Source organism: Micromonospora sp. L31, from assembly GCF_052068075.1.
GTDB lineage: Bacteria > Actinomycetota > Actinomycetes > Mycobacteriales > Micromonosporaceae > Micromonospora > Micromonospora purpureochromogenes.
This window is the reverse complement of sequence record NZ_JBQHDC010000001.1, coordinates 1-448,643: the sequence shown is the minus strand read 5'-3', so window position 1 is coordinate 448,643 and position 448,643 is coordinate 1. Positions and strand designations below refer to the sequence as shown.

Below are 448,643 nucleotides of genomic sequence, written 5' to 3'. Positions count from 1 at the left end.
TGGCCGTGCTCCGCGAGCTGCACGCCGCCGCCGACGATCCGGCCCCGCGCGCGCTCGTCTTTCGCGACCGGGCCGGTCGCCCACTGCGGCGGTCGAACTTCCGCCGCCGGGTCTGGCTGCCGTCGCTGGTTCGGACCGGGCTGCTCGGCCAGGTTCTCAGCGCTGGCCCACACCGGTACCGTGCGAGCTGGCCGGACCGGGAGGGCATCGAGTGGTCGGCGGAGTTCACGACTGAGCGGGAGGCCGTTGCCTGTGTGGCGTCCAAGGCGGCTGGCGGGATGCGGTTCCACGACCTGCGGCACGCCTACGCCACTTGGCTGGTCACTGACGGGGTGCCGATCAACCTGGTGCAGCGGGTCATGGGCCACGAGCAGGCGTCCACGACGCTCAACCGGTACACGCACACCCCGGACGACTACGCGGCCCGAGTCCTGGAGGCGTCCGACGGTTCTGCTGCCTTTCTGCTGCCTCCGGCCGGGGAAACGCCCTCTGAGAGCGCCTTGGATGAGGGCGAGGAGGGTCTGTGAGCTGGGGTGGAGCGCTTAGCCGGAATAGGGACGACCCCCGTCGGGGGGAGACGGGGGTCGTCGGGAGGTTCGGCTCCGGGGGGGTTGAGCCGAACCACTCAGCGGTCACGGGGGGTGCAACCGCCGAGGGCCTGCGAGTTGTCCGAGATATGAATACTCGTCGTGAGGACAAGCATGCCCGAGCAGAGTGTTCACGTCGAGTGGTGTCGACCCCACTCAGGGCGAAAATGTGACCACAGCGTGTGATAGCCGTCACGTAGAGCAGGGGTTGCAACGGCCAGCCCGCAGGTCGGAGGGGCTGGTGACCCCGGGCACCCGCCGACCTTAGACCATCGGGCTAGACTTTCGCGCCGTGGGCCGAAGTGCCGCTTTCTTCGATCTGGACAAGACCGTCATCGCCAAGTCGAGCGCCCTGGCGTTCGGTCGGCCGTTCTACCGGGACGGGCTGATCACTCGGCGTGACGTCGTCAAGTCGGCGTACGCGCAGCTGATGTTCCGGCTGGGCGGCACCGACGAGCAGACCATGGCCCGGACCAGGGACTATCTCGCCACGCTCTGTAAGGGCTGGCCGGTCGAACAGGTCCGCCAGATCGTCGCGGAGACGCTGCACGAGCTGATCAACCCCTACGTGTACGCCGAGGCCGCCGCCCTCATCGAGGAGCACCAGGCCGCCGGCCGGGACGTCGTGCTGGTCTCCGCCTCCGGCGAGGAGATGGTCCGCCCCATCGGTGAGCTGCTGGGCGTGACCGACGTGATCGCCACCCGGATGGCGGTCGAGGACGGCCGCTACAGCGGCGAGGTGGAGTTCTACGCCGCCGGCCCGAGCAAGGTCGACGCGGTCAGCGAGCTGGCCACCGCCCGGGGCTACGACCTGGCCGACTCGTACGCCTACTCCGACTCGTACAGCGACCGGCCGTTGCTGGAGTGCGTCGGCCACCCCACCGTGGTCAATCCCGACCGGGCGCTGCGCAAACTCGCAGTGGAGAACGCCTGGCCGGTGCTGGAGTTCCGGCACCCGATCCCGCTGGGCCGGCGGCTGCGGGAGCGCCCGGGCGTGCCGGTGGCCGCAGCGGCGCTCGGCGTCGGCGTGGGAGTGGCCATCGGCATCGCCTGGTACGGCCGGCACCGCCGCGCCAAGGTCACCCCCATCGCCTGAGCGCACCCGCCGGCGCGCGCGGCCAGGGAGGCGGCAGGGACCGCCGATCGGAGCGGGCAGGAAGGCGGCGAGGATGCCCCGCAGGGGCGACAGAAGCGCGGTCACCCAGTCCGGAACGGATCAGGCGGCGGCGAGGATCTCGTCGCCGATGACGGTGAGCTGGTCGGCGCCCACCTCGACGGCCGACATGTAGTGCCGCAGCCAGGAGCGCAGCCCGTCCGGGGTGCCCGTGGCGAAGGCGCCGGCCGCGCCGACGTACTCCGGCTCCCGCTCCCGGTGCCCGACGTCGACGGCGACCAGCCCGCGCGGGTCGAAGCCGCGGGACATCAGCACCAGCCGGGCGGCGGCGCGGGCCACTACGCCGGACGGGCCGGCGAACGGGCGCAGGTTCAGCAGCTCGCCGTGCACGACGGCGGCCAGCACCAGCGGGGGGACCTTGGTGCCCCCGGCGACCAGCCCGGCGAGGCCGTCCAGCCGTGCGCCGACCACCGGGTCGGCCACCGGACGGCCCAGTTCGTCCTCGGTCACCACGTTGCGGGCGGCGAGCACGTGCAGCTTGGCCAGCGCCTGCCGGGGGGCCTTGGGCCAGAGCTCGGTCAGTCCGGGCAGCGCCCCGGCCACCCGCAGCGCCCCCTGGAGCACCGGCTCGGTGACCGTGCCGGCGCGGACCGTCTCGCGCTCGTGGGCGTACCCCTCGAGGGCGGCGCTGGCCACCGCGGACCGGAGGCTGACCTCGGCCGCGACCTGGCCGCCGTGCCGGCGCAGCGCGCGGTGCCGCATCGCCTCGTCGACCCGCTCGCGGGCCCGCTCGACGGCGGGGGCGATGTCGGCGAGCGCGAGCAGGGGGGCGAGCGGGTCCATGGTCACCCCGCCACGCTAGCGACCCGGCGGCCCCCACCGGCCGCCACCCGCCGGGAACGCGACCCGCGCCACCGCCCCGCGCCGGGCGACTGCGCGACCGCACCCCCGATCGACGCGGCTTGGCGGCATGTCGGGGCCACGAGCGCTGCGGACACCGCGACACGCCGCAAACGGCGCAGCGGCGGGGCAGGCCGCGAGGGCGGGAAAGGGTGCGCTCCGGGCGGCGGAAGCCGCCGGGCGCGCGGTGCGGGCCGCTCGGCGCGTACCGGCCGGACGAGTTGTCGCGGCCTTCCGGGCCCACGACTACCCTCAGCCGGGTAGGAGACGCAGGTCACCCGACGAAGGAGTCACCGCATGAGCGAGGCATTGGCCAACCTGCTGAACGAGACGCGCCAGTTCCCGCCGCCGGCCGCACTCGCCGCGGAGGCCAACGTCACCGCCGACGCGTACGCGGAGGCCGCCGAGGACCGGCTGGCCTTCTGGGAGCGCCAGGCCGGGCGGCTGGCCTGGGCGAAGCAGTGGGACCAGGTGCTCGACTGGTCGAACCCGCCGTTCGCGAAGTGGTTCGTCGGCGGCCGGCTCAACGTGGCGTACAACTGCCTGGACCGGCACGTGGAGGCCGGTCGGGGCGACAAGGTGGCGATCCACTGGGAGGGCGAGCCGGGTGACACCCGCACCCTCACCTACGCGGACCTGCACAAGCTGACCTGCCAGGCGGCGAACGCGCTGACCGAGCTGGGCGTGACCGCCGGCGACCGGGTGGCGATCTACCTGCCGATGATCCCGGAGGCCGCGGTCGCGATGCTGGCCTGCGCCCGGATCGGCGCGACGCACAGCGTGGTCTTCGGCGGCTTCTCCGCCGACGCGCTGACCAACCGGATCCAGGACGCCAGCGCCAAGGTGGTGATCACCGCCGACGGTGGCTACCGGCGGGGCAAGCCGTCGGCGCTGAAGCCGACGGTGGACGAGGCGGTGGCGAACTGCCCGTCGATCGAGCACGTGCTGGTGGTGCGCCGCACCGGCGAGGACGTCGCCTGGTCGGCGAAGGACCACTGGTGGCACGAGACGGTGGAGACCGCGCCGGCGGAGCACACGGCGGAGGCGTTCGACGCCGAGCACCCGCTGTTCATCCTCTACACCAGCGGCACCACGGCCCGACCGAAGGGCATCCTGCACACCACCGGCGGCTACCTGACCCAGACGGCCTGGACGGCGCACGCGGTGTTCGACCTGAAGCCGGAGACGGACGTCTACTGGTGCACCGCCGACATCGGCTGGGTCACCGGGCACTCCTACATCGTGTACGGGCCGCTGGCCAACGGCGCCACCCAGGTGATGTACGAGGGCACCCCGGACACCCCGCACAAGGGCCGGTTCTGGGAGATCGTCGACAAGTACCGGGTCACCATCCTCTACACCGCGCCGACGCTGATCCGCACCATGATGAAGTGGGGCGAAGACATCCCGGCCGGCTTCGAGCTGTCCTCGCTGCGCCTGCTCGGCAGCGTCGGCGAGCCGATCAACCCCGAGGCCTGGATGTGGTACCGGCAGCACGTCGGCCGAGGCGAGCTGCCCATCGTGGACACCTGGTGGCAGACCGAGACCGGCGCGATCATGATCTCGCCGTTGCCCGGCGTCACCGCGGCCAAGCCGGGCTCCGCGATGACCCCGCTGCCGGGCATCAGCGCCGACGTGGTGGACGACCAGGGCAGGTCGGTGCCGAACGGCGGCGGCGGCTACCTGGTGCTGCGCGAGCCGTGGCCATCGATGCTGCGCACCATCTGGGGCGACGACAACCGGTTCATCGAGACGTACTGGAGCCGGTTCGAGGGCATGTACTTCGCCGGTGACGGGGCGAAGAAGGACGACGACGGGCACATCTGGCTGCTCGGCCGGGTCGACGACGTGATGCTGGTGTCCGGGCACAACATCTCCACCACAGAGGTGGAGTCGGCGCTGGTGTCGCACCCGTCGGTCGCCGAGGCGGCGGTCGTCGGCGCCACCGACCCGACCACCGGCCAGGCGATCGTCGCGTTCGCCATCCCGCGCGGCACGACGGACACCGCCGGCGAGGCGGGCGAGAAGCTCATCACCGAGCTGCGCAACCACGTGGCGAAGACGCTCGGGCCGATCGCCAAGCCCCGGCAGATCATGCTGGTGCCGGAGCTGCCGAAGACCCGCTCCGGCAAGATCATGCGCCGGCTGCTGCGGGACGTGGCGGAGCACCGTTCGCTGGGCGACGTCACCACGCTCCAGGACTCCTCGGTGATGGAGCTGATCTCCTCGGGGATGGGCGGCGGCAAGTCCGACGAGGACTGACGGCAGGCGTACCCGATCGGTGGGTGACGGTCCGCGCGGACCGTCACCCACCGTCGTTTTCTGACGGGTACGGCGCGGCCCGTGCCGTCGGCGTCACATCGGTCGGTCGGATGAGGCAAGAGAAGCTGAACGGCCACAGGAGACGTCCACCCCTGTCGTTCATTGTCTTTCTGATTTAGTTTCACGCAGGTCAGGTCGGTTCGATGGACATCACATCGATACAGTGCGCCGGCCGACTCCTCCCTCCCCATGCCCGAGAATTGGAGCGGCATGAACACATCTCCGCAATCCGGGTCGCGTCGACGCCTACTCGTCGCGCTGCCCGCCATCGCCCTCGCGGCCACGTCACTGACCGTGACGAGCAGTGCGGCGGCCCAGACGTCCAGCCCCGCCAGGGCCACCATCGGGGCGGACGAGTTCTACATCAACTACGCCGAGCCGGCCGTCCAGCCGGACAGCGACGGCCGCGAGGTCAAGGGCAAGGGTGGCATCCACGCCCCGGCGGTCGAGCAGGCGCGGACGTACGACCGCAAGTTCGCTCGCGGTAACCCCGTCACGGCGCGGCAGCTGGCGAAGACCGAGGCCGAGGCGATCAAGACGGGCAAGAACCCGCGGCAGATCAAGCAGGCCAAGGGCACCCAGACCGCCAAGCTGTTGACCCTGCTGGTGGAGTTCAACGACCAGGCGAACGACGACTTCACCGACGTGATGGTCCCCAAGACGGTCTTCGAGGACCGGAGCTGTGTCCTCGGCACCGTGCAGAACGGGCCGAAGCACAACAACATCCCGGACCCGGGCGGCCTGCCGCACGAGGACAACAACTCGATGTGGGTGCCGGACTTCTCCCCTGAGCACTTCGACAAGATGCTCTACACCAAGGAGGGCATCACCGAGCGGGTCCGCAAGGACCTGACCGGGCCGGACGGCAAGCCGGGCGTCGACATCGCCGGGCGCACCATGCACAACATGTACCTGGAGATGTCCAAGGGCGCGTACACGGTGGACGGGCAGGCCAGCCCGTGGATCACCGTGCCGCACTCCGAGGGCTGGTACGCGGCCTCGCGCTGCTTCCAGGACGAGAACGGCAACTGGGTCGCCGGGCGCCAGCAGTCGATGAACGGCCACCCGGAGAACCCGCAGGGCGCGGGCCGGCTCGCCACCGACGCGGTCGACACGCTCGCGAAGATGGACCCGAACTTCCCGTGGGCCGACTACGACATCGAGGACCAGGGCGACCGCGACGGTGACGGCAACGTCTTCGAGCCGGACGGCGTGATCGACCACCTGGTGCTGGTGCACGCCGGCCAGGGCAAGTCCCGCGGCGGCGGCGCCGAGGGCGTGTACGCCGTCTGGGCGCACTCCTCGTCGGTTCCGGGCGGCTACCGGATTCCGGGCACCGACCTGCAGGTCTCGAACTACATCGTGCAGCCCGAGGACGCCGGCGTCGGCGTCTTCGCCCACGAGTTCGGTCACGACCTGGGCCTGCCGGACCTCTACGACACCTCCGGCAACGCCGACTCGGACGTCGACTTCTGGGACCTGATGGCCTCCGGCTCGCACTCCGGTGAGATCTTCCAGGCGCTGCCGACGCACATGGGCCTCTGGGACAAGTGGGTGCTCGGCTGGGCGGACCCGCTGAACGTCAACCCGGGTGCCACACCGCGTGACGTGCAGCTGGGCCAGACCTCGCGGACCCCGGTCGGCACCAAGGACGGCATCAAGGTCAACCTGCCGAACAAGGTGATCACGCTGGCCACGCCGCACAGCGGCGCGAACATGTGGTACACCGGCGCCGACCAGGACTGGGCCGACGTCAAGCTGACCCGTTCGGTGGCGGTGCCGGCGGCGGCCGACGCGAAGTTCTGGATGTGGAACAACTACGTCATCGAGGAGGACTGGGATTTCGGCTTCGTCGAGGTCTCGACCGACGGCGGTGCCACCTGGGCTGAGCAGAAGGTCTACGACTCGACCGGCAAGCTGGTCTCCACGGACGACGGCTACGCCGACCGGAACGGCCGGATGGTCGACTTCGGCAACAAGAAGTACGGCCTGACCGGTGACACCCACGGCTGGCGGCACGACTACGTCGACCTGTCGGCGTACGCCGGGCAGACGGTGCAGCTGCGGCTGCGCCAGGCGACCGACGAGGCGTTCCTGGAGCGCGGCTGGTTCGCCGACGACTTCTCGGTGACCGGCGGTGGCGCCACCACCTGGAGCGACAACGTCGAGGGCGGAGCCAACGGCTGGACCCAGACCGGCGGCACCTTCGTCGACACCACCGGCCCGGGCTGGCGGATCGACGGCGGCACCACCAACCAGGCGCACTACTACCTGGCCGAGTGGCGCAACTTCGACGGCTTCGACAACGGCCTGAAGTACGCGTACGACACGGTGTACTCGCGCGACGCCTGGAAGGTCGACAAGCTCTCCTACAACGCGCCGGGCATGCTGGTCTGGTACCGGGACACCGCGCTGGGCAACGTCAACCACGTCACCGCGCAGATGACCGCGCTGCCCAGCTACGGCGCCAAGGGCGGCCTGCTGATCGTCGACTCGCACTTCGACCCGTACCGCCGCCAGGGTGAGGCGGCCGTCAAGGACCCGTCGACGCTGGACAACCTGCCCAGCCGGCCGCAGTCCGCCAACGCGGCCTTCTCGCTCAAGCCCACGTACGGCTTCAAGGAGTGCCTGGAGGCGGCGAACGAGCCGTACAGCGAGTACTGCACCACGTTCGGCGCCCAGCCGGCGGTGCCGGGCTTCACCGACGCCAAGGGCTGGTACCCGGGCATCGAGGTGCGGGGCGGCTCGCTCTTCAGCCGGGACAACGACGCCTCGGTGGTGATCCCGTCGAAGGGCAACGTGCCCTACACCACCCGGGTCACCAACCCGGACGGCAGCCCGGCCACGGGTCTGTACGGCACGAACCTCGGGTTCACCGTGCTGGGCTCGGGCAACCCGGGTGACCAGGGTGCCGCCTACGGCGTCACCATCACCATCACGCAGACGGCGAAGGACAACTCGTACGCCACGGTCCACGTGACCCCGGCGAACTGATCCGTCCCGATTCGTCCGACGGGACACACGGCGGGGCCCGTCCGGAGCACACTGCTCCGGACGGGCCCCGTTCGTCTTACGCCCACGATCCGCGTTCGACCGATCCCGTGACATTTTCCAGTGGTCCGACGGTTCCCCAAAGGGGATCTCGCAACTTCGCGCACCTAGAGTGATCATGGCCAGGACGTGAATCGATCTCTTCCCGCTGCGACTTGTCCGACGCCGAACGCCGTCACCACCACACCCACGACCCGATACGGCACCGACACCGCGACCGCCTAGAACCGGGTCTATCCCAGGCTGACCGCCGCACCTGCTGGCTCGAACACGAAGGCGATCTGCCGATCATCGAAGGCACCCTGTCCGGGCTGCGAGTCGAGCACCTGCCCGGCGACCGCCACCCGAGACCGGTCTGGCTGTGGACCTCCATCCCCACGGCCACCGCCGCCGACACCGACCGCGCCCGACAGTCCTACCTGCGCAGATTGAACCTCGACACACCTTGCCGGCTGCTCAAACAGACACCGGGCTGGGCCCGGCCCAAGATCTGCGAACCCGAGACCGCCGACCGCTGGATCTGGCTGATCATCGCCCTGCCACACCCCAGCTACGCCTCGCCCGCGGCCTCGCCACAGACCTGCACCGCCCCTAGGAACGACCCACCGACCCCGGCCGGCTCACCCGGCCGGGTCCGCCGCGGGTTTCGCCACCACATCCACCCGAAGACCGTCCACCCCGCACCAAAACCCGCCAAGCCCGGACCAGGACGTCCCCGAGGCTCGAAGAACCGGCAGCCCGCGCCCGACCACGACGTCAGCAAGACCGTGAAAAGGGACCTGTCCGTCACAGCGATGCGGGGAACGGACAGGTTAAATGACAAGCTCAGTCGGCGATGTCAAGCGTCACCGGTCCACCGGCGCCACCGTTGTCGTCGAGGCACGAGTACGTGATCGTGTCTGCTTCATCCGGCAAGACCGCGGGCGGAACAATAAACATTCCGTCGAAAACCTCCCGAACTATCGGATAGTTCGGGAGGTTTTCAAGTCTGACGGAGGCCGAGCCCGGGCAGGAGCTGGCAACGACGACGACACCGAACACCCGGGAGGCGGCCGTTGCCGCCAAGCCATGGCACGCGGAGCTTGTTGCGATCTCCGTACCGTCGCCAGCGGCTTCGCTGACCCGCCAACAGCGAGACGAGCTGGTCTTGGCCCCGTCCCCAGTCCCAGTGCCAGCGGTCTGAAGGGACACCGTATGACCGCCGGGAAGAACCACCTCTGCCGCTACGGGCGACCACCTCTCGTGGCCACCATCATCCCGACCTGCTCCGTTCGACGCGGGATCCTCGGAACAGCCCGACATGACAGCCAGTACTGCAGCGAAGCCCATGGCGACGCTCTCGACACTTCTCACCGCAGGTCCCTTCATCCAGCGATCAGATCACGAACGGGAACCGGCCACCGCATGCCGGCTCATCGCACACAAGCGCGAGGTGGATCTGGCTGAGCGACGTGCCATCCTGAGCGCTGTCCGAGCAGAGGTATCCGCGGCACAGACCCTGGGCCTCCCAGCGCTGCCGCGGAGTCCACCGGGTCCGCTCGATCCAGCTTCCGATCGCCGAGGCAGGGATCGAGGGCTCCCCTGACGTGCAGGCGCTTCCCTCTTCGCAGGGACCTACTCCGTAGACACTGTCTGCGATGCGATGCCGCTTCACGATGGCGATCGCCTTTGCCGTCGCCGCATCGTCGTTTAGGTATCCACCTGCGATGGCCAGCATCGCAGCGGCATCCATCGATTCCGGGCCACCGCTTTTCTGACGTTGGGCTAGAACGCCCTCGGCCACCCGCCGCTGCTCCTCGCCACCCACCGTCACGGCAACGAGCATGTCCACGAGTTCGTACCCGGCGCTCGGCTCGCTCGACGCGTTTGCCCTGTCCGGCGGGTTGACCTTGGCAGCCTCGGCAACCCGGGAGAGCCGGGCCGACGCCACATCGCGGGCGCCCGGCGGCAGCGAGGCGGCTGCGAGCATCGGTACCCACAACTGCTGGATACTGGCATCGAGCTTGGTCGCGTACGCACTCGTTCCGCCCAAGAGGTCCGCGACGTCGAGTGCGGCACGAGTCGCTCCCAGCGTCTCGTAGGGGTCGACGGCTGATCCGAGGACCCAACCCGCACGCGTGTACGGCCGGTGCACTTCGGAGCTCACCGTCCGACATCCCAGTTCACGAGCATAGAAGGTGCCCTGGGTGTCAGCGTCCGCCCGGTTGGGCAGCGTGACGGTGCCCTTGGGGGTGACCAGTTTGGCGCACATGTCGGCGGGCACTGAAGCGCGCGGCTGACCCAAGCTGGATCGCACGGATTCAAGCTGATACCGGGCGCCCAGCCAGGAAACGTCGAGGGCCGACGGCGGTATGGCGTTGAGACTGTTGAGGACGGCGGAGGACACCCTCATCGCATCCACCGGCGAATCGCTTTCGCTGCGACCCATGGTGAACACTTCCAGCAGAGGTATGGCGGTGGTGACGGCTTCCTCAGGGGTGAGCTTGCCCGACAGTTTCGCCAATTCGGAGCGCGCCTCGCGCATCGTCGCCTCGGGTACGGGCAAGCCTACGTCCCGCATCGCACGCACGGCTGCCGCCGTACTACCCCACGAGCCGCCAGCACCGGGGTCGGGAGCAAAGAGGTGCCCGTCCCGCAACTTCTCCAGCCTCGCTGCCGTCGCCTTAGGGTCCAGACCGTTGCCCACGTACTGCGAAATGCCGGTCGCAAAACTGATCTGAGCGACCTGCTGCAGTGGCGACGAGCCCAGTCCGGTCCCGGCAGCCACCTGGACCCACGGCCGGATTCTGGCCGAGTCCACACCCGGCGGGAGCCGGCCGTCGCGCCACCTCAACTGCCAATATGTTTCGTACAGGGAGAACGGAGAACGCGCTGTGCTCCACGCGTCATCGACGAAATAGTGGTTATTTCCAGGTCCTATGACGAAGGAGTCGGCAAGAAGCGCCGCCACGTCATCCTTCGTATTCACAGGCGCTATGGCGGACGGAGGGGCGTCGACAGCGGCTGCCGTTACGGCGGACGCAGCGCGGTCGACGGCGGCTGGCGTTTTGGCGGCATTGCCGGAGCAGCCGGTAGCGAACGCCAGGAGGAGTGCGGCGCCCGCGAGAGCCCACCGCTTGCCGCCATTACTGTGGCCACATCGCATCAATGATCTCGCCCTAACTTCCTTGGCAACGCAACCGCGGGTCTCGGCCCCGATACGGCCGAGACCCGCAGCTGCTACTTCACATATCCGTCTACTAGGGCAGGGCGACGCTGCTGTAGGCGTCGGTCGTGTAGAAGTTGCTACCGAACCCGTAGGAACCGTGCACCTCGTACTTGACCTTCTGGACCCGGCCGTCGTTCACCTTCAGGTACACGTGCTGGACGGAGTGGTTGACCCGCCACGTGTTGTTCACGGTGTTCGAGTACGAGATCCGGCCGCTACCGTGGTTGACGGTCCCAGAGGGAGAGCCGCCAAAGCTCCAGGTGAACGCCAAATAGTCGATGTCCCAGACGTCCCTGTGCTTGATGCTACTGGCATTGTAAGGGATCGAGCCGCCCCACTGTGAATAGGACGTAGTGTTGTAGTAGTCGGCCTTCCTGTAGCAGCACCCGGTGATGGTGTAGACATCGACGAGAGCTTTTCCGTAGGACTTCAGAAGACCGGCCTTGCCACCCGGCGGGGTGATCGTACGGCTCGCCGACTTGTAGATGTTGAACTTGCAGGGGGGTGTATAGACGCTGCAGTGGCTGGCGGAGTTGCTTCCGACATAAGTTGACTGGGTGGAATAGGTGCCGCTGACCTGACTGGGCGCCGAAGTCGCCTCCGGATCGGGCTGGTACTCCGGGTCATTCTCCACGGCCGGCTCCGGAGGGAGTTCTGCATGACCGGGGCCGGGGTCACGCTCAGGCGTGGTCCCAGGCTCCGGACCCTCCGCCCCTGCCGGACCCTTGTCCTTGATTGAGGGATCGGGAATCGTAACGGTGACGACTCCAGGCTCGTCGACGATTGTCACGTCGGTCGAATAGGACGCCGGCCCAGCCACAGCCGGCGCGGGTACCGCAACAGCCCCAGCGAGAGCCATCATTCCAAGAACGCCTACCACGCCAGACAATCTGGCCGCCTTTTTGATCAAGGCTTCTCCACTCCGTTCCACTTGGGAATCGACCGAACCGCCTTCGAAACGCCTCACAGATGAGTTGACACGGATAGCGCAACCAATTGCTTTCGCGGCAACCCGGCGGGATACGCAGAACTTAACAGTCTCTTTATTGAGACGGTGCCCCCCGTCTGACACGACAAGCGATGGCTGCATGACCTACGGTGATCATGCACTGTGCGTTAGCGAAAATGTCCGCTTCCCGCATCGGTGCACCCTCAAGATCACGATCAGTAGCGGGTAACGAATGGATAACTACGGGCATGTGGATGCCAGTCGAACCTAGGTTTCGGCCGACGACCGCGGCGAGCAGAGATTGAAACGCCCACCACGGGACCACCAGAGCCCCGGCAAGGTCGTGGAGGCTGTCCGGCTTGAGATGGGTGGTCTAGACGCGCCGGAGCGGGACGCTACAGGGCGCCCACGACCCCGTCTGAAGATCATCGAGGTTCTCTTCGCCTTGTTGATCTATCCGAAATGAACCATGCCCGCATTGCGACTCATCGCTGATCTCATCGTTGTTCGAACGCGCCGGCCGCCGTCGGCGTACCCGGTCCACCGCTGCACTCCTCGCGGCCCTGGGCGGGCCTGCCCGATGCGCGTGCCCGCCGGGAAGTACGACACGCGCCGACCAGCGTGGTCGCGGCAGCAGTCCGCGCGGTCGTGGCCAGCTACCGCTCCTACACCGCGATCGGCGACGCCATCTGATCGCACCGCTGGACGGAGTTCCCGAACCTGGCCGCCAGCGCCGGTCCGGGCGCGAACTAAGGCCGACGGTGTGCAGATCAGTGACACCGGCATGTGGATCCGTGACGTACACCACAGATCCGGAGGACGGCGGTCTGGGCGTGTTCGCCCACGAGTACGGCCACGACCTCGGTCTGCCGGACTACTACGACACCGCCGGCGGCGACAACGGCGTCGGTTTCTGGAGCCTGATGGCGTCGGGTTCGTGGCTGGGCCACGGCACCGAGGACATCGGTTCGACGCCGGGCTACATGGACCCGTACTCCAAGCTGTTCCTCGGCTGGTTGAACTACTCGACCGTGGAGTACGGCAAGGGCAGCACCCAGGTGACGCTCGGGCCGGCCGGCGACAGCGACGGGCCGAAGGCCCAGGCGGTCGTGGTCAACCTGCCCTCGCAGACCCAGACCACCTCGTACAACACCCCGTTCGGGGGCTCGTACGAGTGGTGGGGCGGCAGCGCGGACGACCTGAACAACACGCTGACCCGTCAGCTGGACCTGACCGGTGCGACGTCCGCGTCGATCACCGCGAAGGCGTCGTACGACATCGAAGAGGACTACGACTACGTCTACGCCGAGGTGTCCACCAACGGTGGCGCCAGCTGGACCTCGCTGAGCAACTCGCTCATCGACGCCGGTGAGACCGGCGTCGACGGCTCCACCAGCGGCAACTGGGTCGACCTGACCTACGACCTGTCGGCGTACGCCGGGCAGACCGTGCAGTTCCGCTACCGCTACCAGACCGACGGCGGCGTGCACCTCGCCGGCGTGTTCCTGGACAACGTCTCTCTCGTCAAGAACGGCGCCACCGCCTGGACCGACGACGCCGAGACGCTGGACGCGGCGTGGACCGCGAAGGGCTTCACCCGGATGACCGGTTCGATCACCGACGTGTACCCCCGCTTCTACATCGCGGAGAACCGGACCTACTTCGGGTACGACGACACGCTGCGGACCGGTGGGTACAACTACGGCTTCACCAACACCCGCCCGAACTGGGTGGAGCGCTTCTCCAACCACCAGGGCATGCTGGTCTGGTACGTGAACTACGCGTACGGCGACAACAACACCTCGCAGCACCCGGGCTACGGCCTGAACCTGCCGGTGGACGTTCGCCCCGACAAGATCAACGTCGGCGGTCAGGGCACCATCAGCAACCGTCGCAACGGCTTCGACGCGACGTTCAGCCTGTACGCCAAGCCGGCGCAGACCTTCCACCGCAACGGTGTGCCGGTCACGCTGCCGGAGCTCGCCCCGAACCCGATCTTCAGTGACAAGGGCATCGCCAAGTACTGGACCTCGGGCAACGCGTGGAACTCGGTCAAGGTGGCCGGCACCGGCACCACGATCCAGATCCTGAAGCAGGGCACCAACCCGACCGACGACATGGTCGTGAAGGTCAGCAACTGACCAATTTGTTAACAGTGGGGCCGGTGGCGGTGACGCCACCGGCCCCCTTGTTTTGCATCCGCCGCAATCTGATCGAAATATGTCACTATGATCCACCGCTCGCGGATCCGCCCTGCTCAACGCATTGATGAACCGCACGGGTGTGACGGTGAAAAGCATTCCCAACAAAATCTTGCAACAAATCGACGCGTCCGTCTTCCCACGCGTCGCAGGAGTGTCTATCTTCACCATCAGTCCCACTAGTGGGACGACTTCACCGGCCCGTACCCCCGTTGGGCCGGTTCCCTCACACCGGAGGTACCACGTGCGCAAAGTCGCAGTGGGTCTGCTCGGGCTTTCGCTGACGGCAACAGGACTGGTGGCGGGCACGTCCGCCAGCGCCGCGCCGACGCCGAAGTTGCCGGCGGCCGCCCCGTCGGTCGCCGAGCCTGCCCATGTCGACCACGATCTGCCCAACCCGCTGGAGGACAAGCGGCGGGCGCTGCGCCAGGAGGGCCTGAGCGAGGTCCTTTCCGGCAAGGCCAAGGCACAGAGGATCAACGGCAGCACGGTCGTCAAGGTCGGCAAGACCCAGGCCGAGGGGCAGGCCGCCCGCACGGCCACGGCCGCCAGCCTGACGCAGGACCAGTACGTCGAGCTCTCCCGCGAGCGGACCGACAAGATCTTCGTGATCCTCGCGGAGTTCGGCAACGATCGGCACCCGAACTACCCGGACCAGGACACCGACCCGGACACCGCAGGTCCGACCCGGTTCGACGGGCCGCTGCACAACGAGATCCCGGCCCCCAACCGGGCGGTGGACAACTCCACCGTCTGGCAGGCCGACTACAGCGCTGACTACTTCCGCAAGCTCTACTTCGGGACGGGTCAGGGCGACGAGTCGCTGAAGCAGTACTACGAGGCCCAGTCCTCGGGTCGCTACAGCGTCGAGGGTGAGGTCACCAACTGGGTCAAGGTGCAGTACAACGAGGCCCGGTACGGCCGCTCCGGCGGGCAGCCCTGTGCCTCGAACGTCTGCACCAACACCTGGGCGCTGGTCCGGGACGCCGCCAACCAGTGGGTCGCCGACCAGAAGGCGCAGGGGCGCTCCGACGCGCAGGTCGCCGCCGACGTCAAGGCGATGGACCAGTGGGACCGCTACGACTTCGACCAGGACGGCGACTTCAACGAGTCGGACGGCTACATCGACCACTTCCAGATCGTCCACTCCGGCGGCGACGAGGCCGACGGTGACCCGTACCAGGGTGAGGACGCGATCTGGAGCCACCGCTGGTACGCCTTCGCGTCCGACCAGGGCAACACCGGCCCGGCCAACTTCCCGGCCGGCGGTACCCAGATCGGCAACACGGGCGTGTGGATCGGTGACTACACCATCCAGCCGGAGAACGGCGGCCGGAGCGTCTTCTACCACGAGTACGGCCACGACCTCGGTCTGCCGGACGACTACAACGTCACCAGTGGTGGGGACAACAACAACGAGCACTGGACCCTGATGGCCCAGAGCCGGCTCGGCGCCAAGAACGACGGTGGCATCGGCGAGCGGGGCGGCGACCTCGGCGCCTGGAACAAGCTCCAGCTCGGCTGGCTCGACTACGAGGTGATCGTGGCCGGCCAGAAGCGCACCCTGGAGCTCGGGCCGCAGGAGTACAACACCGCCAAGGCCCAGGGCGCCGTCGTGGTGCTGCCGCAGCGGGAGTACACCTTCCAGAACGGCAAGCCGTTCGAGGGCACCAAGCAGTTCTTCTCGGGCAACGACGACGACCTGAACACGACGATGACGCGGACCATCGACCTCACCGGGAAGACCAGCGCCGCGCTGTCGATGAAGGGTCGCTACAACATCGAAGAGGACTACGACTACCTCTTCTTCGAGGCGTCCACCGACAACGGCCAGACCTGGGCGACGCTGCCGGGTACGGCCAACGGCAAGGCCCTCAAGGAGATCTCGCCCGGGCGCTTCGCCCTGGACGGCTCCAGCGGCGACAACTGGGTCGACGTCACCATCCCGATGGACGCCGCGGCCGGCAAGGTCGTGCAGTTCCGGCTGCGCTACCAGACCGACGGTGGCGTCTCCTCGGGTGGCTTCTACGGTGACGCGATCACCGTCACCGCCGACGGGCAGACGGTGCTCAGCGACGGTGCCGAGGCCGGCGCCACCGGCTGGACCCTGAACGGGTTCACCGTGGTGGAGGAGACCTACAAGCGCAAGTTCGACAACTACTACATCGCCGGCAACCGGTCGTACGTCTCGTACGACCAGTACCTCAAGACCGGCCCGTACTTCTTCGGCTACGCGAACACCCGGCCGGACTACGTGGACCACTACGCGTACCAGACGGGTCTGCTGATCTCCTACTGGAACCTCCGGTGGGCCGACAACGACACGTTCGTCCACCCGGGCGAGGGTCGTAACATGATCATCGACGCGCACCCGCGGCCGATCTACAACCTGACCGGCAACCCCTGGCGGGCCCGGGTCCAGGTCTACGACGCGCCGTTCAGCCTGAAGAAGGCCGACTCGTTCACGCTGCACATCAACAGCCAGCCCTCCTACATCCGGGGTCAGGCCGCGCAACCGCTGTTCGACGACACCCAGAAGTACTGGTACGCGGAGCTGCCGAACCACGGCGTCAAGCTCCCGGCCACCGGCACCAAGATCCGGGTCCTGGAGCAGGACGGCACCTCGCTGAAGGTCCGCTTCTCCTGAGCCACTGATCAGCGCTCCACCGATGCCCGGGCAGGTCACCTGCCCGGGCATCGCCCTTTCCGCCGCCGGCACGCTCCGGGACGGAACCGAGGAGGCCCCTGGCGAGTCCCATCCGGGTGACACCACGAACCGCCGCCCTGCCGGCCGCTGTCGCGCTGGTGCTGCTCGTACCCCTGGCAGGCTGCGCCGGGAAGGGAGACTCCGTGTCCGACGACCCGACGCCGGTCAACCCGCCCGCCTCGGCCGGCGCGGCGTCCCCGCCGCCGTCCCCGCCCGCGACCGCGCCCTCCGGCCCCCCGGTCCCGTCGGCGGGCCGGCCCACCCCGCTCTCCGCGACCGAACCGCCGACCCTGCCGCGACCCCCCGGACCGCCGAAGAAACCCACCGACAGCCGGGTGACCGACGTGCTCGCCGGCCGGATCACCCGCGGCGGCTCCGGTCCCTGCTACGGCCTGGTCACCGACGACGGCCGGGAGTACGCCCTGCACGGCAGCGGGATGGGCGTCTTCGGCACCGGGACCACGGTGCTGGTCACCATCGCGCCGGGCGACCCGGCACACGACTGCGGGCCGGGTACCCGCGCGAGCATCGTCAAAATCAGCCGGGTCGGCTGACCCAGGCCCTAGGCGGGCGTCCAGAACGGGTCGCGGCCGATGAACCCGATGAGCCGGGTTTGAGCGTCGGCGTCGTCCGGGGTGGGGACGCCGGGGCCGTACTGGCCCGACGACCGGATCACGTCTTCGAGTGGCTCCATCCCCGACAGCAGGACAGCGCAGAAGTCGGTGTCGAGCCGATCGTCCTGCCCGGTGGCGCGGGCCAGGTCCCACGTGTGCATGAACACGTCGCAGGTGTAGAACCTGTCGATCGCCTGGTCCAGTGGCACCTCGCCGATGTGCCGGTTGACGAGCATCCGTTGCGGGGTTTCCGGATCGTCCAGCAGTGCCTGCACCCCGTCGCAGTGGGCCTGCCAGGCGGCGACCGGGTCGTCGTCCACGCTCGGCCCGCTGGGCAGCTCGACGCCGGCGCCGGCGGCGAGGAACGGTGGGAACCATTCGACGAGGTGACGTACCACGTCACGGGCCGTCCAGCCGGGCACCGGCGAGGGGGCTTCCCATGGCTTGGCGTCGCGGACCCGGTCGGTGAAGGTGGTCGCGATGCGGCGGTGCCGCTCCGCGGGGCCGAGGTCAGACAGCGCCATCGGCCAGCATCCTCTCGAGCTTGGTGTAGCCGTCCTCCACGCCGATCTCCATGCCGCTCTTCAGCCAGGCGTCGCGGCTGGAGAAGCTGTCCACGAGAGACTGGGTACGGAGCCTGCTCCGGCCGTTGCCGAGATCCTCAAACCAGAGCGTCTCCAGGGCCACCCCGTCCGGGTCGCCCTCGAAGGTGAACGTCTGCACGATGCGATCCGGCCGTATCTCGTGGAAGCAGCCACGGAAGCCGAACTCCGATCCGTCCCGGATGGAGACAAACCGGAAGCTACCGCCGGTACGCGCGTCCCAATGGTCGATGCGGGTGTGCATGGTGTTCGGGCCGACCCACTGGGCGAAGAGCTCCGGGTCTGTGTGCGCCCGCAGCAGCCGTTCGGGTGTGGCCTGGAAGTCGCGGGTGATCCGGATGATCGGAACCGTGGGATCCGCTTCCACCGTTGTCATGACTGGCTCTCCTCCTCGTTGGCATCGCTCATCGCGGCCAGGACCCGGTCGAGGCGCTGGTAGCGATCTTCGGCCTGGCGGCGGTACCGCTCGATCCATTCGTCCATCAGGTCGAGCGCTCCGATCTCCAGGTGCACCGGGCGCGGCTGGGGGCCTGGTGATCGGCTCACCACACCCGCCTCCTCCAGCACCCGCAGGTGCTTGTACACCGCCTGCACGCTCATCTGGTACGGCTCGGCGAGCTGGTTCACCGTGGCGTCGGCGACCGAGAGCCTCGCCACGATGTCGCGTCGCGTCGGGTCGGCGAGGGCCGCGAGAACCTTGGACAAGGTGTCGAGCGACATCGGCGCCCCCGTTTCAACCGATCGGTTTAAAGACACGGTAGGCGGCTGGTGTGCCGAGGTCAAGGACATGCGGCACCAACTCCAGGGACCGCCATCCGCACCCGGTGGGGCGGGGACGAACACGGAACGCCCTTTGCTGGTCGGCAGCACAGAACACCTAGGCTGTGCCCCATGACCGAGCAGCGTGGCGGACCCGTCGACGAGTCCTGCGTCCTCACCGAGGGGCCGTGGACGCACCGGTTCGTCGGCGCGAACGGCAGCCGGTTCCACGTCGTCGAGGCCGGCGCCGGCCCGATGGTGCTGTTCCTGCACGGCTTTCCCGAGTACTGGTGGGCCTGGCACCAGGTGCTGCCGGCGGTCGCCGACGCCGGCTTCCGGGCGGTCGCCGTCGACCTGCGCGGCTACGGCGCCAGCGACAAGCCACCCCGGGGGTACGACGGCTACACCCTCGCCGCCGACGTCGCCGGACTGATCCGGGCGCTGGGCGAACGCTCCGCGACCGTGGTCGGCACCGGCGCGGGCGGCCTGATCGGCTGGACGGCGGCCTCGTTCCACCCCACCCTGGTCCGCCGGCTGGTGGTGCTCGGCGCGCCGCACCCGCTGCGCCTGCGGGCCGCCATCTTCGCCGACCCGCGCGGCCAGTTCGCCGCCTCCACGCCCACCCTGAAGTTCCAGCTGCCCCGGTACGAGCACCTGCTGACCCGGGACGACGGGGCCGCCGTCGAGGAGATGCTGCGCCGCTGGGGCGGCCCGCAGTGGACCCTGGGGCCGGAGTTCGACGCGTACGCGCGGAGCTGCCGGGAGGCGATCCAGATCCCGCAGGCCGCGTTCTGCGCGCTGGAGGGCTACCGCTGGGCGTTCCGGTCGGTGCTGCGGCTGCACGGCTACCGGTTCGTCCGGCTGATGCAGAAGCCGCTGGTGACCCCGACCCTGCAACTGCACGGGGCGCTGGACACCGCCTCGTTGCCGCGTACCGCCCAGGGCTCCGGCCGGTACGTCACCGCCGAATACGAGTGGCGGCTGCTCGACGGCGTGGGCCACTTCCCGCACGTCGAGGCCCCGGAGACGGTGCTCGGCGAGATCCTCCGCTGGTCGAAGTCGTGACCGGGCGGGCGGCGGATCAGACCCGCTGCTCGCGCAGGTCGGCCACCTCGCCGGCGGGTGCCCAGCCCTGGTAGACGCCGAAGTCGAAGACCTCCAGGCCCATCGCCTGCGCCACCGGCCAGCGCCCACCGGTGTACTCCACCCGCAGCCAGCCGTCGTGCTCGCCGAGGACCACGAACGGCTGCCCCTGCCAGGTGCAGGTGGTGCGTACGTACGCCAGGTCCTCGACCTCGCCGGCCGGGACCACCCGGACGTGCCGGCCGGGGCGTACCTCCGCGAAGCCGTCCCCCGGTTCGGGCTGGTAGATGCGGACGTCGTCGCCGTCCGGGCTGGCCTGGTACTCCCGCCCGCGCCACCGGGCCACGTAACCGTCGCGCATCACGGCTCACCCACCTGTCGCCAGAGCAGCGCGTCGGTGTCGAGCAGGGCGACCACCCGCTCGGTGCCGTCCGCACCGATCCGCCACAGCTGCGCGCCGTGCGGCAGCCGGGCGCTGTCCACCTTGAACTCGGCCACCACCTCGGTGCTGTCGCCCGGGGCGAAGCCGTTGCCCCGGAACGGCGGGCGCTCGATGACCCAGCCCTCCATCGCCCGCATGGCGGCCTCGTTCTGCCCGCCGTACGGGATCCGGTAGAGGCTCGGCCGGTACGCGGGCCAGCGCAGCACGTAGATCCGGTCGGCGTCACGCGCGAACGGCGAGTCCGGGTAGGCGAGACCGAGCGCGTCGTGCAACTGCGCCGGGGTGTTGAGGTGCGCCAGCTCGTTGGCCCGGTGCACGAAACCGGAGACCCGGTCGTACCCGCGCTCCAGGTAGTAGGCGAGCTGGCTCGGGGCCACCGCCTTCTGCATGGTCACCGGCCGGGTCGGGTCGGCGACCTGCGGGGCGTACCGGGGCCGCTCGGCCGGTTCCTCGACCGCGACCGCCTCCGGCTCGGTCTCGGTGTCGTCACCGAGCCCCACCTCGGCCGCCCAGTTGGCCAGCCCGACGATCTGCTCGCCGGGCAGTTTCGCCCCGATCGGGCTGCCGGGGTTGACCGCGAAGGACCACACCTCTTGCGGCCAGCGCCGGATCAGCTGCACGAACCGGACCTCGACGGTCTCCACCGGCTCCGGGCAGTGGTCGGCCAGCCGCTCCGGCGAGGTGTGCACCACCACGTACGTCTCGCCGTCGAGTTCCTCCGTACGCCAGACGAAACCGGGATCGCCGGGACGGCTGCCGGGCACCGAGTCGGGTGCCACCGGCAGGAGCACCCGGGCCAGGAGCAGCGTGGAGAGGAAGGTGTCGGTGCTGCCGGAGCCGGCCGCGTCCAGCAGGTCCTCCTCGACCGCGTTGGCGGGCTGGAACGCCTCGACCGCCTGAGCCGGAGTGACGCGGCCGGCACCGCTGGACGACGGAGCCGCCTCGCCCGGCCGGGTGTGCTCGGCGACGGAGGGGCCGGCCGGGGTCGGCCCGGCGGGCGCGGCCTCGGCCACCGGCGTCCCCGCCGGCGCGCCGCCGAAGGCCGGGGCGACGGGCGGGGTGGGCACGGTCGCCGCCTGCTGACCGCCGAAGGCCGGCGAGACGGGCGCGGCGGGAGACGGCGCTGCCGCCTCGGTCCGGCCGCCGGCGGCCGGCGAGACGGAGGCGGCGGGAGACGGCGCTGCCGCCTCGGCCCGGCCACCGACAGCCGGCGAGAGGGGGGCGGCAGAAGTCGGCGGGTCCTCGGGCCGGGCACCGAAAGCCGGCGACACGGGCGCGGTCGGGGCCGCGAAGAGCGACTCCGTGCGGTCGTCGGAAACCGGGGCGAGCCGCTCGGTGGGTTCCTCGTCGTCCGGAGCGGCCTGCGCCGCGGACCCGCCGCCCGGCACCGGAGCGATCGGCTCTGTCCGCTGCTCAGGAGCTGGGAAGACCGACCCGGTGCGCTGCCCGGCAGCCGGGAAGACCGGTTCCGTCCGCTGCCCGCGAGCCGGGAAGACCGGTTCCGTCCGCTGCTCGGGAGCCGCGAAGAGCGACGAGGTGCGCTGCTCGGCGGCCGGGAAGACCGGTTCGGTGCGCTGCCCGGGGGCGGGGGAGATCGGCTCGGTGGGGTCGTCGGCGGACGGCGAGCCGAAGGCCGGGCGGGGGAAGGTTGTTCCCGCCGGGCCGGAGGCGGCGAACTGCCCGCCGCCGGCGGAGCCGTTCATGCTGGCGCTGTTGTCCAGGCCGGCGGTGGCCGGCGGGATCCGGTCCGGCGCCGGGGTGACGGGCAGGTCCCGGGACTCGATGACGGTGCCCTCGATGACGATGGGCGAGAAGCCGCGACGCGGTGCCGGCGGCCCGGAGACCGGCTCGGCGATCGACACCGGCAGCTCCTCGACCGGCGAGGGCGTGAGCCGCGCGGACGGGTCGGGAAGGCGCTGAATCTGCTCCTCGGCGGGCGGCGCCGCGGGCGTGGGGTGCCGTCGCGGCAGCGCCTGGGTCGCCTCGGCGTCCGGCGCCGGCACCCGGAACGCCCGGGTGGACTCCTCCGCCAGCGGGTCCGGCCGTCGGTCCGCCGGCGCGGGGGGCGGCGCCTGTCCGTCGGGCCGGTCGAACTGGAACGCCCTGGTCGGTTCCTCCCCCGGCCGCGCGGTCGCCGGGCGGCGCCGGGGGAATGCCTGGCCACCGAGCCCGGGCCGCGGCGGCGGCGCGGCCCGCTCACCGGTACGCAGCGGGTCCCGCGACGCGCGGGGCGCGGCACCCCGCTCGGAGGACGGCTCGAAGAACGAGCTGCGGCCGTTGGGCGGACCGCCGTCCCCGGCGAGACGGGCGCCCAGCCCCTCCCCGAGGAGCCGACGCCGGGGCGAGGTCATCCAGGGTGCGACGGGCGGCCGGTCGGGATCGGACGATGGCGTGGCGGCCGGCCGGCCGTTGGCCGGGTCCGCCGGTGGTCGAGGCTCGCCGCCCGGCCGCGTCCCCCCGGCGGCCGGCACGACGTCCGGGTACGACGCGGCCGCCGGCACCTCCGGATACGACGCGGCGGCCGGCACCACGGGGTCCGTACCCGACGGGCGCGGCCGGTCCGGTTCCGGGCGGTACGGCGCGGCCGAGGGGCGGGCGGGGTGCGGCACCCGCGCCGGCCCGGGTGCGCCGGGGCGGGCGGCCGAGGCGTCGGGTCCCGCGCCGATGGCGGGCGTGGGGGTCGGCGGCGCCACCGGGCGCGGCTGCGACCGGGCGTCCGGGGCGGGGTCCCGCGCCTCGGTCGCCCGGGCGGGGCCGGTGCTGTCGGCCTGACCGCGGGCCACCGACTCCACGCGCTCCAGCCGGGCGCGGGCGCCCATGGTGCGACCGGGCAGGCGGACGTCGCCACGGGAGAGCTGGGAGACGAACCACGCCGGCAGGTAGCCCTCGATCGGCAGCCCAGGGTTGACGGCCAGCCACCACTCGTGGTTGGGCCAGGTGGCGGCGAGGTCGGGGTACGGGGCACGGCGGCTGGGACCGGCCGTGGCACCGAGGCAGGCGCGCAGCGCGGCGGTGGAGGTGAAGGCCAGCACGTGCGTGCGGCCACCCGTGGTCCAGGTGCCCCAGCCCAGCGGTGCCTCGCCGGCGAGGGCCTGTGCGGAGACCGGCAGGAGCAGCTCGGTGCCGGCCAGGATGCGGAAGTAAAGTTCCTGGTTGTTGGCGTGCAGCGCGTCGCGCATCGCCGTCTCGGCCTCGGTAGCCGGCTCCCAGTCGGTCACGGCCACCTCTCCTCCCGCCAACAGGCCATAGGCATCGCGTACAACCTACAAGGTACGAACAAGATCACAATGGGCTGACCGCGTGGGGTCGCGAGGCGATAACATCGCGTTCCGGAGTCGACACGATACGGAGGCGGTCGATGCACCGGCCCAGCGCGCGGCCGACCTTCGCCGGCCTGGCGGCGGTCCTGCTGACCGGCCTGCCGGCGCTCGCCGTGTCGTCGGCCACCCCCGCCCGGGCCGCCGCGCCGGCCTGCTCCGCCCCGCTCGCCCCGGCCCGCTCGGTAACCGGCGTCCCGTGGGCCCAGCGCCGGTACGCCCCGGAACGGCTGGTCCCGCTGGCCACCGGCGCGGGAGTGACCGTCGCGGTGATCGACTCGGGGGTCGACCGGCGGCACCCGCAACTGCGCGGCCGGGTGCTCGACGGCGCGGACTTCCTCGACCCGGGCGGCGACGGCACCCGCGACTGCGCCGGTCACGGCACCGGGGTGGCCAGCATCATCGCGGCCGCGTCCGTCGACGGCGTCGCCTTCCACGGGCTGGCACCCCGCGCCCGGATCCTGCCGGTACGGGTGAGCGAGCAGCAGGTGGTCGAGGGACGGGAGTCGGGGCGCACGGTCGGCGCGGCGGACTTCGCCCAGGCCATCCGGTGGGCGGTGGACCACGACGCCGACGTGCTGAACCTCTCCGTCGTGCTGTACGCGGACAACCCGGCCGTCCGGGAGGCGGTGAGCTACGCGGTGCGCCGGGACGTGGTGGTGGTGGCCGCCGCCGGCAACCTGCACAACAGCGGCGACCCGCGCCCGTACCCGGCCTCGTACGACGGGGTGCTCGGGGTCGGCGCCATCTCCCCGGACGGCACCCGCGCCGCCTTCTCCCAGACCGGCTCCTACGTCGACCTGGTGGCGCCCGGCAGCGACGTGCTGATGGCCGCGCCGGAGCAGGGGCACCACCGGGCCGAGGGCACCAGCTACGCCACGCCCTTCGTGGCCGCCACCGCGGCGCTGGTTCGGCAGTACCGGCCCGAGCTGAGCGCGACGGAGGTGGCGCGGCGGATCGTCGGCACCACCGACCCGGCGCCGGGCGACGGTCGGGGCGGGTACGGCGCGGGCGTGCTGAACCCGTACCGGGCGGTCACCGAGACCGGGGCGGCCGCGACGGCGGGGGTGCGCGGGGCGGCGGCCCTGCCGGCCGACCGGCCCGATCCGGCGCTGCTGGCCAAGCGGGCGCGACGCGCGGCGGCGCGGGACCGGGCCCTGCTGGTCGCCGGGGTCACCGGCGCGGCCGTGGCGGCGGCGGTGCTGCTGACCCTGGTGCTGCCGCGCGGCGCCGGGCGGGGCTGGCGCCCGGCCGGACCGGCCTGACCCGCCGGTGGCCGACACGGCGACGGCGGCGCCCACGGGATCGTCGGGCGCCGCCGCGCGGCCGGGCTCACTGGAACAGGCCGACGTTCTTCTTCTCCGTGTCGAGGTAGTCGGTGGCGGAGTCGTCCACCGCGAGCTTGATGTCGCGCAGCATGGCCTGCAGGTCCTGCGAGGCGGACCGCCACCGCGCCTGCCGCTGCTCGTACGCCTGCTGCGCCTCGCCGGCCCAGCTCGCCACCAGCGGGGCGGCGTCGCGCTCCAGCTGGCCGAGCTGCGAGTCGAGCGTGTTCAACGCCTTCTGGATGTCCGCGCTGGCCTGTTGCAGCGCGGCGAAGTTGACGACCAGGACACCGTGGTCCATCGGATGCTCCTCCCCCTGGTGTGGTTAAAGCGGCAGTTGGATGCCGCGGTTGGTGCCGGAGACCCGGCTGGCCGCCTCGTCGTCGGAGACGTCGTACTGCCGGCCGGCGGTGCGGATCGCCGACGCGGTCTCCCGCAGGGCGCGCTGCAACGTCGCCTGGTCCTGCGACCACTGCTGCTTGACCTGCTCGAACGAGCGGCCACCGGCGCCGCGCCAGGCCTGCTGCAACACCTCCAGCTCGGCCATCAGGCCGCTGAGCATGCTCTGCAGCGACTGGTCCACCTGCTCGAACCTCGCGGCGGTCTGCTGCATCACCGCGGCTTCTGCCTGGGTCTGGGCCACCCGGACGTCACCTCGTCTCTCCGTCGTGGCTGCCGCCGGACGATCCATGGACGCCTCGAGGCGGGGCCCACGGCGGCGACGGTCAGCCGAACTCGTCGCTGACGGTAGCGGCCCGATCGCCGTTGTGCTACCCCCTCGCCCTCCCCTGTGGACAACCGGCACCGACGGTTCCCCTTACCATGGGTCACGTTGCCGTAGCGGTACGGTGCGCACCGGTGGTCCGGCGGCGGCCTGGCGGTCCGACACGTCGAGCGGAGGAGACGCGGTGACGGCGAGCACGACGGCACGGCCGGCCCACCGCCAGCCCCTCCCGCCACAGTGGAACGCGGTCCCCGTCCGCCGGTCGACCGCCGTCCGCGCAGGTCAGGTGGCGGCCGCGCAGGTCGCGCTGGCGCTGCCGGTCGCGACCCTCGGCCGGGGCGTGGCGGCTCTCGCGCTCGCCCTGCTCGCCGCCGGGCTGCTGCTCGCCACGGCCTGGGTCCGCTGGCGCGGCCGGTGGCTGTTCGAGTGGCTCGGCACCGGCGTCGGGTACGCCACCCGCCGGCGACTGCTCGGTCCGGCCGCCGGTCCGGCCGCGCTGCTGGACCTGGTGCTCCCCGGCGCCGTGGTGCGGTCGGTGGAGCTGGCCGGCGGGCCCGCCGCCGTGATCGACGACGCCGCCGGGCTGACGGCCCTGATCGAGCTGGGCGATCCCGGAGACCTGCTCGGCGACGGCCCGCGCGCGCTGCTCGGGCCGGCCGCGCTACTGCCGCCCGCCACGACCGAGCATCCGCCGCTGCGGGTCCAGCTCCTGCTGCACGCCGCCCCAGCCCCGGCGCCCGGCGCGGCAGGCGGGACGGCGGGGACGTCGTACCGGCAGCTGACCCAGGGGCGGCTGCCCGGCCAGGAGCGGGCGCTGCTCGCCGTCCGGGCGCTGCGGGTGGACGGCTGGTCGGACGAGGAGCTGCGCCGGGCCCTGTCCGGCACCGTACGCCGGCTGGTCCGCCGGCTCGGACCGGTCGGCGCCCGACCGCTCGGCGAGCACGCGGCGCTGCGCGTACTCGGGGAACTGGCCCACCACGACGGTGGCCGGCCGATCCGGGAGACCTGGCCGGCGGTGCGCTCCGCCGACCTGCTCCAGGCCGGCTTCCGGCTGGCCCGCTGGCCCGACCCGGGCGCCGAGCTGGGTCGGCGGCTGGTGCCCCGGCTGCTGGCGTTGCCGGCCACGGCGACCAGCGTGTCGCTCCGCGCCGGTCCGCGCACCGCCGCCGACGCCGCGCCGGTGCCGGCCGAGCTGACGGTACGCCTCACCGCCCGGACGCCCGAAGAGCTGGCCCTGGCCGGCCAGGCGCTGCACCGGCTCGTCGCCGACGCCGGCGGCGAGGTACGCCGGCTCGACGGTGCGCAGCTCGCCGCCCTGGCCGCCACGCTGCCGCTGGCGGTGGCCGCCGGCCCGGTGGCGCCCGGCCCGGACCCGGAGCCGCTGGAGCTGTCCCTCGGCGACGCCGGGCTGATGGTCGGCGCCAACCGGCACGGCGGCGCGGTGACCGTCCGACTGTTCCGCGCCGAGGGCACTCGGCTGGTGCTCGTCGGCGGGCTCCGCGCGGCGCAGTTGCTGGTGCTGCGGGCGATGGCGCTCGGCGCCCGGGTGGCGGTGCGCACCGGCCGGCCGAGGGCCTGGGAACCCTTCGTGCGGGGCGTCGGCGGCATCGGGGGCGGCATCGCGGTTCTCCCGCCGGGCCGCCCGCTGGGCGGGGCGCCCGGTTCGCCGCTGTGTCCCCTGCTGCTGGTGGTCGACGCGGGCGCGGCGGCCGACGACCCCGGGCCGGGGCCGGCCTGGCAGGCGACCCTGGTGGTCCGGGACGAGCTGGCCGAGGCCGACGCGGACACCCTGGGCCGGGCCGACCTGGCGGTGCTGCAACCGCTGGACCAGCGGGAGGCGGTGCTGGCCGGCGCGGCGCTCGGGCTCGGCGGGTCGGCGGAGTGGCTGACCCGGATCCGGGACGACATGGTGGCGGTGGTCAACCGCCGGGCGCTGCGCTGGGCGCTGCTCTCGCCCACCCCGATCGAGTCGCAGCTGATCGGCCGGCCGGCCCGCCGCTGAACCCGGGGTACGCGGAGGGTTCCCCGAGTGGGCCGTGCGTGGCACGATCCCCGCCATGGGTTTTCTGAAGGGCCTTCTGATCCGGCTGGGCTCCACCGCGGCCGCCTTCTGGCTGGCGACGCTGCTCATCCCGGGCATCACCCTGGACTCCGACTCGGCCGTCGAGACGGTCACCACCCTGCTGCTGGTGGCGGTGATCTTCGGCGTGGTCAACGCGGTGCTCCAGCCGGTCATCAAGTCCGTCGGCTGCGGCTTCTACCTGCTGACCCTCGGCCTGATCGCGCTGGTGGTCAACGGCCTGCTCTTCCTGCTGACGAGCTGGATCGCCGGCGAGGCCGGGCTGCCCTTCCACGTCGACAGCTTCTGGCCCGAGGCGGTGCTCGGCGCGCTCTTCGTCAGCATCGTGACCTGGATCCTCGGCGCCATCCTCGACCGCGACTGACCCGGCGACGCCCGGGCGGGACGCGCAGGCGCGACGCCCGGGCGGGAACGGCGGCCAGTGGCCGGGAATTGGCTCGCGCGGGCCGGGGGCGTCCCGGCTAGCGTGGCCGGGGTGTTCACCCTGACCCGCGACGACGGCTACCTGCTCAGCACCGATCCCGACCGGATCGACCTCGACCGGGTGCACCGCTGGCTCTCCACCGACGCGTACTGGGCGCTCGGCCGGAGCCGGGAGACGGTGGCGGCCTCCTTCGCCGGCTCGATCCCGTACGGCGTGTACGCCGGGGGCGAGCAGGTGGCGGTGGCCCGGGTGATCACGGACCGGGCCACCTTCGCCTGGCTCTGCGACGTCTACGTCGCGCCGTCTGAGCGCGGTCGCGGGCTGGGCACCTGGCTGGCCACCGCCGTCCGGGACCACCTGGCCGGGCTGGGGGTGCGCCGGATCCTGCTGGCCACCCTCGACGCCCACGGGGTGTACGCGAAGGTCGGCTTCGCCCCGGTCGAGCCGGGCCGCTGGATGGAGTTGGACCACCGTCCGGTGAAGCCGGTCACCGGAAAGGAACACCCACCCGCCGCGCCCCTTACGGTGGAGGGGTGAATCCAGTCCGGCTCGGCTACCTGTACGGCTTCGGCGCGTACCTGCTCTGGGGCTTCTTCCCGATCTATCTGAAGCTGCTGCGCCCGGCCGGACCGGTGGAGATCCTGGCCCACCGGATCGTCTGGTCGGTGGTCTTCGTCGCGCTGCTGCTGGCCGCGATGCGCAACATCGGCTTCCTGCGCGCGCTGGCCCGCCGCCCCCGGACGCTGGCCGCCATCGTCGTCGCGGCCGCGCTGATCGCGGTGAACTGGGGCACCTACATCTACGGGGTCAACTCCGACCGGGTGGTGGAGACGGCGCTGGGATACTTCATCAACCCGCTCGTCGTGGTGCTGATCGGCGTCTTCGTGCTGCGCGAGCGGCTGCGCCCGGCGCAGTGGGCGGCGCTCGGCGTGGGCGCGGCGGCCGTGGTCGTGCTCACCGTCGACTACGGCCGGCTGCCGTACCTGGCGTTGACGCTCGCGTTCAGCTTCGCCGGGTACGGCCTGGTCAAGAAGCGGCTCGGGCTGCCCGCCGCGGAAGGGCTCTTCGTCGAGTCCGCGGTGCTGGCGCTGCCCGCCCTGGCGTACCTCGGGTGGCTGGCGCGGCGTGGCGAGTCGACCTTCGGGCACGTCTCGCTCGGGCACACCCTGCTGCTGGTGCTCGCCGGCGCGGCCACCGCCGTCCCGCTGCTGCTCTTCGCCGGCGCGGCCAACCGGCTTCCGCTGTCCGGCCTGGGCATGTTGCAGTACCTCGCGCCGATCCTCCAGCTCGGCTGCGGGGTGCTGATCTTCCACGAGCCGATGCCGCCGGCCCGGCTGGCCGGCTTCGCGCTGGTCTGGGTGGCGCTGATCGTCTTCACCGTCGACGCGGTCCGGCACACCCGCCACACCCGGGCCGCCGCCCGCACCCCGGTCCCGGCCACCGCCGCCACGCGGTGACCGGAACTCAGCGCACGTCGTAGCCCAGCACGGCGGTGCCGTCGGCGCGGACCAGCTCCAGCCGGACCAGCTCCGCGTCGGTGAAGCGGGTCGCGCCGCTGAGGCGCACCTCGTCGCCGGGCGCGGCCAGCCAGGAGCCGATCTGCTCCGTGGCGCCGTCCGGGCCGTGCGCCACCAGCCGGAACGTGTACGCCTTGCCGTAGCCGGCGGTCGCGTCGTACCCGCAGCGCATGGTGACCTCGGTGCCCCAGTCGGTGCCGGTCAACCCGATCTCGGCGTGCACCGGGGCCTTCGCCGCCACCGGCTGCATGGCGACCATCCGCACCGCTTGGACGGTCGGCCCGGGCGGCGTGGGAGGACGCAGCACGGCCGCGCCCCCGACGCCCACGACCAGGGCGAGCGCGGCGGCGGCCAGGGCGGTCAGCGCGTACCGTCGGCGCGCGCCGGACCGCTCCCGGCGCCGGCGGTCCCGGGCGGCGGCGAGCAGCGCGGGCACCCGGTTCGGCTCCTGCGGCGGGGGCAGGAACTCGTCCAGCGCGGCCGGGTCGAGCCGGCCGAGCAGCCCGGGCAGCACGGCGATCTCGGAGACCGCCTCCCGGCACGCGGCGCAGCCGGCCAGGTGCCGCTCGTAGGCGGCGCGGTCGGCGGGAGCGAGGGCGCCCAGCACGTACGCGCCGTCGTCGTGCGCGAACTCGCAGCGGGTCATCCGGTCACCCCCATCTCGGCCAGGACCAACCGTAGTGAGCGCAGCGCGTAGTGCGTGCGGGACTTGACCGTCCCCGGTGGCACCCCCAGCCGGGCGGCGGCCTCGGCCACCGAACGGCCCTGGTAGAAGCACTCGACCAGCACCTCCCGGTGGGTGGGGCTGAGCCGGTTCAGGGCCTCGGCGACGGTCCACGCCTCCACCGCGCGCTCCGCTTCGTCGACCGCCTCCGGCGGCTCGGGCAGGTCGTCGGTGAACACCTCACCGACCCGGGTGGACCGGCGCCGCCAGGCGTCGATCGCCAGGTTCCGCGCCGTGGTGAAGAGCCAGGCACGGACGGAGCCGCGCCGCGGGTCGAGCGACTCGGGGTGGCGCCAGGCCCGCAGCAGGGTCTCCTGCACCAGGTCCTCGGCCCGGGTACGGTCGCCGTTGACCAGTCGGAGCGCGTGCGCGTACAGCGCCTCCGCGTGCTCGTCGTGCAGCGCGCGCAGCAGTTGGGCGTCGTGGTCGCTGATGGTGATCCCCTCGCTCTCCGCGGCGAGTGCGGCGAATGCGTTCGCCCGTGGATACGCGCCGTCACGCCGATCGGTTCACCTGCGACCGCTGTTCACATCCGGTTAACGCCGAGTCCGGCGACCGCTCACCGCGCCCTGGCAGCCTCCGGCCGGTACGCACGTCGATCGGGTGATCCGGCGTGCCACCGATCTTGCTTCCAGGAGGCTCCTGAAATGAGCGACCGTCCCCGGCTGCTCCCCTTGCTGGGCGCCACCCGCCACGGCAGCCGCGATGCGATGACCTGTCTGTACCGGTGCGGCAACGCCTGCGACCACCCGGTGCCCAATTCTTCCGACAACGCGTACTTCGGGGACCTGGTGGAGGCCGAGGTGTCCCGGCGCGGCGTGGTCCGGGCCGGCGCGGTCGGCGCGCTGGTGCTCGGCTTCGGCGGCGCGGCCGCCGGCGCGCTTGCCGGGGCCGCCCCGGCCGCCGCCGCCCCCGGCACGCCGGTCGTCCCCGAGGCGACCGACTTCGGCCGCCCGCAGCCGTCCACCGGCGCGCTGACCTTCAAGCCGATCCCGCCGAACCAGCTCGACACCCTGGTCGTGCCCAACGGGTACGACCACGCGGTGGTCATCCGCTGGGGCGACCCGGTGGTCCCCGGCGCCCCCGAGTTCGACCTGCACGGGCAGAACGCCGCCGCGCAGTCGAAGCAGTTCGGCTACAACAACGATTTCGTCGGCGTGCTGCCGCTGGACCGGCGGGGCCGGCGGGCGCTGCTCGTGGTCAACCACGAGTACACCAACGAGGACCTGATGTTCCCCGGCTTCACCGGCCTGGACGCGCTGACCGTGGAGCAACTGCGCACCGCGATGGCCGCGCACGGCATGTCGGTGGTGGAGTTGGAGCGGGTCGACGGCACCGGGCAGTGGCGTCCGGTCGCGGGCGGCCGCCGGCCGTACAACCGGCGGGTCACCGCGCTGGGCACGAAGTTCGAGCTGACCGGCCCGGCCGCCGGCTCGGCCTGGCTGCGCACCGCCGCCGACCCGAAGGGTCGTACGGTCGTCGGCACCCTGAACAACTGTGCCGGCGGGGTCACCCCGTGGGGCACGGTGCTCTCCGGCGAGGAGAACTTCAACCAGTACTTCGTCGGGGCGGACGCCACCCCGGAGGAGCTGAAGCCGAAGCTGGCCCGCTACGGCATCACCACCACCGCCCGCTACCCCAGCGGCAGCCGGAAGTGGGAGCGGGCCGATGAGCGCTTCGACCTGGCGAAGCACCCGAACGAGGCGCACCGCTTCGGGTGGATCGTGGAGATCGACCCGTTCGATCCGGAGAGCCGCCCGCGCAAGCACACCGCGCTGGGCCGGTTCAAGCACGAGGGCGCCAACGTCATCGTGGCGAAGAGCGGGCACGTGGTCGCGTACATGGGCGACGACGAGCGCTTCGACTACCTCTACAAGTTCGTCTCCGACAAGAAGTTCCTGCCGGGCGACTCGTGGGTGGCCCGCAAGCACAACCTGACCCTGCTGGAGTCCGGCACGCTCTACGTGGCGCAGTTCGAGCAGACCAGCGCCGCCGAGATCGACGGCTCGGGCAAGCTCCCGGCCGACGGCGCGTTCAACGGCCGGGGCCGGTGGATCAAGCTGGTCAGCGGCAACCGCTCGTACGTCGACGGGATGACCGCCGCGGACGTGCTGACCTTCACCCGGCTCGCCGGGGACAAGGTCGGCGCGACCAAGATGGACCGGCCGGAGGACGTCGAGCCGAGCCTGCTCACCGGCAAGGTGTACGTGGCGCTGACCAACAACACCGACCGGGGCAAGCCGGGCAAGGCGCCGGCCGACGAGGCCAACCCGCGCAACCTCAACAAGCACGGCCAGATCCTGGAGCTGGTCGAGGACCGGGGCGACAACACGGCGGAGAGCTTCGCCTGGTCGCTGCCGATCGTCGCCGGCGACCCGACCGACCCGTCGACCTACTTCGCCGGGTACGACAAGACCAAGGTCTCGCCGATCTCCTGCCCGGACAACGTCGCCTTCGACGCCGCCGGCAACCTCTGGATCTCCACCGACGGCAACGCGCTGGGCAGCAACGACGGTCTCTTCGCCACCGCGGTCGAGGGTCCGGAGCGGGGGCACCTCAAGCAGTTCCTCACCGTGCCGGTCGGCGCGGAGACCTGCGGGCCGTTCATCACCGGCGACAACCGCTCGGTCTTCGTGGCCGTGCAGCACCCCGGTGAGATCACCGGCGCCTCCGTGGAGAAGCCGGCGTCCACCTGGCCGGACGGCGACTACGCCAAGCCGGGCGTGGTCGTCACCTGGCGGCTGGACGGCGGCCCGATCGGCAGCTGACGTTCCCCTCGGTGGCCCGGCGCCGGGCCACCGGTCGAAGGGCCCCGCTCCCCGCCAGGGACGGGGCCCTTCCGACGTCCAGGTCAGGGGTCGATCGACTCCGTTTCGGCGACATGGCGCATCGGCTGCGGTGGGATGCCGCCAGTTCGGCGAAACGGAGTCGATCAACGCCGGGCCGGCCGCGCACGCGCAGGGCGGGCCGGGGTCAGGCGTCGGCGGCGATGCCGTCGGCGACGGCGCGGGCGACGGTGAGCAGCTTGGCCCGGACCACCCGGGCCGAGGTCATCATCTCGCTGGCCGGCAGGGCGCAGGCCAGCGCGACCCGGCGTTCCATGTCCTTGTCCGGGGTGACCAGCACCGCCGCGCAGGCCACCCCCTGCCGGAACTGCCCCAGCTCCAGCTGCATGCCGCGCCGGTCCCCGGCGGCCAGGTCCGCCTCGAACGCCTCGACGGTGGTCAGGGTGGCCGTGGTGAACGGGCGCATGCCGTACTCGCGCAGGTAGCGGAAGCGCTGCTCGGCGGTGAGGGTGGCCAGCAGGCACTTGCCGAGCGCGGTGGCGTGCGCCCCCTCGTCGAAGCCGGGGACCAGGTCCTCCAGGTGCGGCGAGCGCGGCCCCTCGGCGACCGCCGTGACCGCCACCTGCCCGCCCACGAAGCGGCCCAGGTAGTGGCTCCAGCCGGTGTCGGCGGCGGCCCGACGCAGCGTCTCCCCGACCGCCGGCGGCCCCCGGAAGGCGGTCACCAGCTCCCGGTACCGGTCGGCGACCTCCAGCCCCACGATGTAGGTGCCGTCCTCCCGCCGGATCACGTAGCCCTCGTAGGCGAGGGTGCGGACCAGGTGGTACGTCGTCGCGACGGTCAGCTCGCACCGCCGGGCGATCTGTTTGACGGTCAGCCCCTTGGGGGCGCGACCGACCGACTCGAGCACGCGTAGCGCGCGGGAGACGCTCCGGATGAGATCCGAAGGCTCCGCCAGGGGGTCGCGCACAACCACCTCCGCAGCCGGGGACTTACACCATATGAAAAACCGCCCGGGGACGGAACGCCCGTTCGGGTCGAGGATTCCAGATCAGACCGCACGTGGCGTGTATCGCTGCGACACGCCGGGCGCCCGTGAGCTGGGCTCACGTAGGTTGGCCAGACGATGACCGACACCGCGCTGACTCCCTCGCCCAGCCCGCCGGCCGTAGCCCCGCTGCGGGCCGGCGCCGGGGCCATCGCCACCACCGTCGCCTCGGTCCTGCCGGTGTTCCTCGTCGGCGGCCTGGCCGTGCAGATGGGTGACGATCTCGGCTTCTCCCCCGCCGGTCTGGGTCTGGCCGTCTCGGTCTACTTCGGCATCAGCGCGCTGGCCTCGGTGCCGTCCGGCCGGCTGGTCGAGCGGTACGGCCCGGCGGTGGTGGCCCGGGCCGGCATCCTGTTGGCCGCCGGCTGCCTGTTCGCCATCGCGGTGCTGGCCCGGTCGTACCCGGTGTTGGTGGCCCTGCTCGGGCTGAGCGCCGCGGCGAACGCGCTCGGGCAGCTCGCCAGCAACGCGGCGCTGGCCCGGCACGTGCCGGCCCGGCGGCAGGGCCTGTCCTTCGGGGTGAAGCAGGCGGCAATTCCGGTCTCCACCCTGCTGGCCGGCGCGGCGGTGCCCACCATCGCCCTCACCGCCGGCTGGCGCTGGGCGTTCGTGGCTGCCGCCGGGGCCGCCCTGGCCGCCCTGCCCGCCGTACCCCCGGGGCAGCCCGGACCGGCCGGGAAGGCCGCCGGGGCGCGCGGCGGGCGGGCCACCGCGGCCCTGGTGGTGGTCGGTGTGGCGGCGACCCTCGCCGCGGCGGCCGCCAACGCGCTGGGCACCTTCGTGGTGGACTCGTCGGTGGCGCGCGGCCTCGCGCCGGGGCTGGCCGGGCTGACCCTCACGCTGGGCAGCGCGGTCTGCGTCACCGCCCGGATCGGGGCCGGCTGGCTCGCCGACCGGCGGGCCGAGGGGCACGTGGCGGTGATCGCCGGGATGCTGGTGGTGGGCGCGGCCGGGCTGGGGCTGCTCGCCCTGGCCGGCGCGGTGCCGCTGGTGGTCGGCGTGGTGCTCGGCTTCGGCCTCGGCTGGGCGTGGCCAGGGCTGATGAACTTCGCGGTAGTCAGGCTGCACCCGCAGGCCCCGGCCGCCGCCACCTCGATCACCCAGACCGGGGTGTACGCCGGCGGCTGTCTCGGCCCGCTCGCCCTGGGCGCCACCGCCAGCGCGGCCGGCTATCCGGCGATGTGGCTCACCGCGGCCGTCGCGATGCTGGCCGCCGCCGCGTTCATGCTGCTCGGCAGCCGCATGCTGACCCGCACCCCCTGACCTGCGACCGGTGCGGTCCACCTCGTGATCGACCGGTGGAGCGGCTCCCGGGCGGGAGCGGTCAGCTGGTGCGGTCGGCGATGTAGTCGCAGAGGGATTCGAGGGCGCCACGGGCGGGGCCCTGCGGGAGCGGGGCGAGCTGGGCGCGGGCGTCCTCGGCGTAGCTGCGGACGGTCTCCCGGGCCCGCTTGAGCGCCGGGGACTCACGGAGCAGGCCGAGCGCCTCGGCGTGCAGCGCGTCGTCGACCAGCGGGCCGGTGGCCAGGATCTCCCGCAGCCGCACCGAGGCGGCGTCGGAGTCGTCGGCCGCCCGGGCGTAGAGCACCGGCAGCGTCGGCACGCCCTCGCGCAGGTCGGTGCCGGGCGTCTTGCCCGACTGCACCGACTCGCTGGCGATGTCGAGCAGGTCGTCGGAGAGCTGGAAGGCGACCCCGATGGTCTCGCCGTAGCCCGCGAGGGCCTCGGTGTGCTCCGCCGACGCCCCGCCGAACATGCCGCCGAAGCGGGCCGAGGTGGCGATCAGCGAGCCGGTCTTCTCGGCGATCACGTGCAGGTAGTGCGCCACCGGGTCCTCGCCGGCCCGGGGGCCGACGGTCTCGGCGATCTGGCCGTGCACCAGGCGGGCGAAGGTGCGCGCCTGGAGGCGGACGGCCTCGGTGCCCAGGTCGGCAGCGAGATCCGCGGCGCGGGCGAAGAGGTAGTCGCCGACCAGGATCGCCACCGAGTTGGTCCAGCGGGAGTTGGCGCTCGGGGCGCCCCGCCGCACGGCGGCCTCGTCCATCACGTCGTCGTGGTACAGCGTCGCCAGGTGGGTGAGCTCCATCACCACGGCGGCCGGGACGACCTGCGCGTCCGCCGGGTCACCGAACTGCGCCCCCAGCGCCACCAGCAGCGGCCGGAACCGCTTGCCGCCGGCCTCCACCAGGTGCCGGGCGGCCTCGGTGACGAACGGGTCGGCGCTGGCCACACTGGCCCGCAGCTCGGCCTCGACGCCGTCGAGCACGCCCAGCACGGAGGCCTCGACGCGCGGATCGGTGAGATGCACCCCGAGCGCGCCGACCTGACTCGTGCCCGCCCGGCTCCGACGACCGCCGGAGCCGACGACGCCTGAACGCTCGCCAGCCGGAATCACCACGCCTTCAACCATGCCACACCCGTTCGACCTGCTCCGGAGCGGGGATACAGGCGCGGGGCCGGCGCGCCATCGCGCACCGGCCCCGCGTCCTCGGGCAGACGTCTCACCGTACGAACGCTGCGGCGTCCGTGGCCAGGTCGAGCAGCGGAGCCGGGGCCACGCCCAGGACCAGGGTGGCCACCACGCCGATCATCAGCGCGGTCGCGGTCAGCCCGCCCGGCACGGTGACGGTCGGGGTGCTCTCGCCCGGCTCGGAGAGCCACATCATCACCACGACCCGCAGGTACGGGAAGGCCAGCACCATGCTGGTCAGCACGCCGGCCACCACCAGCCAGGCGTGGCCGCTCTCCAGCGCCGGGCCGAAGACCGCGAACTTGCTGGTGAAGCCGCTGGTCAGCGGGATACCGGCGAAGGCCAGCAGGATGAAGGTGAAGATCCCGGCGTAGAACGGCGACCGGCGGCCCAGCCCGGCCCAGCGGGACAGGTGGGTGGCCTCGCCGTCCGCGTCCCGGACCAGGGTCACCACGGCGAACGCGGCGAGCACCGAGAAGCCGTACGCGGCCAGGTAGAACATCGTGCCGGAGACGCCCTCGCCGGTCGGCGCGAGCACACCGACCAGCAGGTAACCGGCATTGGCGATCGAGGAGTACGCCAGCAGCCGCTTGATGTCGGTCTGGGTAACCGCCAGCACCGCGCCGACCAGCATGGTGAGCACCGCGACCACCCCGAGGACCGGGGTGAAGTCCCAGGCCGCGTCGGCGAACGCCACGTGGAACACCCGCAACAGGGCGCCGAAGGCGGCCACCTTGGTACAGGCCGCCATGAAGCCGGTGACCGGCGTCGGGGCGCCCTGATAGACGTCCGGGGTCCAGACGTGGAACGGCGCGGCGGCGGCCTTGAAGAGCAGGCCGATGGCGAGCAGCGCCATCCCGGCGAAGAGCAGCACCTCGCTGGCGGGCGACTCCTTCACCGCGGCGTGCACGGTGGCGAAGTCGACGCCGGCCGACCGGCCCGGGATGCCGGCGGTGAAGCCGTAGATCAGCGCCACGCCGAACAGGAAGAACGCCGACGCGTACGCCCCGAGCAGGAAGTACTTCATCGCCGCCTCCTGGCTCAGCAGCCGCCGACGACGGGCCAGCGCGCAGAGCAGGTAGAGCGGGAGCGAGAAGACCTCCAGCGCGATGAACATGGTCAGCAGGTCGTTCGCCGCCACGAAGATCAGCATGCCGCCGATCGCGAAGGTGGTCAGCGGGTAGACCTCGGTGGCGCCGTTGCTCCCCTCGGCCTGCCGCCGGTCGTCGGCCGACTCGGCGGTGATGGCAGCCTGGGCGACGAACGCCCCGCCCCGCTCCACCGTGCGGTCACCGATCAGCAGCAGCGCCATCGCGGCGAGCACCAGGATGGTGCCCTGGAGGAAGAGCGTGGGGCCGTCCACCGCGATCGCCCCACCGGCGGTGAGCAGCCGGTCGTCGGCGTTGAGCACCGTCATCACCAGCGCGGCGAGCACCGCCAGCAGAGCGAGCGAGAGCTGCACGACGTGCCGCCGGCGGCGCGGCACGAAGGCCTCCACCAGCACGCCGAGCAGGGCGACGCCCAGCATGATCAGGATCGGAGCGAGGGCCGCGTAGTCGATCGACGGCAACTTCAGCTCGGTCATTTTGCGGCCTCCTGGACGCTGCCGACCGTCGGGGCGGGATCGGTCCGGCCGACGTCGTTCATGGTCGCCTGGACGGCGGGGTTGATGACGTCGGTGACCGGCTTGGGGTAGAAGCCGAGCAGCACGATCAGGGCGATCAGCGGTGCGACCACGACCTTCTCGCGCAGGCTGAGGTCACGGCGCATGGCCTCGACCTCGGTCAGCTCCGGGTTGAGCGTGCCCTGCGTGGTGCGCTGCACCATCCAGAGCACGTACGCGGCGGCCAGGATGATGCCGAGCGTGGCGATCACCGCGACCGGCTTGTTCACCGTGAAGGTGCCGATCAGCACCAGGAACTCGGAGACGAACGGCGCGGTGCCGGGCAGGGCCAGGGAGGCCAGACCGGCGAAGAAGAGCACCCCGGCCAGCAGCGGCACCAGCTTGCCCGCCCCGCCGAAGTCCTTGATCAGGGCCGAGCCGCGGCGGGCGATCAGCATGCCCACCACCAGGAAGAGCAGGCCGGTGGCGAGGCCGTGGTTGAGCATGTAGAGCACCGCGCCGGTGCCGGCCTGGGTGGTGAAGGCGAAGATGCCGACGCCGATGAAGCCGAAGTGCGCGATCGACGTGTACGACACCAGCCGCTTCAGGTCGGACTGGCCGACCGCGAGCAGCGCCGCGTAGATGATGCCGATCAGGCCCAGCGCCAGCGCCCACGGGGCGAACCACTTCGACGCCTCGGGGAACAGCGGCAGGCAGTAGCGCAGGATGCCGAAGGTGCCGACCTTGTCGAGCACGCCGACCAGCAGGGCGGCGGCCCCGGCCGGGGCGGCGCCACCGGCGTCCGGCAGCCAGGTGTGGAACGGGAAGAACGGCGCCTTGATCGCGAAGGCGAGGAAGAAGCCGAGGAAGAGCCAGCGCTCGGTGCCGGTGGAGATGTCCACCTGAGTCAGCGCCTGCCAGTCGAAGGTCTTCCCGCCGACCACCCAGAGGCCGATCACCGCGGCGAGCATGAACAGCCCGCCGACGAGCGAGTAGAGGAAGAACTTCACCGCCGCGTACTGCCGCTGGTGGCCGCCGTAGCTGCCGATCAGGAAGTACATCGGCACCAGCATGACCTCGAAGAACACGTAGAACAGGAAGACGTCGGCGGCGGCGAAGACGCCGATCATCGTGCACTCGAGGACCAGCAGCAGGGCGAAGTAGACCGGCACCGACCGCTTCGACGACTCGGCGTCGTGCCAGGAGGCCAGGATCACCAGCGGCACCAGCACCGCGATCAGCATCAGCATGACCAGCGCGATGCCGTCGGCGGCGAAGGTGAAGTTGACGCCCCAGGTCGGGATCCAGGCGTACGACTCACGGAACTGGAGCCGATCGCCGTTGGCCTGGAAGGAGACCCACATGACCACGGAGAGCACCAGCACCAGCAGCGACCAGCCGAACGCCACCTGCTTGGCCAGCTCCGGCCGGCGACGCGGCAGGAAGGCCACCACCAGGGCGCCGACCAGCGGTGCCACGGTCAGCACCGAGAGGAACGGGAAGTTGGACATTATTCGGCCTTACCTCCGTCGTCACTGCGTGGTCCGCCGGCGGGGGCGGCCGGGAAGAGGTCGATCACGACAGCCACCCCGCCTGCACGGCCAGGAACGCCGCCATCACGAGCAGCGCGCCGGTGAGGATGGACGTGGCGTACGACCGGACGAAGCCGGTCTGCAGCCGCCGGAGCCGGCCCGAGCCACCGCCGACCGCCGCGGCGAGGCCGTTGACCAGCCCGTCGACGCCCCGGTTGTCGAGGAAGACCAGCGCCCGGGTGAGGAAGATGCCCGGCTTCTCGAAGACCGCCTCGTTGAAGGCGTCGGTGTAGAGGTTGCGCCGGGCCGCGGTGACCAGCACGCCGGCCGGCTGCGGCGCGGTGGCCGTGCCGTTGCGGAACAGCATCCAGGCCAGGCCGGCGCCGAGCACGGTGACCAGCAGCGACAGCGCGGTGATCACGCCGTGCGACAGCACCGCGTGGTGGCCCTCCTCCTGGCCGCCGAGACCGGCGGTGGCCTCCAGCCAGTCCGGTACGGAGGTGGCCAGCAGGAAGCCGGCGCCGACCGAGCCGATCGCCAGCAGGATCAGCGGGATCGTCATCAGCTTCGGCGACTCGTGCGGGTGCTCGATGTCCTCGGTCCACCGCTTCGGCCCGTGGAAGGTGAGCACGAACAGCCGGGTCATGTAGAACGCGGTCAGCCCGGCGCCGAGCAGCGCGGCGCCGCCGAAGAGCCAGGCCGTCCAGCCCTCCCGCTCGAAGGCGGCCACGATGATCGGCTCCTTGGAGAAGAAGCCGGAGAACGGGAACATGCCGATGATGGCGAGCCAGCCCATCATGAAGGTGATCCAGGTGACCTTCATGTACTTGGACAGGCCGCCGAAGCGACGGATGTCCACCTGGTCGTTCATGCCGTGCATGACCGAACCGGCGCCGAGGAACATGTTGGCCTTGAAGAAGCCGTGCGCCAGCAGGTGCACGATGGCCAGCGCGTACGCCGCGCCGCCCAGTCCGACGCCGAGGAACATGTAGCCGATCTGGCTCACCGTCGACCAGGCCAGCACCCGCTTGATGTCGTCCTTGGCGGCGCCGATGACGCAGCCCATCAGCAGGGTCAGCGCGCCGACGCTCACCACCACGAGCTGGAGCGTGGCGTTCGCGGTGAAGATCGGGTTGGACCGGGCGATCAGGTAGACGCCCGCAGTGACCATGGTGGCGGCGTGGATGAGCGCCGACACCGGGGTCGGGCCCTCCATCGCGTCCGGCAGCCAGGCCTGGAGCGGGAACTGGCCGGACTTGCCGGCCGCGCCGAGCAGCAGCAGCAGGCCCAGCGCCAGCACGGTGCCGGCCTGGAGCGCGCCGACGCCGTTGAAGACCTCGTCGTACTGGGTGGTGCCGAGGGTGGCGAACATGATGAAGATGCCGATCGCCAGGCCGGCGTCGCCGACCCGGTTCATCAGGAACGCCTTCTTGCCGGCGGTGGCCGCGCTCGGCCGCCCGTACCAGAAGGAGATCAGCAGGTACGACGCCAGACCGACGCCCTCCCAGCCGAAGTAGAGCATCACGTAGTTGTTGCCGAGCACCAGCAGCAGCATCGCGGCGACGAAGAGGTTGAAGTACCCGAAGAACCGTCGCCGGCCCTCGTCGTGCGCCATGTACTCGACCGCGTAGAGGTGGATCAGGAAACCCACCCCGGTGATCAGCAGGACGAAGACCGCGGCCAGCGGGTCGAAGAGCAGACCGAAGTCCACCTTCAGGTTGCCGACCGTGATGAAGTCCCACAGGCTCAGCTCGACGGACTTGTTGTCCAGGCCGCGAAGCTGGAAGAAGTAGCTGAGGCCGAGCACGAACGCGGCGCCGATGGCGGCCACGCCGAGCCAGTGCCCCCAGCGGTCGGCCCGCCGGCCGAGCAGCAGCAGGATCGCCGCGCTGACCAGCGGGATCGCCACCAGCAGCCAGACGCTGCTCAGCAGGCCACCAGCCGGAGCGTAGGCGACGGCGCCGGTTGGCTCTGCCTGGGCGTACGTCAGAATCTCATCCACCGCAGGGCCCCTCAGTACTTCAGCAGGTTGGCGTCGTCGACGCTCGCGGAGCGCCGGGTCCGGAAGATCGACATGATGATCGCGAGCCCGACCACGACCTCGGCCGCGGCCACCACCATCACGAAGAACGCCATGATCTGGCCGTTGAGGTCACCGTTGATCCGGCTGAAGGTGACCAGCGTCAGGTTGGCCGCGTTGAGCATCAGCTCGACACACATGAACAGCACGATCGCGTTGCGCCGCACGAGCACGCCGACGGCGCCGATGGTGAAGAGCACGGCGGCGAGGATCAGGTAGTAGTCCGGCGTCATTTGTCCGTCCCCTTCAGCGCGGTCTCCTCGGCGGTCAGCTCCCGCTGCGGAAGGATCGCCGGGGTGCTGCGGTCGGTCAGCCGGCCGTCGGGCAGGCGGGCCGGGGTGGCCACCGAGGAGGAGGTGGCGAAGACGCCGGGCCCGGGCTTCGGGCCGGGGTAGTTGCCGGGGCGGAACCGGGACCGCATGGTGGCGACCTGGTCCATCTTGTCCTCCCGGCGCCGCTCGATGTGCGCCAGCACCATCGCGCCCACAGCCGCCGTGATCAGCAGCGCGGAGGTCAGCTCGAAGGCGAAGACGTACTTGGTGAAGAGCAGCCGGGCGATGCCCTGGACGTTCCCCTCGGCGTTGGCCTGCTCCAGGCCGACCGCGGTGACCCCGTCGAGCCCCCGGTAGAGGCCGGTGCCGACCAGGCCGGCGAAGCCGAGCCCGAGCAGCACCGCGGCGACCCGCTGGCCGCGCAGCGTCTCGATCAGCGAGTCGGAGGCGTCCCGGCCGACCAGCATCAGCACGAAGAGGAAGAGCATCATGATCGCGCCGGTGTAGACGATGATCTGCACCATGCCGATGAACGGACCCGCCTGCAGCACGTAGAACACGCCCAGGCAGAGCATGGTCAGCACCAGCCAGAGCGCCGAGTGCACGGCGTTGCGGGCCCAGACCATGCCGATCGCGCCGATCAGCGCGAGCGGGGCGAGGATCCAGAAGGTGACCTCCTCACCGCCGGACACCTGGCCCGCCGCGGCGAGCACCGTCTGCGTGGTCATGCTCCCGCTCCCTTGCCTGCCGCGGATCCCTTGGCGGCGGCCCGCTGGGCGTGCTGCTCGGCGCCGGGGAAGGTCACCCCGGGGTGCTCCTCCACCTGGTACCGGCCCGGGCTGTTGGCCGCGTGCTCGGCACCGGCCGAGGTGCCCGGGTTGGTCAGCGCGCCGACGTAGTAGTCCTTCTCGCTGTCACCCAGCCGCATCGGGTGCGGCGGCTGCTCCATCCCCGGCAGCAGCGGCGCGAGCAGCTGCTCCTTGGTGAAGATCAGATCCTGCCGGTTGTCCCGGGCCAGCTCGTACTCGTTGCTCATGGTCAGCGAACGGGTCGGGCAGGCCTCGATGCAGAGCCCGCAGAAGATGCACCGGGCGTAGTTGATCTGGTAGACGCTGGCGTACCGCTCACCCGGCGAGAAGCGCTGCTCGTCGGTGTTGTCGCCACCCTCGACGAAGATCGCGTCCGCCGGGCAGGCCCAGGCGCACAGCTCGCAGCCGATGCACTTCTCCAGGCCGTCCGGGTGCCGGTTGAGGATGTGCCGCCCGTGGTAGCGCGGCGCCGACACCGGCGGCTTGAACGGGTAGTCGGTGGTGACGACCTTCCTGAACATGTGCGAGAAGGTGACACCGAAGCCTTTGAACGTTCCGGTGATCGCGCCCACGTCACACCTCCCTGGAGTCCGAGCCGGCGATGTTGGCCGGCTCCCGCTCGGCGACCACGCGCTTGGTGCGCGGGCTCGGTGGTACCTGAAGGTCCATCGGCGGCAGCGGGAAGCTGCCGTGCGGCCGACTGTTGACCTGTTCCTGCACGGTCGGCTTCCGCTCCTGCCGGCGGCTCGGCCAGAAGAGCGTCACCAGCAGCAGCACGCCCGCGCCGATGGCGGTGGCGAGCAGCCGGTCCCGGGACTGCCAGTCCTCGATCGAGCGCAGCCCGGACAGGACCAGGATCCAGACCAGGTTGATCGGGAGCAGGACCTTCCAGCCGAAGCGCATGAACTGGTCGTAGCGGAGCCGGGGCAGCGTGCCCCGGAGCCAGACGAAGACGAAGACCAGGATCAGCACCTTGCCGAAGAACCAGAGCATCGGCCACCAACCGGAGTTGGCCCCGGCCCAGAAGGTGGTGATCGGCGCGGGCGCCCGCCAGCCGCCGAGGAAGAGCGTCGTGGTGACCGCGGACATGGTCACCATCGAGACGTACTCGGAGAGCATGAAGAGCGCGAACTTCAGCGAGCTGTACTCGGTCATGAAGCCCGCGACCAGCTCGGACTCCGCCTCGGGCAGGTCGAACGGCGCCCGGTTGGTCTCACCGACGGTGGAGATGAAGAAGATGATGAAGCTGGGCAGCAGCAGGATCGCGTACCAGCCGGGGGCCGGGAGGTCAAAACCGCCGATGCTGAGCTGGGTGCCCTTCGCCTGGGCGGCGACGATCCCGCTGGTCGACATCGTGCCGGCGGTCATGAACACCGCGACGATGCTCAGCCCCATCGCGACCTCGTACGAGATCATCTGGGCGCTGGAGCGCAGGCCGCCCAGCAGCGGGTACGTCGAGCCGGAGGCCCAGCCGCCGAGCACGATGCCGTAGATGCCCATCGAGGAGCAGGCCAGCAGCACCAGCACCGCCACCGGCACGTCGGTGACCTGCAACGGCGTCCAGTGGCCGAAGATGCTCACCATCGGGCCGAACGGCACCACCGACAGCGCGGTGACCGCGCAGATCACCGAGATGGTCGGCGCGAAGAAGTAGACGACCTTGTCGGCGGTCCGCGGGAGGATGTCCTCCTTGAAGGCCATCTTCAGGCCGTCGGCGAGGGTCTGCAGCAGGCCGAACGGGCCGACCTGGTTGGGTCCGGGCCGCACCTGCATGTAGCCGACGACCCGGCGCTCGAACCAGACGCCGAGCAGCGTGGCCAGCAGGCCGAAGACGAACGCGAAGACGATCTTGCCGAGGACCAGCCACCACGGGTCCTTGCCGAAGTCGGCCAGCGTCGGGTCCTGCGCGAGGTAGAGCGCGCTCACTGGTTACCCCCAGCGTTGAGGAGCGGACCCGGACGGTCGGTCTCGTCCGCCGCGACCCGGCCGGCCGGGATGGCCGTGCCGGTGGCGGCGGGAACGGAGATCCGTACGACCGCTCCGGACGTCGCGCCGAGGCTGCGCCGGACGGTCGAACCGGGTGAGTTGGTCGGCAGCCAGACGACGCCGTCCGGCATCTCGGTGATCTCCGCCGGCAGGGTCAGCGCCCCCCGGTCGGTGCCCACCGTCACCGGGTCGCCGTCGGCGACGCCGAGCGTCTCGGCGGTGCCCTTGCCCAGCCGGACCACCGGCGGGCGGGCGGTGCCGGCGAGGTGCTCGTCGCCGTCGGTCAGGCTGCCCAGGTCGATCAGCTGGTGCCAGGTGGCCAGCACGGCCTCGCCGGCGCCGGGCTGCGGTACCGCGGCGGGCGCGACGGACGGCGCGGCCGGGCGCTCGACCCGGGTCGGCGGCAGGCCGCCCAGCTCGCGGCGGACGCTGGGCACGTCACCGGTGCCCAGCCGGACGTCGAGCTGCGCGGCGAGGGCGTCCAGCACCCGGCCGTCGGTCATCGCGGCGGTGTTCAGCACCGCCTCGAAGGTGCGCAGCCGGCCCTCCCAGTCCAGGAAGCTGCCGGCCTTCTCGACCACCGGGGCGACCGGGAAGACCACGTCCGCCCGGCGGGCCACCGCCGAGTTGCGCAGCTCCAGGCTGACCAGGAACGGCACCGCGTCCAGGGCCTGCTCGGCCAGGCGCGGGTCGGCCAGGTCGGCCGGGTCCACCCCGGCCACCACCAGGGCGCCGAGCTGGCCGTTGGCGGCCGCCGCGAGGATCTGGTCGGTGTCCCGCCCGGCCTGGCTGGGGATCACCCCGGCCGGGATGTCCCAGGTCTCGCCGAGCTCGGCGCGGGCGGCCGGCTCGGTGACCGGACGCCCACCGGGCAGCAGGTTGGGCAGGCAGCCCGCGTCGACCGCGCCGCGGTCACCCGCGCGCCGCGGCACCCAGGCCAGCTTCGCCCCGGTACGCCGGGCCACGTCCGCCGCGGCGGAGAGCGCGCCCGGCACGGTGGCCAGTCGCTCGCCGACGAAGAGGATGGCGCCCTCGGCGCTGAGCGCCTCGGCCACCGTGTCGTGCTCGGCGAGCACGCTCGCCTCCTCGCCCGGCACCACCCGGGCCAGCTTGGCCCCGAGCTTCTCCAGGCCACGGGTGGCGAACGGGGCGATCGCGTAGACCGTCAGCTTCTTCTTCAGGTACGCCTTGCGCAGCCGCAGGAAGAGGATCGGGCACTCCTCCTCCGGCTCCAGGCCGACCAGCACCACCGCCGGCGCCTTCTCCACGTCGGCGTAGGTCACCTCGGTCGCCCCGGCGACCGTGCTGGCCAGGAAGTCGGCCTCCTCGCGGGAGACCGGCCGGGCCCGGAAGTCGATGTCGTTGGTGTGCAGCGCGACCCGGGCGAACTTCGCGTACGCGTAGGCGTCCTCGACGGTCAGCCGGCCGCCGGTCAGCACCGCGGTGCCCCGGCCGGAGTCCCGGGCGTCGCGCAGCCCGTCGGCGGCCCGGGTCAGGGCCTCGCTCCAGGACGCCTCGCGCAGCTCACCGGTGCGCTCGTCGCGGACCAGCGGGGTGCTGAGCCGGTCGAAGGCGCGGGTGTACTGGAAGCCCCACCGGCCCTTGTCGCAGTTCCACTCCTCGTTCACCGCCGGGTCGTCGCCGGCCAGCCGGCGCAGCACCTTGCCCCGCCGCCAGTCGGTGCGCTGGGCGCAACCGGCCGAGCAGTGCTCGCAGACGCTCGGGCTGGAGACCAGGTCGAACGGGCGGGCCCGGAACCGGTACTGCGCGCCGGTCAGCGCGCCCACCGGGCAGATCTGCACGGTGTTGCCGGAGAAGTAGGAGTTGAACGGCACGTCGCCGCTGTCGTCCCCGCTCTCCGCGCCGTACGCGTCGTCCCGGTAGATGTTGATCTCCTCGGCGGACGACCGGCCCATCAGGTCGATGAACTTGTCGCCGGCGATCTCCTCGGAGAACCGGGTGCAGCGCTGGCAGAGCACGCAGCGCTCGCGGTCGAGCAGCACCTGGGTGCTGATCGGCATCGGCTTCTCGTACTCCCGCTTGTGCTCGTGGAACCGGGAGTCGGTGCGGCCGGTGGACATGGCCTGGTTCTGCAGCGGGCACTCGCCGCCCTTGTCACACATCGGGCAGTCGAGGGGGTGGTTGAGCAGCAGCAGCTCCATGACCCCCTCCTGCGCCTTCTTGGCGACCGGCGAGGTGAGCTGGGTGCGTACCACCATGCCGTCGGCGACGGTCTGGGTGCAGGAGGCGACCGGCTTGCGCTGCCCCTCCACCTCGACCAGGCACTGCCGGCAGGCGCCGGCCGGGGCCAGCAGCGGGTGGTCGCAGAAGCGCGGGATCTCGGTGCCCAACTGCTCGGCGACCCGGATCAGCAGCGCTCCCTTGGGGGCGGTGACCTCGACGCCGTCGATGGTGAGCGTGACGGTGTCGGGGGCCTTTACGACGTCAGTCATCAGTGCGCTCCCACCAACTGCTTGTCCGACAGCTTCGGCGCGGTACGTCCCTCGATGTAGTCGAGGTAGTCCTGCTTGAAGTACTTCAGCGACGAGGTCACCGAGCTGGTCGCACCGTCACCGAGGCCGCAGAACGAGCGGCCCAGGATGTTGTCGCAGGTGTCGAGCAGGGTGTCCAGGTCCTCGTGGGTGCCCTGACCGGCGAGGATCCGCCGGTAGACCCGGACCATCCAGTAGTTGCCCTCGCGGCACGGGGTGCACTTGCCGCACGACTCGTGGTGGTAGAACTCCAGCCACCGGTAGGTCGCGTAGACCGGGCAGTCCTGGTCGGAGAAGATCTGGGTGGCCGTGGTGCCCAGGATCGAGCCGGCCGCCGCCACCCCCTCGAAGTCCAGCGGCACGTCCAGGTGCTCGGCGGTCAGCAGCGGCGTCGACGAGCCGCCCGGCGTCCAGAACCGCAGGTTGTGCCCGGGCTGCATGCCGCCGGCCAGCTCGATCAGCTCGCGCAGGGTGATCCCCATCGAGCACTCGAACTGGCCCGGGTTGGCGATCCGGCCGGAGAGCGAGTAGATCATCGGGCCGGAGGACTTCTCGGTGCCCATGGTCTTCCACCAGTCCGCGCCGCCCAGCACGATGTACGGCACGCTGGCGATGGTGCCGACGTTGTTGACCACGGTCGGGCTGGCGTACAGGCCGTGGGTCGCCGGGAACGGCGGGCGCAGCCGGGGCTGGCCCCGGAAGCCCTCCAGCGAGTCCAGCAGCGCGGTCTCCTCACCGCAGATGTACGCCCCGGCGCCGGAGTGCACCACCAGGTCGAGGTCGAAGCCGCTGCCCTGGATGTTGCGCCCGAGGTAGCCCTTGGCGTACGCCTCCTGCACGGCGTTGCGCAGCCGGCGCGCGGCGTGCACCGCCTCGCCCCGGATGTAGATGTAGGCCCGGTTGGCCCGGATCGCGTACGACGCGATGATCACGCCTTCGACCAGCGAGTGCGGGTCGTGCGTCATCAGCGGCAGGTCCTTGCAGGTGCCCGGCTCGCCCTCGTCGGCGTTGACCACGAGGTAGTGCGGCTTGCCGTCGCCCTGCGGGATGAACCCCCACTTGAGACCGGTGGGGAAGCCGGCGCCGCCACGACCGCGCAGGCCGGAGTCCTTGATCAGCTGGATCAGGTCGTCCGGGTGCGCCTTGAGCGCCTTGCGCAACGCCGCGTAGCCGTCGAGCTTCTCGTAGGTGCCGATCCGCCAGGCGTCCGGCGACAGCCAGCGCTTGGTGAGCACCGGCGTGAGCTTGGCCAGCGTCTCCGGCCGAGGCGTGGTCACTTCTGGCCCCCCGTTTCGCTCGCGACGACGGGGCCGGCGTTGGCTCCCGCCTCCGCATCCTTGAGGTTGCGCTGCTGCGCACCGGCCTCGTCGCCGGCGGGCTTGCCGTCGCCGGCCGGCGGGTTGGCCGCCACGCCGGCGGCCTGCGCCTCCTGCGCGTCGCGCGGCGCCGGTGCGCTGCTGTCCGTCGGGACCTTGGTGCCCGGGGCGTCCGGCACGGCGGTCTGCGCGTCGGGCTGCCGGGTCTCGGCGGTACGCACCTGCGGCGACTTGTCGTCCGGCGCCTTCACGTCCGGGGCGGTGCTGCCGCTGGCCGCGGCGGCGGGAGCCGGCTCGCCGGTGCCGGCGTTGCCGGGCGTACCCGGCTTGGCGCCGTTGCCGCTCGCGGGCGGGGCCTTGGCCGGCTCGGCCTTGGCGGCTTCCGCGGCCTTCGCCTGCGCGGCGGCCTTGTCGGCCTCGGCCTTGCTCCGGATCGGGGTGTTCGGATCGAAGCCGGGCACCGAGATCCCGTGCTGCTCGGCCAGGCGCAGGCCGCGCAGGGTCGGCTCACCCGGCCCGCCGTCGGCGACCGCGCCTTCGCGCTCGTCGGCGAAACCGGCGAGCTGCACCGCCATCTCCTTGAGCGTGCAGAGCCGGGCGCCCCGGGTCGGCATCGGCCGGCCACCGGCGCGCAGCTCCTCGACCACCCCGAGGGCGCCCTGCGGGTCGACGCCGTCGAAGAAGTCGTAGTTGACGGTCATCACCGGGCCGTAGTCGCAGGCCGCGAGGCACTCGGCGTGCTCCAGGGTGATCTTGCCGTCGGCGGTGGTCTCGTCGTGCCCGACGCCCAGGTGCTCGGCGAGGGTGTCGTAGACCTCCTGGCCGCCGAGCACGTTGCACATGGTGTTGGTGCAGACGCTGACCAGGAAGTCGCCGGTCGGCTTGCGCTTGTACATGGTGTAGAAGGTCGCCACGGCGCCGACCTGGGCCTTGTTCAGCCCGAGCACCTCGGCGCAGAACTCGACGCCGGCCGGGGAGACGTAGCCCTCCTCGGACTGCACCAGGTGCAGCAGCGGCAGCAGCGCCGACCGGGACCGGTCGGCCGGGTACCGGGCGATGATCTCCCGCGCCCGCTCCCGGGTCTGCTCAGTGAAAGTCGTCATCAGAGCCGCCTTCCGTTCGCGACTGCGGGGCTCGCAAGCTCACTCCTCGCGCTCACCTGTCACACCCCCCCATGACGGGGTCCAGCGAGGCGCCACCGGCGATCACGTCGGCGATCAGGCCGCCCTCGGCCATCGCCGGGAGGGCCTGCAGGTTGACGAAGCTCGGCTCCCGGTAGTGCACCCGGTAGGGCCGGGTGCCACCGTCGGAGACCGCGTGCACGCCCAGCTCGCCGCGGGGCGACTCGATGCCGACGTACACCTGGCCCGGAGGAACCCGGAAGCCCTCGGTGACCAGCTTGAAGTGGTGGATCAGCGACTCCATCGACTGACCCATGATCTTGGCGACGTGCTCCAGCGAGTTGCCCATGCCGTCCACGCCGATGGCCAGCTGCGCCGGCCAGGCGATCTTGCGGTCGGCGACCATCACCGGGCCCGGCTTCAACCGGTCCAGCGCCTGCTCGACCAGCTTCAGCGACTCGCGGATCTCGGCGAGCCGGACCTGGTAGCGGCCCCACACGTCGCCGTCGGGGTGGGTCGGGACGTCGAACTCGTACGTCTCGTACCCGCAGTACGGCATGGTCTTGCGCAGGTCCCAGGCCAGGCCGGCGGAGCGGAGCACCGGGCCGGTCACGCCGAGCGCGACGCAGCCGGTCACGTCGAGGACCGCGACGCCCTTGGTCCGCTCGGTCCAGATGGGCTGGCCGGAGAGGAGGTCCTCGTACTCCTTGAGCTTCTTCGGCATCATCTTCAGGAAGTCGCGGATCTTGGCGATCGCCTCGTCCGGCACGTCCTGCGCGACGCCGCCCGGCCGGACGTACGCGTGGTTCATCCGCAGGCCGGTGATGGTCTCGAAGATGTCGAGGATGTACTCCCGCTCGCGGAAGCCGTACAGCATGATCGAGATCGCGCCCAGCTCCATGCCGGTGGTGGCCAGCCAGACCAGGTGCGAGGAGATCCGGTTCAGCTCCATCATCAGGACCCGGATGGTGGTGGCCCGCTCGGTCACCTCGTCGGTGATGCCGAGCAGCTTCTCCACCGCCAGCGCGTACGCCGTCTCGTTGAACAGCGGGGAGAGGTAGTCCATCCGGGTCACGAAGGTCGAGCCCTGGACCCAGTTGCGGTATTCGAGGTTCTTCTCGATGCCGGTGTGCAGGTAGCCGACGACCGAGCGGGCCTCGCGGACCGTCTCGCCCTCCAGCTCCAGGATCAGCCGGAGCACGCCGTGCGTGGACGGGTGCTGCGGACCCATGTTGACGACGATCCGCTCGTCGTTGATCGGGTCGGTGCCGGCGACGACCTGGTCCCAGTCCCCGCCGGTGACGGTGAAGACCCTGCCCTCGGTGGTCTCGCGCTCGGTCGCGTAGTTGGACGTGGTCACTGGTAGGACCTCCTACGGTCCGGCGGTGGAATTTCCGCGCCCTTGTACTCGACGGGCACGCCGCCGAGCGGGTAGTCCTTGCGCTGCGGGTGCCCCTCCCAGTCGTCCGGCATCAGGATCCGGGTGAGGTTGGGGTGGCCGTCGAAGACGATGCCGAACATGTCGTACGCCTCCCGCTCCTGCCAGTCGGCGGTCGGGTAGACGGCGGTGACACTCGGCAGGTGCGGCTGCTCGGCGGAGACCGCGGCCTCCAGCCGGACCCGACGCCGGTAGGTCATCGAGGTGAGCTGGTAGACGACGTGCAGCCGCCGGTCGTCGGCGCCGAGGTAGTCCACACCGGAGACCGAGGAGCACAGCTCGAAGCGCAGCGCCAGGTCGTCCCGCATCACCTGGCAGACCTCGGCGATCCGCTCCGGGCGGACGTGCAGGGTCAGCTCGCCGCGGTCGACGACGACCTTCTCGATCGCGTCGCCGAAGGCCGGGTACGCCTCCTCCAGCGCGTCGCGGACCTCGTCGAAGTACCCGCCGTACGGCCGGGGGGTCTCCTCGATCGGTCGGCGCTGGCGGACCAGGCCGCCGTAGCCGGAGACGTCACCGCTGCCCTGGTTGCCGAACATGCCGCGGCCGGCCGGGCTGGACGGCGGGTGCTCGGCGGGGGCGCCGCTGCTGGCCCCCGCCGGGGTGACCGGTACCGGCACCCCGCCGTCGTTGGTCCTGTCGTTCGGTGCGGTCACTTCGGGCCCCCGTGCGCGTGGAGGTGGTTCTGGGCGTTCATCCAGTTCTCGATCCGCAGCTGCTCCTCGCGCCCCTCGCGGACGGCCTTCGTCCACTCGGCACGCCGGGCCTTGTCGTTGCGGTACGAGGACGGCATCGAGCCGTACGGCACGACCGGGACGTCGCCGCGCTCCTGGCGGGCCTGGAGCATCTTGCGGCCGTTCGCGCCCAGCGGCTCGTACATGATCTTCTCGCGGAGCTTGAGGATCGCGTCGATGAGCATCTCGGGCCGGGGCGGGCAGCCGGGGAGGTACATGTCCACCGGCACCACGTGGTCGACGCCCTGGACGATCGCGTAGTTGTTGAACATGCCGCCGCTGCTGGCGCAGACGCCCATGGAGAGCACCCAGCGGGGCTCCGCCATCTGGTCGTAGATCTGGCGCAGGACCGGAGCCATCTTCTGGCTCACCCGGCCGGCCACGATCATCAGGTCGGCCTGACGCGGCGAGGCCCGGAAGACCTCCATGCCCCAGCGGCCCATGTCGTAGTGCGGGCCACCGGCGGCCATCATCTCGATGGCGCAGCAGGCCAGGCCGAAGGTGGCGCCCCAGACGGACGACTTCCGCGACCAGTTGACCAGCTTCTCCACGGAGGTGAGCAGGACGCCGGCGGGGAGCTTCTCCTCGATGCCCATCTGACGTACCTCCCTCAGTCCCAGTCCAGGCCGCCGCGCCGCCACACGTAGGCGTAAGCGACGAAGACCGCGACGATGAACATGACCATCTCCACGAAACCGAAGATCGGCAGGGCGTCGAACGAGACCGCCCAGGGGTAGAGGAAGATGATCTCGATGTCGAAGACGATGAAGAGCATCGCCGTCAGGTAGAACTTGATCGGGAACCGACCGCCGCCGACCGGCTGCGGGCTCGGCTCGATGCCGCACTCGTACGCCTCGAGCTTGGCCTTGTTGAAGCGCCGGGGACCGGCGAAGCGGGCGGCGGCCACGGAGAACAGCGAGAACCCCGCGGCGAGGGCGAACAGCCCGATGATCGGTGCGTAAGGCGAGAGCGACATCTTTTCTCCTGCTCGTCCTTCCCCTGCCCCTGGTGCTTGACGAAAATCACACTATTCACGTCCCTCGCCGGGTCCTCCAGCGGGGGTCGATCTCTGTCCCGCCGGGCCGGCACCGGCCCGGACGTGGTCCTTCAGACGGCTGGCGCCGCCTTCGTCATCGCGTTGATGACCCGGTCCATCGCGTCCCCGCCGCGGGGGTCGGTCAGGTTGGCCAGCAGCTTGAGCACGAAGCGCATCAGCGTCGGGTGCGGCATGCCGTGCTTGGTGGCCATGCGCATGATCTCCGGACGGCCGATCAGCTTCACGAAGATCCCGCCGAGCCGGTAGTAGCCGCCGAACCGCGCCTTCAGCTCCGTCGGGTACGCCGCCAGCGCGCGCTCCCGCTCCGGGCCGGCGGGCCGGGCCAGCGCCTGCACCATCACCTCGGCGGCCAGCTCGCCGGACTCCATCGCGTACGCGATGCCCTCGCCGTTGAACGGGTTGACCATGCCGCCGGAGTCGCCGACCAGCAGCACGCCCCGGGTGTAGTGCGGAACCCGGTTGAAGCCCATCGGCAGCGCCGCGCCGAGGATCGGGCCCTCGGCGTTCGTCTCGTCGGTCATCCCCCAGTCCTCGGGGGTGTTGGCCAGCCAGTCGGTGAGCAGCCGGCGGTAGTTGGTCTTACCGAAGGCCGAGGAGGAGTTGAGCACGCCCAGGCCGACGTTGACCCGGCCGTCGCCGAGGCCGAAGATCCAGCCGTAGCCGGGCAGCAGGTTGTCGCCGCTGTCCTTGCTGCGCAGCTCCAGCCAGGACTCCAGGTAGTTGTCGTCGTGCTTGGCCGGCGAGCGGTAGTAGCGCCGGACGGCCACGCCGATCGGCCGGTCCTCCCGCTTGGCCAGCCCGAGGGCGAGCGGGAAGCGGCCGGAGACGCCGTCGGCGGCGACCACCAGCGGCGCGTGGAAGGTGGCCGGCTCCTTCTCCGGACCGACCTCGGCCTGCACGCCGATCACCCGGTCGTCGGCGCCGAGCACCGGACCGACCACGTTCACGCTGGTGCGCAGCTTGGCGCCGGCGGCGACCGCGCGCTGGGCGAGCAGGTCGTCGAAGTCCAGCCGGGTGCGGACCAGGCCGTAGTTGGGGAAGCTGGCCAGGTCGGGCCAGTCCAGTTCGAGGCGTACTCCGCCGCCGATCACCCGCAGGCCCTTGTTGTGCAGCCAACCCGCCTCGGGTGAGGTGTCCACACCCATCCGGACGAGCTGCCGTACGGCGCGCGGGGTGAGCCCGTCGCCGCAGACCTTCTCCCGAGGGAACTCGGTCTTCTCCAGCAGCAGCACACGCACGCCGTGCCGCGCCAGGTGGTACGCGGTCGCCGATCCTCCGGGACCGGCGCCCACGACGATCACGTCGGCGTCGTTCTCCACCGCGGTCATCTGCGCCTCCTCCCGCATGCTCGTGAAATGCTTCACAAGCCGATCGGGTTGGAGTCTATGACCGGCGTTACACCACCGCCGGATGAGGGGTACCTAACTCGCCGGAAATCCGCCGTTCGGCGTCCATGCCGAGGTCAGGGGCGGGCCGGCGCGGCGGTGTCCAGGCCGGCGTCGACCCGGATCGTCTCGGGCAGGTGCTCGCGCAGCGCCCCGCCGGCGGCGCGGTCCAGCGCGGCGAGCACCTCGGCGACGACCTGACGGACGTCCGCGGGATCCGCGCCGGCCAGCTCCTTGAGCTGGGCGATGAGTTCGGCGGCGTCGTCGTCGGTGGCCCCACCCACCTGCTCTGGTCCCGTCATGGGGGCGAGCCTACGGGGCAAAGTGGACCAAAGCCGGATATTCACGAAAGAAGGCGGTCTGGCCGGATTATCGCCGGCCCGGCGTCGTCAGTCGCGGATCGCCCGGTGCAGCGCCACCACGCCGCCGGTCAGGTTGCGCCAGGCCACCCGTCCCCAGCCGGCCGCGCCGACCCGGGCGGCGAGCGCCGCCTGATCCGGCCAGGCCCGGATCGACTCCGCCAGGTAGACGTACGCGTCGGGATTGCTGGACACCGCCCGCGCGACCGCCGGCAGCGACCGCATCAGGTACGACAGGTAGACGGTGCGAAAGGCGGGGTTGACCGGGGTGCTGAACTCGCAGACCACCAGGCGGCCACCCGGCTTCGTCACCCGGGCCAGCTCGCGCAGCGCCGCGTCGGTGTCGTTGACGTTGCGCAGCGCGAAGGAGATGGTCACCGCGTCGAAGCTGGCGTCGGCGAAGGGCAGCTTCAGCGCGTCACCGGCCAGCAGCGGCACCTCCGGCCGGGTCCGCTTGCCGGCGTGCAGCATTCCCAGCGACAGGTCGGCGCCGATCGCGTACGCCCCGGACTGGGCCAGCTCCTCGGTCGAGACCCCGGTGCCCGCGCCCACGTCCAGCACCCGCTCCCCCGGCCGCAGGTCGAGCGCGGCCCGGGTGGCCCGCCGCCAGGACCGGTCCTGCCCGAAGGAGAGCACGGTGTTGGTCAGGTCGTAGCGGGCCGCCACGCCGTCGAACATCGCGGCGACCTCGTGCGGCTGCTTGTCCAGGCTGGCGCGCTGGCCCTGCGGGGTACGGCTCACCCCTCCACTCTGCCAGCCCGGCTCCGGCCGGCGGCCGCTGGGTCGGTCGGCCGGCGGGTACGCGAAAGGGCGGGATGGTCGCCCACCCCGCCCTCGCGTCGTGGGTCGGATCAGTCCTCGGACTTCTCGTCGCCCGGGGTCACCAGCACCACCTTGCGCCGGCGGGAGAGCACCAGCAGTGCCGCGCCCGCGAGCAGCACCGCACCGCCGATGCCACCGATCAGGCCGACCTGCACGCCGGTCACCGGCAGGCCGCCGTCACCGCCACCGGTGCCGCCGCCCGAGGTCGGGGTCGCGGTCGGCTGGCCGCTCGGCGTGGCGGTGGGCTGGCCGGTCGGGCTCGGGCTCGGCGACGGCCCGGTGCTCAGGTCGACGAAGACGTCGAACTGGGCGGTGTTGTCCAGGTCGTCGGTCTCGGTGAACGCCCGGCGCTGGCCGAGGCTGGCGACCTGCGGCTCCTCCTCCGGCTGTCCCTCGGCGGCGTCGAGACCGGCGGCGAAGACGAAGCCCGGCCGGAGCACCTTCTCGGTGACGTCCGCGCCGACCTTCACCCGTACGTCGGAGGTGTAGAACTGGCCCCGCCGCAGCACCGCGCCGGCGTCCTCGCAGTACACCTGGGCGAGCCCGCCCAGCTCCTGCTCGACGCAGCCCTCGGGCACCTCGGCGAAGGTGACGCCGGCCGGCAGCGTGATGCCGTACGCGACGCCGGTCGCCTTCCGGCTGCCGTCGTTGTAGATCGCCCAGTCCAGCGGGGCGGTGTCGCCGGGCTTGACCGGCTTGAGGCCGGACTCGCCGGCCTCGTCGCCGTCGACCGCCACGTCGGCGTACACATCCTGCACCCAGGTGGTGAGGTCGTAGCCGGGTCGGGCGACGGTGATGTCGTGCTCGACGGTGTTGTTCTCCAGGTCGGGGTCGGCGGTGGCCGCGCTGATGGTGACCGTCAGCGTGCCGGCGTCGCCGCGCCCGCCCGTGGAGAAGAGCGGGATGCCGAAGTCCTCAGTGGTGCCGGCGGTCAGGTCGCCGAGCAGGCAGGTGAAGCGGGTGTCCTCGACCTCGCAGCCGTCCGGGACGACCACGCCGACCTTGCCGGCCTTGAGGCCCTTGGTCTCGACGGTGACCGCGACGTCCTTGGCGTCGACGGCGCCGCGCGTGTTGTCGACCTGGAACTTGAACGGCTTGGCCTTGGCCTCCTTGACGCCCTTGGCCAACTCCTTGCTGATTGGGATCAGCTCGAGGTCCGCCTGGTCGGCGGCGTGCGCCGGGGCGCCGCCGGTGGCGAGACCACCGGCGGCGAGCAGGGCGACGGCACCGGCGCGCGCCAGGGCCGAGCGGTGGAACAGTGTCATCGATCCCCCGGGGTTAGGGACAGCGGAATGGGTTGCGGACCGAGCGGACGGTATCGGAGATCGACGGGCGTACGCCAGCGCCGCCGCGCGATTCGCGGCCATCGGTGCCCGTCCGGACGAAACAGTGGGGGCGGGATGGTCACCCATCCCGCCCCCACTGCCGTGCGTTATATGTGAACGGCCCTCATGGGCCGATGGAGGACGTGCCCCCGGGTTGCCCGCTTCCCGCCGCCGGCGAATCCCGGGAAGAAGCAGGTGCGTCGGCCGCACGTTAGCCGTCGCCGGCGGGGCCCCACCATCCCTGCGCGCCGATCGTTTCCGAGCTGTGCCCCAGCCGCCACCAGGCGATTGTCCGGATCACCGGCCTTGCACCGATGCTCACCCGTCAACCGTCGTCCGAACGGCCGCCATGAATGCCCATCCGACCCCCCGCGGCCACGACTTCCGGTCGCGGCGGGATGGACCCCGGGACGCGGCGCGGGGTGGGACGGCCGCCCGTCCCACCCCGCGTCCACCGGCCTCGTCGCGGCCGGTCGATCCACTCCCGCCGGTCAGGCCGTCGGCTTCTCGTCGCCCGGGGTCACCAGGACCACCCGGCGACGACGCGCCAGCACGAACAGCGCGCCACCGGCGGCCAGCACCGCGGCACCGACGCCACCGATCAGGCCGGCCTGCGGACCGGTCACCGGCAGGCCACCGCCGCCACCCTCGCCGCCGGCCGGGGCGGCCACGATCACGGCGAAGTTGTCGCTGTTGTCGCTCGGGTCCACGTCCTTGGCCAGCCCGGCCGGCGCGGTCGTGGTGAGGAACGAGGCCAGCTCGCTGGGGGTGTTGGCCAGGCTCCGCTCGTTGGCCGGCAGGGCGCCCCGGGAGCTGACCTCGACGGCGCCGCCGGTCAGGCTGACCGGAGCATCGACGTCGGCCGCCACCTTCACCGGAAAGACGCCGTACAGGTCGGCGCCGGGCTTGAGCCGGGTGAGGCCACTCCTGCAGTCGGCGGTACGCCGGTCGGCGGTGTACTCGCACTCCTTCAGGTCCTGGCTGAAGGTGACGCCCTTGGGCAGGGACATCTTCAGGTCGACCCCGTCGGCGATCATGTCGCCCTGGTTGAGGATGAGCGCGAAGACGGTCGTCTCGTCACCCGGGTTCAGGGTCGGCTTCTTCACGTCCGGCTCGCCGTTGGCCCGCCAGAAGATCTGGGTACGGACGTCCGGCGCCAGCACCAGCAGGTCGACGCCGTTCTCGGCGGTGAACTCCACCTGGGTGGTCCGAGAGTTGTTCGCGGTGTCGGTGTCATTCTCCGACTGGATCTGGAAGGTGACGGGCGCCGAGTATTCGCCCGTCACCGCGTCGGTGTCCTTGAACGCGAGCGCCGGCAGCTCGAGGGTCGCACCCGGCGTCGGGATCTCCTCCTTGGTCAGCGCGCACGCCCACGTGCGCCGCCCCTCGACCGTGATTTCCTCGCACTGTTCGAGCAGAGGGATGACGTCCACCTTGGTGGAGTCCAGCTTGGACACATCGACGGCGAGCACGACCTCGGTCGGGGTGTTCTCGCCCTTGTTGGAGAGTTTGGCGAAGGCGATCTTGCCCGGGGTGCCCGCCGCGACGCGGGTGCCCACGACGTCCAGCGACAGGTCGGTGGCCGGGTTGGCGGCGTACGCCGGGGTGCCGAGGACGGTGAACGCGCCGGAGGCGAGCAGCGCGACGGCGCCCAGCCGCGCCAACGGCCGGTTGCGGAAGATCATGGAAGGGTTCCCCCCGTGGGAAAGACGACAGGTACGGCGCAGGCTAGCGGCGGATCATCCGCCGCGCTGCCCCGTGCGTCGTCCGGTCACCATCCCGACTGCCGCCGATCCCCGCTTCCCTGACCGGCGTCTTCCGTGCCCCGGTGTTGTCGGCTCCGGTCGCCGCCCGTCAGCGGGCGTCGACCAGCGGCAGCGACTTACCGGCGCCGCCGCCGGGCATGGCGATCGAGGAGAAGTGCGAGACCACCCGCTCGTCGGTCGGGTCGTCGGCCGGGGTGTGGTGCACCGCGAGGCGGCGGTAGAGGGTGTCCCGCTGGGCGGGGATCCGGCCCGCCGAGCGGATCATGGCGATCAGCTCGTGCAGGTTGGAGCGGTGCCGCGCGCCGGCCGAGGAGATGACGTTCTCCTCCAGCATGATCGAGCCCAGGTCGTCCACGCCCATGTGCAGCGAGAGCTGGCCGACGTCCTTGCCGGTGGTCAGCCAGGACGCCTGCAGGTGCGGCACGGTCTCGAAGAAGAGCCGGGCCACCGCGACCAGCCGCAGGTACTCCAGCGCGGTCGCCTGGGTGCGGCCCTTGAGGTGGTTGTTCTCCGGCTGGTACGTCCACGGGATGAACGCCCGGAAGCCCTGGGTGCGGTCCTGCACGTCACGGATCATCCGCAGGTGCTCGATCCGCTCGGCGTTGGTCTCGCCGGTGCCCATCATCATCGTCGCGGTCGACTCGATGCCCTGGCGGTGGGCCAGCTCCATGACCTCCAGCCAGCGCGCGCCGGACTCCTTGAGCGGGGCGATGGCCTTACGTGGCCGGTCGGGCAGCATCTCGGCGCCGGCGCCGGCGATCGAGTCCAGCCCGGCCGCCTTGATCCGGGCGATGGCCTCGTCCAGGCTCACGCCGGAGACCTTGGCCATGTGCAGGATCTCGCTCGGCCCGATCGAGTGGATGGCGAGCTGCGGGTACGCCTGCTTGACCGAGGAGAAGAGCTCCTCGTAGTACTCGACGCCGTAGTCCGGGTGGTGGCCGCCCTGGAGCATCACCTGGGTGGCGCCCAGCTCGACCGCCTCGCCGCACCGGCGCAGGATCTCCTCGGTCGGGTGGGTCCAGCCCTCCTTGTGCTTGGGGGCCCGGTAGAACGCGCAGAACTTGCACGCCGTCACGCAGACGTTGGTGTAGTTGATGTTGCGGTCGATCAGGTACGTGACGATGTTGTCCGGGTAGCGCCGGCGGCGTACCGCGTCCGCCGCCTCGCCCAGCGCGTGGAAGGGCGCCTCGGTGTAGAGCAGCAGGGCCTCCTCGGGCGTGATCCGCCCGCCGTCCGCGCCGCGCTGCAGGATGTCGTCGATCTCCCGGCTCACCGTCACGCCTCCGAGCCTACGTCGCCCCTCTGGAGGCCGGCACGCCGCTCCGCCCCCGGTGACGTGGGCCCCACGACGGGACTCAGGCCATGCCCGGGCTGGCGACGGGAAGGCCGGTGCTCTTCGCCGCGTCCAGCAGCCGACGGTCGTAGGTGACGAAGGCGGCGAAGTCGGCGCCCGCCTGAGCGGCCAGGATCTGCGCCGTGGCGAGGTGGATGGCATCCAAGCTGCGCAGCAAAGGATCGGGGTAGGCGCCGGCGGCCGCACGGATTGTCCCGTCGATCTCCACGCGGTACAGCCGCGCCAGCACCGTGGGGACGCCAACCAGCGCCTGCGGCGCGGCGCGACGAAGGGCTCGCGGCACCTCAACCTCCACGAGCGCCGAGGAGACCAGGGACAACCCGGATTTGTCGTTGAGCCAGGTGACCAGTTCTTCGGTCTCCTGCTCGCGGCGAAGGAGTTTGATCACCGCCGCCGAGTCCAGGTAGATCACCAGCGCTCTTCCTCCCGGGATGCGGCCAGGGTGGCCGCGACGTCGACCGTGGGGTCACCGAGGACCGGCGGCATCGGCAGCGGTCCGGTGGCGGTCGGCGCGGCGGCGCGCCCCTCGGTGACCAGCCGACCGAGGAGCGCATCGCCGGCCACAACAGGAACGAGGCGGGCGATCGGTTGCCCCCGGTCGGTCACCTCGACCGTCTCACCGGCGCGCACCCGGGCCAGAACCCTGCTCGTGTGCTGGTTCAGTTCTCGAACCGCGATCTGCTCCATCACACGAGTGTAGAACGAAACGTTCTACAGGTCACGCGTCGTAGTCGACGGTGAGCTTGTCTGTCGTCGGGCTGGACTGGCAGGTCAGCACGTACCCGGCGGCCACCTCGTCGGGCTCCAGGGCGTAGTTGCGGGCCATCGTCACCGCCCCGTCGACGACCTTCGCCTTGCAGGTGGAACAGACGCCGCCCTTGCAGGCGTACGGCAGCTCGCTGCGGACCTTGAGCGCCGCGTCCAGCACCCGCTCGTCGCGCCCCATCGTGAAGCTCGACGACCGGCCGTCGAGCAGGATCGTCACCTCCGCCCCGGCACCCGGTTCGTCACCGGGGCGGCGCACCGGCTCCGGCGGGGCATCGACGTGGAACAGCTCGGTGTGCACCGCCGACTCCGGCAGGCCGCGCCCGGTCAGCAGCTCCCGGGCCGGCACCACCATGCCGTACGGGCCGCAGAGGAACCACTCCTCGATGGCGTCGCCCGGCACGATGGTCTCCAGCAGCCGGCCCAGCCGCTCGGCGTCGATCCGCCCCGACAGCAGCGGCGACTCGCCCTGCTCCCGGGAGAGCACGTGCACCAGGTGCAGCCGGGTCGGATAGCGGTCCTTCAGGTCGGCCAGCTCCTCGGCGAACATCACCGTGTTGGCCGTGCGGTTGCCGTACACCAGGGTGAAGGTGCTGGCCGGCTCGACGGCCAGGGCGGTCGCGACCAGCGAGAGCACCGGGGTGATGCCGGAACCGGCGACGACCGCGCCGTAGTGCCGGACCCGCTCCGGCGCGAACGCCGTGGTGAAGTGCCCCAGCGGGGGCAGCACCTCGACGGTGTCACCGCCACGCAGCGCCCCGCAGGCGAACGCGGAGAACGCGCCGCCGGGGATCTCCCGCACGCCGATCCGCAGCCGGCCGTGCCGCGCCAGCTCGTCCGGAGTCGAGCAGATCGAGTACGACCTCCGCACCTCCGCGCCGTCCGCGCCCGCGCGGCGCACGGTGAGGTGCTGGCCGGCGGAGAACGCGAAGGTCTCCCGCAGCTCCTCGGGCACGGCGAAGGTGATCGCCACGGCGTCGTCGGTGAGCCGGTCGACGGCGGCGACGGCCAGCGGGTGGAAGACCGGCCGGCGGCGGACGGGTCGGGTGATGGTGACAGTCACAGCGCCTTCAGGTGGTCGAAGGGTTCGGAGCAGGCGCGGCAGCGCCAGAGGGCCTTGCACGCGGTGGAGCCGAAGCGGCTGACCTGCTCGGTCTCCGGGGAGCCGCAGCGCGGGCAGCGGACGGCCAGGGTCAGCGGCACCACGGTCGCGGTCCGGGCCGGGGCGGGCGGGGCGATGCCGGCGGCGGCCAGCTTGGCCCGCCCGCTGTCGGAGATCCAGTCGGTGCTCCAGGCCGGGCTGTAGACCGTGCGCACCTCGGCGTCCGGGTGACCGGTGGCGGCCAGCGCCCGGCGGATGTCCGCGCGGATCACGTCCATCGCCGGGCAGCCGGTGTAGGTGGGGGTGATGGTCACGACGACCCGGCCGGTGGCCGGGTCCTCGTCGACCGCCCGCAGGATGCCGAGCTCGTCGATGGTGATGACCCGGATCTCCGGGTCCACCACCGCCGCCACGGCCGCCCTGGGGTCGGTCACCGGTGCCATCGTCCGTCCGCGAAGCTCCGCCGCGCCGCGCTCACCATCTCGCCCCCGGATGCGCGCGGTGCAGCACCTGCATCTCGGCGAGCAGGTACGACAGGTGCTCGGTGTGCACGCCGGCCCGCCCGCCGGCCGGCGCCCAGCCGGTCTCCGGGCGGGTCAGCGTCGCCTCGTCGAGCACGGCGGACACGCACGTGTCGAAGTCGGCTCGCAGGGTGGCCGGGTCGACCGGCGCCGCCGGGTCCGCCGTGAACAGCTCGTGGTGGTACGGCCAGACCTGGTCCAGCGCGGCCTGGGCCCGGCGGTGCGACTCCTCGGTGCCGTCGCCGAGCCGCTTCACCCACAGCGAGCTGTGGTCCAGGTGGTAGGCGGACTCCTTGCGCGCCTTGGCGCCGATCGCGGCCAGCCGCTCGTCGGCGCACCCGGCCAGCGCCGTGTAGAGCGGCAACTGGTACGCCGAGAGCAGCAGCAGCTTCACCATGGTCACCGCGAAGTCGCCGTTGGGCAGCTCCACCAGCAGGCAGTTGCGGAACTCACGGTCGTCGCGCAGGTACGCCAGCGCGTCCTCGTCCCGGCCGGCGCCCTCCAGCTCGCCCGCGTACGACAGCAGCAGGCGGGCCGCGCCGAGCTGGTCGAGGGCGATGTTGGCCAGCGCGATGTCCTCCTCCATCTCCGGCGCGTGGGTGGCCCACTCGCCGAGCCGTTGCGCGGCGACCAGCGCGTCGTCGGCGAGCGCGAGGGTGAAGTCGAAGGGGCCGTTCACAGGTGCGCCACCCCGTCCGGCACCTCGTAGAAGGTGGGGTGGCGGTAGACCTTGTCGGCGGCCGGGTCGAAAAAGGCGTCCTTCTCGTCCGGGCTGGACGCGGTGATGGCGCTCGCCGCCACCACCCAGATCGACACCCCCTCCTGGCGGCGGGTGTAGAGGTCGCGGGCGTTGCGCAGGGCCAGCTCGGCGTCGGGGGCGTGCAGGCTGCCGACGTGGGTGTGCGACAGCCCGCGCCGGGCCCGGACGAACACCTCCCACAGCGGCGAGGACTCCTTGCTCATGCGGCCACCTTCTCCCTCTGCTGCGCCCGCTTGGCGGCGTACGCCGCGGCGGCGTCACGTACCCAGGCGCCCTCGGTGTGCGCGCGGCGGCGGTGTTCCATCCGCTGCCGGTTGCACGGGCCCTCGCCCTTGATCACCCGCATCAGCTCGTCGTAGTCCGGCTGGGTGTAGTCGTAGGCCTGGCGCTCGTCGTTCCAGCGCAGGCCGGGGTCGGGCAGGGTGAGGCCGAGGATCTCGGCCTGCTGCACGCACATGTCCACGAAGCGCTGGCGCAGCTCGTCGTTGGAGAAGCGCTTGATCTTCCAGGCCATCGACTGCGCGGAGTGGGTCGAGTCGCCGTCCGGCGGGCCGAACATCGCCAGTGACGGGTACCACCAGCGGTCGACGGCGTCCTGGGCCATCGCCTTCTGCCCGGGGGTGCCGTGCGCCAGCGTGTGCAGGATCTCGTAGCCCTGCCGCTGGTGGAACGACTCCTCCTTGCAGACCCGGATCATCGCCCGTGCGTACGGCCCGTACGAGCAGCGGCACAGCGGCACCTGGTTGACGATCGCGGCACCGTCCACCAGCCAGCCGATGGCGCCGACGTCGGCCCAGGTCAGCGTCGGGTAGTTGAAGATCGAGCTGTACTTCTGCCGCCCGTTGAGCAGCATCTCGACCAGTTCGTCCCGGCTGATGCCGAGGGTCTCGGCCGCCGCGTAGAGGTAGAGCCCGTGGCCGGCCTCGTCCTGCACCTTGGCCAGCAGGATCGCCTTGCGCTTGAGCGAGGGGGCCCGGCTGATCCAGTTCCCCTCGGGCTGCATGCCGATGATCTCGGAGTGCGCGTGCTGGGCGATCTGCCGGATCAGCGTCCGGCGGTACGCCTCGGGCATCCAGTCGCGCGGCTCGATCTTCTGGTCCGCGTCGATGACCTCGGCGAAGTAGGCCGCCAGGTCCGCACCGGGCTCCGGGGCGCCGCGCCGACCGCGCGCCGCCGCCTCGCGCAGCGCCGCCTCGGCCGCCTCGACCTGACCGAGCAGGTCACCACCGGGAGCGTCCCCCTCGGCGGCGAAGTCGTTGCCATACATGGTCCAAGTGTTACAGCTCATCCCCGATGACACCAGAGGGTGTAACAGGATTGCGAGAAGCCTCTGCGTCACCGGACAGCCGCGCTGGGTGGACACCCGCACCGGCTTCCACCTGTGACATGCGTCACTTACCGAAGATGAATCCCCCCAAGGCCGGCAAATCTGCTGTTTATCCCGGGTTCACGGCAAGTTGCCGTGCGTCGAGTTCTGGCGAGTCGCCCGCCCGGACGTAGACTTCCCCCGGTCACCACCGATCGGCTGCTGACGATCGCACCACGACGACGGCCATCCCCCGGCCTCAGCGGTCGAGCCGACCAATGCGGAAACAGCCGGCCCCCCGGCCCTGACATCTGGAGCTCACCCACTCATGCGATCTCGCGTGACCATGGTGCTCGCCGTCCTGGCGGTCCTGCTCGGCGCCGGCCTGCTGGTGCCCACCGCGTACGCGAAGCTGGCCGGCGACGGCAGCGGCCTCGGCGGCATCGGTGGCGGCGGGGCGCAGGTCCCCGCCCCGACGCCCACCCCGCCCCCGCCGCCGACGCTGGCCGCCGGCCCGGTCTCGGTCAACTTCAAGGGCGAGTTCTTCGGCTGGGCCCTGATGGACCGGAAGACCGGAAAGATCTCCGGCTCGAAGAACCTGGCCTCGACCAGCTCGACCGAGTCGATGCTCAAGGCCTGGATCGTCTCCGACTACCTGCGCCAGCTCGGCGACAAGGAGCCCTCGGCTTCGCTCAAGAGGGACGCGAGCCTCGCGATCCGGGACAGCAACGACGACGCGGCGAACCGGGTCTACAAGGCCGCCGGCGGCTCGTACAAGGTGCCGGCGGGCGGGCAGCCCGGCCCGGTGGTCAAGCGGGCGATCAGCATCTGCGGCCTCACCGACACCAAGCGCGGCAACGTGGCCACCTACGAGGGCTGGTGGAGCTTCACCCGGATGTCCCCCCGGGACGCGGTCCGGCTCGGCGACTGCATCGCCGACGGCAAGGCGGCCGGCCGGAAATGGACCAAGTGGGTGCTCAACGAGATGGCGCAGGTCCGCGGCAGCGTCAAGGTGCAGCAGGCCAGGTCCGGCGGCGGCAAGTGGGGCATCGTCGACGGCCTGCCCGCCGAGATCAAGGCGCAGGGCCCGGTCGCCATCAAGAACGGCTGGACCCCCCTCAGCTACGACGGCAACTGGCACGTCAGCTGCCTCGCGGTCACCGACAAGTGGAGCCTCGCGGTGATGCTGCGCTACCCGCAGAGCAGCAAGCTGGAGTACGGCGCGAAGGTCTGCGCCAGCGTCGCGACCCAGCTGGTCACGCCGCAGCCCGGTGCGGCGCTGAAGGTGCCGCAGCAGCCGGTCGGGAAGCTCTGATGGCCGGCAGCCGCCGTGGTGACCGGCGCAACGCCACGCCGCTGAGACTGGCCGCCGTCGCCGCCATCCTGATCGGCCTGGTGCTGGTGTCGCTGCGGCTGCTGCCCGGCTCACCGCTGCAGTCGGCCGCCGCCTCGCACTGGGGCGAGCCCACCCCGGACCGCTCCACCGGCCAGCCCACCGACCGCAGCAACCGCCCGAAGCCGACCCCGTCCCCGACGCCGCCGCTGGAGCCGCTGCCGTTCGCGGACCAGCAGATCGACCTCGACATCAAGGGCTGGTACGCCTGGAGCGTGCTGGACACCCGGACCGGGAAGATCATCGGCTCGGAGAACATGGACGAGACCAGTACCACCGCGTCGCTGATCAAGTCCTGGATCGTCGCCGACTACCTGCGCAAGGCCGCCGAGGCCGGGCAGACGCCGAGCGGCGCCAAGCTCGCCGATGCCACCCGGATCATCCGGGACAGCGACAACACCCGGGCCGAGCAGTTCTACAACTCGATCGGGCGGTCCGCGTCGATCAAGCGGATGGTCTCCATCTGCAAGACCACCGACAGCGGTCCGGCCGCCGACGGCGGCTGGAGCCGGACCAACCTCTCCCCCCGGGACACCGCCCGGCTGGGAGCGTGCATCAAGGACGGTCGCGCGGCGGGCCCGAAGTGGACCACGTGGCTGCTCAACGAGATGCGCCAGGTCCGTGGCGCCGGCGACTTCGGCATCCGCAAGGCGTTCCCGGCCGCGGAGCGGAAGACCATCGCCATCAAGAACGGCTGGGTCGACCGGACCCGCGAGCAGGAGATGCACGTCAACTGCCTGGCCATCGGCGACAACTGGACGATGGGCGTGATGGGCCGCTACCCGGTCGGCATGGGCTACGAGTACGGCATGAAGAACTGCCAGAAGATCACCGAGGCGGTGCTCCGCCCGGCCACCTGAGCCGCTTCCCGCCCTTGCGCCGATGTGGCGGTGTCGATCAGCCCGTCGGCGCGGTCAGCCGGCGAAGAACTCGGGACCGCCGTCCGGCAGCGCCGGGGCCTCGCCGATCGCCGCGGCCCGCCGGGCGAACTCGCGCAGCCCGGCCACCTGCCGCTCACCGAGGGAGAAGTCGAGGGTACGGAAGTACGTGGCGAGGGTCGCCGCGTCGAACGGCTCCCAGCGGGCGGCCGACTCAGCCACCTGGTCCAGCTCGGCCAGGCACAGGTCACGGGAGCGCAGGAACGCCTCGTGCACCTCCTTGACCATGCCCGGGTGGGCGGCGGCGAAGTCGCGGCGTACCGCCCAGACGGCGAAGACCATCGGCAGCCCGGTCCACTCCCGCCAGGCCTGCCCGAGGTCGGTGACCTCCAGCCCCCGACGCGGGGCCTCGTAGAGCGCGCGCAGCGCCACGTCGCCGATGAGCACGCCCGCGTCCGCCTCCAGCAGCATCTGGGTCAGGTCCGGCGGGCAGCGGAAGTAGTCGGGGCGGACGCCGTACCGCTCGCCGAGCAGGAGCTGGGCGAGGAGCACCCCGGTACGCGAGGTGGAGCCGAGCGCGACCCGGCCGCCGTCCAGCTCGGTGAGCGGCTTCGTGGAGACCACGTTGACCGAGAGCACCGGCCCGTCGCTGCCGACCGCGAGGTCCGGCAGGAGCAGCAGCTCGTCGGCGTGCCGCAGGTACTCCACCTGCGAGATCGGCCCGATGTCCAGGTCGCCGGCGACCAGCGCGGCGCTCAGCCGGTCCGGTGAGTCCTTGTGCAGGTCGACGTCGAGCAGCGCGCCGGAGCGCATCAGCCCCCAGTAGATGGGCAGACAGTTCAGGAACTGGATGTGCCCGACCCGGGGGCGCGCCACGCGTTCAACCATGACCCGACCGTAGCCCCGTGCTCCTCGGCCTGCTCAGCGGCCCGGCACCGGAGTGGCCAACTCCGCATCCACCGCCCGTACACCGGGCTCGGCCGGCGCTGCCGGCTCGGCCGGGCCGACGGCCGATCCCGCGCGCCGGACGGCGCGGACGACGATGGGCACGAACGCGAGCACGACCAGCAGGCCGGCGACCCCGGCCACCGCGATCAACGGGCGGGGCGGCAGCACCGCCAGCAGCGCGCCGCCGCCCAGGTACCCGGCCATCGAACCGCCCTGGACGGCCGCGCCGTAGGTGGCGTAGGCCCGGGCGCGCAGCGCCTCGGGGGCCCGCCGGGCGGTCAGCACGGTGGCGAAGACGTTCTCCCCGCCGTTCGCCGCGCCGCCCACCAGCCAGAGCGGGACCAGCAGTCCGGCCGCCGGCACGGCGGAGGCGAGCACCACCATCAGGCTGCAGCCGCCGAGGGTGGCCAGCACCCCGTACACCAGGGCGGCGTCGTCGGTGAGCCGGCGCGCCAGCCGCGCGGCGAGCCAGCTGCCCGGCAGCATGCCGGCCATCCAGGCCGCGCCGACCAGCCCGTAGACGGTGGCCGAGCTGTCCAGCGTGTCGCGGATGAAGAACACCTCGATCACGTTGATGCCGCCGATCGCGGCGATCACCGCGGCCGTGGTGACGACCATGGCCAGCAGCAGCGGGTCGCGGCGCAGCCGCCAGGCCGGCGCCGGTCCGGTGGTGGTCGCGGCCGTGGCGGTAACGGTCCGCCGGCCACCCCGCCGGGTACGCAGCAGCTGGCCGGCGACCACCAGCGCGAGGTAGCTGACGGCGTCCAGCAGCAGCGGTACGCGGGTGCCGAACTGCCCGACCAGCAGCCCGGCGAGCACCGGGCCGGCGAGCGCGCCGAGGGAGACGGCGGTCTGGTTGACCGCGCTGGCCCGGGGCAGGTCGTCGGGGCGCACCATCGCCGGCAGCAGGGCGGCCAGGCAGGGCTGGGTGACCGCGAGCCCGCAGGCGAGCAGCGCGACCAGCCCGATCACCAGGACCGGATGCTCGGCGAAGGCGAGCAGGGCGCAGAGCGCGGCCTGCACCAGCCCGACGCCGACCAGCAGCCGGCGGCTGTCCACCCGGTCGGCGAGCCGCCCGGCGAGTGGGGCGAGCACCACCAGCGGCAGGGTCGCGGCCAGCAGCAGCCCGGAGACGGCGAGCCCGCTGGCGCCGGCGGCCTGGAGAGCGAGCGCGAGCGCGGTGGCGGCGAGGAAGTCGCCGCAGATGGTGGTGCCGCGCGCGGTGGCGGCCAGCCAGACGTCGGACCACCGGGAACCGTCAGGTGTGAAGGACATACTTCGAAAATAATCCTTCACACCTGATCGATTCAACCCCCTACGCCAGCGGCACCGCCTTGTACTGGACCGCCACCGAGCGGGCCCCGGCGGGCGGGTCGGCCTGCCGGTTCCGTTGCCGGTACGGCCGCAACAGGGCCAGCACCGCCTCGTTCAGCTCGGCCAACTCGGCGGCGGTGAGCAGCAGCAGGCTGTCGTTGAACAGCGCCACGTCGTACCACTCGGGAGGCTCGCCCCCGGCGCGCCGCAACCAGTCCCGGGTGCGCTCCATGTCGCGGGCGGCGTGCGCCTCCACCAGCGCCTGCTCGGCGGCGCGGGCCTCGGGGCCCGCGTCCTGGCCCGCATCCACCATCCAGGCGTGGCTGAACGTGCGCCAGACCCGCTCCCGCGCGTCGCCGCGGCTGGGCGCCTGCTCCACCAGGCCGGCCTTCGCCAGCGCCCGCAGGTGGTAGCTGGTCGCGCTCGGCGACATGCCGACGACCTCGGCGCACTCGGTGGCGGTCGCGCCGCCCTCCCGGGTGCTCAGGTGTTCCATGATCGCGATTCGGGCCGGATGGGCCAGTGCCCGCATCACCTGCGGGTCGCTGATCGTCATCCGGCGCTGCTCGGGCCGCGCCTCCGTCATCCCCACATGATCCCGCCCCGCCGCCCGGCGGGACCAGCACCGTTCCGGTCCCGCCCGACACGGCCTGCCGCTCCACGCCCCTGCCGACTGCCCGCACCCACCGGCTGGGTCCTTGCAGCACGCTGTGGACCTGATGACGTAAACGACTCACCGGACCGGGTGCCGTCACGACTGTCGCCCGCGCTGTGCGATGCCAAGGTCGTGCCGAGCCGGGGCCGAATCGTTTGCGACATCAGCTCCAAAGCGACGTGTAGAGCACCGCAACCTCCCGACGGCCGGGCTGCCGCCCGGCTCCGGACGCCGGCCAGTAGCTCGGGCGCAGGCGCCGGACCGGCGGGCGCGGCATGTGCGACCGCGGGTCGGCGTAAATGCGTGGCCGCCGCCAACGGTGAGGCGTAACGTGGAGCGCCGCGCGCGGACCGCGCGCCTCTTCCTCACCGGGCACAGCCGGTACCGCGTCTGACGGAGCGCCGGGCGGCCCAGGTCAACCGATCACACGAACGCCACCGGAAGGTCGCCTCGGATGACCCGTGCCGCCACGCCCACCACCGACCCCGTCCGACCCTCCACCGCCGCCGACACCGAACCGGCCGACGCCCTGGACGCGCAACTCGCCGCCGAGCGGGCCCACCTGGACACCTCCCGCGCCGCGCTGCGCCGGATGCGCGAACGCGCCGAAGCCCTCTTCGCCACCGGCGACAAGGTCGCCGGGGACGCCTACACCGCCGAGCAGCTCGGCCGGCACATGGCCCGGCGGGTCAAGGAACTGGCCGACGACCCGACCACCCCGCTCTTCTTCGGCCGGCTCGACTTCGGCCACACGGATCCCGACCATGCCGGACGCGAGTACCACGTCGGCCGGCGGCACGTCACCGACGACCGGGGCGAGCCGCTGGTGCTGGACTGGCGGGCCCCGATCTCCCGGTCGTTCTACCGGGCCAGCGCGCGGGACCCGCAGGGCGTCGCCGTCCGGCGGCGGTTCGGGTTCAGCGGCGGCGCGCTGACCAGCTTCGAGGACGAGCACCTCGACCGAGGCGAGGAGCTGGGCACGGCCAGTCGGATCCTCACCGCCGAGATCGAGCGCCCGCGCGTCGGCCCGATGCGCGACATCGTCGCCACCATCCAGCCCGAGCAGGACGAACTGGTCCGGGCCGACCTGGCCGACTCGATCTGCGTGCAGGGCGCGCCGGGCACCGGCAAGACGGCCGTCGGGCTGCACCGGGCCGCGTACCTGCTCTACCTGCACCGGGAGCGGCTGCGCCGCTCGGGAGTGCTGATCGTCGGGCCGAACCGGGCGTTCCTGTCGTACATCGCGGCGGTGCTGCCGGCGCTCGGCGAGGTCGAGGTCGAGCAGGCCACGGTCGAGGACCTGGTCACCCGGGTGCCGGTGGGCGCTGTCGAGCACCCCGCCGTGGCCACGCTGAAACACGACGTCCGGATGGCCGCGGTGCTGCGCCGGGCCGTCGACGCCCACATCGGCGCGCCGACCGAGCCGATCATGGTCTCCGACGGCTCGTTCCGCTGGCGGATCGGCCTCGACCCGCTGCACCGGGTGGTCGAGGAGACCCGCCGGGAGGGCCTGCCGTACGCCACCGGCCGCGACCGCGTCCGGGCCCGGGTGGTGGGGCTGCTGCAACGCCAGGCCGAGGCGCGCCGGGCCGAGTCACCCAGCGACGCCTGGCTGCGCCGGATGGCCAAGGCCCGGCCGGTCACCGCCTTCCTGGACGCGGTCTGGCCGGCGCTCACCCCGGAGGGGCTGGTGCACACGCTGCTCGGCGACCCGCAGGCGCTCGCCGCCGCCGCCGACGGACTGCTCACGGCGGAGGAGCAGGCGCTGTTGGCCGGCACCGGCACCACCGCGCGGACCGGGACGAAGCTCGGGCGTACCCCGAGGACGACGAAGTGGACCGCCGCCGACGCGGTGCTGATCGACGAGGCCGCCGGCCTGATCGAACGGCCCGCCGGCTTCGGGCACGTGGTGGTCGACGAGGCGCAGGACCTCTCCCCCATGCAGTGCCGGGCCATCGCCCGGCGCAGCGAGCACGGCTCGATCACCCTCCTCGGCGACCTGGCCCAGGGCACCGCCCCCTGGGCGGCCACCGACTGGCGGGAGTCCCTGACCCACCTGGGCAAGCCGGACGCGGCGGTGGTGCCGCTGAGCGTCGGCTTCCGGGTGCCGGCGGCGGTGGTCGCGTTCGCCAACCGGCTGCTGCCCGCGCTCGCCGTCGACGTACCCCCGGCGCGGTCGCTGCGCCGCGACGGCGGGCTGGACGTGCGTACCGTGACGGACCTGGACGCGGCGACCGTGGCCGAGGTGCGGGCGGCGCTCGCGCACGACGGTTCGGTCGGCGTGATCGCCGCCGACGACGCGGTGGACCGGCTCCGCGCGGCGCTGGCCGCCGCCGGTGTCCCGACCGCCACCGCCGACGACGTCGAGACCGCGGCGCGAGTCACCGTCGTCCCCGCGACGCTGGTCAAGGGCCTGGAGTACGACCACGTCGTGGTCGTCGAGCCGGCCGCGATCGTCGCCGCCGAACCGCGTGGCCTGCACCGCCTCTACGTCGTGCTGACCCGGGCGGTGTCCCGGCTGGCCGTGCTGCACACCGCGCCGCTGCCCGCCCCGCTGACCGACCCGGCCGGCTGAGCGTCGCCGGTACGGCTGACCTTTCGTCCGTTTCCCCCGCACCCGAGGGCGGGACGGTGCCAGGATGCCGGCAGGGCGTGCCGTCGACGGACGCCACCGGCGGAAAGGGGCCATCGTGAGCGGCGTCGAGCCCGGCACGCCCTGCTGGGCCGACCTGGCCACCCCCGACCTGGAGGACGCGAAACGCTTCTACCCGGAGCTGTTCGGCTGGACCGGCCGGGTCTCGCCGCAGCCCGAGGCGGGCGGCTACACCATTTTCCTCAAGGACGGCCGGGCGGTGGCGGGCGCCGGACCGCCGGCCACCCCGGACCAGGTGCCGATCTGGTCAACGTACGTGGCCACCGACGACGCCGACCTGGCCGCCACCCGCGTCGAGGCGGCGGGCGGGCAGGTGCTGGTCGCCCCGTTCGACGTCTTCGACCAGGGCCGGATGGGAGTCTTCGCGGACCCGGCCGGTGCGGTGTTCAGCGTCTGGCAGCCGATGGCGATGACCGGCGCGGAGCTGTTCAACGTCCCCGGCGCGATGTGCTGGAACGAGCTGGTCACCCCGGATCCGGAGGGTGCCAAGGCCTTCTACGAGCTGGTCTTCGGCTGGCACCCGGAGGACGAGCCGATGGATCCGGTCCCCTACACCGGCTGGCGGTGCGGGGCGCGGATCGTGGCCGGCATGATGCCGCCGCTCGGCGACGACTTCCCCGCCGACATGCCGGCCTACTGGTCGATCTACTTCGCGGTGGCGGACACCGACGCGACCGCCGCCCGGGCCGCCGCGATCGGCGGCACCATCCTCGTCCCGCCCCGGGACATCCCCCAGGGCCGCCTGGCCGCCCTCCGCGACCCGCAGGGCGCCCTCTTCTCCGTCATCGCCCTGTCCACCCCGGCATGATCCGGCGGGAGGGCCGGGTCAGCGGGGGCGGATCGGCACCACCAGCGGGCCGTGGTCGCCGTCGATGACGCGCACGTGGGCGCGGTAGTACGTGGCGAGGAGTTCCTGGGTGAGCACCTCGCGGGGCGGACCGGCGGCGACCACCCGGCCGTCGGCGAGCAGCACCAGCCGGTCGGCGTACTCGCCGGCGACGGAGAGGTCGTGCATGGTGGCGAACACGGTCAGCCCGTGTGCCCGCCGCAACTGGTCGACCAGCTCCAGCACCTCCTGCTGGTGGCCGATGTCCAGCGCGCTGGTCGGCTCGTCCAGCAGCAGCAGGGTGGCGCCCTGGGCGAGCGCCCGGGCCAGGAAGACCCGCTGCCGCTCGCCGCCGGAGAGGGTGGCCAGCTCCCGGCCGTGGAACGCGGCCAGGTCCAGCCGGTCCAGCACCTCCCGCACGGCGGCCAGGTCGGCGGCGGACTCCCGCCCCAGCGGCGGGATGTACGGGGTGCGGCCGAGCAGGACGTAGTCGAGCACCGACATCCCGGCCGGTACCACCGGGGACTGGGCGACGGTGGCCACCACCCGGGCCCGCTCCCGGGGGCGCAGCGCGCGCAGCGGCGTACCGAAGAGGGAGACGGCGTGCGGCGCGCGCAGCAGGCCGCCGACGGCGCGCAGCAGGGTCGACTTGCCGGCGCCGTTCGGGCCGATCACGGTGACCCACTCGCCGGCCGCGACGGTCAGGTCGACCCCGGCGAGGATGGGCGCGCCGCCCAGCCGCACGTGCAGGTCGCGGACCTCGACGGCGGGCGTCACGACAGCACCCGCCGGGAGGTGCGCAGCACCAGGACGAAGAACGGGCCGCCGAGCAGCGCGGTGACCACGCCGATCGGGATCTCGGCCGGGGCGGCGACGGTGCGGGCCACCACGTCGGTCAGCGCCAGGAACGCGCCGCCGAAGAGCATCGACAGCGGCAGGATGACCCGGTAGCTGGACCCGGCGAGCAGCCGCACGGTGTGCGGGACGATGATCCCGACGAAGCCGATCAGCCCGGAGGCGGAGACCGCCGCCGCGGTGCCGAGCGAGGCGGCGGCGATCAGCAGGTAGCGGGAGCGCTGCGGGTGCAGCCCGAGGCTGGCCGCCTCGTCGTCGCCGAGCGACAGCACGTCCAGCTCGCGGCGGTGCAGCAGCACCACGACCGCGGTGAGCACGAAGTACGGCAGGACCAGCAGCACGTCGTGCCAGCCGGCGGTGGCGAGCCGGCCGAGCAGCCAGGAGTAGACCAGCTGGATGCTGTCCGAGTGCCGTTGCAGCAGGTACGTCTGCCCGGCCGAGAGGAACGCCGAGACCGCCACCCCGGCCAGGATCAGCGTCGCCGGGGACCGGCCGCGCGCGCCGGCCACCCCGAGCACGTACGTCATCGCCACCGCGCCGAGCGAGCCGACGAACGCGGCCAGCGGCACGGTCAGCGACAGCCCGGTCAGCGCCGCACCAGCCGCGCCGAGGGAGATCACCGCGGTGACCGCCAGCCCGGCGCCGGCCGCCACGCCCAGCAGGTACGGATCGGCGAGCGGGTTGCGGAACACCCCCTGGTAGGCGCCGCCGGCCAGCGCGAGCAGCGCGCCGACCAGCAGGCCGAGCACCACCCGGGGCAGCCGCAGCTCGGTGACGATGGCGATCTCACCGGCGGTCAGGCCGCTGTCCAGGTGCACCCCGGGCAGCAGGTTGAGCAGTTCGGCGGCGACGCTGCCGGGCGGCAGGCTGACCGGGCCGAGCGACACCCCGGCGACGACCGCGACCAGCACCGCGACCAGCCCGGCGGCCAGCCAGCGCCGGCGCAGCCCGGCCGGCCTGGCCGTACCGGCGGGCGCCGGCTCGGCGACCGGCGGCGCGACGGCCGGCCGGCCGGGACCCGACGCCGAGGCCGGGCCGTCCGACGCGGGGCCGGCGGGGTGGCGGGAGGCGGGCACGCCGGTCGGCCGGGACGCGTCGGGCGTCCCGGCCGATCGGGGTCGCGTGGGTCGCACGGTCACCGGCGGCGAACGGTCACGCCGGCACCTTGGCGACCGCGTCGACGACCGTGCGGAGCTGGTCGACCACGCGCGGACCCCAGCGCGAGGCGATGTCGTCGTCGAGGACGACCACCTGGTTGTTCTTGACGGCGGTGATGCCGGCCCAGCCGCTGCGGGCCCTGACCGTCTCCGGGGTCTGCTGGCAGCACTTGGTGTCGGCCAGGAAGACGAAGTCCGGGTCGGCCTTGACGATCACTTCCTGGGAGAGCTGCGGGTAGCCGCCGTTCTTCCCGTCGGCGTCCGAGGCGTCGGCGATGTTCTCCAGGCCGGCGAGGGCGTAGATCGAGCCGATGAAGGTCTTGCTGGTCGCGGTGTAGAGCTCCGGGCCCAGCTCGTGGTAGTAGGTCAGCTTCTCCGACCGCTGCGGCAGGTCCTTGACCAGCTTGGCGATGTCGTCCTTCATCCGCTTGGTGACGTCGGCGGCCTCGGCCGGGTGACCGGTCAGCGCGCCCAGGTCGGTGATCTGCCGGTAGGAGTCGTCCAGGGTGGCCGCCGCCGGGGTGAGCAGCACCGGGATCTTCAGCGTGGTGAGCTGGTCGACGATCTTGTTGGTGTCGTTGGAGAGCACCACCAGGTCGGGCGTCTTGGCCGCGATCGCCTCGGCGTTGGGCTGGAAGCCGGACAGGTCGCTCTTCGGCGCCTCCGGCGGGTAGTTCGAGTTGTCGTCGACGGCGGTGACCTGCTTGCCGGCGCCGATGGCGAAGAGCATCTCGGTCACGCTCGGCGACAGCGAGACGATCTTCTCGGGGCGCTTCTCCAGCGTCAGCTTGCCGACCGTGACGGGAAAGGTGGCCGACGCGCTGCTGCCGGCGGCGGGGGTGTCGTTCGAGGTCTTCTCGGCGCAGGCGCCGAGGGTCAGTGCGGCCACCGCGAGGGTCGCGGCGAGCAGCCGGGGGGTACGTCCGGACATCTGTCCTCCTGTCGGTCGAGGAGCGTGGTGCTTCGCCGACAGGAACCTGCGCACCCGTCCGCGAGGCGCCCTTCCTCGAGAGCGCGTGTCGCGACCACCGACGCAGGCGACCTGGCTCGTCCCCGCGCGGGCGGGGCATCACAGTTGCGGGACAGCGCCGGTTTCGCACCGGCTTCGCTGCGGTTGGTCGGAGCCACGGTAGCGCACGACCAGCGGAGATCGTCCGGACGGGAGGGGTGAGTGGGGTCCCGCCGGGGGCGGAACGGGACCCCACCCGGCTATCAGGAGCTGGTGATGGTGACGTTGTCCACAGCCGCCTCGACCAGGCTCGCGCCGGAGGCGTCCGCCGCCTCCACCACGATCCGCACCGACTGCCCGGCGTACGGCGTCAGGTTGAGGTTCGCCACCGCCCAGGCGGCGTCCCGGTCGGTGGCCGCACCCGCCTGGTTGAGCAGCGTGCTGGTGCCGCCGTTGTGGATCACGCTGACCCGCAGGTAGTCCGCCGACGAGGCGTTCGACCCGTGCGCCAGGTACCAGGCCAGCGAGAGGGTCAGCGTGCCGGTGGCCGGCAGGGTCACCGCCGGGGAACGGGCGCTGGTCACCCCGCCGTCGACGTCGTGGTCACCCGCCGCGGTGCCGGCGAGCCGGCCGGTGACCAGGTCGTTGGCGCCGGCGTACGGGACGAGCTGCTTGGCCCCGGAGGAGTTGGTCGCCTGGGCGGCGCCCCGCTCCCAGACCCCGGTGGTGGCGGTGTCCGTGCCGGCCGGGTTGGTGGTCCAGCCGGTGGCCGTCTCGAAGGTGTCCGACCAGACCGTGGTGCCGCCACCGCCGCCGCAGTACTGGGACTGCTTGCCGATCGCCCGGTACGGGCAGTCGGCGTACTCGGAGAGCAGCAGCACCGCTTCGCGGTTGCGGGAGGTCTGCGCGGGGATCACCTCGTCCGGCGGGTAGAAGCCGCCGCCGGTGGCCGAGCCCGGGTACATCTCGAAGGTGTACGCCCAGATGCCGTGCGCGCCCCACATCCAGTCGATGCTGGTGCCGTCGGCGATGTAGAGGTCGCTGGACTGTTCCGGGGTGTAGCCGTTGGTGTTCGCCATCTGCTGGCCGATGGTGGCGAAGGTGCTGTACTGGTCGGCGCTCATTCCGGTGGGGGTGTTCGCGGTGGTGTAGCCGAACGGCCAGAGCACCAACTGCGAGTAGGTGTGGAAGTCGATGTTGGCCTTGATCTGCTGCGTCCCGCCGACCACCCGGCTGTTGACGAAGTTGCGCAGCGCGCTGGTCTCCGGGGCGGAGAAGGCGGACGGGCCGCGGTAGGTGTCCGACGAGGTGCTGCCGGACGAGCCGCCGCAGCAGCCCCACTGGTACGACCAGTTCCGGTTCAGGTCGGTGCCGACATAGGTCGATCCGCTGTTGGGCTGCCGGTTCTTCCGCCAGGAGCGGTACGAGCCGGTGGCGATGTCGTACTCGCTGCCGTCGGGGTTGACCGTCGGGACGATCCAGATCTCCCGGGAGTTGACGATGTTGGTGATCCGGGAGTCGCTGCCGTAGCTGTCGGTGAAGAGGTTGAGCAGGTAGATCGCCATCTCGACGGTCAGGTGCTCCCGGGCGTGCTGCTGGGCGTTGAAGAGGATCTCCGGTTCGTTCTCGTCGGTGCCGACGTTGTCGGAGATCTTCACCGCCATCAGGTCGCGGCCCTCGTACGACGTACCGATGCTGATCTTGCGGGCGATGGCCGGGTGGTCCGCGACCGCCTGGTTCACGACGACGGTCAGCTCCGCGTAGTCGTGGTAGTTGGAGTCGGCCGGTGGGAAGGCGAGGGTGCCGGCCTCGTCGTGGGAATGCGTCGGCGCGGGCTCCGACTCCAGTCGGAAGCCGAGCCGGGTGATCGCCGCCGCCTCGGCCCGGGTGGCGGAGACGTGCAGGATGCCGTGTTCGGAGTAGTCGATCGCCGCGCCGGTGCGGGCGACGGCGTTCCGGTCGGCCAGGGTGCGTGGTCCGAGCACCCGGTAGCCGGCGGCGGCCGGTTCCGGTTCGGGGGCGGGGCGGGCGGAGACCGGCCCGGTGGCGACGGTGACGAGGCCGAGCCCGACGGCGACGGCCAGCGCCAGCCGGCGGCGGAGTGGGAACGTGCGGAGGGCCATGGACAACCTCCTCGGGGTACGGGAGATCCCGTTGTCCGCACACTTCACCAGGAGTCACATGGTCATATCAACATTCATCACTTCCATGGTCCATCTCAGCCAGATCCTCTCGCCGGCAATAATTTTCCATGTCCAGACATCTGGCGGAACTTCCCTCCGAGCGGGACAGTGAACGGCAACGATTCCTCACCTCGCGGAGTTGCCATGGCCAGCAAATCCCTGCGCGCCGTCGCCCTCGCCGGCGTCGCCGCGCTCACCCTCCTCGGCACCGCCGTTCCGGCGCAGGCCGATCCGGTCACCGCCCTCGTCCACGACGAGCAGATCACCTGGCAGGACTGGACCAGCGACACCGACTGGGCGACCGGCGACGCCGCCGGCACGGTGGTCACCGCCGCCGGACTCACCCTCGGCAGCCCGGTCGGCACCACCGTCTACAAGGACCCGCACAACAAGACCAAGCGGAGCTGGGCGTACGGCACCTGGACGTCAACGGTGACCCAGATCGGCTTCGACGCCACCGAGCTGGTCACCTCCTGGAACGCCGACACCCCGGCCGGCACCTGGATCCAGGTCGAGCTCCAGGGCACCTACACCACCGGCAACCAGACCCCCTGGTACGTGATGGGGCGCTGGGCCTCCGGCGACGCCGACATCAAGCGGACCACCGTCGACAGGCAGGGCGACAAGACCTCGAGCATCTGGACCGACACCTTCGCCATCGACGACGCCGCCGCCGGGGTGCTGCTGCGGGCGTACCAGCTGCGACTGACCCTCTACCGGGACCCGGCGGGCACCGCGTCGCCGGTGGTCCGCACGGTCGGCGCGATGAGCTCGCACGTGCCCGACCGGTTCACCGTCACGCCGAGCGCCGGCGGCATCGCCTGGGGCACCGAGCTGGCCGTGCCGCGCTACTCGCAGAACATCCACTCCGGCCACTACCCGGAGTACGACGGGGGCGGCGAGGCCTGGTGCTCGCCCACCTCGACCGAGATGGTCGTCGAGTACTGGGGCCGCAGGCCCTCGGCGGCCGACACGTCCTGGGTGGACCCGACGTACCCGGACCCGACGGTCAACCACGCCGCCCGGATGACCTACGACTACCAGTACGACGGCGCCGGCAACTGGCCCTTCAACACCGCGTACGCGGCCAGCTTCCCGGGCCTGGAGGGGCGGGTGACCCGGCTGCACTCGCTGGACGAGCTGGAGCGCTTCATCGCCGCCGGCATCCCCGTCGTGACCAGCCAGTCCTTCCTCGCCAGCGAGCTGGACGGGGCGGGCTACGGCACCTCCGGGCACCTGATGGTGGTGGTCGGCTTCACCGCCGACGGCGACGTCATCGCCAACGACCCCGCCTCGTCCAGCAATGAGGCGGTCCGGAACGTCTACCAGCGGGAGCAGTTCGAGCAGATCTGGCTGCGGACCAAGCGGACCACCGCCAGCGGCGGCACCGGCAGCGGCTCCGGCGGCATCGCCTACCTGATCAAGCCGACCGACGTGCCGTGGCCCGTTGTCGCGGGTTCCACCAACTGGTGACAGCCGGCACCGACGCGACGAGCCCGGCACGAGTTCCGTGCCGGGCTCGTCGCTGGGGCTTGTTCGGTAGGGGCTCGCCGGTCAGGGCGGGCCGTCCGGATTCCTGGCCCTGGCTCAGCGCGACGGGGCGAACGTGGTGGGCGGAGCGGACGTCTCGTCGGCGGCCCGCCGCCGACGGACCGTGCGGACCAGGATGACCACCCAGGCCACCGCGGCGACCACCCCGGCCAGGGTCAGCCCCGTGGCCAGCAGGTACGTGGATCCGCCCGTGGTGGAGAAGACGCCCTTGCGGGCGCCCGTGTCGCGGGCCGGGGCCGGGTCGCCCTGGGCAAGGCCGTCCGGCGCGTCGTAGAGGATGACGTCGGCGCGCCGGGCACCGCCGTCCGTGGCCACGAAGTCCCCGTGCCACTCGCAGTTGCGCCGTGAGCATTCCTCATTCACGGCCGTGAAGGTTCCCGCCGTACCGCTGCCGCCCTTGGCCTGCCAGGCCGGCACGAGGTCGGTGGCGCCCATCATCAGCCCGATGGCGGCGATGACCGGCAGCCCGATCCAGACGAAAACCTTCGTCCGCCACCCGTTGATCTTGTCCATGGCGGCAGACCCTAGCGGGGCCGCCCCGATTTCGCTGCCCCGTCGCCGGCTATCCCTCGCGGTGCGGGTCCGCCTGGTCGGGCTGGTCGTCGCCGGCCAGCGCCGACCGCAGCCGCTCCTTCTCGGCGCGCCGCCGCTCGGCCGCGAGGGCCATCTCCTCGGCCATCTCGTCCCGCCAGCCGCGCAGCAGGAAGAACGAGGCGGCGGCGGAGAACGCCAGCGCCAGCATCAGCTTGAGGAAGACGTTCATGTCGACCGGCCAGAGGGCCAGCACGACCACCACGAACAGCCCGATCCGGCCCAGCGTGTACTTGACCGCCGCGCTCACGTTTCCACTCCGTTCTCCGCCGCCGGGGTGACCCGGGTCGGGTTCAGCCCGTGCGTCGGGCCAGCCAGTGCACGCCAGGGAACCAGAGCACCGCGTACACCAGGGTGAACGCGAGGGCGGCCAGACCGCCGGTGAGCAGCGGCGCCAGGCCGCCCGCCACCCCGGCGACCAGCAGCCCGCCGACCACCGCGACCACGGCGGCGACCAGCGCCGCCACCACCCGGGCCGCGCCGAACTCCCAGGCCCGGAAGTCGTCCCAGTACAGCCACGCCGGCAGGATCACCGCCAGCCAGCCGTTGGTGCGCCCGAAATCCCCCGCGCCGATCGACGCGAAGGCCCAGTCGAACAGCACCAGCGCCAGCATCCCGATGACCCACCCGGCGAGGCTGACCCCGAGCAGGTCGCCCAGGGTGAGGACGCGCCCCTCGGCGTCCCGCCGGGGGAATCCGCTCCGCTGCTCGGTCATGGTGTTACGAGGATACGACCGGATCAGGCCCAGACCTGCTGGGGCTCGGAACGCCGCTCGGCCAGCGACGGGGCCTTGTCGTACTCCCGGACCACGTTGTAGCGGGTGTCCCGCTCGACGGGCTGGAAGCCGGCGTCCCAGATCAGGTGCAGCAGGTCGTCCCGGTGCATCGTGTTCGGGGTGCCGTACGAGTCGGCGTCGTGGGTGATCTTGTATTCCACGACCGAGCCGTCCAGGTCGTCCACTCCGAAGTTGAGCGACAGTTGGGCGACCGAGAGGCCGTGCATCACCCAGAAGCACTTCACGTGCGGCACGTTGTCGAAGAGCAGCCGGGAGACCGCGAAGGTCTTCAGCGACTCGGCCGGCGACGCCATCGTGGTGCGGGCCTGGATCCGGTTACGGATCTTGCCGTCCGCCGAGTCGACGAAGTCGTGCTGGTAGCGCAGCGGGATGAAGACCGCGAAGCCGCCGGTCTCGTCCTGCAGCTCGCGCAGCCGCAGCACGTGGTCGACCCGGTGCCGGGGCTCCTCGATGTGGCCGTAGAGCATCGTCGACGGGGTCTTCATGCCCTTCGAGTGGGCCAGCCGGTGGATCCGCGACCAGTCCTCCCAGTGGCACTCGTGGTCGACGATGTGCTGCCGGACCTCCCAGTCGAAGATCTCGGCGCCGCCGCCGGTCAGCGACTCCAGGCCGGCGTCCATCAGCTCGTCGAGGATCGCGTCGGCGCTCAGCCCGCTGATCTTCTCGAACCACTGCACCTCGGTGGCGGTGAAGCACTTGAGCTTGACGTTCGGCAGCGCCGCCTTCAGCTCGCGCAGCACCTTCGGGTAGTAGCGCCACGGCAGGGTCGGGTGCAGGCCGTTGACGATGTGCAGCTCGGTGAGCTGCTCGTCCTCCATCTCCTTGGCCTTGCGTACGGCCTCGTCGATGCGCATCGTGTACGCGTCCTTCTCGCCCGGCTTGCGCTGGAACGAGCAGTACGCGCAGGAGGCGGAGCAGACGTTGGTCAGGTTGAGGTGCCGGTTGACGTTGAACATCACCCGGTCGCCGTTGAGCTCGGTACGGCGGTGGTGGGCCAGCCGCCCCAGCCAGGCCAGGTCGTCGCTGTCGTAGAGCGCGATCCCGTCCTCCCGGGTCAGCCGCTCACCGGCGTACACCTTCGCTTCGAGCTCGCGCTTGAGTCCGGCGTCCATCGAAAGCCACGTCCCTTCCACCTGTGTCCCGGTCGAGCCTACGTCGGGCCCCCGACGAGCCGGCAGCACGGGCACCGCCAGCGACGTACTTCACCGGACTCTCAGGTTCCCGTGACCGGGCGATGCATCGACATCGCTGCCTCGGTGCGGTAAGACAGGGTGGGGCGCGACACACACTGGTAGCGTCCCGGTCGCCGCGCCCACCGTGCGCGGCACGAGCGCGCCGGACGGGGAGCGGAATGGTCGACAGCGGGCACGGGCGACGGCAGCGACGACGCAGGAGCCCGGTGATCTCGCCGGTGCTGCGTCCCGCGCTCTGGTCGGCCCTGCTCGGCGCCGTCGCCGCGATGGCCCTGGCCACCCCCGCGTACGCCGAGCCGGCGCTGCCCAACGCCGTTCCCGACACCGGCTCCCGCCCGGTGGCCACCGGCGGCCTGCGCCTGCCCGGTGCCGCCCCGGGCCTGTCCGGCGGCGTGACCGGCCTGCCCACCGGCGGGCCGACCCTGCCGGTCGGCGGGGTCGTCGCCAGCCCGCTGCTGGCCCAGATCACCGCCCTCGAGACGCAGAACGGCCAGCTCGGCGACCAGCTGCTCGGGCTCCGCCAGCAGCGCGACGACGCCCGCACGCAGCTCACCGCAGCCGAGGGTGAGCTGGCCCGGGCCCGCGACGCCCTGGCCGCCGCCCAGCAGCGCGCCGACTCCGTGGCCGCCGACGCCTTCAAGGCCGCCGCCGCCCTGCCGCCCGGCGAGATCGCCGAGGACCTCGAGGGGCTGAGCCGCCTGTCGCGGATCTCCCGCGGCGAGCAGGCCGAGGACACCACCACCGCCGCCACCGGCGAGCTGTCCCGTACCCGCACCGCCGAGCAGGTCGCCACCCAGGCGGTCGCCTCCGCGCAGGACCGGGTCCGCCGGGCGGAGGAGCAGTTCACCGCGGTGGAGAAGGCGCTGCGGGAGAACGAGCGGAAGCTGGTCAAGCTCCGCGCGGACAACCAGGCCCAGCTGATCGAGCTGGAACGGCAGCAGGAGGCCGCCGAGCAGAAGCTCGGTGCCGCGTACGTCGAGGGGCAGAGCGCCACCGGCCTGATCGCCAGCCCGCAGGCCCTCGCCGCCGTCCGGTACGCGCTGGCGCAGCTCGGCGACCCGTACCTCTGGTCGGCCGAGGGGCCGGACCGGTTCGACTGCTCCGGTCTGATGTGGGCGGCGTACCGCTCGGCCGGCTACTACGACCTGCCCCGCGTCTCCCGGGACCAGTACTACGCCACCCGGGCCCGCTCGGTGGACCGCAGTGCCCTGCTCCCCGGCGACCTGCTCTTCTTCGCCTCGGGCAGCAGCTGGACGACCATCCACCACGTCGGCATGTACATCGGCGGCGGCAAGATGGTGCAGGCACCGTCCACCGGCGACGTCGTCAAGATCTCCACGGTCCGGTGGTCCGGCCTGTACGCCGCCACCCGCGTCGTCGGGGCGGTACCCGCGCCGGCCACCCCTCCGCCGCCCGTCACGCCCACCACGCCGGCCCCCAAGCCGACGGGGTCGACGTCGCCGAAGCCGACCACCCCGGCGCCGAAGCCCACCTCCACGAAGGTGCCCACCCGGCCGCCGACCACGCCAACCACGCCCCCGCCGTCGCCGTCGCCGTCGCAGAGCCCGTCGCCGTCACCGAGCCCGTCGCTCTCCGGCGCGCCGAGCCCGACGACCAGCAGCGCGGTGCCGAGCACCGCGCCGAGCAGCCTGGCCCCGGAGACCAGCGCCCCGGCGTCGGCCTCGGCGAGCACCGGCGCCTGACCCGGCACGACCCGGCCGATACCCGCCCGGTACGCGCTCCGGCTGTGCCGGCGGGGAGGAATGTGGCACCGTGACATCCAGGCACATCCGACCCGGTGTCACGGGCGCGGGTGCGAGCGCGGCGCGGAGGGCGAGCATGGGCGAGCGACAGATTCCGGCGGAGACCGTCGACCGCGGATCCGTGCCCGAACCGGCCGCGACGAACGGTGCCGCCCCGACCGGACGCTCCGAGGTCGACGGGCCGCGGGCGGACGTGGCGTCGAGCGCGTCCGACGCCGCCCCGGCCGCACCCGAGGCCTCGCCGGCCGCCCCCGACGCCGGGCCGGCAGCGGACCGCTCGGAAGGAGGCGCGAACGCGGACGCCCCGCCGGCCGTGTCCCAGCCGTCGCCGCCCGCCACGCCCGCCCGCGCCCGGGCCAGCGTCGCCACCGTGACCGCGCCACCGCAGGACGGAGACCTGCCGGGGCCGCCCGCCGCCGGCACCACCTACCGGGCCGGCGCGCCGGAGAGCGCCCGGGCCGGCGGGGAGAGCCCCGCCGACCCGGCCGAGGGTTCCGGCTGGGCACGCGTCCCGACCGGCGCCGCGCCCGTGGTGGGCGCCGCGCCGGTACCCGGACAGCGCGGCGGTAGCTCGACGTCGGGCACCCGGGCCAGCGCCTCCGTGCCGGGGCTGAGCCGGGTCTCGGCCGAGGAGGCCGCCGCCGGCGCGGTCGCCCGGGCCGGCGGCGGAGCCGCCACCGTCTACCGGTCGACGCCGGTCAACCCGGAACCGCCCGAGCCCGCCCAGCCCCCGGAGCCGGCCCAGCCGCCCACCCCGCCGACGCCCGAGCCGGAGCCCGCACCGACCCCGGAGCCGCCCAGGCCCGCGCCCCCGCCCACGCCCGCCCCGCCCGCACCGACGCCGATCCCGGAACCGCCGGCGCCCGGACCGTTCCCCCCGCCGGTGCCCCCGCTGCCGCGCCCGACCCCGCCCGGCCCGCGCCCGACCCCGCCCGGCCCGGTTCCGCCCGTGCCCGGCCCGCCGGTACCCCCGCCCGGGCCGGCGGTGCCCCCGCCGCCGCCCCCACCGGGCCCGATGCCGGCCCCGCCGTTCCCGCCGCCGCCGGCCATGCCGGGCGGGGGCATGCCGGTCTCCGCCCCGCCCGCCGCCGCGCCGCCGTTCCGGGCCGCCGCGCAGGTCTCCGCGCCACCCGTCCGTGCCGCCGCGCCCGTCTCGGCCCCGCCGGCGGCGCCGGTCCGGCCGGCGTCGGCCCCCGTCGAGCGCCCCACCTGGGGTACGCCGGCCGCCGGCGGCCTCGGCCGGCCCGGTACGCCCTACCGGGGCGGCCCGGACCTGGCCAGCACCGTCTACGGCGGCACCGAGGGGCCCGGCTTCGCCACGGTCTCCTTCCCGGCCGGCAACCCGCTGGAGAACTCCGGCTCGCTGACCGGGCACATCCTGGCCCAGGGCTGGGCCGACACGCCCGCCGAACGGTCCCGCACCACCCGGGTGGTGGTCGTCCTGGCGGCCTCGCTGGGGCTGTTGGTGGCGATCAGCGTGCTGGTCGTCCTGCTCGCCAACGACGCCATGGACGGCCTGGTGGGCAACCTCCTGAACAAGTGAACGCGGGCGGTCCGGGCCACGCCGTCCGGGTTGCGGGCGTACGCGGGGCGAGGGTGAGCCCGCCCACTACCCCCTCGCGATCGACTGGCGGTGTCGCCGGACCGCCGTACACTTGTGGAGATCACTGACCCGGCGCGCGTCGTGCGCGCCCATGGGCGATCTTGCGGGCGATTCGGCGGCGTGCAGCCGCAGCGGGCCATCGCGAAGATGCGCCCCGCTCGAAAGGCATTTCTTGACCACCTTCGCTGACCCCGGCACCACTCCGTCCGTCCTCGACCCGACCGTCGGGGACACCCCCGCCGCCGACGTCGACTTCGCCGACCTCGGCCTGCCCCGGCCGCTGGTCGAGGCGCTCGCCCGACAGGGCATCACCACCCCGTTCGAGATCCAGCGGGCCACCATGCCCGACGCGCTCGCCGGCCGGGACGTGCTCGGCCGGGGCCAGACCGGCTCCGGCAAGACCCTCGCCTTCGGGCTGCCGCTGATCGCCCGGCTCGCCGACCGCAACCGGGCCCGTCCGCTGCACCCCCGGGCCCTGGTGCTGGTCCCCACCCGGGAACTCGCCATGCAGGTCAACGACGCCCTGATGCCGCTCGGCAAGGCCGTCGGCATCTTCCTCAAGACCGCCGTCGGCGGGGTGCCGTACGACCGGCAGATCGACGCGCTGCGCCGTGGCGTGGAGATCGTCGTGGCCACCCCGGGCCGGCTCGGCGACCTGATCAACCGGGGCGTGTGCCACCTGGACGACGTCGAGGTGACCGTCCTCGACGAGGCCGACCAGATGGCCGACATGGGCTTCCTGCCCGAGGTGACCCAACTGCTGGCGAAGACGCCGGCGGACGGCCAGCGACTGCTCTTCTCGGCCACTCTGGACGGTGACGTGGACTCGCTGGTCAAGCGGTTCATGACCGACCCGGTGACCCACTCGACCGACCCGTCGACCGCGTCGGTGTCCACGATGGACCACCACATGCTGCTGATCCCGCCGCACGACAAGTTCGCGGTGGCGGCGTCCATCGCGGCCCGCGACGGCCGGACCATGCTCTTCGCGCGTACCCAGCTCGGGGTCGACCGGCTGGTCGAGCAGCTCGCCGCGGTGGGCGTACGGGCCGGTGGCCTGCACGGTGGCAAGACCCAGCGGATGCGTACCAAGACGCTGGCCGAGTTCCGTGAGGGCCGGATGAACGTCCTGGTCGCCACCGACGTGGCCGCCCGGGGCATCCACGTCGACGGGGTCTCCCTGGTACTGCACATCGACCCGCCGAAGGACCCGAAGGACTACCTGCACCGCGCGGGCCGTACCGCCCGGGCCGGCGAGTCCGGCGCGGTGGCGACCCTGGTGCTGCCCAAGCAGCGCCGCACGACGCTGGCCATGATGGAGAAGGCCGGCGTCGCGCCGGCCGAGACCCGGGTCCGCGTCGGCGACCCGACCCTGGCCGAGCTGACCGGCGCCCGCGAGCCCAGCGGCGTCCCGGTCCGCGAGGAGCCGGAGCCGCGCCGCGCCGCCGGACAGCGCCGCTACGGCGACCGCCCGACCGGGGAGCGCCGCTACGGCGACCGCCCGGACCGGGGCGAGCGGCGTTACGGCGACCGGCCGGCCGGCGAGCGCCGGTTCGGTGACCGGGACGGGCGCGGCGAGCGCTTCGGCGAGCGCCGCTTCGACCGCCCGGCGGGCGAGCGTTCCTTCGGCGACCGGGGCGAGCGACGCTTCGACGGCCGAAGCGACCGGCCGACGGGCGAGCGCTCCTTCGGCGACCGGGGCCAGCGCGGCTTCGACGGCCGAAGCGACCGGCCGACGGGCGAGCGCTCCTTCGGCGACCGGGGCCAGCGCGGCTTCGACGGCCGGAGCGGCCGCCCGGCGGACGAGCGTTCGTTCGGCGACCGGGGCGACCGGGGCTACGCCGACCGCCCCCAGGGCGAGCGGCGCTTCGACGGCCGGAGCGACCGCCCGGCGGGCGAGCGTTCCTTCGGTGACCGGGGCGAGCGACGCTTCGACGGCCGGAGCGACCGCCCGGCCGGCGACCGCTCGTTCGGCGACCGGGGCCAGCGCGGCTTCGGCGACCGCACCGACCGTCCGGCCGGCGAGCACCGCTACGGCGACCGCGGCGAGCGCTTCGGCGACCGGCCGCAGGGCGAGCGGCGCTTCGGCGGCGAGCAGCGCGGCACCGAGCGCCGGGGCGGGTTCCGCTCCGAGGGCCGGGGCGGCGACGACCGGCCGCGCGACGACCGGCGTGGCTTCGGCGGCCGGCCGCCGGCGCGTACCCACTGATCCGTCCGACCACCCGGAACGCCGTCGCGGAGCTCGCGCTCCGCGGCGGCGTTTCCGCATGCGCTGCCGGTGTCGGTCGGCTGGCGTAACGTCCGAATCATGCCGAGGTCACTCTTCTGGAGCCGGACGGACATCGCCGGTGCCGAGCACGCCGTCCTGGACGACGGCCCCGGGTTCGTCGCGCACGGCACCCAGGTCGCCGTGGACCCCATCCCCTGGACGTGCCGCTACCAGCTGACCGCCGGCGCGGACGGGGCCACCAGGTCGCTGGAGGTGACGGCCGAGGGGGCGGGCTGGTCGCGGCGGGTGAAGCTGGAGCGCGGCGCGGACGGCTGGCGGGTGACCACCGCCGAGCAGGGCGACCTCGACGCGGCGCTGCGGGCCGCCGGGCAGCCGCCGGCCGGGCTGCCGGGCGCCGACGACCCGGACCGGCTGTACGACGCCCTCGACGTCGACCTGAGCGGGTCGCCGCTCTTCAACGCCCTGCCGGTCCGGCGGCTGGGGCTGACCGGGGCGACGCCGGACCTCCCGCACACGGTCACCGTGGCGTGGGTGCTGGCGCCGAGCCTGGAGGTGGTCCCCGCCGAGCAGGTCTACACCCCGCTCGGGCCGGGGCGGGTCCGGTTCGCCAGCGACGGCTTCCGGGCCGAGCTGACCCTCGACGCCGACGGCCTGGTGCTGCACTATCCCGGGCTGGCCGAGCGGGTCGACGCCCGCTGAGCCGGCCGGTTCAGGCCGGCCAGGCGCCGCTGTCGAGGAACCGTTCGATCGTGGCCAGGTGCGGGGCCAGGTCCAGCCCCTGCGCGGCCACCCAGGCGTCGTCGTAGTAGGTGCGGGCGTACCGGTCGCCGGCGTCGCAGATCAGGGTGACCACCGAGCCGGTCCGCCCGGCGGCGAGCAGCTCGGCGATCAGTCCGAAGGCACCCCAGAGGTTGGTGCCGGTGGAGCCGCCGACCCGGCGGCCGAGCACGGCCGAGCCGGCGCGCATGGCGGCCAGCGAGGCGGCGTCCGGGACCTGGGTCATCCGGTCCACCACCGAGGGCAGGAAGGACGCCTCGACGGTCGGGCGGCCGATCCCCTCGATTCGGGAGCCGCGCCCGGTGCGCACCGACCAGTCGGCGGCCTGCCAGGCCGGGTAGAACGCCGAGTTCTCCGGATCGACCACGCAGAGCTTGGTGGGCAGCCGCCGGTAGCGGGCGTACCGGCCGATGGTGGCGCTGGTGCCGCCGGTGCCGGCGCCCACCACGACCCAGGCCGGGATCGGGTGCCGCTCCAGCGAGAGCTGCGCGTAGATCGACTCGGCGATGTTGTTGTTGCCCCGCCAGTCGGTGGCCCGCTCGGCGTAGGTGAACTGGTCCATGAAGTGCCCGCCGCTGTCCTCGGCCAGCCAGCGCGCCTCAATCACCACCTTGGCCGGGTCCTCGACCAGGTGGCAGCGCCCGCCGTGGAACTCGATCTGGGCGATCTTCTCGGGTGAGGTGGAGGCGGGCATCACCGCCACGAACGGCAGTTCCAGCATCCGCGCGAAGTACGCCTCGGAGACCGCCGTGGAGCCGGAGGACGCCTCGATGATGGTGGTATCCGGGCCGATCCAGCCGTTGCAGAGCCCGTAGAGGAAGAGCGAGCGGGCCAGCCGGTGCTTGAGCGAGCCGGTGGGGTGGACCGACTCGTCCTTGAGGTAGAGGTCGATTCCCCAGGCCCGAGGCAGCGGGAAGGGCAGCAGGTGGGTGTCGGCGGAGCGGTTGGCGTCCGCCTCGACCGTGGCGATCGCCTCGGTCACCCAGATCCGGCTGGCCTCGTCGCACCGGTCGAGATGAGTCACGCCGGCAACGTTACAAGTGAGCTCAGCTTCCGTCCGGCCCGACCCGGTGCCGCTGCCGGCGCTGCCCGGCCCGCCCGGCGGCCCGGATCACCGGGGTCAGCGCGAGCGCCAGCCGCGGCAGCGCGTCCAGCAGCCGTACCTGCGCGCCGCGCCAGCGCGGCAGGCTGACCACCGGGCGGGGGTGGCGGGCCAGCCGGGCGGCCCGCGCCGCGACCCGCTGCGGGGTCAGCATCGTCCCGGTGAAGGAGGCCAGCGCCCCCGGGTCGTCGAGCCGGTCGTGCAGCATCGGCGTCCAGATCCCGTCCGGGCACAGGCACGACACGTGTACGTCGGTCAGGCCGGCCATCCGCAGGTCGGCCAGCGTGCCGAGGCTGAACGCCAGCAGCGCGTGCTTGCTGGCCGCGTAGACGGTCTCGCCGGGCGCGGCGATCAGCCCGGCGAGGGAGACGACGTTGAGCACGTGCCCGTGCCCCTGCGCGCGCATCACGGCCAGCGCGGCCAGGGTGCCGGTCATCGCGCCGAGCGCGTTCACCTCGACCACCCGTCGCCGGGTCGCCGCGTCGTGCTCCCAGGACGGCCCGGTGACCAGGATGCCGGCGTTGTTGACCCAGAGCCCGAGCCCGCCGGCCGTCCCGCCGGCCGCCTCGGCGGCGACCTCGGCGCAGGCCGCCTCGTCGCGCACGTCCAGCGCCCGGGACCAGCCACCGAGCGGCGCGGCGGCGGTGGCGGCCGCGCCGGCGTCCAGGTCGGTCAGGAGTACCGCCCAGCCGTCGGCGTGCAGCGCGGCGGCGATGGCCCGGCCCAGCCCGCCGGCCGCACCGGTGACCACGGCGGCGCCGCGTACGGGGGTCGTCATCGGCGCAAGGTATCGCCGCAGGGCGCGCGACGCCAGAGCCGGACGGTCAGCTCCCGGGCGACCCGAGCGGCTGCGGGCGGTTCTCCCACTTGGTCGACAGGGCGATGCCGGTGCGGGTGGACGCCACGCCCGGGGTGCGGTTGAGCCGCACGATCAGCGCCTCCAGCTCGGCGATCGTGCCGACCCGCGCCTTGAGCAGGAAGGACTCGACGCCGGCCATGAAGTAGCAGGACTCGATCTCGGGCATCTGGCGGAACGCCTCCAGCACGTCGTCGGTGTCCCCGCCGGAGTCCTCGACGATGCCGATCAGCGCGGTCACGCCGAGCCCGACCGCCTCCGGCTCCACCTCCGCCCGGTACGCCCGGATCACGCCGCCGGACTCCAGTTTGCCGACCCGCTCGTGCACGGCCGGGGCGGAGAGGCCGACCTGCCGGGCGAGTTCGGCGTACGACAGTCGGGCGTTGCCGCGCAGCAGGTCGACGAGGCTCAGGTCGATGGCGTCCACGGAAGGTGACCCTAGCCGTCCGGGCGTAACGTCGGGCGGCCGGCACCCGTTGAACATGACAACACGTAACTATTTGCAGACTCAGCGTGATGGAGGCCGGACCCGGGTAATATTTCCTAACTTCCCACTCAGTGCGTTTTTCGCGTTTGGCGGACAGGCCAGGTCGCTGGTGCTGTAATTGCCATACGTCCCTCATGACGGCTCTGGGCTCGCACCGGCCGGGGGCAGTGTGTTCAGCCGGGGGCTTCGTCGACGCGAGGAGGGGGCTGTGGACACTGGAGATCGCCTGCTGACACCGGGTGAGGTCGCCGCGTTGTTTCGGGTTGACCCGAAGACTGTGACGCGATGGGCGGCGGCCGGCCGGATCGGCAGCATCCGGACTCCAGGCGGGCATCGCCGGTTTCGGGAATCCGAGGTGCGGGCCCTGCTGGAAGGGGAGGGCATGCTGGACGAGGCGGAGGACATCGGCAAGCCGCGCAATGTCGGCCCCGCCGCCTCGACCGGACCGGGGCCGGCCAACGCCGGGATGTACTGAATGGTGCGAGACGGATCGCGGGCCGGCCGACAGGTCCGGTCCGCGCCCGTCTGAGGCGAGGTTCCGCTTCGCTACGACCGGTCGGCGGCCAACTGCCCCGACCACCGCCGGAACAACGTGTGCGGCACGCCGAGCGCGTCCAGCACCTTGCCGGCCACGAAGTCGACCAGCTGCTGTGCGGTGGCCGAGGCGCCGGAGCCGTAGAAGCCCGGACTGGCCGGCAGTACCACCGCCCCGGCGTCGTGCAACGCGATCAGGTGTTCCAGGTGGCTGCGGGTCACCGGCGTCTCCCGGGGCACCACCACCACCGGCCGGCGCTCCTTGAGGTTGACCTCGGCCGCGCGCTGCAACAGGTCCTTGGAGAGCCCGATGGCGATGCCGGCGCAGGCGGCCGTGCTCGCCGGCACCACCGCCATCCCGCGTACCCGGTAGGAGCCGCTGCTGGGGCCGGCGGCGATGTCACCGGCCGGCCAGTGCCGCACGTCGGCGTCGGCGAGGTCGCGACCCAGCCAGGCGGCCAGGTCCTCGGCCCAGTGGCCGTCCCGGAACGGGCGGCCGGTCTCGTCGAGCACGGTCAGCCGGGCGGCCCGGGAGACGATCAGGTCCACCGGCTCGCCGGCGTCGAGCAGCCCGTTGACGACCGCCGCCGCGTACGGGGTGCCGGACGCGCCGGAGACCCCGACCACCCATGGTTCGCGCATGTCGTCCAGCCTGCCTGGTCGCCGCCGCGCCCCGCCCGGCGACCCCCCGACCGCTGCGCTACGTGTCGCCGGGGCACCCCGCTGTGCGCCGGGACGGCGGGAGCGCGGCGGACCTGCCATGCTGCCGTCGGCGGCCCACGCCGCACGGGAAGGGATCGAGCCATGGTCGAGGAGGTGCTCCGGTCGCTGCGGGCCGGGTGCCCGATCCCGCCCCGGCTCTCGCCGTACGCGGACCCGGTGCAGGAGTGGCTGCTGGACCGGCTGCCCCGGCTGGGCGTACCGCTGGACTCCAGCGCCCGGGAGCGGCTGGACCGGGCCGGCTTCGCCCGGTACGCGGGCCGGCTCTACCCGGACGCCACCGAGCCGGACCTGCGTACCCTGGCCGCCCTGTTCACCTGGTTCTTCCTGGTCGACGACGCCTGCGACGGGCCGGACCGGCTCGCACCGGAGCAGATCAGGGCGCTGCGGGCCGGGGCGTTGAGCCTGCTGCGGGACGGCCCACGCCGACGGCATCCGGGGTTCGGCGGGCCGCTGCGCCGGCTGCTGGTCGACGCCTGGCGGGTGCCCCGGCGCCGAATGCCGGCCCGCTGGCGGCTGCGCTTCGCCGACGCGGTCGCCGACCACCTGGACGGCACGTGGCGGGAGTCGGTCGCCAAGGACCTCGGCCGGCGCCCCTCGGTGGCCGAGTACGTCCAGCTGCGCCGGGCGACGTCGGCGGCGTACGTCTCGTACCCGCTGATCGAGTTCGCCACCGGGCGGCCGTTGCCGGACCCGGTCTACCACCACCCGGCGCTGCGCCGGATCGGCGAGCTCGGCAACGACCTGCTCTCCTGGTACAACGACCTCGCCTCGCTGGAGCGGGACCGGGCCACCTCGGGCGGGCACAACCTGGTGCTGGCGGTGGCCGGCGAGCGGCGGGTGCCGCTGGACACCGCCGTGGACCTGATCGCCGAGCGCTGGCGGGCGGCGATGGACCGCTTCGTCGCGCTCCGCGCCGACGTGCCGTCGTTCGGCCCCGCCCTGGACCCGGCCGTCACCACCCACCTCGACGGCGTCGCCAACGCCGTCCGCGGCACCCTCGACTGGACCCTGGAGAGCGCCCGCTACCCCACCCCCTGACCCCGCCTTTCCGGCCGGGTGGGGTCGGTCAGGGGTGGAGGTGGAGGCGGATGGTGAGGTCGAGCAGGGCGAAGAGGAAGAGGGCGATGCCGACGAAGCCGTTCGCGGTGAAGAACGCCCGGTTGACCTTGCTCAGGTCGGTGGGGCTGACCACCACGTGCTGGTAGCCGAAGGCGAGGGCGGTGAACGCCAGGCCGATCCACCACAGCCAGCCGAAGCCGACCAGCGCGCCGAACCAGATGAACAGCGCGAAGGTGACCACGTGCGCGACGGTGGAGGCGTGCAGCGCGAACCGCAGCCCGTACCGGGCCGGGACGCTGTGCACGCCGATCTCCCGGTCGACGTCGGCGTCCTGGCAGGCGTAGATCAGGTCGAAGCCGCCGATCCAGAGTCCCACCGCCGTGCCGAGCAGCCAGGCCGGCCAGGAGCCGTCCAGGGTGCCGGTGACCGCGAGCCAGGCGCCGACCGGGCCGACCGCCTGGGCGATCGCCAGGATGGCGTGCGGCCAGTTGGTGAACCGCTTGCCGTAGGGGTAGACGACCAGCGGGATCACCGCGAGCGGCGCGAGCACCAGGCAGAGCGGGTTGAGCAGCGCGGCGGCGGCCAGGAACACCACCAGCGCGACGGCCGCGCCGGTCCAGGCCGTGCGCACGCTCACCGCCCCGGTGACCAGCTCCCGGTTCGCGGTACGCGGGTTCCGGGCGTCGATCCGCCGGTCGAGGATGCGGTTGGCGGCCATCGCGAACGTCCGCGCCCCGACCATCGCCACGGTGATCAGCAGCAGGTCGAGCCAGCGTACCCGCCCGCCGTCGACCCGCATCGCGGTCAGCGCCGACAGGTACGCGAAGGGCAGCGCGAAGACGGAGTGCTCGATCGCGACCAGCTTGAGGAAGGACTTCACCCGGCCCGGGCGTTCGACGGGCTCCAGCACGGCCGTCATCAGATCCCGTACTCCTTCCAGCGCTTGTCGACCAGGGAGGCGACCTCCGGCGACATGGTCATCTCCTCCGGCCAGCCCCGGGTGTAGCCCTCGGCGGGCAGCTTGCGGGTCGCGTCGACGCCGGCCTTGCCACCCCAGAACTGCTGGTACGACGAGTGGTCGAGGTGGTCCACCGGGCCCTCGGTGAGCAGCAGGTCGCGGGCGTAGTCGACGTTGCCGAAGGCGCGGAAGGCGACCTCGTTGTAGTCGTGCACGTCGCAGTCCTCGTCGACGATCACGATCAGCTTGGTCAGCGACATCAGGTGCGCGCCCCAGATCGCGTTCATCACCTTCTGCGCGTGCTTCGGGTAGCGCTTGCGGATCGACACGATCGCGCAGTTGTGGAACACCCCGGCGGCCGGCAGGTCGTAGTCGACGATGTCCGGGATCAGCAGCTTGAGCAGCGGCTGGAAGATCCGCTCGGTGGCCTTGCCCAGGCCGTGGTCCTCCTGCGGCGGCTTGGAGGTGACGATCGAGTGGTAGACCGGGTCGCGCTGCATGGTCATCGCCTCGATGTGCAGCACCGGGAACGGTTCGACCGGGGTGTAGAAGCCGGTGTGGTCGCCGAACGGCCCCTCGGGCAGCCGCTCGCCGGGCTCCAGGTAGCCCTCCAGCACGATCTGGGCGTGCGCGGGCACCTGCAACGGCACGGTGAGGCAGTCGACCATCTCGACCCGCTCGCCGCGCAGGAAGCCGGCGAACAGGTACTCGTCGATGTCGCCGGGGAGCGGCGCGCTCGCCGCGTAGCTGACCACCGGGTCGCAGCCGATGGCGACGGCCACCGGCAGCCGCTGCCCGAGCCGCTCGGCGACGGCGTGGTGCGCGGTGGAGTCCTTGTGGATCTGCCAGTGCATGCCCAGCGTGTTGCGGCTGTGCTGCTGGAGGCGGTACAGACCGAGGTTGCGCTTGCCGGTCTCCGGGTGCTTGGTGTGGGTCAGCCCGTAGTTGTGGAAGATCCCGCCGTCGCCGGGCCAGACCTGCAGGCCGGGCAGCCGGTTCAGGTCGACGTCGTCGCCGCGGTAGACCACCTGCTGGCAGGGCGCGGTCTTCACCTTGCGCGGCGGCACCGACTTGAGCTGCATGACCTTGCCCAGGCCCTCGCGGATGCCGGACCAGCCGACCGGCAGCTCCGGCTTGACCAGCGCGCCGATCCGGTCGCCGATCTCGTCCAGCGACTCGACGCCGAGCGCCATCGCCATCCGCTTCTCGGTGCCGAAGAGGTTGATCGCCACCGGCATCTCGCCCCGGGTGGGCCGCTCGAAGAGCAGCGCCGGGCCGCCCGCGCGGACGGTCCGGGTGACCACCTCGCTGATCTCCAGCGTCGGGTCGACCGGGACGCTCACCCGCCGCAGTTCGCCCGCGCGCTCCAGCGCCGCGAGGAAGTCCTTGAGATCGGTGTACGGGAAGCCACGAGCCGCCATGCCGCCAGTCTCCCGCACCCCGGGACGCGCCGCCCACGCCGGGTCGGCGCGGGCGGTGTGCGTCTCCCCACGCCTCCGGCGCACCGCGCGGCGGCGAAGTCCCGGCCGGGCCGGGCCCCAGGGCGGCCAGCCATCCGGCAGGCGACGCCACCCGCAGGTCCCACGGACCGCCCGGCCGGCCGGCGGGTGCCGGCATGGGCGGTGGCATGGGCGGTGGCATGGGCGGTGGCCGGCCGGGTAGTCGAGGCGCCGGTCGAGACGGGGAGCGGCGATGGGCGACGGACGGGTACCGGTGGGGTTCACTGAGCAGCGGGCACAGGTCGGCGACGTGACGATGAACTACGTCCGCGGCGGCCGCGGACCCACCCTGGTGCTGTTGCACGGCTATCCGCAGTGCTGGCGCATGTGGCGTCACCTGCTGCCCGAGCTGGGGCGGTCGTACGAGGTGGTGGCGCCCGACCTGCGCGGCTTCGGCGACAGCGACGCCCCGCCCGGCGGGTACGACAAGAAGACCCTCGCGGCCGACCTGCACGGGCTGCTGACCGGGCTCGGCCTGGCCGGCGACATCCGGCTGGTCGGCCACGATCTGGGCACCATGGTCGCCTACTCGTACGCCGCCGCCCATCCCGACGAGGTGTCCCGGCTGGTGCTGACCGAGGCGCCCATCCCGGACGAGAGCGTCTACGCCTTCCCCGCGCTGAGCAGCGCCGGGCCGGCGGTCTGGAACTTCGGCTTCTTCAACGTGACGAACGGTCTGCCCGAGGAGCTGATCGTCGGCCGGGAGACGCTCTGGGTGGAGCGCTTCACCGACTCGATCATGGTGAACAAGGGCAGCCTCGGGCGGGAGGACGTCGAGGAGTACGCCGGACACCTGCGCGACCCGGCCCACCTGCGTGCCAGCTTCGCGTACTTCCGGGCGTTCGGGCAGGACGTCGCGGACAACGCGGCGTACCGGGCGACGAAGCTGCCCATGCCGGTGCTCGCCGTCGGCGCCCGGGCCAGCCTCGGCGAGCAGGTGGCCGACCAGGTCCGCCGGTACGCCGGCACGGTCACCGGCGAGGTGGTCGAGGACTGCGGCCACTGGCTCTTCGAGGAGCGGCCGGCGGAGCTGGCCGGCCTGGTGCTGCCGTTCCTGCGCGGCTGAGCCCGCCGGTCAGGCGGCCGGCGCCCAGGCGTGCCCGGCCAGGGCCGGGTCGAGCGGAGCGTCGGTGAGCCGGTTGGCGAAGGTGGAGATCGTGTACGTGCCGACGCCGAGCACCACGTCGAGGGCGTGCCGGGGGCGCCAGCCGGCGGCGAGGAACGCGTCCAGCTCGCCCTGCGGCACCGCGCCCCGGTGGTCGAGGACGGCGACGGTGAACCGGCGCAGTGCATCCAGCCGCGGGTCGGCCAGCGGCGCGCCGGTGCGCAGCGCGGCGGTCAGGGCCGGATCGGCGCCGTGCCGGGTGAGGGTGGCGGTGTGCATCGCCACGCAGACGTGGCACTCGTTGCGGGTGGCGACGGTCAGCACCACGACCTCCCGCTCGACCGGGTCGAGGTCGGTGGATTCGAAGGTGGCGTTGGCGGTGAGGAAGCCCTTGAGCAGCTCGGGCGACTCGGCCATCCGGGCGACGGCCTCGGGGAGGTGACCGAGCCTGCGCTGCACGCCGGCCATGGTGGGGCGGGCGGCGGCGGGCGCGGTCTCGGCAGTGTGGGCGGTGAAGACGGACAAGGCGAAACCCCTCGGGTACGATCGTCAACGTGGTTGACCAAATAGTAAACGAGGTTGTCGAACATGACAACGCCTGAGTCCGACCGTCCCGGCTTCGTGCTGCCCCTGCTGCTGCTGGCCGGCTTCCGTACCCTCATCGACGACCTGCACGCCGAGCTGGCCCGGCAGGGGCACCCGGACCTGCGGCCGCTGCACGGCTTCGTCCTCCAGGCCGTCGGCGTCGACGGCACCACGGCCGGTGAGCTGGGCCAGCGCCTCGGCGTCTCCAAGCAGGCGGCCGGCAAGACCGTCGACCGGCTGGTCGCGCTCGGCTACCTGGAACGCGCCGACGACCCCGCCGACGCCCGGCGCAAGCTGGTCCGGATGACCGAGCGGGGAGTCGACGGGCTGCGCCGCTCGGCGGTCATCTTCGACGCGCTGCGCGAGCGCTGGGCGGCCACCCTCGGCGCGGAGCGCGTCAGCGCGATGGAGGACGACCTGCGCGCGATCGCCCAGCCCAACTTCTTCCGCCTCGACGTCCCCGGCTGGTTCGGCGGCTGACCGCCGCGCACATGATCGTCTACGCCTTGCCGACTCGACACGCCGGACAGACCGCCGGAGAACCGCAGACGATCACTGAGGGCCACTTCGCGTAGGGGCGACGGGGCCAACTGGCGGGGGCGGGAGGCCAGTCGCGCGCACATTTCGTAGAACCACAGTTCTTAGAAGTGTGGTTCTACATTCTGCGGAGCGGTGGTGTGCGCGCCGCACTCCGTGGGTCGGCATGGCGGAGTGGACGACGCGTACGTGGTGGGTGACCGGGACGGCCTCTCGCCCCTGCTGGCCGAGATCCGGGACGCGGTGGCCCGCGAGCTGCGGATCGAGCTGGCCGACGTGCCGGAGATCGCCCACCAGGTCACGCTCGGCGTGGACCGGGTGCTGACCGGCCGGCTCACTCCACCCCGGCGTAGGAGTGCAGGCCGGTGAAGAAGAAGTTGACCCCGAACAGGTTCATCAGCATGGTCAGGAAGCCGAGCACCGCGATCCAGGTGGCCACGTTGCGCTTCACGCTCGGGGTCGCCCGGGCGTGCAGGTAGCCGGCGTAGACCACCCAGGAGATGAACGCCCAGGTCTCCTTCGGGTCCCAGCCCCAGGCCCGACCCCAGGCCGCCTCGGCCCAGATCGCGCCGGCGATCACCGCGAAGGTGAAGACCGGGAACGCGAAGGCGTGCAGCGCGAAGGTCAGCCGCTCCAGGCCGGCCGCCGCGGGCAGCCGCCGGGCCAGCGTGTAGGGGAAGCTCCGCTTGCCCTGCTCGTACCCGTTGCGGATCAGGAACGCCACCGCCGGCACCACGCCCAGCAGGAAGATGCCCGAGCTGAACACGATCGTCGACACGTGGACGATGAACCAGTAGGACTGCAGCGCCGGCATCAACGGCACCACCTGGACGTAGAGCTTCAGCTCGGCGAAGGCGAGCAGCAGCACCATCACCAGCGTGAGGAAGAGCCCCAGCCGGCGCAGCGCGGGGCGCTTGACGAGCACCGCCAGCCAGGCCGCCGTGCCGATCCAGGTGACCGTCAGCACGAACTCGTACATGTTGCCCCAGGGCATCCGCTCGGCGGCGATGCCCCGGGTGACCAGCGCCCCGAGGTGCAGCGCGGCGGCCAGCACGGTGACACCGGCGGCGATCCGCCCGGCCAGCCGGGCCCGCTGCGCCGACCGGCTGCGCCGGGTCTCGGCAACCACCGGCGCGGCGGGGGCGTCGACCGGGCCGCCGGTGGCGCCCACTCCGGCGCCGACCAGCTCACGAGCGGGGGCGGTCGACACCGCGCGGACGTTGCCCAGCGCGTACTCGACGGCGTGGCTGATCATCGCGATCAGGTACGCCAGGATCGCGAACGTCACCAGCTGGTCGGAGACTGCGGACATCACTCGACTCCCTCTCGCGCCCGCCCGTCGGGCCGCTCGTCGCCGCTGACCGCGGCCACGAGCTGCGCGAACTCGTCGGCGAACCCCGGATGCTCGGTGCGCGGCAGCCCACCGGCCTCCACCAAACTACTACCGTGCGTCGGAGATCCACCGTCGGGGTCGACGGGGGTCACCCGGAACCAGACCCGCCGGCGCCGGGCGAAGAGCGAACCCATCAGGCCGCCCAGCAGTACCACGCAGGCGCCGAGCATCAGCGTCTGGCCGGGGGCGTGCCGCACCGAGAGCGTGATGTACGGCTTGGTTCCCACGAACTCCAGGCTGCTGCCATCGTCCAGGGTCCACTTCTCCCCGACGCCCAGCTTCTTCTGGCCGATCTCCTTGAGCTTGCCGCTGGTCACCTGGCGCTGGTCGAGCTGGTAGACCGAGCCGGGGATGCCGGCGTCCAGCCCCAGGTTGCCCCGGTAGGCGGTCAACACCACCGCCGGGTTCCGCTCGGTCGGGTACTTCGACTCGACGAAGGGCGCGGTGTCCGGAGCGGTCGGCAGGTAGAGCCCGTCGAACGCGACCTGCTGGTCGGCGGCGCGCTTGCCGGTCTTCGGGTCGACGTTGGCGTCCGGGAAGGCCGCCACACCCTCACTCGTGAGGTTGGCGTCCCCGGAGGTCAGGAACGGCACGGTGCTGGTCTGGCTGCGCCCGTACCGGTCGGTGTACTTGAGCACCGGGGCGTACCCGTGGCCGAGCAGGTAGACGTTGGCGGAGTCGAGCCGCAGCGGCGAGTTGACCGAGAAGCCGGCCGCCCGCTTCGTGCCGTCCGGCTCGTCCACGGTCACCGAGGCCCGGTAGCTCTCCGGCTGGCCCGAGGAAAGGAACCGGGCGTCGAAGTTGTCCAGGGTCAGGCAGAACCCGGGCAGGTCGGCGCTGTCCACCCGCGGGCCGAGGGAGGCCTCGCTGTACTGCTGACGGGTGTTGCAGAAGGCGTTCTCCTCGCCGGCGACCAGCAGCCGGTTGCCGTGCCAGCCGTACCAGGAGCCGAGCGCCACCCCGATCAGCACGGCGACCAGCGAGGTGTGGAAGAGCAGGTTGCCGGTCTCCTTGAGGTAGCCCTTCTCGGCGGAGACCTCGTTGCCGCGTACCTCGACCCGCCAGCGGCGCCGGCGCAGTACGGCGGCGATCGCCGCCGGCTCGGTGGGCGCGTGCGCCGGCAGCACCGCGTGCTGCGGCAGCCGCTCCAGCCGCTTCGGCGCGGCCGGCGGCCGGGACCGCAGCGCGCGCAGGTGGTCGCGCATCCGGGGCAGGATGCAGCCAACCAGCGAGGTGAACAGCAGCAGGTAGATCGCGGAGAACCAGACCGAGCCGAAGACCTCGAAGGCGCCGATCCGGTCGAGTTGCGGGGCGAGCTCCGGGTGTGCCCGGAAGTACTCGTTCACCTTCTCCGGGTTGACGCCGCGCTGCGGCAGCACCGAGCCGGGGATGGCGGCGACCGCGAGCAGGAACAACAGCACCAGGGCGGTACGCATGCTGGTGAGCTGCCGCCACGAGTTGCGCAGCAGGGCCAGCGCCGGGTTGGGCCGCCGCCGGGGCGCCTCGGCCGGCGGGGTGGCCGGCCGGTCGTCCACGGTCGTCATCAGATGCTCACCTCGCCCACGCCCACGGTCGTCTGCAACCAGATCACGAAGTTCTGCCACCCGCCGGTGACCAACGCCAGGCCGATCAGGATCAGCAGGACCCCACCGATGCGGGTGACCCAGCGGCTGTTGCGCCGCACGGCGCGGAAGACCCCGAGCAGGCGGTGGAAGCCCAGCCCGAAGACGACGAACGGTATCCCCAGCCCGAGGCAGTAGGCCACGGCCAGCACCACGGCCCGGTCGGTCTTGCCGGCCGCCGTGGCCATGCCCAGCACCGCGCCCAGCGTCGGGCCGGTGCAGGGCAGCCAGCTCAGCGCGAAGACCGCGCCGAGGACCGGCGCCCCGAGCAGCCCGGCGGCGGGCAGCCGCTGGATGCGGAACTCGCGCTGCATGCCGGGGACCACGCCCAGGTAGCTCAGCCCGAGCAGCACGACCAGCGTGCCGATGACGATCTCCAGCGTCCGCTCGTGGTCGAAGAAGACCCGGCCGAAGCTGGCGAAGAGGATCGCGGTGGCGGTGAAGACGACGGTGAAACCGGCGATGAAGAGCAGCGTCCCGGCGAGCACCCGCCCCTTGACCGCCGCCGCCGGCCGGGCGGCCACGGGCGTCGCGACGGCCACTCCGCCGCCGGCCGCGCCCGCGGCACCGGGCGGGGCCGCGTCGCCGGCCGGGGGCTCCTCGGCGCGCGCCCGCCCCTCCAGGTCCGCGCCGGCGAGCCCGGTCACGTACGACAGGTAGCCGGGCATCAGCGGCAGCACGCACGGGGAGAGGAAGCTGACCAGCCCGGCGAGCGCCGCCGCCCCGATCGCCAGCAGCAGCGGACCCGACTCGGCGACCTGGCGGAACGTCTCGCCCATCAGCGGGAACCGGCGGCCGGCTGCTCGGCCGCGATCCGCTCGACGATCGGTTGCAGGCCGTCCTGCTTGACGGCCGCCCGGATCACGGTGGCGACCCGGCCGTCGCGGTCGAGCACGACGGTGGCCGGGACGGTGTTCGGCGGGATCTCCAGGGCGAGCGCGAGCCGGCTCGCCGGGTCGAACAGGCTCCGGTAGGTGACCCGGCCCTCCTCGAAGGCGATCGCCTTGTCCCTGCTGTCCTGCACGTTGATGCCGAGGAAGGTCACCCCGGCGGCCTTGGTGGCCTGATAGGTGGCCTCCAGGTCGTCGGCCTCGGCCCGGCAGGGCGCGCACCACGAGCCCCAGAAGTTGAGCACGACCACCTGGCCACGGGCCTCGGAGACGTCGTACCGGCCGCCGGTGAGCAGCTCACCGGCGATCTTCGGGGCGGCCGAGCGCTGGTCCGGCGCGCACGCGACGATGCCGCCGTCGTTGGCGCAGCGGCTCTCCCCGTTCTCGGCGGAGCAGCCGACCAGCGCCGTCCCGGCGGTGACGGCGGCGAGCAGGACGGCGATCGACCTCCGGGAACGCATCAGGCCCCCTTGGCCGTCCGGGCTGTCGTCGACATCGCGATCAGGTGCGCGGCGGGCTCGCTGTAGCCGATCCCGGTGACCTTCGCGCCGTCGAAGTGGAACGAGGTGAGGCTGGCCAGGCCGCACTGCCGGCGGCGCGGGTCGTGCCAGAGCCGCTTGCGCTCGACGTGGCGGCGCAGCGTCCAGATCGGCAGCTGGTGGGAGACCAGGACGGCCTCGCGCCCCTCGGCGGCGACCCGGGCGGCGTGCAGCGCGGCGAACATCCGCTCGGCGATGGCCTGGTAGGCCTCGCCCCACGAGGGGGTGACGGGGTCGCGCAGCACCCACCAGTTGCGCGGGTCGCGGAACGAGCCGTCGCCCGGCGAGACCTTCTTGCCCTCGAACCAGTTGGCGCTCTCGATCAGCCGCTCGTCCACCCCGACGGGGAGCCCGAACTGGGCGGCGATCGGCTCGGCGGTCTGCTGGGCGCGCTCCAGCGGGCTCGTCACCACGTGCACGATCTCCCGCTCGGCGAGCGCCTGCGCCGCCGCCTTCGCCATCTGGATGCCCAGCTCCGACAGGCGGAAGCCGGGCAGCCGCCCGTACAGGATCTGGTCCGGGTTGTGCACCTCGCCGTGCCGCAGCACGTGGACAACCGTTGCGCTCACGTTCCCTACCCCCCGTGCCCCGCCGCTGCCGCCGCGTTCGCCGCCGTCGGCAGCGCGGCCGCGATCTGCTCCAGTGCGGCGTCGTCGATCGCCGCCGAGACGAACCACGACTCGAACGCGCTCGGCGGCAGGTACACGCCGGCGGCGAGCATCGCGTGGAAGAACGCCTTGAAGGCGGGCACCTGCTGGGTGCGGGCGCTGTCGTAGTCGCGCACCTCGGCGTCGGTGAAGAAGATCGAGAACATGTTGCCCGCGTACGACAGGCGGTGCGGGACCCCGGCGGCGGCCAGCGCGTCGGCGGCGAGCCGGCCCACGGTGGCGGCGGTCTGGTCGAGCCGGCGGTAGAGCGCGTCGTCGGCGAGCCGCAGGGTGGCCAGGCCGGCGGCGCAGGCCAGCGGGTTACCGGAGAGCGTGCCGGCTTGGTAGACCGGGCCGGCGGGGGCCAGTCGGTCCATGATCTCGGTGCGCCCACCGAACGCGGCGGCGGGCAGTCCGCCGCCCATGACCTTCCCGTACGTCCACAGGTCGGCGTCGGACGGGTCGAGCCCGTGCCAGCCGGCGCGGGAGACCCGGAAACCGGTCATCACCTCGTCGACGATGAGCAGCGCGCCCTCGGCGTGGGCGATCGCGGCGAGCCGCTGGTTGAAGCCGTCGCGCGGGGCGACCACGCCCATGTTGCCGGCGGCGGCCTCGGTGATCACCGCGGCGATGTGCCGGCCCTCGTCGGCGAAGACCTTCTCCACCGCCGTGATGTCGTTGTACGGCAGCACGATGGTGTCACCCGCCGCCGCGCCGGTGACACCGGGCGAGTCGGGCAGGCCGAGGGTGGCCACGCCGGAGCCGGCGGCGGCGAGCAGCCCGTCGGAGTGACCGTGGTAGCAGCCGGAGAACTTGATGATCTTGGAACGCCCGGTGAAGCCGCGGGCCAGCCGGATCGCCGACATGGTGGCCTCGGTGCCGGAGTTGACCAGGCGGACCTGCTCGACCGGGGTGCGGTCGACGATCTCCGCGGCCAGCTCGACCTCGCCGGGCGTCGGCGTACCGAAGCTGGTGCCCTTGCCGGCGGCCTCCCGGATGGCCTCGACCACCTCGGGGTGGGCGTGACCGAGGATCAGCGGGCCCCACGAGCAGACCAGGTCGACGTAGCGCCGGCCGTCGGCGTCGTAGAGCCAGGGGCCCTCTCCCCGGACCATGAAGCGCGGGGTGCCACCGACGGCCCGGAAGGCGCGCACGGGGGAGTTCACCCCGCCCGGCACGATGGCCTTGGCGCGGTCGAACAGGGCCTCGGAGGCCGGCGCGTCGGCCGGGTAGCGGCCGGATCCGGCGGAAAATATGTCGGTCACGATGTCGCCATTGTGTCAGCGCCGAACGGCCAATCGGCAGCCACCCCGGGGCGGGGTTACCAGACTCACCCCGGTGCGCGCGCCCGGCGGCCGAAGAGGTCTCACCGGGCCAGGGCGTCGAGATCGCGATAGGCTGACCGGGTGGATCGTGCCGAACTGTCCATCACGGTACACCGGACGGGCGATGAAGTGGTGCTTCGCCTGGCCGGTGAGATCGACATGCTCACGGCCGGCCAACTGTCGGCCGTCGTCAACGAGGTGCTCGCCGACCCCCCGCCGCGGATCGTGCTCGACCTGGGCGGCGTCACGTTCTGCGACTCCCAGGGACTCGGCACCCTGGTCGTGCTCAGCCGCAAGGCCAGCCACGCGCGGACCCTGCTGGTGCTCAGCAACGTCGGTGACTTTCTGCTCCGCGTCCTGGACATCACCGGGCTGCGCTCCGCCCTGATGATCCGCAACGAGACCGCCCCCTGACCGTCGCCGGACCGTGCGGTGGACGGCTCAGCCGCCGCCCACCTCACGAACCGGTCAGCTGGTGGGGACGTCGCGGCGGCGGAAGCCGGTCAGGCCTGTCACGGCCAGCAGGACGGCCAGGGCGGTGAGGGCCAGCAGCGGGGTGGCGGTCCACGAGCCGCCGAGCACCTGCGGGGTGTGGGTGAACGGGGAGACGTCCAGCAGCCACTGGCTCAGCTCCAGCACCGCGCCGAGCTGACCGAGCAGCACGCAGACCACGAGCACCCCCCAGGCCACCGGCGCGAACCGGGGCAGCAGCCCGTAGAGCAGTACCGCCAGGCCGGCCAGCACCCAGGCCGCCGGCACCTGCGCCAGCCCCGCGCCGAGCATCCGGGGCAGCTGGCCCGGCACGTCACCCACGCTCAGCCCGTAGGTGAGCCCGGTGGCGAGCCCGGAGACGGCCAGCACCACCACCGGCCCGACCAGGGCGAAGAGCAGGTGCGAGGCGAGCCAGCGGGACCGGTGCACCCCGGTGGCCAGCAGCGGCTCCGCCCGTCCGGCCGCCTCCTCGGTCCGCATCCGCAGCGCGGCCGCGATGCCGTAGCCGGCGGCGGCCAGGCCGACGAAGGCGAGCGTGCTGCCCAGGTACGCCTCGGCGAGCGCGGACGAACCACCCAAGCGGGCCATGATCTCCTCGAGCTGGACGTTGCCCTCGACCGACCGACCGGCCGCCTCGGCCGCGCCGCCGAGGATCAGCCCGAGCAGCCCGAAGCCGACCGACCAGCCGAGCAGCGCACCCCGGTGCAGTCGCCAGGCCAGCCCGAACGGCCCGGACAACCCACCTCCGGCGTGCGCCGGCCCGAGCCGGGGCGGCAGCAGCCCGGCGCCCAGGTCGCGGCGCACCGACAGCGGGTACGCGAGCGCGCCGAGCAGCGCGGTCAGCGCGACGGGCAGCGCCAGCACCCACCAGCGCTCGCCCTCGTACGCCCGGATGCGCGGGGCCCAGCCCAGCGGCGAGAGCCAGCTCGGCCAGTCCCGCTCCGCGGTGTCCCCGGCGAGCCGGAGCGCGAAGGCCAGGCCGAGCACCCCGACGGCGATCCCCCGCGCGCCGCCGGCCGTCTCGGTGAGCTGGGCGGCGAGCCCACCCACGGTGGCGAAGACGACCCCGACCAGCGCGGTCGACAGCCCGTAGGAGAGCGAGCCGGCCGCCGGCAGGCCGGTGGCGGCCAGGCCGGCCGCGGTGAGCAGGCCGAGCAGCAGGTTCGCCGCGTAGGTGACGGCCAGCGCGGCGGTCAGGCCGGCGTACCGGCCGAGCACGGTGGCGCCGAGCAGCTCGCGGCGGCCGGCCTCCTCCTCGGTGCGGGTGTGCCGGATGACGGTGAGCAGGCTGATCAGCCCGACGATCAGGGTGAGGAAGCCGCCCCGCTGGGCGGTGAGCGCGCCGACGCTGTCGCCGTACACCGGGCCGAGCAGAGCGACGATCGAGGGGTTCGTCGCGGTGCCGGTGGCGTACGCGGCCCGGTCGGCGGCGGTCGGGAAGAGCTCGAAGAAGCTCGTCGCGTACGTCATCGGCAGCACCGCCAGCACCAGCACCCAGAGCGGCAGCAGGACGCGGTCGCGGCGCAGGATCAGTCGGACGAGGTGCCGGGTGCCGGTGAGGGTGCTCATCGGTTCGCCCCGGCCGGCTCGTCGGCCGTCGTCCCGTAGTGCCGCAGGAACAGCTCCTCCAACGTCGGCGGCTGGCTGACCAGGCTCCGTACGCCCAGCTCGGCCAGCCGGCGCAGCGCGGCGTCCAGCGCCGGGTTGTCCACGTCGAAGCGCACCCGGCTGCCCTCCACCCGCAGGTCGTGCACGCCGGGGAGGTCCGCCAGGCCGTCCAGCGGGGCGGAGATCTCGGCGTCGATGGCGGTGCGGTGCAGGTGCCGCAGTTCGGTCAGCGTCCCGGTCTCCACGTTCCGCCCGTTGCGGATGATGGTGACCCGGTCGCAGAGCGCCTCCACCTCGGCGAGGATGTGGCTGGAGAGCAGCACCGTCCGGCCGTCCTGCTTGGCCCGGCGCACCCACTGCTGGAAGACCTCCTCCATCAGCGGGTCCAGCCCGGAGGTCGGCTCGTCGAGGATGAGCAGCTCGACGTCGGAGGCCAGCGCGGCGACCAGGCCGACCTTCTGCCGGTTGCCCTTGGAGTAGGCGCGGCCCTTCTTGCGCGGGTCCAGCTCGAAGGATTCCAGCAGCTCGGCGCGGCGCTTCGGGTCGAGCCCGCCGCGCATCCGGCCGAGCAGGTCGATCACCTCGCCGCCGGAGAGGTTGGGCCAGAGGGTCACGTCGCCGGGGACGTACGCCAGCCGGCGGTGCAGCGCGACCGCGTCGCGCCACGGGTCGCCGCCGAGGAGTCGGACGGCCCCCGCGTCCGCCCGCAGCAGGCCGAGCAGCATCCGGATGGTGGTGGACTTGCCGGAGCCGTTGGGCCCGAGGAAGCCGTGCACCTCTCCGGCGCGGACGCTGAGGTCGAGGCCGTCGAGCGCCCGGATCCGGCCGAAGGTCTTGACCAGGCCGGACACCTCAATGGGAGTTTCCATGCTTCGGAAGCTACACTTGTTTCAGAAACTTGTGAAGACTGTGAGATCTGAGGCACGATCAGAATCCCGATGAGCACTGAGGAGCCGCGCCGATGTCTGCCGAGAGCCCGTCCAGCCGGAACGAGGAGGAGATCCACCTCTTCGTCGAGCGGATGGCAATGGCCTTCGCCGACGTGGGATTTCCCCGGATGGCCGCCCGGGTGCTCTTCACGGTGATGAGCGCGGACGAGCCGCTGACCGCCGCCGAGATCGGCGAGCGCCTCGGGGTCAGCGCCGCGGCCGTCTCCGGCGCTGTCCGCTATCTCACCCAGTTCGGCATGCTGGTCCGCGAGCCGGTCAAGGGCTCCCGTCGCGACCGCTACCGGATGCCGGACAACCCCTGGTACGAGGCGACCATCACCAAGACGGGGCTCTACAAGACCTTCATCGACATCGCCGGCGGAGGCGTGGACGCGCTGCGCGGGCGGGACACCCCGGCCGGCGAGCGGGTGGCCGAGATGCGGGACTTCTTCGTCTTCGTCCAGGAGGAAATCGACTCGCTCGGCGAGCGCTGGCGGGCCCGGCGGGCCGCCACCGGCCACCCGGGCCACCCGGCTACGGGCGACCGTCAGTAGGTTCACTCGAGGCGTCGGGTGGTGGGTCGGCCGGGCCAGCCGTGGGTGTGCGGGCTTCCCATGACCGGAAAATCTTGTGACTGTTGCCGCCCCCACCCCGCCTAGGATCGAGGCCATGCCCTTGACCGCGAGCGACGTCGACCGGTTCGAGGCCGGCAGGCACCGCCTGGAGGCCATCGCCTACCGCCTCCTCGGCTCCGCCGGCGAGGCCGAGGACGCTGTGCAGGAGACGTTCCTGCGCTGGCAGGCCGCCGACGTCGACCGCATCGAGGTCCCCGAGGCCTGGCTTACGAAGGTGCTCACCAACCTGTGCCTCAACCAGCTCACCTCCGCGCGGGCACGGCGCGAGACCTACGTGGGCCAATGGCTTCCCGAGCCGCTGCTCGCCGGGGATCCGATGCTTGGCCCGGCCGACACCGCCGAGCAGCGCGAATCGGTCTCGTACGCGGTCCTCACCCTCATGGAGCGCCTTTCCCCCAGCGAGCGGGCGGTGTACGTGCTGCGGGAGGCCTTCGACTACCCGCACCGGGAGATCGCGGAGATCCTCGACATCACCGAGGCCGCCAGCCAGCAGATCTTCCACCGCGCCAAGAAGCATGTGGCGGACGGCAAGGCCCGCACCGAGGTCGACGAAGCCGCCGCCCGGCGGATAGTCGAGGAGTTCCTCGCGGCCGCCACCAGCGGCCGGACCGAGCCGCTCGTCCGGCTGCTCACCGAGGACGCGATCTCGATCGGCGACGGCGGTGGGAAGGTCCCGGCCCGCGCAAAGGCGTTCCAGGGCGCCCTCGCGGTCGCCAAGTTCCTGCGGGGCCTGTTCAAACCCGGCGAGGCCAAGCGCGCCATCGTCGGCGGCGCGCCGGAGGTCTACGCCTGGACCGCCAACGGCGACCCCGCCGTCGTGGCGGTCGTCGACGGCCGGGTCGTCGGCGTCGTGTGCCTGGAGGTCACCGGCGAGGGCATCGCCGCGTTCCGCAACCAGGCCAACCCCGACAAGCTGGAGCGCGCGACCGAGCGGTTCGCGGCCGCCGACCACGGGGAACCGCTGTTCAAGGCCTTCTGACCTTCGTGTGAGGTGCTTCACATCGCATTCCTGTCAGGAAACGGCGGGCCGCCCGGTTCAAGTGGCGAACCCGCATCAGACAGGAGCACCGAGATGCAGCACCGCGTCATCGTCCTCGGAGCCGGATACACCGGAGCCATCGCTGCCGGCCGCCTCGCCAAGCGGCTGCACCGCGAGGACGTCGCCATCACCCTCGTCAACGCCGAACCCGACTTCGTGGAGCGGGTCCGGATGCACCAACTGGCGGTCGGCCGGGACCTCAAGCCCCGGCCCTTCAGCGAGATGTTCGCGGGCACCGGCGTCGAACTGAAGCTCGCGAAGGTCACCGGCGTCGACGTCGACCGCAGGACCGTCGCCGTCATGGACGGCAACGGCGCCGAGGAGCTGGAGTACGACACCCTCGTGTACTCCCTCGGCAGCGGCTGGAACGCCCAGGGCGTCCCCGGCACCGCCGAGCACGCCCATGAGATCGCCAGCCGCCCGGGAGCGCTCCGGCTGCGCGAGCGCCTGGGCCGCCTGGAGGCCGGGCAGACCGTGACCGTCGTCGGCGGCGGCCTCACCGGTCTGGAGGCCGCAACCGAAATCGCTGAAGCCCGCCCGGACCTCGACGTCGCCCTCGCCGCCCGCGGCGACCTCGGCGACTGGCTCTCGCCCAAGGGCCGCGGGCACCTGCGGAAGGTCTTCGACAAGCTCGGCATCACCGTGCACGAGCACGCAGACATCACCGGCGTCGAAGCCGACCGCGTCACGACCGCCGACGGCAAGGCCATCCCGGCTGCGGTCACCGTGTGGACCACCGGCTTCGCGGTCCACCCGATCGCGAAGGCGACCGCCCTGGAGGTCACCGGAGCCGGTCAGATCGTGGTCGACGGGACCATGCGCTCGGTCTCGCACCCCGACGTGTACGCCGTCGGCGACGCGGCCTACGCGATGGGACCGGGCGACAAGCCGCTGCGGATGTCGTGCGCCTCGGGCACTCCGGCCGCGTGGCAGGCCGCCGACGCGATCGCCGCGCGCCTGACCGGCGGGAAGCTCCCGAACATGCCGATCCGCTACTTCCAACAGTGCATCTCCCTGGGCCGCAAGGAAGGCGTGATCCAGTACGTGACCGCCGACGACCGCGCCGTGCGGGCGGCACTGACCGGTCAGCTCGCCGCCGTCTACAAGGAACTGATCTGCAAAGGCGCCGCCTGGGGCGTCGCGAACCCGACGCTCGGGCTGCCAACCCGGCGCCGCCGCGTCGCGCGGGAGCGGGCCACGGCGGGCTCGGCCGTCAAGACGCTGGCCTAGTGCACGCGGCGAAGCGGGCGCCCTCGATGCGAGGCCGTCCGCTTCGCTGTCGGTCCAAGCGGCGACGATCGCCGGGCGGAGGTCCTCGGCCGGGGGCTCCCAGGCGTCGACGTCGACGGTGACCTGGTCGCCCGATCGGAACCGATCGTGCCTTCCAAGCGCGCCGCGGCCACTCGTCCCGTGAATGTGTGCGGGTCTTGGGGCGGCGCGGGACGCTTACCCAGGATCAGGCGGTGTTGCCCCAGCGGGCCTGCTCCAGGATCTCCACCGCCCGGTCGCGGGTTTCCTGGTCGTCGTTGGCGCGCAGCAGCGAGGACGCCTCGTCCACCGCGTCGGTGAGCACCCGCCACTGGGCGTCCCGCTCCCGCACCAGGTCGGACTGCGCGGCGAGCTGCCGGGTCTTCACCCACAGCTCCACGAAGACCGACACCTTGGCCCGCAGCACCCAGGGGTCGAAGGGCTTGGTGAGGTAGTCGACCGCGCCCACCGCGTAGCCGCGCAGGGCGAGCTGCGCGTCCTTGTCGGCGGCGGTGAGGAAGATGATCGGCACGTGCCGGGTCCGCTCCCGCCGCTTGATGTGACTGGCGGTCTCGAACCCGTCCATGTCCGGCATCTGAGCGTCCAGCAGGATCACCGCGAAGTCGTCCACCAGCAACTGCTTCAGCGCCGCCTCACCGCTCTCCACGGCGACCGACTGCACCGGAAGGCCCTGGAGAATGGCCTCCAGCGCCATCAGGTTCTCCCGCCGGTCGTCCACCAGCAGCGCCTTGGCTGTCTGCGTCACGAACTCTCCTCGCCTCGGCTGCCGCTGATCCACGACGCCATCCGCTCGATCAACTCGTCCAGGTCGACCGGTTTGGTGATGTAGTCACTGCCCCCGGCCGCCAGTGCCGACTCCCGGTCACCCGGCATCGCCTTCGCCGTCAGGAAGACGATCGGCAGGTCCGCGAAGCGGTGGTTGCGGCGGATCTGCCTGGTGGTCTCGTATCCGTCCTGATCCGGCATCATCGCATCCATCAACACGATGTCCACCTCCGGATGCTCCGCCAGCAGACGGACACCGTCCGCCCCGTTGTCCGAGTACAACACGGCCATGCCGTGCAACTCCAACGCGGAGGTCAGCGCGAACACGTTCCGTACGTCGTCGTCGACGATCAGCACCGTGGCGCCGTCGAGCTGCCGGGTGGCCGGGGCCTCCGCCGGCTGGGGCAGCAGCTCCATCGGCGGCATCAGCAACGACGAGGGCAGGCCCGCGCGCTGCGGCGACGGGGCCTGCGGCGCCACCACCGCGTCCGGCGCCAGCACATCGGGTACGAAGAGGGTGAACGTCGAGCCCTGACCGGGTGCCGACGTGACGGTGATCGTGCCGCCCAGCAGGCGGGCCAGGTCCCGGCTGATCGACAGCCCCAGCCCCGTCCCGCCGTAGCGGCGGCTGGTGGTGCCGTCGGCCTGCTGGAACGCCTCGAAGATCAGCGACAGCTTGTCGTCCGAGACGCCGATGCCGGTGTCGATCACGGTGAACGCGATCACCTGCCGGGCGTTGGTCAGCGCCGGCACGTCGAAGACCGCGTTCTCCGGCGCCGGCGCGATCCGCAACGTCACCGCGCCGTTGTCGGTGAACTTGATCGCGTTGGAGAGCAGGTTGCGCAGGACCTGCTGCAACCGCTGGGCGTCGGTGACCAGCGCCGGCGGCAGCTCCTTGGCCACCCGTACCTGGAAGTCCAGGCCCTTCTCCTCGGCCTGCGGGGCGAACGCCTGCTCGACGTACCCGCGGATCTCGTCGAACCGGATCTCGGTCGGCTGGACGTCCATCCGGCCCGCCTCAATCTTGGACAGGTCCAGGATGTCGTCGATCAGGGAGAGCAGGTCCGAGCCGGCGCTGTGGATGGTGCGGGCGAACTCGATCTGCTTGCGGCTGAGGTTCTGCTCCGAGTTCTCGGCCAGCAGCCGGGCCAGCAGCAGCAGCGAGTTCAGCGGCGTCCGCAGCTCGTGGCTCATGTTGGCCAGGAACTCCGACTTGTACGCCGAAGCCCGGGTGAGCTGCTGCGCCTTCTCCTCCAGGCCGAGCCGGGCCAGCTCGATCTCGCGGTTCTTGGTCTCGATGTTGCCCTTCTGCTCGGAGAGCAGCTTGGCCTTGTCCTCCAGCTCGGCGTTGGTGCGCTGCAACTCCGCCGACTGGTCCTGCAACTCCAGGGCCAGCCGCTGCGACTGCGCCAGCAGCTCCTCGGTCCGCCGGTTGGCCTGGATCGTGTTGACCGCGATGCCGGTGGTCAGCACCAGCCGCTCCAGGAACGCCAGGTGCAGCTCGGAGAAGCGGGCCACGCTGGCGAACTCGATCACGCCGAGCAGCTCGCCCTCGAAGAGGACCGGGAGCACGACCAGGTCGGCCGGGGGCGTCTCGGCCAACCCGGAGCGCAGGGTGAGCCGCCCGTCGGGCAGCGCGTTGACCCGGATCGTGCGGCGCGACAGCGCCGCCTGACCGACCAGCCCCTCCCCGGGCCCGAAGGTCACGTCGTGGCCGCGCGCCACGTAGCCGTACGAGGCGGTCAGCCGCAGCCGCATCACGCCCTCGGAGGTGTCCGCCAGGAAGAACGCGCCGAGCTGCGCGTCGACCAGCGGGGTCACCTCCATCATGATCATGCGGCAGACCTCGCCGAGGTCCCGCTGGCCCTGGAGCAGGCCACCGATCCGGGCCAGGTTGGAGTCGAGCCAGCCCTGCTCGGCGTTCTTCTTGGTCGTCTCCCGGAGGGTGACGATCATCTGGTTGATGTTGTCCTTCAGCTCGGCGACCTCGCCCTGCGCCTTGACCGCGATCCGCTGGGTCAGGTCGCCCCGGGTCACCGAGGTGGACACCTGGGCGATCGCCCGCAGCTGGGTGGTGAGCGTCGAGGCGAGCTGGTTGACGTTCTCGGTCAGGTCGCGCCAGGTGCCGGAGACGCCCTTCACCTGGGCCTGACCGCCGAGCTTGCCCTCGATGCCGACCTCGCGGGCCACCCGGGTGACCTCGTCGGCGAACGAGGAGAGCTGGTCCACCATCGTGTTCACCGTGGACTTCAGCTCCAGGATCTCGCCCTGCGCGTCCACCGTGATCTTCTGCGACAGGTCGCCCTTCGCCACCGCCGTGGTGACCGAGGCGATGTTGCGCACCTGCGACGTCAGGTTCGACGCCATCGAGTTCACGTTGTCGGTCAGGTCCCGCCACGTACCCGAGACGCCCTTGACCTGCGCCTGACCACCCAGCTTGCCCTCGGTACCCACCTCTCGGGCCACCCGGGTCACCTCGTCGGCGAACGACGACAGCTGGTCCACCATCGTGTTCACCGTCGACTTCAGCTCCAGGATCTCGCCCTGCGCGTCCACCGTGATCTTCTGCGACAGGTCGCCCTTGGCGACCGCGGTGGAAACCTGGGCGATGTTGCGCACCTGGGCGGTCAGGTTCGACGCCATCGAGTTCACGTTGTCGGTCAGGTCCCGCCAGGTGCCGGCCACGCCGCGCACCTGGGCCTGGCCGCCCAGCTTGCCCTCGGTACCCACCTCTCGGGCCACCCGGGTCACCTCGTCGGCGAACGACGACAGCTGGTCCACCATCGTGTTCACCGTCGACTTCAGCTCCAGGATCTCGCCCCGGGCATCAACCGTGATCTTCTGCGACAGGTCGCCCTTCGCCACCGCCGTGGTGACCGAGGCGATGTTGCGCACCTGCGACGTCAGGTTCGACGCCATCGAGTTCACGTTGTCGGTCAGGTCCCGCCACGTACCCAGGACGCCCTTGACCTGCGCCTGACCACCCAGCTTGCCCTCGGTACCCACCTCACGGGCCACCCGGGTCACCTCGTCGGCGAACGACGACAGCTGGTCCACCATCGTGTTGACGGTGTTCTTCAGCTCCAGGATCTCGCCCTGCGCGTCGACGGTGATCTTCTGGCTCAGGTCACCCTTCGCGACCGCCGTGGAGACCTGCGAGATGTTGCGGACCTGGCTGGTCAGGTTGCCGGCGAGCTGGTTGACGTTCTCGGTGAGGTCACGCCAGGTGCCGGAGACCCCACGCACCTGGGCCTGGCCACCCAGCTTGCCCTCGATGCCCACCTCGCGGGCCACCCGGGTCACCTCGCCGGCGAACGACGACAGCTGGTCGACCATCGTGTTGACGGTGTCCTTCAGCTCCAGGATCTCACCCTGCGCCGCAACGGTGATCTTCTGCGACAGGTCACCCCGGGCCACCGCGGTGGAGACCTGGGCGATGTTGCGCACCTGGGCGGTCAGGTTCGACGCCATCGAGTTGACGCTGTCGGTCAGGTCCTTCCAGGTGCCGGCGACGTTCGGCACCTCCGCCTGACCGCCGAGCTTGCCCTCGGTGCCCACCTCGCGGGCCACCCGGGTCACCTGCTCGGCGAAGAGCCGCAGGGTGTCGGTGAGGGAGTTCATCGTGTCGGCCAGCTCGGCCACCTCGCCGCGCGCCCCGACGGTGATCTTCTGCGACAGGTCGCCCTTGGCCACCGCCGTCGCCACCTGCGAGATCGACCGCACCTGGCCGGTCAGGTTCGACGCCATGGTGTTCACCGAGTCGGTGAGGTCCTTCCAGGTGCCGGCGACGCCCCGGACGTCGGCCTGGCCGCCGAGCTTGCCTTCGGTGCCCACCTCCCGGGCCACCCGGGTCACCTCGTTGGAGAAGGACGAGAGCTGGTCGACCATCGTGTTGACCGTGCGGCCGATGCGCAGGTACTCACCGCGCAGCGGGCGACCGTCGATCTCCAGCGCCATGTGCTGGGAGAGGTCGCCGTCGGCCACCGCCACGATCACCCGGGCGATCTCGGTGGTCGGCCGCCCCAGGTCGTCGATCAGCGAGTTGATCGCCCGCTGCCCCTCCGCCCAGGAACCGTCGAACCCCTCCTCGTCGAGGCGTTCGGTGAGCCGGCCGTCCCGGCCGACGATCCGGCTGATCCGGCGCAGGTCCAGGTGCTGCCGCTCCTGGATCGACACCACGTCGTTGAAGGCGTCCGCCACCTCACCGGCCGCACCCGCCCGCCGGGGCAGTCGGACCTTGAAGTCGCCGCCCCGCACCCGGCGCAGCGCCTCCGCCAGCTCGACGAGAAGCGCCGCGTGCTCGGAAGCGGACGGATCCGCGGTCACCGACTGTTTCGCGCTCATCATTCCTCGCTCAGCTCGGGGCCACCGGCGCTTGCCGACACGCCGCCATCCCATCATTGTGCCCGCGCGGGTGTCGATGCCACGGACGCGAAGTGCGCCGCGCGCCCGGTGTGGCGCCGTCCGTGTCGCGACGTCCGGCTTGGCACCCGGCCGGCAGCGATGGAGGATACGAGGGTGTCAGCGGAGACGGGGCCCGCGTCGGACGGGGGCCAGGACGAGCACGTCCGGCGCGTCCGGCTGCCCGCCGATCGGCGTACGCCCGCCGCCGCCCGGGCGCTGGTCCGCTCGGTGCTGGCCGAGGCCGACCTCGACGACCTGCTCAACGAGGCGCTGCTGCTGACCACCGAACTCTCCACCAACGCGGTGGAGCACGCCCGCACCGAACTGGACATCGAGGTCGTCGCCGACCCGGTCGGGCTCACCGTGACCGTCTCCGACTTCGCCACCGGCCCGGTGGACGAGCTGGTGGTCGGCATCCGCAGCGACACCGAGAACATCGACGAGGTCTCCGAGCGGGGCCGCGGGCTGCTGCTCGTCGACCACTTCGCCAGCCGCTGGGGGACGACGTACCTGCCCACCGGCAAGGGGGTCTGGTTCCGGCTGGACCGCCCCGGCGCCGCCCCGGCCGGCCCGGTGGCGCTGGAGCACGTCCCCGCGAACGGCGGGGAGGGCACCGTGGCGGCGAGTTCCGCGCCGAGCGCCGCCGCGATGAGCGAGCTGACCCAGACCAGCCCCGACCCGAACGCCGACGACCCGCTGCCCGACTTCGCCGCCGACCTGCTCACCCGGGTCGCCGAGATGGTGGGCGCGGCCGGCGGCGTGATCCGGCTGGACCGGGGCGACGGGCAGGGCACCCAGCCGCTGGCCCGGTACGGCCGCCAACCCCGCCCGGGCAACGAGCTGCTCCAGGTGCCGTTGGCGGTGCACCGCCCGTACGCCGGGGAGCTGGAGCTGGACGCGGCCCCCTCGGCGTACGCGCGACCGCTCGCCGTGCTCGCCGCCGAACGGCTGTCGCTGCACCTGGAGAACGACCGGCTGCGCCGGGCGGACGTCCGCCGGCAGGCGTGGCTGACCTTCCTCGCCGAGGCGAGCGAGCTGCTCGCCCAGTCGCTGGACGTCGAGCTGACCATGGCGCTGATCCCGCAGCTGGTGGTGCCCCGGCTCGGCCAGTGGTGCGCCGTGCACACCACCGACGAGTGGGGCCGGCTGCGGCTGGCCGCCTCCAGCCACGCCGACGAGGCGATGCTGCCGCAGCTGCACAAGGTGCTCCAGGAGGTCGGCCCGGACTCGGTCCAGGCCCGGCTGCGGGAGGCGTCCCGCAGCGCCGCGCAGGTGCCGCTCGGCCCCCCGCTGGAGGGCTTCGCCGTGCCGTTGATCGCCCGCGGCCAGCGGCTGGGCACCCTGGCCGTCGGCCGGCACCTGCGGCACCGGCACGACCCGGACGAGGTCGCCGTGCTGGAGGACGTGGCCCGCCGGGCCGCCCTCGCCATCGAGAACGCCCGGATCCACGCCGAACGGCGCCGGGTGGCCCAGACGCTTCAGCAGTCGCTGCTCCCGCCGGTGCTGCCGGTGGTCGAGGGAATCGGCTTCGCCGCCGAGTACGTCCCGACCGGCGACGACGCCGAGGTCGGCGGCGACTTCTACGACGTGCTGCCGCTGCCCGACGGGCGTTGGCTGGTGGTGATCGGCGACGTCTCCGGCAAGGGCGTGCAGGCGGCGGCGGTCACCGGGCTGGTGCGGGACGTGATCCGGGTGCTGGTCGGCGACGGCAAGCCGCTGCCCGAGGTGCTGGCCCGACTGAACGAGACCCTGGTGGAGCGCGGCGGCGGGCGCTACTGCACCCTCGCGCTCGCCGCCGTCGGGCCGGGCCGGTACGGGCAGCTCGACGTCTCGCTGCACCTGGCCGGCCACGACCGCCCGGTGCTGCTGCGCGGCACCGGGGGCGCCGCCTTCGTCGGCACCGGCGGCACCGCGCTGGGGCTGATCGACACGATCACCTCGCCGACGGCGGAGATCCCCCTCGCGGCCGGCGACTCGCTGGTCTTCTACACCGACGGGGTGACCGAGCGCCGGCGCGGCCGGGAGCTGTTCGGCGTCGACCGGCTCCGGGACGCGGCCGCCCCGCTGGCCGGGTACTCGGCCGACGTGGTCGCCGCCCGGCTGCGCGCCACCGCGATCAACTTCTCGGTGGAGACACCCCGGGACGACATCGCCATCCTGGTGCTCCGCAACGACGCCCTCTGAGCCCGTCGCCCGGGTGATCAACTCGGTTTGCGGCGGGTCGCGGTGTCCCGGCCGCCGGAAGGCGCGACATGCCGCAACCGGAGTCGATCACCGCCCCGCCGGGGACCCCGAACGCCAGGGACATCGCACACATGTCGATGCGAGTACCGTGACCGCATGTCGGATGTCGCGGGTGGCAGCGAGGAACGCCGCCCGCGGGTCGGCGTCATCCTCGCCGGGCACCTCGTGCTCGCCGGGGCGCTCGTCGTGCTGGCGGCGGCCTACCTGGGTCGGATGGCCAGTGCCGGGGTGGGCCCGGCGGAGATGGTCACCGGCCAGTACGACCCGAAGGACATGGTGCCGTTCGGCATCAGCGGGGCGAACCCGTTCGCCTGGCTCTACCTGGCGGTGTCCCTGCTGTATCTCGCGGGAGTCGTGCTCGGGCCGGCGTTGGCCCTCTACACCGCAGCGGTGCTGGCCCGGGAGCGGGACCGGCTGCCGCCTCGCGCCCGGACCCTGCTGCTCGCCGCCACGCTCACCACGCTCGCGCTGACGGTGCTGCGCTTCACCCCACCGCTGCACGACATGCAGCGGTGGTGGCTGGACTGACGCCGGCGCTCACAGCCCGCCGGGCAGGCGGCCCGGGGCGAGCCGCCGGTGCGGGTCGAGGTGGTCCTTCGCCGCCCGCAGCCGGGGAATCACCGCCGGCTCACCCCACACGTCGACGGCCTGCCGGACGGGCTCGGGCGCGTTGACCACCACGCACCGCCCCCGCCGGGCGAGCAGCACCCCGCGTACGGCGGCGAGGATCGAGGCGACCCGCTCGCCGGACAGCCCCCCGGGCAGGGCCGCGTGCACCACGCCCAGGCCGGCGGAGCCGCGCACCGGGACCGGAGCGCCGGCCGCGTCCCGCAGCGCGTAGACCGCGGCGTGCAGGTCGGTGATCGGCACCTCGATGCGCAACGCCGTGTCGCCCGGCCCGAACGGGTAGCGCCGCCACCACGACGGGGCCGCGTCGAGCACGCTCGCCTGGCCCTCGAAGAGCGCCACCAGCCGCTCGGCCCGCTCGGTGACGTCGGCCGGGCCCCCCTCCAGCAGCACCGCCAGGGTGCCGGCGCCACCGCGCGCCGCCGACTGCTCGCCGCGCCGCCCGGCCATCGAGGGGTGGTTGGCGCGGGCCGCCGCCAGCGACGGGTGCACCGGCCGGTGCGACCGGGACCCGGCGGCGGGCAGGTCGAGCTCGACGGCGGACGGGTCGAGGCGGGTGGCGAGCACCGCGCAGACCAGGTCGTGCACCTCCAGCGGCGTCCACACCGGCCGGGTCACCCAGACCCGGCTGGCCGGTACGGCCTGCACCCGCAGCGTGGCCGAGACCAGCACCCCGAGCCCGCCCTGCGAGCCGCAGAGCAGCCGGCCCACGTCGAGCCCGACCGGCGCCGGCCCGGCCGGCGGCTCGGCCGCGCCCGCGCTGACCGGCTCGCCGTCGGCGTCCAGCCAGCGCAGGCCGACCAGTTGCTCGCAGGCGGTGCCGTACCGGTGGCGCAGCGGCCCGGCCTCGTCGGCGGCGAGCACCCCGCCGAGGGTGGCGCCGGGCGAGGGCGGATCCAGCGGGAGCCGCCGGCCGGTGCGCTCCAGGATGGACTGCACCGCGCGCAGCGGGGTGCCGGCGCCGATCTCGGCGACCGGCGAGCCGACCGGCTGGTGGCCGAGGCCCGCGAGCCGGCCGGTGTCGAGCATGACGTCGACCCGCGCCGGGGCGGCCCCCCAGTCGATCTTCGTGCCGGCGCCCCGCGGCACCACGCTCAGGTCGTGCCGGGCGGCCAGCCGCAGCACCTCGGCGGCGGCCTGCGCGCCCCCGGGCACCGCCACCCAGCGGGCGGCCCGCCCGGCGACCTCGTCGGCCGCGCCCGCGAAGCGGGCGAAGGAGGGACCGCAGATCGCGGTGAGTCGTCGGGTGATCTCCATCGCGCCGGTGGAACGTGCCGCTGCCGCCATGCCGGTCATCGTACACATGTTCGAAAGACCTGGCGGCGGGTCGGGCGACGACGCCGGGCCGCGGGCGGCGCCCGGCCGGTAACGTGACGCCCGTGACCAAGAAGACCGCCGCGCCCGTCGCGAACCGGGTGCCCGCCGAGCGCACCCACCACGGCGACACCGTCATCGACGAGTACGCCTGGCTCGCCGCCAAGGACGACCCGGCGACGATCGCCCACCTGACCGCCGAGAACGCGTACACCGAGGCCCGCACGGCGCACCTGGAGGGGCTGCGCGCGGAACTGTTCGAGGAGACCCGCCGGCGCACCCAGGAGACCGACCTGTCGGTGCCCAGCCGCAAGGGCGGCTACTGGTACTACACCCGCACGGTCGAGGGCCAGCAGTACGGCGTGCACTGCCGCCGCGCGGTCCGCGACGGCGAGACCGCGCCCCCGGTGAGCGCGGACGGCGCCCCGCTCGACGGCGAGGAGGTGCTGCTCGACGGCAACCTGATCGCCGAGGGGCACGACTTCTTCGCCCTCGGCGCGTTCGACGTCAGCCCCGACGGGCGCTGGCTGGCGTACTCGACGGACTTCGCCGGCGACGAGCGGTTCACCCTGCGGATCAAGGACCTGAGCACCGGCGAGCTGCTCGCCGACGAGGTGCCCGGCACCTTCTACGGCACCGCCTGGTCGGCGGACGCCTCGGTGCTCTTCTACGTCACCGTGGACGAGGCGTGGCGGCCCAACCGGGTGTGGCGGCACGCCGTCGGCACCCCGTCGACCGAGGACGTGGTGGTCCACCAGGAGGACGACGAGCGATTCTGGGTCGGCGTCGACCTGACCCGCTCCGAGCGCTTCGTGCTCATCGACATCCACAGCAAGGTGACCAGCGAGGTCCGGGTCATCCCGGCCGGCAACCCCACCGGCGAGCCGGCGGTGATCGCCCCGCGCCGGCAGGGGATCGAGTACACGGTCGAGCACCACGGCCACCGTTTCCTGATCCTGCACAACGACGGCGCGGAGGACTTCGCGCTGGCGTACACCTCGGCGGACGCGCCGGGCGACTGGGTGCCGCTGATCGAGCACTCCCCCGGCACCCGGCTGGAGTCGGTCGACGCGTTCTCCGACCACCTCGTCGTCTCGCTGCGCAGCAACGGCCTCACCGGCCTGCGGGTCATCCCGGTCGGCGACGGCGACGCCCACGACATCGACTTCCCGGAGCCGATCTACAGCGTCGGCCTGGACGCCAACCCGGAGTACCGCACCCGGGAGATCCGGCTGCGCTACACCTCCCTGGTCACCCCGGACTCGGTGTACGACTACGACCTCGTCACCCGGCAGATGGTGCTGCGCCGCCGCAAGCCGGTCCGGCCGGGGCCGGACGGGCGGGCGTACGACCCGGCCGACTACGAGCAGCACCGTGACTGGGCGCTCGCCGACGACGGCACCCGGGTGCCGATCTCGCTGGTCTGCCGCGCGGGCACCCCCAAGGACGGCTCGGCCCCCTGCGTGATCTACGGGTACGGCTCGTACGAGGCCAGCATGGACCCGTGGTTCTCCATCGCTCGGCTCTCCCTGCTCGACCGGGGCGTCGTCTTCGCCGTGGCGCACATCCGCGGCGGCGGTGAACTGGGCCGGCGCTGGTACGACGAGGGCAAGCTGCTGGCCAAGAAGAACACCTTCACCGACTTCGTGGCCTGCGCCCGCCACCTGGTCAAGGCCGGCTGGACGGCCGGTGACCGGCTGGTCGCCCGGGGCGCCTCGGCCGGCGGGCTGCTGATGGGCGCGGTCGCCAACCTGGCCCCGGACGCGTTCGCCGGGATCGTCGCGCAGGTGCCCTTCGTGGACGCGCTCACCTCGATCCTCGACCCGTCGCTGCCGCTGACCGTCACCGAGTGGGAGGAGTGGGGCAACCCGCTCGCCGACCCGGAGGTGTACGCGTACATGAAGTCGTACACCCCGTACGAGAACGTGGCGGCGGTCGACTATCCGGCCATCCTCGCGGTGACCAGCCTCAACGACACCCGGGTGCTGTACCACGAGCCGGCGAAGTGGATCGCCCGGCTGCGGGCGATCGCCCCGCAGGGCGACTACCTGCTCAAGACCGAGATGGGCGCCGGGCACGGCGGCCCGAGCGGCCGGTACGACTCCTGGCGCGAGGAGGCGTTCATCAACGCCTGGATCCTCGACAAGCTCGGCCAAGCCTGAGGCCGCCGGCTTGACCAGTCACGACGAGGGCCGGGCGGACGAGGAGCCGCCCGGCCCGGACGTACCGGCTCCGGAACCGGAACCGGGCGCGGAAGCGGAACCGGAAGCGGGCGCGGAACCGGGCGCGGCCCGGCGCGGGCCGGCCTGGCTGATCGTCGGCGTGGTCGCCGCCACCCTGCTGATCTGCTGCTGCTCGGCGGTGGTCGGGCTGACCCTTTCCTGGTCCGCCGGCCTCCTCGACTCCCGCTGACTCCACCGCCCCCGAGCGGTCAGCGGGAGCGGCCGGGCGGGGCCGCGCCGACCAGCGCCGCCGCCTCGCCGGTGCGAACCATCCGCTGCCAGCGCAGCCGGTTGCCGATCACCGCGGTGACCGCCGACTGCACCACCACCAGGTACATCACCTGCCGGTAGACCAGCTGCTGCAACGGCAACGTCCACAGTGGGCCGAAGCCCTCCCGGTCCAGTCGCAGCGCGTACGCGGCGGTCAGCCCCTGGAGCAGGAGCAGCCCCAGCCAGGCCAGCACGAGCGTCGACCAGGGCAGGAAGATCAGGCCGTAGACGGCGAACACGTCGACCGCCGGAGCGGCCAGCGGCAGCACGATCTGGAACACCGTCAGGTACGGCAGGCCCCGCCGGCCCAGCTTGCCCCCGGCCCCCGGCTCGCGCAGGGCGTGCCGGTGCTTCCACATCGCCTGCATGGTGCCGTAGCACCAGCGGTACCGCTGCCGCCAGAGCTGGCGCAGCGAGGAGGGCGCCTCGGTCCAGGCGATCGCCGCCTCCTCGTACACCACCCGCCAGCCGGCCCGGAGCACCTGCATGGTCAGGTCGGTGTCCTCGGCGAGGGTGTCCGAGGGGACGCCGCCGACGGCGAGCAGCACCTCGCGGCGGAACGCGCCGATCGCGCCGGGGATGGTCGGCATGCACTCCAGCACGTCGTACATCCGGCGGTCGAGGTTGAAGCCGATCACGTACTCCAGGTGCTGCCAGCGGCCCAGCAGCCGACGCCGGTTGGCGACCTTGGTGTTGCCGGAGATCGCCCCGACGGTGCGGTCGGCGAAGCCCTGCACCAGCCGGTGCACGGTGTCCGGCTGGAAGACGGTGTCCCCGTCGACCAGCACCAGCAGGTCGGCCCGGGCGGCCCGGATGCCGGTGTTCAGCGCGGCCGGCTTGCCGGCGTTGGCCTGCCGGATCACCCGCACCCCGCGCAGGCCCATCCGCTCCACGATGTCGGCGGTGCCGTCGCTGGAGCCGTCGTCCACCACGATCACCTCCAGCGCCGGGTACGCGCTGGCCACCAGCGACCGCACCGTCGCCGCGATGTTCGCCGCCTCGTTGTACGCGGGCACGATCACCGAGACCGGCGCGGTGACCGGCGGCCGGGGGTGCCGGGGCCGGCGTACCCGGCGGACGTGCAGCTGCGCGCAGGTCACCTGCACGGCGAGCCGGGCGACGCCGAGCACCAGCGCGACGGCGAGCAGGACGTTCATCGCGGTGGCCGCCCACTCGGCCCCGGTCTGGGTCCAGCGCAGCGCGTGGCCGCTCAACCGGGTGCCGACGCCGGCCGGGACGGTCGACGGCGGCGCGTCGACGCCCTCGGAGACGGTGGTGAACCGGTAGCCCTGCTTCGACAGTCGGGTGAGCAGCTGGTCCACGGCTGCCACGGTCTGGCCGCGGTCACCGCCGCCGTCGTGCATGAGCACCACCGCCCCCCGCCCCGGCTGCGGGGTCGCCGCCCGGACGATCGCCGGTACGCCGGGGCGCTGCCAGTCCTTGGGGTCCAGGTCGGCGAGCACGGCCACGTGCCCGCTGCCGGCGGCGGCCCGCAGCGCGTCGTACCCGGCGGCGGTCAGCGACGGGGTGGTGGACGAGAAGGGGGGCCGGAGCAGGGTGACCTCCCGGCCGGTGGCCGCGGCGATCGCCTTGCGGGTCAGCGACAGCTCCAGGCCGGCCCGCCAGCCGGAGACCGTGGCGAGGTCGGCGTGGGTGTAGGTGTGCGAGCCGAGCTCGTGCCCCTCGTCGAGGATCCGCCGGACCAGCTCGGGGTGCGCGTTGACCCGGGAGCCGACCACGAAGAAGGTGGCGTGCGCCCCGTGCCGGCGCAGCACGTCGAGCAGCTCGGGCGTCCACCGCGGGTCCGGCCCGTCGTCGAAGGTGAGCGCGATGGTGCGGTCCGGCATCCGCCGGCTGACCGGTTCGGGCTGGTCCAGCCGCAGCACCGGCCCGCCGTCGGTGACCGTCCTCGGCCCGGGCACGTCCGGGGCGGCGGACGGCCCGGAGCCGCCGGTGAGCCCGGTGACCAGCCCGTTGACGGTCAGCGCGGCGAGCAGCAGGAACAGGCCGAGCAGGAGCAGCACCCAGTGGGCCCGCGGGTCGCGGCGGGCTACGTGACGCGCCACGGTCAGTGCGGCTTGCCGGGCGAGCGGCTGGGCTTGGCGGTACGCCGCACATCGCCCTGGCCGGGCACGCCGGTGGACGACTGGGGCCCCGGGCGTGCGGTCGTGGCGGGCGGGCCGGCCGTCCGGGTGGGCGTGGGCGCGGCGGTGCTGGCCACCGGCGACGGTCGCGACGAGGCCGGGCTGCCCGGCTGACCCAGTTCCTCCGGGGTGTCCACGCCCGCTTCGATCGGCGGCCGCGCCCGGGGGTCGGTCCAGCCCGGCAGCGGGACGGTGCTGTCGCCGAAGAGCCCGGCCAGGATCAGCCCGATGCTGGTGAGCAGGCCGAGCCCCATCACGGTGCCGGCGATCGTCATGAGCCGGCGCCGCTTCCCGGTCCGGTCGACGAACACCGGCGGCGCACCGCCCGGCTGGTTGTGCATCTGGTGATCTCCCTGCCCCGCCGCCCGCGGTTCCACCCCCGCTGGCGGGCTTCCGGAGTCACAAGCGCCGTGGCCGTACCCGGTGTTACACCCCTCAGGCCGTGCGCAACTCCTCGACCGCGGTGCTGGCCCGCAGGAAGAGCAGGCCGACCGCGACCGTCACCAGCACCGCGACCAGGGCGCCGCCGCCGACCAGGGCCAGGTGCCCCAGCGGTACGCCGGGCGTCACCGTCACCTCGGGCACCCACAGAGTCCGCAGGTACTGCGCCCGGGTGGCCGGGTCCGCGCAGAGCGACTCGGCGCCGTCGCAGAACTCGGTGGAGTAGCCCCCTCCGGTCACCGCGCGACCGGCGACGCCCCGGCTGAGCAGCAGGCCCACGGTGAGCGCGAGCCCCACCGCCGGCACCGCCGGCGCCAGCGCCTGCCAGGCGATCGACCGGGCGAGCGTCCCCCGGGGCACCCCGGTGGCGACCAGCGCCGCGTACGCCCGCCGTCGGGCGACGATCCCCTCGACCAGGGCGACGATCAGCCCGCCGGCGGCGATCGCCATGGCCACGCCGACCGCCAGGTCGACGAGGTCCACCGTGCGCAGGTAGAAGCCGTCGCTGCCGCCACGGTCCTGGCCGGTGAGCCGTTCGACCTCGGCGTGGGCCTCGAACGAGGCCCGCATCCCGGCCGCGCCGCCACCCACGATCACGGCGGCCAGCAGGGCGGCGAAGGTACGGCTGCCGGCCCACGGGTCGCTGGTCAACCGCCGGGACGCCAGCAGCGCGGCCGGCCGCCGGGCGTACCGGTGCAGCAGCCGACCCGAGGTGTAAGACAGCCAGCCGGTGCCGACCACCACCCCGGTCAGCGCGGCGAGCCCGCCCCCGAGCAGCAGCAGCGGCGGTAGCAGCACCGGGGGTTCCCGGTGGTGGTCCTGATACCAGTCGAGCACCGGGTCCAGGGCGGCGAAGGCGGCGAGGCCGACGACGATCAGCAGGCCGGCCCACGGCCCGGGCGCGCGTTCCCGGCGGACCTTGCGCACCACGCCGAACGGGGTGGCGGTGACCCGGCGCAGCAGCACCGCGCCGACCAGCGCCGCCGCCAGCGGCAGCCCGAGCACCACCGCCACGATCACTCCGGTGGCCGGGAGCACGTCGGTGGGAAGCGCGAGCCGCCCCCGCGCGTCCGGCGCGTCGAGCAGCCGCCGGCCGACGAGGAAGACGGCCAGCCCGAGGAGGGTCCCGAGGAGGCTGGCCAGGCCGGTCTCCAGCACCGCGAGCCGGGTCACCTGGCCGGGCGTGGCTCCGGCCAGGCGCAGGGCGGCGAGCCGCCGGTCCCGGGCGGGGGCGCCGAGCCGGGCGCACTGCCCGGCCAGCGCCAGCACCGGGACGGTGAGCAGGAGCAGCGCGATCGCGGTGCCGCCGCGCAGGCCGGGCTCGCGGAGCAGGGCGTTGCTGTACTGCTCGGAGATGTTGCGGCCGTCGCAGCAGCGCGGCGTGGGGATGGTCAGCACGGTGAGCGCGGCCAGGCCGGCGAGGGTGGCCAGGGCGGCGCTGAGCGCGGTCAGCACCACCCGGGCGGTGTCGGTGCGGTTGCCGGCCAGGGCGAGCCGGAGCAGGACGGCGGGCCTCACCGGGCGCCGCCGGCGAACGGCAGGTCGAGTCCGAGCCCGCTGGCGTCGACCGCCCCGTCGCGAAGCATCACCTCCCGGTCGGCGTACGCGGCGATCCGCGGCTCGTGGGTGACCAGCACGACGCTGGTGCGCTGCTGCCGGGCGAGCCGGACCAACTCGGTGAGCACCTGCTCGCCGCTGAGCGTGTCCAGCGCGCCGGTCGGCTCGTCGGCGAAGAGCACCCGGGGCTCGGTGACCAGGGCCCGGGCGGTGGCGCACCGCTGCTGCTGCCCGCCGGACATCTCGCCGGGCCGGACGTCGGCCACCTCGGCCACGCCGAGCCGGTCCAGCCAGCCGAGGGCCGCCACCCGCGCTTCTCGCCGCCCCGTGCCGGCGAGAAGCAGCGGGAGGGCGACGTTCTCCGCCGCGGTCAACTCGGCGACGAGCTGGCCGAACTGGAAGAGCACCCCGAACTCGGTGCGGCGCAGCCGGGACCGGTCCGCCTCCGACCAGGTGTCGATCCGCTCGCCGCGCCAGCTGACCTGGCCCGCGTCCGGGCGGAGGATCCCGGCCAGGCAGTGCAGCAGGGTGGACTTGCCGCAGCCGCTGGGGCCGGTGACGGCGACGATCTCGCCCTCGGCGACGTCGAGGTTGACGCCGCGCAGGGCGGGTGTCGGCCCGTACGCCTTCACCACGCCGCGAGCCTGGAGTTGTGTCACGAGTGCACCTCCCGGTGCCAGTCGGCGACCCGGTCCAGGGTGGTCCGCAGCCACCTCAGGTCGGCGTCGAGGTGGGCGATGGCGTAGTCGGCCGAGACCACGTCGTCGAGGGTGGCCGAGGGTGCCGTCTTGACGGCGGTGAGTTCGCGGAGCCGGTCGGTGTGCGCCCGCCCCTGCGCGACCAGGTACGAGCGGGCGGCGCTCACGTCGGCGACCAGCAGCGCCACCACCACCTTGGCGAAGAGCGTGCTGGTGACGTACGGCGCGGGTGGCTCGACGGCGCCGAGCCACCGGTCCAGCGCCTCGCGGCCCTGCCCGGTGAGCTGGTAGGACGTCCGGTCCGGGCCGGCCTCGCGCTCCTGCCCGGTGGCGATGACCAGACCGTCGCGCGCCAACCGGCCCAGGGTGGCGTACACCTGCCCGAACGCCAGCGGCTTGGCCCGGGGCAGCCGGGCGTCGTGGGCACGCTTCAGCTCGTACCCGTGCCGGTTGCCGGCGGCGAGCAGCCCCAGCAGGACGTGCGAAGTGGACACCGGGCCACTATTCACTCAGCGAATAGTCGGTGTCAAGCGTCGTCGATGCGGTTCAGCGGCTCCAGGCCGGGTCGCGGCCGGCGCGGCCGAGCAGGCGGTCCAGCTCGGTGCGGTCCGGGCCGGTCGCCACCTCCGGCCCGAAGGCGCCCATCTGGCGACTCATCGGGCCCATGTCGTCCAGGAACCGGTGACCGGCGGCGGTGACCTCGGGCGCCGGTTGGTACGGCTGACCGGTGGCCCGGGCCAGGTCCCAACCGTGCACGGCCAGGTCGATGACCCCCATCAGGCCGACCGTCTCCTGGGGCAGCCCCATGCCGGGCGAGGCGCCCTCCTCGGCGGCCGGGTCGGCCCACGCCTCGACCAGCCGGGCGGTCTCGTCGGCGAACCGGTCCCGCCACCCCTCGGTCAGGTGGTCCGTCTTCGCCGACCAGTCCACCTCGCGCCGCCGGGCGAGCGTCTGGAAGTTGACCACCACCTCGTACAGGTGGTTGGCCAGGTCCCGGACGGTGTAGTCCGGGCACGGCGTGGGCAGGTCCAGCTGATCGTCGGTGATCGCCCGGACCACAGCCACGGTTCGCGGTGCGGCGGCGGCCAGCAGATCGCTAGTCTTCGTTCCCATAGGGCCAGCGTACGAAGGCGGTCTTGAACGAATGCGACAGCCACGCGGGGACAACCGGGGCATCCTCGACCCGGAACGGCTGCGCCGGGAGGTACGGTTCCGCCGGCACCTGCCCGCCCCCGCGCTGCGCCCCTGGGTCGAGCACTACTGGCTGATCGACTGGGCGCTGAGCGCGCCGTTCGCGCAGCAACTGGTGCCGCATCCGGCGGTCAACGTCGTCTTCCAGCGCGCCGAGGGCGGCCTGGAGACCGCCGAGATCGCCGGCGTCGGGCAACGGCTCTTCTCGATCACCCTGACCGGCACCGGCCGGGCCAGCGGGATCCAGTTCCGCCCGGGCGGCTTCCGGCCGTTCTGGCGACGCCCGGTCGCCGAACTGACCGGCGAGCGCCGCCCGCTCGCCGAGGTCCCCGACGCCGCCCGGGCCGCCGCCGGCTCCGGGGCAGACAAGGGCCACTGCGCGGGTACGGACACCGAGCGCCGCCTCGCCCTGGACGCCTTCCTCACCGCCTGGGCCCCGGAGCCGGACCCGGCGGCGACCGAGGCGATGGCGCTGGCCGAGGCGATCCGCACCGACCGCAGCGTGCTGCGGGTGGACGACCTCGCGGGCCGACACGGCATCTCCACCCGACGGTTGCAGCGCCTCTTCCTGGATCACGTCGGGGTCGGTCCGAAGTGGGTGATCCGCCGCTACCGGCTCCAGGAGGCGATCGAGCGGGCCGCCGAGGGGCCGCCCGACTGGTCCGCGCTCGCCGCCGACCTCGGCTACAGCGACCAGGCCCATCTGGTCCGCGACTTCACCGCCGTCACCGGCGTCTCCCCCACGGCCTACGTCCGCTCCCTGCGCTGACCCGACCGGCCCCGCCGTCTCACACACCGTTACTCCACTCCCTCCTCCGCCACCCCTCAATCGCCTCCTTTGCTCTGCTGCCGCCCAGGCGACAGGAGCGGAGAGTGACCGGGGCGCGGAGCCCACGCCTGCGACGATCTCCCGTATCGGCTGCTCACGGCGGTGTCGCCGATACGGCAGCAGAGCAAAGGGATCGGAGGGGTGGTGGGACGGATCCGACAACGTGACTCTGCGCAAGGAGGGCCGGAAGTGACTCTCCGTGCAGAGGGTGTGGTCGCAGGAGGGGCCCGTGACCCTGCCGCAGTCCGCGCCGGTGAAGTCCGTGCAGTGGTCGACACCAGCGGAACGAAGCGGCGGCGTGGCGCCGCGCCAGGAGGCCGCGCTGCCAGCGCTGCCAGCGCGGTCAGCGGCGGTCAGCGGCGGTCAGCGGCGGCGGACGGCCACCACGGCGACGTCGTCGTGGATCTCCGGCGGGGCCAGCTCGACCAGCAGGCGGTGACAGAACCGGTCGAGGTCGTCGTCCACCCGGGCGGCACACGCGGCCAGCGCGGCCAGGCCCTCGTCGATGGTGGCGTCCCGACGCTCGATCAGGCCGTCGGTGTAGAGCACCAGCGTCGCGCCGGCCGGCAGGACGAACTCCAGGTCGTCGGGGCGCTCGGCCCGTACCCCCAGCAGGGGCGCCGACTGCTGGACGAAGTCCACCCGGCCGTCGACGCTCACCAGTGCCGGCAGGTGCCCGGCGCTGGCCAGCCGGATCCGACCGCTGGGCGGGTGCAGCAGCAGGATGCAGAGGGTGGCCAGCTCGTTGCGGAGCAGCGTGCGCATCAGCTCGTTGAGCCGGTCCAGGATCACCCCCGGCTGGTGCCCCTCCACCGCGTACGCCCGCATGGCGTGCCGCAGCTCGGCCATCACCGTGGCGGCGTGCAGCGAGTGGCCGGCCACGTCACCGATCGCCACCAACAGGTGGCCGTCGAGCATGACCAGCTCGTAGAAGTCGCCGCCCACCTCGGTCTGCGCGCTGGCCGGCTCGTAGCGGACGGCCAGGTCCAGTCCGGCGACCTCGGGCAGCCGCCGGGGCAGCAGGCTCCGTTGCAGGGTGACGGCGATCCGGTGCTCCTCGTCGAACGACCGCTGCGCCTCCACCGCCGAGGCGACCGCCTGGGCGAGCTGCACCAGCACCGGCGTGCGCCTGGTCTGGGTCGCGGTCGGCACCACCACGTAGAGCGGGGCGCGGTCCTCACGCAGCCGGGCGGCGGCCACGGTCACCGTGTCTCCCGCCGGCCAGGGGACCAGGCCCCACTCGGCCGGGTCGTTCACCCGTACGGTGGCTCCGGTCGGTACGCCGGTGTCGTCCACCACCCAGGGCACGATCGTCGGCTTCGCGCCCGGTCCGGTGGCGATCCCGGCCAGGCAGTCGCCGTCGAAGGTCTCGGCGATCACTGCCGCCGGACTCTTGAAGATGTCGGCCGCGCCCGCCGCCGCCGATTCCAGCAGGCGGGCGAAGTTCGGGGCGGCGTGCACCGCGACGGTGGTGTCGGCCAGCCCGGTGAGTCGCTCGGCGAGCAGCTCCGCGCGCTGCCGCGCCTGGTAGTAGCGCAGCACCGCGTGGGCGGTGGCGACCAGTTCCTCCGGCTCGATCGGCTCGGCCAGGTAGGCGTCCGCGCCCCGGGTCAGCCCCTGCGCCCGGTCCACCACGTCGACCGCGTGCGCGGACACGTGGATCACCGGCATCGCCGGGTGGTCCGCCTTGATCCGCTCGCAGACGTCGAAGCCGCTCAGGTCGGGCAGCCGTACGTCGAGCACCACCAGGTCGATCGGGTCCGTCGCGACCCGTTCCAGCGCTTCGGTGCCGGTCTCCGCCTCACGGACCGCGAAGCCCGCCCGGGTCAGCCAGCTGACCAGCAGGTAACGCTTGGTGCGACTGTCGTCGACCACCAGCACCGTCGCCTGGTCGCCGACCATCGTCAGGCCCCGCTCGCCGGTAGGACGACGGTGAAGGTGCTACCCCGGCCGGGCTCGCTGGTCAGCTCCAGCGTCCCGCCGAGCAGGGTCACCAACCGCCGCGCGTACGGCAGGCCGAGGCCGGTGCCGCCGACCCGGCTGGCCCCCGGCACCTGGTAGAACTCCTCGAAGATCCGTTCGTGCAGCTCCGGGCGGATGCCGACGCCGGTGTCGGAGACCGACAGGCGCCACTGCTCGTCGTCCCGCTGCGCGGTCATCCGCACCTCGCCGCGCTCGGTGAACTTGAGCGCGTTGTGCAGCAGGTTGCGCAGCACCTGGGAGAGCAGCACCTCGTCCGAGCGGAGCACGGCCGGCGCCGGCGGCTCCTCCACCACCAGCTCGACGGCCGACCGGTTGGTCAGCGCCCGCAGGGTGCCGCGCAGCTGGCCGAAGACCGCTCGCAGGTCGACGTCGGCCCACTCCGGCTCGATCCGCCCGGACTCCGCCTTGGCCAGATCCAGCAGGGCGTTGACCAGGGAGAGCAGGTCGGCCGCCGAGGCCCGGATCAGCTCCACCTGCTCGGACTGCTCGGGGGTCAGCGGGTCGGAGGCGGAGTCGGTGAGCAGCCGCCCCAACCCGATGATCGCGGTCACCGGGGCGCGCAGCTCGTGGCTGACGTTGGCCAGGAAGCGGCTCTTCGACTCGCTCGCCGTCCGCAGCTGCGCCGACTTCTCGTCCAGCTCGGCGTAGAGCGCCACCACGCCGCGGTTGGTCTCCTCCAGCTCCTCGGAGAGCTGGGTGTAGAGCGCCATCACGCCCCGGTTGGTCTCCTCCAGCTCGGCGTTGAGCACCGCCAGCTCGTCGCGCTGGCTGCGGACCTCGTCCAGCGCGGCGATGAGCTGCTCGTTCTGGGTGGCGAGCTCGTCCAGGGCACTGCCGGGCGCGCTGTGCCCGAGCTCGGCGCGCAGCTCGGCCAGCCGCGCCTCGGTCAGCGCCTGGGCGGCGGCCGGGACACGTCGGGACATCCTCACGACCGTATCCCCCTCCTCGCTGGTCACACCCAGTGTGTCCACCAAACGCGCCACCGCGCCCGACTGGGGCTCGTACCGGCCGCCGGGCAGGGGGCTGGCCGGGGTGAGGTCGACGCGCAGCGCGCGGCGACCGTCCCGACCGTGCACCACGTGGAAGGCGACGTCCGCGCCGCCGACGGTACGCAGCAGGTCACGGGCGACCTCACTGAGCGCGGTGGCGAGCCGGACCTGGTCCTGGTGCTCCAGACCGACGGCGGCGGCGACCTCCCGGCCGCGTTGGCGGACGAGGAAGATGTCCTGCTCCACCCGCAGCGCCATCTGCAGCAACGGCTCGCCGGCGCTCATGCCGGTGTCCTCGCCGCCAGGACGCAGGCGTCGTCGCGGCGGACGCCGGCGTCCCGCAGCAGGGTCGCGGCGAGCACCAGCGGAGATCGCCCGGTCAGCCCGGGGTAGTCGCCGATCCGCCACCGGTCGACCACGCCGTCGCTGTGCATGACCAGGGTCGCCTCGGGCGGGAAGGCGTAGTCGTACTCCCGGACGGACGGTCGCTGGTGCCCGGCGATGCCGGGCAGCGAGACCAGGCCCCGCCGCTCGTCGGCGGCCCCGAGGACGACGCCGGTGATGTTGCCGAGCCCGGCGTACCGGAGCACGCCGGCCGACGGGTCCAGCTCGGCCACGGCCAGGGCCGCGCCCCGGGTGTGTGTCATCGCGCGGTGCAGGTGCTGCACCACGGTGGCGGGCGGGGCGGCCGGCGCGGTACGGAAGGCGGCCAGTGCGGCGTCGGCGGCCGCGCCCGCCAGCGCCCCGTGCCCGAGGCCGTCGCAGACCAGCACCTGGTGGCGACCCTCGGCCACCCGTACGGCGTGCCCGTCGCCGCTGACCTGCTCGCCACTGATCGGCCGGGTCAGCCCGGCCGCCCAGGCGGGGCGCACCGGCGCGGCCTTCGGCCACACCTGCACGGCGAGGACGGTGCCCTTGCCCGGCCAGGACCAGGCGTCGTACCAGCTCGCCTGACGGCTGATCGCGCCCAGGCCGATGCCGAGCGTGCCGGTGGTGGAGTGGCCGTCCCGGGAGGAGACGGTCAGGTCCGTCATGCCGGGGCCGGAGTCGATCGCGACCAGCTCCACACCGGCGTGGTCGCCGTCGCGGACCGGCCGCAGCAGCAGCAGTCCTTCCTCGGCGTGCTTGACCAGATTGCTGGTCAGCTCGGCGGCGACGATGGCGAGTTCGGCGACCCGGTCGGGGTGCAGGCCGAGCTGCTCGCCGAGGCGTTCGGCGGCCCGCCGCACCGAGCTGGCGGCGCTGCTGTTCTCGACCCGGAACCAGCTGCCGGGGTCGGGAACAGCGTAGATGTTCACCGGGACCACTTGGTGACGGTGATCCGGGTCCCCTCGCCGACGACGGTCTGGATGTCGAAGTCGTCGACCAGGCGTCGGGCCCCGCTGAGGCCCAGCCCGAGGCCGCCCCCGGTGGTGTAGCCGTCGGTCAGCGCGAGGTCGAGGTCGGGGATGCCGGGGCCGGTGTCGGCGAAGACCACCCGTACGCCCCGGCGCCGGCCGTCCTCCACCACCGTCACCTCGGCACCGCCGCCCCCGCCGTAGATCAGCGTGTTGCGGGCCAGCTCGCTCGCCGCGGTGACGAGCTTCGTCTGGTCGACCAGGGAGAGCTTGGCGGCCACCGCGACGGTACGGACCATCTGCCGGACGCGGACGACGTCCTCGTCGCTGCCGATCGCCTGTGCCTTCGGGCCCAGGTCGACGCCCGCGGTCATGGTGATGTCGCCGCCGTTCCCGACTCCACGTCCTCCGGATCGTCGTCGAACCCGAGGTCGTCGTCCGCCCGGCTCGCCGCGATCAGCTCCATGCCGCGCTCGACGTTCAGCGCGGTCCGGATGCCGTGCAGCGACAGGCCCAGCTCGACCAGCGTGATGGCGACCGCGGGACGCATCCCGACGACCACCGTCTCGGCGTCGAGCACCTTGGAGATCGAGGCGATGGTGGAGAGCATCCGCCCGACGAAGGAGTCGACGATGTCCAGCGCCGTGATGTCGATGATCACGCCGTGCGAGCCGGTGGCCACGATCCGCTCGGCCAGGTCCTCCTGGAGGGCGACGGCCGTCTGATCGGACATGTCGATCTGGATGGAGACCAGCAGGATGTCGCCGATCTTGAGGATCGGCACCCGCTCCATCACGCCTCCCGGCGCGAGTGGCGGCGAGCCGTCTCGACGCCGGTGAGCCGCAGCACGTGCCGCAGCGCGTCGGCGAGGCTGGCCTTGGTGGCGATGTCCCCGAACTCGATGCCGAGGGCGACGATGGTCTGGGCGATCTGCGGCCGGATGCCGGAGATGATGCAGTCGGCGCCCATCAGCCGGGCGGCCACCACCGTCTTGAGGATGTGCTGGGCGACCTGCGTGTCGACGGCCGGCACACCGGTGATGTCGATGATCGCGTACGGCGAGCTGGTGTCGACCAGGGTCTGCAGCAGCCGCTCCATCACCACCTGGGCGCGGGCCGAGTCGAGCGTGCCCACCAGCGGCACGGCGACCACGCCGTCCCAGATCTTGACCACCGGGGTGGAGAGTTCGAGCAGCTGCTCGGCCTGGTCGGCGATCAGGCCCTCGCGGGCCTGCACGTACGTCTCGAAGGTGGACAGGCCCATCTGGTCGACCACGCCGTTGAAGGCGAGGACGTCACGTAGCGACAGCGCGCCGTCGCCGCCGTCGGCCAGCTCGACCAGCACCTCCTTGAGCGCGTAGATGCTGACCGCGGTCTCGGTGGCGGAGAAGCCCTGCCGGGCCCGGTTGCGCGACAGCTCACCGAGCACGGCCCGCAACTCGGCGGCCGACTCGGAGGAAATGTCCGCGAGCCCCCGGGCACCCGCATTGATCATGCTACGGTGCAACTCCTGCACCTGAAGGCGCAGTTCCGCCTGGCTGAGCCGGCCACGCAACGAGGTCGCGACCAGCTCCGTCCAGCGCTGGACGATCCGCTCGGCATGCTCAGTAAGCAGGCCGGCGAGCCGGTCACCCTCTTCCGTGGTCATCGCCATGGTTACCTCCTCTGAGCTGGGCCGGCCGGACTCTATCACCGGCGACTGGCGCGGTACTTGCCACGAGGCAAAGAAATGATCAGGCACACCGGATCGCACTCCCGTTCTGCGTGTTCGGGCGTTCGTGGGATACCGTTCCACCGATAACAGGAGGTCCGAATGTCCTTGACGGTGCACACGGAACAGCGCGGCGACGTGGTCGTCGTCTCGGTCGCGGGCGAGCTCGACATGGCGACCGCACCGCAGCTGCAGGACCAGATCACCGACCTGCTCGACAAGGGCCGCAGCCGTCTCGTGTTCGACCTGGCCGACGTGTCGTTCTGCGACTCGACCGGCCTGTCGGTCTTCGTGCGCGCGAAGAACAGCTGCGACGAGGCCGGCGGCGTGGTTCGGCTGGCCGCCCCGCAGCGCGGCGTGCTGCGCATCCTCGAGGTCAGCGGTCTGGTCGAGGTGCTGCACACCTACCCGACGGTCGAGCAGGCCGTGGCGGGCGACCCGACACCGGCCTCCTCCTGACCGGTTCTCCTCAGCGCTCGTCCTCGATGAAGCGGGGACGAGCGATCATCATGCCCGCGGTCGTCTGCACGGCCAGCGCGGCGACCAGGAACCCGAGCGGGGCCGTCCAGCCTCCGGTCGCCTCGTAGAGGATGCCGACCAGCAGCGGCCCGAGGGCCGCGATCACGTACCCGGTGCTCTGCGCGAAGGCGGACAGCGCCACGGTGCCCTCGGCGGTCCGGGCGCGCAGGCCGATGGTGGTCAGGATCAGCGGGAACGCGCCCTGACCCAGGGCGAGCAGCAGGACCCAGAGCGGCGCGAGGCCGTGCGGCGCCAGGGCCAGACCGAGGTACGCGGCCGCGGAGAAGGCGGTCAGCGCCAGCACCAGCGGTCGTAGCGTCCGCAGCCGGCCGGCCAGGGTCGGCATTCCCAGCGCGACCGGCACGCCGAGCGCGGTCACCCCGGCCAGCAGCAGTCCGGCGGCCTCGGGGCGGTAGCCGGCGTCGCGGAAGAGCTGGGCCAGCCAGCCCATGATCGCGTACCCGCTGAGCGACTGCGCGCCGAAGTAGACCGCCATGGCCCAGCCGAGCCGGGTGCGTTCCGGCCGGATCCGCACCCGCGCGGCGGGGGCCGCCGTCGGGGCCGCGGCCCGCCGGGCGGCGCGGGCCCGTAGCGCCAGCGGCACCCACGGGAGTACGGCCACCGCGGCCAGCCCGGCCCAGACGCCGAGCCCGGCCCGCCAGGAACCGAAGGCGTGCGCGACGGGCACCGCGGAGGCGGCGGCCACCGTCGTGCCCACCGTCAGAGCCATCGTGTACGCCCCGGTGACCAGCCCGGTGCGGTGCGGGAAGTGCTGCTTGACCAGCATCGGCAGCAGGATGTTCGCCACCGCGATGCCGGCCAGCGCGAGCGCGCTGGTGAGCACGAAGACCAGCGCGGAGTCGGTGGCCACCCGGAGCAGCTGCCCCACGGTGAGGGCGAGCATCGCCACCACCAGCACCCGGGCCGGCGGGTAGCGGCGGACCAGCCACGGAGTGAGCGCGCCGAGACCGGCGAAGGCGATCGTCGGCAGGGTGGTGACGAAGCCGGCCATCGTGCCGGAGAGCGCCAGTCCGGTGCGTACCTCGTCAAGGAGGGCGCCCAGGCTGGTCACCGCGGCGCGGAGGTTCAGCGCGACCAGCAGCATCCCGACCAGCACCAGTGCACCGCCGCGGGCCGCCGAGGGCCGGCCGGCCGGGGGCGCGACGGCGGCCGGCGCGGGCCCGGTCGGCACGTCGGCGGTGGGCGCGCCCGGGTCGGCGACGGACCGGTCGGCGGCGGGGGCCTCGGCCTCGGTGCAGGTGGGTGGCGGGGTCATGACCTCGAACCTACAATCATGGGATGAATTCCGGCAGCAGGTGTAACCGGTGACACCCACCGTCGATTCTGTCGCCGTGCCCCCGCGCGGCCACCGGGTACGCCAGACGATCGAGCAGCTCAGGGAGCGGATCCTCGGCGGCGAGTGGCCGGTCGGCGGGCGGATTCCGACCGAACCGCAGCTGGTCGCCGCGCTCGGGGTCGGGCGGAACACCGTCCGCGAGGCGGTCCGCGCGCTGGTGCACGCCGGGGTGCTGGAGTGCCGGCAGGGCTCCGGGACGTACGTGGTCTCCACCGACGAACTGGCCCCGGTGGTGGCCCGCCGGCTCACCGACGACCGGATGGCCGAGGTGATCGAGGTCCGGCGCGCCTTCGAGGTGGAGGCCGCCCGGCTGGCCGCGCTGCGCCGTACCCCGGAAGACCTGGCGGCGCTCGACGCGGCGCTCGCCACCCGCGAGGCCGCCTGGCGCTCGGGCCGGGTGGCGGAGTTCGTGGAGGCCGACGCGGCGCTGCACACCACGGTGGTGGCCGCTGCCCACAACGGCATGCTCGCCGAGCTCTACGCCTCGGTCGGCACGGCGCTGCGCAGCACCGTCGCGCACGCCATGGGGGACGCCCTGGAGCCCGAGCGGTACGTCGACCACGGTCGACTCGTCGCCGCGATCCGGGCCGGCGATCCGGCCCGCGCGGCGATCGAGGCCGGTGCTTTTCTGGAGCCGCCCTCCGGGGCATAGGTTGTCCCGGACGCAGAATCGGACAGCACGGGAGTACGGATGCTCAAGGGCTTCAAAGACTTCATCATGCGCGGCAACGTCGTCGACCTCGCGGTCGGTGTCGTCATCGGTGCCGCGTTCACGGGCGTGGTCACGCAACTGACCAAGTCGTTCCTCGAACCGTTGATCCGGGTGATCGTCCTGCTGCTCACCGGCAGCGACAAGGGCCTGGCGGGCACGGCTCCCACGTTCCGGGGGATCGCCTTCGACTGGATCGCCTTCGTCAACGCCGTGATCACCTTCCTGCTCACCGCGGCGGCGCTCTACTTCCTCGTCGTCTTCCCGATGAACCGGCTCGCGGAGCGCCGCAAGCGGGGCGAGGAGCCGCCGCCCTCGGCGCCGAGCGAGGAGGTCAAGCTGCTGACCGAGATCCGGGACGCCCTGGTCGCCGGCGGGCACACCACCCCGGCGCAGCAGCGGGGCGCGCTCGACGACGTGCTCGGTCGGCGCACGGAGCCGCCCGCGCCGCGCTGACGCGACCGCATGCACATCGGCCCCTGTGGGATTCCCACAGGGGCCGCCCCGTGTCGTACACATGTTCGATAGAGTCCGGCCATGGAACAGCGCAAGCACTGGTGGAACGGCAAATGGGGGCGGCTGGCCCGGCGGGACGTCTTCCTCCGGGTGGACGCCGACCGCTGGCACGTCGAGCAGCGGGCCGGCGGTGCGGAGGGCGTCTCCCAGTTCTACGAGTACGGCAGCGCGGAGGAGGCCGAGGAGACCGTCCGGGCCCTGCTGGAGGGGACCGACGGCTGGCGGGAGCTCTCCCCGCGCCCGCCGAGCGCCTGGGCCCCGCCGAGCGGCGGCGTTTAGCGGCGCGCCGGCCCGGGAACCGCCCGGGAATGAAGCAGCAGGGCACCGAGCAGCAGGCGGCCATCTCCCGGGTCACCACCGGCATGCGGGTCATCGACACGGCCGGCGTCGAGGTCGGCACCGTCGACCTCGTGCAGCGGGGTGACCCGAACGCGGTGACCGTGCAGGCGCCGACCGCCGACCCGGGCGGCAGCCTCGACGAGCTGATCGAGGCGGCCGCGGTGGAGGAGCCCGACGTGCCCGCCGACCTCGCCGCCCGGCTGCTGCGAACCGGCTACCTCAAGGTCTCCACCGAGCTGGCCCGCACCGGCGCGGTCTACGTGCTGGCCGACCAGATCGCCGCCGTCACCGACGGCCAGGTACGCCTCGCCGTCGGCGTCGGCGACCTCCCCCCGGAGGAGTGACCGCCCGCTCGCGGTGACGTGCGGACCTGCCGACCGACCGGGCCTCGGGCTGACGCGACCACCACAGGTGTGGTTGACGCGCTATCGACCTGATGACGTGAACGACTCAGGCCGGTCTCCGGCGTCCGACACCCCGTGAGTCGTCTACGTCATCAGGTCGGTAGCCAATTCGGTAGGCACTCGGTCCCCGAGGCGGCCCCCGCCCCGACACGCCAGCAGACCCCGGGCGCCACGCTCCGGCGGCCGGAAATGCGCGGCCCCCGGCAGAGCCCGGCGGTCAGCGCCTCGTAGCCTCGGCCGGCGCGGCCGGATAAGACCCGGTCCCGTCCGAGCCGGTCCCGTCCGAGCCGGTCCCGTCCGAGCCGGTCCCGTCCGAGCCGGTCCCGTCCGAGCCGGTCCCGTCCGAGCCGGTCCCGTCCGAGCCGGTCCCGTCCGAGCCGGTCCCGTCCGAGCCGGTCCCGGCCGAGCCGGTCCCGGCCGAGCCGGTCGGACCCGATCCGTTCTCCGCTGCGCGGGCGGGCGCCGACACCGTGGCCGGGGCGGCCGGCGGCGACGCGGCACGCCGGCGGAAGAGCAACAGCATCAGCCAGCCGGCGAGCAGGCCCCAGAACGCGCCGGCCACCCCGAGCAGGCTCACCCCCGAAGCGGTGACCACGAAGGTCACCACCGCCGCCTCTCGGCTCTCCGGCTCGGCGACCGCCGCCGCGACCGCCGTGGCCAGCGCGCCGAGCAGCGCCAGCCCGGCCACCGCCTCGATCAGCACCGGCGGGGAGAGCAGCACCAGCGCGGTCGCCACCCCCGCTCCCAGCCCGAGCAGCGCCAGCCCCAGGCCGGCGGTGACCGAGGCGATCCAGCGCCGCTCCGGGTCCGGGTGGGCGTCCGGCCCGGCCGCCAGGGCGGCGCTGATCGCCGCGAGGTTCACCGCGTGCCCGCCGAGGGGCGCGCCGAGCGCGCTGGCCAGCCCGGTCACCCGCAGCGCCGCGTTCAGCGGGGGCTGGTAGCCGTAGCCGCGCAGCACCGCCGTACCGGGGACGTTCTGGGCGGCCATGGTGACCAGGAAGAGCGGCAGTGCCAGCCCGACCAGCGCCGGCACGGTGAACGCCGGCGCGGTCAGCTCGACCACCGGCCGGAACCCGCCGACGCCCCCGGCCGGCGAGGTGAGCGCGATCGTCACCGCGGCCACCACCAGCGCCGCCGGCACGGCCCAGCGCCGGGCGAACCGGTGCAGCACCAGCCAGGTGACGATCACCGGTACGGCCAGCCGGGGCACCTCGACCAGCGCCCGCACCGGGGCGGTGCAGAGTGGCAGCAGCACCCCGGCCAGCATCGCCGCCGCTACCGGGCCCGGGATCGCGGCGACCGCCCGACCGAGCACGGGAAAGAGACCCGCGGCGACGATGAGCACCCCGCAGAGCAGGAACGCGCCGACCGCCGCGGGCCAGCCGCCGGGGACCGGGCCGGTGGCGACCAGCAGCGCCGCGCCCGGGGTGGACCAGGCGATCGCGATCGGCATCCGGTGCCGCAGCCCCAGCCAGAGGGCGCAGAGCCCGGACGCCACGCTGACCGCGAGCAGCCCGGAGGCGGCCTGGGCCTCGTCGGCGCCGACCGCCCGCAGCCCCGCCAGCACCACCGTGAACGAACTGGCGAAGCCGACCAGGGCGGTCACCACGCCGGCCAGCACCGGTTGCAGCCGTCCCGCCATTCACCGCACCCCCCGTCGTCGCGGCCACCCTAGCGGCGGCCCACCAGCAGGCCACGCCCGTCCACCGGCCCGCCCACGAGCCGGGAGCCGGCCGCTCAGCCCAGCGGGCGGGACGGGACGCGGTGCCGCACCGCCCACAGCGCCGCCTCCGTGCGCGACGCGGAGCCCGTCTTGCGGAGCAGATTCGACACGTGCACGGTGACCGTGCGGACCGAGATGCCGAGCGCGCGGGCCGCCTGCTTGTTGGACATCCCGGCGACCAGGCAGCCGAGCACCTCCACCTCCCGGCCGGTCAGCTCGGCGTCGGGCGGGGCGGCCGGGCGGGGCGCCGGCGGCCGCAGGTGCTCCGGCAGCGGCCGCTCGGCCAACGCCTCCGGGCCCCGGCCGGCGTGCGCGGCGAGCAGCTCGGTGAGCGCGTACGGGTTGCCGCCGGTGTGCCGCCAGACGGCGATGGCGATCCGGTCGGCGGGGCGGGTGCCGTCGTACACCTGGGTCAGCACCTCGGCCACCTCGGGCACCCCGAGCGGGCCGAGGTGCTGGCGCACGGCGCCGCGTACCCCGCAGAGCCGGGACAGGACGCGGACGGCGAGGTCCGGCGCGACCGCGTCGGCCGGCGGACGGCTCGCCACCACCAGCAGGGCCGGCAGGTCACCGGCGGTGGCCAGCTCGCCGACCAGGTTGAGGCTGGCCGGGTCGAGGGCGTGCAGGTCCTCCACCACCAGCACCGCCGGGCCGGCGCCGACCAGCCGCCGGACGGTCCGCACGGCCAACCGCAGCAGGGTGCCGGGGGCGTAGCGCTCGCGCGGCGCGGTGGGCTGCTGGGCGAGCCAGGCCAGCGCGTCCGGCGGCAGATCGAGACCGCTGGTGTCGCGGCCGCTGAGCACCGCCGCCAGCCAGTCGTACGGGGCCGGGTCGTGCAGCCGCGCGGCGCCGGACAGGACCACCGCCGGGCGGGGCGAGAAGCCCTCCACCGCCGCCGCGACCAGCAGACTCTTGCCCACCCCGGCCGCCCCGGTGATCACCGTGACGGCCGGCGAGGGACGGCCCGCGTCGACCACGGTGGACCACGCCCGGTCGAGCTCGGCACGCTCGCCGGCGCGTCCGACCATGGACACCGGCATCATTTCTGCCACCCTACGCACTAGTGCGTAGAGACGGATCAAGGGTGTTCTTGGCAAGCTGGTGGCATGACGCTGATCCTCCGCTCGGCCATCCTCAACGACGTCGGCCTGGTCCGCACCAACAACGAGGACTCCGCCCTCGCCGGTGACCGCCTGGTGGCGGTCGCGGACGGCATGGGTGGGCTCCCCGCCGGTGAGGTGGCGAGCGAGATCGTCATCCGCATCCTGGACGAGCTGGTCCCGCCGACCGTCGCCGACGAGGCCGCCGAGGCGCTGCGCGCCGTGGTCGCCACCGCCAACCAACGCATCCGCGCCGCCATCTCCGCCGATCCGACGCGCGACGGCATGGGTACGACGCTGACCACCGGCCTGCTCGCCGGGGACACGCTGGTCCTCGCCCAGGTCGGCGACTCCCGCTGCTACCTGCTGCGCGACGGCGAACTGACCCAGCTCACCCGGGACGACACCTTCGTGCAGGCGCTGGTCGACCAGGGCGCGCTCTCCCCCGACCAGGCCCGGCACCACCCGCAGCGGTCCCTGGTGACCCGCGCCGTGCAGGGCGCGGACGCCCCACCGGCGATCGGGGTGCTGACCATGTTCGTCGGCGACCGGTTGCTGCTGTGCAGCGACGGCCTCTCCGACTACGTGGAGGACGCGGCGATCCACGCCGCGCTGACCACGTACGGCGACCGCCAGCTCTGCGGCGAACAGCTGGTCAAACTCGCCCACCAGGCCGGCGCGCCGGACAACGTCACCGTGGTCGTCTCCGACCTGGCGGAGGGCTGAACCGGACCAATCGGGTTGCGGCGGACCGCCGGCCGGGTTGGGATGGACGAATGCTCATCCGTCGCCTGGCCGCCGAGGAACGCCTGACCACCAGCTTCCCGCTCCAGGCGTACGCCTTCGAGGCATCCCCGCTGAGCAGCGAACGGGTGGAGGCGTTCCACCGGTACCTGCCGTACAACAAGGGCAACCGGACGCTCGTCGTCGACGAGGGCGGCGAGACACAGGCGGCGGCGAGCGCCATCCCGATGCGGCAGAACCTGCGCGGACGGGTGCTGCCGATGGCCGGCGTGGCCGGGGTGGCCACCCACCCGCTGGCCCGCCGGCGGGGTCACGTCCGGGCGCTGCTGCACCAGCTCCTCGACGAGATGCGCGACGAGGGGCACCCGCTGACCGCGCTGTACCCGTTCCGGGCCGGCTTCTACGAGCGCTTCGGCTACGTCGGGCTGCCCCGGGCGCGGACCGCCCGGTTCTCCCCCGCCGACCTGGACCCGCTGCTCCGGGCCGAACTGCCCGGCGAGGTGACCTGGGAGCGGATCGGCGCCGGCTACGCCGGCTACCGGGCCTTCACCGAACGCTGCGTTCGGGAGCGGCACGGCTTCGCGATCTTCCCGGAGTTCCGCGCCGTCGGACTGCGCGACCGCGACGACCGCTGGCTGGTCACGGCCCGGATCGACGGTACGACGATGGGCGCGCTCACCTACCGCATCGACGACCACGGTGGCGAGCTGCAGGGCGACGACCTGCTCGTCACCGACCCGTACGCCCGGGCGCTGCTGTTGCAGTTCCTCGCCCGGCACGTCGACCAGGTCGACCGGATCACGCTCCAGGTCCCCGCCGACGAGCTGCCCGAACTCTGGCTGACCGACCTGGCCGTACACGTCGAGGCGCGGGTCTCCCGCCCGGGGTCACCCGCCCCGATGGCCCGCCTGCTGTCGCTGGACGCGCTCGCCGGCCTCCCCGCCGGCCCGGGCCGGGTCCGGGTCGAGCTGGTCGGCGACCGCTGGCTGGCCGGCACCCACCTGCTCGACGGCACCACCGGCCACCTGGAGCTGACCACCGGCGGCCCGGCGCCGTCGGCGACCCTCACCGCCGCCGGGCTCTCCGCGCTCGCCTACGGGGTCCTGGACCCGGCCGAGGTGGCCGTCCGCGGTCTGGGCTCGATCGCTCCGGACGCCGCAGCCGAACTCCGCCGCCTCTTCCCGCGCGCCCTTCCCTACCTCTTCGCGGACTTCTGATACCGGGCTGGTGGGAGGCGGGGCCTGGGGTCTGCTAACCGGTTCCGCGCTGGTGATCGGGGCGGTCGTCGGGTACTTCGGCCGGGTGCAGGGTCATCGCCACGATCATGGCGGTCGGCGCCGGCATGCTGCTCTCCGCCGTCTCCTTCGAGCTGATCGCCGAGGCGCACGAGCAGGGTGGACTGATGCCGACCACGATCGGGGCGGCCGGCGGGGCGCCGGCGTACACCGGGGCGAACGTGCTGCTGGCCCGCCGCGGCGCCCGGCACCGGATGCGCTCGGAGGCGGGCATGCAGCCCACGGAGCAGGAGATGCCCGGGTCGGGGTCACGGGCTCGATCCACTCCGTTTGCGGCGTGTCGCGCTCTCCCGGAACGGGGACACCGCGACACGCCGCAAAGCACGTGGATCAACGCGCGGGCACCGCGGCACACAACTGCGCGCGCCCTGCCGCCTCGCCGCTGCAGAGGCGCGTGGATCGACCGGCGGAGCGCGGTTTAGCGGTGGGTTAAGCCTCGGCGGAGGAACCGCCGCGGACTGCGCGCGCCTCTAGCATCGGCGGGTGCGCGTGAGATCCCTTGTCTGCCTGCTCGCCCTCGGTGTCGCCACCGCCACCCTGCCCGCCTGCGGCGGGAGCGGGGACGGCGCGGCCCCGATCGCGGGGTCCACCGTGGCGGCAACCGCCCCCACGGCGACCCCGTCGGGCGGACCGGCGGCCCGCAGCGACCTGGGCGGGCCGGGAAAAAGCCCGTCCCCAAAGCCGTCCCCGTCAACCGGCGCGGTGCTCAAGGCGGGGAACCCGAACGGCGGCGCCACCGTCCCGGCCGAGGCGCGGGCGGTGGACACCTCCCGTCCGACCAGGACGGTGGGCACGGGTACCCCGGCGAGCTGCACCTCGGACGCGGTGGTGCGGACGGTCGCGGCGGGCGGGATAATCACCTTCGACTGCGGCCCCGACCCGGTGACGATCCGGATGAAGGCCACCGCGAAGGTCCGTAACAAGGTCGGCGCACGGATCGTGCTCGACGGCGGCAGCAAGGTCACCCTCTCCGGCGGGGGCGAGCGGCGCATCCTCTACATGAACACGTGCGACCCTGCGCAGGGCTTCACCACCTCGCACTGCCAGAACCAGGACCACCCGCAGCTCACCGTGCAGAACCTGACCTTCGCCGACGGCAACTCCACCGGCGAGCGGGCCGAGGGCGGCGGGGGCGGCGCGATCTTCGTACGCGGCGGCCGGGTCAAGGTGGTCAACTCCCGCTTCACCGGCAACCGTTGCGACCGGACCGGCCCCGACCTGGGCGGCGCGGCGCTGCGGGTGCTCAGCCAGTACGACAACAAGCCGGTGTACGTGGTGAACAGCACCTTCACCGGCGGGGTCTGCGCCAACGGGGCGGCACTGAGCAGCATCGGCGTCTCCTGGACGGTGCTGAACAGCGTCTTCACCGGCAACAAGGCGGTCGGCAGCGGCGCCAACCCGGCCCGTTCGGGCACCCCCGGCGGCGGCAGCGGCGGCGCGATCTACTGCGACGGCAACGCGTTCACCGTGCGGATCGCCGGCACCCTCATCGAGAACAACCACGCCAACGAGGGCGGCGGCGCGATCTTCTTCGTCAGCAACAACCGCACCGGCACCATGAAGATCGAGCGCTCGACCCTGCGCCGCAACCCCAGCGAAGGCTTCGAGACCCAGGGCCTCCCCGGCATCTTCTTCCTCGGCGCCCGCCCACCCACCATCACCTCCTCCCGCCTGAGCTGACCCGCCCGTCGATCATGAAGTTGTTGCCCGCCGCACCGGCGTGCCGTGACAACAACTTCATGATCGACGGCGGCGGGGTGGGAGGACCGGTCAGTAGGGGTTGCCGTGGCCGGGGGGGCGGGACTTGAAGAGGGCGGCGGGGCGGCCGGGCAGGTCGGGGGCGGTGGACATGGGTGGGGCGGTGGTGCCCGCGCGGGCGGCCATGCCGGCGAAGAGGTCCTTCAGGGCGGCGACGGCGTCCACCTTCGGGTGCCAGCCGAGTTCGGTCTCGGCGCGCTCGCTGGACATCAGCGGCGCGTTCAGGGCCAGCTCCACCCAACCGCCGTCGACGGGTTGCAGCCGGAACCGCCAGCTCAGCGCGGCGGCGGCGCGCAGCACCGGGGCGGCCACCGGGATCGTCCAGCCCTTGAAATGCCGGGCCACCAGCTCCGGGGTCAGCACCGGGTCCGCGGCGACGTTGAAGGCGCCGCGCGCCTCACCCAGAACCGCCCTGGCGTACGCGTCGGCGACGTCGTCCGCGTGCACCGCCTGCATCCGCAGCCGGCGGTTCGCGGGTACGACCGGGATGCGCCCGAAGCGCAGCAGCCGGACCGGGGCGAGCGGCCCGAGGAAGTACCGGGCGATCTCGGTGCCCGCGTCGCGCTGGAAGATCAGCCCGGGCCGCAGCCGCACCACCCGCAGCGTCGGATACTCGGACTCGAGGCGGTCGAGCATCGCCTCCACCTCGGCCTTGTCCCGGCTGTACGACGATCCGGGTACCCCGGTCGCGGGCCAGCGCTCGCTGATCGGGTGGTCCTTCGGGCCGGGCGCGTACGTGCCGATCGACGAGGCGTACACCAGGCTGGGAACGCCGGCCCGGACGACGCCGTCGATCACCGCGCGGCTGCCGCCGACGTTGGTCCGGTAGAGCGTGCGCTGGTCGTGGCTGGGCTGGATCTGCCAGGCCAGGTGCACGACGGCGTCGGCCCCGGCGAGGAGCGCGGCGAGCTTCCCGTCCGCGCCTGGCGCCCCGATGTCGCAGGAGTGCCACTCCACCCGGTCGTACGGCTCACCGGCGTCCGGGCCGGGCAGCCGCCGGGCCACGCCGACCAGTTCCAGCCCCGACTCCGGGCGCAGCCGGCGCAGCAGCGCGGTCCCCACGTTGCCGCTGGCACCCACGATGACGATCCGCATGCGGCTGCCGTACCCGTTGAACCGGACTCCAACCCCGCACCGGTCAGGGGCGGGGCGACTGGCGTACCCAGCTCTTCTCCTGCTTGCGGCGGCCCTGGGTGGCGGCCAGGCAGCGCGGGCAGATGGAGCCGACCGGGTCGGCCTCGGTGAGCACGTCGGTCGAGGTGTAGTCGAACGGCACGTGCGGGAAGCGGCGCAGCCGGGTGCGGCTGAGCTGGAGCCCGCAGACGGTGGAGTTCTGGCCGGGCTGCCACGCGTGCACCTCACCGCCCGGCGCCCGTGCCCCGTCCGGGCCGGTCGCCTCGCTCGACGCCGCCACGGCCGGGGTGCTGCTCATCCTCATCCCGTCCCGATTCCCCACTCCCGCCGTTTCAGACCCGCCCGGTTGATCGACTCCGTGTCGCCGACATCGCGCCGTCCCACCCACCCGGACACCGCCACCTCGCCGACCCGGAGTCGATCACCCGGCGCGCCGGGACACCAGCGCGGCCACCAGGCAGGCGAAGGCGGCGACGTTGGTGACCGTGCGGGCCAGATTCCACCGCACCCAGGTCGCCTCGAAACTCTCCCGCACCGCCGCCAGGTCGGCGATCCGGTCCACCGGCCCCGCCGCGTCCAGCCGGTCGTTGAGCGGCACGTTGCACCGCATGGTGATCAGCAGCGTCGCGCCGTAGAGCACCAGCGCCGCGACCGTCCAGGCCAGCACCGGGCCGCCGGCGGTGAGGTGCAGCGCCACCGCCAGGGCGATCAGCAGCACCGCGCCGAGGAAGGCCGCCAGGAACCAGCCGTTGAGGATGCGCCGGTTGATCGACTGCATGGTCCCGACGAAGGTCCGGTCGTCGACCGCGGCCAGGCCCGGCATGACCGAACACGAGTACGCGAAGAAGAGCCCCGCCATGAGTCCGGTGACTCCGGTGGCGGCGGCGAGGGCGATCGTTCTCATGCCTGTCAGCCTCGCCCGGCCGCCCTCTGTTGACCATGGTCGAGAGGCTCGGGGGCATGCGTGGGCGTCTGGGTGCGCGGGGCATCGACGGGCGGCCGGAAGCCGGAAGGCCTCGCCGGCCAAGGTCCGGTAGCCTGAGGGCTCGGGGCCGCTAGCTCAATGGCAGAGCTGTGGACTTTTAATCCATAGGTTCAGGGTTCGAGTCCCTGGCGGCCCACAACTCGCACCATTGCGCAGAGGGTGCCGGAGTCCGTAATTCGCCCGAGTCCCCTCCTCGCTGCGCCTGTCAGCCCTCATCCTCGTGTCGTGTTCCGACCAGCCGCCTACTTCAGGCGCCGGGACGAGATGTTCTCCTGAGCCAACAGTCGCAGCGACGCGACGAGGTTCTCGCCGAGGATGGTTCCGATCACCACGCTCTCGGCGACCTGGTCGGGATCGGTCCGGGAGGCGACCGCGGCGACCTCCAGTTCGGTGAACCGCTCAACCGCCTCCGCGTACGGGTCCAGGAGGTCGACCAGGTGATCCTGGCCGAGTGATCGCAGGACGCTGATGGTTTCGACCAGGGTGGCGATCGCAGGTGAGTCCGGCTCGACGGCCCAGCCTCGCCGTTGGATGAGTTCCCGCACCTGCACAGCGGCGGCCGTGCGTTCGCTGTCGCCTGCGGTCAGTTGCCGACTCGGGGTGATGGCCCGGTGCACCACCCCGATCCTTTCGTGCAGGGACAGGGTGTCGGAATCGAGCGCTTCCAGCACGGCTCTGACTCGGGCCACGGGAACCTGGGCCAGGTCGATCATGGCTCGGATCAGGCGAAGTCGATTCAGGTGATGCTCGTCGTAGCTGGCCTGGTTGGGGCTGGTCAGCTCGCCGGGCGGCAACAGTCCCTCCCGCAGGTAGTACTTGATCGTCGGTACCGCAACCCCTGACTGCCGACTCAGCTCCGCGATGCGCATCCCTTGACTTCCCCTCTTCCCTGATGGAGAGTAGCACTATCCATAAGCAGATAGCTGCGCTATCCATTGAGAGAGAAGATCATGCTCGAAGTGATTCTGGTGATGGCCCTGCTGGGCTTCCGCCTACTGGGTGCGCTCGGTGTGCGTCGGTTCGCCACCTGGGCGGCCAGCGCGGCACACGCGATGGCGGTCATGCTCGTCGTCACCGCGTCCGCGCATTTCGTGCCGCCGAGCGTCACGGTGATGCCGAACCACGCCGACCTGGTCCGGATGGTGCCGCCAGTCGTGCCGTTCGCCGATGCGATGGTCTACCTGACCGGCGTGCTGGAGCTGCTGGGCGCCGCGGGCCTGGTGTTTACCGCAACCCGCTGGGCGGCCGGAATCAGCCTTGCCGCGCTCTATGTGCTCCTGCTTCCGGCGAACGTCTACGCCGCCGTCAACGATGTGCCGTTCAACGGGGGCGAGCCGACTCCGCTGTGGCTGCGAATCCCACAGCAGGTCCTCTACATCGCCATCGCTGTCTGGGTGGCCCGATCGGCCGACAGCACCGTTGCCCGACGCGTCCTGCGCCTGCCGCGCTCCGGCGTCGCAAGATCAGCGACCGTTGCCCGATAGCCCCTCGTCAAGCTGATCGGAAAGGAGTTCGCCGTGCAGACCATGGCCCTCAGTACCGAGTCCCGCATGATCGCCGGGGTGGTTCTCCTCACCATCGTCACCATCGAGGTCGGCGGCTGGTTCATGACCCGAATCGCCCGGGGCGCCGTGCCGATGACCGACTTCCAGCGGTCCTTCGCGCGCGCCGGGCACGGCCATGCCGGCGTACTGGTGATCCTGAGCCTGGTCGGCCTGCTCTATGCGGACGCCACGGGCCTCACCGGCGCCTTGCTGTGGATCGCCCGGTTGGGATTGCCCGTCGCCGCGATCCTGATGCCCGCCGGATTCTTCGCCTCTTCCGCCGGCAGGAACGCCACCGGACCCAACAGACTCGTCTGGGTGCTGTGGATCGGCGCGCTCTCCCTGACCGCGGGTGTGATCAGCCTCGGCGTCGGGCTGCTGACCGCCTGACGAGAACCCAGCGCAGGAGTTCGGGTAGCCGGGTTCCGACTACCACTCCTACCCCCACTCCCGGCGCACCGGAGGCTCCTCCGGCTCCTCGTGCGGAGGCTCGGTGTCTTTCGTCTCGACCTGCTCCTCCCGCTCGACCCGGGGCGGCAGTTTGCCGAACCTGTCGTGTCGCTGGGCTTTGAACTCCTCGTCCGCCGCCCGGTCATCGCCTTCTCGGTCCTCGCTCATCGCCGACCCCCCTCGTCGAGTCCCATTGTCCCCGCCAAGGCAGTCAGAGGTGCGTAGAGCTGGTGTCGCAGATCCTGATACCGAGATGTCGCGCAGATCCCGAGACCGGACAGGCCGAGACGACGGCACCGCTCAGCCGAGCCAGAGAGCGGAAACGATGACGAGCACGGCCAGCACGATCAGGACCGCGAGCAGCGCCCCGTTGCCCTGGGTCGGTCCGGACCGGATCATCCCGTCGGCGAACCGCGAGAAGTCCTGGACCTGCCCGGCGGCCGTCAGCCCGACCGTCTCCTCCACCTCCGGCAGCGGCGGCGGCCCCGACACCGGCTGGGTCTCGTAGCGCGGCTCGATCCGGGGCGGCAACTGCCGGTAGCGATCGTCCATGACCCGAGTCTCGGCTCGGGTGTCAAGCAGAGCGGGGCCCTGACCCGGCGCGGAGCACGCCGGCCAGGGCCCCGGGGTGATACGCGGATCAGCCGACGCTGACCAGGCCGATGTCGAGGACCTTCTCGTCGCCCTGCGCCAGGAAGACCTGCTCGGACTGGGCCTCCTGCCACTCCGGCGTGTCATAGGTGAGGACGACGTCGGAGTCGATGGCATCGTCACCGGCGTCCGGGGTGGTGAACCGGTGGGTGGTCGGAGCCAGGCCCGCCAGCAGCTGGTACTGCCCGTCGTGCAGCGCCAGCCGGTAGGTGCCGTCGGCGTTCACCGTGACGCTGCGCGCGAAGCTGTCGACCGGCTGCACCGACAGGCTGAGCTCGCCGGTCGGCGCCGCGCCCTCGTCGGCGTCGCGCTGGCCGTCGGCGTCCGCGTCCAGCCAGACCCGCCCGGTGAGGTACGCCGGGGTGCCGTACACGTAGCCGCCCTCGTGCACGTTGCCCCACTGGTCCTCGTCGGGCGTGCTGGTGGAGACGGTGACGGTCACCGGCAGCGGGTCACCGGGCTGCCCGCCGGGCGGGACCTGGCCGCTGAAGGAGAGCACCTTGGTCTGCTCCCCCGGCGCCAGCGGGCCGGTCACGCACTCCCACTCCTGTCGCTCGACGACGGTGGTGCACTGCCAGGACGGGTCGGACTGGTCGCCGACGCCCCAGAGGAGCCCGGCCTGGGCGACCACCCGGACGTGGACGTCCTCCGCCGTCCGGGTGCCGGCGTTGGCGACATGCATCGGGTGCTTGACCCAGTCCCCCTCGATCACCTCGTAGCCGGGGATCTGGGACACGCCGGTCACGTAGAGGTCGGGGTAGGAGACGGTGGCGTCGTAGGTCACCGTCCGGGTGGCCGAGTTGTTCCGGGTGCTCGACTCCCGGCTGGTCGTGGTGACCGTGGCGGTGATGTCCCCCGTCTGGCCGTCGGTGCGGGGCCGGAACTGGATGAAGAAGTTGAACGGGTCAGCGGTCTGCCCCGGGGCCAGGGCCGCGTGGGTGCAGACCAACCGGGGGCTCAGCGCCGAGCACTGCCAGCTCCCCCCCAGCGGCCCCTCGCCGCCGACGTACGCGTTGGCCGGAAGGTCGACCGTCACGGTGATGCCGTCCCCGGTCGCGACCCCCGCGTTTACGACTGTGATGTCCGTCTTGACGGCCTCGCCCTGCACGGGGATGCGCGAACGGTCGACGGTGAGGCCGACCGTGAGGTCCGCCCGCTCCGGGGCGGCCGACGCGGGGCTCGCGACGGCCACCGAGCCGAGGGTGGTGGAGAGGGCGACCAGCGCGAGAGCCGCGCCGGATCGTCTGTGGAGGATGCGCATGCAACTCCCTGTTCGAAGCTGACGGTGCTCCTGATCCGAGCACCTCGGTGATCGGGCCGCAGGCAAGATCACCGATGCTTCCGAGCAACAGGCGATGTGGACGCTCCGGGCGTTACGTGCCGTGAGGGGAGGAAATGGTCGCCGCTTCGTCACCTGTCGGCGGCGCCCGGACCCTGGTTTTCTCAGCGGGGAAAGATCACCAGAGAGAGCAGGGCTGACATGTCGATCCTCCGCCGTTCCCTCGCCGCCACGGGCGCGATCCTCGCCGCCGGCGCCGTCGCGCTGGTCGACGCGTCGCCGGCGCTGGCCAGCACGCCGTCGAGCTGCGCCAGCGTCCGCCAGATCGGCACCACCCGGGTGCTCACCGTCGGTGGCATGCAGGCGGCCTCGGTCAAGCAGTACTACGGCTGCGGCTACAACTACGCCTACATCTACGTCTGGGAGCAGTACCGCAACACCCACTCCAACTGGGACCTCTACGTCCACGTGATCAACGAGTCGGACAGCGGCACCGACTACGGCGTGGGCCGGCTGAGCGACACCACCCGCGCCGAGCTGTGGGGCGCGCCCGCCAACACGGCGTCGTACTGCACCCACGTGACGGGCTACCTCAACAGCACGGGTGGTTCGACCAGCACCGTCTGCTGACCGCTGATCCACGACGCGGCCCGCCGGAGACAGCCGGCGGGCCCGTCCGGGCGTCCCACACCGCAGCGAGGGCACCCCACCACGGGAAGTGTCCTGTAGTGCGAACGGCCGACACCGCGCTGGCGACCCATCGGTAGCATTCAGCGGCGATGGTCCACAGCGAGCAGTCGGTGACGCACGGCCCGGGCACCACCCTCGGAATCGACGGCTGCACCGACGCCGTCGAGGTGGGGCGGGGCGGCTTCGGCGTCGTCTACCGGGCCTGGCAGCCCGACTTCGCCCGCTGGGTGGCGGTCAAGGTGCTCGCCGCCGACTGGCACGGCCCGTCCCGCGCCCGCTTCGAGCGGGAGCTGCGGATGCTGGGCCGGCTCTCCGACCACCCGCACATCGTCACGCTGCACCAGGCCGGCCGCACCGCCGCCGGCAACCCGTACCTGCTGATGGCGTACGAGGAGGGCGGCTCGCTGGGTGACCGGCTCCGCGACGGCGCGGCCGGCGACTGGCGCGACGCGGTCGCCGGGGGCATCGCGGTGGCCGGCGCGCTGGAGACCGCGCACCGCGCGGGCGTGCTGCACCGCGACGTCAAACCCGAGAACATCCTGATCTCCGGGTACGGCGAGCCGAAGCTGGCCGACTTCGGGCAGGCCCGGCCCCGCTCGGCCCGCCCGACCGGCACGGACGGGAGGGTGACCGCGAGCGTGCTGCACGCCGCGCCGGAGGTGCTGCGCGGCGAGCCCCCATCGGTGGCCGCCGACGTCTACGCGCTCGCCTCGACCGTGCTGCACTGGATCCGCGGCGCCCCGCCCTTCGCGCCCGCCGACGGCGAGTCGGTGGACTCGCTGCTGCGCCGGATCGCCGTCGACCCGGTGCCGGACCTGCGCCCGCTCGGCGTACCCGACGGGGTGTGTGCGGCGTTGGAGCGCGCGCTGGCCAAGGATCCGGCGCGGCGGCCCGCGACGGCCGCCGCGTTCGCCGAGGAGCTGCGGGCGGCGCAGGTGGCGGCGGGCCTGCCGATGAGCCCGTTCGTCCTCGGCGGCCCGGGTGGTGACCCCGCCGGGCCGTGGCCGCCGCATCCCGCCGACGAGGCCACGCCCCTGTCGCTGTCCGACCGCCGCCGGGCCGCCCTGGCGCTGTCGGCCACCGTCACGCGCCGGCCGTCACGGGTACGCCGGCACGCGCTGACCCGCTCGCTCGGGCTGCTCGTCGCCCTGGCGACGGTGCTGGCCGCGGGCGGGTCGCGGGCGCTGCCCACGCCCGCCCCGGTGGAGCTGCCGGCCCAGGTGCCCTTCGGCGAGCTGGAACTCAACGCCGAGTCGCCCGAGCAGGTGGTGGCGGTCGGCAACCGCGCGGACCGGCCGGTGCGGTTGACCGGGTTGACGCTGACCGGGCCGTCCCGGAGCGAGCTGCGGATCGTCGCGGACGGGTGCACCACCCGACCGCTCGCGCCGGGCGACCGGTGCGCGGTGCGGCTGGTCGCCGTCCTACGCGCCGCCGGGCCGATCCGGGCGTCGCTCGAGCTGACCGTGGACGGCCGGCGGCTCGCCACCCCGGTCGTCGGCACCGGCCGACCCCGGTCCGCCAGCCGGGACGACGCGCCGCCCGGCCCCTGCTACGCCGACGCCTACCAGGTCGGCGCGTCCGCGTACGGGCACGCGGGCGGGCTGCGGGCGATCTCCGTCAAGCAGTACTGGTCGCCGAGCTGCCGGGCCACGATGGCGTACGTCTGGGTGTGGAAGCAGTACCGGGACAACGCGGCCACCGGCGGCGGCACCTGGACCGTCGACCTGGGGGTACGCGCCGACCGGCCCACGACCGCACGGCAGCGCGCCGTCGGGCAGCCGTACGAGCTGTGGACCGAGCCGTACCCGTCGGCGGGGCGGTGCACCACGGCGACCGCGACGGTCACCGCCGACCGGTCGAAGGTGGCCACCACCGCGACCACCGAGCCCTGGTGCGACCGGTGACCGCCGGATACCTCGAGGTCCACGGGGTGGGCGCGGTCCGGCTGGTGCCGCTGACCACCGACGCGTTGACCATCGGCCGGGCGCCCGGCAACGAGCTGCCCATCGACAGCAAACTGGTCTCCCGGCTGCACGCCCTGGTGGAACGGTTCCCGTCCGGCTGGACGATCCGCGACCTGGGCAGCACCAACGGCACCACCGTCAACGGCGCCGCGGTGCGGGAGGCCCGGCTGCTGCGCGACGGCGACCGGGTGGAGATCGGCCCGGCCCGGCTGCTGTTCCGCGCGCCGGCGGAACTCACCGGCACCCGGACGGTGGGCGTCGAACCGCCGCCGGCGCCCCCGGCGCTGACCCGGCGGGAACAGGAACTGGTCGAGGTGCTCTGCCGCCCGTACGTCGAGGGCGGCACCGCCTTCCCCGAGCCGCCCACCGTGCGGGCGCTGGCCACCGCACTCGGCGTCAGCGAGAGCGCCGTGAAGAAGCACCTGACCAACCTGTACGACAAGTTCGGGCTGGTCACCAACGACGAGCGGCGCCGCTCCCGGCTGGCCGGCGAGGCGGTGCGCCGGGGAGCGGCGGGGCTGCCCGGCTGACGTACGCGTGCCCTCCGGACCACGTCGCACGCGGCCCGGAGGGCACACCCCCCTGTTTCCTCCAGGCGTGTCGCGCCCCCGCGAAGGGTCCGACGAGGTCGCCGGCGCACGCCTCCCCGGTGCGCCGGGCGCCGGGCCGGAGGACGTGGCCGACAGCGCCCACCAGGAATCACACCAGGCCGGGCGGCCCGCCGACAGGTGTCCGAACGGGGAGGGTTTCCGCCCGCGAGCGCTACGCTGACCAGTCGTGTCGGTGATCCGGCTGCAGTGCGCCGGCGGCTGCCGTACGACGGGGGCACGACCGTCGCCGAGGAGGTACGCGATGACCCGTCAGCGGGAGACCGTCGAGGTCGATCCGGTCCTGTTCCGAGCCGTGTACGACTCGCCCGCGGCGCTGCCCGGACGGCACCGGTGGGTCACCCCGGAACACGACGTGCGCCGGATCGAGAAGCTGCTCGGGATGCCGCCGGCGAGCATCGGGGCGCCGCTCTGGGTCAGCGGTGACGAGCCGGACTGTCCGAAGTGCGGCCGCCGGCAGACCTGGTTGGACATCATCTCCTCGGCGCTGAAGGGCGTGCACGACAAGGCGATGATCGCCACCGTCATCCTCGGCGACCGCAAGTACGTCAACACCGAGGTGCCGGACGGGATCGCCGGGGTGCACTGCGTCGACTGCCACACCCCGGTCGAGGGGCTGCGCAGCTTCAAGTGCCACAACTGGGCGTACGCCTTCGAGGCGCTGGAGGCGGTGCGGGAGCGGATGGCGAACGGGGTCAGCCGGCCAGTTCCCTGACGTGACGCAGCCCGGGCTGGCCGTCGAGCAGCACCTCACCGACCGGCGTGAAACCGGCCCGGCGCAGCACCGCCAGCGAGCCGGCGTTGTCCAGCGTCGCCGAGGCGGTCAGCCGGATCAGCCCGTACGCGTCGCGGGCCAGGTCGCACACCTGCCGTACACCGGCGGTGGCCAGGCCGCGCCCGGCGGCCCGTTCGGCGACCCGGTAGCCCAGGTCGGCCGCGCCGTCAGCGACGTCGACCAGGTTGAACCGGCCCAGCACCTCACCGTCGTCGTCGACCAGGAGGTGGAAGTGGCAGCGGCCGGTCTCCTGCTCGGCGAGCAGCGCCGCGTGCCGGGCGGCGAACCGCGCGAAGTAGTCGTCACCCCGGTCGGGCACGCTACGGGCGAAGTACGCCCGGTTCGCCCGCTCGAACTCCAGCAGCGCGGGAGCGTGGTCGGGCGTCAGGCGCTGGAGTGCGGGCACCCGCGCCACCCTAGCCGGCCGAGCGGCGGGCGGGACGCCGGCCGGCCGGGGACGGCGGCTCGGGGCCCGGGTCCGGCACCGGCGGCATGGGCCGGGTCACCGCCGTCTGACCGGTGACGGTCACCGGCTCCCCGGCGTGCCGGAGCGTGACCTCGACCTCCGGGGCGGCGTCGGGCACCTCGTAGCGGGCCCCGTCCCGGGTGAGGGTGACCCGCAGCCGCTGCCCGCGCCAGTGCAGGCCGAAGGCCAGCCGGTCGAGCCGGGCCGGCAGCCGGGGGTCGAAGGACAGCTCGCCCCGCTGGTCGCGCAGCCCGCCGAAGCCCTCCACCACCGCCGTCCATGCGCCGGCCAGCGCGGCCAGGTGCAGCCCGTCGCTGGTCTTGTCGCCCAGGTCCGCCAGGTCGTGCAGCGCCGCCTCGGCGAACAGGTCGTACGCCAGGTCCAGGTGCCCGATCTCGGCGGCGAGCACCGCCTGGGAGGCGGCGGAGAGCGACGAGTCGCGAACGGTCCGGGCCTGGTAGTAGGCGAAGTTGCGTCGCTTCTCCTCGGCGGTGAACTCGCCGGGGCAACGCTGCATGGCCAGCACCAGGTCGGCCTGCTTGACCACCTGCTTGCGGTAGAGCTCCAGGTAGGGGAAGTGCAGCAGCAGCGGGTAGTCGTCCTCGGTCAGCGCGGCGAAGTCCCACTCGGGCTGCTCCGTGAAGCCGGCCGCCTGCTGGTGCACGCCCCGCTTGCGGTCGTACGGGAGGTGGACCGCGTCGGCGGCGGCCCGCCAGCCGGCGATCTCGGCCGGGCTGACGCCCAGTTCCTCGGCGCGCCCGGAGTGCCGTTCGGCGGCGTCGGCGGCGCCGAGCAGGTTGCGCCGGGCCATCACGTTGGTGAAGAGGTTGTCGTCGACCAGGGCGGCGTACTCGTCCGGGCCGGTGACGCCGGTGATGTGGAAGGCGCCCTCGTCCGACCAGTGCCCGAAGCCGTGCCACAGCCGGGCCGTGGCGACCAGCAGCTCCAGCCCCACCCCGGCGAGCAGGTCGTCGTCCCCGGTGGCCGCGACGTAGCGCAGCACCGCGTCGGCGATGTCGGCGTTCACATGCAGGGCGGCGGTGCCGGCGGGCCAGTAGCCGGAGCACTCCCGGCCGCTGATGGTCCGCCACGGGAAGGTCGCGCCCGGCAGCCGCAGCTCGGCGGCGCGCTCTCGGGCCTCGGGCAGGTGGGCGTGCCGCCAGCGCAGTGCCGACCGGGTCACCTCCGGCGCCAGGTACGTCAGCACCGGCAGCACGTAGCCCTCGGTGTCCCAGAGGACGTGCCCGTCGTAGCCGTTGCCGGTCAGCCCCTTCGCCGGAATGGTCCGGTCGCCCTCGGCCCGGCCGGCCTGCAGCAGGTGGAAGACGGCGAACCGGATGGCCTGCTGGAGCTCGGGGTCGCCGTCGAGTTCCACATCGGCGGTCTGCCAGTGCCCGTCGAGCGCGGTCCGCTGGTCGGCGAGGAGGGCGTCGAAGCCGTACTCCCGGGCGGCGTCGGCCTCGGCGACGACCAGGTCGGCCAGTTCGTTCGCCGCCATGCCGTCGACGGGCGTGCACTCGTGCGCGGCGTACTTGGTGATCCGCAGCCGCTGGCCGGGGCGCAGCCGGCCCTCGACGCACATCCGGAGGCGGTCGGCGGTGCAGTCGTCGGAGGTGGCGAAGCCCTCCGGAATCTCGGACTCGTGGGTGACCGCGACGGCGACCCGCTGGGCGCTGCGGTCGGTGCGGTGCACCAGCACGCCGGAGCCGCCGTCGCAGCGGTGGGCCTCGGCGTTCAGCGGGTCGCGGATCACCGAGGCGGCCCGGGGGTCGTCTGGGCGCTCCGGCACCCGCTCGTTGGCCTGCACGTCCGAGCAGAGCCGGAGTTCGACCGGCGCGTCGCCCAGCGGCTCGACCTCGTAGCGGACGGCGGCGATCGGGTGCCGGGGCAGCGACACCAGCCGGGTGCTGCGGACGCGGACCCCGTGCCCGCCCGGCGAGATCCACTCGGTGTCCCGGCGCACCACGCCGGCGCGCAGGTCGAGCACCCGCTCGTGGGCGCGCAGCGTCCCGGTGCGCAGGTCCAGCGCGTCACCGCCCACCCAGAGCCGGATCAGGGCGGCGTTGGGCGCGCTGACCACGGTGTCGCTGCGCTGCGGGAAGGCGTACCCGTCCTCCGGGTAGCTGAGTTCGCGCTGCTCGTGGAAGCCGTTGAGGTAGCTGCCGGGCATCCCGTACGGCTCGCCCTCGTCCAGCGTGCCGCGCCAGCCCACCCAGCCGTTGCTGAGCGCGAAGACCGACTCGGTCTCGCCGAGCCGGTCGCTGTCGGCCGCGGTACGCCGCACCAGCCAGTTCTCGTCACTACGCACGGAGCTCCCGATACCCGTGGTCCGGGGCGGCCCAATCGGCCCGGGGCTGTGAAGTCGCTGAGACGAAGGTCAGGGCCAAACCCTCACCATCGCACGGTGCCGGCCGCCTCCGTGATTCGTACCGTCTGCCCAAGGTAAACGGGGTATGAACATTTGGTGAGGTGAGGCATGGTGCGGACCGGCACGACGGACGTTCCCGACATCAGCGTGGAGTGGTACCGGGAGATCACCGAGGTGGCTCACGCCACCCCGACGCCGGTGCAGTGGTTCGCGGTGCACTTCACCGAAGCGGCGATCCTGCTGCTCGGCGCGCTGTTCCTGTTCGCCGCCGCGCCCCGGCTGCTGCGCGGTAAGCCGTGGGACCGGGCGGTCGCGCTGGTCGCGCCGGTCACCGTGGTCCTCGCCTACGCGTGCAGCGAGGCGCTGAAGACGGTCTTCGACCAGGCACGGCCCTGCCGGGGAGCCGCGACCGTGGTGGCCGGGCACTGCCCGCCGGTCGGCGACTGGTCCTTCCCGAGCAACCACGCCACGATCGCCGGCGCGCTCGCCGCGGGCACCCTGCTGCTCTCCCGCCGGCTGGGGCTGGTCGCCGTGGCGCTGGCGCTGTTGGCCGCGCTCTCCCGGGTCTTCGTCGGCGTGCACTACCCGCACGACGTGGCCGCCGGCCTGTTCCTCGGCGCCCTGGTGGCGCTGGCCGGCACGCCGCTGATCGCCCGCCCCGTCGCCGACCTGCTGGCCCGCCGCACCACCCACCCGGACCGACTCCCCGCCACCGCCGACTACCCCTGACCCCACCCGGCCGCCCGCGCCACCGGCCCGACCAGGGTTGGCCGATCGCCGGCTCTCGGCCAGCGGGCGGCTGGCTCGACCGACGGGCAGCTCGGCCGACGAGCGCGCTCGACCGGACCGCCGGTGATCAAGAAGTTTGCGTCTCGGGAAAGGCTCTCCCTGACGCAAACCTCTTGATCACCGAGTGGGTCGGCAGGCCGGCGGGCCGGGGGTGGGTGGGTCAGGTGGGGAGGAGGAGGGCGGCGCAGGTACCGAGGATCAGGAAGGGGCCGAAGGGGAGGTGGCTCGACCAGCTGACCCGGCGGGCCAGCAGCAGCGCGAGGCTGACCACCGCCGAGAGGGCGAAGGTGAGCAGCAGCCCGGCGACCAGCACCGGCCAGCCGTACCAGCCGAGCAGCATGCCCACGCTCAGCGCCAGTTTCGCGTCGCCGAGGCCGAAGCCGCGCCGGCCGAGCAGCAGCGTGCTGGCGGCGAAGGCCAGCCCCAGCGCGGCCCCGGCGGTCAGGGCGCGCAGCCACGGGCCGGGTCCGGGGCCGGTCAGCGCGGCCACCGCGAGCAGCGTGGCCGCGCCCGCCGCGGCCGGCCAGGTGAGCCGGTCGGGGAGCCGGTGCACGGCCAGGTCCACCAGCGCCAGCGGCACCGCCCAGCCGAGCCACCAGGCGAGCGCGGCCCGCTCGGCGAGGGTCGCCTCGGTGAGGACCAGCACCGCCAGGGCCGCGACGGCGGCCAGTTCGACGGTGCCCGGCGGCGCGCCGGTCCGGGCCCCGCAGGCCGGACACCGGGCCGTCGGGCCGAGCCCCGGGCGCCCGAGCCCGATCGGGGCGCCGCAGCCGTCGCAGCCGGCCCGCGCCGGCGACCCCGCCGGTACGGCGTACCGGGCGACGGCGAGCCGGAGCACCGGGGTCACGGCCAGGGCGGCGAGGACGCGTACGGAGAGTGATTTCCAGCGCCGGCCCGGGTGATGATCCACCGCTGGTGGTGATGCTGGATAGCTTGCGTCGGCCGGGCCGTCGAATTCGCGGGAATCCCCTCTCGTGGTTTTTGCGGCGAGGGGACGGATCGGGCGAGACGCATCGACAGGTGCCATATCCTCCGGACCGCCTGCCGGATCGGCGGGTGGGCCCGGCCGACCGTCGGCACCCGCGCTCCGACCGGGGGCGGCAACCCGTCCCGGCGTTCCGGACTCGCCCTCGGTCACCCGTGACCACCTCCACTCATCACCCACCGTGTTCGGATGAATTGCCTCTGTTGCATCGGCGGACGTGAGCCTATGCTCGCCCCTTGGGTACGGCGCAACCCCCGTCAACAGCGTCGGAGGCCACCCCAGACATCAGGTTCCACCATTTCGTAGAAGATCCGCACAGGTAAATGCGACAGCGGTAAATCGAGGTCCGGACGGCATCATCCGGGCGCGCTGGCGCATGCCCGGAGGCCACCGGAGACGGGCCGCCGGGTGGCACCGAGGAGGGCACGGCGTTGCGTACACGGCATCCCCGCCGATGGACAACCTGCCTGGTCATCGCCACGGTGGTCGGGTCGACCGCCGGCTGCGGCGGCGGGTCGGAGACGGCCGCCGGGCCCGCCGCCCGCAAGGCCGCCGAGCCCCGGCATTCGGCCGAGGAGGAACGGGCCGCGGAGCAGGCCGCGCTCGCCGCCTATTCCGGCTACCTCACCGCGTCCCGGGAGGCGAGCCGCGACAGCGATCCCCGCCACCCCGCGCTCACCCGTTTCCTGGCCGATCCGCTGCTCACCCGGGTCCGGGTGGCGATCGGCCAGGCCCGCACGCACGGCGCGATCCGCACCGGCACGTTGCGCTCCGACCCCACGGTCACCTCGGTCAGCCTGGACGCCGTCCCGCCGACCGTGGAGATCCAGGACTGCCTGGACGCGACCGGCTACCGGCTGGTGTACGCCAAGGACCGGCGGGTGGTGCCCGGCTCGGGCGGTGGCCGCCACCTCGCCACCGCGACCGCCACCCGGTACCCGGACGGCCGCTGGCTGATCAGCTCCGGTGCCGCCCACGAGGACCAGCCGTGCTGACCTGGGGAGGAGGGTGCGTCCCGGCTCGCGGACCCCGGGCCGGGGCGCCCCGCCGGCTGCTCGCCGGGACGCTGCTGGCCCTGTTGGTCGCGCTCGCCGCGCCGGTGCCGGCGGCCGCCGAGGGGCCGGGGCCGCAGTGCCCACCCGGGCAGAACGACTGCAGCATCTGGGACGACGACCCGGGCACCCCCGGCGACCCGGGCGGCGGCGGGGACACCGGCGGCGATCCGGGCGGCGGCACCGCCCCGAAGTGCCAGTGGAACGGCAAGCCGCTGCCCTGCTACAACGAGTTCCTCGGCTGGTTCAACAACGCCGACGGCTGCTACTACAAGCTGGCCGAGCCGCAGCCCGAAGCCCCCGAGGGCACCAAGTGGTACGTCCGCACCTGCAACGGCGGTGACCTCGGCAGCCAGACCGTGGTGCTGCTGGACACCCCGCCGCCCGGCTTCGGCACGCCGCCCGACCCGGAGGAGCTGGCCCGCCGCGCGCTGGCGTCGATCTCGCTGCTGCCGCCCCGGATCGCGGTGGCACCCCGCCGCAACACCGGCCCCGGCCTGGTCGGCCTGCCGGTCTGGATGTGGGCCAGCCCGGGCGCGAACTACTTCGGGCCGATCAGCGCCGCGGAGGAGGACCGCGGCCTGCGGGTGGAGATCACCGCCAAGGTCGACCGGATCGTCTGGACGATGGGCAACGGCGTCAAGGTCACCTGCGCCGACGAGGGCACCCCGTACGACCCGAAGGGGCCCCGCGCCGGCAAGACCTCGCCGGACTGCGGCTACGACTCCGGCTACCCGAAGGCCGGCACCTATCGGGTCAGCGCCACTACGTACTGGTCGGTGACCTGGCGCGGCGGCGGCGAGAGCGGCGTGATCGCCCAGACCCGGACCAGCGGGACGACTCCGATCGAGATCGACGAGCTTCAGGTGGTTACCCGATGAGCCTGGTCACCCGCAACGGCGCCCCGGTCGACGCGCCCGTCGCCCCGCCGAAGGTGCTCCGCCAGCGCCGGACCCGCCCTGGCCTGCTGGGGCTGGCGGTGCTGCTGATCGCGTTGGGCGGCCTCGGCGCGGCCTTCGCGGTCACCTCGGTCCGGGCCACCGGCAGCTACCTGGCGGTCGCCCGCCCGGTCGAGGTCGGCCGGCAGCTCAGCGCCGACGACCTGGTCAGCGTGCAGGTCTCCGGCGGGGCCGGGCTCTCTCCGGTGCCGGCCGGCAAGCTCGACGAGGTGGTCGGGAAGCGGGCGGCGGTGTCGCTCACCCCCGGCACGCTGCTGACCATGGGGCAGCTCACCGACGCCCCGCTGCTCGGCGAGGGGCAGCAGCAGATCGCGCTCGGGTTGAAGCAGAGCCAGGTGCCCGCCCGCAAGCTCCACCCCGGCGACAAGGTGCTGCTGGTCAGCACCCCCGCCGACAACGACGACAGCCAGGCGCCGGGCACCCGGTTCACCGGCACGGTGATCGACACGGCCACCCCGGAGAACGACGACGTGGTGGTCTACGTGGCGCTGCCCGTCCGGGACGTGCCGGCCGTGGTGGTGCTCGCCGCCCAGGAGCGGATCGCCCTGGTGCTGGTCGAGGCGGCCTGACCATGGCGATCATCGCGCTGGTCTCGGCGAAGGGCTCGCCCGGAGTCACCACCACCGCGCTGGCCTGCGCGCTGAGCTGGCACCGGCGGCTGGTGCTGGCCGAGTGCGACCCGGCCGGCGGCACCATCCTCGCCGGCTACCTCGGCGGCGCGCTGGACGGTCCTCGGGGCATCGGCGAACTGGCCGTCGGCGAACTGCGCGACGGCAACCTGGAGACCGCCTTCTGGTCGCAGCTGGTCGACCTGGACGCGCCGCGGCGGGAACGGTTGCTGCTGCCGGGCGTGGTCGACCCGGCCCAGGCGGGCAGCGTCAGCCCGCTCTGGCAGCGTTTCGCCGACTTCTTCGGCAGCCTGGAGAAGGGCCAGCCGCCGTACGACGTGATCGTCGACTGTGGGCGGCTCCAGGTGGCCGGTCCACCGTGGCCGGTGCTGCGGGCAGCGGCGGTGGTGCTGCTGGTCACCCGGGCGCAGCTGCCCGACCTCTCCGCCACCCGGTCGATGATCCGGGCGATAGAACGGGACTTCACCGAGCACCGGGTGCCCCCGGGCACGCTGCGGCTGCTGGTGGTCGGCGACGGGCACGGCAAGGGCGAGATCAGCAAGGCGCTGCGGGTGCCGGTGATCGCCACCCTGCCGGCGGACCCGCGTACCGCCGAGGTGCTCAGCCTCGGCGGCACCGTACGCGCCGGGCGGCCGTTGATGCGCGCGGCCGGCGCGCTGGAGGTGCCGGTCCGGGCGCTGCTGGACCGCCGCCGGGCCCGGCTGGCCTGGCCCGCCGCCCAGGAGGTGCCGGATGTGGTGTGAGCGGCCCGGGGAGGCGCGTCATGCGGTTTGAGCCGGTCTCCCACGACCCGCGTCAGCAGCCGGCGGCGACCTCGACGATGCCGCCGCTGCCCCCGCCGAACGGCCGGCACCACCAGCCGGCGCCGCCCGTCGCGCCGCCCACGCCCACCCCGCCGCCGCGACCGAGGGTGGACTTCGCGGTGGTCCGCGAGCTGCGCCGGGAGCTGAGCGAACGGCTCACCCAGTGGCAGCGCGGCCGGGAGTTCGACGCCAACGCCGAGGAGGTCGAGCGGGCCCGGCTCGCCGTCGCCGTGGTCTCCGGGTACGCCGACTCGGTGCGCCGCGCCGGCACCCCGATGGCCGCCGACGAGGAGCGGATCCTGCTCGACCATGTCACCGCAGAGCTGGTCGGGCTGGGCCGGCTCCAGACGCTGCTGGTCGACGACACCATCGAGGAGGTGCACATCCTCGGCTGCGACCAGGTGCGCATCACCCGGCACGGTGGGGGCGTCGACTGGGTCGAGCCGATCGCCGACAGCGACGACGAGCTGGTGGAGATCCTCCAGGCGGCGGCCCGCCGGGCCGGCGCGACCGAGCGGTCCCTGTCGACGTCCAAGCCGACGCTCGACCTGCAACTGCCCGACGGGAGCCGCCTCGCCGCGGTGTTCCTGGTCAGCCACCGCCCGTACGCGGTGATCCGCAAGCACAACACGCTGGACGTCAGCCTGGAGGAGATCGCCGGCTCTCGCCCCGACCTGGACGAGATGATCGACCCGCTGCTGCGCGACTTCCTGCGGGCGTCCATGCGGGCCGGGCTCAACATCATGGTCGCCGGGTTGGCCGGAGCGGGCAAGACCACTGTCATCCGGGCCCTGATGGACGAGATCCCGCCCGACGAGCCGTACGTGCTGCTGGAGGAGAGCCGGGAGCTGCTGCCGGCCCGCCGGGGTCGCAAGCACCGGGCGGTGATGAGCTTCGAGTCCCGCGAGGGGCACGGCGAGCGCGGGATGGACGGGCGACCGGCGGGCGAGGTGAGCATCGCCGACCTGATCCCGGTGTCGCTGCGGATGGGCGTGCTGCGGATCATCGTCGGCGAGGTCCGGTCCCGGGAGATCGTGCCGATGCTCCAGGCGATGACCACCAGCCGCGGCTCGATGTGCACCATCCACGCTCGTACCCCGGCCGGGGTGAGCGAGCGGATCATCGAGCTGGCGCTGGCCCACGGCCGGGAGATGACGGTCGACCAGGCCCGCCGGATGGCCGGCAACGCCCTCGACCTGATCGTCTACGTGACCGTCGAGGACGAGACCGCGATCGGCGGGCGCAAGCACCGGTTCGTCTCCCACGTGGAGGAGGTGATCGGGGTCGGCGAGGGCAACCGGATCGTCACCACCAGCGTCTTCGGCCCCGGCCCGGACGGCCGGGCCGTCCCCCGCCACCTGCCGGAACGCATCCGCGACCAGTTGCTGCGGGTCGGCTACGACGCCCGGCTGCTGACCCGCTTCATCGAGGCCGGCACCGGCGCCTGGCGCCGCCCCCGGCACAGCCGACTGGGCCCGGCGGTGCGCCGGTGAGCGCGGGCGTCGGCTCGGGGATGGACGGGAGCGCTCCGGTGAGCGCGCGGAGTGCGCCGGGGTGGCGAGCCCCGCAGCCGCGAACGGAGCCGACCCCGTGACCAACATCGAGCTGATCGCCGTCGTTTCCGGGGCGGCCTGCGTCGCCGGCCTGGTGCTGGCCGTGGTCGCGCTGGTCGGCACCCGGGCGCCCGCACGTTCTGCGCCGGGGGCCGGGCGCGGGCTGCGCCGGCTCTGGCTGGGCTCGGGCGCGGGCCGCCGCGCGCAGCGGGCGCACCAGGTCCGGCTGGCGGTGGCGGTGGCGGCGGGCGCGCTGGCCTTCCTGCTCACCGGGCTGCCGGTGGTGGGGCTGATCGTGGCGGTGGCCGTGCCGGGGGTCCCCTGGCTGTTCTCGGTGGGCCGAGCCGAGGAGCGGGCGATCGCCCGGATCGAGGCGGTCGGCGAGTGGACCCGCCGGCTGAAGGACGTCTCCGCCACCGGGCAGGGCCTCCAGCAGGCGATCATCGGCACCATCGCCACCGTCCCGGAGGAGATCCAGGAGGAGGTACGGCTGCTCGCCGCCCGCCTCCAGGCCGGCTGGACGGCCCGTACCGCGCTGCTCGCCTTCGCCGACGAGATCGGCGATCCGGTCTGCGACCAGGTGGTGGCCGCGCTGATCCTGCACCTGACCGACCGGGGCGAACGCCTCGGTGACGTGCTCGGCTCGATCGCCTCGGCCGCCGCCGCCGAGGTGGGCACCCGGCGCGAGGTGGAGGCCAAGCGCACCCAGCCCCGGTTCGCGGTCCGCTTCCTCACCGGGATGACCCTGGCCGTGCTGGCGTACGGGCTGCTGAACACCGAGTACGTCCGCCCGTACGGCACCGTGTTCGGGCAGCTGGTGATGGCGGTGCTCAGCGCGGCCTTCGTCGGGCTGCTGATCTGGGTGCGGTCGATGAGTCAGCCTCCGCCGCCGGCCCGCTTCCTCCCGGCCCCCGACCCGGAGGAGGCGATCGCGTGATCGTCAACTGGCAGCTCGCGGTCGCCGTGCTCGGCGGGGCGACGGTGGGGCTGGGCCTGTTCCTGGCGGTCCGGGAGGCGTTGCCGGCCGCCCCGGCGCTCGGCCCCGCGCTGCGCCGGCTGCACCAGCCCCCGGGCACCGTCGCCCCGAGCCGGGGCCTGGACTGGTTGGGCGGGTTCTCCCGCTGGCTCAGCCCGCCGCACCGGCAGCTCGCGCTGATCGACAAGTCCCCTGAGCAGTACGCCCTGTCGGTGCTGGTCTCCGCCCTGATCGGGTTGGCCACCCCGACCGTGCTGGGGGCGGTGCTCTTCCTCGGCGGGGTACGCCTGCCGGTGGTCGTACCGGTGCTGGGCAGCATCGGGATGGCGCTGGTCTGCGGGCTGCTCGCGCACCGCGCGGTGCTGTCGCGGGCGGACGCCGCACGCGACGAGTTCCGCGCGGCCGTCTGCACCTATCTCGACCTGGTGGCGCTGCAACTGTCGGCGGCGCACGGCCCGGTGCAGTCGCTCGAACGGGCGGCGGCGGTCTGCGACGGCTGGGTCTTCGACCGGATCCGCGAGTCGCTGCGGATCGCGCAGATGCAGATGCACTCGCCCTGGGACGAGCTCCAGGAGCTGGCCGAGCGGATCGGCATCCCGGAACTGGGCGACGTCGGGGCGATCATGCGCTCCTCCGGCAGCGAGGGCGCGCAGGTCCACGAGACCCTGCGCAGTCGTGCCGACTCGCTGCGGGACCAGATCCGCACCGACAACCTGGCCCGCGCCGAGGGGGTGACCAGCCGGCTGGACATCCCCGGTTCGCTGCTGGTCTTCGTCCTGCTCGGTTTCATGCTCTACCCGTTCGTGGCCCGCCTGTAGGTCCCCACCCCGACAAGGAGCACGCCATGCAACTGATCGCCTACCTGCACGTCACGCTGGCCGCACGGTTGGCGGAGCTGCGCCGCGAGGGGGACCGGGGCGACAGCCCGGTGCCGACCGCCGTGATCATCTTCGGCCTGGTCGCGGCGGCGATCGCGGTCACCGGTCTGGTGATGACGCGGGCCACCGACTGGATGGACAGCGTCCCCACCGCGCCGTGACCCCTCCGATGAGCTGGCCGGACGCACCCCGGGCCGGTCGGGCGGCCCCCACCGCCCGGTCCCGGGGCGCGTCCGGCCGTCCGCACCCCGGGCCGGCGACCCGGACCGCGCGCGCCGTCGGAACCCCCGACACCGCCGGGCCCTGCCACCCGATCCGGTCCGGCCGCGCCGCACAGCCTGACCAGGCGACCCGGCCTGGCCGGCCCGACCGGAACGGCAGAGCCGGTCGGAACGGCGGGGCCGCCCGGAACGGCGCGGCCGGTCGGGGCGTGCCGGTCGCCGTGCGTGGCGTGGTGCGGGCCGTGCGGCGACGCCTCGCCGCCGGGGGTACGGACCGGGGCGCGAACCCGGTCGAGCTGGCCGTCGTCATGCCGGCGGTGCTGGTGCTGCTCTTCGCCTCCGTCCAGGTGGCCGCGTGGTTCGTCGCCCGGTCCACGGCGCTGAACGCCGCGCAGAGCGGGGTGAACGCGCAGCGGGTGCTCCAGGCGCCGGCCGGGGCGGGCGAGGCCCGGGCCACCCGGTTCCTCAATGCGGCCGGTGACTGGCTCGTCGGCTGGGACAGCCCGGGGCCGACCTGCGTCACCGGGGCCACCGAGGTCACCTGCACGGTCACCGGCCGGTCCCTGTCGGTCATCCCGGGCGTCAGCTTCCGGGTCCGGCAGACCGCGCACGGCACCGTCGAACGCTGGACGAACCCGTGACCGCCGTCGCGGACGGCCGCGCCCGGGGCTCGGTCTCCATCGAGGTGGCGGTGCTCGCCCCGGCGTTCATCGCGCTGATCGTGCTGGCCGGGGTGACCGGGCGCACCGCGATCGCCGACGAGGCGGTGGAGGCGGCCGCCCACGACGCCGCCCGGGCCGCCTCGATCTCCCGGGACGCCGGCACCGCCCGCGACGCGGCCCGCGACGCCGTCCGCCGCCAGCTCGACTGGCGACGCCTGAACTGCGCCGGCGCGCCCCGGATGACCTTCAGCGGCTCGGTACGTGGCCGGTCGACCAGCTTCGACGCGGCGTACCGCAGCCCGGCCGGGCAGCCGGCGAGCGTGACCGTCTCGGTGACCTGCGTGGTGTCCCACCGCGACCTGCGGCTGCCGGCGCTGCCCGGGATGCCGCTGCGGACCACCGCCGCGGCGATCTTCACCTCCCCGCTGGACCGCTACCGGAGCCGGGGATGACCGCCCGTCGGGCCGGCCGCGACGAGGGACGGGTGAGCCTGTTCCTGGCCGTCGCGATGACCGGCGTGCTCGCGGTCATCGGCGTCGCGTACGACGGCGCCGGTCAGCTCCGGTCGCTGCAACGCGCCGACGACCTCGCTGCCGAGGCGGCCCGCAGCGGCGGCCAGGCCGTCGACCGGGCCCGCGCGATCGAGGGCGGCCCGAAGGAAATCGACGAGGGCGACGCGCGGGCGGCCGTCCGCGACTACCTCTCGGCGGCGGGCGCGACCAGGCACTCGGTGAGCTTCCCCGTGATCGACGGCGAGAAGCAGATCCGGGTACGCGTCACCGTCACCTACCGCCGGCACATGCTCGGCCTCTTCGGCATGGACGACACCGTCACCGTCTCGGGTGAGGCCACTGCGCGGGCACTCACCGGGGCACCGTAGGAAGGGAAGGCCGCCATGACCGCACCGCGTGGCTCCGCCGTTCGGCGGACCGGCCAGCTGCTCACCGGCTTCGGGTCGCTGGTCGTCCTGGTCGCGCTGCTGGTGGGCGCGCCGGTGGCGCTGCTCGCCTTCGCCGGTAATCCGCTGCCCGACCACCTGCCCAGCCTGTCGGAGGTGGGCACGGCGCTCACCAGCCGGGACGACGGTCGGTTGTTCCTGCGCGCGCTGGCCGTGGTCGGCTGGTTCGGCTGGGCGACGTTCGCCTTCTCCGTGCTGGTGGAGCTGGCGGCGCAGGCGACCCGGCGGCCGGCGCCCCGGCTGCCCGGGATGAGCCGGCAGCAACGGGCGGCGGCGGCGCTGGTCGGGTCGGTCGCGTTGATCATCGCGGCGAGCCCGGCGGCCAGCGCGGCGGCGGCCATGACGTACCCGGCGACGGCCGGCACCGGGCTCCCGGCGACGGGCGCGGCAATGCCGGCGACGGGCGCGACGGTGGTCCTCGCGGCGCCGCCCGTCGGATCGACGGGGGCGGTCCCCGAGGGTGCCGGCGCCGAGGCTGTCCGGCCGCAGCCGGCCCCGCCGGTGTACCGGGTCGCCAAGGGCGACTACCTGGGCGAGGTGGCGGAACGCTACCTGGACGACTTCGACCGCTACCAGGAGCTGGCCCGGCTCAACCGGCTGCACGACGCCGACCGGATCCGGCCGGGCCAGCTGATCAAGCTGCCGGCGCGGGCGGAGGACGGCGGTGCACGCACGCACGCGACCGGCCGGCTGGTGGCCGGACAGCCGACGCCGCGCAAGCCGTCGCCCCAGCCGCCGGCCGCGTCCCCGGGCTCGCCGAAGGGGTCCCCCGGCGGCATCGGGTCGCCGGTCCCCGACGAGCAGGCCGGGCCGGGTGCTCCGGGCGGTCAGGTCGGACCGGGCGGGACCGGCGCGACGCCGGGACAGCCGGCACCCCGGACGATGCCGCCGCAGGTGGAGCGGCCGGCGGGGGCACCCCCGGCGATGGCGGCCGGGGCCTCCCGGGCCACCGACGACGACGGGATGAACCGGCCGCTGGCGGTCTCCGCGGTGCTCGCCGTGGCCAGCATCGTCGGCGCGCAGATCGGCGCGGTGCTCGGGCTGCGCCGCCGCCCGGCCCGGGCCGTCGCGGCCGCCCGCGCTCGCCACCGCCGTGACTGACCAGGGGTACGCGCACCCGGCCGCGCCCAACAACAGCGGGCGGCGTGATCTGCGGCGCTCGCGACCGGAACCGGCAGGTCACTGGCCCGGGCCACGGCACCCTGCCGTGCCCGCAATGCCGTGAGCCGACGGGCCGCCCGGCCCGGGCCACCGCGGTCCGGCCAGGTGCCCGGTGGGAGGTCAGGGCAGCTTGGTCTGGAGGATTCCGTCGACCACCCGGGTCGGCAGGAGCTGCTGGTCGTTCGCGGCGGGGCCGTGCACGACCTCGCCGCCGTTGAGCCGGAACGTGGAGCCGTGCCAGGGGCAGACCACGCAGGCGTGGCCCTCGATCTCCTGCACCTCGCCCTCGCCGAGCGGGCCGCTCTGGTGCGGGCAGCGTTCCAGCATCACGGTGACGTCGTCGCCGTGCCGGTAGAGGATCACCGAGACGTCGTCGACCTCGCGGGTGATCAGCTCGCGCTGCGGCAGCGTGGCCAGGTCGGCGATGGCCTTCCATTCGTCGGTCATCCGGTGCAGCTCGGAGATGCTCTGGTTCACCTGCGCACCCTGCTTGTACGCCAGGTGCCCGCCGATGTACGCCCCGGTGCTGGCCGCGCTCAGCCCCAGGTACGCCAGCACCCGCCCCATGCCGTGCCGGCCGCGCATCCGGGCGGCGAGCGAACTGGCGTAGAACACCAGCGCGACGGAGTTGGAGGCGGCGTGCACCAGCCCGACCCGGCGCTGGTCCCGGGCCAGGGCGGCCCAGTCGTTCAGCCCGGCGACGGCGGCCGGGAGGGCGCTCACCGTACCCAGCCCGACCAGGGTGGTCGCGGCCCGGCGCTGACCGGGCAGCAGGTCCAGCACGGCGGCGCTGATCCACGCGCCCACCGGCACCTGCACCATCGCCGGGTGCAGCGGATGGCCCAGCCAGACGCCGTGCAGCAGGTCACGGACCCGCTGCCCGCGCAGGGTCGACTGGACGGCCCGCTGGAGTCGATCGCCGACCGGGTCCAGCGCGGCGTTCTGCTCGATCTTGTTCATCAGCGCTCGCACGTTCCCCGACTTCCCGGCAGATGCGGTCGCAAACCGGGCGGCGGGGACGAATTCCGCCGCCCGGCCGAAATCAGCGCCAGTCGTGGGCCTCCGGGTGGAAGGTGGCGCTGCGGAAGAGGCCGTCCAGGTTGCCGCCGAGCTTGCGCAGGGTGGCCTTGTCGTGCGCGGTCATTTCCACGTACAGACCCTGGACTCCGTAGACCTGGAGGCTCGCGCCGCCGTCCAGGGAGGACGTGCGGCGGGCGGGGTGGCCGTTGATGCGGGAGGTGGGATCGCCGATGACCGCGCCGTAGGACAGCTCCACGTCCCAGCGGTCGTTCGCCCTCCTGCTCATCAGGTACGCCATCGGCTTCAGGCCGGCCGGGGGCGTGGCGAAGCGCACCGGCAGCCGGAGGGGCCAATCCACGGCGTAGCGGAGTTCGAGGGCGATCCGCCGGGCGACGGCGCGCGCGCAGCACCAGCACGGCCCGCTGCCGGGGCGGCACCTGGGCGAGCGCGGCGTGCAGCAGCTCCCGGTCCTCCACCGCGTCGCCAGTCGGGGCGGGCGCCGGCTCGGGTGTCGTGTCGACCAGGCGGACCCGGGACCAGAGCCGGCGCTTCTCGTCGAGGAAGACCCGGACCAGCACGGTACGCACGTACGCGTCGACGTTGTCCGCCTCGCGGGCCCGCCGCCAGCCGACGTAGAGCCGGGTGACGGCGGTCTGGACGAGATCGTCGCCACGGTGCGCGTCCCCGGTCAGGTGGCAGGCGATCCGGCGCAGCGCCGGCAGCCGCGACGTGACGTACTCGACGTACTCCTGTTCCAGGTCCGCCCGCATCCACCCACCCCGTCCGTGAACATTCACCCCGCTGACGGGGTCGGGCACCGTCCAGGTTGTACGCGGCGCATATTTCTCCGCCGATGCGACACGCCCACAGCATATGGTGTGTTGGCTTTTTGCGACCCACTACATCTAGGATCACTTTTACTGCTGGTGCTACCCCCCAAGGGTCCGCCAGGCGTCGACGTCCGCCAGGCGTCGCGCCGAACAGGGAACCCGGTGCGAATCCGGGACTGCCCCGCAGCGGTGAGCGAGAACGACCGCCGTCACGAGCACTGGGCCCGACGGGGCCCGGGAAGCGACGGCCAGTAGGCGAACGCGCCGGACGCGTCTGCCCGCGAGTCCGAAGACCTGCCAGCAGGGCGTGCCCACCGGGCACGCGGACCACCTCGGGGCCTCGTGGGAGGGCCGTCGAGCCGTACGGAGCACCGCCGGCACACCGACCGGTGGCGATCCGGCGTGCCGTCGTGCCCTCCCGCGGTCCACACCGACCACCCAGGAGAGCACGTGACGGCGTCATCCACCATCGCCCCACCCCCGGTCGGGGCACTGCGGGACCTCCTGCACCAGCACCACCACGACCTGCCCGACACCGACCCGGAGCGGATCCTCGCCCTGGTCGAGTCGGGTCGCACCGCCGGCGCGGACACCGACGAGCTGACCCGGCTGGCCATCGCGGCGGCGGCCGGGCTCACCGCCGAGGAGCCCGGGTACGCCCGGCTGGCCGCCCGCCTGCTCGCCGGGCGGATCGCCGACGAGACCACCGGCCAGGGCATCGACAGCTTCAGCGACAGCGTTTCCGCCGCGTACGCCGAGGGCCTGCTGGACCCGGGCTTCGCCGGCTTCGTCGCGACGCACGCCGCCGCCCTCGACGCCCTGGTCGACCACGCCGGCGACGACGCCTTCGAGTACTTCGGACTGCGCACCCTGCACGACCGCTACCTGCTGCGCCACCCGCGCAGCCGGGCGGTGCTCGAACGGCCGCAGCACTTCTGGCTGCGGGTCGCCACCGGCCTGTCCGACACCGTCGAGCAGGCCGGCGAGCTGTACCGGCTGATGTCCCGGCTGGCCTACCTGCCCAGCTCGCCGACGCTGTTCAACGCCGGCGCCCGGCACCAGCAGCTCTCCTCCTGCTTCCTGGTCGACTCGCCCCGCGATGAGCTGGACTCGATCTACGACCGCTACACGCAGGTGGCGAGGCTGTCCAAGTTCGCCGGTGGAATCGGCATCTCGTGGTCCCGGGTGCGCTCGCGGGGGTCGCTGATCCGGGGCACCAACGGCCGCTCCAACGGCATCGTGCCCTGGCTGCGCACCCTCGACGCCAGCGTCGCGGCGGTCAACCAGGGCGGCCGGCGCAAGGGCGCGGCCTGCGTCTACCTGGACACCTGGCACGCCGACATCGAGGAGTTCCTGGAACTGAAGGACAACACCGGCGACGAGGCCCGGCGTACGCACAACCTGAACCTGGCCAACTGGGTGCCGGACGAGTTCATGCGCCGCGTCGAGGCGGACGCCGACTGGTCGCTCTTCGACCCGAAGGAGGTGCCGGAGCTGGTCGACCTGTGGGGCGCGGAGTTCGACGCCGCCTACCGGGCGGCGGAGGCGGCCGGCAAGGCGGTGCGAACGCTGCCGGCCCGCACCCTGTACGGCCGGATGATGCGCACCCTGGCGCAGACCGGCAACGGCTGGATGACGTTCAAGGACGCGGCGAACCGCACCTGCAACCAGGTCGGCGCGGGCGGGGGTGTGGTGCACCATTCCAACCTCTGCACCGAGATCCTGGAGGTGACCAGCGACGACGAGACGGCCGTCTGCACGCTCGGCTCGGTCAACCTGGCCGCCCACCTGGTCGACGGTGGCGTGGACTTCGCCAAGCTCGCCACGACGGTCCGGCTGGCGGTCGGGGCGCTGGACCGGGCGATCGACCGGAACTGGTTCCCCACCGAGCAGGCGGCCACCGCGCACCGGCGGTGGCGGCCGCTGGGGCTGGGCGTGATGGGGCTGGCCGACGTCTTCGCCGCGCTGCGACTGCCGTTCGACTCGCCGGAGGCGCTGGCCCTGTCCACCCGGATCGCCGAGGAGATCGCCCTGGCCGCGTACGACGCCTCCGCCGACCTGGCGGCGGAGCAGGGCGCGCACCCGGCGTACCCGCTGACCCGGGCAGCCGGCGGGGTGCTGCACCCGGACCACTGGCCGGACGCCCGGCCCACCCGGCCGGAGGCGTGGGCGGCGCTGCGGGAGAGGGTGGCCCGGCACGGGCTGCGCAACTCGCTGCTGGTGGCGATCGCGCCGACGGCCACCATCGCCTCGATCGCCGGCTGCGCCGAGTGCGTCGAGCCGCTGGTCTCCAACGTCTTCAAGCGGGAGACCCTCTCCGGGGAGTTCCTCCAGGTCAACCGGCACCTGGTCGCCGACCTGAAGCGGCTGGGCCGGTGGACCCCGCAGACCCGGGACGCGATCAAGCGGGCGGACGGCTCGGTGCAGGAGCTGGACCTGCCGGCGGAGCTGAAGGCGCTGCACCGCACCGCCTGGGAGCTGCCGCAGAAGGCGCTGATCGACCTGGCCGCCGCCCGCGCCCCGTACGTGGACCAGTCGCAGTCGCTCAACCTGTTCCAGGCCAGCCCGACCATCGGCCGGCTCTCCTCGATGTACGCGTACGCCTGGCGGGCCGGCCTGAAGACCACCTACTACCTGCGGTCCCGTCCGGCGACCCGGATCGCGCAGACCACGGTCGCCGCCGCGCCGGCGGCCGCACCCGTGCCCTCGCCGCGACCGGCGGCGCCGGCCCTGCTCACCCTGTCCGTCGGCGAGAGCGACGCGGTCGCCTGCTCGCTGGAGAACCCCGAGATCTGCGAGGCCTGCCAGTGACGATGCTGCTCGACCCCGGCATGGACCTGACCCTGCGCCCGATGCGCTACCCGGACTTCTACGAGCGGTTCCGGGCCGCCATCCGCAACACCTGGACGGTGGAGGAGGTGGACCTGGCCTCCGACGTACCCGATCTGGTGACGCTCTCCGCCGGCGAGCGGCACCTGGTCCACCGCCTGGTGGCGTTCTTCGCCACCGGCGACTCGATCGTGGCGAACAACCTGGTGCTCAACCTCTACCAGCACGTCAACGCGCCCGAGGCCCGCCTCTACCTCTCCCGCCAGCTCTACGAGGAGGCGGTGCACGTCCAGTTCTACCTGACCCTGCTCGACACCTACCTGCCCGACCACGACGAGCGGGCGAAGGCGTTCGCGGCGGTCGAGCACATCCCGTCGATCCGCGACAAGGCGGAGTTCTGCTTCCGCTGGATCGACTCGATCGGCGGCCTGCACCGGCTGGAGAGCCGGGCGGAGCGGCGGGCGTTCCTGCTCAACCTGATCTGCTTCGCGGCCTGCGTGGAGGGGCTGTTCTTCTACGGCGCCTTCGCCTACGTCTACTGGCTGCGCTCGCGTGGGCTGCTCTCGGGGCTGGCCACCGGCACCAACTGGGTGTTCCGCGACGAGTCGATGCACATGGAGTTCGCCTTCTCGGTGGTCGACACCGTCCGCGCCGAGGAGCCGTCGCTGTTCGACGAGGCGATGGCGGATGAGGTGCGGACCATGCTGGACGAGGCGGTGACGGCCGAGCTGGCCTTCGCCCGGGACCTCTGCGGGGACGGCCTGCCGGGCATGAACACCGCCGACATGCGTCGCTACCTGGAGTACGTGGCGGACGCCCGGCTCGCCCGGCTCGGCCTGCCGCCCGCGTACGGGTCGACGAACCCGTTCCCGTTCATGGAGTTGCAGGACGTGCAGGAGCTGACCAACTTCTTCGAGCGGCGGGTGTCCGCGTACCAGGTGGCCGTCGGCGGTGAGGTCAGCCTGGACGACGACTTCTGAGGGCGCATAGCCTCGGCTCATGCCTGTCCACCGGCTCGATCGGGTCGACGCCCGGCGGATCGCGGTGCGCGCCCAACTGCTGGACGCGCACCGCCCGCCGGACCTGCTGACCGTGGTCAACAGGTTGACGTTCCTGCAACTGGATCCGACGGCCGCCGTGGCGCCCAGCGCCGACCTCGTCGCGTGGACGCGGCTGGGCGCCGGGTACCGGCCGGACCACCTGCGACAGGCGGTGGAGCGGGACCGCACCATGTTCGAGCACCAGGCCATGGTGCGGCCGACGGCGGACCTCGGGCTGCACCTCGCCGAGATGGCGGCGTGGCCGCCGGAGGGCTCGCGCAAGCACGCCTGGCTGGCGGCGAACGCCACGTTCCACCGGTTCGTGCTCGACCTGCTGCGCGACTCCGGCCCGCTGCTCTCCCGGGACGTGCCGGACCGCAGCGTGGTGCCGTGGCCGTCGACCGGCTGGACGAACAACCGCAACGTCACCCAACTGCTGGAGATCCTCGCCGCCCGGGGCGAGATCGCCGTCTCCGACCGGGTCGGTCGGCAACGCCGGTGGGATCTGGCCGAGCGGGTCTACCCGGCCGGCACGGCGGCCGTCCCGGCGGACGAGGCCCGGCGGACGCGCGACGAGCGGCGGTTGCGTTCGCTGGGCATCGCCCGGGCGTCGGTCGTCGGGGAGGCCGGTGAACCGGCGCAGGTCGAGGGCACCGCCGGCGGGTGGCGGGTCGACCCGGCGGCCGTCGGTCAGCCGTTCGCCGGCCGTACCGCGCTGCTGTCGCCGTTCGACCGGCTGGTCCACGACCGGAAGCGGACCCGGGAGCTCTTCGACTTCGAGTACGTCCTGGAGATGTACCTGCCGAAGGCGAAGCGCCGCTGGGGCTACTTCGCACTGCCCGTGCTGCACCACGACCGACTCGTCGGCAAGGTGGACGCCACGGCCGACCACCGGGCCGGCATCCTGCGGGTGCACGCCATCCACCAGGACGTCCCGTTCGACCCCGCCGTCACCGCGGCGGTGGACGCCGAGTTGGCGGCGCTGGCGGCCTGGCTCGGCCTGCCCACGGTCAGCGTGGCGTGAAGAGTTGTCGTCGCTGGGACGACCACAACTCTTCACACAGTTCGCGACGGGTCAGCGACTGCCTGTCCACCGGTCGGTGTGCAGGGCCTCGGCCAGCGGGCGCTTCTGCCGCCAGCCGTGCCGGGCCAGGTCGGGCACCTGTTCCAGGTGCGTCACCGGCCCGACGCAGAGCCAGGCCACCGGCCGGATGCCGGCGGGAATGCCCAGCAGGTCAGCCAGGAACGGCTCCCGGTAGAAGGAGACCCAGCCGACGCCGAGGCCCTCGGCGGTGGCGGCCAGCCAGAGGTTCTGGATGGCCAGGCAGACCGAGTAGAGGCCGGCGTCGGCGATGGCGTGCCGGCCCAGCACGGCCGGGCCGCCCCGCGACGGGTCGTAGGTCACCACGATCGACAGGCTCGACTCCAACACACCGTCGATCTTGATGCGGGCGAACCGTGCTGCCGCCTCGTCGGAGAGGGTGGCCGCGAAGGTGTCCCGTTCCGTCCGGACGTGCTCGTGGAAGCGGCGGCGCAGCCCGGCGTCCCGGACCAGGACGAAGTCCCACGGCTGTGAGTAGCCGACGCTGGGCGCGGCGTGCGCGGCGTCGAGGACGCGGTGCAGGGTGTCGTCCGGCACCGGCGCCCCGGTGAACTGGGCCCGGACGTCCCGGCGACGGTGGATGGCGGTGTAGAGGTCCACGGCAGGCTCCCGCTGCGCAAGGCCCACCCCGGACGGGTGGGCGGTCGACGCGAGGCCGGTCTTCGGACTCCCGGATCGACGCCTGGCCGCCCGCCTTCCCAGCCGTACGGCCAGTGGCTGCGCTCTCGCGCGTGGACGGTGGCTCCCCGGTCACCGCGGCGGGCCCGTGCCGGATTTGCACCGGCTTCCCGATTCTCCCCGCGCACGCGGGGCACCTCGCATGATCGTTGCCGTCGCGATACTAGTGGCCCATCGGGCGCCGGCACGCCCTGGCGTGCCGGCGCCGCCGGGCGGCATGCTGTGCCGATGGCCGTACACGTCACGCACGACGGACCGGTGACCACGGTGATCCTCGACCGGGCGGCGTCGCGCAACGCCGTCGACGGTCCCACCGCGCGGGCGCTCGCCGACGCGTTCCGCGCCTTCGAGGCCGACCCGGAGGCCCGGGTCGCGGTGCTCTGGGGCGCCGGCGGCACGTTCTGCTCCGGCGCCGACCTCAAGGTGATCGGCACGCCCAGCGGCAACCGGGTCGAGCCGGACGGCGACGGCCCGATGGGTCCGACCCGGATGCCGCTGTCCAAGCCGGTCGTCGCCGCGATCTCCGGGTACGCCGTGGCCGGCGGCCTGGAGCTGGCGCTCTGGTGCGACCTGCGGGTCGCCGAGTCCGACGCGGTGCTCGGGGTGTTCTGCCGGCGCTGGGGCGTACCGCTGATCGACGGCGGGACGGTCCGGCTGCCGAGGTTGATCGGGGAGAGCCGGGCGATGGACCTGATCCTCACCGGTCGCCCGGTGCCCGCCGAGGAGGCGTACGCGATGGGGTTGGTCAACCGGTTGGTCGCGCCGGGTGAGGCGCGGGCGGAGGCCGAGCGGTTGGCCGCCGAGATCGCCCGCCACCCGCAGACCTGCCTGCGCAACGACCGCGCGTCGGTGCTCGCCACCGCCGGCCTGACCGAGCCGGAGGCGCTCGCCACCGAGCTGGCGTACGGCATGCGGTCGCTGGACACGGACGCGGCAGCCGGCGCGGCCCGGTTCGCCGCCGGCGCCGGCCGCCACGGCGCCGTCAGCTGAGGTCGCGCAGGGCGTCCTCGATCGCCCGGTGGAACGTCGGGTACGCGTAGATCATGTGTCGGAGGTGGCTCAACGGCACCGCCGCGTGCACCGCCACCACCAGCGCCGACAGCACCTCGCCGCCGGCCGGGCCGACGGAGGTCGCGCCGACCAGCACGCCCTGGTCGGCGTCGGCGACGAGCTTGATGAAGCCGTCGTTGCCGGCCTTGTGGATCCAACCCCGGGCGGACGACGACAGCTGGGCGATGCCGACCTGCACGTTGATGCCGCGCTGGCGGGCCTGGTGCTCGGTGAGGCCGACCGCACCGACCTCCGGATCGGTGAAGGTGACCCGGGGCAGCGCCCGATAGTCGGCGCGGGGCAGGGTACCGGCGGCACCGCTCGGGCCGGTCGCGGTCATCGCGCCGCCGACCGCGCTGGCCGCGCCCATCGCACCGCCCACCACGCTGGCCGTCCCGCTCGGGTCGGGGCCACCGTCGGCGTGTCGGGTGCGGTCCAGCACGTCGGCGATGACGATCGCCGCCTGGTACATCGCGATGTGGGTGAAGGCCCCCTCGCCGGTGACGTCACCGACCGCCCAGACACCGTCGGTCACCCGCATCTGCCCGTCGACCGGCAGGTAGCGCTGCCCGGGGTCCACGCCGATCGTGTCCAGGCCCAGCTCCTCCAGGTGCGCGCGACGCCCGGTGACCACCAGCAACCGCTCCGCGTGGAACGCGTCGTCGCCGGCGTGCACGGTGAAGGTGCCACCGTCGTGGCTGACCCGGTCCGCCTTGACGCCGGTGCGGATCTCCACCCCGTCCGCGCGCAGCGCCTTCTCGGCCACCTCGGAGGACTCGGGCTCCTCGACCGCGAGCACCCGGTCCGCCGCCTCGACCACCGTCACCCGTACGCCGAACCGGGCGAACACCTGCGCCAGCTCCAGCCCGATCGCGCCCCCGCCGAGCACGAGCAGCGATTCGGGCAGCTCCTCGACCTCGATCGCCTGGTGGTTCGTCCAGTACGGCGTGTCGGCCAGCCCTTCGATCGGCGGCACGGACGGCCGGGTGCCGGTGCCGAACACGATCCCGTGCCGGGCCTGGATGACCTGGTCGCCGACGCGTACCCGGCCGGGGCCGTCGAGCCGGGCGCTGCCGCGCAGGAACCGCCCACCCTTGCCGGTGAACCGGTCGACCGCCACCGTGTCGTCCCAGGTGTCGGTGGCCTCCTCGCGGATCCGCTTGGCCACCGGCGCCCAGTCCGGCTGGACCTGGGCCGAACCGGCCAGCTCGTTGACCCGCCGCGCCTCGGCGAGCGCGTTCGCCGCCCTGATCATCATCTTGCTGGGGATGCACCCCCAGTACGGGCACTCCCCGCCGACCAGGTCCCGTTCGATGCCGACGACGCTCAGGCCGGCCTCGGCGAGCCGCCCGGCCACCTCCTCGCCGCCGACGCCCAACCCGACCACGACCACGTCCACCACTTCCGGCTCCGCCATGCCGTCAGCATTCCCCAGCCACCGGACGCCGGCCAGCGACCGCACCAGAATTCCCGCGCCCGTAATCATTCCTACCGCCTACGGTGGCCGCATGCCCGATCGCTTCGCCCCCGTCGGCGACTGCTTCCAGGATCTGCTGGCCACCGGCCGGGAGACCGGCGCCGGCCTGACCATCTGGTACGACGGCCACCCGGTGGTCGACCTGGGTGCCGACAGCCGCGGGGCGTGGCGGCCGGACACGCTGGTGAACGTCTACTCGGTCGGCAAGCCCGTCGCGGCGCTCTGCCTGCTGCTGCTCGTCGACCGGGGTCGGCTCGACCTGGACGACCCGGTGGCGACCCACTGGCCCGGGTTCCACGCCCCCGCCACGGTCCGCCAGGTGCTGAACCACACCGCCGGCCTGCCGACCTTCCCGGTGGCCCGGCCGGCCGAGGCGGTCGCCGACTGGGAGCTGCTCTGCGCCGACCTGGCCGCCGCCGACCCGGAGTGGGAGCCGGGCAGCGTCGCGGGCGAGCACGCCTGGACGTACGGGCACCTGGTGGGCGAGCTGGTCCGTCGGGTCGACGGGCGGTCGGTGGGGCGGTTCCTGGCCGAGGAGATTGCCGATCCGTGGCGCCTCGACCTGGGCTTCGGACTCGGGGCGGCGGACCAGCGGCGGTGCGTGGACCTGTCGTACGGCGATCCGGCCTGGCCGGTGCGGATGCTGGGTGAGCCGGGGTCGCTGCGGGCCCGGGCGCTGAGCAACCCACCCGGCGGCCTCGACCTGGCGGTGGTCAACAGCCCGCTCTGGCGGGGCGCGCTGGTCCCGGCGGTCAACCTGCACGCCACGGCGTCCGCGCTGGCCCGGCTCTACGCGGGCCTCGCCGCCGACGGCACCCTCGACGGGGTACGCCTGTTCAGCACCGAACTGGTCGCCGAGGCCACCCGGGTCCAGTACGACGGCCCCGACCTGGTGCTCGATCGCCGGGCCTGCTGGACGCTGGGGATGCAGCGCGAGCCGGACGGGAGCTGGGGCATGGGCGGGATCGGCGGCAGCAGCGCCTGGGCCGACCCCGAGCGGGGCTACGTCTTCGCCTACGCCACGGCCCACCTGGCCGACCACGACCGGGTGGACGAACTGGTCGAGGTGCTGCACTCCTGCCTCTGACCTCGGCGGCAGCATGACCCTGCGTCACGAGCACCAAGCATCACCCACCGTGACAGCCCAGGATTCCCCCGCATTGCCACTCGGACGCTTTGCTCTGCTGCCGCCACGGCGACACCTGCACTGAGCAGCGCATCCACTCAGGGCCACCCTGGCGGCGGGGGTCAGGGACCGTTACCGAGGGTTGCTGTTGCCGGGGAGGCAGCAGAGCAAAGCGTCTGAGCAGGTGCTCCGATGGAAGCGACACTCTCACGGCCAGTACATGCTCTCGGTGGCCGTCGCGGGTGGGGCAACCCCCGTGGGCGCGCACCATGGCGAGTCGCCGCCCGCGCATGGGTCAGCGCATCCAGACCGGGTCGGCGCCGGGCACCTCCAGCGGCGGCGGATAGTCCAGCTTCCGGCGTACGTCGTCGGGGAGCCGCCACGGCTGGTGCACCGCCTTCCCCGCCACCGACGCCAGTTCGGGAACCCACCGCCGGACGTACCCGCCGTCCGATCCCCTCGGCGCCCACCTCCCGGGCCAGCCGGATCGTCTCGGCCACCGGGTCGCCCCGGCGCACCACCAGGTCACCGCCGCGCCGGCGCAGTTCCTCGCGCAGCTCGGCCAGGCACTGATGCAGGAACCGGGTGCGGTTCGGCGACCTGTCGGCCAGCGCCGGGTCGAGCACGTACAGCGGCACCACCCGGTCGAACGCCGCGCAGGCGGTGGCGAGCGCCGGGTGGTCGTGCACCCGCAGGTCGCGGGTGAACAGCGCTCACCGCGGTCGGCGTACTCACTGCGAGACCAGGCTCGGCCCGGGTACGGCGACCGGGCTGCCGGTCGGGGTGAGCAGGGCCCGGGCGGCCACCGCCAGCCGGCGGTGCTGTGGCACCAGCGCCCGGCGGACGAACACGTCGTAGCCCTGCGCGGCGACCTCGTCGAGGATCCCGCCGTAGAGCGCGTACGCGGTCCGCATGCACGCCTGCGAGGCGGGGTTGAGCAGGGTGATGCCCGGTGCGGCGGCCGCGTAGTGCGCCTGGGCGCGGCTCACCTCGTACTCGATCAGGTCCCGGATCCTCGGTGTGCTGCGGGCCTGTTCCTTCGCGGCGAGCAGGTCGTCGCGGGTGACGCCGAACTTGGCCAGGTCCTCGTCGGGCAGGTAGGTGCGGCCCCGGTCGAGGTCCTCGGCGACGTCCCGGATGAAGTTGGTGAGCTGGAAGGCGAAGCCGAGCTGGCGGGCCGGCTCGCGGGCCGCCGCCGGGTCGGAGCTGCCGAGGATCGGCAGCATCATGGTGCCGATGACCGCCGCCGAGCCCTCCATGTAGTCGAGCAGGTCGTCGTAGGTCGGGTACGACAGCACGGTCAGGTCCATCGCCATGCTGCGCAGAAACGACGCGAAGTCGGCGCGGTCGAGATCGAAAACGGCGATGGTGTGCAGCACGGCCGGGAGCAGCGGGTCGTCGACCGGCTCACCGTGCAGGCCGGCGACGAACTCCGACGACCACTCGTCCAGCCGGGCGGCGCGCTCGGCGGGCGGCAGCTCCTCGGTGCGGTCGACGATCTCGTCGGCGTGGCGCGTGAATCCATACAGGGCGTGCACATGACGTCGTTTCCACGCGGGGAGCAGCCGGGTGGCGAGATAGTAGGTGCGACCATGCCGTCGGTGCAGCTCCTGGCAGCGGGCATAGGCAGCGGTGAGATCGGTGTCCACCGGCCCTCCTCGAATTCGACGCAGCAATCGACGCAACTCGTAACCCTAGGGTACGCTCGCTCCCATGGCCAACGACGCAGTCGCGGGTAATGCGCTCCGCGTCGCGCCGGCACAGCCGGGAGCGACGGACGATCCGGTCCGCGGCGTACTGGCCGCGTTCACGAAAGAGCTGATCAAGGGGGTGGACGACACCCTGGCGGCGTTCCTGGCCGCCGAGGTCGGCTCACTCACCGAGATCGACGCGGCGATGGGCGGCTTCGCGGCCACCGCGCGCGACTGCGTGCTGGCCGGCGGCAAGCGGGTCCGGCCGACCTTCGCGTACTGGGGCTGGCGCGGGGTGGTCGGCGGCGCGGAACCGCTGCCGACGGTGCTGCCGGCGTTCGCCGCCCTGGAGCTGCTGCACACCTTCGCGCTGGTGCACGACGACGTGATGGACGGCTCCGACACCCGGCGCGGCCGGCCCACCGCGCACCGGGCCGCCGCCGCCCGGCACGTCGCCGCCGGGTACGCCGGCGACCCGGCCCGGTTCGGCGAGGCGGTGGCCGTGCTCGTCGGCGACCTCTGCCTGGTCTGGGCCGATCGGCTGCTCAGCCATGCCACCGTGGCGCCGGCCCGGCTGTTCGAGGTGCGGCGCTGCTACGACCAGATGCGGATCGAGACGATCGCCGGGCAGTACCTCGACGTGCTGGGCGAACACGATCCGGCGAACTGGTCGGTGGACCGGGCGCTGCGGGTGGCCCGCTACAAGACCGCCAGCTACACCGTCCAGCGCCCGCTGCTCTTCGGCGCCTGCCTGGCCGGTGTCGCCGCCGACGCGCCACTGATCGCCGCGTACACCCGCTACGGCCTGGCCGTCGGGGAGGCGTTCCAGCTCTGCGACGACCTGCTCGGCGTCTACGGCGAACCGGCGACCACCGGCAAGCCGGCCGGCGACGACCTGCGTACCGGCAAGCCGACCGCGCTGCTATTGCTGGCCCGCCAACTGGCCACCCCCGGCCAGCGGCGGGCGCTGGAGCGGGCCGGCCGGGTCACCGGCGCCCGGGACGTGGCCCGGCTCGCCGAACTGGTCGCCGACACCGGGGCGGTGTCCCGGGTGGAGCGGATGATCTCCGACCGGGTGTCCGAGGCGCTGACCGCGCTGCACACCGCGTCGATCGACGAGACCGCGCGCACCGCGCTGACCGGCCTCGCCACCGCCGCGACCAGGCGGCGGGCATGATGAGCGACCTTGCGAAGGAGGTGGTCACGTGCGGACCGTGAACGGGCGTACCGACCGGGTGGTGGTCGTCGGCGCGGGCCTTGGCGGGCTGGCGTGCGCGCTGCACCTGGCCGGCAGCGGCCGGCAGGTGACCGTGGTGGAGCGCGAGCCGGTGCCGGGCGGCCGGGCTGGCCGGCTGGCCGTCGAGGGGTACGAGTTCGACACCGGCCCCACCGTGCTCACCATGCCCGACCTGATCGCCGAGGCACTGGGCGCGGTCGGCGAGGAGCTCGACGACTGGCTGGACCTCACCCCGGTCGACCCCGCCTACCGGGCCTACTACCCCGACGGCTCGACGCTGGACGTCATCACCGACACCACCCGGATGGCCGCCGAGATCGCCCGGGTGTGCGGCCCCCGCGAGGCCGACGGCTACCTGCGCTTCGTGGACTACGCGCGCAACCTGTGGCACTGGGAGCGGACCGACTTCATCGACCGCAACCTGGACGCCCCGACCGACCTGCTCACCGCCAACCTGGTGAAGCTGCTGGCCAACGGCGCGTTCCGGCGACTCCAGACGAAGATCAACCAATTCTTCCGGGACCCGCGTACCCAGCGCATCTTCTCCTTCCAGGCGATGTACGCGGGCCTCGCGCCGCACGACGCGCTGGCCATCTACAGCGTCATCGCGTACCTCGACTCGGTGGCCGGGGTCTACTTCCCGCGCGGCGGCATCCACGCGGTCTCCCGGGGCATGGCCGGCGCCGCCGAGAAGCACGGCGTGCAGTTCCGTTACGGCACCACGGTGACCCGGGTGGAGACCGCCAACGGCCGGGCCACCGGCGTGCTCACCGCCGACGGCGAGCTGATCCCGGCCGACGTGGTGGTGCTCAACCCGGACCTGCCAGTCGCCTACCGTGACCTGCTGCCCGCGGCCCGCCAACGGAAGTTGACCTACTCGCCGTCCTGCGTCGTGCTGCACGTCGGCTCGACCCAGGGGTATGAGAAGATCGCCCACCACAACATCCACTTCGGACGGAAGTGGAAGGGCACCTTCGACGAGGTCATCCGGCGCGGTGAGCTGATGACCGACCCGTCGCTGCTGGTCACCAACCCCAGCCGGACCGATCCGGCGGTGGCCCCGGCCGGGCGGCACACCTACTACGTGCTGGCGCCGGTTCCCAACCTCGAACGGGGCCCGTTCGACTGGCGCGGCGACCTGAGCCGGCGCTACGCCGACCAACTCGTGGCGACGCTGGAGGAGCGCGGGTACGTGGGCTTCGGCGCCGGCATCGAGGTGCTGCGTACGATCACCCCCGCCGAGTGGGAGGAGCAGGGCATGGCCGCCGGTACGCCGTTCGCCGCCGCGCACAGCCTCTTCCAGACCGGCCCGTTCCGCCCGTCGAACCTGCACCGGCAGCTGCCCAACGTCGTGTTCACCGGCTCCGGCACCCAGCCCGGCGTGGGCGTACCGATGGTGCTGATCTCCGGGAAACTGGCGGCCAACCGGATCACCGGTGCCGGGCGGTGAGCGCGCGGAGCGCGGCCCGGCGGCGCGGCACACGCAGGACGGGCGCGATGCACACGCGGAACGGGGGGCGGGTCCGGTGACGTCCCGGGAAGGGCACCTGGTCGAGCTGGTCGACGACCGCGGCAACGTGCTCGGCGAGGCCACCGTGGCCGCGGCGCACCAGGCGCCGGGGCGGCTGCACCGCGCCTTCTCGGTGCTGCTGGTCGACCCGGCCGGCCGGGTGCTGCTGCAACGGCGGGCCCCGATCAAGACCCGGTTCCCGCAGCGCTGGGCCAACTCCTGCTGCGGCCACCCCCGACCGGCCGAGTCGCTGGTGGAGGCCGCCAACCGCCGGCTGGCCGAGGAGCTGGGCACCGCCCCGGTCACGCTGACCGAGGTCGGCGTCTACCTCTACTACGCCGAGGACCCGGCCACCGGCCGGGTCGAGTTCGAGTACGACCACGTGCTGCGGGCCGACGTGCCGGCCGACGTCACCGTGCTGCCGGACCCCGACGAGGTGTCCGAGCTGCGCTGGGTCGACCCGGTACGGCTGATGGCCGAGATCGACGCGGACCCCCGCGCGTACGCGCCCTGGCTGGGCGGGGTGGTGAGCCGGCTGCTGCGCGCCGGCGGCCCCGCCGACACCACCATCCCGTCCGGCGTTCCGGCGGACGACGCGTCGGAGCGGTCGGGTGGCCGATGAGGCGCTGAGCGCGGGGGCCGTCGCACGCCGACTGGGCGTGGCGGTCACCACGCTGCGTACCTGGCACCAGCGCTACGGCCTCGGTCCCAGCCAGCACGTGCCGGGTCACCACCGGCGCTACACGTCGGCCGACCTCGCGCGCCTGGAGATCATGCGTCGGCTCACCGCGGAGGGGATCACCCCGGCCGAGGCGGCCCGCTGGGCGAAGCAGAGCCCCGGGGTCGGTCCCGCCGCCGAGGTGCGGCTGCGCGCCGGAGCCGGTCGGGACGGCGGCGGGCAGACGATCCCGGTCGGCCGGGCCGGGCCGGTCGCCCGTGGTTTGGCCCGGGCCGCCATGCGACTGGACTCGGCGGCGATCAGCGAGACCATCGCCAACGCCCTCGCCCGGGACGGCGTGGTCGCCACCTGGGACGGCCTGCTGCGCCCGGTGCTGGCCGGCATCGGAGAGCGGCACGCCGCGACCGCCGGTCTGATCGAGGTCGAACACCTGATGTCCCGGTGCGTGTCCGAGGCGTTCGCCACGGTGGCCCGACCCGGCCCGGCCGCCGGCCCGGCCCGGATCCTGCTCGCCTGTGCCGACGAGGAACAGCACACCCTGCCGTTGGAGGCGTTGGCCGCAACGCTCGCCGAGGCGGGTGTGGCGTATCGCATGCTGGGTGCCCGGGTGCCGCTCGCGGCGCTGATCGAGGCGGTGAACCGGACCGGACCGGCCGCGGTGGTGCTCTGGTCGCACACCCGCGCCACCGCCGACCCGCGGCAGCTGTCCGCCCTGCTCGGGATGGTTCGACGCCCCCTGCTGGTGCTCGCCGCCGGCCCCGGCTGGCAGGCCGACACACTGCCCGCCGGAGTGGTCCGGCCGGTCGACCTGACCGAGGCGGTGTCGCTGGCGTTGGCCGTCCGAGACTCGCTGGATCAGTCGGGCGGGGCCTGACCGACCCTGCCGGATCGGCGCGTCGTCCACTACCGTCGGGGCCTACCGCTACCCGACCCCCCTCGGAGTGACGATGCGTGCACGCCCCGTCCTGGCGGCCGCCCTCGGCCTGGTCCTGCTCCTCGCCGGCGGCTGCGGCGAACCGCAACGGGACCCCCAGCAGGCCTCGGCACCCGCCCCGACGGCGGCGGCGAGTCCGCCGCCGGCGACCATCCCGTCACCAACAGCAACCCCGCAGCCGACCACGAAACCCAAGCCCCGGCTGCGGCCGAAGCCCACCACGCTGCCCGCGGGCCTGCGGCGCGCCACCGGGGTACGCGCCGTCGCGCTGACCTTCGACGACGGCCCTGACCCGGCCTGGACGCCGAAGGTGCTCGACCAGTTGCGGGCCGCCCGGGTCAAGGCGACGTTCTGCCTGGTCGGCACCGAGGTACGCGAGCACCCGGAGCTGGTCGTCCGGATCGTCCGTGAGGGTCACCAGCTCTGCAACCACAGCTGGCGGCACGACTTCGACCTGGGCCGACGGCCGGTGGCCGAGATCCGGGCCGACCTGGCCCGGACGAACCTGGCCATCCAGGCCGCCGTGCCGGGCGCCAAGGTGCCGTTCTACCGCCAACCGGGCGGCCGGTGGACGCCGGAGGTGGTGGCGGTGGCCCGGCAGCTCGGCATGCGGTCGCTGCACTGGAGCGTGGACCCGCAGGACTGGGCGAAGCCGACCGCCGCCACCCTCGCCAAGCGGGTCCACGGCGCCGCCCGCCCCGGCGCGATCGTGCTGATGCACGACGGCGGGGGCGATCGCAGCCGGACCCTGGCCGCCTGCCCGCACCTGATCATCGACCTGAAACGGCGCTTCGGCATCGCCCCACCCCGGTGACACCCACCCTGACCTGCGGTTTTGACGGGGAATGTGCCAGCTGCCATACCGGTTTGGTCCACTGACGGGGCATGGCATATGCTTCTCATGCCTCCGGCGGGGCCGGATGGGAGCAAGTCCGCTTGAAGTTGCGAGTGTGCAATGATGGCGGGGCCGCCCTCATCGTCTAGCGGCCCAGGACGCCGCCCTTTCAAGGCGGTAGCACGGGTTCGAATCCCGTTGGGGGCACGGTCCGGCTCACGCCGGATGCAACACCAGCCAGGTCCTGTGGAGCAGTTGGAGTGCTCGCCGCCCTGTCAAGGCGGAGGTCGCGGGTTCAAGTCCCGTCAGGACCGCCAGCGCCGACGCCGCGTGAACCATTGCGCGGCGTTCTGCGTATCGGAGCATGTGACCCTTTCGGCGGAGACCCCGCCTTCGGGTAGCATGGACCGAGCACCACGGCCAGGTAGCTCAGTTGGTACGAGCGTCCGACTGAAAATCGGAAGGTCGGCGGTTCGACCCCGCCCCTGGCCACATAGCCTTTCGCCGGGCTACTAGAGCGCCGACCAGCGGAAACGTGGGTCGGCGCTCTGCTTTACGCCCCGCCAGCCCGTCTGTCCGGTCTGACCCCTCGTTGACCGCGGAATCCCGCTGCTGGCCGCCCCTTGCCGCACGTAGATCGCACGGCCACTCGTCATCCCGGCCGGCCGGGGAAGCGTCGCCGACCCCTGCCTTGCAAAGATCATGCGGTTTGTCGGCGAACGTCGGCTGCTGCGGCTGACCTGCTCGGCTTGTCGGCTGCCGCCGCTTCTCGCTCCGGTCTGTCGGCCGGCTTGGCGGTACGGATGGCTGTACAGCCGTCGTCCCCGCTTCTCATACTCGACCGGTGACTGCTGCGGATCTTCCGGCCCGGTTCAGACCCATCATCGAGCAGGTGGTCGAACGGATCGCCGCCGGCGATTTCGACGGCCTAGCGCGGGACTACTCGCGACCGGACCACGACTTGGGCGTCTGGGCACGCGATTACCCGGCGACGTTCATCCCACTGCCGCCCGAGGCGTGGAACCACGCCGAGGCCTACTCCCTTGCTGGAAGGTCGACGTCGACCTCTGGTCTCGCGAGGAAGGCAGAAGCGACATGACCTTGCAGGTAACGGTCTGGGAAGAGGCCGGCGCAATCAAGCTGACCATCGATGACCTGCACGCTCTCTAGTAGCGGTGCCGCCGCCACCGCACCGTCGGTTTGGAAGTCCGTGGATCACTGTCAACCGATGTCCCGAATCGCCCTGCTCAGCCGGTTGGCGTTGGTGACCGCACGACCTGCGCCACACCGGGCATCGCCGCGCAGACCGGCGCCACCCTGGCTGACTTGATGAAGCGACTCGGGCACTCGTCCATGGCGGCGGCTCGCCGGTACCTGCACGCCGTCGACGGCCGAGACCGGGAGATCGCCAAAGCGCTGTCGGAGCTGGCCGCGCACGGGGATGTCGCGCGACTGCCCCGGCACATCACCATGCGCGGCTAGCGGCGCAGCAGCGCATACGATCCCGCCGCCGTCACCAGTAACAGCAGTGACACCGCGAACAGGGCGCGTCCAACCGGAAAAGGCATGGAGATGAGGAAGGGTGCCTGTTGGACCACCAGGCCCGCACCGATCATGGCCTGGCGCTGCCGATGCGCATGGGCTGGGACTGCTGGCTCGCCGTCAGGCGTGCAAGCCGAACCCAGGCTGCGGGAAACCGTCGTGACATGGCCACACGCACGCCGAGTGCAGCCGCGGCGAGACCGAGGACCACGGCCACCAGGCGCAAAGCGATCATGACCGGGTCCTCGCCATCCAGGCTCATGCGCCCATCATCGGAGGGGCGTCAAGGCCGCAATCGCATGACAGCTCGCACGGCAGCCTCCGCCGGCTCCCTGACCTGCCGAAATGCCCGTGCCTGAAAATCAGAAGGTCGGCGGTTCGACCCCTGCCCACATAGCCTTTCGCCGGGCTACAGATATCCCCACCAGCGGAAACGCCGGTAGGGCCACCGTCGCCGACTGGCACGTCAATCCGGTCCTGGTCGACATCGTGGTTGCCCTGAGCCTGGTGTTCGTCGGCGTGGTCGGTCTGCGCGGCCGGCCGAAGAACTGGACCGGGTTCGCCGCCGCTGTGTTCGCCTTCGGCCTCGTCCACGGCCTGGGCCCGGCCACCCGGTTGCAGGACGTGGGCCTGCCCTCGGACGGGCTGATTCCTCGGGTGCTGGCCGTCAACCTCGGCGTCGAGATCGGCCAACTCATCGCGGCCATGGCCATGCTCATGATCGGCGACGTGCTACGTCACTACCTGCCCCGCCTGCGGGATGTCCGGCTCTCACACGGTGCGCTGATCGCCGCCGGTGTCGTCGCCGCAGCGGTCCTGGCCATCACCTCCGGCCCTGACGCGCTGCGCCCGGTGCAGGCCGCTGCCGATCCGGCGAACAGCTGCGAGGTGCGCAACCGCACGGAGACGTTCCCGGCCGGCGGTGGGCACCCGGTCAAGGACTTCTTCGAACCGGGCGAGGTCGTGCGGGCCACGTCGTTCGGGCACGTCATCGGTGACGGGTACGTGATCGTCACCTACCGGCCGGACCTGCCAGCCGAGCAGCTCGCCCAGGTGCGGGCCTTCGTCACCGACTCCACCGCCGGCCGGGTCGTCGGCGGCGCTGCCCCTGACCAGGCCGAGGCGGTCAAGGCCGTGCACGCATACCGCACCATCGCCTGCGACGCGGTCGACGTCGACGCGGTCCGTGGGTTCACCCGCGAGTGGTTCGCCGACCCCCGTTCCAAGGTCGGCGAGTAGCCGCACCCGCCTCGCACGTCAATCGTGGTCGGGGATGCCGCCCACCCGGTGAGACGCCGCCTGCATGACCTCGTTCACCAGTCGCCGCACATGCCCACCTCGGGCGGAGTAGAGGGCCCGCCGGCCGTCACGCCGCACGACGACCAGCCCGGCCAACCGCAGCTTGCCGAGATGCTGCGACACCGCCGGCCGCGCCACCCCCAGCGCCGCTACCAGCGCCGTCACGTCGTGTTCGCCGCCGACGAGTAGCCACATCAACCGCAGCCGAGTGCCGTCGGCCAGCATCCGCAACATCTCCGTAGCCGCCTCTATGTGGCCATCAGCAGGGAGGCGTTGTTGCAGGTCACTGGCACCTGCACCATTGTCGCGTGCGTACATGGGCACATATTATCGCCGCCGTCGGGGGTACCGACTGTCATGCCGCCCGGGACGTTGGGAGACGCGGTGAACGACCACGACCACGAGCAGGACCACGGTCACGACCACTCGCACGATCACGGCCACCATCACGGTGGTCGGCTCGCCGCCTGGTGGCATCGGCTGACGCATGCCGTGGTTCCGCATTCGCACGACTCCCGCGCGAAGGTCGACCCCGCGCTGGAGTCTTCCCGCGAAGGGCTACGTGCCCTGTGGATCTCGCTGGTCGGCCTCGGAATCACGGCCATCGCCCAGGCGGTCATCGTTGTGCTGTCCGGCTCGGTCGCCCTGCTCGGCGACACCCTGCACAACGTCGCCGACGCCCTGACCGCCGTGCCGCTGGGCATCGCCTTCCTCCTCGGCCGGCGCGCCGCCACCCGCGCCTACACCTACGGCTACGGCCGGGCCGAGGACATCGCCGGGATCATCATCGTCGCGGTCATCGCCGCCTCCGCCGTCGCCGCTGCCTGGACCGCCATCACCCGGCTGCTGCACCCGGCCGAGGTGACCCACCTGCGCTGGGTGGCCGCCGCCGGCCTCGTCGGCTTCATCGGCAACGAACTCGTCGCCCGCTACCGCATCCGCGTGGGCCGTCGCATCGGCTCCGCCGCCCTGGTCGCCGACGGCCTGCACGCCCGCACCGACGGCTACACCTCCCTCGCCGTGCTCCTCGCCGCCGGCGGCACGGCCCTCGGCTGGCACCGGGCCGACCCGGTCGTCGGCCTGGTCATCGCCGTCGCCATCGCCTTCGTCCTCAAGGACGCCGCCCGCGAGGTGTACCGAAGGCTCATGGACGCCGTCGATCCTGAGATTGTCGACCAGGCCGAGAGCACCCTCCGCGCCGTAGACGGCGTCCGCGACGTGGCCGCGGTTCGGCTCCGCTGGATCGGTGACCGACTGCACGCCGAAGCCGAGCTGGTCGTAGACACCCACCTCAGCCTCGTCGCCGCACACGAAATCGCCGCCGACGCGGAACACCAACTCGCGCATGCCGTACCCAGGCTGACCAGCGCTACCGTGCACACGGATCCGCATTGCCACCCCGGCGGACACCACCATGCCGAGTTGTCACATCGACGCCGGCAGTGCCTCGACTGAGATCGGAAGGCGGCAATCCCGCCTCGGTCCCTGGCGTCCGAGCCGTGCCTACACCTCGTCCTCGTAGTCGAGACAGCCGTGGCTGCGGCTGGTGACTTCCTTGGTGGATGCGTGCCACCGCATTACGGTCGGCTCAAGCCCCAGTTGCCTGGCGGGACAGGTGTCCGCAGGCATCGTCGTTGCCCGTGCGAAATCGCTGCGCGCTCAGCTGGCGGCAGCGCCGAACCACCTCGGCAGCTGGCTGAGGAGGTCCGCCTGGTCTTCGCCGGCCCAGGCCACGTGACCGTCCGGCCGCAGCAGCACGGCGGGCGCATCCAGTTCCTCGCTGCCGTCGACGACGTGGTCGATCCGGTCGGCCCACCCGGTGACCGAGAGTCGGCCGGTTCGGTCGAGGAGCAGTCCGCGACCATCGTGCAGCAGCTCGTAGAGGCGGCCCCGCTTCAAGCCGATGTCGCGCATCCGCCTGCCGAGCAGTTCGTGCCCGTCGCCGAAGTCGTAGCGGACTCCGATCGCAGTGATCTTCTCGATCAGGTACCGGTGCACGTTCTCGAAGTCCATCAGTTCCGACACCAGCCGGCGCACTGCCTGGGGGCCCGGCTCGGGGGACAGCAGCTGCATCTGCGCCCGGGTGTTCTCCAGCACGTCGGCGGCCACCGGGTGCCGTTCGGTGTGGTAGCTGTCCAGCAGCCCTTCCGGCGCCCAGCCGTTGATCTCGGCGGCCAGTTTCCAGCCGAGGTTGAACGCATCCTGGATGCCGAGGTTGAGCCCCTGCCCGCCGACCGGCGGGTGGATGTGCGCCGCATCGCCGGCCAGCAGCACCCGGTCGACCTGGTAGCGCTCGGCCTGGCGGGTGGCGTCGCCGAAGCGGGAGAGCCAGCGCGGTGAGTGCACGCCGAAGTCGGTACCGGCGAACACCCGCAGCTGTTGCCGGAACTCCTCGATGGTCGGCGGGACCATGCGGTCCTCGGCCAGCCCCTCGGCGGGCACGATGACGCGGTGCACCCCTTCCCCGAAGGGCGCGACGCCGAACCGCTTGTGGGTCTTGCGGACTTCGGCCACGACGGCGGCCAGCTTCTCCGGTGGGGCGGTCACCTCCATCTCGCCGAGCAGCGTCTCGACCCTCGTGGGCTCGCCCGGGAAGCCGACGCCGAGCAGCTTGCGTACCGTGCTACGGCCGCCGTCGCAGCCGACGAGGTAGCGCGAGCGCAGCTGCGTGCCGTCGGCCAGCTCAGCGGTCACCCCGTGGTCGTCCTGGCTCAGCCCGACCACCTCGCAGCCGCGCCGGATCTCGGCGCCGAGCTCGGTGGCGCGCTCGGCCAGCAGGCGATCGGTGATGGTCTGCGGGATGCCCAGGACGTAGGGATGCGCGGTGTCCAGCCGGATGGGCGAGGGCTTGTCGATGCCGGCGAAGAAACCACCGACCGGGTACTGCTGGCCGTACGCGAGGAACCGCTCCAGCAGACCGCGCTGGTCCATCACCTCGATGCTGCGCACGTGCAGGCCGAGCGCGCGGACGAACGCGGTCGGCTCCGACTCCTTCTCCAACACGAGCGCGTGCACGCCGTGCAGCCGCAATTCACTGGCCAGCATCAAGCCCGTCGGTCCGCCGCCGGCAACGATCACGTCAAACATGAAACCCCCCATTGCATTTCGGCCAGCTGCTACCGCCCACGTATCTTCACGAATCTCTGATTTCCGCAGGTCCTGGCCTCGGCCGGCAATTCTGTGGCACGACCCGGGTCTTGCCGCAAGGCCCCCCGTGCGCTATATGTTGAGAGTGGCAAGGGATGAGCCTCTGATCCTGCCCCTGACCACATAGCCTTTCGCCGACTACAGAGATCCCCGCCAGCGGAAGCGCCGGTGGGGATTTTGCTGTTGGTGGCCCTACCAGGGAGCTGTGCGGCGCACGGAGCTGTCGCACGACTGCCCCGGAGCGGGCGGTTGGTGACTAGTCCCGCCGCAGGACGAACCAGCCCGCCGCGGTGGCGGCAAGGAGCATCGCCACCGCGAGCAGAGCGGTGCCGAGCACAAAAGACGTAGGGATCAGAAACGGAGCCTGCTGGATCAGCAGACTCGCCCCAACCAGCGCCATGCCGCCGCCGACGCGGACGGGCTGGGATCGGTGGCTCTTCGTCGGACGCCCGGAGCGAAGCCAGGCCCGGGGAAACCGTCGCGACAGGGCGACGCGCACGCCGAGTACGAGCACGAAGAGGCTGACGACCACGATCACGAGACGGCCGGCCACCAACAGCGGGTCCGTGTCACTCGGGCTCATGCGGCCATCATTGACGCGGTGTCAAGGTCGCCCCTGAGAGCCGGCCGTCCCTGTTGGCCCGGATTGCAGATCGATCGCTGGAGCTGGCTATCATCCCGCCATGGCGATTGATTGCCCTCCCGGGCTGGCCCCCGCGGTGGCGTTGTTCCGGTCTCTCGGCGACCCGACCCGGCTGGCCATCCTGCGCCGGATCGCGACCGGGGAGGCCCGGGTGGTGGATCTGACCGGCGAGCTGAGGTTGGCGCAGTCGACGGTGTCGAAGCACCTGGCGTGTCTTCGTGACTGCGGGCTGATCGACTATCGGGCCGAGGGCCGCCAGTCGTTCTACGCCCTGACGCGGCCGGAACTCCTGGACCTGCTGCGCTCGGCCGAACAGGTCCTCGCCGCGACCGGCGAGGCGGTCGCTCTGTGCCCGACCTACGGGACGTCGACCGAGCCCTCGGCGGAGGTGCCGGCGTGAGCGCCTCGCTGCTGACCCCCGAGCGTCGGGCGGTGCTGTCCCGGCGCAGCCTCTGGCTCGCCTACGCCACCGCCGGCTACAACCTGCTGGAGGGCCTGGTCGCCATCGCCGCCGGCGCGGCCGCCTCGTCGACGGCGCTGATCGGCTTCGGCCTGGACTCGTTCGTCGAGGTGTCCAGCGCGGCCGTGCTGATCTGGCAGTTCCGCTCCCGGGTGCCCGAGGCTCGGGAACGCCTGGCGCTGCGGCTCATCGGCGCGTCGTTCTTCGCCCTCGCCGCCTGGGTGACCTTCGACGCCGTCCGCTCGCTGCTGGCCGGCGGCGATGCCGACGCCAGCCCGGTGGGGATCGGCCTCGCCGTGGCGTCGCTGCTCGTGATGCCGCTCCTCGTGGCGGCCAAGCGCCGCACCGGACGGGAACTCGGCTCGGCAACGGTCATGGCCGACTCGACACAGACCATGCTCTGCACCTACCTCTCCGGGGTACTGCTCGTCGGCCTGGTGCTCAACGCCACCTGGGGCTGGTCGTGGGCCGACCCGATCGCCGCGCTCGTCATCGCCGGCGTCGCGGTCAAGGAAGGCGTCGAAGCCTGGCGGGGTGAGCACTGCGACGACTGCGCACCCCTGCCTGCCGTCGACGCCACCGTCGACTCCCCGGGCTGCGCCGATGGCTGCTGCACCGACCGGAAGGCGTGACCGGACCGTCGTCGAACACCGGACCGAGGATTTCTCTTTCAATTCCTGTCAACAGCCGCAGCAACAATTGACAACGTGTCACGATCTTGACAAGAAGCGGTAGCCAATACGGCGCACCCTGCTTGCTCGTGGCCGCAGATGACGATTGTCGGCGGGTCCCGTAGATCGCCGTCACAGGAAGGCGACGATCGATCAGACGGATCGTCGGCCTAGCCTGTGCGCATGGACGGCGGGCTGACCTACGAACGACTGGCGCGGCTGGGCCTCCATCGATGGTGGATGCCGCCGGTTGCTCTGGCGGCAGCGGTGTCGGTCGCCGCCGTGACGGCGCCCGGCGAGCCGCACATCGGCCAGCAGCCCGACGCCGGTCACCCCGTCGTCCGGGACACCGCCGGCGTTCCCTAGGACCCGCGACGGTTTCCCACTCGTCATCGGAAGCCGCGGAGCTGAGGCGCCGGGTGTCGCGTCAGCGGTCCCGGCGCTGCTGCCCCTGGCGTCGCTGCGCCATGCCGCCCTGGATCGCCTCCCAGACGCTCCGACCAGCCTGCCGCAGCGTCTCGCCCGCCTGCCCGGCGAGCTGGGACGCCTGCGCGGTTCCACCCTGCTGCCGCCCGCCCTGGGTCGATCCGCCGCCCTCGGCCGCGCCGCGCGACTCGCGGTCGCCCGCGGTCGTACCCCGGTCGGCGGGCCGGCCCCCCTTGGCGCCCGCCCGGCCGGACGGCACCGGGCCCAGCGGCGGCTCCTGCGGCGAACCCGCCGGCAACGGACCGGCCGGCGACTCCGGGCGAGGCCCCGCGGGCCGCTCCGGTGCGGTCGGCGCCGATTTGCCGGCGGTCCGCCCACCTGACGGGCCCTCGGGGCCCGCCGGCCTCCCACCGCCTACGCCGGCGGCCGCGCCGCCCTGCTGGCCAGCCTGGCCCGTCTGAGGTCCGGCCTCAGCGCCCTGCCGCCCCGGCTGCCCGGCTCCAGCGGCCCCACCCACCTGCGCTCCGGCCGGCATCCCCTGCTGCTGCGCCACCTGCCCGACCAGTTGGCCGGCCTGGCCCACCTGCTGGCCGGCCTGGTTGACGACCGGCGTGGCCGCGTTGGCGACCCGGTCGGCCACCCGGTTGACGTCGTTCAGCGTGAGGTTCGCGCTGTTGGCCAGCGCGGCGATGATCTGTGGGTTGCGGTCGATGGTGCTCAACGCCCGGTCCAGGATCTCCAGCACCTTCTCCAGCCGGACCTTCAGCACCGCCTCCGCGCGGACACCCTCGATGTCCAGCTCCACCTGTTCCAGGTGCACCCGCACGCCGGCGTCGAGCTGGAGCAGGTTGGCCAGCCGGGCGCGCAGCGACAGATCCGCGTCGAGCCCGTCCACCGCCAGCCGGAGCGAGTCGACGGACAGCCCGGGGACGTCGAGCAGGACGTCCGGCTCGAGCTCCGGGCCCCCGCCGGTCCGGTCCGGTCCGCGCGCCGCCGCCCCGCTCTCGCTCATGCTTCCCGCTCCCTAACCCGAGGCCCGGCCGTCGGGCCACGTCAGGCGCGGTTACCCGGTTTCCCGGTGGCCATCCGTGCCGAATCCGACACGGTGGGTTCCGATCGACTGTCCGGAAGGGGGCAGTACGCGAAGCTGCACAGCGAGGCATCAGCCGGTATGGTCCGGGCCTATGGGACAGGAGATGGCGGACGTCCGGCAGGACGTCGAGCGGTACGCACTCCGCAGCATCCTCCTCGCCCCAGCCACGGCAGAGCAGGCGTTCGCGGTGTTCACCGGGGCGCTGGCCGACTGGTGGGTCCGCGAATACACCTGGTCGGGGCCGGAGGCGCTGGCCGAGCTGGGGATCGAGCCGAAGGCCGGCGGCATGCTCTACGAGATCGGCCCGTACGGCTTCCGCAGCGACTGGGGCCGGGTGCTCACCTGGGATCCGCCGAAGCGGCTCGTCTTCACCTGGCAGATCGGCCCCGACCGGGTGCCGGTGCCGGATCCGGCGCGGGCCAGCGAGGTGGAGGTGCTGTTCCTGCCCGACGGGTCGGGGCAGACCCGGATCGAGGTGGAGCACCGGCATTTCGACCGGCACGGCGCGGCCGCCGAGGGCTACCGGGAGGCGCTCACCGCCGGCTGGCACGAGCTGCTCAGCCGCTACCTGGACACCCTCACCCGGTACGACGCCGAGCCGGGCTGACCCAGCCCACCGGCCGGCCCGACCACGCGCTCACCGGCGGGCCGTTGAGCCGGCGACGGCTGATCCGGGCGGCCGAACGACGGCGACACGAGCGGCAGGTGGGCCCCGGCCGGAGCCCCACCGCTCGGCCGGGGACGGGAGCAGCGTGGCTCAGCCCGCGATCCCCCGATCCCCGGCACCGTCGACGACTCCGCGACCGCCGAGGTCCGCCCGGCGGCCCGCCTCGGCCCCGGCGCCGAAGCCGGTTCCGGCCAGCCGGCGGACCGGGGCGGTACGCAACCTCGGGTAGACCTCGGTCACCCGGCGGGCCACCCGGTCCGAGCGGTCCGCCAGGACCAGCGCGACCGATGGGCCGTCCCGTTCGGCCACCGCGCCCGCCTCGGCGGCTCGCAGCCGCTCCCCGACCACCCGGGCGAAACCGGCCAGCCAGGAGCGGCGGAAGGCGGCCGGATGCTCGCCGGCCGGCACGGCCGTCCCGGACAGCCCGTGCGCGGCCTGCACCAGCAGCGACGTGAAGAGCAGGTCGACCCGTTCCAGGTCGCTGGCGAAGCCGAACAGGTGCAGGGCGAAGCCGTCACCCCGGGCCCGGCGTACGCAGCGGCAGCGCAGCGGGTCGGCGACGGCGGCGAGCAGCCCGGCCTTGTCCCGGGCGTACGGGGCGACGACGTCGACCACCCGGTCGCCGACCAGGTCGGTGGCCGGGTCGCGAGCGGCCAACAGCGCCCGGTCGACGCCGTAGCGGGCGATCAGCTCGGTGGCCTTCGCGGTGAAGGCCGCCGACTCGGCGGGCGTGCAGGCCGGATCCTCGGCCTTGGCCAGCAACTTGCGCACCTTGCTCAGCATCGCCTCGGACATGTCACCAGAGCTATCACATCGGCGGGATGGTCCACTGCGGACGAACCACCGGTACCATCACCACGCTCGGCACCCTGTCCGCAACGCAGGGTGCACCCCCATCCCTGGAGGCAACCGCATGGCATCCCCGGTCGCCCGCCTGGCGGCAACCACGGCGGCGCTGTCGCTCCTCGCCCTCGGCTCCCCCGCACAGGCCGCCCCCGAGACCAACCTGTTCGAGTCGTACGCCACCTGCTACGGCGGCGCGGTCCGCTCGTACTTCCAGACCGGCGGCTGGGGCGGCGACGCCGGCCCGTACCGCACCAGCACCCGGTGCAAGGACATCAACGTCCGCAACGCCAGCGAGTTCGGCGTCGAGGCGTGCGTGATCTTCGTGGACAAGACGGACCGGTGCAACTACCGGACGTACCTGCCGTCGAAGTCGGGCTTCATCACCGTGGCGACGAACGTGCGGGACGGGGTCCGGTTCCAGGTCCGCTTCGAGACGCTGCGCTACGAGTACGAGCCGCTGGTGGCGTACCACGCGTACTGAGGGAGGCCGGCGCGGCGCCCGAACCGGGCGCCGCGCCGTCAACCGGCCCGACTGCGCAGGGTGGCCACGGTCGAGCCGGCGAGAGTGAGCAGACAGTCCGGCAGCAGGCCGTCGGCGGCCGCCGCCCCGAACAGCGCCTCGCCGGTGTCCGCGTCGTGGTTGGCGTACGCGCTGACGAAGCGGGCCACCCAGCGGGTGTCGTAACCGGCCTCGTCGATGCCGGGAAAGTCCAGCGCGCAGGCGCCGGGCGGCGGCGGGTCGCCGACCATGGTGGCGGCCAGGCACCAGGCCACCCCGTACGCCCCGGCGAGCCCGGACCGGTCGACCACGGCGTCGAACGTTCCCACCACCGCGTCACCATCCCCGGCCAGCGCCGAACGGAGCACGGCGGTCGCGTCGTCGAGCGTCTGGTCAGGTACTTCGGTCACCTGCCGCACAGTAGGACGGCGGGTCAAGCGGTGACCCGGAACAGCCCGTTGATCACGGAGCGTATCCGTGACGGATGGCCGACGCCTACCGGTGGCATCCACGCTCCCACCCGCCGCCCCGGCGCGCTATGGTGCCCAGCGGAACTCCCCAAAGGTAAGGACGACCATGCTCGTAACACGCGGCCCGCGCGCTGCCATCCTGGCGGCGGGTGCGGCGTTCCTGCTCGTCACCAGCGCCTGCGGGACGACCGACAAGCCCGAAGACACAGCCACCCAACAGGTGCGTCTGTACGGCACCGACGGCAACATGCTGAACTCCTTCGCCGGCGAGCTGAAGGAGCGCGCCGACCTGGTCGACGGCATGAAGGGCACAACCCCGCTGACGCCGCTGACGGACGACTTCAAGGACCGGCTACTGGCGGTCGATCCCAAGCTGGCCGACTTCCTCTACGCCGCCGAGGCGTACGACGCGGTCATGATCAGCGCGTTGGCGGCGCAGCTCGCCGGCAGTACCGACCCGGCGGACATCGCCAAGCAGATAGTCGGCGTGACCAACAACGGTCAGCGCTGCTCGGACGCCGAGACCTGCCTGACCCTGGCCCGCGACGGGCAGGACGTGGAATACCGCGGCCCGTCGCTGACCCGGGCCGGCTTCACGGACGAGGGCGAGCCGGCCACCGCCAGCTACGCGACGCTGCACTTCGACGCCCAGAAGATCAACGACGCGAAGACCGAGTTCGTCGGCGCGGGCTTCGAGACGGCGGCGAGCACCAAGGCCCCGCCGAAGCCCAAGAAGCAGCGCGGCGGCAAGAACGACCGCAGCGACGGCTCCCCGCTGATCCTCGGCGGCCTGCTGCCGAAGACCGGTGACCTGGCCCTGGCCAACCCGCCGCTCGCGGCGGGCGCGGCCCTGGCGGTCAAGGAGATCAACGCGGCCGGCGGCGTGCTGGGCGAGCCGATGGTCTGGATCGACGGCGACGACGGCACCAGCCCGGCGGTCGCCAAGGCCACGGTCGCCTCGCACATCCGCAACAAGGTGCAGGTCATCATCGGCGCCGGCGGATCCGGCATCTCCAGCTCGGTGCTGCCGGACGTGGTCGCCGCGGGGCGGATCCTGTTCTCCCCGTCGAACACCGACTCGGGGCTGACCAAGGCCGACGACAAGGGCCTCTACTTCCGCACGGCCCCGCCGGACAGCCTCCAGGGCCGGGCGCTGGCCGACGTGATACTGCGGGACGGTCCGCACAAGATCGTTGTGGTCGCCCGTAAGGACTCCTACGGTGAGGGTCTCCAGGAGACCGTCCGCGCCGAACTGGAGCGGGCCGGGTTCGGCAGCGACCGGGTGAAGCTGCTGACCTACGATCCGCCGGCGGACGGTGAGGGCGCCGACGGCGTCGACTTCGTCGGCACCGCGAAGGAGATCAAGAGCTACGCCCCGGAGGCGGTACTGGTCATCGGCTTCGCCGAGTCGGCCGGGCTGATCCGGGCGTTGGACGACGCGGACGTGTCGATCCGGCACTGAGCACCGACGACGACGGCCGCACCGGGACATCCGGTGCGGCCGTCGCGCGTACGGGGTGGGTCAGCGGGAGCGGCGCCGTTCCAGGAACTCGGTCATCCGCCGCCGCTTCTCCTCGTCCTCGAAGAGCACCGCCTGGCTGACCAGGTCGAGGTGGGGGTGCGCGGCCGGCGGCGCGTCCACCGCCAGCTTGGTCAGCCGCAGCGCCAGGGCAGAGCCCTTCGCCATCTCGTCGATCAGCTCGTGTGCGCTCGGCAGCAGCTCGGCCGGTTCGGTCACCACCCGGTTGACCAGGCCGATCCGCAGCGCCTCCTCGGCATCCACCTGCCGGCCGGTGAAGAGCAGCTCCTTGGCCCGGGCCTCGCCGACCAGCGCGGGCAGCCGGTAGGTCGCGCCCGCGCCGGCCAGGATGCCCAACCGCACCTCGGGCTGGCCGAAGACCGCCCGCGCCGTGCAGACCCGCAGATCGCACGCGTACGCCAGCTCGGCGCCACCGCCCAGCGCCGGCCCGTCCACCGCGGCCACGCTCGGCATCGGCAGGGCCCGGATCCGGGCGAAGGCCGCCTGGTTGATGGCGGCGAGGGCGTCGGTGCGGCCGCGCTCGCGCAGCTGGCCGATGTCGGCCCCGCCGGCGAAGATGCCCTCGATGCCGCCGGTGAGCAGCAGCAGCCGGGGCCGGGCCTCCAGCTCGGCGCAGACCTCGTGCAGTTCGCCGATCAGGGCGGCGTCGATCGCGTTGCGCTTCTCGGGCCGGTCCAGCGTCACCACCAGCCGGTCCGGCAGCTCCTCGATCCGCAGCCCGCTCATCGGCCCGCCCCTTCCCCGTCGGCCTTGCGGCCGTCGATCCAGCGGTAGAAGCCCTGGCCGGACTTCTTGCCGAGCTTTCCGGCGGCGACCATCTCCACCAGCAGCGGCGGCGGCGCGAAGCGATCGCCGTAGGCGGCCTGGAGGGTGCGCGCGATGTCGAGCCGGACGTCCAGTCCGACCAGGTCGGTGAGCTCCAGCGGGCCGACCGGGTGCCGGTAGCCGAGCACCATCGCCTTGTCGATGTCGGCGGGGCTGGCCACCTCGTCGGCGACCATCCGGATCGCCTCCAATCCGAGGGTGACCCCGAGCCGGGAGGTGGCGAAGCCGGGCATGTCGCGTACGACGACGGGGTCCTTGCCGAGCCGGCCGGCGAGCGCGACTGCCGCCTCGGTGGTCTCCCGGGCGGTCGCCGGGCCCACCACGACCTCCAGCAGGGCCATCGCCCAGACCGGGTTGAAGAAGTGCAGCCCGAGGAAGCGCTCCGGCCGGGCCAGCGGGTCGGCCAGCTCGGCGATCGGGATGCTGGAGGTGTTGCTGCCCAGCAGCACCGGGCGCAGCCCCTCGGCCTCGCGCAGCACGGCGCGCTTCAGGTCGAGCCGCTCGGGCACCGCCTCCACGACCACGTCCGGCTCCGGCGCGACCTCACCCAGCGCCGCGCGCAGGGTCACCCTGGCCCGGTGCCCGGCGGCCTCGTCGGCGCTCAGCTTCCCGCGTTGCACGGCCCGGTCCCACAGCTCACCGAGGCGCGCGGCCGCCGCCTCCGACCGGCCCCGGTCCACCTCGACCAGTTCGACGGCGTGTCCCGCACCGGCGGCGACGTAGGCGATCCCGAGCCCCATCGTGCCGGCACCGACGACGACAAAACGACCACTCATGACGCTCCCTCGCTGCGCGCGGCGACGCGCCGGGGTCTCCGTCGCGCCCTGCCGCCCGCTCCTGGGTGCGACCCTATGCAGCAGTGCCCCGGGCGGCATGCGTGGGGGACCGCCGGACCGGGTACAGACGGCCCTCAACGTCAAGGGAAGGACGTAGCGCATGAGCCAGGCACCGGAGACCGTGGACGGCACCGGCACCAGCGAGGGTGGGGAGACCGTGGAGACGCGCGGCGACGAGCGCGTCGACCTGCTCCGCGCCGACACCAACAACGACGGGAAGACCGACGTGTGGGTGGTGGACACCGACGGTGACGGCAAGGCCGACCTGTTCCAGTTCGACACCGACGGTGACGGCAAGGTCGACATCACGATGGTCGACATCGACGAGGACGGCACCCCGGACGAGGTGGTCGACGGCGACGGCGGGCTCCCGCCGGAGCAGCTGCCCCCGACCGTGCAGGTGTAGGCCGTGTTTCATGAGGGCGGTCGAGCCGAGGCGGAGCCCAGGCGGCGGTCCGGCAAGGCGCGGTTTCGTCCGGATACCGGTGTTGTATCCGGACGGAATCGCAACGCTGCCGGCCGTCGCCTGGGCCCGCCGCAGGCCGGCCAGTCCTCATGAAACACGGCCTACCCCGCGCCGGGGCCCCGGTCCGGGGTCCCGGCGGCGCGCTCAGCCCGCCAGCCGCAGGGTGGCCAGATAGTACGGGGCGTCCCGGTCGTCCACGTCGGTCAGCCGCCAGGCGGTGTCCCGGACCAGCTCGGCCAGCTCCTCGGCCGAGCAGACGAGGTAGTCGAACCATTCCGTGCCCAGCTCCCGGTAGCGCAGCCGCAGCCGCAACTGGCCGCCGAGCCGGCCCCGCCGCCGGTTGAGTTCGTGGTAGCCGGTGTGCACCGGGTCCTTCGTGCCGTACGGGTCGGTGCCGTGCGCGATGACCTGCGCGCCGGGCGCGGCCATCGCGGCGAGCGCGGCCAGGAACGCCGGCGCCCGGTGCCGCCCCTCGATCAGCCCCAGGTTGTTGCCGAGCAGCAGGAACGTGTCGTACCGCCGGCCGTCGGCGGCGTGCTCGTCGACCGTGCCGAGGACCAGTTCGCGTACCCCTCGGTGCCGGCACACCCGCAGCGCGCCGACCGAGGTGTCCAGTCCGGTCACCGGTACGCCCCGCTCCTGGAGCAGCAGCGCGATCCGCCCGCCCCCGATGCCGATGTCGAGCGTCGCGCCCCGGGCCCGGTCCACGGCCCGGTGGTCGTACGGCTGCCAGTCCTGCGGCCCGTCGAGGTAGTGCGCGGCGGGCGCGCCGTTGATCAGCCCGTCCTCCCGTTCGATGATCTCGATGACCGGTCGGGGCAGCCGCCCGCCCACCAGCGGCCGGGGACCGATGCCGGTGTGCACGGCGTACGCGTCGCGCAGCATCTCGCCGAACACGTCGCCGATCCTCGGTTCCCCGGTCACGGGGTTCACGCTATCCGTGCGGCCGGGACCTGTCGCGGTCGTATCCTTGGCGGCGTGACCGACCTGGACCGCCTGGCGGCGGAGAAGTACGTCCTGCTGACGACGTTCCGCAAGGACGGTCGGGCCGTGCCGACCCCGGTCTGGGCGGTGCGTGACGGCGACACGCTGGCGGTCTGGACGGCGGCGGACTCGGGCAAGGTGAAGCGGATCCGGCGCGACGGCACGGTGACGGTGGCCCCGTGCGACGTCCGCGGCCGGCCGCTCGGTGCGGCGGTACCCGGGCACGCCGTGCTCGGCTCCCTGGAGGAGAGCCGCCGGATCCGCGATCTGATCAAGCAGAAGTACCGGTTGCTGGGCCGGCTGACCCTGCTCGGCAGCCGGCTGCGGCGGGGGGATCGGGGCACGATCGGGATCCGGGTGACCGTCCAGGAGTGAGCGTCGCCGGCCCCGGACATGGTTCAGGGGCGGTGGATCGCCGCTGTCGCGACGTCCGCCCGCCCCTGAGTCCGGAATTCTTCTCGGTGTCGGTCGGTCAGTCTCCCTGACGCTGCTGCGGGATCTGCCCCTGAAGCAGGGCCCGAACCTCCGACTCGCGGTACCGACGGTGGCCGCCCAGGGTTCGGATCGCGCTGAGCTTCCCCGCCTTGGCCCACCGGGTCACCGTCTTCGGGTCGACACGGAACATCGACGCCACCTCGGCCGGCGTGAGTAGCGGCTCTGGTTCGTGCGTTCGCGATGCCATCGGTCACTCCTCCACATGTATAGACATCGGCCGGGGTCCCGCCGGCCGACGCGTCTCCCATGGTCCGGCTAGTCCCCGATGTCCGACATGGGCCGAACGGCCGAAGGTCCCTAGACGGACGGATGAACCATGCCCGATTTATCTGACTTTTACACGGCAGAAAGTACCTTATTCGGACTCATGATCACGGTTCGTGATGCGTCAACTACGAGATCGGCTCGTATCTGACGGCATCGCTGGGTGGATTCGTGGTCAGTTGCACCGCTCGAGCAGCTGCACCGCACGCCAGCGGGCCACCAGCCGGTCGTACGCCGCGGAGGCCTCCTCCGCCTCCCCCCGGGCGAGCCCGGCCAGGCCGGCAGCGACCAGCTCCGTCGAGTCGTCCGCGGTCAGCGTCTCGTCGGAGAGCAGCTGCACCAGGCCGCCGTAGTCCAGCTCCACCACCGAGCGCGGATGGAACTCCTCCAGCCACCGGGCGGCCTCCTCGACCGCCTCGGTGATCGGGGCGTCCCCGACCGACTTGCGCAGCACCGACAAGGCGCGGGACGACCGCCGGCGGGCCTTGGAGATCTCGGTGCGGTAGCGCAGCGCCCGCCGCCCCGGGTGGGTGACCAGGTCCCGCTCCGCCGGCTCGAAGAGCACGAACCATCGCAGCGGCACGCCCCAGGTGGCGATCTGCTCGTGCAGCCGCGGGACCCCGTGTTCGAGCACCCGCGCCCCGCTGCGCCAGTCGTCGACCACCGCCTTGGCCTGACCCGCCAGCACGGGCGGGACGAACGCGTCGGCGAGCACCGACGGCACCCCGTCCCGCGCGCTGAGCGCCGCCTCAGCCACCCGGATCCGCAGGTTCCACGGGCAGACCAGCAGCGTGTCGTCGGCCTCCAGGACGTACGCCTCGTCCGGCAGGTCGGGCAGCCGGGTCCAGCCCGCGCCGAGCGCCTCGATCACCGAGGTGCGCTGCCGTCCGGGGCCCTCCAGCGGGGCGACCGCCCGCCCCTCCCGCACGTAGCGCCGCCAGTACGACTGACGGTCCCGGTCGAAGGCGGTCAGCGGCTCGTAGACGCGCAGATAAGCAGCGAAGAGCGACGGCACGGCGCGATCCTCCCACGAGACGGGGCCCCAGCGCCGTCAGCGCCCGGCAGGCATGACGTGGACGGCGGTGCGGCGTGGACCGATATTAGGCTCAGCAGCACCGGCAGCATCCCGCCGGCGTCCACCCAGGTCCGCGTCCCACAAGGGCGCACACCGAAACAGGAGCAAGCCATGGGCGTATTCGCGAGCACCGACGATCCGGGATCGACCGGTCACGAACAGGTCGTCTTCTGCCAGGACAAGCAGACCGGCCTCAAGGCGATCATCGGCATCTACTCGACCGCGCTGGGCCCCGCGCTCGGCGGCACCCGGTTCTACCCGTACGCCAGCGAGGAGGCGGCGCTGGCGGACGTGCTCGACCTGTCCCGTGGCATGGCGTACAAGAACGCCCTCGCCGGGCTGGACCTGGGCGGCGGCAAGGCGGTCATCTGGGGCGACCCGGAGCAGATCAAGAGCGAGGCGCTGCTGCGCGCGTACGGCCGGTTCGTCGAGTCGCTGGCCGGCCGCTACTACACCGCCTGCGACGTCGGCACCTACGTCGCCGACATGGACGTGATCGCCCGGGAGACGCGCTACGTCACCGGCCGCAGCGTGGAGCACGGCGGCGCCGGCGACTCCTCGATCCTCACCGCCTGGGGCGTGTTCCAGGGCATGCGCGCCGCCGCCGAGCACGTCTGGGGCGCGCCGACGCTGGCCGACAAGCGGGTCGGCGTGGCCGGCCTGGGCAAGGTCGGCAAGTACCTCACCAAGCACCTGCTCGACGACGGCGCCGAGGTCGTGGCGACCGACGTCAACCCGAAGGCCCTGGAGTGGGTGCGCACCACCCACCCGCAGGTCGAGCTGGTCGACGACGCCTCCGCGCTCGTCGCCGCCGACATCGACGTGTACGCCCCGTGCGCGCTGGGCGGCGCCCTCAACGACGACACCGTGCCGGCGCTGCGCGCCAAGGTCGTCACCGGGGCCGCCAACAACCAGCTCGCCCACCCGGGCATCGAGAAGCTGCTCGCCGACCGGGGCATCCTCTACACCCCCGACTACGTGGTGAACGCCGGCGGCGTGATCCAGGTCGCCGACGAGATCGAGGGCTTCAACTTCGAGCGGGCCAAGCTGCGCGCCACGAAGATCTACGACACCACCCGGGAGATCCTGCAGCTCGCCGACGACGAGGGCGTGCCGCCGGCGGTGGCCGCCGACCGGCTGGCCGAGCGCCGGATGGCCGACGTGGGCCGGCTGCGCGGCATCCTCCTGCGCTGACGGCGGCCCCCGGGGTGCGGGCACCGCCCCGCGCCCCGGGGCTCCCCCGAGTAAGCTCCATTCGGGGAGTTCGTCACGGTCTGTCCGGTGTCACGGCCAGCCCCGGCATCCGCTCCTTACCGGGTACACTCGGTGACGGCCGGATCGCTGCGACGCGCAGGGCCGGCTGACGGTAACCCGAGGTGCCGAACGGTGGCATCCCCATGTACCGTAAGAGCCACGAGAGATGCCTGACGTCATCGGGGCCCGCCTTCGGGCTGCCCCGCATTCTGTGCGAGGGGGTCGAGCCATGGGGCGCGGCCGTGCTAAGGCCAAGCAGACGAAGGTGGCCCGGGAGTTGAAGTACCACTCCCCGAACACCGACCTCACCGCCTTGCAGCGCGAACTGGCGGGTGCTGGTAAGTCTGAGCACAACTTCGACGACGACTACAAAGAGTATGTCGACGACGATGATGAGGATCACGCGGACGACGACCCGGATCCCTGGGTTCCTCCGACCCGCTGACCTCCGGTCGCATCTGAGCACGCGGTAACTCCCCGCGTGCTCACGCATGTGCCCGACAGAAGCGGCACCACGACCGACGATCAGGGACCTCGCCCCGCCGGAACGCTCTCCGGCCGGCCGGCAGGTCCCTGATCGCGGCCTGTTCAGCGCGGGCGGTTGTTCCAGTTGTAGAACGTCGGGATGTTCTCGAAGTGGTTCCAGGCGCAGACCGCGCTGGCGCCGTCGGGACCCGACACCTCCGCCCGTGACCGACGCGCGGCCTCGGCCTCGTGGAGCAGGGCGGTAAGCCCCGGGGCGGCCTGCCGGACCCGGTCCACGACCGGATCGACGGCACCTCTCCCGACGTGCTCAGGCTGCCGGTGACTCGTGGTCTCGGGCATGCTCCAACACTCCCTCCAGTAGGCGGATCTTGCTGTTGCGGCAGTGCTCGGTCTCCGTACCGTCAAAACGCCCCAGCTCGAAGTAACGGTTGGCCGCGTGGCCGCCACCGCAGAAGCCGAAGTACGGGCAGGACGACCGGCACGCCTCGACCCCGGCCAGGAACTCGCCGACCCACGGCGTGCCCGCCGCGCCGGCCAGGATCTCGGCCAGCGGGGTCGCCAGCACGTTGCCGCTGCTGAAGTCGCCGTAGCGGGGGTGGGTGAAGCCGGCCAACTCGGGGGAGAGCACGGTCACCGACCCGTCGTGGCCGATCGTGGGGATCGGGTCGAGCTGCCGGGGCAGCAGGTCGTCCGCCGCGCCGTCCAGCACCGCCGCGGCGTAGCGCAACGACCACTCCACCTCCCGCAGGTGGATCCGGGGCGCCCGGCGCCAGGCCGCGACCAGCTCCGCCCAGAACGCGGTCACCGTCGCCGCGTCGTGCGCGTTGGCGCGGGTGTTGACCCCCTCGGTCTCCTCGATGTTGACGCCGAGCACGTCGCAGCCGAGGTCGAGGAAGTAGTCGTACAGCTCGGTGGCGTAGCCGGGGGCGGGCCGGCTCACCACGGCGAGCGCCGAGAACGGCAGGCCGTGCCGGCGCAGCGCCGTCACCCCGCGCACGATCCGGTCGTACGCCGGCTGCCCGGCCCGGGTCACCCGGTCGCCGTTGCGCTCCCGGGGGCCGTCCACGCTCACGCTCACCCGCACGCCGTGCTCGACGAAGAACGCGCACCAGGCGTCGTCGATCAGCGTGGCGTTGGTCTGGACGTGGTGCTCCACCTGCGGCCCGAACGGGGCCATCAGGGCCGCCAGGTGCTCCCGGCCGGCCGCGAGGGGCTCACCGCCGTGCCACACCACCGAGAACCGCCCGGTGGCCGCCCACGGGTCGACGGCGGCGGCAACCGCCTCCGCGACCGCCACCGGCATCCGCCGGTCGACGGCACGGAACGGCAGGTAGCAGTAGACGCAGTCCAGGTTGCACAGGGTGGTCGGCTGCATCACCACGTACGAGGGAACTCCGGCGATGCCCCGCATCCCCGTCACGGGCTGTGCCCGAGCAGCCATCGGCCCTCCTCCCCCGTGCCTGAGGCCCTTCAGGCTAGGCGGCGATGGCCACTCGGGTGAAGCCCTGATCAGGTGCCCGGATGATCAACGCAGCGTGATCACCCGCGGGTGTGCTGCCCGATCATCTGCACGTTGCCGGAACCCTCGATGATCTCGCCGGCCTGCCAGGCGTCGACGCCGCGGCCCGTCAGGGTGGCCAGCGCCCGGTCGGCGTCCTCGGCCGAGACGATCGCGAACATGCCGACGCCCATGTTGAAGGTCGCCTCCATCTCCGGGTCCTCGATCCGGCCCTTGGTCTGGATCAGGTCGAAGACCGGCTGCGGCTTCCAGGTGGAGCGGTTGACCACCGCGTCGACGTGCTCCGGCAGGACCCGCACCAGGTTGCCCGGGATGCCGCCGCCGGTGACGTGGGCCAGGGCCCGCACCTCGGCCTCGGCGATCAGCTTGAGGCAGTCCTGCGCGTAGATCTTGGTCGGGGTGAGCAGCTCCTCGCCGAGGGTGCGCTGCCGGCCGAAGTCCTCGATCACCACGTCCAGCCGCATCCGGCCCGCGCCGAGCAGCACGTGCCGGACCAGGGAGTAGCCGTTGGAGTGCAGGCCCGAGGAGCGCATGGCGATCACCACGTCGCCGACCTCGACCCGCTCCGGGCTGAGGATGTCGCTCTCCTCGACCACACCGACGCCGGTCGCGGAGATGTCGTACTCGTCGGGGCGCAGCACACCCGGGTGCTCGGCGGTCTCGCCACCGAGCAGCGCGCAGCCGGCGTACCGGCAGCCGTCGGCGATGCCGGCGCCGATCTCGGCGACCTTGTCCGGCACGACCTCGCCGGTGGCGATGTAGTCGAGCAGGAACAGCGGCTCGGCGCCGCAGGCCACCAGGTCGTCGACGACCATCGCGACCAGGTCGATGCCGACCGTGTCGTGGATGTCCATCTGCTGCGCGATCACCAGCTTGGTGCCCACGCCGTCGGTGGACGAGGCCAGGATCGGGTTCTTGTACTTCTTGGTGTCCAGGCGGAACAGGCCGGCGAAGCCGCCGAGGTCGCCCATGACCTCCGGCCGCCGGGTCTGCTTGACCTTGGACTTCAGCAGCTCGACCGCGCGGTCGCCCGCCTCGATCGACACACCGGCGTCCGCGTACGAGACCGAGCGTTTGCGCGCCGTGCGGCCGGAGCCGGCCGTCCAGGGCTGGCGGTCGCCGCCGGCGCCCGTCGGGCTGCTTCCTGCGCCGCTGCGCTCGGACACGTGCGTCACGGTTCTCCCCTTTGGTTCTCGGTGCCGCTCGGGGTGCCGGGCGGCGCCGGTGGTGCTACGGGTGGACGGTCGCGCCGCCGGGAGTGGCGACGAGCGGTGGGGCGATGTGCCCGAGGTCGTCGGAGGGCTGGTTCGTGACCCGCCGCCCCACTCCTTCGAGCACGTGCTTGCCGATCAGGTTCCCGGCCGGCAGCTCGATCGGGTACTCCCCGTCGAAGCAGGCGCGGCAGAGCCGGGTCTTGGGCTGCTCGGTCGCGGCGATGAGACCCGGGAGTGAGACGTACCCGAGGGTGTCGGCGCCGATCGACCGGCGGATGCCCTCGTTGTCCAGCCCGTTGGCCAGCAGTTCGGCGCGGGTGGCGAAGTCGATGCCGTAGAAGCACGGCCAGTTGACCGGCGGCGAGGAGATCCGCACGTGCACCTCCAGCGCGCCCGCCTCGCGCAGCATCCGCACGATGGCCCGCTGGGTGTTTCCGCGCACGATCGAGTCGTCGACCACCACCAGCCGCTTGCCCCGCACGTTCTCCCGCAGCGGGTTGAGCTTGAGCCGGATGCCGAGCTGGCGCAGGGTCTGCGACGGCTGGATGAAGGTGCGCCCGACGTACGGGTTCTTCATCAGGCCGGCGCCGTAGGTGATGCCGGACTCCTCGGCGTACCCGATCGCGGCCGGCGTGCCGGACTCCGGCACCGGGATCACCAGGTCGGCCTCGACCGGGTGCTCCTTGGCGAGCTGGCGGCCGATCTGCACCCGGGCGGAGTGCACGTTGCGCCCGGCGATGGTGGCGTCCGGGCGGGCGATGTAGACGTACTCGAAGAGGCAGCCCTTGGGCTCCGGCGCGGCGAACCGGGCCGACCGCAGCCCGTCGGCGTCGATGGCGATCAACTCACCCGGCTCGACCTCGCGGACCACGCTGGCGCCGACGATGTCCAGCGCGGCCGTCTCGCTGGCCACCACCCAGCCGCGCTCCAGCCGGCCGAGCACCAGCGGGCGTACGCCGTGCGGGTCGCGGGCCGCGTAGAGCGTCGACTCGTCCATGAAGACGAAGCTGAACGCGCCCCGCAGCTGCGGCAGCACCTCCAGCGCGGCGGCCTCCACGGACAGGTCGGGGCGGCTGGCCAGCAGCATGGTCACCAGCGAGGTGTCGTTGGTGGCGCCGTCGGCGACCAGACCCCGCTCGGCGACCTCCTTCTGCAGCTCGGCGGTGTTGACCAGGTTCCCGTTGTGGGCCAGCGCGATGGTCGTGCCTGAGGTGGTGGACCGGATGGTCGGCTGGGCGTTCTCCCAGGTCGAACCGCCGGTGGTGGAGTAACGGGCATGCCCGATCGCGACGTGGCCGCGCAGGCTCGCCAGCGTCGGCTCGTCGAAGACCTGGGCCACCAGACCGAGATCCTTGTAGACCACGACACCGGAACCGTCGCTCACCGCGATGCCGGCGGCCTCCTGACCCCGGTGCTGGAGCGCGTAGAGGCCGAAGTAGGTCAGGTTGGCGACCTCTTCGCCGGGGGCCCAGACACCGAAGACGCCACAGGCGTCCTGCGGGCCGGGTCGTTGGGGATCAAGGTCGTGGCTCAGCCGGCCGTCGCCTCGGGGCACCCTGCCGCTCCCTCATGCTGGTCTGGACTGGCCTGGCGGAATCAGAGGTGCTGATCCGCGTTCCTCGGCCGGGACCACTGTCGTCGCCTGACAGTGTACGCGAATGGCAGTCGATACAGATAGTCACGATTTGGCTCCAGCGCGTCACCACGGCGGCCGTGGAGTCGCTGCTAGAGGGGTAGATGCGCGGAGAGGTCCGCCCGGTTCCCACTCACCTGTACGCGACCCTCGGTGACGGCTTCGGCCCACGACAGCCGTCCGGTCGCCAGCGCCAACCAGGTCGCCGGATCCATCTCGACCACGTTCGGCGGGGTGCCCCGGGTGTGTCGGGGGCCCGGAAGGCACTGAACTGCACCGTAAGGTGGGACACGCACCTCCACCGATCGGCCGGGGGCGCGCTCCGCGAGGGCGGTCAACAAGGCACGGACCGCCTCTCGGTACACCGGCCGTTCGGGCGTACGCCCCTCGTCGAGCGCCGACAACGCCGCCGCGACCGCGGCGGACTTAATGTGCGGAGAGGACACGACGGGACGATACGACTCGACGGCAGAGGCCGCGACGCTGGCCCTGGGTCGCGCTGATCCGGTCAGACAAGGCATAGTTGCCGACGGCGTATTCGTACCGTGATGATTCCGGGCCCACCCGGCCCGGGAAGTCAGTCCCGGAAGGCGGTGGACGTGTCAACACACCGACGTGCCTGGAAGCAGCGGGCCGGTGTGGTCGTAGCGCTGGTTGCCGGCGCCCTGCTCACCGTCCCCGCCACACCAGCGTTCGCGGATACCAAGGTCAGTAACGTCTCTGCATCCCCGGGTTCGGTCGAGGCAGGCAAGACCACCAAGGTCACCTACACCCTCAGGTTCGACCCGACCAACCCGGTCCCCGCAAATGTCAGCGTCAGCTCCGACAACTCGAAGTTGACATGCATTGAGGGCTGCAACCGCGGCAATGTGACCGAAAGTGGCAGTTACGACGCCACCTTCAAGGCGGCAGACAACGCGACCAACGGATCCGCCACGATCACCGTCAGGGCCTCGGAGGGCCCGTTGGGGGGGGACCAAGGGTCGACCAACGTCACCCTGGTCGCCAAGGCAGCGCCGACCCCATCGGAGACGCAGACGGTCAAGACGATCTCCGGCAAGGTGACCGTGGCCGCGAACGGCGACGCGGTGCCCAACGCCGTGGTGATGCTGCGCGACTCGCAGGGCCACCAGTACCAGACCACCAGCGACGGCAGCGGCAACTACCGCTTCAGCGGCTCCAGCTCGCAGCCGATCAGCCCCGGCCGGATTGACCTCGGCGCGAGCAAGGACAACATCGTCGCGACCAGGACGATCAACGCGAGCGCCGGCCAGAGCCTGACCGGCCAGCGGATCGCCCTGGCGATCAAGGTCGAGGTCTCGCCGAGCGCCACGCCGTCGGCGACCGAGGAGCCGCTGCCCACCGACGAGGCAACCGACGAGGCCACGGAGGAGACCGCCGAGGCGACCGCGCAGGCCCAGGCGGCAGCCAACGAAGACGGCGGCGGCGCCGGCTCCTTCATCATCATCCTGCTCGGCGGCCTGCTCGTCGCGGCCGGCGTCGGCACGATCGTGCTGCTCTGGATGCGGCGCAAGAACGCCGACGAGGAGGACGACGACGCTCCGGCCGGCGCTGCCGCCGCGGGCGCGGTTCCCGGCGCGCGGGGCGCGTTCCGGGGGGCCGACGACCAGACCCGCGTGGTCAACCGGGTCGGAGCGGCCGGGCCGGACCCGACCATGATCGGCGGCACCTCGCTCAGCGACGCGCCGACGATGATGCACCGTCCGGTCGTGGACGACGTCCCGCCGGACCCGTACGGGGCTCCGCCGCAGCCGTACGGCGCCGCGGGTGCCGCGGCGGGCGGCTGGGCCGGCAGCGGCTACGGCGACGAGCCCGCCCAGGGCGGATACGGCCAGCAGAACGGCTACGGCAACGCCCCCTCCTCCGGCGGCGGCTACGGCAACGCTCCCGCCTCGGGTGGCGGCTACGGCGCCCCGTCCGCCGACGCCGGTTACGGCGCGGCCGGCGCGGCCGGCGCGGCGGCCGGCGGCTACGGCAACGCTCCGGCCTCCGGCGGCGGCTACGGCAGCCGGGACTACAGCGCACCGGCCGGCAGCCCGGGCTACGCCGGCCAGGACCAGGGTGGCGGCTACGGCGAGCGCTACGACGAGCCCACCGGCCGGTACACCGGGGAGAGCACCGGCGCGTACGCCCCGGCGGCCGACCCCTACCCGACCAGCACCTACCAGCCCGACCAGGGCCACGGCTACGGCCAGCCGGACCCGGCGCCGTACGGCCGGGGTCAGGAACCGGCCGGCGGCAACGGCTACGGCAACGGCTACGGCGGGCCGGGCGGCGGCTACGACGCCGGCGGCCAGCAGCCGGGGTACGACAACGGCTACGGCGCTGCCCAGGGCGGCTACGAGCAGCCGGCCGGCGGCTACGGCGCCGGCCAGGGCGGGTACGACCAGCAGGGCGGCGGCTACGAGCAGCCGGCCGGCGGCTACGGCGCCGGCCAGGGTGGCTACGACCAGCAGGGCGGCTACGACCAGGAGCCGCCGCAACAGCGCACCGGCGGGTACGACGACCGGGGCTACGACCAGCAGCAGGGCGGCGGCTACTACGGCGACCAGGCCCAGGCGGGTCGGGGGCGGCCGGACGCGGCGCCGCAGCAGGACCGTGGCGGTCGTCGCCTCGACTGGCTGGACGACTGACCCCAGGGACCGATGTGAAAGGGCCGCCCGGAGCACCGGGCGGCCCTTTCACATCGCCTGGTCAGGCGGCGGAGAAGACGCCCTGGCGCAGCAGCGGCACCACCTCGGAGACGCCGACCCGCACGGCGACCTCCACGTCGCCGGCGAAGCCGCCCTCGATCAGCTCCCGGCCGGACACACAGCCGCGCACCGCCGCCGGAACGTCAGGGGTGCTGGCCAGCGCGGCGAGCGCCATCGCCGCCTCCACCGAGAGGCCACCCGGTACGCCGGAGAGAGCGTCCAGCACGCTCGCCGCGCCCAACTGGTCCTCCACGCAGGGGCGCAGCGAGCCGTCCGGCCAGCGTTCACCGGCGGCCACCACGCCCACCGGGGCGTCGGTCGAGCCGTACCCCTGGCGGCGCAGCCAACGCCCGACGGCGCGGGCGTTGCGCAGGCACGCCGCGACCACCGGCAGGCCGGTGGCGCTGGCGGCGGCGCTGATGGCGGAGCCGTTCGGCGACGGCAGCACCAGGTCGGTGACGACCGGTGCGGTGCTCAACGCCGCCGGCGAGAGCGACCACGGGTGCTCCGGGGTGGTCTGCCGGCGGCCGACCGCGGCGACCGCGCCGACCCGCCGCGCGAAGTCCGCCGCCTGCTCATTCCAGGGGAACGGGTGCACCCGCATGCCGCGGCCGACCGCCACCTCGACGGCGGTGGTGAACGAGAGCACGTCCACCACCACCAGCACGGCGCAGACCCGGCCGAGCTCGGCCGCCCCGGTCAGCCCCCAGTCGAACCGGGCGCCGGAACCGGGTTGGGCGTAGACGGCCCCGGCCAACGCCTCAGCGCTTATCGGGCGCGGAGGACTGCTCGTCGTCACCCGGGTCGGACGGGGCCGCCGGAGCGTCGGGAGCCGTCGCATCTGCGGTGACCTCCGTGGTCGGACGCTCCCGCTCCGCCGCCTCGACGGCGGTGGGCTCGGCGACGGTGCCTTCGGCGACGTCGGCCTCGGGCCGGGGCGACTCGTCGGCGGCGGCCGGCTCCGGCTGCGCGTCCTCGTCGGCCTCGGCCCGCTCGGCCTCGGTGTCGGCGGCGGTCGGCACGTCCAGCGGCTGCGCGACGGTGGCCGGCGCGACGGTGGTGGTGCCGGTCCGGGTGGCCTCGACCTCGACCTGGGCTGCCTCCGCGCCGCCGAAGAGCCGCGGCAGGGTGGCGGTGTGCACCTCGCGCAGCTCGTCCAGGCCGATCCGGAACTGGCCGTGCACCTCGAGGGCACCGCCCGCCGGGTCGGTCACGCCGATCAGCTCCCACGGCACACCGCGCTCACCGCAGAGGGCGGTGAACGCCTTCTCGCGACCGCGCGGCACCGAGACCAGCACCCGGCCGGCCGACTCGCTGAACAGGAAGACGAACGGCAGCGAACCGTCGGCGAACCGCTCCGGCACGGCGATCCGGGCGCCGACCCCGCGCCGCAGGCAGGACTCGACCAGGCTCTGGGCGAGACCACCGTCGGAGAGGTCGTGCGCGGAGCTGAGGTGACCCACCCGGGCCGCCTCGGCCATCAGCTCGGCCAGCACCCGCTCGCGGGCCAGGTCGACCTGCGGCGGCATGCCGCCCAGGTGCTCGTGGGTCACCCAGGCCCACTCCGAGCCGGAGAGCTCGACGTGCGTGTCACCGAGCAGGAAGAGCTGGTCGTGGTCGCCACCGGCCCGCGGGGCGAAGCCCATCGGCACCCGGTCGGCGACGTTGTCCAGCACGCCGAGCACACCGACCACCGGGGTCGGGTGGATCGCGGCGGCGCCGGTCTGGTTGTAGAAGCTGACGTTGCCGCCGGTCACCGGGATGCCCAGCTCGAGGCAGCCGTCCGCCAGGCCGCGCACGGCCTCGGCGAACTGCCACATCACGCCCGGGTCCTCCGGCGAGCCGAAGTTGAGGCAGTTGGTCACGGCGATCGGCTTCGCGCCGGTCACCGCCACGTTCCGGTACGCCTCGGCCAGCGCCAGCTTGGTCCCGTTGTACGGGTCGAGGCGGGCGTACCGGCCGTTGCCGTCCACCGACAGGGCCACCCCGAGGCCGGTGCGCTCGTCGATCCGGATCACGCCGGAGTCCTCCGGCTGGGCGAGCACGGTGTTGCCCAGCACGTACCGGTCGTACTGCTCGGTGACCCAGGTCTTGTCGGCCAGGTTCGGCGACGCGATCATGCGGAGCAGGGTCTCCCGCAGCGCCTCCGGCGTGCTCGGCCGGGGCAGCGTCTCGGCCCGGTCGGCCTGGAGCAGGATCAGGTCGGCCGGCTCGCGCATCGGGCGGGCGTAGACCGGGCCGTCGTCCACCAGCGAACCCGGCGGCACGTCGACCACCACGTGGTCGTTCCAGGTGACCAGCAGCCGGCCCGGCTGCCCGTCCGGGGACGGCGCGGTGACCTCGCCGATCGCGGTGGCCAGCACGCCCCACTTGTCGGCGGTCTTGAGGACCGCCTCCAGCTTCTCCGGGGCGACGACCAGCAGCATCCGCTCCTGGGACTCGCTGGCCAGGATCTCGTGCGGCTCCATCGAGGGCTCGCGCAGCGGCACCCGCTCCAGCCACACCCGCATGCCGGTGCCGGCGGAGGCGGCGGTCTCGGTGAGCGCGCAGGTCAGGCCGGCGCCGCCCAGGTCCTGGATGCCGACGACCAGCTCGGCGTCGTACAGCTCCAGGCAGGCCTCGATCAGCAGCTTCTCGGTGAACGGGTCACCCACCTGCACGGACGGGCGGCGCTGCTCGCTGCCCTCGTCGAAGGTGGCGCTGGCCAGCACCGACACGCCGCCGATGCCGTCCCGGCCGGTCTTGGCGCCGAGCAGCACCACGATGTTGCCCGGGCCGGTGGCGTCCTTCTTCTGCAGCCGGTCGACCGGCAGCACGCCGAGGCAGAGCGCGTTGAGCAGCGGGTTGCCCTGGTAGCAGGGGTCGAAGACCAGCTCGCCGCCGATGTTGGGCAGGCCGAGGCAGTTGCCGTAGCCGCCGACGCCGGCGACCACGCCGGGCAGCACCCGGGCGGTGTCCGGGTGGTCGGCCGCGCCGAAGCGCAGCGGGTCCATCACGGCGACCGGGCGGGCGCCCATGGCGAGGATGTCCCGGACGATGCCGCCGACCCCGGTGGCCGCGCCCTGGTACGGCTCGACGAAGCTCGGGTGGTTGTGCGACTCGACCTTGAAGGTCACCGCCAGCTCGTCGGAGATCCGCACGACGCCGGCGTTCTCACCGATGCCGGCGAGCAGCCGGTCGCTCGGCGGGGCCTTCTCGCCGAACTGGCGCAGGTGCACCTTGCTCGACTTGTAGGAGCAGTGCTCGCTCCACATGATCGAGTACATGGCCAGCTCGGACTGGGTGGGGCGCCGGCCGAGGATGTCCCGGATCCGGTCGTACTCGTCGTCCCGCAGGCCCAGCTCGGCGTACGGCTGGAGCTCCTCGGGAGTGCCGGCGGCCTGCGACACGGTGTCCACGCCGGCGGTCCAGTCGACGGCCGGCGTCGAGCCGGCGTGCCGGCCCGCGTCGGCCGGGCCGCCCTGCGGCACCACGGTGGCCGCGCGCGGCTCAGTCGGGGCGGCCGGGAAGGTGCCCGGTGTCTCCCGTACGACCGGGTCCGGATGGGTGGTCATGACGTCTCCTCGCTGCGCTCGTGGCCGCCCGTCGGGCGGGGGAGCCGACCGATGATCCCGCCGCGCACGGTCACGCCGGCGCCCCCACCAGGTGCTTGAGCACCGAGGTGAAGAAGCCGAGACCGTCCAGGGAGGGGCCGGTGAGCGCCTCCACCGCGTGCTCGGGGTGCGGCATGATGCCGACCACGTTGCCGGCGGGGTTGGTGATCGCGGCGATGTCGCGCTGCGACCCGTTGGGGTTGCCGCCGACGTAGCGGGCGACGACGCGCCCCTCGCCCTCCAACTCGTCCAGGGTCGCGGTGTCCGCGACGTAGCAGCCCTCGCCGTTCTTGACCGGGATCAGGATCTCCTGACCGGCCTGGAAGGCGTTCGTCCAGGCGGTGCCGGTCGACTCGACGCGCAGGATCTGGTCCCGGTTGCGGAAGTGCAGGTGCTGGTTGCGGGTGAGCGCGCCGGGCAGCAGGTGGGCCTCGCAGAGGATCTGGAAGCCGTTGCAGATGCCGAGCACCGGCAGGCCGCCCCGGGCCGCGTCCACGATCCGGTCCATCACCGGGGCGAACCGGGCGATGGCGCCGCAGCGCAGGTAGTCGCCGTAGGAGAAGCCTCCCGGGAGGACGACGGCGTCCACCCCGTGCAGCTCCGCGTCGCCGTGCCAGAGCCGGACCGGCTCGGCCCCGGCGATCCGTACGGCCCGGGCCGCGTCCCCGTCGTCCAGCGAACCGGGGAAGGTCACCACACCGACGCGGGCGGTCACGGGTGCGCGTCCACGGTCTCGTCCGCCTCGACCACCCGGACGGTGAAGTCCTCGATGACGGGGTTGGCGAGCAGCTTGTCGGCGATCTCGCGGGCCCGGTCCAGGTCCGGTTCGCCGGTGAACTCGATCTCGATCCGCCTGCCGATCCGGACAGAGGCGACGTCACTGACGCCGAGCCGCGGCAGCGCGTTTGCGACGGCCTGGCCCTGAGGATCGAGGATCTCGGGCTTGAGCATGACGTCGACGACGACGCGAGGCACTGGGCACTCCTGACTGTGTACGCAGTTGGGTGCCGGCCCACTACGGGCGAGCGCAGCCAGCGTACCTGGCAGATTCCGGTCCGGACGCACCGGCCGGGGGCAGTTCAGGCAGTGATCGACATAACGACCCGTCCCGACGGAGGGCCGATGCGCGTTCGTTGCCGGGCCGATGCGGTTTCGTTGCCTCTCGCGTCGGCGAACCGCCGTCGCCGCCCCGCTGACCAGGCAGATCCCGGGGCGACTGCGCCAGCGCTGACCGGTTCCCGACAAACACGGACGAGCAGGCCCCGAGCCTGCGGCGTCACATCCGTTAATCTCGATATAACTCTTGTGAACGGGACTCGCGGGCTCTAGCCTACATCGGCAGATGTCGATGCTTTCGACGTCCCCGGCGGGTCACCCCCGCCCGCCGAGGCCGACTCCACCCGGCGACCCCGGGCCCCCCGACCAAGGAGTTCCCCCATGCGCCTCCGCCCCCTGCTCGCGGTGCTGACCACCGCGCTCGCCGGCGTCCTCGCCACCGCCTCCGGCGCCACCGCCGCCCCGGCCGGCCCCCAGCCGATCATCGGCGGCAACACCGTCTCCTCCGCGCCGTGGGCCGCAGCGGTGTTCAGCAACGGCTCGTTCACCTGCTCCGGCAGCGTGATCTCGTCACAGTGGGTGCTCACCGCCCGGCACTGCATCAGCGGCTCGATGTCCGTCCGGGTGGGCAGCGTCTACCGCTCCTCGGGCGGCGTCACCCGTACGGTCAGCGCCACCTACAGCCGCTACGACCTCGCCCTGATGCGCCTGTCCAGCCCGGTCACCACCAGCGCGGTGACGCTGGCCAGCAGCAACCCGCCGGTCGGCTCCACCAACACGATCTACGGCTGGGGCATGACCTGCTACAGCGGCTGCTCGGCCTCCAGCCAGCTCAAGACCGCCTCGGTCCAGGTGACCAGCACCAACGCGACCGACGCGTACGGCGGGCAGGCGATCCGCAGCACGGAGATCAGCGGCAACGCCTGGCGCGGTGACTCCGGCGGCCCGCAGTTCTACAACGGCCGGCAGGTCGGGGTCGCCTCCACCGCCGACGGCGTGAGCATCCAGAACTACGGCAGCGTCGCGTACAACCGGGCCTGGATCACCTCGGTTTCCGGTGTCTGACGGTTAGCGCCGTGGCGGCGCGGATGGCCGGGCGAGCGCCCGTCGTCCGCGCCGCCTCGTTTTGCAGCATCCGATCAGGTGAACACGGCTCGCGAACGGCCCGGGCGCGGACTGACAGCATCGGAACCGTGCTGGTCGTGACGACGGATCAACTGCCCGGCTACGAGATCCGCCAGATCCTCGGCGAAGTGGTCTCATCGATGGCCCGGACGCGCAACCCGTACCGCGAGGGGGTCAAGAACCTGCGCGGTGGCGCGTACGACCCGATGGCGCCGGACAACCTCACCCGGTGGCGGACCGACTCGGTGGCCCGGCTCGGCGAGGAGGCCCTCCGGATCGGCGCGAACGCCGTGGTGGGGATGCGCTTCGACAGCCGCGACTGCGGCGAGATGTGGATGGAGATCTGCGCGTACGGCACGGCGGTGATCGTCGTACCCAAGGTGCCCGACGTCATGCCGAGCGACCAGCCGCTGGTCGCGGCCGAGACCGCCCAGGAGCCCGGCTTCACCGAGGCCCCCGGCGGCATCGCGGAGCCGGCGAGCGCCCCGAACCTCTCCTCCGCCGCCGACACCCCCACCCGCAACTCCTGACCCTGGGCCGGCGACGCCGCGCCTGATCCACTCCGTTCGCGGCGTGTCGCGGTGTCCCGACCGGATGACACCGCGACTCGCCGCAAACGGAGGCGATCTCCCAGCGGAAACCAGGACGGGTGCTCGGGGGCTCAGAGGATGGGCGGCGGGGAGTAGGTGGCGGCCTCGGGGTGGGCCGTCACGACCGCGGTGATGCGCTTGGTGACCGCGTCGACCTGGGCCTGGGCGGCGCCGGTGAAGGTGGTGGGGTCGGCGACCAGGGCGTCGATCTCGGCGCGGGTCAGGCCGAGGCGACCGTCGGCGGCGAGGCGGTCGAAGAGGTCGTTCTCGGCGGCGCCCTTCTCCCGCATGGCGAGCGCGACGGCGACCGCGTGCTCCTTGATCACCTCGTGGGCGACCTCGCGGCCGACGCCCCGACGTACCGCCGCCACCAGGATCTTGGTGGTGGCCAGGAAGGGCAGGAACCGCTCCAGTTCCCGGTTGATCACCGCCGGGTACGCCCCGAACTCGTCCAGCACGGTGAGGAAGGTCTGGAAGAGCCCGTCGGCGGCGAAGAACGCGTCCGGCAGGGCCACCCGGCGGACCACCGAGCAGGAGACGTCCCCCTCGTTCCACTGGTCGCCGGCCAGTTCGCCGACCATCGACAGGTAGCCCCGGATGATCACGGCGAAGCCGTTCACCCGCTCCGATGAGCGGGTGTTCATCTTGTGCGGCATCGCGCTGGAGCCGACCTGGCCGGGCTTGAAGCCCTCGGTGACCAGCTCCTGGCCGACCATCAGCCGGATCGTGGTGGCCAGCGAGGACGGCGCGGCGGCGACCTGGGAGAGCGCCGCGAGCACCGCCACGTCGATCGAGCGCGGGTAGACCTGCCCGACGCTGTCCAGCACCCGGTTGAACCCGAGGTGCCCGGCCACCCGGCGCTCCAGCTCGGCCACCTTCTCCGCGTCGCCGTCGAAGAGGTCGAGCTGGTCGGCGGCGGTGCCGACCGGGCCCTTGATCCCGCGCAGCGGGTACCAGTTGATCAGGTCTTCCAGCCGCTCGTACGCGATCAGCAGCTCCTCGGCGGCCGACGCGAAACGCTTGCCCAGCGTGGTGGCCTGCGCGGCGACGTTGTGCGAGCGCCCGGTCATCACCAGTCCGGAGTGCTCGTGGGCGAGCCAGGCCAGCCGGGCCAGGGCGGCGACGACGCGGTCCCGGATCAGCTCCAGCGAGCGGCGTACCTGGAGCTGCTCGACGTTCTCGGTGAGGTCCCGGGAGGTCATCCCCTTGTGCACGTGCTCGTGCCCGGCGAGCGCGCTGAACTCCTCGATCCGGGCCTTCACGTCGTGCCGGGTGACCCGCTCCCGCTCGGCGATGGAGGCCAGGTCGACGTCGTCGACCACCCGCTCGTACGCCTCGACCACCCCGTCCGGCACGGCCACGCCGAGGTCGCGCTGCGCCTTCAGTACGGCGAGCCAGAGCCGCCGTTCCAGCCGTACCTTCTCCTCCGGTGACCAGAGGGCGACCAGCTCGGGTGAGGCGTACCGGTTGGCGAGCACGTTCGGGATCGTCGTCACGTGCCCATTGTCCGGCACCTCCGAGATGCCCCGTCGACCGGGCCGAAACGGATATACTCGCGACGCTGTCCGTATATAGGAGGCGCCGATGACCAAGATCCTCGTAGATGTCGACGACGACGCCCTGGCGGACGCGGCGGAGGCCTTCGGCACGAAGACCAAGAAGGACACCGTCAACGTGGCGCTCCGGGAAGGCGCGGCCCGGCTGCGACGGGCGCGGGCCCTCGCCGAGCTGGGCGTGCGCGGGGAGGCCGGCGACTTCGACGAACTGCTCGACAAGGACAGCTACCGGTCGTGAAGCTCGCCGACTACCTGGTCGACACCAGCGCACTGGTCCGCCTGGTCCGCGACCCGGCGCTGCGGTCCCGGTGGGAGCCCGCCGCCACCGCCGGGTTGCTGGCCACCTGCCCGCTGGTCGAGCTGGAGTTCCTCTACACGGCGCGCTCGGCGGCCGACCGCGCCCGGCTGCAACAACTCCTGCGCACCGCCTTCAGCTGGGTGGCGATGCCCGACCGCAGCTACGAGCGGGCGGCCGAGATCCAGGAGGAGTTGACCGCCCGGGGCACCCACCGCTCCGCCGGTGCCGTGGACCTGCTCCTCGCGGCGACCGCGGAATATCAGGGCCTGTCCCTGCTGCACTACGACCGCGACTTCGACCAGATCGCGGCGGTGACCGGGCAACCGATGCGCTGGATCGCACCGCCGGGCACGATCAAGTAGCTGTCGTGGACCGCTACGCGGGGCGGCCGGTGAGCGCCCGCCACAGTCCCGCGCACGCCTCCTCCTCGGTGTCGAAGACCTGCCGCACGTCCCGCGTCCCGCGCTCGTACAGGCCGATCTCCCAGCGCCCACCCGCCGACCGGCGCAGGAACCAGAAGTCGGGCGGCACCGGCACGTGCTCGTGCACCCCCTCCAGCTCGAAGGCGTCCGGCGACAGTCCCGTCGCCAGCAGGGCGTTGCGCACCTCGTGCCGATCCACTCCCGACCTCCCGCTCCGCACCGGCCGCTCCGACGGTCGCCGCTGCGGTGACCGCCCGCCGGTTCAGCAGACGTGTACGGCGGGAACGCCGCCACCCGTCCCACCCCGCCGGGGCACGCTGTCGGTCACGCACTCCCCGGCGGTGCCGGCCAGGGATTCCTCCACGAGGAACCGGTGGTCGACCAGCCACTGCACGGTCAGGTTCGCACCGGCCTGCGGCAGGTACGCCGGGTTCAGCTGGAACTGGGTGCCCCGGCCGGGCTGGGCGAACCACGGCGCGGTCGGGCCGGAGTCGACGTCGAACGGCTTGAGCACGCAGTAGGTGTGGTAGTTCGCCAGCGGCGCGGCCGACGGTAGCGCCGGCCGCGGTGCGGGAAGTGGCGGCGTGTCGAGGCTCTGCGGTGCCAGGGAGCGGGCGCTGACCGGGGTGCCGAGCGGGGCCAGGAACGCGCCGCCGGCGAAGCCGAAGCGGTCCAGGCGGTACCCGGCCAGCAGGGTCTGCCGGGTCTTGAGCGGCGTGCCGTCCGGCGCGACGACAAAGCCGTTGGCCGGCGGGAAGACGTACCCGGCGGGGGCGCTGGTGGTGTACCGGGCCAGGAACCGGCGCTCGGTCAGCCCGCCGAAGCGCTGGTAGCCGGCGAGCAGCGGCCCGAGCGGCGATGCGGTGGGCAACCGGGCGGGGCCGAGCAGCGGGTTGTCGTCGAGGTACCGGGTGGTCGGCGGCGCGCTCGGCGGCAGGCCGGGACGGCAGAGGCTCGGCCCGGCCGCCGGCTGCGGTTGGTCGGCGCCGGGGCGGAGACCGGGCGGGTCGTCCGGACGGCCGCCGGCGTCGCCCGCTTCCGGTGCGCCGTCGTCGGGGAGGGTGCCGGCCCGCGCGACCACGTCGGGCGCGGCGGCCTGATCGGCGGGCCCGGGGAAGAGGATCAGCGCCGCGCCGGAGAGCAGGGCGAGCAGCCAGCGTCTGCGGTCCACGACGAACCTCCCGGTGAAGGACGGTCAACGCCTTCATCGTCGGGAGAGCGGAGCGAGAATGTGAGGCTTTGTGCCCTTTGCCGCCGAACGGGGGACCGCTACCCGCTCGTCCCGTGGACGAGCGGGCAGCCACGCGGAACGGTCAGCGCTCCAGGATCGCGGTGACGCCCTGCCCGCCCGCCGCGCAGATGGAGATCAGCCCCCGGCCGCTCCCCTTCTCGGCGAGCAGCTTCGCCAGGGTGGCGACGATCCGGCCGCCGGTGGCGGCGAACGGGTGCCCGGCGGCCAGCGAGGAGCCGTTGACGTTGAGCTTGTCGCGGTCGATGGATCCGAGCGGGGCGTCCAGGCCCAGCCGGTCCTTGCAGAACTCCGGCGACTCCCAGGCGGCGAGGGTGGCCAGCACCTGCGAGGCGAACGCCTCGTGGATCTCGTAGTAGTCGAAGTCCTGCAACGTCAGCCCGGCCCGGGCGAGCATCCGGGGCACCGCGTACGCGGGGGCCATCAGCAGCCCCTCGTCGCCGTGCACGAAGTCGACGGCGGCAACCTCGGACCAGGAGAACCAGGCCAGCACCGGCAGGTGGTGCTCCCGGGCCCACTCCTCCGACGCCAGCAGCACCGCCGACGCGCCGTCAGTGAGCGGGGAGGAGTTGCCCGCGGTCATGGTCGCCTGGTCGGCGTCCGGGCCCTTGGCGCCGAAGACCGGCTTGAGCGAGCCCAGCTTCTCCAGTGTGGTGTCCGGGCGGAGATTCTGGTCCCGGGTCAGCCCCAGGTACGGCGTGATCAGGTCGTCGAAGAAACCCTTGTCGTACGCGGCGGCGAGCCGCTGGTGCGACCGGAGCGCCAACTCGTCCTGCGCCTGCCGGTCGATCTGCCAGCGCACCGCCGTCTGCGCGGCGTGCTCACCCATCGACAGCCCGGTACGCGGCTCGGCGTTGCGCGGGATCTCCGGCTTGAACGGCTGGTGCGGCCGCAGCTTGGCCGCGATCTTCAACCGCTCGCCGAGGGTACGGGCGGAGTTGAGCTTGAGCAGCGTGCGGCGCATGTCCTCGTTGACCGCGAGCGGCGCGTCGGAGGTGGTGTCGACGCCGCCGGCGATGCCCACCTCGATCTGGCCGAGGGCGATCTTGTTGGCGACCAGGATGGCCGCCTCCAGGCCGGTGCCGCATGCCTGCTGGATGTCGTACGCCGGGGTGTGCGGGTCGAGCGTCGAGCCGAGCACCACCTCGCGGGTCAGGTTGAAGTCCTTCGCGTGCTTGAGCACCGCGCCGGCGACCACCTCGCCGACCCGCTGCCCGGCCAGCCCGAACCGGGCCACCAGCCCGTCCAGCGCCGCGCCCAGCATGTCCGCGTTGGACGCGTTCGCGTAGCGGGAGTTGGACCGGGCGAAGGGGATGCGGTTGCCGCCGATGACCGCGACCCGCCGGATGCTCTGCACGATCCCGCCTCCGTTTCAGGACTTGCCCACAACCTACTGGCCAGTAGGCTACGCCTATGACCGACAGGTACGCGAGCTTCGTCCAATCGGGGGCCGGCCGCGCGCTGGTCAAGCGCCTCGGGCTGCCCGATCCGCCGCGACTGCGCCGGCACACGCCCGGCGACCCGCTCGTCCCCGGGCCGGTGCTGCTCGGGACGGCCACCGGGGGCCGGCTCGCCGAGCCGGTCGGCAAGATCCTGACCGCCGCCGGGGTCGAGCTGCGCGATCCCGCCGCCGTCGACACCACCGCGCGTTTCGGTGCCCTGGTGTACGACGCCACCGGCATCACCGACTCCACCGGCCTGCGCCAGCTGTACGACTTCTTCCACCCGCAGGCCCGCACGCTGCTGCCCAGCGGCCGGGTGATCGTGCTGGGCACCCCGCCGGCGGAGTGCGACTCGCCGCGCGAGGCGACCGCCCAGCGGGCCCTGGAGGGGCTGACCCGCAGCATCGGCAAGGAGTTCGGCCGCGGCGTCACCGCCCAGCTCGTGTACGTCACGAAGGAGGCCGGTAACGCCTCGGACGGCCCGGACCTCTCAGCCGGCACCCTCACCAGCCTGGAATCGACCCTCCGATTCCTTCTCTCGGGCCGGTCCGCGTACGTCTCGGGGCAGGTGGTCCGGGTCGGCGCCGGCACCGCCCAGCCGCCGGCGGACTGGGACCGCCCGCTCGACGGGCAGGTCGTCCTCGTCACCGGGGCGGCGCGGGGCATCGGCGCGGCGCTGGCCCGGGTGCTCGCCCGCGACGGCGCCCAGGTCGTCGCGCTGGACATCCCGGCGGCCGGTGACGAGCTGGCCGCGGTGGCCAACGAGATCGGCGGCAGCGCCGTCCAGCTCGACCTGACCGCCCCGGACGCTCCCACCCGGCTCGCCGAGCACCTCGCCGGCCGGCACGGCCGGGTCGACGTGGTGATCCACAACGCCGGCATCACCCGGGACAAGACGCTGGGCCGGATGGACGCCGACCGCTGGGACCAGGTGCTCGACGTCAACCTCTCCAGCCAGGAGCGGATCAACGACGTGCTGCTGGCCCGCGACCTGATCCCCGCCGGCGGGCGGATCGTCTCGGTCTCCTCCATCGCCGGCATCGCCGGCAACCGGGGCCAGACCAACTACGCCACCAGCAAGGCCGGCGTGATCGGGCTGGTCGAGTCGCTGGCCCCGGCGCTGAGCGGGCGCGGGATCAGCGTCAACGCGGTCGCCCCCGGGTTCATCGAGACCCGGCTGACCGCGCGTATCCCGCTGACGCTGCGCGAGGCGGGCCGCCGGATGAACAGCATGTCGCAGGGCGGCCTGCCGGTGGACGTGGCCGAGACGATCGGCTGGCTGGCCTGGCCGGCGTCCGGCGCGGTCAGCGGCAACGTGGTCCGGGTCTGCGGCCAGAGTCTGCTGGGGGCGTGATGGCGAGGAAGAAGCGGCCGGCGGACGGCCCGGCGGAGAACCTCTCCGTCCACGACCTCATCGACGGGCCGACCGAGGTGATCTCGGCGGCGGACCTGGCCGCCGTCCGGGCCGCCTCGTCGGAGCACGACGTGAGCCTGGAAGCCACCCACGACCTGTCGGCGTACGCGACCACGGATCTGTCCGCGCACGCCGCCCCGGCGGCACGGGCGCGGGTCGAGCTGCCCCGGCTGCCCGCACCCGGCGCGCTCTACCGGCGGGCGCTGCGCGACGCGGTACCGGTCATCGGCCGGTCCCGCCGCCCGGACGCCCCGCCGGAGGTCGAACTGGCCGTCGCCGGCGTCACCGTGGACCGCGCGCACCTCGCCGACTACGACCGGGTCTGCGGGTTCCGGCTCTCCGACCGGCTGCCGGCGACGTACCCGCACGTGCTGGGTTTTCCGCTGTCGCTGCGGCTGATGACCACGCCGGAGTTCCCCATCGCGCTGACCGGCGTGGTGCACGTGGGCAACCGGATCACCGTGCACCGCCCGATCGAGGCCGGCGAGACGCTGGACTTCGTCACCCACGCGGAGAACCTCCGGCCGCACGAGCGGGGGCGGCAGGTCGACGTCGTCCTGGTCGGGTCGGTCGGCGGCGAGGAGGTCTGGCGCGGCGTCTCGACGTACCTGGGCAAGGAGCGCACGCCCGGCGGCGGTGGGCGGCGCGACCGGGGTGAGCGGCCCGCGCCGCCGGCCGCCACCGCCCGCTGGCGGGTCGAGCCCCGGGTCGGTACGGACTACGCCCGGGTCTCCGGCGACCACAACCCGATCCACACCTCCCGGCTCGGGGCGCGGCTGCTCGGCTTCCCCCGCCCGATCGCGCACGGGATGTGGAGCAAGGCCCGCTGCCTGGCGGCGCTGGAGAGCCGGCTGCCGGAGGCGTACACGGTGGACGTGGCGTTCAAGCTGCCGGTGCCGCTGCCCGGCACCGTGGCGTTCAGCGCCACCCCGGCCTGGGACTTCGCCCTGCACGACGCGCGGACCGGCCGTCCGCACCTGGTTGGCACCGTCCGCTGAACGACGAGGGGGGTGCGCGGCGGCGGTCGGCGGTGGCCTGATCCGCCGACTCGGCCCGGGGGCGGTGGTCGAGCCCGGAGCATGAGGGCATGGAGTCCGTGCTCGACCTGCTCCACCACACGGTCACCTCGCCGTGGGTGTATCTGGTGATCCTCGTGGTCACCGCGGTCGACGCGTTCTTCCCGGCGGTGCCCGGCGAGACCGTGGTGATCACCGCCGGGGTCTTCGCCGCCGGCGGTGAGCCGACCATCGTGGCGGTGATCGTGACCGCCGCGCTCGGGGCGCTCGTCGGTGACCACATCTCCTACGGCATCGGCCGGGGTGGCGGGGCGCACCGGCTGGCCCGGCTCCCGGCGGAGAGCCGCCGCCGGACCGGCTCCGAGTGGGCCCGCCGGGCCGTGGACCGGCGTGGCGGGATGATCCTGATGACCTCCCGGTACGTGCCCGGTGGCCGCACCGCGGTCACCCTGACCATGGGCGCCGTCCGCTACCCGCTGCGCTGCTTCCTGCTCTTCGACGCCTTCGCGGCCGGCACCTGGGGGACCTACTGCGCCCTGCTGGGCTACTTCGGCGGCCTGGCCTTCGAGCGCGACCCGATCAAGGCCCTGCTGGCCGGCGTCGGCCTCTCCCTCGCCGTCACCGGGCTGGTCGAGTCGGCCCGTTGGCTGCGCCGCCGCGCCCACCGCCGCGCCCACCGCCGCGCCGTCGCCCGCCGCTGACCGTCGCTTCGTGGCGGGGCAGTCAGGCCGCCGGGGGGCGCCAGGTGGCGCCGCGCAGCAGTTGGCCGGCGCCGAGCCAGGCGACGTTCATCATCCGGGTGGCGGTCTTCTCCGGGTCGGCCTCGGGGTGGTCGGCGAGCCAGTCGGCCAGCGACTCGGTCGCGCCGACCAGGGCGTACGCGACGACCTCCAGCTCGGTCTCGCCCACCTCGCGCCCGTCGGCGCGCAGCGCGTGGTCGAGCATCCCGGCGACCACCTCGACCAGCCGGGCGCGCATCGTGGCCAACTCCGCGGCGAACGGCTGCGAGCCCCGGGCCTGCCGGTAGAGCACCGCCCAGCCGTCCCGGTGCGCCCCGACGAAGCCGAAGAAGGCGCGCAGCCCCCGCCAGAGCCGCTCGTCAGCGGGCAGGTCCGGGGCGGCGGCCCCGGCGATCGCCTCCATCATCCGGGTGCCCTCGCGGTGCAGGCAGGCGACGAAGAGCTCCTCCTTGGTGCCGAGGTAGGCGTAGACCATCGGCTTGGAGATGCCGGCGTCCTCGGCGATCTCGTCCATGCTGGCGGCGTGGAAGCCGCGCCGGGAGAAGACCTTGACCGCCGCGTCGAGCATCTGCTGCTCGCGTACGGCCCGGGGTAGGCGCTTGAACGTGGGTGTGCTGGACACTCTTGCGAGCATACCTACTCGTGCGTAAGGTTACGCCCGAGTAACCAAAGTCGGCCCGCCCGAGAGGTGCATTCCCCCATGACTGACTTCGACCCGGCCAACTTCGCCAACGTCGGCCCCAAGGAGTTCGCGCAGCTCGTCAAGTCCACCCCCGACGACAAGATCGCCGAGGTGATGTCCGGCGACCTGCGCGGCAAGATCCTCAGCGAGGTCTTCGGCCGGATGCCGCAGCTGTTCCGCGCCGACCGGGCCGGTTCCACCAACGCGGTCATCCACTGGAACATCACCGGCCGGCCCGACGGTGGCACCGACACCTACGAGGTCGCCATCGCCGACGGCACCTGCACCGTCAACGAGACTCCGCAGCACGACCCGAAGCTCAGCCTCACCATGGGCCCGGTCGAGTTCCTGAAGATCGTCTCCGGTGGCGCCAACCCGGTGATGATGTTCATGACCGGCAAGCTCAAGGCCAAGGGCGACCTGGGCCTGGCGGCCAACATCGCCAACCTGTTCGACATCCCCAAGTCCTGACATGGCCGAGTTCTCGCTCGACCTGAACGAGGAACAGCGGGATCTACGCGACTGGGTGCACGGCTTCGCCGCCGAGGTCGTGCGCCCGGCCGCGGCCGAGTGGGACGCCCGGGAGGAGACTCCCTGGCCGATCATCCAGGAAGCGGCGAAGGTCGGCCTCTACGGCTTCGAGTTCCTCGCCACCTGCTGGGCCGACCCCACCGGCCTCTCCCTGCCGATCGCCAGCGAGGAACTCTTCTGGGGTGACGCGGGCATCGGCCTGAGCATCTTCGGCACCGGCCTCGCGGTCGCCGCCATCTACGGCGCGGGCACCCCCGACCAGATGGTCGAATGGGTGCCGCAGTGCTTCGGCGACGTCGACCAGCCCGCCGTCGCCGCGTTCTGCACCAGCGAGCCGGAGGCCGGCTCCGACGTCGGCGCGATGCGTACCCGGGCGGTCTACGACGAGGCCACCGACGAGTGGGTGCTGCGCGGGCAGAAGGCGTACGCCACCAACGGCGGGATCGCCGGGGTGCACGTGGTCACCGCCTCGGTCGAGCCGGAGCTGGGCTCGCGTGGGCAGGCCGCGTTCGTCGTACCGCCGGGGACCGCCGGGCTGAACGCGACCCGCAAGCTGCGCAAGCTGGGGCTGCGCGCGTCGCACACCGCCGACGTCTTCCTGGACGACGTACGCGTGCCCGGGCGCTGCCTGCTCGGCGGCCGGGACGCCCTGCTGGAACGACTCGACCGGGCCCGCTCCGGGCGGAAGGCCTCCGGCCAGGCCGCGATGCGCACCTTCGAGCTGTCCCGGCCCACCGTCGGCGCGCAGGCGCTCGGCGTGGCCCGGGCCGCCTACGAGTACGCCCTCGACTACGCGAAGGAAAGAGTCCAGTTCGGACGGCCGATCATCGAGAACCAGGCGGTCGCGTTCGCGCTGGCCGACATGAAGATGGAGATCGACGCCGCCCGGCTGCTGGTCTGGCGGGCCTCCTGGATGGGCCGCAACAACCGCCCCTTCACCGCCGGCGAGGGCTCGATGTCCAAGCTCAAGGCGGGCGAGGTGGCCGTCGCGGTGACCGACCGGGCGGTGCAGCTGCTCGGCGGCGCGGGCTTCCTGCGCGACCACCCGGTCGAGCGGTGGTACCGGGACGCCAAGATCTACACCATCTTCGAGGGCACCTCGGAGATCCAGCGGCTGGTCATCTCCCGCGCGATCTCCGGCATGCAGATCCGCTGACCCGTCACCCTCGGTGGTGGCGTCCGCCACTGCCGGGTGTCCACCAGGTGGCACTGCTCGCACCGGTTGGGCTCCGGCAGGCATCCGGTGCATGATCGAAAGGTGACGTCCTGCTGAAGGGCCCCTGCGGGGGCCCTTCACGCTCACCCCCCGGAGAAGGAGGCGCCGCATGGACCTGCCGTTCGTCGTGGCCACGCTGACCCGGCGGGGGCTGCTCACCCCGGGCCGGCCGATCCGGGTCGCCTCCCAGCTCCAAGCGCTGCGCAAGTGGGGTTGGAGCCTCGCCGGCGAGCTGCGCCAGGCCGCCGCCCGCGACCCGGGCCGGGTCGCGGTCGTCGACGAGCAGGGCGCCGAACTGACCTACCAGAAGCTGCTCGACCGGGCCGAGCGGCTGGCCCGGGCGATGCGGACCGGGCTCGGCGTACAGGCCGGCGACCGGGTCGGGGTGCTCTGCCGCAACCACCACGGGCTGATCGAGGCGGTCGTCGCCGCCACCGTGCTCGGCGCCGACGCGGTGCTGGTCAACAGTGGCCTCTCCGCCGCCCAACTGGCCACCGTGACCGAAGAACAGCGCCTCCGGGTGCTGGTCCACGACGACGAGTTCGCCGACCGCATCCTCGGCCTCCCCGCCGAGGTGCACCGGGTGGACGAGCGCGGCCTCGAAGAGCTGATCGCCGGCGCGCTCCCCGGCGACCTGCAACCACCCGAGCGCGACGGCCGGACGATCGTGCTCACCTCCGGCACCACCGGCGCGCCCAAGGGCGCCCGTCGGCCCACTCCCAACGGCTTCGGCCCACTGGTGTCCATCATCGACCGGATTCCGCTGCACACCCGGGACACCGTGATGATCGCCGCGCCGCTCTTCCACACCTGGGGGTACGCCGCCCTCCAGTTCGCCTTCGCGCTGCGCGCCACGATCGTGCTGCACCGCCGGTTCGAGCCGACCGCCACGCTGGCCGCGCTGGTGGCCCACCAGTGCCAGGCGCTCTTCGCCGTACCCGTGATGGTGCAGCGACTGCTCGACGTGCCGCCGCCGGACCCGCGGCCGCCGCTGAAGGTGGTCGCGGTCAGCGGCTCGGCGCTGCCCGGCGGGCTGGCGCCGCGGTTCATGGACGTCTACGGCGACGTGATCTACAACCTGTACGGCTCGACGGAGGTCTCCTGGGCCTCCATCGCCAGCCCCGCCGACCTGCGCGAGGCGCCCACCACCGCCGGCCGGCCGCCACACGGCACCCGGCTGGAGATCCTGGACGACGACGGCCAGCCGGTGCCCGACGGGCGGGTCGGGCGGATCTTCGTGGGCAACGAGATGCTCTTCGAGGGCTACACCTCGGGGGCGCGACGGGAGACCCACGACGGGCTGCTGGACACCGGGGACCTCGGCCGGATCAACGCCGACGGGCTGCTCTTCGTCGACGGCCGCGCCGACGACATGATCGTCTCCGGTGGGGAGAACGTCTTCCCGTCCGAGGTGGAGGATCTGCTGGCCCGCCTCCCCCAGGTCCGGGAGGCCGCCGTGATCGGCGTACCCGACCCGGAGTACGGGCAGCGGCTCGCCGCCTTCCTCGGCCTGCACCCCGGCGAGGTGCTCGACCCCGAGGCGGTCCGCGAGTACGTCCGCCACTACCTGGCCCGGTTCTCCGTACCCCGGGATGTGATCTTCGTGAAGTACCTGCCGCGCAACGCCACCGGCAAGGTGCTGAGCCGGGAACTGCGCCGCTACTACGGCTGACCGGGGTACCCCCGAGCCACCGTCCCGGCTACGCCGGGGGATTCTCCCCGACGCTCCCGGCCCCGCCGTGGCGGCAGGCTCGACCGCATGAAGATCACGAACACCGTCCTCGCCGTCGCAGCGCTCGGCCTGGCGCTGACCGTCGCCACCCCCGCCGCGGCCGCTCCGGGCAGCGCCGCCACCGGCCGGGCGGGAGCCCGGCGGCGAGTCGGTCGGGTCAGCCGGGGACGACGATCCGGCCCTCGACCGCGGCGGCGGCGATGTCGGTGCGGTGGTGCGAGCCGGCCAGTTCGACGCCGCGTACCAGGGCGTAGGCGGCGTCCCGCGCGGCGGCGAGGTCCGGGCCGGTGGCCGTACCGCAGAGGACCCGGCCCCCGGCGGAGAGCAACGCGCCGTCCGCGGCCCGGCGGGTGCCGGCGTGGATGATCCCGGCGCGGTCCGCGCCGGTGATCACATCACCGGTACGCGGGGACGCGGGGTAACCGTCGGCGGCGACCACGACCGTGACGGCGGCGCCGTCGCGCCAGCGCAGCGGCGGGTGCGCGGCCAGCGTGCCGGTGGCCGCGGCGTGCAGCAGCCCGGCCAGCGGGGTCGCCAGCAGGGCGAGGACCACCTGGGTCTCCGGGTCGCCGAAGCGGGCGTTGAACTCGATCACCCGAGGGCCGGCGGCGGTCAGCGCCAGGCCCACGTAGAGCAGCCCGGCGAACGGGGTGCCCCGGCGGCGCATCTCCGCCAGCGTCGGGTGCACGACGTCGCGCATCACCTCGTCGACCAGGCCGGGCGGCGCCCAGGGCAGCGGCGCGTACGCGCCCATGCCGCCGGTGTTCGGGCCGCTGTCGCCGTCGCCGACCCGCTTGAAGTCCTGCGCCGGGAGCAGCGGCAGCGCCGCCTCGCCGTCGGTGACCACGAAGAGCGAGACCTCGGGCCCGGCGAGGTACTCCTCGACCACGACCCGGCCGCACTCCTGCGCGTGCCTCAACGCGGCGTCCCGGTCCTCGGTGACGACGACGCCCTTGCCGGCGGCCAGCCCGTCGTTCTTCACCACGTACGGCGCACCGAACTCGTCCAGGGCCCGGGCGGTGCTCTCGGCGTCCGTGCAGGTGTAGGCACGCGCGGTCGGCACGCCGGCGGCCGTCATGATCTCCTTGGCGAAGGTCTTGGAACCCTCCAGCCGGGCCGCCTCGGCCGACGGCCCGAACGCCGCGATGCCCTTGGCCCGCACCGCGTCCGCGACCCCGGCGACCAGCGGCGCCTCCGGCCCGATCACCACCAGGTCGGCCTGCACCTCGACCGCGAGTGCCGCCACGGCACCCGGATCGGCGGCATCCACCTCCCGCAGCTCGGCAAGCGCAGCGATGCCCGGATTCCCCGGCGCCGCGATCAGAGCCTCAACGGACGGGTCGTCGGTGAGCCCGAGCGCGAGCGCATGCTCCCGCCCGCCACCCCCCACAAGAAGTACGCGCACGCCGGCGATCCTACCGACCCCCCTTCCCACCCCGTTGATCATGACGTTGTTGCCCACCATGTCGGCGTGTCATGGCAACAACTCCATGGTCAACGGCGACGACCTGCGGCGGCGATCGCCTGGCGGACGGTCCAGGGGATGTAGGTGGGGTCGAGGGTGTCCTGCCACGTGAAGCGGAGGATGGACCAGCCGGCGTTGATCAGGCGGTTCTGTCTGCGGCGGTCGGCGAAGACCGCCTCGGGGGTGTCGTGTGCGGCTCGGCCGTCGGCTTCGGCGATCACCCTGGGACCACGCCAGCCCAGGTCCCCGATGCCGAGCAGGTAGCCGTCGGCGTCCCGCACCGCCAACTGCAGGGCGTCCGGTGGAACCTTGCCGTCGACACAGCGCAGGCGAGCCCGGGTCTCCAACGGCGACTGCGCTCGACCGTCCGCCTCCGCCAGATAGCCACGGGCGGCTACGGCGCCTCGCCGACCACGGATGAGTCGAGCGGCATCCAGCAGATCGTCCTCGGTCACGAGCCGGCGATTCAGGGCCGAGTCGAGCACCGAGACCGCCGGATAGCGGTCCTCGCTCAGGATCAGGTCAGCGACCGTGCGCAACGGGGCGCTGGCCGGGATGCCGTCGATCCGAACCAACTGCCGCTCGCCAATGGCCAGTTGATGGACGATCACTTCCCGATGAGCCAGTCGGGCAGGCCGGGCCACCCGGCCCGGGACCGACAGATGGATCTCCTCGGTCGACCGACAGCCGGCGATACCGTGCAGCTCGGCAGCGGTCCGCAGGACGGCAGCCGCCGCGGGACCGAAGGAGGCGACGGCCGCACGAATCCGCGCCCTCCTCGGTACGCCGTCATGCAGGTCGGCGTCGACCAGGTAGCTGGCCCGGGCCACCGCACGCCAACGGCCCGCCCGGCACAGTCGCTGCACCTCGTGCACCGTGAAGCCGGCCGCCCGCGCCTGCGCCAGCGCCAGCGTGACAATTCCGTCCCGCCGAGCCGCAACCCGCCGCACCACCGCCCACGCATCCACACCAACCGACTGTCCCGGTCAGCGAAGCCCTCCAAAACCCCCTGTGGAAAACCCCTCCCCCCTGTGGACAACCACCCACTACCTGGGCGCGTCGATCATGAAGTTATTGCCCCGACACGCCGAGGTGGGCGGCAACAACTTCATGATCAACGGGGGAAAGGGTGGGGTTAGGGGAGGAGGGGGTGGCGGACTACGTTTTCTTCGCGGCCGGGGCCTACGCCTACGACGCTGACGCGGGTGCCGGTGATCTCTTCGATTCTGGCGATGTAGCGTCTTGCGTTTTCGGGGAGGTCTTCCTCGGTTCTCGCCTTGGTGATGTCTTCCCACCAGCCGTCGAGCTCTTCGTAGATCGGCTTGGCGTGGTGGAAGTCGGTCTGGGTCATCGGCATGTCGTCGAAGCGCTCGCCGTTGATTTCGTACCCGACGCAGATCGGCACCTTCGCCATGCCGGTGAGCACGTCCAGCTTGGTGACCACCAGGTCGGTGACGCCGTTGAGGCGGCAGGCGTACCGGGCGACGACGGCGTCGAACCAGCCGCAGCGGCGCTCGCGGCCGGTCGTGGTGCCGTACTCGTGGCCGATCTTGCGCAGGTGCTGGCCGTTGTCATCGAACAGCTCGGTCGGGAACGGCCCGGAGCCGACCCGGGTGGTGTACGCCTTGCTCACCGCGATCACCCGGTTGATCGCCGTCGGCGGGATGCCCGCGCCCACGCACGCCCCACCGGCCGTCGGGTTCGACGAGGTCACGAAGGGGTAGGTGCCGTGGTCCATGTCCAGCATGGTGGCCTGGGCGCCCTCCAGCAGCACGGTCTCGCCGCGGTCCAGCGCGTCCCAGAGCATCACCCGGGTCTCCGCGATGTACGGCTTGAGGCGCTCCGCGTACTGGAGGTACTCCTCGATCGTCGCGTCGACGTCGATCGCCTTGCGGTTGTAGATCTTGAACAGCAGCTGGTTCTTCTCGCGCAACGCGAGTTCCAGCTTCTTGCGCAGGATGCCCGGGTCGAGCAGGTCCTGGAGCCGGATGCCCATCCGGGCGACCTTGTCGCCGTACGCCGGGCCGATGCCCCGGCCGGTGGTGCCGATCCGGGCCGAGCCGAGGTAGCGCTCGACCACCCGGTCCAGCGCCCGGTGGTGCGGCATGATCAGGTGCGCGTCGCCGGAGATGCGCAGCCGGGAGACGTCCACGCCGCGCTCGGCGAGCCCGTCGATCTCGGCCAGCAGCACCTTCGGGTCGACCACCACGCCGTTGCCGATGACGATCATCGCGCTCGGCGAGAGCGCCCCGGACGGCATCAGGTGCAGCGCGTACTTCTGCCCGTCCGGAGTGATCACCGTGTGACCGGCGTTGTTGCCGCCGGAGTAGCGCACGACGTAGTCGACCCGCTCACCCAGCAGGTCGGTAACCTTGCCCTTGCCCTCGTCGCCCCACTGAGCGCCGATGAGCACGATCGCTGGCATCTTCTCCGCCTCCAGAAGGCTCGGGTGCCAGGTGGCGACCGGTTGGCGAGCCCGGGGTGTCAGGCTAACAAGTAGTGACGGCGGGACCCGCAGGGGTCGCGTCGAGAGGCAGGAGGCTCGGAGTGTACGACGTGGTGCTGCTCACCCTCGGCTCGGAGCGGGACGCTCCCGGTGGGGGCTGCGGCAGCGGCGGAGCCTGCTGCGGTGGCGCGACCGAGGCTGCCGGCGCGGAAGCGCCGAAGCCGACCGAGGAGCGCTGCGAGACGCCGCGCGTACCGGTGCTGGCCTGCGCGGACGCGCTGACCGCCCGGGGTGCCCGGGTGGAGACCGTCACCGCCCGCTCGGATGCCGAGATCGACGAGGTGCTGGCCCGGCTCGACGCCCCCGCCCGCCCCGACGGCCTCACCTGGCCCGACCCCGACTCCAAGACCCGGCTGGTCGTCGCCACGGCCAGTGACGCACAGTTGCGCGCCGTGCTGCGCCGGCTGGTCCGGCGGTACGCCCCACCGCCCAGCCGCCGCCCGGCGGACCTGGCCGGCAACCGTACGGTGCCGGACCTGCCGCCGGTCGGCGTACTCCCGCTCGACCCCGCCCGGAACGGGACGCAGGGTGACCTGGCGGCGCAGCTCGGGCTGCCCCGCGACCCGGCGGCGGTGGCCGCCGCGGTGCTCGACGGCACCGCCCGCCGGCTCGACCTGCTGCGCAACGACGCCGGCTCGGTGACCCTGGACGGCGCGCTGCTCGGCGCGGCCGACGACGGGGGGCGCCCGCTGCACTGGCGCGGCCGGGTCGAGGTGGACGACGCGGTGCTCTCCGACGGCGAGGACCCGATCCTGGCCTGCGCGATCGGCAACGCCGGCGGGTACGCGTCCCTGGACGGGCTGCCGCTGCTGACCGCTCCGGACCCGACCGACGGCGTGGTCGAGGTGGCGGTGGCCGTGCCGGTGGTCACCCGGAAGGCGTTCGGCCGGAAGCGGATCCGATTCGAGGTCCGCCGAGCCCGGGGCCGGGCGGTCGCGGTCGTCCCCCGGGACGAGAAGGTCCCCTTCCTCGACGACGGTGTGGAGGGCGAGCTGAGCCGCAAGCGGTCCTGGTGGACCGAGGCGGGCGCCTGGGCGGTCTGGACGAGCTGACCCGGAACGGCGTTCCGCTACGTTCCGTGACCGGAACGGGACGGCCTATCCTCGGCAGGAGGAATGGGGAGGAACCGTGGTGGACGAGAACGCCGACCGGGGCCGGCTGCCCGGCCCGCCTGCGGTGCCGGAGCGGGACATCGAACCGCTCTGGCCGCCCGACGCGACCGACACCGCCCCGACCTGGGGCGTTCATGCCTCGCCGCTGTACCCGTCGCTGACCGCCGAGGTCAACGCCGCCCCCGCCGCCGACGGCTGGACGGCACCTCCGCCGGACGGCGACTGGGTGTCCCTGGGCGCCGACGAACCGGCCCCGCCGCCGATACCGCCGTACGCGGCCGGCCCCGACGACTGGTCCGCCACGCCGGCCGACGCGGGCGAGGAATACGCCTCCCAGCTCGGCCACGACACCAGCGCCGGTGCGGGCGCCACCACCGGCGGCGCCCCGGTGAGTGCTGGCGGCGGCCCGGCCGGTGGGGACAGCGTGCGCGGCCTGGTCGGCACCGAACACCTCTCTGGCGGCGGCCCACCCACGACCGGGTTCGCGGCGAGCGGGAACGGCGGGGCCGGCAGGAACGGCGCCACCGGCCCGGACGGCCCGGTCACCGGGTATGCGGCTCCGGCCACCGGCGGAGACACCGCCTTGACCGGGAGCGGCACGACCACCGGCTCGGGCATTCCGGCCACGAACGGCTCCGCCGCCGACACGAGCGGCGCGGCGGCCAGCCCGACCACTCCGGCCACGGGCGACACGGCCACCGGCCCGAACGCCACCCCCGACGGGAGCTTCGCCGGACACGGCTCCCCGACCACGAGCGACGCGGGCCGCCCGACCACTCCGGCCACGGACGGCACGACCACCGACCCGAGCGCCACCCCCGACGGCACCTTCGCCGGACACGGCATCCCGGCCACCAACGGCACCGCACCCGGCCCGAACATTCCGACCGCGAGCGGCACTGCCGCCGGCCCGAGCAGCCCAGCCACCAATGGCAGGGCCGCCGAACCCGGAATGGCGGCCGAGGCCAGCTCGCCGGCCGGGCACGCCGTCGCGGCCGCCGAAGCGGGCCCGGTGACCGGGGAGGCCCGGCCGCAGTCCGAGCCGGCGGAGGACGCCCGACGGCCGGCGCCCCCCGCGCCGGCACCCCGGGTCGGGCAGCCGGCGGTCGACCTCGACCTGCCCTTCACCCTGGACCAGCCGATCACCGCGCCCCCGCCGCACACCGCGCCGGGCACTCCGGTCGTACCCGCCGCGAGCATCCCGCAGGCGGCCCGGGGACAGGGCCAGTCGCCGTGGGCCCAGCCACCGCAGCGCTCCGGCGCCGCCGGCGACGCGGCGATGCGCGGCGACGCGGCGGTTTACGGCGACGCGGCGATGCGCGGCGATCACGGCGGAGCCGCGATCGGAGACGAGGCGATCGGCAGCGCGACGGTGCCCGGCCAGCCCGCGACGCCCACGCCCCCGGCGCCGAAGCTGGGTCCGTTCCCGCCCTCGCCGGGCACGCCGCTGACGCCGCCCGGCCCGCACCCGCCGACGGAGTACCCACCGGGGCCCACGCTCGCGGTGCCGCCTGCGCACGCCGGCCCGCCGCAGCCCGGGCCGATGACCGCCGCGCCGCCGGGGCCGCAGCCGCCCGCCGGGTGGTACCAGCCGTCCTGGCAGGAGGGCACCCCGCCAGCCGGGCTGCCCCGGCAGTCGTACCCGGAGCCGCTGGCACGGGCGGCGCAGGGCGGCTACCCGGACGCGGGCTGGACGCCGGACGGCGCATCGGCGCCGACCGCCGAGGACTTCGCCCGCCGCCGGCAGGCCCGCCCGGCCGACCCGGTCGCCACCATGGGGGTACGGGCGGTCGTCAACAAGATCGGTCTCAAGCTGCCGCCGGGGCGGCACGAGCAGGAGATCAAGCGGGACGTCGAGATGGTCCGCCGCAACTTCGGCGGGCTGCGCCAGGTGACCGTGGTGAACCCGAAGGGCGGCGCCGGCAAGACGGTCGCCATCCTGCTGCTCGCGATGACCTTCGGTCAGAAGCGCGGCGGGTACGTGCTGGCCTGGGACAACAACGAGACGCAGGGCACCCTGGGCATGCGCGCCCAGCAGGACTTCCACTCCCGTACGGTCCGGGACATGCTGCGCGACCTCGGGCAGTTCCAGGGCGCGCACGGCCGGATCGGTGACCTGTCGCAGTACGTCCGCTCGCAGGGCGAGGGGATGTTCGACGTGCTCGCCTCGGACGAGTCGGCCACCGGCGGCGAGATGCTCACCGCGGCGGCCTTCGCGGAGATCCGTGAGGTGGTCAGCCGGTTCTACAAGCTGATCTTCGTGGACACCGGGAACAACGTCCGGGCGCAGAACTGGCAGGCCGCGATGGACGCCACCGACCAACTGGTGGTGACCATGTCGGCCCGGAACGACTCGGCGGAGACGGCCGCCCGGATGCTCGACCACCTGGAGCAGAGCGGCCGGCAGCGGCTGGTCCGGCAGGCGGTGACGGTGGTGTCGATGCCGCCGTCCCGCAAGGAGATCGACCTGCCGGCGATCCAGGAGCACTTCGCCGCCCGCACCCGGGCGGTGCTGCTCGCGCCGTACGAGCGTCTGATCGACACCGGGGAGCCGATCCGGTACGGCGGGCTCTCCTCCGCCACGCGGGACGCCTGGCTGAAGATCGCCGCCGCGGTGGCCGAAGGGCTGTAGCCGCGACGGCTGGCCCGATCACCGCCGGGCCGGCCGTCGCGACGGGTCACTCGCTGGCGAGGGCGTCCCCGGCGGCCGGGTCGCAGTCGCGCAGGAACTGCGCGCAGCGGGCCGCCTCGTCCGCCTCGCCGATCTCGCCCGCCGCCCGGGACAGGACGTACAGGCAGCGGAGGAAGCCCTGGTTGGGGCCGTGCGACCAGGGCACCGGCCCGTGGCCCTTCCAGCCGCTGCGGCGCAGCTGGTCCAGGCCCCGGTGATAGCCGGTGCGGGCGTAGGCGTACGCGGGGATGACCTGGCCGGCGTTGAAGGCCCGGGTCGCCAGCACCGCCCAGGCCGCGCTGTAGGTCGGGAAGCGGGCCGCGACCCCGGCGTACGCCTCGTCGGTGCCCCTCTCGGCGGCGGCCGCGAGCGTGGCGTCGGCCTCTTCGTGCGCGGGCAGGAGGGTGGCCGGTGGCTCAGGCAACAGGTTCTGCATCGTCCCATTCAACCGGCTTCGCCCCACCGCGCGCGAGAGGATCGGCCCAGCGCGCTGGCTGAACGGGGGAGGCGTCCGTCACGCCTGCGGCCCATGCCGCCGCGAGATGTTTTCCATTACAACTATTAATCCGGAGCCTCCCCAGGACCCGGTTACGCAGGAGCCCGGCGGTCTCGACCGTCGGGCTCCTGTAGTCCCGGCCCCCGGACCTGCAGGTTTGCGCCATTGCCCGGGCCGGGCAGGATGGCCTGGTGCCGACCCCACCTCCCGCGGACGTCATCGCGCCGCACGACACCAGCCACGACGAGATCGAGACCCGCGCCGAGTTCGACCGACGGCTGGCCACCGGCAGCCTCGCCGGCCTGACCGTGCAGGGGCTCCGCCTCGACCTGGACCCGATCCCCGACCTGACCCGCACCGAGGTCGCCGGCACCCTCTTCGTCGGCTGCCGGTTCGCCTCCCGAGAGGTCGGCGCGGACCTGGTCCGGCGCGGGGCGAACGTGGTGCCGCCCTTCTCCGGGCTGCCGTACCCGACCCAGCCGTCGCACCTCTACACCCCCGAGGAACTGGCCGCCGGGTTCGCCGAGGGCGGCTTCGCCGGGATGTACGACACCCGGGTGTACGCGCACTTCCGCGAGCACGGCGGCGCGCTGCCGGACGTCCGGGAGGCGCTCGGCCAGCGGCTGCACGACCACGGCGTGGACAACGCGCTGGTCGACGCCACCCGGTCCTGGCTCGCGAAGCACGGGCCGCAGTCGGTGGTGGGGGTGATGGGCGGGCACGCCGTCCCGCGTGGCAGCGTGCCGTACCGGATGGCGGCGGTGCTGGGTTGGGAGCTGGCGCGGGCCGACCGACTGGTGGTGACCGGCGGCGGACCGGGCGTGATGGAGGCGGCCAACCTCGGCGCGTTCCTCGCGGGTCGGCCGGCCGAGGAGCTGACCGCCGCGATCGACCTGCTCGCCGTGGCGCCGGACTTCACCGACCACGACCGCTACACGGCGGCGGCGCTGGCGGTACGCGAGCGGTACGCGACCGGGCCGGCCGTCCCGCAGCAGCGGGCGCCGGAGCTCGACTGGGCCCGCTCCGGCGGGCTGGCGATCCCCACCTGGCTGTACGGGCACGAACCGGCGAACCTCTTCGCCGGGCGGATCGCCAAGTACTTCTCCAACGCCATCCGGGAGGACACGATCCTGCGGCTGGCCCGGGGCGGGATCGTCTTCGCGCCCGGCCGGGCGGGCACCGTGCAGGAGGTGTTCCAGGCGGCGACGAAGACCTACTACGGCACCGACGGGGCGAGCGGGGCGTACGTCTTCCTGGACCGCGCGTACTGGACCCGGGAACTGCCGATCGAGTCGCTGCTGCGGCCGCTGTTCGCGGCGTCCCCGTTCGGTGACCTGTCGACCACCGTGCACCTGACCGACGACGTCCGGGAGGCCGTCCGGGTGCTCACCGCGACCGCCTGAGACGCCGACGGCCGGCTCCCGGGCGGGGAGCCGGCCGTCGTGCTGGCAGTGGTTACTTCATCTTGGTGCCGGTCGAGCGCAGGTGCTCGCAGGCCTCGACGACGCGGGCGGCCATGCCGGCCTCGGCGGCCTTGCCCCAGACGCGCGGGTCGTACATCTTCTTGTTGCCGACCTCGCCGTCGACCTTCAGCACGCCGTCGTAGTTGCGGAACATGTGGTCCGCGACCGGACGGGTGAAGGTGTACTGGGTGTCGGTGTCGATGTTCATCTTGACCACGCCGTAGTCCAGCGCCTCGCGGATCTCCGACAGCAGCGAGCCCGAGCCGCCGTGGAAGACCAGGCTGAGCGGCTTCTCCTTGCCGTACTTGGCGCCGACCGCCATCTGGATGTGGTCGAGGACCTCGGGGCGGAGCTTGACGTTGCCCGGCTTGTAGACGCCGTGCACGTTGCCGAAGGTCAGCGCCGCCATGTAGCGGCCCTTCTCGCCGAGGCCGAGCGCCTCCACCATGGCCAGGCCGTCCTCGACCGTGGTGTAGAGCTTCTCGTTGATGGCGTTCTCGACGCCGTCCTCCTCGCCACCGACCACGCCGACCTCGATCTCGAGGACGATCTTGCCCTTGGCGGCCTCGTCGAGGAGCTGCGCGGCGATCTCCATGTTCTCCGCCACCGGCACGGCCGAGCCGTCCCACATGTGCGACTGGAACAGCGGCTCCTCGCCGCGCTTCACCCGCTCCTGGGAGATCCCCATCAGCGGCCGGACGAACTTGTCCAGCTTGTCCTTCGGGCAGTGGTCGGTGTGCAGCGCGATGTTGACCGGGTAGTTCTTGGCCACCTCGCGGGCGTACGCGGCGAACGCCACCGCGCCGGTGACCATGTCCTTGACCGACGGGCCGGACAGGTACTCGGCACCACCGGTGGAGACCTGGATGATGCCGTCGCTCTCCGCGTCGGCGAAGCCCTTCAGCGCCGCGTTCAGCGTCTGCGAGGACGTCACGTTGATCGCGGGGTACGCGAACCGGCCGGACTTGGCCCGGTCCAGCATCTCCGCGTAAGTCTCGGGGGAAGCGATGGGCATGTCGAACGCTCCTTACTTACCGCTCTCGGCCGAGCTGGCCGCTGTCTTCCATCGGGTGCGCCGGACCGCGCTGTCCACCGCCGGCAGTATCCCGTAGAAGGTGGCGGCGGGCACAACCGCCTCCCCTCACCGGTCCTCCAGACTGTCCGGTACGGCGACGCTGATCAGCCAGCTCACCACCGCCATCACGATGGCCCCCCAGAAGGCGGCCCAGAAACCGTCCACCCGGAACGGCAGGTCGAGCCCACGCGCGAGCCAGTCCGTCAGCAGGAACAGCAGCGCGTTCACCACCAACGCGATCAGACCGAGGGTGAGCAGGTAGAACACGCAGCCGACCACCTTGATGACCGGCTTGAGCACGGCGTTGACCACGCCGAAGATCAGCGCCACCACGATCAGGGTGAACGCCGTCTCGGCGCCGTTGCGGCCGGTCACGTCGACGCCGGGCACGATCAGCGTGGTGACCCACAGCGCGACCGCGGTGATCGCCAGCCGGATCAGGAAGCCCACGCCTCCATCCTGGCACCGCCGGGAGGCCCCGGTGGGACGATCCACCGAGTCCGCTTGCCGCGCCCACCGGGCACCCGCGCCGCGCAGCCCGTACGGTGTGGGGGGTAGTCCGCCGGAACCAGGGAGGGACGATGGGTCAGCCCGACGAGGACTTCGCGCCGAGCGACCACCTCAGCCCGGAGGAGCGCGACCTGGAGGCCGAGCCGGCCGACGCGGTCGAGCAGGCCGCCTCGATCGACCCGGGCGACGCCGAGACCGAGCCGCACCGTGGCCTGGAGGTCGGCGACTGGGACGCGATGGAGCAGGCCCGGGTGGTCACCGGCGACGAGGACGACTATCGCTGAGCCCCCAGGGCGGTCACCCGGTCGGGGTTCGCCGCCGCCCACTCGGCCAGCCGGTCCTGGCGTAGCGCGGTGAGGAAGGCCGGCCCGGCGCGCTCGTCGAGCACGATGCTGCCCGGCCGCTCCGGCGATTCGACGGTCGGCAGGGCGAGACCGACCGGGGCGGCCCGGGACGCCTGCACGGTGCGCGCGAGAAGGTCCGGCAGCGAGGCGTCGCCGGTGTCGGTGACCAGGTCCGGGCCGAGGGCGGCCAACAGCCGGCTCAGTGCCACCGGATTGTGCAGGGTGTCCCCACTGTCGAGCTGCCGCACCAGCCCCGCCGCGTAGCGCTGGGCGTTGCGGTCCCGGTCCTGGGCCCCCCGGGTCATACCCAAGCGCTGCCGCAGCAGGTCGACCGAGCCGGTGCCGTCCAGCCGCTGGCAGCCGGCCGGGAAGACGCGTCGGGTGTGCACCGAGCGGACCTGCTCCGGCAGGCAGACCTCCACCCCGCCGACGCCGTCGGTGAGCCGCCGCAGCACCGGGTACGTCAGCACCGCGCCGGCGTCGATGCGTACGCCGGTGGTGTCGCCGACCACCCGCCGGGTCAGGTCGTAGCCCCGGCGCAGATCGGGCCGGGATGCTTTCGCGCCGAGTTGGAAGGACGCGTTCAGCTTGTCGGTACCGTGCCCGGGGATCGCCACCCTCAGGTCGCGCGGCAGCGACACCAGGTAGAGCCGGCTCCGGTCCGCCGGGACGTGCACCAGCAGGACCGAGTCGGCGCGGCCGGTGGAGCCGGCGCCGCGGACCTGGGGACCGGGGGCCGCGTCCACCCCGACCAGCAGCACGTTCAGCGCGCCGCCGGGCGAGGCCGGGTCACCGATCAGATCGCCGGCCGGGGTACGCCCGACCGACGGCGGAACGACCTGCGGCACCGCGATGCCGAGCAGGCCCAGCACCGCCAGCGCGGTGGCCCCGGCCCGGAGCCGGCGGCGCCGACGGCGACGGCGTACGACGATCCGGTCGACGGCCGCCCGCAGCGGCCCGGCCGGCGGGGTCAGCGACTCGTGGCGGGCGAAGGCGGCCCGCAGCTCGGCCTCGGTCATGAGCAGACCTCCACGTGTTCGGCGCGCAGCGTGGCCAGGGCGCGGGAAATGGACGACCGGACGGTCCCGACGGCGCAGCCGAGGATCTCGGCGATCTCCGCGTCGGGCAGGTCCTCGTAGTAGCGGAGCACCAGGCTGGCGCGCTGCCGGCGGGGCAACCGAGCCAGCCAGGACCAGACCTGGTCGCGCTCCACGGCGTCCTGGGCGTGGTCGGTGGCCGACGACGCGGACTCCTCCGGCTCGCCGCGCAGCAGCACCCGACGCATCCAGGAGCCCCGCCGCCAGTCGACGTACTGGTTGGTGAGCATCCGGCGGACGTAGCGCTCCGGGGACTCCGCCCGGGCCACCCTCCGCCAGTTCAGCTGGACCCGGACCATCGTGTCCTGCACCAGGTCCTGCGCCTGATGCGGATCGCCGGTCAGCATGACCGCGTACCGCAGCAGCGCGGTCAGCCGCGAGTCGGCGAACTCCTCGTACGTCACTGCACCTCCCGGTGTCCCGACCCTGATGACGAAAGTGGGCGTCCAAAACGTTGCGCCGCCCGCTCGCCAGGCGCGGCGGGCCGGCGGGAAGTGACATCCGTGAGAGGCTGACCACGCTCCGCCACCGAACGGGAGGACAGTCCATGCTCCGGCACTCCATCCGGCGCTGGCTCGCCGGTGCGGCCGTCGCGGGCGCGTTCCTGGCCGCCACCGCCGCTCCCGCAAGCGCAGCCGGTGACCTCCGGATCGCCGCACGGGACCTGCTGGTCGCCCCGGGACACAGCGCTCCCGGCGCGGTACGGGTCGACGGCAACCCCTCCCCCGCCGGCAGCCCGGTGATCCTCGACATCGAGCTGTCCGAGTGGGACTCGCTGGGCACCTTCACGGTGACCGACGACGGCGGGTGGGACTGCGTCCGGAGCGCCGACACCCTGCGCTGCCTGGGCGCTTTCGGCAGGTGGAGCCGGACGCCCACCCTCTACTTCCAGCTCGCCGCGCGGGCCGACGCTCCGCTGGACGGGCGGGCCGAGCTGACCGTCCGGGCCGTCTCGGCCGGCGGCACGGCCACCCGCAAGATCACGGTCAGCGTGGTCGAGGGCGTCGACCTGGTGACCGAGCCGAAGACCGCGCTCCGCGCCGGGCCCGGCGGCACCGTCGACCTGACCAGCACCGTACGCAATGCCGGACCGGTGCCGGTGCACGGCGCGGTGCTGACCCTCGACGCCGACATGGACGTCATGTCGGTCGACGACTTCCGCAACTGCCGACGCGCCGAGGCCCGGCTCACCGTCTGCCGGTTCGACACCGAACTGGCGCCCGGGGTCAGCTACCGGCTGTCGGCACCGCTGCCGCTCACCCTCAAGACGTTCCTGCGCAGCGGCCTCGTGCTGCCCAACCGTCTGCAGTGGTGGACCCCCGACGACTGGGCGCTGGTCGAGCAGGACCCGGACGTCCCGCTCCCACCGGACACCCCCGGCACCGGCGACGAGTTGCGCCTGGTGGCGCAGCCGACGGCGCGGCAGACCGACAGCGCCACCTGGAACAGTTGGACCGCGGTGGGCATCACCGTCACCGGCGACCGGACCGCGGATGCGGCCGCCGTCGGGGGGCGGGTCAACGCCAAGGTCGGCGACCGGGTGGCGGTGACGCCCGGATTCCGCAACCTGGGGCCCACGGAGGTGGAGACCTGGCGGGAGATCCCGCTGGTGCGGTTCCGCATCCCCGACGGCACCACCGCGGTCGAGGTGCACTGGGGGTGCGCGCCGATCGGCGCCGGCCCCTGGAAACCCGGCGACACGTTCGGCCAACCCGGGGCCCGGGAGTACGGGTGCAGCGGCCCGGGCGACATTGCCGGTGTCGGCGAGACCGTCTCGTACTCCTTCACCCTGCGGGTGGACCGGCTGCCGTGGCCAACCGCCGGGCGAGTGACCGTCGACGTCGAGGCCGACACCGACCCCGCCAACGACCGGGCGGAGATCGTGCTCGTTCCGCCGGCAGCGAGCGGCGGCAACGGCGGTGGCGACGACTCGCTGCCCATCACCGGCGGATCCACCACCCTGACGATGGCGGTCGGCGGGCTGCTGCTCGCCGCCGGTACGACGGGGGTCCTGCTGGCCCGCCGCCGACGCACCGACTTCGTCGCCTGACCAGCACCACGTCACGCCCCGTCGCCGCCCTGGCGACGGGGCGTCGCCATGGTCCGCCCGTTGCGCCGAAGATGCTCAGCCGTTCGGCTCGATTGCCTGGTCCAGACGCCATTCGGGGTGACGCGGTGTTTTAAGGAGTCCTTAAGATCCGCAGGCTCCACCTGGACACCCCCACGGGAGGAACCCCCAATGCTCACGCACTCCACCCGGCGCTGGCTCGCCGGGTTGGGCGTCGCAGGCGCGTTCATCGCTGCCTCCGCCACCCCTGCGGTCGCCGACGGCGACCCGTTCGAAGTCATCGGCCAGGACATGCTCGTCGCTCCGGGCCACACGGGCTCCGCGTACGTCTTCGCAGCGCCGACCGGCTCTGAGCAGCCGCACCAGTTCGGCCACACCACGCTGGACATCGACTTCTCCGGCATCTCCGACTTCGCCGTCCTCGAGCAGCCCGGTGAGGGCTGGGGATGGGCGTGTGAGACCTCCGCCCAGGCCGTGCACTGCGAGACCGAGTTTGCCGAGGACGACGGTCCCTGGCTCGCCATCCAGGTGACCGGCAAGGACAACGCCACGCCGGGCCAGAAGGGTCAGCTGGAGTACGCGATCACCTCTGGTGGCCGGACGGTCAAGGCGGCCTCCACCGTCACCGTCGCCGAGGGCGTCGACCTCCAGACCGAGCCGGAGGCCAGCGTCAGCGGCGCTCCGGGCAGCCGGGTCGGCACGCCGGCGATCGTCCGCAACGGTGGCGACACGACCACCCACGGTGCCGTGCTGTTGGTGCACGGCGACTACCTGTATCGGTACGCGGGCAACTTCTCGAACTGCCGTCCGACCGACTTCAACGGTGCCCTCTGCACCTTCGACGAGGACCTGGAGCCGGGCAAGACCTACCGGCTCTCCGAGGAGACGCCCTTCCAACTCCATGAGGACGCCCGGACGGGTGCCAGCCTGCTGGCGACGAACGTCTGGTGGACCAAGGACGACTGGGAGCTGGTCAACCGAGACTGGCCGCAGGAGGGCGAGCCGGGCAGCGGGGCGAAGCTGCGCCTGGTCGAGCAGACCGGGGCCAAGTCGCTGACCCCGCAAACCGACACGGACAGCATGAACAACTGGACCGAAATCTCGGTGAACGTGACCGGCGACAACCCGGCGGACCTCAGCGCCACGGGCGCCACAGCCAGCGGCAAGAAGGGCGAGGTTGTCCAGGTACGCCCGGGCTTCACCAACCTCGGCCCGGCCCTCCTCGAGTACCAGGACAAGCCGGTCTTCCGCGTCACGGTCCCGGAGGGCACCACCGCCGTCGAGGTGTCGGGCGAGTGCCAGCCGTACACGTCCGACTCGGAGTGGGACCCGTGGAACGGCAAGTGGGGTGAGCCGGGTGCCCGGGAGTACGCCTGCTGGGTCAGCGAGACCCCGAAGGGCGTGGACTACTCGTACGAGTTTGGCCTGCGTATCGACAAGGTGACACCGGACGCCTCCGGGGCCGTCTCCCTCAAGCTGGTTGGCGACCCGAACAGCAAGAACGACAACGCCGAAATCATCATTAACCCGACCGGCGCCGGTGGCGGCAACGGTGGCAACGGTGGCAACGGTGGCGGTGACGGCGGTTCGCTACCGATCACCGGTGAGTCGACCGGCCTGATCGCCGGCATCGGCGGCCTGCTGCTCGCCGCCGGCGTCGGCGGCTACGTGGTGGCCCGCCGCCGCAGGACCCGCTTCGTCGCCTGACCCACCCCGCACCACCCGGCGCCCCGTCGACCATCGGTCGGCGGGGCGCCGCCGTCTCCCGCCGAGGGAGGACCGCCGGCCAAGCCGCCCTCCACCCAGCCCGTCCGCAGAACCCCGCCAGCACCACCAGATCCCGAACCAGAAGCAGCACCCCGGCCACCCTGAGCCGGCGCACGCCGCTCAACCCCGTCGGGTTTCCGGGGGAGCCCCACCCACAAAAAGAGGGCGACGCAAGATCGAAACCCCTGAGACCATGAGCGGCGTGCTGCTCACCCTGACCACCACCCACCGGCCGGCGACCGACCTCGGGTACCTGCTGGTCAAGCACCCTGACCGGGTCCAGTCCTTCGAACTGCCGGCGGGCACCGCGCACGTCTTCTACCCGGAGGCGGACGAGGACCGGTGCACCGCCGCCCTGCTGGTCGAGGTCGACCCGCAGCGGCTCGGCGTGGGGCGGCGTGCCGGCCGGAAGCAGGCCCGCACCCCGGAGAGCTTCACCCTCGGGCAGTACGTCAACGACCGGGCGTACGCCGCGTCCAGCCTGCTCGCCTCGGCACTGTCCACGGTGTTCCGGTCGGCGCTGCGCGGCGAGTCCCGGGACCGCCCGGAGCTGGCCGGCACCGCGATCCCGCTGGAGGTACGGGTGCCGGTGCTGCGCTGCCGCGGTGGCGCCGACGTGGCCGGGCGGCTCTTCGCCCCGCTGGGCTGGACGGTCACCGCCACCCCGATCCCGCTGGACGAGCAGCACCCCGACTGGGGTGACAGCCGGTACGTCGACCTCGTCCTGACCGGCAGCCTCCGGGTCGCGGACGCCCTCAACCACCTGTACGTCCTGCTGCCCGTGCTGGACGACGCGAAGCACTACTGGGTGGCGCCGGACGAGATCGACAAGCTGCTCCGCGCCGGTGCGGGGTGGCTGGCCGACCACCCGGAGCGGGCCCTGATCACCCGTCGCTACCTGGCCCACCGCCGGGCGCTGGCCGGGCAGGCGCTGGCCCGGCTGACCGAGCTGCGCCTCGCCGACGAGCCCCTGCCCGACGACAGCATCGACGAGCCCCCGGCCGACCCGGCACCCGTGGCCGACGTGGCCGGATCCGACGCCGGCACCCCGCACAGCGAGGCCGGTGCAGCGGGACACGAAGGCGGAGCGGCCCGGACGACGGACGCGGCCGGACCGGGGCGGGCGTCGCTGGCGGTACGGCGGCGCGAGGCGGTGCTCGCCGCGCTCGCGGCCAGCGGCGCGACCCGGGTGCTCGACCTCGGCTGCGGCGGCGGCGCGCTGCTCACCGCCCTGGTCGCCGACCGGCGCTACACGGAGGTCGTCGGCACCGACGTCTCCACCCACGCGCTGACGCTGGCCGCCCGCCGGCTGCGCCTGGACCGGCTGCCGGAGCGGCAGCGCGACCGGATCCGGCTCTGGCAGTCCGCCCTCACCTACCGGGACGACCGGCTGCGCGGCTACGACGCGGCGGTGCTGATGGAGGTGATCGAGCATCTCGACCCGCCCCGGCTGCCGGCGCTGGAGGACGCGGTGCTGGGCCACGCCCGGCCGGGCACCGTCGTGGTGACCACGCCGAACGTCGAGTACAACGTCCGCTACGAAGGGCTGCCGGCGGGGCGGTTCCGGCACGCCGACCACCGCTTCGAGTGGACCCGCGCCGAGTTCGCCGCCTGGGTCGAGCGGGTGGCCGCGACGTACGGCTACACCGCCACGATCGACGGCGTCGGGGAGGAGGACCCGGAGGTGGGCGCCCCCACCCAGCTGGCCGTCCTGACCACGACCGAAAACACCATGACCGAAGCCACCACGACCGACCGGAAGGAGGAGCGCCGATGACCACCCTCGACATCCCCGAGCTGGCCCTGGTGGCGCTGGTCGGCGTCTCCGGATCGGGCAAGTCGACCTTCGCCCGCCGGCACTTCCTGCCCAGCCAGGTGCTCTCCTCGGACATGTTCCGGGCGATGGTCGCCGACGACGAGAACGACCAGTCCGCCTCCGCCGACGCGTTCGAGGCGCTGCACCACATCGCCGCCACCCGGCTGCGTCGGGGCCGGTTGACGGTGGTCGACGCGACCAACCTCCAGTCGCACGCCCGGGCCGCGCTGGTCCGGGTGGCCCGGGAGCACGACGTGCTGCCGGTGGCGCTCGTGCTGGACGTACCGGAGGCGCTGGCCTGGGAGCGGACCCAGGGGCGGGCCGACCGGACCTTCGGCCGGCAGGTGCTGACCCGGATGCAGCGGGATCTGCGCCGGACGTACGGGCTGCTGGCCCGGGAGGGCTTCCGCAAGGTGCACGTGCTGCGCGGCGTCGAGGAGATCGAGGCTGCGGAGATCCGGTACGAGAAGCTCTTCAACGACCGGCGGGAGCTGACCGGGCCGTTCGACATCGTCGGTGACGTGCACGGCTGCCGGGAGGAGCTGGAGGCGCTGCTGCTCCGGCTGGGCTGGTCGCTGCGCCGCGACGACGCGGGCCGCCCGGTGGACGCGGTACACCCGGCTGGTCGTACCGCGGTCTTCGTGGGTGACCTGGTGGACCGCGGCCCGGACTCCCCCGGGGTGCTCCGCCTGGTGATGGGCATGGTGGCGGCCGGGCACGCGATCTGCGTGCCGGGCAACCACGAGCAGAAGCTGCTGCGCAAGCTGCGCGGCCGGGACGTGCGGCTCACCCACGGCCTGGCCGAGACGATGGCCCAGCTGGCGGCCGAGGACCCTACGTTCGTGGCCGAGGTCGCCGCCTTCGTCGACGGCCTGGTCAGCCACTTCGTGCTGGACGGCGGCCGGCTGGTGGTCGCGCACGCCGGCCTGAAGGAGGCCTACCAGGGCCGTGCGTCCGGCCGGGTCCGCGCGTTCGCGCTCTTCGGGGAGACCACCGGGGAGACCGACGAGTACGGCCTGCCGGTCCGCTACCCGTGGGCGCGCGACTACCGGGGCTCGGCCATGGTCGTGTACGGCCACACGCCGACCCCGGAACCGGAGTGGGTGAACAACACCATCTGCATCGACACCGGCTGCGTCTTCGGCGGCCGGCTCACCGCCCTGCGCTACCCGGAGAAGGAACTGGTCGCCGTCCCGGCGGTCAAGGAGTGGTACGCCCCGGTTCGCCCGCTGGTCAGCACCCCGGCCCGACCGGACACGGTGCTGGACCTGACGGACGTCACCGGCCGCCGGCACCTCGAGCACGCGTACGGGACGCTGACGGTGCCGGCGGAGAACGCCGCCGCCGCGCTGGAGGTGATGAGCCGGTTCGCGGTCGACCCGGGCCGGCTGGTCTGGTTGCCGCCGACCATGGCGCCCTGCTCGACCTCCACCGTCGAGGGCTTCCTGGAGCACCCGGCGCAGGCGTTCGAGGACTACCGGGCGGCGGGCGTGGACCGGGTGGTCTGCGAGGAGAAGCACATGGGCTCGCGGGCGGTGGTGCTGGTGGAGCGGGAGCCCACCGGTGGGCCGTTCGGCGGCGGCGTGGTGCACACCCGCACCGGCCGGCCGTTCTTCGGCGCGCCGCTCGACGAGCAGTTGCTGGCCCGGGTACGCGCGGCGGTGACCGCCGCCGGCCTCTGGGCCGAGCTGGGCACCGACGCGCTGCTGCTCGACTGCGAGCTGCTGCCCTGGTCGGCGAAGGCGGGCGGGCTGATCCGCGAGCAGTACGCCAGCGTCGGCGCGGCCGGCCGGGCCGCGCTGCCGGCGGTGCTCGCCACGCTGGACTCCGCCGCGACCCGCGGGCTGGCGGTGGACGGGCTGCGGGAGCGGATGGCGGCCCGCCGCGCCGAGGTGGACGGCTATTCGACGGCCTACCGGGCGTACGTGGCGCCGACCGACGGGCTGCGCGGGGTGACGCTGGCGCCGTTCGCGGTGCTGGCGGGCGCGGGCGTGAGCTTCGCCGACCGGGACCACGGCTGGCACCTCGACCTGGCCGACCGGCTCTGCGCGGCCGACCCGGAGTTCTTCACCCCGACCCGGCGGCAGGTGGTCGATCTCGCCGACGCCGACGCGGTGGCGGCGGCCACCGACTGGTGGCTGGAGCTGACGTCGACCGGGGGCGAGGGCATGGTGGTCAAGCCGTACGCCGGGCTGGCCGCCCGGTCGGCGCGCGGCTCGCTGCTCCAGCCGGGGATCAAGTGCCGGGGCCGGGAGTACCTGCGGATCATCTACGGCCCGGGTTACACCGCCGCCGACCAGCTCGCCGCGCTGCGCCGCCGTTCGCTGGGCCGCAAGCGGGGCCTGGCCCTGCGCGAGCACGCCCTCGGCCTCGCCGCCCTCGACGCGTTCGCCGACAACGCCCCCCTCTGGCGCCGCCACGAACTCGTCTTCGCCATCCTGGCCTGCGAATCCGAACCCGTCGACCCCCGCCTCTGACCCCGCGCCCACCTCCGAGATTCGGGCACTTTCGGAGAAAGCGTTGCCATTTCGCGCTCCATGGCCACGCTTTCGGAGAAAGTGCGGGCAAGGGCGGGGGTGCGGAAGGGGGGGCGGGGGTGGGGCGGGGTGGGGTGAGGGGCAGGTAGCCTGTGTGGCCGTGGACACAGGTGAGAAGAGCCGGGTAGTCGTCGAGACGATCGCGTTGAATCCGCTCGACCCCAAGGAGCTGTTGCAGACCTTCGGGCTGATCGGCGTCTGGGTGATCCTCTTCGCCGAGACCGGCCTGCTGGTCGGCTTCTTCTTCCCGGGTGACTCGCTGCTGTTCTTGGCGGGCGTCGCGGCGTCACCGGTGGCGGACGCGATCTTCGGCGACGGCACCCGGCTCTCCCTGATCGGGCTGCTGATCGGCGGGCCGATCTGCGCGATCGTCGGCGCCCAGCTCGGGCACTGGCTCGGCTCCAAGTACGGCCGGCGGATGTTCGACCGCCCCAACTCCCGCCTCTTCAAGAAGGAGTACGTGGAGAAGGCGGAGTTCTACTTCCAGAAGTTCGGCCCGGCGAAGGCCGTGGTGCTGGCCCGCTTCATCCCGATCGTGCGGACCTTCCTCAACCCGGTGGCGGGCACGCTCGGCATGCCGGCCAAGCAGTTCTTCCTCTGGAACGTGATCGGCGCCATCCTCTGGGTCGACGGCATCCTGCTGATCGGCTACCTGCTCGCCGAGCAGATCTACAGCGCCATCGGCGACAAGATCGACCGGTACATCCTGCCGGTGGTCGCCCTGATCATCCTGATCTCGGTGCTGCCGATCTTCTTCGAGTTCCTGCGCGACCGGAAGGCCCGCAAGCGGGGCGAGGCCGTCGCCGTGGTCGCCGCCGCGAGCGCGGTCGGCGCGGTGGACGCGGTGCGCGACACCATCGAGCACCACCTGCACCACGACCAGCCGCAGCAGCCGCAGCAGCCGCAGGGCGACCGGCGCTACCCGGACCACGGCCAGGGCCGCTGACCCTCGGACACGACGAACGGCCGGCCCCGGAAGGGACCGGCCGTTCGTGCCACCGGATGTCCCGGCGGACGGATCAGCGAGCTGGCTGGTGACAGGCAGGAGTCACCACCCGATGACGCCACCCCTGGTACGTCACCGGACGTCGCCCCGGTCAGGGACGACGCGCGGACACCGGGTCAGCGGGCCTTCTTGGTGGCCCGCTTGCGCGGCGGGGTCAGCAGATCCGCGATCGTGGCGATCGCGGCCGGCACCAGCCGGTAGTAGGCCCACACACCGCGCTTCTCCCGCTCCAGCAAGCCGGCCTCGGTGAGGATACGCAGGTGGTGGCTGACCGTCGGCTGCGAGAGGCCGAGCGGCGCCGTCAGGTCACAGACGCACGCCTCGCCCTCGGGGGCCGACTGGATCAGGCTGAGCAGCCGGAGCCGGGCGGGGTCGGCAAGGGCCTTGAGGACCCCCGCCAGCCGCTCGGCATCGGCACGTTCGATCGGCTCGCCGGCAAGCGGCGAGATCTGAGGCATGGTCATTTCAGCCAACGCAGTTCCCACGTATTCCATCCTTCCACCAGCAGCATCGATCCGCCTGCATATCAGCAGATCCGAATCGGCAAATTTTTACGCCACAAGGCCGAGGTCAGCCAACGTATAGGCCGCCCGATACGGCAGTCCGGCGGCACGTACGGCGTCCCCGGCTCCTCGATCAACAATAACCGCCACACCAACGACCTCCGCCCCGGCCTCGCGCAGCGCCTCGACGGCGGTCAACACGCTGCCGCCCGTCGTCGAGGTGTCCTCCACAGCAAGTACCCGCCGACCGGCCACTTCAGGCCCCTCGATCCGCCGTTGCAGACCGTGCGCCTTTCCCGCCTTGCGAACCACGAACGCGTCCAACGGTCGATCGGTCTCCGCCGCGGCGTGCAGCATCGAGATCGCGATCGGATCCGCGCCGAGGGTCAGCCCGCCGACAGCCTCATAGTCCCAGTCCGCGGTCAGCTCGCGCATCACCCGACCGACCAGCGGTGCAGCCTGGTGATGCAGCGTGACGCGGCGCAGATCGACGTACCAGTCCGCTTCGCGGCCCGAGGAGAGCACCACCCGGCCGTGGACCACAGCCAGGTCGGAAATGAATTTACGCAGGTCGTCGCGGTGCCCCATGGCGATAGAGGGTACTGCGCGAGTCTGTGCGCCGGATGTGGGGTCCACCCGGGTCAGCCTCGCGGGCGACCGATGGGTGGCGATGGACGGCTACGCTGTGCGACCACGCTGGAATCCCGTACCCTGCCGGCGCCGCCGTGACGGCACCGGCCGGGGCAGCGCGGGTCAGCCGTCGGTCGACTCGACCCGTCCCCGGCGATCCCGGTAGGCCATCCGCAGCAACCGCCGCGGCGCGTGCCGCAGGCCGGCCACGGCGAGCTTGTACTTCCAGTCCGGGACGCTGATCTGCTTGCCTTTACGCAGGTCACGCAGGGCGCCGTCGACCACGTCGTCGGCCCGCAGCCACATCCAGCGGGGCGTGCCGGACATGTCGATGCCGTTGCGCTCGTGGTAGCCGGTGGCGGTGTAGCCGGGGCAGAGCGCCATCACCCGTACGCCGACCGGGCGCACCGACAGGTCGACGGATTCGCTGAAGCTCGTCACCCACGCCTTGCTCGCCGGGTACGTCGAACCGGGCATCACCGGACCGAAACCGGCAACGGAAGAGACATTTATCACTATCCCGTTTCGTCGATCCGCCATCGGACCGAGGGCGGCCAGGGTGAGCCGCATGACGGCGTGCACGTTGAGCCGCAGCAACCGCGTCTCGTCGGCGACGGTGGACCGCAGGAATGGCCGGTTGAGGCTGAGCCCGGCGTTGTTGACGAGCAGCTCGACCGGGGCGTTGGCGTCGGTCAGCCGCCGTTCCACCGCCGCGCATCCGTCGTCGGTGGACAGGTCGGCGGAGAGCGTCTCCACCCGGTGACCGTGCCGGGCGGTCAGGTCGGCGGCCACCTCGGCGAGCCGGGTGGCGTCCCGGGCCACCAGCACCAGCTGCCACCCGTCGGCGGCGAGCCGGCGGGCGAACGCCTCGCCGATGCCGGCGGTGGCGCCGGTGACCAGCGCCCGTCGCTCGGTGGCCGGGGTCTCGGACGTCACGGGCGCTCCTCAGCGGGACGGCGGCGGGGCCTGCGGGGGCGGGTACGGGCCGTACGGGAGCGGCGCCGGTGGCGGGGGCGGCGTCGGCCGGGCGCGGCCGAACCAGCCGTTCGCCGCGGGCAGCGCCAGCAGCACGGCCACCACAAGGTAGCCGAGCACCTGGCCCACCGAAAGGGCCGCGTTCAGCGGGAGCCACCAGGACGGGTAGGCGCCGCCAAGCAGGCCCAGCAGCTCGGCGGTGCTCTGCTCGTCGGTCCGCAGCGGGCGGGCCCGCTGACCGACCAGCACGGCCAGGCCGCAGCAGCCGCAGAGCAGCCCCAGCCCGGCGACCACCCAGGTCGTCACCCGGGCGCCCCGGCGGCCGGCGAGCAACCCGGCGGCGAGACCGACCAGCAGCAGGCCGACCAGGACGGTGAGCACCGCCGAGAGGATCGTGGTGACCCGCAGCAGGGTGACCACGCCGCCGACGTCGTCCGGGCCTGCGGTGGTAACGGCGGCGGCCGACCGGAACCGGTCCACCGTGCCGCCGAGGGCGAGCAGCGCCGCGACGGCGTACGCCCCGGCGGCGAGGGCCATCAGCCCGAGCACCGCCGCGGCCAGCGTGACGGCGGCGGGCCGACGCGCCGGGGCCTGATCCGGGTACGACACGACGATTCCCTCCGGTAGGCGTCGGCTTGCAACCTACTCGGAGGGAATCGTCGGCGTCGCTCGTACTGGCCCGTCAGCTGCCGGTCGGGCGGGTCGGGTCGGACGGCGGGACGTCCCCGCCCGGCCGGTCCTGTCCCTGCGCCGGTCCACCCTGTTCCGGCTGGCCGGCCGGCGGCGCGGCGGGCGCGTCCGACGAGGGCGAGGACGGGGCCGACGGCGGCTGCCACGGCGAGGCGGGCGGCGGCTGGTCCGGCGCGGCCGGGTAGCCGGGGGCCGGCGGGTAACCGGGCTGGCCGGGGGCCGAGGGCTGGCCCGGCTGCGCGGGCGGATAGCCCGCCTGCGGGTAGCCCGGGGTGGCCGGGTAGCCGGGGGTCGCCGGGTAGCTCGGCTGGCCGGGGTAGGCGGCGCCGGGGACCGGCGGCTCCCAGACCTGCTGCGGCTTGCGGAAGAACTCGTTCGCCTTGGGGAGCGCGAGCAGGATCAGCGCGGTCAGCAGGGCGAGCAGGGCGATCACCGCGAGCAGCGTGGTGACCGGCCCGTACCAGGACGGCAGCGCCTCCTCCAGCCGGCGCTGCACCTCCTCGGCGCTCGGGACGTCACCGTCGGTCGGCGCGCCACCGCCGGCGGTGAGGCCGCCGGCGGCGTTGCCGGCCGTGCCGAGGCCGCAGCAGCAGAACATCAGGCCGCCGAGCACCCAGGTGGTGATCCGGGTGCCGTTCACGCCCCGGTTGTTGAACAGGCCGAGTACGGCGAGCACGATGGCCAGCAGCAGCCCCACGATGGCGCCGCCCAGGCTGAACGCGACGGCGAAGTCCGCCACCCCCTGCACCCCGTTGGCGGAGGTGCCGCGGTAGGCCTCGTCCATCACCTCGCGGATGGTGCCGATGGTGGTGAGCGCGATGATCAGGTTGATCACCTGGATGAGCGCGAACAGAATCAGCAGATAGCTGGAAATCGTCACCACGGCCGGCCGGACGCGGGCCGGTGTGTGCTGGGAATCGACCACGATTCTCCTTCCCCTAGATCGCGCCCACACCGTATCCACTCCGGCCCAGCCGCGCGCGCACCAAATAGCCGGCGGCCGGCGACGGGGTCAGTAGCCGCGCCACTCCGCGCGGGCGTACTCCAGCACCCTGGGCTGGAGCAACGTGGACGCGGGGACGTCCAGGCGGGCCCGGTCGGCGGGGAAGGCGGCCGCCGCCCGCAGCACCGACGGGTCCAGGAAACGCAGCGGCGGCGCGTCCGCCGGCAACTCCAGCGCGGGCGGGGTCACCCCGGCGGTGGCGAGCAGGAAACCCCAGTCGCCGAAGGAGGGCACGTCCACGTGGTACGGCACGGTGGCGAAGCCGGCCTCGCGTACCGACGCCTCGATCGACCAGTACGACCGGGGCGCGAAGTACGGCGACCCGGACTGCACCACCAGCCGCCCGCCCTCGGCGAGCGCCGACCGGATCAGCGCGTAGAACTCGACGGTGTAGAGCTTCGCGGTGGCGGTCTCGTCCGGGTCGGGCAGGTCGGCCACCACCACGTCGAACCGTTCCATGGCGGTACGCAGCCAGCCGAACGCGTCGGTGTTGACCACCCGCACCCGGGGGTCGGTGAACGCGTCACCGTTGAGCCGGCGCAGCTGCGGCTCGGCGCGAGCCAGCGCCACCACAGCCGGATCGAGGTCGACCACGGTCACCCGGCGGACGTCCGGGTAGCGCAGGATCTCCCGGACGGCGAGCCCGTCGCCGGCCCCGAGCACCAGCACCTCGCCGCGCGGGCCGCGCATGGCGGGATGCACCAGTGCCTCGTGGTAGCGGTACTCGTCGACCGAGCTGAACTGCAGGTCGCCGTTGAGGTAGAGGCGCAGGTCGGCGTCGGCGTGCCCGACCTCCCGCACCGACCGGGTGAGCACGATCTCCTGGTAGCGGCTGCGCTCGGCGTGCACCACCGGGTCCCGGTAGAGCTGCTGCCGGGCGGTCAGCTCGAAGTCGGCGGCAGTGATCCAGGCGTACCCCAGGCAGAGGGCGACCACGACGGAGCCGGCGGCGAGCGCGACCCGCGCCCGGCGGCTCAGCTCCGCCCGGAACACCGTGCAGACCAGCGCGAGGCCGGCCACCGCGTTCACGGCGCCGACCACCAGCGCGCCCTTGAGCTGGCCGAAGACCGGTATCAGCAGGAACGGGAAGGCCAGCCCGCCGAGCAGTGCCCCGACGTAGTCGGCGGCGAACAGGTCGGCCACGGCGCTGCCGGCGGACTGCTCGCGGATGCGTTGCAGCATGACCATCAGCAGCGGGATCTCCGCGCCGATCAGCAGGCCGAGCACGAACGCGGTGCCGACCAGCGCCGGGCCGTAGAGGTCCAGCCAGGCGAAGGCGGCGTAGAGGCCGAGCACCGAGAGCCCGCCGAGCAGCGCCAGGGTCAGCTCGACCACGGCGAACGCGGCGGCGGCCCGGGACTGCAACGGCTTCGCGGCGAGCGCACCGACGCCCATCGCGAAGACCATCACGCCGAGCACGATCGAGGCCTGCCCGACCGCGTCGCCGATCAGGTAGCTGCCGAGCGCGACCAGGGCCAGCTCGTAGACCAGGCCGCAGGCCGCGCAGACGAAGACCGCCAGCAGGACCCCCGCCCGGGCCGCCCGCCAGCGCGGCCGTGGCGGCGCATCGGTGGTCACGCCCGCTCCGGGGTACGCGTCGCCGCCGTCTCCGCCCCGGCGCGCTTCGCGGGCCCGCCTCCCCGGCGCTGCCGGCGGCCCTGCGCGACTCCGACGGTGACCAGCAGCGCCGTGACCAGCAGCAGGCCACCGGCGGCGAGCAGGTAGCCCCAGCGGTCCCGCCACAGGTCGCTGCCGGGGTCGGGCAGCGGCGACGGTTCCGCCGCGGCCGGGGCCGGCGTGGCGGCCGGCTCGACCGCCCCCGCCTCGGCGGCGAGCAGCGGCAGCATCACGGCGGCCCGGGGGACGGCCCAGCCCGGATCGTCGATGAAGACCTTCTCGGTGACCCCGAGCCGCCCCAGGCCGTCCGCGATGCGCAGCAGTTCCGCCGCGGAGAAGTCGCTGGATCCGTTGACGTCGACGTAGGCGTTGTCGTCGCTCTCGCTGCTCTCCGACGGGTAGTAGATCCGGACGCTCACCTGCAGCCAGCGCGGGCAGGCCGGGTTGTCCTCGACCGCCACCCCGTCGCCGAGGTTGGAGCCGACGCTGACCGGGTCGCCGTAGCCGAAGTAGTCCGTCAGCTCCCAGCCGTAGCAGACGCCCTGGCTGGCCGTGGAGCGCTGGAGGATCGGCACGGTGTCGCCGCGCTCCTGGGCGGTCGGCGGCGGCACGATGTCGGACCCGTCGTCGCCGTTGACGATCGCCCCGACGGTGCAGGCGGCGACAGTGCCCAGCAGGCCCACCCAGATCAGGGCCTGCTTCCACACCGGAATCTCCGCGCTCTTCGCTGGGCTCTTCGCGCCGGTGGTCGCCGAGCGCCCGGCGGCGCCCGGCCGTTTCGCGGCGGTCATCAGCTGATCGCGGCGGCGATGATCGCGCCGGTGGCGAGATGGACGACGGCGGAGACCCAGACCGCGGGGTGCGGCTCCGGGTCGACCAGGATCTCGCCGAGCCGGCCCGGGGTCGCCGCGTCGAGCAGCAGGAACGCCGCGGCCATGATGACCAGGCCCAGGATTCCGTACGCGGCGGCGCCGACCAGGCCGAGGACGAAGTCGTCGGCGCTGGCGGCGATCGCGGCGACCACGATGACGCCCACGCCGGCGAGGTTCGAGGCGAGCAGCAGCGCGGCGTTGCGGTTGCGCTCGGTCCAGATCAGCTCGTGGAGCTTGCCGGGAGTGGCCACGTCGACCAGGACGTAGCCGACGGCCATCAGGACGACGCCGACCACGCCGTAGGCGAGCGTGACCAGCAGATCGGTGACCAGGGTCTGCACAGGGGACTCCAGGGGTGTCGTTCGGGTCGGGCTACTTGCCGCTGCCGGGGCCGCCACCCCGGACGGTGCTGCCCCGGCCCCAGCCCCAGTGGCTGCCCACGGTGGAGTGGTAGCGCGGGTAGGCGGTGCGGAGGCTTTCGAGGAGGATCACCGAGCCGGTGGCGATCGGCAGGATCACCACCGAGTCGTCGTCGTAGCGCAGGTAGACGCCGCTGCCGTCGACGTACTGGTCGGCCGGTTGCCAGGCCTCGGTCACGTCCTGCGCCACCTGGCTCGGGGTCTTGTCCGAGGTGTATGCGACCGCCTCGCCGCCGATGTCCTGGCTGGTCGCCCGGGTGTACCGGTCCTCGACGTAACCGCGGGGCGAGAAGTTACCGTAGAAGATCGCGAAGGCGGCGACCAGGGCGCCGATGACGGCGAACCCCACCCCCACCACGAACCAGCGCCGGTACGTCATCGCAGTGCCACCACCGTCTCGGTCAGGACCAGCTCGTTGGTCTGGGGATACGCGTGCCAGGTCCGCCAGCCGACCGACCCGTCCGGCGGATCGGGCCGTACCGCCAGCGCGGTGACCGCGTCCGGGTCGCCGGGGAAGACCCCGACCAGCGCGTACGGGTCGTCGGTCAGTTCGGCGCGGAGCGCGGCGACGCGGGCACGCAGTTCACCGGCGGGCGGCCGGAGCACCGTGGCGGTGAACCGGTAGCCGTTCGGCTCGTCGTGCAGCGTGCCGGGCAGGTGTGGTGGCCGACCCGGCAGGCAGGCCACCGTCTCGGTGAGCCCACCGGTCGGGGTGGGCAGGACGACCTGATGGGAGGCGCCGAGCAGGCGCAGCCGCAGCCGGACGCCGCCGGGCAGGTCGATCTCGCGGACGGCCAGGGCCGGCAGCTCGGGGTCACCCAGGGCCAGGCCGAGATCGGCGGCGCTGGTGTCGACGTACGGGGTGTCGATGCGGACCAGCATGGTCAGTCCACCTTGTCCGGGCCGGCCTGCGGGTAGACCATCACCTCGGAGCGGTGCAGCGGCTCACCGACGGCCACCTCCCAGCCGGCCTCCCCGTACGCCTCGAAGGCCAGCCGGGCCCCGCCCTGCGCCCGGTAGTCGTGGTAGCGGACGGTGCCCGTCGGGTCGAGGCCGGTGGTGCCGGTAGCCGAGTAGCGGGCCTGCCCGGACTCCTCCCACGAGTAGCGGCGGCCGGCGAAGTCGAGGATGGGCGCACCCGGCGTGACGGTGGCCCCCGGTTCGGCGGTCCAGAGCACCAGCTCCACGTCCGGGTCCTCCTCGACGGAGAGCCAGCGCTTGGCCCCACCGGCGTCGTCCAGCAGGTGCTCGGCCCAGCTCCAGGCGCCCTCGACCAGGTGCACCGAGCCGCGGATCGCGTACGACACCTGCCGGATCTCGACGATGTCGCCGGGCTTGAGCTTGCGCGGGTCACCCCGGAGCGCGTCCGCGTCGGTGTCCCGGAACGGGTCGCCCGGTGCCGCCGGTCCGGTCCTCTTCCGCTGCCGGGCGAGGGCGACCACGGCGATCACCACCCCGGCCACCCCGACCAGACACCCCACCGCCGCCACCAGGTACGCCACCGAACCGTCCACCCCGACCGCCTCCCCACGCGTCGGCGGAGACGGTAACAACCCCGCGCACCTGGGGAAACACGCCCGGCTTGAGTGAGCGACCAGTCACTCAGCGTCCCGGTGTGGAGGGGGTGGGACCGCCAGCTCAGCTGCCCGGCTTCGGTCCGGCGTCCGGCGCGTCCGGTGCCGGCGGTGCGTCCGGTGCGGGCTGCGGCGGGGTGGCGGACGCGGGCTGGGCGGGTGCGGGCTGGGCGGGTGCGGTCGGCATGGGCTGGGGCGGCATCGGCTGCGTGGCGGGCTGAGTCGGCGCGGCCGGCATGGGCGCGGCCGGCGTCAGCTGCGGCGGCAGGCCGTGCGCGCGCGGGTCGGGGCAGAGCATGTAACCGGGCGGCAGCAGGAAGGCGGGCGGGTAGGGCGGGTTGAGCGGTGCCGGGCGGGCCTGCTCGGCGGCGCGGGGCACGAACCAGCGGTGCACCGACGGCAGCGCCAGCAGCACCACCGCGGTGAGGGTGAGGCCGACGACCAGCAGCGTCCCCAGGCTGCCGGCGCCGAAGAGGATGTCGCCGGTCGGATCGGACCCGTCGCCGTAGAGCTCCCGCATGAACCCCGATTCCTCCGGCATGAACTCGGCCGGGATGTCGGAGTCCCACTCCTCCTCGGGGCCGCCGAGGGCGAAGAGGAAGGGGATGAACAGGACCGACAATCCGCCCTGCGCGCAGGTGGCCAGCAGTTGCAGGCCGCCGGCCACGAAGACCAGGATCCGGGCGACGTTGCTGCCCCGACGGACGCCGCGCGCGGTGGCGAGGAGCCCGGCGGCGAGCAGCAGCGCGGGCACCCCGAGCACACAGGACATGACGATGTTGCCGAACCGTTCGCCGGAGACCTCGTCCAGATCGGCGTCGGGCACCAGCCGCGCCGCGCGGTCGATCTCGCCGTTCCACTCGATCGCCTGCCAGATCACCAGGCCGAGCAGGGCCAGCAGCACGACGGCGGCGGCGATCTGCATCCAGGAGGCGACGGTGACGGCGGTGGGGCGCGGTGGGCGGGCCGGCGCGCCGGCGTCCTGAGTCATGCGGGGAAGCTACGGGGCGTCGACCGGTTGCCGCAGCCCCGTTCGGCCGGACTCCGGCCTACCGTCCGGCCAGCCTTTCGGTGGCGTACCCGGGCAGGCTGGCGTTGCCCATCACGCAGCCGGTGAAGGTGGTGAACTCGCCCTTGTCGTCGCGCAGCGACGCCCAGGCCTCCCGGGCCGCCGCCGGGTCGACCCGCTCCAGCAGGGTCGCCGCGTACGCCTTCCCGGCGGGCGAGCCGTGCCGGAGCAGCCAGTCGACCTTGTCCCGCGCCTCGTCCGGGTGCGTGTGGAGGGCCTCCTCGACCCGCCGGTACGCCTCTGTGACCGGCAGCAGCGTGCCCGCGATGCCCACCCCGCCGAACGCGAGCGTGTCCGCCCCGGCGAGCTCCTTGACGGCCGCGTCCAGCTCCCGGTCCCTGCTCTTCCCGATCCCGAACATGCCCCCATCCTTTCCCCGTCCCGCCAACCCCCACCCTCCTGATCAAGAGGTTTGCGTCAGCAGGCACGGTTCCGCCGACGCAAACCTCTTGATCACCGGGGCGGGGACGGGCACGCCGGGAGGCGGGCCCGTCGTGGGGTGGTGCGGGTGGGTCAGGCCGGGGTGACCGTCAGGGCGTCCTTGGTGTCGGCGAGGTCGACCCGGACGGTGTCGCCGTCGCGGATCTGCCCGGCGAGCAGGGCCTTGGCGAGCTGGTCGCCGATGGCGGTCTGGACCAGGCGGCGCAGCGGGCGGGCGCCGTAGATCGGGTCGTAGCCGTGCTCGGCGAGCCACCCACGGGCCGCCTCGGTGATCTCCAGGCCGAGCCGCCGGTCGGCGAGCCGCCGCCGCATCCGGTTGAGCTGGATGTCGACGATGGAGCGCAGGTCGTCGCCGAGCAGCGCGGCGAAGACCACGATGTCGTCGAGGCGGTTGAGGAACTCCGGCTTGAAGTGCGAGCGGACCACGGCGAGGACCCCCTCGCGGCGCTGCTCCTCGGCCAGCGTCAGGTCGCTGATCACCGACGACCCGAGGTTGGAGGTGAGAATCAGGATCGCGTTGCGGAAGTCCACCGTGCGGCCCTGGCCGTCGGTGAGCCGGCCGTCGTCGAGCACCTGGAGCAGGATGTCGAAGACGTCCGGGTGGGCCTTCTCCACCTCGTCGAGCAGGATCACCGAGTACGGCCGGCGGCGCACCGCCTCGGTGAGCTGGCCGCCCTCCTCGTAGCCGATGTACCCGGGCGGGGCGCCGACCAGGCGGGCGACGGAGTGCTTCTCGCCGTACTCGCTCATGTCGATGCGGACCATGGCCCGCTCGTCGTCGAAGAGGAACTCGGCGAGCGCCTTGGCCAGCTCGGTCTTGCCGACGCCGGTCGGGCCGAGGAAGAGGAAGCTGCCGGTCGGGCGGTCCGGGTCGGCGACGCCGGCCCGGGCCCGGCGGACGGCGTCGGAGACCGCGCCCACCGCCTCGGCCTGGCCGACCACCCGGGAGGCCAGCGACTCCTCCATCCGGAGCAGCTTGGCGGTCTCCCCCTCCAGCAGCCGGCCGGCGGGGATGCCGGTCCAGGAGGCGACCACCGCGGCGATGTCGTCCGCGCCGACCTCCTCCTTGAGCATGGCGCCGTCGGCCTGGAGCCGGGCCAGCTCCTCCTCGGCCTGCTTCAGCTCGGTCTTGAGCGCCGGGATACGGCCGTAGCGCAGCTCGGCGGCGCGTTCCAGCTCACCGTCGCGTTCGGCCCGCTCGGCCTCGCCACCGAGCCGCTCCAGCTCCTCCTTGGCGGTGGAGAGCTTGGTGATGTGGCTCTTCTCCGTCTGCCAGCGCTCGGACAGCGCGGTGAGCTGCTCGCGCTTGTCGGCCAGCTCCTTGCGCAGCCGCTCCAGCCGCTCGGCGGAGGCGGCGTCGGGCTCCTTGGCCAGCGCCATCTCCTCGATCTCCAGCCGGCGTACGGCCCGCTCGATCTCGTCGACCTCCACCGGGCGGGAGTCGATCTCCATGCGGAGCCGGGAGGCCGACTCGTCGACCAGGTCGATCGCCTTGTCCGGCAGGAACCGGTCGGTGATGTAGCGGTCGGAGAGGGCGGCGGCGGCGACCAGCGCGGCGTCGGTGATCCGTACGCCGTGGTGCACCTCGTAGCGCTCCTTGAGGCCACGCAGGATGCCGATGGTGTCCTCGATGGTCGGCTCGCCGACCAGCACCGGCTGGAAGCGGCGCTCCAGCGCCGGGTCCTTCTCGATGTGCTCGCGGTACTCGTCCAGCGTGGTCGCGCCGACCATTCGCAGCTCGCCGCGGGCGAGCATCGGCTTGAGCATGTTGCCGGCGTCCATCGAGCCCTCGCCCTTGCCGGCGCCGACGACGGTGTGCAGCTCGTCGAGGAAGGTGATGACCTGGCCGTTCGAGTTCTTGATCTCCTCGAGGACGGACTTCAGCCGCTCCTCGAACTGGCCCCGGTACTGCGCGCCGGCGACCATGGCGCCGAGGTCGAGCGAGACCAGCTTCTTGTCGCGCAGCGACTCCGGCACGTCGCCGGCGACGATCCGCTGGGCCAGCCCCTCGACGATCGCCGTCTTGCCGACGCCCGGCTCGCCGATGAGGACCGGGTTGTTCTTGGTCCGGCGGGACAGCACCTGGATCACCCGGCGGATCTCCGAGTCCCGGCCGATGACCGGGTCGATCTTGCCGTCCCGGGCGCTGGCGGTCAGGTCGACGCCGTACTTGGCGAGGGCCTGGTAGGTCTGCTCGGGGTCGGCGGTGGTGACCCGACGGTCGCCGCCCCGGACGGTCGGGAAGGCGGCCACCAGGTTCTCCTCGGTGGCCCCGACGCCCTTCAGCGCGCCGGAGACCGCGCCACCGACCCGGGCCAGGCCGGCGAGCAGGTGCTCGGTCGAGGTGTACTCGTCGCCGAGCGGCCGGGCGATCTGCTCGGCGGCGCCGATGGCGTTGACGAACTCGCGGGCCAGCGTGGGCTCGGCGATGCTGGAGCCCCGGGCGGCGGGTAGCGCGTCGACCGAGCGCTGGGCGACCCGGCGCAGCTCGGCGGGGTCGGCCCCGACGGCGCGCAGCAGGCCGGCGGCGGTAGAGCCGTCGGTGTCCAGCAGGGCCAGCAGCAGGTGCCAGGGCTCCACGGTGGCGTGACCGCGCTGGTTCGCCAGCGCGACGGCACCGGTGATGGTCTCGCGGCTCTTGGTGGTGAGGCGTTCCGTGTTCATGGGCTCCCCTGGATCGGCGTGTCCGCCAGTAAGGACGAAACCAGAGTTGAGCCTATTCCGCTCAACTCCAAGTGTGTGACCCGGGTCACCCGGGTCGCCGCCACCGCCAGTCGAACTCCCCGGCGGCGGGCGGCGGCCCCGGCAGCGGGGGATCGGTGACGGCGAGGCCGGCCAGCAGCAGCGCGAGCTGCCGCCGGCGCAGCTGCCGGGTCCGCTCCGGATCGGGTACGCGGATCGCCGCACACCCCTCCAGCAGCAGCCCGACGTCCTGCACCACCACGTCGGGTCGGAGCCGCCCGGCACGCCGCGCCCGCTCCACCAGCGCCGCGGTGAGCTCGTTGGCCCGCGCCGCGTCCCGACCCATCTCGGGCGTCGGGGTGAAGGTACCGGCCAGGTGCACGGTCAGCGAGTGCACGTCGGCATCGACGACGCGCTCCAGGAAGCCGGCGAAGGCGGACCAGTCGTCCGGGTCGCCGGCCGCCTCCTCGGCCGCCTCGATGAACCGCCGCAGGCCGTCGTGGCAGAGCCTGCGCAGCAGGTCCTCCTTGCCGGCGTACCGCCGGTAGAGGGCACTGATCCCCACGCCGGCGCGCTCGGCGACCGCGGCGATCGGGGCCTTCGGGTCGGCGAGGAAGACCGCGCGGGCAGCCTCCAGGATCACCGCGTCGTTGCGCGCCGCCTGGGCGCGCCTCCCGGCGAGCGGCGGGGTGTCGGTCGGGTTCGGCATGACCCGAGGATAACAGTGGAACGGATCGTTCCGCTCTGCTATGGTCGAACGGAACGAAACATTCCGTTCTGAGGAGCAGCGCATGTCCGACACCGCCATCCGCCCGTTCCGCGTCGACATCCCGCAGACCGCCCTCGACGACCTCGCCGGCCGGCTCCGCCGGGCCGTCTGGCCGGGGGAGCTCCCGGGCGTCGGCGACGCCTACGGCACGACCACCGACCGGGTCCGCGAGCTGGTGACGTACTGGCTGGAGAGGTTCGACTGGCGGGCCGTGGAGGCGCGGCTGAACGCCCACCCGCAGTTCGTCACCGAGATCGACGGCGAGGACATCCACTTCCTGCACGTCCGGTCGTCCCGCACCGACGCCACCCCGCTCGTGCTCACCCACGGCTGGCCCGGCTCGGTGGTGGAGTACCTGGACGTCGTCGGCCCGCTCACCGAGCCCACCGATCCCGCGGCGCCGGCGTTCGACCTGGTCATCCCGTCGCTGCCGGGCTTCGGCTTCTCCGGGCCGACCCGCAGCCCCGGCTGGAACCGGTACCGCACCGCACGGGCCTGGGCGGAGCTGATGGCCCGGCTCGGTTACGACCGCTACGGCGCGGTCGGCAACGACGCCGGCTCGATGATCTCGCCGGAGATCGGCCGTATCGACCCCGAGCACGTGCTCGGCGTCCACGTCACCCAGCTCTTCTCGTTCCCCTCCGGGGACCCGAGCGAGTTCCAGGGGCTCTCCGAGGCCGACCAGGCGGCGCTCGCCCACCTGACGTGGTTCTTCGAGAACAAGTTCTCCTTCAACCAGGTGCAGAGCCAGCAGCCGCAGACCCTGGCGTTCGCGCTGGCCGATTCGCCGGTCGGCCTGCTCGCCTGGAACGGTCAGCTCTTCGACCGGAGCCTGGACCCCGACTTCGTGCTGGCCAACGTGGCGATCTACTGGCTCACCGGCACGGCGGCCTCGTCGATGCGGTTCTACTGGGAGGACGCGCACACCACCGAGCACACCACCGGGCCGACGACCACCCCGACCGGGCTGGCGATGTTCCCCGGCGACTTCCAGTCGATCCGCCGCTTCGCCGAGCGGGACCACGGGAACATCGTGCGCTGGACGGCGCACCAGGCCGACGTGGCGGGGCGCGGCGACGTGGGCGGGCACTACGCCGCGCACGAGGCGACCGACGTGCTGGTCGCCGACCTCCGGGAGTTCTTCGCCGCGCTCCGCTGAGCCGGCGGCAGCCGTACGCCCGGTCGGGGATCCCCGGCCGGGCCGCGTCGTCCGCTCGCCGGGCCGACCGGTGCGGAACGCTCGCCCGTCAGTCGCCCTCGACGGTCACCCGCACCCACCGCCGGTCCGTGCCGACGCCGGTGCCCAGCACCACGTCCGTCGACCCACGGGCGAAGACGGTGCCGTCGGCGAGGGTGGTCAGGTAGTGCTCCGGGCCGACCGGCCAGGCGACCGGGGTGTACCGGCCGTCGATCACCGCGCCGGCACCGTACGGGCCGGTCACCGCGACCCGCCCGGCGCCGATCGGAGCGACCGACACGATCCGGGAGGGGTAGGACTGCGCCGGGACGGACTCCCACCGCCCCTGCCACCGCCAGAGCGCCGGGAAGTCCATCCGGTCCGGGCGCTCACCCACCAGCCAGACCTGACTGTCCGGGGCGACCTTCGCCCGCAGGACGGCAACCGCCCCGGCGGGCGCCGGCACCGGGGTCCGCTGCCAGCTCCGACCCCGGTCCGTGGAGACCGCCGCGGACGGGCCCTCGTCGCCCACCCCCGCCGCCACCAGCAGGTCGGCGGAGGACGCGACGGTGTTCAGCCCCGGCACGGGCGGCTGGACGGTCAGTGGGCGCAGCGCCGCACCGTCCCACTCGCCCACCCGGCCGGTCGCCTCGATCACCTGGAACCGCCCCTGCGCGGCCCGCCAGGCGGGCGGCTCCCCGTCGGTCCGCACGAAGCTCGCACCGCCGTCGGTCGAGGTGTACCAGCCGTGCGGCTCGGCCAGCAGCGTCACCAGTCCCGGCGCGGTGTGGAGCTGCTGGTTGTCGGCCACCGGGCGCGGGTGGCGCACGGTCAGCCAGGAGCGGCCACCGTCCAGCGTGGAAAAGAGCAGCGCCGGGCAGTTCCGGTCCGGCGGGCCGCCGTCGCAGCTGGCGAAGAGCGCCCAGCCGTGCGCGGCGTCGGAGAACTCCACGAACGGGTCGTCGTACCGCTGGGCGACGGCGACCCGGCCGGCGCGTACCTCGTCGAAGCCGGCGGACGGCGGCGGTGCCGGCACGGGCGCGGCCGTCGGCGACGGCGCGGCGGACCGGGCCGGCGGATCGCGGCGGATGTCCCCGATCGCCGAGCACGCCACCAGCGCCGGGACGGCCAGCAGGGCGACCATCGGGCGGAGCACTCGATCGATCATGGGCGCCTCCTCGGCAGGGTAGCCTTGCCCGGGTGCGAGTACGTGTCGAACAGACTGCCCTACCGGGAATCGGCGTGCGTCACGACCTGGTGACGGAATCCGGCCGCCGGCTGGGGGTCGTCTCCCACCGCAACGGCCGCCGTGACCTCGTCCTGTACGACCCGGACGACCCCGACGCCTGCCAGGCGGACATCCCGCTCACCGACGACGAGGCGGAGGCGCTCGCCGACATCCTCGGCGCGTCGCTGATGCTGGGCCAGCTCTCCGGCCTGCGCGAGCAGGCGGCCGGGCTGCTCACCGAGCAGATCGCCATCCCGGCGGGCTCGAAGTACGTCAACAAGCGGCTGGGCGACACCAAGGCACGCACCCGCACCGGCGCCTCGATCGTGGCGGTGCTCCGCCAGGGCGAGGTGAACGTCTCACCCGATCCCACCTTCCGCTTCGCGGCCGGTGACGTGGTGGTCGTGGTCGGTACCCGCCAGGGTCTCGACGGAGTGACCGCCATCCTCGCCGACAGTGACCCGGACGGCTGAGGCGGATGCACGAAACCACCACACTGCTCGTCGAGGTCGGCGCGCTGCTGCTGCTCCTCGGGCTCCTGGGTCGGCTCAGCCGGCGGTTCGGGGTCTCCCCGATCCCCCTCTACCTCCTCGCCGGCCTGGGCTTCGGCCACGGCGGCCTGCTGCCGCTCAACGCCAGCGAGGAGTTCTTCGCCGTCGGCGCGGAGATCGGCGTCATCCTGCTGCTGGTCATGCTCGGCCTGGAGTACAGCGCCAACGAGCTGGTCGGCAACCTGCGCTCCGCCGCGCCGGCCGGGCTGATCGACGCGCTGCTCAACGCGCTGCCCGGCTTCGCGTTCGCGCTGCTGCTCGGCTGGGGCTGGGTGGCCGCCGTGGTGCTCGGCGGCATCACCTGGATCTCGTCCTCCGGCGTGATCGCCAAGGTCCTCGGCGACCTGGGCCGGGTCGGTAACCGGGAGACCCCGGTGATCCTCTCCGTGCTGGTCATCGAGGACCTGGCCATGGCGCTCTACCTGCCGCTGGTCACCGCGCTGCTGGCCGGCGTCGGGCTGGTCAAGGGCGGCATCGCCCTCGGCATCGCGGTGCTCACCGTGGTCGTCGTCCTGGTGGTGGCCATCCGGTACGGCCACCTCATCTCCTCGGCGCTGTCCGCCAAGGACCCGGAGGCGCTGCTGCTCGGCGTCCTCGGGCTGACCCTGCTGGTCGCCGGCGTCGCGGCCAAGCTCCAGGTGTCGGCGGCGGTGGGCGCGTTCCTGGTCGGCATCGCGCTCTCCGGGCCGGTGGCGCACCACGCGACCCAGCTGCTCTCCCCGCTGCGGGACCTCTTCGCGGCGGTCTTCTTCGTCTTCTTCGGCCTGGTCACCGACCCCCGGGACATGCCGCCGGTGCTGCTGCCGGCGCTCGCCCTGGCCGTGGTGACCATGGGGACGAAGCTGCTCACCGGCTACCTGGCGGCCCGCCGGGCGGGCATCGCCGAGCCCGGTCGCTGGCGGGCCGGCTTCGCGCTGATGCCGCGCGGTGAGTTCTCCATCGTCATCGCCGGACTGGCCGTCGCCGCCGGCACCGTCGAGCCCAGGCTGGCGGCGCTCGCCACGGCGTACGTGCTGATCACGGTGGTGACCGGGCCGATGCTGGCGCGGCTGCCCGACATGGGCTGGTTCAAGGTCTGGCTGCGGCGGCGGGCCACGATCCGCCGGCCCGAACCGGTGCCGACCACCGACTGAGCGTGCCCCGGCCGGGTCGGCCGTACGGCTGACCCGGCCGGTCCGCCCGTTGTCGAATTGCTCCCGACAAGCTCTTCCGCCAGCCCACCGGCGACGGTTACCGTTCTGCCCCAATGAGCCAGGGGTCCGCGGGTGGCCGGTAGCGCCCCGCGGGCGTAAGCGGAAGGTTGCCGGTGAGCGTGCAGGATCCGACGTTCCACGGCTTCGCCAACCCCGTCGACCCGTCGCCGACGGAGTTGCGGGCGTGGGCCTACCACCCGGACTCGGTGCCGCTGGCCTCGATGCCGCCCGACTGGGACCTGCTGGTCGCCGGCGACCACCTGGTGCTCACCCTCTTCGACCTGGCGATGGACCCGGCCTGCCCGGCCCGCCGGTTCGCCCTGCACTGCCTCTACATCTACGCGGCGGACGGCATCCGGACGAACTTCCGCGCCCACCCGAAGCGCCGCTTCCGCAAGCTGGTCGAGCAGGCCGAGCGCGAGGGCGACGAGCTGATGCGCAACTGGGCGCACAACAGCCGGGTGCTGCTGGCCCGGCAGGACCTCTTCGTCTACCACGACTGGTGCGAGGGCGGCCTGGTCCGGGAGAACCGCCGGATCGGCTGACGCCAGCGGCCGGCGCGCCGCGGGCGGCCCCGTGCCCACTCTTCCTCGACGAGGCGAACGGGCCGGGACCCCCCGTGGGTCCCGGCCCGCACGTCGGCGGATCGTCAGCGTTCCGATCCACCCTGCTTCCGGCGTCTCGCTTCGACCCGCCCCTGGTCGATGCCGTGGTCGACCTGGTCGCTGAACCGGCCGTTCTTGATCTCGTCGCTGAAGCGACCCTTGGTCACCCGGTCGAACCCCTGCCGGACGTTCTCGGCCACCTTGTCGAGCCGGCCCTCCGTCTGCTGGGCAACCTTCTTCGCCGATTCCGCCATGGCTCCCCCTGCCATCGGAGTCCGGATTGAGTTGGTTGGACCTGGTTCTGAGGCTAACCCAAGGGGTCCGACCGTCGCCGGAGAAACGCGAACTGGCAGCGGTGAAACGCCCGGCGCCGGTCAGCGGTCCCGCGTCCGGGTCGCGCGAGGGACCCGGACCGGGGCGTGGACGGCCGCGCCCCGGCCATCGGGCCGGGCGGGGCCGGAGGTTCAGCGGTCCGGGGTACGGCGGGGACGCCAGACAACCAGCGCCGTCGACGTGCGGTTGGTGGGCACCAGGTCGCCGCGCGGGAAGCCGCCCAGCGACTCCAGCTCGGCGATCCGCCGGTACGCGGCGTCCAGCTCGGCCTCCAGCCGGGCCACCCGCTGCTGCGCCTGCTCCAGCAGCCGCTCCAGGCCGATGATCCGCTTCACGCCGGCCAGGTTGATGCCGTCGTCCTGGCTGAGCCGCTGCACCTCGCGCAGCAGCACCACGTCACGCACGCTGTAGCGACGCCCACCGCCGGCCGCCCGGCCGGCCTGCACCAGGCCCAGCCGGTCGTACTGGCGCAGGGTCTGGGGGTGCATCCCCGCCATCCGCGCCGCGACCGAGATCATCAGCACCTTGGCCTCGTAGGCAGGGTCACCCGAACCGACGAAATCGCCCGACATCCCGCTCACCTCCGCACCCGATCCACCGGTCAACCGACCCGACGCACCCGCGCGTCGAGATGTTCCCGAGCCGCCGGCGGAGTCTGCTCGGCGAACGACTCCAGCGTCGCTCGCGCCTCGTCCGACACCACCGCCGGCACCACCACGTCCAGCGTGACCAGCAGGTCACCGGCCTGACCGTCGCGCCGCACCACGCCCTTGCCCCGAGCCCGCAGCACCCGCCCGGACGGCGTACCCGGCGGCACCCGCAGGGTCACCGCGCCGTCGAGGGTGGGCACCCGCAGGTCGGTGCCGAGCACCGCCTCGGCGAAGGTGATCGGCACGGTCAGGGTGAGGTCGTCCCCGGTACGACCGAACAGCTCGTCCGGGCGGACCTTGACCTGCACGAAGAGGTCACCGGCCGGGCCGCCCCGCTCACCCGGCTCGCCACGGCCGGCCAGCCTGATCCGCTGGCCGTCGGCCACCCCGGCGGGGAAGCGGACGTTCAGCGTGCGGGTCTTGGTCACCCCGCCGGTGCCCTGGCACTCCGGGCACTTCTCCTCGACGACCGTGCCCACGCCCTGGCAGGTGCGGCACGGCTCGGAGAAGCTGAACGACCCCTGGTTGCGGGTGGTCACCCCGGCGCCGTGGCAGACCGGGCAGGCCTTCGGCCGGGTGCCCGGCTTCGCGCCGTCGCCGTGGCAGGTGTCGCAGACTCCCGGCGCGCGCAGCGTCAGCGGGACGGTCACCCCGCGTACCGCGTCGTCGAAGTCGAGCGCCACCTCGGTCTCCACGTCCCGGCCGCGCGCCGGGCCGCGGGGACGAGCCGGGCCACCGGCCCCGCCACCGCCGGAGAAGATCGAGCTGAACAGGTCGGTGAAGCCACCCCCGCCGAACCGGGTGTCGGCGCCACCGGCGCCACCGCCGCCGAAGAGGTCGGAGACGTCGAACGGCACCCCGCCGGGCTGCCCGGCCCCCCGGGCGCGCCGGAACGCGCCAGAGCCGAACAGCGAACGCATCTCGTCGTACTCGCGGCGCTTGGCCTCGTCGCCGAGCACCGCGTACGCCTCGGAGACGGTCTTGAACCGCTCCTCGGCCTTCGGGTCACCCGGGTTGTGGTCCGGGTGCGACTCCCGGGCCAGCTTCCGGTACGCCTTCTTGATCTCGTCCGAGGAGGCGGACTTCTGCACGCCGAGCGCGGCGTAGTAGTCCTTCTCGATCCAGTCCTTGGAACTCACCGGTCCACCCCCTTCCGCCTGATGTGGCCCGGTCGCCCCACCCGCCGTCGTACGGCGGGCGGGGCGACCGGATGGTTCCCCACTATTCCGGGTCGGCGACCGCGACCAGTGCGGGCCGCAGCAGCCGCTCCCCGAGCTGGTAGCCCCGGCGCATCACCTGGACGCAGGTCGGCTCGTCCACGTCGGCCGAGGTCTGGTGCGCGACCGCCTCGTGCCGGGTCGGGTCGAACGGGTCGCCCTGCTCCCCGAACGGGGTCAGCCCGAACTTGCCCAGCGCGGTGGTGAGCTGCTCGGCCACCGTGCCGAACGGCCCGACCAGGTCGCCGTGCTCGCGGGCCCGGTCCAGGTCGTCCAGGATCGGCAGCAGCGCGGCGAGCACCGAGCCGGTCGCCTGCTCCTGGACCAGACCGCGGTCGCGGTCCACCCGCTTGCGGTAGTTGGCGTACTCCGCCGACACCCGCTGCAGGTCCCGGGTCCGCTCGTCGAGCTCGGCCCGGAGGGCCTCCAGCTCGGCGCCGAGCGTGGCACCCACCACGCCGCCGGCGACCGGCTGCGCGGGGGCGTCCACCACGGGCGGACCGGCCGGGACCGGACCGTCGACCGTCTCGACCTCGATTTCGTCGACGACGACCTCGGCCTCCTCCACCAGGCCCTCGGCCGGGACGTCCGCCCCGGCGTCGGCGGCGGCGGGCGCCTCCTCGGTCTTGCCGATCTTGCGGTTGTTGCGGATGACGACCCGCGGCCCGTCGCCGGCGGCCTGCTCGGCGGGCGCGGAGCCACCCGGCACCGACCCGGTGGCTCCCGGGTCGGCGGCTCGTGGCTTCTCCGTCATGCGACTACCTCGTTTTCTCTACCGTGAGTCCGGATCGGGGACGGACCGTCACTTCTTGTCCTCGTCCACGATCTCCGCGTCGACCACGTCGTCGGCGCCACCGGCCTGCGGGCCGCCGGCGGCACCGGCACCCGCGCCCGGGCCGGCCGCGCCCGGCTGCTCACCCTGCTCGGCCTGCTGCGAGTAGAGCAGCGAACCGGCCTGCTGGGAGACCTGCGCCAGCCGCTCGTGCGCCGCCTTGATCTTCTCGATGTCCTGGCCGCCGAGCGCACCGCGCAGCTCGCCGAGGGCCTCGTTGATCTGGTCGCGGTTCTCGCTGGGCAGCTTGTCGCCGCTCTCGGCGAGGAACTTCTCGGTCTGCCACTGGAGCGCCTCGGCCACGTTGCGGGTCTCGGCGTCGTCGCGGCGGCGCTTGTCCTCCTCCGCGTGCTCCTCGGCGTCCCGGCGCATCCGCTCGATGTCGTCCTTCGGCAGCGAGGAGCCGCCGGTGATCGTCATCTTCTGTTCCTTGCCGGTGCCGAGGTCCTTGGCGTGGACGTTGACGATGCCGTTGGCGTCGATGTCGAAGGCGACCTCGATCTGCGGCACGCCGCGCGGCGCCGGCGGGAGGCCGGTCAGCTCGAAGGTGCCGAGCTTCTTGTTGTAGGCCGCGATCTCCCGCTCACCCTGGAACACCTGGATCAGCACCGACGGCTGGTTGTCGTCCGCCGTGGTGAAGACCTCGGAGCGCTTGGTCGGGATGGTGGTGTTGCGCTCGATCAGCTTGGTGAAGATGCCGCCCTTGGTCTCGATGCCCAGGCTCAGCGGGGTCACGTCGAGCAGCAGGACGTCCTTGACCTCACCCTTGAGCACACCGGCCTGCAGGGCGGCGCCGACGGCGACGACCTCGTCCGGGTTGACGCCCTTGTTCGGGTCGCGGCCGGTGAGCTGCTTGACCAGGTCGGTCACGGCGGGCATCCGGGTCGAACCGCCGACGAGGATCACGTGCTCGACGTCGGAGATCTTGATCCCGGCGTCCTTCACGGCCTGCTCGAACGGGCCCTTGCAGCGGTCCAGCAGGTCCTGCGTCATCCGCTGGAACTCGGCGCGGCTGAGCGTCACGTCCAGATGCAGCGGGCCGGCGGAGCCGGCGGTGATGTACGGCAGGTTGATGTTGGTGGTGGTGGCGGCGGACAGCTCGATCTTGGCCTTCTCGGCGGCCTCACGGAGCCGCTGCAGGGCCATCTTGTCCTGGCCCAGGTCGATGCCGTGCTCGCCACGGAAGGTCTTCACCAGGTGGTCGATGATGCGCTGGTCCCAGTCGTCGCCACCGAGGTGGTTGTCACCGCTGGTCGACTTGACCTCGATGACGCCCTCGGCCAGCTCCAGCAGCGACACGTCGAAGGTGCCGCCGCCGAGGTCGAAGACCAGGACGGTCTGCTCCTTGGAGCCCTTGTCCAGCCCGTACGCCAGGGCGGCCGCGGTCGGCTCGTTGACGATCCGCAGCACGTTGAAGCCGGCGATCTCACCGGCCTCCTTGGTGGCCTGGCGCTGACCGTCGTTGAAGTAGGCGGGGACGGTGATCACCGCGTCGGTGATCTGCTCGCCCAGGTACGCCTCGGCGTCCCGCTTGAGCTTCATCAGCGTCCGCGCCGAGATCTCCTGCGGGGTGTACTTCTTGCCGTCGATGTCGACGGACCAGTTGGTGCCGATCTCCCGCTTGACCGACCGGATGGTCCGGTCGGGGTTGGTCACCGCCTGGCGCTTCGCGACCTCACCGACGAGCACCTCGCCGTTGCGGGCGAACGCGACGATCGACGGGGTCGTCCGCGAGCCCTCAGCGTTGGCGATGACGGTGGGCTCACCGCCCTCGAGAACGCTGACGCAGGAGTTCGTCGTGCCGAGGTCGATACCGACCGCACGTGCCATCTTCGCTTCCTCGCTTCGTAACGTTGAGGCAGGTCACGGGCCTGCCTGGCGGGCCGCCCGCAGCGACCGCACCATAAGTTGAGTGAACTTGACTCAATAGTGCCATGCCGCCGGCAATCCGCAAGTCGGGGTTGAGCCGACCCGACGCAACCCGACCGTTATTACCGTCCGGTTGTCTTCCCTTGCATCAGTCGGGCACGCTTTAGCGGTGACGACCAAAGGCGATCCCGCCACCCGGTCCGGCGCGCCCCCCGTCGCCGCCCGCACCGGGTCGCCGGACGCCGCCGAGGCTGCCCCCGGCACCACCGCCGACGGCCTCCCGGCCGCGCTGACCGGGCTGCGGGCCGCGATCGACGCCGCCCGCTTCCCGCTGACCCTGCCGTCGGCCGAGCCGGCCCGGCGTACCGCCTCGGCCCTGGCCGACCAGCTCGACGACTACCTGCTGCCCCGGCTGGCCCGGCTGGACGCGCCGCTGCTGGTGGTGGTCGGCGGCTCCACCGGCGCCGGCAAGTCGACCCTGGTCAACAGCCTGGTGCAGGCCCGGGTGAGCGCCGCCGGGGTGCTCCGCCCGACCACCCGCTCCCCGGTGCTGGTCTGCAACCCGGCCGACTCCGCCTGGTTCCGCCAGGGCGAGCTGCTCCCCGGCCTCACCCGCACCACCCAGCCGAGCGAGGACCCGCGCGCCCTGCACCTGGTCACCGCGCCCGCGCTCCCCGCCGGGCTGGCCTTCCTCGACGCCCCCGACATCGACTCGGTGGTCGACGCCAACCGGGCCCTCGCCGGCCAGCTGCTGGCCGCCGCCGACCTCTGGCTCTTCGTCACCACCGCCGCCCGGTACGCCGACGCCGTCCCCTGGGAACTGCTGCGCAGCGCCCGGGCCCGGGGCGCGGCCATCGCCATGGTGCTCGACCGGGTGCCGCCGGAGGCCGCCGACGAGATCGCCGCCCACCTGTCGGAGATGCTCGCCGCGCAGGATCTCGGCGCCGCGCCGCTGTTCGTCCTGCCCGAGACCTGGGTCGACGGCCAGGGCCTGCTGCCGAACAAGGTCACTGCGCCGCTGAGCGCCTGGTTCTCCCGGCTGGCCGCCGACGCCGAGGCCCGGGCCGCCGTGGTCCGGCAGACGCTGGACGGCGCGCTCGCCTCGCTGCACCCGACCGTCGAGGCGCTGGCCGAGGCGGCCGACGAGCAGGTCGCCGCCGCCGACGCGCTCGACGAGCGGGTCCGGGCCGCGTACCGGGGTGCGCACCGCACGGTGGAGGAGGGGCTCAAGGACGGCCGGCTGCTCCGCGGCGAGGTGCTGGCCCGGTGGCAGGAGTTCGTCGGCACCGGCGAGTTCTTCCGGACGCTGGAGGCGCGGATCGGCCGGCTGCGCGACCGGGTGGTCGCCGCGATGACCGGACGCCCCGCCACGCCCGCCACCGAGCTGCGCAACGCCATCGAGTCCCAACTGGTCACCCTGCTGCGCGGGGTCTCCTCCGAGGCGGCCGAGCACGCGTACACCGCCTGGAAGGCGCACCCGGCCGGGGCGGCGCTGCTCGAACCGGGGCTGGCCCACCCCTCCGACGACCTCTCGGAGCGGGCCGAGCGCCTGGTCCGGGACTGGCAGCGCGGGGTGCTGGAGCTGGTCAAGGCCGAGGGGGGCGACCGGCGCTTCGTGGCCCGCACCGCCGCGTACGCGGTCAACGCCACCGGCCTCGCCGTCATGATCGCCGTCTTCGCCTCGACCGCGTTCATCCCGACCGGCCTGGAGGTGGCGACCGGGGCCGGCACCACCGTCGCCGCGCAGACCGTGCTCCAGGCGATCTTCGGCGACCAGGCCGTGCGTACCCTCGCCAACAAGGCCCGGGCCGACCTGCTGGACCGGGTCCGGGCGCTGCTGGACGAGGAGGCGGCGCGCTACCTGACGCGCACCGACGAGGCCCGGCCCGGCGCGGACGCCGGGGCCGAGCTGCGCCGGGCCGCGTCCCGGGTCGAGGTGGCCCGGCACCGCAGCGGCCTGGCCGACGGCGACGGCCCCGACCTGACCGCCCCGGGCGGTGACCGCCGATGACCGGCATCGTCGGCCGGATGCGCGAGGCGTTCCGGGGCGAGCAGCGGGTGGACGCCGACGACCTGGTGGCCCGCCTCGACGCGGTACGCCGCTTCCTGGCCGCCGTGGACGGCCAGGTGCCGGACTCCCGCCTGGTCACCGCGCACACCCTGGTCGAGCGGGCCGGCACCCGGCTGGCGCTCTCCCGCGACCACACCGTGGTGGCGCTCGCCGGCGCCACCGGCAGCGGCAAGTCCAGCCTGTTCAACGCGCTGGCCCGGCTGGACCTCTCCCCGGTCGGCGTGCGCCGCCCGACCACCGGCGTGGCGCACGCCTGCGTCTGGGGCCCGCTCGACGGCGCCAGCCGGCTGCTCGACTGGGTCGGCGTGCTGCCCCGGCACCGGTTCGTCCGGGAGAGCGCGCTGGACGCCGACGACGAGACCGGCCTGCACGGGCTGGTCCTGCTCGACCTGCCCGACTTCGACTCGGTGCAGCGGTCCCACCGGCTGGAGGTGGACCGGCTGCTCGGCCTGGTCGACCTGGTGGTCTGGGTGGTCGACCCGCAGAAGTACGCCGACCGGGTGATCCACACCAGCTACCTGCGCGAGTTCCACCGGCATCGGGACGTGACCCTGGTCGTGCTCAACCAGGCCGACCGGCTGTCCGCGACCGAGCTGCCCCGGGTCCTCGACGACCTGCGCCGGCTGCTCGACGCCGACGGGCTGGACGGCGTGCCGCTGCTGGCCACCACGGCGGTCCACGAAGGCGGCTTGACGGGGCTACGGGAGGCGCTCGAGCGGGCGGTCGCCGAGCGTCAGGCGTCGCTACGCCGGCTCTCCGGCGACGTGGACGCCGTCGTGGCGGGGCTGGGTGAGCTGGTGGTCACGGACCTCCCCCGCGACGCCCCGGACGAGGACACGGTCCGCTCGCTGGACCGGGCCCTGGCCGGCGCGGCCGGGGTGCCGGCGGTGGCCGACGCCGTTCAAGGGGCGTACCGGCACCGGGCCGGCGGCACGACCGGCTGGCCGATCGTCCGGGGCTGGCGCCGGCTGCGACCGGATCCGCTGCGCCGGCTGCACCTGCCCGGCCCGGCCGCCGACCAGCCGGCGGAGAGCCTGGTCGCCGCGACCTCGGTGCCCGACCCGACCGCCGCCCAGCGGTCCGCCCTCGGGCTGGCCATCCGCGCGGTCGGCGACCGCTCCGGGGCCGACCTGCCCGCGCCCTGGCCGGACGCGGTCACCACCGCCGCCCGGTCGCGCCTCGACGATCTGCCGGACGCGCTGGACCGGGCGATCGCCGGCACCGACCTGGGCATGGACCGCCGGCCGCTCTGGTGGCGGCTCGTCGGTGGCGTCCAGTGGCTGGTCACCCTCGCCGCGCTGGCCGGGCTCGGCTGGCTGCTGCTCGGCTACGCGCTGCGCGCGCTCGGGCTGCCCGCCCTGGAGTACCCGCGGGTGGGCGAGGTGCCGCTGCCGGCCCTGCTGCTGCTCGGCGGCCTGCTCGCCGGGCTGCTGGTGGCCGCGGTGACCCGGCCGGTGATCCGCTGGGCGGCCCGGCGGGCCCGGCAACGGGCCGAGAAGCGCCTCACCGCCGCGGTGGCCGAGGTCGGCGACACGTACGTCCTCAGCCCGGTACGGGCCGTCCTCGACCGGTACGGGCAGGCCAGGGACGCGCTGCGCGACGCGGCCCGGTGAGGCCCGCCCTCGGCACGGGTGTCCCCGCGGCCGTCGCGGCGTAGGGTCGGACCATGGCCACGCCACAGACCCCCTACGATGCGGTGCTGCACGCCGCCCGCGACGTGACGAGGCTGGACACCGCCCTCGACGCCGAGATGCTCGGCGCCGCCCTGCTGGGCAGCGTCTACGCGATCGCCGAGACCGACCGGGAGCGGGCGGTACGGGAGTTCGTCTCCGGCTTCCTGGCCGCCACCGCGCGCCGCCGGACCGCCGCCGCGACCACCATCCGGTCGGTCTTCGCCGCGCTGGTGCCGGACGCGGAGGGCGCCGCGAAGGTCCGCCCCGGCACCCAGGCCCCGGCCTGGTCCGGCCAGCTCGGCCGGGTGCACCTCACCGGCGCCTGGTCGTACGGCGACGTGTACGGCGACCAGACCTCCTACCTCGCCACCTTCGCCTACGACGACGCGACAGGCGGTCCGGAGCACGCGCTGGTGGCGCTCGTCGACCACAACATCGGGATCACCAAGGACGTCTTCGTGGGCGGTCCCGCCGAGCGGATCCTCGAACAGGTCCGGCAGATGTGCGCCACGGACGACCTGACCTGGTTCCGCGAGGAGGACCCGGCCCGGATGCACGGCGAGGTGAGCCGGCACCTGACGGTCACCGACGACCTCGGCGACCTGCCCGGCGAGGGTTCACTCGCCACCGACCGGGCCCTGGTCGGCGCCCGGCTGGCGGTGCTGCCCGGCGCGCCGGCGGACACGCTGACCTGGGACGCCGAGCCACTCACCGGGGAGGAGCGCACCGAGCTGGTGCGGGCCTTCCTGGCGTCGCCGGAGGCGGCCCGCGCCGGCCTGCACGCCTTGGACGGCGACGCGGAGCTGGCCTCGCTGCACTTCTGCCTGGGCCTGCTCTTCGACCACGCGGCGAGCTTCCCGGACGCCGACCCGCTGCGCTGGAGCCCGGCGGTGGCGGGGCTGTTCCTGCTGGACTGGGTGCACCGCCGGGCCGTGCTGGACATGGACGACGCGGCGATGCTGCCCCGGGTGCTGCGCGCCTGGACGGCGTTCGCGGGACATCGGCGCGGCCTGCCGGAGCAGGCCGTCACCCGGACCGACGAGGCGATCGAGGAGCTGGTGCCGGAGTTCGCCCGGCTCTACAGCACGGGTGAGCGGCGCAGCCCGGCCACCGCCGCGGTGGCGCAGCTGATGGCGGACGGGGTGGACCCGGACGACCCGGCCGCGCTGGACGCCTGGATCGAGGCCAACCGCCAGCGCCTCGGCGACGACACCGCCTGACCGGCCACGCCGCGCTCAGCGCAGCGCGGCGTAGACCAGGCCGGCGACCAGACCGCCGACCACGCCCCCGACGAGCACCTGCGCGACGGTGTGGTCGCGCAGCCGTACCCGGGACCAGCCGGCCAGGGCCGGCAGCGGCGCGGCGGCGAGCATCCGGGGGCCGAAGGTCAGCGCCAGCACGACCACCGCGCCGGCGGCCACCGCGGTGTGGATCGACATCTTCCACCAGTGGCTGACGGTCACCGCCACCACCAGGCCGACCACCCCGGCGGCGACCAGGGCGAGCACCGACCGGGGGGCGCCGAGCGCCGCGAGCAGCGCCAGGCCGGCGGTGGCCGAGGCCAGACCGAAGAGCAGGGGTACGCGTCGCTGGTCGCGGACGCCCACGTGGTGGTCGGTCAGGCGACCGCGCCGCACCCCGCCGAGGATGTACGCGAACGGGATGCCGCTGGCGAAGACCGAGGCGAGCAGCGCCCAGCCCAGCCCGTGCGCGCCACCGGCGCCGTGCCAGCCGACCGCGACGGTCAGCAGAGTGACCAGGACGGCGGGGGCGGTCACCTCGGTCACCAGCCGGGCCAGCCGGGTCAGGGCTCCGGGCGGTACGACGACCCGGCGGAGTCCACCCTCGTCGCCGCCCCCGTCGATCCCGTTCAGCTCCCCGTCCCCGATCCGTCCCGTCCGGCCCCGCCGCAGGCCGGTTGCGCCGGCGGCGGGCGTACGGCCCGGTCAGCTGGCGTCGCCCGTCACCGTACCGTCCGGGTCGGGGGCGTCGTGGCTGGTCGGCGCGGGTGCCGCCGGGCGCTGCGGGGCCGGGCTCGGGGTGGCCGCCGGGAACTTCGGCGGACGGGCGGTGGGCGACGGCGGTCGGCCCGGCGGGCGGGCGGCCGGACGCCGACGCGGGCCGCCGGTGGTGGTGGCGGCGGTGGCGGCGGGGCGCGGCCCGGCGGCCGGCGACGGGGGCGACGGCGGGGTGCGGGTGGGGGCCACGGTCGGCGCGGCCGTCGCTGTCACGGTCGGCTCGGGGTCGGGCGACGGCTCGGGGTCGGGCGACGGCTCGGGAGAGCCGGTGGCGGTGGGCTCCGCGCTGACGGTGGGCGTCGGGTCCGGCGGCGACTCGGAGAAGGTGCTGCTCGGTTCGGCGGTCGGGGTGGGCCCGGGGGTCGGCGAGCCGGCCGGCGTGGGGCGGGGTGCGGGGGTCGGTGCGGCGGTCCGGCCCGGTGCGGGCGGGGTGGGCCGGGGGGGCGGGGGTGGCGGCAGCGGGCGCTGGGCGGAGCCGGGAGCGGCCGGCGCCGCCGGCAGCGCGGGCAGCGGCGGCCCCAGCGGGATCAACCTGACCGCGCCGGGGACGGCGGCCGGCAGGTCCCCGGGCCCGGCGGACGGCGGCGCGGGCTGGCCGGTGGCGGGCAGCGGGACCACCACCGGGCCGTCGGAGGGGGTGGGCAGGAACGGGGTGCTCCCGTCGGGGAGCGCGCTGCTGCCGACGGTGGCGGAGCCGGTGCTGAAGGCGGCGAGGATCGGCATGGACGCCGTGCCGGCGAGCAGGGCCACGGTGAAGAGGTAGCCGCGGCCGGGGCCGGCCGGTCCGGGGGTGCGGTGCGCGCCGATCATCCGCCGGTAGCCGCCACCCACGCGGTGCCGGCCGAGCATGGGGGCGGGAGGACCGTCACCTGACTCGGACACCGCAGAACTCCCTCGTCGATTTTGGAGCAACCGGGCACCGGCGGGCCTTCTAAACGGACATACGGCTTGAAACGCCCTGCCGACACCCAGGTCAGCTTGGACCAGTGACGCTCAGTTCACCAGGGACCACAGCGTGTCGACACACAAAATGTCCGTCCCCCTGAATCTTCCAAGGGACAAATACGTCGATGCGTCGCGAAGACGACGGAACGGGACCGGTGGGGGAGGCCATACTGTGGGACCGCTCACCTCCTCTGCAATCATTCAGGCACGACGGCAACGCAGCCGGCCTCCGCGCACCCCGCGGCAGGCGCGGTTCGGCGCCGGCTCCCGAACCGGGTTCCTCCCCGAATCCGGCTCACCGCCGCGCGGCAACCCTCACCGGGGCTAGGCGCGGCCGCCAGGAACCAGCCCGGCACCGGCCGGGCCGGCGTACGAGTTGCGCGGACGGGTCACCCCCGGCGCCGACGCAGACACGACAGGGAGAGACGGATGGCAAAGGGCGACCCCGGGGTCACCAGCCGCGGCCGGCGGGCCGCACCCCGGTCCAAGCGCACCGCCGCGGCGGGCGAGCCGGAACTCGTACAGCTGCTCACCCCCACCGGTGAGCGGATCGACAGCGCGATCGGCCCGGACGGGACCGAGTACCGCGTCGACTTCACCGACGAGGAGTACCGCGGGCTCTACCGCGACCTCGTGCTGGTGCGCAAGCTCGACGCCGAGGCCACCGCGCTGCAGCGCCAGGGCGAGCTGGGCCTCTGGGCCAGCCTGCTCGGCCAGGAGGCCGCACAGGTCGGTTCGGGGCGCGCGCTGCGTACCCAGGACATGGCCTTCCCGACCTACCGGGAGCACGGCGTCCTCTACTGCCGGGGCATCGACCCGATCATGCCGCTCGGCCTGTTCCGCGGCGTCGACCAGGGCGGCTGGGACCCGAACGAGTTCAAGTTCAACATGTACACGATCGTGATCGGGGCGCAGACCCTGCACGCGACCGGGTACGCCATGGGTGTCGCCATGGACGGCAAGACCGGCACCGACGACGGCGAGGCGGTGATCGCCTACTTCGGCGACGGCGCCACCAGCCAGGGCGACGTCAACGAGGCGTTCGTCTGGGCCAGCGTCTTCAACGCGCCGCTGGTCTTCTTCTGCCAGAACAACCAGTACGCCATCTCCGAGCCGCTGGAGCGGCAGACCCGCGTCCCGCTCTACCAGCGCGCGGGTGGCTTCGGCTTCCCCGGCGTCCGGGTGGACGGCAACGACGTGCTCGCCTCGTACGCGGTGACCCGGCACGCGCTGGACAACGCCCGGCTCGGCCAGGGCCCCAGCCTGATCGAGGCGTACACCTACCGGATGGGGGCGCACACCACCTCCGACGACCCGACCCGCTACCGGATCGCCAGCGAGGTCGAGGCCTGGCAGGCCAAGGACCCGATCGCCCGGATGAAGGCGTTCCTGACCAACCAGCAGATCGCCGACGCGGACTTCTTCGCCTCGGTCGACGAGCAGGCCCGCACCGAGTCGGTGCACCTGCGCGAGCGGGTGCTCGCCATGCCCAACCCCGAGCCGGTGTCGATGTTCGACCACGTCTACCCCACCGGGTCCCCCGAGCTCGACGAGCAGCGGGCGCAGTTCAGCAAGTACATGGAGTCGTTCGAGGGGAGCGCCCACTGATGGCCACGGAGACGCTCACCCTCGGCAAGGCCCTCAACACCGGTCTGCGCAAGGCCCTGGAGAACGACCCCAAGGTCGTCATCATGGGCGAGGACGTCGGCAAGCTCGGCGGCGTCTTCCGGATCACCGACGGGCTCCAGAAGGACTTCGGCGACCAGCGGGTGATCGACACCCCGCTGGCCGAGTCCGGCATCATCGGCACCGCGGTCGGCCTCGCCATCCGCGGCTTCCGTCCGGTCTGCGAGATCCAGTTCGACGGCTTCGTCTACCCCGCGTACGACCAGATCGTGTCGCAGGTGGCGAAGATGCACTACCGCTCGCAGGGCAAGGTCCGGATCCCGATGGTCATCCGGATCCCCTACGGCGGCGGCATCGGCGCGGTCGAGCACCACTCCGAGTCGCCCGAGGCGTACTTCGCCCACACCGCCGGTCTGAAGGTCGTCACCTGCGCCAACCCGCAGGACGCGTACTCGATGATCCAGCAGGCGATCGCCTCGGACGACCCGATCGTCTTCCTGGAGCCCAAGCGGCGCTACTGGGAGAAGGGCCCGGTCGACCTGGACGCCCCGCTCGCGGACGCGTACCCGCTGCACTCCGCCCGGGTGGCGCGGGCCGGCACCGACGCCACCGTGCTGGCGTACGGCCCGATGGTGCGGACCTGCCTGGACGCGGCCACCGCCGCCGCCGAGGACGGCCGGCAGCTGGAGGTCATCGACCTGCGCACGCTCTCCCCGCTGGATCTGACCGCCGCGTACGAGTCGGTCAGGCGCACCGGCCGCTGCGTGGTCGTGCACGAGGCCCCGGGCAACCTGGGCCTGGGCTCGGAGATCGCCGCCCGGATCACCGAGGAGTGCTTCTACTCCCTGGAGTCCCCGGTGCTGCGCGTCACCGGCTTCGACACCCCCTACCCGGCCAGCCGGGTGGAGGAGGAGTACCTGCCCGACCTCGACCGGGTGCTCGACGCCGTCGACCGCACCTTCGGCTGGTGAGCGCCATGTCACGGATCAAGGAGTTCAACCTCCCCGACCTGGGCGAGGGCCTGACCGAGGGCGAGATCCTCGCCTGGCTGGTCAAGGTGGGCGACGTCATCGAGCTGAACCAGCCGATCGTCGAGGTGGAGACGGCCAAGGCGGCCGTCGAGATCCCGGCGAAGTGGGCCGGCCAGGTGCAGGCGATCTTCCACCCGGAGGGCACCACGGTCGAGGTCGGCACGCCGATCATCGCGATCGACACCGACCCGGGCGCCGGGCCGATCGAGGAGTCGACGACCGGTGCGCCGGCCTCCGCGCTGCCCACCCCGTCGGCGGCCTCGCTGGCCGCCGTCGAGGTGGCCCCGACCGAGGGCGCGGTCGAGCCGGGCCTGATCGGCGGTCCCGCCCCGGGTGGGCGGACCGCCGTGCTGGTCGGCTACGGCCCGCGCACCACGGCGGCCAAGCGCCGCCCGCGCAAGGGCGGGCTGCCGGCCCAGGCGTCGGCCGCGCCGGTCCAGGCCGCGCCGGCTCCGGTGGCACCCGCTCCGGTCACGCCGGCCGCGCCGGTGTCGCCGGCGCCCGGCGCGAACGGCAACGGGCGGGCCGGCGGGCTGGTGCTGGCCAAGCCGCCGGTGCGCAAGCTCGCCAAGGACCTCGGCGTCGATCTCGCCACGCTGACCGGCTCGGGCCCGCTGGGCTCGATCACCCGGGAGGACGTACAGCGGGCGGCGAGCGGGACCCCGGCGGCGGCCGAGCCGCTGACGGTGACGGCCCCGGCCACGGCGGCCGCGAGCTTCGGCGCGGACCGCGAGCAGCGCATCCCGGTCAAGGGGGTACGCAAGCTCACCGCCGAGAACATGTCCCGCTCGGCGTTCACCGCCCCGCACGTGACGGAGTTCCTCACCGTCGACGTGACCCGGGCGATGAAGGCGCTGGACCGGCTGCGCGAGCGGCGGGAGTGGCGCGACGTGCGCGTCTCGCCGCTGCTGCTGGTCGCCAAGGCGGTGCTGCTGGCGGTCAAGCGTCACCCGATGGTCAACTCGACCTGGGCCGGCGACGAGATCGTGGTCAAGGACTACGTCAACCTGGGCATCGCGGCGGCCACCGAGCGCGGCCTGATCGTGCCGAACATCAAGGACGCCGGCCGGCTGTCGCTGCGCGACCTGGCGGACGCGATGACCGACCTGGTGCAGACGGCCAAGGCGGGGAAGACCTCGCCGGCCGACATGTCGGGCGGCACGCTGACGATCACCAACGTGGGGGTCTTCGGCGTGGACACCGGTACGCCGATCCTGCCCCCGGGCGAGTCGGCGATCCTGGCCTTCGGCGCGGTCCGCGACATGCCGTGGGTGCACAAGGGCAAGGTGAAGCCGCGCCAGGTAACCACGCTGGGCCTGTCGTTCGACCACCGGATCATCGACGGTGAGCTGGGCTCGAAGTTCCTCCGCGACATCGGGGACTTCCTGGCCGACCCCGAGGCGGCGCTGCTCGCCTGGACCTGACCGTCCACGACACCAGCCACGGCCGGTGTGCCCAGGGTGAACGCCCGGCACACCGGCCGTTGCCATTGCACGAAGAAAAGTTCGGCAATAGCCCTCCATGGCCTTCGAATCGTAGGCAAGTGTCTCAGCTCACCTAACAATCGATGGAAGTTGGCGGCGTCTTGCGCTTCAATAGAGACATCAGGGGCTGACAACCGAATAGTCGGAGGAGAGAGACACCATGAGCATGATCGAGCGCATCCGCACCCACCGCGACGCCACCCGCCGCGCCCGCGCGATCGAGCACGCGCTTCGTTCCGCCAACTCGCCTGCGGTGCGCGAGGAGATCCTCGCGATCGCCCAGCGCCACATGAGCTGACGCGGCACAGACTTTCCTCACCTCCTCCAGATCGATGACCCGCCCGGGGCACCCGGGCGGGTCATCGGCGTTTCCGGGGTCGTCGGCGCTTCCGGGCCGCTGAGACCGGGATTCCACCTCGACCGGACGCCCGGTACGGTGGGGCACGGTCGCCACCCGCCGACCCGGGACACCGATCGAGCCGGATGAGAGCCGATCGCCACCGCCCGGCGACGCGGAGTGACGGCCCGGTGCTCCCCGGACGCCCCGCGCGGTCACCGGATACGGTGCGGGGAGCCCGCACGGCCGATCCGCCGGCGACACCGGCGGCCCGCCGCCCGGTCCCGGACGGCATCGGCGGCCGACATGTGATGGAGGAGGCGCACCCATGACGTCCGAGGGCCAGCACCGCCCCGGCCAGGAGCCGGACCAGGTGCCGCCGGGCGCCGGTGGACCGGCGCCGTACGGCGACCGGCAGACGCAGCAGGACACCGGGTACGGCAACCCCGCCGCCCCGGACCTGGGCTGGGCACCACCGCCACCGGCCGGCCGACCGGATCAGGCCGCCCCGGCCTGGGCCGCCGCGCAGGACCAGCCCCCGGCGTGGGGCGCCGCGCAGGCGCCGCAGCAGGGCGAGCCGGCGCAGCCCGGCCAGTGGGCAGCGCCGCAGCCCGCCTGGGCCGCCCAGTCCGACCAGCCCGCCGCCGCCTGGGCCGCGGCCTCCGTACCCGGCCAGCCCGCCGGGCCGGGCGAGCCGGCACAGCCCGCCTGGGCGCAGCCCGAGCAGGCCGCCCCGGCGTGGGCGCAGCCCGACTCCGGCGCCCGTGGCGCCGCCCGGGTGCCCCAGCCGAACGACGCCTGGCCCGCCTCCGCCGACCGGGCCGCCTCCGGCGGCTGGAACGCCGGACAGCAGGACCAGGCCGCCAACGGCTGGGCCGCCGCGCCGCAGCACGACGAGCCGGCCCACTCCGGCGGCTGGAACACCCCGGCCCAGGACGACCCGGCCCGCTCCGGCGGCTGGAACGCCGGCACGCCCGGCCAGGATCAGGACGCCGCGGGCAACGGCGGCTGGAACGCCGGCGGGATCGCGTCCCACGAGGCGTCCACTTCGGGCGGTCGACACGTCGACGCCGAGCAGCACGAGCAGTCCACCGGCTGGAACGGCGCAGCCGCGCCCCAGGAGCAGGCCGACGGCTGGGGTGGCGAGACCCAGCCGCCACCGGACGACGCCGTCCGCTCCGGCGGGTGGAACGCAGCGTCCACCCAGGACGAGGCCCCCCGATCCGCCGGCCGCGCCTCCGTGCCCGTGCCGCCGCAGCAGCAGCCGGAACAGGCCGTGCCCGGGTGGGCGCAGCCCGACACCGGCGCGCGCGGCGCCGCGCAGGTGCCGCAGCACGACACCCCGGCGGCCGACGGATGGTCCACCGAGGACGACCCGGCGCGCTCCGGCGGCTGGAACGCCGCCCGCACGCCGCAGAACGACCCGGCCCACTCGGGCGGGTGGAACACCGGCGGCCAGGACGACGCCGGCCACTCCGGTGGCTGGAACACCGCCGCCCCGGACAACGCCGCCGGCGGGTGGAACAACGCGCCGCAGGCGGACGAGCGGTCGCCGCAGTCGTGGGACGCCGCCGGCGCACCGGCGCCGGCCCACTGGGAGGCCCGCGCGGAGCAGCAGGCCGCCGACGGTTGGGGCGGTGCCGCGCCGGCCCGCGAGGAGCAGCGGTCCGGTGCCGACTGGCCCGCCGCGGAGGAGTCGGCCCATGGTGCCGGTTCCTGGGGCGCGGCCGCCGTGCCCGGTCAGGACGGCCGACCCGAATCGGGCGGCTGGACGCCGCCGGAGCAGCCCGCCCGGGCGACCGCGTCCGTCACGGTCCCGGGCAGCCCGCCGGCCTGGGGGGCGGACGCCGACAATCCGCCGCAGCGGGCCGGTGCCGACCGTCCGGCGGTGCCGGACGCCGAGCCGTGGGCGGCCGAGGAGGCCTGGGGCCGCGCCGAGGCCCCGCCCGCGCAGCGACAGGCCGGGGACGCCTGGGAGCCCCAGCGCGCCGACGAGGCCCCGATCTACCAGCCGGCGCCGGCACCCGGCATCTCGCCGGCCAACGTGGTGCCCCTGCCGCCGCAGGAGCAGCGGGTGCCCGGCGCCAGCCTGGCCGCCGCGCCGCCGGACGACTACGCCCCGCCGGCCCAGTTCGGTGGAGCCGCGGACCAGTCCTCCTTCGAGCCGGCCGGGCGTGCGGACGCGCCGTCGGCGTACGAGCCGGAACGGTCGGGCTGGGGTGCCGGCGAGGAGCCGCAGTCGCCGGCCGGGCCGGTGGTGCCCGGGCCGCGTACCTCGCCGGAGGCCGACGGGGCCGGGCGCGCCGCCGTGCCGGTTGCCGACGAGTCCGCCGCCGGGCGGGCGTCGGCGAGCGCGTCGGTGCCGCTGGCCAGCCGAGTGATGCCCCCGACCGACCAGGCCCTGCGCCCGGGCGCCACGGGTGCCCCGCAGCCCCGGGTGTACGGCCGGCCGGCCCGCCCGGAGCCGGTGGACGAGCCGGTCGGAGAGTACGACGGCCAGCAGGCCGAGCACGACTCCCCGCCGCGCTTCGCCGACCAGCAGCCGTTCGCCGGCCAGCAGTCCTTCGACGGCCAGCAGCGGTACGAGGACCAGGACCGGCGGCGTTTCGACGAGCCGGAGCGGCCGTCCGGCCAGCCCGGCTTCGGCCCCGAGGTGCCCTCGTCCGCGCCGCCCACCTCGCCCGCCGCGCCGCCGGCGTTCCCGGGCGCCATCCCGGCCTTCGCGGACCCGGCCAGCAACAACCGGCCGATGAACGGGACGCGCCCGCACGGCCCCGACGACCGCCCGGCGGAGCCGTTCGGCGCCGGCCCGGCCGGCGGTCCGGCCGCCGGTGCGGTCCCCGGTTACGGCCACCCGGCCCACGACCCGGCCCACGGCGGCGGCACGGCGCCGTTCCCGCAGGCGGGGCCGCACTTCGCGCCGGCCGGGCCGCAGTTCCCGCCCGCGGGTCAGCAGTTCCCGCCCGCCGGCCAGCCCTTCCCGCCGGCCAACCAGCCCGGTCCGGGCGCCTGGCACCAGGACCCGGAGCCCGAACAGGGACGCTTCGACTCGTTCAAGCCGGACCCGGCGCCGAAGGTCGAGCAGCCGGCGCCGAAGGTCCGCAACGGCCGGGTGCTGGCCATGGTGCTGATCACGGCGGTGCTGATCCTGGCCGTCCCGCTCGGCCTGCTCAGCCTGCTGGGCAAGATCGGCGGAGAGGACGAGCCGGACCGGTTCTCCGTGGGCTCCTGCGTCAAGCAGTCCGGCAACGGCGCGACCGAGGTGGACTGCGGCGAGCCGAACGCGTTCACCGTGGTCTCCAAGGTCGACGCGAAGGAGAAGTGCGCCGACCCGGCCCAGCCGCACGTGGTGCTGCCGGGCACCGGCGCCGACCGGGTGCTCTGCCTCAAGCCGGCCACCAAGTAGCACGTTTCGACGGCGGGGCCACGGTGATCCGTGGCCCCGCCGTCGTATCCGCTGTAGTGTGATCGACCATCGTCCTGCTGGGATTCCCGGCGCGTTCCACACGGTCTAACGACCTCGAGGTACGCTCCCCCGGATGACCCACCCCCACGAACCGCTAGACGCCTCGCGCTGCTGCGCCCTCTACCTGCGCCGGTCGCACAAGAATGCCGACGGCGACGCCCGCAACGGCCGCTCGCTCGCCGAGCAGGAGGCCGAAGAGCGCGACCTCGCAGCCCGCCTCGGTCTGCACGTCGTGGAGGTCTACGTCGAGCGTGAAGGCACGGGCGCGTCGCGCTACTCGACGAAGGCCCGCCCCGAATGGATGCGGGGCCTCGCCGACCTGCGCGTGGGCGACCGCTTCCGTACCCTGCTCGTCTGGGCGCTCGACCGAGCCGACCGTCGCGGGGCCGTCGAGATCGGGCGCATTCTCGACGAACACGCCGACGGGTCTCGCCGCGTGGTCGGCTGCGACGGCACCGACACGGGCGACTCTCGCCGCCGCCTCGAGCACATCATCAGAGCCGAACTCGCCCGCGAAGAGGTCGAGAACCTCTCTCGCCGCGTGAGTCGGGCGAAGCGCTTTCGCCGGGCCGAGGGCCGATGGCTGGGCGGGCCGCCCCCGTTCGGTCTGCGCGTCGTCGACGGGCACCTCGCGCACGACCCCGAGACCTTCGCGACCGCCCGGCGCATCGCCGACGAGCTGCTCGCGGGCGAGACGATCTGGGCCGTTACGAAGCGCCTTAACAACGAGGGCGTGCCGTCGCCGCGCGGCAAATCGTGGGGCGTCGGCACCGTGTCTACCCTCGTACGGTCGCCCGGCTGGGCGGGCCTTCAGTCGACCCGCGAGCGCACGCCCGAGGGCCGGTGGCAACACATCGCCGAGCCTTACCGCGATGAGCACGGGCAGACCGTGAGCGTCGGCGAGGGCGTCATCACGGCGGGCGAGCGTGCCCGCATCCTGCGCGCCCTCGATGGCCGCTCGGCGACCATCAGCGAGAGCGGGCGATTCCTCCGACGCGGTGACCGCCGCTCGGGCGCGCTGCTCGCCGATCTGCTGCGCTGCGCCGAGTGCGACGGCCGGACCGCGCAGAGCGGGGCCGCCGGCAAGAAGGTCTACCGCTGCGGTCGGTACGGCAACGGCCGCGACTGCGCCGGATTCACCGCACCGACCGTCGAGACCGACGACGCCGTATCGGTCGCGTTTCTCTCGCGTCTCGCGACCCTCGAGCCCGGCGACCCTCTGCTCGAGGCCGTCGCCGATGCCTGGGTCGCCCGCGTCGCCCCCGACGACATCGCCGCCCGTGACGTCGCGCAGGATGCCCTCGACCTCGCCCGCGCCGAACTCGCCCGCGTGCGCCGCCTCGCTATTGCGGGCACGATCACCGAGCAGGAAGCCGCCGAGGCAATGCCGCGCCTCCGCGAGCAGGTCGCCGCCGCCGAGCAGGCCCTCGCCCGTGTCCCTATCCCCGACGCCGATATCTCGCCGCTGCTCGACCTCGCGCAGAGCGTGCCCGCGTTCTTCGAGTTGCCCGAGCGCGAGCGGCGAGGGCTGCTCGGTCTCGCCGTCGCTCAAGTCACCGCGTCCCGAGCCGCCACGCGGGGCGTGCGATTCAAGCCTGCCGAGCGGCTGCTCATCACCTGGGCGGACGGCACGACCTCACGACCCGCCGACGTACTCGACAAGACGACCGAGAAGGTCTTCGCCCTACTCGCCGCGGATCCGTCGGCCACCCTCGACGAGGTCGCCGCCGAGATCGGCCGCTCGCCTCGTACCGCACGCAGGTATCTCGACGCCGCCCGCGCGATCGTCGCGCACTGAGCCTCACGCCTGACACAACCAAATAAGGCAGGCCCCGGTCGCGGCATGTTCCTCGTCGCCACGCTCGCCCTCGGCGGCGGCCGCCGGTCGAAGGCTTCCGCCTGGGTCGCGTTCCTCGTCGGCGTGGCCGCGTCGCTGGCCGCAAACGTCATAGCCGCTGAGCCCGACGCGGTCGCCCGCACGGTCTCGGCGTGGCCCGCCGTGGCCCTGCTGCTCACGGTCGAGGTATTGGCCCGCTCTGGCCGCGAGCAGACCTCGGCCACGGCCGCGACGACCGCCTCGGCCGCCGAGGTGACCACCACGGCCGCGACGCCGACGACTACCTCGGCCACGGCCACGACGGCAACCGCGACGACCTCGGTCATGGGCCGCCGCTCGGCCACGGCCGCGAGCACGACCTCGGTCACGGCAGCTGGGCCGCACCGCACGAGGGCGACGTCGCCGAGGCAGCGCCGCACTGCCGACCCGGCCGAAGACATGGCCGCCCGCGTGGCCGCGCTGCTCGCCGAGCGGCCTTCGGCCACGACCCAGGAGGTTGCCGAAGTGATCGGCCGAGCGCCTCGGACGGCGCGCTGGTACCTGGCCGCTATCCGTGGTCGCGCCTCAACGCCGACAATCGCAGCGGCCGGCTGACCCGTCGCGTGCAGCGGACGTCGGCTGGGCGACTGAACCTTCTCATCCATACGGCGGGCAGACCGAGGCATAGATCCCTTGACATCCGTTCCACTAGGGAGAAACGTGGATTCCATGTCCGGCAGCCGTCGCAAGGGGTGGCTTCGTGGAGCCGAATGACTCACTAGAGACCAAGCGTGCAGCGCGCCCTGCTTTGGAGCTCGCCGGTTTTGTGGCGGACACTTATCCAGTACGCCAGCCTGACCTGCTGCACGGGGACTACGTTGTCACGGCGGCCTTTATTCTGCTGCAGCTTCGGCGCGGGCCGCTTACTCGAGCGGAGCTTTTTCACTCACTCCAACCTTCGGTTCTTAAAAGCGGTCTGTTCGAGCAAATTCTAAGGGCGCTATTTTCCGCGAGTCTTATTCGCGACGGGTCGGACGACTCTCTACAACTGACGTTGCTTGCTCGCAGATATTTAGAACTCAGACCACATCGCGGGTATGAAAGCGCAGCGGAAACCATCCGTCAGCGTGTCCGATCAGCGCTTAAGGACGTGGATGACAACGTCGTGACGGCTGCGACGTTGGCGGCACTGCAAGCTGCGTACGATCGTGCAACTGTCGCCGACGACACGGGAGTAGATGTCCAACCGACCATCGCCGTCGCGGCCGAGAGGCAGGTGCTCGGCAGCATGCTGCTTTCGAAGGACGCCATATCGAACGTCATTAAGATCCTGACGTCGAGGGACTTCACCCAGTCGGTCCATGCGGCGATCTACAACGCGATCCTCGAACTATACGTCCGTGGCGAGCCAGCAGACCCGATCACGGTCGCCGCCGCCTTGGCCGACTCCGGGAATCTTGCCCGGGTCGGCGGCCCGCGGTATTTGCAGCTCCTAGTTGCCAGCGTCTTCAGCCCCGCGCACGGGGCGGACTACGCGCGCAAAGTCGCTAGGCTGTCCATGGCGCAGGGACGACGGCGCGTGGAGGGCGACAACCGCCAGGTCCAGTTGTCGCATGAAACGGACCGCGCGGGAGATGTTCGAACCCGTGCACGGCTATACGCCTGGTTAGGCCGCGTTTGGGGAACCCTTAAAGGTCCACGCTCAGGGGCCAACCGACCGACGCCTCAGGCCAGCAACTCGGTCCGCTTTGTCGATGACGCGACTCTCGATGTTGATGCGATCTTCAACCTGCTAGGCCCACCGCCTCAGTGGTCGGCGCAAGGAATGACGCCAAACCCACGCACGCCGGTAGGGGTGTCATGACGAGTTCGGTAAGTCCGCAGAACGCGGAATGGGAGAGCCTTGCGCCTTGGGAGAAGGCAGCGCAGTGGCAGGACGTTGCTCCCCACATCGCCGATCAGGTCATGGCATTGGCCGTGAAGCACGCCGAACACAATTGGCAACTGCAACGGGAGCAGGCGGAACACCTGCGGCGGATGGACGTGAGGCTGTGGATAACGCAGCTCGTCGCGCTGGGTGGAGGGCTCTTAGACGTTGCGATCCTCGCTGTCGTGGCCTGGCATTACGCGGACACCGGAAACGTCGTGCCGGGTCTGCTGACGTTTGGAGCTGGCGCAGGGCTGACCGCCGGAACCTACGCGGTTGGACGAGGGCTTCTGCGGCGGCGTGAGGAAAGCGCTGGCGCGGCTGCGGCTGAATCGGGGTCTGCCTAGCACGCCTGCGCGTAGTCAGAACCCTTGACGCCGAGGTGAACACCTCGGGGCGTCGCGGCCGACTTGCCCTACGACCGTCGATGACGACCGAGGGAGCCGCGCCGATGAACGACAGCGCCGACGACCCACCACAAACCGAGCCCGCGTGAGGCGGGCCGCCGTGCACGATCGAGAGCGCCTCGCGCGAGCCGCCCGCAAGGGTGGCCCGCGGGGCGCTCTTTGCGTATCCGCTGCGGCGCGGGCGGGACGCCGAGGCGGGCGTGGTGCCCTTGGACCTACGCCGCCGCGAAAAAGCGCCTTCAGCGCCGTGTAAGGGCCGTGCCGACGCCGCGAGGGAAGCGGGGGAACGCTGAGATCTACAGCCACGAAGACCTGACCGCGTGGGCGGGCAGCTCGACCGCATAGGCGGACCGCACCCACGAACGCCCCGAGCCGGCCGAGGTGTTCGTCATTCAGGCGAGGTTTCTGAACAGGTTGGGGGCCTCCGGCCGAGTTGCGTTTCGAGCGACGTTTCGACGACGCCGCCGACGCGCCCGACCGAGGAGACCCGCCATGAGCTTCACGTGTGTCGAAAGCCGTGGATCACTGCCGCACCGGCCGACGAGCACGCGCAGCACCTGCTCGCCCCGCTGCCGGAACCGTCGGAGCCGCCGACTGCGCCGTGCACTGGCGTGGCGCACGGGCATCAAACTGCTCATGCGGCCCGCCGATCCCTCCAAGCCCGCGAGACCAAGGAGCACCGTGCAAATCAACCTGCCGAATCCCTGCCCAATCTGCGCAGAACGCCGATACGCCGCCGCCGCAGCATGGGTGCTCGCGAACGGGCACACGCAGCCCAGCGGACAGCTGCCCGACCATCACGCCGCGCGTCCCCCTGCTCGGCGAGTAGCCCGACAGCGGCTTCGACGTAGTTCAGCTTCTTGTGCAGTGCAAGCGGAGACCCGCTTGATGATGAAGTTGGTGACGCTGACCGTGCCCTGACATAGCGAGGCCCCGGTAACCGGATCATCCGGAGACCGGGGCCCGAGCCTGCTGTTAAGAAAGGATCTGGTGCAGAAGTCCGACGGCCGAGATCGCCAGGGTGACCCCAGCGATCCCTCCGGCAGCCTGAGCTGCGGCGTAACCGACGATGCCGGCCACAGCCAGGATGAGCGCCCAGCGCAGGGGTAGCTTCGGCGGCTCCTCGCCTCCGGAAGGCTGCGGCCGTTGAAGGCCGCGTAGGGTTGAACGCACTGACGTGTCCTCTCGTACTTTAAGGAGCGGGCGGGCGTGTCGCAGTAGGCGGCCCCCGGATTCCGGCCGGGGGTCGCCGCTTCTCTATCCGTACGCCCTGCGGGCTTCCGGAACTGTCGATATGACCTGAGTCACTTTGCTTTCAGACGTCGAGATGCGGCACACCGCTTACTGCACGAGAAGCCTATCGAGCGCTGCAGACAGCACCGGAGTCTCACCATGCCAGCATGGTGACCCCATTCGATGATCGTTTAGCCCCTTATATCGGCATATAAATAGCTGCCGGCAATGCCAGCGTGCCGTTTCACGTGGAACCTAGGCCAAACAGAAAGCCGGATCCACTTACTTTGAGTATCTGTTAGATCACCAAAAGTAGGGAGTGGACGTGCTTTTACGGCCTTAGTCCTACCAAGGCCGAGTTATCCACAGCCCTATCCACAGGACGCGCCGCACCTAGTCGGGGTGATGCTCGCCCTCGGCTCAGATGATCCGAATGCATGACGGATCGAAGCCGCGCTGGCCCTGCGGAGGGGCCTTCGTGCGTTTAGACGTCTGCGCCGCCTGCCCGCGTCACGTTCGGCCCTCGCGTACTCTGAGCGCCTCTCAGTGCCCACAGAGGAGCCCGATCATGCCGACGCCGCCGCGCTTTCCCGCCGACCTCATCGACGCCCTGTGTGCGCACATCGCCGAACTGCTCGGCGAGGCCCCGCTCGCGACGCGCACGGTCTGCCGGCCCGCCCCGACCAGCCGCCGCCGTCGGCGCACCTGACCGGTCGACCAGCGAGGCCCCGAGGCGGGCCTACGTTGCGTTTACACGCGCCCTTCTACCCCTCACCAGAGCACCTCTCGCGCCCGTTCGCCCCGCGCCTAGGGTGCCGGGCCTCGGCCGTTTCTAGGCCCTCTGCCGCCCTACTCGCGGGGCCGTGCGTGTCGCACCTCTCGACTACGGTGCGGCCTATGGCCATTGCCGTCACCGACGTTCCCGTCGGTCGCCGTTCCGCCGTTCCGGCCCCCGCGCCTCACGCCGCCCCGCCGATCGTCGGCACGCCCGCGACGATTCACGTCGGCGACGACGCGTACCCGGCCGTCGTCGTCCGTGCCTCGGCCCTCGCCGTGACCGTGCGGCGCGTCGAGGCTGTCGACGAGCGCCGCAACCGAGAGCACTCAGCCCTCGTCGGCGTCGGCGACCTCTCGGCCCCGGTCGGACCGCCGGAGGTCTACCGCCGCGAGGGTGGGCGGTATCGCACCGCGTCGGCCGTGCTCGCCCTCGGCGAGGCCGTGTCGCGTACGCCTCTCGCGCCGCCCCGTCGTGCAGGATGGCGGCCCTTTGTGAGGCACGATGATGTCATGAGTGCACGCGTACGCGCCCCTGAGCTGCGAGGCCGAGCATGGCTTAACACGGGCGGCAAGGTCCTCAGTTTGGCCGACCTTCGAGGTCGTATTACCGTCCTAGATTTCTGGACCTTCTGCTGCATCAACTGCCTGCACGTGCTCGACGAGCTGCGCCCGCTGGAGGAGAAGTACGCCGACGTGCTCGTCGTGATCGGCGTGCACTCGCCGAAGTTCGAGCACGAGAAGGACCCGGACGCGCTGGCCGCCGCCGTCGAGCGGTACGGGGTGCACCACCCGGTGCTGGACGACCCCGAGCTGGACATGTGGGACCAGTACGCGGCGAAGGCCTGGCCGACCCTGGCCGTGGTCGACCCCGAGGGGTACGTGGTGGCCACCATGGCCGGCGAGGGCCACGCCGAGGGGCTGACCCGCCTGGTCGACGACCTGGTCGCCACCCACACGGCGAAGGGCACCCTGCACCGGGGCGACGGCCCGTACGTCCCGCCGGCGGAGCCGGACACCACCCTGCGCTTCCCCGGCAAGGCCGTGGTGCTCGACGGTGGCAACCTGCTGGTCTCGGACTCGGCCCGGCACTCCCTGGCCGAGCTGGCCCCCGACGGTGAGAGCCTGGTCCGGCGGATCGGTTCCGGCGAGCGGGGCCGGGCCGACGGGCCGGCCGACGCGGCCAGCTTCGCCGAGCCGCAGGGGCTCTGCCTGCTCCCCGCGCACGTCGCCGAGGTGGCCGGTTACGACCTGGTGGTCGCGGACACCGTCAACCACCTGCTGCGCGGCGTACGGCTGGCGACCGGCGAGGTGGTGACGGTTGCCGGCACCGGCCGGCAGTGGCGTTCCTCGGTCGACGACCACGCGCACGACGCGCTCTCGGTCGACCTCTCCTCCCCCTGGGACCTGGCCTGGTACGACGACAAGGTCGTCATCGCGATGGCCGGCATCCACCAGCTCTGGTGGTTCGACCCGATCCGCCGCACCGCCGGCATGTACGCCGGCACCACCGTGGAGGCGCTGCGCGACGGTCCGTTGCCGGACGTGTGGATGGCGCAGCCCTCCGGGCTCTCCGTCTCGGCCGACGGCACCCGGCTCTGGGTGGCCGACAGCGAGACCAGCGCGCTCCGCTACGTCGAGAACGGCGTGCTGGCCACCGCCGTGGGGCAGGGTCTCTTCGACTTCGGCCACGTGGACGGCCCGGCCGACCGGGCGCTGCTCCAGCACCCGCTCGGGGTGTGCGCGCTGCCGGACGGCTCGGTGCTGATCGCCGACACCTACAACGGCGCGGTGCGCCGCTTCGACCCGGCGACCGACCAGGTCGCCACGGTGGCCGACGGCCTGGCCGAGCCGAGCGACGTGGTGCTCACCGCCGACGGTGACGTGCTGGTGGTCGAGTCGTCCGCGCACCGGCTGACCCGGCTGGCGCCGGGCACGCTCACGGCGGCCGGCGCGAGCACGGTGAACGGCCCCCGGCATCAGGTGGAGCGCAAGCCGACGGACGTGGCGGCCGGCGAGCTGACCCTCGACGTGATCTTCACGCCCGCGCCTGGGCAGAAGCTGGACGAGACGTACGGTCCGTCGACCCGGGTGGTGGTCTCCGCCTCCCCGCCGGAGCTGCTGATCGAGGGGGCCGGCACCAGCACCGACCTGTCCCGGCGGCTGGTGATCGACGGCGGTGTGCCCGGTGGGGTGCTCCAGGTGACCGCCCAGGCGGCCACCTGCGACAAGGACGTCGAGCATGCCGCCTGCCACCTGACCCGGCAGGACTGGGGCGTACCGGTGCGGGTGGTCGACGGCGGCGCGACCCGGCTGCCGCTGGTGCTGCGCGGTCTGGACGCCTGAGCGCCGGCGCCCTCGGCTCGCCCGCCCCGGGCCGTGGCCCCGGGGGCCGGATCGCGGTCACCCTGGGGCCGGGACGTCAGACGAAGGGCTTCGGGGTGACGCCCGCGTCGAGCAGCGCGGCCCGCACCAGGGCCGCCGAGGCGACCGCGCCCGGGGTGTCACCGTGCAGGCAGATCGAACCGACCACGCACGGGATGACGGTGCCGTCGACCGCGACGACGGTGCGCTCGGTGGCCATCCGTACGGCCCGGGCGGCCACCTCCTCCGGGTCGGTGACCAGCGCACCGAGCGCGGTGCGGGGCACCAGTGAGCCGTTGGGCAGGTAGCCCCGGTCGGCGAAGCCCTCGGCGACCACCCGCAGGCCCGCCCCGACGGCGAGCTGGGCGAGCTTCGAGCCGGGCGCGCAGAGGATCGGCAGCTGGTCGTCGTACCCGCTGACGGCGGCGACCAGGGCGGCGGCCTGCGACTCGTCGACGGCCGCCGCGTGGTAGAGCGCGCCGTGCGGCTTGAGGTAGCGGACCCGGGTGCGGAACAGCCGACAGAACGCGTCCAGGGCGCCGAGCTGGTAGGTGACCTCGTCGCGCAGCTCGGTGAAGGCGTACTCGATGCGCCGGCGGCCGAAGCCGGCGAGGTCGCGGTAGCCGACCTGGGCGCCGATGGCCACGCCGCGATCGGCCGCCGCGGCGCAGACCCGCCGCATGGTCGACGGGTCACCGCCGTGGAAGCCGCAGGCGACGTTGGCGGAGGTGACCAGGTCCAGCAGCGCGTCGTCGTCGCCGAGTCGCCAGATGCCGAATCCCTCGCCGAGGTCAGCGTTGAGGTCCATGGAACCTCACCGTAGTCCCTGGTCGGGCCTGCGCGAGCGCGGTCACGTCGTCCACCACCCCGATGACGGGGTACCCGCCGGTGGTGGGGTGGTCGGCCAGGAAGACCAGCGGCTGGCCGTCGGCCGGCACCTGCACCGCGCCGAGCACGATCCCCTCGCTGGGCAGTTCACCGGCGACCGCGCGGGGCAGCGGCGCGCCGGTCAGTCGCGCGCCGACCCGGTCGCCCACCGGACTGACCGTGTACGGGGTGCCGAGCAGCCGGTCGAGCGCGTCCGGGGTGAACCAGTCGGCCCGTGGCCCGGGGCGCAGGGTCAGCCGCAGCTCGCCGGTCGGGGGCCGGCCGACGGTCACGTCCACCGGTGGCGGCGGCCCGGGCCACGGGCCGAGCGGGAGGCGGTCGCCGTCGCGTACCGGGGGTGGGCCGAGGCCGGAGAGGGTGTCGGTGGCGCGGCTGCCGAGCACCGGCTCGACCGCGATCCCGCCGCTGACCGCCAGCCAGTTGCGCAGCCCGTCGCGGGCCGGCCCGATCCGCAGCACCGCGCCGGCCGGCACCGCGAGCGGCCGGCCCACGTCACCCGGTCGCCGGCCCACCCGGACGTCGGCGTCGGCCCCGGTCACCGCGACCGTGACGGCGCGGGTCGGCCGCAGCTCACAGCCGGTCAGGGTGATCTCCAGGCCGGCGGCGGAGACCGGGTTCCCCACCAGGCGGTTGGCCAGCGCCAGCGCCGCCGGGTCCAGCGCCCCCGACCGGGGTACGCCGAGATGCGCGTACCCAAGCCGGCCGAGGTCCTGGACGGTGGTGAGCGGGCCGGCGCGGCGTACCTCGATCACGTCGATCACGCGGCCACCAGTCGGACCCGGGTGCCCGGGGTGAGCCGGGCCGGCGGGTCGGCGCGCACGTCGAACAGGGTCAGCTCGGTGCGCCCGACCAGCAGCCACCCGCCCGGCGAGGCGGTCGGGTAGATCCCCGCGTACGGCCCGGCGAGCGCCACCGACCCGGCCGGCACCCGGGTACGCGGGCTGGGCAGCCGGGGCACCGCCCACTCCGGCGGCAGTCCGGTCAGGTACGCGAACCCGGGCGCGAAGCCGCAGAACGCCACCCGGAACGGGGTCTCCCGCAGTCGTCGCACCACCTCGGGCACGGTCACGCCCCAGTGCCGGGCGACGACGGGCAGGTCCTCCCCGTCGTACCCGGTGGGGACCTCGACCTGGGCGGTGGCGGCCGGGGCGGCGACCGGCCGTGGGGTCCACCCGGCGATCCGCGTGGCGACCGCCGCCGGGTCCGGTACGCCGTCGAGCAGGACGGTCGCCGCAGCCGGGACGATCTCGACGGCGCTCAGCTCACCGGCGTCCCGACGGCGCCACAGCTCGGCGCGCCACGCCTCCACCTGGCCGGGGTCGTCGCAGTCGAGCAGGAGGGCGTGTCGGCCGACGGGTCGGATCCGCATCCCGCCATCCTCCCCGATCGATCGGACGACCACGGGCCCGCGCCCGCGCGACGCGGCGGTGACCAGACGCACTACCCGCAGGTAACCTACGGTGTCGTAACCTGTATCCGTGACCACCTCCGCACCGCTCCGGCTCAAGCCGGTCGACATCGGGAAGCCCCGGATGCGCGGCTGGCTGCACACCTACGCCTTCTTCGTCGCGCTCGCCTGCGGCATCGTCCTGTGCGCGATCGCGGCCACCCGCCCGGGCTGGGCACCCCTGGTGAGCTGCCTGATCTACAGCCTCACCGTCTGCGGGCTCTTCGGCACCAGCGCCCTCTACCACCGGCGGGTGTGGTCGGAGCGGGGCTACCAGATCATGCGCCGGCTGGACCATTCGATGATCTTCGTGTTCATCGCCGGCACCTACACGCCGTTCTGCGCGCTGCTGCTCGACCGCCGGATGGCCACCATCATGCTCAGCGTGGTCTGGGGCGGGGCGCTGGCCGGCGTGGCGCTGAAGCTGGTCTGGCCGCACGCGCCCCGCTGGGTGTCCGCGCCGCTCTACCTGGCGCTCGGCTGGGTCTCGGTGGCGATGCTGCCGCAGATCCTGCACGAGGGCGGGGTGACCGCGCTGGTCCTGCTCGCCGTCGGCGGCGCGATCTACAGCGCCGGCGCGGTCTTCTACGCCCTGCGCCGACCCAACCCGTGGCCCACCGTCTTCGGCCACCACGAGTTCTTCCACGCCTGCACCCTGCTCGCGGCGCTCTGCCACCACATCGCCATCTACTTCGCGCTCTTCGCCTGAGCCCGAAGCCCGCCCGCCGGCCCGGCCGGACATGGTGCGGGGCCCCGCACCGCTGCGGGGCCCCGATGTCTGCGCGCGGGGATCAGGTCGGGTAACCGGGGCGGCGCACCTCGCGGTACTCCTCCCGCACCACCCGGTCGTCCTGCACCGGCACGACCCGGTCGGCCACCACCCGGTCCTCGCGCACCGGGGTGGCCACCACCGTGCGGCGGCGGGTGTTCCAGAAATAGAGGGTGGTGATGAGCCCGACGACGCCGGCGAGCATCAGCACCCAGCCGACGACGTTCAGGTTGAGCCATCCCAGGTTCGCGTCGATGGCGAACGCGAAGATCGCGCCCAGCGCGATGAGGAAGATGCTGGCACCGATGCCCATGATGTCGCCTCCTTGGCATGTTCACTGGCGTATCCGACCGCCGCGGCCATCGGTGAGCGTGCGGCACACATCGACTTACCCAGGCGCTCCGATCGCCAATCAGGCAAGCTGGGCGCATGACGGACGCCCACGCCGAGGAACGGACCCTGGTGCTGCTCCGGCACGCCAAGGCCGAACTACCCGCCGGGGGCGCCCCGGACGCCGAACGCCGCCTGACCGCGCGCGGGCACGCCGACTCGGCCGCCGCCGGAGCCTGGCTGGCCCGGCACGGCCTGCTGCCCGAGGTGGTGCTCTGTTCGTCGTCCCGGCGTACCCGGCAGACCTGGCACGACGTGGCGATGGGCATGACGGGATCCCCGCCGGAAGGGGGACCGGCGGGGTCGTCACCTGTGGTGCGCTACGAGCCGACCGCGTACGAGGCGCAGCCGCAGGAGCTGCTCGCCCTGGTCCGGGCGGCCGAGCCGACAGCCCGGACGGTCCTGCTGATCGCCCACAATCCCGGCATCTCGCTGCTCTCGGCGCTGCTCGACCCGGAACGGGCGGATCCCGAGGGGCTGCGGACCACCGACCTGGTGGTGCACCGGGCCGCGACGCCCTGGGCGGACCTGGCGCCGGGCGGCGCGGCGATCGTGAACCGCCACACCGCCCGCGGCTGAGCCGGTACGTCTTCCCCGGACCGCACCTCCGGGGCAGGCAGCGCGGGGACGGCAGCGCGGGCGGCGGGTCAGGACGGTGGCGCGGTGGGCGGCGGCGGGTCGGGCGGCGGCGGCATCATCGCGGTCGGATGGGACAGGCGGTTCTCCTCCACGATCAGCGTGCGTGCCCGCTTGCGCCGGTCCTGCCAGAACCAGAGCGTCGTGAGTAGTACGGCCAGCCCGGCCAGGATGAACACCCAGCCGACCGCGCGCAGGTCGATCCACCAGACGTTGGCCCGGATGGCGAAGGTCATGATCGCGCCCAGCGCGATGAGAAAGATTCCGCTACCAATGCCCATGTGCGCTGCACTCCCCCGTGCGGTGGCCTCTGGGCGTGCCCCTGACGTGGTCCGCGACGGTTACCCGTCAACCGGCCCGCCTACCAACCCCACCCCCGCCAATCCCACCCCCCGCCACCCTCTGGGCGCACTTTCAGAGAAAGCGTGGCTGTCCGAGGCGAAACAGGCACTCTTTCCCAGTAAGTGCGCGGCCTCCGTGGTGGTGCTGGGCCCGGCGGGGCGGGTGTCGGGTCGGGTGCCCGATGAGGGGTTCGGGGGGCAGCCGGGTGAGGCTCGGCGCGGGCTGGTGGGGTCCGGCGCGGGGTTGGGGCGGCTCCCGGTTTGCGGCGAGTCGCGGTGTTCGACGGGCCGGATACCGCGACACGCCGCAAGGCGCGGCAGCGGCCAGCGGCGGGCACGGCGACACCCGGCAGAGCACCCAGGACTCGGGCCGGGTGGGTGCCGCACCGACGGCGGCGGCCGGCGAGCAGGTGCTCGCCGCCCGCCATCAGGGTCGAACCGGGCTGATCACCCCGGAGGGGATCAGAACGCCTCCTCCGGGAGGTCCATGATCTCCAGGTCGGCGCCCTCGATGATCCGCCGGTCGGCGCCGATGCGGGGCAGCACCTCGCGGGAGAAGAACCGGGCGGCGGCCACCTTGCCGGTGTAGAACGCCTTGTCGGCGGCGGAGACCTCGCCGGCCAGGGCGCGCAGTGCCACGTCCGCCTGCCTCTGCAGCAGCCACCCGACGACCAGGTCGCCGATGGCCAGCAGGAAGCGGCGGCTGCTCAGGCCGACCTTGTAGAGGCTGCGGGTGTCGCCGCCCTGCGCCTCGCCGAGCCAGCCGGTCATCACGCCGAGCATGGTCTGGATCTCGGCGAGCGCCTTGCCCAGCGCCTGCCGCTCCTCCTTGAGCTGACCGTTGCCGCCCTCGGTGGTGATGAACTCCTGGATCTCGCCGGCGACCGCCATCAGGGCCTTGCCGTTGTCCCGGACGATCTTCCGGAAGATCAGGTCGAGGCTCTGGATCGCGGTGGTGCCCTCGTACAGGGTGTCGATCTTGGCGTCGCGGACGTACTGCTCCAGCGGGTAGTCCTGGAGGAAGCCGGAGCCGCCGAAGGTCTGCAGCGACTCGTGACCCAGCAGCTCGTACGCGCGCTCCGAGCCGACGCCCTTGACCAGCGGGAGGAGCAGGTCGTTGACCCGCTTGGCCAGCTTGGTGGCCTTCTCGTCGCCGGCCGCCTCGGCGATGGCGACCTTGTCCTGCCAGCTGGCGGTGTAGCAGACCAGCGCGCGCAGGCCCTCGGCGTACGACTTCTGCAGCAGCAGCGAGCGGCGCACGTCCGGGTGGTGGGTGATGGTCACCCGCGGGGCGGTCTTGTCGGCCTGCTGGATCAGGTCGGCGCCCTGCACCCGGTTCTTGGCGTACTCCAGGGCGTTCAGGTAGCCGGTGGAGAGGGTGGCGATCGCCTTGGTGCCGACCATCATCCGGGCGTACTCGATGATCATGAACATCTGCCGGATGCCGTCGTGCTTCTCGCCCAGCAGCCAACCCTTGGCCGGCACGCCGTGCTCGCCGAAGGTCACCTCGCAGGTGTTGGAGACCTTCAGGCCCATCTTGTGCTCGACGTTGGTGGCGTAGACGCCGTTGCGCTCGCCCAGCTCGCCGGTGGTCTCGTCGAAGTGGTACTTCGGCACCACGAAGAGCGACAGGCCCTTGGTGCCCGGGCCGCCGACGCCCTCGACGCCGACCGGACGGGCCAGGACGTAGTGGACGATGTTGTCGCTCAGGTCGTGCTCACCCGAGGTGATGAAGCGCTTGACGCCCTCGATGTGCCAGGAGCCGTCGGGCTGCTGGATCGCGCGGGTCCGACCGGCGCCCACGTCCGAGCCGGCGTCCGGCTCGGTGAGCACCATGGTGGAGCCCCACTGCTTGTCGATGAAGAGCCGCGCCCACTTCTTCTGCTGCTCGGTGCCCTCGACGTGCAGCACGTGCGCGAAGGACGGGCCGGAGGCGTACATCCAGATCGGCGCGTTGGCGCCGAGCACCAGCTCGGCGAGGGACCACCAGAGCGCCCGCGGGGCGTTGGTGCCGCCGAGGGCGTCGGGGAGGTCCAGCCGCCAGAACTCGGAGTCCATGAACGCCTGGTACGACTTCTTGAACGACTCCGGCAGCGGCGCGGTGTGCGTGGCCGGGTCGAAGACCGGCGGGTTGCGGTCGCTGTCCGTGTAGCTGGCCGCGAGGTCCTCGCGGGCCAGGCGGTCGACCTCGGAGAGGAAGCTGCGGGCGGTGTCGACGTCCAGGTCCGAGTACGGCTCCTGGCCGAACGTCCGGTCCGCCCCGAAGACCTCGAACAGGTTGAACTCGAGGTCCCGAAGGTTGCTCTTGTAGTGGGTCATGCTCGCTGGCCCCGCTTCCGGACAGGTGTTACCGATCAGTAACCCCGACTGTATTACTCACCGGTAGCCACCGACAAGCCGATGGGGGAAGTGACGGCGATTACACACCTGCGGTTCAGCTCTCGTTCGGCCCGTGGCAGGACGGCGCGGGGGTGCGGCGGCTCACGCCTCCGCCGCGCCGACCTCCCAGCTCGGCACCGGGACGGTCGCCCCGGTGCGCGGGCCGGTGTACTCCATCAGGACCAGGGCGATGTCGTCGTCCAGCCGCCCGTGCACCCACTCCACCAGCGCGGTCTCCAGCGAGGCGAGGCCGTCGCCGACCGTGCCGTGCCCGAGCAGCCGCCACGCCCGGTCGGCGGTCGGGAAGAACTCACCGTCGCGCCGAGCCTCACCGAGCCCGTCGGTGAAGAGCAGCAGCCGGTCGCCGGGCTCCAGGCGTTCCACCCGGGGGCGCACCACCGGCATGAACCCCAGCGGCGGGGCGGGCGCCGGCGGCTCCAGCGGGATCACCGCGCCCCGGCGCAGCAGCAGCGGTGACGGGTGGCCGCAGTTGACAATGGTCAACGTACCGCCCCGCTCCTCCACCACGGCCGCCGTGACGAAGTCCTCGTCACCCACGTTGCGGGCCACCGCCCGGTCCAGGTCGGCCACCACCGCGCGCAGGTCGGCCCGCTCGTACGCGACGTGCCGGTAGGAGCCCAGCACGATGCTCGCCAGCCGGACCGCGTCCAGCCCCTTGCCCCGGACGTCCCCGATGATCATGCGGACGCCGTACGGGGTGTCGATGGCCTCGTAGAGGTCGCCGCCGATCTCGGCGGTGGCCGTCGAGGAGATGTACCGGGCAGCCACCGCGAGGGTGCCCACCTGCGGCCCGAGCGGTCGCAGCACCGCCTGTTGGGCGACCGACGCCAGCTTCGACAACTCGGCGATCTCCTCGCCCTGCCGCTGCCGCAGCGCCGCCACCGCCGCCGAGATCCCGCTGGCGAACGCGATCCCGGCGAGGTCGATGGCGGTGACCAGCGACGGGGTGGGTTCGGTCAGCGCGAAGCTCGCCCCGAGCACCGCGGCCACCAGGCCGACCCCGAGCACCACCCGCCAGGAGGCGAACGCGGCGGCCAGGATGGGGGCGGCCATCATCAGCGCCACGTAGTGCGCCGCCCGGCCGTCGGCCAGCTCCACCGCCGAGATGATTGTGAGCAGGCCGAGGGCCGCGCCGACGCCGGCGCGGGATCCGGGACTCAGCGGGCCGCGGCCCGACTGGAAGGCATGCGTGCGTACGAGGGACAGCATGCCTGATGGACGTGAACCGGTGAATGAACCTGACCCCTCGACCGAGGGTGTTCCGACCGGCCGGACGGTCACGACGAGCCGATCGCCGTCAGCCGAGGACCTCGTACTTCACCGTCAGCTCACCCAGGCTCACCGAAGCGATGCTCTCGAACGCGGCGCGGGACAGGTCGATGCAGCGTCCCTCGATGAACGGGCCACGGTCGTTGATGCGGACGGTCACCGACTTGCCGTTGTCCGGGTTGGTGACCCGGACCCGGGTGTTGAAGGGCAGCGTCTTGTGCGCGGCGGTCAGCGCGTCCGGGTTGAAGGTCTCGCCGTTGGCCGTCATCTGGCCCTCGTCGTAGAAGGACGCGCCGCACGAGCCGCTGTCCACCACGGTGCTCTTCGGGGCGGCCTTCTTCGTCGTCGCGCTCGGCTTCGGCGTGGCGGTGCGGGTCCTGGCCCGGGAGGCCGCCTGGGCGGACCGGGTGGCCTTCGGGCTGGCCGTGACGGTCGGCGAGGGGCTGGCGGTGGGGGACGCGGTGGCGCTCGGCGAGGTGGTGGCGCTGGGGCTGACCGCGGCCGGCACGGTGTCGGCGACGACGGGGGCCGCCGCCTCGCCCGAGGTCAGCTGTACGGCGCCGACGGTGCCACCGACGGCGAGCACGACACCCACGGCGGCGGTGGCGGCGATGCCGGCCGGCGAGGAGAACATGCGGGTACGGGAGTGCCTACCAGCCACCGGACCGGTCCTTTCGTCGGCTGAACAAACCGGGTCGGACCGTAACGAGAGAAGCACTTCGGAAGTCAACGTGATCATGGTGGTATGGTCTGAATTGCAGCGATACGTGTAGCCGATCATCCGACGGCGCGGGGGCCGGACGGGCCAGCGCCACGCCGCGTGGCAGCGATGGGTGAGGATGGACGGATGGCCGATGAGCTGCGCCGGCGTCTGATCGAGCTGTTCCGCTGGGTCGATCCGGGGCCGGGCAGCAGCCACCTGGTCAGCGACGTCTCCGGCTGGTGGCGCGACCCGCAGGTGCTGGCCGGGCTCGGGCCGGCCCTGGCCGCACCGTTCCGGGACGCCCGGCCGACGGTGGTGGTGGCCCCGGCCGTCACCGGGCTGATGCTCGGCCCGCTCACCGCCACCGCTCTCGGGGTGGGCTTCGCGCCAGCGCACAAACCGGGCGACGGGCGACTGCCGGCCGGGCCGCTGACCTGGTCCCGGAGCGACCCCGACTTCCGCGGCCGCCAGGTGGACCTGGCCGTGGTGGACCGGCGACTCGGCCCGGACGACCGGGTGCTGGCGGTGGACGACTGGGTCGCCACCGGGGCGCAGCTGCGGGCGATCCGGGAGCTCTGCGCCGCCCGGGGCGCCACCTGGCTCGGCGCCTCGGCGGTGGTGCGGGACTGCCCGACCGAGGTGAGCCGGGAACTCCGCCTGCACGGGCTGCTCGACGCCGCCCAACTGCCCGCTTGACCTGAAGCGCGCTTCAGGTCCCAGGATCGGCGCATGGACCACGGCATCCTGGACGAGGCGTACCGACGGCTGCACCGCACCGGCCCCGAGTTCGAGGGCTGGCTCTCCAACCACGGGCCGATGGCGGTCGAGGCGCTGGTCCGGCACGGCCACGACCGCAGCGTGCACCGCTGGCTGGACGACTACCTGCGCCGGCTCGACGAACTGCCGCGTGGTCAGCACCGGATCGAGGACTGGCGGGAGGCCCTCGGTGACCCGAAGCGCGCCGGCGACTGGCTGGCCCACTTCGACCGGGAGCTGCTCGAGCGCCCCTGGCGCGAGGTGCTGGGCACCTGGTGGCCACGGCTGCTGCCCGGCATCGCGGCCGGCGCGACCCACGGCGTCATCCGGGTCGGCCACGCCGTCCGGGCGCTGCGGGAGGACGGCTCCAGCCCGGACCGGGTGGCCGAGCTCGGCCAGGCCCTCGGCTACTGGGCGGCCCGCTGGCAGCCGGTGCCGGGCCTGCGCCTCGACGCGGCGTCCCGTCCCGACGGTCCCGACGTGGCCACCGCGCTGGCCTCGGTGCCCCGGATCGACGATCGCAGCGGCGGCATCCGGCAACGGCTGGCGCGGCTGTCGGGCGTACCCGGGTGGGACAGGGCGGTGGCGTCCCCGCGCCCGGCGCGGACGCCCGCCGAAGCGGAGCGGGGGCTGGTCGCGCTGGTGCACCGGGCCGCGCTGGACTACCTGCGGTACGGGCACGAGAACCCGGTGATGCTGGTGCACGCGGTGACCGCGCCCACGGCGGTGCTGCGGACCCTGCCGGCGCTCGACCCGGCGCTCTGGGCGCCGAGCCTCACCGCGGCGTGGTCGGCCACGGCAGCGGTGACCGCGGTGTACGCCCCGCCGCGCGGCACGGCGATCCCGGCCGTCACGCCCGGCACCCCGGCGGAGGTGTTCGCCCGGGCCGCCCGGCACGGCGACGCGCACGTGGTCAAGCTGGCCGACGCCGTGCTCGACGCGCACGCGGCGACCGGCGACGAGCGGGTGCTCACCGCCGCCGGCTACGCCGGCCAGCTGATCTGAACGAACTCCTCCACCGCGGTGCAGACCCGGCCCAGCACCTCCGCCGAGCGGGCCAGCGGACCGGGCACCAGCATCCCGTGGTGGGCGTCGGGGACCTCCAGCACGTGCGGGGTGAGCCGGCGCGCCACGGCACCGTCCCAGGAGGGGTCGGCGGTGCCGCCGACCAGCAGGACCGGCGCGGTGGCGCCGATTCCCCACGACGGGAAATCGGTGCTGGGTAACGTCGGCAGGATGTGGCCTCGGATCGGTGGACTGCGCACGCTCGCCCTCGGCACCCCGGGGCGGATGCGGACCAACCTCAACACCCTGGTGCTGGCCGGGGTGAAGACGGCGACCGCCACCCTGCTCACCGAGTACGCCGAGGAGGGCGAGGAACTGGAGCACACCGGCGAACGGCTCGTCCTGCTGGACGACGTCGACGCCCTCGCCGGGATCGTCGAGGTCACCGGCGTCGAGGTGCTCCGCTTCGCCGACGTCCCGTGGGACTTCGCCCGCGCCGAGGGCGAGGGCGACCGCTCGATCGAGGAGTGGCGGGCGGGGCACGCCGCCTACTGGGCCCGCGTCGGCACCCCGGTCACCGACGACACCGAGATCGCCTGCCTGCGCTTCCGGCTGGTCTCCGGGGGCGACGGCGGCGTCGCCACCGGCGACCTCAGCACCTGAGGTACGCGCCGACCAGGCTTCACCCGGGCCCCGCGCGGCCAACCCGGCTGCGGGCGCCATCGCTCCGGCTTCCAGCCGGGGGTCGGGCGCGCCGACACCGCTGCGCGTCCTTTGCTCTGCTGCCCTTACGGCGACAGCAACAGCCAGTCGCTGTTGCCTCCGCGGCAGCAGAGCAAAGGAGGCGGCGGGTGACCCTGGCCGCCGGGTCAGGCGGTGCGCAGCTCGGGCAGGAGTTGGGTGGCGACGTCCACCAGGACGGCCTCGTCGCCGGCGTACCAGCTGCTGGCCCGGGGCCAGTGCGTGATGACGTCGGTGAAGCCGAGCGCCGCCGCCCGGGCCACCTGCTCGGCGAAGAAGTCGGCGCTGCTCAGCGAGAAGACCGGCGCCGAGTCCAGCGACAGATAGCGGTCCACGGTGGCCGGGTCCCGACCGGCGACGTCCAACGTCTGATCCAGCCGGGCGCAGAGCTGCCCCACCCCGTCCCACCAGCTCGTCAGGTCGTCGCCGCCGGTGCCGGTGGTGACCCAGCCCTGCCCGAAGCGGGCCACCAGCCGCATCGACCGGGGACCGTTCGCGGCCACCACGAACGGCACCCGGGGCTGCTGCACACAGCCCGGGTTGTTGCGGGCGTCCACCGCGGCGAACCAGTCACCCCGCCAGGTGACGCCGTCCTCCCGCAGCACCAGGTCGAGCAGCTCGGTGAACTCGCCGAAGCGGTTTACCCGCTGCCGGGGCGGCAGGGTCTCGCCGCCGAGCACCGCCGAGTCGAACCCGATGCCGCCCGCCCCGAGGCCGAGCAGCACCCGGCCGGCGGACACGTCGTCGAGGGCGGTGACCTGCCGGGCGAAGGCCGCCGGATGCCGGAAGTTCGGCGAGGCGACCAGGGTGCCGAGCCGGATACGAGAGGTCACCGTCGCGGCGGCGGTCAGGGTGGCCATGGAGTCGAACCAGGGGCCGTCGACGAGATCGCGCCAGCCCAGGTGGTCGTACGTCCAGGCGTGGTCGAAGCCCCACTCGTCCGCCTGGCGCCAGCGGCGCTGCGACTCCGACCAGCGCTGGTCGGGAAGGATCACGATGCCAATCCGCATGATCGCCAGGGTACGGCCCGACTCGGCCCGGGCCACCCGACACGGGCCCTGTTCATACATCGATCATCTGTATATGATCGGCGCATGGCGGCGATGCGTGAACCGACCTACCTGATCCTCACCGCGCTCGCCGGTGGTCCCCGGCACGGCTACGGCATCGTCCAGGACGTCGCCGTCCTCTCCGAGCAGCGGGTGACCCTGCTCCCCGGCACCCTCTACACCGCGCTGGACCGGCTCACCGCCGAGGGCCTGGTGGAGCCCGACCGGGAGGAGACCGTGGACGGTCGGCGGCGCCGCTACTTCCGTCTCACCCCCGAAGGGCACGCCGCCCTCGGGGCCGAGGCCGGCCGGCTGCGGCAGCTCGCCACGGTCGCCGAGGCCCGGCTACGCGCGTTCCGCCCCGGCACCGCCTGAACCGCCAACTCACCCGAGCCACGCAGCACCATCCCCGCCGTCCCGCCAGTCGGCGGGACCGCACCCCGCACCACCCGAGGCGAGACCGAGCCCCCGGAGGGAAGGCAATGGCATCGACCGGCGACCCGCTCGCGCGCCGCTATCGCCGCCTGCTGTGCTGCTATCCGCGCACCTACCGGCGGGAGCGCGGTGACGAGCTGGTCGCCCTGCTGCTCGACACCGCACCGCCCGGACGGGCCAGGCCACGGCTGCGGGAGGCCGTCGACCTGATCCGGAACGGGATGCGCTGCCGGCTCGGCCGACCGGCCAGCAGCACGGTCGTCGCCTGGGCGGCGCTGGCCGCGGTCGTCTGCGGGCTCTTCAGCGCGGCACTGTCCGCCCGGGTCGCCTGGGAGACCGCCCGACCGCTGCCGGGCCGCGCCGAGACTGGTGCGGTCTTCCGGACCGTGCTGCCCGACCGCGAACCGGACGAGATCACCAAGCCGTCGACGTTCTTCGGGTACTACACCCAGCCGCTGACCCTGCAGGCGTTGGACAACGTGCTCCTCGGCGACGGCGGGGAGTACCAGCAGTCCGCCGCCGCCGCGTGGGCCGCCGGCCCGCCACCCGCCCCGCCCGAGCAGATCGCCGCGGTGGCCCAGCGTCGGCTCCGGGAGGCCGGCTGGCACCTGGACGGGATCACCGTGCAGCGCTCGGACGACTGCGCCGACAAGCTCTGCGCCGCCGTCGTGCCGGTCACCTGGACCACGGTCGACGCCAGCCGGGGCGACACCCTCCTCAACGTGACGGTCCACCCGCGCCCCGAGCCCGACCACCCGTACCTGTCGATCACCCTGCGCCGCGCCACGCCGCCGCTGGTCCTCCCGGCCGCCGTCGGCGGCGGGCTGCTCGGCGCATTGGCCGGTTGGTTGGTCTTCGGCTGGGCCAGCCGGCGCACCGAGGCCCCACACCCGGCCCGGGCGGTGGTGAAGGTCCTCCTCGGGGTGACGCTGCTGCTGTGGTGGCTGCCGACCCTGTTCTCCGTGCTGTCGGTGGCCAGCCACCACGGCGCGGAACCGCACCCCCAGTGGCATCCGCTCTGGGAGTGGCTGGGCCAGCCGACCTTTTCGCTGTTCTTCCTGGTCGGCTCGGTGAGCGCGCTGCTCGGGATCGCCCTGGCCGCCCTGCCCCGGCGGGACGTCGACCGGGTGCAGACCCTGGTCGGCGGCTGAGTCTCCGGTCAGCCCGCCAGCTTGGTCATCATCCGGGGCAGGTGCGGGTCGAGGGTGGCCGGGTCCGCCGCGGCCACCTCGGCGGGCGTCCACCACCGGACGGCACGGAACTCCCCCGGGTCGGGCGTGAGCGGCTGGTCCCGGCGGCCCGCCAGCACGTACCAGAGGCTCACGTCGACGTGCCGGTCCTCGGGCGGGCCGACCGTCGGCGTGACGGTGAGGAAGAGCGGACGTTCACCGGGCTCCGGCGGGAAGACCGCCGGCACGCCCAGTTCCTCGACCACCTCCCGGCGTACGGTCTGCGCCGGATGTTCGCCGGGCTCCACGTGGCCGCCGGTGGGCAGCCACCGCCCGGCGTTGCGGTGGTCGACCAGCAGGACGCCGCCGTCGGTGGCGTCGCGCAGCAGGAAGTACGCGACGAGGTGCGGCGACGGGATGCGGGGCTTCGCCCGCCGGAAGACGTCGTCGGTCGCCGCCAGCCAGTCGAGGCACTGCGCCCGGTGCGCCGCCTCCAGGTCGTCGAGGGGCACGATCGACTCGACCAGCGCCCGGATCTCGTCCAGCACCCGCATGTCGGGCATCCTGCCAGTCACCCTCGGCGCACGGCGTCCGCCGCGGCACGGACGAACTCGCGTACCCGCTCGGTGGTGTTGGTCTCCCGCCAGACCGGACCCCGCCGGATGGGCGGCGCGTCGTGGATCGGCACGTAGGCGACGTCCGGGCGGGGGTAGTACCGCCGGGTGTGCTCGCCGACCGGCAGCACGCCACGGCCCATCGCGACCAGCGAGAGCATCTCCGAGAAGGTGTTGCCGACCGGTCCCCTCGGCACCGGACGCCCGGACGGCGTGCGGTCCGGGGTGCGGTCGCGTTTGAACTCCGCCGAGGTCACCGCCGGGTACTGCACCACCGGGTGGTCGGCGAGGACCTCCAGGGAAACCGACTCCGCGCCGGCCAGCGGATGCCCGGCCGCCACCGCCAGCGCCCGGCCCTCCGACAGCAGCGCCGGGCCGTTGGCCATGCCGTCGAACGGGTACGCGGCGATGAGCACGTCGATCGAGCCGTCCACCAGGCTGGACCGGGAGTTCGCCAACTGGGCCTCGTGGACGTGCACCTCGCAGTCGGGGTGCCGCTCGCGGAACAGGTTGACCGCGCGGAGCAGCACCGGCGCGGTCCACTCGCCGAGGAAGGCGACCCGCAGCTCGCCGGTGACGCCCCGTCCGGCCTCGACGGCCCGCCGGACGGCTTCCTCCATCCCGGCGACCAACGGTCGCAGGTCGTCGGCGAGCCGGTGGCCGATCGGGGTGAGGCGGACGACCCGGCTGGTGCGCTCGAAGAGCGGCGCGCCGATCCGCCGTTCCAGCTTCTTCACCACATGGCTGATCCGCCCGGTGGTGACCCGCAACCGCTCGGCGGTCCGCCCGAAGTGCAGCTCCTCGGCGAGGGTCAGGAAGGTCTCGACCTCGTGCCGCTCCAGCAAGCCGGGCTCCCGTCGTTGAATCCGGTTCAACGATCGTAGTCCGATCGCGGCTTGGTCGCGTTCCCCGCTCCGACCAGGCTGGAAGCCAGCAGAGAGATCGCTACGCCGAGGAGTGCGCAATGAGTACGACCACCGTCACCGAATACCTCGCCGGGCTCGACGAGCCACTGCGGGAGATCGCCGCGAAGCTGCGGCCGGTCATCGAGGCGGCGCTGCCCGGCGCCACCGACGCCGTCTGGCACGGCCACCCGGTGTGGGGTCGCGGGGACCGGCCGGGACGGGACCCGGTCTGCCTGGTCAAGGCGTACCCGTCGTACCTGACCTTCGGGCTCTGGCACGGCCAGCAGGTCGACGACCCGTCCGGCCGGCTGCTGCCGGGTGCCCGGTCGATGGCGTCGGTGAAGCTGCGGGCCGCCGACGAGGTCGACCCGGCCCTGTTCGGCGACTGGCTGCGCCAGGCGTACGCCCGGGAGGTGGCGGCGTGACCAGCGTGCGGGTGACCGGCTTCGACCATCTGGTGCTCACCGTCGCCGACGTCGAGCGCGCGCTGGCGTTCTACTGCGGACCGCTCGGCCTGGCCCCGGTACGCGTCGACGAGTGGCGGGCCGGCAGGGTGCCCTTCCCCTCGGTGCGCGTCGACGCCGGAACGATCATCGACCTGGTCCACGGCCGGCGGGGATCGGCGAACGTCGACCACTTCTGCCTGGTGGTCGCGCCGCTCGACTGGCACGAGGTGATCGCCGCCGGCGTCTTCGACGTGGTGGAGGGGCCGGTGGGCCGGTTCGGCGCCCGGGGCTCGGCCACCTCGCTGTACGTCCGCGACCCGGACGGCATCGTCGTCGAGCTGCGCTGGTACCCGCACGATTGATCAGGGCCGGTGGCCCACGGGGTGGTGATCGGCGCGGTCGGGCCGCCTGAGCCGCGCCGGTCCCCCGCACCTCGGCCAGGCTGGTGCATCGCCTCAGAGATGCTGGACGATCTGGATCGGATTGCCGTCCGGGTCGGCGGTCCAGGCGATCAGGAGGCGATCGAGCCAGGGGTGCGGCGCGGCGAGGGCGGGAGCGCCGTCGGCGGTGAGCCGGGCCCAGGCGGCGGCGGTGTCGTCGGTCCAGAGAATCACGGCGGCCCGCTGTCCGTCGGGCACCGGGTCGAGGCCATGGTCGTCCCGGGTGGAGCTGACCGATGCGATACCGATCCGGTAGCCGTCGAGCGTCAGGTCGACGTGGATCGGCTCGCCGTCGGTCGGCACCCGGAAAGTCTCGGTGAAGCCCAGCCGCGTGTAGAACGTCACGGCGCGCGGCACGTCGGCGCTGAACAGGACGACCTGCGGGGTGCGGAACATCGACACCAGCCCTCCTGGGACTAGCCGACGAAGATGCAGAACGGGTGACCGGCCAGATCGGCGTAGACGCGGAGCGGCTCGTCGGGGTCGTCGCTGCGGTCGTACAGCAGCCGACCACCGAGGCGCATGACGCGCTCGTGCTGCACCTGCAACTCCTCGACCGACGCCACGGTCAGGTCGAGGTGCAGCTGCTGCGGCACCCGGTTCTCCGGCCAGGTCGTCTCCGGCAGCTGGTCGACCTGCTGGAAGGCCAGCTGGGGAGCGCCGCCGGGGGCCCTCAGCACGAGCCAGTCGCGACCACGCTCATCCGCCTGCCCCGCTTCCGGCGGCTCGTCACCAGGCCGGTAGACGAGGCCCAACAGAGATCGGTAGAACTCCGCGAGGGACCTGGCGTCGGTGCAGTCGAGCACCACCGAACACAGCCTGGGCACGCTTTCCCGGTCGACCATGTCGATCACCTCCACCGCCATTCTGCATGGCGGCGGTCCCTGGTCGACGAGCGTGGAGCCGGGCCTCTCTTCTCAACCGTGCCTTGTCAGACCTGCCTGCTCGTTGCCCTCGGCCTCGGGCAGTCCGGAGGCCTGCAGCAGCTCGCTGACGGCGGCGCGCAGCTGTGCCACGACGGCGTTCGCGGAGAACTCCAGACCTTCGGCGCAGGCCTCGTCGGCTTCCTCGATCGCCTGCAGTGCTCGGGCGCGCGTCGGCTCCGGCTCCCGTCCGGCGAGGAAGTCACGATGCAGCAGCCTGAGCGCCTCGCCGAGGTGCTCGATCGCGGCGGGAAGGCTGGCCGGCACCGACTCGCCTTCGCGGATGGTCGTCACGATCCACCGCATCATCTCGCGGCCGCTGGTGTAGACGTTGTCGAGGTGCTCGGCAGCGAACTGGTACCGGCGAATCATGCCCAACCGTCGCCTGCGCCAGGGTGAGAGGACGGCGACCTCTCGCGCTGCCTCAATCATTTCCGCAGTCTGCTGTCTCTGCGCCTGGCCTGTGGTGAAGGCGCGAGCGGCTTCGTCGGCCCGCGTGACGTCACGGCCGGCCAGGGCCTGCGCGGCGGCGGTGAGTTGATTGGCGAAGAGATCCGCGGTGGGACCGGCCGCGCGGCGCACGACGCGCAGCGGGTTGAGCGGCAGGATCAGCAGTGCCACCGCGAGGGCGGCAACGCCACCGACCAGAGCGCTTTCCGTTCTCGGCACCGCCAGATCCGGTCCCCCCGTCACCAGTCCCAGCAGCACCGCCGTGCTTCCTGCCTGTGCCATGGTGGCGCCGCCACCCCGGAACAGGACCGCCACCGAGATGGCCAGCGCCACGACCAGACCGGTTCGGGCCGGCCCTGTTCCGGTGAGCCGGATCAGCCAGTGCCCGACGAACGCGCCCACGACCACCCCGGCAAGGAGTTCACCCGACCGCCGGAGCCGGTGGCCGATGGCTCCCGCTATCACGCCGATCGCCACGGCGGGCGCGAACAACGGCTGCGCGTTGTCCAGGACAGTGTCGGTGACGAACCACGCCAGGCCGGCCGCCAGACCCGCCTGCATCGCCACGATCAGGTACGTGCGAAGTCGGTCGTACATCTCGCGGCCGCTTCGCCGCAGAGTCTCCCGAGGCGTACCCCGAACCGGGCCCCGCACATCCCACCTCCGAGAACCCATCGGCTCTCCGACATCGTCGTACGTCGGCGGAGCTCGGGTGACGAAGATCGGCAATCTGTCGCATCGTCGACGCGGGAGCCACCACTTCCGAGGCGCATGGCCCGTGGATGGCGTCGAGGTGACACCCGGACCGGGGCCACCCCGTAGAAGCGCCCCCGGCACCGGCATTTCAGTTGAGTCGATCGGTCCAGGCAGCGCTGAGGATCATCTGGTACGCGCTGATCCGTACCGGCGAGAGGGTCAGCCGCTCGTGAGCGAGCAGTTCCCCTGTGTTGGGGTCGAAGATCAGCAGGGACTGCGCGTTGTGGTCGCGGTCGTCGAAGGTGATGGCCACGCCCTTACGGCCGGCCCGATCGGTCACCTGACCGCGCCACCGGAACCCAGGTACGTCGGCGAGGACCCGCAGGATCTCGGCGCGTGTCCGACGCGGGACGACGTACCGCCCGTACACCGTGCTCACCTCCTTGCTGACCGCGCCGGCCCCGAACCTGACCTTGAGCAGCTCCGTCAACCGGGTCCGTTCCGACGGCAGCGGCGCGAGATCCAACGGCGGCAGCGGCACCCGGGCGGGCCCGGAAGCGGCGGGTGCCGCAGCCTTGAACTTGAGGTTGCGCTGCCAGTAGTCCCGGGACTCCTGGTCCGGATACTGCGGCTCAAGCTGGATCGTGACCTGCTCACCGGTCCCGTCGGCCGCCTGCCAGACCCTGGTCTCGTCCGCGAAAGCGACCTGGTAGCGACCGTCAGGAGACGCCATCACCGGATCGCCCCACGTCCTCGTGTGGTGGTACATGTACCGGCCGGTGCGGTTGTCGTACTCCGCGTCGACGAGCCTGCTCGCCAACGCGCGCAGTTGGCTCCCCGCATCACGGGCGCCGGAGCCGTACGCCACCGGCACGAGCACCAACCCCGGATCCGCCGCGGGCGGACTGGCGACCTCCGGGGCGTCCGGGCTGGACGTACCGAACGTCTGGGCGATTGCCGCGGCGCCGATCGCGACGGCCAGCGTCCCGGCCGTCAGAACCAGTCTGCGGGTGGGGCGTGTCGGACGGCGATGGGCGACCGGCTCGGCGACTGCCTCTGCGCGGTTGATCAGGTCGTGTGCCGACAGCCGGGGCGGTGCGATGGTGCTGTGCCGGGCCGGGTCAATCGGCTTGAGGAGGGTGCGCGTTCGCTCTTCTCCGAACATCACAGGGCCTTTCGAGGACTAGCCAGCACCGGCTGCTGCGCCGGTGATCCGGATCGGTACGACATCGCTTCGTTGAGGCGCCTACGGGCGCGGTGCAAGCGCACTGCGGCGGTGGTGCGGGTACAGCCAAGGACATGGGCGGCCTCGGAAACGGTCAACTCCTCCCAGCCGACCAACCGGAGGATTTCCTGGTCGAGATCGGCGAGGGTGGCCAGAGCGGCCTGGAGATCGGCTACTCCCACGGTCGCGTCGGCGCCGGACGATCCCGGTTTCTGCAGAAGGCCAGCGTCGGCAATCGGTAGTACGTCCGGCGCAGCTCTCCGAGCTCGCCATTCGTTCGCGAGCAGGCGCCGAGCCACCCCGTACAGCCAGGGCAGGCTGCGGTCCGGAACCTCGCGGCGGCGCCGCCAGGCGATGATGAACACCTCCTGAGCGAGTTCAGCCGCCGCGTTCAGATCGGCAAGGCGACGCTGGCCGTACTTCACGACCGGTCCGTACTCGGCGGCGTAGACCCTGGTGAACCAATCCTCATCGCGTTTTTCCGGTGGACCCATCCAAGACTCCCGCCTGGTTGACGAACTCCCACCCTGGCTTGTGTCACCACCGCTCCGATGATTACCGCCAACGACCCACCCCTCACGCAACGAACAACTCCCCCTGGGTAGCCGGATCGCCTTAGACAGGAGCACGAAGCGTTCGGGTCGTGGTTCGCGGCATGCCGCCGTTGGCCTGTCGACCCCTAGGTCGGCACGGAGCGGGCACGGCGCCGAGGCATCGTGGTCGTCGTGGGCTGAGAGACTGAGTGGGTGGGACTGGACAAGGGGACCGCAGCTCGGGTCGCCGAGGCACGCCTGGCGGAATGGCGACGCCTCGGCTATGCCGAGTGGCGTGCGCTCCTCGACGACAAAGAGCTACGCCAGGTCGTTGACCAGGACGGCCAGCGGTACAGCGTGGTCAGCTACGCCCTTGATGACGGCGACGGGCGTGTCCGCATGTCAGTAGCGGTGGACGATGGCGGCTGGTCCGCATTCGTCCCGCTGGTGCGAGGCGAGATCATGAATCCGGATGGCACCTTCCTCGCGTGACCACTTCACTCAGTTCGTCACACCCCCCAGGCAAGCTGGCCGCTACCGATCAACACCAGTGCAGCATCGGCCTCGCAAACCTGGAGGAAACCGTGGCGGTCACCGCCGATGATCTCGACGCAGCATTGTCCAGCGTTGTTGCCAGCCTACGACCAGCGACCGATCTGGACTGGTCCGCGCGGGCGGGCAGCCTGGAGTGGGACTGCTGGCACACCGCCGAGCACATCGGTGATTGCCTGATGTCGTTCGCGGGTCAACTCGTGGCCCGGCCGGAGAAGCGGTTTGTGCGCTTCATGGCAACCGCCGACAAGGACGCTTCCGCGGAACAGGTACTGGAGTTCGCCGAGGCGGGTGGCCGTATCTTGGCAGCCACGGTACGCACGTCCGGACCGGCTGTTCGGGCCTACCACCCCACGGGTCAAGCCGATCCGGAGGGCTTCGCCGCGATGGGGTGCGTGGAGACGTTGCTGCACGGCGATGACATCGCGCAGGGCCTCGGTTTCGCCATCGATCCACCACGTGACGTGTGCGCCCGGGTACTCACTCGGCTGTTTCCGGAAGCGGCGCAGGAACTGGCCAGGGTGGACCCGTGGGCGGCGCTGCGTTGGTCCACGGGCCGGATCGAGCTGCCAGGACGCCCGAAGCTGAAGGAATGGCGCTGGCGCGGTGCTCCGCTCGGCGAATAAGCCCGAGGCGCGAATGCTGACACCGCGTTGTGGTCCGTGAATGGCCCGACGATGCCGCCCCTGTCGCACGCGGACTGCACGCTGGACCTGTCTTGACCGGTAAGTAAGGTCGTCCGCATGGCTGACGCTGTCGTGATTCCCGGCGCCTGGTTCGGGCCGGGCGCTCCCCTGCTGATGTATGCCGGCGATGTGGCGGAGCGGCGGGGCGCAACAGTACATCGGTACTCGTGGTCCCAGGAGTTTCCGAAGCCTGATCAGCCAGAAATCGAGAGCTGGGTTGGCGGTGAGATCGCTCCACTGATCGACACCATTGGCGGTCGCCCACTGCTGATCGGCAAGTCGCTCGGCACGAACGCGGCAGCGGTTGCCGCCGAAAGATCCTTGCCCGCCGTGTGGCTCACGCCCTTGCTCACCCTGCCGTGGGTGGCTGATGGGTTGGGCCGCACAACCGCGCCGTTCCTGCTCGTGGGTGGCACTGCCGACAAGCTATGGGACGGTGACATCGCCCGCCGGCTGTCGCCTCATGTGCTAGAGGTGGAAGGCGCGGACCACGGTATGTACGTACCCGGCCCGCTTACCGAGTCGATCGCGGTGCTCAGTCAGGTCGTGGTCGCCGTGGAGGAGTTCCTCGACGCTATTGGCTGGCCGAGCTAGTCACCTGGTCCCACATCGCTGCTGGTACCTAGAAGCGGATCTCCTCGTCGGGCGGCCGGCCCGACCGATGCCGGCCGGAGGTCGCCAGCAGGCCGGGGCCGGGCCGGCGCGGCTCGCTTGCGGGCCGCCTTGATCTGATAGAGCGGAATTCGGCAATGCGCGTGGCCGGTGCGTGGCCGGTGCAGTGTCCTCCGTCGACTGATGCGCGACAGTCGTCCGCCAACTGATCTGCGACATCGGAGCGCGGATCGCGGCAGAGGGCGAAGTCGTCGTGCCCCGGTGCGCCGTAGGGCGAGAGCCAGATCCATTGGTAGGTTGCCCGCCATGACCGAGCTCGGACCCGTCGCCTGGCCACCTGCCGCGATCAGGACCGAGCGGCTCGTGCTGCGTGAGTCCGAGGCCCGGGACCGTGCGGCGTTCATCGAGCTGTTCACCTCGCCGGAGGTGGGCACATACCTAGGCGGCCCTCGACCGCGTGATGAGTGCGAGCGCGCGTTGCCTGAGACGCCCGAGAGGCGCCCCGGCCTTTTCGTGATCGAGCTCGACGGAGCGATGATCGGCACCATCGAGCTCAACCGGCGCGATGCGGAGCGTCGGAGTCATGTCCGCCCGGATGCCGGGCAGGCCGAACTCGGCTACCTGCTCCTGCCAGAGGCATGGGGACACGGGTACGCCGCCGAGGCGTGCGCGGCGGCGCTCGGCTGGTTCGCCGACGCGCGTCCCGGCGAGCCGGTGGTGCTCTGCACCCAGACCGCCAACGACCGCTCGATGCGCCTCGCGGCGAAGCTGGGGTTCGCCGAGGTGCAACGGTACGAGGCGTGGGGGGCCGAACAGTGGATGGGCGTGTGGTCCCCGGTCACGCCGCCCGCTTGAGCTCGTGCCCGGCAGCACGAGGGAGCTACGAGGTCGCCGATCGGTCGTTGGCCTCGGCGGGTTCACGACGCCTTCGGGCCGGCCGGTCTGGCGCGGCAACCTCAACAAGGTCATCGGCTGGTCGGCGGTGTTCGGCAAGCTCGGCGTGCCGGGTCTGCACTTCCATGATCTGCGGCATACCGGTAACACGATCGCGGCGCGGACGGGCGCGAGCACCCGGGACCTGATGGCCCGGATGGGTCACGACTCGACGCAAGCGGCCGTGATCTATCAGCACGCCACCTCGGAGGCGGATCGGGCCATCGCCCAGGCGGTGAGCGACGCTGTGACGGCCGAGCCCAAGAAGGCCAAGAAGCCAGCCGCCGACCTCTCCGACAAGGCCAAGGGCAAGGGCAAGAAGCGTGGCTAGTGGCCCGTGGATGGCCCGCCGGGCGCTGCCGGCCGCAGCGACATCGAAGGCCCTGGCTGGGACTTGCGTCCTGACCAGGGCCTCGATCGTGGAGCGGGTGACGGGAATCGAACCCGCACTGTCAGCTTGGGAAGCTGATGTTCTGCCATTGAACTACACCCGCAAGCGGCACCACTGTACCTGAGGTGACCGCCGCCGTGCACCCAGGTACCCCCGGGCACGCCGACACCCTCGCCGCCGTGATCGATCTTGGACCCAACGTATTCACGTAGAGCTAAAAGTTTCACACCGGCAACATATGGCCGTTCTCAAATCTGTCGATCGGTTGTAACGTCACCCCCACGTTCTCGACCACGGTGTGACATACCCCCTGTCACGCCGCCAGAAAGAGGTGGGCCCATGGGACTCCGTCCCAACCTGCTGACCCGGCGTGCCGCCGGTGTCGCGTCGACGACCCTCGCGCTGCTGCTCAGCACCGCCGCGGTAGGCGTCGTCCCCGCTGCTTCCGCCTTCTCCGCCGCCCCGAGCGAGGTGTGCGCCGAGCCGGCCGACGTCCACTCGGACGCCCGGATCAAGAAGGGCGGGATCGCCAAGCACGAACCCAACGAGCTGACCGCCAAGCAGGTCCGCGAGCGCGAGGCCGACCTGGCCGCCGCGCTGCGCGAGCGGGCGAGCTTCCGGGCCGGCGCCCAAGCCGCCGCCCCGCTGGCCAGCGTCACCATCCCGGTCGTCGTGCACGTGATCCAGCGCGACAGCACCCGCGCCGGCGGCAACATCCCGGACTCGATGATCACCTCGCAGATCAGCGTGCTGAACCAGGCCTACGCGGGTGCCACCGGCGGCGCGGCCACGGCCTTCGGCTTCCAGCTGACGAAGATCAACCGGGTGACCAACCCGGCGTGGTACCCGATCGTGCAGGGCTCGTCGGCGGAGCGGTCGATGAAGACCTCCCTGCGCGAGGGCGGCAAGAACACGCTCAACGTCTACCTGGGTGAGCTGAGCGACGACCTGCTCGGCTGGGCGACCTTCCCGCAGCGGAAGCTGAACAGCATGGACGGCGTGGTCGTGCTGAGCGAGTCGCTGCCGGGCGGCACCGCCGCCAACTACAACCAGGGCGACACCGGCACCCACGAGGTCGGCCACTGGCTGAACCTCTACCACACCTTCCAGGGTGGATGCTCCGGCTCGGGTGACAGCGTCAGCGACACCCCGGCCGAGGCCTCGCCGGCGTTCCAGTGCCCGACCGGGCGGGACACCTGCGCCACGGCCGGCCTGGACCCGATCACCAACTTCATGGACTACACCTACGACTCGTGCATGTACCAGTTCACCGCTGGTCAGGCGAGCCGCATGCTGACCGCGTGGAACGCGTACCGCGCGGCGTAACACCCCAGCAGACGCCGATGCCGGCTCCGTCGGACCGACGGGGCCGGCATCGGCGTCTCGGCGGTCAGGCGGCGGGGCGGCGGGTGTCGAAACCGTGGCGGCCGCGGCGGGCCGGCCGCCGATCGGGTACGCCGGCAGCGTCGCCGCCGCGCTGGGCGGCGACCGGATCGAGCCAGACCTGGACGGCGGAGGACCCGTGGCCCTCGCCGGGCTGGCCGAGCCCGCCCTGGTCGCGGCGGGTCAGCATCGCCACGTCGACGCTGAACTCGAAGAGTCGCCAGTCGACCTGCGGCGCCGCCCGGCCGAGGCGGGCTACCCGGGCGACCCGGGCCGGGTCGGTGACCGGTTGCGCGCGACCGGCGACGTATGCCTCGTCGTCGGTCTCCTCCGGCGGGAACGAGTGCAACGCGTAGCGCCCGTCGCGTTCGAGGTCGCGCCGCTTGGGCGAGTCAACGACGAAGCAGAACAGACCCTCGTCGGTGATCACGGGGCAGACCGGGTGCACCCGGGGCCCACCGTCGGCGCGGACGGTGGCCAGGTAGCCGAAGCCCGGCCCGTACTGCTGCATGAGAAGGCGGATCCCGTCGGCGAGTCGGGGCTCGTCAGCGGCGAATTCGGACCAGGAAGCCATACGGACACCCTATCGAACATGTGTACGAACGCGTAGTCCGACACGCAGGTCACCCGGTCCGCTCGATATGGTGTGCCGATGCTGCTCTCCGACCGCGACCTGGTCTCCGAGATCAAGGCGGGCACGCTCGCGCTGGAGCCCTTCGAGCCCACGCTGGTGCAGCCGTCCAGCATCGACGTGCGGCTCGACAAGCTCTTCCGGGTCTTCAACAACCACCTGTACACGCACATCGACCCGGCGATCCAGCAGGACGAGCTCACCTCGATGGTCGAGGTGCCCGAGGGCGAGCCGTTCGTGCTGCACCCCGGTGAGTTCGTGCTCGCCTCCACGCTGGAGGTCATCTCGCTCGGCGACCAGCTCGCCGGGCGCCTGGAGGGCAAGAGCAGCCTGGGTCGGCTCGGCCTGCTCACCCACTCGACCGCCGGCTTCATCGACCCCGGCTTCTCCGGTCACGTGACGCTGGAGCTGTCGAACGTGGCGAACCTGCCGATCACGCTCTGGCCCGGGATGAAGATCGGCCAGCTCTGCATCTTCCGGCTCTCGTCCCCGGCCGAGCACCCGTACGGCTCCGCCGTCTACGGGTCGCGCTACCAGGGCCAGCGCGGGCCGACCCCGAGCCGCTCCTGGCAGAACTGGCGCACCTGGCCCACCCGCTGACGCCGGGCCGGGCCCCCGGAGCCCCCGGGAGCCCGGCGCGCGCTCAGCCCGGCCGGCCGTAGCTGTTGACCGGCCCGTCGTCGACCCGCTTCATCTTGACCGGCTGGCCGGCCTGGGAGGCGTGCACCACCCAGCCGCCGCCGACGTACATGCCGACGTGGTGCAGGTCGGCGTAGTAGAAGACCAGGTCGCCGGGGCGCAGGTCGGCCCGGCTGACCCGGGGGGTCACCTGGCGCTGCTGGCGGGCGTTGTGCGGCAGCGAGACACCGGCCTTCGCCCACGCCGCGAGCATCAGCCCGGAGCAGTCGTACGAGTTGGGGCCCTCGGCGCCCCAGACGTACGGCTTGCCGATCTGCGCGCAGGCGAACTTGACCGCCGTGCCGGCGGGGCCGCCGGGGTAGCCGGCCGGGCACGGGGCCGGGCGCAGTGCGCCTCCGCCACCGTTGCCGTACACCTTGAGCCGCAGTTTCTGCAGCCGGTCGATCTCGGCGTTGATCTGCTTCTTCTTCGCGGCGAGCTGGGCCTCGGTGCGGGTCAGCTGGGCGACCATCTCGTCCAGCGGCGCCTTCTCCGCGGCCAGCTTGTCCCGCAGCTCCTTGACGACCCGCACGTCGCGCTGCTGGCGCTGGGCGAACCGGTCGAGCATTTCGAGCTGGTCGACCAGTTCGGCGGGGGACCTGCTGCCGAGCAGGGCGTTGACGGCGGAGACGTTCTCCCCCTTGTACGCCTCGGCGGCGAGGCCGGTGACCTGGTTCATCGCGAGGTCGACCTGGAGTTGCAGCGGCTCGATGCGCTTGGCCAGCGCGTCGGCCTGCCGGCGCTTGGCGGCCAGGTCCTGACGGGTGGCGTTGTGCTGCTCGATGATCGGTTCGAGCCTGTTCCAGTCCTGGTCGATCTGCCGCTCGATCTCGGCGACCGAGGGGTCGGCGTGGGCCGCCGTGGCAGCGCCGGTCAGTACGACGGCGGCACCGGCGAGGGCGGCGAGGACGGTGGTGAAGCGGGACCAGCGTGGGCGCGGCGCAGCCGTCAGCCGGGCGACCTGGGTCGACCGGTACGACGGTGGCCGCGGGGCATGGTGTGCCACCGGGCTCCGGGCTCCTTCTTCCGCGACCGCCTACCGGGTTAGCTGACGGGTTCGGGCGGGAAGGGAGCGCCCTACCGCAGTGGCTGCGGATTCACCCCGGCGTACCTGGGTCCCCGGCTCGCCCGCAGGCGACTCGGCGGTGCCGGCCACTGCCGCCCGGGTTGGACGGACCTGTCGCGGCCGACGAAGGACCAGAGTAGAGACGACCGTTATCGATCCGCAACCCGCCATGCCGTGCCGGGTCCCGGATACGCGGAACCCCCGGTCGGTCGACCGGGGGTTCGCGGCGGGCTCGGGTCAGTTCGGTCGTCGGAAGCCGGCGACCGGCATGTAGTCGACGCTGGTGACCTGGACCGGTTTGCCGGTCCGTGGCGCGTGCACCATCAGCCCGCTGCCCAGATAGAGACCCACGTGGTGCAGGTCGCTGTAGAAGAAGACCAGGTCGCCGGGGCGCGCCTCGGAGCGCGGGATGGCCCTGCCCTCGTTCCACTGGGCGCCGGTGTGGTGGGTCAGGTAGATGCCGGCGGCCTTGTAGGCGTACTGGGTGAGGCCGGAGCAGTCGAACGAGTCCGGCCCGTCGGCACCCCAGACGTACGGGTCACCGACCTGCTGACAGGCCACCCGGATAGCGGTCTGCGCGGCGGAACTCACCACGCCCTTGACGGTCGGGCAGCCGGCCACCTTGACGACGGTCTTCGGCATCGACGCCTGAAGCCGCTTGATCTCGGAGTTGATCTGCGCCCTCTTGGCGGCCAGCTCCTTCTCCTGCTTGACCTCCGCGGCGATCAGCGCGTCGAGCTTCTGCTTCTCGCCGTCGTACTTCTGCCGGGCGTTGATGACGACCTGGAGCTCCTTGCGCTCCTGCGCGGCGAGGCGGTCGAGGATGGTCAGCTGCTCGGTCAGGGTGCCCGGCTTGGCGCTGATCAGCAGCGCGCCGATGTCCTGCGAGGGGCCCGTCATGTAGTACCGGGAGGCGAGGTCGCCCACCCGGTTCATGGCCAGCTCGGTCTGCAGGGCCAGCGGCTGGATCTTCTTCTCCAGCTCCGCCGACTTCTTGCGGTTGACCTTGAGGTGCGCGCGGACCTTGTTGTACTGCTCGATGGTCGGCTCGAGCTGCTCCCACTGCTTGTCGATCGCCGCCTCGATCTCCTCCGGCGTGGGCGCGGCGTGCGCCGGCACGGCGAACATCCCGGCGCCGACGACCACGGCGGCGACCAGTGTGAGCAGGCGGCGGGCGATCCGGCGCAGGCCGGCGGGGTGAGTGGGCGGACGACCCTGGGCGTGACGATGAGGGGGCATGGTTGCCACCGGCACCGACTCCTTAACGACCGACCGCCGGGCGCCTCGCTGAGGGGAAGACGGAGGCAGACGACCCACAGCGGTCGGTGCCCCACATTAGGGAACCGTCCGTACGAATTCAAGGTGGGTCATTACAGCATCACGCCTGTGCAACCACCTGCACACAAAGGGTGTTGGCTCATTTTCCAACGACCGCTGTCAATACGTCGTCCAATGTCACCACGCCGAGGGGCCGGCGACCGTCGCTCACCAACACCATGTGCCGCCGCTCGCGCCGCATCGCCAGCAGCAGGTCGGCCAGCGTACGGTCCGGCGGCACCACCGCCAGCGGTCGGTAGACGTCGGCGGGCACCGGGGCCCGGCGGGACGCCCCGGCGTACCCCAGGACGTCCTTGACGTGCACAAAGCCGAGCACCCGGCGGGTCGACCGCTGCACCACCGGGAAGCGGGACCGGCCCGTCCGGGTGGCCAGCACCTCCAGCGACGCCGGGGAGACGTCCTCGGCCACCGTGGTCACCGTCGACCAGGGTTGCAGGGCGTCCCCGGCGGTCCGCCGGTGCAGGGCCAGCGCCCCGGTGATGCGGGCGTGCTCCTCCGCGTCCAGCAGACCCTCGGTGCGCGCCTGCGACACCAGCCCGGCGAGTTCCTCGGCGGTGAACACCGTCTTCACCGCCTCGGTCGCCTCCACCCGCCACAGCCACAGCACCTGACGGGCCGCCCACTTCATCGCGACCAGCAGCGGCTTGGTCGCCACGCAGAACGCCAGCATGGCCGGCCCGAGCCAGAGCGCGGACGGCTCCGGCCCGGCCAGGGTGATGTTCTTCGGCACCATCTCGCCGACCACGGTGTGCAGGAAGACCACCACCGCGAGGGCGATGAGGAACGACAGCGGGTGGACCGCCGAGTTCGGCAGCCCCAGCGCGTGGAAAGCCGGCTCGATCAGGTGGGCCAGAGCGGGCTCGGCGATCGCCCCGAGCCCCAGCGAGCAGACCGTGATGCCGAGCTGCGCCCCGGCGATCATCAGCGGGATCTGGTTCATCGCCGACAGCGCCCAACGGGCCCGCCGGGAGGTCGCCGCGAGCGGCTCGACCACGGTACGGCGGGACGCGATCAGCGCGAACTCGCTGCCCACGAAGAACGCGTTGCCGAGCAGCAACGCCAGGGCGACCAGCAGCTCAGTCATCGCCGTCCGGCTCCTCCGGGCGCACGATGCGGACCTGCTCGATCCGGTGCCGCTCCACCTCGACCACGGTGAACTCGTACCCGGACTCCTCGACCGTCTCGCCGGGCACCGGGATGTGGCCCAGCCGCGCCATCAGGAACCCGGCCAGCGTCTCGTACGGGCCCTCGGGCAGCCGGAAGCCGGTCTGCTCGGCCAGCTCGTCCTCGCGGAGCACCCCGTCGAGCAGGACGGTCCGTTCGCCGCCCGGGACGGTCAGCTCGGCCGCGCCGGCGTCGTCCACCGCGTCCGGGTCGAACTCGTCGGCGATCTCGCCGACCAGTTCCTCGATCAGGTCCTCGATGGTGACCACGCCGTCGGTGCCGCCGTACTCGTCGACCACGATGGCCAGGTCGGCGCCGGCGTCCTTCAGCGCGGCCAGCACGCCGTCGAGGTCCAGGCTCTCCGGCACGTACACCGGTTCGCGGGCCACCGCCGCGACGGTGGTGGAGTCGCGGCGGGCCAGCGGCACCCCGAGCGCGTCCGGTACGCCGGCGACGCCGGTGACCAGGTCGAGGGTCTCCTCGTACACCGGGAAGCGGGTCCGTCCGGTCTGCCGGGACGCCTCCAGCAGCTCGGCCACGGTGGCGGTGGCCCGCAGCGCGATCACGTCGACCCGGGGGGTCATCGCCTCGGCGGCGCGCTTGTCGCCGAAGCGGATGGTGCGGCGCAGCAGCATGGCGATGTCCGGCGGCAGCGCACCGGCCCGGGCCGAGATGGCCGCCAGCAGCCCCAGCTCCTCCGGGGAGCGGGCGCTGGCCAACTCCTCCTGCGGCTCCACGCCCAGCGCCCGGACCAGCCGGTTCGCCGACCCGTTCAGTGCCCGGATCAGCCAGCCGAAGGTCCGGGAGAAGCGGTGCATCGGCCCGGCGGTGGCCAGGGCGGCGGGCATCGGCCGGGCCAGCGCGAGGTTCTTCGGCACCAGCTCGCCGAAGAGCATCGAGAGCAGGGTGGCCAGCGCCAGGGCGAGCAGCGGGCCGAACCGTTCCGCCCCGCCCACCGGCCGTAGCACCGGGGTGAAGAGCCGGGCCAGCGCCGGCTCGGCGAGATAGCCGGTGAGCAGCGCGGTGAGCGTGATGCCGAGCTGCGCACCGGAGAGCTGGAAGGACAGCCCGCGCAGCGCGCGGCGTACCGTGGCCGCCGCGGCGTCCCCGGCGTCGGCGCGCCGGTCGATCTCCGCCCGGTCGACGGTGACCAGGGCGAATTCGGCCGCGACGAAGAACGCGTTGCCGGCGGTCAGCAGCACGAAGCCGACCAGGGGCAACAGCGTGCCGAGCAACAGGCCGTCGATGAGCGCGATTGTTCCACGGCCGCTCGCGGCGCACGAGTTCGCCCGAGGCGGCCCTGGTGGCCCGCGTCTCCTGAGCACGACGACGGCGGTGGCACCTGGTGGGTGCCACCGCCGTCGGGTGTCCGGTGATCCGGGGGTACGCCTCAGCCGGCGACCGGCTCGGTCTCCTTGTCGCCCTGCATCTGCTCGGGCTTGACCGAGCGGAGCAGCACGCTGGCCACGTCGATGACCTCGACCTGCTCGCCGGCGCCCTTGCCGTTGACCCCGTCGTTGAGCATCGTCGAGCAGAACGGGCAGCCGACGGCGACCGTCCGCGCTCCGGTGGCCATGGCCTCCTCGACCCGGTCCACGTTGATCCGCTTGCCGATCTTCTCCTCCATCCACATCCGGGCGCCACCGGCGCCGCAGCAGAAGGAGCGCTCGCTGTTGCGGGGCATCTCGGTGAGCTCGCCGGCGATCGCGTCGCCCAGCACCTCACGCGGCGCGGCGAAGACCCGGTTGTGCCGGCCCAGGTAGCAGGGGTCGTGGTAGGTGACCCCGCCGTCCACCGGCTGCACCGGGGTCAGCTTGCCGGTGGAGACCAGGTGCGCCAGGAGCTGGGTGTGGTGCACGACCTCGAACTCACCGCCGAGCTGGCCGTACTCGTTGCCGAGCGTGTTGAAGCAGTGCGGGCAGGTGGCCACGATCTTGCGCTTGGCCTTCTCCCGACCCTCGAACGCCTCGTTCAGGGTCTCGACGTTCTGCTGGGCGAGCATCTGGAAGACGAACTCGTTGCCGATCCGGCGGGCCGGGTCGCCCGAGCAGGTCTCGCCCTCGCCGAGGATGGCGAACTTGACGCCGGCCTCGTTGAGCAGCGTGGCGACCGCGCGGGTGGTCTTCTTGGCCCGGTCCTCGAACGCGCCGGCGCAGCCGACCCAGAACAGGTACTCGAAGTCGTCCACCTCGCCGACCCGCGGCACCTCGAAGTCGAGGCCCTTGGTCCAGTCCTCGCGGGTGTTCTGCGGGGCGCCCCACGGGTTGCCCTTGTTCTCCAGGTTGCGGAGCATGACGCCGGCCTCGGACGGGAAGCTCGACTCGATCAGCACCTGGTAGCGGCGCATGTCGACGATGTGGTCGACGTGCTCGATGTCGACCGGGCACTGCTCGACGCAGGCGCCGCAGGTGGTGCACGACCAGAGCACGTCGGGGTCGATGACCCCGCCCTCCTCGGCGGTGCCGATCAGCGGCTTGTCCGCCTCGGCCAGGGCCAGCACGTCCATGTGGGCGAGCTGCGCGGCGGTGGCCTTCTCCTCGCCGGTGAGGTCCTTGCCGCCGCCGGCCAGCAGGTACGGCGCCTTGGCGTACGCGTGGTCACGCAGGCTGAGGATCAGCAGCTTCGGCGACAGCGGCTTGCCGGTGTTCCAGGCCGGGCACTGCGACTGGCAGCGGCCGCACTCGGTGCAGGTGCTGAAGTCCAGCAGGCCCTTCCAGGTGAACTGCTCGACCTGGGCGACGCCGAACTGGTCCTTCTCCGGGTCGGCCTCCTCGAAGTCGAGCGGCTTGCCCTCGCTCATCATCGGCCGCAGGGCGCCGAGGCCGGAGCCGGCGGGCTTGGCCGGCTCACGCTTGAAGAAGATGTTGGGGAACGCCAGGAAGCGGTGCCAGGCGACACCCATGGTCACGTTCAGCGAGATGACGATCAGCCAGGTCATCGAGATGGCGATCTTGATGAGCGCGGCGACGCTGGCCCCGTCCTGCCAGTCGGGCAGCACCGCCCCGACCGCGTGGCTGACCGGGGTGGCCCAGGCCGGGTACTCGAAGTGGTCGGTGGCGACCTTGAAGCCCCGGATCACGAACCCGAAGATCAGGACCAGCAGCACGATCCACTCGACGAAGTAGCCCTGCCACATCGTCGAGCCGGTGAACCGGGAGCGACCGCCCGGCCGGGTGGGCCGGTTGCGCAGCCGGATCGCCATCAGCACCAGGATGCCGACCAGGCCCAGCACGCCGATGACCTCGGTGGCCAGGCCGAAGACCGTCCAGTGCCCGATGATCGGCAGCCCGCCGGTCGGAGTCACCACCTCGAAGTACGCCTCGAGCACCAGCAGCGACAGCACGATGAAGCCGACCATCACGAACCAGTGCGCGGCACCCACCACGCTCCACTTGAGCATGCGGGTGTGGCCGACGGTCTCCACCAGCATGGTCCTGGTGCGGGCGCCCTTGTCGGTGAACCGCTCCGGGGCGGGTTGCCCGAGCCGGATGACGGCCGTCATCTTCATGACCGCGCGCACCGCAAGCCACACCGCCACGGCGGTGATGGCGGCCGCGAGGATCGTGGTGACGATCTGGACGCTGCCCATCGAGTTGGCCTCCCGGTCTGCTGCCTGTCGAGCGGCTCGGCGACCGGGTGGCCGGTGTCAGGGAGTCACCGGCGTCGCGCCGCTGCCACCTGATCGACCGGGCCGGTCGATGACCTCGCTCCGCTCGGTCATGCAGTGCAGCCTACGCGCAAGGTTACCCAGCAGTAACGTGAGTCTTCTCGCACCCGGCCACGCCGCCCTGCGCACACCATAGGGTGCCCGGCGCCGGAGCGCCGGGCAGGGTTCCGCGAAGGTGACGTGGCACCGCCTCGACAGAGGGCCGGGTCAGCGCCAGCGGGAGAGCAGGATCAGCGAGGAGACCATCGCGCCGAAGCCGACCGCGAGGTTCCAGTAGCCCCAGGTGGCGACCGGGTACTCCTGCTCGGAGAGGTAGTAGACCACCAGCCAGCCGATGCCGCCGACGATCAGCGCGACCGCGGTCGCCGGCAGCCACACCGGGCTAGGCTTGCGCGTCGCCGCCGTCGTCGTCGGACGCACGTCCGTCGGCGGGGTGTACACCTTCTTCTTGCGGACCTGAGACTTGGGCACGACGCTCTCCAGAGGGGTGACGACCTCGTCCGGCCTGACAACCGGGCGCGGGGGCGACGGTCCATGGCCAATAATGTTCGACAGCTAGCGTAGTCCGGACGGCCCGTCCAAGCCACGAATGGGGTCAGGCCGGTGCGCGGAGTGACCGGAAAGAGGGAAACGCCCCGGCGCAACCGCGCCCGTCGGCGTCGTGGCGGGCACCAACCAGACGAGGCGGAGGGAACGCTCGGTGGAGTACACATCCGGCGCGGCGTCCTGGCAGAAGGCCATGCGGCGCGCGGTCGCCGCGCTCCTGCCCCGGCGTCCGCGGCAGCGGCGACCGGGCTGGTCGATCGGGGTGCCGCTGATCGCCGCCGCAGCCGGGCTGCTCTTCACCACCACCGCCACCACCGCCGGCGGCACCGCCCTGCGGGAGGACCGGCGGCCCCAGCTGACCCAGTTGATCGAGGACCGGCGCGAGCAGGTGGCGGCCAGCGAGTTGCGGGCCGCCCGGCTGCGCGCCGAGGTCGAGAGCCAGACCGCCGCGCTGGCCGACACCGACGGTCCCGTGAAGGAGCAGCGCGACCGGGCCGGGCGCAGCCTGGAGGCCGCCGGGTTCACCGCGCTGTCCGGGCCGGGCGTGACCGTCGAGCTGGACGACGCGCCCCGCCGCAACGACCAGACCCTGCCCAAGGACGCGACCAACGACGACCTGGTCGTCCACCAGGGCGACGTGCAGGCGGTGGTGAACGCGCTCTGGTCCGGCGGCGCGGAGGCCATGTCAATCATGAACGTCCGCGTGCTGTCCACCAGCGCGGTACGCTGCGTGGGTAACACCCTGCTGCTGCACGGCCGGGTGTACTCCCCACCGTTCAAGATCGTAGCAATCGGCGATCCCGCTGCCCTCCAGCAGGCCCTCGCCGGCTCTGAGGGAGTCGGGTTGTTCAAGCAGGCGGTCGAGCACTACCAGCTGGGCTACAAGGAGACCGTCTCCTCCGTGACCGTGCCGGCCTTCGAGGACTCCACCGCTCTGCGATCGGCGACGGTGCCCCGATGAGTCCCGACGGCAGGGACCCGCGCCACCGCGACCGGAGCGACGAGGAGACCGCGGTCATCCCCACGGTCGAGGGCTCGACCCCGCCGGCCCGCCGCAACAGCTGGCCCGACCCGGTGCTGCCGTCGCGGTCGTCCGCGAACCGGCCTCCGACCCCGCCCGGCCCGGCCCCCCGATCGGCCGCTCCCGACCCGACGACCGACCGCGCGACCGCCGACCCGGGGCAGCCGTCCGTCGACCCGACAGCCGACCGCCCGGCGGCCCACCCGTTCTCCGGTGGCCCGGCGCCGGCCCGCCCGACCGAAGGCCCCACCCGCCCCGCGCCGCCCGCGTGGCCCGGCAACGCCCCGGTCCGCCCGGCCGCGCCCGCCGCTCAGCCACCGTCGGCCCCGGCCGCCGTGCCGCCGGCCGCGCCGGCGATCCACCGGTCATCCGCGCCGTCGGAGCGCCCGGCCGCGCCCGCCCCGGCGGCCGCCGCCGACCATCAGCCCCGATCCGGGGTACGGCCGCAGCCCGCCACCGAGGCGCCCACCGCCTTCCTCCCGATCGTCGCCGCCCGTCCCACGGACCGTCCGGCGAGCCCACCCGAGGCCCGCCGTACCCGGCAGCCCGCCGCCGGCGACCTCGCCGACCCGGGGCACCCGTACCCGTCCGGCGGGGTCCGTCCCGGCGTACCCGCGCCGGAGGCCGGCCCAGGCGGACCCGGCCTGCCCCGCGCAGCCGCTCCCGACGGTGGCCCGCCCCGCGCGGCCGCTCCCGAGAGTGGCCTGCCCCGCGCGGCCGTCCCGGAAGGCGGATTGCCCCGCGCGGTCGCGCCGGAGGGTGACCGGCCCCGCGCGGCCGGTTCCGAGGGTGGAGCCGCGAGCGTGGCCGCTTCCGGCGGTCGAACGGACGCCTGGGGTACCGGCGGCGGCCCGGACAGCGCGCCGACCGGCGCCTACCGGGCCGGCGGCGCACCGGACCGGTTCGCGGACCCGGCGGCCACCGCGATCATCCCGGCGGTGACCGGACGCCCCGCACCCGCCCGGCCGGCGCTGGACTCGACGGCGCTGATGGGCGCGGTGCCCCCCGTGCCCGAGCGCGACGGCCCGGCCGAGGACAAGCCCGCCGAGCCGCCGCAGCCCCGGCGCGGCGAGCGGGTGGTCCAGCTCCGCCCGCACCAGACCGGCGAGGGCTACAAGAGCGTCTACTCGGAGCTGACCCGGCCGTCCCTGGCGTCCCGGTTGCGCTCCGGCGTCCGGGTCACCGGCGAGGTGCTGATCACCTTCGGTCTGGTGGTGCTGCTCTTCGCCGGGTACGAGATCTGGGGCAAGTCGGCCATCGTCGACGCCCACCAAGGCGACCTGAGCAGCCAACTGGCGCAGGAATGGGGCCCGAGCGGCGACCCCACCGTCGCGCCGTCCGCCGGTACGACGGCCAAGCCCAAGCCCAAGCCCCCGGTGGAGGGCAGGCCGATCGCCGGCCTCTACATCCCCAAGCTCGACAAGAACTGGGTCGTGGTGGAGGGCGTCACGCAGAAGGACATCCGGTACGCCCCGGGCCACTACCCGAAGAGCGCGATGCCCGGCCAGGTCGGCAACTTCTCCGTCGCCGGGCACCGCAACCGGGCCACCTTCTGGCGGCTGGACGAGCTCAATGACGGCGACGCGATCGTCGTCGAGACCAAGACCGACTGGTACGTCTACAAGGTGATCAAGAGTCGAATCGTCCGCCCCGACCAGGTGGAGGTCGTCGCCCCGGCGCCGATCAAGCTGGGGCCGGGAGAGAAGCCGAAGAAGCTGCTCACCCTGACCACCTGCAACCCGAAGTTCGACAACTACCAGCGCCTGATCATCCACGCCGAGCTGGACGCCGCGGCCAGCATTCCCAAGTCCGAGGGCCGCCCGGCGGCGCTGGGAGGCTGACGACGATGTACTCCTGGATCTGGCGCAAACTGCCCTTCGGCCTGACCGGCAAGATCACCGGTTCGCTGCTGCTCGCCGCCGCGACCGTGGCCCTGCTCTGGTACGTCGTCTTCCCCTGGGCCGAACCCCTGGTGACCCCCTTCGACGACGTGCAGGTCACCCAGGACACCGGCGTGCCGGGCGACCCCGCCGATCCCGGCGTCGAGCAGGACGCCCCGTCCGGCGACGAGCACGAGCTGCCGTACGACACCGACCAGAACAACACCCCGCCCCCCTCCCCGGACGAGTGAGCCCATGCGTGTCCTGGTCATCGACAACTACGACTCGTTCGTCTTCAACCTGGTGCAGTACCTCGGCCAGCTCGGCGTCGACTGCGAGGTCCGCCGCAACGACGAGATCGACGTGGCCGAGGTCGGCCGACTCGACGCGGCCGGGGTGCTGCTCTCGCCCGGCCCGGGTAGCCCGGACCGCGCCGGCATCTGCCTAGACGTGATCAAGGAGTACGCCGGCAAGCTGCCCATCTTCGGCGTCTGCCTCGGCCACCAGGCCATCGGTGAGGCGTTCGGCGCCACCGTGACCCGGGCCCCCGAGCTGCTGCACGGCAAGACCTCGGAGGTACGCCACCACTCGGTCGGCGTGCTGGCCGGGCTGCCGGACCCGTTCACCGCCACCCGCTACCACTCGCTCGCCGTGCTCCCCGAGACGCTGCCGGACGAGCTGGAGGTCACCGGCTGGACCGGGTCCGGCGTCGTGATGGCGATGCGCCACCGGACGCTGCCGATCGAGGGCGTCCAGTTCCACCCGGAGTCGGTGCTGACCGAGGGCGGTCACCTGATGCTGGCGAACTGGCTGGCCGCCTGCGGCCACCCGGAGGCGCTGGACCGCGCTCCGGAGCTGGCGGCCGAGGTGGACGCGCGACGGCGGGCCGCCTTCGCCAACACCTGAGCACCACCACGACAGCAGGAAGGCCCGGTCCCTCGGCACGGGACCGGGCCTTCGTCAGTGCTGCGTCCAGCTCACCGGGCGGGGGCACCGTCCGGGGGCGGGGGGAACAGGCCGCCACCGGTGCCGGTGGTCGGGGTCGGGCTGCTCGGAGTCGCGGTGGGCGGGCTCGGCTCCTGGGTGGGCTCGGGGATGGACACCTCGATGATGACCTCCCTGCCCTTGGCCAGGTTGGTTCCCGCATTCGGGCTCTGGTCGGTGACCCGGCCGGCCTCCGCCGCGGGCACCTCGTCGCCGTCGCGCACCCGCACCTTGTAGCCGGCGTCGGTCAGCTCCTTGCGGGCCTCGTCCTCGGTGAGGCCGATGACCCGCGGCACCTCGCGGATGTTGCCCAGCGAGACGGTCACGGTGATCTCCGCGCCCTCGGCCACCTTCTCACCGGACTGCGGGTCCACCGCGATGACGGTGTCCTTCTCCTTGGGACTGTCCTTGGTCTCCCGCTTGACCCGGAAGCCCTGGCCTTCGAGGGTGGTCTTGACGCTCTCGAAGGTGCCGCCCACCAGACCGGACGGGACCGTCTTGGTGGCGGGACCGCCGCACATCCGGACGGTCACTTGGCGGTTCTCCTCCAGGCTGCTGCCGGCGGCCGGAGTCTGCTCGGCGACCGTGCCCTTCTTGCAGGTGGGGCCGAAGACATCGTCCCCCAGCCCTGGCACCAGCCCGGCGTTGCGGATCTCGGTGAAGGCGGTGGCCTGGTCCTTGCCCGCCAGGTTCGGCACCTGGACCGTCTCCGGGCCGCGGTTGTTGAGCAGCAGCGCCGCCACCAGGGCGATCACCGCCAGCACGCCGACCGCGGCGAACGCGGCGATCACCCAGGCCGAACTCTTGCGCCGACCCGGGTCGCCGACCCGCGCCGGGGCCTGCTGCCGGGTCTGTGCGCCGACAACCTGCGTCGGGTACCCGCCTGCGGCGGGCGCCAGGTGCGCCGTCTCGTCCTGCGGCATGACCGGGGTGGCCAGCACCGGCCGGCCGGCGGCGGCCCGGAGCAGGTCGGCCCGCATCTCGCCGGCGCTCTGGTAGCGGTTGAGCGGGTTCTTCGACAGCGCCTTGAGCACGATCGCGTCGACCGCCGGGTTGACGTCCGGGTTGATGTCGCTCGGCGTCGGCGGGGCCTCCCGTACGTGCTGGTAGGCCACGCTCACCGGGCTGTCCCCGACGAACGGCGGGTGCCCGCAGACCAGCTCGAAGAGCACACAGCCGGCGGCGTAGACGTCGGAGCGTGCGTCCACGGACTCGCCGCGCGCCTGCTCCGGGGAGAGGTACTGCGCGGTGCCGATGACCGCGCTGGTCTGGGTCATCGTGGTCGCGCCGCTGGCCAGCGCCCGGGCGATGCCGAAGTCCATCACCTTGACCTGGCCGGTCTGGGTGAGCATCACGTTGCCCGGCTTGATGTCCCGGTGGATGATCCCGTGCCGGTGGCTGAACTCCAGCGCCGCGCACATGTCGGCGCAGATCTCCAGCGCCCGACGCGGCTGGAGCCGGCCCTCGACGCCGAGGACCTCCTTCAGCGTGCGGCCGTTGACGAACTCCATCACGATGAACGGGAGCGTCTCGCCGGTCGGCGCGGTCTCCTCGCCGGTGTCGTAGACGGCGACGATCGCCGGGTGGTTCAGCGAGGCGGCGTTCTGCGCCTCCCGGCGGAACCGCATCTGGAAGGTGGCGTCCCGGGCCAGGTCGGTGCGGAGCATCTTGATCGCGACGTCCCGGCCCAGCCGGAGGTCACGACCACGGTGAACCTCCGCCATGCCGCCGTAGCCGAGCAGCTCGCCGACCTGATACCTGCCACCGAGCAGGCGGGCCTGCGCTGTCATCGCGTTCGTCGTCCTTCGCTCGTCGTCGTCTCGCCGCCACCCGGTCGAAGCCGTTCCACCCGACGGTACGGCTTCTGGGCCAGATCGTCGCGCCCGTACGCGCTCACCGCGCCGGACGTCACGCTCAGCGGGCCGGATGCGCCGGGGTCACCGGTCAGCGCGCCCTGCCGCGCCCTGTAGGAAATCACGCCGGAGCAGACCAGGACCAGTACGGCCAGCAGGATGGCCACGGTCACCATCCCTGACCTGGAACGACGCGGCGGAACAGCAGCCGGGACCGGCTGCCGGGCGTACCCGACGGGGCGGTCGGACCGGGTGGGGGCCGGTGACCCGACCCCGCGCGGCGGCGCGGGCTGCGCGACCGGCGGCCGGGACTGCGGCCCGGCCGGGGCCGGCTGGCGCTGCGCCGCGGCGGGCGGCTGCGGCTGCCGCGCGGCGACCGGCGGGCGGGCCTGTCCGGCGGCCGGCGGGCGGTGCTGCTGGGCCAGCGCGGGCGGCCGGTGCTGCTGTCCGGCGGCCGGCACCTGGGCGCGGGCCACCGGGGCGGCCGGGGAGGCGGGCGCCCCGGAGACCGGGCCGGCGTGCCCACCGGCGCGGGCCTGCTGGGACAGCGCGAGCTTCGCCTGCCGGGCCACCGAGGCCAGCGCGGCGGCGCTGGGCCAGCGGGCCGCGGGATCCTTCGCCAGGGCCCGCTCCACGATCGCCCGGACCTGCGGCGGGATGTCGCCGGGCAGCGGCCGGGGCGCCTCCCGGACGTGCTTCATCGCGATCTCGAGCGGGTTGTCCCCGTCGAACGGACGCCGGCCGGCGAGGCACTGGTACGCCACCACGCCGAGCGCGTACACGTCGGAGGCGGGGGTGGCGACCGCGCCAGTGGCCTGCTCCGGAGAGATGTACGAGGCGGTGCCGAGCACCGAGCCGGCGGCCGTGAGCTGCCCGACCAGGTCGGAGCGGGCGATGCCGAAGTCGGTCAGCACCAGCGTCCCGTTCGGCCGGACCAGCAGGTTGCCCGGCTTCACGTCCCGGTGCACGATGCCTTTCTCGTGGGCGGCGTGCAGCGCGTCGGCCGCCTGGGCGACCAGTGCCATCGTCCGGGCCGGGGTGAGCCGGCCGACCCGGCTCAGCGTCGCCGACAGCGCGTCGCCCTCGACGTACTCCATGATCAGGAAGGCGATCTGCTGGTCGCTGCCGAAGTCGTAGACGTCGACCACGCCCGGGTGGTTGATGGTGGCCATGGTGCGCGCCTCGCCCCGGAACCGCTCGGCGAAACCGGGGTCGTCCAGCAGCGCCGGCAGCAGGCTCTTCACCGCCACCGTACGGCCCAGCACCTGGTCGGTGCCGCGCCACACGTCGCCCATGCCGCCGCTGGCGATCCGCTCGTCGAGGCGGTAGCGGTTGCCGAGCTGCACGCCGGGGTGGAGCATGTCAGCGGCCCCCGGAGTCGGCGATCGCCGCCCGCATGATCCGGCCGGCGATCCGGGCCGCCTCGGCGCTGCCGCCGCTGCCCGCCTCCTCCAGCACCACGCAGACCGCGGAGATCGGGGTGCCGTTCTTGTCGAGGGCGAAACCGATGAACCAGCCGTGGTCGGGCGTCTGCGGCCCGGACTGGGCGGTACCGGTCTTGCCGCCGACCGTGTAGCCGCTGATCTGCGCATTGGTGCCGCTGCCGCTCTGCACGACGGCGACCATCATCTCCCGCAGGTCGGCGGCGACCGTGCCATTGACCGGCTGACGCAGCGGACGCGGGTTGGCGGTGTAGTAGCTGGTGGTGCGGTCCGGCGCGAGTAGCTGCCTGACCAGGTGCGGCCGCATCTGGCTGCCGCCGTTGGCGACCGCGCCGGCGATCAGCGCGCCCTGCAACGGGGTCATCTTGACGTCGCGCTGCCCGATGGAGGACTGGGCCAGCGCGGCCGGGTCGGTGCCGCCGCCGGGGGCCTCCATCGCGCCGGTCCGGCTCGGCGCGACGGTGAGGCCGTCCTCGCCGAGCTGGCCGACGGTGAGGTCGTCCTGCTCGAAGCCGAACTGGCGGGCCTTCTCCTTGACGGTGTCCGCGCCGAGCTTCACGCCGAGCTGGGCGAAGCCGGTGTTGCACGACTCCCGAACCGCCTCGATCAGGCTGACCTGTGGCTCGGGGCAGATCGACGGGGCGGCGTTGCGGATCGGGGAACCCGAGGTGGGCGGGGTCCAGCTCGCCCCGGCCGGGATCTGGGTGCTCTTGCCGACCCCGTTCTCCAGGGCCGCCGCCGCGACGACGATCTTGAAGGTGGAGCCGGGGGGCAGCGTCTCCGACAGCGCCCGGTTCTTCAGCGGACCGTCCGGGTCCTGCTCCAGCCGGTTGTACGCCGCGGAGGCCTGGTTCGTGTCGTGGTCGGCCAGCGGGTTCGGGTCGAAGCTGGGCATCGAGACGAGCGCCTGCACCGCCCCGGTACGCGGGTCGATGGCGATCGCCGCGCCCTTCTTCACCCCGTTGTTGTTGTTGCGCAGCTGCTCGTACGCGGTGTCCTGGGCCCGCTTGGAGAGGGTGAGCAGCACGTTGCCGCCACCGGTCTCGTCGCCGGTGAACATGTCCTTGATCCGGTTGGCGATCAACGCGTCGCTGGTGCCGGCCAGGAATTCGTTCTCCACCCGCTCGATGCCGGTGTCCGCGAGGTTGACCGGCTTGTAGCCGAGCACGTGCGCGTACTTCGCCCCGCCGGGGTAGGCGCGCAGGAACTTCAGCTTGCCGCTGGTCTCCCTGCTGGTGGCGAAGGCGGTGCCGCCAGCCTCGATGTTGCCGCGCCGGCGCTCGTACTCGGCCACCTGGACCCGGCCGTTGTAGTCGCTGTTGCGGTATTCGTCGGCCTTGTAGGCCTGGATCCAGTTCAGGTTCGCGAAGAGCAGACCGAACAGGATCATGACGACGACGCCGACGCGGCGCAGGGGTGCGTTCACGGCCGGATCACCTCCGTGGGAGCACCGTGCAGCTGCTCCGGCGGGCCGCCAGCGGGTCGGGCCGCCGGGCCGGAGCCCTGGGTCACCGGGCGGCGGGCCGCGTCGGAGATCCGCAGCAGCACCGCGATGAGCAGCCAGTTGGCCATCAGCGAGGAACCACCGGCGGAGAGGAACGGCGTGGTCTGACCGGTCAGCGGGATGAGCTTGCTGATCCCGCCGACGATCACGAAGACCTGGAGCCCGAGGGTGAAGGCGAGACCGCCGGCCACCAGCTTGCCGAACGAGTCCCGGACGGCGAGCCCGGCCCGCAGTCCCCGCTCGACGATCAGCAGGTAGGTCACCAGCAACGCGGTGAGCCCGAACAGGCCGATCTCCTCGCCGATGCCGGCGAAGATGAAGTCGTTCTGCACCTCGGGGATCTCCAGCGGCTCGCCGGCACCCGGGCCGGTGCCGAAGAGGCCGCCGCTGCCCAGGCCGAGCAGGCCCTGCACCAGCTGGTAACCCCGGTCGTACGGCTCCGCGAACGGGTCCAGCCAGATCTCCGCCCGGGTGTAGAAGTTGGCGAACGGCCCGCCGACGGTGCCACCCAGGACGTACGCGAGATAGGCGCCGCCGAAGAAGAGGACCAGACCGATCAGCAGCCAGCTGACCCGTTCGGTGGCGATGTAGAGCGTCACCACGAACATGCCGAAGTACAGCAGCGAGGTGCCGAGGTCCTTCTCGAAGACCAGGACCAGGAGGCTGATCAGCCACACCACGACCACCGGACCGAGGTCCCGGCCACGGGGGAAGTCGATGCCGAGGATCCGGCGGCTGGCCAGCGAGAGCACCTCGCGCTTGCGGACCAGGTAGTAGGCGAAGAAGACCAGCAGGGCCAACTTCGCGAACTCACCGGGCTGGATGGAGAAGCCCCCGACCCGGATCCAGAGCTTGGCACCGTTGATCTCGGAGAACCGGCCGGGCAGCACCGCCGGGATCATCACCAGCACGATGCCGGCCAGACCCAGGGTGTACGCGTACCGGGAGACCGAGCGGTGGTCGCGCATCAGGGCGAGCAGCCCGGCGGCGAGGACCACCGCGGCGAGCGTCCAGGCGAGCTGCCGACCGCCGGTGCCGGCGAAGACGGCCAGCGTCTCCCGCTCGACCGGCGCCGCCTTGCTCAGGTCGAGCCGGCGCAGGAAGCCGACCCCGATCCCGTTGAGCAGGGCGACCGCCGGCAGCAGGGCCGGATCGGCGAAGGGTGCCAGCCACCGGATGACCAGGTGCATGCCGAGGAAGACCACGCCCAGCGCCGCCGCCGGCATCCAGAAGTCCGGGGTGACGGTGTCGAGCATGTTCGCCTCGACGATCGCCGCGTACGCCGCCACCAGCACCAGGGCCAGCAGCAGCAGGGAGAGTTCCGCGTTGCGCCGGGACCGGGCCAGGCGCACGCCGGGCTGCTCGCCCGTTGTGGCGGGCGAGACTGCCGGTGTGGCGGCTGCGGTCACGGATCGATCCTCGGGCTCTCAGCCGACGTTCACTCGGTCGACCGGCAGCCCGCCGGATCCACGACCGGCGGTACCGGGTCGGAGGCCGGGGCGTCGGGCGTGGTGGTCGGCGCGGGGGTGACGGTGCCGGCCGGCGGGCGGCTGGCGGTCGGGGTGGGTGGGGCCGGGCTGCCGGTCGGCGCGACCGGGGAGGCGCTCGCCGCCACGGTCGGGCTCGGCGGGCAGACCGGCTTGAGGTTGGGGTTGGCCGGGTCGTCGAGGGTCAGCTCGGCCAGCCGGCGGACCGCGTCGGGCTCGCTCTTGGCCTGGATGCCCTGCTTGACCTGCTCCTGCGCGGCGAGGGTGAGATCGTCCAGCTTGGCCTGGCTGGTCGAGTGCACGCTGGACAGGTCGAGCCCGGCGACCTGGCCGGGGACGCCACGGAAGACCGCGAGCTGCCCCTGCTCGGTCGCCCCGACGTAGTACTGCCGCTGCGTGTAGCTCCAGCCGGCGAAGAGACCGCCGCCCAGGATCACCAGCAGCGCCACCAGCATCGCCACGGTACGCAGCGGCCGGCGGCGGGGGCGATCCGGCTCGTCGTCCCGGTTGGCGGCCGGGTCCTCCGGCACCGGGGGACGCGGTGCGGAGAGCGCCGAGGCGCGGGCGGCCGGGGTGGAGACGTCGGCCGAGGTGGCCATGCCCCGGTCCCGGGACGCGGCACCGCCGACGATCGGGCTCGCCTCAACGATGTCCTGGTCGGTGGCGTCCGCGATGATCACGGTGATGTTGTCCGGGCCGCCGCCACGCAACGCGAGCTGCACCAGCCGCTCGACGCACTGCTGCGGGTCGGTGTACTCCCGCATGGTGTCGGCGATGGTGTCCGCGCTGACCACGCCGGAGAGCCCGTCGCTGCAGATCAGGTAGCGGTCACCGGGCAGCACCTGGCGGACGCTGTACTCCGGGTCGATGTCGCGACCGTCCAGGGCGCGGGTGAGCAGCGAGCGCTGGGGGTGGCTGCTCGCCTCCTCCGCGCTGATCCGGCCCTCGTCCACGAGCATCTGGACGTAGGTGTCGTCCTTGGTGATCTGCGCGAACTCACCGTTGCGCAGGAGATAGGCCCGCGAGTCACCGATGTGGACCATTCCGAGCTTGCTGCCGGAGAAGAGGGTCGCGGTGAGCGTGGTGCCCATCCCCTCCAGCTGCGGATTGGCGTCCACGGTGTCGCGGAGCTGCTGGTTGGCGGTGCCCACGGCCGAGCGCAGCGCGTCGACGAGGGCGTCCCCTGGGACGTCCTCGTCGAGCGGCGCCATGGCACCGATGACGATGTTGCTGGCGACGTCACCGGCGGCCATGCCGCCCATGCCGTCGGCGACGGCGAGGAGCCGCGGCCCGGCGTAGACGGAGTCCTGGTTTCCGTCTCGGATCAGACCGCGGTCGCTGTGGGCCGCATAGCGCAGGGTCAGAGTCATGGCCGTAATTCGAGAGAAGTGCGGCCGATCCGGATCGGCACGCCGAGGGGGACGGGGGTTGGTCCGGAGACCTTAGCGCGATCCAGGTAGGTGCCGTTAGTCGAGCCGAGGTCCTCGACGAACCACTGCCCGTCGCGCGGCACGAGCCGGGCGTGCCGCGCGGAGGCGTAGTCGTCGGTGATGACGAGGGTGGAGTCCTCGGCCCGTCCGATGGTGATCTGTGCTTCGCCGAGGGTGATCCGGGTGCCGGCGAGCTGGCCGGCGGTGACCACCAACTGGTGCGCGGCCCTGCCCCGCTTCACCTTCGCCGGCTTCGCCGCCTGGCCGGTGGAGGCGCCCACCGCGCGTGGCGCGGCCACCAGCCGGCCCGACCGGGCTCCTGCGAAGAGGTCGCGGCGGATCACGCCGACCACCGTGAACACGAAGATCCACAGCAGGATGAGGAACCCGAACCGGGCGACGGTGATGACGAGCTCCGGCAAGGCGCGTCAGCCGTCCACGCGGAAGGTCAGGGTGGTCGTGCCGAGCTGGATCATGTCGCCGGGGTTGAGGGCGACCGCGGAGACGCGCTGGCCGTTGACCATCGTGCCGTTGGTCGACCCGAGGTCGGTCAGCACGACCTGCCCGCCGTCGAAGTCCAGCCGGGCGTGTCGCCGGGAGATCCCGACGTCCGGCAGGCGCAGGTTGGCCTGGTCGCCGCGACCGATCACCGTCGACCCCATCTGGAGCGGGTAGGTGCGGCCGTCACCGGAGACCAGCCGGACGTTGCGGGCGCCGGCGCCGTGTCCCGGCGGCGGGCCGTATCCCCCGCCCTGGTCGTACGCGGGGTACGCCGGCGGGCCGGCGTCGTAGCCACCGGGCGCGGAGACCGGGGCGACCTCGCCACCGGTGTAGACCTCGGCGGTGACCCGGAACATGCCGGTGTCCAGTCCCTCGCCGCGCTCGATCTCGACGATCACGTCGCCGTAGACCGTCCACGCCTGCTCGCCGATGAACTCCGCCTGCGACTGGGCCAGCTCCTGGGCCAGCGCGGCGGCGTACGGCGCCAGCCGACTGTGGTCGTACGGCGAGAGATCGATCACGTAGCGGTTGGGCACCAACGTGCGCCCACCGGCCAGGATGGCCTTGTGCGCCTCGGCCTCCCGCTGCATGGCGTTGAGGATCTCCACGGGGTGGACCACCCCTTTGAAGACCTTGGCGAAGGCCCCCTCGACCAGGCCTTCCAGACGCTTCTCGAAGCGTTGCAGCACGCTCACCGGCTCCTCCTCGGGTCCCGAGGACATGATGGTATCCGGCCGGCGCGCATGCAGCTCGCGCGCCGCTCGGCGGGCGCGTGCCGGCCCGTTCGGAAGGGGCCCTCCGGGCGTGCTAATGTTTCGTCCGCCGAGGCGGTGACCGCTCCACGGAGCGTAACCAGTCGAGGCGATGACGCAGGACACGTAGGCCCGCTGGCGACAGCGGGATCAGCACCAGCTACAGTGTTCGAGGTCAAGCCACGGGGAAGTGGCGGAATGGCAGACGCGCACGGTTCAGGTCCGTGTGTCCGAAAGGACGTGGGGGTTCAACTCCCCCCTTCCCCACCAGATCGACGAGGGCTCCGCAGCTTGCGGGGCCCTCGACTCGTATCGGAGCGTGCCGGACGTCACGCTATGCTCCGAGGGTTTCCCAGCCTCCTACTGACCAGGAGTGGCGTGTGAGTGTCGCGTTGGTGACCGGGTCGGGCGGTCTGATCGGGTCCGAGGCGGTCCGGCACTTCGCCGGTCTCGGCCTGGACGTGGTCGGTATCGACAACGACATGCGGCAGGAGTTCTTCGGCGCCGAGGCGTCGACCGCGTGGAACGTCCGGCGGCTCGCCGACGAGCTGGGGTCCGCGTACTCGCACCACAGCATCGACATCCGGGACCGGGATTCACTGGCGAAGCTCTTCGCGCGCTACGGCCGGGACATCGCCGTGGTGATCCACACCGCCGCGCAGCCCTCGCACGACTGGGCGGTGCGCGATCCCTTCACCGACTTCGACGTGAACGCCGGCGGCACCCTCAACGTGCTGCAGAACGTGCGCGAGCACTGCATCGAGGCACCGGTGATCCACTGCTCGACCAACAAGGTCTACGGCGACCGCCCGAACAGCCTGCCCCTGGTGGAGCTGGAGACCCGGTGGGAGATCGAGGCGGGCCACCCGTACGAGCAGGGCATCCGCGAGGACATGTCGATCGACGCCTGCCTGCACTCGGTCTTCGGCGCCTCCAAGGTCGCCGCCGACGTGATGGTGCAGGAGTACGGCCGGTACTTCGGCATGAAGACCGCCTGCTTCCGGGGCGGCACGCTGACCGGCCCGGCGCACTCCGCGACGGAGCTGCACGGCTTCCTCGGGTACGTGATGCGGGCGAACATGGAGCGCCGCACGTACAAGATCTTCGGCTACCAGGGCAAGCAGGTCCGGGACGCCATCCACAGCTCGGACGTGGTCTCCGCGTTCGAGGCGTTCTTCCGCAACCCGCGCTCGGCGGCCGTCTACAACCTGGGCGGCGGCCGGCACTCCAACACCTCCAACCGCGAGGCGTTCACGCTGGCCGAGCAGATCACCGGCCGGGAGATGGTCACCGAGTACGTCGAGGCGAACCGGATCGGCGACCACAAGTGGTGGATCGGCTCGAACGAGGCCTTCCAGGCGGACTACCCGGACTGGAAGCAGGTCTACGACGTACCGATGATCATGCGGGAGATCTACGAGGCCAACGTCGACAAGTGGGTGCCACAGGCATGACCGGCAAGGGCAAGCGGAACGTCCTGGGCGTCCTGGTCGACGCGACCGACTACGCCTCGGCGACCGAACAGGTGGTGGCCGCCGCGCACGAGCGCCGGCCGCTGGCGCTGACCGCGCTGGCCGTGCACGGCGTGATGACCGGGGTGCTCGACCCGGCGCACAACGCCCGGCTGAACTCCTTCGACGTGGTCACCCCCGACGGCCAGCCGGTCCGCTGGGCGCTCAACCTGCTGCACCACGCCGGCCTGGCGGACCGGGTCTACGGCCCGACGCTGACCCTGCACGTGCTGCGCCGCTTCGCCGAGGAGGGGCTGCCGGTCTACCTCTACGGCTCCACCGAGGAGACGCTGGCCCGGCTGATCCCGGCGCTGGAGCGGATGTTCCCCGCGCTCAAGATCGCCGGGGTGGAGCCGTCGAAGTTCCGCGCGGTCCAGCCGGGCGAGGACGTGGAGATCGCCGACCGGATCCGGGCCAGTGGGGCCCGGCTCGTCCTGGTCGGCCTGGGCTGCCCGCGCCAGGAGGTCTTCGCGTACGCGATGCGGCCGCTGCTGGACATGCCGCTGATGGCGGTCGGCGCGGCCTTCGACTACCACGCCGGCCTGCTCAAGCAGCCGCCCGCGTGGATGCAGCGGGCCGGGCTGGAGTGGTTCTGGCGGCTCGGCCTGGAGCCGAAGCGGCTCTGGCGCCGGTACGTCATCCTCAACCCGGCGTACCTGACCCGCCTCGCCGGGCAGAAGACCGGCCTGTGGAAGGCGCAGCCCCCGGCGCCGGCCACGGAACGCCCGGCCACCTTCTCGGTCTGACCCGCGCAGCCGCGCCACCCGGCAGGTCCGCGGAGCCGGCGGGCCCGGCCAGGCATGGTGCGGGGCCCCTTCCGGTCGGAAGGAGCCCCGCGGCGAGGGTGCGTCAGAGGGTCAGGGTCCAGGTGTTGAGGTAGCCGGTGTCGCCCGAGTAGACGTCGCGCACCTGGAGCCGCCAGGTGCCGTTCGCCGCCTCCGACGAGAGGTTCGCGGTGTAGGTGGCGTTGACGTTGTCGGCACCGTCGAAGAAGCTGCTGTTCTTCAGCCGGTACGCGGAGCCGTCCGGGGCGACCAGGTCGATGACCAGGTCACCGCGGTAGGTGTGGACGATGTTCACCGCGACGGTCGACGCCGACGAGGCGTTGCGGCCACACCCGGAGATCACGATCGAGCTGGACACGGTGGCACCGGTGTCCGGGATCGCGACGTCCGTGCCGTTGCTGCCGGAGCAGCCACCACCACCCGAGCCGGTCACCGTCAGCGAGTACGTCGCCGTACGGGTGCCCGACGCGGCCGTGCCCGTGACGGTGACGGTGTACGTGCCGGGCGGGGTGCTCGCCGAGGTGGCGATCGTGAGCGTGGACGAGCCGCCCGAGGTGACCGTCGACGGGTTGAACGAGGCGGTCGCGCCGGCCGGCAGGCCGCTGGCGGAGAGGCTGACCGACTGCGCGGAGCCGTTGGTGGTGGCGGTGGCCACGGTGGCGGTCACCGACCCGCCCGGGGCGGTGGAGCCGGAGGTCGGCGACACCGAGACCGAGAAGTCGTTGGTCGGCGGGGTGGTGCCGTTGTCCACGTAGAGCAGTCGGTTCGGGGTCCCGGTGCCCACGTTGGTCACCACGTTCGGAGTCGCGGCGTTGACCAGGTTGTCGCGAACCTGCTGCGGGCTCCACGACGGGTTGGCCGAGAGGACGAGCGCCGCGGCGCCGGCGACGTGCGGCGACGCCATGGAGGTGCCGCTGATGGTGTTCGTCGCGCTGTTGCCGGTGTACCAGGCGGAGGTGATGTTGACGCCCGGGGCCAGGATGTCGACGCAGGTGCCGAAGTTGGAGAAGCTCGCGGCGGCGTCGTTGTTCTGGGTGGCACCGACCGTGATCGCCGAACCGACCCGGGCCGGGGAGTAGTTGCAGGCGTTCTGGCGGTTGCCGAAGATGTCGCCGTTGCCGGCGGCGACGGCGTAGGTGATGCCGGAGTTGATGGAGTTGGTGACCGCCGTGTCGATCGAGCTGTTGGCGGAGCCGCCGAGGCTCATGTTCGCCACGGCCGGCTTCACCGCGTTCGCGGTCACCCAGTCGATGCCCGCCACGACCTGGGCGTTGGTGCCGCTGCCCTGGCAGTTCAGCACCCGGACACCGACGATCTGCACGCCCTTGGCCACGCCGTACGAGGAGCCGCCGACGGTGCCCGAGACGTGCGTGCCGTGGCCGTTGCAGTCGTCGGCGGAGCCGCCGTCCACCGCGTCGAAGCCGGAGACCGCCCGGCCGCCGAAGTCGTTGTGCCCGTACAGCACGCCGGTGTCGATGACGTAGGCGCGCACGTTGGACGCCGTGGTCGGGTAGGTGTACGAGCTGTTCAGCGGCAGGTTGCGCTGATCGATCCGGTCCAGGCCCCAGGAGGGCGGGTTGGCCTGCGTGCCGAAGATGGAGACGGTGTGGTTCTGTTCGACGTACGCCACCGCGGGGTCGGCGGCGATCCGGGCCGCCGCCGTCGCGCCGACCTTGACCTCGAAGCCGCGCAGCGCGGCGGTGTAGGTGCGGGCGACCTGGCCGCCGTGCCTGCCGACCAGCCGTTGGGCGTTGTCACCCACCCGGCTCCGGCCGACGGCGCTGTCCTTGAAGACCACGATGTAGCTGTCCGGCACGGCGGTGGCCCCACCCGCTTCCCGGATCACCCCGACGGGCTCGGCGGCCATGGCGGGTGCGGCGGTTGCCAACATCGCCAGGGTGGCCACCCCCACGAGTGCGGACCTGTGTGAAAGACCCATCTCCCTACCTCCCTCCGACCGGCAGCCGACCGTCCACCCGCGAATCCGAGGTTGATCGATGGTTGCCGATCCACATGAGGGTAGATCGGTGAGGTCCGGGAGTTAAACATGTCGAAGCGTCCATAACGTCGGCGAGATGCCCCTACGGGTGAGCTAGGGGGCGAACCGGGGGCCGGCCCCGGATTCGCCGACCGCCGAACTGGAGAAGGCTGAGCACATGGATGGCCATCTCATCGTTCTGCTGCCGATCGCCGCGGTCTGGCTGGCCGCCGGTGTGGTGGCGGACCGACTGCCCCGGCTGGACCACGCCCGCGCACTCCGCCGGCGTACCGGATGGTTGCTCGCTCTGACCCTGACCGGCCTCGGCCTGACGGCGGCGGTGCTGGCGGTCGGCCTGACCAGTGCCGGCGCGACGCCGGTCGACCGGGCCGCCGCCGGGCTCGGCCTGGCCGCCGGCCCGGCGCTCGCCGTCGCGGTCTGCACGGTGCGGCGGCTGCGCCGGCTCCGGGCCGGCGCCGGCGCGTTCGCCACCGCGCCGGAGACGCCGGCGCCGCACGGCCTGCGGGCCGCCGGGGCGCATCCGCTGATCGGCCTGCCGGTGCAGGTCACCGCGCTGGCCACACTGCCGCCGGTGCTGTCGGCCGCGGGGCTGGACCTCGCCGCCGACCCCCGCCTGACCGGACCGGCCGTCACCCTGGGCGGTCTCGCGGTCATCGCGATCGGGGTACGCCTGGCGCTCCGCCACAGCCGGCTCGCCGAGCGGGCGTTACCGGAGGCGGCGGCGACCTCAGCGCGTGCGGCTCGGCCCCTGCACGTATAGCAGCTCCAGGATCGCCCGGGTCGCCTCGAACCAGCGGTCCAGCCAGCCGGGCGGCGGCACGCTGCCCTTCGGCGGCAACTCCATCAGCAAGCCGCGCAGCAGCGGGTGGTCGACCAGCGACTCGCTCGGCTCCAGCGGCCACCCGGCCGGCGGGAACGAGGGCTCGGTCAGCGGGTTCGGGTCGAGCGAGGGCAGCGTCAGCGGCGGCCCGGCCTGCTCTGGCGCGGCCGACCCGGCGTCCCGCCCGCCGACCTCGCTGTCGGTGGACACGACCTCGGTGAGCACGGTGTCCCGGCGCGCGCCGCGGTACTTGCCGCCGAAGCGCTCCGACTTGCCCGGGCCGTTGGTGAGGTTGTCTGAACCGATCGTCGTCATCCGTCTCGCCTGCCTCGCTCGGTTTCCGATCCGTGCGGCGGGTTGTCGACCAGCGCCGTATCGAGGGGTTCAACGAGACGGAACGCAACTGGCGACGGGCCGGCCGGAGGGATCCCCGGCCGACCCGTCGTCAACGCCACGTTGCGTCGATCAGTGCTGGACGAACCCGCCGCTCCGTGTCCGGGTGACGAAGGCGTGCCAGTCTCCCGGAGCGAAGACCAGGGCCGGGCCCGTCTTGTCCTTCGAATCCCGAACGCCGACCGCCCCGGTCACGTACGCCACCTCGACGCAGTTGTCGCAGTTCGGCCCGCTCTTCGAGCTCTTGAACCACGTCGCGTGCCTCAGGTCCACGGGGAACTCCTTGGTCGCCATTTCCACAGCGGCTCCTCTACCAGTTTCGCGATGTGAGCTATGGATTCCTCCGGGCGAATGGCCGCTGCTCGAATGTGATCGAAGATGAAGCTGTACTTCTGCAGTTCGTCGCTCTTCTCCAGGAAGAGCCCACCCGTGGCGTTCTCCGCGTACACGACATCGGGATCACTCGGTTCGGGGAAGCTGAGAATGGTGAAGGTGCCGTCCATGCCGGCGTGCGCGCCCACCTCGAAGGGCAGGACCTGAAGCGTCACGTTCGGCAGTTCCGCCACTTCCACCAGCCGCTGGAGCTGGCCACGCATCACCGCGTCGCCGCCCACCGGCCGGCTCAGCACCGCCTCATCGAGCACCACCCACAAATCGACCGGATCGTCCTGGGTCAACAACGACTGACGGCCCAGACGGACACGCACCCGTTGCTGCACCTGGTCGACGGTGAAGTCCGGGCGGGCCGCCCGGATCATTGCCCCGGCGTACTCCTCGGTCTCCAGCAGGCCCGGGACCACCTGCTGTTCGTACGCCCGGATCGAGCTGGCCGCTGCCTCCAGGCCGACGTACGCCCCGACCAGCACGGTGCTGTAGGGGTGCCACCAACCCTTCTGCCGGGCCTCCCGAGCGATCTGCACGAGCTCGTCGCTCTCGACGCCCACCACGCCGTAGATCCGCAGCATGTCGCGGACGTCCCGCGGGGTCGCGGAGGTGTGGCCGGTCTCGATCCGGGAGATCTTCGACGCCGAGCACTCGAGCTGCTCGGCGACCGTCTCGATGGTTATCCCCGCCGCCTCGCGCTGGCGGCGCAGTTCGGCGCCCAGCCGGCGGCGCCGGATGGTGGGGCTGCGCCGCTCGCTCACCGCGGCACCCCGCGGCTCACCGGGTGGTGGTCCCCGTTCCTCGCGCTCACCCGGTTACCTCCCGGTGGCTCGCGCCTGCGTCGACACCCGCCGAGGCGCGACAGACGAACGGCGGGCGATCGTTCGCGGCAGGGGTGGTGCCGGTCGTCGACCGGCCGCGTCGGGCGAAACCGGCGTCCAGTGTGCCGGTCCGGGGTCGGCGTCATCAAGCGCCTCGTTCACGTGTCGCGCTCGCGTATCGGCAAAAGTCGACGTGCAACTTGCATGTCGCACGTCGCTGATGCACTCTGTCCGTATGGCTCGGGTTACTCACCGTCTCCCCACGCTTCCCCCGTCCGGCGACGACACCGGCGGCGGGTCGACGGCCGGGCGACCCGGTCCAGCTGCGACGACGAGACCTGCCCCGGGGTGATGACCTTGCCGCTGCACGCCCGACGGCTGCGGCGGCGGGTGCGGTAACCGGGAGCAGCACGGTGATGGTCGGGTGGCGGTCCGCCACCAGCGGGTACGGCCCGACCACCGCCACCGATCCACCGGGCGGCGGGGCACGACCCCGGCACCGGGCCCAGAAACCCTTCCCCCGACAACCCTCCGGTCCGGCACCGCCGGCCATATCCTCCCCAGGAGCCCATGTGCTTCCCCGCTCCGGTGACGTACTGCACGTGACTCGCGCGGCGAGTGTCCAGTTCATCCGACCCATCACGTTCCGGGTCATCCGGGTGCTCGACTGGCCCACCTACGACGGTTGGCTCTGGCTCGACGGTTACGAGTTGAACGCGGCGGGGGACGCGGTCAACCGACGGTCGATCTTCGTACAGGAGGCCGGTCTCCGGCAGCTCCAGACGGCGCCCGTGCCGCGCCAGCACACCGTACGGACCCGACGGACGATCAACCGCGCACCGGTGGCGGTGGGCTGACCTCCGCCATTACCCGGTCGGGGGGCGTGCCGTCGCCATAGACTCGGTACGCCCACCCCGGCAAAGTTCACCACCCCGCGCGTCCCGGACCCTGAACCTGGGATGGCCATGGTCAATATGCCCGCCGCGCGGCGGCACCACAGGTCCCGTATCGGTTACGCCTTCGGGCTGCTGGCGCTGGTCGGCGCCGTCACCACCCTCGTGGTGGTGGTGCGCTATCCGGCCGAATCGGCGACTCGGCTGGCCGAGCCGGTTCCTGCTCCCGAGATCACCGTGGTCGAGCAGAACTCACCACCTCCCGGCGTGGCCGGGTACCCCGGCTACGAGGACGACTCCGACTACCCAGCGGACCTCGCCGCACCCGACGACCACCGGTACGGCGACACCGCACCGGGTCCCGAGGCGAACGCCTCGGAGGATCCCGCCAGCGGCGCCGGATCCCGGCCCGGCACCGGCGGCGACGAGGCGGCCCTGGCCGGCTCGTCCACAGCCGACGCCCGGCAGGCCCTCAGCCAGTCGCTCTTCTACTCCGGCCTGCTCGGCCTGACCATCTCCCTGGCCGGGCTGGGACTGGTCGGCACGCGACGCCGGATGTGGTGAGCCGACAGCCTCCTAGCCGGTGGGGGTGACCTCGGGCGTCGGCTCGACCGTCCGGGTCGGGGAAGCCGTCGGCGACGGTGCGGCGGCCACCACCAACGTCACCCGGTCACCGGCGTCGACCAGCTCACCCGCCTCCGGGTTGGTCTCGATCACGGTGCCCGGCGGCTGCTCCGACGACTCCCGCGTCCGCACCCGGTACGACAGGTCGAGCCGGTCCAGGATCCGCTCGGCCGACGCCCGCGGCAGCCCCACCAGGGGCGGCACCGGGATCTGGGCGGCCGCTGTGGTGGCCGGCGTGCTGGGCGCCTCGGTGGTCGGGGCGGCGGTGGTCGCAGCCGTGGTCACCGGCGCGCTGGTCGGCACCGGCGGCGAGGGTTCCTCGTCCCGCTCGTCGGCCGCCCGCAGCACCAGCCAGATCCCCGTGCCGAGGGCGGCGAGCAGCAGCAGCGCCAGGATGCCCAGCAGGATCGGCATCCACCAGCGGCGTCCACGCTGCTCCTCGCCGTACCACTCGACCGGCTCCCGGTAGTCGGCCGGACGCGGCGGTGGCACCCCGGCCCGCCCGGACCAGACGGGCGGCGCGGCCGGCACGGTCTGCTCCCCGGCACCGGTCGGGGGCAGCGGCCGGGTCGCGTCCAACGGCTCGTGCCGGGCAGTCGCGTCCAAGGGTGCGGGTGTGCCCGGCGGCTGTCCGTCGCCGGCACGGGGCTGCGGGCGGGTCCGGTCGTCATCGGAGGGCAGCGGGCGGGTCGCGTCGTCGGCGGGCTCCTGGCGGTCGTCGCTCATCGCACGTCCTCTCCCACCGGGGCAGGCGTCGTGGCCCTCGACGGTCCACGGTAACGGTCGGGATCACCAGCCGCCGGGATCGGCGCGGCGTCCGCCCGTGCCTACTCCTCGCCGCCGCAGGAGATGGCGACCTCGTCGTTCCAGTGCCGGGTCACGTCGGGCTCCGGATCCTGGGAGCGGACCTTGCCGACCCGGCCCGTGCGATAGCGCGGGTAGAAGCCGCGCTCGACGATCGTCGCGGCGGCGTCGGCGCAGTCGTAGTCGTCCAGATCGGGCACCTCCGCCTCCGGTGCCGGACCGGCGACGTACACCTTGACGGTGGTGCCGTGGCTGACCCGGGTGCCGGGGGCGGGGTCCAGGCGCTCGACCTTCTCGCCCAACCCGGTGCCGAAGATCAACCGCCACCCCAGCTTCCGGTCCCGCAGGTCGCTGCGTACCCCCTCGAAGCCGTCGCCGACCAGGTCGGGGACGGTCACGTACCCGGTGGGGGGTTTGCTCGGCGGGGCGGGCGCGGAGGTCCGGGGGGTCGTCGGTGCGACGGTCGCCGGCTGCGCCGCCGGTGACGGGGCGGCCGAGGTCGGGGCGGGTGCCGAGGTCAGGGCGGTCGACGCGGCCGCGGCCGGCGGATCGGTGGAGGACGGCTCGTCCGGCCCGGCCAGCACCCAGCCGGCGGTCGCACCCACGGTGGCCAGCAGGACGAAGGCCAGCCCGCCGCCGATCAGCAGCGGGGCGCGACCCCGCGGCCCCGGCTGTGGAGTGTCCAGAAGGGTGTGTCCGTCGCTCATCGCACTCTCCGCCTCGTCACCAGCGACCGTACCGGGCGATGCCAAGCCGTCACCGCACGTCGTCCCCGTCGTCACACGGCTCGCCGCGCCGAGCAGGGGACGCTACGCTCCCCGGCATGGCCAGACTGGGCTGGGGAGGATCGGTCGCCACCGCGGTCGGCGTCGCTGCCGGCGTGGGTGCGGCACAACTGGGTTTCGCCTACGGGCTGGGCGTCATCGACTGGGCAGCGACCGAGCCCGCCGCTGCCGGCGCCGCCTGGTACGCCAGCCTCGCCTGGGCGACCTGGATCGCGGCCGTCTCCACCATCGCCGGGGCCGTCTGCGCCCAGCGGCTGGAGGAGCGGGGACACGACGGCGAGGCCGCGCCGGGCGGCACGCTGCGCCGGCTGACCCTGGCCGTGGCCGGCGCGGTGGGTGCGCTGATCACGGTGCTGCTGGTGGCCGTGCCCGCCCGGGCGGCGACCGTGCCCGACACCTTCTCGCCACAGAGCCTGGCCGCCGGGTACGCGGCGGTCGGCGTGCTGGTCGGGCTGCTGACCGCGATCTGGGCGCTGCACACGCGGGCCGTCGCGACCAACGTGATCGCCACGGTGGGCTGGATCTGGCTGCTCGCCGTGGTGTCGGTCGCGGACGGGGTGCTGGCGGGACGCGGGTTGACCAGCGCCCAGCTCGGGATCTGGCAGATCAGCACCGACAGCGCCCGGTTCTGGCTGCGGGACTACGTCTACTGGCCGGGGGTGCTGCTGGCCGCCGGTTCGGCGCTGCTGATCGGCGCGCTGGCCGCGCGGCGTACCGCCCGGGTGGCGGAGCGTCGGCTCGGCGCGGCCGTGTCCGGTGCGGCGGGTCCGCTGCTCGTCGCGGTCGCCTACTTCGTCGCCGTGCCCCGGCTGGCCGAGGTCACCCCCGCGCAGGTCTCGGCGCACTTCGTCGCACCGTACGCGGTCCTCGTCGGCGCGGCCGGCTCGGTGCTGGTGGCCGCGCTCGCCCAGCGCGCCGACCGGCGCGCGGCCGCTCGCCCGGCGATGGTGCCCCGACAGCGCACCGGCGACCTGAACGACGGCGGATTCGCCGGCGACCTCGCGTCGGCCGGCGAGCCCTTCGACACCCTCGGCCGGGCCGGCGCGACGCGTCGGGCCGCCGGCCCGACGGGCGACTTGGAATCAGGCACGGCGACCCGACCATCGGTCGGCACGGCGACCACGACCGCCACCCGACCGGACGGGACAGGGCTCGCCGATCCGCTCGCCGGGACGGACCCGGCCCCGGGCGACACCCGGCCGGACGGGACCGGCCGCCCGGACGACGGCTCGCCCGCCACCGGCACCGGACGGACCCGACCGGCCCGCCGCGGCCGGGCCACCCCTCCCGTCCGGGAGTCCGGGGCGCAGTCGACGACCTCGACCGACGAGACCGCGCCCGACCCGACGCCGGAGACCGTCGACCCCTCGGACGCGTCACCCGCCACCGCCCCCCGGACCCGCCCGTCCCGCCGCCCCCGCTGACCCCTCACTCGCGCCCCCACCCGACGCAATTTCCCGGAAGAGTGGCTATCCAACGCGGAACAGCCACTCCTTCCGGGAAAGTGCAGCGCCAGGGAGGCCCGGTGAGGAGGGGCTGGGTCAGTCGACGGGCCAGGTGTGGACGGGTTCGTTGCTGCGCTGGAGTTCGGCGTAGCGGCGGGCCATGTGGTGCAGCGCGGCCTCGCGGTCCATGCCCCGGTGCCGCTCGGCCGCCCAGACCGCCTCGGTCTGCCAGACCGCGCCGTTGCGGCCGGTACGGCAGCGCTGCTCGATGACGCCGAGCAGCCGGTCCCGCTCGGCCGGGTCGACGCCGAACCGGTCCAGCCCGGTCGCCGCCGTCGGCAGCAGCGTGTCGAGGACCAGCTTGGCCACCGGCACGTCCCCGAGGCGGGGCCAGTGCAGGACGGCGTCCATGCCGCGCCGGGCGGCGGCGTGGAAGTTCTCCTCGGCCGAGCTGAAGGTGAGCTGACTCCAGATCGGGCGGTCCGACTCGGCCAGCCCGCGGGCCAGCCCGAAGTAGAAGGCGGCGTTGGCCAGCATGTCCACCACGGTCGGGCCGGCCGGCAGCACCCGGTTCTCCACCCGCAGGTGGGGGCGACCGTCCATGATGTCGTAGACCGGCCGGTTCCAGCGGTAGACCGTGCCGTTGTGCAGCCGCAGCTCCGAGAGCTGGGGCACCCCGCCGGCGTGCAGCACCGCCACCGGGTCCTCGTCCGCACAGATCGGCAGCAGCGGCGGGAAGTACCGGACGTTCTCCTCGAACAGGTCGAAGATCGAGGTGATCCAGCGCTCGCCGAACCACACCCGGGGTCGTACGCCCTGGGCCTTGAGTTCGTCGGGGCGGGTGTCGGTGGCCTGCTCGAAGAGGGCGATCCGGGTCTCGGCCCAGAGCTGCCGCCCGTAGAGGAAGGGGGAGTTCGCGCCGATCGCGACCTGGACGCCGGCGATCGCCTGGGAGGCGTTCCAGTAGTCGGCGAAGCTGTCCGGCGCGACCTGGAGGTGGAACTGGAGGCTGGTGCAGGCCGCCTCGGGGGCGATCGAGTCGGTGTGCGTCTGGAGCCGTTCCACGCCCCGGATGTCCAGTTCGATGTCCTCGCCCCGGGCGCCGACGATCTGGTCGTTGAGCACCCGGTAGCGCTCGTTGGTGGAGAGGTTGTCCACCACCAGGTGCCGCTCGGTGAGCGTGGGCAGGATGCCGACCAGGACGATCCGGGCGTCGGACTTCGCCGCCCGCTCGTCGGCGCGGGTCAGGCTGCTGCGCAGGTCGGCCTCGTACTCGGCGAACCCGCTGCCCTCGATCAGCCGGGGCGCGGCGTTCAGTTCGAGGTTGAACTGGCCGAGTTCGGTCTGGAAGAGCGGGTCGGCGATGGCGGCCAGGATCTCCTCGTTGCGCATCGCCGGCTCGCCCGCCGAGTCCATCAGGTTGAGCTCGATCTCCAGGCCGGTCATCGGCCGGTCCGCGTCGAAGCCGAAGTCGTCCAGCATCAACGCGAAGACGTCCAGACTGCGCCGAACCTTCTGCCGGTAGCGGACCCGGTCTTCCCGGGAGAAGGCGCCCTGCTCGACGTCCCTACCCATGTGCCCTCCCGGCGCGAGGCGCGCGGGACCGTGTCGTCCCGCCCGCGTTGTGAACAACCACGGTAAGAGCGCCACCTCGCCAGGGCCAGTGGCCCAACGAATACGCGCTGTGGCCCTCTCTACCCAGCGGCCACCGCGGGCACCGGCGCGGCTGACGAATAATTCGTGACAATTTGCACCCGGAGACGGAGCGAGGCCCCTGCTCAGGAGAGCAGGGGCCTCGCCGGGTGGGGTCCGCAGGGATCATGCCTGGCGGACGGCCTCACCCTCGATCTCGATCTTGATCTTCTTGCCGACCAGCACGCCGCCGGTCTCCAGCGCCACGTTCCAGGTCAGACCGAAGTCCTCCCGGTCGATCTCGGTGCTCGCGGAGAAGCCGAAGATGTCCTGGCCGAACGGGCTGCGGCCGACGCCCTCGAACTCGACGTCCAGCTCCACCGACCGGGTGACACCCTTGATGGTGAGCTCGCCGAGCAGCACGAACTCGTTGCCGTCCCGGGACTTCACACCGGTGCTGCGGTACTCCAGCGTCGGGAAGACCTCGGCGTCCAGGAACTCCGGGCTGCGCAGGTGGGCGTCCCGGTCGGCCTGGGCGGTGTTGATGCTGGCGGCCTGGATGGTGGCGGTGACCGAGGACTGCATGGGGTCCTCGGCGATGGTGATGGTGGCCGAGGCGTCGGCGAACTCACCGCGTACCTTGCTGACCATCATGTGCCGGGCGACGAACCCGACCCGCTTGTGAGCCGCATCCAGCAGGTAGGTGCCGGCGGTAGGGACGGTGAGGCCCTCCCAGTCGCGGGTAACCGACTCGGTGCTGGTCATGGTGCGTCCTCCAGGGAAGAGATTGTTTAGAAGCCCAACGACTGACGAAGCAACTATAGTCGCAGCAATATTCCCCGTGTCAAGCACTGTTAGGATGGCCAGGTGAATCAGAACGTGTTCGACGACCCCCGGATCACCGCCGTCGGCCTCCTCGTCGAGGCGTACGCCGGGCTGTCGGCCCGGTTCGCCGACCAGTACGAGGAGCACGGCCTCTCCGCCGTCGAGTTCGAGGTGCTGATGCGGCTCGCCCGGTCCCCCGGGCACCAGCTGCGGATGACCGACCTGGCGGCACAGACCTCCCTGTCGACCAGCGGGGTGACCCGCGTGGTGGACCGGATGGAACGCGACGGCCTGCTGTGCCGAAGTGCCTGCCCGTCCGACCGCCGCAGCTCGTACGCGGTGGTCACCCCGTCGGGGCTGAAGCGCCTCGACGAGACCCTCCCCGGTCACCTGCGGATCATCGAGCAGTGGTTCACCGGCCAGCTCGAACCCGCGGCGCTGGCGGCGATGCTCGACGGCCTGCGCCGGGTGCGGGACGCCGTCCACCCGGGGGCGACCGCCGGCAGCACCGAGCCGGCCCCCGCCAACGAACCGGCGGCCTGACGCCGGCACCCCGCCTCGCGCTACCGGCAGAACCACCGGCAGAACTGGCCACGCCGGCCCGGACAACCCAGTGAAGTCCCGCAAAGCGGACGCCAGGGGTGGCTAGCCTTCGTCGAGTGCGGGGGGAGCACCTGGGGGGGTGCCGGCGCGAGCGATTGAGCGAGGGGAATCACCAGGGGGCTTCTTCGCTCGCGCCTCCCCGCCCCCGCTGCCGCGCCCCAGGTAGCGATCGCTTCGCCGGTCAGGCGTACCCGGCGCCCGCCGTGACGAGGCCACCGAGGAGATCCGCAAACACACCCGCGGCTAGTGCGTCGACCACTCGCGTTCGCCGGGTGGTCAGGCCAACCCTCGCTCGCCAGCCGCGCAGGGGCCGGGTCGCGTGGACGAAGCCCGGGTCTCAGCCGACCGGCCGGAGCCCGCGAAGCAGATCCTGCTCGTACGGCAGTAGGCGGATCCCGCTCTCCCGGCAGGCCCGGTCCAGACGGTCCAGCACGGCCGGGTCGCCCGTGCTCGCCGCCAACCCCACCAACGCCTCGACCACGTCCCGGCGGTACTGACCGTCGACACCGGCCTCCACCGCCGCCCCGAACCACTCCGCGGCCAGCTCCCGGTCGCCCCGGTGCAGCGCCACCGTCCCCTCGATCAGGGCGACGATCCCCTCCTCCGGCTGCGGGGTCGCCACCGCCGTGCCCGCGCGCCCCTGCCCCACCGGCCACCCGAGCCGGCCCGACCCGGATGGCGACGGCACCACAGCTCCCGGCGACACCGGCCCGGAGCGGGCCGCGACCACACCGTCCGGCAGCGCGGATCCGGACGGGACCAGGTCGCGGCGCGACGGGGAGGCGACCGCCGGCGGCCCGTCGACCGGGACCGCCGGACCGGGGAGCGGCACCGGGCGCGCCTCCGCCCGCAGCTCGGCCAGCACGTCGACGGCCTCGTCCAGCCGACCGTCCCCGGCCAGCGCCAGGCCGACCGTGCCGAGCACCCGACGACGGTGTCCCGGGTCGCCCAGGTCCGCCAGCGCACCGGCGACCCGGCGGCCCTGCTCCACCGCCTCGGCGTACCGGCCCTGGAGGCGGGCCACGTCGGCCAGGTTGGCCCGGGCCAGCAGCCGCAGCCGCCGTTCGTCGCACTGGGCGGCCAGTCGGTCGACGATGGCCAGCCGCCGCCGGGCGCCGGTCAGGTCACCGAGGCGGATCTCGTGCCAGGTGAGGTTGTTCTGGGCGACCGCCATGTCGCGGATCCGGCCGTGCTGGGTGGCCAGCGCCAGCACCGCCTGCGCCTGCTCGCGCCCCTCGTCGTGCTCGCCGGTGGCGACGAGCAGCGCGCAGAGCACCGTACGGGCTTCCAGTTCACCGGTGACCTCGCCGTGTGCGGCGAAGACGTCGAGCGCGGCGCGGGCCGCCGGCAGCTCCTGCGCCCCCGCGCCGTGCTCGGCGGCGAGCCGGGCCACCCCGAGCAGCGCCCAGGCCCGCAGCACCGGGTCGGCGTCGGCGGTACGCGGGTCGGCCAGCAGCCGGCGCAGCCACTGCCGCCCGGAGACGTCCCGCCCCCGCAGCCGCCACCAGCGGGTCAGCGCCGCCGCCAGCCGCAGCGCGGTCAGCGGGTCGTCGGTGGCGGCGTGCGCCAGGGCGGCGCTGATGTCGCTGGTCGCCTCGTCGAGCTGGCGTACGGCGGCGGGCAGTTTCGCCCCGACCAGATCCGGTGCCGTCCGGGTGACCAGCCGGGCCACGACGACGGCGTGCCGGCGGCGGATCGCGGTCAGCTCGCCCAGGCCGGCGGCCCGCTCGACGGCGAAGTCCCGGACCGCGTCGAGCAGCCGGAACCGGAACGGACCGGCCCCCCGGACGCTGACCAGCCCCAGCTCCACCAGCCGGTCCAGCAGCGGAACCGGGTCGACGACGACCGCGCCGTCCCGGTCAACCTCGTCGGCCAGCAGCTCCTCGGCCAGCTCCACCGACCAGCGGTTGCCGAACGCGGAGAGTCGGCGCACCGCCGCGCGCTCCGAGGCGGCGAGCAGCCGGTAGCTGGTGGCCACCGCCTCGCGCAGGGTCACCGCCACCGCCGTCCGCGCGCGGCCCGACCCCGCCGGCTCGGCGGCCTCCCAGCCACGTCGACCCAGGTCGGGGCTGGCCAGGTCGAGAACCCGGTCGCCGTACCGGTCGAGCAGTTCGTCGAGGTCGAGGATGCGGCCCCGGGCCGCCATCAGCTCGATCGCGAGCGGCAGCCCGCCGAGCCGGCGCACCAGCGCGGCCAGGGCGGGCAGCTCCCGCGGGTCGGGCGGCTCGGGGCGGACCCGGGCGAGTCGCGCGGCGAAGAGCGCCGCCGCCGGGTAGCGGGCCAGGTCGGCGGCGTCCACCACGTCGGCCGGGGGCACGTCCAGCGGCGCCACCGGACGGACCAGTTCCCCGGGTACGCCCACCGGGTGCCGCCCGGTCACCAGCACCCGCAGGCTCGGCACCGCGTCGGTGAGCTGCCGCAACGCCTCGGCCAGCGGGTCCGGGGCGCGCTCGGCCGCGTCCACCAGCAGCAACGCCGGCCGGTTGCGCAGCCGGACGGCCAGGTCGGGCAGGCGGGCCGCGCCGAGCACGGCGCTCATCGCGGCCAGCACGTCGGCGGCGTCGGAGCCCTCGCCGACGAGCACGCCGGCCACTCCGCCGGAATACGCGGTGACGACCTCGTGCGCCACCGCCAGGGCCAGCGCCGTCTTGCCCACGCCGGCCAGCCCGACCAGGGTCACCACCCGCGGCCAGTGGCCCGTGGTGAGCAGCGCGGCGAGGTCGGCCAGGTCCCGCTCCCGCCCGATCAGCTCGACCGGGGGCGGCAGCGCGATCGGCGTACCTGCGGGGTGGGGTTCACCGGGCGCGGACCCGGCGGCCGGCGCGCGGCCCGGGTCCGCGGCGACGGCCGGGACGGTGACCCGTCCACGGGCGGTGGTGAGGAAGGCGGCGCGCGGCCCGTCGGTGAGGCCGAGCGCGTCGGCGAGCAGCTCCACGGTGGTGCGCTGCGGCCGGCTGGACCGGCCGCGCTCCAGGTCACGGACGGTCCGCACGCCGATTCCGGCCCGCTGGGCCAGCTCGGCCTGGGTGAGACCGGCCCGGAGCCGATGCCCCCGCAACAGCTCCGCCAGCGGGGTACGACCACCCGGCGCCAGCTGGTGATCATGAGCCGGTGTCATGGCCACGAAGGGTACGGACCGGATACGACGGTCGACACGGGTGCGTCGTCCAGCCGACGCGCCGGAATCCGACAGGCCCCTGCCGTGCGGCGGGGCGGCAGGGGCCGGGGGCCGGATCAGACGCCCAGGTCGCGAGCGATGATCATGCGCTGCACCTCGGAGGTGCCCTCGCCGATCTCCAGGATCTTGGAGTCCCGCCAGAACCGGGCGACCGGGTACTCGTTCATGAAGCCGTAGCCGCCGTGGATCTGGGTGGCCTCGCGGGCGTTGTCCACCGCGATCGTGCTGGCGTGCAGCTTGGCGATCGCCGCCTGCCGCTTGAACGGCTCACCGGCCAGCATCCGGGCGGCGGCGTCGTAGTACGCCAGCCGGGCGGTGTGCGCCTTCAGCTCCATGTCGGCGATCTTGAACTGGATCGCCTGGTAGTTGCCGATCGGCTGGCCGAAGGCGTGCCGCTCCTTCGCGTACTTGATCGACTCGTCGACGCAGCCCTGGGCGAGGCCGACGGCGAGCGCGGCGATGGCGATCCGACCCTCGTCGAGGATGCGCAGGAACTGCGCGAAGCCCCGACCCCGCTCACCGAGCAGGTTCGCCGCCGGCACCCGGCAGTCGTCGAAAGTCAGCTCGTGGGTGTCCGAGGCGGTCCAGCCGACCTTGGAGTAGCCCGGCGCCACCGTGAAGCCCGGCGTCCCCGTCGGCACGATGATGGTCGACAGCTCCTTCGAGCCGTCCGGCTTGGTGCCGGTGACCGCGGTGACGGTGACCAGCGCTGTGATGTCGGTCCCCGAGTTGGTGATGAACGCCTTCGAGCCGTTGATCACCCACTCGTTCGTCGCCTCGTCCAGCACCGCGCGGGTCTGGGTGCCGCCGGCGTCGGAGCCGGTGCCCGGCTCGGTCAGCCCGAAACCGGCCAGCGCCTCGCCGCTGAGCAGCTTCGGCAGCCAGGTCGCCTTCTGCTCCTCCGTGCCGAACCGGTAGATCGGCATCGCGCCGAGGGAGACCGCGGCCTCCAGGGTGATCGCCACGCTGGAGTCGACCCGGGCCAACTCCTCCAGGGCGAGGCAGAGCGCGAAGTAGTCGCCGCCCATGCCGCCGTGCTCCTCACCGAAGGGCAGGCCGAACAGGCCCATCTTGCCCATCTGGCGGATCACCTCGTACGGGAAGGTGTGCTTCTCGTAGTGCTCGCCGATGACCGGGGCGACGACCTCGCGGGCGAACTCCCGCACGCTCTCCCGCAGCGCCTCTTGTTCCTCGCTGAGCCGGAAGTCCATGTGATCCTCCTGGTGGGACGTCCTGGGTGGACGGGCCGCCGGGCGCTCGTGACGCCGCGTCGGGTGGTGCGGGTCGGGGGGTCAGACCGGGGTGACGCCGTGCCGGCGCCGGGAGAAGTGCCGGTCCTTGGTGCGCGCGGCGGCGAACCGGCGGACCAGCTCGGCGCGCAGCTCGTGCGGCTCGACGATGGCGTCGACCACCAGTTCGCTGGCGAGCCGGACGACGTCGATGTCCCGCTCGTACTCCTCGCGCTTCGCGGCGACGAAGGCGGCCCGCTCGGTCTCGTCGGCGATCGCGGCGATCTTGTTGGCGTAGACGGCGTTCACCGCGGCCTCCGCCCCCATCACCGCGATCTTCGCGGTGGGCAGCGCGATGGTCGCGTCCGGCTCGAAGCCCGGCCCGGCCATCGCGTAGAGGCCCGCGCCGTACGCCTTGCGGACCACCACGCAGATCTTCGGCACGGTCGCCTCGGAGATCGCGGTGATCATCTTCGCGCCGTGCCGGATGATGCCCTGCTTCTCCACCGCGCTGCCGACCATGAAGCCGGGGACGTCGCTCAGGAAGAGCAGCGGCACGTTGAAGGCGTCGCAGAGCTGCACGAACCGGGTCGCCTTGTCGGCGGAGTCGACGAAGAGCACCCCGCCCTTGAACATCGAGTTGTTGCCGACCACGCCGACGACCTCGCCGTTCAGCCGGCCGAAGCCGATCGTCAGCTCCTTGGCCCAGAGCGCCTGGATCTCGAAGAACGAGCCGTCGTCGAGCAGGCCCTTGACGTACCGGCGCATGTCGAAGGCCTGCCGCTCGCTGGCCGGGACCAGCGCGGCCAGGTCGACCTTGTCGGACGCCTGCTTGGCGGGCGCGGCGGGCGGCTGCTGGGTCCAGTTCGCCGGCAGGTACGACAGGTAGGTCCGCACCACGTCGAGCGCGTCGGCCTCGGTCTTGCAGAGGAAGTGCCCGACCCCGGACTCGGCGCAGTGCACCTTGGCGCCGCCCATCGCCTCCAGCGTCGTCTTCTCGCCGGTGACCATCTCGACCATCCGGTCCGAGCCGAGGTACATGCTGGCGTTGCCGTCCACCATGGCCACCACGTCGCAGAACGCCGGGATGTACGCCCCGCCGGCCGCGCTCGGCCCGAACAGCGCGCAGACCTGCGGGATGGAACCCGAGGCGCGGACCTGGTTCCAGAAGATCTTGCCGGCACCGCGCCGACCCGGGAACAGGTCGACCTGGTCGGTGATCCGGGCGCCGGCCGAGTCGACCAGGTAGACCATCGGCACGCCGGTCGAGTAGGCCCGCTCGATGATCCGGATGATCTTCTCGACCGTCCGGGCGCCCCAGCTGCCGGCCTTGACCGTCGAGTCGTTGGCCATCAGGCAGACCTGCCGGCCGTCGATGGTGGCGGTGCCGGTGACCACGCCGTCGGCGGGCAGCCCGTCGGCCATCGCGTTCGCGTAGAGGCCGTCCTCGACGAAGGAACCCTCGTCGACCAGGAGCGCGACCCGCTCACGGGCGAAGAGCTTGCCCTTGGCGGCGTTCGCCGCGTGGTACTTGTCCGCACCGCCGGCCCGGGCGCGCTTGCGCAGCTGCTCCAGTGCCTCACCGTCGAGCGTCACGCCGACTCCCTCGCCGCCTGGGCCGGGCCACCTCGTGAGCGGACCGACTGACCTGAACGATCGTTAGGCTAGCGCATCGGACCACCCTCCGGCGACCCGCCACCGGCGGCCGAGCCGGTGCTCAGGCACGGTGATCAGGAGGTGTGCGGCGCACACCTCCTGATCACGGCGGAGGGGGGCGGGTCAGGTCGGCAGCGGGGTGAGGCGGGTGCGGGGACCGGCGCGCAGGACGCCGGAGGGGAGCTTCTTGCCGACCAGCTCCTCGGTCAGCTCGGCCGCCTCGATCAGCGCGTCCAGGTCGATGCCGGTGTCGATGCCCATGTCGTGCAGCATGTGCACCGCCTCCTCGGTGGCCAGGTTGCCGCTGGCTCCCGGGGCGTACGGGCAGCCGCCCAGGCCGCCGACGCTGGCGTCGAACTCGGTGACGCCCAACTCCAGCGCGGTCAGCAGGTTGGCCAGGGCGGTGCCCCGGGTGTTGTGGAAGTGCAGCAGCACCGGGATGTGCGCGTTGCGGTCCCGTACGGCGGTGACCAGCTCGCGAACCCGCCGGGGCGTACCCATGCCGGTGGTGTCGCCGAACGCGACCCGGTCGGCGCCGTCGCGGACGACCCGGTCGACGATGCCGGCCACCCGCTGCGGGTCGACGTCGCCCTCGTAGGGGCAGCCGAAGCTGGTCGCCACGATCACCTCGGCCCGGGCGCCGGCCCCGTGCAGCAGGTCGATCAGTTCGGCGATGTCGTCCAGCGACTCCTCGGTCGAGCGGTTGACGTTGCGCCGGTTGTGCGTGTCGCTGGCCGAGACGACCACCTCGATCTCGGTGAACCCGGCCGCGAGGGCCCGCTGCGCACCCCGGGTGTTGGGCACCAGGGCCGAGTAGCGCACTCCGTCGGCCCGGGTGGCGCGCTGCCACACCTCGTCGGCGTCGGCCATCTGCGGGATCGCCTTCGGGTGCACGAACGACACCGCCTCGATCCGCTTGACGCCGGTGCCGGAGAGCGCGTCGAGCAGCCGCACCTTGGCGTCGGTGGGGATCGGCTCCTCGTTCTGGAGCCCGTCCCGCGGCCCGACCTCACGGATGGAGACGAAGTCCGGCAGTTCCGCCATAAGGGGTCACCTCACTGTGACGTAGCGCTGAGCTGGTTCCCCCCAGCATCCCACCCACCGCTCCGCCGGGCTTGATCATGAGGTTGACCGGGACGAAACGGACGGATCCGCCGGCCAACCTCATGATCAACGCGAACAGGCGGGATCAGCGCATGCGGGAGACGATGCCGGTGTCGTAGTCGCCGGAGAGGAACTCCTCGTTCTCCAGGAGTTCGGCGAAGAAGGGGAGGTTGTTCTTCGGGCCGGTCAGGTCGAAGGCGGCGACGGCCGACTTGGCGCGCTCGATGGCCTCGGCGCGGGTGGCGCCGCTGACGATGAGCTTGGCCATCAGGCTGTCGTAGAACGGGGTGACCGTGTTGCCCTCGATGTAGCCGGAGTCGACCCGGACGCCCTCGCCGGTCGGCTCGACCCAGGTCTTGATCGCGCCGGGCCCCGGCAGGAAGCGCTTCGGGTCCTCCGCGTTGATCCGCAGCTCGATGGCGTGCCCGCGCGGGGCGAGCGCGTCCGGGTCGAACGTCGGCGCCAGGCCGGCCGCCACCCGCAACTGCTCCTCCACCAGGTCCACGCCGTAGACCAGCTCGGTCACCGGGTGCTCGACCTGGAGGCGGGTGTTCATCTCCAGGAAGAAAAATTCTTCGGAGCCGGCGCCATCCTCCTCGAAGTCCCGCTGACGCGGGACCAACAGGCACTCCACCGTGCCGGCGTTGCGGTAGCCGACCGCCTCGCCGGCCCGTACCGCCGCCGCCAGGAACCGCTCGCGCAGCTCCGGGGAGACCGCCGGCGACGGGGACTCCTCGACCAGCTTCTGGTTGCGCCGCTGCACCGAGCACTCCCGCTCGCCCAGCGCCACCACCCGGCCGTCGGCCAGGCCGAGGATCTGCACCTCGACGTGGCGTACCCGGGGGAAGTACCGCTCGATCAGCACCGAGCCGTCGCCGAACATCCGCTCGGCGAACGAGCGCACCTTGTCGTACTCGGTGCGCAGCGCGGTCTCGTCGGTGGCCACGCCCATGCCCATGCCGCCGCCACCGGCTGCGGCCTTGACCATCACCGGGTAGCCGATCTCCGCGGCGGCCGCGACCGCCGCGTCCAGGTCGGCCGCCGGGTCGGTGGTGCCGGGCGCGACCGGAACACCGGCCGCCGCCATCAGGTTCCGGGCATTGATCTTGTCACCCATCGCGGTGATCGCGTCCGCGCGGGGCCCGACCCAGATCAGGCCGCTGGCCTCGACGGTACGGGCGAAGTCCGCGTTCTCCGACAGGAAGCCGTAGCCGGGGTGGATCGCCTGCGCGCCGGTCGACTTGGCGGCGGCGAGGATCGCCTCGACGTTCCGGTAGCTCTGCGCCGGGTTGGCCGGGCCGACGCAGACCGCCTCGTCGGCCTCGGTGACGAACGGCAGGCCGGCGTCGGCCTCCGAGTGCACCGCGATCGCGCGGATACCGAGCCGCTTGGCGGTACGGATGATCCGGCGGGCGATCTCGCCCCGGTTGGCGACCAGCAGCGACTCGATCATGTTTCCTCCCGACGTCCAGGGGTGGGGACGGGTGCCAGGTAACCATGACCCGCCGGTTACTCACGAGTCGCCCGGCCCCCGCCGGCGTGGTGATCAAGAAGTTTGCGTCGGCTTGAGCCGGATTCCTGACGCAAACTTCTTGATCGACGAGAGCGGGGCGGCCGGAGGCGCCGGCGGGGGGCGCGGCGGGCCCGGAGGGTCAGGCGGGGTCGGTGGGGGCGAGGAGGGCGGCGAGGGTGGCGGCGCGGAGCAGTTCGGCACGGCGGCGGCGGTCGACCTCGCCGCCGAGGAACGGCGTGGAGTTCATCAGGCCGAAGGCGGCGTGGGCCAGCACCCGGGCTTCGCCGTCGGGCAGCCCCGGGTGCAGCGCGGTCAGCACGGTCACCCACTCCTCGACGTAGAGCCGCTGGAGTCGGCGGATCTTGCGACGCGGCTCGTCGGGGAGGCGGTCCAGCTCGTGCAGATGCAGCGCGATCACGGCCGGGTTGGCCAGCGCGAAGTCGACGTGGAAGTCGATCAGCGACTCCAGCGCGCCGCGCGGGTCGTCCGGGTGCCCGGCGGCCCGGTCCCGGCCGCCGGCGAGCAGCCCCTCGCTGACCGGGATCAGCGCGGCGACCAGCATCGCCTCCTTGCCGGCGAAGTGGTGGTACAGCGCCGGCCCGGTCACGCCCGCGGCGGCGCCGATGTCGTCCATCGACACGCCGTGGTAGCCGCGCGCGGCGAAGAGGCCGACCGCGATCTCCAGGATCTCGTCCCGACGGGACCGGCGTCGGCCCGCGCCCGTCGCGCCGCTCGCCCCGCCCCGCGCCTGCTGCTCCACCGCCACCGGGCAAGCCTAGACCGCGCGCCGGCCGCGGTGGAGGCTCGGTTACCCGTCGGTCGGTTCACCGCCTCCGCCGCCGGCCCACCGCGTGCCCCCCGGCTGCCCGGACACCGCCGCCCGGGGGCGGCGACCGCCGTCAGTTCTCCTCGATCCCGTGCTCGGCGCGCAGCTTTGCCGCCTCGGCCGACCGGCCCAGCTCGTCCAGGGCCCGGGCGAGCAGCCAGGCCGCCTGGCTGGCCGGCCGGGAGCCGGGCGGCAGGCCGCCCAGCACCTCGCGGAGCAGGCGCTCCGCGTCGGCCGGCCGGTCACCGCGCAGCAGCAGGTCACCGGTGAGCAGTTCGACCTGCGCCGCCTCGCCGAACGCCTCGATCGACCGCAGCCGGTCGGCCACGCCGTCCAGCCGGTCCAGCGCCGCGACCGTACGGTCCTCGGCGGTCAGCACCCGGGCCACCGCCTCGGCCGCGAGGGCCCGCTCGTACGTCACCACGGGCGGCTCCTCGGGCAGCCCGGTGAGCGCCGCCGCGCCCTCGTCCACCACGTCGACGAGCGCCGAGGCGGCCGGCAGGTCACCGGACCAGAAGAGCGCCAGCAACTGCCGCCGCCGGGCCCGCAGCTCGTCCAGCGGCAGCTCGGCCAGCCGGTACGCCGACGCCGACGCGGCGAACCGCTGCGCTGCCAGCGCGTCCCGGTCGGCGTCGTAGAGGATGCCGCCGGCCTCCTCCAGCACCTGCGCCCGGTGCGGGAGGTTGTCCGGGCTGTCCAGGTTCTCCGCGAGCTGTTCCAGCAGGGCGAGCGCCGGGTCGACCTCGCCCAGGCCCTCGTAGACGCCGGCCAGCAGGTGCCGGCACCGGTCCGCCTCGGCCTGGGCACCGAGCCGGTCCAGCCCGAGCACCGCCTCCTCGGCCACCTCGGCGGCCTCGCTCAGCCGGCCGGCCACCCGGTAGGCGTTGGCCAGCTCCCACCGCAGGAAGGCGTCCCCCTCGGCGCCCTGCTCCACGCAGAGGGTCACCGCCTCGGCCAGGTCGTCCACCGCGTCGGCGGCCCGGTCGGCGGCGAGCAGCGCCCGGCCCCGGGCCACCCGGACCGCCAGCCGGGCGTCCGCCGGGGCCACCCGCAGCGCCTCGTCACAGGCGGCGACGGCCTCGGCCGGGTCGTCGGCCCAGCGGGCGTACGCCAGGCAGGCGGCGACCAGCATGCCGGCCGAACCCACCTCGCGGCTGAGCCGGCGGGCCCGCTCGGCGGCGTCGCCCATCTCCTCGCCCCGGTCCAGCTCCTCCAGGACGTGCGCGCGGTGCAGCGCCACCCGGGCCGCCAGCCACGGGTCGACGTCCGCCTCGGCGGCGGCCCGGTCGATCTCGTCGAGCGCGTCGGCCCAGCGCTGCCGGTGCACGTACGCCAGGGCCAGCCGGTCGTGCGCGGCGGCCCGCTCCCGCTGGTCGCCGTGCCGGTCGAGCTGCTCCGCCGACTCGCGGGCCAGCGCCAGACCCTCCTCGGCGCCCTCGTCGGTCATGCAGAGCAGCGCGCCGAGGCGCCCGGCCACCACCTGTGCGCGCACCGGGTCGGGCACCGCCCGCCAGGCGGCCAGGGCCACCCGGTTGGCCTCGATGGAGGCCGCCGGGTCACCGTCGTCGTTCAGCTCGCCCGCGCGCAGCTCCAGCCGGCGCGCCACGGTGGCCGCCGGCAGCTCGGCACCGCCGAAGCGCTCGTCGTACGCCTTGAGGACGGTGGTGCAGTCGTCGGTGCGGTGGGTGCGCCAGCACTCGTCGGCGAGGGCGAGCAGTTCCTCGGCGCTCGCCCCGGCCGGCACCTGCACCGGCTCCGCCTCGGCCACGTCGGCCGGCGCCGGCTCGGGGGTGCGGGTCGGGCGGCGACGCAGGCTGGCCGAGAGCGGCAGGTGCTCCCCGACGGGCTGCGCGGCGAGCCGCCGGGCGACCACCTCCGACTGGTACGCCGTGCCGTTGCGCGCGTCGAACCGGGCGGCCAGCGCGGTCGCCGTGTCGGTCAGCTCGGCGGCGAGGGTGCCCACCGGCACCTCGCCGGCCGGCCGGTCGCCGAACGCCCGGCGGTGCACGGTCAGCTCGCCCGGCACCTGCCGCAGCGCCGCCGCGGCGGTGGCCGCGAAGTGCATGGCGGCGGCCGGGGTGGGTGCCCGGTCCAGCCAGTCCAGGTGCCGCTCGACGAGTTCCAGGGCGCGGGCGTCGTTCCCGGTCAGGGTGCAGAACTCGACGTGGTCGGCGATCTCCCACAGGTCGGAGAGGTTCGACCGCAGCCGCCGGTACGCCTCCCGGTGCGCGTTCCGCGCGGCCTCCGACCGGCCGGTACGCAGGTACGCCGGCAGCAGCGCGGTGAGGATCGCCTGCGGCTGTTCGGTGCAGCTGAGGCGGCCGGCGAGCACCGGCTCGGCCAGGGCCACCGCCTCGTCGTGCCGGCCCACCTCGCACAGGTGGTGCACCTGCGTGGTCGGGTCGCAGCCGGCGCAGTCGGAGAGGGCGTCGCGGGGGGTGGTCATCCACCGGCGGTACCACTCGGCCGCCTCGTCGTGCGCCCCGAGGTGCGACGCCACCAGGTAGCGGTGCTTGTACACGGCCTGCGGCGAGTGCCCGGTGTCCCGGTAGCGCCGCTCCATGTCATCCAGCACCGCGTAGGTGCGGTCCAGCGGCAGCTCGGGGAACTTCAGCATGGCGCTGACCATGTACTTGAAGTGCCAGAGCAGCTGGTGGGCGAAGCGCTGGTGGTAGGGCTGCGGGTCCCGGTCGAACTCGGCGAGGCACCAGGAGAAGGTCACGAAGGACTTCGCCGGCTCGCCGCCGTAGACGTACGCGGTGGTGGCCTGCATCCGGGCGGCGAAGGCGAGGTGCCGGTCGTCGCCGGCGTCGGCCCGCCGGATCAGCTGTTCCAGCGCGGCGGTCTGCCCCGCCCCGTACGGCATGTTGTGGGCCTCGTGCAGCAGCCGCCACAGGTCGTCGTCGCTCACGGTCGGTTCACTCCCGTCCCGGTACGGCCCGGCCGAGCAGGCCGAGGAAGGAACTGTTCAGCAGGGCGGCGTCGGCCGCGCGGATGGGGTGGTGCCCGAGCAGCAGCGCCTGCCCGTAGAGCGCCTCGACGGCGAGCCCGACCAGCTCCGGGTCGGTCAGCGTGGTGACCCGGCGGACCAGCGGGTTGCGGTGGTTGAGCACCAGCTGCGGGCGGTCCGGCGGGGCGGAGGCGGCCAGCGCGTCCAGCACGCCGCCCCACAGTTCGTCGGCCTTCTCGCGACTGGCGGCGAGCTGGTCGTTGAACGCCGCCGAGCGGCTGACCAGATAGAGCGCCGGCAGCGAGACCGGGTCGTACGCCCGGACCACCACCTCGCAGCCGAGCCGTTCCAGGGCCCGCTGGGCGCCGGTCAGGAACGGCCGCAGGGCCAGCTCGACGTGCGGTTCGAGCGCGTCGAAGCGGGTGGTCAGGTCGCTCGGCTCCAGCCGTTCGATCAGCACCGACCGGTCCACCGCGGGCAGCCGCTCGATCAGCTCGGTGTCGTACGTGTAGCCGCCGTTGACCACGGCCAGGTCCTGCGCCGCCGCGACGGCGGCGAGCTGGCGGAACTCGTCGAGGCTGGCGGCGTACCGGAGCAGGCCGTGGCGCTGCCGGAACTCGGCGAGGGTGAGCGTGCCGACGTTGGTCTCCATCGGCCACCACTGGTCGACCAGGCGCAGCATCTCGTCGTCGTGCAGGGCGAGCGCCTTGACCCCCAGGTGGTGCACCTGGAGGAACTCGGCGAGCCGGCGCGGGTCGTGCTTGGCCAGCCGGACCAGCCAGCCGCGCACCTGGTCGCCGAGGGCGTCCCGGGTGCCGGTGAGCAGGGTGTCCTCGTAGAGCGCCTCGCGGCTGGCGGTGGGCCGCAGTTCGCTGGCGTCCACCATGCAGTGGGCGAAGAAGGCCCAGTCCGGCAGCAGCCCGTCGGCGTGCTCGGTGAGCAGCATCCGCTTGAGGTAGACCCGGTGCCCGGCCCGCGCCGCCGGGTTCACCGGGGTGGGCAGGATGAAGGCCACCCCGGTCAGTCCGGCCTCCGGCACCGCCAGCGGCACCACGTCGAACGGGACGAAGCCGAGGGTCTCCTGCGCGTACCGGACCAGGGCCGCCCGGTCCAGCGGCGCGCCGGGGGCGGTCGGCCAGGGCGGCGGCCCGGCGGTGGTCGGGGTGTCGCCGACCCGCACGTCGACCGGCAGCAGGCTGCCGTAGAGGCGGGCCAGCTCGGTCACCGTCGGCACGCCGAGCCACTGGTCGGCGTCGCGGCGGGGCACCAGCGTGACCGTGGTGCCGGGCTCCGGCCGGGCCTGCTCGGGCGGGGCGGGCCGGACGGCGTACCGGCCGTCGGACCAGCCCGTCCAGAGCACGGTCGGCTGGTCGGCGTGCCGGGTGACCACCCGGATCTCGTCGGCGACCAGGAAACAGGAGAGCAGGCCGATGCCGAACTGGCCGAGGAACTCGTGCCGGGAGAAGCCCAGCTCGTCGCGCTTGGAGCTGCGACCGATGGTGGCCAGCAGCTCGTGCACCTGCGCCTCGGTGAGGCCGACGCCGGTGTCGTGCACCCGCAGGGTGCCGTCGCCGGTCAGCTCCGGCGGCTCGATCCGTACCCGGGCGGGGGCGTCCGGTTCGGTGGCCCGACGGGCGGTGATCGCGTCGACGGCGTTCTGGAGCAGTTCCCGGACGTACACCCGTGGGCTGCCGTAGAGGTGATGACTGAGCAGGTCGACCACGCCACGGAGGTCGACCTGGAAGGTGCGGTCCACACGCTCTCCCCGGTCGGATTCGGCGCTCACCGTACCGGTGATCACCGACGCTGTCCGACCCCTTTCCGGTCGCCTTGACCCTCGACCCGGTCGAGGCGGCAGGGTCCGTCGGCATGACCGCCACCCCACTCGGCCGGGACTACCGGCTGCTCTGGTCCGCCGCCGTCTCCTCCCGGTTCGGCGACGCCCTGCGTACGCCGGCGCTGGCCCTGCTGGCCGCGACGCTGACCCGCGACCCCCGGGCGGTGGCCGTGGTGACCGTCGCGGGGCAGCTCCCGCCGCTGCTGCTCGGCCTGCTCGGCGGCGTGTACGCCGACCGCTGGGACCGCCGCCGGACGATGGCACTGGTGGACGCCCTGCGGGCGGCCGTGGTGGCGGCGCTGGCCGGCGTGGTGGCGGTGGACCGGGCCGGGGTGCCGGCGCTGGTGGCGACGGCGTTCCTGCTCGCCGCGCTCGGCGTCCTCTTCGACGCCGCCTCGTTCGCGCTGCTTCCCGCGCTGGTGCCCGCGCCGGCCCTGCCCGCCGCCAACGGCCGCCTCCAGGCCGGCACCGCGCTGGCCGGCGGCCTGCTCGGCGCCCCGCTGGCCGGCGTGCTCTTCGCGGTCTCGCCGAGCGTCCCGCTCGCCGTGGACGCGGCCACCTTCGCCCTCGCCGCCCTGCTCACCCTCGCCCTGTCCCGCCCCGCCGCCGACCCCCGGTGGCGGGGCGAGGGTCGCCGCGAGCGCGGCAGCGCGGGGCGCTCGGTGTGGCGGGAGGCCGCCGACGGGGTGCGGTGGCTGCGGGGTCAGCCGACGATGTGGCGGATCACCCTGCTCAGCGCGGGGACGAACCTGGCGATCAGCGCGCTGATGGCGGTGCTGGTCCTCTACGCGCTGGACGTGCTGCGGGTGCCGCCGGCCGGGTACGGGCTGTTCATGGCGGCGGTCGTGCCCGGCGGGCTGGCCGGGGCGCTCGGGGCGGGGCGGCTGGCCACCCGGCTCGGCACCACCTCAGCGCTGCGCGCGGTGCTCCTCGCGCAGACCGTCGCCCTGGCCGGGTTCGCGCTGGTCCGGCACCCGGTGCCGGCCGGACTCGCGCTGGCCGTCTTCGCGGGTGGCAGCACGGTGTGGAACAGCCTGTGGGCGGCGTACGGGCAGGGCCGGGTGCCGGCCGCGCTGCTCGGTCGGGTGGGTGCCACCCAGCGGATGGCGGCACTGCTCACCGCGCCGGTCGGCGCGGCGCTCGCCGGGCTGGCCGGGGCGGCGTACGGGGTGGGCCCGGTGGTCGGGGCGGCTGCCGTGGTCTTCGCGCTGGTCACGCTCGCGGCGTGGCGGGCACTGCGGCCGGTCGCGCCGGCACCGGATGACGCCCCGCCCACCACCGCCGGGACAGCAGCCCGGCCAGGGCCGCTCCGGTCGCGTTGAGCAGCACGTCGTCGACGGAGGTGACCCGGCCGAGGTCGAGCGCGTACTGGGCGGACTCGACCAGTACGGAGGCGGCGGCACCGAGCAGGAAGAGCCGGCCGACGCCGGCGAGGGCGGCGGAGCGTACCGGGGCGAGGAAGCCCAGCGCGGCGAAGACCAGCAGGTTGCCGACCACCTGGACCACGACGGTGGCCGGTGGGCCGGCCGCGACGAGATCGACCAGGTCACGCAGCGGCACCAGCTTGACCTCGCCGGGCGCGGCGCGCGGCGTGAGGATCATCCACACCCAGGGCAGCGTCCCGGCGACCATGCCCACCTCGACGGCGCTGCGCCGCCACGCCTCCCGGCGGGTCGGCGCGGCGCGGGCCCGAGCCAGCAGTGCGACCAGCAGCACCGTCACCGGCACCGCGACCAGCGTGGCGAGCAGCACGTCGCCCCACTCCCGCCACACCTGCCCCATCGGGGCAGCCTAGCCCGGACGCTGGGCCAGTCCGGAGAGGCGCAGCGCCAGCCGCCGACGGACGGCCGGCGCGCCGGCGACGGCGCGGAGCAGCAGGTCGCGCAGGGGGCGGACGGCCGGCGGAACGGTGGCGAGCCGGGTCAGCCGGTCCGCGAAGCCGGCGACCTCCTCGGCCAGCGGTCGGCGCGCGGCCGAGTAGTCGTCGAGCAGGGTGTCGGGTCCGCCGGCGAAGACGTCGGCGAGGGTGTCGCCGAGGGCGACCCCGTCGCAGATGCCGAGGTTCATCCCCTGCCCGCCGGCCGGGCTGTGCACGTGCGCGGCGTCGCCGGCCAGCAGCACCGGGCCGGCGCGGTAGGTCTCGGCGACCCGGTGGTGGATCCGGAACCGGGAACTCCAGATCACGTCGGTCACCCGGTCCGGCCGCCGGGCCGGCCCCCGCTCGTCCAGCAGCGCCTGGAAATACGCGGCGTCCGGCGCGCGGGGGGCCTGGGCGACCGAGGCGACCACCCGGACCACCCCGTCCGGCAGCGGCGCCCAGACCAGCGGCCCCGGCCGGGCCAGGAAGAGCGCGATCTCGTCGCGGGGCAGCACGCTGCGCACCCGCACGTCGGCGAGGACGAACGACTCGCCGCGGCCGTCCGGTCCGCCGAAGCCGATCCCGGCCAGCTCGCGCACGGTGCTGTGCATGCCGTCCGCGCCGATCACCCACCGGGCGCGGACCCGGCCGCCGTCGGCGAACCCGACCACCGCGCCGGCGGCGTCGCGGTCCAGGCTGCTCACCTCGTACGGCCGGTGGACCCGGCCGCCCAGCGCGGTGAGCCGGTCGGTCAGCACGGCCTCGGTGACCGCCTGGGAGACCAGCAGCGCGTACGGGTAGCGGCTCGGCAGCTCGCCGAAGCCGACGCCGAACAGCACCCGGTCGCGGTCACGGACGGTGAACCGGCGCGACGCCGCTCCCCGGGCCACCAGCGGCGCGGCGGCGCCGATCCGGTCCAGCATCTCCAGGGTGTACGCGTGCACGACGGCGGCCCGGGAGGTGACCGGCGGTTGGGCGGCGCGGTCGACCACGGTCACGTCCACCCCCCGCTGGGCGAGGGTGGCGGCGACGGTCAGGCCGGTCGGCCCGGCCCCCACCACCAGGACGTCGGTGCGCTCGGGCAACATGGCCCACCTCCTATGCCAACAATTGTTTGCCAACGCTTGTAGGCAAGGCTAGGCCGGGGCGGAACATCGTGTCAACGCTTGTTGGCATAGAGTCGGGGACATGACCGCCGCAACGCCCGCCCGCCGCTCGGACGCCACCCGCGCCGCGATCCTGCGCGCCGCCCGGGAACGGTTCGCCGCCGACGGATACGAACGCGCCACCATCCGCGCCATCGCCGCCGACGCCCGGATCGACCCGTCGATGGTGATGCGCTACTACGGCAACAAGGAGGGACTCTTCGCGGCGGCGGCCGAGTTCGACCTGCGGCTGCCGGATCTGGCCGACGTGCCGACCGGGCAGCTCGGCGAGGTGCTGGTCCGGCACTTCCTGGACCGCTGGGAGGGCGACGAGACGCTCGCCGCCCTGCTCCGGGCGGCCAGCACCAACCCGGGTGCCGCCGAGCGGATCCGCGGCATCTTCGCCGACCAGCTCGGCGCGGCCGTGGCCCGGTTCGGCACCGACCCGGCGACCACCGCCCGCCGCGCCGGCCTGGTGGCCAGCCAGACCCTCGGCCTGGCCTTCACCCGCTACATCGTCGGCCTGCCGCCCATGGTGGACGCGACACCGGCCGAGCTGGTCGCCTGGATCGGCCCCACCCTCCAGCGCTACCTGACCGGGGCGGTCCCGGACGGGCGTACGCCGTGACGACGACGGCCGTGGTCACCCAGCGGTGACCACGGCCGTCGGGGGCGCGGGACGGATCAGCCGGCGATGCCGCCCGGCTGGTCACCCTTGGCGACGGGCGCCCGGACCAGGTTGCCCCACTCGGTCCACGAACCGTCGTAGTTGCGCACCTGCGGGTAGCCGAGCAGGTGCCGCAGCACGAACCAGGTGTGGCTGGACCGCTCACCGATCCGGCAGTACGCCACCACGTCGTCCGACGGGCTCAGCCCGAGCTGATCGGCGTAGATGGCGCGCAGCTCGTCCGCGGACTTGAAGGTGCCGTCCTCGTTCGCGGCCGACTTCCACGGCTTGTTGACCGCGCCCGGGATGTGCCCGCCGCGCAGCGCGCCCTCCTGCGGGTAGTCCGGCATGTGCAGCATCTCGCCGGTGTACTCGCCGGGCGAGCGGACGTCCACCAGCGGCCGGCCGGCGGCCACGTGCGCCATGACCTGCTCCCGGTACGCCCGGATCGGCGTGTCGTCGCGCTGCGGCACCGGGTACTCGGCGCGGGGACGGGTCACCTTCTCCCGGGTCAACTCCCGCCCCTCGGCGATCCACTTCTGCCGGCCGCCGTCGAGCAGCCGTACGTCGGCGTGGCCGAAGAGCGAGAAGACCCAGAGCGCGTACGCGGCCCACCAGTTGAAGTTGTCGCCGTAGAAGACCACCGTGTCGCCGCGACCGATGCCCTTGGCGGCGCACAGCTCGGCGAAGCTCTTCGCGTCGAGGTAGTCCCGGGTCACCTGGTCGTTCAGCTCGGTGTGCCAGTCGACCTTGACGGCGCCCGGGATGTGACCGGTGTCGTAGAGCAGCACGTCCTCGTCGGACTCCACCACGACGAGGCCCTCGTCGCCCAGGTGCTCGGCCAGCCACTCGGTGGTGACCAGGCGCTGCGGATCGGCGTACGACTGGAGGCGGGGATTCGGATCGCTCGGCACAGGCATGATCTCCAAGGTACGCCGGATCCCGGCACGGCGGCCGGCCATCGGAAATCGGGTGCAGCGGATGTGACCGCCGGCACGTGACAGGGACGAACCCGCCGACCACAGAGGATCGACATGACCGTACGGCCGGACACCGGGCCGACCCGGGCCGTCACGCCACCCGTGGACTTCACCGACCTCTACGAGGGCCACTTCCACCGGATCGCGGTGCAGTTGCAGGCGTACCTGGGGGACCGGGCGGAGGCGCAGGACCTCACCCAGGAGGCGTTCTGCCGACTGCTCGAACGCTGGGACCGGGTCAGCGGGTACGACGACCCGTCCGCCTGGGTGCGCCGGGTCGCCTGGAACCTGGCGACCAGCCGGCTGCGCCGGGTGCGTACCGCCGTCCGGCACCTGGCCCGGCAGCGGGAGGAGTACGTGCCCGGGCCGGAACCCGACCGGGTGGCGTTGACCCGGGCGCTGGCCACCCTGCCCGCCACGCAGCGGCGGGCGATCGTGCTGCACCACCTGGCCCAGCTGAGCGTCCGGGAGATCGCCGAGCAGGTCGGTGCGGCGGAGGGCACCGTCCGCTCCTGGCTCTTCCGGGGACGCGCCGCGCTGGCCACCCACCTCACCGAGCGGCAGGAGGCCCACGATGCGTGAGACCGCCCTGGACGAGATGTTCGCCGAGTTCGAGGCCGACGCCCGTACCGTCATCCGCCCGCCGGGGGTCGCGGCGGCCCAGGCCCGGGTCCGCGCGCGCCGGCGGCGGCGCCGGGGCCTGCTGGCCGGGATGATCGCCCTGCTGCTGGGCGGTCCGGCCGGGGCGTTCGCCGTGGCAGGCCGCCACGACGGACCGCCCACCCCGCCGGAGCCCCCGGCGATGGCCCGGCGGACGGTCGTGGTGCCGGGGGCGGTCGGGGAGCTGGCCGACCTGGAGTTCGTGGACGCCCGGCACGGCTGGGCTCTCTTCACCACCTGCACCCGGGAGGCTCCCACCGGCTGCCGACGGACGCTGGGAAGGACCACCGACGGCGGGGCGACCTGGCAGGGTTCCGCGCTGCCGGTCTCCGACGGCGGCGCATACCTGGACGCGCTCGACGGGCAGACCGCCACGGTCGTGACCGGGCAGGAGTTCCATGTCACCACGGACGGCGGCCGCACGTTCACCCGCCATCCGGAGAGTGAACCGCCCTTGGAGCAGCGGGCGTCGCCAAACTCGCCCTCCGGCTTCCGGCTGGCCTGCCCGCCGGAGCTGGAGGCGCGCGGGCAGGACTGCGCGTCGTTCCACCTCGCCCGGGTCGACTCCCGCCCGGTCCGGCAACAGCCTCCGCTGACCCTCGACCGTGGCTCCGCTGCGGACCTCGTCGAGGGCAACGACGGGCGGCTCTGGGTGAGCACGATGACCGACGGCCGGACGACCGTCGTGGTCAGCGCCGACCAGGCGCGCACCTGGCGGAAGCTGCCGTCCGTGGCGGCCGAGGGCCGGCCCGTCGTCTCGCCGGAGGGCACGGACGTCTGGCTCGTCGACGGTGCTGAACGCGCCGTCTGGCACCTGGTCGGCGACGAGTGGCAGCCGCGACCGGAGTTGCCGCACCGGCTGTCGGCCAACGGGGTCGCGGCGGCGGGCGAGGGCGCGATCCTCGTCAACAGCTTCGGCCGGGTCGGCTTCTACGTGAACGGCAGCTACGTCGACCAGCCGGCGCTGCGGGACGCCCTGGCACACAGCGGGAGCAGCGAGGTGGCGCTCCGGGCGCTGCGCGACGGCACCCTCGTCCTCCAGGGTGAGGGAGCCTGGCGCATCGTCGGCGTCGGCTCGGGCACCGACCGCACCTGGACCTGGTTCTCCTGACGTCGGCACCTGCGGTCGAACGGGGTATCGGCCGCCCGGGGTGACCGTCGCGCCGCTCCCCACCGGGCGGGCCCGGCTGACCGGCCCTCGTCAGGCGCGGCGGTGCACCAGCCGCCCGGCGACCACGGTGGCCAGGCAGGTGCCGTCGTCGGCGAAGACGGCCAGGTCGGCCCGGCCGTTCGGGACCAACGCCGGCGGGCGCGGGCCGTCCAGCACCGTGACGTCGTTGCGGGCGGCGGCGGACCGCAGCTCCGGCTCGGTGACGTGCGCGGCGAGCACCGCGGCGACGCCGAGCCGGAACAGCGCGTGCACTCGCTCGCGCGGGCTCGGTGCCGGCGGCAGGGGCCCGTCGTGCACCAGCGCCGGCCCGAGGGTGCCGGCCCACCGCCGCACCCGCACCTGCGGGTACGCCTCCGTCAGCTCGTCCAGCGGCGCGACCGCCTCGATCCGGTTGCCGGTGACGAGCACCGCGCGGCCGGCGACCGGCTCGTCGTCCGGCGTCGACCGCAGCAGCGTGGCGGCGTGGATGGTCCGCACGGTCAGTCGCTGACCGGCCCGAGCAGCGGGCGCTTGGCGGTGACGGTATCGCCCGAGGACCGCCCGGTGAGCCGCCGCTTGATCCACGGGGCCAGGTGCCGGCCGGCCCAGCGCAGGTCGGCGGCGCGGGCGGCCAGCCAGGGCGTGGGAGCCGGCTGCTCGGGGACCAGCAGCCACTCCTCGTCGCAGCCCACCCCGAGCGCGGTCAGCACCTGGGCGGCGACTCGCCGGTGCCCGGCGGCCGACAGGTGCAGCCGGTCGGTGCTCCACAGCATCGGGTTGAGGAAGGTGTCGTCGGCGTACAGGTCGACCAGGATCGCGCCGTGCCGCTCGGCGGTCTCGCCGACCGCCCGGTTCATCAGCTCCATCCGGGGGGCGACCAGGCGCTGGCCGGGCAACCGCGCCATCACGTCGGCAAACCGGAAGAGGATCACGTCGGCGCCGCCGGAGCGGAGCTGCCGCACCACGTCGTCGAAGCGGGTGACCAGGGCGTCCGGGTCGAAGGTACGGCGCAGCGCATCGTTGCCGCCGGCCGCGAAGCTGATCAAATCGGGCTTCATCGCCAGCGCGGCGGGCACCTGCTCGGCCACCACGCTGGGGAAGAGCCGGCCCCGGATGGCCAGGTTCGCGTACCCGAAGTCCGGGCCGGCCTCGGCGGCCAGTCGGGTCGCCACCAGGTCGGCCCACCCGCGGTAGGTGCCGTCCGGGTACGCGTCATCCATGCCCTCGGTGAAGCTGTCCCCCACCGCGACGAAGCTGCGCCAGCGCACGCCGCCTCCCCCTCACGCTCTTCGTTGCCTGCGGCGACCAGTCTGACACCGGGTCCGACCCGCGCAGCTACCCGTCGGGCGAACGTGGCGGAGGTCATCGATCCGGTTCCACCAGGGACCGCTACCCGGCGGCTCGGCTCACCGGTCGTCCGGGGGCTCGACCATCGGCCGCCGGTACGGCCCCCACGCGACGAACCGGGCGAACAGCTCCCGTGGAGTGGGCCCGTCGTGCGGGTTCAGCCGGAACAGGTCGTGGGTGGCCTCGTGATAGAGCCCGGAGAGGTAGATGGCCAACTCGACCGGCTGATCGGCGTACTCGATCTTGAGCAGCAGCCGGGCCTCGGCGCAGGGCCACGGCAGGCCGCAGGCCCGGCACACCCAGAGCGGGCGGATCGGCAGGTGCGGCCGGCGGCCCGGCGGATACGCCCGAGGCCGATCGGCATGCGGGCCGAGGCGGGGTACCGGGAGCTGGCTGAAGATCACCCGCTGCTCCCGTTCGCCCGGCACCGCAACCAGCGGAGCGGTTGGCGCATCTCGACCTCCTCCGGACGTGGGGCGGGGCCGCCCCTGCGCGGGGGGTCACGGGCGGCCCCAGAGCGGGCCGGACGGAAGGCGACCCGCTACGTGACAGTCTGGTGAGGACACCATTACCGTCGGAAGGCATCGACGCTGGTCGGGGCGAAGCCCGGTCAGCTCTTCCGGCCGCGGGGACGGGCCGTGGAGACGCCGAGGGAATCGTGGAGGAACTGTGGAAGGCGAGCCGACCGCCGAGCTGATCCGGGCCCAACTGCGCCGGCTGCGGGTGAACGCCGAGCTGAGTCAGGAGGAGTTCGGGAAACTCGTCCACTTCTCGGGTTCCCAGGTTTCCGCGGTCGAGCTGGGCCAGCGCCCGCTCGACCGGTTCTTCCTCAAGCGGGCGGACGAGGTGCTGGGCACGGGCGGGCTGTTGACGTCGCTGCTGAAGCTCGCCGAGCGGGACGGGCAGCCGAGCTGGTTCCGGCCTTGGTTGGAGGCGGAGCGCCAGGCCCAGCAGTTGAGGTGCTACCAACCCACGCTGATTCCGGGGTTGTTGCAGACGGAGAACTACGCGCGAACCGTCATCCGCGCCAATGGCACGCTCACCGACGACGAAGTCGACAAGCGAGTGGCCGTCCGGATCGATCGACAGTCCATCTTCCTCCGGCCGAACCCGCCTGAACTCGTGGCGGTGATCGAAGAGGTCGTCCTTCGTCGGGTTGACGAGGACTTTCAGGGAATCATGGCGGAGCAGATCACCTGCCTGATCGAACGAGCAGGTCTACCAAACATCAGCGTGCATCTCATCCCGACCGAGGTCAGCATGCACGTCGGGCTGACCGGGCCGTTCACTCTCGCGCGCGGCGTGGACGCAGGGTGGATCGGACACCTGGAGAACCATCTGGGTGGCGTTGTCATCGACAAGGATGACGAAATGGCTATCCTGCTGTCGCGGTGGGAAGGCGTTCGGAACGAGGCGCTGTCTCGCCGGCAGTCCATCGAGCTGATGAAGGAAGTGGTGACGTCATGGACCTGACCGGCGCTACCTGGCGTAAGTCCACCCGCAGCGGCCAGGGCGAGTGCATCGAGGTTGCCGACACGGTCTGCGGCGTCGTCGGCGTCCGCGACAGTAAGGACCCGGCCGGCCCCGTGCTCACGTTCGACCCGCAGACCTGGCGAGCGTTCGTCACCTTCGCCAAGCGGCGCTGACAGTCTGGGCCCGCCCACCTACTGACCGAACGTGAATCGCAGGTTCGCGTTGATCAGCTGGTTGAGTCGCTTACGCATGTGCCCCAGCAGCGCCGGCTCCGGCAGCGGCTCGGCCAGGAACAGGGTCCAGCGCAGGTCTGTCCCGCCTCCGCCGTCGGACAGGAGGTCGAACCGTACCCGCGCGTCCGGCCGTTTCCGCCAGATCGAGGACCAGATGACGAGGTGCGTTGCCTCGCTGCTCAGCAACTGCGGTCGATCCTCGTCATTTAGGAGCAGCAACCAGGGGCGAGCCGGATCGCGATCCGGCTCCGTCAGCACCTCGAAGATCACGTGGGGCGGTGCGGGCTGATTGCGCTTGCGGGAGCCACCTTCGAGCATGCCAAAGGCTAGACAGCCGCCTGCACTGCTGATCGGCTTCAGACTGCCGAGTTGGACCACGCTTCGTGCATAGTGATCGCATGGTTGCTCTCCGGATTCGTGACGTGCCGGAAGAGGTACGGGAAGCTCTGGCCGCCCACGCCGAAGGCCGAGGCCAAACACTCCAGGCGTACCTGCTGGAACTGGTGGGGACACAGGCCCGCCGCCTGCGCCACACCTCGCTCGTCAACCATGTCGGCGGCAGATCGTGCGGATCGCGCTCGCTGACGGATGGAAGCGCAGCGGAGTTGGCCGACCAGCGTGAACAGCACGGACCCTGAGGGGATGCGATGCGTCCGTCCTCGCGGCTGCCCTGGTCGACGACGGGCCGTCCCGGAGGACGGCCCGCCCTGTCGTACCCGATGGGTCAGTCCACGGCGGCGATGATCTGCATCGACGCCAGGCTGCTCGGCTCGGGCTTCTCGGCGACCTTCTTCCCGGCCTTGTCGACGAGGATCAGGGTGTACCGGCTGCCGCTGCGCACCCGGGCCACCAGCGAGCCGTCCGCCTGGAAGTAGGCCTGCCGCAGTTCGCGGCCGCCCAGCGGCAGGCTGATCTCCTTGCCGGTCCGGGTGTCGAGCACGGCATTCACGATCAGGTCGCGGGCGGCGTCGCCATAGGTGCCGTCGCGGTCGATCCGGAACAGCGCGATCCGCCGCCCGTCCGGGGAGATGCTGGCGACGTCGAAGCAGACGTACCGGCTGCCCTTGCTGCCGAGGCCCGGGATGGTGCGCCGCCCGGCGCCGTTTCGGTCGGTGACGACGACGGTGCCGTTCGAGCCGTCGGCGAAGGCCACCGTGCCGTTGGCGGCCCAGACCGGGTGGCAGCCGTCGAAGCCGGCCACCTCGGTGAAGGCGCCGGACGACACGTCCAGCAGGCCGGCTTTGGAGAAGCTGCCGTCCGCCGCGCCCAGCCGCACGGTGAGCTGCCGGGAGTTCGGCGACCAGGTGGGCGACCAGCACATGTTGTCGACCAGGTCGTGGAGCTTGCGCTTGCCGGATCCGTCCAGGGCGGAGGTCCACAGCGCGCCGCCGTCCTCCACCCAGGCCACCCGGCGGCCGTCCGGCGAGACGGCGGCGTTGAGCTGCGCCGGGTTTACCGGCAGGGCGAGCCGCCGGACGGGGGTGTCACCCGGCTTCCACGAGTAGAGGTGGGTGGTCTCGGCCCCGCCCGGAGTGAACGGGCCGTAGTGGAGCCGGCCGAAGGTGGCGCTGCTGGCGGGCTGGCTGCTGGTCGACGTGGCCGGCGGGGCGATCGACGGGCTGCCGGAGGGCGACGGGGTCGGGGACGGGGTGGGCGACGGGCTGGCGGTGACCGACGGCGTGGTGCCGGGGATCGGGTCGGCACCCCGGTTCGGCAGGAACGCGAACGCGGTGCCGGTGGCCGCGCCGAACAGCACCACCGCCGCGGCCGAGGTGGCGACCGCGCGCTGGATGCCGATCCGGCGGGACGTCCGCAGGGCGCGGTCCCGCAGGTCGACCGGGGTGACCTCCTCGGCCAGGTCGGCGAGGTCGAGCCGGAGACGCTGGTCGTTCATCGGGCGCTTCCTTCCAGGACGTACAGCTCGGCGAGCTCGGGTGCGACGATGCGCAGCTTGGCCAGTGCCTTGGAGGTCTGGCTCTTGACGGTGCCGACGGTGACGCCGAGCAGCTCGGCGGCCTCGGCCTCGGTGCGGTCCTCGAAGAAGCGCAGCACCAGCACGGCCCGCTGCTTCGGGGAGAGCTTGGCCAGGGCCGCCCGCAGGGTCAGCCGCAGGGTGGTCTGGTGGGCGTGGTCGGGGCCCGAGTCGCCTCCGCGTGGTTCGGGCAGCTCGCCCGTCATCGACTCGGGCACCCGCCGGCGTCGCCACCAGGAGACCTGCAGGTGATACATGATCTTGCGGGTGTACGCCTCGGCGTTGCCGCTGTCGTGCAGCCGACCCCACGACCGGTGGGTACGGGCCAGTGCCGACTGGACGAGATCCTCGGCGAGGTGCTGGTCACCGGTCAGCAGGTAAGCCGAGCGCAGCAGCGCCGGCGTCCGGGTACGGACGAACGAGTCGAACTCACTCAGGAGAGGGTCCACACGAGCCGATCCTTGGGGTAGTCGTTGATGCCTTTCCAGACGCCACCCCGGGATCGCCGGGTTGCCGGCCGGACGGCCGATGTGCGCGACAAGTTTCGGCACCGACCCGCGTAATGGCGTCGCCGGCCCCGCCGCGCCGGTCGTACGCTGCGCGAATGCTGCTACGTACGTCGACCCTGCTGCTGCGGACCCTGCGCGAGGATCCGGCGGACGCGGAGGTGCCGAGCCACCGGCTCCTGCTGCGCGCCGGTTACATCCGTCGCGCCGCGCCGGGCGGCTACACCTGGCTGCCGCTGGGCAAGCTCGTGCTGGACCGGGTCACCGAGATCGTCCGGTCGGAGATGACCGCCGTCGGCGACCAGGAGGTGCATTTTCCGGCGCTGCTGCCGGCCGAGCCCTACCGGACCAGCGGCCGGTGGACGGAGTACGGCGACCTCCTCTTCACCCTCGCCGACCGCAAGGGCGCCGAGCACCTGCTCGCCCCGACGCACGAGGAGATGGCCACGCTGCTGGTGAAGGACCTCTTCACCTCGTACCGGGACTTCCCGGTGACGCTGTTCCAGATCCAGACGAAGTTCCGCGACGAGGCCCGGCCCCGGGCCGGACTGCTGCGCGGGCGCGAGTTCCTGATGAAGGACGCCTACTCGTTCGACCTCGACGAGGCCGGCCTCCAGGAATCGTACGAGCGGCACCGGGCGGCGTACCGGCGGGTCTTCGACCGGCTGGGGCTCGACTACACGGTGGTGCACGCGACGTCCGGGGCGATGGGCGGCTCGGCGTCGGAGGAGTTTTTGGCCGCGACGCCGGTCGGCGAGGACACCTTCGTCGGCTGCACGGAATGCGACTACGCGGCGAACACCGAGGCGGTGACCACCCCCGCCCCGGCCGCCGCGGACCCGGACGCGCAGCGGGCCTCCGAGGTGCACGACACCCCGGAGACACCCACCATCGCCTCGCTGGTCGAGTTGGCGAACACCCGCCGGCTGGCCGACCGGGACGACTGGACCGCCGCCGACACCCTGAAGAACGTCGTGCTGAGCGTGCGCCGGCCGGGCGTGGAGTCGTCGGACCTGCTGGTCATCGGGCTGCCCGGTGATCGGGAGGTGGACCTGAAGCGGGTCGAGGCGGCCCTCGCCCCGGCCACCGTGGCCGTCTTCGACGACTGGGCCGCCCATCCGGAGCTGGTCCGCGGCTACATCGGACCGCAGGTCATGGCGAAGCTCGGCATCCGCTACCTGGTCGACCCGCGGGTGGTCACCGGCACCGCCTGGCTGACCGGCGCCAACGAGCCGGGCCGGCACGCCACCAACGTGGTCGCCGGCCGCGACTTCACCCCGGACGGCACCATCGAGGCGGCCGAGGTGCGCCCCGGCGACGCCTGCCCGGCCTGCGGCACCGGTGAGCTGACCATGCGCCGGGGCATCGAGATCGGGCACATCTTCCAGCTCGGCCGCCGCTACACCGACGCCTTCGCGGTCGACGTGCTGGGCTCGGCCGGCAAGCCGGTCCGGCCCACCATGGGCTGCTACGGCATCGGGGTCTCCCGGGCGGTGGCCGCGATCGCCGAACAGCACCACGACGAGCGGGGACTCCTCTGGCCGGCGGCGATCGCGCCGGTCGACGTACACCTGATCGCCGCCGGCAAGGGGCCGCAGCTCGACGCGGCGCTCGACCTCGGCGGGCGACTGTCCGCCGCCGGCCTGCGGGTCCTGGTCGACGACCGGGTGAACGTCTCCGCCGGGGTGAAGTTCACCGACGCGGAGCTGATCGGCATCCCGCGCGCCGTCGTGGTCGGCCGCCGGCTCGCCGACGGGTACGTCGAGCTGCGCGACCGGGCCGGCGGCGAGCGGGTGGAGCTGCCGGTGGACGGGCTGGTCGAGCGGCTGGTCGACGAGGTGGGCCGAACCCTCGGCAACCGGGTGTAGCGGGCGCGCCACCGGGTACCGCTGCGGGATCGAGCAAGGGTGTTATCGGAGGCTCTCATGTACCGGGTCAGTGACGTGATGACGAAGCAGGTGGTCTACCTGTCGGCGGAGACCACCCTGGACGAGGCGGCCAGGGTGATGAAGGAGGCGGACATCGGCGACGTGGTGGTCACCGACGGCGCCACCCTCGCCGGCGTGCTGACCGACCGCGACATCGTGGTGCGGGCGGTGGCCGAGCGCAGCGACCCGTCGGCCACCACCATCGGCTCGATCACCACCCGGGAGGTGGTGATGATCGAGCAGCACTCCACCGCCTCGGAGGCGGCGTCGCTGATGCGCGAGCGCAACATCCGGCGGGTGCTGGTCTGCGACAACGAGCGCAAGCTGGTGGGCATCGTCTCCCTGGGCGACCTGGCCATGCAGCTCGACCCGACCTCGGCGCTGGCCGACATCAGCGAGGCGGCGCCGAACGCCTGACCCGTGATCGACCCGGTGCCCCTCGCTCTCGTGGGCGTGGCGGTGCCGGGTCGATGGCCGCCAGCCGCGACCTTCGTCACCGGAAGCCGGGTCGCCGATCGTCGACCGCCGGGCGTCCCGGGCGGGCGGCGGTAGCCTGGCGGGATGCCCGAGATGCCGACGAAGCTGGCCGAGATCGTCGAGGAGTTCGCCGCCGCACCCCGCGACGTGGTGCTGGAGATGCTGCTCGAATACGCCGACGTCATCCCGCCCCTGCCGCCGGGCGTGGACCGGGAGGGCATGGAGCAGGTGCCCGAGTGCCAGACCTCGTTCTTCCTCCGCGCCGAGGTCAACCCGGACCGGACGGTGAGCACGATCTTCGACTGCCCGCCGGAGGCGCCGACCACCCGCGCCTTCGCCGGCATCCTCGCCGAGGGCCTGGACGGGGCGAGCACCGAGCAGGTGCTGGCCGTGCCGGACGACCTCTACCAGCGGATGGGGTTGGCCCAGGCGATCAGCCCGCTGCGGGTGCGCGGCGGCACCGCCATCCTGGCCCGGCTCAAGCGCCAGGTCCGGGAACAAGCGGCCTGAGCTGGCTGTTCACCCCCGTTATGGAGATCGAGATCTACGCCGACGTGGTCTGCCCCTGGTGCTGGATCGGCAAGCGCCGGCTGGAGCAGGCGTTGGCGTCGTACGGCGGTGACGTGACCGTCCGCTACCGCCCCTTCCAGCTCGACCCCACGCCGGTGACCGAGCCGAAGCCGCTGGTGGAGGCGATGGCCGCGAAGTTCGGTGGCCGGGAGCGGGCGGAGGCGATGTTCGCCCAGGTCACCCAGGTCGCGGCCGGGGTGGGGCTGGACCTGCGCTTCGACCGCGCGGTGCAGGCCAACACCTTCGAGGCGCACCGGCTGATCCGGTACGCCACCGAGCGCGGCCTGGCCGAGGAGATGGTCGAGGCCCTCTACGCGGCGCACTTCACCGACGGGGTGGATCTCGGCTCGCGGGACGCGTTGGTCGAGCTGGCCGGCAAGGTCGGCCTGGACGAGACCGAGGTCCGCGACCACCTCGACTCCCCGGTCGGGCGCCGCGAGGTGGCCGCCGACCTGACCGCCGCCCAGCAGCTCGGGGTGAGCAGCGTGCCCACCTTCGTGCTGGCCGGCAAGTACGCGGTCACCGGCGCGCAGGAGCCGGAGACGCTGCTGGCAGCCCTGTCCGAGGTGGAGCGCCGCGAGTCGGGCGCCTGACCGGGCATCGATCCCCGTGATGTTTCACGTGCAACCACATCGACGGGCGTGACGAGCTGGCCGGCTGAGCCGACCCGATGAGCTAGGCCGGGCGGGCCAGTCCTTCGACGACCCGGGCGCCGGGCAGTGCGCCGAGCGCCGGGCCCGGCAGCGCTATCTTGCTGTGCCGGACACCGGATCCGATGATCACGTGCGGGGTCGCGATCACCCGGGAGTCGACCAGGATCGGCCAGCTCTCCGGCAGGCCGATCGGGGTGATCCCGCCGTACTCCATGCTGGTCAGCTCGACCGCGTCGGCCATCGGGGCGAAGCTCGCCTTGCGCACGTCGAGCGCCCGCCGAACCACCCCGTTGACGTCCGCCCGGGTGGTGGCGAGCACGACGCAGGCGGCGTAGCGGATCTCCCCCTCCCGCTTGCCGGCGACGACGACGCAGTTCGCCGACACGTCCAGCCCCACCTCGTACGCCGCGCAAAAGGCGGCGGTGTCGGCGAGCGTCGCGTCGATCGGGGCGACCAGCACGTCCTCGACGTCCACCGGAGCCTCGACCGGCCACTGCGCCAACGCGGCGGCGACCGGCGACGCCAGCAGGTCGGTTCGGGTGCGGGCAGGCTCGGTCTTCAACGTCCCCATCACGGTTGCGATCCTCGCACCCGCCGCACTGATCCGCCCGTCGGCACCCGCCCGGCCGGCGGGGTTGATCGACCCCGCTTGCGGCGTGTCGCGGTGTCCCACGCTGCCGAAGCCGCGACACGCCGCAAACGGGGTCGATCACGCCGGCCCGGACGCGGGCTCAGTTACCGCTGAGGAAGGCGTTCTCGCGCATGAAGGCGCGGTCGTCGGCGGTGGCCGACTGGGCGACCCGCAGCACCTGCGGCCGGCGGGCCTCCAGGTCCTCCATGCCGTGCCGGACGGCGAGCCGGATCACGCCGTAGAGGAAGACGAACCCGAAGACGTAGAGGATGACGGTGGCGATGACGGTGAACATGGCGCCACGGTAAGGCGAACGTGAACGGGGAGAGGTTTCATCTCCGGCCGGTTCCCCCGTACGTGTCAGCCAGGTGATCCGCCCAGGTCCGCCGGCCCGTCGGGGTGGCGGTGGTGGTCAGCCCGCCCGCACGCAGCGCGCTGCCCAGCCGGCCGGGAATCCGCACCGGCAGCAACGGCCGGCGCGAGCCCCGGGCCGCCCGCCAGGCGCGCGCCGCCTCGTCGAAGCGGAGCACCTGCGGACCGCCGTACTCCTCGATGCCCCCCAGCGGGCCGGCGGTGAGCCGTTCGCTGAGCCGGCCGGCGACCTCGTGCTGGTCGACGGGCTGGGCGAGCACCGCCGGGTCGCCGATCACCGGGCCGAGCCGACTCGCCGCGCGCAGCAGCGCGTCGAGGAACGGCGGGAACTGGGTGGCCCGCAGCACCGTCCAGGGCACCGGACCGGCGGCCACCACCCGCTCGGCCGCCAGCTTGTGCCGGTAGTAGGCGTAGGGCACCCGGTCGACGCCGACGATCGAGACGTACACCAGGTGGGCGACGCCGGCCGCCCCGGCGGCGACGGCCAGGTCACGGGTGCCCAGCACGTCCACCCGGTGGGTACGCCGGCTGTTCGGCAGCGACGCCAGGTGCAGCACCGCGTCCACGCCGTCCACCGCCTCGGCCAGCCCGACCCCGGTCTCCACGTCGGCGACCACCCACTCCGCCGCCGGGTCGTGCCGGGGCCGCCGGCTCATCGCCCGCACGTCGAACCCGTCCGCCCGCAGCCGGGGCAGCACCGCCCGCCCGAGCGTGCCACCGGCACCGGTGACCAGCACCTTCATCTCGACTCCTTCCGGTCGACAGCTCGACGGAACTGGCGGGCCGATCGTGACGTCACCTGAGCAGGTCGGCCCCGGTCATCAGGATGAAGAAGGCGACGACGATCTCGCTGACGATCCAGGAGTGGCGGTCGGCCCAGTCCCGCATCGTCGGCAGCGCGCGCTCGGCCCGCCGACCGAGCAGCAGCAGCGCCAGCAACGGCAGGGCGAGCAGCAGCAGGGTGAGCAGCACGAACGGCACCAGGTGCCACCACGGCAGGTCGTACCGGACGACGTTCGCCCCCACGGTGGCCATGGTGAGGTCGTCGACGGGCATCGCCACCATGATCAGCAGGCCGAGCCGGAACGCGTACCCGGGGCCCGCGTGCTGCAGCCGGCTCATCCAGGCCGGCTGACCTTTCGAGTGCCGGCGCAGGAACACCACCGCGGCCAGCGCCACGAGCAGCGCCAGCACCACCTGGCCGATGGCGGTCCTGATCTCCTCACGGGGGCCGGCCCCGACGTCCTCGGCGAGGCCGGTCACGCGGCGGGTGACCAGCCAGGCGGCCGTCGTACCGGCCATCACCACGACCGCCGCGCCGGCCAGGAAGCCCAGCGAGGCCTGCCGCGGCCGGTCGCCGGAGGCGAGGAAGACCGCCGCGACCAGTTGCGTGCCGGCCACCATGACCACGGCCAACGGCAGGACGGTCAGGAAGCTCATCGCCTTCCCATCCTCCCGGCCCACCCCGCCGGCCAGGGCCGATTCGCCGCATCACCCGACCGCCGGACGGGCGGGGCGGGTCAGCGGGGTACGGCGGGCACCACCCGCCCGACGAGCAGCAGTCCGAGCAGGCCGCAGCCCGCCGCGACCGCCAGCATCCCCGCGTAGTCGACCGGACCGGGCGCCGCCCCGGCGGCCAGCACGGTGCCGGTGAGCGCCAGCACCGTGGCGGCGAAGAGCGAGTCGCCCAGTTGCAGCGACGAACTGTTGCGCCCCTGCTCACCGGGGGCGGACAGGTCCAGGGTGAGCACCGACAGGGACGGGAAGAGCAGGCCCATCCCGGTGCCGGCCACCGCCCAGCCCGCCACCGCGACCGCCACCGGCACGGCCGGGGCGACCACCAGCGCGACCGTCGCGGTCCCCACCGTGATGCAGGCCAGCCCGGCCCGGGGGAACGCCGCCGAGGAGCGGGGCGCCGGCAGCCGCCCCTGCAACCAGGAGCCGGCCGACCAGGAGACCGCCCCGACGGTGAGCACCAGACCCGCGGCGGTCGGCGTGAAGCCACGCTCGCGGGAGAGCATCAGCGGGATCACCACCTCGGCGCCGGTGAACGCCGCCGAGGCCAGACCGCGCAGGCCGATCACCGTGGGCAGCCCACGCGCCGCACGCAGGAACCCCGCCGGCAGCAGCCGGGGCGCGCAGCAGGCCAGGCCGACCAGCGCCAGCACCACCAGCGGTACGGCGAGCGCGCCGCGCTGCTGCCCCCCGTGGTGCAGCAGTGCGGCGCTCACCCCCGCCCCGGCCGCCCAGCCGATCCTCGCCAGCGCCCCGGCGGGCGCCCGACCGCCGACCGGCGCGGACAGGGTGCGCAGGCCGGAGTGGACCAGCAGCGCCGCCGGGACCGCCACCGCCGGCACCACGAGGAAGACCCAGCGCCACCCCAGGTGCTCCACGATCAGCCCGGCCACCGCCGGCCCGACCAGCGACGGTACGACCCAGGCGGCGGCGAACGCCGCGAACACCCGCCGGCGCAGCTCCTCCGGGTACGCCTGCCCGACCACCACGTACAACGCGACCGAGAGCAGCCCGGAGCCGAAGCCCTGCACGGCCCGGCCGACGACGAGCTGCCCCATCGCGGTGGCGGTGCCGGCCAGCAGCAGCCCGGCCACGAAGAGCCCGACCCCGCTCCACATCGGCACTCGGGGACCCCGGGCGTCGCACCAGATGCCGGAGAGCACCATCGCGAGCACCCCGGCGGCGAACGTGCCGCCGAAGGCGAGCGCGTACAGGGCGAGACCGTCCAGCGCGCGGGCGACCGTGGGCATCGCGGTGCCGACCGCCAGCGCCTCGAACGCCAGCAGGGAGACCAGGGCGACGCTGCCCACCGTCATCGCCCGCAGGCGCGGGTCGTACAGGCGGGCGGCCGGGGCGACCGGCGGCGTGGCGGTGGCCGTCACCGGCCCGACCGGGCCCGGCGAGATGTGATCGACATGGGCTCAGCCTGCGACCTCAACCCGGGTTGAGGTCAACCGTGAGCCCGGTCTCCTCAGGCCGACTGCAGCGCCTCGCCGAGTCCCTTGGCGAGGCCGGACATGTGCTGGTCGGCGAGGACGTGACCGGCGGTCACCACCAGCGCCAGTGGCCACTCGATCACCTGGAGGGCGGCCAGCACCCCCAGCCCCGCGTAGTAGGCGAGCTTGTCCGGCGGTGGCACCGCCATCTCGCCCATCATCGGGACCTGCACCCGGCGGGTGTACGCACGGACCATCTCCTGGCCACCGCTGAGTTGTCGCGTGATGGTGCTCATTGCGGCCTCCTCCTGATCCGACTCCTCCGACGCCCACCCGGATTCCACGTCCACCCCGCCTCCATGCGCCCCTACCGGCGCAAACTTCCCTCCTTCCGACGGCATAACGGGCGGCTCGCCGGGAAGCCAGGCCGCCTGACGAGCGCGGGAGGCGAGATGGCGTACGGCAGCAGCGGCGGGCACGGCGGGGAGCGGGGCCGGCGGCTCGGCCGTACCGCTCGATGACGGCGCTGGGCCGGGTCGCCGACCGCGTGCTCCCGCCGGTGCCACCGCTGGTCGCCGACGCGTCCCGTACCGTCGGCTCGGCCGCGTCGCGGCTGGTCCGCGCGGTCGGTCTGACGCAGCGCCGGGTCTGGTCGCGCGGCGGACGGCACCACATCGAGGTGCACGGCGTCTGCCAGGACGGCGGCGACCGGCTGGCCCGGCAGGTCGAGACGGCGCTGGAACGGATGCCCGGGGTCACCTGGGCCCGGGTCAACGCGCCGTCCGGCCGGGTGGTGGTGGCCGTCGAGGAGCCGAAGCCCCGGCTGCGCGACCTGATCGCCACGGTGGCCCGCACCGAACGGGTCTGCCCGTACGAGCCGGATCCGGAGATCGCGCCCCCGCACCCGGCCGAGGAGGGGCCGCGGACGCCCCGGACGCTCGGCGCGCTCGCCTCCGACGCGTTCGGCCTGACCATCTCGGCGGCCACCCGGATCCTGCCCTTCACACCGGTCCCCGGCGAGGTGGCCGGCCTGCTGGGCGCGATCGACCTGCACCCGAAGCTGCACGCGCTGGCCGACCGGGGGCTGCGCGCCGACCCCCGCGCCGAGGTGCTGTTCCCGCTGGCCGAGGCGGTCGTCCAAGGGCTCACCGGCGGCTGGACCGGCATCGCCCTGGACAGCGTGCAGCGGATCGTGCAGTGGGGTGAGGCGCGGGCGCAGCTCTCCGCCTGGAACAAGGCCGAACCGCGGTTGACCGGCGACCCGGAGCGGGCCGTCGCCCGCTCGCCCGCCACCGAGCGGGGCCAGCCGAAGGCCGACGGCCCGGTCGAGCGGTACAGCAGCTGGGCGCTGGCCGCCGGCGCGGCGGCCGGGGCCGCCGCGGTGCCGGTCGTCGGCCGCAAGCGCGCCGCCGCGCTCGCCCTGTCCTCGCTGCCGAAGGCCCCGGGCAGCGGTCGCGAGGGGTACGCCGCACAGCTCGGCCGGATGCTCGCCCGGCGCGGCGTGATCGCGATGGACCGCAGCGTGCTGCGCGAACTGGACCGGATCGACACGGTGGTGCTGGACGCGGCCGTGCTGGGCTCGGCCCGGGGTGTGCTCGCCGACCTGGCCCCGCTGGGCGGCGCGGCGACCGGCGAGGTGGCGGCCCGCGCGTTCGCGCTCTTCGACCCGGCCGACCCGGACGCCTCGCGGGAGGCGGACGGCTGGCGGCTCGGTCCGCTCGACGGCCTCGACGTCACCGATCCCGGGGACACCCCGGACAGCAGCCGGCTGCGCGAGGGCGGCGGCCAGCTCCTGGGGCTCGCCCACCACGACACCCTCACGGCCGTCATCCGGGTCGAGCCGGAGCCGGCGCCGGGCGTCGACGCGCTGCCCACCGCCGCCCGGCAGGCCGGCCTACGGCTGGTCGTGGCCGGCGACGACCCGCAGCGGTACGCCTTCGCCGACACCGTCCTGCCCGGCGGTGACCGCCTCGCCGAGTCGGTGCGCACCCTGCAACGCGAGGGCGCGGTGGTGCTGGTGGTGTCCGGTGACCGGGCGGCGCTCGCCGCGTCCGACTGCGGTCTCGGCGTCGCCGACCCGGAGGCCCTGCCGCCCTGGGGCGCCCACCTGCTGGTCGGCACCGACCTGCGGATCCCGGCCCTGGTCATCGAGGCGGCGGGGGTGGCCCGCCGGATGACCCGGCAGAACATCCGGCTCGCCGTGGCCGGCGCCGGCCTCGGCGCGCTGGGCGCCTTCACCGCCGACCGCCAGGAGCTGCCCGGACGCAGCCTGGCGGCGGTGAACGGAGCGGCCGCGCTGGCCTTCGCCCACGGCGTCTGGCGGGCGCACCGGTTGCCCCACCCGGACGGCGCGCCCACCCCGGCCACCACCGCCTGGCACCTGATGCCGGTGGACACCGTGCTGCGGCAGCTCGACACCACTCCCGGCGGGCTGGCCGAGGCCGAGGCGCGCCGCCGGCACACCGCCGGCACGGGCGCGGGGCCTGGCGCGGGCGGCGGCCTGCTACGCGCCTTCGTCGACGAACTGTCCAACCCGCTCACCCCGGTGCTGGTCGCCGGGGCGGTGCTCTCCACCGTGTTCGGCTCGCTGGTCGACGCCGCCCTGGTCGGCGGGGTGGTGGGCGGCTCCGCGCTGATCGGGGCGGTGCACCAGCGCAACACCGAGCGGTCCCTGGCCGAGCTGCTGTCCCGTACGGAGGTCACCGCCCGGGTCCTGCGCGACGGGGCCGAGCGGGTGCTCCCCGCCGAGGCGCTGGTGCCCGGCGACGTGGTCACGCTCGGGCCGGGCGACGCGGTGCCGGCCGACTGCCGAGTGCTCACCGCCGACGGGCTGGAGGCGGACGAGTCGTCGCTGACCGGGGAGTCGCTGCCGGTCGGCAAGACCGTCGAACCGGTGGTCGCCGCCGCCGTGGCGGACCGCCACTCGATGCTCTACGAGGGGACGACCGTCGCCGCCGGACACGGCACCGCCGTGGTGGTGGCGACCGGCGCCGAGACCGAGTCCGGCCGCAGCCTCGCGCTGGCCGGGCAGGCGCCGCCGGCCAGCGGGGTGGAGGCCCGGCTCGGCAAGCTGACCAGCGCGGCGCTCCCGCTGGCGGCCGGATCGGCGATCGCGGTGGCCGGGGCGGGGCTGCTGCGGGGCGTACCCCTGGCGGAGACGGCGGCGACCGCCGCGAACCTGGCCGTGGCGTCGGTGCCCGAGGGGCTGCCGTTCCTGGTCAGCGCCGCGCAGCTGGCCGCGGCCCGGCGGCTGGCCGAGCACGGCGCGCTGGTCCGCAACCCGCGCACCATCGAGGCGCTGGGCCGGGTCGACGTGCTCTGCTTCGACAAGACCGGCACCCTCACCGAGGGGAGCCTGCGGCTGGCCGGCGTCGGCGACGACGGCCGGTACGCCCCGGTGGACCGGCTCGACGACGGGCTGCGACGGACCCTCGCCGCCGCGCTGCGGGCCACCCCCGCCGCCGACGACCCGGACGACCTGCCGCAGCACACCGATCGGGCGGTCCGGCACGGCGCCCGCGACGCCGGGGTGGTGGAGCAGGTCGGCGCGGACGGCTGGGCGGCGGTCGGCGGGCTGCCCTTCGAGCCGTCCCGCGGCTACCACGCCACCGTCGGGCGGACCGGTGACCGACTGCTGCTCAGCGTCAAGGGGGCGCCGGAGACGGTGCTGCCCCGGTGCAGCGCCTGGCGTACCCGGGGTGGCCGGGACGAGCAGCTGGACGACGACGGACGGGCCGGGCTGCACGCGATGCTCGCCGACCGGGCGCGGGCCGGGCACCGCATCCTCGCCGTCGCCGAGTGCCGGGTGGGCGCCGAGACGGTCACCGACGACCAGGTGGCCGGCCTGGTCTTCGTCGGCTTCCTCGCCCTCGCCGACGGGGTGCGCGAGAGCGCCGCCCCGGCCGTGCGCCGGATCCGGCAGGCCGGCGTGCACACCATCATGATCACCGGTGACCATCCGGCCACCGCCGAGGCGATCGCCTCGATCATCAGCGACGGCCACGACGCGCAGCGGGTGGTGACCGCCACCGAGCTGGACCAGCTCGACGACGACGCGCTCGGCGAGCGGCTGGCCCGCACCGACGTGGTCGCCCGCTGCACCCCCAGCCACAAGGTGCGGATCATCCAGGCGTTGCAGAAGTGCGGCCGTACCGTGGCGATGACCGGCGACGGCGCCAACGACGCGCCGGCGATCCGGCTGGCCGACGTCGGCATCGCCCTCGGCCAGCGGGGCACCCCCGCCGCGCGGGCCGCCGCCGACCTGGTGGTCACCGACGACCGGCTGGAGACCATCATCGCCACCCTCGTCGAGGGGCGGGCGATGTGGTCCTCGGTACGCCACGCGCTGAGCATCCTGGTCGGCGGCAACCTCGGCGAGATCGCGTTCAGCGTGCTGACCGCGGCGGCGACCGGCCGGTCCGCGTTGACCGGGCGGCAACTGCTCCTGGTCAACCTGCTCACCGACCTGGCGCCGGCGCTGGCCATCGCGGTCCGGCCACCCGGCGCCGACCACGCCGACGGGCTGCTGCGCGAGGGTCCCGACACCTCCCTCGGCGAGACGATGACCCGGGAGATCGGCCTGCGCGCGGCGGCCACCACCCTCGGCGCGACCGCCGGCTGGACGGTCGCCCGGTACACCGGACGGCGCAAACGGGCCGGCACGGTGGCGCTGGTGTCGCTGGTCGGCACCCAGCTCGGGCAGACCCTGCTGGCCGGCGGCACCAGCCCGATGGTGCTCGCCTCCACCGCCGTGTCCCTCGGCGTGCTGGGCGCGGTGGTGCAGACCCCCGGGGTGAGCCAGTTCTTCGGCTGCACCCCGCTCGGGCCGGTCGGGTGGGGCATCGCCGCCGGCTCGGCGCTCGGCGCCACCTTCGCCAACGGCGCGCTGACCCGACTGGTCGAGCGCTTCCCGCCGACCGGCGACGGACCGACCCGGTCGACCGCCGACGGACCGACCGGGTCGACCGCCGACGAATCGGCCGGGGACGGGCCGGCCGAGGAGAGCGCCGGCGACGGGACCGCCGCGGCGGAGCCGTCCGGTCGGTAGGCCGGCGGCCCGCATGGCCACGCCCGTCCCGGGTACGGCCGGGGGGTGGAGGTGGGACCCGTGGAGACGGATCAGCCAAACGTGACGTTCATCGGCACCGCGACGACGGTGCTCCGGATCGGGGGCTTCACCCTGTTGACCGATCCGAACTTCCTGCACCGGGGCCAGCGGGCGTACCTGGGCAAGGGTCTATGGTCCCGCCGCAGCACCGAGCCGGCGCTGACCATCCCCGAACTGCCCGCCCTGGACGCGGTGGTCCTGTCCCACCTGCACGGCGACCACTTCGACCGGGTGGCCCGCAAAGGACTCGACCGCGAGCTGCCGATCATCACCACCCAGGCGGCCGAGCGGAAGCTGCGCAAGTGGGGATTCCGGGCGGCCGAGGGCCTGCCCACCTGGCGGTCCCGGGAGTTCAATCGGGGGTCCAGCACCCTGCGGCTGACCTCGTTGCCCGGTCAGCACGGCCCGGGGGCGCTGGACCGGCTGCTGCCCGACGTGATGGGCACGATGATCGACCTGGACCGGGACGGGACGCGCCGGTTCCGCCTCTACGTCACCGGGGACACCCTGCGCCGTCCGCAGCTCGCCGAGATCCCGCAGCGGTTCCCGGACATCGACGCGATGCTGATCCACCTGGGCGGCACCCGGATCGCCGGCATCCTGCTCACCATGGACGCGAAGCAGGGTGCCGACCTGGTCGAGCTGATCCGGCCGAAGCTGACCGTGCCGATCCACTACGACGACTACCCGGTGTTCCGGTCGCCGCTGCGGCACTTCGTCGAGGAGGCGAAGCGGCGCGGGCTGGTGTCGGGGGTGCGCACCATCCTGCGTGGCGAGACCGTGCCGCTGACCGGCTGAGCGGAGGTTCCCGTACACCGATCGCCGCCGTCCGGCGTGGAGCCGGAGGGCGGCGATCGACGCCTGCGACGGGATCAGGAGCACTCGGAGATGGCCTCGATCAGGTCGCCCACCGGGCGCTCGGGCAGCGACCGGGCCACGTCGGCCACCGCCACGATCCCGACGAGCTCGTGCCCGTCGATCACCGGCAGCCGGCGTACCTGGTGCTGGCCCATCGTGCGCAGGATCTCCGCGGCGTCGTCGTCGGCGCCGATAGTCACCGCCTCGCCCTGGGCCAGCTCGCCGGCGGTCACGTTGGCCGGGTCCTTGCCCTGCGCGAGAACCTTCACCACGATGTCGCGGTCGGTGAGCATGCCCTTCAGCTTGTTGTCGTCGCCGCAGATCGGCAGCGCGCCGACGCCCAGCTCGGCCATCCGCTTGGCGGCGGCCCGCAGGTCGTCCTGCTCACGGACGCAGGTCACGTCGTTGGTCATGATGTCGCGTGCGGTCGGCATGGTGACACCTCGCTTTCCGGGGGTTGGTAACTGAATCGGTACCCCCGGTCCGCGGGACCATGCATCCGAGCGTCAGCCGGCCGGCTCCCAGGTGGCGGCGGCGCGGCGCAACCGGTCGTTGATCGCGCGGCCCACCCCGGTGTCGGGCGCCGCCTCCGCCAGGATCTCGGTCACATCGGCCGCGTCCAGCCGGTGCAGGGCGTCGAAGAGCCGGGCGGCGGCCTCGGTGACGTCCCCGGCGGGTGAGAGCACCTCGACCGCCGCGTACCCGTCGGCCGGCCGCTCCCGGAAGGCCAGGAAACCGCGCCGGCCGCCGTCGGCCGGCGCCGGCTGCGCCCCCACCACGACCCGCAACGGGGTACGCGGCGCGTAGTGCGCGGCCAGCGTCCCCGGCGCCACCGGCTGCCCGGAACTGCCCGGCCGTACGCTCACCGGCCCGACCGCCTCGACCAGCTCCTCGAGGGCGAGTGCGCCGAGCCGCAGCACCACCGGCTGCGGGCCGCGCGCGTCGACGATGGTCGACTCGATCCCGCACCGGGTCGGCCCGCCGTCGAGCACCACGTCCACCGCCGCGCCGAGCCCCTTGACGACGTGCTCGGCCCGGGTCGGGCTGAGCTGCCCGAAGCGGTTCGCGCTCGGCGCCGCCACCGGCACCCCGGCGGCCCGGATCAGGGCCCGCGCGGAGGGCTCGTCCGGCACCCGGACGGCCATGGTGTCCAGCCCCGAGGTGACGATCGGCGGAATCTCGGCCGGTCGGTCCACGATCAGCGTGAGCGGCCCCGGCCAGAACCGCTCGGCCAGCGCGGCCACCGCCGGGGGCACCGGTCCGACGAGCTTCTCCAGGTCGGCGGCGTCGGCCAGGTGGGTGATCAGCGGGTCGAAGCTGGGCCGGGCCTTGGCCTCGAAGATCCGGGCGGCGGCCCGGGCGTCCAGGGCGTTCGCGCCGAGGCCGTAGACGGTCTCGGTCGGGAAGGCCACCAGCCCGCCGTCGCGCAGGACGGCGGCGGCCTCGGCGATGCCGCTGTCGGCGGGCAGGACGCGTGGGGATCCGGTGCTCACGCCCCGACGCTAGCCTGCCGACGTACCGGTCCTCCGGTCGGCCGCGCGATCACCCGCCCTCGGCCCGGCAGGCCCCGCCCCGGAACTCCACTCCCGGCACGTCGTCGAGGATCCGGCTGATGTCGGCGACCGACGCGAGGGCACGAGCCGGGTCGCCGCGCAGTTCCGCGTCCGCCGAGTCCAGGTCGCCCTCGTCCCGCGACCAGTCGATGTCGGCCGCGCGGAGCTGGGCCACCGCGTGTGCGGTCAGGGCGGCGGGGTCGGTCACCGACACCTCCACCCGGCAGTACATCTGGAGGACGTGCGGCGTGTCCCGGCCGACGAAGGCCGACAGGCTTGGCTGTACGGATTCTCGTACAGCCAAGGCCTCGTCGTTCCTGCCGGATGGTTTGGTGGGGCAGGCAGCCGCGACGGTCAGCAGCAGCTTGCGGCGGCTCCGCTGGTGGCGAGCTCCTTCTCGGCGGCCGGGGTACAGCAGGCGCTCGCCGTCGCCTTCTCCAACTGCGGGGAGTCGGCCTTGACGGTGTAGACCTCCCACGGCTCGTTGCCGGGTCCGCGTACCCAGACCTTGTCCTGGAGGGCGTAGCAGCACTCCGTGCTGTTCTCCTCCAGCGTGATGAGGCCGGCGTCGGTGAGGCGCCTGGTCGCCGCGCTGACCTCGTCGGTGCTGAACACCTCCACCCCGAGGTGGTCCATGACGGTGGGCTGGTCGGGCTCGCCTTCGAGCAGGACGAGCTTCAGCGGCGGGTTCTCGACGGCGAAGTTGGCGTAGCCGGGTCGACGCTTCGCCGGCTCGACGCCGAACAGCTTGGAGTAGAAGGCGACGGAGCCTTCGAGGTCGGAAACGCGCAGGGCGAGCTGGACGCGGGACATGGTTCTCCTCCTGGACGACTCAACCGGCTTGTCTAGACGGTTTTCGAAGCAGAGGCCCCACTGTCGCACCTTGTTTTGAAGTCTGTCAACCTAGGTATGTATCGAAACAAGCGCTGCCGGTGGTGGATGCCTCCGAAACCGCCTTGTTGTCCTGCTGGCCCATGCCTACCGTGCAGTGATGCTCTCCAGAATGCTGACGGTGACCTTCGATGCGCACGACCCGGCTCGCCTGGCGCAGTTCTGGTCCGGCCTGCTCGGCCGGGAGGTCGCCGAGGACGCCGGTGGCGCGCTCCTGCCTGGTGACGACAACCAACTCAGCCTCCGGTTCATCCCGAGCGGCGCCGAGAAGGTGGGGCCGAACCGCCGCATGCACCTTCACCTGACCAGCGCCAGCCACGCCGACCAGCAGCACACGGTGGCGACGGCGCTGGGGCTCGGCGCCGGCCACCTCGACGTCGGGCAGCGCCCCGAGGAGGGGCACATCGTCCTGGCCGACCCCGAGGGCAACGCGTTCTGCGTGATCGAGCCAGGCAATGCCTTCCTCGCCGGTTGTGGCTTGCTCGGGGAGGTCGCCTGCGACGGCACCCGGGAGGTCGGCCTCTTCTGGAGCGAGGCGCTGGGCTGGCCGCTGGTGTGGGATCAGGACCAGGAAACCGCGATCCAGTCACCGCACGGCGGCACAAAGGTCGCGTGGGGAGGCCCCCCCTTGGCCCCGAAAGAGGTGAGGAACCGGCAGCGCTTCGACCTCGCCCCGGCCGGTGGCGACCAGCAGGCGGAGGTCGACCGACTGGTCTCCCTCGGGGCCACTCGGCTCGAGGTCGGTGAGGACGGTGCCGTCATGCTGGCCGATCCCGACGGCAACGAGTTCTGCCTGAGAGGGAACTGACCACAGCGCGGCCGGTTGCCAGTGGGTCAGGGCGGCCTGCCACCGGACCGCCCTCCCTCTCGCCGACGCGGTCGGCGTCCGCCGCGCGGGTCCTGGCCCCGCGGCCCGACCGGCTGCCGGCCCACCACCCCACCTGTCAGTGGCCTGTCATTCCGCGGCGGCCCTCCGGGCTCCCGCTCTCCGCGCCAGCCGCCGGGTGTCAGGCATGACGGCCGCAGAGGCGACAGCGACAACGGCCGGCGCGGCCCCGGCGGCGGCGCTTTGAACCACGTCACCGGCAGCCGGTGTCCGGTCTCGGGACCTGGGTGACAGATCGGTATCAGGACCTGCGTGACGTCGACGGGCTACTGGCGCACCCGGCCCGGCGAGGTGTTACCGAGCACGGAGTTCAGCTGGTCGGCCCAGTCATCATCGGCGAGCCCCGCCCCAACCAGAACGTCGCGCCAATCCTGCTGCGCCAAGGCCACAGCATCAAGGAACCGCTGACTGTCTCCATTGGACAGGATGACCACCGCAGCTTGGACGCGCTCGGCGCTTTCGGCAGTGCTACCGGGGGCCAACGGCACGAAATCGGTCAGGAGGTCCAGGGCAGCTTCCGCCTCGGACGGTCCGAAGCGTGCCCGCACCCATGCCTGCAATCGATCGCTTACCATCCAGCCGAGTATGCCAACCGACAGGTACCCATCGCTGGCCGTAGATCATCCAGCCGGATCTGTCCCGCGCGTCCCGAGACCGGATCTTCACGCGTCGGCCGACCCAGCCCGGAAACCTGTGCGGTCACAGCTTCCAGCTTCGGCTGCCGATCATCGACATCAGCAGCCCGTGGGTCTCGGCGTCGCCGGCCACCACAAGCCCGCGGCCTGCGCGCCCGATCGGGGCGCCGTCGATTCCGGTGACGACGCAGCCGGCGGCCCGGCACAAAGCGATGCCGGCGGCGAAATGCACGCTCTCGACCAGGTCATCGCCATCGGTGACGTATGCGGCGCGCTTGCCGGCCGCGACCCAGGCCAAGGCCAGCGTTGTGGACACGACCCGCGGCCGGAACCGTTCGACGAACCCAGGGTGGGCCAGCAGGTCCACGGCCCGGAATCCAGGCGCGCTCGGAAACGGCGGATCCAGGTTGGCGTCCACCAACTGGGTGCCGGGCGTGGGGGTCAGCCGCGCATCGACACCGTCATTCCGCACCCAGGCGGTCTCACCGTCAGTGAAGAAGACCTCGCCGCTGAAGGGGTCGGCCACCGCCGCTGCCCCATCGCGCAGCGCCACGTTGACGGCCACCAGCATGTTGCCGACGGCGTAGTTCAGCGTGCCGCACAGCGGATCCACCAACCACTGGCGCACGACGTCGGCCGCGCCCCGCTGCCCGCCTTCCTCGCCGAGCACCGCGTCATCGGGCCGAGCAGCACGGATGACGTCGAGGATCGTCTGCTCAGCCTCCACATCGGCAGCGGTGGCGAAATCCGCGGCGCCCTTGTCGATGCGGGTGAGCCGCTGGCTGTACATGTTGCGCACCACGTTCGCGCCGGCACGTGCCGCAGCTACCGCGACCCCGGCATCGTCAAGGCCCGCGTACGAGTTGATCATGCCGTGCACCATATCGGGGCGGACCCAATCCCCACCGACGCCTGCTCAAAGGGCCTCGCGGCTTGCCATCGTTGCTGGCTGGTCGACGACGTTTGACGGTGTCTTGTGTTCCATCTGTGCCCCGAGCGCCTGCCGGGCGGCCTCGCCCATGGGGTCGTCGCGGGTGGGCAGCCGCTGGATGGTCGGCAGCACTTCCTCCTGGAAGACGCCGTGCAGCCGGCGCAGTTCCCACGCCGGATGCTCGGCGTCGTCGACCCGCACGTCCCAGAGCGGGTACGGCTGATCGCCGATCACCGTCATGGTCGCCGACCGTGCGCCGTGCCGGTCACCGCCGGTCTCCTCACCGGCCCCGATGGCCAGCACGAGCCGCTCCGCCAGGTCGAGTTCCCGACTGTCCTCGAACACCCGGACGATCTCCGCGAGGGTTTCCGGGCCCACCAGGCGGTTGCCCTGCACCGCGTACCCCGGCCCGGTGCGGTGCCCCGCCCAGTCACTTGTACGGGAGCCGGTGAAGGCGTGCGAGCGACCCTGGCGGTCGACCATGCCCACCTGCCGTACCTCCCGACCCGGGTCACGGGCCAGCAGCTCGGTCAGGACGTCCTCCGGCGAGCGGCCCTCGCCGAGCAGCGGCAGGCTGTCGTAGGCCAGGAACGGGTTGGGGTGGCCTGGGTCGCCACCGCACCACCGCCCGAGTGGACGTGTGCGACGAGCTTGCCGACCGCGGGCCTGGCCGTCAGGGCTCCCACCCCGAGCTGGCCGGTACGTGGACACCGTGCGGCGATCGAGAAGGTCACGGTCGGCACGTACCCGGACGAACGCCCGGCATGCCAGAGCCCGCCTCGGTTGCTGTCAGCGGCCCTCTGACCTAAATCGCTGCACCTCGGTCGTCTTTGCTGAGCGATCACAACGGCTGTCTGCGCTCTTGCTGACTTCCCGCTGACTGCGACACGTGGCTTGCGCCACTCCGAAGAGGGCAAGTCACCCATCGGTATAGGACCTAGCAGGCCGACGGCACGAGTTTCGGGCGGGGCAGCGCAGGAAGGCGCCTGAGGGGGCCCGTCACACCCTCCCAGCCGGGCCGGCACAGAAGTTTCATGGGTCGGGAAGACGGGGATGCCGCGGCTCCAAGACTCGGCTCGGCGCCGCAGGCACCAACAGAGCAAGGAGATACACCTGATGCGTGGAGTAGTCATGCACGCCGCCGGCGACGTCCGCGTCGAGGAGCGTGAAGACCCGAAGATCATCGAGCCCACCGACGCCATCATCCGCGTGACCGCGAGCTGTATCTGCGGTTCGGATCTGTGGCCGTACCGGGGCCTCGAGCCCGTGAAGGATCAGGTCATGGGTCACGAGTACGTGGGCGTCGTCGAGGAGATCGGCCCCGAGGTGAAGAACGTCAAGGTCGGCGATTTCGTCGTCGGGTCGTTCGTCATCTCCGACAACACGTGCGAGATCTGCCGGTCCGGCTACCAGTCCCGCTGCGTGCACGGCGAATTCGTGGCGGCGACGGTTGGGACCCAGTCCGATAAGGCCCGTATCCCCCTGGCGGATGGCACCCTGGTTGCCACGCCGGGGCAGCCGGACCCGGGGCTGATCCCGTCGCTGCTGGCCGCGTCCGACGTGCTCGGCACCGGCTGGTTCGCTGCCGTCGCCGCCGACGCCGGCCCTGGCAAGACGGTCGCGGTTGTCGGTGACGGCGCTGTTGGCCTGATGGGCGTCCTCGCCGCCAAGCAGCTGGGCGCAGGGCGGATCATCGCGATGTCCCGCAACCCTCAGCGGCAGGAGCTGGCCCGGTTCTACGGCGCGACCGACATCGTGCAGGAGCGCGGCGACGAGGGCGTGGCGAAGATCAAGGAGCTCACGAACGGACTGGGTGCGCACAGCGTGATCGAGGCGGTCGGCACCCAGGAGTCGATGATGCAGGCCATCCGGTCCACCCGGCCCGGCGGGCACGTCGGCTTCGTCGGCGTCGCCCACGATGTCGAGCTGCCCGGCCTGGAGCTGTTCTTCGCCGACATTCATCTGCACGGCGGCCCTGCCCCGGTGCGCCGGTTCCTGCCCGACCTGATCCAGCTGATCTGGGACCGCAAGATCGACCCCGGCAAGGTCTTCGATCTGACGCTGCCGCTGGAGGAGGCCGCGGAGGGCTACAAGGCGATGGACGAGCGGCGCGCCATCAAGGTGCTCCTCACCGCCTGACGCGACCCGCACGCACTCCCCGCCCGCCCCGCATCGTCACAGCGGGGCGGGCGGACGCGCCCTCCGACACGGGTCACGCGGGGGATACCGAACCCGGCCGGGTGCCGATAGTGTCCACGGATCGCACCGCCCGTTCATCCGGAGGGCTCCGTCATGAGGTTCGGACTTCCGTGGCTGCCCCGAACGGTGGCCACCGTGCTGCTTCTTCTCGGAGGGGTCGGCGTGCCCGCCGCGTCCGCCTCGGCGGCGCCGGCGGGGGCGGACCTCACTGTCGACCTGGCCGGCGCGACGATTCCGCTGGGGGTCACGAAGAAGACGCTTCACCTGAAGATCAGCAACCGGGGCGACGCGACCCCGACCCGGGTCGTCGTCCGGGTCGACGCGTCGGAGCTGGATAGGTTCGATTTCAGGATCATGCTCTGGCCGACCGGCGGGCCGCGTGACTGCGACGGCGATGTCTCCGGTTGGTACTGCGACCTGCTGCCGGATCAGCTTCCGGGGCCGGGCGAGACGGTGGAGCTTCCCATCCTCGCCACCGTCCAGACCGGAGAGCCCCTCGCGGGCCGGATCAAGGTGACGGTCGAGGTCAAGCCGGTCGACACGAATCCGGCCGACAATACGAAGTGGTTCCCGATCCAGGTGGTGGATCACCCCGAAGCCGACCTTTCGGTGGTCGCGCCGGACGTGACGCAGTCGGTGCGGATCGCTGCCGACGGCAGCCTCGCATCCACCGGCGCGTTGAATCCGGGCGAGACGGGCGCGGTGCGCTACACGATCGCCAACCAGGGGCGGAAGCCGGTCGATGGGGTCAAGGTCGAACTGCGCGTGCCCACGGGCGCGACGTTCACCAGGCCGCCGGATGAATGCATCCTCAGTGACGCCGGGCGTGCGGCGGTCTGCACCTACGACCGGCTGGCCCTCGTTCCTGTCGACCAGGACACCGACCCGAACGACCAGCTCCACTCCGCCGTCGAGCTGTACCACCTGGTGACGGTGTCGGCCGCCACGAAGGCGCCGGTCACGTTGCGGAACGGGACCGTCCGGGTCGAGGGCCTGAGCGACCCGCGGTCGGACCTTTCCGGCCCGGCGCGGAGCGACCTTCCCACGAACGCCGTCGCCGTTCGGGCGGTCGACGTGGACGACAGCGACAACCAGGACGGGTTCGCGGTCGTGGTGGCCGCGAACAGCAGCGGCGGAGGTAGTGGCGGCAGCCCCGGTGACGGTGGTGGCGCTGGTGGTGGCGGCAGCTTGCCGATCACCGGGTCCCAGGCCGGGCTGACCGCCGGGGCCGGCCTCGCCATGCTGGTGGGTGGCGGCGTGCTGCTGCTCCTGACCCGACGACGCCGGGCCATCCGGTGACCCTCGACGGGTGACCGGTGTCGGCGGTGCGCAGCTGGCCCTCCAGGATCCCGACCGCCGGGCCGACGATCCCGAGGGCCGCGAGGAGCTCAGGGCGTTCCGTGGTGGGGCGGGCGGGACTCGAACCCGCGACCGAGGGATTATGAGATCAAGATGGGCGACCCGCCGACCTGGGCACATGGCGGTCTAGCAGCGGAAATACCTTCCGACATCTCTCAGCGCTCCCCTACCTTCGGTGGACCTCTTGCGGACTAGATGCGGACCGTCCGCAGCTAGCAGGCAGACTTCTGGACGAAGGTCTCGCGTTCCCCGGTGTCCGGGTCGTCGGCCCAGTGCCACAGGCTCATCTCCCCCCGCCAACTGCGCTGAGTGTTTAACTCAAGGCTTGCTTTGGCATCCTTCATCCTCAGAACTAGCTGGCCGTCAGCTGCCAAGTCGCCCGGGCGCAGCTGGCCGATACCGGAAACCGTGTCCGTAGATCCGTCCTCGTTGGGACCGAACATGGCCTCAGACACCGTGAAGGCGTGATCTGGCGTGATCTGGATGACCCCACCCTGCCGGGACTGGAAGACCCCGCACAAAGCGTCGATGCGAACCGGCCACAGTGCGCGCCAGGCAAGGGCACCTGGCAACAGCGCTACCAGGAGGCCGACGGCCACAAGCACGATCTTTCGCCTACTCATGCCCGTCTCCTGTCGATGTCCGCCGTCAGCTTGGCCAGCACCCTGTCCGCGTTCATCCCGGCAGCGTAGGCGGCACTGCCGCCAACCGGCCTCAAGCCCGCGCAGCCTCGGACCGTGGAAGCCTGGTTGACCGAGTGGCTGCGGGACGTGAAGGCGCACGACGGCACTCGGCCGTCAACGCTGGTGCGCTACCGCCTGGCCGTGAGCAAGCACCTGGTGCCGGGGCTGGGCCGGGTGAAGCTCGATCGGCTGACGCCTCGCGACGTGCAGCGGTTCCTGACCGGGCTGCGGGGCAAGCTCGCGCCGGCCAGCATCATCAAGGTGCACGCGGTGCTGCGGGTCGCCCTGGCCGACGCTGAGCGGATGGACCTGGTGCCGCGCAACGTCGCCAAGGCGGCCAAGCCTCCGGCCCTCGGCCGGACCGAGCGGCGCGCGCTGACGCCCGAGGAAGCCAAGACGTTGCTGTCGGTGCTGACCGGGGACCGGTTGGAATCGCTGTTCGTCCTAGCGCTGGCGACCGGGCTCCGGCGCGCTGAGCTGTTGGGCCTGCGCTGGTCGGATGTCGACCTGTCGGGACGGGCGCTGTTTGTTCGGCAGACGCTCCAGCGAACGGATCGCGGGTTGGAGTTCGTGCCACCGAAGACGCACCGGTCGAGTCGCCCGCTGCCGCTGTCGGCGCTGGCCGTCCGGACGTTGGAGGCACAGCGGGTGCGCCAGGCGAAGGAACGGCTCACCGCCGGGGAGGTGTGGTCGGATCTGGGCCTGGTCTTTGCCAGCACAATCGGCACCGCGATGGAGCCGCGGAACGTGAACCGGCGCTTCGAGCAGCTCCGGGCGGCGGCCGACTTGGATTGGCTGCACCTGCACGACCTGCGGCACGCCTTCGCCACGTTCCTGCTCGACCAGGGCGAGGAACTGCGCACGGTGATGGAGCTGCTGGGGCACTCCACGATCCGGATGACAGCCGACACCTACGGGCACGTCCTGCCTGCTCGGGCTCGTCAGGCTGCCTCGGCCATCGATCGCGCGTTGGGCGAGGAGGACACGGCGTGACCGCTTGGCTGTACGGATGGCTGTACTCGCGACCGAGATCAACCAAAGGAAAGTGCTGGTGGAGCCCAGGGGACTTGAACCCCTAACCCCTGCCTTGCAAAGGCAGTGCTCTGCCAGTTGAGCTAGGGCCCCGAGGGCGGTCGGAGCCGCCTGGTGCTGGCCGGTGCCAGCGGGATCAGCGCAGGTCGGGCGCGGTGGTGGCCTCGTGCCAGAGGGCGCGCTCGTCGTTGGAAGCCTTGACCTTCTTGGCGACCAGGGCGGCCACGCCGACGACGCCGACCAGGAACAGAAGCTTCTTGAACATGGGGCGACCCCTCGCGCTCGACTAGCCGTCGGAACGGTGTGCGGTGGGGCTAGCTGGAATCGAACCAGCGACCTCAGAGTTATCAGCTCTGCGCTCTAACCGACTGAGCTATAGCCCCGCGTGGCGACGAGCAAGGTTAACCCATCGCCACGTCCGACCCCAAATCGGGGCGGTCGTGGCGCCCGTCCCACCCGACGGTACCCGTACCGGCGACGAGGCGACGACTGCTTTCCCCGGGCGGCCCCGCGCCGAGATCAACTCCGTTTGCGGCGTGTCGCGGTGTCAGTTCGCCGGGACACCGCGACACGCCGCAAACCGTGCGCCGAGCCCCGACGACGGGCGGGGCCGGTGAAGGGGGCCGGACACGGCGACGCCGGGGCGACCGCGGGTGGCGGTGCCCCGGCGTCGTCGGGTGTCAGTCGCGCTCGGCGAGCGTCAGCTCGATCCCGCCGACCAGGTCGGCGCAGACGTTGTAGACGAACGCGCCGAGGGTGGCGAGCGCCGTGAACAGGACGACGTTGACCAGGCCGATCAGCGCCGAGCTGAGGATCACGCCCCGGGCGGTGATCTGGAACCCGCCGGAGCTCTGCCCGCCGGCGTTGACCAGGTCGGTGAGGCTGTCGTTGACGCTCTGGAAGACGCCCATCGCGTCCAGGGCCAAGTAGAGCACCGAGGTGGCGACGACCACCACGATGAAGAGCACCACCGAGACGGCGAAGGCGAACTTCATCACGGACCACGGGTCGATCCGCTTGAGGTTCAGCCGGGCCCGGCGCGGCCCGCGGGACGCGGCCGAGCTGACCGAGCTACGCGCGGCGCGTACCGCGTCACCCACGCGCGCGGCCCCGACGGCCGCCGCTCCGCTGATGCCCGGCGGCAGGCCGCCACCGTTGGCGGGGCGGGCGGTGCCGGCCGCACGGCCGCCGTCGGGCGACGGCCTGGTCGGGCCGCCCACCTTCGGCTGGGTGCCGGTGCTGGACGGGGACGTGGCGGTGCCCGCCTTGATCGGCTGCGTGGTGGTAGCCGGCGCGACCGGGGCGCTGACCGGCGCGGCCGCGGAGGTCGGCGCGTCGGGTCCCGGTGTCTCGGCCTTCTCGCTCGCCCCCGAGTCCTCCCCGGGCTTGTCCGGCGGCGGTGCCATGCCGGGAGCCCGGGTGAACTTCGGGGCAGGCGCGTCGGCGGGGACGGTCGCCCGGCCCACGGCGGCGCGGCCGGCCGCCGATGTGCCGCTCTTGGCGGCCTCTTCGTCGACCGGGTTGGCCGAGGTCCCCGTGTTCCCCGACTTCGCCTGTGTCTCCGTCATTCAACTAGTCCTGTTCGTCAGGCTCGTCGGCATTGCGAGCAATCGCCACGATAGTCACGCCGTCCGGGAGGTCCATCAGCTTGACCCCCATTGTGTTCCGGTCACGCGTACGGCGTACAGGCTTCACCGGAGTCCGGATGACGCCGCCGTTGCTCGTGATCGCGAACAACTCGTCCTCCGGGTCGATCACGACCGCGCCGACCAGACCACCGCGTCGCTCGGTGATCTTCGCAGTCAGCACGCCCTTACCTCCCCGGCCCTGGACCGGGTATTCCTCGATCGGGGTACGTTTCGCGTATCCCCCGTTCGTGGCCACCAGAACGTCCAGACCCTCCCGAACCACCTCCATGGCCAGGAGCACGTCGTCGTCGGTGAAGCGCATGCCGATCACGCCCGTGGTCGCCCGCCCCATCGGCCGCAGCGCCTCGTCGGAGGCGTTGAACCGGATCGCCTGCGCCTTCTTCGACACCATCAGCAGGTCGTCGGAGGGCGCGACGAGGGCAGCACCGACCAGCTCGTCCTCATCGCGCAGGTTGATCGCGATGATGCCGCCGGAACGGGGGGAGTCGAACTCCTCGAGCCGCGTCTTCTTCACCAGGCCGTTCTTCGTGGCCAGTACCAGGTAGGGAGCCACCTGGTAGTTCGGGATTTCGATGATCTGCGCGATCTGCTCGTCCGGTTGGAAGGCGAGCAGGTTGGCCACGTGCTGGCCCTTGGCCACCCTACTGGCTTCCGGCAGTTCGTACGCCTTGGCCCGGTAGACGCGGCCCTTGTTCGTGAAGAACAGGATCCAGTCGTGGGTGGAGCATACGAAAAAGTGGCTGACGATGTCGTCCTGCCGCAGCGTCGCGCCGCTGACGCCCTTGCCGCCGCGCCGCTGCGAGCGGTACAGGTCGGCCTTGGTCCGCTTGGCGTACCCGGTGCGGGTGATCGTGACCACCACGTCCTCGCGGGCGATCAGGTCCTCCATCGAGACCTCGCCGTCGAACGGCACGATCTTCGTACGCCGCTCGTCGCCCCACTTCGCGACGATCTCGCCGAGCTCTTCCGAGACGATCCTGCGCTGCCGCTCCGGCTTGGCGAGGATGTCCTTGAGGTCGGCGATCTCGACCTCGAGCTTGGTGAGGTCGTCGATGATCCGCTGCCGCTCCAGGGCGGCCAGGCGGCGCAGCTGCATGTCCAGGATCGCGGTCGCCTGGATCTCGTCGATCTCCAGCAGCCGGATCAGGCCCTGCCGGGCGTCGTCCACCGTGGGCGAGCGCCGGATCAGGGCGATCACCTCGTCGAGGGCGTCCAGCGCCTTGGCCAGACCGCGCAGGATGTGCGCCCGCTCCTCGGCCTTGCGCAGCCGGAACGCGGTCCGCCGGCGGATCACGTCGATCTGGTGCTCGACGTAGTAGCGGATGAACTGGGCCAGGTTCAGCGTGCGCGGCACCCCGTCGACCAGGGCCAGCATGTTGGCGCCGAAGGTCTCCTGGAGCTGGGTGTGCTTGTAGAGGTTGTTCAGCACCACCTTGGCGACCGCGTCGCGCTTGAGCACGAGCACGATCCGCATGCCGGTACGCCCGGAGGACTCGTCGCGGATGTCGGCGATGCCGGCGAGCTTGCCCTCCTTGATCAGCTCGGCGATCCGCTCGGCCAGGTTGTCCGGGTTCACCTGGTAGGGCAGCTCGCTGACCACCAGGCAGGGGCGGCCGCGCTTGTCCTCCTCGACCTCCACCACGGCGCGCATCCGGATCGAGCCGCGCCCGGTCCGGTACGCGTCCTGGATCGCGGTCTGGCCGACGATCAGGCCGTAGGTGGGGAAGTCGGGGCCCTTGACGATCTCCAGCAGCGCTTCGAGGGTGGTCGCCTCGTCCACGTCCGGGTTCTCCAGGCACCACTGCACCGCCGCGCCGATCTCGCGCAGGTTGTGCGGCGGGATCTTGGTGGCCATGCCGACCGCGATGCCCTCGGAGCCGTTGACCAGCAGGTTGGGGATCCGCGACGGCAGGATGGTGGGCTCCTTGGCCCGGCCGTCGTAGTTGTCCTGCAGGTCGACGGTGTCCTCGTCGATGTCCCGCAGCATCTCCATGGCCAGCGGGTCGAGCTTGCACTCGGTGTACCGCATGGCGGCGGCCGGGTCGTTGCCCGGGGAGCCGAAGTTGCCGTTGCCGTCCACCAGCGGGTACCGCAGCGACCAGGGCTGCGCCATCCGGACCAGCGCGTCGTAGATCGCCGAGTCGCCGTGCGGGTGGAACTGACCCATCACGTCACCGACGACGCGGGAGCACTTCACGTAGCCGCGGTCCGGCCGGTAGCCGGAGTCGAACATGGCGTAAAGGATCTTGCGGTGGACCGGCTTGAGCCCGTCCCGGACGTCCGGCAGGGCCCGCCCGACGATGACGCTCATCGCGTAGTCGAGGTACGAGCGCTGCATCTCGACCTCGAGGCCGACCGGCTCGATCCGGTCGTGCGCCACGACGGCCGCGGTTGTCTCCGGGATCTCCGGCTCGTTCGGGGTGGACTCGGGAGTATCGGTCACTGTTAACCCTTATCAGACTCAGAGTCGTTTTCGTGCTGTGGATAACGGCTGTGGAAACCGGCCAAGCTGTGGATAACTCTGTGGACCGGCGGGTCGGCCGGGGACCACCCGGCCGACCCGCCCACCACCGTCAGATGTCGAGGAACCGCACGTCCTTGGCGTTGCGCTGGATGAACGAGCGGCGCGCCTCGACGTCCTCACCCATCAGCACGCTGAACAGCTCGTCGGCGGTTGCGGCGTCGTCGAGCGTGACCTGGCGCAGGGTACGGGTGGCCGGGTTCATCGTGGTCTCCCACAGCTCGGGATAGTTCATCTCACCGAGACCCTTGAACCGCTGGATGTCGTCCGGCCGGGCGTTGGGCTTCTTCTGCTGGCGCAGCGCGATCAGGCCGTCGCGCTCGCGGTCCGAGTACGCGTACTGCGCGTCGTCGCCCTTCTTGTTCCACTTGATCTTGTAGAGCGGCGGGGCGGCCAGGTAGACGTGGCCCAGCTCGACCAGCGGCCGCATGAAGCGGAAGAGCAGGGTGAGCAGCAGCGTCTGGATGTGCTGGCCGTCGACGTCGGCGTCGGCCATCAGCACCACCTTGTGGTACCGCAGCTTCTCCATGTCGAAGTCGTCGTGGATGCCGGTGCCCAGCGCGGTGATCAGCGCCTGGACCTCGTTGTTCTTCAGCACCCGGTCGATCCGGGCCTTCTCCACGTTGAGGATCTTGCCGCGGATCGGCAGGATCGCCTGGGTCCGCGGGTCGCGCCCCTGCTTGGCCGAGCCGCCGGCCGAGTCGCCCTCGACGATGAAGACCTCGGACTCGCGCGGGTCGGTGGACTGGCAGTCGGCCAGCTTGCCCGGCATCGAGCCGGACTCCAGCAGCGACTTGCGCCGGGCCAGCTTGCGCGCCTGCTGCGCGGCGATCCGGGCCCGAGCCGCCTGGGATGCCTTCTGGATGATGGTCTTGGCCTCGGCCGGGTTCCGGTCGAACCAGTCGACCAGCCACTCGTTGCAGACCCGCTGCACGAAGCTCTTCACCGGCGTGTTGCCCAGCTTGGTCTTGGTCTGGCCCTCGAACTGCGGATTGGCCAGCTTGACCGAGATGATCGCCGCCAGGCCCTCCCGGATGTCCTCGCCGGAGAGCTTCTCGTCGCCCTTGAGCAGCTTCTTCTCCGCGCCGTAGCGGTTGACGACGCTGGTCAGCGCGGCCCGGAAGCCCTCCTCGTGGGTGCCGCCCTCGTGCGTGTTGATCGTGTTGGCGAAGGTGTAGACCGACTCGCCGTACGACTCGTTCCACTGCATGGCGATCTCGACCGACATGCCCTCCTCCTCGGCGCCGAACTCGACCACCGTCTTGTGGATCGGGTTCTTCGAGGCGTTGAGGTGCCGGACGAAGTCGGCGATGCCGCCCTCGTAGAGGAAGGTGACCTCGCGCGGCTTGCCCTCCTCGCCCTCCGGGACCCGCTCATCGAGCAGGTGGATGCGGAGGGCACGGTTGAGGAAGGCCATCTCCTGCAGGCGCCGGTAGATGGTCTGGAAGTCGAAGTCGACGGTCTCGAAGACGTCCGGATCCGGCCAGAAGGTCACGGCCGAACCGGTGCGGTCGGTGGTCTCGCCCTTCTCCAGCGGCGACGGCTTGGAGTTGGCGTACTGCTGCCGCCAGACGAAGCCGGACTTGTGGATCTCCACCGCCATCCGGGTGGAGAGCGCGTTGACCACGGAGACGCCGACGCCGTGCAGACCGCCGGAGACCGCGTACGCCTTGCCGTCGAACTTGCCGCCCGCGTGCAGCACGGTGAGCGCGACCTCGACACCCGGCTTCTTCAGCTTGGGGTGCAGGTCGACCGGGAAGCCTCGGCCGTTGTCGGTGACCCGGACGCCACCGTCCTCCAGCAGCACCACGTCGATGGTGTCGCAGTAGCCGGCCAGCGCCTCGTCCACGGCGTTGTCCACGACCTCCCACACGAGGTGGTGCAGACCGCGCTCGCCGGTCGACCCGATGTACATACCGGGCCGCTTGCGCACCGCCTCGAGCCCCTCGAGGACGGTGATCGACTCGGCGCCGTACTCCTGCTTGTCCTGCGCTGCCACCCTCGGCCACTTTCTCGCGCCGGCCGCGCCAGGGGCGCGCCAGGCGCGGGTTCGGCGGACAGGACGCGACGTCGGCGCACGGACCGCCCCCGGGAACTCCAGGTCACGGATCGCATACGCCGGTCGCCGCGGTTGCCCGCGGATCGCGATCGGCTCCACCCGCCGCGGTACTTTGACCAAGGGCCTCCCGGGCCCGTGTCCGTCGCTCCGCGTCGGGTCTTCGTCTCGTTGTCAATCCTACTGTGCGCGGACGACAGAGACGCCACTCGGCACCCCCTGCGCGGCGTCTGAGACCTCCGTAGCGGCCCGAATCGCGCTGGCCGCGACTCCCCCTACACGCCAAGGGGGGATCGAGGGCCGGGCCGCCACGGAATCGGGCCGGGCCGACGGCCGGTCGGGGGTCGCGCGCAGAGCGGCCGTACCGTACCTTTGCGGCGCCACCGGTGCTCGTCTTGATCTTTACCATCCGTAACCGGGACGATCGACTCGATCGATCCGACACGTGCTCACAAGGGGTGACGCCAGATGGGGCTGGACAACGTCGCGGTGCACTGGCCGCGGACCGGCCGCTTCTACGATCCGGTCGCGCCGGCCGAGTTCGTCGACTTCGGGGAGATCGTGGACATCCCGCAGATCTCCGCACCTACCGCGGCGCTGGCCGAACACATCGCCAAGACGGGGACGGTCCGGGCGACCGCCTACACCGAACTGGTCGACCTGATCCTCGGCCTGGAAAATGTGCTCTACGCCACTGACGCCGCCGCCGAGGACGAGGACCCGGTGATCGACCCGGACGGGTGCTCCTGGATCGCCGGCGGCGTGGAGAAGTTCGTCGCCCAGCACCGGCCGTTCGGTGAGACGGTCACCTTCGAGTCGGTCAGCGAGGTGCTCCGCTCGCTGCTGGCCGACGGGCGGCTCGCCGCGCAGCAGCTGCGCTGGCTGGGCAGCCGGCTCGACGCGTTGCGCGACGAGAACGGCGACCCGCCGCAGTGGGACTTCACCTGCGCCGAGCTGGGCGTGCTGGCCGCCTTCTACCGCCGCTGCGCCGACCGCGGCTTCGCGGTCTACGCCGACGCCTGATCCCGCGCCGGCCCGACCCGCCCCGTCGACCTGACCGGGCGGGTCGCCGGCGTCGTCAGGAAGTCGTCGGGCCCGGCGCGGCGGGGGTGCCGGTCACGGCGCGGTTGGCCGCGCCGATCACCTCGGTCAGCATCGTGTGCAGGCGCCGCAGCTCCTCGATCGGCATGCCGAGCCGCTCCACGATCGTCGGCGGGATCTGCTCGGCGCGGGCGCGCAGGGCCTGACCGCTGGCGGTGAGCGTGACGGCGAGGCTCCGCTCGTCCGCGGCGTCCCGCTCGCGCCGCAGGTAGCCCGCCGCCTCCAGGCGCTTGAGCAGGGGCGACAGCGTGCCGGGATCGAGCTGGAGCAGGCGACTCAGCTCCCGGACCGACAGCGGTGCGTGCTGCCACAGCGCGAGCATGACCAGGTACTGCGGGTGGGTCAGCCCCATCGGTTCCAGCAGCGGCCGGTAGACGGCGACGACCCCGCGTGCCGCGACGGAGAGGGCGAAACACACCTGCTGCTCCAGCGCCAGCGGGTCCCCGTCCAACTGGTCACGCACCGATCGGCCTCCTCGTGGTCGTTGCTATCGTACCAATCATTGGTGTACCAATCGTTGGGGCGCAAAACGTCGAGGAGAGGTCGGGCGCGATGAGCGAGGCGAAGCGACAGCAGCGGGCTCCCGGCGAGGGCGGCAGGCTGTGGGCCTGGGCCTTCAAGTACCTGGCCGGCCCGGCCGAGGGAGTGCAGGGTGCCGTGCAGGGCGGTTCCACGCAGGCCCGCGAGGCGTGGAAGCGGGACCTGGAGAACCGCAAGCGGTGGAGCCGTGAGCAGCGGGAACGCAAGCGCGCCGAGCGCGAGGCCCGCCGCGCCGAGCGGTGACCCGGGCTCAGCCGTAGGTGTCGCGCGGACCGCGGCCCCGGACCCGCCGCGGGCCCTTCGACCAGGACGGCGCCGCCGGGCCGTGGATGTGCAGCTTGCGCACCACGTTGTGGCCCACCTCGCCGGCGATCCGCTTGAGCAGCGAGCCGGCGAGCAGCCGCAGCTGGGTGGCCCAGGCCGTCGAACGCGCCTCCACGGTCAGCTCGCCGTCCTCCAGCTTGACCGGTCGGCTGTGCTGGGCGATCTCCGCCCCGACGACCTTCTCCCAGGCGCCGAAGACCGTCGCCTCCGCGGCCGGCTGCTGCCAGCCGCGCGCCTTCATCAGCCGTTCCAGCACCACGCCGAGCGGCTGCGGGTCGCGCGGGTCCGGGCCGGGCCCGGAGTAGCCGCGCAGCCGCCGCTCGCCGCCGTCGCCGGAGACCGCGCTCTTCCGCCGGGTCTTCGCCGTCTCCGCCCGGCGGGCCTTCGCCGCGTCGAGCACCGCGCGCGCCAGCTCCGGCCCGGCCGCGCCCGCCCCGGCTGCGGCGTCCGCAGCGGCACCGGCCGGGCGCGCCCCGTCGCCGTTCCCGGCACCCTGCCCACCGGTCGCAGCGGCCGGTCGTGCCGGCCCGCCGGCTCCGGCGCCCCGACCACCAGGCGTGGCGTCCGCGCCGGCACCGGCCGCGTGGGCGGCGGCACCGCCCGCGTCGGTTCCCGCTCCCCGAGGGGTACGCGCACCGCGCTGGCCGCCCGAGGCGGCGCGACTCGGGCCGCCGGTCCGGCGGGTCGGCCCACCGCCCTCGGCGGCGTGCTCCGGCTCAGTCGACACGTCGCACCGTCCCCTCGCCCACCACGTACCGGGTGCCGCGCAGCGCCGCCGGCACGTCGTCGTCGACCGCACAGGTCACCAGGAGCTGACCGGCCCCGCCGACCAGCTCCGCCAGCCGCTCCCGGCGGCCCGCGTCCAGCTCGGCGAAGACGTCGTCCAGCACCAGCACCGGCTCGATGCCGTCGGCGCGCAGCAGGTCGTACCCGGCCAGCCGCAGGGCCAGCGCGTACGACCAGGACTCGCCGTGGCTGGCGTACCCCTTGGCGGGCAGCGGGCCGAGGGTGAGGCTGAGCTCGTCACGGTGCGGGCCGACCAGCGTCGTGCCGCGGTCGATCTCGTTCGACCTGGCCTCGGCCAGCGCGGCGGTCAGCGCCTCGGCCAGCACCGCCCGGTCGGTGGTCGGCTCGGCCAGGTCCAGCGACGGCCGGTACGCGATCCCCGCCGCGCCCCGGCCCGCCGCCACCGCGTCGTACGCCTTCGTCACGTGCGGGGCCAGGGCTGCCACCAGTTCCAGCCGGCCGGCCAGCAGCTCGGCGCCGTGCCGGGCCAGGTGGGTGTCCCAGACCGCCAGGGTGGACAGGTCCCCGCCCCGCGACCCACCCGTCTTGCGGGCCAGGTACGCGGTGCGCAGCAGGGCGTTGCGCTGCTTGACCACCCGCTCGTAGTCGGCGCGCACCCCGGCGTACCGGGGCTGCCGCAGGACCAGCAGGTCGTCCAGGTAGCGGCGGCGCTCGGCCGGGTCGCCCCGGACGAGTTCCAGGTCCTCGGGGGCGAAGAGCACCAGCCGCAGCGCGCCGATCACGTCCCGCGCCCGCCGCGCCGGCGAGCGGCCCAGCCGGGCCCGGTTGGCCTTGCCAGGGACGATCTCCAGCTCGACGAGGAGCTCCCGCCCCTCGTGCACCACCGCGCAGCGGATCACCGCCGAGGTGGCGCCCATCCGGACGAGGGGGGCGTCCGTGGCGACCCGGTGCGAGTCCAGGGTCGCCACGTAGCCCAGCGCCTCGACCAGGTTGGTCTTGCCGACGCCGTTGGCGCCGATCAGGACGTTCGGCCCCGGCTCCAGGTCGACGCCGACCCGCTCGTACGAGCGGAAGTCGACCAGTTCGAGCCGGCGGACGTACACAGGCTGTGGATACCGGTCAGCGCTTGCGGACGGCGTGCCCGCCGAACTGCTGGCGCAGCGCGGCGACCGCCTTCATCGCGGGCGAGTCGTCCTGCCGGGAGGCGAACCGGGCGAAGAGCGAGGCGGTGATGACGTTCAGCGGCACGGCGAGCCGGACGGCCTCGTCGACCGTCCAGCGACCCTCACCGGTGTCCTCGGTGTAGCCGCTCAGCTCGGCCAGCTCCGGGTCCTCGTCGAGGGCCCGGTCGAGCAGGTCGAGCAGCCAGGAGCGGACCACGGTCCCCTCGCGCCAGGACTTGAACACGCCCGGCACGTTGGTCACCAGCTCGGAGGCCGCCAGCAGCTCGTAGCCCTCGGCGTAGGCGTGCATCAGGCCGTACTCGATGCCGTTGTGCACCATCTTGGCGTAGTGGCCGGCGCCGACCGGGCCGGCGTGCACGAAGCCGAACTCGCCCTCCGGCTTGAGCGCCTCGAAGACCGGCATCAGCCGCTCGACGTGCTCCTGGGCGCCGCCGACCATCAGGGCGTACCCGTTCTGCCGGCCCCAGACGCCGCCGGAGACGCCGACGTCCAGGTAGCCGATGCCCTGCTCGGCGAGGCGCTCGGCGCGGGGGGCGTCGTCGCTGAAGCGCGAGTTGCCGCCGTCGATGATGATGTCGCCCTCGCCCAGCACGCCCGCGAGCTCGTCGATGGTCGCGTCGGTGACGCCGGCCGGGACCATCACCCAGACCGCGCGGGGCGACTCCAGCTTCTCGGCCAGCGCCGACAGGCTCGCGACGTCGCTCAGCTCCGCGTTGTGGTCGAAGCCGACCACCTCGTGCCCGGCGGCGCGCAACCGTTCGCGCATGTTGCCGCCCATCCGGCCGAGTCCTACCAGGCCGAGCTGCATCTGCTCCTACCTCCGTGCGTGTGGGTCTGTCGGGGCTGCGATCAGCGGGACACGCGGATCGGCATGATGAGGTACCGGTACCCCGGGACGACCTCGCCATCCTCGCCGGCGGGGGAAATCACCGCCGGCTTGAAGGCGTCGACGAAGGCCAGCTGCGCGAACTGGGCGCCCAGGTTGGCCAGGCCGTCGATCAGGTACTGCGGGTTGAAGCCGATGGTCAGCGGCTCGCCGGTGAAGGTGGCCTCCATCGCCTCGCTGGCGCGCGCCTCCTCGGTGCCGCCCGCCTCGACCACCAGGCCGTCGGAGCTGAAGCTCAGCAGCACCGGGGTGGTCCGCTCGGCGACGAGGGCGACCCGCTTGACGACCTCGATCAGCGTGCTGACCGCCACCCGCGCCTCGGCGTTGTGGGTGGCCGGGAAGAGCGAGCGCACGGGCGGGTAGTTCGCCCCGTCGAGCAGCCGGCTGGTGGTACGCCGGGTGCCGCCCGAGAAGCCGATCATGCCCTCGCCGGCGGCGCCCTGGGAGAGCGCCATGGTCACCTGGCCGCCGATCGGGCCGAGGGCCTTGGCGGTGTCGTGCAGGGTGCGCGCCGGCACCAGCGCGTTGATGCTGATCTCCGGGTCGTCCGGGTTCCACTCCATCTCGCGCAGGGCGAGGCGGTACCGGTCGGTGGCGAGCATCGCCAGCGTGCCGCCGGAGAGCTCCAGCCGGACGCCGGTCATCATCGGCAGCGTCTCGTCGCGGCCGGCGGCCACGGCCACCTGGGCGACGGCGGCGGCGAAGGCGGCCGCGTCGATGGTGCCCGCGCTCTCGGGCATCTCCGGCAGGGCCGGGTAGTCCTCCACCGGCATGGTCGGCAGGGTGAACCGGGCGCTGCCGCAGACCAGCTCCAGGTGGGCGCCGACCGCGGCGATGTCCACCGGCTTGGCCGGCAGCGCCTTGGTGATCTCGGCGAGCAGGCGGCCGGAGACGAGGGCGGCGCCGTCGGCGTCCCCCTGCACCTCGACGGTCACCTGGCTGGAGACCTCGTAGTCGAAGCCGGAGACCTGGAGGTTGCCGTCGGTGACCCGGAGCATCACTCCGGCGAGCACCGGTACGGACGGCCGGTTGGGCAGGCTCTTCGCGGTCCACGCCACCGCTTCGGCGAGCGCGTCGCGCTCCACTCGGAACTTCATCAATGCCTCCGCGTCGACGTCAGCGACAACTCTCTCATGCCGACCGCTGCCCACCGTCCCGCCCGACCGTGCGGGTACCCATCGCACCTTAGGGCGCGTGGGCATCGGCTGTGCGCCCGACCCCGTGGTTCCAGGTGCCGGGGCGACCGCTGACGGCAGCGTCCGAACCGATCCACAGGAAGTCCAACGGTGATGATTGGTTTTTGATTCTTTTAGAAGAGATAACTCATCGTCTTCATCGCACCTGTGCAAACTGTGGAGAACCCGCGTCCGCCCAGGTCAGACAGGTTATCCACCGGTGGTTTGGCTGTGGAGAACCGGGGGGTAAACCGGTGTCGGAGTCCACAGGCCGACGGAACCCCCAGGTTGTCCACGGTTGTCCACCGGTTGTCCACGGGTAATCCACCGGGTTTCTCCCCAGTGCTGTGGACACCGGCGAGGGCCCCCGGAGCCGTCGTCCCCAGAACCTTCAACAGGCCGCCCACAGGTCGACCGTCGTCGGTGGACAACCGGACCGTCGTCCCCAGGCGTCCACAGCTCCGTCCCCAGGGTTTGTCCACAGTCTGTGGGTAACCGGCTCGGGACGCTACGTGGTTGTCCACCGCCTGTGGAACAGGGGGTGTGGACAACCGGGGCGTGCTGTGGACGAACACGACACCGATCCTGGGCCCTCGACCCGGTGCAGGGTCAACCGTCGGCTCTCCACAGGCACGAAAAAGCGCCCGGCCGAACGGGCCGGGCGCGTCTCCGCGCTCCCTCACCGGCGGGCGCCGGCGTGACGTACGTAACGACGACTTCAGTTCGGCGCGTCTGACGCCGCGCCGCGACCTGAAGCCGTCGCTCAGGTGTTCTGCTTTATCCGGTTGGTCAGCTCGGCGATCTGGTTGTAGAGCGAGCGGCGCTCCGCCATCTGCTGACGGATCTTCCGGTCGGCGTGCATCACCGTGGTGTGGTCCCGGCCACCGAAGGCCTGCCCGATCCGGGGCAGCGACAGGTCGGTCAGCTCCCGGCACAGGTACATGGCGACCTGGCGGGCGTTGACCAGCACCCGGGATCGGGAGTGCCCGCGCAGGTCCTCCAGGCTCACCCCGAAGTAGTCGGCGGTGGAGACCATGATCTGGTCGGCCGTGATCTCCGGCCCGGTGCCGTCCGGGATGAAGTCCCGCAGCACCTCCTCGGCCAGCGACAGCTCGACGTTCGACCGGGTGAGGCTGGCGAACGCCGTGACCCGGATCAGCGCGCCCTCCAGCTCCCGGATCGAGTTCGACACCCGGGAGGCGATGAACTCCAGCACGTCCGGCGGGGCGTACAGCCGCTCCTGGGCCGCCTTCTTCTGCAGGATCGCGATCCGGGTCTCCAGGTCCGGCGGCTGGATGTCGGCGAGCAGGCCCCACTCGAACCGGGTCCGCAACCGGTCCTCCAGCGTCGCCAGCTGCTTCGGCGAGCGGTCGGAGGTGATCACGATCTGCTTGTTGGCGTTGTGCAGCGTGTTGAAGGTGTGGAAGAACTCCTCCTGGGTCCGCTCGCGGTTCTCCAGGAACTGGATGTCGTCGATCAGCAGGATGTCGACGTCGCGGTAGCGGCGCTGGAACGCGCTGGTCTTGTCGTCGCGCAGGGAGTTGATGAAGTCGTTGGTGAACTCCTCGGTCGAGACGTACCGGACCGAGCGGGCGTTGCCCAACGTGGTGGCGTAGTGCCCGATGGCGTGCAACAGGTGGGTCTTGCCCAACCCGGAGCTGCCGTAGATGAACAACGGGTTGTACGCCTTCGCCGGCGACTCGGCCACCGCGACGCTCGCCGCGTGGGCGAACCGGTTCGACGAGCCGATGACGAACGTCTCGAACATGTACTTCGGATTGAGCCGGTTGCCGCCGCCCTCCGCGCCCCCGGGGCGACGGTCGTCCCGCCCGCCGGGTCGGTGGTCGGCGGCGGACCGGCCGGGGCCGCTGTCCGTACCCCCGTCGCGCGGCAGGCCGCGCGGAACGTGCTGGTCGCGCGGCGGCCTGGCCTCGCCCCGGTACGCGGGCTCGAAGCCGCGGCCGTCGACCCCTGGCCCGTCGGGCAGGGCGCGCTCCTCGAAGCCGCGCCGGTCCGGGCCGGGACCGGCGCCCCGCAGCGGCTCGGCGAACGCGGCGCCGAAGAGGGTGTCCTGGCCGCCGTCCCGGCTGGCCGGGATGCGGCCCGGGCGGTGGCCGTCGGATGCCGGCGGCGCGACCGGCGACTCCGGCTCGGCGGGCAGCTCCGGGTAGCCCGGCGCCAGGTCCGCGAAGGCGGGCGGTTCCGGGGCGAAGTCGTCCGCGGGCACGTCGAGGCCGAGCTGCGCCGGCTCCGGGCCGCTGCGGTAGACGGTGCCGGCGGGTCGACCGGCGGTGTCCTCGGCGACCCGGACGGTGACCGCGACCTGGATCGGCCGGCCCAGCCGGCGGGTGAGCGCCTCGGTGATGGCCGGGCGGAGCCGGGACTCGATCACGTCCCGGGTGAAGGCGTCCGGCACGGAGAGCAGGGCGGTGTCCTCGACGATCGCCCGCAGCCGGGTCAGCCGCAGGTACGCGCGTTGCTGCGCGGAGATGATCTCGTCGGCGAGTTCGTCGGTCGCCGCGGTCCACACCGCGGCAAGGTCGGTCGTACCGGCCACCGTCGTGCCACCCCCTCGCCTCTGCTCCCGGTCGCCGCTGTCGTCCAGTCGGCCGTTCCGGGCCCGCCACCGCGTTCGAGCGGGTGGTACCTCACCCCACCGGGCGGCTGACCGACCGGCATCCACAAGTTATCCACAGCCTGTGTGTACCGACCGATTGTGCCGCCCGCCGTGCGCGGGTCGGACCTGCCCCCCTGGTCGGGCGGGACGTTGCGCGGGTTCACCGTGCCGAACGATTCACTGCCGTGTCCGGTCTTGCCTGCCAGCGACAACCCGGACCCCCGACGCTGACCGCAATCGGGCACGGTAACAGCGACGGCCGGGCACCATCAACCGCCGACGCTCCGGCCCGCTTGGCGGCATCAGTGAAAACCGCCGGTTCGGTCGTACGGCCGCCCTGCTCGTGCCTCCGGTGACCTGTTTGACGGTCATTGCCCCCCTGCGTAGGCTGGAGGGGCTGCTCTGTCGCCCTCTGCTAGGGTGATGGGTGCTTGCTGTCCGCGATCGCTTCCCCGCATCGCCGAGGTCCCGGGTCGCCGGGCAGCATGGATCGGAGGTCACCGCCGAGGTGGCCTGGACCACCACACGACCCCGGCGATCCCGCGCCGTGGACGTACGAAAACGGAGAGCCTGACGTGAGCAAGCGCACCTACCAGCCGAACAACCGCCGGCGCGCGAAGACCCACGGCTTCCGGCTGCGCATGCGCACCCGGGCCGGTCGCGCCATCATCTCGACCCGCCGCTCCAAGGGCCGCACCCGCCTGTCGGCCTGAGCCGACCGGGTCCGGTCCGGGGGACGTGGGCAGTCGTGCTGACGGCCGCACAGCGACTGCGGCGCAGCAATGACTTCGCCGCAGCGGTCAGGGGTGGCCGACGCGCCGGACGAGGTGCCGTCGTCGTCCACCTGACGCTACCGGCGACCCCCGAACCCACCGCGACAACCTCGCCGGAGCCGGCGCGGGTCAGCGGCACGGAGACGATCTCCGCGCCGACCCGCGCCGGCTTCGTCGTGTCCAAGGCCGTCGGCCCCGCCGTGGTCCGCAACAAGGTCCGGCGCCGGCTGCGGCACCTGGTCCGCGAGCGCCTGGCCGCGCTGCCCGAGGGAAGCACCCTGGTGGTACGCGCACTGCCCGCCGCCGCCGAGGCGAACTACCTCCGGCTGGGGGCCGACCTGGACGCGGCGATCGCCGCCGCGCGGGCACCCCGGGGGCGGCGGTCCCGATGAGCACCGGATCCGCCGGTTCGCGGCCTACCAGCCTGGGTGCCCGAGTGCTGAGTGGCCCCATCATCGCGTACCGTCGTTGGATAAGCCCGGCGCTGCCGGCCCGCTGTCGGTTCTACCCGTCGTGCAGTGCGTACGCCCTGGAGGCGGTGGCCCGGCACGGCGCGCTCCGGGGAGCCGGGCTGACGGTCCTGCGCTTGTCGCGCTGCCACCCCTTCCACCCAGGTGGACACGACCCGGTGCCCGAGCCGGGCGGCCGCCGCCGTGCCGACGTGACTGGAGCCTGAGAATTGAGTCTCGACTGGATCTACTTCGCGATCTCGTGGATCCTGCTGACCTGGCACTCGGCCTGGGACGCCATCAAGGTGCCGGTCGGCTCGGTGCTCGGCACGAACTGGGCCTGGATCCTCGCGATCATCTTCCTGGTGGTCACCGTCCGGGTGATCCTCTTCCCGGTCTTCGTCAAGCAGATCAAGTCGCAGCGGGCGATGCAGGCGCTCCAGCCCAAGGTCAAGGAGCTGCAGGAGAAGCACAAGGGTGACCGGGAGACGCTCCAGAAGGAGATGATGGAGCTCTACCGGAAGGAAAAGGCCAACCCGCTGATGGGCTGCCTTCCGATGTTCCTCCAGATCCCGGTCTTCCTCGGTCTCTTCCACGTGCTGCGTCGCCTCGACCCGGCGAAGGAGAACAAGACCCTCTACGGCTGGACCGTCGACCAGTTCCAGAGCGCCTCGCAGGCGAAGATCTTCACCGCCCCGATCGCCGGCAAGTTCGGCTCGACCGCCGACGAGCTGGCCCGCCTCGGCGCCAACGGCACCACCGTGAAGATCATCGCTGGCATCCTGGTCCTGGTCATGATGGGCACCACCTACCTGACCAGCCGCCAGATGATCCTCAAGACCGGTTGGGCGGAGGACCCGCAGCAGCGGATGGTGCAGCGACTGATGCTCTACGGCATCCCCCTGTCGCTGCTGATCTCCGGCGCGATCTTCCCGATCGGCGTGATCATCTACTGGGTCACCAACAACCTCTTCACCCTCGGCCAGCAGCAGTGGGTGCTGCGCAAGTTCCCGCCGCTGGTGACCAACCAGAAGCCCGGCAGCACGGCGCCCCGCAGTCCGGTGCAGCCGGCCAAGACCGGCGGCTTCCTCAATCGCGCCAAGCCGGCTGCGCAGGTGCCGGCCAAGCCCGCCGCGCCGAAGGTCGCCGGGCCGAAGCCGGGTGCGAAGCCCACCAACCCGAAGAAGGGTCGGCCGGCCAAGCGGCAGGGCTGACCTCAGGGCCGCCGTCGGGATCACCGGCGGCGGCCTTCCGGCATCGCGCAGCCGCCGTACGGCCGGCGCCGGGCCGGAACCGCCGCGCCTGGCGCGGTCACGGGCGAGACTGCCCGTACAAGACGTGCCCGTGGGCACCGGCCTTCTCCCGCCGGGCGCCCCGGGAAACCAGCGGACCCGACGGTCCGGCCGAGCGAGTACGGAGATGACACCGTGACCGACACCAGCATCCCCAGTGCGGAGCAGTCCGTGGACGAGGAGATTGTGCCGACCGCCGCGACCGGTGACGGCGAGCCCGAGGAGGCCGGGGAGGCGGCGGTCGAGGCGGGTGCCGCCCCGAAGAAGGCCGCCGGCGAGGGCGAGCTCTTCGCGCAGAGCGAGATCGCTGCCGACTACATCGAGGGCCTGCTCGACATCCTCGACTACGACGGCGACATCGACGAGCTCGTCTCCGGCGGGCGCCCGGTCGTCGAGGTGGTCGGCGCCCGGCTGCAGAACCTGGTCGGCCAGCGCGGCGCCACCCTGGAGGCGCTCCAGGAGCTGGCCCGGCTCGCGGTGTTCCGCCAGACCGGTACGCCCAGCCGCCTGCTGCTCGACGTCGGCGGCTACCGCGCCACCCGGCGCAAGGAACTCGCCGCCGTGGCCAAGAACGCGGTGGAGAAGGTCAAGGAGCACGGCGAGCCGGTCCGGCTGGAGCCGATGTCCGCCTTCGAGCGCAAGTGCGTGCACGACGTGGTCAACGCCATGAGCGGTGTGGAGAGCGAGTCCGAGGGCGTCGAGCCGAACCGGCGCATCATCGTCCGGCCGGCGGACTGACCGGGTGACCCACGACGACGCCACGGCCGACGCCGTGACCGGCCCGGGTGGTACGCCGCCCGGGCCGTCGCCTGTCCGCCCCGTTCCCTCGCCGGAGGACGCCGCGCTGCCGGCCGAGCTGGCCCCGGCGGCCCGGACGCTCTTCGGTGACCGGCTGGACCTGGCGGCCGCGTACGCCGAGCTGCTCGCCACCGACGGGGTGGTACGCGGCCTGATCGGCCCGCGGGAGGCGCCCCGGATCTGGGACCGGCACCTGCTCAACTGTGCCGCCGTGGCCGAGCGCATCCCGGAAGGGGCCAGCGTCATCGACGTCGGCTCCGGCGCCGGGCTGCCCGGGCTGGTGCTGGCGATCGCCCGCCCCGACCTCCAGGTGATCCTGGTCGAGCCGCTGGCCCGGCGGACCTCCTTCCTGATCGAGGCGGTGCAGCAGCTCGGGCTGGCCAAGACGGTCCGGGTGTTCCGGGGCCGGGCCGACGAGGCGGCCACCGACGCGACGGGCACCGGCCCGTTCAGCGCCGACGTGGTGACCTCGCGAGCGGTCGCGCCGCTCGACCGGCTCTCCGGCTGGTGCCTGCCGCTCGCCGTACCCGGCGGCCGGCTGATCGCCCTGAAGGGCTCCTCCGCGGCGGACGAGATCGCGGAGCACGCCGAGACCGTCGACCGGCTCGGTGGTGGCGAGCCGAGCGTGCACCTCTGCGGCGTCGGCGTCATCGACCCGCCGACCACCGTGGTGGAGATCGTGCGCGAGCGGGTGGTCCGTCCGCCGTCCGCCAAGAAGGCACCCAAGCGCTCACGGGGCGGACGCAAGCGCGCTCGGTGATCCCGCTCGGGTTCCGGCGTGTCGCACCGGCCGGCGGACAACCGAGATGGACCCGCCGCGCCCGTCCCCCGTAGGCTGGCCGCGCGTCGATAGTGTGGGGCGGGCGGGCGTCGGGCGCACCGGGTCCCGACCGCTCCCGCCGGGACCGTACGCGCTGCGGTGCGAGTGCGCGTGTGGCCTGATTGACGGGGTGCGGACCGACCATCCGGAGCGGGCAGGGATGACAGGTGCATGACGACGGCAGGTACGACGATCCACGGGTGAGACGCCCGGAGGGCATCCCCTCCGGAGTGGACCCTGTTTCACGTGAAACCGACCACGACCTCCGGCCCGCCGACGGCCAGCCGGGTTCCGCCGGCCCGCCGGACTGCGATCCGGTGGTCGGTCGGGACGTGCCCGCAGTGGGCGCCGCGCGCCCCTCCCCCGAGTCGTACATTCCGCCGCCGCCCATCGCGGACGACGCGGGCCGGCCGGTCAACGCGCCCAGCGACCGCACCGCCCCGGTCCAACGCAACTCCGGCGTGCCGTCCCGCTTCGAGACACCGGTCGGTGGCAATGTGCCGCCCGCCGTACCCCAGCAGCCGCACCCGGGCGCGGTGGCGGACTCCGAGTCCGTCGCCGCGAACACGCCGGGGCCGGCGGCCGGGGGCGTGACCGTCGACCCGGCCGCCGCCGCGTACGTTTCACGTGAAACCCCGACGCGCGAAGAGGATGACCCACCGTTGGCTATGGAGGCGATGCGCGCCGTGCAGATCCTGAATCCGAGTGGCGAGGTGACCATGCCTCGGCCCGACCGGACCCGGGTCATGTGCGTCGCGAACCAGAAGGGTGGCGTGGGTAAGACCACGACCACGGTGAACCTGGCGGTGGCGCTCGCCCTGCACGGCAACCGGGTCCTGGTGGTCGACCTCGACCCGCAGGGCAACGCCTCGACCGGGCTCAACGTGCCGCACCACACCGGCGTGCCGGACGTCTACGACTGCCTGATCAACAGCGTGCCGCTGGAGGAGGTCGCCCAGGAGGTCGAGGGCATCCCCAACCTGTGGTGCGTGCCGGCCACCATCGACCTGGCGGGCGCGGAGATCGAGCTGGTGTCCGTGGTCGCCCGGGAGTCCCGGTTGGCTCGGGCCATCGACGCGTACCCGGGGCACTTCGACTACGTCTTCATCGACTGCCCGCCCTCGCTCGGCCTGCTGACGGTCAACGCGCTGGTCGCCGCGCAGGAGGTGCTGATCCCCATCCAGTGCGAGTACTACGCGCTGGAGGGCCTCAACCAGCTGATCAACAACATCAACCTGGTACGGCAGCACCTCAACCCCAAGCTCGAGGTCTCCACGATCCTGCTCACCATGTACGACCGGCGTACCCGACTGGCCGACGCGGTCGAGCAGGACGTCCGGAACCACTTCGGCGACAAGGTCCTCCAGGCGGTCATCCCGCGCAACGTGCGGGTGTCCGAGGCACCCAGCTACGGGCAGTCCGTGATGACCTACGATCCCGGTTCGCGGGGGGCGACGAGCTACTTCGAGGCCGCCCAGGAGATCGCCGAGCGCGGTGTCAAGGAGCCGGTGAGCCGGAATGCGTAGTGGGCACGAGTCGCTGGGAGGCGTCGCATGAAGAACCGTCCCCGTGGCGGTCTGGGTCGAGGGCTCGGGGCGCTGATCCCGACCGGGCCGGCACCGGAGGCGCCGGGCACCACCCTCATCGCGCCGGTCGAAGCCGACACCGGCGGTACGGCGGGCGCGCCTCCCGTCGAGGCGGTGACCGCGCCGGTCGCCACCCCGCCGGCGCCGCCCGAGCCGCAGCTGAGCCCGGTGCCGGGTGCCCGCTTCGCCGAAATCCCGGTCGACGCGATCGTGCCGAACCCGAAGCAGCCCCGGCACGTCTTCGACGAGGAGGCGCTGGAGGAGCTGAAGATCTCCATCCAGGAGGTCGGCTTCCTCCAGCCGATCGTCGTCCGCCAGCTCGACGCCGAGAAGTACGAGCTCGTCATGGGCGAGCGCCGGTGGCGGGCCGCCCAGGCGGTGGGCCGGGAGAGCATTCCGGCGATCGTCCGGGACACCAAGGACGACGCAATGCTCCGGGACGCCCTCCTGGAGAACATCCACCGGGCGAACCTCAACCCGCTGGAAGAGGCCGCGGCCTACCAGCAGCTGCTGGAGGAGTTCGGCGCCACCCACGAGGAGTTGGCGCGGCGGATCGGCCGCAGCCGGCCGCAGATCTCCAACACCATCCGCCTGCTGAACCTCCCGGCGCAGGTGCAGCGCCGGGTCGCCGCCGGCGTGCTCTCGGCGGGCCACGCCCGGGCGCTGCTGAGCCTCGACGAGGCGGAGGCGCAGGAACAGCTCGCCCTCCGGATCGTCGCCGAGGGCTTGTCCGTCCGCGCGACCGAGGAGATCGTGGCGCTCGCGCTCAACGACGGGCCGGCGAAGACGCCGGCGGCGAAGCGGCGTACCAAGCCGCACGCTCCGGCGCTCACCGATCTGGCCGACCGGCTCTCCGACCGCTTCGACACCCGGGTGAAGGTCGACATCGGCCGGAGCAAGGGCAAGATCACCATCGAGTTCGCGACGGTGGACGACCTGGAGCGGATCGTGGGCATCATCGGCGTCGGCGAGCAGGAGCCGGAGGACTGACCCCGCCCTGGTTTCATCACCGGCCGCGTCGCCCTGAGGGCACGCGGCCGGTTCGTTTCCTGCTGTCGCTGCGGGCGTGCGTCGGTGGCCTGGGGGCGGGATGGCGGCCGCGACGTGTTTCACGTGAAACCGGTGCGCGGCGGTGGGCTGGCGGCGGCTGGAGGCCGGCGAGGGGGCCGGGGCCGCTGCGGCGGCTTCCTCGGAGGGCTGCGTCGCTGAGCACTTCACCGAGACCGGCTCGACCCGGGACACCGTGCTCGTCCGTAGTGAGGCGATGCGGTGTCCGGCGGGAGGGACCGATGGCGGGCAGCCGATGCGTCGCGAACCGACAGACCGATCCGTTCGTGCTGGGGCCGCGACGCTCCGGTTCCCACCGGACTCGCCAGGGATCGGCAGCTTCCATCACCGGCCTGGCTCACGGGGACGGACGCGCGGGAGGGTGGCTCCTCTACCAACGCGGGCGCCGAACACAGCGCGAGGAACGTGTCGCCGCCGTCGTTCTGCTTCACGGAGGTACAGCCCGTACTCGGCGGACGGGTTGCTCGGCGGTGGTCGTATCTTGCCGCCGCCGGCCGCCGGCCGCCCGCCGCCCGCCGCCCGCCGCCCGCCGCCCGCCGCCCGCTCAGTGACGGCCGGCGTGGGCGTGGCTCCGACGCTGGCTCTTTCAGGTCAGTCATGGGAGGCCCCTGTAGCGTCGCCTGAGCCCTCGAGGCGCCCCTGGGGCAAACGGGGTCGCAGTGACGGGCCTCGTCCCGCCTGGAGCGCCTGAGGGGGCTTCGGCGGTTGCTCCGGTCGGGGCAGAGATGACACCTGCCCGACGGGACCGGTACCGCAGCACCTCGTTTCACGTGAAACGAGGTGCTGGGAAAGCACTCTCGTGACATGCCCACGACTCAGGCTCGCCCCGCGGGATCGATCTCACTGCCAGGGTGCCGCCTTCGGCGGCGCGGCTGGAACGCGCCACAGGCGATCGGCGCGCTGCCCGAGCTGCCGAGTTAACCGATGTCAGCTCGTGATGTCGGCTGCCTCGTCCCCGCTCGCCGGGCAGATCCGGATCGTCATCGAAGGAACCTGTGGCCGAGCGTGGTGTAGCCCCGACCACGGCGCTGGAGGCCTCGGCGGGTCAGGCCGTTCTCGGCGGCCTTCTTGATGCGCAGGTACGCCGCCCCCACCTCCTGGCGGCAGTCCCTCAACACCAGCGGAGCCTTGGCGGCAGCCGGCCAACGCCAGCAAAGTCTCGGCGGCAGCCGGGCCGATGCAGGCGGAGTCCGGGGGCCAGTTGGCCGGATGCACCAAGCGACGTGGGCCGTGGGCCGGAATCCAGCCCGCCTGCGTAGTGATCGTGGGCTCATGGATCACGCCGAGAGCGAGCCACACCGCCACCCCGGGCCGAGCCATTCCGGTCGAACCCAATGGACGCCAAGCGACCGGCGTCAGCGCCTCGCTCCAGGAGGTCGGCCGGTTGTCATCGGAACCGGCTCGACGGCCACGGCGGTCGGTCCGCATCTGGGACGGTGCCCGGCCGGGCCCGAAATCGCCGCGCTCGATCGCCACACGGGGATGCCGCCTCGCGGCGTTCCACGTGAAACCGGCGAGGTTCCACGTGAAACGAGCGACGGGCCTACCCCGGATTGCTTCCGCTCCAACCTCCGACGCCCGCGACCGACGTGGAAGCGATCCGGACCGAGGACCGCCCCCTGCGGCGCAGGCATGGTGAAGCCGGAGCACCAACTGCGGCAGATTGAAGATGAGGCGTCCGTCGTCGACTGGAAGGCCATCCCGGTGCCCTCTCGGCGCGCGACGCTCGGCAGAAACGCCGCTTCCGGCAGCAGCCAACCGGCGCTTCGCTCGTTGGGAGAAGCGGGCCCGCCCTGCCTGTGGTCAGGGCTGTGGATTCGACTCCCCGGTTATCCACAGCGGTTTTCCACAGGCACCCCTCGTTTCACGTGAAACACGGTGTCAGATGGCGTCCTGGCCTGTGGATGACGTGGTGTGGTGGTGATCTCACCAGCCTGTGGACAACTGCTCTCCGGCGGCCTCCGCACGCCCTCGGTTGGCACCCTGCCGCCCACGAGACGGACTCACGATCGCCGTCGTTCGGGTAGGGACAGCGGTCTCCGACTCGGTTAGGGTCAGCGTCGTGCACGACACCCCTCCCGCAGTCCCGGATTTCACCCAGTGGCCCTCCTTCCCCTTCGAGGGGGACCTCCGCGTCAAGCAACTCGAGGATCCGGTCCCGGTCGAGCCGCCCCGCAAGGGCGAAGGGCACCGGGAATGCACGGCCTGCAACGCCCCCGACGACGCCTACATCTGGGTGGGCGAGCGCTGGCGGGTACGCGCCATGGACCGGCCCACCGGCCTGCCGATGGTGCTGATCCTGGAGTCCCGCTCCCACCTCGACCTCGGCGACCTGCCCAACCTGCTCGCCGCCGAGCTGGGGGTCATGACGGTACGACTGGAACGCGCCATCCGGTCGCTGGACGGCGTCGCCCGCGTGCACGTCAACCGCTGGGGCGACGGGTCGGCGCACCTGCACATGTGGTTCCTGGCCCGGCCGTACGGGCGGCTCCAGCTCCGGGGCACCTTCCTGTCGCTGTGGGACTCGATCCTGCCGCCCATCTCCGAGTCCCAGTGGCGGGAGAACCTGGCCATGGTGGCCGCCTGGCTGGCCGAGTTCGGCGGACGCCCACTGGCCGAGCCACCGCGCATCCAGTGGCAGGCGCCGTCCAGCCTGTCCGCGCAGGCATCTCGGGAGCAGGAGGCCGCCGCAGAGCAGCAGGAGGAGCCGGTGTCGGTGATCGAGTCGGACGAGGAGACGCCCGTACCGGCGGACGACCCGGACGACGCCGCCGCCGCAGGAGCTGACACTGGCGATGTCAGAGCGGGCGACGACGGCAACGGGGGCGACGACGCCGAGGTGACCGCCGACACCGAGATGACGGCCGACGCGGACAGCGCCGACGCGGAGGGCAGCAACGGCGGCCAGGAGGACAACGCTCCCCGGCAGGGCGGACGCCCCCGGCACGATGACGCTCCCGGCCCGGCGGCGAGCTCCGGCCCGGCGACGACATCTGGAACAGCGACGGGCACGGGAACAGCGACGGGCCCGGGAACAGCGACGACTCCGGGACGGTGAAAGATCCCGCGACGCTGACAGATCCCGCGACGCTGATCGCTCTGCTGACGCCAGGCAGTCAACGGGACTGGAACGGCGTCGGCGGCCAGTCCGCTGCGTAGCCCACGCCGCGGAAACGAGCGCGAGGTGAGGGAGCTACCGGGAGCGCACGGCGGGCGAACACCCGTCGTGGAGTAGTAGCCGGGAACGTCGACCCACTGGCCGCGGTTGTCGTCCTGCTCCCGAGAGCGAGTCACCGCTGCCCGGGCCGACTCGGCGGTCGTTCACCGACGCGCCGGCCCAATGCAGCCGGCGGGTAGTTCAAAGCGGCCGCCGCATCGGCAGGCCGCAGCATGCGCGGGAAGCGGTCAGCCGCGCCGGGCGGCGGCGCGGCTGACCAGCGACCCCAGCACCCGCCCGAAGTCCAGCCCGGCCGCCTGGACCGCCAGCGGCAGCAGCGACGTCTCGGTCATGCCCGGCGAGACGTTCACCTCCAGCACGTGCGGTCGGCCGTCGGCGTCGACGATCAGGTCGACCCGGGACAGGTCGCGCAGGCCCAGGGCGGTGTGCGCCGCCAGCGCCACCTCGGCGACCGTGTCGGCGACGGCGCTGTCCAGCCGGGCCGGGGCGTGCCAGGTGGTCCGGCCGGCGGTGTAGCGGGCCGCGTAGTCGTACACGCCGTTGCGGGGCACGATCTCCACCGGCGGGAGGGCGCGCGGGCCGTCACCGAGGTCCACCACGGAGACGGCGACGTCCATGCCGGGCACGTACCGCTCCACCAGCGCCGTCGAGTCGTACGCGAAACAACCCACCATCGCGGCGGGCAGCGCCGCGGCGTCCCGGACCACGGCGGCGCCCAGGCCGGAACCGCCCTGGGTCGGCTTCACCATCAGCGGCAGCCCCAACCGGTCCACGATCCGGTCGAGCACCGCCACCGCGCCCAACTCGGAGAAGCGGTCGTGCGGCAGCGCCACCCAGTCGGGGGTGGGGATGCCGTTCTCCCGCAGCACGGCCTTCGCCGACGGCTTGTCCCAGGCGAGCCGGGAGGCGCGGGCGTCGCAGCCGACGTACGGCACGCCGCAGAGGTCCAGCACGCCGCGCAGCGAACCGTCCTCGCCGGTCGCGCCGTGCAGCGCGATCACCACCGCGTCCGGCGGGTCGGCGGCCAGGGCGGGCAGCAGCGCCACGTCGGCGTCCCGCAGCTCCGCCTCCACGCCGACGGCGCGCAGCGCGTCGAGCACCCGGCGGCCGGAACGCAGCGAGACGTCCCGCTCGTAGGAGAGGCCACCGGCGAGCACCAGCACGTGCAGGTCGGCGGTGACGGCGGGATCGGTCACGGGGGTTGCCCCGGCAGAGGTCACGGCCATGCCGGAATCATGCCAAGTCGGGTCCGGGCGCGTCCGCGCCGCCCTGCCGCCGGCGTTCGGCCGGGGTCACCGTGCCGAAGACCCGGCGCATGGCGATGTCCTGCTCCATCACGCCGGCGAGGCGGCGGACGCCCTCCCGGATCCGCTCGGGCGACGGGAAGGAGAAGTTGAGCCGCATGTTGCCGGTGCCGGAACCGTCCGCGTAGAAGCCGGTGCCCGGCACGTAGGCGACCCGGGCGGCGATGGCGCGGGGCATCATCGCCTTGGCGTCCAGCCCGTCCGGCAGGTTCGCCCAGACGAAGAGGCCACCGGCCGGGGTGGTCCAGGTGGTGCCGTCCGGCATCAGGTCCTCCAGCGCGGTGAGCATCGCGTCCCGCCGCTCCCGGTAGACCTCCCGGTAGACCTTCAGCTGCTGCCGCCACGGCATCGTCGACAGGTACGTCGCCACGGCCGCCTGGGCGTAGCCGCTGGGGCAGAGGATCTGCGCCTCGCTGGCGATCACCAGCTTGTCGCGGACGGCGTGCGGGGCGAGGATCCAGCCGACCCGCAGGCCGGGGGCGAAGGTCTTGGAGAAGGTGCTCAGGTAGAAGACCCCGTCGCGGCGGCGGGCCCGCAGCGGCAGGGGCGCCTCGCCCTCGAACCCGAGCTGACCGTACGGGTCGTCCTCCACCACGAGCAGGCCGGCGCGCTCGCAGATGTCCAGCACCCGCTCGCGGCGCTCCTCGCTCAGCGTCACGCCGGTGGGGTTCTGGTAGGTCGGGATGGTGTAGAGGAACTTGACCCGGCGCCCGGCGCGGGCCAGGTCGGCGATGGCCACCTCCAGCGCCTCGGGGATCAGCCCCTCGTCGTCCATCGGCACGTGCGCCACCTGGGCCTGGGCGGCCTGGAACACCCCGAGCGCGCCGACGTACGTCGGGCCCTCGGCGAGCACCACGTCCCCCGGGTCGAGGAAGAGCCGGGCCACCAGGTCGAGGGCCTGCTGGCCGCCGACGGTCACCACCACGTCGTCCGGGGAGGCGCCGCAGGACGCGTCGATGCCGGAGAGGGCCATCACCTCGCAGATCCGCTCGCGCAGCTCCAGCGTGCCCTGGCCGATGCCGTACTGGAGGGTGGTCGCCCCGTGCTCGGAGCCGAGCCGGCCCAGCATCTCGCCGACCGCGTCGAGCGGCAGCGCGGCGATGTAGGGTGCCCCACCGGCGAGCGAGACGACCTCCGGACGGCTGGCCACCGCGAAGAGCGCCCGGATCTCCGAGGCGGTCATCCCGCGGACGCGCCGGGCGTACCGGTCGGTGTAGTCGTCGAGCGTCGTGCCGGTCATGACATCACCTCGATCGGGTGTCGGTCGGGCTCCCGCCCCGTGTGGTACCCGCGGAACCGGCGACCATGGCGGCGCGGGACGCCGGTTGGTCGATCCTAGTCCGCGGCCGCCACCCCGGAACCCCTGACGTGGGCCGCGTCCACATCCCGGACCGCCGTCCCCGGCTCGGGTGGTCGTTCGCGCGTCCCCTCCCGTACGGTCGGCTGGCGGCGTACGATCGCTCGTCGGGGGGCAGGAAGGCGGCGGCGTCTCCTCCGCGCTGGTTTCACCTCCGAGCCTATTGTGGGGATGCGCCAATGTCGCGACGTCTGGTCAGTCTGACCCTCGACACCCTGGAAGACCTGCCCCGCCCGTGCCGGCAGTGCGTCTACTGGGAGCTCGACCCGGTCTCCGCCGACCGGGCCTGCGCCGCCGGTGACCCCGGCCTGGAGAAGGAGGCCTGGGTCTCCCAGACCCTGCTGGAGTGGGGCTCCTGCGGCAAGCTGGCCTACGTCGACGGCATGCCCGCCGGCTTCGTCATGTACGCCCCGCCCGCCTACGTCCCCCGGTCGATGGCCTTCCCCACCTCTCCGGTCTCCGCCGACGCGGCGCTGCTGATGACCGCCAACGTGGTGTCCTCGTTCGCCGGCGGCGGGCTGGGCCGGATGCTCGTCCAGGGCGTCGCGCGGGACCTCACCAAGCGCGGCATCAAGGCGATCGAGGCGTTCGGCGACGCCAAGTTCGGCGACGGCGACGACCCGACCCGGGCCTGCGTCGCCCCGGCCGACTTCTTCCTCTCGGTGGGCTTCAAGACCGTCCGGCCGCACCCGCGCTACCCCCGGCTGCGCTTGGAGTTGCGCACGGCGCTGAGCTGGAAGTCCGACGTCGAGTACGCGCTGGAGAAGCTGCTCGGCTCGATGAGCCCGGAGACCCTGCTCCGCCCGGTACGCCCCGCCCCGGCCACCCGCGCCACCACCGGCTGACGCCCGGCCCGCCGGAAGGAAGCCCTGGATGGCGGCTCAGTCCATCACCGCGCCGGCGGCCACCACCTTGCGCAGCTCGCTGACGTCGATCGAGCCCGTCGGCACGTCCCGCTCGATCGGGAAGAACATCCGCTGCACGGCGGCCACGATCGCCTCGACCACCTTGTCCCGGAACCGGGGGTCCACCAGCCGGTTCCGGTCCCGCGGCGAGGTGAGGTAGCCGACCTCGACGCGTACCGCCGGCATCCGGGTCAGCCGCAGCAGGTCCCAGGCCTTGGCGTGGGTACGGCAGTCGCGCAGCCCGGTACGCGCCACGATCTCCCGCTGCACCAGCCCGGCCAGCCGCTCCCCGGTCGCCGAGGTGACGCCGTTGTCGGTGCCGTAGTGGTAGGTGGCCACCCCGTCGGCCTCGGGGTTGGCGTGCCCGTCGGTGTGCAGCGAGATGAACACGTCCGCGCCGAGCGAGTTGGCCAGCTGCGCCCGGTCGGGGTCCGGCAGGCACGTCGCCGGCGTCGGGCCACGGGTCAGCTGCACCCGTACGCCCGCCGCGGCCAGCCGCCCCTCCAAGCGGCTGGCCAGGTCGTGCACCAGATCCGCCTCGCTCCAGCGCAGCGGGCCGTCCGGCACCACCACACCCGGGTCGGTGCCCCCGTGGCCGGGGTCGATCACCACCGTCCGCCCCACCAGGGTCGGCCCGGACTGCCGGATCGCGTCGGACTCGCGGAGCCACTGCGGCCGGCCGCCGACCACCTTGCGACCGAGGCGGCGCAGCGCACCCATGGTGTGCGGGCCGCAGGAGCCGTCCGGTTTCAGGCCCACCTCGCGTTGGAACTGGGCCACTGCGCGGGCGGTGCGGACGCCGTAAATGGCGTCGGCGTGGCCCACGTCGTACCCCATCTCCAGCAGCCGCTCCTGGAGCGACCGGACGTCCTCGCCGGTGAGGGGTTCGGGCACCGCGTGGTAGAGGGTGCGGGCGCCGAGCCGCCAGCGGGCGGCGTCCAGGGCGCGCCAGGTCTCGGCACCCACCCGACCGTCGACGCTGAGCCCCCGGGACTGCTGGAAGGCGCGGACGGCGCGTTCCGTGGCGACGTCGAACTCGTCGCCGATGGCGGGCGGAAGCAGTTCGAGGCCGGTCAGGACCGTGCGGATCTCCGTCACCGCAGGCCCACGGTCACCGGGTCGGATCGGACGCACGCACGACCCCCTCTGCACGGATGCTGGCTGGGCGGGCGCCACGGTCGCGCGACCGGAGTGCTCTGGCGCGTAGCGGATGCCTACGGAGCGTACCGTGCCCGGTGGCCGTCCACCCGGCGTTCGCCCAGCTCAGGGCCGGGAACGACGGAACCCCCGCACCCGGGGAGGGTACGGGGGTTCCGGTGCTGCGAACGTCAGAGCGCCGACTCGATGAGCCGGACCAGCTCGCCCTTGGGCTTGGCGCCGGCGATCGACTGCACCGGCTCGCCGTTCTTGAAGATGGTGAGGGTCGGTACGGACATCACCCGGTAGGCGCGGGCGGTCTCCGGGTTCTCGTCGATGTTGAGCTTGACGATGGTGACCTGGTCGCCCATCTCGCCCGCGATCTCCTCCAGCAGCGGGGAGACCTTGCGGCACGGCCCGCACCACTCGGCCCAGAAGTCCACCAGTACCGGCTTGTCGGACTTCAGCACGTCAGTGGCGAAGTTCGCGTCGGTGACGACCTTTGTTGCTCCCACTATGACCCTCCTCCGGGACTTTCGTTGTTCGGTTGTTCAGCCGCTGATCGTGGCGATGAAGCGCTCGGCGTCGAGGGCGGCGGCGCAGCCGGTGCCGGCCGCCGTGATGGCCTGCCGGTAGGTGTGGTCGACCACGTCGCCGGCGGCGAAGACACCCGGCACGCTGGTCCGGGTGCTCGGCGCCTCGACCTTCACGTACCCCTCGTCGTCCAGCTCCACCTGCCCCCGGAAGAGCTCGCTGCGCGGGTCGTGGCCGATCGCCACGAACACGCCGGTCACGTCGAGCACCTTGGTGTCACCGGTGTGCACGTTGCGGACCCGTACGCCGCTGACCTTGCCGTCCTCGCCGAGGATCTCCTCGACGGTGCTGTTCCACTCAACCTTGATCTTGTCGTTGCCGAGGGCGCGGTCGGCCATGATCTTGCTGGCGCGGAACGAGTCGCGCCGGTGGATGATGGTGACCGAGTCGGCGAACCGGGTGAGGAAGCTCGCCTCCTCCATCGCGGAGTCGCCACCGCCGACGACGACGATGTGCTGGCCGCGGAAGAAGAAACCGTCACAGGTGGCGCAGGACGACACGCCGTGGCCCAGGTACTCCTGCTCGCCCGGCACGCCCAGCGGACGCCAGGCCGAACCGGTGGAGAGGATGACGGCCCTGGCCCGGTGGGCGGTCTCGCCGACCCACACGGTGCTGACCGCGTCCGACCCGATCATGCCGGTGTCCTGCAGCTCGACCCGGGTGACGTCGTCGGTGAGGAACTCCGCGCCGAACCGCTCGGCCTGCTTGCGCATGTTGTCCATCAGCTCGGGGCCGAGGATGCCGTCGGCGAAGCCGGGGAAGTTCTCCACCTCGGTGGTCGTCATCAGGGCGCCGCCGGACTGCACACCCTCGATGACGAGCGGCTTGAGGTTGGCGCGCGCGGCGTAGACCGCCGCCGTGTAACCGGCCGGCCCGGAGCCGATGATGATCAGGTTGCGGACCTCGTCCACTGCCGTCTCCCGATGTGTGTGTTCGACATCCGCCCCCGGCTGACCCACCGCCGGGACGACGCCGATCCGAGTGCCGACGGCTCAGCGACGCCGGCGGCTGACTTGCAGAACGTCATCGTACGAACCGGGGATTCCCGAACCGGTCATCCGGTGGGTCACGTCACGCGGCGACGGATGGCCGGCGACCTGACCTCACCCTACCCGCGCCCGGTAGCGGGTGTCCGCGCCGGATCCCGGCACGCCACACTCCGCGCCGCTCGCCCAGGCCCAGCGCTCTCCCGACGGATCGGCGAACCGGAGAACGAGCGCCGGTTCCCCCTGGAAGCTGGCGTAGTCGAGCAGTTCCACCGTGATCGCCCCGCGTCCGTGCTCGGCGGCGACCTCGGTGAGACAGGTGTCCAGCGCGTCCGGAGCGGCGAGCCGGAGGAGCCCGCCGGGGGACGGTCGCCGGTCCGCCTCGGGGGCCTTCTCGGTCGACCCGCCCGGTGCCAGCCCGGGGCGGTCGGTGGCCACCTGGGGCAGCACGGTCGAGGTCGCCCCACCGGCCAGGGTCTGCGGCGTCCAGTCGGTGCCGCTGGTCTGCGGTGCGCCGGTGACCCGGAAGGGCGCCGTCGCCGAGGCGGCGTCGCCCCCGGCGACCGTCGACTCGGCCGTGCCGCCGCCCCCCGAGGGGTCGAGCAGGTGGTCGACGCCGAGCCCGACGGCCGCGAGCGAGGCCGCGGCCAGCGCGACGGGGGCGGCGAGCCGCGCCCAGCGCCGGCGCCGACGGCCCGGCCCGGTCGCGTCGTCCCGTCCGGCACCGGCGGTACGCCCCGGACCCCGCGCGGACTGCGCCGGCACCGGCGGATGCCGCTCGCCGGCCGGCGTCACGGCATCCGCCGGGGTGGTGAGCGCCGGTGCGTCGGCCGGGGCGGGCCCGGCGCCGGCCAGCGCGGCGGTGAGTCGTTCGGTGACCGCGAGCGGCATCTGCGGGGCCGGTTCGGCCCAGTCGGCCAGGTCGGCGCGGACCCGGGCGACGGCCGGCGCCAGCGCGGCGTACGCCTCGGCCCAGGCTGGGTCCTGCTCGACCAGTCGCGCGACGGAGGCCTCCTCCGGGGTGCCGTCCAGCGCCCCGCCGAGGTAGTCGGCGAGCAGGTCGTGGTCGACCCCGCTGAACTTCCCGGCCGTCACGCGTCCTCCTGGTTGGGGTCCCGTCGGGAGTGCCCCGACCCCGATCCGACGCCCTCCGAGGCCCGGGGGTTCCCGAGGGTGACGCCGGGCACGCCCCGGCCGGCGACCGGGACCGCATCCGGCCCGGCGTCGTCGGAGCCGGTCCGCAGGTGCCCGAGCTGGACCGCCAGCCGGGCGCGGCCGCGGGCGCAGCGGCTCTTCACCGTCCCCTCGGCGACGCCGAGGATCCGGGCCACCTCGGCGACCGGGTAGCCCTGCACGTCGACCAGCACGAGGGCGGACCGCTGCTCGACCGGCAGCGTGGCCAGGGCCTGTCGGACGACCAGCGCGGTGTCGTGGTCCGCGGCCGGGGCGGCCGGCTCGATGCCGCCGGAGCCACCCTCGTCGACCCGGGTGCCGTCGGGCAGCGGGACGGTCGGGTGCGCCTGGCGGCGGCGGATCCGGTCCAGGCAGGCGTTCACCACGATCCGGTGCAGCCAGGTCGTGACGGCCGAGTCACCCCGGAACCGGGCGGCGCCCCGGTGGGCGGAGAGCAGCGCGTCCTGGAGGGCGTCGGCGGCCTCCTCGCGGTCGCCGAGCGTCCGCATGGCCACCGCCCAGAGGCGGTCACGGTGCCGGTGGAACAGTTCGGTGAACGCGTCCCGGTCACCGGCCACGTGGGCGCGGAGCAGTTCGACGTCGCTCGCCTCGGCGGGCGGGACCGCGCGCGGCGGTACGACCGGCACCGCCTCGCCGGTCGCCGGATCGGGCGTACGCCCGCCGCGACCGGCCATCACCACGTCCGTCGGATGCGGTGCCGGGCGCGCGGCGGGCGGCTCACGACCCCTGGACCGTGATTTCCTGGACGCCGAGCTTCCAGCCGTCTCCGCTGTCCTTCTCCGGCAGCTCGGTGATCCAGAAGAGCAGATAGCGGTACGTCTTGTCGGCGTCGAAGCCGTTGAAGGTCATCTTGGTGCCGTCGTGCCCCTCGAACGGCTGCCCGATCCGGGTCGTGTAGGCGGCCTTCAGCTGCTTGTCACCGGCGGAGCTGGGCGGGAAGTCGGCCTCACCGGCGAGCAACTCGGCGGAGGCCCCGGTGGACGAGAGGACCGCCTGCACGGACTTCACCGTGTGCGGCGCGCCCAGGTCGATCCAGATGCCCATGCCATCCTTCAGGCCGCCGAACTTGCCGTTGTTGCGGTAGCTCTGGGTCTCCCAGCCCTTGTCCTCGTCGCCGTCGATCACCTTCTCGGCGTCGCGCACCTCTGCGCGGTCCCGGCTGTCCGGGTCGACGATCCGGACATCTTCGACGTTGAGCTTGCGCACGGCGGGCGCGGGTGCGCTCGCCTGGTTGGACGGGGCGCTGTTCGACGGGCGGGCGACCGGCTCGGTGTCGGGCGACTTGTCGTCGCCGCCCAGCGCGCTGATCCCGATGAGCAGGCCGACCAGGGCGACCGCCAGCAGGCCGGCGATGCCCACGGCGACCTTCCGCCCACCGGCGGCAGCCAGCGGGGACGGGTCGTCGCCCGGGTCCGCGGTGAACCGGATGGTGCCGGTCTGGTCGAGGAAGTGGTCCTCGGCTGGGACGTCGAGCCGGGCCAGCTCGGCGGCGAGCACGTCCGACGAGGGCGGGGCGATCTCGGCGTCGAGCAGGTCCATGGTCAGGTCGTCGAGGTACGCCGGCACGCCGGCCCGGACCTGCCGGGGCGCGGCGATCGCGCCGCTGGCGTCCCGGACCGCGTCCGGGATGGCGGCCCGACCGTGCCCGGCGGTCGCGCCGCGCAGCGGGGCCTCGGCGTGCGGCCAGTGCCCGGTCAGGGCGAAGTAGAGGATGCCGCCGACCGCCCGGATGTCGTTCTCCTGGCTGTCCGCGCCGTCGGTGCGCGCGTCGGCCAGGACCACCCGGCCGTCGTCGCTGATCATCACGGTGCCCGGGTGCACGTTGCCGTGCACCATGCCGGTGGCGTGCACGGCGGCCAGCGCGCTGGCGACGGCGTTGCCGATGGCCGTGGCCCGGGCCGGGTCCATCGGCCCGTCGGCGACCATCTCGCGCAGGGAGTTGCCGTCGACCCACTCGCGGACGACGTACGCCCGCACGTCCTCGTCGATCGCGTCGTAGACGCCGACCAGGTTGGGGTGGATGACCCGGCTCGCGGCCACCGCAGCCTGGAGCATCTCGGTGGCGGAGTCGCCGCCGGGGTAGCGCAGCACGACCGCGACCGGCCGGCGCAGCACCACGTCGACCCCCCGCCAGACCAGCCGCCCGGCGCTGTCGTTGTTGATGTGCTCGACCAGCTCGTACCGCTCGGCGAGGATCTCACCGGCCGTGGGAGCACCGAAGGTCATGACGGGCGGAGCAGTCTCCTCCGCCTCCTGACCCTCGCCGACCTGGGTCACCCGTCCTCCCTCGGTGATCGTGTCGATCGATGGACCCGCGCTGCTGGGCATGTGGCTTCCCGCTCTGCCTTCGAAGGAACCGGCCGGCGTCTCGACGCGTACGTCGGCCACCTGCCGTATCCGTCGAGAGCGACCTTACCTGGACTGCCCGTCATCCCGACATGTCATCTTCCCGCCGTGCCCGACCGTGCCGGATGTGGACGACCTCGCCCGGTTACGACCGTTGTCAGCCACGTTGCTGGCACATGTACTAGCCAATCTAGAGGTTGACCGCAAGTGATCGCAGCAGGGGCCGGCCCTCGTGTGGCGGTCCGCCGACGTCCTGTCAGGTTCCCTCCGAACGGCCCTCCATACTCAGCCGTACGGTTGGTTGTCCACAGGCTGATTCGGTAGCTGACCGGGGAAACGCGGGGTTATCCACAGCCACGTCCCCAGGCTGGTCATCCTCGTTCACCCTCCGCACCGGGCGGCCGGCGGCCGCCCCCCGACCGGTCGCCGGCTCAGCGGCCGAGCCGGCGGCGGACCATCCCGACGACCTCGGTGATCTCGCCGATCCGCAGC

431 protein-coding genes, 8 tRNA genes, 4 pseudogenes and 4 riboswitches (1 of these 447 running past the window's edge) are annotated in these 448,643 nt (G+C 72.9%); of the genes and pseudogenes, 188 read left to right on the top strand and 255 right to left on the bottom strand.

Annotated elements, in window-relative coordinates; translation table 11 throughout:
* Both ACTMS9_RS02215 and ACTMS9_RS02210 read left to right on the top strand, forming a co-directional pair.
* On the top strand, window positions 1-527 hold the 3' portion of the coding sequence (locus tag ACTMS9_RS02215) for a tyrosine-type recombinase/integrase (protein WP_441143016.1). It extends 736 nt beyond the left edge of the window; 527 of the gene's 1,263 nt are visible here — the last part of the coding sequence; the start codon falls outside the window, past its left edge; its stop codon occupies window positions 525-527.
* Window positions 528-879: 352 nt separating this feature from the next.
* Window positions 880-1,683, top strand: a complete 804-nt coding sequence (locus tag ACTMS9_RS02210) for an HAD family hydrolase (protein WP_441143018.1) — start codon at window positions 880-882, stop codon at window positions 1,681-1,683.
* A gap of 120 nt (window positions 1,684-1,803) precedes the next feature.
* Here the strand turns inward: ACTMS9_RS02210 and ACTMS9_RS02205 are convergent, their stop codons facing one another.
* On the bottom strand, window positions 1,804-2,550 hold the full coding sequence (locus tag ACTMS9_RS02205) for an oxidoreductase (protein ID WP_441163988.1): 747 nt from the start codon (window positions 2,548-2,550) through the stop codon (window positions 1,804-1,806).
* Window positions 2,551-2,898: 348 nt separating this feature from the next.
* Between ACTMS9_RS02205 and acs the strand changes: the two genes are divergently transcribed.
* Window positions 2,899-4,863, top strand: a complete 1,965-nt coding sequence (acs, locus tag ACTMS9_RS02200; RefSeq protein ID WP_441163987.1) for an acetate--CoA ligase — start codon at window positions 2,899-2,901, stop codon at window positions 4,861-4,863.
* A 270-nt stretch (window positions 4,864-5,133) separates the two neighbouring features.
* Window positions 5,134-7,917 (top strand): immune inhibitor A domain-containing protein, encoded by a 2,784-nt coding sequence (locus ACTMS9_RS02195; protein WP_441163986.1) that lies wholly within the window; start codon window positions 5,134-5,136, stop codon window positions 7,915-7,917.
* A gap of 882 nt (window positions 7,918-8,799) precedes the next feature.
* Here the strand turns inward: ACTMS9_RS02195 and ACTMS9_RS02190 are convergent.
* From ACTMS9_RS02190 to ACTMS9_RS02180, 3 genes are all read right to left on the bottom strand, one after another.
* Window positions 8,800-9,327 carry a hypothetical protein gene (locus tag ACTMS9_RS02190; protein WP_441163985.1) on the bottom strand — a complete coding sequence of 176 codons (528 nt, stop codon included), beginning with the start codon at window positions 9,325-9,327 and terminating at the stop codon, window positions 8,800-8,802.
* Window positions 9,328-9,349: 22 nt separating this feature from the next.
* Complete coding sequence (locus ACTMS9_RS02185) at window positions 9,350-10,924, bottom strand: hypothetical protein (protein ID WP_441163984.1); 1,575 nt, start codon at window positions 10,922-10,924, stop codon at window positions 9,350-9,352.
* 289 nt (window positions 10,925-11,213) lie between these two features.
* Window positions 11,214-12,092, bottom strand: a complete 879-nt coding sequence (locus tag ACTMS9_RS02180) for a hypothetical protein (protein WP_441163983.1) — start codon at window positions 12,090-12,092, stop codon at window positions 11,214-11,216.
* Between the two features lie 833 nt (window positions 12,093-12,925).
* Here ACTMS9_RS02180 and ACTMS9_RS02175 point away from each other — a divergent pair.
* From ACTMS9_RS02175 to ACTMS9_RS02165, 3 genes are all read left to right on the top strand, one after another.
* Window positions 12,926-14,272, top strand: a complete 1,347-nt coding sequence (locus tag ACTMS9_RS02175; protein ID WP_441163982.1) for a M6 family metalloprotease domain-containing protein — start codon at window positions 12,926-12,928, stop codon at window positions 14,270-14,272.
* Between the two features lie 319 nt (window positions 14,273-14,591).
* A complete protein-coding gene (locus ACTMS9_RS02170; protein ID WP_441144000.1) occupies window positions 14,592-16,979 on the top strand; it encodes an immune inhibitor A domain-containing protein in 2,388 nt (795 codons plus the stop codon).
* Between the two features lie 203 nt (window positions 16,980-17,182).
* Window positions 17,183-17,593, top strand: a complete 411-nt coding sequence (locus ACTMS9_RS02165) for a hypothetical protein (RefSeq protein WP_441163981.1) — start codon at window positions 17,183-17,185, stop codon at window positions 17,591-17,593.
* An 8-nt stretch (window positions 17,594-17,601) separates the two neighbouring features.
* Here the strand turns inward: ACTMS9_RS02165 and ACTMS9_RS02160 are convergent, their stop codons facing one another.
* The 3 genes from ACTMS9_RS02160 to ACTMS9_RS02150 are packed head-to-tail and all read right to left on the bottom strand — an operon-like array spanning window position 17,602 to window position 18,975.
* Window positions 17,602-18,177, bottom strand: coding sequence for a TIGR03086 family metal-binding protein (locus tag ACTMS9_RS02160; RefSeq protein ID WP_441163980.1), 576 nt, complete (start codon window positions 18,175-18,177; stop codon window positions 17,602-17,604).
* A complete protein-coding gene (locus ACTMS9_RS02155; protein WP_441143032.1) occupies window positions 18,164-18,631 on the bottom strand; it encodes an SRPBCC family protein in 468 nt (155 codons plus the stop codon). Before ACTMS9_RS02155 ends, ACTMS9_RS02160 begins: the two co-directional genes overlap by 14 nt.
* On the bottom strand, window positions 18,628-18,975 hold the full coding sequence (locus ACTMS9_RS02150; protein WP_441143034.1) for an ArsR/SmtB family transcription factor: 348 nt from the start codon (window positions 18,973-18,975) through the stop codon (window positions 18,628-18,630). The genes ACTMS9_RS02155 and ACTMS9_RS02150 overlap by 4 nt, the downstream gene beginning before the upstream one ends.
* A 171-nt stretch (window positions 18,976-19,146) precedes the next feature.
* Here ACTMS9_RS02150 and ACTMS9_RS02145 point away from each other — a divergent pair, with 171 nt between their 5' ends.
* On the top strand, window positions 19,147-20,079 hold the full coding sequence (locus ACTMS9_RS02145; RefSeq protein WP_441163979.1) for an alpha/beta fold hydrolase: 933 nt from the start codon (window positions 19,147-19,149) through the stop codon (window positions 20,077-20,079).
* 16 nt (window positions 20,080-20,095) lie between these two features.
* Here the strand turns inward: ACTMS9_RS02145 and ACTMS9_RS02140 are convergent, their stop codons facing one another.
* The gene (locus tag ACTMS9_RS02140) at window positions 20,096-20,461 is read right to left on the bottom strand and encodes a hypothetical protein (protein WP_441143035.1); all 366 of its coding nucleotides are present in this window, start codon (window positions 20,459-20,461) and stop codon (window positions 20,096-20,098) included.
* Entirely contained in the window at window positions 20,458-23,757 is a 3,300-nt protein-coding gene (locus tag ACTMS9_RS02135; RefSeq protein ID WP_441163978.1) for an SseB family protein, read from the bottom strand. The genes ACTMS9_RS02140 and ACTMS9_RS02135 overlap by 4 nt, the downstream gene beginning before the upstream one ends.
* Window positions 23,758-23,897: 140 nt before the next feature.
* Between ACTMS9_RS02135 and mycP the strand changes: the two genes are divergently transcribed.
* Entirely contained in the window at window positions 23,898-25,121 is a 1,224-nt protein-coding gene (gene mycP / locus ACTMS9_RS02130) for a type VII secretion-associated serine protease mycosin (protein WP_441163977.1), read from the top strand.
* 67 nt (window positions 25,122-25,188) lie between these two features.
* On the opposite strand, the gene ACTMS9_RS02125 is transcribed toward mycP, so the two are convergent.
* Both ACTMS9_RS02125 and ACTMS9_RS02120 read right to left on the bottom strand, forming a co-directional pair.
* The gene (locus ACTMS9_RS02125) at window positions 25,189-25,482 is read right to left on the bottom strand and encodes a WXG100 family type VII secretion target (protein WP_088959255.1); all 294 of its coding nucleotides are present in this window, start codon (window positions 25,480-25,482) and stop codon (window positions 25,189-25,191) included.
* A gap of 24 nt (window positions 25,483-25,506) precedes the next feature.
* Window positions 25,507-25,824, bottom strand: coding sequence for a WXG100 family type VII secretion target (locus tag ACTMS9_RS02120; protein WP_441143042.1), 318 nt, complete (start codon window positions 25,822-25,824; stop codon window positions 25,507-25,509).
* A 265-nt stretch (window positions 25,825-26,089) separates the two neighbouring features.
* On the opposite strand from ACTMS9_RS02120, the gene eccE reads away from it, so the two are divergent.
* From eccE to rarD, 4 genes are all read left to right on the top strand, one after another.
* A complete protein-coding gene (eccE, locus tag ACTMS9_RS02115; RefSeq protein WP_441163976.1) occupies window positions 26,090-27,907 on the top strand; it encodes a type VII secretion protein EccE in 1,818 nt (605 codons plus the stop codon).
* 55 nt (window positions 27,908-27,962) lie between these two features.
* Window positions 27,963-28,349 carry a phage holin family protein gene (locus ACTMS9_RS02110; protein ID WP_280840688.1) on the top strand — a complete coding sequence of 129 codons (387 nt, stop codon included), beginning with the start codon at window positions 27,963-27,965 and terminating at the stop codon, window positions 28,347-28,349.
* Between the two features lie 111 nt (window positions 28,350-28,460).
* A complete protein-coding gene (locus ACTMS9_RS02105) occupies window positions 28,461-28,946 on the top strand; it encodes a GNAT family N-acetyltransferase (RefSeq protein ID WP_441163975.1) in 486 nt (161 codons plus the stop codon).
* Complete coding sequence (gene rarD, locus ACTMS9_RS02100) at window positions 28,943-29,866, top strand: EamA family transporter RarD (RefSeq protein ID WP_441163973.1); 924 nt, start codon at window positions 28,943-28,945, stop codon at window positions 29,864-29,866. The genes ACTMS9_RS02105 and rarD overlap by 4 nt, the downstream gene beginning before the upstream one ends.
* A gap of 7 nt (window positions 29,867-29,873) precedes the next feature.
* On the opposite strand, the gene ACTMS9_RS02095 is transcribed toward rarD, so the two are convergent.
* Both ACTMS9_RS02095 and ACTMS9_RS02090 read right to left on the bottom strand, forming a co-directional pair.
* Window positions 29,874-30,572, bottom strand: coding sequence for an anti-sigma factor family protein (locus tag ACTMS9_RS02095; RefSeq protein WP_441143049.1), 699 nt, complete (start codon window positions 30,570-30,572; stop codon window positions 29,874-29,876).
* Window positions 30,569-31,063 carry a sigma-70 family RNA polymerase sigma factor gene (locus tag ACTMS9_RS02090; protein WP_088959261.1) on the bottom strand — a complete coding sequence of 165 codons (495 nt, stop codon included), beginning with the start codon at window positions 31,061-31,063 and terminating at the stop codon, window positions 30,569-30,571. Before ACTMS9_RS02090 ends, ACTMS9_RS02095 begins: the two co-directional genes overlap by 4 nt.
* A gap of 234 nt (window positions 31,064-31,297) precedes the next feature.
* Here ACTMS9_RS02090 and ACTMS9_RS02085 point away from each other — a divergent pair, with 234 nt between their 5' ends.
* On the top strand, window positions 31,298-33,418 hold the full coding sequence (locus tag ACTMS9_RS02085; protein WP_441143051.1) for a PhoX family protein: 2,121 nt from the start codon (window positions 31,298-31,300) through the stop codon (window positions 33,416-33,418).
* A 205-nt stretch (window positions 33,419-33,623) separates the two neighbouring features.
* On the opposite strand, the gene ACTMS9_RS02080 is transcribed toward ACTMS9_RS02085, so the two are convergent.
* Window positions 33,624-34,406 (bottom strand): IclR family transcriptional regulator, encoded by a 783-nt coding sequence (locus tag ACTMS9_RS02080; RefSeq protein ID WP_441143052.1) that lies wholly within the window; start codon window positions 34,404-34,406, stop codon window positions 33,624-33,626.
* Window positions 34,407-34,562: 156 nt separating this feature from the next.
* Here ACTMS9_RS02080 and ACTMS9_RS02075 point away from each other — a divergent pair, with 156 nt between their 5' ends.
* Complete coding sequence (locus tag ACTMS9_RS02075; RefSeq protein WP_441143054.1) at window positions 34,563-35,747, top strand: MFS transporter; 1,185 nt, start codon at window positions 34,563-34,565, stop codon at window positions 35,745-35,747.
* 61 nt (window positions 35,748-35,808) lie between these two features.
* On the opposite strand, the gene ACTMS9_RS02070 is transcribed toward ACTMS9_RS02075, so the two are convergent.
* From ACTMS9_RS02070 to paaA, 28 genes are all read right to left on the bottom strand, one after another.
* A complete protein-coding gene (locus ACTMS9_RS02070) occupies window positions 35,809-36,894 on the bottom strand; it encodes a polyprenyl synthetase family protein (protein ID WP_441143056.1) in 1,086 nt (361 codons plus the stop codon).
* Window positions 36,895-36,985: 91 nt separating this feature from the next.
* Window positions 36,986-38,539 carry an NADH-quinone oxidoreductase subunit NuoN gene (nuoN, locus tag ACTMS9_RS02065; RefSeq protein WP_441143058.1) on the bottom strand — a complete coding sequence of 518 codons (1,554 nt, stop codon included), beginning with the start codon at window positions 38,537-38,539 and terminating at the stop codon, window positions 36,986-36,988.
* Complete coding sequence (locus ACTMS9_RS02060) at window positions 38,536-40,068, bottom strand: NADH-quinone oxidoreductase subunit M (protein WP_441143060.1); 1,533 nt, start codon at window positions 40,066-40,068, stop codon at window positions 38,536-38,538. Before ACTMS9_RS02060 ends, nuoN begins: the two co-directional genes overlap by 4 nt.
* A 64-nt stretch (window positions 40,069-40,132) precedes the next feature.
* Window positions 40,133-42,091, bottom strand: coding sequence for an NADH-quinone oxidoreductase subunit L (nuoL, locus tag ACTMS9_RS02055; RefSeq protein ID WP_441143062.1), 1,959 nt, complete (start codon window positions 42,089-42,091; stop codon window positions 40,133-40,135).
* Between the two features lie 11 nt (window positions 42,092-42,102).
* Window positions 42,103-42,402: an NADH-quinone oxidoreductase subunit NuoK gene (gene nuoK, locus ACTMS9_RS02050; RefSeq protein ID WP_088959269.1), complete on the bottom strand. Its 300-nt coding sequence runs from the start codon at window positions 42,400-42,402 to the stop codon at window positions 42,103-42,105.
* Window positions 42,399-43,169: an NADH-quinone oxidoreductase subunit J gene (locus ACTMS9_RS02045; RefSeq protein WP_441143065.1), complete on the bottom strand. Its 771-nt coding sequence runs from the start codon at window positions 43,167-43,169 to the stop codon at window positions 42,399-42,401. The genes nuoK and ACTMS9_RS02045 overlap by 4 nt, the downstream gene beginning before the upstream one ends.
* Window positions 43,166-43,822 carry an NADH-quinone oxidoreductase subunit NuoI gene (gene nuoI / locus ACTMS9_RS02040; RefSeq protein WP_441163971.1) on the bottom strand — a complete coding sequence of 219 codons (657 nt, stop codon included), beginning with the start codon at window positions 43,820-43,822 and terminating at the stop codon, window positions 43,166-43,168. Before nuoI ends, ACTMS9_RS02045 begins: the two co-directional genes overlap by 4 nt.
* A 1-nt stretch (window position 43,823) precedes the next feature.
* Window positions 43,824-45,176 (bottom strand): NADH-quinone oxidoreductase subunit NuoH, encoded by a 1,353-nt coding sequence (gene nuoH / locus ACTMS9_RS02035; RefSeq protein WP_441143069.1) that lies wholly within the window; start codon window positions 45,174-45,176, stop codon window positions 43,824-43,826.
* Window positions 45,173-47,689, bottom strand: coding sequence for an NADH-quinone oxidoreductase subunit G (locus tag ACTMS9_RS02030; RefSeq protein WP_441143071.1), 2,517 nt, complete (start codon window positions 47,687-47,689; stop codon window positions 45,173-45,175). Before ACTMS9_RS02030 ends, nuoH begins: the two co-directional genes overlap by 4 nt.
* The gene (nuoF, locus tag ACTMS9_RS02025) at window positions 47,689-49,005 is read right to left on the bottom strand and encodes an NADH-quinone oxidoreductase subunit NuoF (protein WP_154940357.1); all 1,317 of its coding nucleotides are present in this window, start codon (window positions 49,003-49,005) and stop codon (window positions 47,689-47,691) included. Before nuoF ends, ACTMS9_RS02030 begins: the two co-directional genes overlap by 1 nt.
* On the bottom strand, window positions 49,002-50,147 hold the full coding sequence (gene nuoE, locus ACTMS9_RS02020) for an NADH-quinone oxidoreductase subunit NuoE (protein ID WP_441143073.1): 1,146 nt from the start codon (window positions 50,145-50,147) through the stop codon (window positions 49,002-49,004). The genes nuoF and nuoE overlap by 4 nt, the downstream gene beginning before the upstream one ends.
* Window positions 50,148-50,199: 52 nt before the next feature.
* Window positions 50,200-51,525 carry an NADH-quinone oxidoreductase subunit D gene (locus tag ACTMS9_RS02015; protein WP_179802748.1) on the bottom strand — a complete coding sequence of 442 codons (1,326 nt, stop codon included), beginning with the start codon at window positions 51,523-51,525 and terminating at the stop codon, window positions 50,200-50,202.
* Window positions 51,522-52,259, bottom strand: a complete 738-nt coding sequence (locus ACTMS9_RS02010; protein ID WP_377609758.1) for an NADH-quinone oxidoreductase subunit C — start codon at window positions 52,257-52,259, stop codon at window positions 51,522-51,524. Before ACTMS9_RS02010 ends, ACTMS9_RS02015 begins: the two co-directional genes overlap by 4 nt.
* Complete coding sequence (locus tag ACTMS9_RS02005) at window positions 52,256-52,933, bottom strand: NuoB/complex I 20 kDa subunit family protein (protein ID WP_088959278.1); 678 nt, start codon at window positions 52,931-52,933, stop codon at window positions 52,256-52,258. The genes ACTMS9_RS02010 and ACTMS9_RS02005 overlap by 4 nt, the downstream gene beginning before the upstream one ends.
* A 14-nt stretch (window positions 52,934-52,947) precedes the next feature.
* Complete coding sequence (locus ACTMS9_RS02000; RefSeq protein ID WP_088959279.1) at window positions 52,948-53,313, bottom strand: NADH-quinone oxidoreductase subunit A; 366 nt, start codon at window positions 53,311-53,313, stop codon at window positions 52,948-52,950.
* 131 nt (window positions 53,314-53,444) lie between these two features.
* Window positions 53,445-54,722 (bottom strand): geranylgeranyl reductase family protein, encoded by a 1,278-nt coding sequence (locus ACTMS9_RS01995; RefSeq protein ID WP_280840671.1) that lies wholly within the window; start codon window positions 54,720-54,722, stop codon window positions 53,445-53,447.
* 134 nt (window positions 54,723-54,856) lie between these two features.
* Entirely contained in the window at window positions 54,857-55,081 is a 225-nt protein-coding gene (locus ACTMS9_RS01990) for a hypothetical protein (RefSeq protein ID WP_088959280.1), read from the bottom strand.
* Between the two features lie 87 nt (window positions 55,082-55,168).
* Entirely contained in the window at window positions 55,169-55,879 is a 711-nt protein-coding gene (locus ACTMS9_RS01985) for a demethylmenaquinone methyltransferase (RefSeq protein WP_441143077.1), read from the bottom strand.
* A 110-nt stretch (window positions 55,880-55,989) separates the two neighbouring features.
* Window positions 55,990-57,225, bottom strand: coding sequence for an LPXTG cell wall anchor domain-containing protein (locus tag ACTMS9_RS01980; protein ID WP_441163970.1), 1,236 nt, complete (start codon window positions 57,223-57,225; stop codon window positions 55,990-55,992).
* 551 nt (window positions 57,226-57,776) lie between these two features.
* Entirely contained in the window at window positions 57,777-58,970 is a 1,194-nt protein-coding gene (locus ACTMS9_RS01975) for an LPXTG cell wall anchor domain-containing protein (protein WP_441163969.1), read from the bottom strand.
* A gap of 169 nt (window positions 58,971-59,139) precedes the next feature.
* Window positions 59,140-60,330: a cyclic dehypoxanthinyl futalosine synthase gene (mqnC, locus tag ACTMS9_RS01970; RefSeq protein WP_210774444.1), complete on the bottom strand. Its 1,191-nt coding sequence runs from the start codon at window positions 60,328-60,330 to the stop codon at window positions 59,140-59,142.
* A 76-nt stretch (window positions 60,331-60,406) separates the two neighbouring features.
* The gene (locus ACTMS9_RS01965) at window positions 60,407-60,817 is read right to left on the bottom strand and encodes a type II toxin-antitoxin system VapC family toxin (RefSeq protein WP_441143082.1); all 411 of its coding nucleotides are present in this window, start codon (window positions 60,815-60,817) and stop codon (window positions 60,407-60,409) included.
* Window positions 60,814-61,092 carry a type II toxin-antitoxin system Phd/YefM family antitoxin gene (locus ACTMS9_RS01960; protein ID WP_441143084.1) on the bottom strand — a complete coding sequence of 93 codons (279 nt, stop codon included), beginning with the start codon at window positions 61,090-61,092 and terminating at the stop codon, window positions 60,814-60,816. Before ACTMS9_RS01960 ends, ACTMS9_RS01965 begins: the two co-directional genes overlap by 4 nt.
* A gap of 31 nt (window positions 61,093-61,123) precedes the next feature.
* Window positions 61,124-62,233 (bottom strand): 1,2-phenylacetyl-CoA epoxidase subunit PaaE, encoded by a 1,110-nt coding sequence (paaE, locus tag ACTMS9_RS01955; RefSeq protein ID WP_441163968.1) that lies wholly within the window; start codon window positions 62,231-62,233, stop codon window positions 61,124-61,126.
* Window positions 62,230-62,706 (bottom strand): 1,2-phenylacetyl-CoA epoxidase subunit PaaD, encoded by a 477-nt coding sequence (paaD, locus tag ACTMS9_RS01950; RefSeq protein ID WP_441143088.1) that lies wholly within the window; start codon window positions 62,704-62,706, stop codon window positions 62,230-62,232. The genes paaE and paaD overlap by 4 nt, the downstream gene beginning before the upstream one ends.
* A 40-nt stretch (window positions 62,707-62,746) precedes the next feature.
* Complete coding sequence (paaC, locus tag ACTMS9_RS01945) at window positions 62,747-63,472, bottom strand: 1,2-phenylacetyl-CoA epoxidase subunit PaaC (protein ID WP_441143090.1); 726 nt, start codon at window positions 63,470-63,472, stop codon at window positions 62,747-62,749.
* Window positions 63,469-63,756: a 1,2-phenylacetyl-CoA epoxidase subunit PaaB gene (gene paaB / locus ACTMS9_RS01940; RefSeq protein ID WP_441163967.1), complete on the bottom strand. Its 288-nt coding sequence runs from the start codon at window positions 63,754-63,756 to the stop codon at window positions 63,469-63,471. Before paaB ends, paaC begins: the two co-directional genes overlap by 4 nt.
* Complete coding sequence (gene paaA / locus ACTMS9_RS01935; protein WP_441163966.1) at window positions 63,753-64,820, bottom strand: 1,2-phenylacetyl-CoA epoxidase subunit PaaA; 1,068 nt, start codon at window positions 64,818-64,820, stop codon at window positions 63,753-63,755. The genes paaB and paaA overlap by 4 nt, the downstream gene beginning before the upstream one ends.
* Window positions 64,821-65,187: 367 nt before the next feature.
* On the opposite strand from paaA, the gene ACTMS9_RS01930 reads away from it, so the two are divergent.
* Both ACTMS9_RS01930 and ACTMS9_RS01925 read left to right on the top strand, forming a co-directional pair.
* Window positions 65,188-66,174, top strand: coding sequence for a hypothetical protein (locus ACTMS9_RS01930; RefSeq protein ID WP_441143095.1), 987 nt, complete (start codon window positions 65,188-65,190; stop codon window positions 66,172-66,174).
* Window positions 66,174-67,112: a hypothetical protein gene (locus ACTMS9_RS01925; RefSeq protein ID WP_441163965.1), complete on the top strand. Its 939-nt coding sequence runs from the start codon at window positions 66,174-66,176 to the stop codon at window positions 67,110-67,112. Before ACTMS9_RS01930 ends, ACTMS9_RS01925 begins: the two co-directional genes overlap by 1 nt.
* A 54-nt stretch (window positions 67,113-67,166) precedes the next feature.
* Here the strand turns inward: ACTMS9_RS01925 and ACTMS9_RS01920 are convergent, their stop codons facing one another.
* The 3 genes from ACTMS9_RS01920 to ACTMS9_RS01910 are packed head-to-tail and all read right to left on the bottom strand — an operon-like array spanning window position 67,167 to window position 69,978.
* The gene (locus ACTMS9_RS01920; RefSeq protein ID WP_179802732.1) at window positions 67,167-68,018 is read right to left on the bottom strand and encodes a menaquinone biosynthetic enzyme MqnA/MqnD family protein; all 852 of its coding nucleotides are present in this window, start codon (window positions 68,016-68,018) and stop codon (window positions 67,167-67,169) included.
* Window positions 68,019-68,051: 33 nt separating this feature from the next.
* A complete protein-coding gene (locus ACTMS9_RS01915) occupies window positions 68,052-69,353 on the bottom strand; it encodes an MFS transporter (protein ID WP_441163964.1) in 1,302 nt (433 codons plus the stop codon).
* A 40-nt stretch (window positions 69,354-69,393) separates the two neighbouring features.
* Entirely contained in the window at window positions 69,394-69,978 is a 585-nt protein-coding gene (locus ACTMS9_RS01910) for an ArsR/SmtB family transcription factor (protein ID WP_441163963.1), read from the bottom strand.
* A 523-nt stretch (window positions 69,979-70,501) separates the two neighbouring features.
* Here ACTMS9_RS01910 and ACTMS9_RS01905 point away from each other — a divergent pair.
* Both ACTMS9_RS01905 and ACTMS9_RS01900 read left to right on the top strand, forming a co-directional pair.
* On the top strand, window positions 70,502-72,622 hold the full coding sequence (locus tag ACTMS9_RS01905) for a HelD family protein (protein WP_441163962.1): 2,121 nt from the start codon (window positions 70,502-70,504) through the stop codon (window positions 72,620-72,622).
* A gap of 115 nt (window positions 72,623-72,737) precedes the next feature.
* Entirely contained in the window at window positions 72,738-73,508 is a 771-nt protein-coding gene (locus ACTMS9_RS01900) for a VOC family protein (protein WP_441163961.1), read from the top strand.
* Between the two features lie 18 nt (window positions 73,509-73,526).
* Here ACTMS9_RS01900 and ACTMS9_RS01895 read toward each other — a convergent pair whose 3' ends face one another.
* The 4 genes from ACTMS9_RS01895 to ACTMS9_RS01880 form a co-directional block, all read right to left on the bottom strand.
* Window positions 73,527-74,303 carry an ABC transporter ATP-binding protein gene (locus ACTMS9_RS01895; protein ID WP_441143107.1) on the bottom strand — a complete coding sequence of 259 codons (777 nt, stop codon included), beginning with the start codon at window positions 74,301-74,303 and terminating at the stop codon, window positions 73,527-73,529.
* Window positions 74,300-75,328: a FecCD family ABC transporter permease gene (locus ACTMS9_RS01890; protein WP_441144003.1), complete on the bottom strand. Its 1,029-nt coding sequence runs from the start codon at window positions 75,326-75,328 to the stop codon at window positions 74,300-74,302. The genes ACTMS9_RS01895 and ACTMS9_RS01890 overlap by 4 nt, the downstream gene beginning before the upstream one ends.
* A 205-nt stretch (window positions 75,329-75,533) precedes the next feature.
* Complete coding sequence (locus ACTMS9_RS01885) at window positions 75,534-76,469, bottom strand: ABC transporter substrate-binding protein (protein ID WP_441143109.1); 936 nt, start codon at window positions 76,467-76,469, stop codon at window positions 75,534-75,536.
* A 110-nt stretch (window positions 76,470-76,579) separates the two neighbouring features.
* A riboswitch (cobalamin riboswitch) is annotated at window positions 76,580-76,642 on the bottom strand.
* Window positions 76,643-76,750: 108 nt separating this feature from the next.
* A complete protein-coding gene (locus ACTMS9_RS01880; protein ID WP_441143111.1) occupies window positions 76,751-78,610 on the bottom strand; it encodes a M14 family metallopeptidase in 1,860 nt (619 codons plus the stop codon).
* Window positions 78,611-78,814: 204 nt separating this feature from the next.
* On the opposite strand from ACTMS9_RS01880, the gene ACTMS9_RS01875 reads away from it, so the two are divergent.
* Complete coding sequence (locus tag ACTMS9_RS01875) at window positions 78,815-80,143, top strand: peptidase C39 family protein (RefSeq protein ID WP_441143113.1); 1,329 nt, start codon at window positions 78,815-78,817, stop codon at window positions 80,141-80,143.
* Window positions 80,144-80,257: 114 nt separating this feature from the next.
* On the opposite strand, the gene ACTMS9_RS01870 is transcribed toward ACTMS9_RS01875, so the two are convergent.
* The 4 genes from ACTMS9_RS01870 to mqnE are packed head-to-tail and all read right to left on the bottom strand — an operon-like array spanning window position 80,258 to window position 82,721.
* Window positions 80,258-80,734, bottom strand: coding sequence for a hypothetical protein (locus ACTMS9_RS01870; RefSeq protein ID WP_441143114.1), 477 nt, complete (start codon window positions 80,732-80,734; stop codon window positions 80,258-80,260).
* Window positions 80,735-80,783: 49 nt separating this feature from the next.
* Window positions 80,784-81,062, bottom strand: coding sequence for a DUF4229 domain-containing protein (locus ACTMS9_RS01865; RefSeq protein ID WP_154940412.1), 279 nt, complete (start codon window positions 81,060-81,062; stop codon window positions 80,784-80,786).
* Between the two features lie 43 nt (window positions 81,063-81,105).
* Window positions 81,106-81,528: a hypothetical protein gene (locus tag ACTMS9_RS01860; protein WP_441143118.1), complete on the bottom strand. Its 423-nt coding sequence runs from the start codon at window positions 81,526-81,528 to the stop codon at window positions 81,106-81,108.
* Window positions 81,529-81,551: 23 nt separating this feature from the next.
* Window positions 81,552-82,721 carry an aminofutalosine synthase MqnE gene (gene mqnE, locus ACTMS9_RS01855; RefSeq protein ID WP_210774427.1) on the bottom strand — a complete coding sequence of 390 codons (1,170 nt, stop codon included), beginning with the start codon at window positions 82,719-82,721 and terminating at the stop codon, window positions 81,552-81,554.
* A gap of 239 nt (window positions 82,722-82,960) precedes the next feature.
* Between mqnE and ACTMS9_RS01850 the strand changes: the two genes are divergently transcribed.
* The 4 genes from ACTMS9_RS01850 (at window position 82,961) to ACTMS9_RS01835 (ending at window position 89,097) form a co-directional block, all read left to right on the top strand.
* A complete protein-coding gene (locus tag ACTMS9_RS01850; RefSeq protein WP_441143120.1) occupies window positions 82,961-84,505 on the top strand; it encodes an NlpC/P60 family protein in 1,545 nt (514 codons plus the stop codon).
* Between the two features lie 136 nt (window positions 84,506-84,641).
* On the top strand, window positions 84,642-86,108 hold the full coding sequence (locus ACTMS9_RS01845; RefSeq protein ID WP_441143122.1) for a hypothetical protein: 1,467 nt from the start codon (window positions 84,642-84,644) through the stop codon (window positions 86,106-86,108).
* Between the two features lie 232 nt (window positions 86,109-86,340).
* The gene (locus ACTMS9_RS01840; protein ID WP_441163960.1) at window positions 86,341-88,377 is read left to right on the top strand and encodes a DEAD/DEAH box helicase; all 2,037 of its coding nucleotides are present in this window, start codon (window positions 86,341-86,343) and stop codon (window positions 88,375-88,377) included.
* A gap of 99 nt (window positions 88,378-88,476) precedes the next feature.
* Window positions 88,477-89,097: a putative glycolipid-binding domain-containing protein gene (locus ACTMS9_RS01835; RefSeq protein WP_441143126.1), complete on the top strand. Its 621-nt coding sequence runs from the start codon at window positions 88,477-88,479 to the stop codon at window positions 89,095-89,097.
* 10 nt (window positions 89,098-89,107) lie between these two features.
* Here ACTMS9_RS01835 and ACTMS9_RS01830 read toward each other — a convergent pair whose 3' ends face one another.
* The 3 genes from ACTMS9_RS01830 to ACTMS9_RS01820 are packed head-to-tail and all read right to left on the bottom strand — an operon-like array spanning window position 89,108 to window position 91,560.
* On the bottom strand, window positions 89,108-90,199 hold the full coding sequence (locus ACTMS9_RS01830) for a PLP-dependent cysteine synthase family protein (protein ID WP_441143128.1): 1,092 nt from the start codon (window positions 90,197-90,199) through the stop codon (window positions 89,108-89,110).
* A gap of 22 nt (window positions 90,200-90,221) precedes the next feature.
* Window positions 90,222-91,055, bottom strand: a complete 834-nt coding sequence (locus tag ACTMS9_RS01825) for an SDR family NAD(P)-dependent oxidoreductase (protein ID WP_377609689.1) — start codon at window positions 91,053-91,055, stop codon at window positions 90,222-90,224.
* Between the two features lie 46 nt (window positions 91,056-91,101).
* Complete coding sequence (locus ACTMS9_RS01820; RefSeq protein WP_154940430.1) at window positions 91,102-91,560, bottom strand: Lrp/AsnC family transcriptional regulator; 459 nt, start codon at window positions 91,558-91,560, stop codon at window positions 91,102-91,104.
* A gap of 268 nt (window positions 91,561-91,828) precedes the next feature.
* Here ACTMS9_RS01820 and ACTMS9_RS01815 point away from each other — a divergent pair, with 268 nt between their 5' ends.
* Complete coding sequence (locus ACTMS9_RS01815) at window positions 91,829-92,095, top strand: BldC family transcriptional regulator (protein WP_204925734.1); 267 nt, start codon at window positions 91,829-91,831, stop codon at window positions 92,093-92,095.
* A 71-nt stretch (window positions 92,096-92,166) separates the two neighbouring features.
* On the opposite strand, the gene ACTMS9_RS01810 is transcribed toward ACTMS9_RS01815, so the two are convergent.
* A complete protein-coding gene (locus ACTMS9_RS01810) occupies window positions 92,167-92,796 on the bottom strand; it encodes a UbiX family flavin prenyltransferase (protein ID WP_357910383.1) in 630 nt (209 codons plus the stop codon).
* A gap of 162 nt (window positions 92,797-92,958) precedes the next feature.
* Between ACTMS9_RS01810 and ACTMS9_RS01805 the strand changes: the two genes are divergently transcribed.
* Window positions 92,959-93,915: a terpene synthase family protein gene (locus ACTMS9_RS01805; protein ID WP_441143132.1), complete on the top strand. Its 957-nt coding sequence runs from the start codon at window positions 92,959-92,961 to the stop codon at window positions 93,913-93,915.
* A 28-nt stretch (window positions 93,916-93,943) separates the two neighbouring features.
* Here the strand turns inward: ACTMS9_RS01805 and mqnP are convergent, their stop codons facing one another.
* Together mqnP and ACTMS9_RS01795 are read right to left on the bottom strand one after the other, a co-directional pair.
* Window positions 93,944-94,855 (bottom strand): menaquinone biosynthesis prenyltransferase MqnP, encoded by a 912-nt coding sequence (mqnP, locus tag ACTMS9_RS01800; protein ID WP_441143133.1) that lies wholly within the window; start codon window positions 94,853-94,855, stop codon window positions 93,944-93,946.
* Window positions 94,855-96,315 carry a menaquinone biosynthesis decarboxylase gene (locus tag ACTMS9_RS01795; RefSeq protein ID WP_210778277.1) on the bottom strand — a complete coding sequence of 487 codons (1,461 nt, stop codon included), beginning with the start codon at window positions 96,313-96,315 and terminating at the stop codon, window positions 94,855-94,857. The genes mqnP and ACTMS9_RS01795 overlap by 1 nt, the downstream gene beginning before the upstream one ends.
* Window positions 96,316-96,586: 271 nt before the next feature.
* Between ACTMS9_RS01795 and ACTMS9_RS01790 the strand changes: the two genes are divergently transcribed.
* A complete protein-coding gene (locus tag ACTMS9_RS01790) occupies window positions 96,587-97,459 on the top strand; it encodes an alpha/beta fold hydrolase (RefSeq protein WP_441163958.1) in 873 nt (290 codons plus the stop codon).
* 9 nt (window positions 97,460-97,468) lie between these two features.
* Here the strand turns inward: ACTMS9_RS01790 and ACTMS9_RS01785 are convergent, their stop codons facing one another.
* Complete coding sequence (locus ACTMS9_RS01785; protein WP_441163957.1) at window positions 97,469-98,023, bottom strand: carboxymuconolactone decarboxylase family protein; 555 nt, start codon at window positions 98,021-98,023, stop codon at window positions 97,469-97,471.
* 63 nt (window positions 98,024-98,086) lie between these two features.
* Between ACTMS9_RS01785 and ACTMS9_RS01780 the strand changes: the two genes are divergently transcribed.
* Window positions 98,087-98,563: a MarR family winged helix-turn-helix transcriptional regulator gene (locus tag ACTMS9_RS01780; RefSeq protein WP_441163956.1), complete on the top strand. Its 477-nt coding sequence runs from the start codon at window positions 98,087-98,089 to the stop codon at window positions 98,561-98,563.
* A gap of 231 nt (window positions 98,564-98,794) precedes the next feature.
* Entirely contained in the window at window positions 98,795-98,989 is a 195-nt protein-coding gene (locus ACTMS9_RS01775) for a hypothetical protein (protein WP_441143140.1), read from the top strand.
* Here ACTMS9_RS01775 and ccsB read toward each other — a convergent pair.
* Genes ccsB through hemL form a run of 6 tightly spaced genes read right to left on the bottom strand, consistent with a single transcriptional unit; the run spans window position 98,955 to window position 104,976 of the window.
* On the bottom strand, window positions 98,955-99,932 hold the full coding sequence (ccsB, locus tag ACTMS9_RS01770) for a c-type cytochrome biogenesis protein CcsB (RefSeq protein WP_441143142.1): 978 nt from the start codon (window positions 99,930-99,932) through the stop codon (window positions 98,955-98,957). The genes ACTMS9_RS01775 and ccsB overlap by 35 nt on opposite strands.
* A complete protein-coding gene (gene resB, locus ACTMS9_RS01765; protein WP_441163955.1) occupies window positions 99,932-101,557 on the bottom strand; it encodes a cytochrome c biogenesis protein ResB in 1,626 nt (541 codons plus the stop codon). The genes ccsB and resB overlap by 1 nt, the downstream gene beginning before the upstream one ends.
* Window positions 101,557-102,414 (bottom strand): cytochrome c biogenesis CcdA family protein, encoded by an 858-nt coding sequence (locus tag ACTMS9_RS01760; protein WP_441143146.1) that lies wholly within the window; start codon window positions 102,412-102,414, stop codon window positions 101,557-101,559. The genes resB and ACTMS9_RS01760 overlap by 1 nt, the downstream gene beginning before the upstream one ends.
* A complete protein-coding gene (locus ACTMS9_RS01755; protein ID WP_441143148.1) occupies window positions 102,414-102,986 on the bottom strand; it encodes a TlpA family protein disulfide reductase in 573 nt (190 codons plus the stop codon). The genes ACTMS9_RS01760 and ACTMS9_RS01755 overlap by 1 nt, the downstream gene beginning before the upstream one ends.
* Window positions 102,986-103,633 carry a histidine phosphatase family protein gene (locus ACTMS9_RS01750; RefSeq protein WP_441163954.1) on the bottom strand — a complete coding sequence of 216 codons (648 nt, stop codon included), beginning with the start codon at window positions 103,631-103,633 and terminating at the stop codon, window positions 102,986-102,988. Before ACTMS9_RS01750 ends, ACTMS9_RS01755 begins: the two co-directional genes overlap by 1 nt.
* A 5-nt stretch (window positions 103,634-103,638) precedes the next feature.
* On the bottom strand, window positions 103,639-104,976 hold the full coding sequence (gene hemL / locus ACTMS9_RS01745; protein ID WP_210778268.1) for a glutamate-1-semialdehyde 2,1-aminomutase: 1,338 nt from the start codon (window positions 104,974-104,976) through the stop codon (window positions 103,639-103,641).
* A gap of 141 nt (window positions 104,977-105,117) precedes the next feature.
* Between hemL and ACTMS9_RS01740 the strand changes: the two genes are divergently transcribed.
* Window positions 105,118-105,450 (top strand): STAS domain-containing protein, encoded by a 333-nt coding sequence (locus tag ACTMS9_RS01740; protein ID WP_238451628.1) that lies wholly within the window; start codon window positions 105,118-105,120, stop codon window positions 105,448-105,450.
* 54 nt (window positions 105,451-105,504) lie between these two features.
* On the opposite strand, the gene ACTMS9_RS01735 is transcribed toward ACTMS9_RS01740, so the two are convergent.
* Window positions 105,505-107,097 (bottom strand): ABC transporter permease, encoded by a 1,593-nt coding sequence (locus ACTMS9_RS01735; protein WP_441143151.1) that lies wholly within the window; start codon window positions 107,095-107,097, stop codon window positions 105,505-105,507.
* Window positions 107,094-108,005 (bottom strand): ABC transporter ATP-binding protein, encoded by a 912-nt coding sequence (locus ACTMS9_RS01730; protein WP_441163953.1) that lies wholly within the window; start codon window positions 108,003-108,005, stop codon window positions 107,094-107,096. The genes ACTMS9_RS01735 and ACTMS9_RS01730 overlap by 4 nt, the downstream gene beginning before the upstream one ends.
* Window positions 108,006-108,097: 92 nt before the next feature.
* Between ACTMS9_RS01730 and ACTMS9_RS01725 the strand changes: the two genes are divergently transcribed.
* The 3 genes from ACTMS9_RS01725 to ACTMS9_RS01715 all read left to right on the top strand — a co-directional run bounded on the left by ACTMS9_RS01725 (window position 108,098) and on the right by ACTMS9_RS01715 (window position 110,969).
* Window positions 108,098-108,619 (top strand): GbsR/MarR family transcriptional regulator, encoded by a 522-nt coding sequence (locus ACTMS9_RS01725; RefSeq protein WP_441163952.1) that lies wholly within the window; start codon window positions 108,098-108,100, stop codon window positions 108,617-108,619.
* 115 nt (window positions 108,620-108,734) lie between these two features.
* Window positions 108,735-109,679, top strand: a complete 945-nt coding sequence (sigJ, locus tag ACTMS9_RS01720; protein WP_441143158.1) for an RNA polymerase sigma factor SigJ — start codon at window positions 108,735-108,737, stop codon at window positions 109,677-109,679.
* Window positions 109,680-109,772: 93 nt separating this feature from the next.
* The gene (locus tag ACTMS9_RS01715; RefSeq protein ID WP_441163951.1) at window positions 109,773-110,969 is read left to right on the top strand and encodes an NAD(P)/FAD-dependent oxidoreductase; all 1,197 of its coding nucleotides are present in this window, start codon (window positions 109,773-109,775) and stop codon (window positions 110,967-110,969) included.
* 226 nt (window positions 110,970-111,195) lie between these two features.
* Here the strand turns inward: ACTMS9_RS01715 and ACTMS9_RS01710 are convergent, their stop codons facing one another.
* On the bottom strand, window positions 111,196-111,753 hold the full coding sequence (locus tag ACTMS9_RS01710; protein WP_441143162.1) for a response regulator: 558 nt from the start codon (window positions 111,751-111,753) through the stop codon (window positions 111,196-111,198).
* Window positions 111,750-116,120: a HAMP domain-containing protein gene (locus ACTMS9_RS01705; protein ID WP_441143164.1), complete on the bottom strand. Its 4,371-nt coding sequence runs from the start codon at window positions 116,118-116,120 to the stop codon at window positions 111,750-111,752. Before ACTMS9_RS01705 ends, ACTMS9_RS01710 begins: the two co-directional genes overlap by 4 nt.
* Before the next feature lie 156 nt (window positions 116,121-116,276).
* Between ACTMS9_RS01705 and ACTMS9_RS01700 the strand changes: the two genes are divergently transcribed.
* Together ACTMS9_RS01700 and ACTMS9_RS01695 are read left to right on the top strand one after the other, a co-directional pair.
* The gene (locus ACTMS9_RS01700) at window positions 116,277-118,361 is read left to right on the top strand and encodes a SpoIIE family protein phosphatase (RefSeq protein ID WP_441143166.1); all 2,085 of its coding nucleotides are present in this window, start codon (window positions 116,277-116,279) and stop codon (window positions 118,359-118,361) included.
* A 156-nt stretch (window positions 118,362-118,517) separates the two neighbouring features.
* Window positions 118,518-118,949 carry a hypothetical protein gene (locus ACTMS9_RS01695; RefSeq protein ID WP_441143168.1) on the top strand — a complete coding sequence of 144 codons (432 nt, stop codon included), beginning with the start codon at window positions 118,518-118,520 and terminating at the stop codon, window positions 118,947-118,949.
* Between the two features lie 9 nt (window positions 118,950-118,958).
* Here ACTMS9_RS01695 and ACTMS9_RS01690 read toward each other — a convergent pair whose 3' ends face one another.
* Entirely contained in the window at window positions 118,959-120,335 is a 1,377-nt protein-coding gene (locus ACTMS9_RS01690) for an FAD-binding oxidoreductase (RefSeq protein WP_441163950.1), read from the bottom strand.
* A gap of 92 nt (window positions 120,336-120,427) precedes the next feature.
* Between ACTMS9_RS01690 and ACTMS9_RS01685 the strand changes: the two genes are divergently transcribed.
* Complete coding sequence (locus ACTMS9_RS01685; RefSeq protein WP_441163949.1) at window positions 120,428-122,524, top strand: S9 family peptidase; 2,097 nt, start codon at window positions 120,428-120,430, stop codon at window positions 122,522-122,524.
* A gap of 10 nt (window positions 122,525-122,534) precedes the next feature.
* Window positions 122,535-122,774: a hypothetical protein gene (locus ACTMS9_RS01680; protein ID WP_441163948.1), complete on the top strand. Its 240-nt coding sequence runs from the start codon at window positions 122,535-122,537 to the stop codon at window positions 122,772-122,774.
* A 19-nt stretch (window positions 122,775-122,793) separates the two neighbouring features.
* Here ACTMS9_RS01680 and ACTMS9_RS01675 read toward each other — a convergent pair whose 3' ends face one another.
* The 6 genes from ACTMS9_RS01675 to ACTMS9_RS01650 all read right to left on the bottom strand — a co-directional run bounded on the left by ACTMS9_RS01675 (window position 122,794) and on the right by ACTMS9_RS01650 (window position 128,807).
* Window positions 122,794-124,920 (bottom strand): bifunctional polysaccharide deacetylase/glycosyltransferase family 2 protein, encoded by a 2,127-nt coding sequence (locus ACTMS9_RS01675; RefSeq protein ID WP_441163947.1) that lies wholly within the window; start codon window positions 124,918-124,920, stop codon window positions 122,794-122,796.
* A gap of 2 nt (window positions 124,921-124,922) precedes the next feature.
* Window positions 124,923-125,339: a hypothetical protein gene (locus tag ACTMS9_RS01670; protein ID WP_441163946.1), complete on the bottom strand. Its 417-nt coding sequence runs from the start codon at window positions 125,337-125,339 to the stop codon at window positions 124,923-124,925.
* Between the two features lie 94 nt (window positions 125,340-125,433).
* The gene (locus ACTMS9_RS01665; protein WP_441163945.1) at window positions 125,434-126,957 is read right to left on the bottom strand and encodes an FtsX-like permease family protein; all 1,524 of its coding nucleotides are present in this window, start codon (window positions 126,955-126,957) and stop codon (window positions 125,434-125,436) included.
* On the bottom strand, window positions 126,954-127,655 hold the full coding sequence (locus tag ACTMS9_RS01660; RefSeq protein WP_441163944.1) for an ABC transporter ATP-binding protein: 702 nt from the start codon (window positions 127,653-127,655) through the stop codon (window positions 126,954-126,956). The genes ACTMS9_RS01665 and ACTMS9_RS01660 overlap by 4 nt, the downstream gene beginning before the upstream one ends.
* Window positions 127,652-128,188 (bottom strand): PadR family transcriptional regulator, encoded by a 537-nt coding sequence (locus ACTMS9_RS01655; RefSeq protein WP_154940491.1) that lies wholly within the window; start codon window positions 128,186-128,188, stop codon window positions 127,652-127,654. Before ACTMS9_RS01655 ends, ACTMS9_RS01660 begins: the two co-directional genes overlap by 4 nt.
* Window positions 128,189-128,240: 52 nt before the next feature.
* On the bottom strand, window positions 128,241-128,807 hold the full coding sequence (locus tag ACTMS9_RS01650) for a TIGR03086 family metal-binding protein (RefSeq protein WP_441143184.1): 567 nt from the start codon (window positions 128,805-128,807) through the stop codon (window positions 128,241-128,243).
* Window positions 128,808-128,838: 31 nt separating this feature from the next.
* Between ACTMS9_RS01650 and ACTMS9_RS01645 the strand changes: the two genes are divergently transcribed.
* Window positions 128,839-129,654: an AraC family transcriptional regulator gene (locus ACTMS9_RS01645; protein ID WP_441143186.1), complete on the top strand. Its 816-nt coding sequence runs from the start codon at window positions 128,839-128,841 to the stop codon at window positions 129,652-129,654.
* A gap of 423 nt (window positions 129,655-130,077) precedes the next feature.
* Here the strand turns inward: ACTMS9_RS01645 and ACTMS9_RS01640 are convergent, their stop codons facing one another.
* Genes ACTMS9_RS01640 through ACTMS9_RS01615 form a run of 6 tightly spaced genes read right to left on the bottom strand, consistent with a single transcriptional unit; the run spans window position 130,078 to window position 135,676 of the window.
* Window positions 130,078-131,616: a SpoIIE family protein phosphatase gene (locus ACTMS9_RS01640; protein ID WP_441163943.1), complete on the bottom strand. Its 1,539-nt coding sequence runs from the start codon at window positions 131,614-131,616 to the stop codon at window positions 130,078-130,080.
* A gap of 2 nt (window positions 131,617-131,618) precedes the next feature.
* The gene (locus ACTMS9_RS01635; protein WP_441143190.1) at window positions 131,619-132,971 is read right to left on the bottom strand and encodes a sensor histidine kinase; all 1,353 of its coding nucleotides are present in this window, start codon (window positions 132,969-132,971) and stop codon (window positions 131,619-131,621) included.
* Complete coding sequence (locus ACTMS9_RS01630) at window positions 132,968-133,984, bottom strand: SpoIIE family protein phosphatase (RefSeq protein WP_441143192.1); 1,017 nt, start codon at window positions 133,982-133,984, stop codon at window positions 132,968-132,970. The genes ACTMS9_RS01635 and ACTMS9_RS01630 overlap by 4 nt, the downstream gene beginning before the upstream one ends.
* Window positions 133,981-134,397: an ATP-binding protein gene (locus ACTMS9_RS01625; protein WP_441143194.1), complete on the bottom strand. Its 417-nt coding sequence runs from the start codon at window positions 134,395-134,397 to the stop codon at window positions 133,981-133,983. The genes ACTMS9_RS01630 and ACTMS9_RS01625 overlap by 4 nt, the downstream gene beginning before the upstream one ends.
* The gene (locus ACTMS9_RS01620) at window positions 134,394-134,816 is read right to left on the bottom strand and encodes an STAS domain-containing protein (protein WP_350799909.1); all 423 of its coding nucleotides are present in this window, start codon (window positions 134,814-134,816) and stop codon (window positions 134,394-134,396) included. The genes ACTMS9_RS01625 and ACTMS9_RS01620 overlap by 4 nt, the downstream gene beginning before the upstream one ends.
* On the bottom strand, window positions 134,816-135,676 hold the full coding sequence (locus tag ACTMS9_RS01615; protein ID WP_441143196.1) for an STAS domain-containing protein: 861 nt from the start codon (window positions 135,674-135,676) through the stop codon (window positions 134,816-134,818). The genes ACTMS9_RS01620 and ACTMS9_RS01615 overlap by 1 nt, the downstream gene beginning before the upstream one ends.
* Before the next feature lie 159 nt (window positions 135,677-135,835).
* Here ACTMS9_RS01615 and ACTMS9_RS01610 point away from each other — a divergent pair, with 159 nt between their 5' ends.
* Window positions 135,836-136,192: an STAS domain-containing protein gene (locus ACTMS9_RS01610; RefSeq protein WP_088959356.1), complete on the top strand. Its 357-nt coding sequence runs from the start codon at window positions 135,836-135,838 to the stop codon at window positions 136,190-136,192.
* A gap of 10 nt (window positions 136,193-136,202) precedes the next feature.
* Here ACTMS9_RS01610 and ACTMS9_RS01605 read toward each other — a convergent pair whose 3' ends face one another.
* On the bottom strand, window positions 136,203-137,528 hold the full coding sequence (locus ACTMS9_RS01605; RefSeq protein WP_441163942.1) for an MFS transporter: 1,326 nt from the start codon (window positions 137,526-137,528) through the stop codon (window positions 136,203-136,205).
* Between the two features lie 49 nt (window positions 137,529-137,577).
* On the opposite strand from ACTMS9_RS01605, the gene ACTMS9_RS01600 reads away from it, so the two are divergent.
* The 4 genes from ACTMS9_RS01600 (at window position 137,578) to ACTMS9_RS01585 (ending at window position 139,517) form a co-directional block, all read left to right on the top strand.
* Window positions 137,578-138,261, top strand: coding sequence for a FadR/GntR family transcriptional regulator (locus ACTMS9_RS01600; RefSeq protein ID WP_441143201.1), 684 nt, complete (start codon window positions 137,578-137,580; stop codon window positions 138,259-138,261).
* A gap of 39 nt (window positions 138,262-138,300) precedes the next feature.
* Complete coding sequence (gene mscL / locus ACTMS9_RS01595; protein ID WP_441163941.1) at window positions 138,301-138,774, top strand: large conductance mechanosensitive channel protein MscL; 474 nt, start codon at window positions 138,301-138,303, stop codon at window positions 138,772-138,774.
* Between the two features lie 81 nt (window positions 138,775-138,855).
* Entirely contained in the window at window positions 138,856-139,113 is a 258-nt protein-coding gene (locus ACTMS9_RS01590) for a hypothetical protein (RefSeq protein ID WP_334571193.1), read from the top strand.
* Window positions 139,114-139,142: 29 nt separating this feature from the next.
* The gene (locus tag ACTMS9_RS01585; RefSeq protein WP_441163940.1) at window positions 139,143-139,517 is read left to right on the top strand and encodes a hypothetical protein; all 375 of its coding nucleotides are present in this window, start codon (window positions 139,143-139,145) and stop codon (window positions 139,515-139,517) included.
* A 277-nt stretch (window positions 139,518-139,794) separates the two neighbouring features.
* Here the strand turns inward: ACTMS9_RS01585 and ACTMS9_RS01580 are convergent, their stop codons facing one another.
* Together ACTMS9_RS01580 and ACTMS9_RS01575 are read right to left on the bottom strand one after the other, a co-directional pair.
* Window positions 139,795-141,219 (bottom strand): benzoate/H(+) symporter BenE family transporter, encoded by a 1,425-nt coding sequence (locus ACTMS9_RS01580; protein ID WP_441163939.1) that lies wholly within the window; start codon window positions 141,217-141,219, stop codon window positions 139,795-139,797.
* A 95-nt stretch (window positions 141,220-141,314) separates the two neighbouring features.
* Window positions 141,315-142,343: a LuxR C-terminal-related transcriptional regulator gene (locus ACTMS9_RS01575; RefSeq protein ID WP_441163938.1), complete on the bottom strand. Its 1,029-nt coding sequence runs from the start codon at window positions 142,341-142,343 to the stop codon at window positions 141,315-141,317.
* Between the two features lie 63 nt (window positions 142,344-142,406).
* Here ACTMS9_RS01575 and ACTMS9_RS01570 point away from each other — a divergent pair, with 63 nt between their 5' ends.
* Window positions 142,407-143,126, top strand: coding sequence for a PP2C family protein-serine/threonine phosphatase (locus ACTMS9_RS01570; protein ID WP_441143211.1), 720 nt, complete (start codon window positions 142,407-142,409; stop codon window positions 143,124-143,126).
* Between the two features lie 50 nt (window positions 143,127-143,176).
* Entirely contained in the window at window positions 143,177-144,361 is a 1,185-nt protein-coding gene (locus tag ACTMS9_RS01565; protein WP_441143213.1) for a GNAT family N-acetyltransferase, read from the top strand.
* 34 nt (window positions 144,362-144,395) lie between these two features.
* Here the strand turns inward: ACTMS9_RS01565 and ACTMS9_RS01560 are convergent, their stop codons facing one another.
* Entirely contained in the window at window positions 144,396-144,653 is a 258-nt protein-coding gene (locus ACTMS9_RS01560; protein ID WP_441163937.1) for a hypothetical protein, read from the bottom strand.
* A 275-nt stretch (window positions 144,654-144,928) separates the two neighbouring features.
* Here ACTMS9_RS01560 and ACTMS9_RS01555 point away from each other — a divergent pair, with 275 nt between their 5' ends.
* Complete coding sequence (locus tag ACTMS9_RS01555; protein ID WP_441164421.1) at window positions 144,929-146,119, top strand: hypothetical protein; 1,191 nt, start codon at window positions 144,929-144,931, stop codon at window positions 146,117-146,119.
* Between the two features lie 90 nt (window positions 146,120-146,209).
* On the opposite strand, the gene ACTMS9_RS01550 is transcribed toward ACTMS9_RS01555, so the two are convergent.
* From ACTMS9_RS01550 to ACTMS9_RS01540, 3 genes are all read right to left on the bottom strand, one after another.
* Entirely contained in the window at window positions 146,210-147,292 is a 1,083-nt protein-coding gene (locus tag ACTMS9_RS01550) for an NAD-dependent epimerase/dehydratase family protein (RefSeq protein WP_441163936.1), read from the bottom strand.
* Window positions 147,293-147,335: 43 nt separating this feature from the next.
* Window positions 147,336-147,629, bottom strand: a complete 294-nt coding sequence (locus ACTMS9_RS01545; protein WP_441143218.1) for a hypothetical protein — start codon at window positions 147,627-147,629, stop codon at window positions 147,336-147,338.
* 123 nt (window positions 147,630-147,752) lie between these two features.
* A complete protein-coding gene (locus tag ACTMS9_RS01540) occupies window positions 147,753-148,235 on the bottom strand; it encodes an anthrone oxygenase family protein (protein WP_441143220.1) in 483 nt (160 codons plus the stop codon).
* 145 nt (window positions 148,236-148,380) lie between these two features.
* On the opposite strand from ACTMS9_RS01540, the gene ACTMS9_RS01535 reads away from it, so the two are divergent.
* Window positions 148,381-148,452, top strand: a tRNA-Lys gene (locus ACTMS9_RS01535).
* A 106-nt stretch (window positions 148,453-148,558) separates the two neighbouring features.
* Here the strand turns inward: ACTMS9_RS01535 and ACTMS9_RS01530 are convergent.
* On the bottom strand, window positions 148,559-149,185 hold the full coding sequence (locus ACTMS9_RS01530) for a MerR family transcriptional regulator (RefSeq protein ID WP_441163935.1): 627 nt from the start codon (window positions 149,183-149,185) through the stop codon (window positions 148,559-148,561).
* An 81-nt stretch (window positions 149,186-149,266) separates the two neighbouring features.
* Between ACTMS9_RS01530 and ACTMS9_RS01525 the strand changes: the two genes are divergently transcribed.
* A complete protein-coding gene (locus ACTMS9_RS01525) occupies window positions 149,267-149,800 on the top strand; it encodes a DoxX family protein (RefSeq protein ID WP_441143224.1) in 534 nt (177 codons plus the stop codon).
* A gap of 42 nt (window positions 149,801-149,842) precedes the next feature.
* On the top strand, window positions 149,843-150,250 hold the full coding sequence (locus ACTMS9_RS01520) for a hypothetical protein (protein WP_441144005.1): 408 nt from the start codon (window positions 149,843-149,845) through the stop codon (window positions 150,248-150,250).
* 48 nt (window positions 150,251-150,298) lie between these two features.
* Here the strand turns inward: ACTMS9_RS01520 and ACTMS9_RS01515 are convergent, their stop codons facing one another.
* The 3 genes from ACTMS9_RS01515 to ACTMS9_RS01505 form a co-directional block, all read right to left on the bottom strand.
* The gene (locus tag ACTMS9_RS01515; protein ID WP_441143226.1) at window positions 150,299-150,478 is read right to left on the bottom strand and encodes a hypothetical protein; all 180 of its coding nucleotides are present in this window, start codon (window positions 150,476-150,478) and stop codon (window positions 150,299-150,301) included.
* 132 nt (window positions 150,479-150,610) lie between these two features.
* Window positions 150,611-150,862 carry a hypothetical protein gene (locus tag ACTMS9_RS01510; protein ID WP_441163934.1) on the bottom strand — a complete coding sequence of 84 codons (252 nt, stop codon included), beginning with the start codon at window positions 150,860-150,862 and terminating at the stop codon, window positions 150,611-150,613.
* A gap of 88 nt (window positions 150,863-150,950) precedes the next feature.
* A complete protein-coding gene (locus ACTMS9_RS01505) occupies window positions 150,951-152,222 on the bottom strand; it encodes an SdrD B-like domain-containing protein (RefSeq protein WP_441163933.1) in 1,272 nt (423 codons plus the stop codon).
* Window positions 152,223-152,441: 219 nt separating this feature from the next.
* On the opposite strand from ACTMS9_RS01505, the gene ACTMS9_RS01500 reads away from it, so the two are divergent.
* From ACTMS9_RS01500 to ACTMS9_RS01485, 4 genes are all read left to right on the top strand, one after another.
* Window positions 152,442-152,870 carry a hypothetical protein gene (locus tag ACTMS9_RS01500; RefSeq protein ID WP_441143232.1) on the top strand — a complete coding sequence of 143 codons (429 nt, stop codon included), beginning with the start codon at window positions 152,442-152,444 and terminating at the stop codon, window positions 152,868-152,870.
* Between the two features lie 149 nt (window positions 152,871-153,019).
* Window positions 153,020-154,834, top strand: coding sequence for a protein kinase domain-containing protein (locus ACTMS9_RS01495; protein ID WP_441163932.1), 1,815 nt, complete (start codon window positions 153,020-153,022; stop codon window positions 154,832-154,834).
* Window positions 154,831-155,424, top strand: coding sequence for an FHA domain-containing protein (locus tag ACTMS9_RS01490; protein WP_218896036.1), 594 nt, complete (start codon window positions 154,831-154,833; stop codon window positions 155,422-155,424). Before ACTMS9_RS01495 ends, ACTMS9_RS01490 begins: the two co-directional genes overlap by 4 nt.
* Before the next feature lie 322 nt (window positions 155,425-155,746).
* Window positions 155,747-156,217: a hypothetical protein gene (locus ACTMS9_RS01485; RefSeq protein WP_441143236.1), complete on the top strand. Its 471-nt coding sequence runs from the start codon at window positions 155,747-155,749 to the stop codon at window positions 156,215-156,217.
* On the opposite strand, the gene ACTMS9_RS01480 is transcribed toward ACTMS9_RS01485, so the two are convergent.
* Both ACTMS9_RS01480 and ACTMS9_RS01475 read right to left on the bottom strand, forming a co-directional pair.
* The gene (locus ACTMS9_RS01480; protein WP_441163931.1) at window positions 156,198-156,683 is read right to left on the bottom strand and encodes a GNAT family N-acetyltransferase; all 486 of its coding nucleotides are present in this window, start codon (window positions 156,681-156,683) and stop codon (window positions 156,198-156,200) included. The two genes, ACTMS9_RS01485 and ACTMS9_RS01480, sit on opposite strands and share 20 nt — an antisense overlap.
* A gap of 10 nt (window positions 156,684-156,693) precedes the next feature.
* On the bottom strand, window positions 156,694-159,051 hold the full coding sequence (locus ACTMS9_RS01475; RefSeq protein ID WP_441163930.1) for a glycoside hydrolase family 65 protein: 2,358 nt from the start codon (window positions 159,049-159,051) through the stop codon (window positions 156,694-156,696).
* A gap of 168 nt (window positions 159,052-159,219) precedes the next feature.
* Here ACTMS9_RS01475 and ACTMS9_RS01470 point away from each other — a divergent pair, with 168 nt between their 5' ends.
* Window positions 159,220-159,840, top strand: a complete 621-nt coding sequence (locus ACTMS9_RS01470; RefSeq protein WP_441163929.1) for a phosphatase PAP2 family protein — start codon at window positions 159,220-159,222, stop codon at window positions 159,838-159,840.
* 220 nt (window positions 159,841-160,060) lie between these two features.
* Here the strand turns inward: ACTMS9_RS01470 and ACTMS9_RS01465 are convergent, their stop codons facing one another.
* Complete coding sequence (locus tag ACTMS9_RS01465; RefSeq protein ID WP_441163928.1) at window positions 160,061-160,810, bottom strand: prepilin peptidase; 750 nt, start codon at window positions 160,808-160,810, stop codon at window positions 160,061-160,063.
* 506 nt (window positions 160,811-161,316) lie between these two features.
* Here ACTMS9_RS01465 and ACTMS9_RS01460 point away from each other — a divergent pair.
* The 12 genes from ACTMS9_RS01460 (at window position 161,317) to ACTMS9_RS01405 (ending at window position 170,677) form a co-directional block, all read left to right on the top strand.
* Complete coding sequence (locus ACTMS9_RS01460; protein ID WP_441163927.1) at window positions 161,317-161,880, top strand: hypothetical protein; 564 nt, start codon at window positions 161,317-161,319, stop codon at window positions 161,878-161,880.
* Entirely contained in the window at window positions 161,874-162,818 is a 945-nt protein-coding gene (locus ACTMS9_RS01455; protein WP_441143248.1) for a hypothetical protein, read from the top strand. The genes ACTMS9_RS01460 and ACTMS9_RS01455 overlap by 7 nt, the downstream gene beginning before the upstream one ends.
* The gene (locus ACTMS9_RS01450; RefSeq protein ID WP_441143250.1) at window positions 162,815-163,465 is read left to right on the top strand and encodes an SAF domain-containing protein; all 651 of its coding nucleotides are present in this window, start codon (window positions 162,815-162,817) and stop codon (window positions 163,463-163,465) included. The genes ACTMS9_RS01455 and ACTMS9_RS01450 overlap by 4 nt, the downstream gene beginning before the upstream one ends.
* 2 nt (window positions 163,466-163,467) lie before the next feature.
* Window positions 163,468-164,268, top strand: a complete 801-nt coding sequence (locus ACTMS9_RS01445) for a ParA family protein (RefSeq protein WP_154940577.1) — start codon at window positions 163,468-163,470, stop codon at window positions 164,266-164,268.
* Between the two features lie 20 nt (window positions 164,269-164,288).
* Window positions 164,289-165,821, top strand: coding sequence for a CpaF family protein (locus ACTMS9_RS01440; RefSeq protein ID WP_441143252.1), 1,533 nt, complete (start codon window positions 164,289-164,291; stop codon window positions 165,819-165,821).
* Between the two features lie 97 nt (window positions 165,822-165,918).
* Complete coding sequence (locus ACTMS9_RS01435) at window positions 165,919-166,818, top strand: type II secretion system F family protein (protein ID WP_357910584.1); 900 nt, start codon at window positions 165,919-165,921, stop codon at window positions 166,816-166,818.
* A complete protein-coding gene (locus tag ACTMS9_RS01430) occupies window positions 166,818-167,675 on the top strand; it encodes a type II secretion system F family protein (RefSeq protein WP_441164420.1) in 858 nt (285 codons plus the stop codon). Before ACTMS9_RS01435 ends, ACTMS9_RS01430 begins: the two co-directional genes overlap by 1 nt.
* A gap of 26 nt (window positions 167,676-167,701) precedes the next feature.
* Window positions 167,702-167,896 (top strand): hypothetical protein, encoded by a 195-nt coding sequence (locus tag ACTMS9_RS01425; protein ID WP_179802641.1) that lies wholly within the window; start codon window positions 167,702-167,704, stop codon window positions 167,894-167,896.
* Between the two features lie 269 nt (window positions 167,897-168,165).
* Complete coding sequence (locus tag ACTMS9_RS01420) at window positions 168,166-168,597, top strand: TadE/TadG family type IV pilus assembly protein (protein ID WP_441163926.1); 432 nt, start codon at window positions 168,166-168,168, stop codon at window positions 168,595-168,597.
* Window positions 168,594-169,070, top strand: coding sequence for a TadE/TadG family type IV pilus assembly protein (locus tag ACTMS9_RS01415; RefSeq protein WP_441163925.1), 477 nt, complete (start codon window positions 168,594-168,596; stop codon window positions 169,068-169,070). The genes ACTMS9_RS01420 and ACTMS9_RS01415 overlap by 4 nt, the downstream gene beginning before the upstream one ends.
* Complete coding sequence (locus ACTMS9_RS01410) at window positions 169,067-169,498, top strand: hypothetical protein (protein ID WP_441163924.1); 432 nt, start codon at window positions 169,067-169,069, stop codon at window positions 169,496-169,498. The genes ACTMS9_RS01415 and ACTMS9_RS01410 overlap by 4 nt, the downstream gene beginning before the upstream one ends.
* 15 nt (window positions 169,499-169,513) lie before the next feature.
* The gene (locus ACTMS9_RS01405) at window positions 169,514-170,677 is read left to right on the top strand and encodes a LysM peptidoglycan-binding domain-containing protein (RefSeq protein WP_441163923.1); all 1,164 of its coding nucleotides are present in this window, start codon (window positions 169,514-169,516) and stop codon (window positions 170,675-170,677) included.
* Between the two features lie 180 nt (window positions 170,678-170,857).
* Here ACTMS9_RS01405 and ACTMS9_RS01400 read toward each other — a convergent pair whose 3' ends face one another.
* From ACTMS9_RS01400 to ACTMS9_RS01390, 3 genes and pseudogenes are all read right to left on the bottom strand, one after another.
* Window positions 170,858-171,697 carry a Rieske 2Fe-2S domain-containing protein gene (locus ACTMS9_RS01400; protein ID WP_441163922.1) on the bottom strand — a complete coding sequence of 280 codons (840 nt, stop codon included), beginning with the start codon at window positions 171,695-171,697 and terminating at the stop codon, window positions 170,858-170,860.
* Window positions 171,698-171,779: 82 nt separating this feature from the next.
* Window positions 171,780-172,115 carry a hypothetical protein gene (locus tag ACTMS9_RS01395; RefSeq protein ID WP_441164444.1) on the bottom strand — a complete coding sequence of 112 codons (336 nt, stop codon included), beginning with the start codon at window positions 172,113-172,115 and terminating at the stop codon, window positions 171,780-171,782.
* A 187-nt stretch (window positions 172,116-172,302) separates the two neighbouring features.
* Window positions 172,303-172,527: pseudogene (locus tag ACTMS9_RS01390) on the bottom strand (sigma factor); the annotation flags it as partial.
* Window positions 172,528-172,667: 140 nt separating this feature from the next.
* A riboswitch (cobalamin riboswitch) is annotated at window positions 172,668-172,903 on the top strand.
* Window positions 172,904-173,055: 152 nt separating this feature from the next.
* Here ACTMS9_RS01390 and ACTMS9_RS01385 point away from each other — a divergent pair.
* Genes ACTMS9_RS01385 through ACTMS9_RS01375 form a run of 3 tightly spaced genes read left to right on the top strand, consistent with a single transcriptional unit; the run spans window position 173,056 to window position 177,480 of the window.
* Window positions 173,056-175,398, top strand: coding sequence for a ribonucleoside-diphosphate reductase subunit alpha (locus ACTMS9_RS01385; RefSeq protein ID WP_441164419.1), 2,343 nt, complete (start codon window positions 173,056-173,058; stop codon window positions 175,396-175,398).
* 2 nt (window positions 175,399-175,400) lie between these two features.
* Window positions 175,401-176,396 (top strand): ribonucleotide-diphosphate reductase subunit beta, encoded by a 996-nt coding sequence (locus ACTMS9_RS01380; RefSeq protein WP_441164418.1) that lies wholly within the window; start codon window positions 175,401-175,403, stop codon window positions 176,394-176,396.
* A 19-nt stretch (window positions 176,397-176,415) separates the two neighbouring features.
* Window positions 176,416-177,480 (top strand): DNA glycosylase AlkZ-like family protein, encoded by a 1,065-nt coding sequence (locus ACTMS9_RS01375; RefSeq protein WP_441163921.1) that lies wholly within the window; start codon window positions 176,416-176,418, stop codon window positions 177,478-177,480.
* Window positions 177,481-177,531: 51 nt separating this feature from the next.
* On the opposite strand, the gene bluB is transcribed toward ACTMS9_RS01375, so the two are convergent.
* Complete coding sequence (gene bluB, locus ACTMS9_RS01370) at window positions 177,532-178,158, bottom strand: 5,6-dimethylbenzimidazole synthase (protein WP_441163920.1); 627 nt, start codon at window positions 178,156-178,158, stop codon at window positions 177,532-177,534.
* A 36-nt stretch (window positions 178,159-178,194) separates the two neighbouring features.
* A riboswitch (cobalamin riboswitch) is annotated at window positions 178,195-178,392 on the bottom strand.
* 72 nt (window positions 178,393-178,464) lie between these two features.
* Here bluB and ACTMS9_RS01365 point away from each other — a divergent pair.
* Window positions 178,465-179,226, top strand: a complete 762-nt coding sequence (locus ACTMS9_RS01365) for a crotonase/enoyl-CoA hydratase family protein (protein WP_441163919.1) — start codon at window positions 178,465-178,467, stop codon at window positions 179,224-179,226.
* On the opposite strand, the gene ACTMS9_RS01360 is transcribed toward ACTMS9_RS01365, so the two are convergent.
* Window positions 179,219-180,703: a dihydrolipoyl dehydrogenase family protein gene (locus ACTMS9_RS01360; protein WP_441143274.1), complete on the bottom strand. Its 1,485-nt coding sequence runs from the start codon at window positions 180,701-180,703 to the stop codon at window positions 179,219-179,221. The two genes, ACTMS9_RS01365 and ACTMS9_RS01360, sit on opposite strands and share 8 nt — an antisense overlap.
* A 91-nt stretch (window positions 180,704-180,794) precedes the next feature.
* On the opposite strand from ACTMS9_RS01360, the gene ACTMS9_RS01355 reads away from it, so the two are divergent.
* Complete coding sequence (locus ACTMS9_RS01355; RefSeq protein WP_441143276.1) at window positions 180,795-181,850, top strand: serine hydrolase domain-containing protein; 1,056 nt, start codon at window positions 180,795-180,797, stop codon at window positions 181,848-181,850.
* Window positions 181,851-182,184: 334 nt separating this feature from the next.
* On the opposite strand, the gene ACTMS9_RS01350 is transcribed toward ACTMS9_RS01355, so the two are convergent.
* The 3 genes and pseudogenes from ACTMS9_RS01350 to ACTMS9_RS01340 form a co-directional block, all read right to left on the bottom strand.
* On the bottom strand, window positions 182,185-182,298 hold the full coding sequence (locus ACTMS9_RS01350) for a hypothetical protein (RefSeq protein WP_441143278.1): 114 nt from the start codon (window positions 182,296-182,298) through the stop codon (window positions 182,185-182,187).
* Window positions 182,299-182,338: 40 nt separating this feature from the next.
* Window positions 182,339-182,599, bottom strand: a pseudogene (locus tag ACTMS9_RS01345) (deoxyribodipyrimidine photo-lyase); the annotation flags it as partial.
* A 21-nt stretch (window positions 182,600-182,620) separates the two neighbouring features.
* On the bottom strand, window positions 182,621-183,538 hold the full coding sequence (locus tag ACTMS9_RS01340; RefSeq protein WP_441163918.1) for a phytoene/squalene synthase family protein: 918 nt from the start codon (window positions 183,536-183,538) through the stop codon (window positions 182,621-182,623).
* Between the two features lie 64 nt (window positions 183,539-183,602).
* On the opposite strand from ACTMS9_RS01340, the gene ACTMS9_RS01335 reads away from it, so the two are divergent.
* The 11 genes from ACTMS9_RS01335 to ACTMS9_RS01285 all read left to right on the top strand — a co-directional run bounded on the left by ACTMS9_RS01335 (window position 183,603) and on the right by ACTMS9_RS01285 (window position 190,257).
* Window positions 183,603-184,757 (top strand): polyprenyl synthetase family protein, encoded by a 1,155-nt coding sequence (locus ACTMS9_RS01335; RefSeq protein ID WP_441163917.1) that lies wholly within the window; start codon window positions 183,603-183,605, stop codon window positions 184,755-184,757.
* 28 nt (window positions 184,758-184,785) lie between these two features.
* Window positions 184,786-186,267 carry a phytoene desaturase family protein gene (gene crtI / locus ACTMS9_RS01330; RefSeq protein ID WP_441143284.1) on the top strand — a complete coding sequence of 494 codons (1,482 nt, stop codon included), beginning with the start codon at window positions 184,786-184,788 and terminating at the stop codon, window positions 186,265-186,267.
* A 76-nt stretch (window positions 186,268-186,343) separates the two neighbouring features.
* On the top strand, window positions 186,344-186,949 hold the full coding sequence (gene idi, locus ACTMS9_RS01325; protein WP_441163916.1) for an isopentenyl-diphosphate Delta-isomerase: 606 nt from the start codon (window positions 186,344-186,346) through the stop codon (window positions 186,947-186,949).
* Complete coding sequence (locus ACTMS9_RS01320) at window positions 186,939-187,880, top strand: MerR family transcriptional regulator (protein ID WP_441143288.1); 942 nt, start codon at window positions 186,939-186,941, stop codon at window positions 187,878-187,880. The genes idi and ACTMS9_RS01320 overlap by 11 nt, the downstream gene beginning before the upstream one ends.
* Before the next feature lie 73 nt (window positions 187,881-187,953).
* Entirely contained in the window at window positions 187,954-188,754 is an 801-nt protein-coding gene (locus ACTMS9_RS01315; protein ID WP_441143290.1) for a polysaccharide deacetylase family protein, read from the top strand.
* 155 nt (window positions 188,755-188,909) lie between these two features.
* Window positions 188,910-188,982: transfer RNA gene (locus tag ACTMS9_RS01310), tRNA-Glu, on the top strand.
* A gap of 33 nt (window positions 188,983-189,015) precedes the next feature.
* Window positions 189,016-189,092, top strand: a tRNA-Asp gene (locus ACTMS9_RS01305).
* Between the two features lie 101 nt (window positions 189,093-189,193).
* Window positions 189,194-189,267, top strand: a tRNA-Phe gene (locus tag ACTMS9_RS01300).
* Between the two features lie 352 nt (window positions 189,268-189,619).
* A complete protein-coding gene (locus tag ACTMS9_RS01295; RefSeq protein WP_441164443.1) occupies window positions 189,620-189,874 on the top strand; it encodes a hypothetical protein in 255 nt (84 codons plus the stop codon).
* Window positions 189,871-189,945 carry a hypothetical protein gene (locus ACTMS9_RS01290; protein ID WP_441164417.1) on the top strand — a complete coding sequence of 25 codons (75 nt, stop codon included), beginning with the start codon at window positions 189,871-189,873 and terminating at the stop codon, window positions 189,943-189,945. The genes ACTMS9_RS01295 and ACTMS9_RS01290 overlap by 4 nt, the downstream gene beginning before the upstream one ends.
* A 156-nt stretch (window positions 189,946-190,101) precedes the next feature.
* Window positions 190,102-190,257 (top strand): hypothetical protein, encoded by a 156-nt coding sequence (locus ACTMS9_RS01285; protein ID WP_406039088.1) that lies wholly within the window; start codon window positions 190,102-190,104, stop codon window positions 190,255-190,257.
* 130 nt (window positions 190,258-190,387) lie between these two features.
* Here ACTMS9_RS01285 and ACTMS9_RS01280 read toward each other — a convergent pair whose 3' ends face one another.
* Window positions 190,388-190,579: a hypothetical protein gene (locus tag ACTMS9_RS01280; RefSeq protein WP_441163915.1), complete on the bottom strand. Its 192-nt coding sequence runs from the start codon at window positions 190,577-190,579 to the stop codon at window positions 190,388-190,390.
* An 83-nt stretch (window positions 190,580-190,662) separates the two neighbouring features.
* Between ACTMS9_RS01280 and ACTMS9_RS01275 the strand changes: the two genes are divergently transcribed.
* Window positions 190,663-191,556 (top strand): HupE/UreJ family protein, encoded by an 894-nt coding sequence (locus tag ACTMS9_RS01275; RefSeq protein ID WP_441163914.1) that lies wholly within the window; start codon window positions 190,663-190,665, stop codon window positions 191,554-191,556.
* An 18-nt stretch (window positions 191,557-191,574) separates the two neighbouring features.
* On the opposite strand, the gene ACTMS9_RS01270 is transcribed toward ACTMS9_RS01275, so the two are convergent.
* Window positions 191,575-191,934 carry an ArsR/SmtB family transcription factor gene (locus ACTMS9_RS01270; protein WP_441163913.1) on the bottom strand — a complete coding sequence of 120 codons (360 nt, stop codon included), beginning with the start codon at window positions 191,932-191,934 and terminating at the stop codon, window positions 191,575-191,577.
* A gap of 66 nt (window positions 191,935-192,000) precedes the next feature.
* On the opposite strand from ACTMS9_RS01270, the gene ACTMS9_RS01265 reads away from it, so the two are divergent.
* The gene (locus ACTMS9_RS01265; protein WP_441163912.1) at window positions 192,001-193,071 is read left to right on the top strand and encodes a cation diffusion facilitator family transporter; all 1,071 of its coding nucleotides are present in this window, start codon (window positions 192,001-192,003) and stop codon (window positions 193,069-193,071) included.
* Between the two features lie 204 nt (window positions 193,072-193,275).
* Here the strand turns inward: ACTMS9_RS01265 and rox are convergent, their stop codons facing one another.
* The gene (gene rox, locus ACTMS9_RS01260; RefSeq protein WP_441163911.1) at window positions 193,276-194,703 is read right to left on the bottom strand and encodes a rifampin monooxygenase; all 1,428 of its coding nucleotides are present in this window, start codon (window positions 194,701-194,703) and stop codon (window positions 193,276-193,278) included.
* Between the two features lie 316 nt (window positions 194,704-195,019).
* Entirely contained in the window at window positions 195,020-195,346 is a 327-nt protein-coding gene (locus ACTMS9_RS01255) for a hypothetical protein (protein WP_441143327.1), read from the bottom strand.
* A gap of 100 nt (window positions 195,347-195,446) precedes the next feature.
* Here ACTMS9_RS01255 and ACTMS9_RS01250 point away from each other — a divergent pair, with 100 nt between their 5' ends.
* The 3 genes from ACTMS9_RS01250 to ACTMS9_RS01240 all read left to right on the top strand — a co-directional run bounded on the left by ACTMS9_RS01250 (window position 195,447) and on the right by ACTMS9_RS01240 (window position 196,903).
* A complete protein-coding gene (locus ACTMS9_RS01250) occupies window positions 195,447-195,806 on the top strand; it encodes an ArsR/SmtB family transcription factor (RefSeq protein ID WP_441143329.1) in 360 nt (119 codons plus the stop codon).
* On the top strand, window positions 195,803-196,498 hold the full coding sequence (locus tag ACTMS9_RS01245; protein WP_441163910.1) for a cation diffusion facilitator family transporter: 696 nt from the start codon (window positions 195,803-195,805) through the stop codon (window positions 196,496-196,498). Before ACTMS9_RS01250 ends, ACTMS9_RS01245 begins: the two co-directional genes overlap by 4 nt.
* A 222-nt stretch (window positions 196,499-196,720) precedes the next feature.
* Complete coding sequence (locus ACTMS9_RS01240; RefSeq protein ID WP_441143333.1) at window positions 196,721-196,903, top strand: hypothetical protein; 183 nt, start codon at window positions 196,721-196,723, stop codon at window positions 196,901-196,903.
* A 61-nt stretch (window positions 196,904-196,964) separates the two neighbouring features.
* Here ACTMS9_RS01240 and ACTMS9_RS01235 read toward each other — a convergent pair whose 3' ends face one another.
* Window positions 196,965-197,975 (bottom strand): hypothetical protein, encoded by a 1,011-nt coding sequence (locus ACTMS9_RS01235; protein ID WP_441163909.1) that lies wholly within the window; start codon window positions 197,973-197,975, stop codon window positions 196,965-196,967.
* Window positions 197,976-198,147: 172 nt separating this feature from the next.
* Between ACTMS9_RS01235 and ACTMS9_RS01230 the strand changes: the two genes are divergently transcribed.
* Window positions 198,148-198,663 carry an SRPBCC family protein gene (locus tag ACTMS9_RS01230; protein ID WP_441143337.1) on the top strand — a complete coding sequence of 172 codons (516 nt, stop codon included), beginning with the start codon at window positions 198,148-198,150 and terminating at the stop codon, window positions 198,661-198,663.
* A 150-nt stretch (window positions 198,664-198,813) separates the two neighbouring features.
* Here ACTMS9_RS01230 and ACTMS9_RS01225 read toward each other — a convergent pair whose 3' ends face one another.
* Window positions 198,814-199,518: a DUF2786 domain-containing protein gene (locus ACTMS9_RS01225; RefSeq protein WP_441143339.1), complete on the bottom strand. Its 705-nt coding sequence runs from the start codon at window positions 199,516-199,518 to the stop codon at window positions 198,814-198,816.
* 118 nt (window positions 199,519-199,636) lie between these two features.
* Here ACTMS9_RS01225 and ACTMS9_RS01220 point away from each other — a divergent pair, with 118 nt between their 5' ends.
* Window positions 199,637-200,050, top strand: a complete 414-nt coding sequence (locus tag ACTMS9_RS01220) for a hypothetical protein (protein ID WP_088959459.1) — start codon at window positions 199,637-199,639, stop codon at window positions 200,048-200,050.
* Between the two features lie 38 nt (window positions 200,051-200,088).
* Here ACTMS9_RS01220 and ACTMS9_RS01215 read toward each other — a convergent pair whose 3' ends face one another.
* Entirely contained in the window at window positions 200,089-200,478 is a 390-nt protein-coding gene (locus ACTMS9_RS01215; protein WP_154940641.1) for a hypothetical protein, read from the bottom strand.
* A 166-nt stretch (window positions 200,479-200,644) separates the two neighbouring features.
* Here ACTMS9_RS01215 and ACTMS9_RS01210 point away from each other — a divergent pair, with 166 nt between their 5' ends.
* Window positions 200,645-202,000 (top strand): ABC transporter substrate-binding protein, encoded by a 1,356-nt coding sequence (locus tag ACTMS9_RS01210; protein WP_441143343.1) that lies wholly within the window; start codon window positions 200,645-200,647, stop codon window positions 201,998-202,000.
* Between the two features lie 60 nt (window positions 202,001-202,060).
* Here the strand turns inward: ACTMS9_RS01210 and ACTMS9_RS01205 are convergent, their stop codons facing one another.
* Both ACTMS9_RS01205 and ACTMS9_RS01200 read right to left on the bottom strand, forming a co-directional pair.
* A complete protein-coding gene (locus ACTMS9_RS01205; protein WP_441163908.1) occupies window positions 202,061-202,804 on the bottom strand; it encodes an enoyl-CoA hydratase/isomerase family protein in 744 nt (247 codons plus the stop codon).
* Entirely contained in the window at window positions 202,801-203,679 is an 879-nt protein-coding gene (locus ACTMS9_RS01200; RefSeq protein ID WP_441143346.1) for a 3-hydroxyacyl-CoA dehydrogenase family protein, read from the bottom strand. The genes ACTMS9_RS01205 and ACTMS9_RS01200 overlap by 4 nt, the downstream gene beginning before the upstream one ends.
* Before the next feature lie 160 nt (window positions 203,680-203,839).
* Between ACTMS9_RS01200 and ACTMS9_RS01195 the strand changes: the two genes are divergently transcribed.
* On the top strand, window positions 203,840-204,145 hold the full coding sequence (locus tag ACTMS9_RS01195) for a hypothetical protein (RefSeq protein WP_154940649.1): 306 nt from the start codon (window positions 203,840-203,842) through the stop codon (window positions 204,143-204,145).
* A gap of 204 nt (window positions 204,146-204,349) precedes the next feature.
* On the opposite strand, the gene ACTMS9_RS01190 is transcribed toward ACTMS9_RS01195, so the two are convergent.
* On the bottom strand, window positions 204,350-205,129 hold the full coding sequence (locus ACTMS9_RS01190; protein ID WP_441163907.1) for a class I SAM-dependent methyltransferase: 780 nt from the start codon (window positions 205,127-205,129) through the stop codon (window positions 204,350-204,352).
* A 54-nt stretch (window positions 205,130-205,183) separates the two neighbouring features.
* Here ACTMS9_RS01190 and ACTMS9_RS01185 point away from each other — a divergent pair, with 54 nt between their 5' ends.
* Complete coding sequence (locus ACTMS9_RS01185) at window positions 205,184-205,564, top strand: PPOX class F420-dependent oxidoreductase (protein ID WP_441143351.1); 381 nt, start codon at window positions 205,184-205,186, stop codon at window positions 205,562-205,564.
* Between the two features lie 97 nt (window positions 205,565-205,661).
* On the opposite strand, the gene ACTMS9_RS01180 is transcribed toward ACTMS9_RS01185, so the two are convergent.
* Both ACTMS9_RS01180 and ACTMS9_RS01175 read right to left on the bottom strand, forming a co-directional pair.
* A complete protein-coding gene (locus tag ACTMS9_RS01180; RefSeq protein WP_007073996.1) occupies window positions 205,662-205,871 on the bottom strand; it encodes a BldC family transcriptional regulator in 210 nt (69 codons plus the stop codon).
* Between the two features lie 252 nt (window positions 205,872-206,123).
* On the bottom strand, window positions 206,124-206,963 hold the full coding sequence (locus ACTMS9_RS01175; protein WP_210774358.1) for a hypothetical protein: 840 nt from the start codon (window positions 206,961-206,963) through the stop codon (window positions 206,124-206,126).
* 171 nt (window positions 206,964-207,134) lie between these two features.
* On the opposite strand from ACTMS9_RS01175, the gene ACTMS9_RS01170 reads away from it, so the two are divergent.
* Window positions 207,135-208,217: a Glu/Leu/Phe/Val family dehydrogenase gene (locus ACTMS9_RS01170; protein WP_441163906.1), complete on the top strand. Its 1,083-nt coding sequence runs from the start codon at window positions 207,135-207,137 to the stop codon at window positions 208,215-208,217.
* A gap of 289 nt (window positions 208,218-208,506) precedes the next feature.
* Complete coding sequence (locus ACTMS9_RS01165; protein ID WP_179802609.1) at window positions 208,507-208,722, top strand: DUF3073 domain-containing protein; 216 nt, start codon at window positions 208,507-208,509, stop codon at window positions 208,720-208,722.
* A gap of 143 nt (window positions 208,723-208,865) precedes the next feature.
* On the opposite strand, the gene amcA is transcribed toward ACTMS9_RS01165, so the two are convergent.
* The 5 genes from amcA to ACTMS9_RS01140 all read right to left on the bottom strand — a co-directional run bounded on the left by amcA (window position 208,866) and on the right by ACTMS9_RS01140 (window position 213,575).
* Window positions 208,866-209,102 carry a multiple cyclophane-containing RiPP AmcA gene (gene amcA, locus ACTMS9_RS01160; protein ID WP_441143362.1) on the bottom strand — a complete coding sequence of 79 codons (237 nt, stop codon included), beginning with the start codon at window positions 209,100-209,102 and terminating at the stop codon, window positions 208,866-208,868.
* Window positions 209,071-210,174, bottom strand: coding sequence for a cyclophane-forming radical SAM peptide maturase AmcB (amcB, locus tag ACTMS9_RS01155; protein WP_441144013.1), 1,104 nt, complete (start codon window positions 210,172-210,174; stop codon window positions 209,071-209,073). The genes amcA and amcB overlap by 32 nt, the downstream gene beginning before the upstream one ends.
* Before the next feature lie 128 nt (window positions 210,175-210,302).
* Window positions 210,303-211,457 carry a phosphoribosylformylglycinamidine cyclo-ligase gene (purM, locus tag ACTMS9_RS01150; RefSeq protein WP_441143364.1) on the bottom strand — a complete coding sequence of 385 codons (1,155 nt, stop codon included), beginning with the start codon at window positions 211,455-211,457 and terminating at the stop codon, window positions 210,303-210,305.
* Window positions 211,458-211,512: 55 nt separating this feature from the next.
* Window positions 211,513-213,051, bottom strand: a complete 1,539-nt coding sequence (gene purF, locus ACTMS9_RS01145; protein WP_441143366.1) for an amidophosphoribosyltransferase — start codon at window positions 213,049-213,051, stop codon at window positions 211,513-211,515.
* A 170-nt stretch (window positions 213,052-213,221) separates the two neighbouring features.
* On the bottom strand, window positions 213,222-213,575 hold the full coding sequence (locus tag ACTMS9_RS01140) for a sterol carrier family protein (protein WP_210774374.1): 354 nt from the start codon (window positions 213,573-213,575) through the stop codon (window positions 213,222-213,224).
* Between the two features lie 102 nt (window positions 213,576-213,677).
* Here ACTMS9_RS01140 and ACTMS9_RS01135 point away from each other — a divergent pair, with 102 nt between their 5' ends.
* A complete protein-coding gene (locus ACTMS9_RS01135; protein ID WP_441163905.1) occupies window positions 213,678-215,783 on the top strand; it encodes a carboxypeptidase-like regulatory domain-containing protein in 2,106 nt (701 codons plus the stop codon).
* Window positions 215,784-215,844: 61 nt separating this feature from the next.
* On the opposite strand, the gene ACTMS9_RS01130 is transcribed toward ACTMS9_RS01135, so the two are convergent.
* The 4 genes from ACTMS9_RS01130 to purS form a co-directional block, all read right to left on the bottom strand.
* Window positions 215,845-216,600: a 2-phosphosulfolactate phosphatase gene (locus ACTMS9_RS01130; RefSeq protein WP_441143370.1), complete on the bottom strand. Its 756-nt coding sequence runs from the start codon at window positions 216,598-216,600 to the stop codon at window positions 215,845-215,847.
* A 4-nt stretch (window positions 216,601-216,604) separates the two neighbouring features.
* Window positions 216,605-219,397 carry a phosphoribosylformylglycinamidine synthase subunit PurL gene (purL, locus tag ACTMS9_RS01125; RefSeq protein WP_441143372.1) on the bottom strand — a complete coding sequence of 931 codons (2,793 nt, stop codon included), beginning with the start codon at window positions 219,395-219,397 and terminating at the stop codon, window positions 216,605-216,607.
* A gap of 70 nt (window positions 219,398-219,467) precedes the next feature.
* A complete protein-coding gene (gene purQ, locus ACTMS9_RS01120) occupies window positions 219,468-220,151 on the bottom strand; it encodes a phosphoribosylformylglycinamidine synthase subunit PurQ (protein ID WP_154940681.1) in 684 nt (227 codons plus the stop codon).
* Window positions 220,148-220,411, bottom strand: coding sequence for a phosphoribosylformylglycinamidine synthase subunit PurS (gene purS, locus ACTMS9_RS01115; RefSeq protein WP_088959474.1), 264 nt, complete (start codon window positions 220,409-220,411; stop codon window positions 220,148-220,150). The genes purQ and purS overlap by 4 nt, the downstream gene beginning before the upstream one ends.
* A 462-nt stretch (window positions 220,412-220,873) precedes the next feature.
* On the opposite strand from purS, the gene ACTMS9_RS01110 reads away from it, so the two are divergent.
* Window positions 220,874-221,557, top strand: a complete 684-nt coding sequence (locus ACTMS9_RS01110) for a S1 family peptidase (RefSeq protein ID WP_441163904.1) — start codon at window positions 220,874-220,876, stop codon at window positions 221,555-221,557.
* Window positions 221,558-221,580: 23 nt separating this feature from the next.
* Window positions 221,581-222,147, top strand: coding sequence for a YbjQ family protein (locus tag ACTMS9_RS01105; protein ID WP_441144015.1), 567 nt, complete (start codon window positions 221,581-221,583; stop codon window positions 222,145-222,147).
* Between the two features lie 131 nt (window positions 222,148-222,278).
* On the opposite strand, the gene purB is transcribed toward ACTMS9_RS01105, so the two are convergent.
* Window positions 222,279-223,703, bottom strand: coding sequence for an adenylosuccinate lyase (gene purB, locus ACTMS9_RS01100; protein ID WP_441143376.1), 1,425 nt, complete (start codon window positions 223,701-223,703; stop codon window positions 222,279-222,281).
* Between the two features lie 88 nt (window positions 223,704-223,791).
* Here purB and ACTMS9_RS01095 point away from each other — a divergent pair, with 88 nt between their 5' ends.
* Window positions 223,792-224,001: a type II toxin-antitoxin system VapB family antitoxin gene (locus ACTMS9_RS01095; protein WP_346537326.1), complete on the top strand. Its 210-nt coding sequence runs from the start codon at window positions 223,792-223,794 to the stop codon at window positions 223,999-224,001.
* Complete coding sequence (locus ACTMS9_RS01090; protein ID WP_441163903.1) at window positions 223,998-224,423, top strand: PIN domain nuclease; 426 nt, start codon at window positions 223,998-224,000, stop codon at window positions 224,421-224,423. The genes ACTMS9_RS01095 and ACTMS9_RS01090 overlap by 4 nt, the downstream gene beginning before the upstream one ends.
* 13 nt (window positions 224,424-224,436) lie before the next feature.
* Here the strand turns inward: ACTMS9_RS01090 and ACTMS9_RS01085 are convergent, their stop codons facing one another.
* From ACTMS9_RS01085 to ACTMS9_RS01075, 3 genes are all read right to left on the bottom strand, one after another.
* Window positions 224,437-224,682: a hypothetical protein gene (locus tag ACTMS9_RS01085; RefSeq protein ID WP_179802599.1), complete on the bottom strand. Its 246-nt coding sequence runs from the start codon at window positions 224,680-224,682 to the stop codon at window positions 224,437-224,439.
* A 63-nt stretch (window positions 224,683-224,745) separates the two neighbouring features.
* Window positions 224,746-225,654, bottom strand: coding sequence for a TNT domain-containing protein (locus ACTMS9_RS01080; RefSeq protein WP_441143381.1), 909 nt, complete (start codon window positions 225,652-225,654; stop codon window positions 224,746-224,748).
* Window positions 225,655-225,796: 142 nt separating this feature from the next.
* Window positions 225,797-227,089, bottom strand: a complete 1,293-nt coding sequence (locus ACTMS9_RS01075) for an acetyl-CoA C-acetyltransferase (RefSeq protein ID WP_441163902.1) — start codon at window positions 227,087-227,089, stop codon at window positions 225,797-225,799.
* 56 nt (window positions 227,090-227,145) lie between these two features.
* Here ACTMS9_RS01075 and ACTMS9_RS01070 point away from each other — a divergent pair, with 56 nt between their 5' ends.
* From ACTMS9_RS01070 to ACTMS9_RS01060, 3 genes are all read left to right on the top strand, one after another.
* The gene (locus tag ACTMS9_RS01070; RefSeq protein ID WP_441163901.1) at window positions 227,146-228,528 is read left to right on the top strand and encodes a 3-oxoacyl-ACP reductase; all 1,383 of its coding nucleotides are present in this window, start codon (window positions 227,146-227,148) and stop codon (window positions 228,526-228,528) included.
* Window positions 228,528-229,586: a MaoC/PaaZ C-terminal domain-containing protein gene (locus ACTMS9_RS01065; protein WP_441163900.1), complete on the top strand. Its 1,059-nt coding sequence runs from the start codon at window positions 228,528-228,530 to the stop codon at window positions 229,584-229,586. Before ACTMS9_RS01070 ends, ACTMS9_RS01065 begins: the two co-directional genes overlap by 1 nt.
* 89 nt (window positions 229,587-229,675) lie before the next feature.
* The gene (locus ACTMS9_RS01060) at window positions 229,676-230,305 is read left to right on the top strand and encodes a DedA family protein (RefSeq protein ID WP_441163899.1); all 630 of its coding nucleotides are present in this window, start codon (window positions 229,676-229,678) and stop codon (window positions 230,303-230,305) included.
* 22 nt (window positions 230,306-230,327) lie between these two features.
* Here ACTMS9_RS01060 and ACTMS9_RS01055 read toward each other — a convergent pair whose 3' ends face one another.
* Window positions 230,328-230,966 carry a TetR/AcrR family transcriptional regulator gene (locus ACTMS9_RS01055; protein ID WP_280840524.1) on the bottom strand — a complete coding sequence of 213 codons (639 nt, stop codon included), beginning with the start codon at window positions 230,964-230,966 and terminating at the stop codon, window positions 230,328-230,330.
* Window positions 230,967-231,044: 78 nt separating this feature from the next.
* Here ACTMS9_RS01055 and ACTMS9_RS01050 point away from each other — a divergent pair, with 78 nt between their 5' ends.
* From ACTMS9_RS01050 to ACTMS9_RS01040, 3 genes are all read left to right on the top strand, one after another.
* Entirely contained in the window at window positions 231,045-231,497 is a 453-nt protein-coding gene (locus tag ACTMS9_RS01050; RefSeq protein WP_179802590.1) for an SCP2 sterol-binding domain-containing protein, read from the top strand.
* A gap of 1 nt (window position 231,498) precedes the next feature.
* Window positions 231,499-232,713, top strand: coding sequence for an acyl-CoA dehydrogenase family protein (locus ACTMS9_RS01045; RefSeq protein ID WP_154940702.1), 1,215 nt, complete (start codon window positions 231,499-231,501; stop codon window positions 232,711-232,713).
* A 169-nt stretch (window positions 232,714-232,882) separates the two neighbouring features.
* The gene (locus ACTMS9_RS01040) at window positions 232,883-234,445 is read left to right on the top strand and encodes an AMP-binding protein (RefSeq protein WP_441143394.1); all 1,563 of its coding nucleotides are present in this window, start codon (window positions 232,883-232,885) and stop codon (window positions 234,443-234,445) included.
* Between the two features lie 217 nt (window positions 234,446-234,662).
* On the opposite strand, the gene purD is transcribed toward ACTMS9_RS01040, so the two are convergent.
* The 3 genes from purD to ACTMS9_RS01025 all read right to left on the bottom strand — a co-directional run bounded on the left by purD (window position 234,663) and on the right by ACTMS9_RS01025 (window position 238,395).
* Entirely contained in the window at window positions 234,663-235,910 is a 1,248-nt protein-coding gene (purD, locus tag ACTMS9_RS01035) for a phosphoribosylamine--glycine ligase (protein WP_441163898.1), read from the bottom strand.
* An 89-nt stretch (window positions 235,911-235,999) separates the two neighbouring features.
* Window positions 236,000-236,938 (bottom strand): hypothetical protein, encoded by a 939-nt coding sequence (locus ACTMS9_RS01030; RefSeq protein ID WP_441143397.1) that lies wholly within the window; start codon window positions 236,936-236,938, stop codon window positions 236,000-236,002.
* 167 nt (window positions 236,939-237,105) lie between these two features.
* Entirely contained in the window at window positions 237,106-238,395 is a 1,290-nt protein-coding gene (locus ACTMS9_RS01025) for an adenylosuccinate synthase (protein ID WP_280840517.1), read from the bottom strand.
* Between the two features lie 122 nt (window positions 238,396-238,517).
* Between ACTMS9_RS01025 and ACTMS9_RS01020 the strand changes: the two genes are divergently transcribed.
* Window positions 238,518-239,528: a hypothetical protein gene (locus tag ACTMS9_RS01020; protein WP_441163897.1), complete on the top strand. Its 1,011-nt coding sequence runs from the start codon at window positions 238,518-238,520 to the stop codon at window positions 239,526-239,528.
* A 1,012-nt stretch (window positions 239,529-240,540) separates the two neighbouring features.
* Window positions 240,541-242,220 carry a chromosome partitioning protein gene (locus ACTMS9_RS01015; RefSeq protein ID WP_441164416.1) on the top strand — a complete coding sequence of 560 codons (1,680 nt, stop codon included), beginning with the start codon at window positions 240,541-240,543 and terminating at the stop codon, window positions 242,218-242,220.
* Window positions 242,221-242,266: 46 nt separating this feature from the next.
* On the opposite strand, the gene ACTMS9_RS01010 is transcribed toward ACTMS9_RS01015, so the two are convergent.
* Window positions 242,267-242,695: a DUF3151 domain-containing protein gene (locus tag ACTMS9_RS01010; protein WP_280840515.1), complete on the bottom strand. Its 429-nt coding sequence runs from the start codon at window positions 242,693-242,695 to the stop codon at window positions 242,267-242,269.
* Window positions 242,696-242,946: 251 nt separating this feature from the next.
* Between ACTMS9_RS01010 and ACTMS9_RS01005 the strand changes: the two genes are divergently transcribed.
* A complete protein-coding gene (locus tag ACTMS9_RS01005; RefSeq protein WP_441143403.1) occupies window positions 242,947-244,158 on the top strand; it encodes an LOG family protein in 1,212 nt (403 codons plus the stop codon).
* Window positions 244,159-244,210: 52 nt separating this feature from the next.
* On the opposite strand, the gene fbaA is transcribed toward ACTMS9_RS01005, so the two are convergent.
* Both fbaA and ACTMS9_RS00995 read right to left on the bottom strand, forming a co-directional pair.
* Window positions 244,211-245,233, bottom strand: coding sequence for a class II fructose-bisphosphate aldolase (gene fbaA, locus ACTMS9_RS01000; RefSeq protein ID WP_238449110.1), 1,023 nt, complete (start codon window positions 245,231-245,233; stop codon window positions 244,211-244,213).
* A gap of 126 nt (window positions 245,234-245,359) precedes the next feature.
* Window positions 245,360-245,743, bottom strand: a complete 384-nt coding sequence (locus ACTMS9_RS00995; protein ID WP_441143405.1) for a phage holin family protein — start codon at window positions 245,741-245,743, stop codon at window positions 245,360-245,362.
* Window positions 245,744-245,874: 131 nt separating this feature from the next.
* Here ACTMS9_RS00995 and ACTMS9_RS00990 point away from each other — a divergent pair, with 131 nt between their 5' ends.
* On the top strand, window positions 245,875-246,087 hold the full coding sequence (locus ACTMS9_RS00990) for a hypothetical protein (RefSeq protein ID WP_334572268.1): 213 nt from the start codon (window positions 245,875-245,877) through the stop codon (window positions 246,085-246,087).
* Here the strand turns inward: ACTMS9_RS00990 and ACTMS9_RS00985 are convergent.
* Both ACTMS9_RS00985 and ACTMS9_RS00980 read right to left on the bottom strand, forming a co-directional pair.
* A complete protein-coding gene (locus ACTMS9_RS00985; protein ID WP_441163896.1) occupies window positions 246,078-247,166 on the bottom strand; it encodes an LCP family protein in 1,089 nt (362 codons plus the stop codon). The two genes, ACTMS9_RS00990 and ACTMS9_RS00985, sit on opposite strands and share 10 nt — an antisense overlap.
* Window positions 247,163-247,648, bottom strand: coding sequence for a SigE family RNA polymerase sigma factor (locus ACTMS9_RS00980; protein ID WP_441163895.1), 486 nt, complete (start codon window positions 247,646-247,648; stop codon window positions 247,163-247,165). Before ACTMS9_RS00980 ends, ACTMS9_RS00985 begins: the two co-directional genes overlap by 4 nt.
* Before the next feature lie 143 nt (window positions 247,649-247,791).
* On the opposite strand from ACTMS9_RS00980, the gene ACTMS9_RS00975 reads away from it, so the two are divergent.
* The 5 genes from ACTMS9_RS00975 (at window position 247,792) to ACTMS9_RS00955 (ending at window position 256,378) form a co-directional block, all read left to right on the top strand.
* Window positions 247,792-249,294 (top strand): LPXTG cell wall anchor domain-containing protein, encoded by a 1,503-nt coding sequence (locus ACTMS9_RS00975; protein ID WP_441163894.1) that lies wholly within the window; start codon window positions 247,792-247,794, stop codon window positions 249,292-249,294.
* A gap of 189 nt (window positions 249,295-249,483) precedes the next feature.
* Window positions 249,484-251,019, top strand: coding sequence for an LPXTG cell wall anchor domain-containing protein (locus tag ACTMS9_RS00970; RefSeq protein ID WP_441143411.1), 1,536 nt, complete (start codon window positions 249,484-249,486; stop codon window positions 251,017-251,019).
* A gap of 262 nt (window positions 251,020-251,281) precedes the next feature.
* Window positions 251,282-252,856 (top strand): 3' terminal RNA ribose 2'-O-methyltransferase Hen1, encoded by a 1,575-nt coding sequence (locus ACTMS9_RS00965; RefSeq protein WP_441163893.1) that lies wholly within the window; start codon window positions 251,282-251,284, stop codon window positions 252,854-252,856.
* Window positions 252,853-255,372, top strand: a complete 2,520-nt coding sequence (locus tag ACTMS9_RS00960) for a polynucleotide kinase-phosphatase (RefSeq protein WP_441163892.1) — start codon at window positions 252,853-252,855, stop codon at window positions 255,370-255,372. Before ACTMS9_RS00965 ends, ACTMS9_RS00960 begins: the two co-directional genes overlap by 4 nt.
* A gap of 154 nt (window positions 255,373-255,526) precedes the next feature.
* Complete coding sequence (locus ACTMS9_RS00955; RefSeq protein ID WP_441143417.1) at window positions 255,527-256,378, top strand: DedA family protein; 852 nt, start codon at window positions 255,527-255,529, stop codon at window positions 256,376-256,378.
* Window positions 256,379-256,554: 176 nt separating this feature from the next.
* Here ACTMS9_RS00955 and ACTMS9_RS00950 read toward each other — a convergent pair whose 3' ends face one another.
* The 15 genes from ACTMS9_RS00950 to ACTMS9_RS00880 all read right to left on the bottom strand — a co-directional run bounded on the left by ACTMS9_RS00950 (window position 256,555) and on the right by ACTMS9_RS00880 (window position 269,622).
* A complete protein-coding gene (locus ACTMS9_RS00950) occupies window positions 256,555-256,932 on the bottom strand; it encodes an ArsR/SmtB family transcription factor (RefSeq protein WP_210777125.1) in 378 nt (125 codons plus the stop codon).
* A gap of 57 nt (window positions 256,933-256,989) precedes the next feature.
* Window positions 256,990-257,529 carry an orotate phosphoribosyltransferase gene (pyrE, locus tag ACTMS9_RS00945; protein ID WP_088959511.1) on the bottom strand — a complete coding sequence of 180 codons (540 nt, stop codon included), beginning with the start codon at window positions 257,527-257,529 and terminating at the stop codon, window positions 256,990-256,992.
* A gap of 165 nt (window positions 257,530-257,694) precedes the next feature.
* Window positions 257,695-258,507 (bottom strand): SDR family NAD(P)-dependent oxidoreductase, encoded by an 813-nt coding sequence (locus tag ACTMS9_RS00940; RefSeq protein ID WP_441163891.1) that lies wholly within the window; start codon window positions 258,505-258,507, stop codon window positions 257,695-257,697.
* A gap of 9 nt (window positions 258,508-258,516) precedes the next feature.
* Window positions 258,517-259,155, bottom strand: a complete 639-nt coding sequence (locus ACTMS9_RS00935; RefSeq protein WP_441163890.1) for a hypothetical protein — start codon at window positions 259,153-259,155, stop codon at window positions 258,517-258,519.
* Between the two features lie 73 nt (window positions 259,156-259,228).
* Entirely contained in the window at window positions 259,229-260,161 is a 933-nt protein-coding gene (locus ACTMS9_RS00930) for a hypothetical protein (RefSeq protein ID WP_441163889.1), read from the bottom strand.
* 87 nt (window positions 260,162-260,248) lie between these two features.
* On the bottom strand, window positions 260,249-261,817 hold the full coding sequence (locus ACTMS9_RS00925; protein WP_441163888.1) for a polyamine aminopropyltransferase: 1,569 nt from the start codon (window positions 261,815-261,817) through the stop codon (window positions 260,249-260,251).
* Window positions 261,814-262,647 (bottom strand): hypothetical protein, encoded by an 834-nt coding sequence (locus ACTMS9_RS00920; RefSeq protein ID WP_441163887.1) that lies wholly within the window; start codon window positions 262,645-262,647, stop codon window positions 261,814-261,816. Before ACTMS9_RS00920 ends, ACTMS9_RS00925 begins: the two co-directional genes overlap by 4 nt.
* The gene (locus tag ACTMS9_RS00915) at window positions 262,647-263,069 is read right to left on the bottom strand and encodes a DUF350 domain-containing protein (RefSeq protein ID WP_210777130.1); all 423 of its coding nucleotides are present in this window, start codon (window positions 263,067-263,069) and stop codon (window positions 262,647-262,649) included. Before ACTMS9_RS00915 ends, ACTMS9_RS00920 begins: the two co-directional genes overlap by 1 nt.
* A 31-nt stretch (window positions 263,070-263,100) precedes the next feature.
* Window positions 263,101-263,526 carry a DUF4247 domain-containing protein gene (locus ACTMS9_RS00910; RefSeq protein WP_441143432.1) on the bottom strand — a complete coding sequence of 142 codons (426 nt, stop codon included), beginning with the start codon at window positions 263,524-263,526 and terminating at the stop codon, window positions 263,101-263,103.
* Window positions 263,523-264,029: a DUF2617 family protein gene (locus ACTMS9_RS00905; protein WP_441143434.1), complete on the bottom strand. Its 507-nt coding sequence runs from the start codon at window positions 264,027-264,029 to the stop codon at window positions 263,523-263,525. Before ACTMS9_RS00905 ends, ACTMS9_RS00910 begins: the two co-directional genes overlap by 4 nt.
* Window positions 264,030-264,031: 2 nt before the next feature.
* The gene (locus ACTMS9_RS00900; RefSeq protein WP_441163886.1) at window positions 264,032-264,661 is read right to left on the bottom strand and encodes a DUF4178 domain-containing protein; all 630 of its coding nucleotides are present in this window, start codon (window positions 264,659-264,661) and stop codon (window positions 264,032-264,034) included.
* 124 nt (window positions 264,662-264,785) lie between these two features.
* Window positions 264,786-265,712 (bottom strand): hypothetical protein, encoded by a 927-nt coding sequence (locus ACTMS9_RS00895; RefSeq protein ID WP_441163885.1) that lies wholly within the window; start codon window positions 265,710-265,712, stop codon window positions 264,786-264,788.
* A gap of 58 nt (window positions 265,713-265,770) precedes the next feature.
* Entirely contained in the window at window positions 265,771-266,151 is a 381-nt protein-coding gene (locus ACTMS9_RS00890) for a hypothetical protein (protein ID WP_441163884.1), read from the bottom strand.
* A 152-nt stretch (window positions 266,152-266,303) separates the two neighbouring features.
* Window positions 266,304-268,895 carry an ATP-dependent chaperone ClpB gene (gene clpB / locus ACTMS9_RS00885; RefSeq protein ID WP_441163883.1) on the bottom strand — a complete coding sequence of 864 codons (2,592 nt, stop codon included), beginning with the start codon at window positions 268,893-268,895 and terminating at the stop codon, window positions 266,304-266,306.
* 85 nt (window positions 268,896-268,980) lie between these two features.
* The gene (locus ACTMS9_RS00880; RefSeq protein ID WP_441163882.1) at window positions 268,981-269,622 is read right to left on the bottom strand and encodes a TetR/AcrR family transcriptional regulator; all 642 of its coding nucleotides are present in this window, start codon (window positions 269,620-269,622) and stop codon (window positions 268,981-268,983) included.
* 82 nt (window positions 269,623-269,704) lie between these two features.
* Between ACTMS9_RS00880 and ACTMS9_RS00875 the strand changes: the two genes are divergently transcribed.
* Window positions 269,705-270,841 carry an epoxide hydrolase family protein gene (locus ACTMS9_RS00875; RefSeq protein ID WP_441163881.1) on the top strand — a complete coding sequence of 379 codons (1,137 nt, stop codon included), beginning with the start codon at window positions 269,705-269,707 and terminating at the stop codon, window positions 270,839-270,841.
* A gap of 88 nt (window positions 270,842-270,929) precedes the next feature.
* Here the strand turns inward: ACTMS9_RS00875 and ACTMS9_RS00870 are convergent, their stop codons facing one another.
* The gene (locus ACTMS9_RS00870; RefSeq protein WP_441143448.1) at window positions 270,930-272,027 is read right to left on the bottom strand and encodes a hypothetical protein; all 1,098 of its coding nucleotides are present in this window, start codon (window positions 272,025-272,027) and stop codon (window positions 270,930-270,932) included.
* Window positions 272,028-272,059: 32 nt separating this feature from the next.
* Between ACTMS9_RS00870 and ACTMS9_RS00865 the strand changes: the two genes are divergently transcribed.
* From ACTMS9_RS00865 to ACTMS9_RS00855, 3 genes are all read left to right on the top strand, one after another.
* Window positions 272,060-272,560, top strand: coding sequence for a cation:proton antiporter regulatory subunit (locus ACTMS9_RS00865; RefSeq protein WP_154940767.1), 501 nt, complete (start codon window positions 272,060-272,062; stop codon window positions 272,558-272,560).
* Window positions 272,561-272,565: 5 nt separating this feature from the next.
* Window positions 272,566-273,771: a cation:proton antiporter gene (locus ACTMS9_RS00860; RefSeq protein WP_350794671.1), complete on the top strand. Its 1,206-nt coding sequence runs from the start codon at window positions 272,566-272,568 to the stop codon at window positions 273,769-273,771.
* A gap of 173 nt (window positions 273,772-273,944) precedes the next feature.
* Entirely contained in the window at window positions 273,945-274,376 is a 432-nt protein-coding gene (locus ACTMS9_RS00855) for a hypothetical protein (protein WP_210777139.1), read from the top strand.
* Window positions 274,377-274,480: 104 nt separating this feature from the next.
* Here ACTMS9_RS00855 and ACTMS9_RS00850 read toward each other — a convergent pair whose 3' ends face one another.
* The 5 genes from ACTMS9_RS00850 to dnaK all read right to left on the bottom strand — a co-directional run bounded on the left by ACTMS9_RS00850 (window position 274,481) and on the right by dnaK (window position 279,298).
* Window positions 274,481-274,690, bottom strand: a complete 210-nt coding sequence (locus ACTMS9_RS00850) for a hypothetical protein (protein WP_441143452.1) — start codon at window positions 274,688-274,690, stop codon at window positions 274,481-274,483.
* A 210-nt stretch (window positions 274,691-274,900) separates the two neighbouring features.
* The gene (locus tag ACTMS9_RS00845; RefSeq protein ID WP_088959533.1) at window positions 274,901-275,341 is read right to left on the bottom strand and encodes a heat shock protein transcriptional repressor HspR; all 441 of its coding nucleotides are present in this window, start codon (window positions 275,339-275,341) and stop codon (window positions 274,901-274,903) included.
* A 29-nt stretch (window positions 275,342-275,370) separates the two neighbouring features.
* Window positions 275,371-276,558 carry a molecular chaperone DnaJ gene (dnaJ, locus tag ACTMS9_RS00840; RefSeq protein ID WP_441163880.1) on the bottom strand — a complete coding sequence of 396 codons (1,188 nt, stop codon included), beginning with the start codon at window positions 276,556-276,558 and terminating at the stop codon, window positions 275,371-275,373.
* Window positions 276,559-276,640: 82 nt separating this feature from the next.
* Window positions 276,641-277,390, bottom strand: coding sequence for a nucleotide exchange factor GrpE (gene grpE, locus ACTMS9_RS00835; protein ID WP_441163879.1), 750 nt, complete (start codon window positions 277,388-277,390; stop codon window positions 276,641-276,643).
* 48 nt (window positions 277,391-277,438) lie between these two features.
* A complete protein-coding gene (dnaK, locus tag ACTMS9_RS00830; RefSeq protein ID WP_179802551.1) occupies window positions 277,439-279,298 on the bottom strand; it encodes a molecular chaperone DnaK in 1,860 nt (619 codons plus the stop codon).
* A gap of 208 nt (window positions 279,299-279,506) precedes the next feature.
* On the opposite strand from dnaK, the gene ACTMS9_RS00825 reads away from it, so the two are divergent.
* From ACTMS9_RS00825 to ACTMS9_RS00815, 3 genes are read left to right on the top strand one after another with little or no spacing between them, the layout of a single operon-like run.
* Window positions 279,507-281,348 carry an ABC transporter gene (locus ACTMS9_RS00825; RefSeq protein WP_441143459.1) on the top strand — a complete coding sequence of 614 codons (1,842 nt, stop codon included), beginning with the start codon at window positions 279,507-279,509 and terminating at the stop codon, window positions 281,346-281,348.
* Window positions 281,345-283,021 (top strand): GTPase, encoded by a 1,677-nt coding sequence (locus tag ACTMS9_RS00820; protein WP_441163878.1) that lies wholly within the window; start codon window positions 281,345-281,347, stop codon window positions 283,019-283,021. Before ACTMS9_RS00825 ends, ACTMS9_RS00820 begins: the two co-directional genes overlap by 4 nt.
* A 53-nt stretch (window positions 283,022-283,074) precedes the next feature.
* Window positions 283,075-284,301: a hypothetical protein gene (locus tag ACTMS9_RS00815; RefSeq protein WP_441143463.1), complete on the top strand. Its 1,227-nt coding sequence runs from the start codon at window positions 283,075-283,077 to the stop codon at window positions 284,299-284,301.
* A gap of 15 nt (window positions 284,302-284,316) precedes the next feature.
* On the opposite strand, the gene ACTMS9_RS00810 is transcribed toward ACTMS9_RS00815, so the two are convergent.
* Window positions 284,317-284,859 (bottom strand): phosphatase PAP2 family protein, encoded by a 543-nt coding sequence (locus ACTMS9_RS00810; protein ID WP_441143465.1) that lies wholly within the window; start codon window positions 284,857-284,859, stop codon window positions 284,317-284,319.
* Window positions 284,860-285,027: 168 nt separating this feature from the next.
* Window positions 285,028-285,981 (bottom strand): hypothetical protein, encoded by a 954-nt coding sequence (locus tag ACTMS9_RS00805; protein ID WP_441143467.1) that lies wholly within the window; start codon window positions 285,979-285,981, stop codon window positions 285,028-285,030.
* A gap of 492 nt (window positions 285,982-286,473) precedes the next feature.
* On the opposite strand from ACTMS9_RS00805, the gene pdhA reads away from it, so the two are divergent.
* The 11 genes from pdhA (at window position 286,474) to ACTMS9_RS00750 (ending at window position 302,491) form a co-directional block, all read left to right on the top strand.
* Window positions 286,474-287,652, top strand: a complete 1,179-nt coding sequence (pdhA, locus tag ACTMS9_RS00800; protein ID WP_179802546.1) for a pyruvate dehydrogenase (acetyl-transferring) E1 component subunit alpha — start codon at window positions 286,474-286,476, stop codon at window positions 287,650-287,652.
* Window positions 287,652-288,641 (top strand): alpha-ketoacid dehydrogenase subunit beta, encoded by a 990-nt coding sequence (locus ACTMS9_RS00795; protein ID WP_088959543.1) that lies wholly within the window; start codon window positions 287,652-287,654, stop codon window positions 288,639-288,641. Before pdhA ends, ACTMS9_RS00795 begins: the two co-directional genes overlap by 1 nt.
* A gap of 5 nt (window positions 288,642-288,646) precedes the next feature.
* Window positions 288,647-290,125: a dihydrolipoamide acetyltransferase family protein gene (locus tag ACTMS9_RS00790; RefSeq protein ID WP_441164415.1), complete on the top strand. Its 1,479-nt coding sequence runs from the start codon at window positions 288,647-288,649 to the stop codon at window positions 290,123-290,125.
* Between the two features lie 220 nt (window positions 290,126-290,345).
* Window positions 290,346-290,483, top strand: a complete 138-nt coding sequence (locus ACTMS9_RS00785) for a hypothetical protein (RefSeq protein WP_170285382.1) — start codon at window positions 290,346-290,348, stop codon at window positions 290,481-290,483.
* Window positions 290,484-290,850: 367 nt separating this feature from the next.
* Entirely contained in the window at window positions 290,851-293,928 is a 3,078-nt protein-coding gene (locus ACTMS9_RS00780) for an LppU/SCO3897 family protein (protein ID WP_441163877.1), read from the top strand.
* Between the two features lie 133 nt (window positions 293,929-294,061).
* On the top strand, window positions 294,062-295,786 hold the full coding sequence (locus tag ACTMS9_RS00775) for a recombinase family protein (protein WP_441163876.1): 1,725 nt from the start codon (window positions 294,062-294,064) through the stop codon (window positions 295,784-295,786).
* Between the two features lie 45 nt (window positions 295,787-295,831).
* Window positions 295,832-296,419, top strand: coding sequence for a hypothetical protein (locus tag ACTMS9_RS00770; protein ID WP_441163875.1), 588 nt, complete (start codon window positions 295,832-295,834; stop codon window positions 296,417-296,419).
* A gap of 145 nt (window positions 296,420-296,564) precedes the next feature.
* Window positions 296,565-297,668, top strand: coding sequence for a DnaB-like helicase N-terminal domain-containing protein (locus tag ACTMS9_RS00765; RefSeq protein WP_441163874.1), 1,104 nt, complete (start codon window positions 296,565-296,567; stop codon window positions 297,666-297,668).
* A complete protein-coding gene (locus tag ACTMS9_RS00760; protein WP_441163873.1) occupies window positions 297,665-298,078 on the top strand; it encodes a hypothetical protein in 414 nt (137 codons plus the stop codon). The genes ACTMS9_RS00765 and ACTMS9_RS00760 overlap by 4 nt, the downstream gene beginning before the upstream one ends.
* A gap of 1,861 nt (window positions 298,079-299,939) precedes the next feature.
* Complete coding sequence (locus ACTMS9_RS00755) at window positions 299,940-300,080, top strand: hypothetical protein (protein WP_441163872.1); 141 nt, start codon at window positions 299,940-299,942, stop codon at window positions 300,078-300,080.
* A 578-nt stretch (window positions 300,081-300,658) separates the two neighbouring features.
* Window positions 300,659-302,491, top strand: coding sequence for an NHL domain-containing thioredoxin family protein (locus ACTMS9_RS00750; RefSeq protein ID WP_441163871.1), 1,833 nt, complete (start codon window positions 300,659-300,661; stop codon window positions 302,489-302,491).
* Between the two features lie 76 nt (window positions 302,492-302,567).
* Here the strand turns inward: ACTMS9_RS00750 and ACTMS9_RS00745 are convergent, their stop codons facing one another.
* From ACTMS9_RS00745 to ACTMS9_RS00735, 3 genes are read right to left on the bottom strand one after another with little or no spacing between them, the layout of a single operon-like run.
* Window positions 302,568-303,317, bottom strand: coding sequence for a LamB/YcsF family protein (locus tag ACTMS9_RS00745; protein ID WP_441143474.1), 750 nt, complete (start codon window positions 303,315-303,317; stop codon window positions 302,568-302,570).
* On the bottom strand, window positions 303,301-304,257 hold the full coding sequence (locus ACTMS9_RS00740; RefSeq protein WP_441143476.1) for a biotin-dependent carboxyltransferase family protein: 957 nt from the start codon (window positions 304,255-304,257) through the stop codon (window positions 303,301-303,303). Before ACTMS9_RS00740 ends, ACTMS9_RS00745 begins: the two co-directional genes overlap by 17 nt.
* Window positions 304,155-304,766, bottom strand: a complete 612-nt coding sequence (locus tag ACTMS9_RS00735) for a 5-oxoprolinase subunit B family protein (protein ID WP_441143478.1) — start codon at window positions 304,764-304,766, stop codon at window positions 304,155-304,157. Before ACTMS9_RS00735 ends, ACTMS9_RS00740 begins: the two co-directional genes overlap by 103 nt.
* Before the next feature lie 109 nt (window positions 304,767-304,875).
* Here ACTMS9_RS00735 and trhA point away from each other — a divergent pair, with 109 nt between their 5' ends.
* On the top strand, window positions 304,876-305,553 hold the full coding sequence (gene trhA / locus ACTMS9_RS00730; RefSeq protein ID WP_441143480.1) for a PAQR family membrane homeostasis protein TrhA: 678 nt from the start codon (window positions 304,876-304,878) through the stop codon (window positions 305,551-305,553).
* A gap of 82 nt (window positions 305,554-305,635) precedes the next feature.
* On the opposite strand, the gene ACTMS9_RS00725 is transcribed toward trhA, so the two are convergent.
* Window positions 305,636-305,926, bottom strand: coding sequence for a DUF6458 family protein (locus ACTMS9_RS00725; protein WP_441143482.1), 291 nt, complete (start codon window positions 305,924-305,926; stop codon window positions 305,636-305,638).
* A 116-nt stretch (window positions 305,927-306,042) separates the two neighbouring features.
* On the opposite strand from ACTMS9_RS00725, the gene ACTMS9_RS00720 reads away from it, so the two are divergent.
* Window positions 306,043-306,582 (top strand): SixA phosphatase family protein, encoded by a 540-nt coding sequence (locus tag ACTMS9_RS00720; RefSeq protein ID WP_441143484.1) that lies wholly within the window; start codon window positions 306,043-306,045, stop codon window positions 306,580-306,582.
* A 68-nt stretch (window positions 306,583-306,650) separates the two neighbouring features.
* On the opposite strand, the gene ACTMS9_RS00715 is transcribed toward ACTMS9_RS00720, so the two are convergent.
* The 4 genes from ACTMS9_RS00715 to ACTMS9_RS00700 form a co-directional block, all read right to left on the bottom strand.
* On the bottom strand, window positions 306,651-306,920 hold the full coding sequence (locus ACTMS9_RS00715) for a DUF6458 family protein (RefSeq protein ID WP_067300694.1): 270 nt from the start codon (window positions 306,918-306,920) through the stop codon (window positions 306,651-306,653).
* 522 nt (window positions 306,921-307,442) lie between these two features.
* The gene (locus tag ACTMS9_RS00710; protein WP_441163870.1) at window positions 307,443-309,299 is read right to left on the bottom strand and encodes an acyl-CoA dehydrogenase; all 1,857 of its coding nucleotides are present in this window, start codon (window positions 309,297-309,299) and stop codon (window positions 307,443-307,445) included.
* 162 nt (window positions 309,300-309,461) lie between these two features.
* Entirely contained in the window at window positions 309,462-310,589 is a 1,128-nt protein-coding gene (locus tag ACTMS9_RS00705) for a PP2C family protein-serine/threonine phosphatase (protein WP_441163869.1), read from the bottom strand.
* Window positions 310,590-310,677: 88 nt separating this feature from the next.
* Window positions 310,678-311,310: a septal ring lytic transglycosylase RlpA family protein gene (locus ACTMS9_RS00700; protein ID WP_441143490.1), complete on the bottom strand. Its 633-nt coding sequence runs from the start codon at window positions 311,308-311,310 to the stop codon at window positions 310,678-310,680.
* A gap of 186 nt (window positions 311,311-311,496) precedes the next feature.
* Between ACTMS9_RS00700 and ACTMS9_RS00695 the strand changes: the two genes are divergently transcribed.
* Together ACTMS9_RS00695 and ACTMS9_RS00690 are read left to right on the top strand one after the other, a co-directional pair.
* Window positions 311,497-312,048 carry a phosphoribosyltransferase gene (locus ACTMS9_RS00695; RefSeq protein ID WP_441143492.1) on the top strand — a complete coding sequence of 184 codons (552 nt, stop codon included), beginning with the start codon at window positions 311,497-311,499 and terminating at the stop codon, window positions 312,046-312,048.
* Window positions 312,049-312,081: 33 nt separating this feature from the next.
* Complete coding sequence (locus tag ACTMS9_RS00690; RefSeq protein ID WP_441163868.1) at window positions 312,082-313,113, top strand: questin oxidase family protein; 1,032 nt, start codon at window positions 312,082-312,084, stop codon at window positions 313,111-313,113.
* Here the strand turns inward: ACTMS9_RS00690 and ACTMS9_RS00685 are convergent.
* Window positions 313,092-313,373 (bottom strand): hypothetical protein, encoded by a 282-nt coding sequence (locus ACTMS9_RS00685; protein WP_441143496.1) that lies wholly within the window; start codon window positions 313,371-313,373, stop codon window positions 313,092-313,094. The genes ACTMS9_RS00690 and ACTMS9_RS00685 overlap by 22 nt on opposite strands.
* Between ACTMS9_RS00685 and ACTMS9_RS00680 the strand changes: the two genes are divergently transcribed.
* Window positions 313,345-313,776: an ASCH domain-containing protein gene (locus tag ACTMS9_RS00680; protein ID WP_441163867.1), complete on the top strand. Its 432-nt coding sequence runs from the start codon at window positions 313,345-313,347 to the stop codon at window positions 313,774-313,776. The genes ACTMS9_RS00685 and ACTMS9_RS00680 overlap by 29 nt on opposite strands.
* Window positions 313,777-313,982: 206 nt before the next feature.
* Here ACTMS9_RS00680 and ACTMS9_RS00675 read toward each other — a convergent pair whose 3' ends face one another.
* Window positions 313,983-314,864, bottom strand: coding sequence for an LLM class flavin-dependent oxidoreductase (locus ACTMS9_RS00675; protein ID WP_441163866.1), 882 nt, complete (start codon window positions 314,862-314,864; stop codon window positions 313,983-313,985).
* 93 nt (window positions 314,865-314,957) lie between these two features.
* Here ACTMS9_RS00675 and ACTMS9_RS00670 point away from each other — a divergent pair, with 93 nt between their 5' ends.
* Window positions 314,958-315,278 carry a PadR family transcriptional regulator gene (locus ACTMS9_RS00670; protein WP_441164414.1) on the top strand — a complete coding sequence of 107 codons (321 nt, stop codon included), beginning with the start codon at window positions 314,958-314,960 and terminating at the stop codon, window positions 315,276-315,278.
* Window positions 315,279-315,385: 107 nt separating this feature from the next.
* Window positions 315,386-316,489 carry a hypothetical protein gene (locus ACTMS9_RS00665; protein ID WP_441163865.1) on the top strand — a complete coding sequence of 368 codons (1,104 nt, stop codon included), beginning with the start codon at window positions 315,386-315,388 and terminating at the stop codon, window positions 316,487-316,489.
* 8 nt (window positions 316,490-316,497) lie between these two features.
* Here ACTMS9_RS00665 and ACTMS9_RS00660 read toward each other — a convergent pair whose 3' ends face one another.
* Both ACTMS9_RS00660 and ACTMS9_RS00655 read right to left on the bottom strand, forming a co-directional pair.
* On the bottom strand, window positions 316,498-317,070 hold the full coding sequence (locus ACTMS9_RS00660) for an NUDIX hydrolase (protein ID WP_441163864.1): 573 nt from the start codon (window positions 317,068-317,070) through the stop codon (window positions 316,498-316,500).
* Window positions 317,071-317,078: 8 nt separating this feature from the next.
* A complete protein-coding gene (locus ACTMS9_RS00655; protein ID WP_441163863.1) occupies window positions 317,079-317,966 on the bottom strand; it encodes a LysR family transcriptional regulator in 888 nt (295 codons plus the stop codon).
* Between the two features lie 119 nt (window positions 317,967-318,085).
* Between ACTMS9_RS00655 and ACTMS9_RS00650 the strand changes: the two genes are divergently transcribed.
* Window positions 318,086-318,451, top strand: coding sequence for a DUF1801 domain-containing protein (locus tag ACTMS9_RS00650; protein ID WP_441143508.1), 366 nt, complete (start codon window positions 318,086-318,088; stop codon window positions 318,449-318,451).
* Window positions 318,448-318,834 carry a VOC family protein gene (locus ACTMS9_RS00645; RefSeq protein ID WP_441163862.1) on the top strand — a complete coding sequence of 129 codons (387 nt, stop codon included), beginning with the start codon at window positions 318,448-318,450 and terminating at the stop codon, window positions 318,832-318,834. Before ACTMS9_RS00650 ends, ACTMS9_RS00645 begins: the two co-directional genes overlap by 4 nt.
* 93 nt (window positions 318,835-318,927) lie before the next feature.
* Here the strand turns inward: ACTMS9_RS00645 and ACTMS9_RS00640 are convergent, their stop codons facing one another.
* From ACTMS9_RS00640 to ACTMS9_RS00620, 5 genes are all read right to left on the bottom strand, one after another.
* A complete protein-coding gene (locus ACTMS9_RS00640) occupies window positions 318,928-319,308 on the bottom strand; it encodes a VOC family protein (RefSeq protein ID WP_441144019.1) in 381 nt (126 codons plus the stop codon).
* Window positions 319,309-319,328: 20 nt separating this feature from the next.
* Window positions 319,329-319,757 (bottom strand): VOC family protein, encoded by a 429-nt coding sequence (locus ACTMS9_RS00635; RefSeq protein ID WP_441143512.1) that lies wholly within the window; start codon window positions 319,755-319,757, stop codon window positions 319,329-319,331.
* Window positions 319,758-319,829: 72 nt separating this feature from the next.
* Window positions 319,830-320,882, bottom strand: coding sequence for an FUSC family protein (locus ACTMS9_RS00630; protein ID WP_441143514.1), 1,053 nt, complete (start codon window positions 320,880-320,882; stop codon window positions 319,830-319,832).
* A 247-nt stretch (window positions 320,883-321,129) separates the two neighbouring features.
* The gene (locus ACTMS9_RS00625) at window positions 321,130-322,146 is read right to left on the bottom strand and encodes a CU044_5270 family protein (RefSeq protein ID WP_441143516.1); all 1,017 of its coding nucleotides are present in this window, start codon (window positions 322,144-322,146) and stop codon (window positions 321,130-321,132) included.
* Window positions 322,146-322,700 carry an RNA polymerase sigma factor gene (locus ACTMS9_RS00620; RefSeq protein ID WP_441143518.1) on the bottom strand — a complete coding sequence of 185 codons (555 nt, stop codon included), beginning with the start codon at window positions 322,698-322,700 and terminating at the stop codon, window positions 322,146-322,148. The genes ACTMS9_RS00625 and ACTMS9_RS00620 overlap by 1 nt, the downstream gene beginning before the upstream one ends.
* A gap of 252 nt (window positions 322,701-322,952) precedes the next feature.
* Here ACTMS9_RS00620 and ACTMS9_RS00615 point away from each other — a divergent pair, with 252 nt between their 5' ends.
* The 5 genes from ACTMS9_RS00615 (at window position 322,953) to ACTMS9_RS00595 (ending at window position 325,853) form a co-directional block, all read left to right on the top strand.
* On the top strand, window positions 322,953-323,231 hold the full coding sequence (locus ACTMS9_RS00615; protein WP_441143520.1) for a hypothetical protein: 279 nt from the start codon (window positions 322,953-322,955) through the stop codon (window positions 323,229-323,231).
* Window positions 323,228-323,917: a hypothetical protein gene (locus ACTMS9_RS00610; RefSeq protein WP_441163861.1), complete on the top strand. Its 690-nt coding sequence runs from the start codon at window positions 323,228-323,230 to the stop codon at window positions 323,915-323,917. Before ACTMS9_RS00615 ends, ACTMS9_RS00610 begins: the two co-directional genes overlap by 4 nt.
* A gap of 117 nt (window positions 323,918-324,034) precedes the next feature.
* A complete protein-coding gene (locus tag ACTMS9_RS00605; protein WP_441163860.1) occupies window positions 324,035-324,571 on the top strand; it encodes an alpha/beta hydrolase in 537 nt (178 codons plus the stop codon).
* 324 nt (window positions 324,572-324,895) lie between these two features.
* Window positions 324,896-325,444 carry a GNAT family N-acetyltransferase gene (locus tag ACTMS9_RS00600; protein WP_441143526.1) on the top strand — a complete coding sequence of 183 codons (549 nt, stop codon included), beginning with the start codon at window positions 324,896-324,898 and terminating at the stop codon, window positions 325,442-325,444.
* 4 nt (window positions 325,445-325,448) lie between these two features.
* On the top strand, window positions 325,449-325,853 hold the full coding sequence (locus ACTMS9_RS00595) for a tyrosine-type recombinase/integrase (RefSeq protein WP_441143528.1): 405 nt from the start codon (window positions 325,449-325,451) through the stop codon (window positions 325,851-325,853).
* Between the two features lie 89 nt (window positions 325,854-325,942).
* Here the strand turns inward: ACTMS9_RS00595 and ACTMS9_RS00590 are convergent.
* A tRNA-Gly gene (locus tag ACTMS9_RS00590) sits at window positions 325,943-326,016 on the bottom strand.
* Between the two features lie 236 nt (window positions 326,017-326,252).
* On the opposite strand from ACTMS9_RS00590, the gene ACTMS9_RS00585 reads away from it, so the two are divergent.
* Window positions 326,253-327,239: a zinc metalloprotease gene (locus ACTMS9_RS00585; RefSeq protein ID WP_441143530.1), complete on the top strand. Its 987-nt coding sequence runs from the start codon at window positions 326,253-326,255 to the stop codon at window positions 327,237-327,239.
* Window positions 327,240-327,303: 64 nt separating this feature from the next.
* On the opposite strand, the gene ACTMS9_RS00580 is transcribed toward ACTMS9_RS00585, so the two are convergent.
* Complete coding sequence (locus ACTMS9_RS00580; RefSeq protein ID WP_441143532.1) at window positions 327,304-327,870, bottom strand: pyridoxamine 5'-phosphate oxidase family protein; 567 nt, start codon at window positions 327,868-327,870, stop codon at window positions 327,304-327,306.
* 78 nt (window positions 327,871-327,948) lie between these two features.
* Here ACTMS9_RS00580 and dcd point away from each other — a divergent pair, with 78 nt between their 5' ends.
* Window positions 327,949-328,527 carry a dCTP deaminase gene (gene dcd, locus ACTMS9_RS00575; RefSeq protein ID WP_154940849.1) on the top strand — a complete coding sequence of 193 codons (579 nt, stop codon included), beginning with the start codon at window positions 327,949-327,951 and terminating at the stop codon, window positions 328,525-328,527.
* Window positions 328,528-328,570: 43 nt separating this feature from the next.
* On the opposite strand, the gene ACTMS9_RS00570 is transcribed toward dcd, so the two are convergent.
* The 6 genes from ACTMS9_RS00570 to ACTMS9_RS00545 all read right to left on the bottom strand — a co-directional run bounded on the left by ACTMS9_RS00570 (window position 328,571) and on the right by ACTMS9_RS00545 (window position 336,311).
* Window positions 328,571-329,611, bottom strand: coding sequence for a C40 family peptidase (locus tag ACTMS9_RS00570; RefSeq protein ID WP_441163859.1), 1,041 nt, complete (start codon window positions 329,609-329,611; stop codon window positions 328,571-328,573).
* A 12-nt stretch (window positions 329,612-329,623) separates the two neighbouring features.
* Window positions 329,624-329,760, bottom strand: a riboswitch (cyclic di-AMP (ydaO/yuaA leader).
* Window positions 329,761-329,908: 148 nt separating this feature from the next.
* On the bottom strand, window positions 329,909-330,925 hold the full coding sequence (locus tag ACTMS9_RS00565) for an NlpC/P60 family protein (protein ID WP_441163858.1): 1,017 nt from the start codon (window positions 330,923-330,925) through the stop codon (window positions 329,909-329,911).
* Between the two features lie 163 nt (window positions 330,926-331,088).
* Window positions 331,089-332,093: a hemolysin family protein gene (locus ACTMS9_RS00560; protein ID WP_441163857.1), complete on the bottom strand. Its 1,005-nt coding sequence runs from the start codon at window positions 332,091-332,093 to the stop codon at window positions 331,089-331,091.
* Window positions 332,086-333,393, bottom strand: a complete 1,308-nt coding sequence (locus ACTMS9_RS00555; protein ID WP_441164413.1) for a hemolysin family protein — start codon at window positions 333,391-333,393, stop codon at window positions 332,086-332,088. Before ACTMS9_RS00555 ends, ACTMS9_RS00560 begins: the two co-directional genes overlap by 8 nt.
* Before the next feature lie 170 nt (window positions 333,394-333,563).
* Complete coding sequence (locus tag ACTMS9_RS00550; RefSeq protein WP_441163856.1) at window positions 333,564-335,762, bottom strand: (Fe-S)-binding protein; 2,199 nt, start codon at window positions 335,760-335,762, stop codon at window positions 333,564-333,566.
* A gap of 285 nt (window positions 335,763-336,047) precedes the next feature.
* Window positions 336,048-336,311: a cell division protein CrgA gene (locus ACTMS9_RS00545; RefSeq protein ID WP_441163855.1), complete on the bottom strand. Its 264-nt coding sequence runs from the start codon at window positions 336,309-336,311 to the stop codon at window positions 336,048-336,050.
* Between the two features lie 229 nt (window positions 336,312-336,540).
* On the opposite strand from ACTMS9_RS00545, the gene ACTMS9_RS00540 reads away from it, so the two are divergent.
* The 4 genes from ACTMS9_RS00540 to ACTMS9_RS00525 are packed head-to-tail and all read left to right on the top strand — an operon-like array spanning window position 336,541 to window position 340,193.
* On the top strand, window positions 336,541-337,347 hold the full coding sequence (locus tag ACTMS9_RS00540; protein ID WP_441163854.1) for a DUF881 domain-containing protein: 807 nt from the start codon (window positions 336,541-336,543) through the stop codon (window positions 337,345-337,347).
* Window positions 337,344-339,248, top strand: coding sequence for a class E sortase (locus ACTMS9_RS00535; RefSeq protein ID WP_441163853.1), 1,905 nt, complete (start codon window positions 337,344-337,346; stop codon window positions 339,246-339,248). The genes ACTMS9_RS00540 and ACTMS9_RS00535 overlap by 4 nt, the downstream gene beginning before the upstream one ends.
* A gap of 5 nt (window positions 339,249-339,253) precedes the next feature.
* A complete protein-coding gene (locus ACTMS9_RS00530) occupies window positions 339,254-339,538 on the top strand; it encodes a hypothetical protein (RefSeq protein ID WP_441163852.1) in 285 nt (94 codons plus the stop codon).
* A 4-nt stretch (window positions 339,539-339,542) separates the two neighbouring features.
* Window positions 339,543-340,193, top strand: coding sequence for an aminodeoxychorismate/anthranilate synthase component II (locus tag ACTMS9_RS00525; protein WP_210777640.1), 651 nt, complete (start codon window positions 339,543-339,545; stop codon window positions 340,191-340,193).
* A 71-nt stretch (window positions 340,194-340,264) separates the two neighbouring features.
* Here ACTMS9_RS00525 and pknB read toward each other — a convergent pair whose 3' ends face one another.
* From pknB to ACTMS9_RS00490, 7 genes are read right to left on the bottom strand one after another with little or no spacing between them, the layout of a single operon-like run.
* On the bottom strand, window positions 340,265-342,061 hold the full coding sequence (pknB, locus tag ACTMS9_RS00520) for a Stk1 family PASTA domain-containing Ser/Thr kinase (RefSeq protein WP_441143548.1): 1,797 nt from the start codon (window positions 342,059-342,061) through the stop codon (window positions 340,265-340,267).
* Window positions 342,058-343,485 carry a protein kinase domain-containing protein gene (locus ACTMS9_RS00515; protein ID WP_441143550.1) on the bottom strand — a complete coding sequence of 476 codons (1,428 nt, stop codon included), beginning with the start codon at window positions 343,483-343,485 and terminating at the stop codon, window positions 342,058-342,060. Before ACTMS9_RS00515 ends, pknB begins: the two co-directional genes overlap by 4 nt.
* 1 nt (window position 343,486) lies before the next feature.
* Window positions 343,487-344,992: a peptidoglycan D,D-transpeptidase FtsI family protein gene (locus tag ACTMS9_RS00510; protein ID WP_441163851.1), complete on the bottom strand. Its 1,506-nt coding sequence runs from the start codon at window positions 344,990-344,992 to the stop codon at window positions 343,487-343,489.
* A complete protein-coding gene (locus ACTMS9_RS00505; RefSeq protein ID WP_280838938.1) occupies window positions 344,989-346,479 on the bottom strand; it encodes an FtsW/RodA/SpoVE family cell cycle protein in 1,491 nt (496 codons plus the stop codon). The genes ACTMS9_RS00510 and ACTMS9_RS00505 overlap by 4 nt, the downstream gene beginning before the upstream one ends.
* A gap of 29 nt (window positions 346,480-346,508) precedes the next feature.
* A complete protein-coding gene (locus ACTMS9_RS00500; RefSeq protein ID WP_441143554.1) occupies window positions 346,509-347,927 on the bottom strand; it encodes a BofC C-terminal domain-containing protein in 1,419 nt (472 codons plus the stop codon).
* A complete protein-coding gene (locus ACTMS9_RS00495) occupies window positions 347,924-348,409 on the bottom strand; it encodes an FHA domain-containing protein FhaB/FipA (RefSeq protein WP_210777645.1) in 486 nt (161 codons plus the stop codon). The genes ACTMS9_RS00500 and ACTMS9_RS00495 overlap by 4 nt, the downstream gene beginning before the upstream one ends.
* A 6-nt stretch (window positions 348,410-348,415) precedes the next feature.
* A complete protein-coding gene (locus ACTMS9_RS00490) occupies window positions 348,416-349,210 on the bottom strand; it encodes an FhaA domain-containing protein (protein WP_154940880.1) in 795 nt (264 codons plus the stop codon).
* Window positions 349,211-349,424: 214 nt separating this feature from the next.
* Here ACTMS9_RS00490 and ACTMS9_RS00485 point away from each other — a divergent pair.
* The 3 genes from ACTMS9_RS00485 to ACTMS9_RS00475 all read left to right on the top strand — a co-directional run bounded on the left by ACTMS9_RS00485 (window position 349,425) and on the right by ACTMS9_RS00475 (window position 351,497).
* Window positions 349,425-349,510 (top strand) — tRNA-Leu (locus tag ACTMS9_RS00485).
* A gap of 110 nt (window positions 349,511-349,620) precedes the next feature.
* Window positions 349,621-350,694 carry an NAD-dependent epimerase/dehydratase family protein gene (locus tag ACTMS9_RS00480; RefSeq protein WP_350797345.1) on the top strand — a complete coding sequence of 358 codons (1,074 nt, stop codon included), beginning with the start codon at window positions 349,621-349,623 and terminating at the stop codon, window positions 350,692-350,694.
* A complete protein-coding gene (locus ACTMS9_RS00475) occupies window positions 350,691-351,497 on the top strand; it encodes a WecB/TagA/CpsF family glycosyltransferase (protein WP_088964318.1) in 807 nt (268 codons plus the stop codon). The genes ACTMS9_RS00480 and ACTMS9_RS00475 overlap by 4 nt, the downstream gene beginning before the upstream one ends.
* A gap of 103 nt (window positions 351,498-351,600) precedes the next feature.
* On the opposite strand, the gene ACTMS9_RS00470 is transcribed toward ACTMS9_RS00475, so the two are convergent.
* The gene (locus ACTMS9_RS00470; RefSeq protein ID WP_441143559.1) at window positions 351,601-353,475 is read right to left on the bottom strand and encodes a S8 family peptidase; all 1,875 of its coding nucleotides are present in this window, start codon (window positions 353,473-353,475) and stop codon (window positions 351,601-351,603) included.
* 217 nt (window positions 353,476-353,692) lie between these two features.
* Between ACTMS9_RS00470 and ACTMS9_RS00465 the strand changes: the two genes are divergently transcribed.
* Complete coding sequence (locus ACTMS9_RS00465; RefSeq protein ID WP_441143561.1) at window positions 353,693-354,295, top strand: hypothetical protein; 603 nt, start codon at window positions 353,693-353,695, stop codon at window positions 354,293-354,295.
* Here ACTMS9_RS00465 and ACTMS9_RS00460 read toward each other — a convergent pair.
* The 3 genes from ACTMS9_RS00460 to ACTMS9_RS00450 all read right to left on the bottom strand — a co-directional run bounded on the left by ACTMS9_RS00460 (window position 354,263) and on the right by ACTMS9_RS00450 (window position 355,893).
* On the bottom strand, window positions 354,263-354,670 hold the full coding sequence (locus ACTMS9_RS00460) for a hypothetical protein (RefSeq protein WP_441143563.1): 408 nt from the start codon (window positions 354,668-354,670) through the stop codon (window positions 354,263-354,265). The genes ACTMS9_RS00465 and ACTMS9_RS00460 overlap by 33 nt on opposite strands.
* Before the next feature lie 150 nt (window positions 354,671-354,820).
* The gene (locus tag ACTMS9_RS00455; protein WP_210777652.1) at window positions 354,821-355,042 is read right to left on the bottom strand and encodes a DUF397 domain-containing protein; all 222 of its coding nucleotides are present in this window, start codon (window positions 355,040-355,042) and stop codon (window positions 354,821-354,823) included.
* Window positions 355,012-355,893, bottom strand: a complete 882-nt coding sequence (locus ACTMS9_RS00450) for a helix-turn-helix domain-containing protein (protein WP_210777653.1) — start codon at window positions 355,891-355,893, stop codon at window positions 355,012-355,014. The genes ACTMS9_RS00455 and ACTMS9_RS00450 overlap by 31 nt, the downstream gene beginning before the upstream one ends.
* Before the next feature lie 632 nt (window positions 355,894-356,525).
* Here ACTMS9_RS00450 and ACTMS9_RS00445 point away from each other — a divergent pair.
* Entirely contained in the window at window positions 356,526-356,810 is a 285-nt protein-coding gene (locus tag ACTMS9_RS00445; protein WP_357613005.1) for a hypothetical protein, read from the top strand.
* A 102-nt stretch (window positions 356,811-356,912) separates the two neighbouring features.
* On the top strand, window positions 356,913-357,410 hold the full coding sequence (locus ACTMS9_RS00440; protein WP_441143566.1) for a hypothetical protein: 498 nt from the start codon (window positions 356,913-356,915) through the stop codon (window positions 357,408-357,410).
* A 12-nt stretch (window positions 357,411-357,422) separates the two neighbouring features.
* Here ACTMS9_RS00440 and ACTMS9_RS00435 read toward each other — a convergent pair whose 3' ends face one another.
* Window positions 357,423-358,196: a PASTA domain-containing protein gene (locus tag ACTMS9_RS00435; RefSeq protein ID WP_441163850.1), complete on the bottom strand. Its 774-nt coding sequence runs from the start codon at window positions 358,194-358,196 to the stop codon at window positions 357,423-357,425.
* Between the two features lie 101 nt (window positions 358,197-358,297).
* The gene (locus tag ACTMS9_RS00430; protein ID WP_441143570.1) at window positions 358,298-358,981 is read right to left on the bottom strand and encodes a PASTA domain-containing protein; all 684 of its coding nucleotides are present in this window, start codon (window positions 358,979-358,981) and stop codon (window positions 358,298-358,300) included.
* Window positions 358,982-359,097: 116 nt separating this feature from the next.
* On the opposite strand from ACTMS9_RS00430, the gene ACTMS9_RS00425 reads away from it, so the two are divergent.
* Window positions 359,098-360,483: a hypothetical protein gene (locus ACTMS9_RS00425; RefSeq protein WP_441163849.1), complete on the top strand. Its 1,386-nt coding sequence runs from the start codon at window positions 359,098-359,100 to the stop codon at window positions 360,481-360,483.
* Between the two features lie 117 nt (window positions 360,484-360,600).
* Here ACTMS9_RS00425 and ACTMS9_RS00420 read toward each other — a convergent pair whose 3' ends face one another.
* Together ACTMS9_RS00420 and ACTMS9_RS00415 are read right to left on the bottom strand one after the other, a co-directional pair.
* Window positions 360,601-362,079 carry a glutamate--cysteine ligase gene (locus ACTMS9_RS00420; protein WP_441143573.1) on the bottom strand — a complete coding sequence of 493 codons (1,479 nt, stop codon included), beginning with the start codon at window positions 362,077-362,079 and terminating at the stop codon, window positions 360,601-360,603.
* A gap of 243 nt (window positions 362,080-362,322) precedes the next feature.
* Window positions 362,323-362,901, bottom strand: coding sequence for a YceI family protein (locus ACTMS9_RS00415; protein ID WP_441143575.1), 579 nt, complete (start codon window positions 362,899-362,901; stop codon window positions 362,323-362,325).
* A gap of 102 nt (window positions 362,902-363,003) precedes the next feature.
* Between ACTMS9_RS00415 and ACTMS9_RS00410 the strand changes: the two genes are divergently transcribed.
* Entirely contained in the window at window positions 363,004-363,504 is a 501-nt protein-coding gene (locus ACTMS9_RS00410; protein ID WP_441143577.1) for a MarR family winged helix-turn-helix transcriptional regulator, read from the top strand.
* A gap of 397 nt (window positions 363,505-363,901) precedes the next feature.
* Here ACTMS9_RS00410 and ACTMS9_RS00405 read toward each other — a convergent pair whose 3' ends face one another.
* From ACTMS9_RS00405 to ACTMS9_RS00370, 8 genes are all read right to left on the bottom strand, one after another.
* Window positions 363,902-366,682, bottom strand: a complete 2,781-nt coding sequence (locus tag ACTMS9_RS00405) for an ATP-binding protein (protein WP_441163848.1) — start codon at window positions 366,680-366,682, stop codon at window positions 363,902-363,904.
* Between the two features lie 116 nt (window positions 366,683-366,798).
* Window positions 366,799-367,953 carry an acyl-CoA dehydrogenase family protein gene (locus tag ACTMS9_RS00400; protein ID WP_441143580.1) on the bottom strand — a complete coding sequence of 385 codons (1,155 nt, stop codon included), beginning with the start codon at window positions 367,951-367,953 and terminating at the stop codon, window positions 366,799-366,801.
* Window positions 367,954-368,034: 81 nt separating this feature from the next.
* Entirely contained in the window at window positions 368,035-369,567 is a 1,533-nt protein-coding gene (locus ACTMS9_RS00395) for an acyl-CoA carboxylase subunit beta (protein ID WP_441143582.1), read from the bottom strand.
* A gap of 183 nt (window positions 369,568-369,750) precedes the next feature.
* The gene (locus ACTMS9_RS00390) at window positions 369,751-370,671 is read right to left on the bottom strand and encodes a hydroxymethylglutaryl-CoA lyase (RefSeq protein WP_441163847.1); all 921 of its coding nucleotides are present in this window, start codon (window positions 370,669-370,671) and stop codon (window positions 369,751-369,753) included.
* Window positions 370,672-370,816: 145 nt separating this feature from the next.
* Entirely contained in the window at window positions 370,817-372,184 is a 1,368-nt protein-coding gene (locus tag ACTMS9_RS00385; protein WP_441143584.1) for an acetyl-CoA carboxylase biotin carboxylase subunit, read from the bottom strand.
* A gap of 199 nt (window positions 372,185-372,383) precedes the next feature.
* Window positions 372,384-373,010 (bottom strand): TetR/AcrR family transcriptional regulator, encoded by a 627-nt coding sequence (locus ACTMS9_RS00380; protein WP_441143586.1) that lies wholly within the window; start codon window positions 373,008-373,010, stop codon window positions 372,384-372,386.
* 133 nt (window positions 373,011-373,143) lie between these two features.
* Window positions 373,144-375,981, bottom strand: coding sequence for a hypothetical protein (locus tag ACTMS9_RS00375; RefSeq protein WP_441163846.1), 2,838 nt, complete (start codon window positions 375,979-375,981; stop codon window positions 373,144-373,146).
* Window positions 375,982-375,988: 7 nt separating this feature from the next.
* Entirely contained in the window at window positions 375,989-377,776 is a 1,788-nt protein-coding gene (locus tag ACTMS9_RS00370) for an HSP90 family protein (RefSeq protein ID WP_441163845.1), read from the bottom strand.
* 113 nt (window positions 377,777-377,889) lie between these two features.
* Here ACTMS9_RS00370 and ACTMS9_RS00365 point away from each other — a divergent pair, with 113 nt between their 5' ends.
* Entirely contained in the window at window positions 377,890-379,179 is a 1,290-nt protein-coding gene (locus ACTMS9_RS00365) for an MFS transporter (protein WP_441163844.1), read from the top strand.
* Here ACTMS9_RS00365 and ACTMS9_RS00360 read toward each other — a convergent pair.
* Together ACTMS9_RS00360 and ACTMS9_RS00355 are read right to left on the bottom strand one after the other, a co-directional pair.
* Window positions 379,070-379,639, bottom strand: coding sequence for a VanZ family protein (locus ACTMS9_RS00360; RefSeq protein ID WP_441163843.1), 570 nt, complete (start codon window positions 379,637-379,639; stop codon window positions 379,070-379,072). The genes ACTMS9_RS00365 and ACTMS9_RS00360 overlap by 110 nt on opposite strands.
* A 9-nt stretch (window positions 379,640-379,648) precedes the next feature.
* Complete coding sequence (locus tag ACTMS9_RS00355; RefSeq protein WP_441163842.1) at window positions 379,649-380,803, bottom strand: FAD-dependent oxidoreductase; 1,155 nt, start codon at window positions 380,801-380,803, stop codon at window positions 379,649-379,651.
* A 100-nt stretch (window positions 380,804-380,903) separates the two neighbouring features.
* Between ACTMS9_RS00355 and ACTMS9_RS00350 the strand changes: the two genes are divergently transcribed.
* Window positions 380,904-381,488: a TetR/AcrR family transcriptional regulator gene (locus tag ACTMS9_RS00350; RefSeq protein WP_441163841.1), complete on the top strand. Its 585-nt coding sequence runs from the start codon at window positions 380,904-380,906 to the stop codon at window positions 381,486-381,488.
* A gap of 56 nt (window positions 381,489-381,544) precedes the next feature.
* On the opposite strand, the gene ACTMS9_RS00345 is transcribed toward ACTMS9_RS00350, so the two are convergent.
* Window positions 381,545-382,447 (bottom strand): sulfurtransferase, encoded by a 903-nt coding sequence (locus ACTMS9_RS00345; RefSeq protein ID WP_346537455.1) that lies wholly within the window; start codon window positions 382,445-382,447, stop codon window positions 381,545-381,547.
* Between the two features lie 114 nt (window positions 382,448-382,561).
* On the opposite strand from ACTMS9_RS00345, the gene ACTMS9_RS00340 reads away from it, so the two are divergent.
* Together ACTMS9_RS00340 and ACTMS9_RS00335 are read left to right on the top strand one after the other, a co-directional pair.
* Window positions 382,562-383,089: an RNA polymerase sigma factor gene (locus ACTMS9_RS00340; protein ID WP_441163840.1), complete on the top strand. Its 528-nt coding sequence runs from the start codon at window positions 382,562-382,564 to the stop codon at window positions 383,087-383,089.
* The gene (locus ACTMS9_RS00335; RefSeq protein WP_441143600.1) at window positions 383,082-384,278 is read left to right on the top strand and encodes a hypothetical protein; all 1,197 of its coding nucleotides are present in this window, start codon (window positions 383,082-383,084) and stop codon (window positions 384,276-384,278) included. The genes ACTMS9_RS00340 and ACTMS9_RS00335 overlap by 8 nt, the downstream gene beginning before the upstream one ends.
* A gap of 90 nt (window positions 384,279-384,368) precedes the next feature.
* Here the strand turns inward: ACTMS9_RS00335 and ACTMS9_RS00330 are convergent, their stop codons facing one another.
* From ACTMS9_RS00330 to ACTMS9_RS00320, 3 genes are all read right to left on the bottom strand, one after another.
* A complete protein-coding gene (locus tag ACTMS9_RS00330) occupies window positions 384,369-384,815 on the bottom strand; it encodes an imidazolonepropionase-like domain-containing protein (protein WP_441163839.1) in 447 nt (148 codons plus the stop codon).
* Window positions 384,816-384,817: 2 nt separating this feature from the next.
* Window positions 384,818-385,585 carry an SGNH/GDSL hydrolase family protein gene (locus ACTMS9_RS00325; RefSeq protein ID WP_088959629.1) on the bottom strand — a complete coding sequence of 256 codons (768 nt, stop codon included), beginning with the start codon at window positions 385,583-385,585 and terminating at the stop codon, window positions 384,818-384,820.
* Between the two features lie 138 nt (window positions 385,586-385,723).
* Entirely contained in the window at window positions 385,724-386,092 is a 369-nt protein-coding gene (locus tag ACTMS9_RS00320) for a hypothetical protein (protein WP_441163838.1), read from the bottom strand.
* Window positions 386,093-386,333: 241 nt separating this feature from the next.
* Here ACTMS9_RS00320 and ACTMS9_RS00315 point away from each other — a divergent pair, with 241 nt between their 5' ends.
* Together ACTMS9_RS00315 and ACTMS9_RS00310 are read left to right on the top strand one after the other, a co-directional pair.
* Window positions 386,334-387,137, top strand: coding sequence for a helix-turn-helix domain-containing protein (locus ACTMS9_RS00315; protein WP_441163837.1), 804 nt, complete (start codon window positions 386,334-386,336; stop codon window positions 387,135-387,137).
* Window positions 387,128-387,310 carry a DUF397 domain-containing protein gene (locus ACTMS9_RS00310; RefSeq protein WP_357616931.1) on the top strand — a complete coding sequence of 61 codons (183 nt, stop codon included), beginning with the start codon at window positions 387,128-387,130 and terminating at the stop codon, window positions 387,308-387,310. The genes ACTMS9_RS00315 and ACTMS9_RS00310 overlap by 10 nt, the downstream gene beginning before the upstream one ends.
* An 18-nt stretch (window positions 387,311-387,328) precedes the next feature.
* Here the strand turns inward: ACTMS9_RS00310 and ACTMS9_RS00305 are convergent, their stop codons facing one another.
* The 4 genes from ACTMS9_RS00305 to ACTMS9_RS00290 form a co-directional block, all read right to left on the bottom strand.
* Window positions 387,329-387,748, bottom strand: coding sequence for a hypothetical protein (locus ACTMS9_RS00305; protein WP_441163836.1), 420 nt, complete (start codon window positions 387,746-387,748; stop codon window positions 387,329-387,331).
* Window positions 387,727-387,999, bottom strand: a complete 273-nt coding sequence (locus tag ACTMS9_RS00300; protein ID WP_441163835.1) for a hypothetical protein — start codon at window positions 387,997-387,999, stop codon at window positions 387,727-387,729. The genes ACTMS9_RS00305 and ACTMS9_RS00300 overlap by 22 nt, the downstream gene beginning before the upstream one ends.
* A 95-nt stretch (window positions 388,000-388,094) precedes the next feature.
* Window positions 388,095-389,264, bottom strand: a complete 1,170-nt coding sequence (locus ACTMS9_RS00295; protein WP_441163834.1) for a hypothetical protein — start codon at window positions 389,262-389,264, stop codon at window positions 388,095-388,097.
* Window positions 389,261-389,791: a SigE family RNA polymerase sigma factor gene (locus ACTMS9_RS00290; protein WP_280838900.1), complete on the bottom strand. Its 531-nt coding sequence runs from the start codon at window positions 389,789-389,791 to the stop codon at window positions 389,261-389,263. Before ACTMS9_RS00290 ends, ACTMS9_RS00295 begins: the two co-directional genes overlap by 4 nt.
* 155 nt (window positions 389,792-389,946) lie before the next feature.
* Here ACTMS9_RS00290 and ACTMS9_RS00285 point away from each other — a divergent pair, with 155 nt between their 5' ends.
* From ACTMS9_RS00285 to ACTMS9_RS00270, 4 genes are all read left to right on the top strand, one after another.
* Entirely contained in the window at window positions 389,947-391,716 is a 1,770-nt protein-coding gene (locus ACTMS9_RS00285; RefSeq protein ID WP_441163833.1) for a proline--tRNA ligase, read from the top strand.
* A gap of 57 nt (window positions 391,717-391,773) precedes the next feature.
* On the top strand, window positions 391,774-392,193 hold the full coding sequence (locus ACTMS9_RS00280; protein WP_210773569.1) for a CBS domain-containing protein: 420 nt from the start codon (window positions 391,774-391,776) through the stop codon (window positions 392,191-392,193).
* Between the two features lie 144 nt (window positions 392,194-392,337).
* Complete coding sequence (locus tag ACTMS9_RS00275; protein ID WP_441143620.1) at window positions 392,338-392,763, top strand: SufE family protein; 426 nt, start codon at window positions 392,338-392,340, stop codon at window positions 392,761-392,763.
* Window positions 392,764-392,783: 20 nt separating this feature from the next.
* Window positions 392,784-393,416 carry a DsbA family oxidoreductase gene (locus ACTMS9_RS00270; protein WP_441143622.1) on the top strand — a complete coding sequence of 211 codons (633 nt, stop codon included), beginning with the start codon at window positions 392,784-392,786 and terminating at the stop codon, window positions 393,414-393,416.
* A gap of 82 nt (window positions 393,417-393,498) precedes the next feature.
* Here the strand turns inward: ACTMS9_RS00270 and ACTMS9_RS00265 are convergent, their stop codons facing one another.
* The 6 genes from ACTMS9_RS00265 to ACTMS9_RS00240 form a co-directional block, all read right to left on the bottom strand.
* The gene (locus ACTMS9_RS00265) at window positions 393,499-394,047 is read right to left on the bottom strand and encodes a YbaK/EbsC family protein (RefSeq protein ID WP_441144023.1); all 549 of its coding nucleotides are present in this window, start codon (window positions 394,045-394,047) and stop codon (window positions 393,499-393,501) included.
* Between the two features lie 160 nt (window positions 394,048-394,207).
* Window positions 394,208-394,402: a hypothetical protein gene (locus ACTMS9_RS00260; protein ID WP_441143624.1), complete on the bottom strand. Its 195-nt coding sequence runs from the start codon at window positions 394,400-394,402 to the stop codon at window positions 394,208-394,210.
* A 37-nt stretch (window positions 394,403-394,439) separates the two neighbouring features.
* On the bottom strand, window positions 394,440-395,222 hold the full coding sequence (locus ACTMS9_RS00255; protein ID WP_441143626.1) for an SDR family oxidoreductase: 783 nt from the start codon (window positions 395,220-395,222) through the stop codon (window positions 394,440-394,442).
* Between the two features lie 52 nt (window positions 395,223-395,274).
* Complete coding sequence (locus tag ACTMS9_RS00250) at window positions 395,275-395,919, bottom strand: GAP family protein (protein ID WP_441143628.1); 645 nt, start codon at window positions 395,917-395,919, stop codon at window positions 395,275-395,277.
* An 80-nt stretch (window positions 395,920-395,999) separates the two neighbouring features.
* On the bottom strand, window positions 396,000-397,376 hold the full coding sequence (locus ACTMS9_RS00245) for an MFS transporter (RefSeq protein WP_441143630.1): 1,377 nt from the start codon (window positions 397,374-397,376) through the stop codon (window positions 396,000-396,002).
* An 89-nt stretch (window positions 397,377-397,465) separates the two neighbouring features.
* The gene (locus tag ACTMS9_RS00240; RefSeq protein WP_441143632.1) at window positions 397,466-397,726 is read right to left on the bottom strand and encodes a hypothetical protein; all 261 of its coding nucleotides are present in this window, start codon (window positions 397,724-397,726) and stop codon (window positions 397,466-397,468) included.
* A gap of 221 nt (window positions 397,727-397,947) precedes the next feature.
* On the opposite strand from ACTMS9_RS00240, the gene ACTMS9_RS00235 reads away from it, so the two are divergent.
* Window positions 397,948-402,477: an HAD-IC family P-type ATPase gene (locus ACTMS9_RS00235; RefSeq protein ID WP_441163832.1), complete on the top strand. Its 4,530-nt coding sequence runs from the start codon at window positions 397,948-397,950 to the stop codon at window positions 402,475-402,477.
* A gap of 60 nt (window positions 402,478-402,537) precedes the next feature.
* Entirely contained in the window at window positions 402,538-403,335 is a 798-nt protein-coding gene (locus ACTMS9_RS00230; RefSeq protein ID WP_441163831.1) for an MBL fold metallo-hydrolase, read from the top strand.
* A gap of 74 nt (window positions 403,336-403,409) precedes the next feature.
* On the opposite strand, the gene ACTMS9_RS00225 is transcribed toward ACTMS9_RS00230, so the two are convergent.
* The 4 genes from ACTMS9_RS00225 to ACTMS9_RS00210 all read right to left on the bottom strand — a co-directional run bounded on the left by ACTMS9_RS00225 (window position 403,410) and on the right by ACTMS9_RS00210 (window position 405,761).
* Window positions 403,410-403,829 carry a CBS domain-containing protein gene (locus ACTMS9_RS00225; RefSeq protein ID WP_441163830.1) on the bottom strand — a complete coding sequence of 140 codons (420 nt, stop codon included), beginning with the start codon at window positions 403,827-403,829 and terminating at the stop codon, window positions 403,410-403,412.
* 72 nt (window positions 403,830-403,901) lie between these two features.
* Window positions 403,902-404,864: an L-threonylcarbamoyladenylate synthase gene (locus ACTMS9_RS00220; RefSeq protein WP_441144025.1), complete on the bottom strand. Its 963-nt coding sequence runs from the start codon at window positions 404,862-404,864 to the stop codon at window positions 403,902-403,904.
* Window positions 404,865-404,937: 73 nt separating this feature from the next.
* Entirely contained in the window at window positions 404,938-405,252 is a 315-nt protein-coding gene (locus tag ACTMS9_RS00215; RefSeq protein ID WP_441163829.1) for a hypothetical protein, read from the bottom strand.
* A gap of 50 nt (window positions 405,253-405,302) precedes the next feature.
* Entirely contained in the window at window positions 405,303-405,761 is a 459-nt protein-coding gene (locus ACTMS9_RS00210; protein WP_441143642.1) for an ArsI/CadI family heavy metal resistance metalloenzyme, read from the bottom strand.
* A 178-nt stretch (window positions 405,762-405,939) separates the two neighbouring features.
* On the opposite strand from ACTMS9_RS00210, the gene ACTMS9_RS00205 reads away from it, so the two are divergent.
* Window positions 405,940-406,647: a VOC family protein gene (locus tag ACTMS9_RS00205; RefSeq protein WP_441143644.1), complete on the top strand. Its 708-nt coding sequence runs from the start codon at window positions 405,940-405,942 to the stop codon at window positions 406,645-406,647.
* A gap of 344 nt (window positions 406,648-406,991) precedes the next feature.
* On the opposite strand, the gene ACTMS9_RS00200 is transcribed toward ACTMS9_RS00205, so the two are convergent.
* The 3 genes and pseudogenes from ACTMS9_RS00200 to ACTMS9_RS00190 form a co-directional block, all read right to left on the bottom strand.
* A complete protein-coding gene (locus tag ACTMS9_RS00200; RefSeq protein WP_441163828.1) occupies window positions 406,992-407,300 on the bottom strand; it encodes a hypothetical protein in 309 nt (102 codons plus the stop codon).
* A gap of 124 nt (window positions 407,301-407,424) precedes the next feature.
* Window positions 407,425-408,231, bottom strand: a complete 807-nt coding sequence (locus tag ACTMS9_RS00195) for an inositol monophosphatase family protein (RefSeq protein ID WP_441163827.1) — start codon at window positions 408,229-408,231, stop codon at window positions 407,425-407,427.
* Window positions 408,232-408,276: 45 nt separating this feature from the next.
* Window positions 408,277-409,217 (bottom strand): annotated as a pseudogene (locus tag ACTMS9_RS00190) (DUF1028 domain-containing protein).
* 205 nt (window positions 409,218-409,422) lie between these two features.
* On the opposite strand from ACTMS9_RS00190, the gene ACTMS9_RS00185 reads away from it, so the two are divergent.
* Window positions 409,423-410,430, top strand: coding sequence for a zinc-dependent alcohol dehydrogenase family protein (locus tag ACTMS9_RS00185; protein ID WP_441163826.1), 1,008 nt, complete (start codon window positions 409,423-409,425; stop codon window positions 410,428-410,430).
* A gap of 186 nt (window positions 410,431-410,616) precedes the next feature.
* The gene (locus tag ACTMS9_RS00180) at window positions 410,617-411,789 is read left to right on the top strand and encodes an LPXTG cell wall anchor domain-containing protein (RefSeq protein ID WP_441163825.1); all 1,173 of its coding nucleotides are present in this window, start codon (window positions 410,617-410,619) and stop codon (window positions 411,787-411,789) included.
* Window positions 411,790-412,061: 272 nt separating this feature from the next.
* Here the strand turns inward: ACTMS9_RS00180 and ACTMS9_RS00175 are convergent, their stop codons facing one another.
* A complete protein-coding gene (locus ACTMS9_RS00175) occupies window positions 412,062-412,472 on the bottom strand; it encodes a hypothetical protein (RefSeq protein ID WP_441163824.1) in 411 nt (136 codons plus the stop codon).
* A 114-nt stretch (window positions 412,473-412,586) separates the two neighbouring features.
* Here ACTMS9_RS00175 and ACTMS9_RS00170 point away from each other — a divergent pair, with 114 nt between their 5' ends.
* Window positions 412,587-413,525, top strand: coding sequence for a tyrosine-type recombinase/integrase (locus ACTMS9_RS00170; RefSeq protein WP_441143657.1), 939 nt, complete (start codon window positions 412,587-412,589; stop codon window positions 413,523-413,525).
* Between the two features lie 56 nt (window positions 413,526-413,581).
* Here the strand turns inward: ACTMS9_RS00170 and ACTMS9_RS00165 are convergent.
* From ACTMS9_RS00165 to gyrB, 6 genes are all read right to left on the bottom strand, one after another.
* Window positions 413,582-413,657: transfer RNA gene (locus ACTMS9_RS00165), tRNA-Ala, on the bottom strand.
* A gap of 43 nt (window positions 413,658-413,700) precedes the next feature.
* Window positions 413,701-413,829, bottom strand: a complete 129-nt coding sequence (locus tag ACTMS9_RS00160; protein ID WP_210774060.1) for a DLW-39 family protein — start codon at window positions 413,827-413,829, stop codon at window positions 413,701-413,703.
* 44 nt (window positions 413,830-413,873) lie between these two features.
* A tRNA-Ile gene (locus ACTMS9_RS00155) sits at window positions 413,874-413,947 on the bottom strand.
* 297 nt (window positions 413,948-414,244) lie between these two features.
* Entirely contained in the window at window positions 414,245-415,132 is an 888-nt protein-coding gene (locus ACTMS9_RS00150) for a DUF3566 domain-containing protein (protein WP_441143659.1), read from the bottom strand.
* Between the two features lie 4 nt (window positions 415,133-415,136).
* Window positions 415,137-417,656 carry a DNA gyrase subunit A gene (gene gyrA, locus ACTMS9_RS00145; RefSeq protein WP_441143661.1) on the bottom strand — a complete coding sequence of 840 codons (2,520 nt, stop codon included), beginning with the start codon at window positions 417,654-417,656 and terminating at the stop codon, window positions 415,137-415,139.
* Window positions 417,657-417,786: 130 nt separating this feature from the next.
* Window positions 417,787-419,733, bottom strand: coding sequence for a DNA topoisomerase (ATP-hydrolyzing) subunit B (gene gyrB / locus ACTMS9_RS00140; RefSeq protein WP_280838878.1), 1,947 nt, complete (start codon window positions 419,731-419,733; stop codon window positions 417,787-417,789).
* 525 nt (window positions 419,734-420,258) lie between these two features.
* On the opposite strand from gyrB, the gene ACTMS9_RS00135 reads away from it, so the two are divergent.
* Window positions 420,259-420,813: a hypothetical protein gene (locus ACTMS9_RS00135; protein WP_441143665.1), complete on the top strand. Its 555-nt coding sequence runs from the start codon at window positions 420,259-420,261 to the stop codon at window positions 420,811-420,813.
* Between the two features lie 55 nt (window positions 420,814-420,868).
* Here the strand turns inward: ACTMS9_RS00135 and ACTMS9_RS00130 are convergent, their stop codons facing one another.
* Complete coding sequence (locus tag ACTMS9_RS00130) at window positions 420,869-421,354, bottom strand: MarR family winged helix-turn-helix transcriptional regulator (protein ID WP_210774053.1); 486 nt, start codon at window positions 421,352-421,354, stop codon at window positions 420,869-420,871.
* A gap of 89 nt (window positions 421,355-421,443) precedes the next feature.
* Between ACTMS9_RS00130 and ACTMS9_RS00125 the strand changes: the two genes are divergently transcribed.
* Complete coding sequence (locus tag ACTMS9_RS00125; RefSeq protein WP_088959662.1) at window positions 421,444-421,674, top strand: hypothetical protein; 231 nt, start codon at window positions 421,444-421,446, stop codon at window positions 421,672-421,674.
* 7 nt (window positions 421,675-421,681) lie between these two features.
* Here ACTMS9_RS00125 and ACTMS9_RS00120 read toward each other — a convergent pair.
* From ACTMS9_RS00120 to dnaA, 5 genes and pseudogenes are all read right to left on the bottom strand, one after another.
* Window positions 421,682-422,254 (bottom strand): annotated as a pseudogene (locus tag ACTMS9_RS00120) (DUF721 domain-containing protein); the annotation flags it as partial.
* Between the two features lie 217 nt (window positions 422,255-422,471).
* Window positions 422,472-423,605: a DNA replication/repair protein RecF gene (gene recF, locus ACTMS9_RS00115; protein ID WP_441143668.1), complete on the bottom strand. Its 1,134-nt coding sequence runs from the start codon at window positions 423,603-423,605 to the stop codon at window positions 422,472-422,474.
* Between the two features lie 16 nt (window positions 423,606-423,621).
* On the bottom strand, window positions 423,622-424,494 hold the full coding sequence (gene gnd, locus ACTMS9_RS00110) for a phosphogluconate dehydrogenase (NAD(+)-dependent, decarboxylating) (RefSeq protein ID WP_441143670.1): 873 nt from the start codon (window positions 424,492-424,494) through the stop codon (window positions 423,622-423,624).
* Between the two features lie 41 nt (window positions 424,495-424,535).
* Window positions 424,536-425,669: a DNA polymerase III subunit beta gene (gene dnaN / locus ACTMS9_RS00105; protein WP_441143672.1), complete on the bottom strand. Its 1,134-nt coding sequence runs from the start codon at window positions 425,667-425,669 to the stop codon at window positions 424,536-424,538.
* A gap of 841 nt (window positions 425,670-426,510) precedes the next feature.
* Complete coding sequence (gene dnaA / locus ACTMS9_RS00100; RefSeq protein ID WP_441143674.1) at window positions 426,511-428,304, bottom strand: chromosomal replication initiator protein DnaA; 1,794 nt, start codon at window positions 428,302-428,304, stop codon at window positions 426,511-426,513.
* 635 nt (window positions 428,305-428,939) lie between these two features.
* On the opposite strand from dnaA, the gene rpmH reads away from it, so the two are divergent.
* The 8 genes from rpmH to ACTMS9_RS00060 all read left to right on the top strand — a co-directional run bounded on the left by rpmH (window position 428,940) and on the right by ACTMS9_RS00060 (window position 435,072).
* Window positions 428,940-429,077, top strand: coding sequence for a 50S ribosomal protein L34 (gene rpmH, locus ACTMS9_RS00095; protein WP_117668129.1), 138 nt, complete (start codon window positions 428,940-428,942; stop codon window positions 429,075-429,077).
* Between the two features lie 35 nt (window positions 429,078-429,112).
* A complete protein-coding gene (rnpA, locus tag ACTMS9_RS00090; RefSeq protein ID WP_179802436.1) occupies window positions 429,113-429,529 on the top strand; it encodes a ribonuclease P protein component in 417 nt (138 codons plus the stop codon).
* On the top strand, window positions 429,526-429,813 hold the full coding sequence (yidD, locus tag ACTMS9_RS00085; RefSeq protein ID WP_088959669.1) for a membrane protein insertion efficiency factor YidD: 288 nt from the start codon (window positions 429,526-429,528) through the stop codon (window positions 429,811-429,813). Before rnpA ends, yidD begins: the two co-directional genes overlap by 4 nt.
* Before the next feature lie 3 nt (window positions 429,814-429,816).
* The gene (gene yidC / locus ACTMS9_RS00080; protein WP_441143677.1) at window positions 429,817-430,800 is read left to right on the top strand and encodes a membrane protein insertase YidC; all 984 of its coding nucleotides are present in this window, start codon (window positions 429,817-429,819) and stop codon (window positions 430,798-430,800) included.
* Window positions 430,801-431,013: 213 nt separating this feature from the next.
* Window positions 431,014-431,616 carry a Jag family protein gene (locus ACTMS9_RS00075; RefSeq protein ID WP_441163823.1) on the top strand — a complete coding sequence of 201 codons (603 nt, stop codon included), beginning with the start codon at window positions 431,014-431,016 and terminating at the stop codon, window positions 431,614-431,616.
* Between the two features lie 118 nt (window positions 431,617-431,734).
* Entirely contained in the window at window positions 431,735-432,436 is a 702-nt protein-coding gene (gene rsmG, locus ACTMS9_RS00070) for a 16S rRNA (guanine(527)-N(7))-methyltransferase RsmG (RefSeq protein ID WP_441144027.1), read from the top strand.
* Window positions 432,437-432,663: 227 nt separating this feature from the next.
* Window positions 432,664-434,022, top strand: coding sequence for an AAA family ATPase (locus tag ACTMS9_RS00065; RefSeq protein WP_441163822.1), 1,359 nt, complete (start codon window positions 432,664-432,666; stop codon window positions 434,020-434,022).
* 27 nt (window positions 434,023-434,049) lie between these two features.
* On the top strand, window positions 434,050-435,072 hold the full coding sequence (locus tag ACTMS9_RS00060) for a ParB/RepB/Spo0J family partition protein (RefSeq protein ID WP_441143681.1): 1,023 nt from the start codon (window positions 434,050-434,052) through the stop codon (window positions 435,070-435,072).
* Between the two features lie 1,058 nt (window positions 435,073-436,130).
* Here the strand turns inward: ACTMS9_RS00060 and ACTMS9_RS00055 are convergent.
* On the bottom strand, window positions 436,131-436,268 hold the full coding sequence (locus ACTMS9_RS00055; protein ID WP_441143683.1) for a hypothetical protein: 138 nt from the start codon (window positions 436,266-436,268) through the stop codon (window positions 436,131-436,133).
* Between the two features lie 944 nt (window positions 436,269-437,212).
* On the opposite strand from ACTMS9_RS00055, the gene ACTMS9_RS00050 reads away from it, so the two are divergent.
* Window positions 437,213-438,208, top strand: coding sequence for a hypothetical protein (locus ACTMS9_RS00050; protein ID WP_441163821.1), 996 nt, complete (start codon window positions 437,213-437,215; stop codon window positions 438,206-438,208).
* A 347-nt stretch (window positions 438,209-438,555) separates the two neighbouring features.
* On the opposite strand, the gene ACTMS9_RS00045 is transcribed toward ACTMS9_RS00050, so the two are convergent.
* The gene (locus ACTMS9_RS00045; protein ID WP_441163820.1) at window positions 438,556-439,554 is read right to left on the bottom strand and encodes a D-alanine--D-alanine ligase family protein; all 999 of its coding nucleotides are present in this window, start codon (window positions 439,552-439,554) and stop codon (window positions 438,556-438,558) included.
* Between the two features lie 7 nt (window positions 439,555-439,561).
* Complete coding sequence (locus ACTMS9_RS00040) at window positions 439,562-440,872, bottom strand: PLP-dependent aminotransferase family protein (protein ID WP_441143689.1); 1,311 nt, start codon at window positions 440,870-440,872, stop codon at window positions 439,562-439,564.
* A gap of 296 nt (window positions 440,873-441,168) precedes the next feature.
* On the opposite strand from ACTMS9_RS00040, the gene ACTMS9_RS00035 reads away from it, so the two are divergent.
* Entirely contained in the window at window positions 441,169-441,834 is a 666-nt protein-coding gene (locus ACTMS9_RS00035; protein ID WP_357614606.1) for a GNAT family N-acetyltransferase, read from the top strand.
* A 36-nt stretch (window positions 441,835-441,870) separates the two neighbouring features.
* On the opposite strand, the gene ACTMS9_RS00030 is transcribed toward ACTMS9_RS00035, so the two are convergent.
* The 6 genes from ACTMS9_RS00030 to ACTMS9_RS00005 form a co-directional block, all read right to left on the bottom strand.
* Window positions 441,871-443,028 carry an N-acetylmuramoyl-L-alanine amidase gene (locus ACTMS9_RS00030; RefSeq protein WP_441143692.1) on the bottom strand — a complete coding sequence of 386 codons (1,158 nt, stop codon included), beginning with the start codon at window positions 443,026-443,028 and terminating at the stop codon, window positions 441,871-441,873.
* A 194-nt stretch (window positions 443,029-443,222) separates the two neighbouring features.
* The gene (gene trxA / locus ACTMS9_RS00025; RefSeq protein WP_088959679.1) at window positions 443,223-443,546 is read right to left on the bottom strand and encodes a thioredoxin; all 324 of its coding nucleotides are present in this window, start codon (window positions 443,544-443,546) and stop codon (window positions 443,223-443,225) included.
* A gap of 36 nt (window positions 443,547-443,582) precedes the next feature.
* Window positions 443,583-444,536, bottom strand: coding sequence for a thioredoxin-disulfide reductase (trxB, locus tag ACTMS9_RS00020; protein ID WP_280838865.1), 954 nt, complete (start codon window positions 444,534-444,536; stop codon window positions 443,583-443,585).
* Between the two features lie 192 nt (window positions 444,537-444,728).
* Window positions 444,729-445,706, bottom strand: a complete 978-nt coding sequence (locus tag ACTMS9_RS00015; RefSeq protein WP_441163819.1) for a hypothetical protein — start codon at window positions 445,704-445,706, stop codon at window positions 444,729-444,731.
* On the bottom strand, window positions 445,703-446,479 hold the full coding sequence (gene sigM, locus ACTMS9_RS00010; protein ID WP_441143697.1) for an RNA polymerase sigma factor SigM: 777 nt from the start codon (window positions 446,477-446,479) through the stop codon (window positions 445,703-445,705). Before sigM ends, ACTMS9_RS00015 begins: the two co-directional genes overlap by 4 nt.
* Before the next feature lie 43 nt (window positions 446,480-446,522).
* Window positions 446,523-448,133 (bottom strand): protein kinase family protein, encoded by a 1,611-nt coding sequence (locus ACTMS9_RS00005; protein ID WP_441143699.1) that lies wholly within the window; start codon window positions 448,131-448,133, stop codon window positions 446,523-446,525.
* Between the last annotated feature and the right edge of the window lie 510 nt (window positions 448,134-448,643).

Excerpts from the sequence above, each read along its gene's own strand:
- ACTMS9_RS00175 (WP_441163824.1), bottom strand. The coding sequence starts at position 412,472 with ATGAGTAGGCGAAAGATCGTGCTTGTGGCCGTCGGCCTCCTGGTAGCG.
- ACTMS9_RS01515 (WP_441143226.1), bottom strand. The coding sequence starts at position 150,478 with ATGAGCGAGGACCGAGAAGGCGATGACCGGGCGGCGGACGAGGAGTTC.
- ACTMS9_RS02095 (WP_441143049.1), bottom strand. The coding sequence starts at position 30,572 with ATGACCCGCTGCGAGTTCGCGCACGACGACGGCGCGTACGTGCTGGGC.
- ACTMS9_RS01825 (WP_377609689.1), bottom strand. The coding sequence starts at position 91,055 with ATGACGACCCCCGTACGCGGCGCCGCCGTGGTCACCGGTGCGGCCGGC.
- ACTMS9_RS00470 (WP_441143559.1), bottom strand. The coding sequence starts at position 353,475 with ATGGGTCTTTCACACAGGTCCGCACTCGTGGGGGTGGCCACCCTGGCG.
- ACTMS9_RS01235 (WP_441163909.1), bottom strand. The coding sequence starts at position 197,975 with ATGAGCGAGAGCGGGGCGGCGGCGCGCGGACCGGACCGGACCGGCGGG.
- ACTMS9_RS00970 (WP_441143411.1), top strand. The coding sequence starts at position 249,484 with ATGCTCACGCACTCCACCCGGCGCTGGCTCGCCGGGTTGGGCGTCGCA.
- ACTMS9_RS01060 (WP_441163899.1), top strand. The coding sequence starts at position 229,676 with ATGGAGTCCGTGCTCGACCTGCTCCACCACACGGTCACCTCGCCGTGG.
- ACTMS9_RS01275 (WP_441163914.1), top strand. The coding sequence starts at position 190,663 with ATGCCCGTGCCTGAAAATCAGAAGGTCGGCGGTTCGACCCCTGCCCAC.
- ACTMS9_RS00560 (WP_441163857.1), bottom strand. The coding sequence starts at position 332,093 with ATGACTGAGCTGCTGGTCGCCCTGGCGTTGCTGCTCGGCAACGCGTTC.
- ACTMS9_RS00350 (WP_441163841.1), top strand. The coding sequence starts at position 380,904 with ATGACCGCCGCAACGCCCGCCCGCCGCTCGGACGCCACCCGCGCCGCG.
- ACTMS9_RS00845 (WP_088959533.1), bottom strand. The coding sequence starts at position 275,341 with ATGTCGGGCGATTTCGTCGGTTCGGGTGACCCTGCCTACGAGGCCAAG.
- ACTMS9_RS00745 (WP_441143474.1), bottom strand. The coding sequence starts at position 303,317 with ATGGACCTCAACGCTGACCTCGGCGAGGGATTCGGCATCTGGCGACTC.
- ACTMS9_RS01860 (WP_441143118.1), bottom strand. The coding sequence starts at position 81,528 with ATGACCGAGCAGCGGAGCGGATTCCCCCGGCGGGACGCCGAGGGGCGC.
- ACTMS9_RS00665 (WP_441163865.1), top strand. The coding sequence starts at position 315,386 with ATGGCATCGACCGGCGACCCGCTCGCGCGCCGCTATCGCCGCCTGCTG.
- ACTMS9_RS02075 (WP_441143054.1), top strand. The coding sequence starts at position 34,563 with ATGACCGACACCGCGCTGACTCCCTCGCCCAGCCCGCCGGCCGTAGCC.
- ACTMS9_RS00605 (WP_441163860.1), top strand. The coding sequence starts at position 324,035 with ATGGCTGACGCTGTCGTGATTCCCGGCGCCTGGTTCGGGCCGGGCGCT.
- ACTMS9_RS00580 (WP_441143532.1), bottom strand. The coding sequence starts at position 327,870 with ATGGCTTCCTGGTCCGAATTCGCCGCTGACGAGCCCCGACTCGCCGAC.
- ACTMS9_RS01850 (WP_441143120.1), top strand. The coding sequence starts at position 82,961 with ATGGTCGACAGCGGGCACGGGCGACGGCAGCGACGACGCAGGAGCCCG.
- ACTMS9_RS00040 (WP_441143689.1), bottom strand. The coding sequence starts at position 440,872 with ATGACCGGCACGACGCTCGACGACTACACCGACCGGTACGCCCGGCGC.
- ACTMS9_RS01400 (WP_441163922.1), bottom strand. The coding sequence starts at position 171,697 with ATGAACAAGATCGAGCAGAACGCCGCGCTGGACCCGGTCGGCGATCGA.
- ACTMS9_RS00455 (WP_210777652.1), bottom strand. The coding sequence starts at position 355,042 with ATGGCGACCAAGGAGTTCCCCGTGGACCTGAGGCACGCGACGTGGTTC.
- ACTMS9_RS01575 (WP_441163938.1), bottom strand. The coding sequence starts at position 142,343 with ATGATGCCGGTGTCCATGGTCGGACGCGCCGGCGAGCGTGCCGAGCTC.
- ACTMS9_RS00990 (WP_334572268.1), top strand. The coding sequence starts at position 245,875 with ATGGGTCAGCCCGACGAGGACTTCGCGCCGAGCGACCACCTCAGCCCG.
- ACTMS9_RS01065 (WP_441163900.1), top strand. The coding sequence starts at position 228,528 with ATGGCGAGGAAGAAGCGGCCGGCGGACGGCCCGGCGGAGAACCTCTCC.
- ACTMS9_RS00255 (WP_441143626.1), bottom strand. The coding sequence starts at position 395,222 with ATGAAGGTGCTGGTCACCGGTGCCGGTGGCACGCTCGGGCGGGCGGTG.
- ACTMS9_RS01780 (WP_441163956.1), top strand. The coding sequence starts at position 98,087 with ATGACAACGCCTGAGTCCGACCGTCCCGGCTTCGTGCTGCCCCTGCTG.
- ACTMS9_RS01570 (WP_441143211.1), top strand. The coding sequence starts at position 142,407 with ATGACGCTGATCCTCCGCTCGGCCATCCTCAACGACGTCGGCCTGGTC.
- ACTMS9_RS00415 (WP_441143575.1), bottom strand. The coding sequence starts at position 362,901 with ATGACCAGCACCGAGTCGGTTACCCGCGACTGGGAGGGCCTCACCGTC.
- fbaA (WP_238449110.1), bottom strand. The coding sequence starts at position 245,233 with ATGCCCATCGCTTCCCCCGAGACTTACGCGGAGATGCTGGACCGGGCC.
- ACTMS9_RS00530 (WP_441163852.1), top strand. The coding sequence starts at position 339,254 with ATGTACTCCTGGATCTGGCGCAAACTGCCCTTCGGCCTGACCGGCAAG.
- ACTMS9_RS01360 (WP_441143274.1), bottom strand. The coding sequence starts at position 180,703 with ATGGCGGAGCCGGAAGTGGTGGACGTGGTCGTGGTCGGGTTGGGCGTC.
- ACTMS9_RS01070 (WP_441163901.1), top strand. The coding sequence starts at position 227,146 with ATGACCGACAGGTACGCGAGCTTCGTCCAATCGGGGGCCGGCCGCGCG.
- ACTMS9_RS00340 (WP_441163840.1), top strand. The coding sequence starts at position 382,562 with ATGACCGTACGGCCGGACACCGGGCCGACCCGGGCCGTCACGCCACCC.
- nuoK (WP_088959269.1), bottom strand. The coding sequence starts at position 42,402 with ATGACGCCGGACTACTACCTGATCCTCGCCGCCGTGCTCTTCACCATC.
- ACTMS9_RS00640 (WP_441144019.1), bottom strand. The coding sequence starts at position 319,308 with ATGTTCCGCACCCCGCAGGTCGTCCTGTTCAGCGCCGACGTGCCGCGC.
- ACTMS9_RS02005 (WP_088959278.1), bottom strand. The coding sequence starts at position 52,933 with ATGGGCATCGAGGAGAAGCTCCCCGCCGGCGTCCTGCTCACCTCCGTG.
- ACTMS9_RS00295 (WP_441163834.1), bottom strand. The coding sequence starts at position 389,264 with ATGAACGACCAGCGTCTCCGGCTCGACCTCGCCGACCTGGCCGAGGAG.
- ACTMS9_RS00880 (WP_441163882.1), bottom strand. The coding sequence starts at position 269,622 with ATGCCGAACCCGACCGACACCCCGCCGCTCGCCGGGAGGCGCGCCCAG.
- ACTMS9_RS02085 (WP_441143051.1), top strand. The coding sequence starts at position 31,298 with ATGAGCGACCGTCCCCGGCTGCTCCCCTTGCTGGGCGCCACCCGCCAC.
- ACTMS9_RS01445 (WP_154940577.1), top strand. The coding sequence starts at position 163,468 with ATGGCGATCATCGCGCTGGTCTCGGCGAAGGGCTCGCCCGGAGTCACC.
- ACTMS9_RS01170 (WP_441163906.1), top strand. The coding sequence starts at position 207,135 with ATGGGCGTATTCGCGAGCACCGACGATCCGGGATCGACCGGTCACGAA.
- ACTMS9_RS01980 (WP_441163970.1), bottom strand. The coding sequence starts at position 57,225 with ATGACACTGTTCCACCGCTCGGCCCTGGCGCGCGCCGGTGCCGTCGCC.
- ACTMS9_RS01255 (WP_441143327.1), bottom strand. The coding sequence starts at position 195,346 with ATGAGCCCGAGTGACACGGACCCGCTGTTGGTGGCCGGCCGTCTCGTG.
- ACTMS9_RS00795 (WP_088959543.1), top strand. The coding sequence starts at position 287,652 with ATGGCCACGGAGACGCTCACCCTCGGCAAGGCCCTCAACACCGGTCTG.
- ACTMS9_RS00490 (WP_154940880.1), bottom strand. The coding sequence starts at position 349,210 with ATGTCCTCGGGACCCGAGGAGGAGCCGGTGAGCGTGCTGCAACGCTTC.
- ACTMS9_RS00125 (WP_088959662.1), top strand. The coding sequence starts at position 421,444 with ATGAGCGAGGCGAAGCGACAGCAGCGGGCTCCCGGCGAGGGCGGCAGG.
- ACTMS9_RS01240 (WP_441143333.1), top strand. The coding sequence starts at position 196,721 with ATGGACGGCGGGCTGACCTACGAACGACTGGCGCGGCTGGGCCTCCAT.
- nuoE (WP_441143073.1), bottom strand. The coding sequence starts at position 50,147 with ATGACGACTTTCACTGAGCAGACCCGGGAGCGGGCGCGGGAGATCATC.
- ACTMS9_RS00775 (WP_441163876.1), top strand. The coding sequence starts at position 294,062 with ATGACCCACCCCCACGAACCGCTAGACGCCTCGCGCTGCTGCGCCCTC.
- ACTMS9_RS00205 (WP_441143644.1), top strand. The coding sequence starts at position 405,940 with ATGCTCTCCAGAATGCTGACGGTGACCTTCGATGCGCACGACCCGGCT.
- ACTMS9_RS02045 (WP_441143065.1), bottom strand. The coding sequence starts at position 43,169 with ATGACCACGCAGACGGTGCTCGCCGCGGCGGGCCAGGTGTCCGGCGGT.
- ACTMS9_RS00895 (WP_441163885.1), bottom strand. The coding sequence starts at position 265,712 with ATGACTCAGGACGCCGGCGCGCCGGCCCGCCCACCGCGCCCCACCGCC.
- ACTMS9_RS00985 (WP_441163896.1), bottom strand. The coding sequence starts at position 247,166 with ATGACCGAGGCCGAGCTGCGGGCCGCCTTCGCCCGCCACGAGTCGCTG.
- ACTMS9_RS01885 (WP_441143109.1), bottom strand. The coding sequence starts at position 76,469 with ATGTCCGGACGTACCCCCCGGCTGCTCGCCGCGACCCTCGCGGTGGCC.
- ACTMS9_RS00755 (WP_441163872.1), top strand. The coding sequence starts at position 299,940 with ATGCCGACGCCGCCGCGCTTTCCCGCCGACCTCATCGACGCCCTGTGT.
- ACTMS9_RS01230 (WP_441143337.1), top strand. The coding sequence starts at position 198,148 with ATGGGACAGGAGATGGCGGACGTCCGGCAGGACGTCGAGCGGTACGCA.
- ACTMS9_RS01135 (WP_441163905.1), top strand. The coding sequence starts at position 213,678 with ATGATTCCGGGCCCACCCGGCCCGGGAAGTCAGTCCCGGAAGGCGGTG.
- purL (WP_441143372.1), bottom strand. The coding sequence starts at position 219,397 with ATGACCACCCATCCGGACCCGGTCGTACGGGAGACACCGGGCACCTTC.
- ACTMS9_RS00385 (WP_441143584.1), bottom strand. The coding sequence starts at position 372,184 with ATGATCGAGTCGCTGCTGGTCGCCAACCGGGGCGAGATCGCCCGCCGG.
- ACTMS9_RS01615 (WP_441143196.1), bottom strand. The coding sequence starts at position 135,676 with ATGGCGATGACCACGGAAGAGGGTGACCGGCTCGCCGGCCTGCTTACT.
- ACTMS9_RS01195 (WP_154940649.1), top strand. The coding sequence starts at position 203,840 with ATGAGCCAGGCACCGGAGACCGTGGACGGCACCGGCACCAGCGAGGGT.
- ACTMS9_RS01110 (WP_441163904.1), top strand. The coding sequence starts at position 220,874 with ATGCGCCTCCGCCCCCTGCTCGCGGTGCTGACCACCGCGCTCGCCGGC.
- ACTMS9_RS00475 (WP_088964318.1), top strand. The coding sequence starts at position 350,691 with ATGACCGGCAAGGGCAAGCGGAACGTCCTGGGCGTCCTGGTCGACGCG.
- nuoN (WP_441143058.1), bottom strand. The coding sequence starts at position 38,539 with ATGACCGAGCTGAAGTTGCCGTCGATCGACTACGCGGCCCTCGCTCCG.
- ACTMS9_RS00460 (WP_441143563.1), bottom strand. The coding sequence starts at position 354,670 with ATGACGACGATCGGTTCAGACAACCTCACCAACGGCCCGGGCAAGTCG.
- ACTMS9_RS00210 (WP_441143642.1), bottom strand. The coding sequence starts at position 405,761 with ATGTCCCGCGTCCAGCTCGCCCTGCGCGTTTCCGACCTCGAAGGCTCC.
- ACTMS9_RS01590 (WP_334571193.1), top strand. The coding sequence starts at position 138,856 with ATGGAACAGCGCAAGCACTGGTGGAACGGCAAATGGGGGCGGCTGGCC.
- ACTMS9_RS00240 (WP_441143632.1), bottom strand. The coding sequence starts at position 397,726 with ATGAGCACCATCACGCGACAACTCAGCGGTGGCCAGGAGATGGTCCGT.
- grpE (WP_441163879.1), bottom strand. The coding sequence starts at position 277,390 with ATGACGGAGAAGCCACGAGCCGCCGACCCGGGAGCCACCGGGTCGGTG.
- ACTMS9_RS01715 (WP_441163951.1), top strand. The coding sequence starts at position 109,773 with ATGCAGCACCGCGTCATCGTCCTCGGAGCCGGATACACCGGAGCCATC.
- ACTMS9_RS00275 (WP_441143620.1), top strand. The coding sequence starts at position 392,338 with ATGCCCGAGATGCCGACGAAGCTGGCCGAGATCGTCGAGGAGTTCGCC.
- ACTMS9_RS01550 (WP_441163936.1), bottom strand. The coding sequence starts at position 147,292 with ATGCGGATCGTCATCGTGGGTGCCAGCGGCAACGTGGGGACCGCGCTG.
- ACTMS9_RS01335 (WP_441163917.1), top strand. The coding sequence starts at position 183,603 with ATGGCCAACGACGCAGTCGCGGGTAATGCGCTCCGCGTCGCGCCGGCA.
- ACTMS9_RS00705 (WP_441163869.1), bottom strand. The coding sequence starts at position 310,589 with ATGCTGTCCCTCGTACGCACGCATGCCTTCCAGTCGGGCCGCGGCCCG.
- ACTMS9_RS00850 (WP_441143452.1), bottom strand. The coding sequence starts at position 274,690 with ATGGCGGAATCGGCGAAGAAGGTTGCCCAGCAGACGGAGGGCCGGCTC.
- ACTMS9_RS00185 (WP_441163826.1), top strand. The coding sequence starts at position 409,423 with ATGCACGCCGCCGGCGACGTCCGCGTCGAGGAGCGTGAAGACCCGAAG.
- ACTMS9_RS01425 (WP_179802641.1), top strand. The coding sequence starts at position 167,702 with ATGCAACTGATCGCCTACCTGCACGTCACGCTGGCCGCACGGTTGGCG.
- ACTMS9_RS00345 (WP_346537455.1), bottom strand. The coding sequence starts at position 382,447 with ATGCCTGTGCCGAGCGATCCGAATCCCCGCCTCCAGTCGTACGCCGAT.
- ACTMS9_RS00235 (WP_441163832.1), top strand. The coding sequence starts at position 397,948 with ATGACGGCGCTGGGCCGGGTCGCCGACCGCGTGCTCCCGCCGGTGCCA.
- ACTMS9_RS02060 (WP_441143060.1), bottom strand. The coding sequence starts at position 40,068 with ATGTCCAACTTCCCGTTCCTCTCGGTGCTGACCGTGGCACCGCTGGTC.
- sigJ (WP_441143158.1), top strand. The coding sequence starts at position 108,735 with ATGCCCTTGACCGCGAGCGACGTCGACCGGTTCGAGGCCGGCAGGCAC.
- ACTMS9_RS01960 (WP_441143084.1), bottom strand. The coding sequence starts at position 61,092 with ATGGAGCAGATCGCGGTTCGAGAACTGAACCAGCACACGAGCAGGGTT.
- mqnP (WP_441143133.1), bottom strand. The coding sequence starts at position 94,855 with ATGACGGCCGTGCTGGAGCCCGTCGAACGCCCGGGCCGGGTGAAGTCC.
- resB (WP_441163955.1), bottom strand. The coding sequence starts at position 101,557 with ATGACGACCGTGGACGACCGGCCGGCCACCCCGCCGGCCGAGGCGCCC.
- ACTMS9_RS00905 (WP_441143434.1), bottom strand. The coding sequence starts at position 264,029 with ATGCTGGTCCGCATCGACACCCCGTACGTCGACACCAGCGCCGCCGAT.
- yidD (WP_088959669.1), top strand. The coding sequence starts at position 429,526 with ATGAGCACCGGATCCGCCGGTTCGCGGCCTACCAGCCTGGGTGCCCGA.
- ACTMS9_RS00060 (WP_441143681.1), top strand. The coding sequence starts at position 434,050 with ATGAAGAACCGTCCCCGTGGCGGTCTGGGTCGAGGGCTCGGGGCGCTG.
- ACTMS9_RS00135 (WP_441143665.1), top strand. The coding sequence starts at position 420,259 with ATGGGGCTGGACAACGTCGCGGTGCACTGGCCGCGGACCGGCCGCTTC.
- ACTMS9_RS00440 (WP_441143566.1), top strand. The coding sequence starts at position 356,913 with ATGGCCATGGTCAATATGCCCGCCGCGCGGCGGCACCACAGGTCCCGT.
- ACTMS9_RS01450 (WP_441143250.1), top strand. The coding sequence starts at position 162,815 with ATGAGCCTGGTCACCCGCAACGGCGCCCCGGTCGACGCGCCCGTCGCC.
- ACTMS9_RS00265 (WP_441144023.1), bottom strand. The coding sequence starts at position 394,047 with ATGGGGACGTTGAAGACCGAGCCTGCCCGCACCCGAACCGACCTGCTG.
- ACTMS9_RS01015 (WP_441164416.1), top strand. The coding sequence starts at position 240,541 with ATGGCGGCCGAGGCCAGCTCGCCGGCCGGGCACGCCGTCGCGGCCGCC.
- ACTMS9_RS01640 (WP_441163943.1), bottom strand. The coding sequence starts at position 131,616 with ATGGTCGGCGACCAGGCGACGGTGCTGGTGGTCGACGACAGTCGCACC.
- ACTMS9_RS01045 (WP_154940702.1), top strand. The coding sequence starts at position 231,499 with ATGGCCGAGTTCTCGCTCGACCTGAACGAGGAACAGCGGGATCTACGC.
- ACTMS9_RS01620 (WP_350799909.1), bottom strand. The coding sequence starts at position 134,816 with ATGGAGCGGGTGCCGATCCTCAAGATCGGCGACATCCTGCTGGTCTCC.
- pknB (WP_441143548.1), bottom strand. The coding sequence starts at position 342,061 with ATGACAGCGCAGGCCCGCCTGCTCGGTGGCAGGTATCAGGTCGGCGAG.
- ACTMS9_RS01565 (WP_441143213.1), top strand. The coding sequence starts at position 143,177 with ATGCTCATCCGTCGCCTGGCCGCCGAGGAACGCCTGACCACCAGCTTC.
- ACTMS9_RS01180 (WP_007073996.1), bottom strand. The coding sequence starts at position 205,871 with ATGGCATCGCGAACGCACGAACCAGAGCCGCTACTCACGCCGGCCGAG.
- ccsB (WP_441143142.1), bottom strand. The coding sequence starts at position 99,932 with ATGTCCGCAGTCTCCGACCAGCTGGTGACGTTCGCGATCCTGGCGTAC.
- ACTMS9_RS01920 (WP_179802732.1), bottom strand. The coding sequence starts at position 68,018 with ATGGTTGAACGCGTGGCGCGCCCCCGGGTCGGGCACATCCAGTTCCTG.
- ACTMS9_RS01485 (WP_441143236.1), top strand. The coding sequence starts at position 155,747 with ATGACCCGTCAGCGGGAGACCGTCGAGGTCGATCCGGTCCTGTTCCGA.
- ACTMS9_RS00405 (WP_441163848.1), bottom strand. The coding sequence starts at position 366,682 with ATGACACCGGCTCATGATCACCAGCTGGCGCCGGGTGGTCGTACCCCG.
- ACTMS9_RS00790 (WP_441164415.1), top strand. The coding sequence starts at position 288,647 with ATGTCACGGATCAAGGAGTTCAACCTCCCCGACCTGGGCGAGGGCCTG.
- ACTMS9_RS00005 (WP_441143699.1), bottom strand. The coding sequence starts at position 448,133 with ATGCCCAGCAGCGCGGGTCCATCGATCGACACGATCACCGAGGGAGGA.
- ACTMS9_RS01440 (WP_441143252.1), top strand. The coding sequence starts at position 164,289 with ATGCGGTTTGAGCCGGTCTCCCACGACCCGCGTCAGCAGCCGGCGGCG.
- ACTMS9_RS01910 (WP_441163963.1), bottom strand. The coding sequence starts at position 69,978 with ATGACGGAGGCGCGGCCCGAGCAGCGCCGGATGACGATCAGCGACCCG.
- ACTMS9_RS01880 (WP_441143111.1), bottom strand. The coding sequence starts at position 78,610 with ATGGCCCTCCGCACGTTCCCACTCCGCCGCCGGCTGGCGCTGGCCGTC.
- ACTMS9_RS02195 (WP_441163986.1), top strand. The coding sequence starts at position 5,134 with ATGAACACATCTCCGCAATCCGGGTCGCGTCGACGCCTACTCGTCGCG.
- ACTMS9_RS01355 (WP_441143276.1), top strand. The coding sequence starts at position 180,795 with ATGCCCGATCGCTTCGCCCCCGTCGGCGACTGCTTCCAGGATCTGCTG.
- ACTMS9_RS01805 (WP_441143132.1), top strand. The coding sequence starts at position 92,959 with ATGGTCGAGGAGGTGCTCCGGTCGCTGCGGGCCGGGTGCCCGATCCCG.
- ACTMS9_RS00430 (WP_441143570.1), bottom strand. The coding sequence starts at position 358,981 with ATGAGCGACGGACACACCCTTCTGGACACTCCACAGCCGGGGCCGCGG.
- amcB (WP_441144013.1), bottom strand. The coding sequence starts at position 210,174 with ATGCGGGGCATCGCCGGAGTTCCCTCGTACGTGGTGATGCAGCCGACC.
- ACTMS9_RS01495 (WP_441163932.1), top strand. The coding sequence starts at position 153,020 with ATGGTCCACAGCGAGCAGTCGGTGACGCACGGCCCGGGCACCACCCTC.
- ACTMS9_RS01810 (WP_357910383.1), bottom strand. The coding sequence starts at position 92,796 with ATGCGCGAACCATGGGTGGTCGGGGTCTCCGGCGCGTCCGGCACCCCG.
- ACTMS9_RS01975 (WP_441163969.1), bottom strand. The coding sequence starts at position 58,970 with ATGATCTTCCGCAACCGGCCGTTGGCGCGGCTGGGCGCCGTCGCGCTG.
- ACTMS9_RS00750 (WP_441163871.1), top strand. The coding sequence starts at position 300,659 with ATGAGTGCACGCGTACGCGCCCCTGAGCTGCGAGGCCGAGCATGGCTT.
- ACTMS9_RS00815 (WP_441143463.1), top strand. The coding sequence starts at position 283,075 with ATGGCCACGCCACAGACCCCCTACGATGCGGTGCTGCACGCCGCCCGC.
- ACTMS9_RS00425 (WP_441163849.1), top strand. The coding sequence starts at position 359,098 with ATGGCCAGACTGGGCTGGGGAGGATCGGTCGCCACCGCGGTCGGCGTC.
- ACTMS9_RS01220 (WP_088959459.1), top strand. The coding sequence starts at position 199,637 with ATGGCATCCCCGGTCGCCCGCCTGGCGGCAACCACGGCGGCGCTGTCG.
- ACTMS9_RS00860 (WP_350794671.1), top strand. The coding sequence starts at position 272,566 with ATGCACGAAACCACCACACTGCTCGTCGAGGTCGGCGCGCTGCTGCTG.
- ACTMS9_RS01835 (WP_441143126.1), top strand. The coding sequence starts at position 88,477 with ATGCCGAGGTCACTCTTCTGGAGCCGGACGGACATCGCCGGTGCCGAG.
- ACTMS9_RS01010 (WP_280840515.1), bottom strand. The coding sequence starts at position 242,695 with ATGCAGAACCTGTTGCCTGAGCCACCGGCCACCCTCCTGCCCGCGCAC.
- ACTMS9_RS00625 (WP_441143516.1), bottom strand. The coding sequence starts at position 322,146 with ATGTTCGGAGAAGAGCGAACGCGCACCCTCCTCAAGCCGATTGACCCG.
- ACTMS9_RS00735 (WP_441143478.1), bottom strand. The coding sequence starts at position 304,766 with ATGCGGATCCGACCCGTCGGCCGACACGCCCTCCTGCTCGACTGCGAC.
- ACTMS9_RS01410 (WP_441163924.1), top strand. The coding sequence starts at position 169,067 with ATGACCGCCCGTCGGGCCGGCCGCGACGAGGGACGGGTGAGCCTGTTC.
- ACTMS9_RS00585 (WP_441143530.1), top strand. The coding sequence starts at position 326,253 with ATGGGACTCCGTCCCAACCTGCTGACCCGGCGTGCCGCCGGTGTCGCG.
- ACTMS9_RS01705 (WP_441143164.1), bottom strand. The coding sequence starts at position 116,120 with ATGATGAGCGCGAAACAGTCGGTGACCGCGGATCCGTCCGCTTCCGAG.
- ACTMS9_RS01200 (WP_441143346.1), bottom strand. The coding sequence starts at position 203,679 with ATGAGTGGTCGTTTTGTCGTCGTCGGTGCCGGCACGATGGGGCTCGGG.
- paaB (WP_441163967.1), bottom strand. The coding sequence starts at position 63,756 with ATGAGCAAGGAGTCCTCGCCGCTGTGGGAGGTGTTCGTCCGGGCCCGG.
- ACTMS9_RS01545 (WP_441143218.1), bottom strand. The coding sequence starts at position 147,629 with ATGAGCAGCACCCCGGCCGTGGCGGCGTCGAGCGAGGCGACCGGCCCG.
- ACTMS9_RS01925 (WP_441163965.1), top strand. The coding sequence starts at position 66,174 with ATGGCCGGCAGCCGCCGTGGTGACCGGCGCAACGCCACGCCGCTGAGA.
- ACTMS9_RS00365 (WP_441163844.1), top strand. The coding sequence starts at position 377,890 with ATGACCGCCACCCCACTCGGCCGGGACTACCGGCTGCTCTGGTCCGCC.
- ACTMS9_RS00960 (WP_441163892.1), top strand. The coding sequence starts at position 252,853 with ATGACCACCCTCGACATCCCCGAGCTGGCCCTGGTGGCGCTGGTCGGC.
- ACTMS9_RS00465 (WP_441143561.1), top strand. The coding sequence starts at position 353,693 with ATGGATGGCCATCTCATCGTTCTGCTGCCGATCGCCGCGGTCTGGCTG.
- ACTMS9_RS00515 (WP_441143550.1), bottom strand. The coding sequence starts at position 343,485 with ATGCTCCACCCCGGCGTGCAGCTCGGCAACCGCTACCGCCTCGACGAG.
- clpB (WP_441163883.1), bottom strand. The coding sequence starts at position 268,895 with ATGAACACGGAACGCCTCACCACCAAGAGCCGCGAGACCATCACCGGT.
- ACTMS9_RS00285 (WP_441163833.1), top strand. The coding sequence starts at position 389,947 with ATGCTGCTACGTACGTCGACCCTGCTGCTGCGGACCCTGCGCGAGGAT.
- ACTMS9_RS01530 (WP_441163935.1), bottom strand. The coding sequence starts at position 149,185 with ATGCGCATCGCGGAGCTGAGTCGGCAGTCAGGGGTTGCGGTACCGACG.
- ACTMS9_RS01875 (WP_441143113.1), top strand. The coding sequence starts at position 78,815 with ATGGCCAGCAAATCCCTGCGCGCCGTCGCCCTCGCCGGCGTCGCCGCG.
- ACTMS9_RS00400 (WP_441143580.1), bottom strand. The coding sequence starts at position 367,953 with ATGGACTTCCGGCTCAGCGAGGAACAAGAGGCGCTGCGGGAGAGCGTG.
- ACTMS9_RS02000 (WP_088959279.1), bottom strand. The coding sequence starts at position 53,313 with ATGTCGCTCTCGCCTTACGCACCGATCATCGGGCTGTTCGCCCTCGCC.
- ACTMS9_RS00260 (WP_441143624.1), bottom strand. The coding sequence starts at position 394,402 with ATGTTCACCGTCATCGCCACCGTCATCCTCTACGTCTTCGGGTTCGTC.
- ACTMS9_RS01790 (WP_441163958.1), top strand. The coding sequence starts at position 96,587 with ATGGGCGACGGACGGGTACCGGTGGGGTTCACTGAGCAGCGGGCACAG.
- ACTMS9_RS00420 (WP_441143573.1), bottom strand. The coding sequence starts at position 362,079 with ATGGGTAGGGACGTCGAGCAGGGCGCCTTCTCCCGGGAAGACCGGGTC.
- ACTMS9_RS00535 (WP_441163853.1), top strand. The coding sequence starts at position 337,344 with ATGAGTCCCGACGGCAGGGACCCGCGCCACCGCGACCGGAGCGACGAG.
- ACTMS9_RS01845 (WP_441143122.1), top strand. The coding sequence starts at position 84,642 with ATGGGCGAGCGACAGATTCCGGCGGAGACCGTCGACCGCGGATCCGTG.
- ACTMS9_RS02150 (WP_441143034.1), bottom strand. The coding sequence starts at position 18,975 with ATGTCGCTCGACACCTTGTCCAAGGTTCTCGCGGCCCTCGCCGACCCG.
- ACTMS9_RS01695 (WP_441143168.1), top strand. The coding sequence starts at position 118,518 with ATGTCGGATGTCGCGGGTGGCAGCGAGGAACGCCGCCCGCGGGTCGGC.
- ACTMS9_RS01405 (WP_441163923.1), top strand. The coding sequence starts at position 169,514 with ATGACCGCACCGCGTGGCTCCGCCGTTCGGCGGACCGGCCAGCTGCTC.
- ACTMS9_RS01105 (WP_441144015.1), top strand. The coding sequence starts at position 221,581 with ATGGCCGGGCGAGCGCCCGTCGTCCGCGCCGCCTCGTTTTGCAGCATC.
- ACTMS9_RS00200 (WP_441163828.1), bottom strand. The coding sequence starts at position 407,300 with ATGGTAAGCGATCGATTGCAGGCATGGGTGCGGGCACGCTTCGGACCG.
- rox (WP_441163911.1), bottom strand. The coding sequence starts at position 194,703 with ATGTTTGACGTGATCGTTGCCGGCGGCGGACCGACGGGCTTGATGCTG.
- ACTMS9_RS00355 (WP_441163842.1), bottom strand. The coding sequence starts at position 380,803 with ATGTTGCCCGAGCGCACCGACGTCCTGGTGGTGGGGGCCGGGCCGACC.
- ACTMS9_RS01380 (WP_441164418.1), top strand. The coding sequence starts at position 175,401 with ATGCTGCTCGACCCCGGCATGGACCTGACCCTGCGCCCGATGCGCTAC.
- mycP (WP_441163977.1), top strand. The coding sequence starts at position 23,898 with ATGCACCGGCCCAGCGCGCGGCCGACCTTCGCCGGCCTGGCGGCGGTC.
- ACTMS9_RS01365 (WP_441163919.1), top strand. The coding sequence starts at position 178,465 with ATGGCCGTACACGTCACGCACGACGGACCGGTGACCACGGTGATCCTC.
- ACTMS9_RS00770 (WP_441163875.1), top strand. The coding sequence starts at position 295,832 with ATGTTCCTCGTCGCCACGCTCGCCCTCGGCGGCGGCCGCCGGTCGAAG.
- ACTMS9_RS01690 (WP_441163950.1), bottom strand. The coding sequence starts at position 120,335 with ATGGCGGCAGCGGCACGTTCCACCGGCGCGATGGAGATCACCCGACGA.
- ACTMS9_RS01315 (WP_441143290.1), top strand. The coding sequence starts at position 187,954 with ATGCGTGCACGCCCCGTCCTGGCGGCCGCCCTCGGCCTGGTCCTGCTC.
- ACTMS9_RS01870 (WP_441143114.1), bottom strand. The coding sequence starts at position 80,734 with ATGGACAAGATCAACGGGTGGCGGACGAAGGTTTTCGTCTGGATCGGG.
- ACTMS9_RS00620 (WP_441143518.1), bottom strand. The coding sequence starts at position 322,700 with ATGGGTCCACCGGAAAAACGCGATGAGGATTGGTTCACCAGGGTCTAC.
- ACTMS9_RS00675 (WP_441163866.1), bottom strand. The coding sequence starts at position 314,864 with ATGCGGATTGGCATCGTGATCCTTCCCGACCAGCGCTGGTCGGAGTCG.
- ACTMS9_RS01735 (WP_441143151.1), bottom strand. The coding sequence starts at position 107,097 with ATGAGCACCCTCACCGGCACCCGGCACCTCGTCCGACTGATCCTGCGC.
- ACTMS9_RS01700 (WP_441143166.1), top strand. The coding sequence starts at position 116,277 with ATGGAGGATACGAGGGTGTCAGCGGAGACGGGGCCCGCGTCGGACGGG.
- ACTMS9_RS01470 (WP_441163929.1), top strand. The coding sequence starts at position 159,220 with ATGGTGCGGACCGGCACGACGGACGTTCCCGACATCAGCGTGGAGTGG.
- ACTMS9_RS00710 (WP_441163870.1), bottom strand. The coding sequence starts at position 309,299 with ATGACCCACTACAAGAGCAACCTTCGGGACCTCGAGTTCAACCTGTTC.
- ACTMS9_RS00785 (WP_170285382.1), top strand. The coding sequence starts at position 290,346 with ATGAGCATGATCGAGCGCATCCGCACCCACCGCGACGCCACCCGCCGC.
- ACTMS9_RS01580 (WP_441163939.1), bottom strand. The coding sequence starts at position 141,219 with ATGGCGGGACGGCTGCAACCGGTGCTGGCCGGCGTGGTGACCGCCCTG.
- ACTMS9_RS01525 (WP_441143224.1), top strand. The coding sequence starts at position 149,267 with ATGCTCGAAGTGATTCTGGTGATGGCCCTGCTGGGCTTCCGCCTACTG.
- ACTMS9_RS00250 (WP_441143628.1), bottom strand. The coding sequence starts at position 395,919 with ATGAGCTTCCTGACCGTCCTGCCGTTGGCCGTGGTCATGGTGGCCGGC.
- ACTMS9_RS00310 (WP_357616931.1), top strand. The coding sequence starts at position 387,128 with ATGGACCTGACCGGCGCTACCTGGCGTAAGTCCACCCGCAGCGGCCAG.
- ACTMS9_RS01165 (WP_179802609.1), top strand. The coding sequence starts at position 208,507 with ATGGGGCGCGGCCGTGCTAAGGCCAAGCAGACGAAGGTGGCCCGGGAG.
- amcA (WP_441143362.1), bottom strand. The coding sequence starts at position 209,102 with ATGCCCGAGACCACGAGTCACCGGCAGCCTGAGCACGTCGGGAGAGGT.
- ACTMS9_RS00920 (WP_441163887.1), bottom strand. The coding sequence starts at position 262,647 with ATGACCGCCGCGAAACGGCCGGGCGCCGCCGGGCGCTCGGCGACCACC.
- ACTMS9_RS01270 (WP_441163913.1), bottom strand. The coding sequence starts at position 191,934 with ATGTACGCACGCGACAATGGTGCAGGTGCCAGTGACCTGCAACAACGC.
- ACTMS9_RS01995 (WP_280840671.1), bottom strand. The coding sequence starts at position 54,722 with ATGACCGCGGTGGAGAACGACGCCGACGTGATCGTCGTGGGCGCCGGT.
- ACTMS9_RS01280 (WP_441163915.1), bottom strand. The coding sequence starts at position 190,579 with ATGAGCCTGGATGGCGAGGACCCGGTCATGATCGCTTTGCGCCTGGTG.
- ACTMS9_RS00500 (WP_441143554.1), bottom strand. The coding sequence starts at position 347,927 with ATGACTCTGACCCTGCGCTATGCGGCCCACAGCGACCGCGGTCTGATC.
- ACTMS9_RS00525 (WP_210777640.1), top strand. The coding sequence starts at position 339,543 with ATGCGTGTCCTGGTCATCGACAACTACGACTCGTTCGTCTTCAACCTG.
- ACTMS9_RS01040 (WP_441143394.1), top strand. The coding sequence starts at position 232,883 with ATGGACCTGCCGTTCGTCGTGGCCACGCTGACCCGGCGGGGGCTGCTC.
- ACTMS9_RS00690 (WP_441163868.1), top strand. The coding sequence starts at position 312,082 with ATGGACCACGGCATCCTGGACGAGGCGTACCGACGGCTGCACCGCACC.
- ACTMS9_RS01505 (WP_441163933.1), bottom strand. The coding sequence starts at position 152,222 with ATGCGCATCCTCCACAGACGATCCGGCGCGGCTCTCGCGCTGGTCGCC.
- ACTMS9_RS00820 (WP_441163878.1), top strand. The coding sequence starts at position 281,345 with ATGACCGGCATCGTCGGCCGGATGCGCGAGGCGTTCCGGGGCGAGCAG.
- ACTMS9_RS00975 (WP_441163894.1), top strand. The coding sequence starts at position 247,792 with ATGCTCCGGCACTCCATCCGGCGCTGGCTCGCCGGTGCGGCCGTCGCG.
- dcd (WP_154940849.1), top strand. The coding sequence starts at position 327,949 with ATGCTGCTCTCCGACCGCGACCTGGTCTCCGAGATCAAGGCGGGCACG.
- ACTMS9_RS00280 (WP_210773569.1), top strand. The coding sequence starts at position 391,774 with ATGTACCGGGTCAGTGACGTGATGACGAAGCAGGTGGTCTACCTGTCG.
- ACTMS9_RS00910 (WP_441143432.1), bottom strand. The coding sequence starts at position 263,526 with ATGACGTACCGGCGCTGGTTCGTGGTGGGGGTGGGGTTCGCCGTCATC.
- ACTMS9_RS01375 (WP_441163921.1), top strand. The coding sequence starts at position 176,416 with ATGCCTGTCCACCGGCTCGATCGGGTCGACGCCCGGCGGATCGCGGTG.
- ACTMS9_RS01605 (WP_441163942.1), bottom strand. The coding sequence starts at position 137,528 with ATGACCCCGCCACCCACCTGCACCGAGGCCGAGGCCCCCGCCGCCGAC.
- ACTMS9_RS00780 (WP_441163877.1), top strand. The coding sequence starts at position 290,851 with ATGACGTCCGAGGGCCAGCACCGCCCCGGCCAGGAGCCGGACCAGGTG.
- sigM (WP_441143697.1), bottom strand. The coding sequence starts at position 446,479 with ATGGCCGGTCGCGGCGGGCGTACGCCCGATCCGGCGACCGGCGAGGCG.
- ACTMS9_RS00725 (WP_441143482.1), bottom strand. The coding sequence starts at position 305,926 with ATGGGCATCGGTGCCAGCATCTTCCTCATCGCGCTGGGCGCGATCTTC.
- ACTMS9_RS01670 (WP_441163946.1), bottom strand. The coding sequence starts at position 125,339 with ATGCACAACCAGCCGGGCGGTGCGCCGCCGGTGTTCGTCGACCGGACC.
- ACTMS9_RS02070 (WP_441143056.1), bottom strand. The coding sequence starts at position 36,894 with ATGGTTGAAGGCGTGGTGATTCCGGCTGGCGAGCGTTCAGGCGTCGTC.
- ACTMS9_RS01625 (WP_441143194.1), bottom strand. The coding sequence starts at position 134,397 with ATGACCGCGGGCGTCGACCTGGGCCCGAAGGCACAGGCGATCGGCAGC.
- dnaK (WP_179802551.1), bottom strand. The coding sequence starts at position 279,298 with ATGGCACGTGCGGTCGGTATCGACCTCGGCACGACGAACTCCTGCGTC.
- ACTMS9_RS00635 (WP_441143512.1), bottom strand. The coding sequence starts at position 319,757 with ATGGTCGACCGGGAAAGCGTGCCCAGGCTGTGTTCGGTGGTGCTCGAC.
- ACTMS9_RS01560 (WP_441163937.1), bottom strand. The coding sequence starts at position 144,653 with ATGCCCGCCTCCGAGCGCATCCGGTGCCGGGCGCCGCGGCGGGCCAGC.
- ACTMS9_RS00715 (WP_067300694.1), bottom strand. The coding sequence starts at position 306,920 with ATGGGCATTGGTAGCGGAATCTTTCTCATCGCGCTGGGCGCGATCATG.
- ACTMS9_RS00650 (WP_441143508.1), top strand. The coding sequence starts at position 318,086 with ATGAGTACGACCACCGTCACCGAATACCTCGCCGGGCTCGACGAGCCA.
- ACTMS9_RS01760 (WP_441143146.1), bottom strand. The coding sequence starts at position 102,414 with ATGGGCGAGACGTTCCGCCAGGTCGCCGAGTCGGGTCCGCTGCTGCTG.
- ACTMS9_RS01510 (WP_441163934.1), bottom strand. The coding sequence starts at position 150,862 with ATGGACGATCGCTACCGGCAGTTGCCGCCCCGGATCGAGCCGCGCTAC.
- ACTMS9_RS01730 (WP_441163953.1), bottom strand. The coding sequence starts at position 108,005 with ATGGAAACTCCCATTGAGGTGTCCGGCCTGGTCAAGACCTTCGGCCGG.
- ACTMS9_RS00390 (WP_441163847.1), bottom strand. The coding sequence starts at position 370,671 with ATGGCGGAACTGCCGGACTTCGTCTCCATCCGTGAGGTCGGGCCGCGG.
- ACTMS9_RS01795 (WP_210778277.1), bottom strand. The coding sequence starts at position 96,315 with ATGGCGGCTCGTGGCTTCCCGTACACCGATCTCAAGGACTTCCTCGCG.
- ACTMS9_RS00150 (WP_441143659.1), bottom strand. The coding sequence starts at position 415,132 with ATGACGGAGACACAGGCGAAGTCGGGGAACACGGGGACCTCGGCCAAC.
- ACTMS9_RS00360 (WP_441163843.1), bottom strand. The coding sequence starts at position 379,639 with ATGGGGCAGGTGTGGCGGGAGTGGGGCGACGTGCTGCTCGCCACGCTG.
- ACTMS9_RS00045 (WP_441163820.1), bottom strand. The coding sequence starts at position 439,554 with ATGGCCGTGACCTCTGCCGGGGCAACCCCCGTGACCGATCCCGCCGTC.
- acs (WP_441163987.1), top strand. The coding sequence starts at position 2,899 with ATGAGCGAGGCATTGGCCAACCTGCTGAACGAGACGCGCCAGTTCCCG.
- ACTMS9_RS02030 (WP_441143071.1), bottom strand. The coding sequence starts at position 47,689 with ATGACTGACGTCGTAAAGGCCCCCGACACCGTCACGCTCACCATCGAC.
- ACTMS9_RS01500 (WP_441143232.1), top strand. The coding sequence starts at position 152,442 with ATGTCGATCCTCCGCCGTTCCCTCGCCGCCACGGGCGCGATCCTCGCC.
- ACTMS9_RS01645 (WP_441143186.1), top strand. The coding sequence starts at position 128,839 with ATGCGACAGCCACGCGGGGACAACCGGGGCATCCTCGACCCGGAACGG.
- ACTMS9_RS01930 (WP_441143095.1), top strand. The coding sequence starts at position 65,188 with ATGCGATCTCGCGTGACCATGGTGCTCGCCGTCCTGGCGGTCCTGCTC.
- ACTMS9_RS00760 (WP_441163873.1), top strand. The coding sequence starts at position 297,665 with ATGACGAGTTCGGTAAGTCCGCAGAACGCGGAATGGGAGAGCCTTGCG.
- pyrE (WP_088959511.1), bottom strand. The coding sequence starts at position 257,529 with ATGGGGCACCGCGACGACCTGCGTAAATTCATTTCCGACCTGGCTGTG.
- ACTMS9_RS01650 (WP_441143184.1), bottom strand. The coding sequence starts at position 128,807 with ATGGGAACGAAGACTAGCGATCTGCTGGCCGCCGCCGCACCGCGAACC.
- ACTMS9_RS00160 (WP_210774060.1), bottom strand. The coding sequence starts at position 413,829 with ATGTTCAAGAAGCTTCTGTTCCTGGTCGGCGTCGTCGGCGTGGCCGCC.
- ACTMS9_RS00950 (WP_210777125.1), bottom strand. The coding sequence starts at position 256,932 with ATGGAATACGTGGGAACTGCGTTGGCTGAAATGACCATGCCTCAGATC.
- ACTMS9_RS00875 (WP_441163881.1), top strand. The coding sequence starts at position 269,705 with ATGTCCGACACCGCCATCCGCCCGTTCCGCGTCGACATCCCGCAGACC.
- dnaN (WP_441143672.1), bottom strand. The coding sequence starts at position 425,669 with ATGAAGTTCCGAGTGGAGCGCGACGCGCTCGCCGAAGCGGTGGCGTGG.
- ACTMS9_RS01520 (WP_441144005.1), top strand. The coding sequence starts at position 149,843 with ATGGCCCTCAGTACCGAGTCCCGCATGATCGCCGGGGTGGTTCTCCTC.
- ACTMS9_RS00550 (WP_441163856.1), bottom strand. The coding sequence starts at position 335,762 with ATGGGCAGCGTCCAGATCGTCACCACGATCCTCGCGGCCGCCATCACC.
- mqnE (WP_210774427.1), bottom strand. The coding sequence starts at position 82,721 with ATGGACGCCGGACTCAAGCGCGAGCTCGAAGCGAAGGTGTACGCCGGT.
- paaA (WP_441163966.1), bottom strand. The coding sequence starts at position 64,820 with ATGTATGGCAACGACTTCGCCGCCGAGGGGGACGCTCCCGGTGGTGAC.
- ACTMS9_RS00435 (WP_441163850.1), bottom strand. The coding sequence starts at position 358,196 with ATGAGCGACGACCGCCAGGAGCCCGCCGACGACGCGACCCGCCCGCTG.
- ACTMS9_RS01635 (WP_441143190.1), bottom strand. The coding sequence starts at position 132,971 with ATGAGCGCCGGCGAGCCGTTGCTGCAGATGGCGCTGCGGGTGGAGCAG.
- ACTMS9_RS00600 (WP_441143526.1), top strand. The coding sequence starts at position 324,896 with ATGACCGAGCTCGGACCCGTCGCCTGGCCACCTGCCGCGATCAGGACC.
- ACTMS9_RS01905 (WP_441163962.1), top strand. The coding sequence starts at position 70,502 with ATGACCCGTGCCGCCACGCCCACCACCGACCCCGTCCGACCCTCCACC.
- ACTMS9_RS01250 (WP_441143329.1), top strand. The coding sequence starts at position 195,447 with ATGGCGATTGATTGCCCTCCCGGGCTGGCCCCCGCGGTGGCGTTGTTC.
- ACTMS9_RS01915 (WP_441163964.1), bottom strand. The coding sequence starts at position 69,353 with ATGTCCTTCACACCTGACGGTTCCCGGTGGTCCGACGTCTGGCTGGCC.
- mscL (WP_441163941.1), top strand. The coding sequence starts at position 138,301 with ATGCTCAAGGGCTTCAAAGACTTCATCATGCGCGGCAACGTCGTCGAC.
- ACTMS9_RS01990 (WP_088959280.1), bottom strand. The coding sequence starts at position 55,081 with ATGACGGGACCAGAGCAGGTGGGTGGGGCCACCGACGACGACGCCGCC.
- ACTMS9_RS00720 (WP_441143484.1), top strand. The coding sequence starts at position 306,043 with ATGACGGACGCCCACGCCGAGGAACGGACCCTGGTGCTGCTCCGGCAC.
- ACTMS9_RS01205 (WP_441163908.1), bottom strand. The coding sequence starts at position 202,804 with ATGAGCGGGCTGCGGATCGAGGAGCTGCCGGACCGGCTGGTGGTGACG.
- ACTMS9_RS00225 (WP_441163830.1), bottom strand. The coding sequence starts at position 403,829 with ATGCCGACCGCACGCGACATCATGACCAACGACGTGACCTGCGTCCGT.
- ACTMS9_RS00270 (WP_441143622.1), top strand. The coding sequence starts at position 392,784 with ATGGAGATCGAGATCTACGCCGACGTGGTCTGCCCCTGGTGCTGGATC.
- ACTMS9_RS01050 (WP_179802590.1), top strand. The coding sequence starts at position 231,045 with ATGACTGACTTCGACCCGGCCAACTTCGCCAACGTCGGCCCCAAGGAG.
- ACTMS9_RS02110 (WP_280840688.1), top strand. The coding sequence starts at position 27,963 with ATGGGTTTTCTGAAGGGCCTTCTGATCCGGCTGGGCTCCACCGCGGCC.
- ACTMS9_RS00680 (WP_441163867.1), top strand. The coding sequence starts at position 313,345 with ATGTGGCCTCGGATCGGTGGACTGCGCACGCTCGCCCTCGGCACCCCG.
- ACTMS9_RS02125 (WP_088959255.1), bottom strand. The coding sequence starts at position 25,482 with ATGGACCACGGTGTCCTGGTCGTCAACTTCGCCGCGCTGCAACAGGCC.
- ACTMS9_RS02145 (WP_441163979.1), top strand. The coding sequence starts at position 19,147 with ATGACCGAGCAGCGTGGCGGACCCGTCGACGAGTCCTGCGTCCTCACC.
- ACTMS9_RS00695 (WP_441143492.1), top strand. The coding sequence starts at position 311,497 with ATGGCCGATGAGCTGCGCCGGCGTCTGATCGAGCTGTTCCGCTGGGTC.
- ACTMS9_RS01610 (WP_088959356.1), top strand. The coding sequence starts at position 135,836 with ATGTCCTTGACGGTGCACACGGAACAGCGCGGCGACGTGGTCGTCGTC.
- ACTMS9_RS01585 (WP_441163940.1), top strand. The coding sequence starts at position 139,143 with ATGAAGCAGCAGGGCACCGAGCAGCAGGCGGCCATCTCCCGGGTCACC.
- ACTMS9_RS01225 (WP_441143339.1), bottom strand. The coding sequence starts at position 199,518 with ATGTCCGAGGCGATGCTGAGCAAGGTGCGCAAGTTGCTGGCCAAGGCC.
- ACTMS9_RS00670 (WP_441164414.1), top strand. The coding sequence starts at position 314,958 with ATGCGTGAACCGACCTACCTGATCCTCACCGCGCTCGCCGGTGGTCCC.
- ACTMS9_RS00870 (WP_441143448.1), bottom strand. The coding sequence starts at position 272,027 with ATGATCGATCGAGTGCTCCGCCCGATGGTCGCCCTGCTGGCCGTCCCG.
- pdhA (WP_179802546.1), top strand. The coding sequence starts at position 286,474 with ATGGCAAAGGGCGACCCCGGGGTCACCAGCCGCGGCCGGCGGGCCGCA.
- ACTMS9_RS00195 (WP_441163827.1), bottom strand. The coding sequence starts at position 408,231 with ATGATCAACTCGTACGCGGGCCTTGACGATGCCGGGGTCGCGGTAGCT.
- ACTMS9_RS00630 (WP_441143514.1), bottom strand. The coding sequence starts at position 320,882 with ATGTACGACCGACTTCGCACGTACCTGATCGTGGCGATGCAGGCGGGT.
- ACTMS9_RS01725 (WP_441163952.1), top strand. The coding sequence starts at position 108,098 with ATGTCTGCCGAGAGCCCGTCCAGCCGGAACGAGGAGGAGATCCACCTC.
- ACTMS9_RS02160 (WP_441163980.1), bottom strand. The coding sequence starts at position 18,177 with ATGGCGCTGTCTGACCTCGGCCCCGCGGAGCGGCACCGCCGCATCGCG.
- ACTMS9_RS01210 (WP_441143343.1), top strand. The coding sequence starts at position 200,645 with ATGCTCGTAACACGCGGCCCGCGCGCTGCCATCCTGGCGGCGGGTGCG.
- ACTMS9_RS00660 (WP_441163864.1), bottom strand. The coding sequence starts at position 317,070 with ATGCCCGACATGCGGGTGCTGGACGAGATCCGGGCGCTGGTCGAGTCG.
- ACTMS9_RS00890 (WP_441163884.1), bottom strand. The coding sequence starts at position 266,151 with ATGTTCGGGATCGGGAAGAGCAGGGACCGGGAGCTGGACGCGGCCGTC.
- ACTMS9_RS00035 (WP_357614606.1), top strand. The coding sequence starts at position 441,169 with ATGTCGCGACGTCTGGTCAGTCTGACCCTCGACACCCTGGAAGACCTG.
- gnd (WP_441143670.1), bottom strand. The coding sequence starts at position 424,494 with ATGCAGCTCGGCCTGGTAGGACTCGGCCGGATGGGCGGCAACATGCGC.
- ACTMS9_RS02155 (WP_441143032.1), bottom strand. The coding sequence starts at position 18,631 with ATGACAACGGTGGAAGCGGATCCCACGGTTCCGATCATCCGGATCACC.
- ACTMS9_RS00335 (WP_441143600.1), top strand. The coding sequence starts at position 383,082 with ATGCGTGAGACCGCCCTGGACGAGATGTTCGCCGAGTTCGAGGCCGAC.
- ACTMS9_RS01540 (WP_441143220.1), bottom strand. The coding sequence starts at position 148,235 with ATGAGAACGATCGCCCTCGCCGCCGCCACCGGAGTCACCGGACTCATG.
- ACTMS9_RS01095 (WP_346537326.1), top strand. The coding sequence starts at position 223,792 with ATGACCAAGATCCTCGTAGATGTCGACGACGACGCCCTGGCGGACGCG.
- ACTMS9_RS01755 (WP_441143148.1), bottom strand. The coding sequence starts at position 102,986 with ATGCGTTCCCGGAGGTCGATCGCCGTCCTGCTCGCCGCCGTCACCGCC.
- ACTMS9_RS01025 (WP_280840517.1), bottom strand. The coding sequence starts at position 238,395 with ATGCCAGCGATCGTGCTCATCGGCGCTCAGTGGGGCGACGAGGGCAAG.